327 protein-coding genes, 23 tRNA genes, 15 rRNA genes, 1 other RNA gene, 4 pseudogenes, 2 riboswitches and 4 other annotated features (1 of these 376 cut by a window edge) are annotated in these 344,816 nt (G+C 43.0%); of the genes and pseudogenes, 61 read left to right on the top strand and 309 right to left on the bottom strand.

Features of this window, described 5'->3' with window-relative positions; translation table 11 throughout:
* The 7 genes from MHH26_RS19145 to MHH26_RS19115 form a co-directional block, all read right to left on the bottom strand.
* Positions 1 to 1,175: condensation domain-containing protein (locus tag MHH26_RS19145; protein WP_340974402.1), on the bottom strand; the 1,175-nt coding region annotated here is incomplete at its 3' end.
* A gap of 144 nt (positions 1,176 to 1,319) precedes the next feature.
* Positions 1,320 to 1,412: riboswitch (cyclic di-GMP riboswitch) on the bottom strand.
* A gap of 369 nt (positions 1,413 to 1,781) precedes the next feature.
* On the bottom strand, positions 1,782 to 2,585 hold the full coding sequence (locus MHH26_RS19140) for an ABC transporter permease (protein WP_106031578.1): 804 nt from the start codon (positions 2,583 to 2,585) through the stop codon (positions 1,782 to 1,784).
* Positions 2,578 to 3,447 (bottom strand): ABC transporter permease, encoded by an 870-nt coding sequence (locus tag MHH26_RS19135; RefSeq protein ID WP_060595513.1) that lies wholly within the window; start codon positions 3,445 to 3,447, stop codon positions 2,578 to 2,580. Before MHH26_RS19135 ends, MHH26_RS19140 begins: the two co-directional genes overlap by 8 nt.
* Positions 3,447 to 4,538, bottom strand: coding sequence for an ABC transporter ATP-binding protein (locus tag MHH26_RS19130; protein WP_340974400.1), 1,092 nt, complete (start codon positions 4,536 to 4,538; stop codon positions 3,447 to 3,449). Before MHH26_RS19130 ends, MHH26_RS19135 begins: the two co-directional genes overlap by 1 nt.
* A gap of 8 nt (positions 4,539 to 4,546) precedes the next feature.
* Positions 4,547 to 5,632, bottom strand: a complete 1,086-nt coding sequence (locus MHH26_RS19125) for an ABC transporter substrate-binding protein (RefSeq protein ID WP_034664150.1) — start codon at positions 5,630 to 5,632, stop codon at positions 4,547 to 4,549.
* On the bottom strand, positions 5,629 to 7,614 hold the full coding sequence (locus tag MHH26_RS19120) for a hydantoinase B/oxoprolinase family protein (RefSeq protein WP_334750771.1): 1,986 nt from the start codon (positions 7,612 to 7,614) through the stop codon (positions 5,629 to 5,631). The genes MHH26_RS19125 and MHH26_RS19120 overlap by 4 nt, the downstream gene beginning before the upstream one ends.
* Positions 7,604 to 9,673 carry a hydantoinase/oxoprolinase family protein gene (locus MHH26_RS19115; RefSeq protein WP_334750770.1) on the bottom strand — a complete coding sequence of 690 codons (2,070 nt, stop codon included), beginning with the start codon at positions 9,671 to 9,673 and terminating at the stop codon, positions 7,604 to 7,606. The genes MHH26_RS19120 and MHH26_RS19115 overlap by 11 nt, the downstream gene beginning before the upstream one ends.
* Before the next feature lie 367 nt (positions 9,674 to 10,040).
* Here MHH26_RS19115 and MHH26_RS19110 point away from each other — a divergent pair, with 367 nt between their 5' ends.
* The 3 genes from MHH26_RS19110 to MHH26_RS19100 all read left to right on the top strand — a co-directional run bounded on the left by MHH26_RS19110 (position 10,041) and on the right by MHH26_RS19100 (position 12,800).
* Positions 10,041 to 10,469, top strand: coding sequence for a NucA/NucB deoxyribonuclease domain-containing protein (locus MHH26_RS19110; RefSeq protein ID WP_034664156.1), 429 nt, complete (start codon positions 10,041 to 10,043; stop codon positions 10,467 to 10,469).
* A gap of 126 nt (positions 10,470 to 10,595) precedes the next feature.
* Complete coding sequence (locus tag MHH26_RS19105; protein WP_334750768.1) at positions 10,596 to 12,293, top strand: methyl-accepting chemotaxis protein; 1,698 nt, start codon at positions 10,596 to 10,598, stop codon at positions 12,291 to 12,293.
* 120 nt (positions 12,294 to 12,413) lie between these two features.
* Entirely contained in the window at positions 12,414 to 12,800 is a 387-nt protein-coding gene (locus MHH26_RS19100; RefSeq protein WP_340974396.1) for a competence protein ComJ, read from the top strand.
* A gap of 1 nt (position 12,801) precedes the next feature.
* Here MHH26_RS19100 and MHH26_RS19095 read toward each other — a convergent pair whose 3' ends face one another.
* On the bottom strand, positions 12,802 to 13,608 hold the full coding sequence (locus tag MHH26_RS19095; RefSeq protein WP_307499020.1) for an aminoglycoside N(3)-acetyltransferase: 807 nt from the start codon (positions 13,606 to 13,608) through the stop codon (positions 12,802 to 12,804).
* Between the two features lie 28 nt (positions 13,609 to 13,636).
* The gene (locus MHH26_RS19090; protein ID WP_034664465.1) at positions 13,637 to 14,053 is read right to left on the bottom strand and encodes an Lrp/AsnC family transcriptional regulator; all 417 of its coding nucleotides are present in this window, start codon (positions 14,051 to 14,053) and stop codon (positions 13,637 to 13,639) included.
* Positions 14,054 to 14,168: 115 nt separating this feature from the next.
* On the opposite strand from MHH26_RS19090, the gene MHH26_RS19085 reads away from it, so the two are divergent.
* Positions 14,169 to 14,933, top strand: coding sequence for an MBL fold metallo-hydrolase (locus MHH26_RS19085; RefSeq protein WP_340974395.1), 765 nt, complete (start codon positions 14,169 to 14,171; stop codon positions 14,931 to 14,933).
* 51 nt (positions 14,934 to 14,984) lie between these two features.
* Here the strand turns inward: MHH26_RS19085 and MHH26_RS19080 are convergent, their stop codons facing one another.
* A complete protein-coding gene (locus MHH26_RS19080) occupies positions 14,985 to 15,314 on the bottom strand; it encodes a YckD family protein (protein ID WP_340974439.1) in 330 nt (109 codons plus the stop codon).
* 181 nt (positions 15,315 to 15,495) lie between these two features.
* Between MHH26_RS19080 and MHH26_RS19075 the strand changes: the two genes are divergently transcribed.
* Positions 15,496 to 16,368 carry a transporter substrate-binding domain-containing protein gene (locus MHH26_RS19075; RefSeq protein ID WP_060595505.1) on the top strand — a complete coding sequence of 291 codons (873 nt, stop codon included), beginning with the start codon at positions 15,496 to 15,498 and terminating at the stop codon, positions 16,366 to 16,368.
* Between the two features lie 12 nt (positions 16,369 to 16,380).
* Positions 16,381 to 17,058: an amino acid ABC transporter permease gene (locus MHH26_RS19070; RefSeq protein WP_340974393.1), complete on the top strand. Its 678-nt coding sequence runs from the start codon at positions 16,381 to 16,383 to the stop codon at positions 17,056 to 17,058.
* Positions 17,059 to 17,104: 46 nt separating this feature from the next.
* On the opposite strand, the gene MHH26_RS19065 is transcribed toward MHH26_RS19070, so the two are convergent.
* From MHH26_RS19065 to MHH26_RS19045, 5 genes are all read right to left on the bottom strand, one after another.
* Positions 17,105 to 18,403, bottom strand: coding sequence for an arsenic transporter (locus tag MHH26_RS19065; protein WP_307499016.1), 1,299 nt, complete (start codon positions 18,401 to 18,403; stop codon positions 17,105 to 17,107).
* A gap of 122 nt (positions 18,404 to 18,525) precedes the next feature.
* Positions 18,526 to 19,758, bottom strand: a complete 1,233-nt coding sequence (locus MHH26_RS19060) for a PucR family transcriptional regulator (protein WP_034664173.1) — start codon at positions 19,756 to 19,758, stop codon at positions 18,526 to 18,528.
* Positions 19,759 to 19,883: 125 nt separating this feature from the next.
* Positions 19,884 to 21,431: an L-glutamate gamma-semialdehyde dehydrogenase gene (gene pruA, locus MHH26_RS19055; protein ID WP_307499014.1), complete on the bottom strand. Its 1,548-nt coding sequence runs from the start codon at positions 21,429 to 21,431 to the stop codon at positions 19,884 to 19,886.
* Between the two features lie 23 nt (positions 21,432 to 21,454).
* Positions 21,455 to 22,372: a proline dehydrogenase family protein gene (locus tag MHH26_RS19050; protein ID WP_034664177.1), complete on the bottom strand. Its 918-nt coding sequence runs from the start codon at positions 22,370 to 22,372 to the stop codon at positions 21,455 to 21,457.
* Positions 22,373 to 22,532: 160 nt separating this feature from the next.
* Entirely contained in the window at positions 22,533 to 23,336 is an 804-nt protein-coding gene (locus MHH26_RS19045) for a nucleotidyltransferase domain-containing protein (protein ID WP_340974392.1), read from the bottom strand.
* Between the two features lie 58 nt (positions 23,337 to 23,394).
* Between MHH26_RS19045 and MHH26_RS19040 the strand changes: the two genes are divergently transcribed.
* A complete protein-coding gene (locus MHH26_RS19040; protein ID WP_012008865.1) occupies positions 23,395 to 23,709 on the top strand; it encodes a hypothetical protein in 315 nt (104 codons plus the stop codon).
* Between the two features lie 33 nt (positions 23,710 to 23,742).
* Here the strand turns inward: MHH26_RS19040 and MHH26_RS19035 are convergent, their stop codons facing one another.
* Entirely contained in the window at positions 23,743 to 24,699 is a 957-nt protein-coding gene (locus tag MHH26_RS19035) for an acetylxylan esterase (protein ID WP_340974390.1), read from the bottom strand.
* Between the two features lie 234 nt (positions 24,700 to 24,933).
* Here MHH26_RS19035 and MHH26_RS19030 point away from each other — a divergent pair, with 234 nt between their 5' ends.
* Positions 24,934 to 25,719: a carbon-nitrogen family hydrolase gene (locus MHH26_RS19030; RefSeq protein ID WP_340974389.1), complete on the top strand. Its 786-nt coding sequence runs from the start codon at positions 24,934 to 24,936 to the stop codon at positions 25,717 to 25,719.
* 45 nt (positions 25,720 to 25,764) lie between these two features.
* Here MHH26_RS19030 and MHH26_RS19025 read toward each other — a convergent pair whose 3' ends face one another.
* On the bottom strand, positions 25,765 to 26,664 hold the full coding sequence (locus MHH26_RS19025) for a LysR family transcriptional regulator (RefSeq protein ID WP_340974437.1): 900 nt from the start codon (positions 26,662 to 26,664) through the stop codon (positions 25,765 to 25,767).
* A gap of 116 nt (positions 26,665 to 26,780) precedes the next feature.
* Here MHH26_RS19025 and MHH26_RS19020 point away from each other — a divergent pair, with 116 nt between their 5' ends.
* Positions 26,781 to 27,554 carry a class I SAM-dependent methyltransferase gene (locus MHH26_RS19020; protein WP_307499010.1) on the top strand — a complete coding sequence of 258 codons (774 nt, stop codon included), beginning with the start codon at positions 26,781 to 26,783 and terminating at the stop codon, positions 27,552 to 27,554.
* A gap of 37 nt (positions 27,555 to 27,591) precedes the next feature.
* On the opposite strand, the gene MHH26_RS19015 is transcribed toward MHH26_RS19020, so the two are convergent.
* The 6 genes from MHH26_RS19015 to MHH26_RS18990 form a co-directional block, all read right to left on the bottom strand.
* On the bottom strand, positions 27,592 to 28,149 hold the full coding sequence (locus MHH26_RS19015) for a shikimate kinase (RefSeq protein WP_106031566.1): 558 nt from the start codon (positions 28,147 to 28,149) through the stop codon (positions 27,592 to 27,594).
* Between the two features lie 164 nt (positions 28,150 to 28,313).
* Positions 28,314 to 29,690, bottom strand: coding sequence for an MFS transporter (locus tag MHH26_RS19010; protein ID WP_307499008.1), 1,377 nt, complete (start codon positions 29,688 to 29,690; stop codon positions 28,314 to 28,316).
* 120 nt (positions 29,691 to 29,810) lie between these two features.
* A complete protein-coding gene (locus MHH26_RS19005; RefSeq protein WP_187704319.1) occupies positions 29,811 to 30,818 on the bottom strand; it encodes a LacI family DNA-binding transcriptional regulator in 1,008 nt (335 codons plus the stop codon).
* A gap of 77 nt (positions 30,819 to 30,895) precedes the next feature.
* On the bottom strand, positions 30,896 to 31,843 hold the full coding sequence (locus MHH26_RS19000; protein ID WP_307499006.1) for a dihydrodipicolinate synthase family protein: 948 nt from the start codon (positions 31,841 to 31,843) through the stop codon (positions 30,896 to 30,898).
* A gap of 329 nt (positions 31,844 to 32,172) precedes the next feature.
* The gene (gene nadE / locus MHH26_RS18995; RefSeq protein ID WP_034664190.1) at positions 32,173 to 32,994 is read right to left on the bottom strand and encodes an ammonia-dependent NAD(+) synthetase; all 822 of its coding nucleotides are present in this window, start codon (positions 32,992 to 32,994) and stop codon (positions 32,173 to 32,175) included.
* A gap of 198 nt (positions 32,995 to 33,192) precedes the next feature.
* Complete coding sequence (locus MHH26_RS18990) at positions 33,193 to 33,789, bottom strand: DUF1989 domain-containing protein (protein ID WP_034664192.1); 597 nt, start codon at positions 33,787 to 33,789, stop codon at positions 33,193 to 33,195.
* A 79-nt stretch (positions 33,790 to 33,868) separates the two neighbouring features.
* On the opposite strand from MHH26_RS18990, the gene MHH26_RS18985 reads away from it, so the two are divergent.
* Complete coding sequence (locus tag MHH26_RS18985) at positions 33,869 to 35,221, top strand: amino acid permease (RefSeq protein WP_106031564.1); 1,353 nt, start codon at positions 33,869 to 33,871, stop codon at positions 35,219 to 35,221.
* Here the strand turns inward: MHH26_RS18985 and MHH26_RS18980 are convergent.
* From MHH26_RS18980 to MHH26_RS18950, 6 genes are all read right to left on the bottom strand, one after another.
* The gene (locus MHH26_RS18980; protein ID WP_106038502.1) at positions 35,216 to 35,974 is read right to left on the bottom strand and encodes a YqcI/YcgG family protein; all 759 of its coding nucleotides are present in this window, start codon (positions 35,972 to 35,974) and stop codon (positions 35,216 to 35,218) included. The genes MHH26_RS18985 and MHH26_RS18980 overlap by 6 nt on opposite strands.
* A gap of 662 nt (positions 35,975 to 36,636) precedes the next feature.
* On the bottom strand, positions 36,637 to 37,266 hold the full coding sequence (locus MHH26_RS18970) for a LysE family translocator (RefSeq protein ID WP_034664197.1): 630 nt from the start codon (positions 37,264 to 37,266) through the stop codon (positions 36,637 to 36,639).
* A gap of 112 nt (positions 37,267 to 37,378) precedes the next feature.
* Positions 37,379 to 38,566, bottom strand: a complete 1,188-nt coding sequence (locus MHH26_RS18965; RefSeq protein ID WP_307499001.1) for an MFS transporter — start codon at positions 38,564 to 38,566, stop codon at positions 37,379 to 37,381.
* 54 nt (positions 38,567 to 38,620) lie between these two features.
* Positions 38,621 to 39,667, bottom strand: a complete 1,047-nt coding sequence (locus MHH26_RS18960; RefSeq protein WP_340974383.1) for a Gfo/Idh/MocA family protein — start codon at positions 39,665 to 39,667, stop codon at positions 38,621 to 38,623.
* Positions 39,664 to 40,530 carry an HAD-IIB family hydrolase gene (locus MHH26_RS18955; RefSeq protein WP_307498999.1) on the bottom strand — a complete coding sequence of 289 codons (867 nt, stop codon included), beginning with the start codon at positions 40,528 to 40,530 and terminating at the stop codon, positions 39,664 to 39,666. The genes MHH26_RS18960 and MHH26_RS18955 overlap by 4 nt, the downstream gene beginning before the upstream one ends.
* On the bottom strand, positions 40,505 to 41,830 hold the full coding sequence (locus MHH26_RS18950) for a DegT/DnrJ/EryC1/StrS family aminotransferase (protein WP_340974381.1): 1,326 nt from the start codon (positions 41,828 to 41,830) through the stop codon (positions 40,505 to 40,507). The genes MHH26_RS18955 and MHH26_RS18950 overlap by 26 nt, the downstream gene beginning before the upstream one ends.
* Positions 41,831 to 41,939: 109 nt before the next feature.
* Between MHH26_RS18950 and MHH26_RS18945 the strand changes: the two genes are divergently transcribed.
* Positions 41,940 to 42,929 (top strand): LacI family DNA-binding transcriptional regulator, encoded by a 990-nt coding sequence (locus MHH26_RS18945; RefSeq protein ID WP_060595486.1) that lies wholly within the window; start codon positions 41,940 to 41,942, stop codon positions 42,927 to 42,929.
* A gap of 237 nt (positions 42,930 to 43,166) precedes the next feature.
* Here MHH26_RS18945 and MHH26_RS18940 read toward each other — a convergent pair whose 3' ends face one another.
* From MHH26_RS18940 to MHH26_RS18930, 3 genes are all read right to left on the bottom strand, one after another.
* Positions 43,167 to 44,789, bottom strand: a complete 1,623-nt coding sequence (locus tag MHH26_RS18940) for an L-lactate permease (RefSeq protein WP_066031359.1) — start codon at positions 44,787 to 44,789, stop codon at positions 43,167 to 43,169.
* 39 nt (positions 44,790 to 44,828) lie between these two features.
* A complete protein-coding gene (locus tag MHH26_RS18935; protein WP_060595484.1) occupies positions 44,829 to 45,776 on the bottom strand; it encodes an L-lactate dehydrogenase in 948 nt (315 codons plus the stop codon).
* Between the two features lie 216 nt (positions 45,777 to 45,992).
* Positions 45,993 to 47,423 (bottom strand): YfcC family protein, encoded by a 1,431-nt coding sequence (locus MHH26_RS18930; RefSeq protein ID WP_340974379.1) that lies wholly within the window; start codon positions 47,421 to 47,423, stop codon positions 45,993 to 45,995.
* A 154-nt stretch (positions 47,424 to 47,577) separates the two neighbouring features.
* On the opposite strand from MHH26_RS18930, the gene MHH26_RS18925 reads away from it, so the two are divergent.
* The gene (locus tag MHH26_RS18925) at positions 47,578 to 48,705 is read left to right on the top strand and encodes a M20 peptidase aminoacylase family protein (protein ID WP_307498995.1); all 1,128 of its coding nucleotides are present in this window, start codon (positions 47,578 to 47,580) and stop codon (positions 48,703 to 48,705) included.
* A gap of 48 nt (positions 48,706 to 48,753) precedes the next feature.
* Here MHH26_RS18925 and MHH26_RS18920 read toward each other — a convergent pair whose 3' ends face one another.
* From MHH26_RS18920 to MHH26_RS18850, 15 genes are all read right to left on the bottom strand, one after another.
* Positions 48,754 to 49,476 (bottom strand): SDR family NAD(P)-dependent oxidoreductase, encoded by a 723-nt coding sequence (locus MHH26_RS18920; protein WP_275718304.1) that lies wholly within the window; start codon positions 49,474 to 49,476, stop codon positions 48,754 to 48,756.
* A 123-nt stretch (positions 49,477 to 49,599) separates the two neighbouring features.
* Positions 49,600 to 50,355, bottom strand: coding sequence for an alpha/beta fold hydrolase (locus MHH26_RS18915; protein ID WP_307498992.1), 756 nt, complete (start codon positions 50,353 to 50,355; stop codon positions 49,600 to 49,602).
* A gap of 106 nt (positions 50,356 to 50,461) precedes the next feature.
* Positions 50,462 to 51,343: a glycine betaine ABC transporter substrate-binding protein gene (locus MHH26_RS18910; protein WP_034664219.1), complete on the bottom strand. Its 882-nt coding sequence runs from the start codon at positions 51,341 to 51,343 to the stop codon at positions 50,462 to 50,464.
* Positions 51,343 to 52,188 carry a glycine/proline betaine ABC transporter permease subunit OpuAB gene (opuAB, locus tag MHH26_RS18905; RefSeq protein ID WP_034664471.1) on the bottom strand — a complete coding sequence of 282 codons (846 nt, stop codon included), beginning with the start codon at positions 52,186 to 52,188 and terminating at the stop codon, positions 51,343 to 51,345. Before opuAB ends, MHH26_RS18910 begins: the two co-directional genes overlap by 1 nt.
* 10 nt (positions 52,189 to 52,198) lie before the next feature.
* Complete coding sequence (gene opuAA, locus MHH26_RS18900) at positions 52,199 to 53,467, bottom strand: glycine/proline betaine ABC transporter ATP-binding protein OpuAA (RefSeq protein WP_034664221.1); 1,269 nt, start codon at positions 53,465 to 53,467, stop codon at positions 52,199 to 52,201.
* A gap of 399 nt (positions 53,468 to 53,866) precedes the next feature.
* On the bottom strand, positions 53,867 to 54,961 hold the full coding sequence (locus tag MHH26_RS18895) for a toxic anion resistance protein (RefSeq protein ID WP_003217200.1): 1,095 nt from the start codon (positions 54,959 to 54,961) through the stop codon (positions 53,867 to 53,869).
* A 14-nt stretch (positions 54,962 to 54,975) separates the two neighbouring features.
* The gene (locus tag MHH26_RS18890; protein ID WP_307498989.1) at positions 54,976 to 56,592 is read right to left on the bottom strand and encodes a YceG family protein; all 1,617 of its coding nucleotides are present in this window, start codon (positions 56,590 to 56,592) and stop codon (positions 54,976 to 54,978) included.
* 70 nt (positions 56,593 to 56,662) lie between these two features.
* Positions 56,663 to 57,478: an HAD family hydrolase gene (locus tag MHH26_RS18885; protein WP_034664226.1), complete on the bottom strand. Its 816-nt coding sequence runs from the start codon at positions 57,476 to 57,478 to the stop codon at positions 56,663 to 56,665.
* Positions 57,475 to 58,584: a cysteine protease StiP family protein gene (locus tag MHH26_RS18880; RefSeq protein WP_340974376.1), complete on the bottom strand. Its 1,110-nt coding sequence runs from the start codon at positions 58,582 to 58,584 to the stop codon at positions 57,475 to 57,477. The genes MHH26_RS18885 and MHH26_RS18880 overlap by 4 nt, the downstream gene beginning before the upstream one ends.
* Positions 58,577 to 59,908 (bottom strand): phosphoribosyltransferase family protein, encoded by a 1,332-nt coding sequence (locus MHH26_RS18875; protein WP_340974435.1) that lies wholly within the window; start codon positions 59,906 to 59,908, stop codon positions 58,577 to 58,579. The genes MHH26_RS18880 and MHH26_RS18875 overlap by 8 nt, the downstream gene beginning before the upstream one ends.
* The gene (locus MHH26_RS18870) at positions 59,898 to 61,088 is read right to left on the bottom strand and encodes an HpcH/HpaI aldolase/citrate lyase family protein (RefSeq protein ID WP_340974375.1); all 1,191 of its coding nucleotides are present in this window, start codon (positions 61,086 to 61,088) and stop codon (positions 59,898 to 59,900) included. Before MHH26_RS18870 ends, MHH26_RS18875 begins: the two co-directional genes overlap by 11 nt.
* A gap of 94 nt (positions 61,089 to 61,182) precedes the next feature.
* On the bottom strand, positions 61,183 to 61,962 hold the full coding sequence (locus MHH26_RS18865; protein WP_034664243.1) for a TerC family protein: 780 nt from the start codon (positions 61,960 to 61,962) through the stop codon (positions 61,183 to 61,185).
* 140 nt (positions 61,963 to 62,102) lie between these two features.
* Entirely contained in the window at positions 62,103 to 62,681 is a 579-nt protein-coding gene (locus MHH26_RS18860) for a TerD family protein (RefSeq protein WP_034664245.1), read from the bottom strand.
* Between the two features lie 41 nt (positions 62,682 to 62,722).
* Positions 62,723 to 63,304, bottom strand: coding sequence for a TerD family protein (locus tag MHH26_RS18855; RefSeq protein ID WP_034664247.1), 582 nt, complete (start codon positions 63,302 to 63,304; stop codon positions 62,723 to 62,725).
* A 20-nt stretch (positions 63,305 to 63,324) separates the two neighbouring features.
* Positions 63,325 to 63,927 carry a TerD family protein gene (locus tag MHH26_RS18850; RefSeq protein WP_034664249.1) on the bottom strand — a complete coding sequence of 201 codons (603 nt, stop codon included), beginning with the start codon at positions 63,925 to 63,927 and terminating at the stop codon, positions 63,325 to 63,327.
* Positions 63,928 to 64,362: 435 nt separating this feature from the next.
* Between MHH26_RS18850 and MHH26_RS18845 the strand changes: the two genes are divergently transcribed.
* Positions 64,363 to 65,355: an LLM class flavin-dependent oxidoreductase gene (locus tag MHH26_RS18845; RefSeq protein WP_340974373.1), complete on the top strand. Its 993-nt coding sequence runs from the start codon at positions 64,363 to 64,365 to the stop codon at positions 65,353 to 65,355.
* A 210-nt stretch (positions 65,356 to 65,565) separates the two neighbouring features.
* On the top strand, positions 65,566 to 66,606 hold the full coding sequence (locus MHH26_RS18840) for an acyltransferase family protein (RefSeq protein ID WP_334750750.1): 1,041 nt from the start codon (positions 65,566 to 65,568) through the stop codon (positions 66,604 to 66,606).
* Positions 66,607 to 66,626: 20 nt separating this feature from the next.
* On the opposite strand, the gene MHH26_RS18835 is transcribed toward MHH26_RS18840, so the two are convergent.
* Complete coding sequence (locus MHH26_RS18835) at positions 66,627 to 67,406, bottom strand: glucose 1-dehydrogenase (protein ID WP_034664255.1); 780 nt, start codon at positions 67,404 to 67,406, stop codon at positions 66,627 to 66,629.
* A 122-nt stretch (positions 67,407 to 67,528) separates the two neighbouring features.
* On the bottom strand, positions 67,529 to 67,957 hold the full coding sequence (locus MHH26_RS18830; protein WP_034664257.1) for a cell wall hydrolase: 429 nt from the start codon (positions 67,955 to 67,957) through the stop codon (positions 67,529 to 67,531).
* A 538-nt stretch (positions 67,958 to 68,495) separates the two neighbouring features.
* Here MHH26_RS18830 and MHH26_RS18825 point away from each other — a divergent pair.
* Complete coding sequence (locus MHH26_RS18825) at positions 68,496 to 69,554, top strand: DUF4352 domain-containing protein (RefSeq protein WP_034664259.1); 1,059 nt, start codon at positions 68,496 to 68,498, stop codon at positions 69,552 to 69,554.
* Between the two features lie 95 nt (positions 69,555 to 69,649).
* Here the strand turns inward: MHH26_RS18825 and MHH26_RS18820 are convergent, their stop codons facing one another.
* The 3 genes from MHH26_RS18820 to MHH26_RS18810 form a co-directional block, all read right to left on the bottom strand.
* The gene (locus tag MHH26_RS18820) at positions 69,650 to 69,985 is read right to left on the bottom strand and encodes a hypothetical protein (RefSeq protein ID WP_307498981.1); all 336 of its coding nucleotides are present in this window, start codon (positions 69,983 to 69,985) and stop codon (positions 69,650 to 69,652) included.
* Positions 69,986 to 70,130: 145 nt separating this feature from the next.
* Positions 70,131 to 71,306: an ABC transporter permease gene (locus tag MHH26_RS18815; RefSeq protein WP_307498978.1), complete on the bottom strand. Its 1,176-nt coding sequence runs from the start codon at positions 71,304 to 71,306 to the stop codon at positions 70,131 to 70,133.
* Positions 71,306 to 72,046: an ATP-binding cassette domain-containing protein gene (locus tag MHH26_RS18810; protein ID WP_307498977.1), complete on the bottom strand. Its 741-nt coding sequence runs from the start codon at positions 72,044 to 72,046 to the stop codon at positions 71,306 to 71,308. Before MHH26_RS18810 ends, MHH26_RS18815 begins: the two co-directional genes overlap by 1 nt.
* Positions 72,047 to 72,207: 161 nt before the next feature.
* Between MHH26_RS18810 and MHH26_RS18805 the strand changes: the two genes are divergently transcribed.
* Positions 72,208 to 72,909 (top strand): LytR/AlgR family response regulator transcription factor, encoded by a 702-nt coding sequence (locus MHH26_RS18805; RefSeq protein WP_307498976.1) that lies wholly within the window; start codon positions 72,208 to 72,210, stop codon positions 72,907 to 72,909.
* Positions 72,910 to 72,920: 11 nt separating this feature from the next.
* Positions 72,921 to 73,886, top strand: a complete 966-nt coding sequence (locus MHH26_RS18800) for a GHKL domain-containing protein (RefSeq protein ID WP_307498975.1) — start codon at positions 72,921 to 72,923, stop codon at positions 73,884 to 73,886.
* Between the two features lie 31 nt (positions 73,887 to 73,917).
* On the opposite strand, the gene MHH26_RS18795 is transcribed toward MHH26_RS18800, so the two are convergent.
* Positions 73,918 to 74,847, bottom strand: coding sequence for an aldo/keto reductase (locus MHH26_RS18795; protein ID WP_060595468.1), 930 nt, complete (start codon positions 74,845 to 74,847; stop codon positions 73,918 to 73,920).
* Positions 74,848 to 75,302: 455 nt separating this feature from the next.
* Between MHH26_RS18795 and MHH26_RS18790 the strand changes: the two genes are divergently transcribed.
* Positions 75,303 to 76,343 (top strand): DUF4352 domain-containing protein, encoded by a 1,041-nt coding sequence (locus MHH26_RS18790; RefSeq protein ID WP_307498974.1) that lies wholly within the window; start codon positions 75,303 to 75,305, stop codon positions 76,341 to 76,343.
* Positions 76,344 to 76,397: 54 nt separating this feature from the next.
* Here the strand turns inward: MHH26_RS18790 and MHH26_RS18785 are convergent, their stop codons facing one another.
* The 3 genes from MHH26_RS18785 to MHH26_RS18775 form a co-directional block, all read right to left on the bottom strand.
* On the bottom strand, positions 76,398 to 77,483 hold the full coding sequence (locus tag MHH26_RS18785) for an SEC-C metal-binding domain-containing protein (RefSeq protein ID WP_340974365.1): 1,086 nt from the start codon (positions 77,481 to 77,483) through the stop codon (positions 76,398 to 76,400).
* Positions 77,484 to 77,674: 191 nt separating this feature from the next.
* Positions 77,675 to 78,616 carry a response regulator gene (locus MHH26_RS18780; protein ID WP_307498972.1) on the bottom strand — a complete coding sequence of 314 codons (942 nt, stop codon included), beginning with the start codon at positions 78,614 to 78,616 and terminating at the stop codon, positions 77,675 to 77,677.
* Positions 78,617 to 78,620: 4 nt separating this feature from the next.
* Positions 78,621 to 79,907: an ATP-binding protein gene (locus tag MHH26_RS18775; protein ID WP_307498971.1), complete on the bottom strand. Its 1,287-nt coding sequence runs from the start codon at positions 79,905 to 79,907 to the stop codon at positions 78,621 to 78,623.
* 517 nt (positions 79,908 to 80,424) lie between these two features.
* Between MHH26_RS18775 and MHH26_RS18770 the strand changes: the two genes are divergently transcribed.
* Together MHH26_RS18770 and MHH26_RS18765 are read left to right on the top strand one after the other, a co-directional pair.
* Positions 80,425 to 81,405 (top strand): glutaminase, encoded by a 981-nt coding sequence (locus MHH26_RS18770; RefSeq protein WP_307498970.1) that lies wholly within the window; start codon positions 80,425 to 80,427, stop codon positions 81,403 to 81,405.
* Between the two features lie 33 nt (positions 81,406 to 81,438).
* Positions 81,439 to 82,866 carry an alanine/glycine:cation symporter family protein gene (locus tag MHH26_RS18765; RefSeq protein WP_034664280.1) on the top strand — a complete coding sequence of 476 codons (1,428 nt, stop codon included), beginning with the start codon at positions 81,439 to 81,441 and terminating at the stop codon, positions 82,864 to 82,866.
* A gap of 39 nt (positions 82,867 to 82,905) precedes the next feature.
* On the opposite strand, the gene MHH26_RS18760 is transcribed toward MHH26_RS18765, so the two are convergent.
* The 6 genes from MHH26_RS18760 to MHH26_RS18735 form a co-directional block, all read right to left on the bottom strand.
* Positions 82,906 to 83,766: an alpha/beta fold hydrolase gene (locus tag MHH26_RS18760; protein ID WP_034664282.1), complete on the bottom strand. Its 861-nt coding sequence runs from the start codon at positions 83,764 to 83,766 to the stop codon at positions 82,906 to 82,908.
* Positions 83,767 to 84,008: 242 nt separating this feature from the next.
* Positions 84,009 to 84,347, bottom strand: coding sequence for a DUF4288 domain-containing protein (locus tag MHH26_RS18755; RefSeq protein ID WP_034664284.1), 339 nt, complete (start codon positions 84,345 to 84,347; stop codon positions 84,009 to 84,011).
* An 18-nt stretch (positions 84,348 to 84,365) separates the two neighbouring features.
* Complete coding sequence (locus tag MHH26_RS18750) at positions 84,366 to 84,839, bottom strand: hypothetical protein (RefSeq protein WP_340974361.1); 474 nt, start codon at positions 84,837 to 84,839, stop codon at positions 84,366 to 84,368.
* Between the two features lie 186 nt (positions 84,840 to 85,025).
* Positions 85,026 to 85,391 (bottom strand): VOC family protein, encoded by a 366-nt coding sequence (locus tag MHH26_RS18745; protein ID WP_334750746.1) that lies wholly within the window; start codon positions 85,389 to 85,391, stop codon positions 85,026 to 85,028.
* 100 nt (positions 85,392 to 85,491) lie between these two features.
* On the bottom strand, positions 85,492 to 86,874 hold the full coding sequence (locus tag MHH26_RS18740; RefSeq protein WP_034664289.1) for an amino acid permease: 1,383 nt from the start codon (positions 86,872 to 86,874) through the stop codon (positions 85,492 to 85,494).
* 66 nt (positions 86,875 to 86,940) lie between these two features.
* A complete protein-coding gene (locus MHH26_RS18735; protein ID WP_106048573.1) occupies positions 86,941 to 88,449 on the bottom strand; it encodes a class I adenylate-forming enzyme family protein in 1,509 nt (502 codons plus the stop codon).
* Positions 88,450 to 88,711: 262 nt separating this feature from the next.
* Between MHH26_RS18735 and MHH26_RS18730 the strand changes: the two genes are divergently transcribed.
* Complete coding sequence (locus tag MHH26_RS18730) at positions 88,712 to 89,149, top strand: MarR family winged helix-turn-helix transcriptional regulator (protein WP_340974357.1); 438 nt, start codon at positions 88,712 to 88,714, stop codon at positions 89,147 to 89,149.
* 20 nt (positions 89,150 to 89,169) lie between these two features.
* Here MHH26_RS18730 and MHH26_RS18725 read toward each other — a convergent pair whose 3' ends face one another.
* The 4 genes from MHH26_RS18725 to MHH26_RS18710 form a co-directional block, all read right to left on the bottom strand.
* Entirely contained in the window at positions 89,170 to 90,303 is a 1,134-nt protein-coding gene (locus MHH26_RS18725) for a zinc-dependent alcohol dehydrogenase (RefSeq protein ID WP_106061707.1), read from the bottom strand.
* Between the two features lie 162 nt (positions 90,304 to 90,465).
* On the bottom strand, positions 90,466 to 91,488 hold the full coding sequence (locus MHH26_RS18720) for a quercetin 2,3-dioxygenase (protein ID WP_340974354.1): 1,023 nt from the start codon (positions 91,486 to 91,488) through the stop codon (positions 90,466 to 90,468).
* An 80-nt stretch (positions 91,489 to 91,568) separates the two neighbouring features.
* Positions 91,569 to 92,132 (bottom strand): TetR/AcrR family transcriptional regulator, encoded by a 564-nt coding sequence (locus MHH26_RS18715; protein ID WP_307498962.1) that lies wholly within the window; start codon positions 92,130 to 92,132, stop codon positions 91,569 to 91,571.
* Positions 92,133 to 92,168: 36 nt separating this feature from the next.
* Positions 92,169 to 93,650, bottom strand: coding sequence for an amidase (locus MHH26_RS18710; protein ID WP_307500645.1), 1,482 nt, complete (start codon positions 93,648 to 93,650; stop codon positions 92,169 to 92,171).
* Positions 93,651 to 93,818: 168 nt separating this feature from the next.
* On the opposite strand from MHH26_RS18710, the gene MHH26_RS18705 reads away from it, so the two are divergent.
* Entirely contained in the window at positions 93,819 to 95,450 is a 1,632-nt protein-coding gene (locus MHH26_RS18705) for a S8 family peptidase (protein ID WP_427847049.1), read from the top strand.
* Between the two features lie 40 nt (positions 95,451 to 95,490).
* Here MHH26_RS18705 and MHH26_RS18700 read toward each other — a convergent pair whose 3' ends face one another.
* Positions 95,491 to 96,030 carry a DUF402 domain-containing protein gene (locus MHH26_RS18700; RefSeq protein ID WP_340974350.1) on the bottom strand — a complete coding sequence of 180 codons (540 nt, stop codon included), beginning with the start codon at positions 96,028 to 96,030 and terminating at the stop codon, positions 95,491 to 95,493.
* A gap of 113 nt (positions 96,031 to 96,143) precedes the next feature.
* On the opposite strand from MHH26_RS18700, the gene MHH26_RS18695 reads away from it, so the two are divergent.
* The gene (locus MHH26_RS18695) at positions 96,144 to 96,347 is read left to right on the top strand and encodes a hypothetical protein (RefSeq protein WP_334750742.1); all 204 of its coding nucleotides are present in this window, start codon (positions 96,144 to 96,146) and stop codon (positions 96,345 to 96,347) included.
* 47 nt (positions 96,348 to 96,394) lie between these two features.
* Here MHH26_RS18695 and MHH26_RS18690 read toward each other — a convergent pair whose 3' ends face one another.
* Complete coding sequence (locus MHH26_RS18690) at positions 96,395 to 96,943, bottom strand: GNAT family N-acetyltransferase (RefSeq protein ID WP_066031383.1); 549 nt, start codon at positions 96,941 to 96,943, stop codon at positions 96,395 to 96,397.
* Between the two features lie 213 nt (positions 96,944 to 97,156).
* Here MHH26_RS18690 and MHH26_RS18685 point away from each other — a divergent pair, with 213 nt between their 5' ends.
* Entirely contained in the window at positions 97,157 to 98,374 is a 1,218-nt protein-coding gene (locus tag MHH26_RS18685) for a multidrug effflux MFS transporter (protein WP_282068857.1), read from the top strand.
* A 31-nt stretch (positions 98,375 to 98,405) separates the two neighbouring features.
* Here MHH26_RS18685 and MHH26_RS18680 read toward each other — a convergent pair whose 3' ends face one another.
* The 4 genes from MHH26_RS18680 to MHH26_RS18665 form a co-directional block, all read right to left on the bottom strand.
* The gene (locus MHH26_RS18680) at positions 98,406 to 98,567 is read right to left on the bottom strand and encodes a hypothetical protein (RefSeq protein ID WP_162839381.1); all 162 of its coding nucleotides are present in this window, start codon (positions 98,565 to 98,567) and stop codon (positions 98,406 to 98,408) included.
* Positions 98,564 to 99,151, bottom strand: a complete 588-nt coding sequence (locus MHH26_RS18675; protein WP_034664308.1) for a DUF1700 domain-containing protein — start codon at positions 99,149 to 99,151, stop codon at positions 98,564 to 98,566. Before MHH26_RS18675 ends, MHH26_RS18680 begins: the two co-directional genes overlap by 4 nt.
* A complete protein-coding gene (locus MHH26_RS18670) occupies positions 99,144 to 99,461 on the bottom strand; it encodes a PadR family transcriptional regulator (protein ID WP_034664309.1) in 318 nt (105 codons plus the stop codon). The genes MHH26_RS18675 and MHH26_RS18670 overlap by 8 nt, the downstream gene beginning before the upstream one ends.
* A 97-nt stretch (positions 99,462 to 99,558) precedes the next feature.
* The gene (locus tag MHH26_RS18665; RefSeq protein WP_034664484.1) at positions 99,559 to 100,389 is read right to left on the bottom strand and encodes a YitT family protein; all 831 of its coding nucleotides are present in this window, start codon (positions 100,387 to 100,389) and stop codon (positions 99,559 to 99,561) included.
* A gap of 335 nt (positions 100,390 to 100,724) precedes the next feature.
* On the opposite strand from MHH26_RS18665, the gene mmuM reads away from it, so the two are divergent.
* The 3 genes from mmuM (at position 100,725) to MHH26_RS18650 (ending at position 103,857) form a co-directional block, all read left to right on the top strand.
* Positions 100,725 to 101,663: a homocysteine S-methyltransferase gene (gene mmuM / locus MHH26_RS18660; RefSeq protein WP_034664310.1), complete on the top strand. Its 939-nt coding sequence runs from the start codon at positions 100,725 to 100,727 to the stop codon at positions 101,661 to 101,663.
* A gap of 46 nt (positions 101,664 to 101,709) precedes the next feature.
* Positions 101,710 to 103,113: an S-methylmethionine permease gene (gene mmuP, locus MHH26_RS18655; RefSeq protein WP_307498951.1), complete on the top strand. Its 1,404-nt coding sequence runs from the start codon at positions 101,710 to 101,712 to the stop codon at positions 103,111 to 103,113.
* A gap of 123 nt (positions 103,114 to 103,236) precedes the next feature.
* Entirely contained in the window at positions 103,237 to 103,857 is a 621-nt protein-coding gene (locus MHH26_RS18650) for a hypothetical protein (protein WP_334750740.1), read from the top strand.
* A 342-nt stretch (positions 103,858 to 104,199) separates the two neighbouring features.
* Here MHH26_RS18650 and MHH26_RS18645 read toward each other — a convergent pair whose 3' ends face one another.
* Both MHH26_RS18645 and MHH26_RS18640 read right to left on the bottom strand, forming a co-directional pair.
* Entirely contained in the window at positions 104,200 to 104,682 is a 483-nt protein-coding gene (locus MHH26_RS18645; RefSeq protein ID WP_340974342.1) for a hypothetical protein, read from the bottom strand.
* 310 nt (positions 104,683 to 104,992) lie between these two features.
* Positions 104,993 to 107,662, bottom strand: coding sequence for a S8 family peptidase (locus MHH26_RS18640; RefSeq protein WP_340974340.1), 2,670 nt, complete (start codon positions 107,660 to 107,662; stop codon positions 104,993 to 104,995).
* Positions 107,663 to 107,904: 242 nt separating this feature from the next.
* Here MHH26_RS18640 and MHH26_RS18635 point away from each other — a divergent pair, with 242 nt between their 5' ends.
* The 6 genes from MHH26_RS18635 to MHH26_RS18610 are packed head-to-tail and all read left to right on the top strand — an operon-like array spanning position 107,905 to position 115,394.
* Entirely contained in the window at positions 107,905 to 108,363 is a 459-nt protein-coding gene (locus MHH26_RS18635; protein ID WP_340974338.1) for a PTS sugar transporter subunit IIA, read from the top strand.
* On the top strand, positions 108,360 to 108,686 hold the full coding sequence (locus MHH26_RS18630) for a PTS fructose transporter subunit IIB (RefSeq protein ID WP_340974336.1): 327 nt from the start codon (positions 108,360 to 108,362) through the stop codon (positions 108,684 to 108,686). The genes MHH26_RS18635 and MHH26_RS18630 overlap by 4 nt, the downstream gene beginning before the upstream one ends.
* Positions 108,687 to 108,725: 39 nt before the next feature.
* Entirely contained in the window at positions 108,726 to 109,844 is a 1,119-nt protein-coding gene (locus MHH26_RS18625; RefSeq protein ID WP_034664325.1) for a PTS fructose transporter subunit IIC, read from the top strand.
* Between the two features lie 28 nt (positions 109,845 to 109,872).
* Positions 109,873 to 112,536 (top strand): mannosylglycerate hydrolase, encoded by a 2,664-nt coding sequence (gene mngB, locus MHH26_RS18620; RefSeq protein ID WP_340974334.1) that lies wholly within the window; start codon positions 109,873 to 109,875, stop codon positions 112,534 to 112,536.
* A 57-nt stretch (positions 112,537 to 112,593) separates the two neighbouring features.
* Entirely contained in the window at positions 112,594 to 113,478 is an 885-nt protein-coding gene (locus tag MHH26_RS18615; protein WP_340974332.1) for an ROK family protein, read from the top strand.
* Complete coding sequence (locus tag MHH26_RS18610; RefSeq protein ID WP_340974330.1) at positions 113,475 to 115,394, top strand: BglG family transcription antiterminator; 1,920 nt, start codon at positions 113,475 to 113,477, stop codon at positions 115,392 to 115,394. Before MHH26_RS18615 ends, MHH26_RS18610 begins: the two co-directional genes overlap by 4 nt.
* Before the next feature lie 63 nt (positions 115,395 to 115,457).
* Here the strand turns inward: MHH26_RS18610 and arr are convergent, their stop codons facing one another.
* From arr to licT, 4 genes are all read right to left on the bottom strand, one after another.
* The gene (gene arr / locus MHH26_RS18605; protein ID WP_034664337.1) at positions 115,458 to 115,874 is read right to left on the bottom strand and encodes an NAD(+)--rifampin ADP-ribosyltransferase; all 417 of its coding nucleotides are present in this window, start codon (positions 115,872 to 115,874) and stop codon (positions 115,458 to 115,460) included.
* A 471-nt stretch (positions 115,875 to 116,345) separates the two neighbouring features.
* Positions 116,346 to 117,767 carry a glycoside hydrolase family 1 protein gene (locus MHH26_RS18600; RefSeq protein ID WP_106031956.1) on the bottom strand — a complete coding sequence of 474 codons (1,422 nt, stop codon included), beginning with the start codon at positions 117,765 to 117,767 and terminating at the stop codon, positions 116,346 to 116,348.
* 19 nt (positions 117,768 to 117,786) lie between these two features.
* Positions 117,787 to 119,646 (bottom strand): beta-glucoside-specific PTS transporter subunit IIABC, encoded by a 1,860-nt coding sequence (locus tag MHH26_RS18595; protein WP_340974329.1) that lies wholly within the window; start codon positions 119,644 to 119,646, stop codon positions 117,787 to 117,789.
* Positions 119,647 to 119,881: 235 nt separating this feature from the next.
* The gene (licT, locus tag MHH26_RS18590; protein ID WP_066031389.1) at positions 119,882 to 120,718 is read right to left on the bottom strand and encodes a BglG family transcription antiterminator LicT; all 837 of its coding nucleotides are present in this window, start codon (positions 120,716 to 120,718) and stop codon (positions 119,882 to 119,884) included.
* A 185-nt stretch (positions 120,719 to 120,903) separates the two neighbouring features.
* Between licT and MHH26_RS18585 the strand changes: the two genes are divergently transcribed.
* Positions 120,904 to 121,104: a hypothetical protein gene (locus tag MHH26_RS18585; protein WP_060595439.1), complete on the top strand. Its 201-nt coding sequence runs from the start codon at positions 120,904 to 120,906 to the stop codon at positions 121,102 to 121,104.
* 34 nt (positions 121,105 to 121,138) lie between these two features.
* On the opposite strand, the gene MHH26_RS18580 is transcribed toward MHH26_RS18585, so the two are convergent.
* Positions 121,139 to 122,758 (bottom strand): APC family permease, encoded by a 1,620-nt coding sequence (locus MHH26_RS18580; protein WP_307498929.1) that lies wholly within the window; start codon positions 122,756 to 122,758, stop codon positions 121,139 to 121,141.
* 329 nt (positions 122,759 to 123,087) lie between these two features.
* A complete protein-coding gene (gene trhO, locus MHH26_RS18575; protein WP_307498928.1) occupies positions 123,088 to 124,056 on the bottom strand; it encodes an oxygen-dependent tRNA uridine(34) hydroxylase TrhO in 969 nt (322 codons plus the stop codon).
* A 199-nt stretch (positions 124,057 to 124,255) separates the two neighbouring features.
* Here trhO and MHH26_RS18570 point away from each other — a divergent pair, with 199 nt between their 5' ends.
* On the top strand, positions 124,256 to 125,338 hold the full coding sequence (locus MHH26_RS18570; RefSeq protein WP_340974432.1) for an iron-containing alcohol dehydrogenase family protein: 1,083 nt from the start codon (positions 124,256 to 124,258) through the stop codon (positions 125,336 to 125,338).
* Positions 125,339 to 125,379: 41 nt separating this feature from the next.
* Here MHH26_RS18570 and MHH26_RS18565 read toward each other — a convergent pair whose 3' ends face one another.
* The 6 genes from MHH26_RS18565 to MHH26_RS18540 form a co-directional block, all read right to left on the bottom strand.
* Entirely contained in the window at positions 125,380 to 126,207 is an 828-nt protein-coding gene (locus MHH26_RS18565) for an aldo/keto reductase (RefSeq protein ID WP_340974326.1), read from the bottom strand.
* 81 nt (positions 126,208 to 126,288) lie between these two features.
* Entirely contained in the window at positions 126,289 to 126,705 is a 417-nt protein-coding gene (locus tag MHH26_RS18560) for a hypothetical protein (protein WP_340974325.1), read from the bottom strand.
* A 29-nt stretch (positions 126,706 to 126,734) separates the two neighbouring features.
* Positions 126,735 to 127,196 carry a DUF523 domain-containing protein gene (locus MHH26_RS18555; RefSeq protein ID WP_034664351.1) on the bottom strand — a complete coding sequence of 154 codons (462 nt, stop codon included), beginning with the start codon at positions 127,194 to 127,196 and terminating at the stop codon, positions 126,735 to 126,737.
* The gene (locus MHH26_RS18550) at positions 127,193 to 127,423 is read right to left on the bottom strand and encodes a hypothetical protein (RefSeq protein WP_223250469.1); all 231 of its coding nucleotides are present in this window, start codon (positions 127,421 to 127,423) and stop codon (positions 127,193 to 127,195) included. The genes MHH26_RS18555 and MHH26_RS18550 overlap by 4 nt, the downstream gene beginning before the upstream one ends.
* A 126-nt stretch (positions 127,424 to 127,549) precedes the next feature.
* Entirely contained in the window at positions 127,550 to 128,008 is a 459-nt protein-coding gene (locus MHH26_RS18545; RefSeq protein WP_034664352.1) for a MarR family transcriptional regulator, read from the bottom strand.
* 249 nt (positions 128,009 to 128,257) lie between these two features.
* Positions 128,258 to 129,430 (bottom strand): MFS transporter, encoded by a 1,173-nt coding sequence (locus MHH26_RS18540; protein ID WP_340974323.1) that lies wholly within the window; start codon positions 129,428 to 129,430, stop codon positions 128,258 to 128,260.
* 77 nt (positions 129,431 to 129,507) lie between these two features.
* A riboswitch (purine riboswitch) is annotated at positions 129,508 to 129,607 on the bottom strand.
* Between the two features lie 159 nt (positions 129,608 to 129,766).
* Positions 129,767 to 129,961 (top strand) — a binding site (T-box leader).
* Positions 129,962 to 130,023: 62 nt separating this feature from the next.
* Between MHH26_RS18540 and proS the strand changes: the two genes are divergently transcribed.
* Both proS and MHH26_RS18530 read left to right on the top strand, forming a co-directional pair.
* Positions 130,024 to 131,457, top strand: a complete 1,434-nt coding sequence (gene proS, locus MHH26_RS18535) for a proline--tRNA ligase (protein WP_340974321.1) — start codon at positions 130,024 to 130,026, stop codon at positions 131,455 to 131,457.
* A gap of 275 nt (positions 131,458 to 131,732) precedes the next feature.
* Positions 131,733 to 131,909: a hypothetical protein gene (locus MHH26_RS18530; protein WP_003216908.1), complete on the top strand. Its 177-nt coding sequence runs from the start codon at positions 131,733 to 131,735 to the stop codon at positions 131,907 to 131,909.
* A 31-nt stretch (positions 131,910 to 131,940) separates the two neighbouring features.
* Here MHH26_RS18530 and MHH26_RS18525 read toward each other — a convergent pair whose 3' ends face one another.
* The 7 genes from MHH26_RS18525 to MHH26_RS18495 form a co-directional block, all read right to left on the bottom strand.
* Positions 131,941 to 132,717, bottom strand: coding sequence for a sulfite exporter TauE/SafE family protein (locus tag MHH26_RS18525; RefSeq protein ID WP_340974319.1), 777 nt, complete (start codon positions 132,715 to 132,717; stop codon positions 131,941 to 131,943).
* 59 nt (positions 132,718 to 132,776) lie between these two features.
* Positions 132,777 to 133,007 carry a sulfurtransferase TusA family protein gene (locus MHH26_RS18520; protein ID WP_034664361.1) on the bottom strand — a complete coding sequence of 77 codons (231 nt, stop codon included), beginning with the start codon at positions 133,005 to 133,007 and terminating at the stop codon, positions 132,777 to 132,779.
* 33 nt (positions 133,008 to 133,040) lie between these two features.
* On the bottom strand, positions 133,041 to 134,168 hold the full coding sequence (locus MHH26_RS18515) for an MBL fold metallo-hydrolase (protein WP_307498913.1): 1,128 nt from the start codon (positions 134,166 to 134,168) through the stop codon (positions 133,041 to 133,043).
* A 14-nt stretch (positions 134,169 to 134,182) separates the two neighbouring features.
* The gene (locus tag MHH26_RS18510) at positions 134,183 to 134,743 is read right to left on the bottom strand and encodes a sulfurtransferase TusA family protein (RefSeq protein ID WP_106029687.1); all 561 of its coding nucleotides are present in this window, start codon (positions 134,741 to 134,743) and stop codon (positions 134,183 to 134,185) included.
* A gap of 47 nt (positions 134,744 to 134,790) precedes the next feature.
* A complete protein-coding gene (locus MHH26_RS18505; protein ID WP_334750727.1) occupies positions 134,791 to 135,144 on the bottom strand; it encodes a rhodanese-like domain-containing protein in 354 nt (117 codons plus the stop codon).
* Between the two features lie 14 nt (positions 135,145 to 135,158).
* Positions 135,159 to 135,641: a DsrE/DsrF/DrsH-like family protein gene (locus MHH26_RS18500; RefSeq protein ID WP_003216959.1), complete on the bottom strand. Its 483-nt coding sequence runs from the start codon at positions 135,639 to 135,641 to the stop codon at positions 135,159 to 135,161.
* Between the two features lie 124 nt (positions 135,642 to 135,765).
* Positions 135,766 to 136,026: a metal-sensitive transcriptional regulator gene (locus tag MHH26_RS18495; protein WP_003217059.1), complete on the bottom strand. Its 261-nt coding sequence runs from the start codon at positions 136,024 to 136,026 to the stop codon at positions 135,766 to 135,768.
* A 183-nt stretch (positions 136,027 to 136,209) separates the two neighbouring features.
* Here MHH26_RS18495 and MHH26_RS18490 point away from each other — a divergent pair, with 183 nt between their 5' ends.
* Positions 136,210 to 136,716, top strand: a complete 507-nt coding sequence (locus MHH26_RS18490; protein WP_340974316.1) for a hypothetical protein — start codon at positions 136,210 to 136,212, stop codon at positions 136,714 to 136,716.
* A 433-nt stretch (positions 136,717 to 137,149) separates the two neighbouring features.
* Complete coding sequence (locus MHH26_RS18485; protein ID WP_340974314.1) at positions 137,150 to 137,377, top strand: HNH endonuclease; 228 nt, start codon at positions 137,150 to 137,152, stop codon at positions 137,375 to 137,377.
* 497 nt (positions 137,378 to 137,874) lie between these two features.
* On the opposite strand, the gene MHH26_RS18480 is transcribed toward MHH26_RS18485, so the two are convergent.
* The gene (locus MHH26_RS18480) at positions 137,875 to 138,711 is read right to left on the bottom strand and encodes a helix-turn-helix transcriptional regulator (protein WP_340974313.1); all 837 of its coding nucleotides are present in this window, start codon (positions 138,709 to 138,711) and stop codon (positions 137,875 to 137,877) included.
* 103 nt (positions 138,712 to 138,814) lie between these two features.
* Between MHH26_RS18480 and fabF the strand changes: the two genes are divergently transcribed.
* From fabF to MHH26_RS18450, 6 genes and pseudogenes are all read left to right on the top strand, one after another.
* Positions 138,815 to 140,047 carry a beta-ketoacyl-ACP synthase II gene (gene fabF, locus MHH26_RS18475; RefSeq protein WP_334750723.1) on the top strand — a complete coding sequence of 411 codons (1,233 nt, stop codon included), beginning with the start codon at positions 138,815 to 138,817 and terminating at the stop codon, positions 140,045 to 140,047.
* Positions 140,048 to 140,206: 159 nt separating this feature from the next.
* Positions 140,207 to 140,698, top strand: a pseudogene (locus tag MHH26_RS18470) (thioredoxin domain-containing protein); the annotation flags it as partial.
* 84 nt (positions 140,699 to 140,782) lie between these two features.
* Entirely contained in the window at positions 140,783 to 142,270 is a 1,488-nt protein-coding gene (locus MHH26_RS18465; RefSeq protein ID WP_334750851.1) for a thioredoxin domain-containing protein, read from the top strand.
* A gap of 152 nt (positions 142,271 to 142,422) precedes the next feature.
* A complete protein-coding gene (locus MHH26_RS18460; protein WP_307498907.1) occupies positions 142,423 to 143,193 on the top strand; it encodes a SurA N-terminal domain-containing protein in 771 nt (256 codons plus the stop codon).
* Between the two features lie 224 nt (positions 143,194 to 143,417).
* Positions 143,418 to 144,752, top strand: coding sequence for a glycerol-3-phosphate transporter (gene glpT, locus MHH26_RS18455; protein WP_034664381.1), 1,335 nt, complete (start codon positions 143,418 to 143,420; stop codon positions 144,750 to 144,752).
* 92 nt (positions 144,753 to 144,844) lie between these two features.
* Entirely contained in the window at positions 144,845 to 145,726 is an 882-nt protein-coding gene (locus tag MHH26_RS18450) for a glycerophosphodiester phosphodiesterase (RefSeq protein ID WP_340974309.1), read from the top strand.
* A 39-nt stretch (positions 145,727 to 145,765) separates the two neighbouring features.
* Here the strand turns inward: MHH26_RS18450 and MHH26_RS18445 are convergent, their stop codons facing one another.
* The 29 genes from MHH26_RS18445 to MHH26_RS18305 all read right to left on the bottom strand — a co-directional run bounded on the left by MHH26_RS18445 (position 145,766) and on the right by MHH26_RS18305 (position 168,811).
* A complete protein-coding gene (locus MHH26_RS18445) occupies positions 145,766 to 147,154 on the bottom strand; it encodes an amino acid permease (RefSeq protein ID WP_212041010.1) in 1,389 nt (462 codons plus the stop codon).
* 218 nt (positions 147,155 to 147,372) lie between these two features.
* The gene (locus MHH26_RS18440) at positions 147,373 to 148,131 is read right to left on the bottom strand and encodes a DUF4097 family beta strand repeat-containing protein (protein ID WP_307498903.1); all 759 of its coding nucleotides are present in this window, start codon (positions 148,129 to 148,131) and stop codon (positions 147,373 to 147,375) included.
* Between the two features lie 33 nt (positions 148,132 to 148,164).
* Positions 148,165 to 148,839 carry a bacitracin ABC transporter permease gene (locus MHH26_RS18435; RefSeq protein WP_340974303.1) on the bottom strand — a complete coding sequence of 225 codons (675 nt, stop codon included), beginning with the start codon at positions 148,837 to 148,839 and terminating at the stop codon, positions 148,165 to 148,167.
* Positions 148,840 to 148,889: 50 nt separating this feature from the next.
* The gene (locus MHH26_RS18430; RefSeq protein WP_307498899.1) at positions 148,890 to 149,552 is read right to left on the bottom strand and encodes a TetR/AcrR family transcriptional regulator; all 663 of its coding nucleotides are present in this window, start codon (positions 149,550 to 149,552) and stop codon (positions 148,890 to 148,892) included.
* A 376-nt stretch (positions 149,553 to 149,928) separates the two neighbouring features.
* Complete coding sequence (locus MHH26_RS18425) at positions 149,929 to 150,534, bottom strand: ABC-2 transporter permease (RefSeq protein ID WP_340974299.1); 606 nt, start codon at positions 150,532 to 150,534, stop codon at positions 149,929 to 149,931.
* On the bottom strand, positions 150,512 to 151,393 hold the full coding sequence (locus MHH26_RS18420; RefSeq protein ID WP_307498893.1) for an ABC transporter ATP-binding protein: 882 nt from the start codon (positions 151,391 to 151,393) through the stop codon (positions 150,512 to 150,514). The genes MHH26_RS18425 and MHH26_RS18420 overlap by 23 nt, the downstream gene beginning before the upstream one ends.
* Positions 151,394 to 151,398: 5 nt before the next feature.
* Positions 151,399 to 151,770: a GntR family transcriptional regulator gene (locus MHH26_RS18415; RefSeq protein ID WP_003217079.1), complete on the bottom strand. Its 372-nt coding sequence runs from the start codon at positions 151,768 to 151,770 to the stop codon at positions 151,399 to 151,401.
* Between the two features lie 162 nt (positions 151,771 to 151,932).
* Positions 151,933 to 153,060 (bottom strand): DUF418 domain-containing protein, encoded by a 1,128-nt coding sequence (locus tag MHH26_RS18410; RefSeq protein WP_334750716.1) that lies wholly within the window; start codon positions 153,058 to 153,060, stop codon positions 151,933 to 151,935.
* A gap of 457 nt (positions 153,061 to 153,517) precedes the next feature.
* Positions 153,518 to 154,033 carry a HEAT repeat domain-containing protein gene (locus tag MHH26_RS18405; RefSeq protein ID WP_334750715.1) on the bottom strand — a complete coding sequence of 172 codons (516 nt, stop codon included), beginning with the start codon at positions 154,031 to 154,033 and terminating at the stop codon, positions 153,518 to 153,520.
* Between the two features lie 19 nt (positions 154,034 to 154,052).
* A complete protein-coding gene (skfF, locus tag MHH26_RS18400; RefSeq protein ID WP_307498888.1) occupies positions 154,053 to 155,474 on the bottom strand; it encodes a sporulation killing factor system integral membrane protein in 1,422 nt (473 codons plus the stop codon).
* Positions 155,467 to 156,189, bottom strand: a complete 723-nt coding sequence (locus MHH26_RS18395; RefSeq protein ID WP_334750714.1) for an ABC transporter ATP-binding protein — start codon at positions 156,187 to 156,189, stop codon at positions 155,467 to 155,469. Before MHH26_RS18395 ends, skfF begins: the two co-directional genes overlap by 8 nt.
* 240 nt (positions 156,190 to 156,429) lie before the next feature.
* The gene (locus tag MHH26_RS18390) at positions 156,430 to 156,840 is read right to left on the bottom strand and encodes a RidA family protein (protein ID WP_334750713.1); all 411 of its coding nucleotides are present in this window, start codon (positions 156,838 to 156,840) and stop codon (positions 156,430 to 156,432) included.
* Between the two features lie 116 nt (positions 156,841 to 156,956).
* Positions 156,957 to 157,721: an ABC transporter permease gene (locus MHH26_RS18385; RefSeq protein WP_340974296.1), complete on the bottom strand. Its 765-nt coding sequence runs from the start codon at positions 157,719 to 157,721 to the stop codon at positions 156,957 to 156,959.
* Positions 157,718 to 158,635, bottom strand: a complete 918-nt coding sequence (locus MHH26_RS18380; protein ID WP_307498883.1) for an ABC transporter ATP-binding protein — start codon at positions 158,633 to 158,635, stop codon at positions 157,718 to 157,720. Before MHH26_RS18380 ends, MHH26_RS18385 begins: the two co-directional genes overlap by 4 nt.
* A 14-nt stretch (positions 158,636 to 158,649) precedes the next feature.
* Positions 158,650 to 158,841 (bottom strand): PLD nuclease N-terminal domain-containing protein, encoded by a 192-nt coding sequence (locus tag MHH26_RS18375; protein WP_034664414.1) that lies wholly within the window; start codon positions 158,839 to 158,841, stop codon positions 158,650 to 158,652.
* A gap of 161 nt (positions 158,842 to 159,002) precedes the next feature.
* On the bottom strand, positions 159,003 to 159,359 hold the full coding sequence (locus MHH26_RS18370) for a DUF2200 domain-containing protein (protein ID WP_307498882.1): 357 nt from the start codon (positions 159,357 to 159,359) through the stop codon (positions 159,003 to 159,005).
* Positions 159,346 to 159,633, bottom strand: a complete 288-nt coding sequence (locus tag MHH26_RS18365) for a hypothetical protein (protein ID WP_340974294.1) — start codon at positions 159,631 to 159,633, stop codon at positions 159,346 to 159,348. Before MHH26_RS18365 ends, MHH26_RS18370 begins: the two co-directional genes overlap by 14 nt.
* Before the next feature lie 133 nt (positions 159,634 to 159,766).
* Positions 159,767 to 161,569, bottom strand: a complete 1,803-nt coding sequence (glmS, locus tag MHH26_RS18360) for a glutamine--fructose-6-phosphate transaminase (isomerizing) (protein ID WP_340974289.1) — start codon at positions 161,567 to 161,569, stop codon at positions 159,767 to 159,769.
* 571 nt (positions 161,570 to 162,140) lie between these two features.
* On the bottom strand, positions 162,141 to 163,487 hold the full coding sequence (glmM, locus tag MHH26_RS18355; RefSeq protein ID WP_034664420.1) for a phosphoglucosamine mutase: 1,347 nt from the start codon (positions 163,485 to 163,487) through the stop codon (positions 162,141 to 162,143).
* Positions 163,488 to 163,512: 25 nt separating this feature from the next.
* Positions 163,513 to 164,922 carry a CdaR family protein gene (locus tag MHH26_RS18350; protein WP_060595398.1) on the bottom strand — a complete coding sequence of 470 codons (1,410 nt, stop codon included), beginning with the start codon at positions 164,920 to 164,922 and terminating at the stop codon, positions 163,513 to 163,515.
* Complete coding sequence (gene cdaA / locus MHH26_RS18345) at positions 164,915 to 165,736, bottom strand: diadenylate cyclase CdaA (protein WP_060595397.1); 822 nt, start codon at positions 165,734 to 165,736, stop codon at positions 164,915 to 164,917. The genes MHH26_RS18350 and cdaA overlap by 8 nt, the downstream gene beginning before the upstream one ends.
* Before the next feature lie 217 nt (positions 165,737 to 165,953).
* The gene (gene rsiW, locus MHH26_RS18340) at positions 165,954 to 166,580 is read right to left on the bottom strand and encodes an anti-sigma-W factor RsiW (RefSeq protein ID WP_307498880.1); all 627 of its coding nucleotides are present in this window, start codon (positions 166,578 to 166,580) and stop codon (positions 165,954 to 165,956) included.
* A 14-nt stretch (positions 166,581 to 166,594) separates the two neighbouring features.
* On the bottom strand, positions 166,595 to 167,158 hold the full coding sequence (gene sigW, locus MHH26_RS18335; RefSeq protein WP_034664426.1) for an RNA polymerase sigma factor SigW: 564 nt from the start codon (positions 167,156 to 167,158) through the stop codon (positions 166,595 to 166,597).
* 183 nt (positions 167,159 to 167,341) lie between these two features.
* Entirely contained in the window at positions 167,342 to 168,253 is a 912-nt protein-coding gene (gene rocF / locus MHH26_RS18330; RefSeq protein ID WP_106031853.1) for an arginase, read from the bottom strand.
* Positions 168,254 to 168,389: 136 nt separating this feature from the next.
* A tRNA-Gln gene (locus MHH26_RS18325) sits at positions 168,390 to 168,461 on the bottom strand.
* A 4-nt stretch (positions 168,462 to 168,465) separates the two neighbouring features.
* A tRNA-Tyr gene (locus MHH26_RS18320) sits at positions 168,466 to 168,550 on the bottom strand.
* Between the two features lie 28 nt (positions 168,551 to 168,578).
* Positions 168,579 to 168,651, bottom strand: a tRNA-Thr gene (locus tag MHH26_RS18315).
* 3 nt (positions 168,652 to 168,654) lie between these two features.
* Positions 168,655 to 168,730: transfer RNA gene (locus tag MHH26_RS18310), tRNA-Val, on the bottom strand.
* Between the two features lie 6 nt (positions 168,731 to 168,736).
* Positions 168,737 to 168,811 (bottom strand) — tRNA-Glu (locus MHH26_RS18305).
* A 221-nt stretch (positions 168,812 to 169,032) separates the two neighbouring features.
* Between MHH26_RS18305 and murQ the strand changes: the two genes are divergently transcribed.
* From murQ to MHH26_RS18275, 6 genes are read left to right on the top strand one after another with little or no spacing between them, the layout of a single operon-like run.
* Positions 169,033 to 169,944, top strand: coding sequence for an N-acetylmuramic acid 6-phosphate etherase (murQ, locus tag MHH26_RS18300; RefSeq protein ID WP_340974285.1), 912 nt, complete (start codon positions 169,033 to 169,035; stop codon positions 169,942 to 169,944).
* 14 nt (positions 169,945 to 169,958) lie between these two features.
* Positions 169,959 to 170,828: a MurR/RpiR family transcriptional regulator gene (locus MHH26_RS18295; protein ID WP_034664434.1), complete on the top strand. Its 870-nt coding sequence runs from the start codon at positions 169,959 to 169,961 to the stop codon at positions 170,826 to 170,828.
* Positions 170,825 to 172,198 carry a PTS transporter subunit EIIC gene (locus MHH26_RS18290; protein WP_106037015.1) on the top strand — a complete coding sequence of 458 codons (1,374 nt, stop codon included), beginning with the start codon at positions 170,825 to 170,827 and terminating at the stop codon, positions 172,196 to 172,198. The genes MHH26_RS18295 and MHH26_RS18290 overlap by 4 nt, the downstream gene beginning before the upstream one ends.
* A gap of 19 nt (positions 172,199 to 172,217) precedes the next feature.
* Positions 172,218 to 173,573 (top strand): penicillin binding protein PBP4B, encoded by a 1,356-nt coding sequence (pbp4b, locus tag MHH26_RS18285; protein ID WP_340974282.1) that lies wholly within the window; start codon positions 172,218 to 172,220, stop codon positions 173,571 to 173,573.
* A gap of 13 nt (positions 173,574 to 173,586) precedes the next feature.
* On the top strand, positions 173,587 to 175,506 hold the full coding sequence (locus MHH26_RS18280) for a glycoside hydrolase family 3 protein (protein WP_340974280.1): 1,920 nt from the start codon (positions 173,587 to 173,589) through the stop codon (positions 175,504 to 175,506).
* An 11-nt stretch (positions 175,507 to 175,517) separates the two neighbouring features.
* Positions 175,518 to 176,765 (top strand): exo-beta-N-acetylmuramidase NamZ family protein, encoded by a 1,248-nt coding sequence (locus tag MHH26_RS18275; RefSeq protein WP_340974278.1) that lies wholly within the window; start codon positions 175,518 to 175,520, stop codon positions 176,763 to 176,765.
* A gap of 39 nt (positions 176,766 to 176,804) precedes the next feature.
* Here the strand turns inward: MHH26_RS18275 and MHH26_RS18270 are convergent, their stop codons facing one another.
* The 9 genes from MHH26_RS18270 to MHH26_RS18230 all read right to left on the bottom strand — a co-directional run bounded on the left by MHH26_RS18270 (position 176,805) and on the right by MHH26_RS18230 (position 186,651).
* Complete coding sequence (locus tag MHH26_RS18270; RefSeq protein WP_340974276.1) at positions 176,805 to 177,770, bottom strand: bile acid:sodium symporter family protein; 966 nt, start codon at positions 177,768 to 177,770, stop codon at positions 176,805 to 176,807.
* A 61-nt stretch (positions 177,771 to 177,831) separates the two neighbouring features.
* Complete coding sequence (locus tag MHH26_RS18265) at positions 177,832 to 179,271, bottom strand: SulP family inorganic anion transporter (protein ID WP_340974274.1); 1,440 nt, start codon at positions 179,269 to 179,271, stop codon at positions 177,832 to 177,834.
* A gap of 331 nt (positions 179,272 to 179,602) precedes the next feature.
* The gene (gene hag, locus MHH26_RS18260; protein WP_017358869.1) at positions 179,603 to 180,568 is read right to left on the bottom strand and encodes a flagellin Hag; all 966 of its coding nucleotides are present in this window, start codon (positions 180,566 to 180,568) and stop codon (positions 179,603 to 179,605) included.
* A gap of 49 nt (positions 180,569 to 180,617) precedes the next feature.
* Positions 180,618 to 180,740 (bottom strand): hypothetical protein, encoded by a 123-nt coding sequence (locus MHH26_RS18255; RefSeq protein ID WP_334750703.1) that lies wholly within the window; start codon positions 180,738 to 180,740, stop codon positions 180,618 to 180,620.
* Positions 180,741 to 181,621: 881 nt separating this feature from the next.
* Positions 181,622 to 181,694 (bottom strand) — tRNA-Thr (locus MHH26_RS18250).
* 1 nt (position 181,695) lies between these two features.
* A tRNA-Asn gene (locus MHH26_RS18245) sits at positions 181,696 to 181,770 on the bottom strand.
* 42 nt (positions 181,771 to 181,812) lie between these two features.
* A 5S ribosomal RNA gene (gene rrf / locus MHH26_RS18240) occupies positions 181,813 to 181,928 on the bottom strand.
* 61 nt (positions 181,929 to 181,989) lie between these two features.
* Positions 181,990 to 184,920 (bottom strand): 23S ribosomal RNA (locus MHH26_RS18235).
* A 182-nt stretch (positions 184,921 to 185,102) separates the two neighbouring features.
* A 16S ribosomal RNA gene (locus MHH26_RS18230) occupies positions 185,103 to 186,651 on the bottom strand.
* Together the 16S, 23S and 5S rRNA genes with 2 tRNA genes alongside form the textbook arrangement of a ribosomal RNA operon.
* Before the next feature lie 376 nt (positions 186,652 to 187,027).
* On the opposite strand from MHH26_RS18230, the gene pdaB reads away from it, so the two are divergent.
* Positions 187,028 to 187,792 (top strand): polysaccharide deacetylase family sporulation protein PdaB, encoded by a 765-nt coding sequence (gene pdaB, locus MHH26_RS18225; protein ID WP_340974273.1) that lies wholly within the window; start codon positions 187,028 to 187,030, stop codon positions 187,790 to 187,792.
* On the opposite strand, the gene MHH26_RS18220 is transcribed toward pdaB, so the two are convergent.
* Positions 187,785 to 188,387: a KinB-signaling pathway activation protein gene (locus MHH26_RS18220; RefSeq protein ID WP_340974272.1), complete on the bottom strand. Its 603-nt coding sequence runs from the start codon at positions 188,385 to 188,387 to the stop codon at positions 187,785 to 187,787. The genes pdaB and MHH26_RS18220 overlap by 8 nt on opposite strands.
* A gap of 90 nt (positions 188,388 to 188,477) precedes the next feature.
* On the opposite strand from MHH26_RS18220, the gene gerD reads away from it, so the two are divergent.
* A complete protein-coding gene (gene gerD / locus MHH26_RS18215; protein WP_034665564.1) occupies positions 188,478 to 189,065 on the top strand; it encodes a spore germination lipoprotein GerD in 588 nt (195 codons plus the stop codon).
* A gap of 38 nt (positions 189,066 to 189,103) precedes the next feature.
* Here gerD and MHH26_RS18210 read toward each other — a convergent pair whose 3' ends face one another.
* The 3 genes from MHH26_RS18210 to MHH26_RS18200 all read right to left on the bottom strand — a co-directional run bounded on the left by MHH26_RS18210 (position 189,104) and on the right by MHH26_RS18200 (position 191,481).
* Positions 189,104 to 190,162, bottom strand: coding sequence for an Mrp/NBP35 family ATP-binding protein (locus MHH26_RS18210; RefSeq protein WP_187704284.1), 1,059 nt, complete (start codon positions 190,160 to 190,162; stop codon positions 189,104 to 189,106).
* Between the two features lie 103 nt (positions 190,163 to 190,265).
* On the bottom strand, positions 190,266 to 190,979 hold the full coding sequence (gene cwlD / locus MHH26_RS18205) for an N-acetylmuramoyl-L-alanine amidase CwlD (protein WP_034665571.1): 714 nt from the start codon (positions 190,977 to 190,979) through the stop codon (positions 190,266 to 190,268).
* 58 nt (positions 190,980 to 191,037) lie between these two features.
* The gene (locus MHH26_RS18200; RefSeq protein ID WP_307498867.1) at positions 191,038 to 191,481 is read right to left on the bottom strand and encodes a DUF2521 family protein; all 444 of its coding nucleotides are present in this window, start codon (positions 191,479 to 191,481) and stop codon (positions 191,038 to 191,040) included.
* A gap of 144 nt (positions 191,482 to 191,625) precedes the next feature.
* On the opposite strand from MHH26_RS18200, the gene MHH26_RS18195 reads away from it, so the two are divergent.
* Positions 191,626 to 192,195: a DUF4825 domain-containing protein gene (locus MHH26_RS18195; RefSeq protein WP_340974271.1), complete on the top strand. Its 570-nt coding sequence runs from the start codon at positions 191,626 to 191,628 to the stop codon at positions 192,193 to 192,195.
* Between the two features lie 37 nt (positions 192,196 to 192,232).
* Here MHH26_RS18195 and MHH26_RS18190 read toward each other — a convergent pair whose 3' ends face one another.
* The 135 genes and pseudogenes from MHH26_RS18190 to metG form a co-directional block, all read right to left on the bottom strand.
* Positions 192,233 to 193,312 (bottom strand): serine hydrolase, encoded by a 1,080-nt coding sequence (locus MHH26_RS18190; RefSeq protein ID WP_340974269.1) that lies wholly within the window; start codon positions 193,310 to 193,312, stop codon positions 192,233 to 192,235.
* A 108-nt stretch (positions 193,313 to 193,420) separates the two neighbouring features.
* Entirely contained in the window at positions 193,421 to 193,894 is a 474-nt protein-coding gene (locus MHH26_RS18185; protein WP_334750963.1) for a GNAT family N-acetyltransferase, read from the bottom strand.
* Between the two features lie 38 nt (positions 193,895 to 193,932).
* Entirely contained in the window at positions 193,933 to 194,679 is a 747-nt protein-coding gene (locus MHH26_RS18180; protein ID WP_340974268.1) for an amidohydrolase family protein, read from the bottom strand.
* A gap of 97 nt (positions 194,680 to 194,776) precedes the next feature.
* The gene (locus MHH26_RS18175; RefSeq protein ID WP_340974265.1) at positions 194,777 to 195,301 is read right to left on the bottom strand and encodes a GNAT family N-acetyltransferase; all 525 of its coding nucleotides are present in this window, start codon (positions 195,299 to 195,301) and stop codon (positions 194,777 to 194,779) included.
* A gap of 199 nt (positions 195,302 to 195,500) precedes the next feature.
* Positions 195,501 to 195,893, bottom strand: a complete 393-nt coding sequence (gene rpsI / locus MHH26_RS18170; protein ID WP_003217273.1) for a 30S ribosomal protein S9 — start codon at positions 195,891 to 195,893, stop codon at positions 195,501 to 195,503.
* A 20-nt stretch (positions 195,894 to 195,913) separates the two neighbouring features.
* Positions 195,914 to 196,351, bottom strand: a complete 438-nt coding sequence (rplM, locus tag MHH26_RS18165) for a 50S ribosomal protein L13 (protein WP_003217042.1) — start codon at positions 196,349 to 196,351, stop codon at positions 195,914 to 195,916.
* Positions 196,352 to 196,517: 166 nt separating this feature from the next.
* A complete protein-coding gene (truA, locus tag MHH26_RS18160; RefSeq protein WP_340974264.1) occupies positions 196,518 to 197,261 on the bottom strand; it encodes a tRNA pseudouridine(38-40) synthase TruA in 744 nt (247 codons plus the stop codon).
* 11 nt (positions 197,262 to 197,272) lie between these two features.
* Positions 197,273 to 198,070 carry an energy-coupling factor transporter transmembrane component T family protein gene (locus MHH26_RS18155; protein ID WP_044139647.1) on the bottom strand — a complete coding sequence of 266 codons (798 nt, stop codon included), beginning with the start codon at positions 198,068 to 198,070 and terminating at the stop codon, positions 197,273 to 197,275.
* Entirely contained in the window at positions 198,067 to 198,936 is an 870-nt protein-coding gene (locus MHH26_RS18150; RefSeq protein ID WP_340974263.1) for an energy-coupling factor ABC transporter ATP-binding protein, read from the bottom strand. Before MHH26_RS18150 ends, MHH26_RS18155 begins: the two co-directional genes overlap by 4 nt.
* Positions 198,912 to 199,754, bottom strand: a complete 843-nt coding sequence (locus tag MHH26_RS18145) for an energy-coupling factor ABC transporter ATP-binding protein (protein ID WP_095286189.1) — start codon at positions 199,752 to 199,754, stop codon at positions 198,912 to 198,914. The genes MHH26_RS18150 and MHH26_RS18145 overlap by 25 nt, the downstream gene beginning before the upstream one ends.
* A gap of 124 nt (positions 199,755 to 199,878) precedes the next feature.
* Positions 199,879 to 200,241 carry a 50S ribosomal protein L17 gene (gene rplQ, locus MHH26_RS18140; protein ID WP_003216944.1) on the bottom strand — a complete coding sequence of 121 codons (363 nt, stop codon included), beginning with the start codon at positions 200,239 to 200,241 and terminating at the stop codon, positions 199,879 to 199,881.
* A 75-nt stretch (positions 200,242 to 200,316) separates the two neighbouring features.
* Positions 200,317 to 201,261 (bottom strand): DNA-directed RNA polymerase subunit alpha, encoded by a 945-nt coding sequence (locus tag MHH26_RS18135; RefSeq protein ID WP_003217009.1) that lies wholly within the window; start codon positions 201,259 to 201,261, stop codon positions 200,317 to 200,319.
* A 175-nt stretch (positions 201,262 to 201,436) separates the two neighbouring features.
* Positions 201,437 to 201,832, bottom strand: a complete 396-nt coding sequence (gene rpsK / locus MHH26_RS18130; protein ID WP_003217231.1) for a 30S ribosomal protein S11 — start codon at positions 201,830 to 201,832, stop codon at positions 201,437 to 201,439.
* Positions 201,833 to 201,852: 20 nt separating this feature from the next.
* On the bottom strand, positions 201,853 to 202,218 hold the full coding sequence (gene rpsM, locus MHH26_RS18125) for a 30S ribosomal protein S13 (protein WP_003217023.1): 366 nt from the start codon (positions 202,216 to 202,218) through the stop codon (positions 201,853 to 201,855).
* Positions 202,219 to 202,239: 21 nt separating this feature from the next.
* Positions 202,240 to 202,353 carry a 50S ribosomal protein L36 gene (rpmJ, locus tag MHH26_RS18120; protein WP_003156543.1) on the bottom strand — a complete coding sequence of 38 codons (114 nt, stop codon included), beginning with the start codon at positions 202,351 to 202,353 and terminating at the stop codon, positions 202,240 to 202,242.
* Positions 202,354 to 202,384: 31 nt separating this feature from the next.
* On the bottom strand, positions 202,385 to 202,603 hold the full coding sequence (gene infA / locus MHH26_RS18115) for a translation initiation factor IF-1 (RefSeq protein ID WP_003217190.1): 219 nt from the start codon (positions 202,601 to 202,603) through the stop codon (positions 202,385 to 202,387).
* A pseudogene (locus MHH26_RS18110) lies at positions 202,581 to 202,888 on the bottom strand (KOW domain-containing RNA-binding protein). Before MHH26_RS18110 ends, infA begins: the two are co-directional and overlap by 23 nt.
* A gap of 27 nt (positions 202,889 to 202,915) precedes the next feature.
* Positions 202,916 to 203,662, bottom strand: coding sequence for a type I methionyl aminopeptidase (gene map / locus MHH26_RS18105; RefSeq protein WP_003217210.1), 747 nt, complete (start codon positions 203,660 to 203,662; stop codon positions 202,916 to 202,918).
* Positions 203,659 to 204,312: an adenylate kinase gene (locus tag MHH26_RS18100; RefSeq protein ID WP_034665602.1), complete on the bottom strand. Its 654-nt coding sequence runs from the start codon at positions 204,310 to 204,312 to the stop codon at positions 203,659 to 203,661. The genes map and MHH26_RS18100 overlap by 4 nt, the downstream gene beginning before the upstream one ends.
* Positions 204,313 to 204,367: 55 nt before the next feature.
* Positions 204,368 to 205,660, bottom strand: coding sequence for a preprotein translocase subunit SecY (gene secY, locus MHH26_RS18095; RefSeq protein ID WP_012008710.1), 1,293 nt, complete (start codon positions 205,658 to 205,660; stop codon positions 204,368 to 204,370).
* 1 nt (position 205,661) lies between these two features.
* Positions 205,662 to 206,102, bottom strand: coding sequence for a 50S ribosomal protein L15 (gene rplO / locus MHH26_RS18090; protein WP_003216888.1), 441 nt, complete (start codon positions 206,100 to 206,102; stop codon positions 205,662 to 205,664).
* A gap of 30 nt (positions 206,103 to 206,132) precedes the next feature.
* Positions 206,133 to 206,315: a 50S ribosomal protein L30 gene (rpmD, locus tag MHH26_RS18085; RefSeq protein WP_003217067.1), complete on the bottom strand. Its 183-nt coding sequence runs from the start codon at positions 206,313 to 206,315 to the stop codon at positions 206,133 to 206,135.
* Positions 206,316 to 206,328: 13 nt separating this feature from the next.
* Positions 206,329 to 206,829, bottom strand: a complete 501-nt coding sequence (gene rpsE, locus MHH26_RS18080) for a 30S ribosomal protein S5 (RefSeq protein ID WP_003217179.1) — start codon at positions 206,827 to 206,829, stop codon at positions 206,329 to 206,331.
* A gap of 24 nt (positions 206,830 to 206,853) precedes the next feature.
* On the bottom strand, positions 206,854 to 207,216 hold the full coding sequence (gene rplR / locus MHH26_RS18075) for a 50S ribosomal protein L18 (RefSeq protein ID WP_003216951.1): 363 nt from the start codon (positions 207,214 to 207,216) through the stop codon (positions 206,854 to 206,856).
* Positions 207,217 to 207,248: 32 nt separating this feature from the next.
* Complete coding sequence (rplF, locus tag MHH26_RS18070) at positions 207,249 to 207,785, bottom strand: 50S ribosomal protein L6 (protein ID WP_106031906.1); 537 nt, start codon at positions 207,783 to 207,785, stop codon at positions 207,249 to 207,251.
* Between the two features lie 31 nt (positions 207,786 to 207,816).
* The gene (gene rpsH, locus MHH26_RS18065) at positions 207,817 to 208,215 is read right to left on the bottom strand and encodes a 30S ribosomal protein S8 (protein ID WP_003217040.1); all 399 of its coding nucleotides are present in this window, start codon (positions 208,213 to 208,215) and stop codon (positions 207,817 to 207,819) included.
* Between the two features lie 31 nt (positions 208,216 to 208,246).
* A complete protein-coding gene (rpsN, locus tag MHH26_RS18060; RefSeq protein ID WP_008356542.1) occupies positions 208,247 to 208,432 on the bottom strand; it encodes a 30S ribosomal protein S14 in 186 nt (61 codons plus the stop codon).
* Positions 208,433 to 208,454: 22 nt separating this feature from the next.
* Positions 208,455 to 208,994, bottom strand: coding sequence for a 50S ribosomal protein L5 (gene rplE, locus MHH26_RS18055; protein ID WP_003217159.1), 540 nt, complete (start codon positions 208,992 to 208,994; stop codon positions 208,455 to 208,457).
* Between the two features lie 25 nt (positions 208,995 to 209,019).
* Positions 209,020 to 209,331, bottom strand: a complete 312-nt coding sequence (gene rplX, locus MHH26_RS18050; RefSeq protein ID WP_003217151.1) for a 50S ribosomal protein L24 — start codon at positions 209,329 to 209,331, stop codon at positions 209,020 to 209,022.
* A gap of 35 nt (positions 209,332 to 209,366) precedes the next feature.
* The gene (gene rplN / locus MHH26_RS18045) at positions 209,367 to 209,735 is read right to left on the bottom strand and encodes a 50S ribosomal protein L14 (RefSeq protein WP_003216882.1); all 369 of its coding nucleotides are present in this window, start codon (positions 209,733 to 209,735) and stop codon (positions 209,367 to 209,369) included.
* A 39-nt stretch (positions 209,736 to 209,774) separates the two neighbouring features.
* A complete protein-coding gene (gene rpsQ / locus MHH26_RS18040; protein WP_003216906.1) occupies positions 209,775 to 210,038 on the bottom strand; it encodes a 30S ribosomal protein S17 in 264 nt (87 codons plus the stop codon).
* Between the two features lie 25 nt (positions 210,039 to 210,063).
* Complete coding sequence (gene rpmC / locus MHH26_RS18035) at positions 210,064 to 210,264, bottom strand: 50S ribosomal protein L29 (protein WP_003217155.1); 201 nt, start codon at positions 210,262 to 210,264, stop codon at positions 210,064 to 210,066.
* A complete protein-coding gene (gene rplP, locus MHH26_RS18030; protein WP_003156478.1) occupies positions 210,254 to 210,688 on the bottom strand; it encodes a 50S ribosomal protein L16 in 435 nt (144 codons plus the stop codon). The genes rpmC and rplP overlap by 11 nt, the downstream gene beginning before the upstream one ends.
* A gap of 1 nt (position 210,689) precedes the next feature.
* On the bottom strand, positions 210,690 to 211,346 hold the full coding sequence (gene rpsC, locus MHH26_RS18025; RefSeq protein WP_003217241.1) for a 30S ribosomal protein S3: 657 nt from the start codon (positions 211,344 to 211,346) through the stop codon (positions 210,690 to 210,692).
* Positions 211,347 to 211,349: 3 nt separating this feature from the next.
* Positions 211,350 to 211,691 (bottom strand): 50S ribosomal protein L22, encoded by a 342-nt coding sequence (gene rplV / locus MHH26_RS18020; protein ID WP_007496316.1) that lies wholly within the window; start codon positions 211,689 to 211,691, stop codon positions 211,350 to 211,352.
* A 17-nt stretch (positions 211,692 to 211,708) separates the two neighbouring features.
* Entirely contained in the window at positions 211,709 to 211,987 is a 279-nt protein-coding gene (gene rpsS / locus MHH26_RS18015; protein WP_003216920.1) for a 30S ribosomal protein S19, read from the bottom strand.
* Positions 211,988 to 212,044: 57 nt separating this feature from the next.
* Positions 212,045 to 212,878 carry a 50S ribosomal protein L2 gene (rplB, locus tag MHH26_RS18010; RefSeq protein ID WP_007496314.1) on the bottom strand — a complete coding sequence of 278 codons (834 nt, stop codon included), beginning with the start codon at positions 212,876 to 212,878 and terminating at the stop codon, positions 212,045 to 212,047.
* 28 nt (positions 212,879 to 212,906) lie between these two features.
* Entirely contained in the window at positions 212,907 to 213,194 is a 288-nt protein-coding gene (rplW, locus tag MHH26_RS18005; protein ID WP_003217016.1) for a 50S ribosomal protein L23, read from the bottom strand.
* A complete protein-coding gene (gene rplD, locus MHH26_RS18000; protein ID WP_007496312.1) occupies positions 213,194 to 213,817 on the bottom strand; it encodes a 50S ribosomal protein L4 in 624 nt (207 codons plus the stop codon). The genes rplW and rplD overlap by 1 nt, the downstream gene beginning before the upstream one ends.
* Before the next feature lie 27 nt (positions 213,818 to 213,844).
* Positions 213,845 to 214,474: a 50S ribosomal protein L3 gene (gene rplC / locus MHH26_RS17995; RefSeq protein ID WP_012008703.1), complete on the bottom strand. Its 630-nt coding sequence runs from the start codon at positions 214,472 to 214,474 to the stop codon at positions 213,845 to 213,847.
* Between the two features lie 37 nt (positions 214,475 to 214,511).
* Positions 214,512 to 214,820, bottom strand: a complete 309-nt coding sequence (gene rpsJ / locus MHH26_RS17990; protein WP_003156464.1) for a 30S ribosomal protein S10 — start codon at positions 214,818 to 214,820, stop codon at positions 214,512 to 214,514.
* Positions 214,821 to 215,038: 218 nt separating this feature from the next.
* Complete coding sequence (locus MHH26_RS17985) at positions 215,039 to 215,998, bottom strand: alpha/beta fold hydrolase (protein ID WP_340974259.1); 960 nt, start codon at positions 215,996 to 215,998, stop codon at positions 215,039 to 215,041.
* Positions 215,999 to 216,108: 110 nt separating this feature from the next.
* Positions 216,109 to 217,299 carry an elongation factor Tu gene (gene tuf, locus MHH26_RS17980; RefSeq protein WP_034283892.1) on the bottom strand — a complete coding sequence of 397 codons (1,191 nt, stop codon included), beginning with the start codon at positions 217,297 to 217,299 and terminating at the stop codon, positions 216,109 to 216,111.
* Positions 217,300 to 217,417: 118 nt separating this feature from the next.
* On the bottom strand, positions 217,418 to 219,496 hold the full coding sequence (fusA, locus tag MHH26_RS17975) for an elongation factor G (RefSeq protein WP_106031908.1): 2,079 nt from the start codon (positions 219,494 to 219,496) through the stop codon (positions 217,418 to 217,420).
* A gap of 54 nt (positions 219,497 to 219,550) precedes the next feature.
* Positions 219,551 to 220,021: a 30S ribosomal protein S7 gene (rpsG, locus tag MHH26_RS17970; RefSeq protein WP_003216884.1), complete on the bottom strand. Its 471-nt coding sequence runs from the start codon at positions 220,019 to 220,021 to the stop codon at positions 219,551 to 219,553.
* Between the two features lie 120 nt (positions 220,022 to 220,141).
* Positions 220,142 to 220,561 (bottom strand): 30S ribosomal protein S12, encoded by a 420-nt coding sequence (rpsL, locus tag MHH26_RS17965; RefSeq protein ID WP_003216962.1) that lies wholly within the window; start codon positions 220,559 to 220,561, stop codon positions 220,142 to 220,144.
* A gap of 112 nt (positions 220,562 to 220,673) precedes the next feature.
* A complete protein-coding gene (locus tag MHH26_RS17960; protein WP_034665612.1) occupies positions 220,674 to 220,922 on the bottom strand; it encodes a 50S ribosomal protein L7ae-like protein in 249 nt (82 codons plus the stop codon).
* Between the two features lie 145 nt (positions 220,923 to 221,067).
* Positions 221,068 to 224,667 carry a DNA-directed RNA polymerase subunit beta' gene (gene rpoC / locus MHH26_RS17955; RefSeq protein ID WP_034665614.1) on the bottom strand — a complete coding sequence of 1,200 codons (3,600 nt, stop codon included), beginning with the start codon at positions 224,665 to 224,667 and terminating at the stop codon, positions 221,068 to 221,070.
* A gap of 61 nt (positions 224,668 to 224,728) precedes the next feature.
* A complete protein-coding gene (rpoB, locus tag MHH26_RS17950) occupies positions 224,729 to 228,310 on the bottom strand; it encodes a DNA-directed RNA polymerase subunit beta (protein ID WP_003217223.1) in 3,582 nt (1,193 codons plus the stop codon).
* Between the two features lie 255 nt (positions 228,311 to 228,565).
* Entirely contained in the window at positions 228,566 to 229,171 is a 606-nt protein-coding gene (locus MHH26_RS17945) for a class I SAM-dependent methyltransferase (RefSeq protein WP_106038589.1), read from the bottom strand.
* A gap of 96 nt (positions 229,172 to 229,267) precedes the next feature.
* A complete protein-coding gene (gene rplL / locus MHH26_RS17940) occupies positions 229,268 to 229,633 on the bottom strand; it encodes a 50S ribosomal protein L7/L12 (protein ID WP_003216952.1) in 366 nt (121 codons plus the stop codon).
* A 41-nt stretch (positions 229,634 to 229,674) separates the two neighbouring features.
* A complete protein-coding gene (rplJ, locus tag MHH26_RS17935; protein ID WP_034665618.1) occupies positions 229,675 to 230,175 on the bottom strand; it encodes a 50S ribosomal protein L10 in 501 nt (166 codons plus the stop codon).
* A 69-nt stretch (positions 230,176 to 230,244) separates the two neighbouring features.
* Positions 230,245 to 230,385, bottom strand: a sequence feature (ribosomal protein L10 leader region).
* Positions 230,386 to 230,433: 48 nt separating this feature from the next.
* On the bottom strand, positions 230,434 to 231,132 hold the full coding sequence (gene rplA, locus MHH26_RS17930; protein WP_034665623.1) for a 50S ribosomal protein L1: 699 nt from the start codon (positions 231,130 to 231,132) through the stop codon (positions 230,434 to 230,436).
* 99 nt (positions 231,133 to 231,231) lie between these two features.
* Complete coding sequence (gene rplK / locus MHH26_RS17925) at positions 231,232 to 231,657, bottom strand: 50S ribosomal protein L11 (RefSeq protein WP_003216956.1); 426 nt, start codon at positions 231,655 to 231,657, stop codon at positions 231,232 to 231,234.
* Positions 231,658 to 231,828: 171 nt separating this feature from the next.
* On the bottom strand, positions 231,829 to 232,362 hold the full coding sequence (nusG, locus tag MHH26_RS17920; protein WP_003217197.1) for a transcription termination/antitermination protein NusG: 534 nt from the start codon (positions 232,360 to 232,362) through the stop codon (positions 231,829 to 231,831).
* Between the two features lie 170 nt (positions 232,363 to 232,532).
* Positions 232,533 to 232,709 (bottom strand): preprotein translocase subunit SecE, encoded by a 177-nt coding sequence (gene secE / locus MHH26_RS17915; RefSeq protein ID WP_003216942.1) that lies wholly within the window; start codon positions 232,707 to 232,709, stop codon positions 232,533 to 232,535.
* A 35-nt stretch (positions 232,710 to 232,744) separates the two neighbouring features.
* Entirely contained in the window at positions 232,745 to 232,894 is a 150-nt protein-coding gene (rpmG, locus tag MHH26_RS17910) for a 50S ribosomal protein L33 (protein ID WP_012008694.1), read from the bottom strand.
* A gap of 76 nt (positions 232,895 to 232,970) precedes the next feature.
* Positions 232,971 to 233,627, bottom strand: a complete 657-nt coding sequence (gene sigH, locus MHH26_RS17905) for an RNA polymerase sporulation sigma factor SigH (protein WP_340974257.1) — start codon at positions 233,625 to 233,627, stop codon at positions 232,971 to 232,973.
* Positions 233,628 to 233,690: 63 nt separating this feature from the next.
* Entirely contained in the window at positions 233,691 to 234,203 is a 513-nt protein-coding gene (gene rae1 / locus MHH26_RS17900) for a ribosome-dependent mRNA decay endonuclease Rae1/YacP (protein WP_034665628.1), read from the bottom strand.
* A 2-nt stretch (positions 234,204 to 234,205) separates the two neighbouring features.
* Complete coding sequence (gene rlmB, locus MHH26_RS17895; RefSeq protein ID WP_034665632.1) at positions 234,206 to 234,955, bottom strand: 23S rRNA (guanosine(2251)-2'-O)-methyltransferase RlmB; 750 nt, start codon at positions 234,953 to 234,955, stop codon at positions 234,206 to 234,208.
* Positions 234,939 to 235,370, bottom strand: coding sequence for a Mini-ribonuclease 3 (locus tag MHH26_RS17890; protein WP_034665636.1), 432 nt, complete (start codon positions 235,368 to 235,370; stop codon positions 234,939 to 234,941). Before MHH26_RS17890 ends, rlmB begins: the two co-directional genes overlap by 17 nt.
* A 3-nt stretch (positions 235,371 to 235,373) precedes the next feature.
* The gene (gene cysS, locus MHH26_RS17885; protein ID WP_003217177.1) at positions 235,374 to 236,774 is read right to left on the bottom strand and encodes a cysteine--tRNA ligase; all 1,401 of its coding nucleotides are present in this window, start codon (positions 236,772 to 236,774) and stop codon (positions 235,374 to 235,376) included.
* Positions 236,771 to 237,424, bottom strand: coding sequence for a serine O-acetyltransferase (gene cysE / locus MHH26_RS17880; RefSeq protein ID WP_012008691.1), 654 nt, complete (start codon positions 237,422 to 237,424; stop codon positions 236,771 to 236,773). The genes cysS and cysE overlap by 4 nt, the downstream gene beginning before the upstream one ends.
* Positions 237,425 to 237,505: 81 nt before the next feature.
* Positions 237,506 to 237,737: a binding site (T-box leader), on the bottom strand.
* Complete coding sequence (gene gltX / locus MHH26_RS17875) at positions 237,737 to 239,188, bottom strand: glutamate--tRNA ligase (protein WP_307498849.1); 1,452 nt, start codon at positions 239,186 to 239,188, stop codon at positions 237,737 to 237,739. It overlaps the preceding feature by 1 nt.
* A gap of 94 nt (positions 239,189 to 239,282) precedes the next feature.
* Positions 239,283 to 239,759 (bottom strand): 2-C-methyl-D-erythritol 2,4-cyclodiphosphate synthase, encoded by a 477-nt coding sequence (ispF, locus tag MHH26_RS17870; protein ID WP_334750967.1) that lies wholly within the window; start codon positions 239,757 to 239,759, stop codon positions 239,283 to 239,285.
* A gap of 3 nt (positions 239,760 to 239,762) precedes the next feature.
* Entirely contained in the window at positions 239,763 to 240,452 is a 690-nt protein-coding gene (gene ispD, locus MHH26_RS17865; RefSeq protein ID WP_034665643.1) for a 2-C-methyl-D-erythritol 4-phosphate cytidylyltransferase, read from the bottom strand.
* 13 nt (positions 240,453 to 240,465) lie between these two features.
* Positions 240,466 to 241,566: a PIN/TRAM domain-containing protein gene (locus MHH26_RS17860; RefSeq protein WP_003217214.1), complete on the bottom strand. Its 1,101-nt coding sequence runs from the start codon at positions 241,564 to 241,566 to the stop codon at positions 240,466 to 240,468.
* A gap of 153 nt (positions 241,567 to 241,719) precedes the next feature.
* Positions 241,720 to 242,799: a DNA integrity scanning diadenylate cyclase DisA gene (disA, locus tag MHH26_RS17855; RefSeq protein ID WP_012008686.1), complete on the bottom strand. Its 1,080-nt coding sequence runs from the start codon at positions 242,797 to 242,799 to the stop codon at positions 241,720 to 241,722.
* 2 nt (positions 242,800 to 242,801) lie between these two features.
* Positions 242,802 to 244,181: a DNA repair protein RadA gene (gene radA / locus MHH26_RS17850; RefSeq protein ID WP_034620767.1), complete on the bottom strand. Its 1,380-nt coding sequence runs from the start codon at positions 244,179 to 244,181 to the stop codon at positions 242,802 to 242,804.
* Positions 244,182 to 244,274: 93 nt separating this feature from the next.
* Complete coding sequence (gene clpC / locus MHH26_RS17845) at positions 244,275 to 246,710, bottom strand: ATP-dependent protease ATP-binding subunit ClpC (protein WP_034665649.1); 2,436 nt, start codon at positions 246,708 to 246,710, stop codon at positions 244,275 to 244,277.
* Positions 246,707 to 247,798 (bottom strand): protein arginine kinase, encoded by a 1,092-nt coding sequence (locus tag MHH26_RS17840; protein ID WP_340974254.1) that lies wholly within the window; start codon positions 247,796 to 247,798, stop codon positions 246,707 to 246,709. Before MHH26_RS17840 ends, clpC begins: the two co-directional genes overlap by 4 nt.
* A gap of 4 nt (positions 247,799 to 247,802) precedes the next feature.
* A complete protein-coding gene (locus tag MHH26_RS17835) occupies positions 247,803 to 248,360 on the bottom strand; it encodes a UvrB/UvrC motif-containing protein (protein WP_307498846.1) in 558 nt (185 codons plus the stop codon).
* A 14-nt stretch (positions 248,361 to 248,374) separates the two neighbouring features.
* Positions 248,375 to 248,839, bottom strand: coding sequence for a CtsR family transcriptional regulator (locus MHH26_RS17830; RefSeq protein WP_003217184.1), 465 nt, complete (start codon positions 248,837 to 248,839; stop codon positions 248,375 to 248,377).
* Positions 248,840 to 249,016: 177 nt separating this feature from the next.
* Positions 249,017 to 249,132: ribosomal RNA gene (gene rrf, locus MHH26_RS17825) — 5S ribosomal RNA — on the bottom strand.
* Between the two features lie 61 nt (positions 249,133 to 249,193).
* A 23S ribosomal RNA gene (locus MHH26_RS17820) occupies positions 249,194 to 252,124 on the bottom strand.
* A 182-nt stretch (positions 252,125 to 252,306) separates the two neighbouring features.
* A 16S ribosomal RNA gene (locus tag MHH26_RS17815) occupies positions 252,307 to 253,855 on the bottom strand.
* Between the two features lie 125 nt (positions 253,856 to 253,980).
* Positions 253,981 to 254,056: transfer RNA gene (locus MHH26_RS17810), tRNA-Ala, on the bottom strand.
* An 8-nt stretch (positions 254,057 to 254,064) separates the two neighbouring features.
* Positions 254,065 to 254,141: transfer RNA gene (locus MHH26_RS17805), tRNA-Pro, on the bottom strand.
* A gap of 7 nt (positions 254,142 to 254,148) precedes the next feature.
* Positions 254,149 to 254,225, bottom strand: a tRNA-Arg gene (locus MHH26_RS17800).
* Between the two features lie 12 nt (positions 254,226 to 254,237).
* A tRNA-Leu gene (locus MHH26_RS17795) sits at positions 254,238 to 254,323 on the bottom strand.
* A gap of 12 nt (positions 254,324 to 254,335) precedes the next feature.
* Positions 254,336 to 254,407, bottom strand: a tRNA-Gly gene (locus MHH26_RS17790).
* A gap of 30 nt (positions 254,408 to 254,437) precedes the next feature.
* Positions 254,438 to 254,520, bottom strand: a tRNA-Leu gene (locus tag MHH26_RS17785).
* 8 nt (positions 254,521 to 254,528) lie between these two features.
* A tRNA-Lys gene (locus MHH26_RS17780) sits at positions 254,529 to 254,604 on the bottom strand.
* Between the two features lie 37 nt (positions 254,605 to 254,641).
* Positions 254,642 to 254,717 (bottom strand) — tRNA-Thr (locus MHH26_RS17775).
* Positions 254,718 to 254,750: 33 nt separating this feature from the next.
* Positions 254,751 to 254,826: transfer RNA gene (locus MHH26_RS17770), tRNA-Val, on the bottom strand.
* Between the two features lie 782 nt (positions 254,827 to 255,608).
* Positions 255,609 to 255,724 (bottom strand): 5S ribosomal RNA (rrf, locus tag MHH26_RS17765).
* A gap of 61 nt (positions 255,725 to 255,785) precedes the next feature.
* Positions 255,786 to 258,716 (bottom strand): 23S ribosomal RNA (locus MHH26_RS17760).
* A 182-nt stretch (positions 258,717 to 258,898) separates the two neighbouring features.
* Positions 258,899 to 260,447, bottom strand: a 16S ribosomal RNA gene (locus MHH26_RS17755).
* Positions 260,448 to 260,833: 386 nt separating this feature from the next.
* Positions 260,834 to 262,333, bottom strand: a complete 1,500-nt coding sequence (gene lysS, locus MHH26_RS17750) for a lysine--tRNA ligase (protein ID WP_060595373.1) — start codon at positions 262,331 to 262,333, stop codon at positions 260,834 to 260,836.
* A 90-nt stretch (positions 262,334 to 262,423) separates the two neighbouring features.
* Complete coding sequence (gene dusB, locus MHH26_RS17745; protein ID WP_095286206.1) at positions 262,424 to 263,425, bottom strand: tRNA dihydrouridine synthase DusB; 1,002 nt, start codon at positions 263,423 to 263,425, stop codon at positions 262,424 to 262,426.
* On the bottom strand, positions 263,418 to 263,651 hold the full coding sequence (locus MHH26_RS17740; protein ID WP_034665770.1) for a helix-turn-helix domain-containing protein: 234 nt from the start codon (positions 263,649 to 263,651) through the stop codon (positions 263,418 to 263,420). The genes dusB and MHH26_RS17740 overlap by 8 nt, the downstream gene beginning before the upstream one ends.
* A complete protein-coding gene (folK, locus tag MHH26_RS17735) occupies positions 263,603 to 264,106 on the bottom strand; it encodes a 2-amino-4-hydroxy-6-hydroxymethyldihydropteridine diphosphokinase (protein WP_060595371.1) in 504 nt (167 codons plus the stop codon). The genes MHH26_RS17740 and folK overlap by 49 nt, the downstream gene beginning before the upstream one ends.
* On the bottom strand, positions 264,103 to 264,465 hold the full coding sequence (gene folB, locus MHH26_RS17730; protein ID WP_034665765.1) for a dihydroneopterin aldolase: 363 nt from the start codon (positions 264,463 to 264,465) through the stop codon (positions 264,103 to 264,105). The genes folK and folB overlap by 4 nt, the downstream gene beginning before the upstream one ends.
* Positions 264,458 to 265,315, bottom strand: coding sequence for a dihydropteroate synthase (gene folP, locus MHH26_RS17725; protein WP_034665762.1), 858 nt, complete (start codon positions 265,313 to 265,315; stop codon positions 264,458 to 264,460). The genes folB and folP overlap by 8 nt, the downstream gene beginning before the upstream one ends.
* 9 nt (positions 265,316 to 265,324) lie before the next feature.
* Positions 265,325 to 266,173, bottom strand: a complete 849-nt coding sequence (gene pabC / locus MHH26_RS17720; protein ID WP_307498841.1) for an aminodeoxychorismate lyase — start codon at positions 266,171 to 266,173, stop codon at positions 265,325 to 265,327.
* A complete protein-coding gene (gene pabA / locus MHH26_RS17715; protein ID WP_003217897.1) occupies positions 266,170 to 266,763 on the bottom strand; it encodes an aminodeoxychorismate/anthranilate synthase component II in 594 nt (197 codons plus the stop codon). The genes pabC and pabA overlap by 4 nt, the downstream gene beginning before the upstream one ends.
* A 13-nt stretch (positions 266,764 to 266,776) precedes the next feature.
* Positions 266,777 to 268,195, bottom strand: coding sequence for an aminodeoxychorismate synthase, component I (pabB, locus tag MHH26_RS17710; protein WP_340974249.1), 1,419 nt, complete (start codon positions 268,193 to 268,195; stop codon positions 266,777 to 266,779).
* 124 nt (positions 268,196 to 268,319) lie between these two features.
* Complete coding sequence (gene cysK / locus MHH26_RS17705) at positions 268,320 to 269,243, bottom strand: cysteine synthase A (protein WP_340974248.1); 924 nt, start codon at positions 269,241 to 269,243, stop codon at positions 268,320 to 268,322.
* A gap of 77 nt (positions 269,244 to 269,320) precedes the next feature.
* Positions 269,321 to 270,229 (bottom strand): peptidyl-prolyl cis-trans isomerase, encoded by a 909-nt coding sequence (locus MHH26_RS17700; protein WP_034665753.1) that lies wholly within the window; start codon positions 270,227 to 270,229, stop codon positions 269,321 to 269,323.
* 46 nt (positions 270,230 to 270,275) lie between these two features.
* On the bottom strand, positions 270,276 to 271,151 hold the full coding sequence (gene hslO / locus MHH26_RS17695; protein ID WP_012008671.1) for an Hsp33 family molecular chaperone HslO: 876 nt from the start codon (positions 271,149 to 271,151) through the stop codon (positions 270,276 to 270,278).
* A gap of 15 nt (positions 271,152 to 271,166) precedes the next feature.
* Positions 271,167 to 271,943 carry a type III pantothenate kinase gene (locus MHH26_RS17690; RefSeq protein ID WP_060595364.1) on the bottom strand — a complete coding sequence of 259 codons (777 nt, stop codon included), beginning with the start codon at positions 271,941 to 271,943 and terminating at the stop codon, positions 271,167 to 271,169.
* A 159-nt stretch (positions 271,944 to 272,102) separates the two neighbouring features.
* Positions 272,103 to 274,007: an ATP-dependent zinc metalloprotease FtsH gene (gene ftsH / locus MHH26_RS17685; RefSeq protein WP_034665747.1), complete on the bottom strand. Its 1,905-nt coding sequence runs from the start codon at positions 274,005 to 274,007 to the stop codon at positions 272,103 to 272,105.
* Positions 274,008 to 274,102: 95 nt separating this feature from the next.
* Positions 274,103 to 274,642 carry a hypoxanthine phosphoribosyltransferase gene (gene hpt / locus MHH26_RS17680; protein WP_003217950.1) on the bottom strand — a complete coding sequence of 180 codons (540 nt, stop codon included), beginning with the start codon at positions 274,640 to 274,642 and terminating at the stop codon, positions 274,103 to 274,105.
* Positions 274,639 to 276,061 (bottom strand): annotated as a pseudogene (tilS, locus tag MHH26_RS17675) (tRNA lysidine(34) synthetase TilS). Before tilS ends, hpt begins: the two are co-directional and overlap by 4 nt.
* 96 nt (positions 276,062 to 276,157) lie before the next feature.
* Positions 276,158 to 277,165 carry a protein kinase domain-containing protein gene (locus MHH26_RS17670; RefSeq protein WP_340974244.1) on the bottom strand — a complete coding sequence of 336 codons (1,008 nt, stop codon included), beginning with the start codon at positions 277,163 to 277,165 and terminating at the stop codon, positions 276,158 to 276,160.
* Positions 277,149 to 277,886, bottom strand: a complete 738-nt coding sequence (locus MHH26_RS17665) for a vWA domain-containing protein (protein WP_034665741.1) — start codon at positions 277,884 to 277,886, stop codon at positions 277,149 to 277,151. The genes MHH26_RS17670 and MHH26_RS17665 overlap by 17 nt, the downstream gene beginning before the upstream one ends.
* 77 nt (positions 277,887 to 277,963) lie before the next feature.
* Entirely contained in the window at positions 277,964 to 280,447 is a 2,484-nt protein-coding gene (gene spoIIE, locus MHH26_RS17660) for a stage II sporulation protein E (protein WP_034665738.1), read from the bottom strand.
* A 203-nt stretch (positions 280,448 to 280,650) separates the two neighbouring features.
* Positions 280,651 to 280,722 (bottom strand) — tRNA-Glu (locus MHH26_RS17655).
* Between the two features lie 26 nt (positions 280,723 to 280,748).
* Positions 280,749 to 280,822 (bottom strand) — tRNA-Met (locus tag MHH26_RS17650).
* A gap of 177 nt (positions 280,823 to 280,999) precedes the next feature.
* A complete protein-coding gene (locus tag MHH26_RS17645) occupies positions 281,000 to 281,398 on the bottom strand; it encodes a S1 domain-containing RNA-binding protein (protein WP_003217901.1) in 399 nt (132 codons plus the stop codon).
* 82 nt (positions 281,399 to 281,480) lie between these two features.
* The gene (locus MHH26_RS17640; RefSeq protein WP_003217952.1) at positions 281,481 to 281,855 is read right to left on the bottom strand and encodes an FtsB family cell division protein; all 375 of its coding nucleotides are present in this window, start codon (positions 281,853 to 281,855) and stop codon (positions 281,481 to 281,483) included.
* A gap of 18 nt (positions 281,856 to 281,873) precedes the next feature.
* On the bottom strand, positions 281,874 to 282,512 hold the full coding sequence (gene yabQ, locus MHH26_RS17635) for a spore cortex biosynthesis protein YabQ (protein WP_060595359.1): 639 nt from the start codon (positions 282,510 to 282,512) through the stop codon (positions 281,874 to 281,876).
* Positions 282,509 to 282,817 carry a sporulation protein YabP gene (yabP, locus tag MHH26_RS17630; protein ID WP_003217974.1) on the bottom strand — a complete coding sequence of 103 codons (309 nt, stop codon included), beginning with the start codon at positions 282,815 to 282,817 and terminating at the stop codon, positions 282,509 to 282,511. The genes yabQ and yabP overlap by 4 nt, the downstream gene beginning before the upstream one ends.
* Positions 282,818 to 282,891: 74 nt before the next feature.
* Positions 282,892 to 283,152 carry an RNA-binding S4 domain-containing protein gene (locus MHH26_RS17625; RefSeq protein ID WP_008341839.1) on the bottom strand — a complete coding sequence of 87 codons (261 nt, stop codon included), beginning with the start codon at positions 283,150 to 283,152 and terminating at the stop codon, positions 282,892 to 282,894.
* Positions 283,149 to 284,633 carry a nucleoside triphosphate pyrophosphohydrolase gene (gene mazG / locus MHH26_RS17620; protein ID WP_334750974.1) on the bottom strand — a complete coding sequence of 495 codons (1,485 nt, stop codon included), beginning with the start codon at positions 284,631 to 284,633 and terminating at the stop codon, positions 283,149 to 283,151. Before mazG ends, MHH26_RS17625 begins: the two co-directional genes overlap by 4 nt.
* Entirely contained in the window at positions 284,623 to 286,227 is a 1,605-nt protein-coding gene (locus MHH26_RS17615; protein ID WP_340974242.1) for a putative polysaccharide biosynthesis protein, read from the bottom strand. Before MHH26_RS17615 ends, mazG begins: the two co-directional genes overlap by 11 nt.
* Before the next feature lie 193 nt (positions 286,228 to 286,420).
* A complete protein-coding gene (gene spoVT, locus MHH26_RS17610; RefSeq protein WP_003217990.1) occupies positions 286,421 to 286,957 on the bottom strand; it encodes a stage V sporulation protein T in 537 nt (178 codons plus the stop codon).
* Positions 286,958 to 287,096: 139 nt separating this feature from the next.
* The gene (gene mfd / locus MHH26_RS17605) at positions 287,097 to 290,630 is read right to left on the bottom strand and encodes a transcription-repair coupling factor (protein WP_340974240.1); all 3,534 of its coding nucleotides are present in this window, start codon (positions 290,628 to 290,630) and stop codon (positions 287,097 to 287,099) included.
* A 67-nt stretch (positions 290,631 to 290,697) separates the two neighbouring features.
* Positions 290,698 to 290,928 (bottom strand): anti-sigma-F factor Fin family protein, encoded by a 231-nt coding sequence (locus MHH26_RS17600; RefSeq protein WP_003217967.1) that lies wholly within the window; start codon positions 290,926 to 290,928, stop codon positions 290,698 to 290,700.
* A gap of 55 nt (positions 290,929 to 290,983) precedes the next feature.
* Positions 290,984 to 291,550: an aminoacyl-tRNA hydrolase gene (gene pth / locus MHH26_RS17595; protein WP_012008658.1), complete on the bottom strand. Its 567-nt coding sequence runs from the start codon at positions 291,548 to 291,550 to the stop codon at positions 290,984 to 290,986.
* Between the two features lie 140 nt (positions 291,551 to 291,690).
* Entirely contained in the window at positions 291,691 to 292,317 is a 627-nt protein-coding gene (locus MHH26_RS17590) for a 50S ribosomal protein L25/general stress protein Ctc (protein ID WP_307498826.1), read from the bottom strand.
* Positions 292,318 to 292,454: 137 nt separating this feature from the next.
* The gene (locus MHH26_RS17585) at positions 292,455 to 293,408 is read right to left on the bottom strand and encodes a ribose-phosphate diphosphokinase (RefSeq protein ID WP_060595354.1); all 954 of its coding nucleotides are present in this window, start codon (positions 293,406 to 293,408) and stop codon (positions 292,455 to 292,457) included.
* Positions 293,409 to 293,430: 22 nt separating this feature from the next.
* Positions 293,431 to 294,801, bottom strand: coding sequence for a bifunctional UDP-N-acetylglucosamine diphosphorylase/glucosamine-1-phosphate N-acetyltransferase GlmU (glmU, locus tag MHH26_RS17580; RefSeq protein ID WP_034665711.1), 1,371 nt, complete (start codon positions 294,799 to 294,801; stop codon positions 293,431 to 293,433).
* 199 nt (positions 294,802 to 295,000) lie between these two features.
* Positions 295,001 to 295,297, bottom strand: coding sequence for a septation regulator SpoVG (gene spoVG / locus MHH26_RS17575; RefSeq protein WP_034324487.1), 297 nt, complete (start codon positions 295,295 to 295,297; stop codon positions 295,001 to 295,003).
* Positions 295,298 to 295,522: 225 nt separating this feature from the next.
* On the bottom strand, positions 295,523 to 295,900 hold the full coding sequence (gene ridA / locus MHH26_RS17570) for a 2-iminobutanoate/2-iminopropanoate deaminase (RefSeq protein ID WP_334750979.1): 378 nt from the start codon (positions 295,898 to 295,900) through the stop codon (positions 295,523 to 295,525).
* Between the two features lie 38 nt (positions 295,901 to 295,938).
* Positions 295,939 to 296,772, bottom strand: a complete 834-nt coding sequence (purR, locus tag MHH26_RS17565) for a pur operon repressor (RefSeq protein WP_034665706.1) — start codon at positions 296,770 to 296,772, stop codon at positions 295,939 to 295,941.
* A gap of 55 nt (positions 296,773 to 296,827) precedes the next feature.
* A complete protein-coding gene (gene ispE, locus MHH26_RS17560) occupies positions 296,828 to 297,697 on the bottom strand; it encodes a 4-(cytidine 5'-diphospho)-2-C-methyl-D-erythritol kinase (protein ID WP_034665703.1) in 870 nt (289 codons plus the stop codon).
* A gap of 146 nt (positions 297,698 to 297,843) precedes the next feature.
* A complete protein-coding gene (locus MHH26_RS17555; RefSeq protein ID WP_012008653.1) occupies positions 297,844 to 298,029 on the bottom strand; it encodes a small, acid-soluble spore protein, alpha/beta type in 186 nt (61 codons plus the stop codon).
* Between the two features lie 163 nt (positions 298,030 to 298,192).
* Entirely contained in the window at positions 298,193 to 298,450 is a 258-nt protein-coding gene (gene veg / locus MHH26_RS17550) for a biofilm formation stimulator Veg (RefSeq protein ID WP_003217979.1), read from the bottom strand.
* Positions 298,451 to 298,654: 204 nt separating this feature from the next.
* Complete coding sequence (yabG, locus tag MHH26_RS17545) at positions 298,655 to 299,548, bottom strand: sporulation peptidase YabG (RefSeq protein WP_106039738.1); 894 nt, start codon at positions 299,546 to 299,548, stop codon at positions 298,655 to 298,657.
* Positions 299,549 to 299,683: 135 nt separating this feature from the next.
* The gene (gene rsmA / locus MHH26_RS17540; RefSeq protein WP_307498822.1) at positions 299,684 to 300,562 is read right to left on the bottom strand and encodes a 16S rRNA (adenine(1518)-N(6)/adenine(1519)-N(6))-dimethyltransferase RsmA; all 879 of its coding nucleotides are present in this window, start codon (positions 300,560 to 300,562) and stop codon (positions 299,684 to 299,686) included.
* On the bottom strand, positions 300,555 to 301,115 hold the full coding sequence (gene rnmV / locus MHH26_RS17535) for a ribonuclease M5 (RefSeq protein ID WP_307498821.1): 561 nt from the start codon (positions 301,113 to 301,115) through the stop codon (positions 300,555 to 300,557). Before rnmV ends, rsmA begins: the two co-directional genes overlap by 8 nt.
* A 160-nt stretch (positions 301,116 to 301,275) precedes the next feature.
* Complete coding sequence (locus MHH26_RS17530) at positions 301,276 to 302,478, bottom strand: ubiquitin-like domain-containing protein (protein ID WP_340974237.1); 1,203 nt, start codon at positions 302,476 to 302,478, stop codon at positions 301,276 to 301,278.
* A 244-nt stretch (positions 302,479 to 302,722) separates the two neighbouring features.
* On the bottom strand, positions 302,723 to 303,490 hold the full coding sequence (locus MHH26_RS17525; RefSeq protein WP_340974235.1) for a TatD family hydrolase: 768 nt from the start codon (positions 303,488 to 303,490) through the stop codon (positions 302,723 to 302,725).
* Between the two features lie 82 nt (positions 303,491 to 303,572).
* Positions 303,573 to 305,570 carry a methionine--tRNA ligase gene (gene metG / locus MHH26_RS17520; RefSeq protein ID WP_034665685.1) on the bottom strand — a complete coding sequence of 666 codons (1,998 nt, stop codon included), beginning with the start codon at positions 305,568 to 305,570 and terminating at the stop codon, positions 303,573 to 303,575.
* 520 nt (positions 305,571 to 306,090) lie between these two features.
* Here metG and MHH26_RS17515 point away from each other — a divergent pair.
* Positions 306,091 to 306,381: an AbrB/MazE/SpoVT family DNA-binding domain-containing protein gene (locus tag MHH26_RS17515; protein ID WP_087975202.1), complete on the top strand. Its 291-nt coding sequence runs from the start codon at positions 306,091 to 306,093 to the stop codon at positions 306,379 to 306,381.
* Positions 306,382 to 306,426: 45 nt separating this feature from the next.
* Here MHH26_RS17515 and rsmI read toward each other — a convergent pair whose 3' ends face one another.
* The 25 genes from rsmI to tadA form a co-directional block, all read right to left on the bottom strand.
* Complete coding sequence (gene rsmI, locus MHH26_RS17510) at positions 306,427 to 307,305, bottom strand: 16S rRNA (cytidine(1402)-2'-O)-methyltransferase (protein WP_334750982.1); 879 nt, start codon at positions 307,303 to 307,305, stop codon at positions 306,427 to 306,429.
* Positions 307,283 to 307,579 carry a GIY-YIG nuclease family protein gene (locus tag MHH26_RS17505; RefSeq protein ID WP_307498816.1) on the bottom strand — a complete coding sequence of 99 codons (297 nt, stop codon included), beginning with the start codon at positions 307,577 to 307,579 and terminating at the stop codon, positions 307,283 to 307,285. Before MHH26_RS17505 ends, rsmI begins: the two co-directional genes overlap by 23 nt.
* Positions 307,566 to 308,309: a tRNA1(Val) (adenine(37)-N6)-methyltransferase gene (locus MHH26_RS17500; RefSeq protein WP_340974231.1), complete on the bottom strand. Its 744-nt coding sequence runs from the start codon at positions 308,307 to 308,309 to the stop codon at positions 307,566 to 307,568. Before MHH26_RS17500 ends, MHH26_RS17505 begins: the two co-directional genes overlap by 14 nt.
* 55 nt (positions 308,310 to 308,364) lie before the next feature.
* On the bottom strand, positions 308,365 to 308,718 hold the full coding sequence (yabA, locus tag MHH26_RS17495; protein WP_003217957.1) for a DNA replication initiation control protein YabA: 354 nt from the start codon (positions 308,716 to 308,718) through the stop codon (positions 308,365 to 308,367).
* Positions 308,719 to 308,732: 14 nt separating this feature from the next.
* Positions 308,733 to 309,560 carry a PSP1 domain-containing protein gene (locus MHH26_RS17490; protein WP_012008643.1) on the bottom strand — a complete coding sequence of 276 codons (828 nt, stop codon included), beginning with the start codon at positions 309,558 to 309,560 and terminating at the stop codon, positions 308,733 to 308,735.
* Positions 309,561 to 309,562: 2 nt separating this feature from the next.
* Positions 309,563 to 310,552, bottom strand: a complete 990-nt coding sequence (holB, locus tag MHH26_RS17485) for a DNA polymerase III subunit delta' (protein ID WP_106037503.1) — start codon at positions 310,550 to 310,552, stop codon at positions 309,563 to 309,565.
* An 11-nt stretch (positions 310,553 to 310,563) separates the two neighbouring features.
* Positions 310,564 to 311,004, bottom strand: a complete 441-nt coding sequence (locus tag MHH26_RS17480; protein ID WP_034665673.1) for a YaaR family protein — start codon at positions 311,002 to 311,004, stop codon at positions 310,564 to 310,566.
* A gap of 12 nt (positions 311,005 to 311,016) precedes the next feature.
* A complete protein-coding gene (locus tag MHH26_RS17475; protein ID WP_340974229.1) occupies positions 311,017 to 311,346 on the bottom strand; it encodes a cyclic-di-AMP receptor in 330 nt (109 codons plus the stop codon).
* 79 nt (positions 311,347 to 311,425) lie between these two features.
* Entirely contained in the window at positions 311,426 to 312,064 is a 639-nt protein-coding gene (tmk, locus tag MHH26_RS17470) for a dTMP kinase (RefSeq protein WP_307498812.1), read from the bottom strand.
* The gene (locus MHH26_RS17465) at positions 312,061 to 313,470 is read right to left on the bottom strand and encodes an aminotransferase class I/II-fold pyridoxal phosphate-dependent enzyme (RefSeq protein WP_307498810.1); all 1,410 of its coding nucleotides are present in this window, start codon (positions 313,468 to 313,470) and stop codon (positions 312,061 to 312,063) included. The genes tmk and MHH26_RS17465 overlap by 4 nt, the downstream gene beginning before the upstream one ends.
* A 77-nt stretch (positions 313,471 to 313,547) precedes the next feature.
* Positions 313,548 to 314,606, bottom strand: a complete 1,059-nt coding sequence (locus MHH26_RS17460) for a toxic anion resistance protein (RefSeq protein WP_095286194.1) — start codon at positions 314,604 to 314,606, stop codon at positions 313,548 to 313,550.
* 19 nt (positions 314,607 to 314,625) lie between these two features.
* A complete protein-coding gene (locus MHH26_RS17455; protein WP_334750985.1) occupies positions 314,626 to 315,240 on the bottom strand; it encodes a 5-bromo-4-chloroindolyl phosphate hydrolysis family protein in 615 nt (204 codons plus the stop codon).
* Positions 315,241 to 315,369: 129 nt separating this feature from the next.
* The gene (locus MHH26_RS17450) at positions 315,370 to 315,561 is read right to left on the bottom strand and encodes a sigma factor G inhibitor Gin (RefSeq protein WP_017359334.1); all 192 of its coding nucleotides are present in this window, start codon (positions 315,559 to 315,561) and stop codon (positions 315,370 to 315,372) included.
* Between the two features lie 170 nt (positions 315,562 to 315,731).
* Positions 315,732 to 315,847, bottom strand: a 5S ribosomal RNA gene (gene rrf / locus MHH26_RS17445).
* 61 nt (positions 315,848 to 315,908) lie between these two features.
* Positions 315,909 to 318,839: ribosomal RNA gene (locus tag MHH26_RS17440) — 23S ribosomal RNA — on the bottom strand.
* A 98-nt stretch (positions 318,840 to 318,937) separates the two neighbouring features.
* Positions 318,938 to 319,013 (bottom strand) — tRNA-Ala (locus tag MHH26_RS17435).
* A gap of 14 nt (positions 319,014 to 319,027) precedes the next feature.
* Positions 319,028 to 319,104: transfer RNA gene (locus MHH26_RS17430), tRNA-Ile, on the bottom strand.
* A gap of 95 nt (positions 319,105 to 319,199) precedes the next feature.
* Positions 319,200 to 320,748: ribosomal RNA gene (locus MHH26_RS17425) — 16S ribosomal RNA — on the bottom strand.
* A 276-nt stretch (positions 320,749 to 321,024) separates the two neighbouring features.
* Entirely contained in the window at positions 321,025 to 321,288 is a 264-nt protein-coding gene (locus MHH26_RS17420) for a pro-sigmaK processing inhibitor BofA family protein (protein WP_340974223.1), read from the bottom strand.
* A 66-nt stretch (positions 321,289 to 321,354) separates the two neighbouring features.
* A complete protein-coding gene (locus MHH26_RS17415; protein WP_003218088.1) occupies positions 321,355 to 321,579 on the bottom strand; it encodes a YaaL family protein in 225 nt (74 codons plus the stop codon).
* An 18-nt stretch (positions 321,580 to 321,597) separates the two neighbouring features.
* A complete protein-coding gene (recR, locus tag MHH26_RS17410) occupies positions 321,598 to 322,194 on the bottom strand; it encodes a recombination protein RecR (protein WP_003218094.1) in 597 nt (198 codons plus the stop codon).
* A 15-nt stretch (positions 322,195 to 322,209) separates the two neighbouring features.
* The gene (locus tag MHH26_RS17405) at positions 322,210 to 322,533 is read right to left on the bottom strand and encodes a YbaB/EbfC family nucleoid-associated protein (RefSeq protein WP_008342011.1); all 324 of its coding nucleotides are present in this window, start codon (positions 322,531 to 322,533) and stop codon (positions 322,210 to 322,212) included.
* Between the two features lie 26 nt (positions 322,534 to 322,559).
* Positions 322,560 to 324,272, bottom strand: a complete 1,713-nt coding sequence (gene dnaX, locus MHH26_RS17400) for a DNA polymerase III subunit gamma/tau (RefSeq protein ID WP_334750989.1) — start codon at positions 324,270 to 324,272, stop codon at positions 322,560 to 322,562.
* A gap of 330 nt (positions 324,273 to 324,602) precedes the next feature.
* Positions 324,603 to 324,867, bottom strand: an RNA gene (gene ffs, locus MHH26_RS17395) — signal recognition particle sRNA large type.
* A 76-nt stretch (positions 324,868 to 324,943) separates the two neighbouring features.
* Complete coding sequence (gene tadA / locus MHH26_RS17390) at positions 324,944 to 325,420, bottom strand: tRNA adenosine(34) deaminase TadA (RefSeq protein WP_003218102.1); 477 nt, start codon at positions 325,418 to 325,420, stop codon at positions 324,944 to 324,946.
* A gap of 79 nt (positions 325,421 to 325,499) precedes the next feature.
* Here tadA and MHH26_RS17385 point away from each other — a divergent pair, with 79 nt between their 5' ends.
* The 4 genes from MHH26_RS17385 to MHH26_RS17370 all read left to right on the top strand — a co-directional run bounded on the left by MHH26_RS17385 (position 325,500) and on the right by MHH26_RS17370 (position 328,760).
* The gene (locus MHH26_RS17385) at positions 325,500 to 326,054 is read left to right on the top strand and encodes an isochorismatase family cysteine hydrolase (RefSeq protein WP_106043953.1); all 555 of its coding nucleotides are present in this window, start codon (positions 325,500 to 325,502) and stop codon (positions 326,052 to 326,054) included.
* Positions 326,055 to 326,153: 99 nt separating this feature from the next.
* Complete coding sequence (locus tag MHH26_RS17380; protein ID WP_417168612.1) at positions 326,154 to 327,401, top strand: glycosyl hydrolase family 18 protein; 1,248 nt, start codon at positions 326,154 to 326,156, stop codon at positions 327,399 to 327,401.
* 79 nt (positions 327,402 to 327,480) lie between these two features.
* Positions 327,481 to 328,104, top strand: a complete 624-nt coding sequence (locus MHH26_RS17375) for a deoxynucleoside kinase (RefSeq protein ID WP_034666096.1) — start codon at positions 327,481 to 327,483, stop codon at positions 328,102 to 328,104.
* On the top strand, positions 328,101 to 328,760 hold the full coding sequence (locus tag MHH26_RS17370) for a deoxynucleoside kinase (RefSeq protein WP_106031974.1): 660 nt from the start codon (positions 328,101 to 328,103) through the stop codon (positions 328,758 to 328,760). The genes MHH26_RS17375 and MHH26_RS17370 overlap by 4 nt, the downstream gene beginning before the upstream one ends.
* Before the next feature lie 89 nt (positions 328,761 to 328,849).
* Here MHH26_RS17370 and MHH26_RS17365 read toward each other — a convergent pair.
* From MHH26_RS17365 to pdxS, 5 genes and pseudogenes are all read right to left on the bottom strand, one after another.
* Positions 328,850 to 328,942: transfer RNA gene (locus MHH26_RS17365), tRNA-Ser, on the bottom strand.
* Between the two features lie 129 nt (positions 328,943 to 329,071).
* Positions 329,072 to 329,404: pseudogene (locus MHH26_RS19280) on the bottom strand (methyl-accepting chemotaxis protein); the annotation flags it as partial.
* Positions 329,405 to 330,003: 599 nt separating this feature from the next.
* Positions 330,004 to 331,278: a serine--tRNA ligase gene (gene serS, locus MHH26_RS17355; protein WP_060595637.1), complete on the bottom strand. Its 1,275-nt coding sequence runs from the start codon at positions 331,276 to 331,278 to the stop codon at positions 330,004 to 330,006.
* Between the two features lie 49 nt (positions 331,279 to 331,327).
* Positions 331,328 to 331,544: a binding site (T-box leader), on the bottom strand.
* A 53-nt stretch (positions 331,545 to 331,597) separates the two neighbouring features.
* Positions 331,598 to 332,188, bottom strand: a complete 591-nt coding sequence (pdxT, locus tag MHH26_RS17350; protein ID WP_340974429.1) for a pyridoxal 5'-phosphate synthase glutaminase subunit PdxT — start codon at positions 332,186 to 332,188, stop codon at positions 331,598 to 331,600.
* Positions 332,189 to 332,208: 20 nt separating this feature from the next.
* Entirely contained in the window at positions 332,209 to 333,093 is an 885-nt protein-coding gene (pdxS, locus tag MHH26_RS17345) for a pyridoxal 5'-phosphate synthase lyase subunit PdxS (RefSeq protein WP_034666107.1), read from the bottom strand.
* A gap of 245 nt (positions 333,094 to 333,338) precedes the next feature.
* On the opposite strand from pdxS, the gene pdxR reads away from it, so the two are divergent.
* Positions 333,339 to 334,817 carry a MocR-like pyridoxine biosynthesis transcription factor PdxR gene (gene pdxR, locus MHH26_RS17340; protein ID WP_334750986.1) on the top strand — a complete coding sequence of 493 codons (1,479 nt, stop codon included), beginning with the start codon at positions 333,339 to 333,341 and terminating at the stop codon, positions 334,815 to 334,817.
* A gap of 41 nt (positions 334,818 to 334,858) precedes the next feature.
* Here pdxR and MHH26_RS17335 read toward each other — a convergent pair whose 3' ends face one another.
* Positions 334,859 to 336,184, bottom strand: a complete 1,326-nt coding sequence (locus MHH26_RS17335) for a D-alanyl-D-alanine carboxypeptidase family protein (RefSeq protein WP_106031971.1) — start codon at positions 336,182 to 336,184, stop codon at positions 334,859 to 334,861.
* A gap of 160 nt (positions 336,185 to 336,344) precedes the next feature.
* The gene (gene guaB / locus MHH26_RS17330) at positions 336,345 to 337,811 is read right to left on the bottom strand and encodes an IMP dehydrogenase (RefSeq protein ID WP_066031457.1); all 1,467 of its coding nucleotides are present in this window, start codon (positions 337,809 to 337,811) and stop codon (positions 336,345 to 336,347) included.
* 121 nt (positions 337,812 to 337,932) lie between these two features.
* Between guaB and MHH26_RS17325 the strand changes: the two genes are divergently transcribed.
* Positions 337,933 to 338,901 (top strand): YaaC family protein, encoded by a 969-nt coding sequence (locus tag MHH26_RS17325; protein ID WP_060595635.1) that lies wholly within the window; start codon positions 337,933 to 337,935, stop codon positions 338,899 to 338,901.
* A gap of 11 nt (positions 338,902 to 338,912) precedes the next feature.
* Here MHH26_RS17325 and rrf (MHH26_RS17320) read toward each other — a convergent pair.
* From rrf (MHH26_RS17320) to gyrA, 6 genes are all read right to left on the bottom strand, one after another.
* Positions 338,913 to 339,028, bottom strand: a 5S ribosomal RNA gene (rrf, locus tag MHH26_RS17320).
* 61 nt (positions 339,029 to 339,089) lie between these two features.
* Positions 339,090 to 342,020: ribosomal RNA gene (locus MHH26_RS17315) — 23S ribosomal RNA — on the bottom strand.
* A 98-nt stretch (positions 342,021 to 342,118) separates the two neighbouring features.
* Positions 342,119 to 342,194: transfer RNA gene (locus MHH26_RS17310), tRNA-Ala, on the bottom strand.
* Positions 342,195 to 342,208: 14 nt separating this feature from the next.
* Positions 342,209 to 342,285 (bottom strand) — tRNA-Ile (locus MHH26_RS17305).
* A gap of 95 nt (positions 342,286 to 342,380) precedes the next feature.
* Positions 342,381 to 343,929, bottom strand: a 16S ribosomal RNA gene (locus MHH26_RS17300).
* A gap of 363 nt (positions 343,930 to 344,292) precedes the next feature.
* Positions 344,293 to 344,816, bottom strand: the 3' portion of a protein-coding gene (gene gyrA / locus MHH26_RS17295) for a DNA gyrase subunit A (RefSeq protein WP_066031458.1). 1,981 nt of this gene lie beyond the right edge of the window; 524 of the gene's 2,505 nt are visible here — the last part of the coding sequence; its start codon lies off the right edge, out of view; it ends in the stop codon at positions 344,293 to 344,295.

The raw sequence follows: 344,816 nt of genomic DNA, 5'->3' as shown, positions 1-344,816 counted from the left end.
GTCAATGTATCTGTATCCCAGCGGTCCTTTACATGGATTGAAATATCATTCATTCCACTCCCGCTAAAAATCGGTTCAGTAATAAAAGACAGATTCTCTTTTTTCTGCCACTGCATGACCTGGTATTCTAAAGAAATGTCAAAAAGGCGCCCTGTAAACCCTTCTCTTTCTCGCAAATCATTCATGAGGAGATTGTAAGGGTACTTTTGGTGACGCAAGATCTTCATTTGATCCGCCATAACCTGTTTTACGAAATCAAGAAATGTTTGCGACCCATGAACAGATGCACGCATTGGAATCGTGGAAACAAACATACCAATCATCTTTTTTTCTTTGGCATTCGTTCGGTTGCCCATAAAGGTTCCAAGAACAACATCCTCCATGCCGCTAAAACGATGTAAATATACATAAACAGTGGACATAAACATCGAGAGCATACTGACTTTCTGCTCTTCACAAAAAGCACGAAGTTTCTCCTTCAAAGAATCTGGAATATCCCCCGAAAATCGCTGCGCATGTAAACTCATCTCGTATCCCTTATGCGGTTTTAAAGAAGCGAAATCTGGAATATTGGCAAATTGCTCATTCCAAAAGGCTTGGTCTTTTTGAAATCGTTTAGAAGTTTCATAGCTTTGCTCACTCATGATGTGATCAACGAAGGAAATCTCCTCAACCGGTGAGATGTCTACCCCGTGCAGCATGTCCTGGTATAAGTCGATAATGCGATTTCCCATCAAGATAATCGAGATACCATCCGCCACAATATGATGTGCTTTACAGAACAGCCAGCACTCTTGATCACTGATTTGAAAGACCGTAAATTCAATCAAGGGGCTGTCAATTAACGGCATTGGCTCACGGATTTGCTCATTCGCCCAAGCCCTCACTTCTTCTTCACTCCAGCCCTTCTCCATGCGAATCGGCTGTTCTTCATAAGGCTTCATATATTGAACAGGCTCCTCCTGCTCATGTCGATACACCAGCCTCAAACGAAGGGAGTCAGTTTGGCGAATGTACGCTTGAAGCACGTCAACGACTAAAGATGGATCTAAACCTGATACCGATCTCAATCTGGCGAATCCACCCAAATTAGAAATACTTGTACCTTGATAAAATCTTTCCGTGTAGAATACTCGCTTTTGCGCATGTGTTAAGGGGTAATAAACTGTATTCATTCTTATCCTCCGCCTCTTTTATGTTTTCTCCACCAATGTGACACCCTGAACCCTCTATATCAAAAGAACCAAGTCTATTTGATTAAATAGACGCAATACGGAAAGAAGCCCACCCCGAATAAAACGGAGGGACTCCCATTTTGATTCGGTAACCTGCCGACCATAGTAAAAAAGCAACATTTACCTTAGGACATGGCTTTGCGTCTCTACGTTTCCATAGATTTGCCTTTTTCTTCTTTTCTTTTTAAATATTTTCTATTTACGTCCACTTTATATGAAATTATTGTTTTTTTCACCGAAAAATGGGTGTAAAGATTCATGCGTTATACCGAATGAATCACATGATAATTTACGATATTTACCGAAAATAACTAATAATAGTTGCGTTCAACCGAAAATAATCGACTAAATACCGCAAAAATTTCATGTTTCCCCTTAAAATTTGCAAATATGACCGAAAATGCAGGATAGAGGTCTCCTTTCACTCTCCAAAATTTCTTAAATCTTAAGAACTATATTCCCTGAAAAATTGAAAATATTTACCGTAAAAACAACACAAAAAGAGCTGCCATTTCAAATGACAGCTCCCTTGTTTCTTCATTATATTTACATCACCTTAGACAGGCCAATCGTTTTCTCAATGATGAGCAACGCAATGATAGAAATGATAATAAATATGACAGATATCGCATTGACACTCGGATCAAAGGTTTGCTCAATGTAATTAAACGTCCTGATGGGAATCGTAATGGTTTGGGGAGAGGAAACGAACAAACTGATCGATATTTCCCCAAATGACGTCACAGCTGAAAACACCCCGCCTGCAATAATTCCTGGCTTAATCAAAGGCAGCGTCACTCGAAAGAATGTGCGAATGGGTCCTGCGCCAAGATTCATTGAAGCTAGCTCAAGCCGCGGGTCCAAATTCGAGACACTGACGCCTACTGTTCGAACCACATAGGGAAAGCCAATAATGACGTGACCTATGACAAGCGCCCACAAAGATCCCGTAAACCCCATAGCCGTAAACAAATAAAGCATGGCAATCCCCAACACTACCTGAGGAATCATAAGTGGTGACAAAATGAAGGCTTGGATGGCCTCCTTTCCCTTAAAGGAAAGCCTCGCTAAAGCATACGAAGCCATCGTGCCTAAAAGAACCGTGAGCGGCGTTACGATGAATAGCAAAATCACACTGATACGCAGAGACTCCATCCATTCTGGATTCGACACAACCTCTTGAAACCAACGAACGGAGAACGAAGTCGGCGGAAATTCAGGAAAGGCATTTGGACTAAAAGCAGATAGGACGATGACAAGAACAGGTATGGTTAAAAAGAGATAAACCAATGACCCAGCAGTCCAAATCAGGATTGAAAGCAAGCGGTCACCTAATGATTTTTTACGCATGCATCCTCGCCTCCCAACGCTTCAATAGATAGCTTAATAAACTGACCACCACAAGCACACAAACCAATAACGTAAAGGACATCGCTGCAGCAAGAGGCAAGTTATACACCTGCATGACCTGCTGATAAATAGACAGCGGCAGCAGAGGCTGCATCCTTCCGCCGACTAACAGCGGGGTGATATAGCTCCCAGCCGCCAGTGAAAAGACAATAATAGCTCCAGTCACCATACCTGGAATGGTCAGTGGAAAGGTCACATGAAAGAAGGTTCGAATACGTCCAGCTCCTAGACTCATAGAAGCCGGTCGTAAATGACGATCCATATCGGTTAAGCTCGTCGCGATAGGCAGCACTGCAAAAGGCAGCATGACCTGAACATAAGCAATAATCACCGCATTCATATTCCACAGCATAGAGAGCGGCTTTTCAATCACATGTAAATCTAATAACATGCCATTGATCAGACCATTTTGCGAAAGAAGGACAATCCATGCAAACGTCCGAATCACAACACTTGTCAAAAGCGGCGAGACAAGTAAGATATAGAAAAATGCCCGCAAACGCGGATGAGGTGCCTTGACAAGCACGTATGCTGCGGGGTATGCCATCAATAAACAAATCACCGTTGTCTGCAAGGCTACCCACACTGTACTTCCAATCGCCTTCACATACGCATCTGTCGTGAACACATGAATATATTGAGAAAAGCTATATGTTTGTAATGTATTCATCATTGAATCCACATCGCGAAAACTGAGGACGAACATCATCACAAGCGGCGCTAGTAGAAATACAACAAGAAACAAACACGCAGGCAGCAGCATGAACCAATGAAATCGCTGATTCTTTTTCTTGATACGCATCACGTATGCACCTTCGAATCTAGGAAAACGATATCTTCAGGCTGCCAATTGATATGAATTGCTTCTCCAGCTTTCGGCAGTTCAGGAAATGCTGCATCAGAAGCATGGACAATCATTTCACCGCTATCGAGCCCCACCACTAAACGTAATGAGTGACCAATATAACTGACATCTGCCAGCACACCTGATACAAGGTTGGGCTGAACGTCTTCCCACTCAGAAGATATGCTGATTCTTTCTGGACGGAGCATGAGTAAATGATTCCCCTTCTTCTCTTGGTGTGCCGCAGCCTTTAACTCAACATGCTGCCCGTTTGACTGGGTTAAATGAGGAACGATAAATGCAGCTTTAGCTTCATCATATACTGCTTCAAATAGGTTCACCTGCCCGATAAATTCAGCAACAAATCGATTGTTTGGCTGGCGATACACCTCTAAAGGCGTCCCAATCTGCTGGATTCTTCCCTCACCTAAAATCCCAATCCGATCAGAAAGGCTTAATGCTTCCTCTTGGTCATGGGTCACGAGGATGGTTGTAATTCCGACATTCCTTTGAATATTTCGAAGCTCTGTCTGCATATTTTTTCTAAGTTTTGCATCTAGGTTACTGAGCGGTTCATCAAGAAGAAGAACAGACGGCTGAATCGCAAGCGCCCTTGCAATCGCTACCCGCTGCTGCTGTCCACCACTTAATTGATGCGGCATACGTTTCGCAAACGCCTCTAATTGCACAAGAGACAAACATTCCATTACTTTCTCTTTGATTTCTGCCTTCTTTTTCTTTTGAACCTTTAACCCGTACGCCACATTATCAAATACGGTCAGATGCGGAAAGAGTGCATAGCTTTGAAAAACCATACCCGTTTTTCTTTGATAGGGCGGTAAAGTCGTCACATCCTGATCACCAATATAGACGACACCTTTTGTTGGCTCTAAAAAACCGCCAATGATGTTTAATAACGTTGATTTTCCGCAGCCGCTAGGGCCAAGAAGGGAGAAAAACTCTCCCTCATTCACCGTAAGACTGACATCGTTAAGAGCAGTCTGCTCGCCGAAATGCTGGCTGATATGTTCTAAATGGATTCCACTCATGCGATCACCTATTTTCCTCCGCCTAATACTTCGTTCCATCGATTTGTCCAATTGCCAAGCTCTGAAGTTGCTGTTTCGTAATCTACCCAAGTCAGCTTGCTATAATAATTCTCTCCAACCTTGACCTTCCCCTTAATCTTGTCACCGTATTTCACATCAGAATTCGACATGCCATAATAAGATTTTTCCGAGAAAGCCTCCTGAGCTTCTTTTCCACTTAAATAGTTTAATAGTTTGTAAGCCGCTTCTTCATGCTGACTTCCCTTCGTTAAAGCCCAGCTCGCAACAGCTGCAACAGCGCCTTCTTTCGGATATGAGAAACCAATATCCATTCCTTCTTCTTCAAGTGCAAATACTCGTCCATCCCAATATGGAACTGCTGCCACGTCACCACGTTCTAACAAGGTTTGAATAGACCCTGGATTATCTGGAAAAGCAGCTACATGTCCTTTTAATTGTGAAAGGCTTTTAAAGGCTTTATCAATATCCTTAGGATTTGATTCTGTCCCCCCTTGAGCATGGACAAGCGCAGAGAAAAATTGCAAACCGGCTGAATAAGTCGGAGATGATATCGCCACCTTCCCTTTTAGCTGACTGCTCCATAGGTCTGTCCAGCTGTTTGGTTCCTGCTTCACAAGATCTTTTCGATAAGCAATTCCTAGCTGCCCCATGCTAAAGCCTGCTGCATATTGTTTCCCATCAATAGTGAGCTTCTTTTGGACAGAACGGTAAAGTTTTTTGACATTCGGTGCTTGCTCTTCGTCAATGGGCGCAAGAACGTTTGCTGCAATACCTCTTTGAATCGTATCAGGCTGTAAAATAAGCAGGTCATACGGTGGATTTTTTCCATTGGACGCTTTTAATTTCGTAAACCATTCAGAATCCGCTCCAGAGACGGTTTGGACTTTAATTCCCGTATCTTTTTCAAACTTTTCGAGGATTGGTTTGATATTCTTTTCCCAATCGCCTCCGTATACGCCAACGATCACAGTCTGCTGCTGTTTACCTTGATCCTGTCCATTTCCACCGCAAGCTGTCAGCAGTAGAATCATTGATAGTACACCTGCAAAAATAGTGATTAATCTTCTTTTCATGATTGATTTCCCCCTTTTTGTCCATCCATATGACGAAGTGCTTGAATAATATCTTTCTTTGTTAACGGCTCATTTCTATGACTGAAATGTTGATGAACTGCATGTTTATAATGCGTACGTTCATTAGCTGGGTAAGAACGCAGCTGCACGGCAAGCTCGCTGCTGGCTTCATCCGTCCATACTTTCTCATAAGCTTCTCTGTGTTCTCCGAAATCCCACATGATATCAGCAGGATGATCAACCTTTTCACGAAGCTTATTCGTTTGCTTTTCATCAATCTTCCATTCATTTTGGTCTAGATACACTTTAACGCCATATTGCTGCAGCGCTCTTTCTTCACTTAATAGACCTGCTTCCACTTCCTGAAGGACTTTTTCTTTCTTTCTAGCAAATGGATTTCCCCAGCCGCCTCCACTTGGTGATATTAATTGCACAATATCGCCTTTTTCAAGACGCAGAACATCTATTTTTGGCTGGTCTTGTTTTTCACCTTTTGCTGTGATCAGCTTGACCTCACCAACAGCTCCTGCTCGGCCGCCCATTAACCCCCAAGGCTGAAACTTCATTCGTTCCATTCCTCGTGCGGTCACCATAGATTCAGGCTTGATCATTTCAAATTCCAAACCAATCGCATGTCCACCTCTGTTTTCTCCTGCCCCGCCTGTGTTCGGCAAAAGCTCATATCGGTGAACATGAATATCAATATGCTGTTCTAAACTCTCAATGGGTGTATTTTTCAAAAAGCCAGATGAATGATCAATGCCATCTACTCCATCAGTTCCATTTTGAGCACCGCCGCCTCCGCCTAATGGTTCGACAACAGACATTTTCCTGCCACCTGTTTGAACATCAGGAACAGAGAGAACAACAATAGCAGATTGACCTGCACCTGCTGCCGGCACTGCTTCAGGTAACAGCTTACCAATGGCGCCTAGCACGACATTATACAGCCTCATCGTAATCGAATGCCGAATACCAACAGAGGCCGGGTATTCTGGATGCACCAGCGTCCCTTTAGGTGAAATCACTTCAATCGGATATGTTATTCCGCCATTAATCGGTATAAAGGGATCTTTACTAATAATGTAATTAATCAACCCTTGATATAGGAAGGAATGCTTCTGACCATTGGTGACAAGGTTAAAAGCTGTTTTCACTTGAGGGTCACACTCAGAAAAATCAAGAATCAGCCGCTTTCCTTTCACCGTTAACTTGATTTTCAAACGGATCGGCACATCCGAGATCATATCATCATCTAAATAATCAGCGAATTCACTCGTTCCATTCGGAATGGCTTCAATGACCTTTCCTGCACGAATCTCAGCTTGCTTCAGCAGGTCCATCATTCCTTGTTTCACTTCATTTTTTCCAAATTTGCCGATCATTTCTTTTAACCGAATTTCTGCTGTATTTACTGCAGCAATCATCGCATTGATATCCCCATCATTTAAATGACTGGCTCGGCTGTTGGCTCTTAATAAGGTCCGAACGACCTGATTCTCTTTCCCGCCTTCAGAAATTTTCACTGGCGGGATTCTTAATCCTTCTTGATGGACATCTGTTGCTGTCGGTGAAATACTCGAAGGCACAAGTCCGCCCACATCACTCACATGAACAAAAGACCAAGCATAGCTGACAATTTCACCATCTACGAAAATTGGCTTAATGATATGGACATCCGGCAGGTGAGTCGCTAAACCATCTGTCGTATAAGGGTCATTTGTGATGATAATATCTCCCGGCTGCATCGCCCCGCTCTCTTCAATCGCTTTTTTAAGACTCAGCCCTAAAAAGATCGTTACACCCACTGTCTTCGGATAAACAAAGAAATCTCCAGAAGGCGTGGCTAACGCTGTCGCAAAGTCAGCTGATTCTTTGACGAAAGTCGTAAAAGACGTCCGTTCAATGACATGTCCCATGCCAGACGCAATTGCATTAAAATAACTGCGCATCATCTCAAGCTTTGCTGGATCAGTTCTCATGTAAAGCCGCCTCCCTTGAAATCACCAAGTTCCCTGATTGATCAATGCTGCCTGTCCAATTTGGCAGAATCAATGTTGTCGTATCATCCTGCTCAATAATGGCAGGTCCATTGATGACAGAACCTACTGACAAAGTATCTCTGTAATAAATAGCTGCTTCATGGTCTTTTTCTTCTATAAAGATTCGCCTGTATTCATATGGCTTCAAAGATTGTCCGCTGCTTTCATGAACAGGTGTGAAAGGCAGCGGCGGCGTCTCGCCTATGACTCGAACTCGTAAATGAGTAAACTCGATGTTCGCCTGATCATCTCTATGACCATATTGACGCTGATGCAGTTTGTGAAAGGCTTCAATGAGTTGGTGGATATCTTGTTCTTGCTTCAGCCATTCAGCTGATAATGGTAATTCAATCTCAAAGGCTTGTCCTTGATAACGTGCATCTGCCAATAATAGAATGGATGTCTGTTTAATATGCTGAATGTTCTGCCGACTGAACCAATCAGTCGCTTTTCGCGAAAGCATCTCAAAATCTTGTTTTAGTTGATCTATCGAGTAGTCTTGTAAGCATATTTTCTTCGACAGCACCGCATCATGAATAAAATCAGCGGTCAGAGCACCTAATGCACATAATGTTCCTGGACTTGGAGGAACGACCACGTTTTTCGCATGGATTTCTCGAGCAAGGAAATTCGCCACAACCGGTCCTGCTCCGCCAAATGCTAGTAAACTAAAATCTCTTGGGTCAAACCCTTGCTGCTCCATGACATTGCTTAATTCTGTGTACATATTGGCGACAGCTACTTGGATCAGCTGGTCAGCCGCTTCTTCTACCGTTTTGTTGAGCTGGTCAGCAATTGGTTGAAAGGCCTTTTCCGCCGCGGACAGCTGTAGGTGTAAATGTCCTCCGGCAAAACGCTCTTGATTGAGATAACCGCATATGAGGAACGCATCAGTTAAGGCAGCTTTCTTTCCCTTACCATACGAAGCTGGTCCCGGCTGTGAGCCAACTGATTCTGGTCCTGCTTTGAGAAGCCCGCCCTGATCAATCCACGCGACAGAACCTCCGCCTGCCCCTATTGAATACATCGCAACAGATGGAAGAATGATAGGAAAACCTGAAAGCTGATTAGACTGAGCCATTGTAGGCTGCCCCTTTTGAATAATGGAGATATCTGCACTCGTCCCCCCTACATCAAAAGTGATCAGGTTGGATTCGTTTGCAGAGGCTGCGATTCTTGCCGCACCAATGACACCAGCTGCTGGACCAGAAAAAAGTGTTTTAACAGGTGAAGTTGCTGCACTTTCTGCATCCATTAAACCACCATTTGATTGTGTAATGTATGGAGAAATTGGTACACCTTCTTCTTTCAAACGGCTTTTCAATGTTTGTAAATACTGTTTTACCTTTGGTTGAATGTACAAATTGACAACAGACATCACAGTACGCTCGTATTCTCTCATTTGAGGCCATAATTCAGATGAAGTAAGGACTTCTAATTGCGGATAATGGTGTTTGATATAGGCTTTTGCCTGTAATTCATGAACTGGATTTTGATAACTATGTAAAAAAGAAATGACAATACCTGCTAGCCTTTTAGACATGACCTGCTGGACAGCATGATCTAATTGCTGCAGATGGAGAGGTTTTTTGATCGTACCATCGTGTATCAACCTTTCAGAGATTGGGTATACATGCTTTCGTGGTATCAATGGTTCCGGCAAACGAGAATTGAAGTCATAAGGAATGGGTAATCGTAAACGTTGTAGTGATAATATGTCTTGAAAGCCTTCCGTCACAAAAAGGGCTAAATCTGCTCCTTTCCGCTGCAATAATGTATTAAGACCGATTGTCATTCCATGTACGAGATATTGGATTTTAGATAAATCAACACCTCTGTCTTTTAGAAGTTTTAGCCCATTGATAATTCCCTGGGCTGGGTCGTCAGTCACTGTGGGTGTTTTGAGTTCAGTCAGCGCCCCTGTTGCTTCATTCATCAGCGATAAATCAGTAAATGTTCCTCCTATGTCTATACCAAGCCGATAAGAGACATCCGCCATTTGTACTCCCCTCCTGCAATGTAAATAGAATCATATTTTGATAAATTACGACATTTTTTGATATTTGACTCCATATTATTAAAGCATATCGGTCTAGTCAATTTTATTTTTTAAAAATTTCTGTGTGTTAAATTCTTGAAATTAGCCCAAAAAGCAGTGATAAAGCCATTTTGATAAAGCATAATCTTTTTTTGACCAGCAAAATTAAAATTTTTATGAAATTTTACAAATATGAAAAGCATGAAAACGGATAAAAACCGTTTTTCGAACTTTAAAAGGCGTTTTTTCAAAACCAGGAGAAATTGGTAAGTAATTCTGCTATACTTCTGTTTACAAAATACGCAAACAAGAAAGAGAGCTAGCATCTATGAAACTTCTTAAAATCATTCTCTTGCTTTTACTAATCGTCGTTGGTGTAGCAACAGGCTATATTCAACTGGAGCAAAGTAAACAAGAGACGACGAATTCATCTTATGACAAAACCATTCACTTCCCATCAGATCGTTACCCAGAAACCGCGAAGCACATAGAAGAGGCAATTGATGAAGGCCATTCATCCGTATGTACGATTGACCGTAAACATAGCGATGAACAGAGAGACCAATCACTTCATGGCATCCCAACAAAGCGCGGGTATGATCGGGACGAATGGCCGATGGCGATGTGTAAGGAAGGAGGAACAGGAGCTTCTGTCAAATATATCAGTCCTTCAGATAATAGGGGAGCAGGCTCATGGGTCGGTCATCAATTATCCGATGATCCTGACGGCACAAGAATACAATTTATCATCGATTAACGCCATTTCCCTTTTCTATCTAAAAAAATTTTCTCGTAACTGCATAAAGGTATTTCAAACATTTTTTTCATGCCGATAATCCTTAAGGAGGTTTAACCTACCTTATACCTAAAGGAGTCAAAAAGCATGAAAAAAAAGGGAAAACTGAGGCTTGGTGCCAAAATTTTGCTGATCTTTTTAAGTGTCCTCATCATCTTTTCAGCAGTTGTTGGTTATGTGGTGAATCGCGAAATGACAGAAAACATCAAGCACATGGCCACTGAAAAAGCAAAAGGTGATTTAAAGCTAGGCTATGCCTACCTAGATGAAAAAGTGGCAGGCTCATGGCAGATAAAAGATGGCAAGCTTTATAAAGGGGATACCCAAATCAATGATCATGATACATTGGTTGACCAATTAGCTGAATATACCGATGATACCATCACAATTTTCCAAGGGAATACCCGTGTCGCAACGAATGTCATGTTAAACGGAAAACGAGCTGTCGGTACAGAAGTCTCACCTGAAGTGAAGGCCACTGTATTAGATAAAGGAGAAAACTATTACGGCACAGCAAATGTTGCCGGGAAAGACTATCAAACGGCTTATATGCCGATCAAAAATGAAGCAGGCAAAACGATTGGTATTTTTTATACGGGCGCCAATCAAAGCGTGATTTCACAAATGCTTCAGTCATTCTATATTCAATTTGTCATTGTTCTGTTGTTAAGTTTAATTGTTGCAGTTATCATTATTTCTATTTTCACAAATCGGTTTCAGTCACGCCTCAAGTGCATAGCTTCTGCCATTAAAAGTGCCGGCGAAGGAAATTTAACCATCAATGTGTCGGATACGGCAGGCGATGAACTGTCTGACCTGGCTGGTCATTTCAATAAGATGCGGGAAAAATTAAATCAAACCATTCTTAATGTCATGAACACATCTGAATTAGTGGCCACCTCATCTGAGCAGCTTTCAGCTAGCGCAGAAGAAACAAGTGCAGCATCAGAAAAAATCACCCACAGTATTCAAGAAGTAGCTCAATCATCAGAAGAACAATCAGCTCAAATGACAACAAGTGAGCACACGATGATTCAAGTATCTAACGAGCTGGCAAACATCACGGAAAATGCGGAACAAATGGCTTCAAGAAGTCAATTTGCACAAGAAATGGCCCTAAAAGGTGTACAGAATATTGGGGAAGTAAACTCACAAATGACATCTATTGCAAAATCAATAGAGGAAAATGGGACAGCCATTCAAGCATTAGAAACACGTTCAGCTGAAATTGATCATATTTCCAATGTTATTACAGACATCGCTAATCAGACAAACCTGCTTGCTCTTAACGCAGCAATTGAAGCAGCACGAGCAGGCGAGCATGGAAAAGGTTTTGCGGTTGTCGCAGACGAAGTGAGAAAGCTCGCTGAAGAATCTCAAGCATCATCAAATATGATTTCCCATCTCATTTCTGAAATCCAAAAAGAGATGACTCATTCGACGAATGCCATCAAACGAGTAAAAGAGGAAGCGGCTCAAGGGACTGTACTTATTTCTCATACAGAAGAATCATTTATTGATATTCAACAGTCAATGAGAGAAATGGCAGATGGCATCAAGCATTTATCTAGTGCATCACAAAAAATCGCAGCTTATACAAACGATGCGAAACAATCCTTTGCCACTATCACAGAAGGCGTTAAACTAACGAGTGAACATTCACAGCAAGTAGCCGGTTTAACAGAAGAACAATTTGCCGCAATGGAAGAAGTAACAGCATCATCAGAAGCTCTTGCCCATTTAGCAGGAGATTTAAAAGCAATGGTTTCGCAATTTCACATCTAGATTCCTCAAATAGAAGCGCAAGACGGCGACAATCGTCTTGCTGCCTAACATTCTCTTCAAGAATCATTCTTTCAACCATTCACATTCCAACGAAAATCTATGTATAAAGGAGTTTTTTAAATGAATAAGTTAAACCAAGCCTATTCCCTATCTATCTCTTATCACCAAATCACCGTATACACCGGAAGCAAAACACCACCTGTGATTGATTGGTCAGATGATGACATTCTTCAAGGATTCGCCATGGGAGATCAGGGTGTGTCCTTTGAAGGGGTCAACAACGGAAAAGCATCTATTACTGTAACTTTAAATAGCGATATGCCCCCAGCCTCGGCTGACAGAACAGTTACAGTGCCTTTTACGCATGCAAGCGATCAAGTTTATATCACAAGCGTCATGGCTCAGGTGCTGTCTTTCCCTATTCCAAAGGGAGACTATCAGCTCACCTGCTATACCTCACAGCAGCCTGATCAAGACCTTTATCTTATAAATTTCCAAACTGTGTAGATCACGACTGATCGTACAAATCAAGCCACTTTTCCGCAAAGTCTACTGATTCTCTCACCGGCAATAAATATGAACTGGCAAGTCCGATTTGACCGTGATCATGAGTGCCTCCTGATTGCAGAAAATCACGACCGATCTGCTCAAATAGTTCTTCTCTTGTGATAATATCTTGGTACTCTTTCCATACCCTCCAACCATTTTCTAAGATGGGAGCTCCTCTTGTCATGAGGTCTTGCTGAGGGATGCGATATTCAGCGAGATGGAAAGCTGTCAGGCTCTCAAATGACGTACCAATCAGCAGCACCTGAGCCTGAAGATCATACATGCGGGCTAGAGGCGAATGTTCTCCTAATCCAAAAGAAAGTGCGTGGTGTTTCAGAAGCTCATGTTTCCTTTTGCCCCAGGCTGTGAATGAAAAATGAGGATGATTGCTTCTCGCCACGCCTGGATATTTCCAAAACGTTTCCGCTACCTTTCCCATTGCTGTTGGTGTCGTGTATGCTGGATCAAATGCAGGCATCGTCTCTTTGATCGATTTCCACCACGAAAAAGGAACAGGCGGATCGATCCAATCAGCGGGATCAGAAAGCTCTAACGTTTGTGCCGGCATGATCAGTGTCCCCTCTTCTGATAAGGTTTCCATCAATGCTTGTATGAGGGCAACAGCGCCTCCGTTTACCCAGCCGATAGATGATAAAGATGAGTGAACACATAAAATCATGCCTTTTTTCACACCAAGTTGAACCAAGTCTGCTTTGATTCTTTCCTTTGTCATCGGTTCAGCTTGATTTTTGATTAATTTTTTCATCGTTCCTTTTCCTCCTGCGTCTCTTCTATTACTGATGAATGAGACGTTTAACCGCAATAGACAGTTTATAATTTGCGTAATTTGTCAGCTCCGTTAAAAACAGATCCAGTTCATCATGACTGGAAAAATGGCCTTCAGCCATATAACAGCCCTCACCACTTATTTTAAATAAGTTCTTGATCTCTTCCTGTTGGTCGAGAAACGACAGAAGTGGTTCGTGATGATGACTGCGGGTATAGAGCTGCATAAATGTTTGGATGGTCTTTTGAGTCCGCCAGTCAATCGAAATGGTATATGCTTCAATCACACCCTCTTCTTCAAGCTTTAACACACGATTTGCAACAGCTTGACCGGTTAAATGAACTTTTTCACCTAGTGCTTTCATGGTCAATCGACTGTTTTTAGAGAGCTCTTTTAATATATCCATATCGGTTTGGTCTAACATTGGCTCACCTCTTTCAAAAATCAAGTCCTTCTGCTGAAAGACTTTCATTACCCTCTGTCATATGGAACTCTTTTAATATACTGTAAACTTAATCAGAAAAAAAGGAGGCCTTTTCATGAAAATCACGCTCATTCGGAATGCTACTTTATACCTTCAATATGGTCAGGCAACTTTCTTCATTGATCCCTTTTTAGCAGCAAAAGGAACATATCCACCGTTTCCTCATACAGCCAATCAACATTTGAACAATCCCATTGTTGATCTGCCTGTAAACATTGATTTAGACAACATGCTTCACCCAGATGCTGTCTTACTCACTCATTTGCACGTGGATCACTTTGATGACGAGGCAAAACAGAAATTAGCTCAAGACCAGCCCATTTATACGCAATCGGAGAATGACAAAAAAGAAGTTGAAGAAGCCGGTTTCCAGCATGTCACATGCATTGAAGACGAAATAGATATTTGCGGTGTTCATATTAAGCGGACAGGTGGACAGCATGGGACAGGAGAAACAGCGAAGCGGATGGGACAGGTCAGCGGTTTTGTTTTCTCTCACCCTGATGAACCTACCCTTTACATTGCAGGTGATACCATTTGGTGTGATGAGCCGAAGGAGGTTGTCAATACATGCAAGCCAGATGTCATTGTGGTTAATAGCGGAGCTGCTCAATTTTTAGAAGGCGATCCGATTACCATGACAAAGGAAGACATTTTAGACGTTCACCGTTCTCAGCCAAAAGCACAAATTGTCGCTTGTCACCTTGAGGCAGTGAACCATTGCTTGCTAACAAGAGCTTCTTTACAAGCTTACATTCAGGAGCATCAAGCAGAACAAGCCATTTTTGTCCCTAAAGATGGTGAAAGCCTCACCTTCTGAATAGATTCATAAACAATAAAAAAACCGGCACCTCGCTGCCGGTTTCAATCATTATGGTCGATGGTGCTGTGGTTTTTTCAGCAATGGAACGAATCCGTTATTTTCCAAATGATTGTAATGTTCATCCATTCGTTTGGTAATATGTGTACCTTGTTCCTTTGTTAACACACCATATTGAACGTATTTCTCAATCACTTCTTTTCGTTTAGAAAGAATTTGCTGCTCAAGCATTTCAATTTGTTTTTGTTGTTCTGTCGTTAATTTTACTTGATGCGTTACTGGACGCTTTTCCATTTGGGGTGTTTCACCATGAGCTGTTTCCATATAAAAACCAGTCAACAGCATCATCCATAATATGATAAAGCCACTTACTTTTTTCATCATTGTTATTCCCTCCTTTATTCGCAATTATTTTGTACGCACCTTCCTTTTTTATACATTATTTCACCAAGCAAATTGCACATAATATTCTTACTTTTTCGCTTTTCTTCTGAAAACGTTGTCCTAACAGAAAAAGCGTGCTATGTTTTGTTTTGTATAAAAAATAGAGGAGGATTCTTAAATGAGTCGTTTTTATCATAGAAAATCGATATGGTTGATGCTTGTTGTGTCTGCTTTCATACTTGTCATGTCTGCTTGCAGTCAATCAAGCTCTTCTCAGTCTGGAGATTCAAAGTGGGATGAGATTCAAAAGAAAGGGAAAATCGTGGTTGCTACTTCAGGCACCCTTTATCCAACGTCATATCATGATACATCTAATGGCAAGGATCAATTGACTGGTTATGAAGTGGAAGTGGTCAAAGAAGCGTTTAAACGCCTTGATGTGAAAGTAGAATTTAAAGAAATGGGCTATGATGGCATGCTGAGCGCCATTAATTCTGGTCAAGTGGATGCCGCTGCAAACGACATTGACATCACAGATGACAGAAAAGATAAGTTTGCCTTTTCAACTCCTTATAAATATTCCTATGGCACGGCGATCGTACGAAAAGATGATTTGTCTGGCATTAAGACGTTAAAAGATTTAAAAGGAAAGAAAGCAGCTGGAGCTGCCACAACGATTTACATGGATGTCGCTCGCAAGTACGGTGCGAAGGAAGTCATTTATGATAATGCGACAAACGAGCAATACTTAAAGGATGTCGCTAATGGTCGTACAGATGTCATTCTAAATGATTATTACTTGCAGACACTAGCTCTTGCTGCATTCCCGAAATTAAATATTACGATTCACCCTGACTTAAAATACATGCCAAACGAACAAGGTTTTGTGATGAAGAAAGACAACACAGAGCTTCAAAAAGAATTAAATCGTGTCTTAAAAGACATGAAAAAAGACGGAACCATGAAAAAGATTTCCGAAAAATTCTTTCATCATGCAGACGTCTCAAAGAAAATAGATGCTGATGTCGAAGATGTCGACATTTCTAAATAAGGAGCCGCAATCGTGGGAGATATTCATTTAGAATATATATTTAATCCTGCACTGGCAAAGTCGTCATTTCCATTTGTCATGAAAGGCATCTGGCTGACGCTGCTCATTTCCTTTGTGAGCATGTTTTTTGGTACAATTCTTGGCTTTTTTATTGCGCTTGCCAGAATGGCGAACACGTGGATGCTTCGCCTTTCTGCACGGTTGTATATCTCATTCATGCGAGGCGTGCCCATTCTGGTGATTTTGTTTATTCTTTATTTTGGATTCCCTTATATCGGGATTGAGTTTACAGCGGTCACCGCTGCCATTATTGGGTTCAGCTTCAATAGCGCTGCCTATATTGCAGAAATCAATCGGGCGGCCCTCTCCTCTGTTCCGAGTGGACAGGTGGAAGCTGCCAAGTCACTAGGTCTCAGCTATTGGCAAACGATGCGCGGTGTCATTTTACCTCAATCTGTCCGCATCGCACTTCCGCCATTGACCAATGTCATGCTCGATTTAATCAAAGCCTCCTCACTGGCTGCGATGATTACTGTACCCGAGCTCTTCCAGCAAGCAAAAATTGTAGGTGGACGCGAATTCGATTATATGACCATGTATATTTTGGTCGCACTCATTTACTGGGGCATTTGCAGCGTAGTCTCATTGCTTCAAGACTTTTTAGAAAAGCGCTATGCGAAATATCTGTAATAAAGGAGAGCAGATCTCATGGATCTGCTCTCCTTTGTATTTAGCTTTAATGTATCAGCCATAACCACACATATAACCCTAGTAAAGTAAGGATCAAGGTTGGGATGGTCAGGATGATTCCGGCTTTCATGTATGCACCCCAAGAAATATGGACGCCCTTTTTCTTGAGAACATGAAGCCACAGCAATGTCGCCAATGAGCCGATAGGGGTCATTTTCGGACCAAGGTTGGAGCCGATGACATTGGCATAAATCAGTCCGTCTCTCATGACGCCTGCTGTATCTGTATGACCGATCGCAATCGCATCGATTAACACAGTGGGCAGATTGTTCATGACAGAGGACAGCACTGCGGCAAGCACGCCCATAAACATCGTTCCCGCAAGCAAGCCATGCGATGCGCCTTGTTCGATCCATGCCGCCAATATTTCTGTGAGACCGACATTCTTCAGTCCATATACGACGACATACATGCCAATTGAGAAAAAGACTATGGACCACGGTGCTTCTTTTATGACGCGTTTTGTCGCCACTTGCGGACTTCTTCTCGCCAGCCACAAGAAGACAAGGGCAATACCGCCCACAATGATGGAGACCGGAACCCCAATGAGTTCCCCTGCAAAATAACCGACAAGCAGACAGCCGAGCACATACCAAGACAACCGGAACATGCGGATATCTCGAATAGCTGATGCCGGCTCTTTCGCTTGTGACAGATCGTATGTTTTTGGGATGAGCTTCCGGTAAAACACATAAAGCACTAGCATGCTCGCTCCAAGCGATACAAGGTTTGGCACGAACATGTTTGCTGTATATTCTAGAAATCCAATATGAAAATAGTCGGCTGATACGATATTGACCAAGTTACTAATCACAAATGGCAAGGAGGTTGTATCTGCAATAAAGCCGCTTGCCATCACAAAAGGCAGGATCATCCGCTCATCCAGCTTTAACGCTCTCACCACAGACAAGACGATCGGGGTCAGAATCAGTGCCGCTCCATCGTTCGCAAAAAAAGCAGCCACGACAGCGCCGAGCAATGTTAAATAAATAAACATGCGGACACCGTTCCCTTTTGCGGCTTTTGCCATATGCAGTGCAGCCCATTCGAAAAACCCAATTTCATCTAAAATTAACGAAATAATAATGATGCCAATAAACGCAAATGTCGCGTTCCATACTATATGCGTCACTTCCCACACATCGCCCAGATGAACGACACCAAAGGCAAGTGCAAGAATGGCGCCTCCACATGCTGACCATCCAATGGTTAAACGTCCTGGCTGCCAAATGACAAGGACGAGGGTCAGGATAAAAATCAAAATGGCCAAGGTGACTGCTCCCAAAGGTGGCCCCCCTTTCACTCTTCTCATAAAATCCTTATCTATCATACAACGTAACGCAGCAGTTGTATGCCATTTTCACATGAAAACCCGCAGGTGATCCCGGGCACCTGCGGATTCGATGACTATTGATCTTTTTTCATCAGCATCAATTCAATAAATAACTCACATCGCTGGCTGAAGTGACTTAAATCGATTGAGGTCATATCAAAGATTTGTTTCATTCGATAGTTTAATGTATTTTGATGAATAAACAACTGCTCTGCGGCTGGCTTTAGCTTGCAGTTATTCAATAAGTAGACTTCAAGCGTTTTTAAAAATGAGGTTTGGCTGTCACGGTCTTTTTCCTTCAAACGTAACAAATCTGGATTGAAATCATTTTTCTTTTTTTGATGGCTGTAAATCGAGTCTAAGAATCGGAAAACCCCCAGATTCTCGTAATCATATGGAATCAGCTCTTGTCCCCCCACAATTTTCACAGCCTTCACGACCTCTATCGCTTCAAATCGACTTGTGCTCATTTTCATGACATCTCGATACTCTCTTCCCATCCCGATATACAGCGGCGAAGGATGGGCATGCGTTTTCGATTGCAGATGAGCGATGACGTCGGCAGCAGTTGCTTTCGGTGAGTGCCGGTCTGACAAGCTGCCCAATATCACGACAATGTCGGCTTGAACGGAGTATACGTGATTCACCTTATCTTCTAGCTGCAAATACGTTCGAATGACATCCTTCACGTCTTCTGCCGTCTCACTTTTGTTATCGGCAGCATGTACGACCATGACAGTAAATACTGCCGGCAGCGGGATGCTTAAATTCTCAGCCTCCCACTTCAGTTCTTCTTCTGTATAAAAATGATCATCCATGACCTTTTTGAAAAATTCTTCAATCTTGCCTTCCTTTTTCTCCAGCTGTTTCTTATTCTTATAAATCACTTTTCCCACTTGAAAGGAAGCTTCGTGCAAAAATTGCAGCTCCTCCTGAGAGAGGGAATCCTCAATGTCCTGCACCCAAATAAAGCCCACAACTTCTTGTTTATGCTTGGCGCTCACAGCCACCCGCCGATTAAACCCGAGCTCGTCATGACCGCTCACATAAAAAGGCTTTGAATCCGTGTGAAGCCGCTCGATGACCCCTGTTTTCTTTAACCAATCGACTACAGACCCCGGACATTCCTTTGAGAAAATCGTTTGCTGGTTGACTGGGTCAAACTGCTGAATGCTGTAAGAATTATAAGCAAGGAGCTGGCACTCTGTGCTTTCTAAAATGACTGGTTTTTTTAAATACCCGCTAATAAATGCAATTAACTTATCGACATCAAAAAATGTATGAAGCTTTTCTAATATCTCTTCCATCCCGATTGCTCCCTGATTAAGTGATACATTTATCATACTTCTTTCCAGTCAGATTTGTATAGAAACAAGTCGTAGACAAGCAAAAAAAGCATGAACCCGTGTGCACAGGTTCATGCTTTTCCATCTTAAAACATTTCACTAATCGTTTTCGCCTGCATGTGTAGAGCTAGGTAATCTGGACCGCCTGCTTTTGAATCGGTTCCTGACATTTTGAATCCGCCAAATGGGTGGTATCCCACGATGGCTCCTGTGCAGTTACGGTTAAAGTAGAGATTCCCTACATGGAACTCCTGCTTCGCACGGTTGATGTGATCACGATTATTGGTAATGACAGCACCTGTCAAACCATATTCCGTGTTGTTGGCTACTTCAAGTGCCTCATCAAAGCTAGACACTTTCGAGAAGGCCAAGACTGGTCCGAAGATTTCTTCTTGCATCAAGCGAGATGTTGGCTCAAGATCTGCAAAAATGGTTGGGTGAATGAAGTATCCTTCCGAATCATCACTCGTTCCACCAGTCACTAAGCGGCCTTCCTCCTTGCCCACCTCGATATAATCCGTGATCTTGTCAAAGGACGCTTGATCAATGACAGGTCCCATGTAGACATCCGCAGAAAGAGGATTCGCTGTTGTTTTTGTTTCTGTGATTTCCTTCACTCGCTGGACCACTTGGTCATACAGCTTCTCGTGGACGACAGCCCGAGATCCAGCCGAACATTTCTGACCTGAAAAACCGAAGGCTGATGTGAAAATGGCATTAGCCGCTAATTCGACGTCTGCATCCTCATCTACAACCACTGTATCTTTACCGCCCATTTCAGCAATGACGCGCTTTAAATGCTGCTGACCTGGCTGTACTTTTGCCGCGCGTTCAAAGATACGTGTCCCTACTTCTCTTGAGCCAGTGAATGTAATCAGGCTTGTTTTCGGATGATCTACTAAGTAATCTCCGACCTCTGCTCCGCTTCCTGGTACAAAGTTCACCACACCCTTTGGAAGACCTGCTTGCTCAAGCTCTTCCACAAAACGTGCCGCAATCACAGGAGTTGCACTCGCTGGTTTTAAGACAACTGTATTCCCAGTGACGATTGGCGCTACTGTTGTTCCTGCCATAATGGCAAACAAGAAGTTCCACGGCGGAATGACGAGCGTCACGCCAGTTGGTGTGTAAACATATTGATTGCGTTCCCCTTCGCGGCTGTTCACTGGTTTGCCTTTCGCCAGCTCCAGCATTTGACGGGCATAGTATTCAAGGAAGTCGATTGCTTCTGCTGTATCTGCGTCCGCTTCATTCCAAGGCTTACCTGCTTCTTTGACAAGAAGGGCTGAATACTCATGCTTTTTACGGCGAATGCTTGCCGCAGCACGGAATATGACGCTGGCTCTTTCTTCTGGAGACGTATAGCGCCAAGTTTCAAATGCTTTCGCCGCAGCCTGAACCGCTTGTTCTGCCTCTTCTTTCCCGGCCTTTGATACGGTTCCAACGACTTCATCCTTTTTCGCTGGATTGATCGAGATAATCTGGTCTTTCGTTTCGATTCTTTCTCCATTAATCACGAGCGGATAGGTTTGACCAAGTGATTCTGTTACCTTTGCTAATGCTTGTTCAAACGCTTTGCGGTTTTCTTCCTGGCTAAAATCCGTGAATGGTTCATGTTTGTAAGGTGTTGTCATCTTTGTCACGCTCCCGTTTCAAATTATTTTCTCGTCATCCCTTTTAAAGCAAAGGCAATGTTTGCCGGCCGTTCTGCAAGACGTCTCATGTAGTAGCCATACCACTCTCGTCCATACGGGGTATAGACCCTCATTTGATAGCCCTCTTTCACAAGTGCCTGCTGCGTTTCTGACCTCATGCCATACAGCATTTGAAATTCGAACTGACTTGTCGGTATATTGTGCTTTTTCACAATATTCTTCGTAAACTCGATCATTTGATCGTCATGTGTCGCAATGGCTGTATAGTTCCCTGTGAGTAATTGCTTTTCGATCAGCTTTTGATAATTCTGATCGACGTCTTTTTTGTTTGGATACGCCACTTCAGCGGATTCCTTATAGGCACCCTTTACAAGTCTTAAAAATGGCTGAAGCTCATTTAGGTCATCAAGATCCTTTTCTGTTCTGTACAAATACGCCTGCAGGACCGTACTGACATACTCATATTGAGATTTCATCTCTTTAAAAATGTCCAGCGTTTTTTGACAGCGCTGTTCATCCTCCATATCGATTGTCACCATGATACGGTGTTTCTCTGCCGTATCTAAAATGCTTTTCATATTGCGATACACAAGGTCATCGTCAATATCCAGGCCAAGTGATGTCATTTTGAGTGACACGTGGGAATTGAGTCCCGCCTCAGCAATCCGCTGAATGGTTTGAATACACTCATTCGTCCGCTCATTTGCAATCTCTGCCTTTGTGACAAATTCACCAAGGTGATCAACTGTTACAGCCATTCCTTGATCATTTAATCGTTTGATGACAGAGATAGCGCTCTCAAAATCCTTCCCACCGATGATTTTCTTAGATGCAACAGCACTTCCCCAATTACGAGCAATATGGTTCAAGAGACTGCTCTTTGACAAAAACAAGAAGAAATTTCTTGTGACCGACTCCATAAAGGGCACCTCCCACTCTTTGTAAGCTATGTCTTTATTGTAAGGCTCATAAGCTGTCCGCTACAATATTTGAAGATGACAAAAATTCTGACTTTTTTTGTGGTTTTATCACAATAAGAGCTAAAAAAGAGCCTGCCGCTATCCGGCTGGCTCTTCCCTCCTACGCCCACACCTCATCAAGGGTAGACTGCAGCAGCTCATTTAATTCTTGCGTGAGATTGTCTTTCGGCTGATTGTAGCTTTTCACCAATTCATCAAAACGCACCAGCTCTTTGTCGATGAATGGATGGACATAGACGAGACGGTTCTCTACATCCATTTCCTCTCCGTCCATTTTACGTTTGAGCAGCTCGTGAATTTCTGTTAAAAGCGGGCCTTCCTCCACTAGCTCCTCGAGCAGTTCATGAAAGTCCATCGGCGGAACCGTCCGGTAGCGTTCAATCCACTGACAGGCAAATAGCGGACGAAGCACATAGAAATACTTCTTGATTCGCACCTGCTCCCCTCGTAAATGCCGGCTTTCATTCCGCTTCGCCATATTGAGGTAATGATACATCAATGCTGCAGGATAAAACGCTCGATCCTTTAATTCTCTTAGCTGCTTTGCCAAAGAGAAAGATTCAGCATAGATGATGTCAGAAGATAGCCATTCCATGATGGATGGATTTGATTTATTGAATAAGCGAAGTGCCTTTCTAAGCTCCCAGCCGCTGATATCAAGCACGTCATCAATCGGCCGTTCAATGACATCACGATGCTCTTCCATCGCCCAATACCATTCTTTCCGGGGAACATATAAAAAACGAACATCATAATCACTATCAGTCGAGGGAAATCCCCATGCCCTGCTGCCTGATTCGACGGCGAGGCAAATCTTTACGTCATACGTTTCTTCGATGATTTTCAGCTCTTCCTTGATTCTCTCTCTCAAGCGTCCATCAACTCTTTCTATAGAATTCTGCATGACTTCTTCACGTTTTGGGAAAATACGAATAAGACATATAAAAAAGGAGTTGGATCTGATGTCTATATCTCGCATTATGAAATGGATCACCGGGATTTTTGAAGCCTGCCTTGCCATCCCTGTGATCGGAGGTCTATTCGTTATCAGCAATGGCTATTCACCGCTCATGGTCATGCTTATTCTGCATATTATCACACTCGTCTTATCGAAGCGAGACCAGGGACCAATGATTGGAAGCATCATCGGAATTGTCACATCCTGCCTTGCTTGGATTCCGATTCTCGGATTCATTCTTCATATCATCACTGCCCTTGCCCTGATTATCACTGCGTTAGTGCCTGATGAAAAAACGAGACAGAATACGAGCTATTAAAAAAGAGGCCCTCCTAGAGCGGCCTCTGTTCTTTTAGATCCTTAAATGCTTTTGTAAGAAGGCAAGCTTCTCTGTTTGAAAAGCCGGGATGTACTCGTGTCCAAAGTAGCGATACACCTTTAAATCTTTATCTGTTTCTAAATGGTTGTATACCGCAAACACAGTAGATGGCGGGGTGATTTGGTCGATCAGACCGATGGCCATCAATGTGGGCTGTTTCACCCATTCGGCTAAATTGATCAAATCAAAGTAGCTCAATGTCTCAAATACCTTTTCTTCCGCTTCTGGATCACTGTTTCTTCGAAAGTATGAATTGATTTCTAAATAAGGCTGCTCCAATGCCACATCCACTGCACGCTCGAAATTTGATAAGTAAGGATAATCTGCCACGACGACCTTTGGAATGTCTGAAAGTGCCGCAGCTGCAACCGCCAGTGCACCTCCCTGGCTTCCGCCCACCACGCCGATCCGGTGTTCATCCACTTCTGGGAAAGACTGAATCACGTCGAGCGCTCGAACCGCATCTAAATAAACACCCCGATAATAGTAGGTCTCTTTCGATAAAATGCCTTTTGTCATCCATCCTAGAGACTGCCCTGCTGGTGTCACTGTTTTATCTTCACTGCCGCCTTGACCACGGACGAGCATACCAAATGTCGCATAGCCATGCAGTGCCCAGTTGACGATGTCATGAATGCCGCCGTCATAGCTGGCATTATAGCCATGAAAATGTACGAGTGCTGGATGTGGACCTGCTTGATCTGATACTGCATACCAGCCTTCAATTCGAGAATGACCAAAGCTTTGATACGTCAGGCGGTACACCTTCACTCCCTTTACTGGATAATCATAAGGTTCAAGTGCTGGCTCTGCCTCCACTTGGTTCAGTTCTTCAAGCGAAGCTTTCCAAAAGTCTGAAAAATCAGGTCGTGCTGTTTTCTTCGGTTTATACTTTTTGAGCTCTTCTAATGGTAAATCAAACAATTGCATATCCTACTATCCCCCTTTGTTTTAATAGTTATGAGTATCATATCACTGTTTTCTTGACTTAGAAAGTCATTTTCACTATAAAAGACAAAACCTTCTGACATTTTTATTGGCAAAGAGGATTGAAACCTTTATGATAAAGAAACTTGGTTGAAGACTAGATGTTCTCAGGCAAAACAAATCGATAGACATTCATGGATTTTCACATTTACACCATCGAATAAAGGAGGAACCTGTATGAAAATCGCCCTTGTCCAAATGGACGTACAAATTGGAAAACCTGATGTGAACTTTCAAAAAGCAGAAGCATTTTTAGAAGAAGCGATCCGCCAGCAGCCTGATCTGATCATTTTACCCGAAATGTGGAATACTGGTTACGCTCTTGAACAAGCCGACCAGCTTGCAGATGTAAACGGTGAACGCACAAAACAGCTTTTCTCTTCCTTTGCCCGTAAGAACCAAGTCGTTCTCATTGCTGGAAGTGTATTGAACAAGCGCACAGAAGATGAGAGGATCACCAACACGATGTATGTCTTTAACCGCCAAGGTGAGCTTTTAGTTGATTATGACAAAATTCATTTATTTCGCTTAATGGATGAGCACAACTATTTAACCGCTGGTGACCAGCTTGGTTTATTTGACTATGATGAGGATGTGAAGATCGGTGCGATGATCTGCTACGACCTTCGCTTCCCGCAGCTTTCCAGAACACTTGTAAACAAAGGGGCGAAGGTGCTCATCAATACCGCCCAATGGCCGTCAGCAAGAGTGGACCATTGGCGCAGCTTGCTCATCGCAAGAGCAATTGAAAATCAGTCATTTATGATTGCTGTTAACAGAACAGGCACAAGCAGAGACACTGAATTCCCTGGCCACTCCATGGTGATTGATCCACTTGGTCGTATTCTGCTTGAAACAAGCCATGAGGAAGACATTTATTATGCGGAAATTGATCTTCAGCTAGTGGATGAAGTGAGACAGCAAATTCCTGTGATGACGGATCAGCGTCTGGATATCTATTAAAAAGCAGGGTGCTCCCCTGCTTTTTGCATTTAATTAAACGTTTGCTTAAGCTTGATTCTGGTAAAGGTCCATTAGGGCTTGAGCGGCTTTCGTTAAATACCTTTCTTCCACATATGCAAACACAAGAGTGCGGGTTGGGCATGAATCAATTTTCAAATAAGTGACTTCGTTCCTTTCCTCTTGTGCCACCATTTTCGGCACAACTGTCACACCTAGTCCATTTTTGACCAATGCCTGCGCTGTTTGAATATGACTTGTTTCAAAGGTAATCTTCGGCTGAAAACCATGATGAAGACATAGTTCCATGACCACTTGCCGAAAGCCATATCCCTCTTTCAGCATAATAAATGCGGCGTCTTCCAGAAGGCGAAACGGAACAGACACTTTCTGATCTGCTTGATTGATGATTTCGTTCAATTCATCTGTTGACCAGGGCTGGGCAGTTTGCGGAACTGCGAGAAGAAGCGGCTCTGTCAGCATGTGTTTCGTTTTCAATGATTCATGCTCGACAGGCATAGATAAAATAGCCAAATCCAGCTTTCCAGCCAATAGAAGTTTTTCTAGCTCACGAGGTGATTCTTCTATTAGTTGAACGTGAACATGAGGATACGTTCGACAAAAGGTTTTTAATAAACCGGGCAAGACATAGCCCCCTGTGACTGCTGGCGCTCCAATGTTCAGCTCTTTCCCCACTTCATAAGCTGCTTCTCCCATTTCACGCAGCAAATCATCTCTTTCCTTCAAAATGTTCTCAGCCCTTTTAATGAATCGACTCCCTTGAGGTGTGGGCGTGACTTGTCCATACTTTCGAATAAAGAGGGGTGTGTCTAATTCCTCTTCCAGCTTCTTCATTTGTTGGCTTAAAGAAGGCTGTGCAATGTGAAGTTGATCCGCTGCTTTTGTAAAACTTTTCTGCCGGTACACTTCCATGACATATTCCATCATTCGTATATCCACTTTCATCACCTCATAGGTTTTAACTATTCATGTCATATCTTTTATGTCTTAGACAAATAACAAAATGAATTTTACGATAAAGAGACAACAAAGGGGGAGAAGAAATGAATCCATATGCTAAAGCCGAAAACCAATTCTCACAAAATGCCGAGAACTATCGAGATTCACCTATATTTGCAGCCGGAGAAGAGCTGGAATGGATGAAAGCAACAGCCAATACGAAGGGTCACGAGCATTTACTTGATATCGGCTGTGGGGCAGGACATACCGTTTTTTCCTTTTCAGATATCATTTCTAAAGGAATCGGCATTGATGTCACGCAAAAAATGATCGAGGTTGCAGCAGCACTTGCGGAAGAACGCCAACTGAAACATATTACTTTTGAGCGGGCAGCCGCAGAAGCACTGCCCTTCGCTGATGAATCATTTGACATCGTGACGTGCCGATTTGCCGCTCACCACTTTACAAACCTGCCGGCAGCCATGTCTGAAATCAGCCGTGTCTTAAAAAAAGGCGGCACATTCCTGCTCGTCGATCATTACGCACCCGAAAACACTGCACAGGATTCATTCATTAATCACTTAAATAGACTCAGAGATCCTTCTCATGTGCGAGAAAGCTCGTTATCAGAATGGAAAGAGCTCTTCGCTGCCAACCAACTGACTCAAAAAGAGAAGCGTTACTGGGATCTGCAAATTGATTATCAGGACTGGATGATGCGTGGACGCACACCAGAGAATGTTCAAAAAGAGATCGTTTCCCATCTTCAATTCGCAGACCCTGATACAAAGCAGCTGTTTCAACTTCAATTCGATGCACAGCAGCAGCCTATTTCCTTCTGTTTAAAAGCTGCACTCATTCAAGGAATGAAGAATTGAACTTATAGAAAAAGTCTACCCTCGTTGGTAGACTTTTTTATTTCGAGTATAAATCCCAGCCAAGCTTGAGTGTGTCCACAATATAATTGGCGACTTCCTCAGCTTCTAGATGATCTGTTTCGACTCTTGAGTTATGAAGGGCATATATTTCCCGGCGCTCTTCAAACAGCTCTTTCATCTCGTCAATCGTCCGGTTGTGAAGAACAGGGCGGTTTTCAATCAAAATATCAAGCCGCTGTTTCCAATTCTCCCAAGATAAATCAAGGAAAAGAACCGTACAATGCTTCAAGCAGGCGCGTTTGATTTCTTCCTGTTTGAATGCACCGCCTCCAAGAGAAACGATCTTTAGCTGTGTATGCTCACATAAATCGACGATATAATCTTTTTCAGCCTGCCTGAAGAATGCTTCTCCTTTTTGCTGAAAGATCTCAGGAATCGTCATGTTATACTTTTTCTCAATCTCCTGATCCACATCAATAAAATCTCTATATAGCTTTTTGGCAACCAGCTGCCCAATGGTTGTTTTCCCAACACCCATAAAGCCAATGAGGACAATATTTCGCTGTCTCACAGGGATTTCTCTATTGTTTTTCATATTCGTGACACGTCCTCCTTACGACAAGGAATGCTACATAATGTATCTATTATATGATAAATGGCGCGCGAAAAGATAGGCAATTTGAAAAATTATACGTAGATCATCTGCATAGAAAAAAGAACCTACCCTCTTTGGAATAAGTTCTTCACTGCGTGCGTAACTCACGGTGCAATATCCTCTAATACTTTCTCGCGCGTTTCGATCATTTTAAAAGCAAGAATTGCTCCCACTACAGTCACACTTGCGAAAAGAATAAAAATAGTTGAAACACCGCTTACCTCTAAAATAAAGCCTATCATAATAGGAGCGATCGCTGAGGCCAGCCTAAGCCAAGCTGTAGCAAATGCCGTTCCAATCACCCTCATACGTGTTGGATAAATTTCAGGTGTATATAGATAGAGAAGAACTGTAATTGTCCCCATCATTCCGTAAGCAGCGGACCCTAAATATATAACACTTTCTGGAGAATTAGCTCCGCTGATCCATAAAGCCGTTAATAAAGCACCTGTTACAATAAATGCAATGGTTGCCCAGCGCTTTCGTCCTACTTTATCAATTAAAAATGCACAAGCGAATACCCCTATGGTCTGTAAAATATTTGTTAGAGATGCTGCCCTTAATGAATCTCCAACTGGCAAATTGTAAACAGTATTATAAAGACTCGGTAACCAGTTATTTAAACCATTCGATACAAAGTAGGCAGAAAACCATAGTCCCCATACGATCAATGTTCTTTTACGATAGAAAGTTGAAAAAAGCTCTTTCCAGTCGCCTTTTTCAGTACTGCTAGATACTTGCTTTGCTACAGGCATTCGTTTGTCAGTACTAGCTTCAATTTCTTCAATAATTCTTTCGGCTTCATCTAACCTGCCTTTCGAAATAAGCCACCTTGGAGATTCGCGCAACATGAAAAAGAATACAAAGACGATTAAACCTCCAATGCCCCCAATCAAAAACATCCACTTCCACCCAAAGCTAGGTACAACAAATGCGCCAATTTGAGCTGAGATCATTAATCCTAATGGGAAAATCATCTCATAAAGCATAAAGAATCTACCTCTCCCTTGAGCCCTGGACAACTCATTGATATATGATGCCGCTACCGGCACTTCTCCCCCTACCCCAATCCCTTGTATAAAACGAAAAATAAAAAGGGCCATAAAATTACCTGAAAATACACACGCGATACTCATAATTGACATGAGGAATACTGTCCACTTTGCACTAAATACACGGCCGCGCCTTTCTGCTAACCATCCAAAGAAAATAGCACCAATCGCTTGTCCTATATAACCAGACCCAATAAGAAGACCAATTTGAGCAGGTGATAAACTCCACATTCCGATGAGAACTGGGAGAACAAACGCTAAAGATAGAGCATCAAAAGCATCAAAAAAAGTAGCAGATCCCATAATGATACGAGGTTTTAAATGCCATCTAGAAAAAGGTACACTTTCCATCCTAGTCAATAATTGTGAAGCTCTATCAACAACTTCTCCATCATGAGAATTTGAATTTCCGCTGAATTCTAACGTCATGTTATCTCCTCCTTATTAGAGGAAATGATGCAAAAGTACATGCCGAAGAGCGCTAAAGAAATCGCTTACATTTTAAACCAAGAGACATTCTAAAGCGTTCATACGAGTTTTCAGCATCTATCATTTCTTTTTTGGCGTTCCCGTGGTGCCCCGGTCTATATAGTACATAGGGAAGATATGTTCCATCGCATCTAACTGTTCTCCTTCCAATAACTGTGTTAGTAAAGAAACAGCTTTTCTTCCCATTCCAACTAAATCAACATGAACTGAAGATAAAGAAGGGGTTAGAAAACTTGCAATGGGCACATCATCGGCACCAACGACAGACAAATCATGAGGTATTGACACATTTGCGTTATTTGCCGCTTTCATGACCCCCATCGCCAAAAAATCTGAAGAGCAAACAACTCCAGTCATGTGCTGGTTTCCTTGGAGAAATTGAGAAACCACTTCTACTACTTTTCCCCCATCAAATTCATCTAACTCAAACACAAGTTCTTTGTTCATTGTTAACCCTAAACTTTTAAGTGTGCGCTCATATCCCTTGTAATACCTCACACTATGCATCGAACTCATTGGACCATTGACCAGCCCAATGGTTCGATGACCTTTATCAAATAAGGCCGTTATTGATTGACACACACCTTCTTCATCATCTGGCCTGACACATGGAAATGGAGAATCCTCTAGATAACTTCCGACAACTATAATGGGAATGGCTAAACTTTTTAACCAATCCATGCTTAGTTCTTCATTTCTTGGTGAAAATAGAATGGCTCCATCTACTGCCTGCGTTTCAAGTAATCGCTGCTGCTGTATAGATGTAAACGACATCAACATATTGAATTCCGTCTCATCTAATTCCTTCGCTATTCCATCTAGAATCGTTGAAAAAAATGGATTATTCAAAATATATGAACCACGCGGAACCACTACAGCTATATTCCCTGTCTTCCTTTTGACGAGCCCTCTAGCTCCTAAATTAGGACGATAGCCTAATTCATCAATTACTTGTTTGATTCTTTCAGCCGTTTGAGCACCTACTCCTGGTTTACCACTTAATACTCGGGAAACAGATGCTATAGACACTCCAGCTTTCAATGCTACATCTTTAATACTTACTGACACATTTCATACCTCCGGGAGTCTGTTGTTTTGTCCTCTATTATAACCTGACTCACCTTCATCATGAAATTAATGGTCTGTTATCTACTGACGTTTTCCTTAAGCAAACCAACACTTTGAAGGCCCTGGCGAATCTCTTCTTTCTCCTTATGAGTTAAAGGTAAGACCGGCTTCCTAGCAAGCGAACTACTGATTAGACCTCGCTGGTACATCGCTTCCTTCATTCGCAGATGAGAGGTAGATGAAGGTTCATCCATTTTATACACAGCATGCTTTAATTCGAAGATTCTATCGTAAACTTTATTGGCCGCTACAAGATCTTTTTCTTCCACACATTTCACAAGTTCAGCGATCAAATCTGGCACAAAACAGCCGAAACCTACAAGTGCTCCATCAATCCCTTGAATTAATGTTGGCAATAAATATTCATCGTGACATGTGAGTAACGATACATCTGGTGCATGTTTTTTCAATGCCCGCACATCGACCTCGTATTGTGCCATGTCTCTTTGACCAATTTTAAACGAGACAACATTCTCAATTTCCGACATTTCTAGTAATTGATTGGTTGTATATGAGGTTTTTGTCCAAGTTGGATATTGATGTACGATGATTGAAATGTCAATCGCTTCTGCAACATCTTTAAAGAATTGGACAGGTGACTCAGGCTGCATACCGAATCTTAGCCATGAATGTGGCGGCATGAGAAGTATACCTTCTCCGCCAGCTTCTTCAACGGCTTTTGCATGTTGGATCGCTTCAATTGTCCCTTCAGCAGAAACCCCAGAAATGACAGGTACTTCCCCTTTTAATTCGTCGGCTGCAATGCGCACAGCCTCAGCTCGTTCATGTGGCAGTAAAGTCATAATCTCGCCAGTATGTCCATTGACAACGATACCGTTAATCCCTTTGTGCTCCGCCACCCAACGGACAAGCTTACGAAAAGCAGGTTCATCAATTGAATAGTCATCTTTAAAAGGAATTAAGACAGCCGGGAATACACCGCTCCATTTTTCTTTATTTTTCATCAACAAATTCCTCCCCATTCGATTATAGTAAACGTTTACGGTAAGCGTTTACGTAAACAATCATAAAATGACATAACGGAGATTGTCAACTTACTTTTTAGAAAATTTTAATTATTCAAATAACAATACAATCAATTTCATTTTTCTAGTAAATAATATAGGTTTGTTTTATTTCTTAAATGATTAAGCAGTATCTGCTGGTTAAAGTTGCTGATTATCATCCTAAATACATATTCAATAAGAGACCATTATAAATAATTTTATATTTTCAAAACAGTATTTTTACTATAAAAAACCTCTCCATCAAAGGAGAGGTCTCTTGCTTTTTCTTATTTCCACCAGTCATCAAACATGGAAGCTGGTACTTGGCGTTTATGCTCTGATTGAACATAGCGCTTTTCAATCGCTTCTGCTGCTTGATCTGACACTGGCTTACCTTCTAAGTAATCATCAATTTCATTGTACGTAATGCCAAGTTCTGTTTCATCCGTTTGCTGAGGTTTGTCATCAAGCAGATCCGCTGTCGGTTTCTTTAAGTATAGACGCTCAGGTGCTTGCAGCGCTTCTAGCAGCATCCGGCCTTGGCGTTTCGTCAGACCTGTGAGCGGAAGAACATCTGCACCGCCATCACCATACTTCGTGAAGAAGCCGGTTACTGCTTCAGCTGCATGATCTGTACCGATGACAAGTAATCCTTCTTCTCCTCCGACAGCATACTGCGCGATCATTCTCATGCGTGCTTTGACATTTCCTTTATTAAAGTCAGACAACGGGCCGCCTGTGTCCTTTTGATATTGTTCACTAAATGCCGTCACGGCAGGCGCAATATCATATTTCCACGACTTGTCCGGCTGAATAAATGATAAAGCGAGCTGTGCATCATCTTCATCCTGCTGCACACCGTGCGGGAGGCGCACCGCAATAAAGACTGCCTCTTCTTTTCCTTCTTGACGCAGCTCAGATGCAGCCAGCTGTGCAAGACGGCCAGCGAGCGTTGAATCCTGTCCGCCGCTAATGCCGAGGACGAATCCTTTTGCGCCAGTTTTTTTCAAGTATTCCTTTAGAAATCCAACCCGCTTTTCGATCTCCTGCTTTGGGTCAATTGAGGGCTGCACATGCAACTCTTGGCTGATCTTTTTCTGCAAACTCATACACTTTTCCTCCTAAGCATCCTCTACATGAAGAGAACAGGTTTTACTCTGAATTCATTGGTTTGACAACGTTTTTTGAGTCTTCATTATACCATGTTTTCAGGAAGAACATTTTGTTAGACGTTCCCCTATTTCATTAATGATCAAACATTCACAAAAGAAAAAGACCATGTCTATATGGACTGGCCCTTTTCTTTTTCAATCAATTTCTACCCGTATAGATGTACAGCTTGCGCCATTACACTTCCCAATATCAGAAGGACATGCGGATACGGCCACAATGAGATCCATTTCGGCTCGCAGACGAATGTAATCACCGGGAAGAGATTTTGGGAGCTCCACAGACAGTTTTCCTTTTTCATCAATGACTGTATTCATAAAGGCATTAAAAGGATAGTACATATCCTCCTTAGGAATCCCAAATGGCTCAAAGGCAGTCCGCAAATTATCGTAGCATGTATGCATGACCTCTAAATGCGTCCGTCCGTATAAAAGCTGATACATTTCTTGCCGGCAGGCGGGCATGTATAAATCATGGCATTCGACTGTGTCTTCAATGACCGTAAACATCGGTTTATATAAATTAGAATAGAGCTTATCCCCTTTTTTCACTTTTGACGAAAATAGGCTGTCCATTGTCGCGCCTTGGTCAAATTTTTCATAAAAATCCTTTTCATGATAGGCCATGACATCTGCTACTTGCTGACCTTCAATATCAACGACCCGCATACATTGGCCTTTTCCTAAGCGAAAGCCGTGTCCATCCTTTGGTAAAATGACATATTCTCCGTTCATCACATGCACTCCTTTCCATGTCAGTATGCCCAAAACGTCCCCTTGATCATGTATAAAAAAAGACGGCGGTCACAAGCTAATGTCATTGAAATCGAAAGGTGTTGCACATGCATTGAAAGAAGAACAAACTTTATCTTGGTGGCAGCTTTCTCTCATCGGAGTCGGCTGTACAATTGGCACTGGTTTCTTCCTTGGTTCCAGCATTGCCATTACAAAGTCCGGTTTTTCCGTCTGCATTTCTTTTTTGCTTGCTGCGGTCGGAACCTATCTCGTCTTTAAACATTTGGCTGCGATGACAGCCGATAACCCTGATAAAGGGTCATTTTGTTCCTATGCTCGTAAAGCATATGGACGCTGGGCAGGGTTTAGCAATGGCTGGGTGTATTGGTTTGCAGAAATGCTGATTACGGGAAGTCAGTTAACAGCGATTTCCCTTTTTACCCGCCACTGGTTTCCATCTGTTCCGCTCTGGGTGTTTTCTGCGATTTATTCCGCTCTTGCCCTGCTCGTGATTATCATAGGGCTTTCTTCTTTTCAAAAGACAGAAAATGTCCTTGCGGTACTGAAGACAGCGGCGATTTTTCTGTTTATGATCCTTGCGGTGCTTGTGTTATTCGGCATTCTGACAGATCATAAACCGACCCTGCATCTGCCAAACAAAGATCACGAATGGATGCCGCTCGGTGCACTTGGTCTTTGGAATGGATTGATTTACGCGTTTTATGCATTTGGGGGAATTGAAGTCATGGGTCTGATGGCGGTTCATTTAAAAGATCCGAAAGATGCGGCAAAGGCTGGACGCGTCATGCTGATCATTCTAGCGGTCATCTATATCGTCTCGATCGGACTTGCTCTCTTGCTTGTCCCAGTAACAGCCTTTAACGAGAACAGCAGTCCATTTATTACATCATTAGATCCATTTCATTTATCAATCTTTCTTCATATCTTTAATGGCATTTTCATTATTGCCGGCTTTTCGACATTGGTTGCCTCACTCTATGCAGTCACGACGCTGCTTGGCACGATGTCGGAGCATCAAGATGCACCTGCTTGTTTTAAACAAAAAGACCCATCTCATGTCGGATGGCCTTCGATTATTTTAACTGCTGCTGGATTAATTGTCTCGATTTTGCTTGCACTCTTTTTGTCCAAACACATCTACGAGCATCTCACAACAGCAGCCGGCCTTACCCTTCTGTACACATGGGTATTCATTCTGTTCTCAAGTAAAAAGCTATCAAAGCCATCCACTCGCCAAACGTGCGAAATGATTCTTGCGCTTCTCTTGATTGGAGCCGCCATTTCAGGCACTTTAACAGAGGCAAGCGGACGACCTGGCTTTTTTATCAGCCTTGGGATCATTGCAGTGATTGCCATCATGGTGCTATTTATGAGAAAAAAGTGGAAGCAGCAGGATCAGACCGCATCATAATTTCATCATGTTTTTTAATGCAGTAAAAGGACATTTGGCGGAGGCTGGTTTCTCCGCCTCTTCATCTGGGAGAAAGTATTGCTTCCATTCATGATTGGTCGGATCACCGTACCATTTTAATGATGGGTGAACGCTGACCTCATCATACGCTTTGAGCCGCTTGCGAACGAGCTGGCTCATTTTTTGACCAAACTTGGTCGATCCATTCAATTTCTCAAACACCCATCTAGGCTGAAATGCCATCAAGACATAAGGGAAGTGGCGGCTTTTTCTGAGCTTATGAGCCGGTGTGGAGCACAAAATAAAATACGCTTCCCCGTGAAAGCAATACTCCCACTCATGATGATGAGTATCTAGTGGAATATCCTCAGGCCATGGCACTTCATCTTTCTGGTGCAGTCGTTGAAGCAGTGACCAAAACTGCTGCTCAAACTCTTCAAGCGAACTTTCTTTTAAATCCTGCGGTGTTTCAAAAAAACAAATAAATGAAGCATATTGACCCGTTTCTTTCGCACAGCTTTGATATTCTCTCAGCAGCTGGGCTAATTCATCAACCGCTTCCTCTTCCCTCGGATCACCCACAAACCCATAGCGTAAATGATCGAGAAAAAACCCCTGTCTTCCCGGTACACAAGGGAATGTATCTGCCTCATCTCCTACCATCTCTCCAAATTGAGTAAAAGCATCCTGCTTCCATTCTTCTAGTGATCGTAGATTTTGATCAAGGCAACTTTTTGCATACAACTGGGCCATTTTTTCCACCTCGTTTTAGCGTCTTCTCCATAGCCTATGAGAAAAAAAGGCTGTGGTGACTGTCCTTCAACGACTTTCCTTGCGCATTCAAGAGGTGGACGTTCTCGTTCAAATTGAGCATGTATGTGTGTCTTTCACTCCATGATGCATGAACAGACAAGTGTATGCAGCCGTCAAACTGCTTCTTTTAATAGAGCGCTTTTGTATCATTCCTATGATCTGTTCTTCATCAAAAAGACAGAATCAAGCACCCAATAAATGAGGGCCGAGCATAAGCTAAACAGATAGACAATGTTGCTGTGATGACTGATAAGATCAGCATGCACACATAGTTGAATACTGGAAGAAAAATACGCATGGCAAAGCTCCTTGAAACCATTTTATATCCCATCATTATTCAAGAATGTGTTATGTCTGTCAATCCTTACAAAAAACAGACTGAATGTATCAGTCTGCTTTAGATTGTTGACAAAGGGCTAAAATGATCTTTATTTTAGCCCTTTGTCTTCTTTTCAGCGTGATAGAAAACCTTTGAAGTCTAGGAAGGGCAGCTACCTTTGCGGAGCGAATTTAACATTCGTGAGCATCGGCGCACAGGACTGACACCGAATGCGAGGGTTTGTCTACACGCTGAAACAGACTGAATGTATCAGTTTGCTTTTCTACCCAATCAACGCCATGATGCCTTGATACCCAAAATAGGCGCCGAAACCAAGTAAAGATAAGCCTGCAAGAACGGATAAGCCATGTAAGACACGTTCACTTAAATAGCGCCTAAACGAACTAGCAAGCAGCGCCATACTGAAATCCCAGATCAGCATGCCGATAAAAATAGCCATGCTGTACATCAGCATTTGAGATGCCCCATACTTTTCAATCGTATTAGCCAAAATACTGCCGTAGATGCCAAGCCAAAATAAAATACTGAGCGGATTGGAAAGAGAAATGAAAAACCCCGTCATGAACGACTGACCAACCGAAGTGTTTCCACCATCCTTTTTCGGGCTCTCCTGCAAATTGATTTTACGCAGACTTTCAATGCCCGTATAGGTCAGAACGAAAAAGCCGAACAGCCACAAAAAGGTTTTCACTAGAGGTGCAGTCAAAAGCTGGGCGACACCAAAATAGATGAGGAGCATATAGACAATATCCGCGGCCATCGCCCCCACACCAAAAATCCACGCGTGCCAAAATCCACTTTTAATCCCTCTGTCGATTTGGGCTGCATTGACTGGCCCAACAGGCGCTGAAAGTGACAACCCTAAAAAGATATAACCAAAAAACACCGCCACATAGACGTCCTCCTTTTGATGCTGACTTGTACATATTATTCAAACGTTCTGTGTTTTAGTACAAGTCCTTTGTCATCTTTTCAGGTGGACTCAAGGAGACATTGGATATTGCTTACCGATCGGCTTTCAGCGCCGATTGCTGCGACAGGACCGTATCCTTTTTCTTAGCACGATTCATTTGAATCGCAGCTGCAAACAGAAGAACAGCTAAGAAAGCGAAAACAAAGACGGCACTTGCTGCTCCTGCCCATTCAAGACTAAAGCCAATCAAGAAGGACAAGCAGGCTCCGCCTAAACTTGCGGCTGCAATAAAGTAACTCGTTGCCTCGTCGATGGCATTTTCAATCATTAATGCAGATGCAGTCAGTGCGATTGGGAACATGCCAGCTGCGCACAGGCCGATGAAAAAGATGAGAAGCAGCTGCGCGGCTATGTGGGTTGTCAGGGCAAAGACCACGAGCAGCAGAATCATGAGTGCTGCGCTTAGCTTTAAAAAACGCAGCGGGTGCAGCTGATCCGCTTTTCTTGCAATCACGGTTCTGCCGATGACGATCGCTGTCCAAAAGGTTGAGACCGCAAAAAGACCCCAATGGTCTCCCCCCTTTTCCAGCATGATCGACGGCAAAAAGTTCGCAAAGTTCGTTTCAATCCCTGCGTAGAAAAAGGCAAAGCAAATCATGATCACCACAATCATTCGATTGCTGCGATCAACAAGTAAGGACGGTTTTCTCATCCCTTTGGAAGGAGCAGCCATCTGCCCACGAGGCAATTTGTTCATAAAGGCAAGCCAGAGCATAAGGAAAAAAGTCAGTGCACCGACCTGAAATAAAAACACATAGTGCCACGTCTGTTCAGTGACAGTGAGCAGAATCACAAGTGGAAATAACAGCGCGCCTAACCCAAAAAAGACCTCCATGATGCTGATTCGCTTCGCACTGTTTGCCATCGAAATCACATACGCTCCGGCTGTGGTCTCAAGACTGCCTGCACCGCTCCCAAGAAAAAAACCTGCCAGCACAAGTGTTGTCCAGCCCGGCACCAAAAGTCCAAGGAGAAGTGACCCGATCATCAGCAAAAGACCCATGGTCAGAACAGCGCCATAGCCTTTTTTCCTCACAAGAATGGGGGATAACAGAACACCTGTCAAAAAACCAATAAACTGAAAAAAGATTAAAGAAGATAATTCCCCGGGACCCTTATCGTAACTTGACAGTAAATAAGGAGTTAAGCTGCCAAAAAACACATGAATGGTCCCAATAAAAAAATAAAAGACACAGCCAAAATAAAATACTTTTTTCATCTTTTCACTTCCTCTAAAAAGGAGCGGAGTCATGACATCCTCCGCTCCACCTCTTTAATATGTCCGGGCAGACTTGACAGCCTCTTCCCTCTCGAAGCATGTATTGAGCGCAGCCTGTGCGCGATACCCATCTACAAAATCAGCCACTTTCATATGAGATGGATATGAATCTGTATTCACCCAGTGCATCAGCTGATCACGGAACGTATCAGACCATCCGTAAAATTCATTTGGCGGATCTGTCAGCAGGGTTTGCGGCATTTGATGACGCTCCACACACAATCCATCACTGATCTCATATTCGTTTTTCATGTTCGTATGGTATTTGAATACCTTGTCATGACCAACGACTTCTACACTAAATCCGCATTCCTCAGGCTGCGTGCTTTTGGATGTGACCAAGTGAAAGAACACTTGATTCTCCATCTGACCGAAAATTTCGGTATGATCATCCACCTGCACCTTTTTCTCTTCTTTTTTCTTTACATGTGTCAGCATCTTGGTATTAAGTGATTCTTTCTTCATGTCACTGCCAAATAAGTACCACAGCATATCAATTAAATGAATACCAAGATCCCCTAATGCACCGCTTGTGCGCAGACTCTCACCGCCGTCTCTCCATGAAAATGTCTTTCTTCTGAGGGCACTGTTTTTCTTAAAATGAGTCCTGACGGTCAAAATGCGGCCTAATTCACCATTGGCAATCAAGTTCTTCAAAATATTCACAAAGGATAAGTAACGATAGTTAAAGCCCATACTGGCTTGAACCTGGAACTGTTTGGCTGTCTCCACCATTTCCTTCGCTTCCTTCAGCGACACAGCCATCGGCTTTTCACATAAAATGGGCTGTCCTGCTCTTAGTGCCTGAAGGGCATGGTCCTTGTGACAAAAATTAGGGGAGGCAATGATCAACCCGTCAGATGCATCTGCTAAAGTTTCGATACTTGAATACACACGTCCTCCGTACTGTTTAATGAATCCTTGTGCAACTGACTCGTGTAAATCATAGACACCAGATAGCTCTGCACCTTTGATTGTTGATAATGCTCTTGCATGTGCTTTTGCAATATTCCCTGCTCCAACAATTCCAATTTTCTTCATGAATGTGCCTCCTCATGTTTATACATCACTGTTTTCAGTGTTTCATAGATTCCTTTTGCATACCCATGATGACAAATTTGATGATGGTGTCGCTTGGCTTCGGCCGTCGCATTTTGGACGAGGAAACCATGCGTGACGGATTGAAGCATCCGCAAATCGTTCCCACTATCTCCAAAGGCAAAGCCTTGATCTTTCGATAAATCATATTGCTTCAACATAAAGCGCACAATTTCATCCTTCCCTGTGCCGACTGGTAAAAAGTCGACATCATAGCAATCAGCTGGGTCTCCTGCGAGCGGATTGCATTTGTTGATGTTGACCGCCACCCCGCGCTCTTTGGCAAGTGTTTGGATGAATGATAGATGATGAAGATCTGTCCGTTCATCCTGCTCCTGATAATAGAAATTCTTCTTATACCCTGAGCTGCCCAGCTGCGTTTGCGGTCTGAGATGAATTCCCTTTTCACGTATGGTTTCGAGGATGTCTTCAATTTTTTCATCTGAAAAGCCCTGCGCATCCAGCCGCTTCATCCACTCCGCATCTGGCTGTCCAAAACGAGCTTCCGATGTATACACAATTTCAGTTCCTAAGTTCGACGCAATGAAATGCGGGAATTGATGAAAACCGCCTGTTTCCATTTTACTTGTGACAGAATCGAGGCTGCTTCCCGTGACCCAGCCAAGCATGAGCAGTCCTGCTTCGCTCTTTTCTGCCACAAAGGCTTCCAGCCGTTTTACATCCTCTCGCTGCTCCTCTGTCATTCCGTGAGAATAATAGGTTTCATCAAAGTCACAGAAGACGATCCACTTCGGATTTTCCGGTTGATTCAGCAGTTTTTTATTGAATGGAAGACTTGATAACATGATGAACCCCCTCGATGACCTTCTCCTGATCTTGCAGCGGCATGCCTGGATACAGCGGCAAGTGAAGTAATTGCTGTGCTGCTTTTTCCGTGTGTGGAAGTGTCGTACGTTTATACTTTTGAGAAACAAGATTTGTTTGATGCTGATGCGATAGAATCGGGTAATAAACATCTGTTTCTATGCCCATTTCCAGCAATTTCGCTGCAAGCTCATCTCGTTCGCCCTTTAGCACTCTGATCGGGAACAGATGCCAGACATGATCATCCGTCAGCTTCGGAAGCTTCAAGTATCCTTCTTCCTCAAGCGTTTGCAGCTGGTCAATGTATCGCTTTGCTAAGTAAAAACGTTTAAAGTTTTGTAATCCTAAATACTTCATGCGTTCGAGTCCGATCGCTGCCTGCAAATTATCAATTTTAGAATTAAATCCATAGTCACTGCGTTTGACATTTTTCTTTCCTACTTCAAAGCCGTGATAGCTGATCTCCATGCATTTTTCCGCTAAGGCTTCATCATTTGTGGCGATAGCCCCTGCCTTACCGCAGACGCCAAGGTTTTTGTATGGATTAAAGCTGAGAACAAGTCCATCTCCATATGCACCAAGGCCGCTGCTGCCGATCGCCTGACAGCCATCTTCAATGATTTTCAACCCATGCTGTTTCGCAATCGCCGAAATGGCCTTCATATCCGCTTGCTTTCCATATAAATGAACCGGAAGAATGCATGCCGTTTGATCTGTGATATGCTTCTCAATTTCACTCGGTGCCAAGCAGTAAGTATCTGGATCAATATCGGCATAGACCGGAACAGCCCCAACCGCAAGCACTGCATTTTCTGTTGCAGCAAAGCTATTCGCTGGCAAAATGACCTCGTCTCCCGGATGGACGCCTGCTGATATGAGGCTGATCATTAGGGCATCTGTTCCACTTGACGTGGCAATGACATATTTCTTCCCTAAGTACTCAGCGAGCTGCTTTTCAAACGCCGGAATATATGGCCCTGAAGTAAAACGGCCAGAACTCAATACTTCTTTCAACACCTGCATGATATCATCGATCTCATCCTCTGAAATCAGTTTATCAACTGGCAGAAACGGTATCTTTTTTTCCTTATTTTGTTTATAATGGAAGAGAATTTTTTCCAAGCCTGTGCGCCCTATATCTTGCTCAAGGAACGTCACCAGCTTTTCATTTGCTAGGTGCTTCTCAACTGAATCAGACTTTACTTGAACACCTTGATTGATCATATCCAGCAAAGGAAGATAATCCTTGCTTTTACCTGATATCTTCGTCAATATTTGCATTCCATTCCCTCCAATTAATCAATTCCATTTGTTAATATTTAACTTGTTTCACATTGTAAATGATGTTATCGATTTCAGAACAATAACTTTGTGTAAAGGATTTGTTAATATGTGTACAATTTATGAAATTGCCAAACGCTGCGGGGTTTCAACCACCACCGTTTCCAGAGTGCTGAATCATCATCCATATGTGTCAGAGGAAAAGCGTCAGCTCATTTTACAGGTGATGAAAGAAATGGAATATACACCGAGTTCAGCGGCTCGCACTCTTCGTTCACATCAGACAAAAACCATTGCTGTGTCTGTCCCGGCTGTGGACCATCCTTTTTTTGCACAATTGATTAAAGGCATATCAAAGGAAGTACTGGATCAAGGTTATAAAGCCATCGTGCTTCAGACGTTTTATCAGGAATCGTTAGAGCTTGAAGGGCTTCAATTATTAAAAAAAAGAGAAGTAGATGGGGTCATATTAGGGGCATTAGAAAATCCGTGGGAAAAGATCGAGCCATTTTTAACGAACGGCCCTATTGTCATGGCGAACGAATATCATCAAACAGCAGACATCCCGATTATTGGATACGATGAGCGGGAAGCCGCCTATAAAGCGGTTGACTACTTGATTCAGTCAGGGCGAAGATCGATTGGGTTTTGCTTTGATACTGAAAGCAGTGAAGCACAAAAACAAAGGAAACAGGGCTATCTTGATGCACTTTCTGCACACGGCTTGCCGCTGCATGACGATTGGCTTTTCGGGGAGGCCTTCACCATTGAAGACGGTTTTCGCTTAATGGATGTCATCCATGACATGAAGAATGCACCTGATGCCATTTTCACGGGTAATGATCAAGTCGCAGCAGGGCTCATTAAACAGGCCATTTCATACGGTTATCAAATCCCTAAGGATCTAGCGGTGATCGGCTATGACAATCAAGACATTTGCGAGGTGACAGCTCCAACAATCACCACAATTGACATCCCGATCGTAGAGCTTGGCCAGCGGTCTGTGCAGCAAATAATCGAGATCCTGCAAGACCAAAAACCATTACAGCGTGAACATATCCATCTGCCTACCCGGCTTGTGACAAGGGAATCGACATAAACAAAAAAGACTGAGAGCTGTCTCAGTCTTTTTTTTTTACAAAGGGCTAAAATGATCTTTGTTTTAGCCTTTGTCTTCCTTCTTTCAGCGTGATAGAAAACCTTTGCAGTCTAGGAAGGACGAGCACCGGAGCGGAGCGAATTTTACATTCGTGAGCACCGGAGCACAGACCTGACAAAGAATGCGAGGGTTTATCTACACGCTGTGACTGAGAGCTGTCTCAGTCTTTTTTTAAACCTATACAAATTGAGCAAGAATGAATGTCCATATACACACAATGCCGAGCAGGATGAAGCTGTACTTCACGGTCTTTTGGAAGAGCTCAGATTCTTTACCTGTTTCTCCAACAGCTGCTGTAGCTATGGCGATGGATTGTGGAGAAATTAATTTTGCCATGACCCCGCCAGTTGTATTTGCCCCGATTAACAAACCTGCCTGTGAGCCGATTTGAGAAGCAGTGACCGCTTGAAGGTTGCCGAATAAGGCGTTGTTACTCACGACAGATCCTGTAATAAACACCCCGATCCAGCCAAGCACCGGGCTGACAAGCGGGAACAAATCGCCTGTTTTGGCAAGTGCAAGCCCAATGGCTGAACTTAGTCCAGCGAAGTTCGCCAAGTTGGCAAAGCCCATGACAAAACAAATGGTGAGAACAGGTACCCAAAGCTCTTTCACTGATGCTTTTAAGCAGGCAGCTCCTTCTGTTAATGTAATATGTCTGCTAAACAAACCTGTCAGCATCACCGCAATCAGAATGGCAGTACCCGTTGCACTGATGACATCAATTTTAAAGATCGCATCAATGGGTGTTTCTGTTTGTGCAATTGGTGGTAATTTCACAATTTGCTGATGCAAAAACGGCATCTTCACTAAAATCGTCGTCCAGTTGAGCGGGCCTCCTGCAGCAAACAATGCTTTAAATGCTGGCAGACTCCATACCGTAATAACGGCGGTTAAAATATAGAACGGAGACCATGCTTTCAGCACTTCAATGCCGCGATACGTTTGTTTCTGTTCAATGGCTGGTGCTCCTTCTTCACGATAAATGTGTTTCGGCTGCCATTTTCGAAGAAATAAAGCCAAAATGCCCATGCTTGCTAAGGCTGAAATAATATTGGCAAGCTCAGGACCCATTGTCACCATTGTGACAGCTTGTAAAATGGCATAGCTTCCACTTACAACAAGCAAGGCAGGGAGCGTTTCTTTAATCCCTTTGAATCCGTCCACAATGAGAATGAGGAGGAACGGAATACAGAATGAAATAAACGGTATCGTATACACAAGGGTTTGAGATAACGCAAGCGGCGTCATATTGCCCATTTGCGCCCCTGTAATGACTGGGATACCCACAGCACCAAATGCGCCAGATGCAGCATTGGCAATTAAGCAGAGCATCGCAGCTTTCAGCGGTTTAAACCCAAGCTCTGTTAAGAGAGCAGCACTGATCGCAATCGGTACACCAAACCCAGCGGCTCCCTCTAAAAATGCGTTAAAACTAAAACCAATTAATAAGAGCTGAAGACGTTGATCTTGAGAGATTCCTGCAATACTAGAACGAATGACATCGAATTTACCAGATTTCACAGCAATTTTATAGAGCCACACCGCCATGATGACGATATATCCAATCGGCCACAGTCCATTAGATATACCGAGCAGCACAGCAGATAATGCCTTTTCAATTGGCATATGAAAGAAGAAAACAGCTGTTACAAAGCTGACGATTAAGGTAAAACAAGCGGCTAAAACACCTTTTAACTTAAATACGGTTAATGCAAGCAGGAAAAACAAAATTGGGAGCATTGCTACCAATGCACTCACGAACTCATTACCAAACGGATTATATATTTGCTGCCACATAGTGATTCATCCTTTTCTGCTCAGATAGGTTGCTTTTGATTAAAAATGAGGAGCCAAAATCTCTTTTAACACATTCACACTGTGTGCGAATTGTTCTTTTTCTGTATCATTAAGGGCAAGCTCCATCACTTCTGTTGCGCCATTTCGATTCACAAGGGCAGGTACACCAATGTAGACATCTTCTGCTCCATACTCTCCATCTAAGTAAGTGCTGACGGTCAAAATACTGTTTTCATTGTGCAGGATCGCTCTTGTAATGCGGGCCAAACTCATCGCTACGCCGTAGTAAGTGGCGCCTTTTTTCTCAATGATTTGGTAAGCGGCATGGCGGACATTTTCCATCATCTCATCTAAATCTTCTTGTTTGTATTGATCATTTCTCTTCATTAATTCTGTAATGGGTACACTTCCGATATTCGCATGACTCCATACAGCAAGCTCTGTATCCCCATGCTCTCCAATGATGTACGCATGCACATTGTGTGCCGCTGCTTCAAAGTACTCACTGAGCATGTATCTAAATCTTGCAGTATCAAGTGTGGTTCCACTGCCAATCACTCGCTCTTTTGGCAGGCCACTGAATTTCCAAGTGGCATATGTCAAAATATCAACAGGGTTCGTGGCGACTAAGAAAATACCATCGAATCCACTTTTCATCACATTGTCTACAATGCCTTTAAATATATTTAAATTTTTCTCAACAAGGTCAAGTCTCGTTTCACCTGGCTTTTGGTTCGCACCAGCACAGATACATACAATGTCTGCATCCTTACAATCTTCATAATCTCCATACCATGTATTCACAGGATGCGGAGCAAATGCTTTCCCGTGGTTTAAATCCATGACGTCACCCATTGCTTTATCTTGATTTAAATCGATGACAACCAATTCATCTGTGATCGCTTGATTTATTAATGTAAAGGCATAACTGCTGCCTACAAAACCTGCTCCAATAAGTGCTACTTTGTTTACTTTTTCGTTTGTCATTTATCTCATCCTCCTGAGTAAAACTAGGTTGTTTTTCATTTGTGAAGTATTTCACATTCCTATTGTGCAACACTTCACAAACTTTTGCAAGGGGGTTGCTCAAAAAAATATGTAGCGAATTTGTGAACACACTTATTGTGCTTTCAAAGCGCTGTCTCCATGCATATTTCCACAAGAAAAAAGCTGCCAAACAATTGTCAGCAGCTTTATACATGTTTAATAAGGTCCCCAGTTGATCATAACGCCGATACAAATAAAGACAAGACCAATGACAAACCAAATGAGCGCAAGCGGCACCATAAAACGCAGCCACTTCACATAAGGAATACCACTTGCAGCAAGCACAGCCATCAACACACCTGACGTCGGATTGATACAGTTGACCACCCCTTCGCCAAGCATAACCGCTTCAACAGCTACCTGTCTTGTGATGCCCATTAAATCAGCCAGCGGCGCTAGAATTGGAATAAAGACAACCGCTTCTCCTGATCCTGATGAAATCAAAAAGTGAAGAAGTGCACTCGCAATATACATCCCAATCGCACCAGCAATTGGACTAAATCCTGTCAGCATACTCGCCAAGCCATTTACCACTGTATCAAGCAGCTTACCGTTTTCTAAAATGACAGAAATGCAGCGTGCCATTCCGACAATGATTGCGCCGTACACAAGGCTTTGACAGCCGACAATAAATGTTTTCGCAATATCATTGGCTGCTAATCCGCCAAGCAATCCAGCAGCAATGGCCATAAAAATGAACACACCTGCCATTTCCTTATCGGTCCAGCCAAGCTGAAGCGCGCCATATAAGAAGCCCCCAAGAGACAATCCGCACACCGCTAAAATCAGCTTATGTCTGCCGGTAAATGCAGGCTTGTCCACAGATTCTGCATCAGATCCGCCAAGCCCCTTCGCAGGAAACCATTGGTCACCAAGAAGACTTCCCTTCTCTTTATTCTTTAGGCGTCTTGTATATAAATAGATGTACACAATACTAGATATAAGAAAACAAAGATAAATAATGACACGCAGGCCAATCCCAGAAAAGATCGGCAGCTCTGCAATCGTTTGAGATAAACCCAGTGGAGATGGAGACAAAATGGTTGCGTTAAATCCAGCATAACAGCCGATGTAAATGACCGCTGCTCCTGCCACAGCGTCCCATTTCAAGGACCTTGCCACAATAATCCCGATTGGAATAAATCCTATAACAGAGTTCACGACAATGCCGGTCGTTCCAAGCACCGAAAATAATCCTCCAACAATACAAATAAACAATAATTGCTTCGTTTGAAACCTGCTGATGACATGGTGAATCATTCCGTTAATGGCACCTGTTTTCTCCAAAATGGCAATGGTTCCGCCAGTAAATAGAATGAGAAAAATAATAGAAGAGGACCCTACCATCCCTTCCTGAATGGCTGTAAAAAAGCCAACGGGACTTACGGGTGATTGATCAATGCGGTGATAGCTGCCAGGAACAGCTGTTGTGATTTCCCCTGATGTCTTTCGGTCAAACTCACCCGCTGGTACAAAATACGTTGCAATGGTACAAATGAGCGCAATGATAAATAAGAGAACATACGCATCCGGCATTTGAAGTTTTCGTTTTTGTTTCTCTGGTGCTGATACTGCCGCTGTTTTCATGTGTCAAAACCCCTTTTGTCCCGATCGGAATTTCACTTAATTTTCTGAATAATCAAATGATGTGTTATATTATAAACACTGATGATATTTAAGATCAATATTATTTCACTAAAAGAATGTTTTGACAGATTTTCTGTCAGCAAGGAGGCTACTCATGACAACTTTGACAAACGAAATGCAACAGACCGTGACAGACATCTTTGAACACCTGCACGCCCACCCAGAAATAAGCTGGGAAGAAACGAATACGACGGCTTATCTTGAAGGCATATTAAAAAAAATGGGCTGCGAGACTCGAACATTTGACGACTGTACAGGAGTAATTGGTGAAATGGGAGAAGGCGCACCAGTGGTCGCTGTGAGAGCCGATATTGATGCACTTTGGCAGGAAGTAGATGGTGAGTTTCAACCCAATCATTCATGTGGTCACGATGCACACATGACAATGGCTCTCGGCACCTTCATGGCATTAAAGGAAAAGGAGCTCCCGAACGGCACCATCCGCTTCATTTTTCAGCCTGCTGAGGAAAAAGGCGGCGGCGCGCTGAAAATGATTGAAAAAGGTGTGTTAGCAGACGTTGATTACTTATACGGAGTGCATGTGCGCCCAATTCAAGAAACATTAAACGGACGCTGTGCACCTGCCATTTTGCATGGATCGAGTAATCATTACATCGGCACAATTATTGGAGAGGAAGCCCACGGTGCACGCCCGCATCTTGGGGTCAACGTCATTGAAGTGGCTTCTACCCTCGTGCAGAGACTCGCGCATATCCATGTCGACCCAAGAGTTGCACATTCTGTAAAAATGACCAACCTACATGCTGGCGGGGGCAGTTCAAACATCATCCCTGGCAAAGCTTCTTTTACATTAGATGTCAGGGCACAAACAAATGATGTGATGGATGAACTAGAAAAAGAAATTGAAAGAGCCGTACATGCTGTAGCGGATGCCTTTGGCGCTTCCATTACACTTTCAACCGATCACCGTCTGCCTGCCGCAACCTTAAATGAGGAAGCTGTCCAGATCATGTCTCATGCAATTGAACAGATTTTAGGCAAAGAGCACCTCGATCCCCCGATCGTCACGACAGGCGGAGAGGATTTTCACTTTTATGCAGCAAAGGTTCCGCATATCAAATCCACGATGCTTGGTTTAGGCTGTGATCTAGAGCCCGGTCTACATCATCCTTATATGACATTCGACCGCTCTGCTATCTTTACCGGCATTGAGATCTTGACGGAAGCTGTCTATCAAACCCTTCAGCAGCATTCATCATAAAATCAAAAACCCACCCGTTTTTTCTTTAAACGGGTGGTCTGCTTTATATTATGCATTCAAATCTGTCATGGCTGGGACGTTGATTTCTTTTACACAGGATACCCTTGATAAATGAATCACACATCTCGCAAGCTCTACAATATCCTGTACAGGGATTCTCGTTTCACCATATAGAGTGATGGCTTTTTCGGCTCCATCTTCATATGGAACCTCTGCCGCCAGCTCTCCTGGATTGATACAGGTGACGGATATTTTATCTTTTCTCACATGCTCTCTCAGTGCATTCACAATTCCGCGCAAGCCAAATTTAGATGCGACAAAAGAAACTTGCGGCAGGTTTGTATGATCGAGTCCCGCCGTTGAGCCAATCACGATGATTTTTCCATTCTCCGATTTCCTTACGTGCGGAAGCAGTGCTTGGATGTAAGTAATCGTAGAGGTGACATTCACATTGATTAAATGAGCGATATCCTCTGGCTGATCGTGATCGAATGAATAATCATCTTCAAAGCCTCGTTTTTCCCATAAACCAATGTTATAGATGAGAACATCAATGGTTTGATTCTCCAATGCTTCGAGCATAAAAGGGATGTGGGTTTGGCTTGATAAATCAATTTTCAGCCAAATTCTATGTACACCGTCATCTATGTTCAAACTGCTCGGTTCACTTCGAGACACAATCCAAACTGTATCTCCACTTGAAGGAAGACCTTTTACAAAAGCATCCCCTAAGCCTTGACTCGCACCGAATATGATATAGTTTTTACTCATAGCTCCTCCTTCTACGGCTCATGAGCTTTCAGTCAGACTGCAGCTCATCTGTAAGCGTTTTATGCCTATATCATATAGGTTCTAAGATCTAACTGCCTCTTTTATGCCTGTCTTCACTTCCGGCTACTTGATTTCCTTTAATTCCACTGGTAACGCACGCTCTTCTATAAAGGATTGAATCATATCAATAAACAGTTCTTTCTTTTCAAACGTAAATGTATGTCCAATATCAGGAACGACGACACCTGCTGCCTTCGGATGTGATGTCGTTATTTTCTTTGCTGACCGTTTCATGATACCTTTTTCCTTTTCTCCCACTGTGACAAGAATCCGTGCCTTCGCTTGTTGAAACGTGTCTGGGAGCTTGTAATGGAGATTTTCTTGAAACATCGTCAGAAGGGTTTTCTTCTGCAAACTCTTCGAATCCGCCGCATAGTCATTCAGTACATCGTTTGGAAGCCCCATCTTTTCAGCTTGGAGCTGGATAAACCAATCTTTCTTTAATAATGGATACGTAAGAGGTAAAAGAGGTCTCACCATCAAGTAAAGCCATGGCAGCGGCATCACAAGAGCGCTGTTGATGACGGCTATGTCTACGATATCAGGCTCATTCGATAACACTTCAACGGCAACCTGTGCACCTAGAGAGAATCCAATGAGTATCACTTTACGGCCGTGCGCATGCTGCTTGAACCACGAGATGACTTCAAGAGCGCTTTCTCGCATGGAAAATGACTGTTCATTTGCTCTTGTCCCGTGACCAATCAGATCAGGCGTATAGCATTCATACGATTCCTTGAATGTTTCCATCTGCTCCTGCCACATCCAGCTGCTGACTCCTCCGCCATGCAGGAAAATCATGATTGGCTTATCCATCATCGACAACTCGTCCACCATCCTTATATAATAAAAAAGCAGCCGCTTTTTGAGCAGACTGCTTTTTCATATGCTCCCTTCTATTATAAGGGAACCTCATCACTATAGGCTATTTTTTCAAATCCTCAATTGAGTTGACGTTCTTCATATATGTCGGAACAACTAGCCCCATGCGAAGACCTTTCATACTTGTGCCTAGATCATCATATTTCCCTTTAAACTTCGCTGCATACGTTTTATGCGTATTTGGCAGCCAAGCAGATAATGAGGCATCTGCACTTCCAGTTGCAATTGCTGTCCACATCGGACCCGCTTCCACCTGAGTCAAGGTCACTTCAAATCCGAGCTCACGCAGTACTTCTGCAGCGACATTGGTACTTGCAATCTCACTATCCCACGCAACGTAGGCAAGATTGACTTTGTCACCATTCGACTTTTTCACGCCTTTTGTCCATTTCGCTACTTGGTCTTTATGTTTTTTCACATATTTAACGGCGGCATCCTTTGGATTGATACCATCTTGGATATCCATCATGACTTCGCCCATGTCATCTTGAGACCATTTAAATTGACTAAGCATTTTGGCTGCTTCCGGCTGATCTTTTGCAAAACCTTTACGTGAAATCGTATGAATCTCTTCCGCTTCACCGTAAGATTTCTTTGGATCCTCTAAATATTTTAAATCATAGCGAGTAAACATCCAGTGTGGATTCCAGCCAGTGATAATAATTGGCTTTTTACGGTCGTAAGATTTCTTGAGCGTTGCGGTCATAGCTGCACTTGATGCAGACACAACCGTCCAATCCTCTAAGCCGTAATCCTTTTTCGCTTGATCCGTTAGCGCCATAATCCCTGAACCCGGATCAATGCCGATAATGGTTTTATTCACCTGCTGTGCTGCACTCGCATTTGAATCTGACTTCACGCCACAAGCGGCTAGTAAAAAGACAAGCAGGGCGGTCATCCCAATGTAGAGAGACTTTTTCCACATTAAGCATTCCCCCTGGTTTTTTTCGTTTTAATGTTTTGTGTAATACGGTCGAGTGTAATCGCCACAATCACAATAGCAATACCTGCTTCAAAACCAATTCCTGTTTTCAGCTGCGTTACCGCACTATATACTTCCGAACCAAGTCCTGGAGCACCTACCATTGCCGCAATGACGACCATTGATAGAGCAAGCATGATACTTTGGTTAATACCAGCTAGGATGGTTTTTGTTGCAAGTGGAAGCTGAACTTTGAATAAACGCTGGAATGTCGTTGAACCAAATGCTTCTGTTGCTTCAATTAAATCAGCTGGTACTTGTTTAATACCGAGAATCGTCATACGAATCGTTGGCGGCATGGAGAAAATAACTGATGCCACAACCCCAGGCACAACGCCAATGTTAAAGAAGAAGATTGCTGGTAATAGATAAACGAATGCAGGCATTGTCTGCATTAAATCTAAAATAGGTGTTACAATCTTACGCACAGTTTCCTTCTGTGATGCCCAAATACCGATCGGAACCCCGATCACGATAGAAATGACCACAGCTGTCAAAACGAGCGCAAGTGTTTGTAGCATTGGATGCCAGTAGCCTAAATAGTCGATCAGCAAAAATCCAATAAGTGTGAAAAGAGCAACTCCTCTTGTACTGATCCACCAGGCAATGCCGGCAAAAATAAGGGTTAAAATAATAGATGGAATCACACCAAGTGCTGCCACAATTCCATTTACTGTGCCTGCTAATCCATTTGTGATGCCATCAAAGAAACCACCAAACGTTAATGTTAACCAGTCAACAAATCGATCAATGTAATCCGCGAACTGAATTCTAGGTAAATCACTCATACTAAACATCTTATTCTACCTCCTGTGCAGAAGGCTCTTGTGTTTTAATTTCCTCAAGTTTGTTAGAAGACATGTTGATATACTCATCATTACCTGATAACGCACCAATTAATGCACCTCTGACCACAATACCCTTCATTCTGTTTTTCTCATCGACAACGGCAATCGGAATGTTTGCTGCATCAGACACTGCGTCAAAGATTTCTGTCAAATACGTAGATTCCAATACTGTCGTGAATTCTTTATCGAGAACTGTTTCAAGCGACGCTCCCATTTCTGCCGCCTTTTTCGCTGCTTGTGCAGAAATAACACCTAATAAATGCTTTTTCTTATCTACTGCATAGATAGACGAAATCCCAAGGTTTTTCATGAGCGTGAGCGCAACACGTGCCCCTTTGTCGATCTGAATTGTTTCTGCACGTTTCATAATATGACCAGCGGTTAATACTTTAGAAAGGTCGACATCTTCAACGAAACGTTCAACATATTCATTCGATGGGTTCATCAGGATTTCTTCTGGTGTTCCGATTTGAACGATATTTCCGTCCTTCATGAGCACAATGCGGTCGCCAATCCGAAGCGCCTCATCTAAATCATGGGTAATGAAAATGATCGTTTTTCCTACAGATGTATGAAGCTCAAGCAATTCATCCTGCATATCTTTACGAATTAATGGATCGAGTGCGCTGAATGCTTCATCCATTAATAAAATGTCAGGGTCATTTGCTAATGCACGTGCCAATCCAACACGCTGCTGCATCCCGCCACTTAATTGGTTTGGGTACTGTTCTTCAAAGCCTTCAAGTCCAACAAGCTTTAAGGATTCAAGCGCTTTTGAGCGGCGCTCTTCTTTGTCTACACCTTGTAATTCAAGACCGTACTCTGTGTTCTCAAGAATCGTACGGTGGGGGAACAATGCGAAGTTTTGGAAGACCATGCTGATCTTTTTCCGTCTGACTTCACGCAATTGATCCTTTGACATATTTGTTATCATATCCCCATCAATAAATATTTCTCCGGAGGTTGGTTCGATTAACCTATTTAGCAGCCGCACAAGTGTGGACTTTCCGCTCCCTGATAGCCCCATGATGACAAATATCTCGCCGTCATACACATCAAAATTTGCTCGATTGACACCAACTGTTGCGCCGGTCTCTTTTAGAATCTCTCTTTTTGTTTTCCCTTTTCCAAGCATTTGAGATGCTTTTTTAGCATTTTTACCGAAAATTTTAGATACATTATTTATCTTGATTTTGATAGTTCTCTCTTCAGAATTCATATTTTCCCTCCAAATTAGCATCTTTATAACCGTAACATAAGCGTTATGATGCGAACAATCTTTAGAATTCGCTTATTTCCGCACAATATGTATGAATTCCATATAGAGGTCTGGTGATTAGAGTTTATACGCCGTATTACTCGTAAATCCTATAGAATGCTTCATAAACTACATATTTTACGGGGTACTTCCTCTCATCAGACAATATTTTACTGGAAATTCCTAATTGTGCTAAAAAATAACTCGAATCCTCACTATAGCGGACTTTTTCAAACATGGGTGAACCATTCCCCTGAACAGGATTTACCCGAAAATGGTCACATAAAAACCTTTTTTCTTCAAATTTTAATAAAATTCATGAGTAACTGCCTGCAACTTTAGTTACAGACAGCTTATTTTTTAGGACTCTAGGGCAGCCCGCTTAATATTATCTTGCAATTCAAGCATACGTTTTGTTCCATCTTCGCGTAATCGTTTGTTTTCTTCTTCGATCTGTTTCGTCTCTTTCATCCCTTGTACAATCGTATTAAAGGAAGATTCGATCGTTTCAATGTCGATACTTGGACGTCCAGACAATTTGGCAATCTCCACACTTTGACTTGAGATGTTTTCAGCATTTCGTTTCAGCATTTCATTTGTTCTTCTGTCCAGCTCACTCATTGAATCAGCCACAAGCTTTTGTCTCTTCGCTGTAACAGCTTGAATGATCCCATTTTTAAAAATTGGAATGGTGATGATGAACGCAGAGTTGATTTTACCGATTAATTTCGTATTCCCACGCTGCAGCAAACGAATTTGCGGTGCCGTTTGAAGAGCCACCATCCGTGCCATATCAAGGTCATATACACGCTCTTCCAATGCTTGAATGCCGTTACGAAGTGTATCAAGCTCCATTTGTGCCAGCTGGTTTCCACTAGCCGCTTTTTCTTCATAAGAAGGAACCAATTGCTTTAATTCTTCGATTTTCATTTGACCTGCAACAACATACTTTTCAAGCTCCATATAGTATTGAATGTTATGCTCATACATTTCTTCAAGCGTCACAGTCGATTTGGTCATTTCGTCTTTATATTTACTGATTTCTACATTAATTTTTTCAATCTCTGCACCGAGCGTTTGATATTTACTGAAAATCTTTTCAATCATGCTGCCGCCGCGTTTAAAGATTTTTGATAACAAACCACCCTTTGGCTCGTCAAAATCATTTTTATCAAAACGATCCATAATTTTTCCAAGCTGCGTCAGCATCGTTCCTGAGTCAGTGACACTTGTTGAACGCATCATCGAAAGAATACGATCAGAGAACTTAGAGATTTCAACGGCCGGCTGCTTTCCGTATTCAAGCAGCTCCAGCTGATTTTTCGCATCGATCTGTCTCGCAATATTTTGCACTTCTGGTTCATTTCGAAGCTGAACGCGGATATCGTCTGCCTTCTCAATGGAGATTTCCTCTTTATCAATTGAAATGATGTCATTTCCGTTTGTATTTGTCATAAGCTTTGATCTCCTTATCGATTTTTAATGGATTGAAATAACTTTCTGACGATGGATGGCTCTTTAAACTCCTGATTCATGACCATCTCATCAAGCCAATGGGTATCAAATAATTGGTCATCTATATACCGCTCGATACACTGGTATCCCGCCGGATGATACACGAAGAGATCCACCCCCATTTCGTTTAGGAAAATGAGGGCAGCCGCATCAGAACGAGTCAGCTCACCATTATATTCCGTATGGTATAAAATCACTTTCGGTACGGTTTGTGCATAATCAAAGGTTTGAATGAGTTCAATGAGCTCCTGGCCGATATGCAGTATCTGTTTGAATAAATAAATACGGACATCTAATTCGGTCTCATTGCCTTCTTTTAATAGCTTTGGATGCTGACAGATTCGAGATACCGCCTCTGCTATCGCACGCTGCGCGCCCTCATATAGATGAGAAAACTGCCATACATTGCTTTTCATTAATAATTCAGGATCAATCTCTCCAGCAGACGAAAGGGCATGCTGATAATGAAATTGATAATTCGAAGACACTTCTTTCGTAAAAGGAAAATGGCGAATGGTCTTCGTCTCTTTCCCTTCCATTAATGTGTGGATACGATCCCAGTATTCACGCTTGTCTCGTGTGACCCCCATCATTTTCGCAAAGAGATTCGGAATCTGTATCGTGTCCCGGTCTGCTTGAAAATTAGGGCGGATAAAGGAACGTTCCTTTGCAATTAAAAACAGCTCATCATACGTTGTCTTCAGCGTAATGGAATGAGGGGTATGATCTCTGAATTGCCACGGCTTATACAGCATTGAATCTTCCGTGTGGAGCACCTCTTCAAGCTCTCTTGTCGAGCGGTACGCCACCGTTGATTTCCTCTCAGGCTTTTCAGTAGGGAACGGTTCAAGCTTTGAATTTCCCGGATACTGATCAATAAAAGTCAGCTTTTCTTCTGGATCTAATTCGCGGAACGAATCCTCGCCCTCTGGATGAAATAGCACAACATCACAGCCAATCAGCATGACATAGTAAAGAAAATAAAGCTGACTTTTATTCGCCTCTCCATACCAAATGACAGCCGGCATTTTTTCTTCTATATTGGCTTCCTTCAGCCATGGACCTAGATGATTATTTGAAAACTTCACTACATCCAGCAGAACCCGGCGGAAATCGGGATGCTGAAATCCACCCTCATGCATCTGTTTGAAATGCTCAAACACCTTGATCAATGAAAGGCGGATATGCCGGTTCATCACAGGGTTTGGATGGCGTACAATCAGCTGTTCACCATCTAAAAAAGCCACAAAGCGATTCACGGACAATCCCTTTTCTTCTTGGTTAATCAAATGAATGCGTTGAAGCGCTTGAAAATGCTCCGGCTCAATATGACGATTGAGCGTTTCACTTAAAATATGAACACCATCTGTTTCATATAATTCATGTAAATAAATAAAATAATCGGTTGCATCATGCGGAGTTCCAAGGACCCGGACGGCGAGACGCGGCAAGGACAATGTATGCTCGTCCTTTACATAACCGTCTCTTTCAGGGAGCGGCTTTTTCAGCACGTTTTTCCAGGCTTCCTGCTCCGCCCGTGTATGGTTGACATCGATTTCTTTATAACTCACGCCGCTCCTTCCTTTCTCCTATATTTTCTCGAAAGCTACTACTATCATATCATTCACCCTTCTACTTCTGCTATCGAATCGAAGGCTTTTTTACGGTCGTCATCTGCTTCATGACACAAGCGGTGATTTCATCTGCTGCTGCCATGCCCGATGCTGCTGTCGGCTCAAGTAGTGGGTCAAAGTCGAGCACTTCTCCATGCCTTGGGGCAAAGCCCATATCCGCCTGACGAATAAGACCTGCATCTAAAAGGGAATCGCCTGCACCATATACATATTCAAGCTCCAGCCGTTCCTTTAAAAAAGCAACAGCATCCCACTTATTCAGCGGCTCCGGAATAAAATAAAGCTTCCGTCCTTGAAGAGACACCTGCCAGCCTCTCTCCTCGCCCCACAGCTTCAATTCAGCAAGTGGAATGTGAGACAAATACTCATCTTTCATAATCAAATAAAGAAATTTCCCCTCTGCTGTCCGGGTACGCTTCACCCATGCCGCAACTGGAAGGTCGGAGATGGCTTTCAGCATCTCTCTGACTGACATACACGCTTTGAGCCTCTCATCAACGATAACCTGCCAATCCTCAAGCGGCTTGCCGTGATGAAGGATACAGCCCCCATTTGTCGTAACGGCATACTCCGGTTTGAGCTTTTGCTGAAAGAAGGTGATCCGTTCATACTGAGCAGTCGTTCTTGTCGTCACTGGAATGAACCAGCCCAGTTGATGGATTGTCTGCAAGGATTTTTTCGTTTCAACCGACATATAGGAAAGCGGCCGTTCATCCAGCACCTCAACTAAATCATAATCTCCTTCATACTCATACTGATCCAGCACTCGATGTGAGTAAATCAGTGTCCGGTCTAAATCACTAGCAAACGCACTTGTCTTCATGACGTCTGCTCCAGCGGACGAATGAGCCCACAGCACGTATAGGACATATTGGCATATTCAATGACAGGAACGTCTCTGTCCTCTGCCAAAAGCAAAATATGCTTCAGCTTCTCCTGAGACCCAGGCTGAATCAGGATTTTCCAAGGGATTCTTCTAAGCAGCACACGGGTCGTCTCACCAACACCCGGCTTAATCAAATGGGTATTTTTAATTTGAAACTCCTGACCCATCGCTTCAATGGACGCCATCCCCCGCCAGTCCGCAGGCATTCCCTGTGTGAGGATGGTCTCTGCTTTCTCTCGTACATTTGGTTCGAGGCTAGAAAATGCTTCTTCAATTGTATCCACATACAGATTGGACACATCCTCATCAAGCAGCTCTTCATAATACTTCGCCCCATGGAAATCATCGGCACTGATCCAGCGGTTGTTTAGTACCGTTCGACTGACAAGTCCAGATACCGTCGAATTCAAGCAGGCACTTGGAATGAGAAAGTCCTCTCTCGTTCCGTAGACATTTGTACAATAGCCTGGATCAGCTAGTACAGCCAGTTCACTAGAAAGACGAATACCATACTTTCTTTCAAAATCAATCACAGCTTTTTGGAGCTCTCTCGAAATCGCACCTTTTCCGGTCCATCCATCAATAAAGGCAACCTCAAAGCCCGGATGTTCTTTGAGCATATAATGCAGCGCATTCTCATCTATTCCTCGGTCACGAATAATAGAGATGCTGTAATGAGGCAGTTCAAGACCATATGTCTTTCGAATATATCGTTTGATGAGCACCCCGATCGGCGTTCCCGCCCTTGCCAAACTGCAAAGAACCGTTTGGAAGCCTCGCTTTTTCACAATCTGTTCTGCTACCACAGCTACTGCTTCTGCTACCTTTTCCTTACTTTCTTTCAGAGATTGATAGAATAAATCCATATAAGATTCCGTTGGTTTATACTCAATCGGCAGCATTTCTGAATAATGCGCACCGCGCTGAATCGAACGCTCCCGCTCTTCTGTACTTTTCTCCATCTCAATGGATGATAAATCTTTGAGTAAGAAGGTTACATCCTGCTCTGGATAGCTCCCCATCTTTGTATACACATTAGCCATTCACCTTCACCTCGTCTGATAAAGTCACAATATGCACATGCTTCACATGCCGCTCGGCAAATAAGTGAACAAGCGGACGCAATGCCTCCTGAGAGACCTTTTTCTCAAAAAAGAGAAATACATCATCGTATTGATCTTTTGGTATGTTGTACACGTAGTGCTGAATTCGGGCATCCTCTGGACTCACAAAGGTAAACCCATTTTGAACAGCGTATCCATCCTTTTCAACAGGGTGAATTGGGCTTCTCGTCGTTGAATGAAAGAGAACGCCTTCTCCCATATGTGCAGCCAGTCTCATCGGCACATACATCAGCTCACCTGTTCCTAAACAAAGTGTCTGCTTTCCTTTGCGTTCCTTCTTCAGTTTCAGCCCAGCCTCTGCAGCTGCTTGGTCGATGGCTGCCGTATCTGCTGCGTTTAAACCAAAACGGCCCGTTTCATGTATATATGGCGAATGACCTGCCGAATTTGCTGCATGAGAAAGTGCATACGGCTCGTGCTTAAAGAAAGATTGAAGAGAGTGAACAGAGGGACTTGGCAGATCCTTTTGCTCAGCAATCTCATACGAATAAGCTGGCTCATCCAGCGTTTTGCCCCGAAAGACCATTTGCCCTTTTAATAAAGACAATGATGTGATGTGAATACCAAGCTCCTCTTCAAGCTCACACATGGCTTTCTCGTGCTCCTCAGTCCGCCAGTCCAAAATAGAAAGAATCGTGTAAGAATGCCGCGGGTGCTTTGCATGAAGGTCCCGAATGATATTGATATTCGTACGTCCTGTCGTGACTTCATCATCTACTAGCACGATGGGACGGTCTGTGCGAAGTAATGCTTCGTCTGCATAACAAAGCTGATCCGTTGCATGCGAATGCTCTTCTTCAAATACCAATGAAGGATCAAGATCCAGCAGCTGTTCACGTGTCGTATGGATGTAAGATGCTCCTTCTATTACGTCATACACACCATGCCCCAGTGCTGTTGCTGTTTCTGCAAAGCCGATCACGATCGGCTGTTTTCCTGCTGAAAGCTTCTCCTTTTTGAGTGCTTCGTAGGCTTTAGTTAATGCCATGTGGTCATCCGTCTTGAGTGCTTCTACTAAAAGATCTTGATGCGGAGATGTCTTACCTGTTTGCTCTTGGGCATATGCCATGGCTAAAAGACCCGAGACAAGAAGCGGTTTTACTGGATGAACAGGAATATGCTTACCGAGCACCTTACTAACGAATAAAAAGGCTCTTTTTTTGTTCACTCTTGCTGCCATGTCAAAAAGATGCTCTTTTTCCAGCTGAAGCGCACCTTCTTTGAGATCAAGCTCAACTTCCATATGTTCCAAGATGCTCAGCGTATGCGGCTTCTGCTTCTGTGAGTATGTCGATATAGCTTCTATTTTCATGAAACACCCCGTAAATATCTGACTTAATTAAAATGTGCTCTGCCCACCGGTAATGCGGCTTCGTTTCATTCATTTTATTAGAGAAGGTACTCTTCATTACGCCAACTGTGCCGTCTGCATGTTCAAGAATGCTTAATGCATCCATATACTCTTCCTTCGTCACAACATACATGCTTTGCACCGGCTTAAGATGTGTTGGATGAATGACCGTCTTTCCATGAATGCCGTTAGCCACATCCAGTTTTGTCTCCTTGAGTAAACCTTGTACGTCATCAAATTCAGATAAAGACGGTTCACCGCTCCTATGAGAAAGCGCACGGATGAATGGCTTTTGTTCCTTTCGAGCAGGGCCAAAATGCTCCCACACAGCCCCAGATATTACAAAGGAACGCCCAAAATAATTGATGATATCTGTGATTAAATCTGCAATCAATTTGATCTCATAGATGGTCGTGTCACGATCACGGCGAATACCGTACAAACCACAAAGATCCGTTGCCCCAATGCGAATATTCAAAATATATTCCTCGTCATTCAGCAAGATCTGCTTTAACTCAGACAACACCGTATATCTTGTTTCTTTTTCTAATAAATCGGGTGTTTCCAAAATGGGCATCCCATAAAGTGTTGTCCGCATTTGGGACGATGCCTGTTTCAGACTGTCCAAATAATCCTTCGCATTATGAATTGAACACTTCGGGAACACAAAACCGGTAAGTAATTGAAGAGAGGAACCGAGCAAGTCTGCCATTTTAAGCAGCTGTTTCGGCGAACGAACTCGAATAAATAAAAGAGGCAAATGTTCAGCCGTTTCAGGAGCATGCGTTACTTTCTCTTTGAGACTGGCCAATTGTGTCACTAGATTCTGTTCGGCCATGTCCACTTCTTGATCACCGATGGCATCCTCCAAGCAAAATACAACAGAACAAAGCGCTTCATATTTCTGTGACAGCAGCATATCTGCTATATCTTGTCTTGTCGCAGGCATATACAAAGTAGCACCTAATGCATGCGCAAGTACATGCCTCGGTGTCAGTGAATGCATCGCCCCTGGCCGCTTGAAAAAAAGATCGTGCTGCCTCGCCTCTGATAAAAATCGAAAATACCGCATGCTGTGCCACCTCCTGTTGTTTAGAGAAAATAAATGACCTGATGATTCAAAAAAGGATGGAGCCGCTAGTCAACTCCATTCCTTTTTGATCGTCCTATTCTTCTTTTGAAGCCGCAGCTTCGTTTGTCACATCTTGATGTTTCTTCTTATTGATTTTATGAACAATAAACGTCCCGATAAATGCTAGGATAATAATTGCAAAGAATGCGACATGCGGAATTTCAATATGAGCAGCACTTAAGCCCATTTTGATAGCAATAATTCCAATGAGAATAAACGCTGTATTCTCAAGCTCTGGAATACGGTCAATGAGGACAAGGAATAACTGTGCCACTGTACGCATCATGAGAATTCCAAGCATTCCGCCTAATAGCAGAATCCATACTTCCTCAGATACAGCGAATGCCGCAAGAATACTGTCCACCGAGAAGGCAAGGTCCATAATTTCCACAGAAATAACAGTAGCCCAAAACACGCCAAATACACGAACCATCCAGCCTTCTTTTTTCAATTCCTTCGCTTCGTCATCGCCATCACCTAACCAGAAGTGCTTAATGACAAGCCATGCTAAATATGCAGCTCCGAGGACCTTAATCCACCAGAACTTAATAAGCAGCATCCCTACGCCAATGAATAGAAAACGGAAGAAATAAGCGCCAATTAATCCGTAGGTTAATGCCTTTTTACGCTGCTTTTCTGGTAAATGTTTCACCATGACAGCTAATACAAGCGCGTTATCTGCTGATAACAATCCTTCAAGCACAACAAGGGTCCCAATGAGCCCCCAAGAGACAGGGTTTGTTAATACCTCTGCCCACATATGCCAATCAAAAAACGAGGCATAGGTGTCCAACATATGTTTCAAAATATCCAACTGGTTTTCCTCCTATAAGTGTAGAAGCATCAGCAGGCTTTCGCCTGCTGTTATTCTTGACCGCTGTTTCTTTCTCACTTTGGAAAAGACCCTCATATGAGTCATTGGCAGCGCCACTTGAATCGATTTGTTTCTATCGTTTACACTTCTAACCCATAATTTTGACAAAGAGCTGCAAGTCCGCCAGAGAATCCGCTTCCGATGGCGTTAAACTTCCAATCGCTTCCGTGGCGGTACAACTCACATACCACAACAGCTGTTTCAATTGAGAAGTCTTCCCCTAAATCAAAGCGAATCAATTCTTCCCCGCCCTCTTCATTTACAACACGAACAAACGCATTAGAGACTTGTCCAAAATTCTGGCTGCGTGTCTCTGCATCATGAATCGTAACTGTAATTCCGATACGATCAATGTTAGCAGGAATTTTTGAGAAATCAACGAGAATTTGCTCATCATCTCCATCTCCTTCGCCCGTCCGGTTATCACCTGTATGAGTGACACTGCCGCTTGGGTGCTGAAGGTTATTATAGAAGACAAAATCTGTGTCTTGCTGACAACGATTGTTTGCATCGACTAAGAAAGCCGAAGCGTCCAAATCAAATTCGGCTCCACCAGAATATTTATTCGTATCCCAGCCAAGACCGATCATCACTTTCGTCAGCCCTGGGTTGGTTTTTGTTAAATCGACACGTTGTCCTTTTGAAAGCTGAATCGCCATATTTCGTACCTCTCCTGTCTTTGAAAATATGAAACTAGCCGTTACCCGATATCTAAACCGAAGTCCGTTGCAATGCGGGCAAGTCCGCCTTGATAGCCCGATCCGACAGCTGAGAATTTCCATTCCCCGCCATGACGGTATAATTCACCTACAATAATCGCTGTCTCGATGGAGAAGTCCTCTGCCAAATCGTAGCGAATGAGTTCTTCATTTGATGCCGCATTTAAAATACGCACATATGCGTTCGTTACTTGTCCGAAATTTTGACTGCGCGCTTCCGCATCATGAATCGTAATGACAAATGAAATCTTCTCAATACTCGCTGGTACAGCTGATAAGTCGATATTGACTTGCTCGTCATCTCCGTCTCCTTCACCAGTGCGGTTATCGCCTGTATGTACGACACTGCCGCCACCGCCAGTTGTTTGATTGTAAAAGACAAAATCCGATGGAGAGCTTGCCTTACCTGCTGCATCTAAAAGAAATACACTTGCGTCTAGATCAAAGTCATGTCCGCCGTCATACTTATTGACGTCCCAGCCAAGACCGACGACCACTTTTGTTAAACCTGGATTCGTTTTTGTTAAATCAATTTTTTGACCTTTCGCTAAAGAAATTCCCACTAGGAATCTCTCCCTTCTGATTAAATATAGTTTCTCGTAATATCGGCAAGCTTCGCATCATTTGTACCGTTTCCAACAGCCGCAAACTTCCAATCATTCTCATGACGATAAAGCTCTCCAACGATTAACGATGTTTTCCCTGCATACTCATCTTTTAAATTATATTTCACTAATTCTTGATTGTTTGAACGATCCACGATGCGAATGTACGCATTTTGAATCATACCAAAATGTTGATTTCTTCTTAGTGCATCATAGATGTTCACAACAAACACCAATTTATTCACATTGCCTGGCACCTTGCTCAAGTTGACGAGGACTTGTTCATCATCTCCGTCTCCTTCACCAGTCAGGTTGTCACCTGTATGCTCGACGCTGCCGCATTTGCTTTTCAAGTTGCCAAAATAAATCAAATCTTTATTTTCCGTAAACTTATCATTTTTCAGCATGAGCACTGAAGCATCACAATCAACATCAGCGCCGCCTCCGCCGCCAAACAGCTTTCCTAAAAATCCGCCGCCTTGTGATACAGGGTCCCAGCCAAGTCCAACAAGAATATTCGTTAGCCCTGCTTTGCCTTTTGTTAAATCAATACGTTGACCTTTTTCTAATGTAATCGCCAAATCAATCACTCCTCCAGCATAATAAAAATCTATTTATTAAGCGATGGACCCTATTAAAATTATCATACATGAAAATTCGACAAAATTCATGATATGACATTGGAGCCTCTTACTCTTTTTTCTATTTACTAGTATATACGATCTATGTTCAAGATAGGTTTCAAACAGATGATATTTTTTTAACGAAAGATCCATGTTGAAAATGGTTCATGTCGTAAATGAAGTGTTTCATGTGAAACATTGTCGAATGTTCCCGGTAAGCAGCTCTAACTGAATGAACGAAGTGCAGGCATCATTTCACTTGGTTTTATATGTTGATATAGAAAATATAAAAGCTTGCGATCGAGAGATAAACCCTTTCGTTTCCTTCTATTCATGGATTTCTTTATACTTGAGATGAAGAACATTGACCGTGTCGATGAAAGGATGTTGATGATGCCATCACTTCACATATTAGATCAAGTCGCTATTCCTAAAGGTCAGACAGCCCAAGAGACATTGATTCACACAACGCAGCTGGCTCAGCTTGCGGAAACTCTTGGATATGAGCGTTATTGGTTTGCTGAACACCACAGCACAAGAGGGCTCGCTAGTACAGCACCTGAAATATTAATGACACATATTGCTGCTCATACATCAACCTTACGTACCGGGTCTGGCGGCATTTTACTTCCGCAGTACAGCCCCTTTAAAGTAGCAGAGGTCACGCGGCAGCTTGAGGCTCTTTATCCTGGACGGATTGAGATCGGTGTCGGAAAATCTCCAGGCGGGATTGAAAGGACGAGACTGGCTTTGACGGACGGCGTGCATAAAGACCTGTCTCAGTTTGACCGCCAGTTGAAGGATCTTCTATATTACTTATCAGACAGCCTACCTTCTGGGCACCCGCATGCAGGAGTCAAAGCTTCTCCGCTTGTCGATGCTCATCCGCCGGTTTGGCTGCTTGGTCTAGGAGAAAATAGTGCCATGCAGGCGGCGGAGCTTGGGATCAACTATATTTTTGGTCACTTTATCCACCCTGCACGCGGCAAGCAAGCATTTGAGACGTATCGGTCTCACTTTTCTCCATCTGTCTTTTCCACGCAGCCTCACGCTATGTTTGGCGTTTTTGTCATCTGTGGTGAAACAGATGAAGAGGCCGACCGGATCGCCAGCAGTACAGATTTATGGCTGCTGCGTGTTGAAAAAGGACTGGACAGCCGCGTACCTTCTATAGAAGAAGCTAGTGCCTATCACTACACCACGCAGGAAAAGAAAAAAGTGTTACAAAACCGCCAGCGGATGATTGTCGGCTCAAAAGCAACGGTGAAAGAGCAATTACTTAGCTTGATGGATCGCTATCAAACGGATGACATCATGATTCTAAACAATTCTTTTGATCCGGTAGAAAAACAGCGCTCCTTCAAACGAATCGCAGAATTATTTTGAAGCCAATCCCCTTGGCTTCTTTTTTTACATTGTCATAAAAAATGGGAAATGTAACATCAAGATGTCAAAATCCTTCCGTCTGTCATCTGATCGCAAATGTGTCTTCTAATCGTTAGCGAACTGTAAACGCATAAGGGGTGTACCTTTTATATAGTAGAGGTACACATTAAAGAATCGTTTACGACGCTAGAAGGAAGGAGATGACAGGCCATGAAAAAGAGACTCGATTGGGTCGATGCGGCTAAAGGAATCGGCATTCTGCTCGTGGTCATGGCGCATGTGCCCATTCCAGATTCGTTAAAGCAATTCATTTACTCTTTTCATATGCCGCTTTTCTTTTTACTATCAGGCATGATGTTTCGATCATCCTCACACCCTGCTCTGTCATTTATTCAGAAGAAAGCCAAGAGCTTACTCTTACCCTATCTCTATTTCTCCATCATTACGTATGTTTTCTGGTTCTCCGTTACTCGTTTTTTTGCCTTTAAGGGACAAACGGATATTGACCCTTTCGTTCCGTTTACAGGTATTTTTATATCCAATGCAGATGAAGCTAGACTCACGCATAACCCAGCCATCTGGTTTTTAACGACGCTCTTTTTAGTGGAAATTATATTTTTCTTTATGCACCGTCTGACAAAAGGGAAACCTGCTGTCCTGATCTTACTGACCGTTTTTTGCGGAGGTGCTGGATATGCCTCTACATTGCTTTTAGACCAAAGTCTTCCTTGGAATGCCAATGTCGCCTTGACGGCTGTTGTGTTTTATTCAATTGGATTTTTGGCAAAGCAATGGTTTGTGGAATTAAAAACAGATCCAACCCTTCTTCTATGTACAGGTCTGCTTGTACTGACGGCTTACATGCAAAGCTTGAATTCACGGGTCGATATGCGCGTTAACGACTATGGCGATCTCTTTCTTTTCTATGCATGTGCACTGCTCGGTTCAGCTGCCGTGATTTATTTAAGCTTTAAATTCAAAACGTCCCCTATTTTGACGTATCTCGGACGAAATTCTATTGTTATTCTTGTCTTGCAGTTTGCCGGCATCGATATTATGAAAGCATTTGTTTATTATGGACTTGGCATCAATATTGCGGATACAGCGCAGCTCTCTTGGACACTCTTTTATACGATCGGGACTTTGCTGCTTATGGTGCCGTGTATCTCCTTCCTGAGCAAGTATCCGCTGCTGCTCGGCAAACCAGCCAAAGCAGCACACCGCTACGAACAAAAAACATCCGCCGGCTGATCGGGCGGATGCTTTTTGTATTAATCATTGATTTGAGAAGGATAAAGCGTCATTCCTCCATCCACAAATAAGGTGGTGCCTGTGATATACGAAGCTTCCTTAGATACGAGGAATGCAGCGGCGGACCCAATCTCCTTTGGTTCGCCAAAGGCTCTCATCGGAATCTTTTCAAGCTGCTTTTGTTTTTTCTGTTCATCCTGCAAATCATCATTCGATTCGGTCGCCATTGTACCTGGTGCAATCGCATTGATCCGAATACCTGCTTCCGCATAATCAAGAGCCAGCGTCTTCGTCATCATATTCATTCCACCTTTGGAAGTGGAATAGTGAACATTGAACGGGCGCGGTATTTCCTGATGGACACTGGATATATTTAAAATGGACCCTTTGATGTCATGCTCCATCATATAGGCGATCGCAGCCTTTGCTCCTAAAAAGGCGCCTGTGATATTGACATCAATGACTTTTTGCCATTGTTCAAGCGTCATCTCATGCGGCATCGCTTCTTCGCCATTAAAGCCTGAATTATTAACGAACACATCTACTGTACCGAAATGCTCCAGTGCTGTATCCATGATGGCTTGAATTCCTTCCTCTTTGGAGACATCTGCGTGTACTTTCACCGCTTGACCTCCGCGCTGCTGAATGGCTTGTACCGTTTCTTCAGCACCATCTTCATCGCCTTTATAGTTTACAACCACATTCATTTGCTCTTGTCCAAATCGTAATGCGATGGCTTGTCCGATTCCTTTTGAAGAACCTGTGACAATGGCTGTTTTTCCTTTTAAATCTTGATACATCTTCATTTCCTCCTCCAATCACGTGCTTCATCTTGTTGATACACAATGGTTACCCATTTTGAAAAAAGGAAAAACACAACCCTCTGCAATCGTTAACTAAGAGGATTGTGCTGTTCATCAAGCTAAAAGGTGTTATAGACATTTTCACATGTTTCACCGGTTGGCTGATAAAAGCAATGCGACTTATACCTTGCCACAAACGGCTGATTGTACCAAGTCGGTGGACAATTTCCAGGCGGTTTAAAATACCAAAGGCTGAATTTTGCCGGCCAAAATCGTTCTCCGTTAATATTCCTCCGCGCTAGTGCTTTTTCCGTTTCTCGTGCTCGCTGATAAAAATAACCATGCGTGACCGCTTCAAATGCATGCTCCTGATAAATCATTTGTGGAATCGTACGCAGCCCTTTAAAGTCAGAGCAGTTGGCACGCAACCGGTTGATGCCCACATTTCCTACGAGCAGCATCCCTTGCTTCCCTTCACCTTCTGCCTCCGCTCTCAGCAGTCTGGCCATTAGATCAATATCAGAGCTTGTCGCTCTTACCACTGCCATACATCCACCTCCATTTCGTTTCTCTTTTATTTTATGTGGTCTTTCTGTGTAGATGACTGCCATTTTGACGGGAAAAGACACATTCAGTGTCGAGAGCCTGTCTAAACACCTCAACATTTTGCTGGACATGTGTCTCTCTGCCAACAACACACAAACCAAGTGATCATACACATAACAGGAAAAAATATTCATTACTATAGACTCATTTACAAGTCATAAAAATCCTTCTAATTGCTACACCTTCGTCAAAAACAGTCATTTGAACCTATTCAATAATCCGACTCAAAACCTTAAAATATAAAATGTTGAGTTTTTACAGGAGATATCACATCATAAATTACAAGTTTCTCCTCTCAACTTAGTGTCATTTTTACTACTTGAAGCTGTGCAGCCGTTGAAACGCACTGAAGTATTGACAGTACTTTCGCTTCATTCTACAGTAAAAAACATACAGTATTTTTCTTTTTGTGCAAAAAGAACGATATGAACTAAAGCTTTCCAATGAAATTCATCATAAACCCGAGGAGGAAAACATGTCATGTTTAAAAAGAAATTATCCCTGTTTCTTCTGATCTTGTGTGTAACTGTTGTCGCTGCTGCTTGTAGTGGTGGAAAAGAAAAATCAGCTGCGAAAGAAAAAGATACAAAATCCCTTGATGCAGCAGAGGTAAAGGTAGAAAGCGCTGAGTACACGTTACCACCTCAATACGATACATCTGTACAGGATGATCAGTATGTACTAAAAGTGAACGTATCTGTAAAAAATATCAGCAAAGAGCCTCTAAATGTTGATAAAAGCAACTTCACGCTTTACCAAGATGATGCACAGGTGTCTACGATCTCTCCAGATGACTACAACGAAGTATTATCTTCAAGCTCTCTAAATGCAGACAAAGTATTAAAAGGCGGTCTTTTCTATGTTGTTGACAAAGACAAAGACTATCAGCTTGTGTACACAGAGCCAGGCAGTGGTTCTAAAAAAGATGACAAAACACTAGAGTTCGATATTAAAGGGAAAGACTTAATGAAAAAAGCAGATACACTTCAAGCATCTGCAAAAGCCCTTTCTTCTTATATTGATGTGATGATTTTTGGTAAGAATAACGACGAGTTCGAAAAACTAACAGGTGATAACAAATCAACCGTTATCAACGAATTTGATAAATCATTCAAACAAGGCTACATTACGTCATCAGGTATTTCTTCTAGCTCAGCGAAGGACGAAAACCTTGATAAGCTTCTAAAAGCTGTGAAAGAAACATTAGCTGAAAAATCAAAAGTATCAACAAAAACAAAAGCCATCAGTGGTGATAAAGCCGTTGTGACTGTGACCCTTACACCAATTGATGCAAGCCCGCTTGTCGATCGTTTAAAAGAAAAGGCGACTGAGTTCTACAGTAAAAACCGTACAGCGTCTTATGATGAAGCACAAAAATATTTACTCTCGATCTACCCAGAAGAGTTCAAAAAATTAGGACCTTCATCTTCTGAAGAAACAGTAGAAGTCAACATGAAGAAAAATGACATCGACCAATGGAAACTTGATTTGAACGATTACAAAACAAGCTCATTAGTTGAAAAATTCATCAAGAACTAATGAAAAACCCCCGATTCGGGGGTTTTTCTTATCGTTTTTCGTTTGATCCCTATATTTAATTCCTAATTACAGCCAAGAAAGTAAGATACGGTCTATTACGAAGGATTTTCTTTTGCCGCTTCATACTCTTTTATCACCTCAACCGGATCAACAGCATCCTCCTCTTGTGCGTATTCCTCTACATAAGGATCCATTAATTTCTCAAACTTTTGTTCGTCGTCTACTAAAGCAATATACGTTTCATATCCTTCATAATCGGATGGATATAAATGTGCAACGGAACTGCCCGTTTCTAACGCTTCATCTATTGCTTTTCTTAATTCCAATAACCCTTTCCTGTTCCCCAAAATAAACGCTTCAAAATGGTGTGTTTGTTGAGCATATATATTACATAACTCTAGCACATCATCGTTATCTGTTTGATAAGACATACACCAATCACCTCTTTAATCAAATTAGGATAATAATGTAAGTTCTCTTCTATTATGCCCTTTCTTTAACCCGATCGTGAACCTCTTTTATATGAATCTCTGGATATAAAAAAACTTGTAGAATAATCTACAAGTTTTACTTTCTTTATTTCGCAAGCATCCATTTCTCTTTCATAAACAAGCTTCTCACGATGACAAACAAGATGACGACTGCGAGGGCTGAGGAGCCGAGTGTCAGAGTGATGGACATCGGATCGATGATGCCAAACATCAATTGCTTACACAATGCATGAATATTAAGGAATGGGACAGCAAAGTAGTACGTATCTAGCTGCGTAGCACCTGCTCTCATGGTAAAGAACATTGGGATCACACCTAATGTAATGATCATGGACATGTACGATTGCGCTTCTTTCACTGAGCTTGAAACGACACTGAGTAGCAGTTCAATCATCGATACCATGAATGAGAAGATGATAAGCGCCGCAAACATGACGGCGATAATGCTCCACATTTGATCACCAAAGTTCAGTGCTTGTTTTAGCTTTTCTGTAAAGAGCAGCGTGGATAAAAGCAGCATGCCGATCGCCACAATTCCACTTAAAATCCCGAACATGGAGACAGCAAGCCATTTTCCTATGAGAATATGAAGTCTGCTGGCAGGTGTCAGGAACAACGCTTCAATGGATTTCCGGTCTTTTTCACCCGCTACAATATCAAGCGCAGCTGGCAAAGCTCCTGAGATAACGGAGGTCACCAAAATCATCGGAAGGAGAATCGACAAAAGCATAGCGGTCATTCCATTTTCCCCTTCATCGCCTTCTTCTACATCAACGGCCTGCACCTGAAATGGATGAATAACAGATGTATTGATTTGATCAGCGGCTAAACGCTTTTCTACGATTTGGTTTTGATACTGCTCCAGTAAGGATTGCAGCATTTGAACCGCGATGACCGAATCATCATCTGTTGTGTACCCATGAATTTTAATCGCAAATGATTTTTGATGCTGAAGCATGTCGTCAGCCTCTTTCGGCATTTCCAGGTAAGCATTCGCCTTCCCTTCTTTGACAGCTTGCTGCGGGTCATCAAATGTTTCAAGCGTGAGGTTTTTGACCTCTTTGATCATTTGATTCATTTCGGTTGGAAGCTTTTCATTCACTGCGACCGTATAGGTTTCATCCCCTGGATCTGCAATCATGCTTTCATAAAAGAACACCAGTCCAAGCATCGTCAAAAGAGGAATCAGCACTGTTAAGAGTAAAGTTTTTCGGTCCCTGAGTGCATCTGTCATTTCTTTTAAAAATACGGTTTTCCACATTATGAAATCCCCCTAGCGAGCTTCGACATAAAGATATAGTTCAAGTCATCACTTTGTTCCTGTGTATATAATTCTGGAAGTGTCCCTTTGTACACAAGCTCTCCTTGATGAATCATCATGACACTGTCACAAAGCTGGCTGACTTCTTCCATGATGTGGCTTGAAAAAAGGATGGTTTTATTTTGCTGCTTGAGCTGATGAATAAAGTCTCTGAAAATATTACTTGATGTGATATCCAAGCCTGTTGTCGGCTCATCAAATAAGATAATGTCAGGATCATGAATCAAGGTTCTGGAAATTGCCACCTTTTGTTTCATTCCTCTTGAGAATCCTTTCACCTTGCGATCCATATATTGTCTCATCCCAAAACGCTTTGCCAGATCCTCTATTCTTGCTTTGATTTCATGCTGGTCTAAGCCATATAATTTGCCAAAGTATTCAAGATTTTCTCGTGCCGTCAAACGATCGTAAAGCCCTGTCTCACCGCCAAACAAAACACCAATTCGCTTTTTCACTTCCGTTGATTCTTTCACCGTATCAAAGCCTGCGACAGTGACTGTTCCGTGCGTAGGCTCTAATAATGTGGCTACGGCGCGCAATAATGTGGTTTTTCCTGCACCATTTTCTCCTAGGATGCCAACGACTTCCCCTTCCTTCACGGAGAACGTCATGTGTTTCATTGCTTTCACGACTTTTTTCTTATCTTTAAACCAGCAGCTGCAATCGCTGAGAGTAATCATTTGGTTCGCCCCTTTCAACTTTCTAAGTCTATGATAGAAAAAATAACGCTTCCCTGACATAAAAATGTCGCGAAACGTCCTTTTTCTGTCTTGAAATGATCTATTTTAAAAAAACAAATGGTAAAATAGACAAATAATAAGAAGAGTCACAGGTGATTTTTATGATAAAAGTAGGTCTCGTTGATGATTACCGAATAGATTTAGAAAAGCTGCATGCCATTGTGGGCAGAATGGAGGCTGTAGACATTGTCTTTGTCACGCAGTCAGCAGAGGATGCATATAAGAAGGTCAAACAGGGAGACATTGATCTGTTGTTCGCAGACATTGAAATGCCCGGAATGTCCGGTTATGAATTAGCGGATCTCATTCACTCTCATGCACTGAATGTCGATGTTGTATTTGTGACAGGAAACAGCGGATATGCGGTCCATGCGTTTGATTTAAATGTTCATGATTATATTATGAAGCCCTACCAAGCCGATCGAATTGCCAAATCCTTAGAGCGCTACATGTCCACCAAGCAGGAGAAAAGCATTCATGGACGGCTTCTCATTAAGCAGCAGTCAGATATTCACGTGCTGCAAAAGAAGGATGTCATTTTTGTTGAGCGAACAGGCCGGTCAACCACCATTGTCACAACAACAGGAGATATCCAGACATATCAGACATTAAACGAGTTAAAGGGCGATCTGGCTGAAAAAGATTTTATCCGCTCCCACCGATCGTTTATCATCAATATTCATTACATCAAGAACTTCTCGGCGTATGCCAAAAATTCGTTTATCGTGTCTTTTGAAGGTACGGATAAAAAAGCCATGATGACCAAGCAGCAATTAGAATACTTTAAGAAATACTATTTTTAAGGAGAACGAACGTGAACGATTTCTATCTTGGATTCCGCATGTATGCTCTCATATGGCTAGGTCTTGCATTTCACGCAGCTGTTGAAGCTTTTCTGCCGCTATCATCTGGGGTGCTGTGGCTCCTCACCTTTTGTGTGATTTGTCTTTATACATTCTTCATATACAAAAGGTTTTTGCCTCATGTGAGTGATTATGTGATGCTGGGCGCTTTTGTGCTCTTCACCTGTGCAGGTCTTTCCCTTTTTCTGACGCAAGGAAATGGGCTGAGCTCTCTTTTGGCTTTTATGATCATCATGACAGCAGATATCCTTTCATTGAAGATGATGCAGACGGAGAGACGGTTAAATGGACGGCTTCAAGAGCTGATCAACGCAGAATCAAGAACCAATGAATTGCTGCTTGAGCTGCGCAGTAAACATCATGAAACAGCTAGACATTTAAATGCCTTTTCCGCGTCGAACGACGAACATGAGATCAAGGATTTGATTCAGCAATACGTGAAACATTTCCCATGGATTAAAGGAGAAAATGCTTATTTGGCCTCAACCTTGCACCCCTTTTTTGAGCGGGCTGAAAAAGAGGACATTGCCCTTTCACTAGACCTTCAAGCACCTTTTTCATCGCTTCCGTTTTCTAAGGCGGATCAGGTTAGTTTTACTGGCAACCTGCTTGATAATGCCCTAGATGCGGCGATTGAAGCGAAGCAAGCCGGGAACGAGGGAAGCATCTCAATCACGACCTCTATTCGGAGCGGACTCTTTTTAATCCATTGTGAGAACAGCACAAAAGGAATGGAAAAACACGTGTTAGACCATTTGTTCAAAACCTATGGGCGCTCGACAAAAGGCGGCGATCATCAAGGAATGGGGACGTATATCATTCATCAGCTTGTTGAAAAGGCAGACGGTACACTTGATTTCACTTACCGTTCTCCAAATTTGCGGCTCGTCATCAAAATCCCCCTCACGATGTCATAAAAAAAAGGTGCAGCTAGGCACCTTTTTTTTATTAAGAGAAAATGTGGTCAATTTGATTGATTTCCTCTTTTGTTAATTGAACATCGTTTGTTTTTAAGTTTTGCAGAACTTGCTCAGCTCGTTTTGCACCTGGAATGATGGCATCGATGCCGTCCTGCGCTAAAAGCCAAGCCAGTGCGACGTGTGCCGTTTCAGCGTTCTTTGATTGTGCAATTGCCTTCAGCTTGTCCACTTTTTCGAGGTTTTGAAGGAACGCCTCACCTTGGAAAAGCGGGTCTTTTGCTCGAATATCATCAAATGTCGCATCCTTCGTAAATTTCCCAGTCAACAGGCCTGACGCCAATGGGAAATAAGGAATAAAGGAAATACGATGCTCGACACAGTATGGGAGAAGATCCTGCTCTGCCTCACGTTTCAGCAGAGAATACTCCGACTGAAGCACGTCTAAGTAGCCATCTCGATTAAAGGCTTGAAGCTGTTCAAAATCAAGGTTTGATGCACCAATTGCCCTGATTTTTCCTTCATCCTTCAATTCCTTTAATGTGCCTGCTACTTCTTCCAGCGGCGTCCGGCCGTCTGGGAAATGCATATAGTATAAATCAATATAATCTGTTTGCAGTCGTTTCAGGCTATTTTCGACCTGCTCTCTTAAAAAGTCCCGGCTGTTATCCAGTTCAATTTGTCCGTTTACTTCTTTATGAGCCCCCTTTGTCGCAAGGACAAGGTTTTCTCTGCCGCCTCTTTTGGCAATGATCTCACCGATCAATTCCTCTGAACGGCCCAGCCCATAAATAAAAGCAGAATCTAAGAAATTGACACCTTGATCAAGAGCCGTCTCCACAAGCTCCCGTCCGGCATCTTCACTCAGGTTCGGGAACAAATTATGTCCACCTACCGCATTCGTACCAAGCCCTATCGGATTCACCTGTAAATCAGTTCGTCCAAGCGTTACCTTTTTCAAAAGCTCATCTCCCTTATCCGCTTAATCATCCTTATTTTCCCATGAATCCTTTTCAACATTCAAGTATCCTGCTCTCTGAAAATTAACATAGCAGGTAGACGCTGAAAAAATGAAGGGACGTATAGTCATCTCTCTGAAAGCATTAACACATTCACTTCAAGATTTTTACCTAAAAAACATTTAAAACCCATGATAAATCTATAAATTAATTCTTATTAACTAGTATATTAGACTTACAAAATTCCTTTTATTAAAGATGTTTGTGTAAATTTCTTTCAAAGATAGGGAATAAAACCTATTCCTCATCATGATCGAATTTCGATAGAATGAAAAGTGCAAATCGTCATAAGGAGATTTTCCCCTGTAACACCCGAATATACCATCCTATCTGTTTCTTTTTTCATAGTCAGATAGCGGGAATGAAATGACGAAAGAAAAGCAAAGGAGCATCAACTGTGAATCTAAAAAAAATAAGTGCACTCCTCATGATTTCATTCGTGATGATCATCTCTGCAGCCTGCCAGAGCTCAGCCAAATCAAGCAACGCTGATCAAAAATCAACAAAAACAGCAGAGGTAAAAGTCAATAGCTACGAATATACGTTACCAGAAGACTCAACAACTACGCTAAGAGACAATGAATTGGTGCTAAAAGTCAACTTGACGATTACAAACAAAGGTGACAAAGCTCTTTCATTATATAGCTCTGACTTCTCCCTTTATCAGGACGATGCCAAAGTATCTGATTTAAAATTTTACGGCAGTAAAGACCGCCTTGACCTCGGTTCATTGAACAAAGGCAAATCACAATCAGGTGCTCTTTATTTCCTAGTAGACAAAGGGAAAAAATATCAGTTCGTGTACCAAGACAGCATCAAGAAAAACAGTGATTCGATCGAAATCAACCTAGATGGAAACAAAATACTTGATACAGCGAAAAAGCTGGATAACCCTGCAAAGGCGCTATCCGCTTATACCGATATGATTGTCTTTGACAAAAAGAACGATCAATTTGCCGATTTAACAGGTGACAACCAATCGGATGTCGTCAATAAATACCACGACATGTTTGTGAAAGACTTCAAAAGAAGTGCCGGCATGTACGGAAATGAAGTAAGTGACCGTGATATTCTGTCTATGTATAAACGCATTCAAAACACCATGAAGGATAAAGCCAAAGTAGAAACAAGTGTGAAAACCATCTCTGATGACGAGGCGAAGGTTGTCGCTCAAGTAACAGGCATTGATGCTTCTAACTTAAAAGACAAGCTAGACAAGCAAAGAGACGAGTTTTACAACGGCAAGATCCGCTCTAAAGAAGAATTGTATAAGAAAAGCTTAGACATGTACGCGTCTGAATTCGAGAAGCTTCCCCCAGTCTCCAGCCCAGCTGAATACGAAGTGAAAATGAAACGTAATGGGGATGGTCAGTGGAAAATTGACCTCAACGATTATAATACATCGCAGTACATGAGCGGGTTTATTAAAACGAGATAATTATGAACTAAAAAAAGACGCTGGCCCATGAAGGTGCCGCGTCTTTTTTTAATGTTATACAGTCGCCTCTTGCTCTTCTTTCACCGCTTTTTCAATATCTTTAAAACGGCTCGATACAGTAGACGCACTAATGCCATACTTTTTCGCTATTTGCGCTTGAGAAAGCGGGGCATCGCTTGCAAGTGAATGAATGTAATATTCGATTCCCGCAGCAAATGATGCTGCTTTACGGATCACAGGTGATTTCTGATCACAATAGGCTTTCCACACAGTTAAAGCGCCATCAGTCAGGCTTTGGTCCCCGTGTTCCTTCATTCCGTCTTCAATCAGCTTAGCTGTTTCCAGCTGAACATCACTTGCCCAGTCCATGCGATCTGCTGTTAGACCTGTATCGCCTTCTGTTTGAGCAGATGTTTCTGATTCTTCTACTTCTTGCTTCGCAAACATGCACTTCAGCACGTCAGGGAATGATTCTCTCATAAATGTGCTGCGCGTTCCTCCATTTGCCTCATATGCTTCAACAAGCTGACGAACTTGAAGAAGAAGCGTATCTGTAAACTCTTTTGCAAACATCGTATATTGAATGAAAAACTCTGCTTTTTCTTCAAATTGAACAGGGAATCCAAGCACGATACTTCCTTTTTCAGGCAAGACTGTTTGATCCGGTTTTACATCTACTTCAACCTTCTCAGCTGTCACCATATTCTCAAAGTAAAGAGACTCGTCCGTTTTTTCATTTAATAAAAGCAAAGATGGTTCCATGTCTGTCCATGATTGAACCACTTGTTTTGTTTTCGGACGGGTAATATCCTCTGCTTTCTTTGTCAGGAATTCTTGGAAGATGGTTTCTTTCTGATCCGTTAATGGACGGAAGAAAATGCCCCATACACTTAAATGGAAAACTGAAATTTGTTGCGTTTCTTTATCCATATCTGCAAGGAAAGAAAACTCATTAATGAATTGATTAATGGCTCTCTGATGCTTAGAGAAAGCATAATTCATTAAATCCTTTTGAACTTGTACAGCTTCCTTAAACACAAGCTCAGACGTTTGTTCTCCGCCTGACTTTTGACCACAGCAATGTTTATATTTTTTTCCGCTTCCGCATGGGCAGAGCGCATTTCGTTTAATTTTTCCCAAAATAAAACCTCCGACATTCTAGTCTAACCTCACTATTTTAACAAACGATTGCACAGGAGAGTTTTATTTTCAAGAAAAAAGAAAAATCAGAATGATCAGTTAAATAACAAAGATACATGAAGATCACGACAGATCATAGGAATAGCAGTCTTTTTCTGTTTATTTTCTCCAATCATTCCAACAGATTTTCTTCAGCTCATTCCTTCAAATAACTGCTTTGCTTCAAAATAAAAGATTTGAACAAACTTCTTCGTATTGACTCTGCCTGTCGATCCTGCGGATGAAGAGGTCTTCTGCATTTCTTTCATTCTTTGGCTGACATCGGTAAAGTCAAAAAACTTCGACGCATAGTGCTCAAACTTAGGATTCGAGAAATCTGTTAATCCTAGTGAAGCAAAATGATTCAAGGAATGATGAATAGCGCGTCTAATCCGCTGCTCTGCTGCTTTCACTTCTCTCATCACTTCGACATCGGTTGCCCCATCATCCAGCTTCCTCTCCGCTGTTTTGATAAAGAGTTGCTTTAGCGGCGGGAAATTGACCTCATGAGAATTGGCTGACTGTGTTTCATGTAAGTAGATCAGGATCTCTAGTAAATCCTTAGAACCGCTCTCTCCGACAATTCCTAGTTCGGATAAGAGGAATTCCCCTGCCTCTTTCATCGTCCTTTTCTTCGACCCAGCGCCCGTCGTATCATGAGAAATTACAGGCTCTAACGGCAGCACATGGCGAAGGGAAGCTTGAATATCATATATCGATTTCTCCAGCTTGATCCGCTCCATGACTTTTCGAATCACACTGACGATCTCAATTCGATTGACAGGTTTATGAATATAATATTCGATCCCTAATTCATAGGCTTCTGCCATCATCTCTTTCGCCTCTACTTGGGAAATCATCATGATTTTACCTTTGAATTCAGGGTGAATATGACGAATCGTTTGAATGCCGTCTCTAGCAGGCATTAAAAGGTCAATCAGAAGGATGTCTATTTTTTTTAGGTTCAATGAATGGGCTTCTAATCCAACTCCGTCATCGGCTTCATCCACGACCTCTCCCAAATCTTCATCCTCAATGATTTGTCCTAAAATCGAGCGTATTGCACGATCATCATCTGCAATGAAAAACCGCATACACTCACCCTCTCTGTATTAAATTTTGTATAGGAAGGATTAGCTGAAAAGCTGTTCCCTTTGTTTCTCTTTGTTCGATTTTAATTTGACCGCCAAGCTCTTTAACCAGCTCTTTCACATAGGATAATCCAATCCCAGTTGATGGTGTTCCATATGCATCAAATTTAGAAGTATAGCCTGGATCAAATACAATTTCTCTCATTTTTTCAGGAATCCCCGGGCCATCATCTTCAATCCGAATCTCTATTTTATCATGACTTCCTTTTAATACGAGTGAGATCATTCCAGTATCCTTTATGGCTTCAACCGCATTTGCCATTAAATTATTAATCAGCGATAAGAAAATGAACACATGGTAATCATGCAAATGAATGCCCCTTATATCAGATGTAAAAGAGATGTTTTTTCCTAGAGATAACGCATATTTCTCTTGAATGCGGATGACAATCTGAACTAGCTCTTCAGCCTTCATATAGTCTTGCATATTTTCCTTAGAAATTAGCTTCGAAAGACCAGCATAAATACGCTGATTGTCCTTTTTCACTTCATGGATTTCTCCTGCGAGCTTCAACAGCTCCTGACTCACTTTCTTGCCTGCTTCGTGTTCATGCAGCAGACGATAAAGTCTGTATGATTCTTGCGTAATATGCTCTGTATGTTTTAACGTTTTCTTTAAATGAACCGTTTCTTCATATAAATTTGAAATGACCATCATCATATGCTCATTTTGTTTCATGATCTGCTTCTCTCTTGATTGTGCCTCGTACAGCTTCATCATATTAAAAAAGCTGATCACCACAAAGCTGTGAGCAAACGCAATGAGAAACATATCACTCAGCTTTGATAATGTCATCGTCGTATCAAACACTAAAAATTGTACAAACAGCTCAACAAAATCAGCTACTAATTCGATCATGAGACCAATGATCCCAATAAAAATAGAGCGCTGTTTAAAACGTCCCGTACGGACGGCAAAAAACAGGAAAGCATATGTAAAATAGAAGAAGAAACTTGGGAATTGCTGATAAAATGATGCAGCGAGATCAGCATTATGCTGAATCAGATCTAAGCCTACTCGAAAAAGCACAATGGCTGCGCCTGTTAAAAACCCAGGCAAGAATGGTCTAGATTTCCTTAAGAGTAATAAACAAAAGAAAAACGCAGGTGCCCCAAAGCTGATCCGGAACGTCTCATTCACAGGATAAAACTTCAGTTCTCCTGCAAGCGGCACAATAACTACCATAAAAATTAAAATGAATGCGTCTTTTTTAACAAGCTGGTTTAAACTCAAATGACTGACATCCCTTCCCCTGTTTGCATAGCCACAGTATACAAGGAGACTCTTTTCTTCACAATGTACAATAAAATAATTTTTACGAATCCTTCTATCCCCAAAATCCTTTTTTATAACTATTCTCCGAGGCGGCATGGTGACCTTTCAGCTATTCAGCGTTTTCGTGATTGTCTACAATAATGGGAATTGTTTAGACAATGATCGACAAACAGATTTTTATTTGTAAGTTTTTCTGTAGATTTTCGTCAGATTGTGTAGTTTCCAAGATAAATTGAATGAACAATTTTAGTGAAACTATATGTAAGCGTTTTCTGAATTTTCACTAAAAACCCTTTTTGTTTTTTCGCCGCCAAAGCCTTCATTTCAACATATATTTAGGTGTAAAGGAGTGGTACAAGCAGCGCATGACAAGTTCTTTGAAGATGTGTAACATGTTTTCGTGCCTATTTGATCGCATTTTTTGTCATCCGCCAATTCAATAGGGTACTTTTTGATTTTTGATTGGAGGAATCGTATGAAAACAGCAATTTCTAATAATACACAACACGCATGCCAGTCTTCTGTTGATCAATGGGCAGAAGAAATACGTCCGTATTACAAAAACGGGCAGAATGCTGGCTACATTCCAGCACTCGGAAAAGTGAATTCCTCTCAACTTGGTATCAGCGTGATAGGCTCAGATGGATCATCTGTACGTTACGGTGATTGGGACGTTCCCTTTACCCTACAAAGTATCTCAAAAGTCATCAGCTTTATAGCTGCCTGTTTAGGAAGAGGCGTACCATACGTCTTGGACCGGGTAGATGTAGAGCCAACTGGTGATGCATTTAATTCCATCTACCGCCTTGAGATGCATAAACCGGGGAAGCCCTTTAATCCAATGATTAATGCTGGAGCTATTACCGTATCCTCCATCCTTCCCGGAAAGACTTCTACAGAAAAGCTAGCATATATTTTCGATTTAATCGAAAACTTAATAGGAAAGCGTCCATCTGTTAATGAAGAGGTTTATCAATCAGAATGGGCAACTGCGCACCGCAACCGTGCTCTTGCTTATTACTTAAAAGAAACCAATTACTTAGAATCAGATGTCGAAGAGACATTAGAAGTGTATTTAAAGCAATGTTCCATCGAGGTCACAACAGAGGACATCGCCTTGATTGGACTGATTATTTCAAGTGATGGCTACCATCCCTTTAAACAGGTCCAAGTCATACCAAAGGATATCGCAAGACTAACAAAGGCATTGATGCTGACATGCGGCATGTATAATGCATCTGGTAATTTTGCTGCTTTCGTAGGCGTTCCAGCCAAAAGTGGTGTGTCTGGAGGAATTATGGCTTGCGTTCCGCCAAGCGCAAGAAGAGAATTCCCATTTCAGACAGGCTGCGGAATCGGTATTTATGGTCCCGCCATTGACGATTGCGGAAATAGTATTACCGGTGTCATGATGCTGAAAAAGCTCGCCAAAGAGTGGGATCTCAGTATTTTTTAAAATGAACAGTCATGAATTCGAAGAGGTGATGTTATGAACGAAAAAGCTTTGCTATCTTATTTAACAAATACAAATGATTTTATTTGGACTTATATTGTGATTGCTCTGTTACTTGGAGTAGGGGTCTACTTCACATATAGAACTCGCTTCCTGCAAGTGAGAATGATTAAAGAAATGGTGCGTGTCCTGAAAGAAGGAAGAAAAGAAAAAGAGGGGATATCACCGTTCCAAGCATTTGCCATCAGTATGGCGGCACGTGTAGGAACAGGGAATATCACAGGGATTGCTATCGCCATTGCAATTGGTGGACCTGGGGCAATTTTTTGGATGTGGATCGTAGCCATTATCGGTTCTGCCTCAAGCTTTGTTGAAAGTACATTAGCCCAAGTGTATAAAGTGAAAGATAAAACAGGATTCCGCGGTGGACCTGCTTATTACATGGAAAAAGGGTTAAACAAGCGCTGGATGGGAATTTTATTTGCGATCCTAATTACAATTTCTTTTGGAATCGTCTTTAATGCGGTTCAATCAAATACGATCACCGTCGCTTTTGAAAACTCCTTTGGATTAGACCGTTTAACAGTCGGTATTGTAATGGCTGTTATTTTTGCAGCAATCATTTTCAAGGGAATCCAAGCCATTGCAAAAGCTTCTGAATACATTGTCGTTGTACTGGCTCTAGCTTATATCGGAATTGCATTCTTTGTTATTGTGACAAATATCACTGAACTTCCTGGTGTCATCAGTACGATTGTGAAACATGCCTTCGGGTTTGAACAGTTCGCTGGCGGAACACTAGGCGGGGCATTATTACAAGGGATTAAACGCGGTCTCTTCTCGAATGAGGCTGGTATGGGTAGTGCACCTAACGCAGCAGCAACAGCCGTGACAAGTCACCCTGTAAAACAAGGGTTAATCCAGGCATTTGGCGTATTAACAGATACGTTAATTATTTGTACGAGCACAGCCTTCCTTGTCCTATTCTCTGATGCGTACAAAACAACGAACCTGCAAGGAATTGAATTAACACAGGCTTCACTCAGTCAGCACATTGGGCCATGGGCCTCTGGATTCCTTGCTATCATGATTTTCCTATTCGCCTTTAGTACATTGATCGGTAACTATTACTATGGTGAAACGAACATTGAATTCCTTGGTGCCAACAAAATTTGGCTTAACATCTATCGAATTGCCGTTATTGGAATGGTTCTTTTCGGTGCAGTTGCAACTGTTCCTCTCGTTTGGGGTCTAGCCGATCTCTTCATGGGACTCATGGTCATCGTCAACCTCATCGCCATTACCATGCTGTCTAAGGTCGCCTTTGCAGCATTGAAGGATTATACGAGACAGAAAAAAGAAGGCAAGGACCCTGTCTTCTATAAAAATGCCGTTCCAAACAATGAGAAAATTGAATGCTGGGACGACGAACCTGCTTCGTTGAAAAAGAATCAAATCGGATAAATAAAAAAAGCTCTGGTCCTCTGATCAGAGCTTTTTTCTTTAGTTCAAAAATTCGAGTATGAGTTTGTTCACCACTTCTGGCTTTTCATGATTGATCCAATGAGAAGCATCATCGACAAAAATCAGCTGACCATTTGGGCAAATCTTCATCGTTTCCTTCGCCAGCTTTCTGCTTAAAAACTTGTCCTCCATCCCCCAGATCATGCGAACAGGTACTAAAATGCGTTTTGATATCGGCTTTTCAAAGCCGCCCTTTTTGATGGCGCGGTACCAATTCAGCATTGAGGTCATGGCACCTGGCTGCGTCCAAGCCAGCTTGTAGCTTAATACATCTTCCTTCGTGAACAAATGTGGTCTTGCAGTCAATCCAATGGCTTCATCCAGCTTTTGAAAGTGATTTTCCTGAAGTGCTGCCTCTGGCACATTCGGAAGCTGAAAGAAAGCGATATAGGAGCTCTTCTTCCACTGCGGGGGATAAAACGGAAGAACCTTCATCATGACCCGCGGATGCGGCATGTTGACAATGATTAATTTCTCTACATATTGAGAACGTGTGGATGCCAAATGCCAAGCAACAGCTCCTCCCCAATCATGACCTCCCACAATCGCCTTTTGATTCGGACTAAGCGTCTTAATCAGCCCTACGATATCATCTCTCAGTTGATCTAATACGTAGGATTCGATTCCTTCTGGCTTATCACTTAGATGGTAGCCCCTTTGATCAGGAACGACGACACGATAGCCTGCCTCAGCGAGGGGCATGATTTGGTTCTTCCAGCCGTACCAGAACTCAGGAAACCCGTGCAGCAGTACAAGCAGCGGGCCATCCTCAGGTCCAGCCATTGCTGTGTGAAGTGTTACACCATTTGTTTGGATCGATTGAAATTCAATTTGCTCCATCCCTTTGCCACCCTTCTCCTTGTTCTTTTATTCTTCCAACATAGCATATTTTACATTTTTCAGAAAATAAAAACACTCCCAAAAAAACCTTCACAATAGTGAAGGTCTTAGAATTTTGACCAAGGATCCTTGAACAGCGAATTGGTGCTTTTTGCGAAAGAAACAGAGAAGATATGTATTTGTGCTAAATGACTAAATAACTAAAAAAGCAGACTCTAATCAGTCTGCTTTTTTTACGATTTTTATTTATCTAGAGAATATTTTTCTATTGCTTCTTTTGGAGATATTTCTTCATCAAATGAAAGATAACGACAATACACTTCACTTAAGTGAAGTGGTTCTTCTTCTAAATTGTCTACAAGTTCAAATATATCTAGGATTGCTACTAATTTTTTTGTTGTTTGTCCGTAATCCCCATTTCCAAATGTTTCTTCTGGAAAACTTTTTTCTATAATTTTTTTAACTTCATCTTGATCTTTTGCTTTGATTAATACGATTCTTTCTTCAAATATCTTATCAGGTCTAACTTTGGGAGACGGTATGGATTCAAACAATAATTTTGCTGAAAAGAGATCATACATAGATTTATCACCTTTTAATTATTTTTTCTTTTTAAATCTGTGATCAGTTAAAAGTTTTTTAGCTGTTCTTGCTTTTTTGATACCCTTTTTTGCATCTTTATTAATTTGATCAATGGTTTTATTTAGATATTCTGTTGGAAATTCACCTCTTATTTTTCCTTTTCTGTTTTTTGAGATGAATTCATTTGCTGTCATTTTGTGATGTTTAACAACTTGAGCTTCCCAAGAGTTTGAAGAAAATATCATACAACCTACAATGACAGCCCCAGTTGCTAATACTGCGACTTGTCCTAATCCTGGAATAAAGAAGAAAGGAATCGGAATTGCAAATTTTGTTTCTGCAATTTGATCATGATTTATTTCTCCTTCAGAGGATACTAAATCATTTGGGTTAATCACAATATTTTCGTTTTCTGTTGCCTTTGCTGGTGCTTGTAAAACAAAAGTAAATACAGATAGTGCTAGTAGTGTGGAAATTATTTTTTTGATCAAGTCCAATACTCCTTATAGTTTATTAGAAATTCAATTGAATAACAAATTATATATTATATTACATTAATTGGATATCCAATAGATTTAAGGTAAATATAAGGGAATTGTTTTTTGAGGTTGCTGTGTCCACAATCATTTTTTATTTTTATATCATTGCATGATCTTTATTTAGCTCTTTGTCTTCATCTATTTCATATAATTCAGCACCCATATCAACCCATTTTTGCGGTCCTGTACTTGTCCGTGAAGTGCACCAAAGAACGTATCCTGTAATTCGACCAGTACATCTCCGTCAGCTTCTAGCGCTTCATATACTGCCTTTAGTTCTTCTTCATTGTCAAACTGCATAATCAATCTGAGATTCTCGGGCTTTGGTGTGCGGCCAAACGTATCTGAAAAGTGGAGCAGCGATTCTCCAAGGTGCAGTTCCGCATGCAGCACACGGTCTTGATGTTCATTTAAAATATGAATATCTCCGCCAAAAATTCCTTGATAATATTGAAGAGATTCCTTCACATCGTCTACCACAATATAAGGACTAACGCTAATCATACCCTTCATCCTCCTCTTGTTCCGTCCATCTTCTCTTTTATAGCTTATCCCAAATCGTATGAAAAAAGGCACAAATCGTCAACGGATTTGCACCTTTTTCTCATGAAGCTTTCGCTAATTCACTATGTTTATTTGAATACGCTGCGTACATGACGACACCGATTAACAGCCAAACACCAAAGTAAAGCCACGTCCGGCCTGGTAAGTTGAGCATAAGGAACAAGCAGCAGCCCATTGAGATAATCGGCAAGACCGGCACAAATGGAACCCGGAATCCCCTCTCAAGCTGTTGATGTGTCTTTCTCAAAATGAGCACAGATAAACTCACCATCGCAAACGTCAATAAAGCACCGATATTCGCTAAGTTGGACAGGTCCTTTAAATCAATAAACCCTGAAATAACAGCTGTCATTCCGCCAATCATCCATATGCTTGCAACAGGCGTATCACTTTTGTTTGTTTTCGAAAATACTTTAGGCAAAAGTCCGTCTCGTCCCATCGCATAAGCAATTCTAGTTGCTGCATAATTATTGGCGAAAATCACAGCCATCAATCCAATGACCGCACCGACAGAAATAATACCGGCTACGCTATTTTGATGTACACTTTGCAGCACATAGGACATAGCCTCTGTGACATTCAGTTTTGTATAGTGCACCATACCTGTCATGATCAAACAAACGACAATGTAAATGATCGTGCAAATGAGTAATGAGCCGATAATGCCAATCGGCAGGTTCCGCTGCGGATTTTTTACCTCTTCCGCAGAAGCAGAAATCGCATCAAATCCTAAAAAGGCAAAAAACACAGCAGCAGCACCGGCAATGACGCCTTCTGCACCAAACGGCATGAACGGCTGCCAATTAGCTGGCTGTACATAAAACCCGCCTACTACAATGAAAAGAACAATAATACCAAGTTTCACAAACACCATGATATTATTGAATTTTTTACTTTCCTTCGTTCCTCTAGATAAGATCCACGCAATCAGTAAAGCAATGATAATGGCTGGCAGATTCATGTATCCGCCTTGTTCTGGTCCCGCTAAAAATTGATGGGGGATCGAAATTCCAAACCCCTCAAGCAAGCTGTTGAAATAACTCGACCAGCCACTGGCGACAGCTGAAGCAGTCAGCATATAAACGGACAATAAAGTCCATCCCATCAGATGACCGACAAGCTCTCCCATCGTTGTATATGAATAAATGTACGCACTGCCGAATACAGGCAGCGCTGAAGCCATTTCTGCATAGCAAAGTGCTGCCAAACTGCACACAATCGCTGCAATGGCAAAGGAGAAAATGACAGCCGGTCCTGCATCCTTAGCCGCTGTAATTCCGGTTAACACCATGACCCCCGTGCCGATCACAGCCCCTATACCAAGGAGCGTGAGATCGAGCCCGCCCAGCGTTCTCTTTACCTTTTGCTGCCTGCTCTGTTCTAACAAATCGTGAATGTGTTTCTTACGAAGAATATGTCGCAAACCCTTTCCCTCCAAAACGTTAGAAAAACAAAAAATCATTCAAATTTCATTATAGCAGAATAGGTACTACGCATTCACAACCAATTCACGTAAATCTTTCTTCATGATTTTACCAAGCTTGTTTTTTGGCAGCTCCTGTGTGAAATGAATGGAGGGCACTTTGTAATCTGCCAAACGTTCCTGGCAATAGTTCACCACATCTTCTTCGCAAAAATCGACGGAATCGTCTTTTACGATATACGCACTTGGCACTTCACCATATAATTCGTCTGGTACCCCGATGACAGCTGATTCAATCACACCTGGAATTTGATCAATGACCTCTTCTACTTGGTCAGGATAGATATTATCCCCGCCGTACAGAATCACATCTTTGTATCTGCCAGTAATGAAAAGAAAACCGTCTTCATCTAGATAGCCTGCATCCCCCATATGGAACCAGCCATCTTTCAGCACCTTCTCAGTAGCGTCAGGCTGATGATAGTAGCCTAGGAAATAAAATGGACTTCTCATGACGACTTCGCCAATTTCTCCTGCTGGCAATGTCTCCTCTGTCTCAGGATGCACGATTTTCACATCTACATCCGCATCCACTTTACCGGCAGAGCCCATTTTATCCTCACCCATCGCTGGATGCCACGCACTGACAATCCATGCTTCCGTACTTCCATAGCCATGCATCATCTGAATGCCTGCTTCTTTGTAATCTTTAATTAAGCGTACCGGCACCTTCGTACCGCCAGAAATCGCAATTTCAAAAGATGAGAGATCGTACGAACCGCGTTTCATTTCTTCTAGCATGTACGTGTAAGCTGATGGGAAAGCCATCATGAACGTAATTCTTTCTTTCTCAATCGTTTCTAAAATGCGTTTCGGTGTTGCATCATGTAAGAAGACAAGCGTATACCCTTCAATCGCAGCTGCGATCAGATGATTAATTGAACTCATATGATACAGCGGATGACTCGCCAAGTACCGTTTTCCTTTCAGATCAAATCCTCGATTCCCATGTCTTGTTAAAAATTGATAAATTCGTCCATGCCCGACCATACAGCCCTTTGGATTGCCCGTTGTTCCAGAAGTGAATAAAATCATCGCTAAATCCTCTTCTGATACCTCATCAGCAAGATGACTTCCATCATTTGAAGCCAAAATGTCTTCAAACAGCTGGGTTGTTTTCGCATTGGCACCGGATTCCACCATCAGACAATCTTCTAAAGACACATTCACTGCCGCAATGATGTCACGGAATTCACGGTCAAAAAATAAAGCCTTTGGCTCTGCTTTTTTCAAAATACCTTCCAGCTCAAAAGAAGTAAGCTGCCAGCTAAGCGGAACTGCGACTGCACCTGCTTTGATGGCTGCCAGCATAATCGTTGAAAAGTGATGATGGTTTTGACAAATAAAGCAAACGCGGTCTCCTTTTCGAATCCCCTTTTGATATAAGTAATGAGCGAGCTGGTCAATGCGTTTTGCATATTCTTCAAATGTATAAGACACACCCCCGCCAGTTACCGCTTCAATTTGTGAAGAGCGTTCCATTCTGTCGTTAAGTAATGCCTGTAAAGTATTCAATATCTTCATCTCCAAACGTTTGATTTACAATAGCCAATTTCCAGTGAATGGGGTTGGCAGATTTTATCTCATTCACATTCTAAAATAAAACCAGCTGAAAGTAAAATCATTTCATTTTGGAATTGTTCTTTATATTAATTGATAATATAGGTAATTTTATAGCCGTCTTCCATTTTGGTTTAAATGATGATAACTATTATGATAAGATAGACCTAGTAATTGATCGGAAAATGCGAACGCAATAGGAAAAGAGGTATGGAGAATGCAACATTTCGAGCTAGAGGCAAGTTTATTAGACCATGCGCTGACAAAGTATTTAAAGGCGACGAAGCAAATAGATGAAGAGAACATCCCGAAAAACGTCACGAATGTGAAAGGGTTTATTTTACGCATCATTTATCGCCATCAAACATGTACTGTGAAAAATATTCTGCAGGAAGTTTCATTATCTCCCTCTGCAACAACAACCGCTCTCAATCACTTAGAAGATGAAGGGCTGATTATCCGCTCTCGAAATAATAATGACCGCCGTACTGTATGGATTACACTCTCTGAATCAGGTGAACAAATCGCAAAACAAATGATCGACAACCGCCAGCTGCTTGTCAATCAGCTGTTCAACCATCTTTCAGAAGAAGATAAAAGAACATTTTTTGAATTAATCGAAAAAATGATGGACGAGCACACATTAAAGGCTTAGGAATACTACTAAGCCTTTTTTTATGGCTTTAAGATGACCTTTATACAATCATCCTTTTTTTCATTAAATATGTGATACGCATGAGCGGCATCATCTAATGGCAATTGATGTGTGATGATCGCTCTAGGATCAATTTCACCGGTTGTCACTTTTTGATAGAGCTTTGACATGTAGCCTCTCGCCGGAGCCTGTCCCATTTTCAGGGTGACGTTTCTTGCGAAAAAGGCACCTAATGGGAACATATTGTATAGGCCGCCGTACACACCAGTCATCTGCACTGTCCCACATTTGCGGACGGCTTTTGTGGCAATTTGAATGGGTCCAATCGTTCCGCCTTGCAGCTTGAGTTTCTGCTCAATTTTTTCAAGCGGTGACTTCTTCCCGTCCATTCCCACACAATCAATCACAACATCGGCTCCACCCTTGGTGAGCTCCTTTAACGTTTCTCCCATGTCGGGATCTTCTGTAAAATCAAATACTTCTACGCCGCTCATCCGTTTTGCATGTCGCAGACGGTAATCAATGTAATCGACCGCAATCACACGTTCTGCCCCTTTTTGCCATGCAAATTGCTGCGCCATTAACCCAACAGGTCCACAGCCTAACACAATGACCGTATCACCTTTTTTCACACCTGCGTGCTCCACGCTCCAATAGGCAGTTGGAAGAACATCCGATAAGAACAGTAATTGTTCATCCTCCAGCTCACAATCATCTGGGATCTTAAACGGGGTGTAATTTCCAAAAGGCACGCGTAAATACTCTGCCTGTCCTCCAGGATAATTCCCATATTTCTCACTATATCCAAAAAGCCCACCCGAATCGTAGTGCGGGTTTGAGTTGTCGCATTGGCTTTCTAAGTGATGATGACAATATTGGCATTGACCACATGCAACGGTAAATGGAATAACGACACGATCTCCCTTTTTTACTGCCGTGACATCCGGTCCAACTTCCTCCACAATCCCCATTGGCTCATGCCCAATCACATAGCCGATTGGAAGCGGGAAGTTCCCCTGATACAAATGTAAATCAGATCCACAAATTGCTGTTGATGTAATTCGTATGATCACATCTTCCCGATCTTGAATAGATGGCGCATCTACTTTCTTCACAGCAATGCTATTTTTTCCTTGATAAGTAACAGCTCTCACATGCATTTCCTCCTTTAGCGAAAATCATCTGTACATAGCTTCACCTTGAATGAATGGTTCATTCATCAAATGAGAGATTTATAAGGAGGAGCCAAAAAATAAGAAAGGCCCGTCGATAGGTTCGACAGGCGCTTATTCAATCATGTGTAACGCGTTACATATTTATCCTTTTTCGACAAAAACCAAATCATATTGAGATGAAGTCTCTCGATCGATCATCAAGTTCCCTTCTTGAATAAAATAAGGACATATACTCGGGCTTTGTGATTCTTCAAACTGCTCATACAACTGCTCAATCTTTCCAGGGAGCAGTAAAAGCAAAAATTTATTAGAATGGGAAACGAATTCATAAGAATGAATCGTATCCGGCGGTATATAGGCAAAATCACCCGGCATCAGGCAAATATCCTCTCCGTTCAATTGAAGGTTCATTTTTCCTTCAACGCAATAGAGTGCTTCTGTATGTACTTGATGATAATGCGGAGGAAAATACTTTCCCTTCGCGCCTTCAATCACAAAATGACTGAACCCGCCTCCAGTTGTTTCTGTTGTTGCGATCAGCTCATGAAGCTGACCATCCACGATATATTGCTTCCCTTCACCAGCCTCTAATACATAGGGCTGCACCGCCTGAGGGAGCTGACTATGAAATAAAACGGAGGGCTTGGTTGTATTTGATAGCTGCCGGATACCATGCATCAATATGAGATCGCTTTCTTTTTCAGCTTGTTCAAAGCTGGCTGCAACGAAAGCATGATCAGTCATCAGCCATTCGTTCTGCTGAAGCCTCTTCCCAATTTGCTGATACACATCTGTCATTTGTCCGCCCAACGTATATGAAATAAACCTTGTTTTGTGACTATGCATTCTGTAGCCATGAATCGTTTTAGGCGGGATATGAATATAATCGAAGGCTGTGACCATATATTTTTTACCGTCCAGTATCACTTCAAGCTTTCCTTCCAGCACGAAAATGGTTTCAAATAAGTGCTCATGACAATGAAGTGGAAAATAAGCCCCTTTCCCACCTGTGATTAAGACAAGCTCAAACAGCTGATTCGTTTGATTTGCTTCTGCCAGCACATGAACAAGCTGATTTTCAAGCCCATACAGCTTCCCTGAACCAGACACGGTATAAAAATAGGTATCTTCGGATTGCTTGATTGATTGCGGTTGCTCCGACATCCCATCACTCCTCATGACTAATTGACTATCTTTATTATATAGACCAATTGATATAATAGATAGACAATATGCGAGAGATTTTACTCTTCTCGCATAAATAAGTGTCTAAGGTAACACTTTACGTGTTCTAACGGGGTCGTTTGTTTGAGTGCTGTGGTCATCGATAGACCCCCAATCACCATTGAATGAAGGAGAGAAGCCAGCTCATCCGCTTTGTTTTCTTCATATCCGCTGTTCATTAGCTTTTCTTTCACAAGCTCTTGCCAGCGGATCATTTCTTGTTTGCATGCAGCATGAAGCTGCGTATGTTCTGGCTTGGATTCTGCCGCCAGCAAGACAATCGGAATCCCTCTTTCACTTTCTTGCTCCATAAATCCCCGAATGATGTTTGTCATAAAACTTTCAATGGCGATATAAGGGTCATCCGAATAGGCAAAGCTTTCTTCAATTCGATCGATGACCTTTTGACTAATATATTCAACGGCTGCTATGGCCAGCTCTTCTTTTCCGTTTGGAAAGTAATAATAAAGAGATCCTTTAGGCGTGCCGCTCTCTCTAATGATTTGATTCAATCCTGTCGCATGATACCCCTGTTTGCGTAAAAGAAGTGCAGCCGTTTGAATAATTCTATCCTTCGTACTCACGTGTGACACTCCTTTCCCTCCATAGACAAATGTGTTTCAACGTATGATTTGATTTGTTCCTTTCCAAATCGAGGATGTCTCCATTTCTGCTGCAAGCCGAAGCAGCCAGTCCTCTTTTCCCTTTGGTGCTGTCACCTGTACCCCTAAAGGCATGCCCGCTTCAGTGAGATGAACAGGAACACTCATAGAAGGCTGACCCGTTAAGTTGGCAAGCTGTGTAAATGGTGTGTAGGTCAGACTCTTTAAGAACATGTCATAAATAAGATCCTGCTGCGCTTGCATTGAGAGGGATGACACACGTAAAAGTTCAGTGATTTCCTCTTTCGAATGCATCAGCTCACCAACCTTTGGAGCTGAATAGGCAGTAGCGGGTGTCACAAAGAGATCGTACGTTTGATGAAATGATGCCATTTGTGCAGCCGCCATATCCCACGCATCAAGACTTTCTGTATAAGCAGCAGCGGTCACATTCTTGCCAGCCTCCGCCAGCACCCATGCGACGATGTCCGTTTCCTCCGGATTGACTGGACGTCCTAATGAACGAGCCAAGGACGTGAATAATGCAGACATTTCTCCGCTGTTCATGACGTAGTATTGCTGCATCAGATGGATCCCGTCAATTGCCGGCTTCGCTTCTTCTACTTGGTGCCCTTGATCACTCAGCCATTTCACTGTTTGCTGAACCGCCTGCTTCGCTTCCTCACTAACCTTCGTACCTACTGGAGATTCTATACTGTAAGCAATTCGCATAGAAGATGTACGTTTCACTAGATCTTCTTGATAGCTGCCGTCGTATAACGGCGTTTGGAAAGCCGCTTCAGGCTGAATGACTTGAAGCAGATCAAGAAGAGCTGCACTGTCCCGAACTGTTTTTGTGAGTGTAAAATCAATGGAAGCCCCTTGCCACTGCCTTCCTGCGCCTGGTCCTACCGGCGTTCTTCCTCTCGTTGGCTTGAGACCGAACAAACCTGTAAAGGATGCTGGAATCCGAATGGAACCACCGCCATCACTTGCTCCACCAGCCGGTACGATGCCGCTTGCAACAGCTGCTGCCGTCCCGCCGCTTGAACCGCCAGGGGAATAGTCAGGATTCCAAGGGTTCCTCGTTGGACCATGTAAAGAAGGTTCTGTTACATTCCTTAAACCGAATTCTGGTGTGTTTGTATGCCCCATCATGAGAAATCCAGCCTGCTTCAATCGATGGACAAAGTGGGAGTCCGTTTTTGCCTTTACATCCTTTAACAATGCAGCACCTGCTGTCAGCGGTTCATTTTCCATCCCCTGCGATATATTTTTCAGTACAAATGGAACGCCCGCAAACGGCTGATTCGTATGTAATGTCTTGATTTCTTTTAATACTTGATCTTGTCTTGTCTGAATCACCGCATTTAGTTCAGGATTGACCTCATTCAATCTAGCAAATGCAGCCTGTACAAGCTCGTCTGGCGTTACCTGCTTATTCCGTACAAGTGCTGCCAAGCCAGCCGCATCATACGTCATATACTCTTTTACGTTCATCAGCATGTCCTACTTTCTCTTATTATGATCTCTCTATTGTCTACTAGATTTGTATGAATTTCAATTTCAGGTTACTTGTAAAAAAACTTTCTGACAAACAATATGATTCTTCTAACCATCCTTCTCATTTCTCCGATATAATAGAGAAAAAAAGACGGAGGTCATCGTATGCAAGGGGCTATCGCCTTGAAAAAGAAAATCGTCGTAGTCATCGCGTTTCTTCTTGCGTTGACAACTGCCTTGCCTTACCATTCGCAGGCAGCTGCACCGCCAAAAGAAACAGATGTCATCATCGTCTATAAAAACCAAAAAGGAAAGCAAACGGCTATTGAAGAAAGTGAAAAAGTGAACGCACAGTACATACATCTTCCCGCTGTCGCTGTGACAGCAGATGAACAAGCCGTCACTTCACTCAAAAAAGACCCAAACATTGCATATGTGTCAAAAAACGTAAAGGTCAAACTCGCTTCTTCTACCATGAAAAAAACTGCTGCCGCTACGAATCAGGATGCATTGGTTCAAAAATCTTACAACCTGCAAAAGCTGAATATAAAGAAAGCGATCAAAGAAGGCGTCACAGGTAAAAATGTGAAAGTAGCCGTTTTAGATACTGGTATTTTTCCACATGAGGATTTAAAGGTATCGGGCGGTAAATCATTTGTGAACTACACATCTTCCTATAAAGATGATGAAGGACACGGCACACATGTCGCGGGCACGATTGGTGCGATCAATAACGATTACGGCACAGTCGGCGTCGCTTCTGGCGCGAAGCTGTATGCTGTGAAAGTGTTAGATAAAAAGGGAGAAGGCGACCTGTACAGTCTGCTTCGAGGCATCGATTGGGCCATTAGCAATAAGATGGATATTATGAATTTAAGTCTAGGTTTTGAAGACAATATCCCCATCTTGCGTTCAGCAGTGGATGAAGCATACAAAAAAGGACTGCTTGTGGTCGCTGCAAGCGGAAATGATGGGAAGAAGAATCATATCAGCTACCCTGCCGCTTACAATAGCGTCATTGCTGTTTCCGCAACCACTGACAAAGACAAACTCGCGTCTATCTCAAATACAGGGAAAGGCATCGAATTTTCTGCCCCTGGCGAGAACGTCATCAGCACTTATTTAAAAAATGAATATTGGTATGCAACGGGTACATCACAAGCTGCACCGCATGTCACAGGGATGCTGGCGCTGTTGAAGCAGCTTCATCCGAAGAAAACAAATGCACAGCTTCGCACCTTATTGCGCAGCTATACAGTGGATCTTGGCGCAAAAGGAAAGGATCCACAATTCGGCTATGGCCGCGTGCAATATATACCGCAGTCCACCTTTGTAAAGGCTGCGACCAGCGCTGTCAAAACAGCCGAAACATCTAAAAAGCAGGCAGATGTCAATCAAGCCAAAACGAGAATTGGCCGACTCACTGCAAGTAAACAAAAAACAGCACTCACCGAACGGGTGAAAAAGGTACAAGGAACCATTGATATCCGTTCCGCACGTTCAAAGGTTCAAACAGCCGAAAAAAACAAAACACAAGGCGCCATTAAAAGCGCCCAAACGGCTATCAAAAAGCTAAACAAAGGCAAAGAAAAAACAAGCCTGCAAAACCGGCTCGACAAAGTCAAAAAACAGGTCGCCTATCAAAAGAAAGTGACAGACGCCAAACAAAAGGTCAAAAAAGCGGAAGCCAAACGGACAAAGAAAACAAAAGCAGCGGCTCAAACCGCTGTCAAACAGCTAAAAGCTTCCAAAACGAAAACCAACTTACAGAAACGATTAAACCGTATCAAGGTTTGACAGAAAAAAACGATTCCTCGCCTGAAAGGAATCGTTTTTTCTATTTCAACATCGGCTCAAACAAGCTGTGATGATATTTTCCTTCGGCATCTGCCCTCACTTGAACGAGTATGCTTTCTAACGAAGCCATCACACCCTCTAATGCCCGGCGCACTGAACCTTGTTCAAAAGCCGCTAAACTCTCCGGCAATTCATCTTCATCCAACACAAAGAAATGACCATTGGGCAGAACGAGAAGATCAATAATGAGGTCTTCAAATATGACCAGCTGGCCGTTGAACCATGTATTCCCCACAATATTAAAATAAGACCCAAGTTCCTTCCCTTGATCATCCCTCCAGTAGTAAATATTGTAGGGTCGATCCTTCCAATAATAGGCGGTCGTATAGCTCCCTTTTGGAATGGTCAGAGCACCATCACCTGCCCTCATCGTAAACGTGTCTTCGATCTTGTGAAACAGCACAGCCTGCTGCTCCTGTGCGTCTAACAGCTGACAAGTATGTTCCACGACCTTCTGATAGTATTTGATTTTCCTCTCGATTACTTCATCCCAACGATCCGCATGTAGCGAAAACAACATGTCACAACTCCCTCTGCATCTAGTTTCTCTCTTTCCAGTATACACCGATTTTTTTTGAAGAAATAAAGGGTTGCTGCATTTACTTATGGAAGACCTATGATGAGGTGAAATAAATGAACGGAATCACGATTCTTGAAAACCTTACAGAGCTTGGACAAATCATCCTCTTTTTATGCAGCTATGCCTTTTATTGGCGGCTGGTGAAAACGAAGAGAGAACGAAAGCTGTCCCTTTACGAACGCGTATTAAAATTCTTTTTCATGTTCGGTTTAATTTCGTGGGGGGTATCATATTGGGCGCTTGTACTGTGGGCGTAAATTGAAAAAAGGAAGAGCTGTCCCTGAAGGACTTGCTCTTCCTTTTATTACGAGTGATGTGATGAACCAGCCGGCTGTTCTTTTTGGATAACATATTGATAGCTCTTGACATGCGTCCCATTTTGATTCACAAATTCTTTATCTAGTGCACGCTCAAAGCCCATTCTTTCATATAGACGAATGGCAGCCTGCATTTTATCAGATGTATGAAGATACAGGACATTTTCGCCCCATGATTGCGTAAGTTCAATACTTTTACGTAACAATGACTCTGCAATTCCTTTTCCTCTAACATCGGGATCTACTCCTAAAAACCGGACGATGGCTGATGTAATGCCCATTTCGGGTTTGTCATACGCTTGCTCTGATGACCGGAACATTTGAAGCGTCCCCACGACCTTGCCTTCAAGCTCCGCCACAAGCATCAGCTCCATGTTCGGATTATCTACAGCTGCTGCAAGCGCAGCAGAATAATTTTGCCAGCCTTCCTCTGTAAATTGAGGCTCATACTGTGAATAGGATTTGATTAGTACATGCCTGATCGCTTCATGATCTTCTTTGACTGCTTGACGAATGATCAGCTCTTGCTGCTTCATGTCAGCACCTCCTGTTGTTTATTGCTAGATATACGTATCATGCAAATACTGCATGTCGATGACCTTGTTCTTTTCTCTACTCATTCAATGTAAAGAGTCTCATTCGAAAGATCAATCATTTTGCACGGAATCATCTTTGAAAATTTCCATTGAAAAGGAACGCTTGATTCATTATGCTGTTTTGAGGAAGTATACGAGGAGTGTAGTGATCATATGAGTTCTTTATCTTATCCCCAAGAATCGAAAAAAAATCGATTTCTCCTTGCTGCATTGCTTGGGTCTTTAACAGCCCTTGCACCGCTTGCAATGGATATGTATTTACCTGCTTTGCCTAATATTGCGCGTGATTTTGAAGCAAGCACGGCTTTGTCCCAATTAAGTCTTATGGCTTGTCTTATTGGACTGGCGCTTGGACAGCTGATTGCAGGTCCTATTAGTGATACGATCGGCAGAAGAAAACCGCTGATGATCGGCTTAATCATTTTTATAGCCTCATCACTTTTATGTACGGTGGTCACATCGATTTGGATGTTCATCCTCTTAAGATTGATTCAAGGGCTCGCTGGTTCAGCTGGCATTGTCATTGCACGAGCCATTGTGCGAGATCATTATGAAGGATCAGAAATGACGAAATTCTTTGCACTGCTGATGTTGGTCAACGGGGTTGCTCCGGCAGCGGCACCTATTGTGGGCGGACAGATTTTACGCTTTACAACATGGCAGGGTGTATTTGTTCTACTAGGAATTCTCGGGGCCTTGATGCTGCTGAGATCCATTTTTTCACTACAAGAAAGTTTACCTGTGGAGCGCAGACAGACTGGGGGCTTTCAACAGATTGTTGGTGCCATGAAAATTTTAGCGAGTGATCGTCTCTTTGTTGGGTATGCCCTCTCGCAGGGTCTTGTATTCGCAGCGATGTTTGCCTATATTTCTGGCTCACCGTTTGTGCTCCAGGATCTTTTCCACCTTTCTCCACAAGGATTTAGTGCTGCCTTTGCGGTGAACAGTCTTGGCATCATCACGGCTGGACAAGTATTTGCCCGTGTCGCTGTAAAAATCGGCGAAGAGAAAGTTCTTCGCATTGGATTGCTGACAGCTGCCTTAGGCGGCGTCACCTTATTTTTGATGATCTCCATTGATGCAGGATTGTATGGCATTCTCATTCCATTGTTTTTTGTTGTCTCAAGCGTCGGAATTGTCGGTACGTCCGCGCCGTCTCTTGCGATGCAGCATCACGGAGCGCATGCAGGAAGTGCAGCTGCCCTTATAGGGGTGGCACAAATGCTGCTAGGCGCATGCATGACACCTCTTGTCGGACTAGCGGGAAGCCAAACAGCCTTTCCAATGGGCCTGATCATTATGCTTTGTGACCTAGGTGCACTTTGCTGTTATTTCTTCTTTGTGGCCCGAGCAACAAAAAGACCCGCATAAGCGGGTTTTTTTAGTTCATTATAGCGCGTTGCTACCAATTGATGGTGCGGAACACGTTGTTCTCGTTTTTTGTGTGATATGCGTCTGGATCAAAACCTGATAGCCCAAACCCAATCGCCGTTACAATGCCTCCTACAACTGTGAAGATCATGCCCCATTTAAAGCATTGCTTTTTGAATTCATTCACGTTCATATTCTCACGACCTTCTTTCTAAACATTCCCATGAATGCCTTAGTGGTTTGAACAGTCATTTGCACAAATAACTTTGTCAAATACACCGTGGCAATGCCGCATAATAATCCGACACCTAATAGAAGAATACCCACTCCAACCTGCGTCACCACCACATGCAAACCGTCCTGAAAAATAAATGGAGAACCAATGATGCTCCAAAAACCTCCGAGCAGACCAGTGAGCGTCAATGCACCTGTGACGAGCGGAACGCACCAAACCACCATATAGACAGAAAGAATCAGCAGAATGACCGTTGCTAAAATACTTCCCCATAACGGAAAGCCCAAAATGAGAATGGAAAGCCTTGTAGCTTTTTCTCCGAACGTCGGCACCTGAGCAGTTTTGATTCCTTGTTCCTTCATAATCCCCTCAGCGATGATTGAAGGCTGACCCACTTGATGAACAGCTTCCTGTTCGCTGTAGCCATCTTCCTGATAATCCTCGATCATTTCATCGTAATATTCGATGAACCGATCACTTTCTTTTTCGCCTAGACGATGCAGGTGCTTCTCTAAGCTGGCTAAAAATTCTTTTTTATTCATTGCCCTGTCCTCCAGAAATAAAGTCGTAAATCGCCATCACTTGATCCCATTCCGCTAAAAACTGCGCCATATGCTCACGGCCGCTATTTGTCATTCGGTAGTACTTTCTTAATCGACTGTTATGTTCCTGGGAATAGGTCTCCACATAGTTGTTTTGCTCTAATCGCTTTAATATCGGATATAATGTCGATTCTGAAATCTCAATACAATGGGACATATCTTTAATAATTTGATAACCATAGGAATCGCCTTTCTTTAATACCGCCAGTACACAGAATTCCAGCAAACCTTTTTTTAATTGTGCATTCATGATTACAACTCCTAACCATTTATACTATACAATACATAGTATAATGTGACAAGAGGTATAGAGCATAAAAAAAGACCCGGTTAAGGTCTTTTCAGGTTTATATATTCACAAATCCTTCTCCGAACACATCACGCACGTCATGGACAACAACGAATGCGTCTCGATCAATTTTCTTGATAATTTTCTTTAGGCGCATGAGCTCTTGCTTTTGAATGACTGCGTAGAGAATCTCCTTCGATTCCTTTGAATAATGACCGCGTCCGTTTAAAATCGTCACGCCTCGATCCAAAGTGTGATTGATTTCTTCAGCAATATCATCTTTGCATGAAGAAATAATCGTTACTGCCTTTTTCGTGTTAAGCCCTTCTATCACAAAGTCCATCACCTTTGTTGCCACGTACAGCATCACAATGGTGAACATTAATTTTTCCGCACCAATAATAAAGTAGGAAGCAAATACGACGATCAGATCAAAGAACAAGATGGCATAGCTCACGTTCCAGTCTAAATACTTGTTGGCAATTCTTCCGAGTATGGCAGAACCCGCCGTTGTACCGCCTGCTCTTAGCACAAGACCAATTCCAATACCGATGATAATTCCTGCGAAAATCGCTCCAATGATCAATTCATGTACATTCACGACCCATGTTGTGGTCAGGTGTAAAAATAGGGAGTTACTTGCGACGGCAACCACAGTATAAATCGTCGTCTTCTTGTCCAAATATTTATACCCCACAAGCAGCAGGATGGCATTAAACACCAGGTTCGTCAGCCATGGTGCAATTTCAAACAAATAATAGAAAATGATGGACAGCCCCGTTACACCGCCTTCACCAAATTCAAGTGGAATGACAAACATGTTCACTGCTGCAGCAAATAAAAAAGAACCAATCAGAATCATAGCCAAATCTTTTACACATTTTTTCAATTTCTTCTTTCCTCCTTTTCTAAGCATATAAAAAACCCTCTTTCTGCACGAAAGAAGACAGTCGTTGGACAAAATAAAAATCAAAAGACAGCGCCTTTTGATGAAGCTTTCTGAAATGAACCTTTCCATAATATATATCTCTTTTTAGAGGCTGTCAATGACTTGGTTTTCTATTATTTTGACTGCATGTTTATGCACCGAAACCCGCATGTTTTCAAGGTTTTTCCGCGATATCATGCTTTTTCCTCTCCTTGACAAAAACACTTTAGTCATTTAAACTACTGCCTCATATCATATCCATCATTTCCAACTAAAAAGGAGGGTGTTCGATTCCGATGAATCCTATTCAAAGCCGTTTACAGCCTCACGCACCTTTGGTTTTAGACGGTGCACTTGCAACGGAGCTTGAACGAAAGGGCTGCGATTTAAACGATCGTTTATGGTCAGCCAAAATACTCATTGAACAGCCAGAATTGATTCAGCAAGTACACTTGGATTACTTCCAAGCCGGAGCTGACTGTGCCACAACAGCGAGCTACCAAACAACGATTGATGGCTTCGCTGAAAAAGGCTATACAAAAGAAGAAGCCATTGAACTAATGAAACGATCTGTCACTTTAGCAAAAGAGGCACGCGATCTTTTTTGGCAGGATGAAGCGCATCGTAAAGGGCGGACAAAACCATTTGTCGCAGGATCTGTGGGGCCATTCGGTGCTTATTTGTCTGATGGTTCAGAATATAAGGGAAATTACGGACTCACGGAGCAGGCACTCATTGATTTTCACAGACCAAGAATTCAGGCATTAGTAGAAGCTGGTGCAGACATTCTTGCATGTGAAACGATCCCTTGTCTGATTGAAGCAACGGCTATCGCAAAGCTGCTGCAAAATGAATTCAGGGGTGTATCTGCTTGGATCACATTCAGCGCAAAGGACGATCTTCACATTAGTGAAGGTGATTTGCTCAGAGAATGTGTACAAGCATTGGAACCTTATGAACAGATCGCTGCTGTTGGTGTAAACTGTACGCCGCCGCAATTTATCTCTTCTCTCATTCAAGAGATGAAAAAGGGGACGAGCAAGCCGATTGTCGTGTATCCAAACTCAGGAGAATTATATGATCCTGAAGAAAAGGTATGGAGCGGGGATACATCTCAGCATACATTTGGTGAATGTGCGCATCAATGGTACAAAGACGGCGCGCATATCATCGGCGGCTGCTGCCGGACGACCCCAGAAGATATCACGGACATCTTAAAACAAACCACATCATAGCACCACGAATCATCACACATACTTCTAAGCAAAAGGGCGGGAAGACATGGAACAAGCAAAAGATCAGTCACAACAATATCAACGAAAAATGACGAGCCGCCACCTGTTCATGCTTTCTCTAGGCGGCGTTATTGGAACAGGGCTCTTTTTAAGCTCTGGGTATACCATCAATCAGGCAGGACCCGCAGGAACGATTCTTGCCTATCTTGTCGGGGCATTAATTGTGTACCTCGTGATGCTCTGTTTAGGCGAGCTGTCTGTCGCAATGCCGGTTACAGGGGCCTTTCATACGTATGCAACAAAATACATTGGACCCGGCACAGGCTATACAGTCGCTTGGCTCTACTGGCTGACATGGACAGTGGCACTCGGTTCGGAATTTACAGCGGCAGGCCTTTTAATGCAGCGCTGGTTCCCAGACACATCGGTTTGGATGTGGAGCGGCGTTTTTGCTCTTCTCATCTTTTTACTCAATGCTTTTACAGTTAAGTTCTTTGCAGAATCGGAATTTTGGTTTTCCAGCATTAAAGTAATGGCTATTATTCTCTTTATTATCCTTGGCGGAGCTGCGATGTTTGGCTTGATTCCATTAAAGGGCGGTGAGGCCGCTCCATTCTTTTCTAACTTCACTGGAGAAGGCGGACTTTTCCCAAACGGCTTTTTACCAATTTTAATGACGATGCTGGCCGTCAATTTTGCTTTTTCAGGTACGGAGTTAATTGGGATTGCTGCGGGTGAAAGCGTCAATCCTGACGAGACCATTCCAAGAGCGATTCGCACAACCGTACTGCGTCTTGTCCTGTTTTTCGTTGGAACGATCGTGGTCTTAGCCGGCTTGATCCCAGTGGAAGAAGCCGGGGTGATCAAAAGTCCATTTGTTGTGGTGTTTGATCGAATCGGGATTCCGTATGCCGCAGATTTCATGAATTTTGTCATTTTGACGGCGATCTTATCTGCCGCAAACTCAGGACTATACGCGTCATCCCGTATGCTCTGGTCTCTTTCTGAGGAACGGACACTGCCTAAGAAACTAGCGAAGCTGACATCAAAAGGAATTCCTTTGAATGCACTGGTTTTAAGTATGATCGGCGGTATTCTTTCTTTGTTATCAAGTGTCATCGCACCCGAAACGGTATACCTTGTCCTTGTTTCGATCTCTGGACTGGCCGTTGTAATCGTGTGGATGGGGATTGCTGCCTCACAGTTTATGTTTCGGAAACGTTTTTTGCAGGAAGGCGGACAGCTCCATGATCTTTCCTTTCGAACCCCGCTCTATCCAGTGGTTCCAATTGCTGCCTTCCTCCTGTGTTTTGCATCTGTCATCGGTATTGCCTTTGATCCAAATCAGCGGATTGCCCTCATCTGCGGCATTCCTTTCATCGCGCTCTGCTATGCTGCCTATTATGTGACAGCTTGGATTCAGAAAAAACGAGAAGAACCTGGTGTATAGCACCAGGTTTTTTTAAAGTATAAACAACTTGACAAAAAAGGATATCGCTAGCAAAAGAAACACACATTGGTATATGATAGGAATCTATGATTTTCAGGATGAACCAAGGGAGTTGTCACTAATATGGAAATGACCATTACAAGAGCATTAAGTGAACTGAAAATGTTAGATAAGAGAATCAACCGAACCGTTGATGAAGCCGTACTTGGTGGATTGATGATCGGGAAACATATACAGCACGGGTTTCAAAATCAAGAAGAAATCGAAAAAAAGGCGAAGGCTGATGACCAATCGATTCAAGCATTAATCAAACGCCGGAATGCCATCAAATCAGCCATTGTTGTGTCGAATGCGACCACAACAATTGATGTAGCGGGTGTCAGCATGACAGTGGCAGAAGCGATTGAACGGAAGACGTCGATCGAATACGATATTCGTTATTTACGGAAATTGAAAAAGGTGTACACAGAACTAGTAGACAAAGTAGAACAAACCAATGAAGATGTGAAAAAGAGGCTCGACCAGCATTTAGAAACCTTGTTTGGGAAAGACGGAAAAACACAAGCGGCTGCCAACCAAGAGATCGTCAAGTCGTTCCTCGCTGAAAATGAGGCAACGATCATCGACCCGCTTCGTCTTCGAGTGAAGATTGAAAAGCTTTCGAACGAAATTGAGGATTTTCAAATGGAAGTTGATTTTTCCTTGTCTGAAAGCAATACACTGACGAAAATACAGATCGATTAATTGATTTTGTTAGTGAGCCGAAAATCGATAGAACTAAACACCTCCGAGGGAAAGGTCATTCCCTCCTCATCTGATCATCTTTGGATGATCCTTGATAAAAGCTCAAAGCTGAACGTTCAAGGATCAACGTTCAAGTGTGAAAGTTCTTATCCATCAAAGCTCAGGATTAAAAGTTAAACGCTCGATCGAATCTGGGAGTAACGGCTGATGAGTGTTTGTTTATCGACTCTTTCGGTTGCCGCCCAGCAGGTTTGCTAACAAAAAGAAAAGGATGTCAAATGAGACATCCTTTTTTCTATGAAAAAAACGACAAGCTCCAGCCAAGTCGTCTCCATCAGCAAATTAGTTACGTAATGTATATGCCAAATGGTACACACTTGTGACATTTGAAGATAGCTTGATGTCGTTTGAAGTGAACGTCACCGGAACAATATCGTAGTAATGTGTCGACCAGCCTGCATTATTGTATGTACGGTAGCCTGCACCTGAAGGAACTTGAATCGTTAGTGAAAATTGTCCATTCTCGTCTGTTGTGCCTGTCGCTGTTTGAGCCAATGATTTGATCGCTGCTTCAAAATAAAGCTGGATTGGCTGATTAGCCATCAGATTTCCGCTCGCATCCTTTAATGTTCCTTTAAACGTAGCTGGATAATAAGAGCCCACTCGATATTTACTGCCAGAGCCGTAATTCACCATTCCACTATCTGCTGCTGCGACACTAGTTACTTGTACAGATGCTGGTACTGCTCCTGTTTCCTCTGCATGTGCAAAGGTTGGGAATACGAGAAGCAATGATAGAAAGAAAGCAAACATCATTTTTTTCATCGATAAATCCTCCTTTTTTTCCTACTATATTACTATCAACATTAATTGGTATTTTTCCAGTAACAAACAAAAGAACTTCCCTTTTTTAGAAAGGGAAGTTCCAGATTGTTGACAAAGGGCTAAAATGATCTTTATTTTAGCCCTTTGTCTTCTTTTCAGCGTGATAGAAAACCTTTGCAGTCTAGGAAGGACGAGCACCGGAGCGGAGCGAATTTGACATTCGTGAGCACCGGAGCACAGCCCTGACAACGAATGCGAGGGTTTGTCTACACGTTGAAACTTCCCTTTTTTAGAAAGGGAAGTTCTTCTCTTACTTTTTCACAACAACAACCTTCACCGCTTTGCTTTCTCTTTTTCTCACATCAGAAGCGGTCACATACAAGACTGTTTTGGCTTTTTGCGATTTTATTTGGGCAGTAAATGCGCCCTTGTTATTCGTTTTCACCATTTTGATGACTTTCTTTGATTTGTTTTTCACTTTAATGGTCAATCCTGCACCCGCAGTCCCTTTGACCGTTTTACTTTTGACCGTTACTTTGCCCACTTTCGGCTTAGCTGGTGCTTTGCCTTTTTTGACGACTGTTTTGAGCGTTGTAGCGGCCTTTCCTTTTGAAATCTTAATGTGAAGGACTTTGTTTTTGTTCTGATGCTTGATCTTCACACTAAAAGTTCCATTTTTGCCTGCTGTGCCTTTTCCAAGCAGGGTTTTGCCTCTATACACAGAAATAGCAGCGCCTGCCTTTGCTTTACCTGTCACCTTTTGATGCTGATCCTCCACTTTGCTCACAGATGCATTCAGTTCGACAGCACTTAAAGCAGCAAATGCATTCAGTCTGCCATGTCCTGTCATCCAATCAATACCTGGAATTTTCGGATCGACAATTGGCTCATCGTTTTCATCATAGAAAACGTCATCTTTTCCATCAACAGATGTAAAGGAGATCTTATCTGCTGTGCTTTGCAAGATATTCCTTACTTGATTTGGCTTCAAGGATGGATTTTTAGAAAGCAGTAATCCTGCTGCCGCTGCCACATATGGTGTCGCCATTGATGTCCCGCTCAGGTATGAGACATTCCCATCCGGCATTAAGCTGGGAATATCAGATCCTGGTGCAGACATGCTCAGTCCTTTACCGTAGCTTGAGAATTCAGCGGCAATATCCATACGGTTGCTTGCACCAATGGCCATTGCGTACTTTGATGTCGCAGGATAGCCCATTTCTGGAACGCCATCATTTCCACTCGCGACGACCACTAGTACATTTCTTTGAGCCGCGTAGTTCATTGCATATTCAATCACCCTGCTGTAGTAGCCGCCAAGGCTCATGTTGATGACCTTTGCGCCTTTATCCACTGCATGCTTGATTCCAAGTGCAGTATGCTCTGTATCTCCAAAGCCATAGGCATCCAGCACCTTCACCGGAATGATGCCCGTATGTTGATTGAGACCTGCCATGGAGTAATGATTATCGGCTTTTGCGGCAATAATGCCGGCAACATGCGTACCGTGTCCATTGTCATCAATCGCATCTTTGTTTCGTCCAATGAGATTCGCACCTAAGTCCGTACGAACAGTCCCGCTTAAATCAGTCAAACGACTGTCTACACCTGTATCCACAACTGCAATCAATGTTTGCTTCATTTTGCTTGTGCCAATCAGTGTATTCATTTGTTCAAACTTCACATCAGCGCCTTTTTTCCCGCTGTTTTGCGCACTGTTTTTCAGTGGCCACTGGTATCCATACTGCACATCATTGCTCAGTGCACGATACGTTTGAACAGGCTCTGCAAATTCAACATTCGGCATGCTGGACAGCTTTCTCGCAGTGCTTTTGATCACAGCTTTGCCTGCTTTTAAAGTCTTTCCAGCTGATTCTTGCCCTGCTGGCACATCATAGACATACATTCCTTTAAACAAAGGACTTACTGACTGCGATGTCACGCGGTTTTCTTGGATTCCATAGCTTTTCATCTTCTTTTTCGCAGATTGAAGCGTTTGGCCATCCTTTAATTTAAAAATGATCTTATTCGTCTTCACTTTCTCTTCTTTTACAAGCTTTTGCTTTTCTAATACATAACCGATCGATTTTCCTTCAAGCTGATCGATTCCAATATTTTGACTCACTGCTTCTAATTCCTTCTTCAAATAGGCAGGACTTGCTCCTTTGAGCATATCAAAAAGAGAACGGATCGCCTGTTGTTCTTTCTCTGTCACGATATGACCACTAAATGCACCATTTTTCTCTACGTCATTTAGCAGTGTCTTTAATGTAAGCAGATGATTGTATACCTTTTGCTGCTCATTTTTTTGTTTGATGAGCTTCGATTTGAGAAATGGCTTTGTCTTTTGGAGCAGGCGACTCAGCTTCTGACCATTTGGTGTTTCATTAAAACGTTTATCTTCAATTGTACGCATCGATTGGAGAATTTCGCGCCCGTACTTTTTCTCAATAATAATGATGTCAGGCTCATCGTCTTCAGGGAAAACGGGTTCAGAAGGCGGAAGGTTAGCTCCTTTATACCCAATTGTATAGGCCGCATCCTCTTCCTCATCACGGCTGTCTTCCTCCGACCCTAAATAGAGCACTTTGACAAAATAAGGACCTGACCATGCATGCGGGAAGTCGATCTCTGTCTCTCCACTTGCAGTGTCCACACGGTATCTCGAATAAGTGTCATCCTTCATCGCTCTGTCTTTACTTGGATAGACCGATACGGATAACACTTGTTTACTTTTGACAGAAATTTTCATATGTGTATCTTTTGCCACCTCTTGTGCAGATGGCGTGATTTGGTACCATGACTCTTCCATTTCATTCTGTAATGTCCCTGAGATGACTTCACCATTTTTTAACCCAATGGCTTCATTGACATTTGTTCCTTTACTGACAGCTGCTGCCTCGTATCCAGGAAATACCGCCATACAGAGAATGATGGCCATGAGTACGATCACACAGGATTTGACCTGCTTTTTGAACATGAAAAGACCCCCTTATCTTTTATAATACCTTGGAAGAATATCACAGAAATACATTTAGTAGAATCTGTTTTTTACATAATTAAACTCGTTTTAATCTAGGATTTGAGATATCCAGAAAGTATGACAGATAGCTTCATAAACTTTTTGCCATTTCAAACGGAAAATGATTCTATTTAACCATGCCGAAAAGTACATTACAATCAAATTGTAAGCGCTTAACAAACAAGAGAGAAGGGATCAGCTTGTTCCAAAATGATCATGTTTTCACACAAGTAAACGGACGATCAAAGAATGAGATTTTACAATACATTGCCGAGAAAGCTGAAGACCTTCAGATTACAAACGATCAGGCGGGGTTATTATCCGATTTGTTGACTCGCGAAGACGAAGTCTCAACAGGACTTCAGCAAGGCTTCGCCATTCCTCATACAAAAAGCTCCGCTGTACAAACGGCTTCACTTCTATTTTTAGAGTTAGAACAACCTATTGAATGGGGAAGCTTCGACGATTTGCCCACAAGCTATTTATTTACACTGCTCGTTCCATTAGAAGAAGCAAATGTCACACACTTGAAATTACTGTCAGGAATTGCGACAAGCCTCATGGAACCGGCTTTCATCGAAAAGATACAACCAGGTCAAACCGCTGACTATTATTACGAAGTCATTGAACAACAATTGAAAGAGGGGATTACACAATGAAAATTGTCGGTGTCACTTCATGTCCAGCAGGGTTAGCTCATACACCAATGGCAGCAATGGCATTAGAGAATGCGGGTAAACAGCTCGGTCACGAGATCAAAATTGAGCAGCAAGGGATTATGGGACAGGTAAATGGCATTACAGCAGAGGAAGCAAAGCAGGCAGACCTTTGTATCATTGCATCAAATCAGCATATCAACGATGCGGAACGTTTCTCAGGCATTCCCACAGTACGTGTCGAGATTGGACGCGCCTTAAAAAATGCCGAGCAAATCATCACAAAAGCCGTAGCACTTGTTGAAAAGAAAAAATCTGAATCTTAATAAACGTGAGCAATGCCATATAGAAAGGAGCAAAGCAAAATGAAAGCAAAATTAAAAGTCATTGAAGGCCATCTCATGACCGGTATTTCTTATATTCTTCCTGTGATCATCGGTGCCTCCCTTATCGTTGGTTTAGCAAAACTAGTCGGATTAGGATTTGGTGTTTCAGATTTAAACGCCTATAAGGATGCTGGCGGCATTTTACACGGCGCCTATTTAATGGAGCAGGTTGGCTGGACAGGCATTGGCTTAATGAACGTCCTGCTCGCTGGATTTATCGCCTATTCGATTGCGGATAAATCAGGTCTTGCGGCCGGCTTCATCGGTGGTGCCCTTGCCAGCTCAACGAATGCTGGATTTATCGGTGCCGTCATTGCAGGCTTCTTCGCAGGATATGTCGCTCTTTTTGTAAAACGAAAAATTCAAATTCAAGGCTCCGCGGCCGGACTCGTTCCTCTGCTCATCTTACCGCTTATAACCGTTGGCTTAACCGGGCTTCTCATGTCCGTTCTGCTGGGCGGTCCATTAGGCGCTTTGAACACGGCATTAATTGAATGGATTAAAGGTATGGTCGCTGACGGCACAAGCACACTCGCACTCGCTCTCATTCTAGGTGCGATGATTGGGTTTGATCTTGGCGGACCAGTGAATAAATCTGCTTGGATGGCTGGTAACGCACTCTTCCTGTCAGGCGTCTACCTCCCTGCCATTCTCGTCAATATTGCGATTGTCATTCCGCCGCTTGGATACGGGCTTGCGACATTGATTCGAAAACGCAACTTCTCTCCAACCTTTAGAGAAGCCGGACGAGGCGGGCTTGTGATGGGCATTATCGGTATTACGGAAGGGGCGATTCCTTTTACCCTTGTCAATCCTTTGAAATTGATTCCGCTCAATGTTGTCGCGTGTGCTGCTGGAAGCGGGGTCGCTGCATTATTAGGTGTTCATGACATCATGCCGCCAATTGGCGGGCTATACGGCTTCTTCTCAGTCGGAAACTGGTGGGCTTATTTAATCGGAGCCCTCACTGGCGCACTCGTCATCGGTATTGGCGCCAACCTGCTTGTGAATTTCTCTGAGAAAAAAGAGCCAAAAACGCCAGAACATGACCAGAAGCAGAAAGAAGAAGACGATTTTGACCTTGTGCTAGAAGGATAATTTGAACATAGAAAGGTGTCGTTGATCAATGACTGTCAATGTACATGTGATTCCACATACTCACTGGGACCGGGAATGGTATTTCACCACCTCCCGATCCCGTATCTACTTAATGAAAAGCGTAATGGACATTTTAGACACCCTTGAAACAGATGAAAGGTTCCATTACTTCATGCTCGATGCACAGGCATCCTTATTGGATGATTACCTGAAATGGCGCCCTGAGGATGAGAATAGAATCAAAAAGCTCGTCACAGCCAAACGTCTCATCATCGGCCCATGGTATACCCAAACCGACCAGCTCGTCATTTCAGGTGAATCGATTGTACGGAACCTGCAATATGGGATTGAACGCTGTCAGCAGTTCGGTCATGTGATGAAAGTCGGCTATGTCCCTGATTCCTTCGGTCAATCCGCGCAAATGCCTCAAATTTACCGTGGATTCGGCATTGTGGATACAGCTTTTTGGCGCGGTGTTTCAGACCATATGACGAATCACACTGAATTCAATTGGCAAGGTGCCGACGGCAGTGAAGTCTTTGCTGTGAACCTGCCATTTGGCTACTACTACGGTGGAAATATTCCTGAAAAGGATGCGGACTTACAAGCCTTTTTATCTGAAAAAATTGGTGCGCTGCAAGCAAAGGCAACCACAAAGAATGTTTATTTCCCAAATGGCTTTGACCAGGCACCGATCCGCAAAAACCTGCCTGACTTATTAGAAAAAGCCAATGAACTTGACGAGCACCACTATCAAATCAGCAGTTTAGAAGATTACATTGCAGCAGTGAAAAAAGAGCGGACTTCTTTTGAGACATTAGAAGGAGAGCTCATTCATGCGAAGCATATGCGGATTCATAAATCTATTTTTTCAACACGAGCTGATTTAAAAATCTTAAACAATCAAATTGAAAACTATCTCGTCAATGTGATGGAGCCTATCCTAACGATTAGCTATTCACTCGGACACGACTATCCGCATGATACGGTTCGTGATATTTGGTACCTCATGTTTGAAAATGCAGCGCATGACAGCATTGGCGGCTGCAATAGCGACACGACGAATCAAGATGTCTTCTTCCGCTACAAGCAGGCAAAGGAAATCGCCGAGAATCTTGTGGACTTACACATGCGTCTCATTGCTATTCGACTGCAAACTGAGCAAGAAATCACATTCACGTTATTTAATACACTGCCTTCAAAGCGTTCTGAAGTCATTGAGGTCGAAACCTTTATCACGGAACGTCCATTTACACTAAAGGATGCAAACGGAAGAATGCTTCACTACACAGTGAAAAGCAAAACCGATGTCACAGATTATGTGCTGGCACAGCAAATTTCTCTTAACCCAAGTAAAGATGTGTACATGCCAAAACAAGTATGGAAAGCCATTCTGCTGATTGAAGCCGCCAGCTTACCATCCGTTGGTTATACACAAGTCAGCATGGTTTTCGATGAATCAAGCGAATCTGCATGGGAACAAACAGAAGGACGCGCGATTGAAAATACGTATTACCGCATAGCGGCAAATGACAACGGATCGCTGGACATCACAGATAAACAAACAGGCCGGACATTCTCTGAGCAAATGATCTTTGAAGACAATGGAGACGATGGAGATTCCTACAACTATTCCCCGCCGCGCGAAGATCTGTATGTGTCATCCAAGGATCTTTCTTCAGCAGACATCACAGTGTCTAAAAGCGGCCTGCAGGAAGAGCTCACCATCCAGCTTACTCTCACTGTCCCATATGACTTAGAAGAGCGCTCTCAGCAATCGGTCACGACTTCACTCCCGATCACAGCGAAGGTGGCATTAAACAAAGATGAGCCTGTCATCCGTTTTCATGTCGATGTCGACAATCATGCGTTAGACCATCGTCTGCGTGTCCTCTTTGATACAGGCATCGCATCAAAGGTATCACTGAGCGATCAGCAGTTTGGAACCATCGAACGCCCAACAGAGCTCACGCAAGAGCTTGAATGGTGGAGCAATGAGCATTGGGAAGAAAAACCGATCACCATTGAACCGATGCAATCCTTTACTGCACTTCGTGATGAAGCATATGGTGTCGCTCTATTGACCGACTGTGTGAGAGAATACCAGATCACAGGAGAAGGCTACACAACGATTGCGTATACGCTCTTCCGCTGTTTCGGAAAAATGGGGAAAGAAAATCTTCTTTACCGTCCAGGCCGTGCATCTGGGGAAAAAATTGTTGAGACACCTGACGCTCAGCTGCAAGGTGCACTGTCGTTCTCATTTGGCATGCACTATAGCAAGGACGCTGTCAGCGAGGGGCACTTAGCGCAGCTTGCTAAGCGGTATACCACCCCAGTTCAATGCTACGAACGGGCAGACTTTTTAAACGGTCGTTTAATTTTCTCTTTCCGAGATGAAAAAGAAGACTTACAATCTACTTATAGCCTGCTTGACATTGAGACAGACGGAGCCATTCTAAGCGCTCTAAAAAAAGAAGAGCATGGAACAGGCATTGTCATCCGTCTCTTCAATCCATATTTAACGCGTCAAACAGCCGCTTCAATCAATAGTTCATCTCTACAACACGGAGAAACAGCGAATTTAGGCGAAACACCTGAAGGACATATACTCAAAGCACAACATGGATCATTACACATTGAACCGCTCACACCTTGTCAGGTACAAACCTACATTGTAAAGAAAAAATGAACATGTAGGGGCGGGGTCCATTTGGATTCCGCCCCTCTTTAATGGAGGGCATTGATCATGCGAATTGGAGGTATTGAAGCAGGCGGAACAAAATTTGTCTGCGGCTACGGAACAACAGACGGAACGATTGAACACATGACTTCCTTTGCAACAGGTAATCCAGATGAAACATGCCGGCAAGTGATCGATTACTTTACAAAGCATCCTGTCGATGCCATTGGCATTGGGGCATTCGGGCCTGTCGATGTAAAAGAACAAAGCCCAAGCTATGGGACGATTTTAGATACACCAAAAACAGCCTGGCGCCAATTCCCTTTCCTCTCAACCTTAAAACAAGCCCTTGGGCTCCCGATGAAGCTTGATACCGATGTGAACTGTGCAGCACTCGGAGAAGCCCGCTTTTCGGTCGAAGCACAAAAGCCTGCTTCTTTGGTTTACATCACAGTTGGAACAGGAATAGGCGGCGGTGCCTATATTGAACACCGCCTCATTCACGGATTATTGCATCCAGAAATGGGTCATATCACCGTTCAGCGGCATCCTCATGATTCCTACGGAGGCTGCTGCCCAATACATCATGACTGTTTAGAGGGACTGGCATCTGGACCTGCCATAGAAGGACGCTATCATACACTGGCACCAATGCTGCCAGAGGAGCATCCTGCCTGGTCACTTCATGCCTACTATCTCGGGCAGATGACCGCCAATTTATTACTCACTCTTTCACCAGAGCGCATCATTCTCGGCGGAGGTGTGATGAAACAGCCCGCTATGCTGCCCCTCATTCTTGATGAAACAGAAAAGCGGCTTCACGGGTATTTGCAGCTGCCAAAGCCTTTAAATGAAATTATCACAAAGCCATCCTTTGATGGATTATCTGGTTTAATGGGCGCAATCGCTCTTGGTACTGATGCCTTACAGGCGCAAGGAGCCGCGCAATGATGATGACGGCAGATCCTCGAACCTATCAGCTGATTCAGCGGCTATTTGAAACGAAGGGGTTCGTGAAGCTGGAGGAGCTCACTGCCTCTTTTCGCTTATCTGACCGCTCCATCCGCAATTTAATCAAAGAAGCAAATGAACAACTAAAGGAAGCTGGAGCCAAGATTAAAACGATCCGCGGAAAGGGATACACCCTATTAACGAGTGATCAAGACGCCTTTCTGCTTTGGCTTCATCAACAAAAGCTTCCTGCCCGCTCTCTCGTCCCCGTCATGCCAGAAGAGCGTGTACGATTTATGATGAGAAAGCTATTGCTTCAACCGGATTACTTAAAAATTGACCAGCTGGCTGAAGAACTGTTTATCAGCCGCATGACGGTCAGCAGTGATTTAAAAAAAGGAAGAGAGCTGTTAGCCCGTTACGGCATGACCCTTGTGTCAAAGCCTGGTTTTGGCTTAAAGATTGAGGGAGACGAGTTGCAAAAAAGAACATGCTATGCAGACTTACTCCTTGAGGAAGAGCCTGCACTTTCTCATATCACCGAGCGGGAGCAGCTCCATTTTCCTGATATTTCTCTTGAAACCATTCGATCTATTGTCCTGACGAACCTGCATCAAGAGTCATTGCTCATTAAAGACATTGCCTTAAAAAACTTAGTCATTCACTTAGCGATTGCGATTCAGCAGACACGAAAAAACCAGCGGATATCCGCCAGCACCACTCGTACACAAAGATCGCAAGTCTTAATGAGAATTGCCCAAAAGATCATACAGCAGGTAAGTGACACCTTTCACGTCATCTTATCAGAGGATGAAACAGATTACTTAGTGATGCACCTATTGGCGAATCAAACGTGGAAAGAAGCCGCCCAGCATCAGACAACAGTGGAAGTTCAGCAGGCGGTTGCGGTCTTTCTACAGCACATTGAGAAAACAAGCGGCCACCGCTTTGCAGATGACAACATCCTGCAGCAAGACTTGATGCTTCATATGAAGCCATTATTAAATCGAATCCAATATGGCGTATCCTTACAAAATCCGCTTTTGCATGAGATCAAAGCGTCCTATCCTTACCCGTTTGATTTGGCTGTCAGCGGACTGAATGCCTTACAGCTGGTACGGACGCCAAATGAAGACGAGGCGGCATATGTTGCCCTGCATATCGCTGCTTCATTTGAAAGAAGTCAGCTCGACACCTCGCAAAAAAAGAAAGCCATTATCGTGTGCGGGTCTGGACTAGGGACGGCAAGACTGCTTGAAATTAAATTGAAGGCAGCCTTTCAGCACGAACTGGAAATCGTCGAGCTGTATTCCTATCAGGATTATCTAATGAGCACCACCCTGCCCTGTGATGTCATCATTACAACCGTCCCACTCGCATCAAAGGGAAAACCCGTGATTCAGGTCAGCGCTTTTTTTGAACATCATGATGTACAGCGGGTAAATGAGATCATTCATTTATTAAATGGACATGGGACTCCCTCTAAAGAGCTGATGGCATTTTTTCAAGAACGATTGACCTTATTGAATGCTGACCTATCCAGCAAGGACGAGGTATTAGACACACTATGCAGCCGTCTAGAGGAGCATCAGCTAGTATCGCCTTCTTTTCGGTCCTCGGTGCTTGAGCGGGAGCAAATGTCCTCTACCTATCTTGGCAGAGGAATGGCTATGCCACACCCGCTCATCACAAATGAAGGCACCTCCTGCGTAGCCATCGCACACTTAAAACAGCCAATTGACTGGCAGGGAGATGAAGTATCACTTGTCTTTTTATTAGCGATTCATAAGGATGACGCAGCCTGCATGAATCAATTCTTTGAACAGGCCGTCGATTTACTGGACAATCCAGACCGCATTCACTTCCTGAAGCAAGCAAAAACATTTGATGAGTTGATGGATGCATTGTTTCAATAAAATAGAACAAAGGCCGCCCAGTTGTTGATGAGGCGGCCTTCGTGTTATTTAGAATATGGATCATCAATCGTATATGACATTTTTCCCTTCTTCACTTAATTTCTTCAAAGAGCTCAGCATATGTTCAATTTCTTCATCAGAATGTCTTTCCCATGAACCTAATTCTGCGACTATTTTCAAAGGGGATTTCGATCGATAAGAACGTGTTGGATTGCCGGGAAATTTTTTGTCAGTCAAATTCGGATCATTTTCAAACTCGCCTAACGGTTCTACAAGATATATTCTCTCTTTCGCATCAGACCTTGCTAACTCAGCACCCCATTTGGCCGCATTTAATGTTCCAGTGAAATAGATATGGTTTGATTTTTTATCCTGAAAATTGGATAAATACAGCGGTTCAAGCAGATCTCCAATCTTCAATTCTGCTTTCGTCCCATGAAAAAATGGGCCAGGATCTAAAACCTGCTCATTGTCATTCATACAGCCGCACCCCTTATCGTTTTTGACTTGCGTATAACAGTATACGGCCTGATCTGGGCGGAAAACAGTCTATAATTGAGATTGAATTCGGGGTATAATGATAGTAGAGAGCAAGATGTGATTGGATCTAAAAAAATGGAAACTTCTCATTAACACCAACAAGTACAAAAACAAGAATACCTTCCACAGCTGATAGAGTCACAATCACACCATGGTTCATTGGGTATTCCTTCGCAATTAATTTCTGACCTATATAATTCAAAGCATAAAAAATGAAAAACAATAAGAAAAACAGAAAAAGAATCGTCATCATATAAACAGACCCTCTCTTATAATGGATATTAAACCAAATTTTACAATATATAATTAGACTATCATTTTAGAACAACTCGAACAATATGATCTTGCTAATTAGAGTGAATGAAGAAAAAAAGCCAGCCACCCGCATAAGGTGATTGGCTTTTTTATTTGTTACCCCCCGATGTTCTCTCCATTTTGCTGAATCAAGGTTTCGTACCAATAAGAGCTCTTTTTACGAATTCGTTTGAGGTCTTTTAGGTCAAATTCGTCGCGGTTGACGTAGATGAACCCGTAGCGCTTGGAGCACCCTTGGTGTGTGCTGATTAAGTCGATGGCGGACCACGGGCAGTATCCGAAGACCTCGACGCCGTCTGTGATCGCCCATTTGATTTGTTCGATATGCTTTTCTAAATAGTCAATTCGATAATCATCCTGAATCGAACCATCTTCTTCTAACTTGTCGAAAGCACCCAATCCGTTTTCTGTAATAATAAGCGGCAGCTGATAGCGGTCATAAATCTCGCGCATCGTTGAACGGAAGCCGACAGGGTCAATCTCCCAGCCAAACGCATTTTTACTTAAGAACGGGTTGTTGCCGCCTTTGTATACGCCATCTTCACCAGATTTTAAATGCTGATCTCCGCCGCGTGCAAATTCATCGTTGCCATCTCCTTTACTCGCTTCAACTGTTTGCGAAGTGTAGTAGTTAAAGGCAATGAAGTCTGGCTTCGCACTTTTCAAAATATCCATATCTCCCTCTTCAATAACAGGAAGAATGTCTTTTTCTTTCATATAAGCCCAAGCAAGGTTGTTATAACGGCCGAAGACTGCCATATCAAGATAAAGCCAGTTGCGGATCGCATTGTAATTCGCCGCAGCAAGCACATCCTCAGGCTTTGGAGATGCCGGATAAATGAGCGCTATGTTTGGTGCTGGTCCAATTTTCGCTTCAGGCAGCAAACGATGACAAAGCGTCATGGCTTTCGCCTGAGCTACGAGCATATGGTGGTTCTGCTGATACAGTTCTTTTTTTGGATTTTCTAAATTTGGATCAAGTGTACCGAGCGCCGATCCATGTAAGATCATCATGTTTTGTTCATTAATGGTCAGCCAATAGTTTACCTTCTGGCCATATTCCTTAAAGAGAACCTCTGCATAACGTTCAAACGCATCTACTGTCGCACGATTTGACCAACCGCCTTTTACTTGAAGCGCATGAGGCAGATCAAAATGATACATTGTCACGATTGGTTCAATGTCATAGCGGCGCAATTCATCGATGAGAGAATGATAGAATTCAATCCCCTTTTGGTTGATCTCCCCATCTCCATCTGGAATGATCCGTGTCCATGCAATAGAGAAGCGATAAGCCTTTAAACCCATTTCTGCAAACATCTTCACATCCTCTTTATAGCGGTGATAGTGATCGCTTGCGACTTTAAAATCCGTTGTCCCTTCAGGGTAACTTGCTCTCATATCAATGACAGAAGGCCCCTTGCCATCCTCGTTCCACGCACCTTCTACTTGATAGGCGGAAGTAGATCCGCCCCAGAAAAAGTCCTTTGGAAATGGTGCTAGTGTTGAATATCTCATAATTTCTTCCTCCTCTTCATTAAACGAGATGTAAAAATGACTGTCCTGGTGTGATTTGTTTTTCTTCTGTTTCAATAATATCGCTAAACTCACCGGAATTGGTAATAATCACTGGTGTTGTGACGGACAGGCCGGAAGCTTGGATGGCTTCAATATCAAACTCTGCAAGCAGTTCACCTTCTGTGATGGTTTGCCCCTGTACGACCTTCGGGGTAAAATGCTGACCGCCTAATTGTACGGTATCCAGTCCAATGTGAATGAGCACTTCTGCTCCGCTTTCAGAAGTAAGACCGTACGCATGGCCTGTTGGGAACACCGTTGTCACGACTCCTGATACTGGTGCAAACAGCTTGCCTTCTGATGGAATGATGGCTGCACCCTTTCCTAGTGCACCAGATGAGAATGCCTTATCCTGCACTTCCTCCAGCTTGATCACCTCGCCTTTTAAAGGACTCTTCACATGAGCTGCTTTGACCCCATGTTCGTTTTCCATTGTTGGTGCGGAAATCGGTGCTGGCGTGTCATCTTCATCTACTGGATCCTTAAATCCAATCAAATAAGTCAAGACGATGGATAGAACAAACGAGACCGAGATTCCGATGATGAACCCTGTAAAGCCTTGTCCGTAGAAAATCGGAAGTGTCAGTAAACTTGGAAGTCCTGACGCAATCGCAATACTTTGTGAATAACCGATGATCGCACCGCCGACTCCGGCAGAGAGAACGGCTGCAATAAATGGCTTTTTCAAACGAAGCGTGACACCATATACAGCTGGCTCTGTAATCCCAAACACGGCAGAAACCGCTGTCGATCCAGCCAATGATTTCAGTTTTTTATTCTTTGTTTTCAGCATAACACCGATTGAGGCACCGGCTTGTGAAAATACAGCTGGCGCAGTAGCCGGCTTGATATGATCTTTTCCATGGACGGCAATATTATTTAAAATCACTGGCACTAGACCCCAGTGGATACCGAAGATCACGAGAACCTGCCATGCCATCGCAATTAAAGCACCTGCAAGTGTAGGACTAAAGGAGAATATTTTCAGCAAGACAGCTGCAATGCCGTTCCCTGCATACACACCAAATGGGCCGAATACAATGAGTGTCAGCGGAACAACCGTGACAAGTAAAATCAGTGGTGTAATAAAGTTTTTGACGCTTTCATGAATGACTTTGTTAAAGAAACGTTCGATATATCCCATGACAAACACTGCCAAAATGATTGGAATAACCGTTGATGTATACGACATTAAGACGACCGGAATACCGAAGAAGGTCACATCTCCGCCGCCTTTTGATAATTCTTGAATGGTTGGGTAAATGAGTGCACCAGCAATCGTCACAGCGACAAATGGATTCGCTTTAAACTTCCTAGCAGAAGTGAATGCGAGCAGTAATGGCAGGAAGTAGAACAAGCTGTCAGACGCAGCAAATAAAATTTGATACGACGTATCTTCAGGTGATAACCATTTCGCATTGATACAGATACCTAATAGACCTTTTAAAATACCAGCACCCGCCATGACACCGAGAAGAGGTGTGAAAATACCAGAGACAATGTCGACGAATTTTCCGAAAAGGCTCGTGCTCTCTCCACCTGATTTTGCAGATGAAGAAGTGGACTCCTCTAATAGATTCGTAAACTCCCCAATCTCTCGATAAACCTCTGGTACGGTATTGCCAATGACTACTTGAAATTGGCCGCCGCTTTCCATGACGGTTACAACACCATTTAATTTTTCAATGGCTGCTTTGTCTGCTTTTGATCGGTCATTTAATGTGAAGCGAAGTCTTGTAGCGCAATGGACCAGTGAATGAACGTTTTTCTCTGTGCCAATGTGTTTGATAATGTCTTCTGCTAATTGACGATAACTCATACAAAAACCCCCTTTTTTTCAAAAAAATACGTTTTTAGGCAAAATAAAAACCTAAACGGGCACCAAAAATAGTCGCAACTTGCCATTGCGCTTTTTCAGTGAACGTTTAGGTTTTGCCTGCCGAACAGTCACAATCCTCTAAGACGATCATTGTGAAACCGTATTCTTTTATGTTTATGAGCAAATAGTACCACTCAGCTTTTCTTATGTCAACGCTTTCTTTTAAAATCTACCTTTATTTTTCTCGTTTGATCAATCGATTCAAATGAATGGATAGATACAGCATCTCCTCTGATGTGAGATCTCGGTGATAGGTTTGATAGACATATTCTGCGATTTTCTTTGCACATTCGTAAGCCTTCGGATATTTCACCTTGATCAGCTGATACAAGTCCTGATCTTCGCTGACAAGCAGTGTTTCGTTGATCAGACGCTGGACGAAAAAGCGCAAATGCGTGAGAAAACGGTAATAGTTGAGTGAGTCTTCATCAAAATCCATGTTGAGATGATATTTCACAATGGTGAGAATGGCGTTTACTTCTTTTGTGATATTGACCGTTGTATTCATGTCCTCATTGAGCTCTGCATTAATGATATGCATCGCAATAAAGCCTGCTTCATCCTCAGGCAGTTCAATATGAAGACGCTCTTCAATCATCTCAAGACAGTCCTTTGCCACAAGAAATTCATCTTTGTATAAGCGTTTAATCTCCCAAATAAGCGAATTCTCAATGAGGTGATTTTTCTTCAATCGTTCGATGGCGTAATGAATATGGTCTGCGAGTGATACATGCAGACTTTCATTTAATCTTCGGTTCAGCTTTGTATGTGCATATTGAATCATTTCTTCGGTTACCTTGACCACATCATACGGAACTTCCAGAAGCAGCATTTTCATCCGCTCATGAACGGAGTGATCCTCCAGGCGGAAGACTTTATCGATTAACGATTCGTCTACCGGGTCTCCAGGCCGTCGTTGAAACGCGATGCCTCTGCCCATGACGACGATTTCTTTTCCTTGTTCATCTATCACACTAATGACATTATTGTTTAGAACTTTTTGTATCTGCAACCCCAAACACCTCCGTCTATGACCCACAATCTTCACTCAAAATATGCTCTCATCTTAACACAACTGTCAAATCACTTGGTGTTTTTATCTGACTTTTGCAATAGATTTCATCATGATTCTACCCCTTCATGGCTGATCTGATCATTCAATTGCCTGCATACAATACTCCGAGGAGGTGACCTTCAGTGAAGGCTTTTTTCTGGTCTGCATCATTTTTATTCATGCTTCTATTCACACTCGTTTTTCTAGGAATCGTGTTTTGGCTTAGTGGACAAGGCATGGATCAGCTTTGGAGATATGTGCTCATCTCATTTGTCACAGCAGCCGTTTTGCGTGGCGTCACCACTTGGCTGAGGCAGCACGTGATGCATCATTTATCAAAATAAAACGGCTGCCCGCGATATTCAGGCAGCCGTTCCTTTATTCTTTGGATGATGCGGCTTCTTGCTGAGAAGTACGCAGCTCATCATTAATTTTTTTCGCATCCTCTAGAAATTCTGTTTCAAATCCACTTTTGAGTGCCCACATATAAAACAGCAAGGCAACCACTGCAATGAGCGCCATATCCCAGCCATAATGAATGACATTATAGCCGCCGAATTTGTCACTGCCAAGGCAGGAAATCGTCATCATCACAAGCAAGTACACGACCATCCAAGCACCCGCCTTAAAGTTGCGGCCGAAGCCTTTCCACTTCGCTTTTGCTTGATAGTAAAAATAGATCGGAAGACCGATGAGAATAATGAACAGCACCTGACCTGTTAACGGCCACCTCGCCCAATACAGCGTCAATGAGGCAAAGACAAAGCCGAGAGGAGCAATGATGCTGAGTCCTTTTATTCGAAGCGGACGATATAAATCTGTCCCTGTCTTTCTCAGTGTCATGACGGTCACCGGACCTGTCAGATAAGAAATGAGTGTCGCAACAGAAATGATTTCAGCAAGTACACCCCAGCCTCTAAATAAAAACAGAAAGATAAACGATACGGCTAAGTTAAAAAACATCGCTGGACGAGGCACACCGTAAATAGGATGCAGACGGCCAAGCACACTTGGCATGTATTTGTTTTTTTCCATTCCATAAATCATACGAGATGTCGTCGCCGTATACGTAATCCCTGTACCAGAAGGTGATACAAACGCATCTGCATATAAAATCAGAACCAGCCAGTTAATCCCAAGCGCAATGGCAAGGTCAGCAAATGGCGAGTTAAAATTCAAATGGCCCCATCCATTCACAATCATGGACGGATTGACAGCACCGACAAAGGCGATTTGTAAAAGCACATAAATTACAGTCGCAATCAAAATGGATCCAACAATGGCGATCGGAATCGATCGGCCTGGATTTTTCGCCTCACCAGCCATATTAATCGGGCTTTGGAAGCCATTGAAGGCAAACACAATCCCTGATGTCGCAACAGCTGTCAGCACACTCGCCCAGCCGTTAGGGGCAATACTAGTTCCAGAAGTAAAATTCTCACTATGAAAACCTACGAATAAGAGCGCACCAATTGTTAATCCTGGAATGACAATTTTAAACACAGTAATGAATGTATTCGCTTTTGAAAATAACCCAACTGTCCAATAATTGAGCAGAAAGTAAATCACAAGAAGTACACTGGCGACCATGAGCCCTTCTGTCGTCAAAACCCCTTTTGTGACCAAATGGCTTGTCCACTTTGCCCACTCCCAAGGCCATGAGCTCATATACTGGACAGAAGCCACCGCCTCAACAGGAATGACGGAGACAATAGCGATCCAGTTTGCCCAAGCAGCAATAAACCCGATAAAAGAGCCGTGTGAATATTGCGTATATTTCACCATTCCGCCTGCCTCTGGAAACATCGATCCGAGTTCACTATAAGACAAAGCGATAAATAAAATCACGACCATCCCAATCAACCAGGACAAAATAGCAGCAGGTCCGGCAATTTGAGCGGCACGCCAAGCACCGAAAAGCCATCCTGAACCAATGATTGAGCCAAGACCTACCATCATTAAAGCGAAAGTTCCCATTCTACGATGCAAATGATTCATGTTCATAACACCTTTCGATTAAATTACAAAGCATGTGCCCAAGTAAGCATCTTTCTTACTTGCAGCTCTCTTTTCATTCAATTGACAAATATTTCTTCAATTAAATCTTTACCCTTGTTCATTTTTTCGCCTGTTTTATTATCTCTCAATTCTCTATTTTCTGAAATAGTCGAACATGCTTATTTCTAAAGAAAGCGCTTTTTCAACGATTCAATCTATTAGACTGAATAACTACCTTTACCCTTATTTTGAAAAAAACAAAACAAAAAAAGAAAGAGGAAATGAATCCCTCTTTCTTCTGTATAGAAAAAAGGATAAAGGGGGTCCCTCTATCCTTGTGAAATTGCTTGTTCTTTTTCAATCACAGCTAGTCTTTCTTGCACTTCTTCTTCAGACAGATTGTGCTGTTTCACATAAAGATTACGTTCACTTGTACGGCATTCATGGCTGCAGCTGCGCATATACTTATGCTCGCTCTCTTCTGTTGCAATCATTTTGCGGTTACATGCAGGGTTTGCACAGTTCACATAACGCTCGCAAGGCTCACCGGTGAAGAAATCTTTTCCGACAACTACATGCTCTGTTTGATTCACTGGCACTGTTAAGCGGGTATCAAACACATAGCATTGACCATCCCATAGCTTCCCTTGAACTTCTGGGTCTTTTCCGTACGTGACAATTCCGCCGTCAAGCTGTGAGACATCTTCAAAGCCTTCACGCTTTAACCAGCCTGAGAATTTCTCACAGCGTACGCCGCCTGTGCAATACGTCAGGATTTTTTTCCCTTCAAGAATGTCTTTATTGTCACGAATCCACTCAGGTAATTCGCGGAATGTCTCGATATCAGGACGTACTGCCCCTCTAAAGTGGCCGACATCAAACTCGTAATCATTACGTGCATCAATCACAACGGTATCAGGTGATTGCATTTGCTCGTAAAATTCAACCGGGCTGAGATGTTTACCTGTTAATTCTAACGGATTCACGTCATCTTCAAGACTAAGATTCACTAGTTCATTCCGATGGCGGACGTGCATTTTTTTAAACGCATGACCATCTGCTTCGTCAATTTTGATCGGCATAGACGCAAAGCGCGGATCTTCTTTTAACGCTTGCATGTACTTGTCCGTTTGCTCAATGGTACCAGAAACAGTTCCGTTCAAGCCTTCTGCTGACACAAGGATACGGCCTAACAAACCAAGCTCCTTACAGAATGCTAAATGCTCTGCTGTAAACGTCTCTGGGTCCTCAATGGGGACATATTGATAGTAAAGTAAGACACGATATTGTTTTTCCATATATATAAACACCTCTTAAATTTAATCAAAACATACCGTTCTTTATCATACAGGAAATACATACCTAAAGGCAATGTCAGCGGCTCAATTCCATAAAACGGAAGGGTCTTTCTCCTCATATTATCGATTATTTGACAGAACTTTCTGTAAAATGAGATGATTTATGAAATATGATGTTGTAAAGGAGCAGAACGCAATGATCCAGCCAGAAGATATCGTCAGAAGCGGCCCAAACCAATTTATTTCTCAAAAAGGGATTTATCATGAACTCGATTCACTTGTTTCTTCTTCCTTCCAGTCGCCCGCTGTCGTGACGGGACATGATTCATTTCATGCTTTTTCAGCGTACACAAAGCTTCCACCTCATTGGCCTGTTGTTCAGCACAAAGGATACAGTTCACCAAATGCGATCACACGAATTGCTGAAGAACTGAAAGGGGCAGATGTGATGATTGGGATTGGAGGCGGCACGATTTTAGACACCGCCAAGTCAGTAGCAGAAGCTCTTCAAATTGAAGTGATCATGGTTCCAACCATTCCAGGGACATGTGCTGCATCTACACCGCTTAGCGTCATTTATGATGACAAGGGGAATTTCATGAGAGTCGATTACCATAAACGGTCCAGTTATCTCACCTTAATTGATCATACATTTTTGCTCTCTTCTCCTCTTTCCTACCTTCAAAGTGGTATTGGAGATACGCTGGCGAAATGGTATGAAGCAGAAGCCATTATTCGAAATGCAAAAGACTCCTTACCGCTCATGGTGCATGCTGCACTAAAGCAGGCGGTATACGTCAGAGACATTCTTCTTTCCCATAGCGAAGAAGCCGTCCACAGCTTGACAACAGGGCAGCACTCGCAAGCATTTGCAGATGTAACGGATACCATTATTACATTAGCCGGCACGGTCGGCGGGTACGGGGGACGCTACGGCAGAATGGCAGGAGCGCACGCCATCCATAACGGATTGACATTTATTGAAGAAACGCATCACGTATTACATGGTCAAAAAGTGGCCTATGGCATTCTTGTTCAGCTTGCCGCAGAAAATCGAATGAGCGAAGTAGAAGAATTACTTGAGCTTTATGAAACACTCGGATTACCTAAAAATATGCGTGAGCTTGGCATCACAGCTCAGCTGGAAGAAGCCGCAAAAACAGTGGCAAGCCATGCTGCACGTGCAGACGAAACTTTTTGCTTGATTGGAGACTATTCCAAAGAGCAAATTGCCGACGCCATTCAAGTCATTGAAAACGTATCAGCCTCGAAAAACCGTTAAATAAAAAAAAGCACAGGCATCCACCTGTGCTTTTCTTTCGATTAAAAATCAAAGTTATCTGGATCTGGACCTGTGCGCTCATCTTCATTAAGCTGATCGATGACGCCCATCTCATGTGCGGACAGCTCGAAATCGAAGACTTGTGTGTTTTCGATGATTCGGCTCTTCGTCACAGATTTTGGAATAGTGATAATACCATGCTGCAAGTCCCAGCGAAGAATGACTTGTGCCACGGATTTGTCATGTTTTTTCGCAATATCCTGAAGAACAGGATGGTTCAGAAGCTTCCCGCTGCCTAATGGTGACCACGCTTCTACATGAATCCCTTTCTCCTTGCAGTAGTCTCGTAAAGGCTCCTGCGTCAGCTTTGGATGCAGCTCGATTTGATTGACCATTGGCACAACTTCTGCCTCTTCTAATAAATCATCTAGGTGGTGCGGATGGAAGTTACACACACCGATGGCTCGAACGCGTCCATCCTTATACAGCTTCTCTAGTGCTTTCCATGTTTCTTTATATTTGCCTTCAACTGGCCAATGAATTAAATAAAGGTCTAAAACATCTAGCCCAAGCTTGTTCATACTTGTTTCAAAGGCTTCAAGTGTTGCTTCATAGCCTTGATCACGATTCCAGACCTTTGTCGTAATAAACAGATCATCGCGAGAGATGCCTGATTGCTGAATGGCTTTGCCTACCCCTTCTTCATTTTGATAGGCCGCTGCTGTATCAATGCTGCGGTAGCCCGCTTCAAGAGCGTCTTTGACTGCATTTACAGCCTCATCCCCATCTTTTACCTGCCATACACCAAAGCCTAGCTTCGGCATTTTTACTCCGTTTGCTAATGTGACTCTATCTGTTAATCCACTCATCAAACAAACCTCCGCTTCATTTTTACTTACCAAGCACTATACCCGAATTTTCTATTGATCATGCAAGAAATTTCGCTGGTGTTATTTGATATATTGTCCTATATCGACTTGATTGGCGTCAACGATTTGGTATTCGCTGATCTTATTTTTCGTTTTAGAACCATCATATGTCTCTAAATAAGCTTGATCATAAAAGACGATTCCGTATGTAACATTGCCTTCCTCTAACACCCTAATCCAATAAGACTCTTTTGTTTCTTTTTTAGCGCCATTCGCCTCCTTTAATTTCATACCTGAAAATTCATTCAGCAGCTTTTGAATATCTTCTTTCTTATCTACCACAACTTGCTCATTATCATGCTCAATTTGAATCGAAGTCACCTTATTCTTATCCAGTGAGGTCACATCATCAAAAGAGTATGTTTTGGTATTGATCATAAAATAAATACCTATTCCTATTAAAACCACTACACCTACACCAATGATCCACTTTTTCAACCTAGCTCCTCCTTCTATCCACGCCACACCTATTGAAACAACGAAGTCCAATCATCCTCCTCAGAGAACACTTGAATCCCGTGCTGTTTCAGCAAGGCGGACGTCACACCATCACCAGCTTTTGTCTTACCGTTAAACTCTCCCTGGTAAATCAGCCGGCTCCCGCAAGAAGGGCTGTACTCTTTTAACACAACCGCTGTTGCTTTCAGAGACTGAACCTGTTCCAGCGTGGCTTTTGCACCTTTTACATACATCTCTGTGACGTCAGTTCCATGAACATCGACAACAGCAGCCTGCCCCCGTAAAACATCATATCCATCTCCGCCAATGATTTCTGCCGGTGGTCTAGGCGTAGAGAAGCCGCCAAGCAGTTCAGGACAAACTGTCACAGCCTTTCCTTCCTGCACAAGCTCTTCAATTCGCTGATCTAATCGATGGCTGCCATTATACCGGACCTTCAACCCAGCAAGGCAAGCGCTGACCACAATCACGTCTGTTCCTCATTTTTATGGATTGAGCGTTTTTTACTGACTTTAAAATAAATACATACAGGCAGATAGAAGATCGTGTACCCTAAAAAGGGCAGGGCACAATACAAAGCGGCCGCCCAAACAGGTTCTTCAACTCCTGTAATGCCAAAATAGTAAACAAATAATAGCAAGCTGACAAACAGTCCTACGAACGGCATGATGGCTGCTGACTTTTTAAAATTTTCCATCATTTCTTTCCCCAGAGAAGCTCCCTCCCTTTTAACATGATCAGGAATAACGTCAATATATGTTAATTTTACCATATAAAAAACCGAAATCATCTCATTTTCTACGATGGTTTCGGTTTTTTTAATCTATATTTTTTCTTTCCAAGCCTTCAAAAAGCGCTCAATCACCTGTAATTCATCTTCATGAAACTGCTGGAGAAATTCTAAATAGGACGCGACAGCTTTTTCATGTAGTTCATCATGCAGCGCTGCCAATTGCGTGCCTTTCTCTGTCAATGAATAGTAGACAGATTTCTTATCCCCTTGCCGGTGGCAATAGTCCACCATGCCTTTATCAATTAGTTTTTTCACAGCCTTTGTAATGGCAGGCTTTGATAGTTTTAGTTGTTGAGAAAGAAATGTATTATTTGATTCGTTTGGATTAGCTTGAATCATCGATAAAATGTGAAGCTGTGTGAGTGTCCAATCTTGCTTGAGTGTATCAGTCGTGGTAATCAGTGGATCTGTTGGATCATTCCGTCTCTTTTCCCTATGCATAATCAGATCTTGAATCGCTTTTAATACAATCTGCTCTTTAGTCTCCATCTGAACCTCCACTCTTAACTGGTTAATAAAATGGTACTAATAATTAAAAGAGGAGTCAAAAGAAATGTCAGTGTGAGAAAAAGAACAGGCCATCAGACCTGAAAATGGTGTATGCACTTTTCTACTAGTTGACCCATCATGTCACAGCTCCTCTTTCTTTTATTTGCTATAATTCATGGAAAGAAAGGCTCTTTTCGTGAGATGTTGAAATAATATAGAACAGAAAAAAAGCTGCCTATCATGAGGCAGCTATTCAGCACGATGCTGACGATCCATATAAAATGGTGGTCTTTTCAACGAAATCACCGCACAGCTAAAGGCAATCAGCACAAACACTGCACCGAATTTCGCCAGATCAACAGATGAACCGGTCATCGTAAACAGGACACCACCAACCGCTGATCCAATCGAGATACCAATTTGCAAGGCCGATGTATTTAAGCTTTGCTGAATATCAGACGTGACAGGATCTGTTTGAATCAAATAGCTCTGCAAAGCAGGCGTTAATGCCCAGCTAAGCGCTCCCCATAGGACAACCATGACCATAAAGAGGACAAACACGCCCGCTGTATAAGGAATGATAAACATCACAACCGCAAATGCGATTGTCACCAGCAAAATGGCTTTCCCTGAACCCAGCTTGTCACTAAGCCAGCCGCCAAACCCATTCCCGCCAATAGAAGCAAGCCCGAAGACCAAATAACAAATACTAATCCAGAACGGGGTCATATGCAGAACTTCCATTAAAAACGGAGTGAAATAAGAATAAAGCATATAATGACCTGCCAGCATAAACAAACTGATCAAATGTGCACTAAAAATTTTCGGATGCCCTAAAGAACGTATTTGCTCTCTCAGAGGTGTGACTTTTTCAACAGGCATTTTCTCCAATAGGAAATAGATCAGCACCATCGATATCGCTGATAAAATACTGATTCCTAAAAACATCACTCTCCAACCAAAGCTCTCTGTAATAAAAATACCGATCGGTACACCGAGAACAAGTGAAGAACTAATCCCAATAAAAATCAGCCCTAATGCCTTCGCACGATGCGCTGGTTCCACCAATTTAGCAGTGATCGTCAGTGACAACACCACCACAAGCGCTGTACTCATCGCGATCAATACCCTAGAGATCATGACAAGGGCAAAGGTCGAACTAAAATATGTGAATACATTTCCTATTGTAAACACCAATAACGCGATTAAATAAAGACGCTTTCGTTCAATTTTAGCTGTGGCAGTCAGCAGCACAGGCGCTGAAATGGCATACACAATGGCAAATACGGTGATAAGCTGCCCAGCTGTTGCAAGAGATACATTCAAATCCTCTGCAAGGCTTGGCAAAATGCCCCCGACCACAAGCTCAACTAATCCAACCGCAAAAGTAGAAACGGCTAATAAATATACTCTCCAGTTCATGTCTAACATCCCTTCTATATATCATCGCTTTCACTTTTGATACAGGGCGCAGACAAACAAAAAAACCCTGATTACAAAAAAGGAAAGCGCGCTTTTGTAATCAGGATTTATCGGATCCTGGTAGAAACCCTCAAACCATATTATTGAGGTTATACAAGTCTATTTTTTTCTTCAAATATATTAGCATAGCCTTACATAACTGGCAAGCTGTAAAAATAGGAAATGACTGCAAATTCACGATCACATAAAAGCACTCAGAACAGCATGACAAGAAACCCCAGAACAACTTGCTTTCTCCTGCATTTACAGGTAAACTGATGAAAAATCAACGAACATTGATCAACGTAGATCTGGAAAAGTAGCTTGAATCGACCTTTAACAGAGAGGGAACGGTGCTGGAAGTTCCTACTGACATCTTCAAGTGAACCTGCCGATTTAGTTCTGTTTCACACAGCGGTTCATACCGTTATCATGATCGAGTGTAAAGCTGTGCTTTAAATTAGGGTGGTACCACCAGGAATGGTCCCTAACTTAAAGCACAGCTTTTTTGTTTTTACAACAGCTTTTTTGTTTTTACAAAGGAGGAACATGCAATGTCAAAGAAACAATTTGTTGAAAAAATTACAAGCATGGAAGACGACTTTGCCCAGTGGTATACAGATGTTGTCACAAAGGCGCGCCTCGTCGATTATTCAAGCGTCAGAGGCAGTATGATCATTCAGCCATACGGCTTTAAAATTTGGGAGAATATTCGCGACGAACTTGACCGCCAAATCAAAGAAACAGGTCATGAGAATGTGTATATGCCGCTCTTTATCCCAGAGAGCCTGCTGCAGCAGGAAAAAGACCATATCGAAGGCTTCGCTCCTGAAGTGGCATGGGTCACACATGGCGGTGATTCCGAATTACAGGAAAGGCTCTGCGTCAGACCGACCTCTGAAGTACTGTTCGCTGAGCATTACAAAAACATCATTCATTCCTACCGTGATTTACCGAAGCTATATAACCAATGGGCGAATGTCGTCCGCTGGGAAAAGACCACACGTCCCTTCCTTAGAACCCTTGAATTCCTATGGCAGGAAGGGCACACATGCCATGAGACTGAGCAAGAAGCGATTGAGGAGACAGAAAGAATGCTTCACATCTACGCTTCTCTTTGCGAAGAGCTCCTTGCCATTCCTGTCATTAAAGGGAGAAAAACAGAGAAGGAAAAATTCGCTGGTGCCCGCTTCACCTATACGGTCGAAAGCTTGATGCATGATGGAAAAGCGCTGCAAACGGCCACTTCTCACTTCTTCGGGAACGGATTTGCCAAAGCATTTGGCATTGAATTCTTAAACCGTGAAGGAAAACTAGAGCATGTCCAGCAAACCTCTTGGGGCTTCACCACAAGAATTATCGGCGCCATGATTATGGTGCACGGCGATGACAGAGGGCTTGTCCTTCCGCCAAACATTGCGCCAGCCCAAGTGCGGATCGTGCCAATCGCCTCTCATAAAGAAGGTGTGCTCGATCATGCCTACGAATTGAAAGATCGACTCACCCGCATCGCACGTGCTGACATCGATGCAAGCGATAAACAGCCAGGCTGGAAATTCAACGAATGTGAAATGCAAGGCATTCCTTTACGTGTAGAAGTGGGACCAAAGGATATTGAAAAAAGACAAGTGATGCTCGCAAGACGAGACACTGGTGAAAAGCAAGCTGTCACATTAGATGCACTTGAACAAACCATCACATCCACGCTTGAAGACATTCAACGGACGATGTACGAAAAGGCGAAAGAACGATTACATGAAAAAACATCAGAAGCTCACACAATTGAAGACATTGAGCACATTCTTTCAGAAGAAAACCGATTGATTAAAGCCATGTGGTGCGGTGACGAAGCCTGTGAAAACGACATTAAAGAAAGAACAGGGGCGACCTCACGCTGTATCCCATTTGAACAGGAATCCGTTTCAGACACATGTGTCTGCTGCGGAAAGCCTGCATCTGATATGGTCTTCTGGGCGAAAGCTTATTAAGAATAGGAACGAAAGAGAAGCATCCTCACGATGCTTCTTTTCAGCGTGACCTGAAAACCTTTGAAGTCTAGGAAGGACGAGCACCGAAGCGGAGCGAATTTGACATTCGTGAGCATCGGCGCGCAGAACTGACAACGAATGCGAGGGTTTGTCTACACGCTGAGGCTTCTTTTTTTGTTAAAAAGACCCAAACACCCATTGACCTCACCTGCACGATCCCCTATAATTCATATTAATATAATCGGTTTTTAAGACTTTAACTGGAGTGGTAATATATGAAGCGCTGGCCCTCACTGTTTGCCGAACGCTGCCCTAAATGTAAAACAGCATTAGAAGTCTCTAAGTCCAATGCCCTGCAAGGCAAAGTCGTGAAAACATGTCCCAACCTTCATTATCAAAAAGAGTTTCACCCAGCCCTTGAAACATATATCGAGCACGATGACGTCAAATAAAAAAGACCAACACGCTTTGTTGGTCTTTTCTTTATAATAAATCAAGCCAAATTTTGACCGCTGTCGCCGTAATCATTACAGCAAGTGCCCATTGCAAGTAGACGGCATTGATTTTCTGACCGACCTTAGCACCAATCGGAGCAGCTGCCAAACTTGCCAGCATCAGCACAACCGCAGGAAGAAGCATAACTTGACCCGTCAATACCTTTCCAGTCGATGCACCGATCGCAGATAGAAACGTAATCGCAAGTGAGGACGCAATCGTCATCCTGACAGGAATTTTTAAAATAGACAGCATCACCGGTACCAATATAAATGCTCCACCCGCGCCTAGCACCCCGGAAACACTGCCAATCACAAAGGCAATACCTGCCGCAAGCCCTTTATGAAAAGTGACTTCTCCCTCTGAGTCTGCACGCTGTCCCTTTTTTGGAATCAGCATAAGGATCACAGCCACTACCGCGAGCAATCCATAGACGAGATTCATCCCATTCTCTGGCATAAAGTGAGATACATAACTGCCTAATAAGCTGCCCGCCAATATACTGCTCCCCATATATAAAATCAACGACCGATGTAAATACCCGCTTTTTCGGTAGGCCAATACCCCACCGAGCGTCGAAAAAAGCACTTGAATAGCGCCAATTCCTGATACCTCGTGAGCCGATAGTGCCATCACACCGACCAGTGGCGGGATATAAAGCAGCATAGGATAGTTGATCACAGATCCCCCGATCCCCACCATTCCTGATAAGAAGGAACCAATACATCCGATGATAAAAAGTGTAATCAAAAACGCAAAATCCACGCTGGTCTCCTCCTTTGCAAAAGGAAAAGGGGATCTTCAGCAGATACCCCTAACATCCTTTAGGACCCTTTTCTCACCCAGAACTTCAGCACATGTCCTTCATCCGTCTGCGTGATCAATTCATGTCCGCTTGACTTTGCCCATGCTGCCAAGTCAGCTTTAGCCCCTTTATCTGTTGCATGTATTTCTAAAACTTGACCTTCCGTCAAGTCATTCATTTTTTTCTTCGTCCGAATAATCGGCATTGGGCATGCAAGCCCTGTTACGTCTAAAATTTGATCTGATGTCATTTGATTGTTCCTCTCTCCTTATTTTATTGGACATTACCGAATCGCACAACGGTTTGGACCAATTTCCATTTCACGCTGCGCTTCATCGTCTGGGCTCAGCTTCCCCATATTGGCTTGACGAATGTCTTGATAAGCGTTTGGCTGTGCAGGCAGATTCTTCGTGACCATTTGTCTAAATACGTCTTCATCTTCAATATTCAGTCCATGATTTTCTTCAAATAGAACGCCTAGCTCCTTCCAAACGCTTCCGTCTTCATTGACTTCATCCATGATCATGAAATGCGCTGGCAATACAATGAATTCTTTCGAAAGTGCTCTATATCGGTCATAAAGCGTTTCTCTCAAATCACCTACCCAGTCCTCCGCCATTCCAGCGAGATCAGGTCTTCCAATCGAATCAACGAACAAAATATCACCTGAAAGAAGATATTGATGATCCACGATAAAAGATGTTGAACCAATCGTATGCCCCGGCGAGTAAAGGGGGTGAATATCAATGGAAGCCGCTCCAATCGTCATCCGCTGCCCTTCTTCAAGACGGTGATATTCAAAGATCACCTCTTCTGCATCTTTTGGCGGCAGCCAGTAGCTGGCACCAGTCTGTTCAGCCAGTCTTTTCCCACCAGAAATATGATCCGCATGAAGATGAGTATCCAACACTTTCGTTATAGAGACATGATGTTTTTTAGCAAAACGGGTATAGATATCCGTCATTCTAGCTGCATCTACAATTGCGGCTTCTCCATTCGACATGATCATATAAGACAGGCATCCCTTGCCCATACGCACAAATTGATACAGCTCTCCACCGCCGGTTAAATCCCCGATCTTCACTGGCTCTAGATGCTCGCTCCACGCCTTCATACCGCCTTCTAAATAATGGACCGTTCTGCCCGCCTCTGACAGCATCTCCGCCACCATGATAGAGGAGCCTTCCTTGGCACAAACCACCAACACTTCACGGTCATAAGGAATGTGAGATAAAATGCCCTCTACTCCTTCAAGGAGATCAAAATAAGGCACATTCATATGAACGATTGCTTCCCCTTCGATCTTCCAATCCTGAACATCCGCTTGATTTCGCACATCTAGCAAAAAGAGCGGTTCTTTGTTCACGATCTTTTTTGTTAACTGCTCTGCGTTCATCGCTTTTACCGTCATGTTCCATTCAGCTCCTATTTTTCAATCGCTCCTGTCCAGCTATTCATGCCTGGCACGATATTCATCAATTGATGAAATCCTTTTTCTTTTAACTTTTGCGCAGCTAATTCACTTCTTCTGCCTGAATGACAGATCAGATAAATGTCCGTCTCCCGGCTCAATTCCTCCGCACGTTGTTCAACCTCACCAAGAGGAATGTGAAGAGCTCCTGGAATATGCCCCGCCTCGTATTCATCAAGCTCTCGCACATCTAAAATAAACAAAGATGGATCTTCTTTTACTTTCTGTTGAAAAGTCTCCAAAGACATTTCCGAAATCATGGACTTCCCTTCTTTCTCTTGTTCTCCGCCCTTACGAATCAAATGATGAAGCACCTGGCCTTCTACTTTTGTTCCTAAAAATTCGTGGCCTGCACTTTTTGACCATGCCGCTAGATCCGCTGCTGATCCTTTATCGGTTGCTTGCACTTCAAGCACATCACCCGGCAATAGCTCGTTCATTTGTTTTTTCGTTTTTACAATCGGCATCGGGCATGCCAGTCCTTTTGCATCTAAAATGACAGTTGGTTGCTGCATGTCTTATCCTCCTCTATATAGGGGTGGGGGTATATTTTATTGCGCATTTAATGCCAAGCATTTATGCCACCCTTAATGTTTGTAATTTGAGTAAATCCCTGCTTCTTCAATATTTTCGCCGCCTGCATACTTCTCATTCCGCTTTGACATATCACATAGACCTCTTCATTTTTCTCAAGCTGAGAAGCTCGTTTCTTCAAATGAGACAACGGGATGTTTTGAAAGCCTTTGATATGATTTGTTTGAAATTCACTAGGAGATCGCACATCAATGAGCTGTTGACCTTTGCTTTTCAGCTTCTTTTTCATATGAGCTGCATCCATTTGCTTTACACCTCGTACCGGCAAAAAGCGGCTCACGAGTAATCCAATTACGATGATGAGTAAAATCGTCTGCACCATCCTGCTTCACCTCACTAGATGAATAAATTCACACGTCCGATTTCAGCCTCTGCTAAATATGCCGCTACACCAGCATATTGAATGTCATCTAATAATTCTTTCTCCTGTAATCCTAAAAGATCCATCGTCATTGTACATGCCACAAGATTGATATCCTGCTCCTTCGCCATCTCAATGAGCTGCGGCAAGGTCATAGCATTGTGCTTTTTGATCACATGCTTGATCATTTTCGGCCCCATTCCCGCAAAATTCATCTTGGAAAGCCCCATGCGATCAGCCCCGCGCGGCATCATCTTGCCAAACATTTTTTCTAAAAATCCTTTTTTCATCGGTACCATCTCATCCTTACGCAAGGCATTCAGCCCCCAAAACGTATGAAAAATGGTTACCTCATGATCATAGGCTGCTGCACCATTGGCAATAATGTAAGCTGCCATCGCTTTATCATAATCTCCACTGAATAACACAATCGTCGTACGTTTTTTCTGTTCTTCCATTCTGCTCCTCCTTCAAATATTACCTATGGGGGTATATAAAAATAAAAAAATATATACATATACCGGTAAGGGTATATTACATCAAGTAAAAAAATCCGTCAACCTCCAAAGGCTGAGGAATTTCTTACCGGCTTTTCACCAATAGCTCAACTGCCTCTTTCACAAGACCTTCCGTATCCTTGCCTTGTTCAAGACTTTCACGGACACATTGCTCAAGATTAGTACTCACAATCACACCCATTGCCCGATCAATGGCATTACGTGATGCAGACAGCTGCGTGACCACCTCGCGGCAATCTTTGCCTTGCTCCATCATCGCAAGAACCCCTTTAATCTGCCCTTCAATCCGGCGAAGACGGTTCTTCATCTGCTGATTATATTCCATGTACCAGCACTCCTTTCTATTCTTTCTATGAACAGATAGTATACCCTAAGAGGTATTTAGTCAAACGACTTGCCCTGCTCTTTTGTAGAGAACGTATGTGAAAATAATTGCACATTCCACCATTTATTGATAAAAAGAAAATAATCAACGGACGAGAAATCATTGAAGAAAAGAGGACAGCCCATGACTTTACATCACTATATTGGAGCAAACAAAGAACTGCCACTTGGTACTTTTGGTCAAAATCCTACATATAAACCATTCTCTGAACTCAATATCAGAACGTTTGATAAAAAACAAAAAAAGTCCAAAACCTATCAAAAAGAAGATCCTTTGATAGAAGTATTTGAAACAGAAGAGGATTTCGCTGGCATTCACATTGATTATGTAGATCCCGTCTATGAAGCGGTAAGAGACAAATTCACACATCATTTTGTTTATGATTTAGACATCATTCATTCTCTTCGTCCACTTTTTCAATTCATTGAAAAAGAGCTGTCAAAAGGAGAAACCATCAAAATCTATTCTTGTGTAGATGGACTCGAAACGAAAGAAAAAGATGATCAATTGGATGTAGAAATTGACCTAAGCAAAAAACGCTTTGGAAAACATATCGATTTTAAAGAGATCGATGAACTGATTTACATGTTTGAACTGGAACACTTACGATATGTGTTGGTGAAGAAATAGAGGAGAGTCGACATGGAACTTCAAAATGCCTAGTTATTAGAAATTGTTGAAGCGTTGAAAAGTTTAGGGGGACGAGCCTCATTAAGTGATATCTATGATGATGTTGAACATCGTCAAAACATAGATCTTACTCAATATACCGATTGGAAATCTCAAGTAAGAAAACGTATTTACATTCATTCGAGCGATACAGACATTTTCAAAGGAACACCTTAATGATCTATCTGATAAGTTTTATTCCATTGATGGAAAAGGAAAGGGACATTGGGGCTTAAGACAATTTATACCTAGTAGAAATCACCTTGAATTAACTGAAGATAATATAGGATTTGTTGAAGGTAAAAAGAAATTAAGGCAGCATATTATAAAAGAACGCAATCCATTAGTCATCAAGCAGGCAAAGGAAACATTTAAAAAACAACATGATAATCGTTTGTTTTGTGAAATTTGCGAATTTGATTTTTATGAAACATACGGTGAAATCGGGGAAGATTTTATAGAAGGGCACCACACCATTCCTTTGTCAGAAATGGATGAAGGACATTCGACTAAGGTAGAGGATATTGCAATCGTTTGTTCAAACTGCCATCGAATATTACATAGGAAAAGACCTTGGTTAAACAAGGATCAATTGAAGTTATTAATAGAAAAGCGCATATAAATTTTACATGGAGGTAGTTGAAGGAATCAAAAAACCCCCTCAATTACCTCTCTGCAGATCATCGTAAACTTTTTCAAAAATCTCTAATGGTATTGAATACTTCGTTGTCTTATCATTACGGTAATTAACCACTATATCGATATGATGTTGCTTTTTTTCAAATTCAATAATTGAATTCTCCCATCTATCTCTAACGGATATGACACAATTACCGTTTATCTTTTAACTTTTTCTGATAAACATAATCCATTTTATCTCTCCATTCTTATTATTTTTTATTAAATAAGCGACTAGACGTCACGTCTCAATCTGTGATACCCAAAGAAGTTAAATGTCGTGAGCAAGTTTAAAAACGTATAAAGATAATTTCTACCATAAATACTTTATATGATGCCAACTGGACCTAATAGATGATAACTGTCTCAATGTTTTTTTATTTAAAGTCTAAACAAAGCAAGGAAGTATTCCTCAAATCAATTCTACTCTCCAAACGATAGCTAGCCTTCAATTAAACGTTTTAACTTAAGCTCAGTTTCAGTATCCTCAACTGGAGTATAGACGCTGCATCTTAAATCAGTATCCCCATACACTTGTAATGAAGTTAGATTAAACAACATTTTACCTGCCTTAGCATGACGAAATTCAATTAATACTTCAGGCGCATAGCTGATCTCATTTTCATTCCAAATTTTACGAAACTCAGGATATGCCTGCTCCATTTCTTCTATAAATTGCTCATACCAGTCATCAGCCACATACTGTCCATAATACGTTCTAAATATTGCGATATATCCCCTAACAAAATGCTCCCAATTCACGGCTAAACTTTTAAATTCCTTTCTTGCGAATAGTAAGCGTATGATATTCCTTTCTGCCGGTATGATTTGTTCAAAGTCCAAAAATACATTAGCTGCTGCTTGATTCCACCCCACAATCTGACTTCTTCTATCAGATATAATCGTTGGGCAATAACGAAGTTCCTGCAAAATTTTCACTAAAGCCGGACTGATTTCCTTCTCATTCTCAATGATAAAGGATTGTTTCACTCCTTCCTCTAACGCTAAAGCGTACAAATATCTCCTTTCATCGTTATTTAATTGTAATGCACGAGAAATAGCATCTAATACCGAAGTAGATACTTTTATATCTCTGCCTTGCTCTAACCATGTATACCAAGTAAGACTCACACCGGCTAGTTGAGCCACTTCTTCTCTTCTTAGTCCTGGTGTTCTTCTGCGGGTGCCTACAGGTAAACCAACCATTTGAGGAGTCATTTTCGAACGTTGGTTCTTTAGAAATTCTGATAAAGCTTGAAGTCTAGTTTCAGGTTTCATTAAGATCTCCCTTTAAAATATTATTAATTATACTAGGATAAACAACAACTTGTAATAGGATAACACAATGGCTAAAGTTAATAAAAACAAGGAGGGAATGATCATGAAAAGAGTTGTCATTACTGGAATGGGAGTTATTTCTCCACTAGGGAATGATGTAAATAGCTTTTGGAATCAACTAATTAAAGGACAATCGGGAATATCTCTAATTGATTCCTTTGATACTACTGATTATAAAACAAAAATAGCTGGAATTGTTCGTGATTTCGATGCAGATGAAATATTGGGGAGAAAAGAAGCAAAACGATTAGATCGTTTTAGTCAGTTTGCCTTAGCAGCAGCCGAACAAGCATTAGAAAATTCACAATTACAGTTAGATCATGTTGATCTTGAGCGTTTAGGGGTATATGTTGGTTCAGGAATCGGGGGCATCCAATCGCTTGTTGATAATGTGAATGTATTAGATAAACGAGGTCCCTCGAGAGTAAGCCCCAGCCTTGTACCCATGATGATTTCAAATGCAGCTGCGGCCCAAATCAGCATAAAATTAGGGGCACAAGGACCATCATTGTCACCAGTCACAGCTTGTTCTATTGGGAACACCTCTATTGGTGAAGCTTTCAATGCTATCCGAAATGATGATGCAGATATTATATTTGCCGGTGGAGCAGAAGCTGCCGTCTCACAGATATCTTTGGCTAGTTTTGGAAACGCACATGCATTATCTACTAGAAACCAAGACCCAAGTCGAGCCAGTCGTCCATTCGATACAGATAGAGATGGTTTTGTTATGAGTGAGGGCGCAGGTATCTTAGTATTAGAATCATTAGAAAACGCGATTCTTAGAGATGCGCCGATATTATGCGAAGTAGTGGGATACGGAGCTAGTTCAGATGCTCATCATATGGTAGCATCACACCCAGAAGGTAAGGGTGCCTACTTAGCCATGAAAAAAGCATTGAAAAGTGCAAATATATCAACAGATGAAATCGATGTTATTAGTGCTCATGCAACAAGTACACAAGTAGGTGATCGTTCAGAAGTTCTAGCCATTAAGAAATTATTTGGTGATCGTTCAGGTGAAATTCCAACAACGGCGAACAAGTCAATGACTGGGCACATGTTTGGTGCTGCCGGAGGAGTAGAAGCGATTGCTTTAGTGGAAAGTTTGAGACGAGGAATGATTCCGCCAACTATTAATGTAGAGAAGCAAGATCCAGATTGCAACTTAGATGTTGTATTAGAAGCGAGACAGCTTCCATTGAAATATGGGCTATCCAATTCTTTTGGTTTTGGAGGACATAATTCAGCCATCTTGTTAAAACATTACGATTGAAGTAGTAAAAAGGTGAAATAATGACAAAACAAGGGTTTATAGCCCTTGTTTTTTTCATGATGGGAATACCTCACAGACAAATTATGACGGGCCTCAGCAATCTGATATATTAAATGGAGAAAAGAGAATACTAAAAAACATTTAGAAAGAAGGTGACCCATGCCAAACAACCAAACACCCAACCCACTCATCAACGAAAAATCACCGTACCTCCTTCAGCACGCCCACAACCCAGTTCACTGGTACCCGTGGGGGCAAGAAGCCTTCGACAAAGCCAAGCGTGAAAATAAACCGGTGTTTGTCAGCATTGGATACGCTACTTGTCACTGGTGCCACGTCATGGCACACGAAAGCTTCGAAGATCAGCAAGTCGCTGACATCTTAAATGAGCATTTCATTTCGATTAAAGTCGATCGTGAGGAGCGTCCAGACATCGATTCTATGTATATGTCTGTTTGTCAGATGATGACGGGGCAAGGCGGCTGGCCGTTGAACGTATTTGTCACGCCTGATCAAAAGCCTTTTTATGCGGGGACTTATTTTCCAAAGAGAAGTGCTTATGGACGTCCTGGTTTCATTGAAGCACTGACACAATTGCTGGATGCGTACCACAACGACCGAGATCATATCGAATCATTAGCAGAGAAGGCGACAAATAATCTGCGGATCAAAGCAGCAGGGCAGACAGAAAATACCTTGTCTCAAGAGGCGATCCACAAAGCCTATTACCAGCTCATGAGCAGCTTTGATACGCTGTATGGCGGATTTGGTTCTGCACCGAAATTTCCTGCACCTCATATGCTTTCATTCTTGATGCGCTATTACGAATGGACTGGGCAGGAGAATGCATTATATGCAGTCACGAAAACGTTAGATGGGATGGCAAATGGCGGTATATACGATCATGTGGGTTCAGGTTTTTCTCGTTATTCAACAGACGAAAAATGGCTTGTGCCTCATTTTGAAAAAATGCTGTATGATAACGCCTTGCTGATGGAAGCTTACACAGAAGCATATCAGCTTACTCAACAGCCTGAGTATGAAAAGCTTGTCCAACACCTGATCCACTTTATCAAACAAGATATGATGAATCCGGACGGCTCCTTTTATTCAGCGATAGATGCAGATTCTGAAGGAAAAGAAGGACAATATTACGTCTGGTCAAAAGATGAGATCATGACTCATTTAGGCGAGGACCTCGGCGCATTATTCTGCGCTGTCTATCACATCACAGAAGAGGGGAACTTTGAAGGGGCGAACATCCCTCATACCATTTCAACCTCTTTTGATGACATCAAAGCCTCTTTCTCGATCGACGACCATACGCTTCAGTCCAAGCTTCAATCTGCCCGGCACATTTTACAATCTGTCAGACAGCAGCGGCCCGCACCGCTTGTCGATGACAAGGTGCTCACATCTTGGAATGCGCTGATGATCTCTGCTCTCGCCAAAGCAGGAAGGGTATTCGGTGAAGAGGAAGCCATCCGTATGGCGAAACAGGCGATGTCTTTTCTAGAAACACACCTCGTCCAACACGAGCGGCTCATGGTCCGCTATAGAGAAGGGGATGTGAAGCATCTAGGCTTTATCGAGGATTATGCGCATATGCTTTCTGCCTATATGTCCTTATACGAAGCAACCTTTGAACAAGAATGGCTGGAAAAAGCCACAACAGTAGCTGAGAACATGTTTGAGCTGTTTTGGGACAAGGAAAAAGGGGGCTTTTTCTTCTCAGGATCAGATGCGGAAGCGCTCCTCGTTCGAGAAAAAGAAGTGTACGACGGCGCCATGCCTTCTGGTAACAGCACCGCACTCAAGCAGCTTCTCACGCTAAGCAGACTGACCGGACGTCAGGACTGGCTGGACACATTAGAGCAGATGTTCAAAGCTTTTTATGTCGATGTCTCTTCCTATCCAAGCGGGCACACAGCGTTTCTGCAAGGACTCTTGAGTCAATATGCAACAAAAAGAGAGATCATCATTCTAGGGAAAAACGGTGATCCTCAAAAAGAACGGCTCTTACAGGCGTTTCAGAAACGCTTCATGCCATTTGATATCATATTGACTGCCGAAACAGGGCAGGAATTAGCGCAGCTCGCGCCCTTTACAAAAGATTACAAAACAATCGATGGCAGAACCACCGTTTATATTTGTGAAAACTACAGCTGCCGCCAGCCAATCACCGATATCGACGAAGCGATGGAACAATTATTCCACGATTGAGTTTGTCATGAGATGACTATGAGAAGACAAAATGAGGACAAACAGATAAAAAACATGTCAATCCGCTAACAAATTGTCTGTACGGTTTTATTTTTCCTAAAAAACGGTTAGAATGCGCACTAGATGTTCTCATACCGAAGGGAGAGAAAATGATGAAAAAGGTATCATACACACTCATCGCTTGTCTGTTATCTGTTGGGCTTGCAGCCTGCTCGTCAAACGATGCCAAACAAGATAAGCAAAACGATTCAGCCAAAAGCAAGGAAACAACACAGGCTGACCAAAAAGAACAGCAAAAGCAAATGGAAGAGATGCAAAAGAAATTAGACGCACAAAAAATCGATGATCAAAAGGTCGTTGCGACCGTCAACCAAGACAAAATCACAGGTAATGAATATAATAGTGCTTTATCGACCATTCAAGGCCAGCTTCAGCAATCAGGGCAAGACCCAACATCTAAAGAAGGCGCAAAAGCAGTCAAGAAACAAACCATTGATGCGCTCGTAGGTCAAGAGCTCATCCTGCAAGATGCTGAGAAGAAGGGCATCAAAGCCTCTGACAAGCAGGTAGATAAACAGCTAAAAGAAGAAAAGAAACAATTCAAAGACAACGCTCAATTTGAAGAAGCCCTTAAGAAAAGCGGACTCACAATGGATCAGCTGAAAAGTGACATTGCCGACAGCATCAAATACAGCCAGTATGTCGACAAAGAAATCAAATCAGCGTCCGTCTCTGAAAAGGATGTCAAAGCGTACTATGATCAATACGCAGATGAAATGAAAAAACAAAAGCAAAAAGCACCTGAATACAAAGAGGTTAAATCACAAATTAAAAAACAGCTAGAATCTCAAGAAAAGCAGAAAGAAGTACAAAAAGAAATTGAAAAACTAAAGAAATCTGCGAAAATTAATGTGTCTATGTAACAGCTAAGAAAAAATCCGCCATTGTGCGGATTTTTTCGTTACTTGATGAACTGTTTTTCCAAAATAATGACAAAAGCCTCATCATAAACATCTCCTCCTTCCGATATGATGGGAGTACAAAAGAAAGCGTTATCAATTCTTTTGTCTCTTAAAAAGTACAAGATCAAACGCCGATCTCGTACTTTTGCTTCAGTCAATCGGACAACTACAGGAGGAGGATCTTTATGTTTAAATGGTTTAAACCCGCTCCGCATATCGACAGACTTGATGATGCCAAGACAGACGAGACCTATAAGCGGCTGCGGCTGCAAGTCTTTTTAGGCATCTTTATCGGGTATGCGGGCTACTATTTGCTGCGCAAAAATTTCGCTTTTGCTATTCCTTATCTACAGGAAGAAGGGTTCACGAAAAGTGAATTAGGCTTTGTACTCGCAGCTGTCTCCATCGCCTATGGCTTTAGTAAATTCATCATGGGGATGATTTCAGACCGCTGTAACCCAAGATACTTTTTAGCCACCGGACTCTTTCTATCAGCCCTTATCAATATCCTATTTGTCTCATTTCCATGGGTGACATCAAGTGTATGGATCATGTTCTTATTCATGTTTTTAAACGGCTGGTTCCAAGGCATGGGGTGGCCGCCATGCGGACGCACGATGGCGCATTGGTTTTCGGTTAGTGAACGTGGAACGAAAATGTCTATTTGGAACGTCGCTCACAATATCGGCGGGGGAATTCTTGCACCGCTCATCACCTTAGGGATCGTGCTGTTTGCGACATGGAAAAGTATCTTCTTCTTCCCTGCCATCATTGCCATTATCGTCTCCATCGTGATCATTCTACTCGTCCGGGATACCCCGCAATCCGCTGGTCTTCCGCCAATCGAGGAATATCGCAATGACTATCCGGCACAGCAGTATGAAGATCAAGAAAAAGAATTAACAGTGAAAGAGATTTTATTTAAGTATGTACTCAACAATAAATTCCTTTGGTATATCGCCATTGCCAATGTCTTTGTGTACTTCGTCCGTTACGGTGTCGTGGACTGGGCGCCGACCTACTTAACAGAAGCAAAGGGCTTTTCACCAGAGCATTCACGCTGGTCTTATTTTCTTTATGAATATGCAGGCATTCCCGGCACATTATTGTGCGGCTGGATCAGTGACCGCTTCTTTAGAAGCCGCCGCGCACCAGCGGGCGTCCTCTTTATGGCTGGGGTATTAATTGCGGTGCTCGTTTACTGGTTAAACCCTGCTGGCAATCCAATGGTCGATAACATCGCCCTTATCAGCATCGGCTTTTTAATTTACGGACCTGTCATGCTCATTGGACTTCAAGCCATTGACCTTGCTCCTAAAAAAGCGGCTGGCACTGCGGCCGGACTCACTGGCTTCTTTGGCTATATTGGCGGCTCTGCCTTTGCCAATGCGATGATGGGCGTCGTCGTAGATCACTATGACTGGACAGGAGGCTTCATTTTACTGGTTGGTTCTTGTGTGCTTGCGATTGTCTTCCTGGCGATGACATGGAATACAGGGAAGCGCGTAGAGCAAGCTTAATGAAAATCACATAAAAGATTCATATCCACCCAACATGCCCTTTACATCTATTTCTTATGATGAAGGCAGTTACCGTAAAAGGAGGATAAAATATGAAGAAAAGTAGATTACTTGCTTTCGTGTTGCTCTCTTTTGCTTTACTGTCTTTTGCGTGGGTGCCGACCACCATATCGGCACATGAACATCTTTTATCTCCAGATCGTATTTTAACCGTTGCACACCGCGGAGCATCAGGGTATGCACCAGAGCATACCCTGGCTTCCTACAAACTCGCCACAAAGATGAATGTGGATTACCTCGAACTCGACCTTCAAATGACAAAGGATGGACACCTCATCGTCATGCACGATGAAACCGTTGACCGGACCACAAACGGAACAGGCTGGGTCAAAGACCTCACACTTGCCGAAATCAAACAGCTTGATGCCGGTACATGGTTTAACGAAGTCAATCCCGACAGACAAAATGCCAACTATATCGGACAGCGAGTACTCACATTAGATGAGGTGCTGCGCTATTTCGGCAAACGAGAGAATTATTATATTGAAACAAAAAAACCAGACATCTATTCGCAAATGGAAGAAAAACTAATGGCGACCCTAAAAAAACATCATCTTCTCGGGAAACACACAAGAAAAGGGCAAGTCATGATCCAATCCTTTAGTCAAGACAGCCTGCTAAAACTACAGAAACTAGCTCCACGCCTTCCAAAAGTACAGCTATTAGACAGAACCCAAATGACGTCCATCACAGACGATCAGCTCGACTTCATCAAAACTTATGCAGTGGGTGTCGGGCCAAACTTTAGAGCATTGACACCTGAAAACGTACAGCAGGTCAGAAGCCACGGACTCCTCCTCCACCCATATACGGTAAACAACGAAGCAGACATGACCCGTTTACTGCAATACGGCGTCACCGGTCTTTTCACCAACTTTCCAGATGTCTTTAACCGTGTGAAAGCTTCACTCTAAACAAAAAAAGCCTTGCGGTCCATCCCGCAAGGCCTTTGATTATTTTACCGTTTGATCAGAAGAAGCTGTTTCGATCGGTTTCCGTTTCCCGATCCCAAAGACATAGAAGCTAAGCGCTACTACAATCAAGAACCCAATGGCCACGATTAGAGAAATACGCGTATCCTGATTAATGAGCATAAATACAAGCACCATCAGTAAGAAACCGATTGTAAGATAATTAGAAAACGGAGCTAGCGGCATCTTGAATGGATGTTGATCAAGCGCAGATCCCTTCGCCTTTCTAAAGCCGATATGACTAATCAAAATCACAAACCAAGGCACCATACCAGGAAGTACACTCGCACTATACACATAGACGAAAATGTTTGGTGGCGCAACATAATTGAGGACAACTCCTATCGCTAGACCAATCAGCACAGCAAATGTCCCAAAATACGGCACGCCATTCTTCGAAATTTTGGTGAAGAAAGCAGGCGCCTGTCCATTCACACCTAATGTATAAAGCATACGTCCCGCACTGAAAATCCCACTATTACAGCCTGACATCGCTGCTGTAATGACGACAAAGTTAATAATACCAGCAGCTGCTGTAATCCCAATTTTCGCAAACGTCGCCACAAATGGACTGCCAAGGGTATTCAGCTGATCCCAAGGATACACTGTCACAATGACAAAGATCGCACCGATATAGAAGATCAAAATACGCCAGATGATACTTTTGATGGCATTGGTCAGCGTCTTTTCTGGATTTTGTGCTTCACCTGCTGTAATCCCAATCAGCTCTACCCCCTGATAGGCAGCAATGACGAGCGACAACGCAAACAAGAATCCGGTAAATCCACCTGTAAAGAACCCGCCGTGCGCCCACAGATTAGACAAGCCAATAGGCGTCCCGCCATTTCCAAATCCAAAGAAAATAATGCCTAGACCTGCAATGATCATCAAAATAATCGTCACAATCTTGATCATTGCAAACCAAAATTCGAACTCACCGAACGATTTAACCGAAATCAAATTGGCAGCTCCCAAAATAATCATCGCGATTAAACCTGGAATCCACGCTGGCAGGTCTGGGAACCAATATTTCATATAAGCGCCTACTGCAATAATTTCCGACATCCCGACAATGACCCATTGGAACCAGTTACTCCAAGCTGTCATATACCCCGCAAGCGGATGAATATATTGATGACCAAATGTAGCAAATGAACCTGTACTCGGTTCAACGTATAACATTTCTCCCATCGCACGCATAATAAAAAAAATAAAGATACCACATACTGCGTACGCTAGAAGAACCGATGGACCTGTCCATTGAATGGCCTTGGCTGACCCCATAAATAAGCCAACACCAATCGTGCCGCCGAGTGCGATCATTTGAATATGGCGGGCACTTAACCCTCTCTTTAATTCCTTTTGAGCCACTTTTCTTCCCCCTCATCAACAAACAACATAAAAAATAAAAATCAGAATGTTCATTCTGATTGAGAAACATCAATCTTTCGTTGTATATTATCATAATAAATCTACCCTTAAAAAACAATTGTTTTTTTGAGGGAAACACTATTATCAAAATATTCCGACATAAAGAGATGTTCAAATTGTTTTATATTGATATATTGAATCAAAGGGTGAAAGTCATTTCAAATCTGATGACTTAATAGGAACTGACCGCCTCTTATATCAACCTCAAAGGATCGCAATCCATTTTTATGCACCATTTTCTCCTTCTCTCGATGACAAGAAAAGTCATTCCGGAAAGCGCCGGATCTTTTCTTTACATAACAAGTAAACCCATCATTTTCCGGTATCGCCACTTTGACATTTGCTCCTGTTGAAGTAGATTTAAGTGAATCTAGCATGTTTGTAGAATGAATCTGTATCCTTCTACCTGTTACATGCAGATCAACGTCCAAAAAGGCACCCGCCAACTCAATTTTTGACGATGTGGCGTGCAGTAATAATCTTTGTACGGTAAGCTGCCGACTAGAAATAAGCCCACCTACAGTCTCTAAATGGAGATGCTTGATGTTACCTGATAGCATCGTTTTTCCAGACGTTAAATGACAAGAGACATTCTCCACCTTCAATCTCTCTGCCTGAAGATTTGCTCCTTTACAACGAATGGAAATGGACTGTAATTGTCGTTTAGGGAGAAAAATAGCGACATCGGTTTTATAAAGTTGAAGCCCTAAGCTGAGTATTTTTTTCCGTCTATCTTTAATGAACAATCGTCCATCTCTTACCTGATGATGCATCAAATAACCTTTTGGAAACACTTGATTGACCGTTTGACGAATGATGAGATAAGGATGATCATGGTGTTGAATAAACACCTCTCCGAGCAGCCAATCCAGCGATAATTCTACGACCAACTCTTCAATTAGAATCGTATGCTCCATATGTCTCCCTCCTTGTGTACTCGCTTATCTCGCTTAAAGCCGGGTCATGCGGCCCCATAATTCCAAGATCACTATGAGGACAGCTATCATCATGACTCCTGACAAAATGAAATTCATTTGATCATTTCCATAAACAGCGATTAATACGTTTCCTAAAACAGCACATAGAACAATCGCAGTCAGAATGGTCATGAAAATAGACCTCTTCATTACCCCCACTCTCATCGCAATCATGCCAATACCATTGATACAACAAGTAAACACTAGGTACGTTTTGCTCACAGTGAGCATCACATCAGCTGTCAGCGCATCCTGAACAATGGGGAAGAAAGTTTCAGTGACACTAAACACAACAAATGAAGGAATGATACTACACAGCATGACAATTGTAGAGAAGCAGAGCATCCAAACCATTCTCGAAAGGAGGGATAACCTCATACTGGATGAATGAGGTTCTTGTTCTTTCAATGCAGCCACTATTTCTCGACAATACATCATGGCTGTGACGATCGAAAAAAAGATCATCCATACTATACTGGTCAACAAATAGATATTCGGATATTGCTGAAAATCGATTTCCTGTTCAACCTGTGCAGCAAACGCGACAAAATAAATAAACACCAGCAGTACAATACTGACAATCATACTAGCTTGAATATAATGTTTCATATGGCCTTTTCTTAGCTCGAGTTTTACGAATTGAAGCATAAGGCATCCTCCTATGAAATGAATTTTCCTTTTGTCTCTTATCTGACCATTTAGGTTCCAGGCTGATCATATCCACCAATCCCAGCATGATGCGCTGTGACCTTTTGAATAAATAGATCACTCACCACATCCACTCCGAGACCTTTCATCATCTGTTGTAAAAACAGTAAACGCTGACTAGTTTCCTGCTCATCACGAGCAAATAGCGTAGGGTTCAGCCATATATTGACGAGTAGCATAAACACTTCTGCCACTTCCCCAGGAAATGTAGTATTTATCGAACCATCATCAATTCCTTCAAGAATAAGATGTTTGATTTTAAGCGCATCCTGATTGACGCCTGCCTTCATTCCCTCAACCACAAATTGCGGATTTTTGATCTGGTCAACCAAGATCCCATCAATGGAATGAGATTTTGGATCTGCCACTAGCTGCTCTAAAATACGCTGCAGCTTCTCTTTCGCATGCGCTGCCTCTGTATGCTTAATCAGATCTTCAAGCTTCTCAGTCGCATGACGAAATTGCCTCTCCATCACGGCACGTAATATTTCTTCCTTCGATTTGAAATGATGATAAATAGCCCCTTTAGACATGTTCAATTCTTGGATGATATCCTGCAAACTCGTCTTTTCAAATCCTTTTTCCTGAAACAGCTTCGTCGACACATCTAAAATTTGCTGGATTGTCTTTTCTGGATATTTATTTCTGGCCAAATGAAATGCCTCCTTTTACATACCGACCGTTGGTATGTATGTGTATATTTTTCATTATAAACTGTTTATATAGATTTGTATAGAACAAAAAAAGACCACTCACACGGTCTCCTCAAGCTCAAACTGTAAATTCAAAAGAAGCTGTGCAGCCGTAGCGAACCGCCGCTTTCGCACATATTCCCCCATCGACAGCCCTGTTTCTTTTTTAAACACACGCAATACCCCACTACCTGCCTCAGCGACAGCTCATCCATCAAATTCGACTCCAAATAGGAAATCACCTCTTGCGTAAATCGACTAAAATAAGAATCATCCATTTTGAAAAGTCCTTCCTCAAAATGAATGATTCTCTATCAATGTTCATATGATATTTGCATTAAAATACTTTTCTTTGGTAAATAGCGGCCGAAAGCCCCCAGGACATGAGGTAGATCAACATGATGAGCACAGCTGATCCAGTATATAAAATCGGAATCGATACATTCATCACAAAATCAGTGATCACGCTGAAATGCTCTGCTAAATAAGCCATAATCGGCGGCCCTATACCAGATAAAATGATAAAGACAATGATCACTGCCGTTGAGATAAAGCCGGGTTTCAGAATATAAAACAAAGGAAATGTAAACGCCGCAAACAGTAAAAACAGCCCGCTGCCAAGTGCGATATCCATCATCGTAAACAGCTTCCCAAAACTAAATAAAGCAGCACTTGTCAGCCCGATCGCAATCACCATAAAAAAAATGGCACCAAGATAACGTGATGCGATAATTTCTTTACGTGTATAAGGCAAAGAGTTTAATAGGATATTCGTTTCTGCCTTCTCATCGTACGCATATGTGTTAAAAGGTATGAAGAAACTGGCGACGAGAAACGTCAATGCCGGAGGCACATCCATGAGAATAAAAAATAAGATAAACGGAAGAAAAATAATCAGCTGTTTCTTTTGCAAAATCACATCACGCTTCATTAAATGAAACATGCTCTACACCGCCTTTCAAATAAAACATGATATCCTCAAGCGATGCCCGTTCAATCACAACATCATCTCCAAAAATATGCTTCACTTCACCAATACGATCTGTTAATGCTTCAAACCCTGCTGCTGTACGTTGAATATGGACAAAGGCTTTTTCAGTGTCTCGATCCAACAAATCCAAGCTTCCCTTCACAAGCGCATAATTCTCCGCTACCTCATGAATCGACTGTTGAAAGACCAATCTGCCATTTTGTATAAACGCAATATAATCTGCAATCCGGTCTAAATCTGTTGTCATATGTGTTGAGAAAAAGATCGTTCGATTTCCATCAATCATCAATTCTTGTAACGTACCGAGCAGCTCTCTTCTAAAGACCGGATCTAAACCAGCAGTTGGTTCATCCATAATAATCAGCTCTGCATGATGCGATAGAGCAATCGCAAGTGATGCCTTCATTTGCATCCCTTTTGAAAATGTTTTGATTGCTTTATGCAGCGGCAGACCAAACTGCTCAATATATTGATAAAAAAGCTGGTCATCCCAGCGTTTATAGGCCGGTGCCACAATTCGTTTAATGTCCTTTAAATTTAATCCTGGGAAAAAAACGTTGGCATCGTAAACAAATCCGATTCGTTCCTTAATCTCTTTTTCATGGGTATGATAATCTAATCCGAAAATCTTTACGTCACCTGAATCTGGTTTTAACAAATTCATGATCATTTTAATGGTGGTCGACTTACCCGCTCCATTTTCCCCAATAAACCCTGTGACAAAGCCTTTTTTGACCTGTAAATCGAGATTCTGAACTGAAAAGTCCTTGAATCGTTTTGACACCCCTTTAAATTCAATCACAAGCTCCACTCTTCTCACTCCTCATACAAGAACTTTAATAACTGCTGCAATTCATCAAAAGATAAACCTAATTCCTTTCCGTTTGTGACAACCGCTCCAAGCTGTTCCTCGATCACCTTCAATTTCTTCTCTCTCATCACTTCTAGGTTTTGTTCCGCAACAAATGATCCCTTGCCTACAATTGAATAAATAAATCCTGCCTTCTCTAACTCTTCATACGCTCGCTTTGTTGTAATCACGCTGATTTGTAAATCCTTCGCCAGCTTTCGAATAGACGGCAGTGCTGCACCTTCTGCAAGCTCACCCGTTAAAATCATCGATTTGATTTGATTCGTAATTTGCTCATAGATGGGCTCCTTAGAATGGTTTGAAATCGTAATTTGCATATAAAAACCTCTTTTTTCAGTACTGGTGTTTGGAACGCAATAATGTATATATACTATATATACATTATATACAAACTAAAAGAATATTCAACTATTTTTTGATTGCAACTCAACTAAAAAAACCGCACAGCTCTTCAGCTATGCGGTCTTCTCCAACACCATTTATCTCCAATACACCCATTTTCCCATAAGCCACTCGACAGGACCTCTTCTCCATTTTTTCAAATAGAGATGGCTGATGAACAGCTGTGCTGTGTACAGTCCGACAGCAAGCAGCAACCCAAACATTGACCCCATCTGTCCAAATAGACCAAGTCCATAAGAATAAAAAATCGTTGTACAAATGATCGACTGCGCCAAATAGTTTGATAGGGACAAACGGCCAAGTCCTGCAAGCAGACGTTTGAGGCCTTGAGCTGCTTTCGAATAGTAAAAAACAATAAACGCTTGAATATACCCGATCGCCAGCACATAGCCACCGAGAATCATAACGAATTCACTCCAAGGCGCATCAATGAACGTCGCACATTTTAGCGCAAGCCCGACGACAATGACCCAGACCCAGCCTTTGCGATAGGCCATTCCTCGATCTTCTTCTGTCAGATGTCCTCGTTTACCAATCACCATGCCAAGCAATGCGAACGGACCCACCATCATCGTACCGAAAAGAAACCCTAGTATCGGCATAAGCGTAATGGTCACGATCGCCAGAATAATGGTCACAATCAACATATCGTCTTCAACCGTAACCCGGCTGAGCAAAATATCCCCATATGCACCCTTCGCATACACATCGGTTAAAAAATCATCATTCCCATAAACAAAGTTCATCATATATGGCACAACGACTAAAGACAACGCCCCTAACACACCCGACCAAATAAGCATTGTTTTGATTCGGCTGCTCAAAAACATCATCAAGAAAAACGTACAAGCTCCATAATAAAGAAGAATGTCACCATTCCAAATAAAGATGTAATGCAGCATCCCAAGCACAATAAGACCAAAGCCCCGGCGAACGACAATGGCATTCGTACTTAGTCCCTTGGCTTTCGTTGATTCAATCAGCTTGATAAAAGAATACCCAAACAAAAAGGAGAAAATCGGATAAAACGACCCTTGGAACAAAATTTCCGTCAGATAAACTCCGAATTCCTGCCCCCAAAAACTCGAATCAAACATTTTCTCAAAATCATAATCATATTGAAAATTAAGCATATTCACGATCAAAATACCTAATAAACTAAAACCACGCAAACTATCAATGAACTCAACCCTAGATCCCTTCAACACGACAGCTCCTTCGGAAAATATAAAAGCATATTTATCCTACCACACTTTCAAAAAATTGGTCTCTACACCCATGTAAAAACATGCGTTTTAAGGTAAATTTAATAAAAAAACCTAGAATATACATTCTAGGTATCTTACTGATGAATTATGAATGATGATTTTCTTCTTTCCGCATCACACGTTTCAAATAAAACAAAATCCCCAATCCAAAAAAAATCAACATCAGCTCCCAGTCTGCAGGAATCGGAAACCATTTCAATATCATTAAAATCAACAAAACCGCTCCAATCCCTGCGAAAAAAACCGCGTTTCTTTTTAATTCTTTGTTTGATAGAAACAACACTCTCTCCTCCCTTACACTTACTAACCAATTGAATGTTTTTCTAACTTTTCCTTTGATCTGAAGGATAAATCCAAGGAAGATGCCCAGGCCAATCGAGTTTTTTCGTTTCCACTATTCATCCCCCTTTTCCTTTAGCTGAAAAGCAATAATCTTCCCTAATGCTTCCTCTGCAGCAAAAGGCGTGACGCTGCCTGATGGATTTTCTTGTTCTTGTTTTAAGCACTCGTACATGTTTTTTTCAATTTTTGATGGATCAATCCAAGAGATACACCATGATGCCCAGAAACAAGTAGGTCCCTCATAACGTTTAGCCAGTGCCAGAAGGAATGGCAAGCTAGGCTGTCCAATCCTCATGAGTGACATGGCAGCGGCCATCCTTGTATCCTCTTCGTCACTTTCTAATAGCTTTGCTAGCGGCTCAGCTGCTTCTCCCGCATCTGCTCCAAATTCACCAAGTACAGCTGCTGCAATGTTCCGCAGAGATCCTCTTTCTTTTAAAGCCTCAACAAGGACGGGCACTGCATCTTTTCCAAACTTTCTCAATTCCCCTATTGCTTGAATGATCGTTACTTCATTTGTATTTGCCAATTGTTGAACTGATTGAGACAGCTTATTTTCTGGTTTCATTGACAATCAACTCCTCTTTTTAATGAACCGCACGGTATCGATAACAAAGCACATAAAATACAGCTCCAGCCACTAGGGATACAATTGCTGTCAACAAGTCATCAGTGAACAGATGAATGCTAATAATGACCACAGCACTGAACACAGACGCAAATAGCAATGATCGATAATAGGCGGCCAAAGCAAAACTTCTTTCTCGTCTCAGAGGCTGCATAAAGGCAAAGAGCCGTATGGCCAAAAACCATATATAAACTCCTCCACCAAATAAGGTCCAATACAATACATCCTGAATCTCAACCAAATAAAGTGAAATCAAGTAGAACGCATACAGCCAAAAGGTTTGAAACACTTCTAACAGAATGATTTTTTGATATAAAGCGCCTGGAAAAAGATAGAGCACTCCTGTTTGTGCGTGTCTTACAATCCCCGCATAATATGAACTAAAAAGAACGGATGCAGCGATGACGATTAAGAATAGATTCAGCCAATCTGAAAAATAAGTAAGGACGACATAGTAAGTACCAATTAACAGCATGGTAGATAACAAATGGAAGGTCGCATACTTTTTTAGCAGCAATAATTCAATCCAAAGAAAAGCCCAGCTGCCCGTTAATGACGGAAGCCCCCACCACGTCTTGCCCTTTTTTTGAACAATTGGACTTGATTGAATATGTTTCCCCTCAAATTCCTCCCAAAATACTGCCTCCTTGACTAAAGACTCCTTCATCTCTAAACGATGACTAGCCTTGTACATCATCAGGAAAGATAGGAACATTACTCCAATAAAGATGAAGAAAGAAAGAATGGAGAACTCTTCGATCATACGTCCAGCTTGAAACATCAAAGAATCAGCAATGTTCATCAAGAAGGGCTGTTTCATCATGAATTGATTCAAAACAAGCAGTGCAAAGAAGCAAAACATCAATACAAAACCGAGTATGAGCAGGCGCTTGTATACTCGAATGGTTCTAGCACAAGACACCGCAATCATCCAAGTTTCGACCAAACATAACAGCCCTGTCAGGATGAGTGATTTTCCAAGCAGAAACGGGTACTGCTGCGCCATAAAAAACAGAAGAAGATCCGCAGCCACAGCAGAGACAATGAGAAGAGCCCCTCGCCAAAAAATGTGATACAACCATACACTGATGACAACTGTCCATAGAGAAGCGCCATTTCCATATAACCAAATGATATCGTTCATTTGACTAGGCAGCCGATTTGTAAACAAGCCAAACCCCGTATAGAGAACAAACAAGCAGACAATGATCCATCCAGCTGCAACCGTATTCCAATCACCCATACTTGAAACTGCGCTTAGCTGAAAACCAATTGCCGCAATGAAAAGAAGTAAGATCACAAAAGGCATTTTCTTTTCTTGATTTTTACTGATCAAGCGCCTTTGAGATTTCATCCATAAAAGGGAGAGTGTGTTATTCACTTGACCACTCCCCCAGAAGTTGAATGACTTCTGCCCTCCACTCAATCTGTTCTTCCTTTAATTGAGGAACATCCATATTCTTCATGATGGCACCGTCTCGAATCAATACCACCCTGCTGGCCGTATCAAGAACGAACTCTAGACTATGAGTCGAGACAAAGACCGACCCACCTTGACTGCTTTTTTGTCTCAGCCAATCCGACAGCCACTGTTTTGACGGAATATCTAACCCAACAGTCGGTTCATCTAATATAAAAAGGGAGGCATCTTGAACAATGGCCCCTGCTAAGACGACACGCTGCTTTTGGCCTCTTGACAGCCTTCCGCACAGTTCGTTCATCTTCTTTTCCATATGTACTTCTTTCAACGCTTCATGTACCTTTTCCTTGATCTGTTTTAAGCCTTTATGATATCCACGAGCACGGAATTGAACATGTTCAGCAGCCGTTAAGTCTGGATACAAATACGGCTGATCAGGAATAAGAGCTACTTGTTTTTGGACATGGGAATGACCAGGCGGGAAACCCTCAATGAGAATTTCCCCTCCATCTGGTTTATATAGACCCGTTAAACACCGAATCGTTGTCGTCTTCCCGGCGCCATTAGGCCCAAGCAGTGCCACAACTTCTCCTGCTTCTATGGAAAATGACAGGCCCTCTATCCCATCACCATTACTGTATCGTTTGCTTATATTCTGAACCTCCATGAATGGCATCGAATCTCTCCCTTGTATTAGAGTGATGTATGCTTATCTATGGTGTGTTATAAGATGAAAAGCGAATGTCATTAGACCCACTAACCACTTACCCTAATATTACCATATAGAGAATAACAAGGTAATAGGAATTAGGTAATCTATTCTATGTACAACGGATTAAGAAAATATATCATGTACAAAATAAAAAAAGATTAGGCGACAGTATCCTAATCCTTTATCTATTAAACAGTTATTCCCTCAAACCGCCCCATCACCCAAACCCATCTCCTGACACGCCCAAGCATCCACCTCTACCTTCAAAGCAGGAGAAGCCAAGGCAACTACATAAATCATCGTCATACAAGGCAGATGATCACCTAAGAACTGCCCCATGATTCGTTTTCTACACTCAGCATCGAACTCTCCCACGAGATAAAATACTAGTTTCGTTATATCTTCCACGGCCATATCTGCCGCTTCTACGTTTCGTTTCACATTCTCTAACGCTAGTTCGAGCTGCTCCAACGGGCTCTCTGGGATTGTTCCATCCGCCTCCATTCCCACTTGACCTGATAGGGTTAACCACCGCTGTGGTCCAGTTGTCTCTATTTGATGGGTATATGGTGCGACTGGCGGGTGAATGGTATCAGGATTACGTGATGTTCTCATGAATAAAAACTCCTTTTCTGAAAATACAGTCAATTTTTATCCATCATATCAAACTTTCTACCGTATTCAGATTTTTATGCTCATAGTAAACCTGAAGAAGCAATCGCAACAGCATTCTATAATTCTTGTTTTCTAAAAAGAAACCATCCGATGAGAAAAAAGAAACCAATCAATACCGATACACCTAGAAAGCTTGTAAGCGCCTGATCCGAATAAGTCCCTCTATGAATCATCTCCTCGGCCGCACTTGTCACGCCTTTAGGCGCAAACTTCCCTAATGTATCCTCATAAAATGAAGGAACGGTAAATAGAATAAGGTTGATCACAAGCGATACACCGCCGGCTGTGACGGAACGCGTAAAGAACGCCGAAGCACAAATGGTCGATACCACAATCAGCAATAAATTTGGATAATAAAGAAGTGTTCCTTTTACCACATTGACCCAATTCACATGCCCAAATTGGATGTCCACATAATAAACGGAGGCAAGCACTGCCACCACCAAACTAAACAAGGTCAAACCAGCATAGGCGCATATTTTTGAGACATAATAACTCATTCGACTGATCGGCTTCACCATAATCATCGCCGTCACCCCAGAGGCACGCTCTCCCGCAATCGTCCCCATCACGATCATAATGAGAATAAAAACGCCAAGCGAATCGAACTTACTCAATGCACTCGCTAAAGCCTCACCAGCGCTAGGCTCTGGTATATAAAATGTGGACCCTTCAGGTAAATTAGCTGAGTTCGATAAAAGATCCGGCAGCATTTTGAGCGTAATAGGCTGTGTGATCATTAAAATCGTAAAAATGATCGGCACAAATAAAATTTTATAACTAGTGAATAACTCCCTAAATTCCTTTTTCAGCATCATCATGCATTCACAACCTTCATGAAAATATCTTCAAGCGTCAGCTTAGATAGTCGATAATGGAGGAGAACACCGCCAGTTTCAGTGATGAGACCAGGCAGCTCCTTCAACGCCATTTGTTGATCGTTCACTCGCACCTGATAACCGTCCCCTGCCTCAATGCATTCCTCCATCCAATCCTGCTCTTTTAACAACGCCACTAATTTCGTATTCTTTTGTTCTAATTGAAATTCAATCACTGGCTGAATATAGTCTTCTTTGATCTGTTTCATGGAAGAGGACATTTCAATTTTTCCGCTGTTGATCATGATAATATGATCCGCCACCCTTTCAATGTCATCTAAAATATGGGTCGACATAAAGATCAACATCTCATGCTTTAAACGCTCAATCAAAGTCAGGACGTCTTTTCTCCCCATCGGATCAAGTGCGGACACAGGTTCATCTAGAATAAGAACCTTTGGGCTGTTGATGAGCGCCTGTGCAATGGCGAGCCTCTGCTTCATTCCTCCACTATAGCTGCCAATGGCACGATCCTTCGCCTCATACACACGGCAAAGCTTCAACAGCTCCTCAGTTTTGGAGCGAATGATGTTTTTCTCTAATTGAAATAACCCGCCAACCCAATGCATCCACTCCTGACCTGTCATATCCTGATAAAATGCAGGCTGCTGCGGACAATAGCCAATCACATGACTAATGTCATCCATGTCCTTTGTCACATCCATACCCGCCACCTTCACGACGCCAGACGTAGGACGAGCAAGCCCCGTCAAAATCCGAATCGTCGTTGTCTTACCTGCTCCATTGGCTCCTAAAAACCCTACACATCCGACCTCCCCAACAGAAAACGAAACGTTTTTTAAAACTTCATGCCGACCATACGATTTCGTCAGCCCTTGACACTCCAGCATATTCAAGCAAATCCCCCCTACTAAGATTGTTTACGACCAAAAATGAAATACGCAATAGGACCGGCACTCGCCACAAACACAATCACCAAAGCCCAAACCCACTTCACCTCTCCTCTGACCCTAGATGGATCTCTTTTCAGCAAATCAAACAAACCAATCACCATTAAAATGGCTTGCAGCAAAACGAGAGGTAAAATCATCTTCATATCCATCCACGCCACTCCTTTTTCATACACCAATTTGTTTTGATATCACTTCTTTTGACGACATGAAGAGGGGATTCGTTCAAATGGATTTTATTTTTATTGATCGAATGGTCTATAAGATATAAAAAAGCCCAGTGAAAGTTGTTCACTGGGCTTGCTTGTGATGGTCATAACGAATCTCGCAAAATCTTTTCCATCGTCTTTCCTTTCGCTAACTCATCAATCAGCTTATCTAGATACCGAATGTTTTTCATGGTTTCTTCCTCAATGTCTTCTACTCGAACACCACAGATGACTCCTTTGATTAAGCTGCGGGAAGGATGAAGCTCAGGAGCCTCAGCAAAGAAGGTTTCAACGTCTATCTGTTTATCCACCTGTTCCTGCAGCTCTTCTGGACTGTACCCCGTTAACCAACAAATAATCGTATCAACTTCAGCCTTCGTTCGTCCCTTTCTCTCTGCCTTTGCGATATAAAGAGGATAGACTTTTGCGAAGCTCATTGTATAGATTTTAGGTTTGGTCATGTGATTTTCTCTCTTTCTTTTTTAAATATTCAAGCTGTATGGCCTTCTCTAGATGCCGCTCTCTTAGTATGCCTATTTCCTTTTTATTACCTGCATCTTTTTTGAAAGATCTATATTTAAAAAATTGAACGAAACAGAATCCTAGAAATACACAAATCGGTCCTTCGACGGTAGCAGGACCACCAATCAACAAATAAGAGCTAATAAATAATGCGATATAAATGATTAAGAAAAAAGTAATTCCCCATTTTTCCTTTTTTAAATATTCACTCATAATGATTCCGCTCCCTTGAACATGTACGATCTTATCGAATCTATCTTTCATTTTATTTAGCTCTTTAGACACAAAATACCCCTTTAGATAATTATATCTAAAGGGGTATCAAAAGTCTGAATTAATTTAAACCCTACTCCACCGTCACACTCTTCGCAAGGTTACGTGGTTTATCCACATCACACCCGCGGTGAAGGGCTGCGTAGTAAGCGATGAGCTGTAATGGGACAACAGATGCAAGTGGTGCAAGTGCTGGGTGTACAGCTGGAAGGACGAAACGGTCGCCTTCGTCTTCTAGGCCTTTTAGTGAGATGACACATGGGTTTGCTCCGCGTGCAACGACTTCTTTGACGTTACCGCGAATGCTGAGGTTCACGTGCTCTTGCGTTGCAAGGGCAATGACCGGTGTGCCTTCTTCAATTAAAGCAATCGTGCCGTGTTTGAGTTCTCCGCCAGCAAATCCTTCTGCTTGGATGTAAGAGATCTCTTTTAGTTTCAGTGAACCTTCAAGGCACACATAGTAGTCAAGTCCTCTTCCGATAAAGAATGCGTTACGTGTCACTGTGAAGAAGTCACGAGCGATTTGTTCCATTTCATCCTTTTGATCCACAAGGGCTTCCATTGCATTTGCTACAATCCCAAGTTCTTTCACAAGATCAAAGTCAAGAGATTGACCATTTAATTCGGCTGCAACTGATGCAAGTATCGCAAGAACAGCAATTTGTGCTGTGTAAGCTTTTGTTGAAGCCACTGCGATTTCTGGTCCTGCATGAAGAAGCAATGTGAAGTCCGCTTCACGAGAAAGCGTTGAACCTGGTACGTTTGTGATCGTTAATGCTTTATGACCAAGCTCTTTGACTTGAACGAGTACAGCACGGCTGTCCGCAGTCTCCCCAGATTGAGAAAGGAAGATGAACAACGGTTTTTTCGATAGAAGCGGCATGTTGTAAGAGAATTCACTTGCTACATGGACTTCTACAGGTACTTTCGTCCAGTCTTCAATATATTGTTTACCGACAAGTCCAGCATGGTAGCTCGTTCCACAAGCCACGATGTAAATGCGGTCTGCTTCTGCTACTGCGCTTGCGATATCGCCAGCGACTGACAGCTTGCCGTTTTCGTCTTGATATTCTTGGATGATTTTGCGCATGACAAGCGGCTGCTCATCCGTTTCTTTTAACATGTAGTGAGGATATGTGCCTTTCTCGATGTCGCTTGCATCTAGCTCAGCGATATAAGAAGGACGTGTCATGATATCACCGTCAAGGTTTTTGATGATCACCTCGTCTTTTGTGACAATGACCATTTCTTTATCCATTAATTCCGCATATTCGTTTGTTACTTGAAGCATCGCCATTGCGTCAGAAGCTACAACGTTGAAATCTTCTCCGAAACCAACCAATAATGGGCTTTTGTTTTTCGCCACATAGATTGTTTCTTTGTTTTCGTTATCGAAAAGGGCAATTGCGTAAGAGCCTTTTAGTTGAAGAAGCGTTTGACGGAAAGCTTCCTCTGTATCAAGACCTCTGTCCACAAATTGTTCGATAACTTGAACAACAACCTCTGTATCTGTGTCGCTTTTTAGTGTGACGTCTTGTAAATATTCGCGTGTCAATTGTACATAGTTCTCGATGACACCGTTATGAACAAGCGTAAAACGGCCAGAAGCACTTTGATGCGGATGCGCATTTAGATGGCTTGGTACACCGTGTGTTGCCCAGCGTGTATGTCCGATTCCAGCTGAAGATGCTACATTTGCATCAACAACTTCACGAAGCTCAGCGATACGTCCTTTTTCTTTGAACACATGCACGCCTTCTTCGTTTGCCACAGCGATTCCTGCTGAGTCATACCCGCGGTACTCAAGCTTCTCTAAACCCTTTAATAAGATTTCCTTCGCATCATTCTGACCAATATAACCTACGATTCCACACATAAATATTCTTCCTCCCGATCATGTGAAAGGGACAAAGAAAGCCTACTAAAATAGAAGGGACATTTCTTCGTCCCTCTCTACATGTTTAATTTGGGAGATCATGTGTATTCCCTTTGTACAAAGAGTCACCTCTTTGCTTTAAAGAAACACTTACGGCTGTGATCTCTTTTTTGATCAGCCGGGAGGCATCCGCCGAAAATTCGATAACCTCCATCCTCGTCAACTAAGCATCTTTCGTCCGATCGCTTAGTTCGGGCGCTATAATTATAAGAGAGTTGCTGAACATCTACCCTGCCTTTCCTGATAGAATAAAAATCCAGTAACACAAGGATGATTGTACTATAAGGTCTGACCTCCGTCAATCACAATTTAACGGGTGATCCCGCTCAAGAAAGTGAGACCTCCATACACTATATGCGATGAGGCTTGTCACGTTCTACCTTTGATGTGCTCTCCTATGTATGAAGGCAGCAATAAATTGCCTTCGCTTATAAGATTCGTACAAATCCATCCATTTATGACGTTTATTCGAAAAAAAAGCAAACCGCCGCTGGCGATTTGCTTTCATCTATTACTCGATACCCATTTCCTCTTTCACAACAGCGGTAATTCGAGTCACATATTCATCACACAGCTCTTTTGTTTTCGCCTCTGCCATCACGCGTACAAGCGGCTCTGTTCCAGATGGACGAACAAGAATACGGCCATCACCGTTCATCTCTTTTTCGACCTCTTGAATCACTGCTTTTACTTTTTCATTTTCTTCTACTTTATATTTATCAGACACTTTCACATTCACTAGAAGCTGCGGGAATTTTTCCATTTCAGCTGCAAGCTCTGACAATGTTTTTCCTGTTGCTTTGAGTGTATTGACAAGCATGATCGCAGAAAGCATGCCATCACCTGTCGTATTGTAATCAAGGAAAATCAAATGGCCTGATTGCTCACCGCCGACATTATAGCCATCCTTTTTCATCGCTTCAACCACATAGCGGTCACCAACAGCGGTTTGGATGCTCTTAATGCCTTGTTTCTCCAGCGCTTTATAGAAGCCTAGGTTACTCATGACCGTGGACACGACGGTGTCATCCTTTAATCGGCCTTCACCCTTCAAATAACGTGCACATATGTACATAATTTGATCGCCGTCTACAATATCACCTTTTTCATCGACAGCAATTAAACGGTCTCCGTCACCATCAAACGCAAGACCAATATCTGCACCCTTCTCCTTCACAAAAGCAGAAAGTGCCTCTGGATGAGTTGAGCCGACACCATCATTGATATTCAATCCGTTTGGTGATGTTCCCATTGTGGACACATCTGCATCTAAATCCGCAAATAAATGTGTCGCTAGAGAAGAGGTTGCACCGTGAGCACAGTCAAGCGCCACGTGAATACCTGTGAAATCCTCGTCCGCTGTCTGCTTCAAGAATTGCAAGTATTTCTGACCTCCTTCAAAGTAGTCATTCATCGTTCCAAGATCCGCTCCAACTGGGCGTGGCAATTGATCGACCGGCTGATCCATCAGCTGCTCAATTTCATTCTCCTGTTCATCAGACAGCTTAAAGCCGTCACCGCCGAAGAATTTAATTCCGTTGTCTTGAACTGGGTTGTGAGAAGCAGAAATCATGACACCCGCTTCTGCATCCATTGCCTTCGTTAAATAAGACACTCCAGGTGTTGAGATCACACCTAAACGCATCACTTCAGCGCCAATTGAAAGTAAGCCTGCAACGAGCGCTCCTTCTAGCATATGACCGGATACACGTGTGTCTCGTCCAACGAGTACCTTTGGACGTTCTTTATCCTTCGTGAGCACATAGCCGCCAAATCTCCCAATTTTAAATGCGAGCTCTGGCGTTAATTCGCTATTCGCCACACCCCTTACACCATCAGTTCCAAAGTACTTGCCCATGTTTCAATCGCTCCTTTTTTACCATTCAAGAGGACGCTTCGTCCTCTTTTTTATCTTCTTTGATCCGCTGTCTTTGACTTGATTCTTTCTTTGCTTTATCTTGCGTGGATTCTTCTTTACTCTTCTCATCCTGATCATCGTCATCAGAAGATGGATCCTTGCGATCATTCGTAGACGCTGGCTGATCTTCTGTCTCAGTAGAAGTCAGTTTCACTTTGACCTTTGATCTCGATAATGTCCACGTCACATTTTGAGGACCGTTCACTTGAATTGTGACCTCATGTGTTCCTTCGTTCAAGTCCCCAACATTGATATAGGCTTCAACATCTGAAGCCTTTAGTTTATCAATCGCACTCTTTGATCCCTTTGCTGTTAACGTGAGTCGTCCAGAAGATGGGCTCACAAAATCAGAGGTGAGATCCTTGCTCAGACCCACGACAGAAATCGGTACATTATCGATCTTTTTTTCTTGAGCTGTTGCAACCTTCACTTTGATCTTGACGGTTTCGGGCGATACCTTTTTCACACCATCTGGCAGAGGAATGTCGGCATCAATCTCCGTATCATCTTTGATCTTGCTTAGGTCCAGCTTGACGCCATCAATAAAATCAAGCGAATCCAGCACTTTTTGAGAGCCGTACACCGTGACCTCACTCGGGCTTGTCTCAATGCTTGAGATACTGATCCCGTCAGGTAAGCTGCCCGTCCGCTCAATTTTAAACGGAACCTTTTTGCTTGGACTCGAGATGGGAACTGTAATATTCACCACAGACGGACTCAATTCGACTGGCAGCTCGTTCCCGCTGCTATCATACACAGTGAGCTTCGCTTCCTTTTCAATTTGCTGATCGACATCCTCTAGGTTCACAAATGCTTTAATGACAGAAATTTTGTCGATCACGTCCTTTGAACCAGTGACTGTGACTTTTTTCGGATTCACAATAGGCTGTTCAGGTGAATAGCCGTCTTTGATTTTATTTTGATTATAAAATTCGGTTTCAACAGGAAATTCAGCTGTTGTTTTTTCTTGTATCGTCACCGTCGTCACAGACGGATTGATCGATAGTGTGAGTCCCTTTGATACATCTCTTGCCTTCAGCTCCACTTTATGTGTACCTGTCGATAAATTCTGCATATCTGCGTATATTTCAAAATTCTTTGTTTGTCTTGCTGTTTTCACAGCACTTGTTGACCCTTTAATCGTCACATTGACTGTTTGCGGTACACCAGTGACGACGTACTTCTCGTCGTCATAATACGCTTTAACAGGAATGTCGGTTAAGGTTGCTTCATCTGTCGTCGATGTTGGGAAAAAGGATTCACCGATTTTTTTCGGCGTGGGCGCTTGCGCTGAATTGACTGCACCATACAGCAATAAAGCGAAGACCAATGCAAGAAGCTTTACGGCCCAGCGATTATTCAAAATCTTATCCATTTTTCTTGCCCCTCCAATACCATTTGGTCGAGGAAGCATCTTTGCTGTTCTTACTAAATTCAGCAATCAGCATTTCTTCAAGCGCTTCTTCTGTCAATTCTCGGTGGAGATCACCATTTCTTGCGACAGAAATGCCGCCTGTCTCTTCAGAAACGATGACGGTTAAGCTGTCTGTCACTTCACTAATTCCGACTGCCGCCCGGTGACGCGTCCCCAGTTCCTTAGAGATAAAAGGACTTTCTGACAGCGGTAAATAACAAGCCGCAGCTGCAATCTCATCACGCTTCATAATGACAGCACCGTCATGAAGCGGTGTATTTGGAATGAAAATATTAATGAGCAGCTCTGAACTCACCTTTGCATTCAAAGGAATTCCAGTCTCTATGTAATCATTCATCCCAGTATCACGCTCAATTGTCAGCAGCGCGCCGATTCTGCGTTTTGCCATATATTTAATTGCTTTTGTAATTGCCTCGATCGTTTTCTGCTGCTGTTCCTCTATAGGTGTCCCGCTTCTTGAGAAGAAACGGCCGCGCCCAAGCTGCTCAAGCGCTCTCCTTAGCTCTGGCTGAAAAATAATAATGATCGCAAGGAATCCCCACGTAATCGCTTGATCCATCAGCCATTGAAGTGTGTTAAGACCGAGATACGCACTTCCCATCCTGACAAGAACAATGACCACAATTCCCTTTAAAAGCTGAACCGCTTTTGTTCCGCGGATGACCATCATTAATTTATATATCACATACCAAACAACGAGAACATCAACAGCATTACCGAGGTACTGCAAAAAAGGAATATCCCCTAAAGCCATTTCCTCGTCCTCCAGAATTTTCAGTTATTCTTCGTTTGATGCATTTTTAATAAAAAAAGAGACTATGTGTAAATACATAGCGTGGCTATTATACCACATTTTGTTTCAGCAAGGAAAACAGTTGCCATATATGGCTGGCGTGCTAGTTCGCATACATTCTGACCTATAATATAGAAAAAGAGCAGCCCCATAAAGAGACTGCTCTCGACCCGTATGATTACTTTTGCTCCTCTGGTCCAATGACCCGCATCACATTTTGTGCTGTGGATTTCATTTTGTACCAAATCCAATCAAACACTTCATTAATTTCATTAATTTGACCAGTGACTTGTCCGGCAGAAGCAGTCAGCTGTTCCCCATTGACGACGGTGACATTTCCATCAACCTTGCCTTCTACAATCAGCTTGCCATTTTTGACAGTGACATCACCTTTTACGGTTTCCCCTTTAGGTACGGTCACTGTATCATTTACAACGACGAGATTCGGCTGTTTTGACACACTGAAATTATGATCGGTATTCCAGCTTGTAAACAGACTGCCTCCCATCAAAATGAGAAAGAGGGCAGCGGCCACCATCAGCGGATGAGCTTTGATCCATCTTTGAATCGACACACGCTTTTTTTCCTTTGGAAGACCTGCCATCACCTTTGCAGTGAAATCAGATGGTGCTTCTATATGAGATGTACTCTGCACAAGCGCGATGGATTTCTCAATTTGTTGAAAATGAGTACGGCACTCCTCACACGATTGCAGATGGCTTTTTAATTCTTTTTCGTCTTGGGGCTCAATGTCCCCGTCTAAATACTGATGCATAAGCAGGACGATTTTTTCCTGACAGCTCATCAAAATCACCTCACTCAAAGGTCTCTCAACTGTTTCCGGAGAGCCTCTCTACCCCTGTGTATTCTCGTTTTCACCGTACCAACGGGTATATTCAGAATCTCGCTAATTTCTTTTAACGAGAGTTCATCAATATACTTTAATACGATGACCGAACGATATTTATCGGGTAATCTTAGAATTTTTTGCTGAATGGTACTCGATAATTCAAGAGACACCACCTCTTCCTCTGGCAAAATGCCATCAGCAGCAATTTGAGAATACATATTCAATCCTTCTGTTCCTGCCACCTCTGCATCTAAATAATAATCCGGCTTTTTTTTGCGAATACGATCGATGGTCAGGTTGGTTGCAATGCGGTACAGCCACGTAGAAAACTTACGATTCACATCAAAGCTTTCAATATTCACATAGGCACGAATAAACGCCTCCTGTGCAATATCCTCTGCTTCGTGTGCATTCCCAAGCATACGATAGCACAGCTGATAAATTTTGTCTTTATACAGGTCTACGATGTCTGCAAATGCGTTCTGGTCGCCTTTTTTCACTTGCTTAATTCTCTTTTTAATCATTGTGTCCATAGTATATTCAACCTCTGCCTTCACCGGTCTTTATGTATACGAATCTCTTTCCAAAAGGTTTCATTCTCCTCTAAAAAATAGTGTAACAAATTTTTGACAGCGTGTTACGCATATCCACCGGTAAAAACCTTAATATATCCTTAAATTTCTCCAAAACAAAAAAGAACGGGAACAAGTCCCGCTCTACAATAGCTTTTCGCCCATTAACGAGCCAATCAACGCAACAGCTGCCTCGGCTGTTTTATTTTTTTCATCCAAAACCGGATTCACCTCAACAAATTCAGCTGAAGTCAAAATACCCGCTTCCTCTAAAAGTTCCATGGCAAGATGACTCTCCCGGTAGCTAATGCCGCCCGCCACAGGAGTTCCTACACCAGGGCACTCCGCTGGATCTAGTCCATCTAAATCAAGCGACAGGTGGACACCATCTGTTCTTTCCTTTAAATATGAAATGGCTTCCTCCATCACCCTTGTCATCCCTAAACGATCTATTTCATGCATCGTATACACTTTAATGCCTTTCTCTCTAATCAATGCCCGCTCTCCTTCATCTAAGGATCGAGCACCAATTATAACAACATTCTCAGGCTTCAATTTAGGGGAATAACCACCAATGTTCGTTAAATCAGCATGCCCAAGGCCGAGACTGACTGCAAGCGGCATACCATGTATATTTCCAGAAGGAGAGGTTTCCTCTGTATTTAAATCACCGTGTGCATCATACCAAATGGCACCTAAGTTTTCATAATGCTTGGCTACCCCCGCAAGTGTTCCTATCGCAATGCTGTGATCACCGCCTAAAATGAGCGGGAATGAGCCTGATTGCACAATACTGTCAACCTTCTCAGCTAGCAGCTGATTCGCACCAGCATTCTCCGTTAAATTTTTTAGCTTTTCACTTGTATATAAACCTTTCTCATCATCTCTTTGTTCAACCAAAATATCGCCGAGATCCTCCACATCAAATGAAAGCGATTCCAATTTTTCTTTTACGCCTGCACACCGAATGGCACTCGGTCCCATATCGACGCCCCTTCTCATTTGACCCAAATCCATCGGAACTCCGACAATCGTGACCTTCTTTTGATCTCCCATATGTACATCCCCTTTCCGTTCATGCTTATATTTTACTTTCTCGATGCCTTCTGACTCAACTCAACAATATTTTGAATAGTTATACATTCCGTCTGCCAACATAAAAAAAGACACCTTTTTGAAAAAGGTGTCTTAACTGGGCTAGCTGGATTCGAACCAACGCATGACGGAGTCAAAGTCCGTTGCCTTACCGCTTGGCTATAGCCCAAAAATGGTGGAGGGGGGCGGATTCGAACCGCCGAACCCGGAGGGAGCGGATTTACAGTCCGCCGCGTTTAGCCACTTCGCTACCCCTCCACATATGGAATTGATAAAGAAAAAACAGTGCCGGCAAGAGGACTTGAACCCCCAACCTACTGATTACAAGTCAGTTGCTCTACCAGTTGAGCTACACCGGCATATGGTGGAGGATGACGGGCTCGAACCGCCGACCCTCTGCTTGTAAGGCAGATGCTCTCCCAGCTGAGCTAATCCTCCACATCATGGTGACCCGTACGGGATTCGAACCCGTGTTACCGCCGTGAAAGGGCGGTGTCTTAACCGCTTGACCAACGGGCCAGTTTGTCAAGTTTGCTGTTTCCGTGAAGCTGACAAAAGTTATTATATACAGGTTGTCCCCCTTTTGTAAAGGGGATTTTTATTTTTTTTATTTTCTGTCTATTCATCTCCAATTAGAACCACTTTTTTGTTTGAAATATAATTTCAGTATTTAAATATAATGTTGAAATTTCATATCATACTGAATATACTGAAAATGAAGAAATAAGGAGGAATGTCGCATGCAGCCATCTCAATTGCGTTCTTTGACAACAGAATCAAGAAATCCTAACACAATGGGAATATCACAAGCAGATCCACTCGAAATGCTCCAAATGATTAATGAAGAAGATATGAAGGTCGCTCAAGCAGTCAACCGTGTGCTACCACATGTCAAAACAGCAAGTGACTTCGCCTATCAATCCATCTCAAATGGAGGCAGACTCGTTTATTTAGGGGCCGGGACAAGCGGCAGACTTGGCGTGATGGATGCTGTTGAATGTCCCCCTACCTATAGCGTCTCACCTGATGTGATTATAGGCATCATGGCAGGCGGAGACTCTGCTTTTTCACATGCTGCCGAAGATGTGGAAGACAGTGAAGAAGCCGGCAAACAGGATTTAGTACACATTCACCTGACATCAAAAGATACGGTCGTCGGTATCGCCGCCAGCGGCAGGACACCCTACATCATCGGCGCTTTAAACTACGCTAAATTCATCGGCGCAAAAACAGTAGCCCTCAGCTGCAATGAACAAGCAGAAATTAGCGAGCTGGCAGACTGCGCCATTGAAGTCATTGTAGGACCAGAAGCCATCACTGGGTCAACACGAATGAAAGCCGCATCCGCTCATAAAATGATTTTAAATATGCTTTCCACCTCTGTCATGATCAGACAAGGTAAAGTATATGAAAACCTGATGGTTGATGTAAAAGTCAGCAATCATAAATTAAAAGAACGCGCCATCACCATCATTCAACATGTGACAAACGCTTCCTACGAACAAGCTGTGAAAACCCTTGAAGCGGCAGACTTAGAAGTCAAAACCGCCATCGTCATGCTTCAAACAAACACAGACAAAAAAACAGCCAAGGATTTACTCAACAAAACGAATGGTCATATCGACAAAGCCATCTCTCATCATCAATCCTAAAGGAGGCAGAGCTCATGTCAGCAGGTGGACTCACCCTACTACACACAATGAAAGCAAAGCTCCCCCAATCTGAAAAAATCATTGCAGACTATATCCTTGCCCATCCTGACAAAGTCATTAAAAGCACAGTACACGAGATCAGCCAGGCAGCCGGAGCAAGCAGCTCTGCAGTCATCCGCCTTTGTAAATCTCTCGGGCTAGATGGCTATCACGATTTAAAAATGCGAATCGCTGGAGACTTGATGCATAACGATAAACAAGGCTACCGTGATATCGAACAAGATGAACCGATTCAATCCATTATTCAAAAAACAGCAGGAAACTCGATTCAATCGATTAAGGACACCGCTTCTATTTTAAATGCAGATGCATTAGAAAAAGCTGTTCAATTACTGCTGCATGCAAACCAAATCCATTTTATCGGCGTCGGTGCATCTGGCATCGTCGCAGCGGATGCCCAGCAGAAATTTCTCAGAATCAATTATGCAGCGACTGCCTTCACTGACATGCACATCGCATCAACGGTCATCGCAAATGCAGGAAAGAATGACATCGTGTTCGGTATATCCTTTTCAGGAGAAACGTTAGACATCATTCAAGCCCTTCAGCTCGCAAAAGACAATCAAGTGAAAACCATTGCCTTAACGCATCCTGGTCAAACAAGCGTTTCTGCTTTAAGTGATGTTCACCTATCGACGTCCGGTTCCAATGAAGCACCTTTTCGCAGTGCAGCCACTTCCTCTAGAATGGCACAGCTCTACTTAATTGATGTCTTGTTCCTCAGCTTAGCTTCCCGTCAATATGAAGAGACAGCGCAATATATTGATAAGACAAGACATGCCATCCGCTCCATGAAACGAAAATCAAAGGGGGATTCAACATGAGTCATCAAAAGAAATATCAGCAGTTGGCGAAAGACATTCTTTCTCTCTGTGGTGGTTCTGAAAACATCTCTTCCCATACACATTGTATGACGCGTCTCCGAATTACACCGATTGACAATGAACAAGTTCACATCACAGCAATTAAAGAACTCGATGGCGTCATTGGTGTCGTTGAGGCAGAAACGCTTCAAATCATTTTAGGTACAGGTGTTGTCAACCAAGTATCAAGTGCGTTTGAACAGCTGCTAAATGCCTCTGGCTCTTATGATTTAAACAATGAAGCACAAAAAAACAAGCAAGCCATTTCACAAAAGAACCGCACACCGTTCAAGCTGTTCTTACGACGGATTGCCAGCATCTTTATTCCTATCATTCCGGCACTCGTTGCATCAGGTCTTATTACAGGGATTACGAAAGCAATCGTGCAAGCAGGCTGGCTCGATGAAAAGTCTCAAGCAGCGATCATTTTAACCGTTATTGGTTCAGGCTTGTTCGCATATCTCGGTATTTTAGTCGGATCAAATGCCGCAAAGGAGTTTGGAGGCTCTCCTGCATTAGGCGCATTAGCTGGTATCCTCATTATTAACCCAGCCTCCGCAGACATTATGTTATTTGGCACAAATATTCTACCAGGCAGAGGCGGGCTCATCGGTGTTCTTCTAGCCGCCATCTTTATGGCACTTGTGGAAACCCAAATTAGACGCTTCGTCCCGCAATCACTTGATATCATCGTCACACCAACCATCACACTACTCATTACAGGCATTTTTACGTACGTTGTCTTCATGCCAGTCGGCGGATTTATATCGGATGCCATCACCTCAGGATTAACTTATCTATTAAATATGGGCGGAATCTTCGCTGGATTTGTTCTTGGTGCGACCTTCCTTCCACTTGTTGTGACAGGACTTCACCAAGGACTGACACCAATTCATATGGAACTCATTAATTCCATTGGAGATGACCCGCTTTTGCCAATTCTCGCTATGGGCGGTGCAGGACAGGTAGGTGCGGCATTCGCCATTTATATGAAAACAAAAAAGAAAAAACTCAAAAGAGCCATCGCAGGTGGACTTCCTTCAGGGATGCTCGGCATTGGTGAACCACTCATTTTCGGTGTTACACTCCCTCTGGGACGGCCATTTCTCACTGCTTGTCTTGGCGCTGGAATCGGCGGCGCATTTCAAGCCTACTTCCAAATTGCAACGAAGGCGATTGGTGTATCAGGTCTCCCATTAACCTTTATTGTTCACACACATCAAATGCTTCTTTACTTAATCGGACTCTTTATTGCATATGTCGCTGGATTTATTTTCACATACTTATTTGGTTTTCATGATGATATGGCTGTTGAATTTGAGGAAAAATAAGCAATAGGAGGTCTAACTCTTGAAGAAATACTTTCTCTTAATAACAAGTCTGCTCATGCTCCTTGGATTACCCGTACAAACATTTGCAACTAGCTCCCATCCTGTATCGTCTTTGTCTAAAACAGCACCTGAAGAATATCCCGTCTTAAAAAAGGCAAAACGACCGGAACAAGCAGGTTTTTCTTCCAGGCAGCTTAGGAAGGTTGATCACATGATTCAAAACGACATCAAAGCAGGATTTCCAGGAGGCGCACTCATCATTATCAAAGACGGAAAAATCGTCCATCAAAAAGCCTATGGCTACAGGCAAAAATACGAAGGCACAACTGAACTCAAATCATATAAGAAAATGAAAAAGAATACACTGTTCGACTTAGCATCCAACACCAAAATGTATGCGACCAACTATGCCCTGCAAAAGCTCGTCTACGAGAAAAAACTGGATGTGAACGAAAAAATACAATCCATCCTGCCAGATTTTAAAGATGAACCAGATGCAAAGGTAACCGGTAAAGATCAGCTTCGTGTAAAAGATCTTCTGACCCATTCTGCCGGTCTCCCTTCCAGTGTCTTATTTTATAGCAAAGAAGCCGCCGGCTCTTTTTTCTCTCAAGATAGAAAGACAACGATGAAATGGCTGCCGAAGGTGCCGCTGCAATACAAACCAGGCACCCAGCACATTTATAGTGACATTGATTACATGCTGTTAGGCATGATCATTGAGAAAAAAACAGGTATGCCTCTTGATCAATATGTAGAGTCGACGATCTATCGGCCGCTAGGTCTCAAACATACAATGTTCAATCCACTGCAAAAAGGATTTAAACCGAAGCATTTTGCAGCAACCGAACGTTTAGGTAATTCGCGAGATGGTGTCATTGATTTTGAAAACATTCGCAGGTACACCCTGCTAGGCGAAGTCCACGATGAGAAAGCATATTACTCAATGGCAGGTATCTCTGGTCATGCCGGACTTTTCTCTAACATGTCAGATATGGGCGTGCTGCTCCAGCTCATGCTGAACAAAGGAGGCTATGGAAAAAAAACCATCTTTGATCAAGCTTCTATCGATCTCTTTACAGCCTCTTCTGATACAAACTCAACTTACGGGCTAGGCTGGCGTAAAAACGGTCATACTGACATGGAATGGATGTTTGGGAAATATGCAAGTAACGAAGCCTATGGACATACTGGCTGGACCGGAACTATGACATTGATTGATCCAAAACATAATCTAGGTATCGTCTTGCTGACAAATAAGAAACATTCGCCTGTCGTTTCACCTGAAACCAACCCAAATCAATTTGAAGGTGACCTTTTCCCAACTGGTACTTATGGAAGCATCATGACCGCAATCTACGAATCTTTTAAGTAAAAGGAGGAATTCGATGTTAAAAGCTCTTTTCCCCGCTACTCTGGTTTTGGCCCTGCTAACCTCTTCCATTCCAACGGAAAAGGTTAGCTCTGCCCCTCTTCCAACCGCAAAACAAATGGTGCAAGACATGTCCCTGGATGAAAAGATAGGTCAAATGCTCATGCCAGACTTTCGCAATTGGCAAACAAAAGATGAATCTGCACCTACAGGCTTAACAAAGATGAATAAAGAAGTGTCCCATCTTGTTGAAAAATATCATCTAGGCGGTGTCATCTTATTTGCGGAGAATGTCGTTGATACGAAACAAACCGTCAAACTCACCCATGAATTTCAAAAAGCATCACCAAAGATTCCATTACTCATTTCAATTGATCAAGAAGGTGGAATCGTCACAAGATTACAAAAGGGAACACATTTCCCAGGAAATATGTCGATTGGTGCCTCTAGAAGTAAGAAAAATGCATACGACACAGGCAAAATCATCGGCAAAGAACTAAACGCACTAGGGATCAATACAAACTTCTCTCCTGTGCTTGATGTGAATAATAATCCAAACAACCCCGTCATTGGTGTCCGTTCCTTTAGCTCTGATCCTGCTCTTGTCACTAGACTTAGCCTTCAAACCATGAAAGGACTTCAAAAGGAAAAAACTATTTCGACACTCAAGCATTTCCCGGGACATGGTGATACAGCTGTCGATAGTCACTACGGCTTGCCGCTCGTAGAACATGATCTAGATCGTTTAAAAAAGGTTGAGCTCTATCCGTTTCAACAAGCCATCAACGCTGGTGCGGATATGGTCATGACCGCTCATGTTCAATTCCCTGCCATTGATGATACAACGTATAAAAGCAAAAAAGATGGCGAGGACATTATGGTTCCAGCAACCTTATCGAAAAAAGTCATCACACACTTATTAAAAGAAGAGATGGGCTTTCAAGGAGTTGTCGTAACAGACGCCCTAAATATGAAAGCGATTGCAGATAACTTTGGGCAGGAAGAAGCCGTGGTGATGGCTATTAAGGCAGGTGTCGACATCGCCCTTATGCCAGCACCAGTCACCTCTCTAAAAACAGAAAAAAACCTAGAGAATGTGTTCAATGCTGTAAAACAGGCGATTGTAAAGAAAGAAATTCCGATGTCTCAAATCAACCAATCTGTCGAAAAAATTCTTCAATTGAAAATCAAACGCGGCATCATTTCTTCCAAGAAACCCATCACCCTTGAGAAAAAAATCAAAAAAGCCACTCAAGTCGTTGGGAAAAAGTCGCACCGGAAAGCAGAACAAAAAATGGCACGTGAAGGGATCACCCTGCTTAAAAACAACGAAAAGACCTTACCATTCAAGCCTAAAAAGAATAACAAGATCTTGGTCATGGCACCTTACGAAGATCAGACAAAAGCCATGTCTGTCACAATTGACTCTCTGATCAAACAAAAAAAGATCAAACCTGTACGTATCCAGTCATATGCGTTTGCGGATAAGACCTTCACCAAAGAAACAGCCAAACTGATTCAAGATGCTGACTATGTGATTACCGGTTCTTACGTAGTCCAAAATGACCCAGCTGTGAATGATGGAGTGATTGATGACAATGTCCAGGACCCGAAAAAGTGGGCTACTGCATTCCCGCGTGCTGTCATGAAAGAAACAGCAGCACAAAACAAAAAAATGGTCATCATGAGTCTAAGAAATCCTTACGATGCGGCAAATTTTGAGGAGGCTGATGCCTTACTAGCCGTTTACGGTTTTAAAGGCTACTCAAACGGACAATTCAATCAGCCAAATATTCCTGCTGGATTAGAAGTGATATTTGGCGCTGCATCACCTAAGGGCAAATTGCCTGTGGATATCCCATCTGTCACTCATCCAAATCAAACCCTGTATCCATTCGGCTATGGACTCAACTTGAAAGGGAAACAGATCAAATAGGAGGGATTCTCTTGAAAAAAACAGCAAGCTTGATACTCGCAAGCATTCTCATCATGAGCACATTGACCGCAGCCTCCCCTGCAGAGCAAGGACGAACAGACACAAAAGGAAAAAAAGCAACAGTCAAAACAGGGATTGAAACACTACTCTCAGGCAACCTTTCATGGTTAAAAGGGAAAAGGGTCGGCCTCATTACGAACCCAACTGGTATTGATGCAAATATGAAAAGCAGTGTCGATCTCCTATTTGAGCATCCAAATATCAAGCTTACTGCTCTATATGGACCTGAACATGGTGTGCGCGGCGATGCACAAGCAGGAGAAGGCGTCGAATCCTATACCGATGAAAAAACGGGTCTCCCTGTTTACTCTCTCTATGGAAAAACAAGAAAACCAACGCCTGATATGCTTAAAGATGTAGATGTTTTGCTGTTTGATATCCAAGATGTTGGCGCTCGTTATTACACCTATATTTACACGATGGCTTATGCGATGGAAGCCGCTAAAGAAAACAACATTCCCTTTGTTGTCCTAGACCGTCCAAACCCCATTGGCGGACTAAAAGTAGAAGGCCCTGTCTTAGAACCTGAGCACGCTTCATTTGTAGGGCTCTATCCAATACCATTAAGACATGGGATGACCACTGGTGAACTAGCAAAACTCTTTAACAAAGAGTTTCATATCAATGCTGATGTCACAGTCATCAAAATGAAAAATTGGAAGCGTTCTATGACGTTTGATGACACGAAGCTGCCGTTCGTCCTTCCTTCACCTAACATGCCGACAGTGGATAGTACCTTTGTATATCCCGCCACAGGATTAATTGAAGGAACAAATGTCTCTGAAGGCAGAGGAACAACAAAACCGTTCGAGCTCATTGGCGCTCCATATATCAATAGCAGCGAGCTAGCAGATCATTTAAATCAGTTAAAACTAAAGGGTGTACAATTTAGACCAGTATCATTCACCCCCACTTTTTCTAAACATTCAGGTAAGCTATCACACGGTGTGCAGCTATACGTCACAGACCGCTCTTCATTCGAAGCGGTAAAAACAGGGTTATCCATCATCAAAGCAATACATGATTTATATCCAAAAGACTTTCAGTTCCTTCAAACAGGCAGCTTTGATAAACTCATCGGAAATGGTTGGATGAAAGAAGAAATCAATCAAGGTACTTCCGTCAAACAAATCATGAAGCGCTATCATCACGACCTCAAAACGTTCGAAAAGAAACGCAAGAAATATCTCATCTATTAATTCGCAAAAAGACCTCCATCTCATAAGATGGAGGTCTTTTCATGATAAAGATTTAGTCACAGCAGGCGCCTTCAGCTCAAAACGATTGAGTAAGAAACCAAACAAGGCAGCAAGCACTTGCTGAAATAGCATGCCAATCACAACAGGGACAGCAACAGCAGGCGGGAAAAAGCTAATAGCAAGCACAGCTCCGGCACTAATATTTCTCATTCCGCCCGTATACACAATGGCCACAATCTCCCCTTGAGTACATTTCATCACCTTTCCAATCAACCATGCAAAAGCATACCCACTCATCGCAATGAAAAAGACAGTCGCTGCTTTGCTAAAAAATGCAGCATCCAGTTCACGCAAATATGGGGCGACAACAGAACTGTTAATCGATACGACAACAAACAAGCCTAATTTTGAAAAAGGAGACAGGGTCTGACCAATTATTTTCGTCACCGATGGCTTTGCATACTGACGAACGAGCATCCCTAAAATAGAGGGCAGCACCACCATACCAAACAGCCCTTTCATGATTGCGACCATGTCCATATGGACCTGTGTACCGACGAAGAGTGACAAGCTGGCTGGCACAATCAATGGCGAAAGCAATGTATCAATTAAAATGATGGATAACGTTAACCCGACATTCCCTTTATACATCGCCGCCCATATTAAACTAGAAACACCTGTTGGAATCACCATCGCAAGCGTCAAACCGGTGATCGTCATGGAATCACCCGCAAATATCAAATGCCCTGCTGACCAGGCATAAAGGGGCATCAGCACATGTAAAATCATAAACGATAAAATCAAAGGCAATGGGTGCATCACCGTATGCTTTAAAGCTGAAAAAGTAGATGACAAGCTCCCTGAAAATGTCATCATGGCAAATACCCAGGGCACCATAAACGTAAAATCCTTTAAATAGGCCGACAATAATACACCGAGTAACACACTAATGGGCGTAATAAGCGGCATCATCCGGCCGAGCACTTGGTTCAAACGCACAAGCATGCCGGCCACCTCCATCCTTCACTTTCTTACCTTTTCTATTGTAACAAACAGAAAGATCTTTTTAAGAACCATTCACCTGTTTCACAAGCTTTCGACTCGAGGTATCCATTCCAACTACGTCTACCTGTACACCAGCTGCTTGATACTTTTCCTTTACACGTTCTATCGCTGCCACGCCTGATTCATCCCATATACGCGCTTCAGACAAATCAATCACAACGGCTTGGAGATCTTTCTCCTGATGGAACGCTTGGATGAAATCAGTGACAGAAGCAAAGAAAATTTGCCCTTTAATTCGATACACCCAAATACCCGCTTGGCTTTCTGTAGAGGTAATATGAAGCTTTGATATTTTTGCTACAAAGAATATCGCACTAAGCAGCACACCTGCAAACACACCTTTTGATAAATCATGAGTCAACACCACAGTCACGACCGTGACAATCATGACAATAGAATCTGTTTTCGGATTCTTTTTTAGCTGCTGAAAGGAACTCCAATCAAATGTCCCAACGGAGACCATAATCATCACAGCCACAAGAGCAGCCATCGGAATTTGAACCACCACATCTCCGAGTACAAAAATCAGCACCATTAGAAATGCACCCGCTACAAAGGTAGAAAGACGGCCACGCCCGCCTGCCTTCGTATTAATCACTGATTGACCAATCATCGCACAGCCAGCCATACCACCAAAGAATCCTGCAACCACATTAGCAATCCCTTGACCTCTCGCTTCCTTGTTCTTACGACTAGACGTCTCCGTCATATCATCGACAATCTGTGCAGTTAAAAGAGACTCAAGTAAACCAACCATCGCAAGTGCTAAAGAATAAGGAAAAATGATAGTAAGTGTCTCCCAGCTAAACGGTACTTGAGGAATCAGAAAAGCAGGCAAAGAACTAGGAAGCTCTCCCATATCTCCAACCGTTCTAACATCAATATGTCCAAATACAGCAATGATCGTCATGACAATAATCGCAATGAGTGGGGAAGGTATCACTTTTACCACCATCGGCAATAAATAAATAATCAACAAGGCGCTACCTGTCATGATATACATGGCCATTGATTCTCCGACGAAATGTGGAAGCTGAGCCATGAAGATCATAATAGCCAACGCATTCACAAAACCAACCATCACGGACCTCGGAATAAATTTCATCAGACGAGACACTCGGCAGAGTCCAAACACTATTTGAATCAGACCTGTTAAAATCGTAGCTGCAAACAAATATTGCAATCCATGATCGGCAACCAAATTAACCATGACCAGAGCCATAGCCCCTGTAGCGGCCGAAATCATACCTGGCCGTCCACCAACAAACGAAATCACAATTGCAATACAAAACGAAGCATACAACCCGATCTTCGGATCAACGCCCGCAATAATTGAAAACGCAATCGCCTCAGGAATTAAAGCCAGAGCCACTAAAATACCCGCAAGCACATCCTGACGCACATGCCCAAACCATTCTTGCTTTACAAATAAATCTTTCAAACCATCTACTCCTTTTTATATACATACCGAACATGGAAAAAGAAGATCAACCAAACCTGGAGATGAAGAAAGGAAAAATAAATAATGCTTCACTTTCGGGGGGAAGAGGGACGTACAGAGTCTTTTGTTAGAGAGGATATCATCACTTTAGTAAGAATATAAGAAAGGCACTAAAGAATCAAGCACAAAAAGAAGGAATGTGTAGAAAATTGATACAAAGCTTCCTTATCAATCGATTTATTCCATTTTCATGAGTCTATTTGTCACTGAGCAAGTCCAACATTTTAAAACAAACAAAAAAAGCCCCTATATAAAAGAGGCTTTTGGTTTATTAACGTAATAATTGAAGTACGTTTTGTGGCTGTTGATTCGCTTGTGCAAGCATAGCTTGAGAAGCTTGAGAAAGAATGTTGTTCTTAGTGAACTCACTCATTTCTTTTGCCATGTCAACGTCACGAATACGAGACTCAGCAGCAGTTAAGTTTTCAGCAGATGCACCCAAGTTGTTAATAGTGTGCTCTAGACGGTTTTGGACTGCACCAAGTTTTCCACGTTGAGCAGATACTTGGTTAATAGCTGCATCAACAATACTTAGTTGAGTATCAAAACCAACATCAGTAGCATCTGCTGCATTATCAGCAAATTTTCTAACATCGATGTCTTTAATAGCTTGATTCGCTACAATCCCATTAGCACCTTTCACTCCCAATGCATCTGTACTCATTTTATCAATATGAACTGAAATTTGTTGAGTTGCGTTAGCACCGATTTGGAACACTAAAGCATTACCACTTGCTGGGACTGCAGGTGTACCTGTATCTGGATCATCTGGATCTGTCGGCGGAATTGCTGGTGTTCCTGGGGTTCCTTTAAACGAACCATCTAATAATTTTTTACCGTTAAACTCTGTACGATTTGAAATTCCATCTACTTCTTCTTGTAAAGCTTTAATTTCATCTTGGATAGATTGAAGGTCAGACTCTTTATCCTGTGTACCAGTATTTCCAGCTTGAACGACTAGTTCACGAACACGTTGAAGGATTGAATGAGTTTCAGTCAATGCACCTTCAGCTGTTTGGATAAGTGAGATACCGTCTTGTGCGTTTTTAGACGCCATTTCTAATCCGCGGATTTGTCCACGCATTTTTTCAGAGATCGCTAGACCTGCTGCGTCATCTCCTGCGCGGTTGATTTTAAGACCAGAAGAAAGTTTCTCCATGTTCTTTTGGCTCGCACCGTTGTTTGCAGATAAACGGTTCAGTGTGTTAAGGGCTGCGATATTGTGGTTAATTCTCATTTCCTATTACCTCCATGTAATTTTTTTTGAGCTTGTCTGTAAAGTCCATTTAGATGAGAAGCTCTTCCTTAGAATTTCCGATTTCTAAGGCATGTGTATAGTAATAATGCAGAGCACCTTTTGGCTCTCTAACTTTACTACCATATGTAACATCAGTTATGGCAATAATCATGAAATCTCCTTCTATTAATGCTCACCATAACAAAGAGTATTATGTTACCTACTATAGACAGACCTACCACATATTTTAGTTTGTGGAAATTGTCAATTTCACAAATTAGACACATTTAACAAGCACATAGGGAAGATGAAATTTAATGAACTGCTTTTTATGGAATATTAAGTAAAATAAAAAGGGCATATTACGAAAACAGGAGGAGAAACATGATTAGTGTAAAACCGTGTGGAAACAACACTTTTTCGTATACCCTAGAATCACTCGATAAAGTAACAGAGAAAAGAAAAAGGTTTTTGAGAGAAGGATTCACTTCAAAAGAAGAACAATGAAAGTTGCGACAGCAAAAGAATTGCAGCTTCACAGATTTTCAAACGTTGAAAAATAAACATCAAAAAAGCCCCTGTTCTCTATGGCCAGGGACTTTACTTCTTTCATTTTTTCAATGCTTTTTGAAGAGCTGCTTTTGTCTTCGTTCCGTTCCATTTCTTATGTGGCACAACGTTGGCCAATAGAATTCCTTGCTAATTCGTCAGCTGACAAATTAGCATTGTACGTTCTCAACTGCCTTTTCAAATTTAAATACATGGTGGATCGATTCGCAAAAAGGCACGATATAAAGAAAATTCATTTGCATGTCATGCGTCTTACTCATGCTACTAAATCAAATCGGAATATACCTGTGGGTTTAATATCAAATCTGTCTCTCAGCGTTTAGGTCATGCGGATGTTAAAACAACTCTTAATACGTATACATATACGGTCAGAGAAGCAGACACTTTAGTGGCGGAGCTTAATTGGTCCCAAGCAAATAAAAAGGACATAAAAAAAAGCCTTCTCACCATCGAGAAACCCTGTCAGATCAACATTTAGAGGAAAGCTTCCAAGCGGGCTCGAACCGCTGACCTCTTCCTTACCATGGAAGTGCTCTACCTACTGAGCTATGGAAGCATGGCTCCGCAGGTAGGACTCGAACCTACGACCGATCGGTTAACAGCCGATAGCTCTACCACTGAGCTACTGCGGAATGATAAAGTAACTTCTTCCATTGGAAGGATATAAATAAAAAGCTTGGCGGCGTCCTACTCTCACAGGGGGAGACCCCCAACTACCATCGGCGCTGAAGAGCTTAACTTCCGTGTTCGGTATGGGAACGGGTGTGACCTCTTCGCTATCGCCACCAAACCTGATGGAGAGAATGTTCTCTCAAAACTAGATAACAATGTTCAAGCTTCACATTAGAATATAGGTTAAGTCCTCGATCTATTAGTATCTGTCAGCTCCACGTGTCACCACGCTTCCACCTCAGACCTATCAACCTGATCATCTTTCAGGGATCTTACTTCCTTGCGGAATGGGAAATCTCATCTTGAGGGGGGCTTCATGCTTAGATGCTTTCAGCACTTATCCCGTCCGCACATAGCTACCCAGCGATGCCCTTGGCAGAACAACTGGTACACCAGCGGTGCGTCCATCCCGGTCCTCTCGTACTAAGGACAGCTCCTCTCAAATTTCCTGCGCCCGCGACGGATAGGGACCGAACTGTCTCACGACGTTCTGAACCCAGCTCGCGTACCGCTTTAATGGGCGAACAGCCCAACCCTTGGGACCGACTACAGCCCCAGGATGCGATGAGCCGACATCGAGGTGCCAAACCTCCCCGTCGATGTGGACTCTTGGGGGAGATAAGCCTGTTATCCCCGGGGTAGCTTTTATCCGTTGAGCGATGGCCCTTCCATGCGGAACCACCGGATCACTAAGCCCGACTTTCGTCCCTGCTCGACTTGTAGGTCTCGCAGTCAAGCTCCCTTGTGCCTTTACACTCTGCGAATGATTTCCAACCATTCTGAGGGAACCTTTGGGCGCCTCCGTTACATTTTAGGAGGCGACCGCCCCAGTCAAACTGCCCACCTGACACTGTCTCCCTGCCCGATAAGGGCAGCGGGTTAGAAGGTCAATACAGCCAGGGTAGTATCCCACCGATGCCTCCACCGAAGCTAGCGCTCCGGTTTCCAAGGCTCCTACCTATCCTGTACAAGCTGTACCAACATTCAATATCAGGCTGCAGTAAAGCTCCACGGGGTCTTTCCGTCCTGTCGCGGGTAACCTGCATCTTCACAGGTACTATAATTTCACCGAGTCTCTCGTTGAGACAGTGCCCAGATCGTTGCGCCTTTCGTGCGGGTCGGAACTTACCCGACAAGGAATTTCGCTACCTTAGGACCGTTATAGTTACGGCCGCCGTTTACTGGGGCTTCAATTCGCACCTTCGCTTACGCTAAGCGCTCCTCTTAACCTTCCAGCACCGGGCAGGCGTCAGCCCCTATACTTCGCCTTACGGCTTCGCAGAGACCTGTGTTTTTGCTAAACAGTCGCCTGGGCCTATTCACTGCGGCTTCTCGGGGCTTTAACACCCTAAGAAGCACCCCTTCTCCCGAAGTTACGGGGTCATTTTGCCGAGTTCCTTAACGAGAGTTCTCTCGATCACCTTAGGATTCTCTCCTCGCCTACCTGTGTCGGTTTGCGGTACGGGCACCTCTCACCTCGCTAGAGGCTTTTCTTGGCAGTGTGGAATCAGGAACTTCGCTACTAAATTTCGCTCGCCATCACAGCTCAGCCTTTACGGGAAACGGATTTGCCTATTTCCCAGCCTAACTGCTTGGACGCGGATATCCAATACCGCGCTTACCCTATCCTCCTGCGTCCCCCCATTGCTCAAATGGTGAGGAGGTGGTACAGGAATATCAACCTGTTGTCCATCGCCTACGCCTTTCGGCCTCGGCTTAGGTCCCGACTAACCCTGAGCGGACGAGCCTTCCTCAGGAAACCTTAGGCATTCGGTGGACGGGATTCTCACCCGTCTTTCGCTACTCATACCGGCATTCTCACTTCTAAGCGCTCCACCAGTCCTTCCGGTCTGACTTCACAGCACTTAGAACGCTCTCCTACCACTGTTCGTAAGAACAGTCCGCAGCTTCGGTGATACGTTTAGCCCCGGTACATTTTCGGCGCAGAGTCACTCGACCAGTGAGCTATTACGCACTCTTTAAATGGTGGCTGCTTCTAAGCCAACATCCTGGTTGTCTAAGCAACTCCACATCCTTTTCCACTTAACGTATACTTTGGGACCTTAGCTGGCGGTCTGGGCTGTTTCCCTTTCGACTACGGATCTTATCACTCGCAGTCTGACTCCCAAGGATAAGTCATCGGCATTCGGAGTTTGACTGAATTCGGTAACCCGGTAGGGGCCCCTAGTCCAATCAGTGCTCTACCTCCGAGACTCTTACCTTGAGGCTAGCCCTAAAGCTATTTCGGAGAGAACCAGCTATCTCCAGGTTCGATTGGCATTTCACCCCTACCCACACCTCATCCCCGCACTTTTCAACGTGCGTGGGTTCGGGCCTCCATTCAGTGTTACCTGAACTTCACCCTGGACATGGGTAGATCACCTGGTTTCGGGTCTACGACCACGTACTCATGCGCCCTATTCAGACTCGCTTTCGCTGCGGCTCCGCATCTTCTGCTTAACCTTGCACGGGATCGTAACTCGCCGGTTCATTCTACAAAAGGCACGCCATCACCCATTAACGGGCTCTGACTACTTGTAGGCACACGGTTTCAGGATCTATTTCACTCCCCTTCCGGGGTGCTTTTCACCTTTCCCTCACGGTACTGGTTCACTATCGGTCACTAGGGAGTATTTAGCCTTGGGAGATGGTCCTCCCGGATTCCGACGGAATTTCACGTGTTCCGCCGTACTCAGGATCCACTCTGGAGAGAACAACATTTCAGTTACAGGGCTGTTACCTTCTTTGGCGGGCCTTTCCAGACCTCTTCGCTTATATCGTTCCTTTGTAACTCCGTATAGAGTGTCCTACAACCCCAAGAGGCAAGCCTCTTGGTTTGGGCTGTTCCCGTTTCGCTCGCCGCTACTCAGGGAATCGCATTTGCTTTCTCTTCCTCCGGGTACTTAGATGTTTCAGTTCCCCGGGTATGCCTTCTCATACTCTATGTATTCAAGTATGGATACTACTCCATTACGAGCAGTGGGTTTCCCCATTCGGAAATCTCCGGATCAACGCTTGCTTACAGCTCCCCGAAGCATATCGGTGTTCGTCCCGTCCTTCATCGGCTCCTAGTGCCAAGGCATCCACCGTGCGCCCTTTCTAACTTAACCATTTCTTACTTTAGAAAGAATCACTATGTGTGATGAACTTTGCATTGCATTCAATGTGAATGTATTACTTATTGTTATCTAGTTTTCAAAGAACAATCCTGTCTCGCTAGAGACATATCTTGAAGGAATGATCCTTCAAAACTAAACAAGACGAAAACGTACGCTGCTCCATATATCCTTAGAAAGGAGGTGATCCAGCCGCACCTTCCGATACGGCTACCTTGTTACGACTTCACCCCAATCATCTGCCCCACCTTCGGCGGCTGGCTCCATAAAGGTTACCTCACCGACTTCGGGTGTTGCAAACTCTCGTGGTGTGACGGGCGGTGTGTACAAGGCCCGGGAACGTATTCACCGCGGCATGCTGATCCGCGATTACTAGCGATTCCAGCTTCACGCAGTCGAGTTGCAGACTGCGATCCGAACTGAGAACAGATTTATGGGATTGGCTAAACCTTGCGGTCTCGCAGCCCTTTGTTCTGTCCATTGTAGCACGTGTGTAGCCCAGGTCATAAGGGGCATGATGATTTGACGTCATCCCCACCTTCCTCCGGTTTGTCACCGGCAGTCACCTTAGAGTGCCCAACTAAATGCTGGCAACTAAGATCAAGGGTTGCGCTCGTTGCGGGACTTAACCCAACATCTCACGACACGAGCTGACGACAACCATGCACCACCTGTCACTCTGTCCCCGAAGGGAAAGCCCTATCTCTAGGGTTGTCAGAGGATGTCAAGACCTGGTAAGGTTCTTCGCGTTGCTTCGAATTAAACCACATGCTCCACCGCTTGTGCGGGCCCCCGTCAATTCCTTTGAGTTTCAGTCTTGCGACCGTACTCCCCAGGCGGAGTGCTTAATGCGTTAGCTGCAGCACTAAGGGGCGGAAACCCCCTAACACTTAGCACTCATCGTTTACGGCGTGGACTACCAGGGTATCTAATCCTGTTCGCTCCCCACGCTTTCGCTCCTCAGCGTCAGTTACAGACCAGAGAGTCGCCTTCGCCACTGGTGTTCCTCCACATCTCTACGCATTTCACCGCTACACGTGGAATTCCACTCTCCTCTTCTGCACTCAAGTTTCCCAGTTTCCAATGACCCTCCCCGGTTGAGCCGGGGGCTTTCACATCAGACTTAAGAAACCGCCTGCGAGCCCTTTACGCCCAATAATTCCGGACAACGCTTGCCACCTACGTATTACCGCGGCTGCTGGCACGTAGTTAGCCGTGGCTTTCTGGTTAGGTACCGTCAAGGTGCGAGCAGTTACTCTCGCACTTGTTCTTCCCTAACAACAGAGCTTTACGATCCGAAAACCTTCATCACTCACGCGGCGTTGCTCCGTCAGACTTTCGTCCATTGCGGAAGATTCCCTACTGCTGCCTCCCGTAGGAGTCTGGGCCGTGTCTCAGTCCCAGTGTGGCCGATCACCCTCTCAGGTCGGCTACGCATCGTCGCCTTGGTGAGCCATTACCCCACCAACTAGCTAATGCGCCGCGGGTCCATCTGTAAGTGACAGCCGAAACCGTCTTTCATCCTTGAACCATGCGGTTCAAGGAACTATCCGGTATTAGCTCCGGTTTCCCGGAGTTATCCCAGTCTTACAGGCAGGTTACCCACGTGTTACTCACCCGTCCGCCGCTAACATCCGGGAGCAAGCTCCCTTCTGTCCGCTCGACTTGCATGTATTAGGCACGCCGCCAGCGTTCGTCCTGAGCCAGGATCAAACTCTCCGAAAAAGTACAAAACCGAAGTTTTGTTTTTCGCCAGTTTGACTGACTACCTATGATGTTTCATAGGATTTTTTTATAAAAACTCGAATTAACAGGTACGTTTTGTCTTGTTTAGTTTTCAAAGATCATCTTCGCCGTTCTTAGCGGCTTTAATAATATAACATTTCGCTTCATCTTATGTCAACAACTTTTTTCAAGTTTATTTCCCGAAGCGTTTTGTGTTTGTCACTGTGTGTCAGCGACGATTAATAATATATCACGAAAATATTCTATCGGTCAACGCCTTTTCAAAACTTTTTTTAAAATAGTTTTATTGTGCATCTCAAACCCTTGTCCTGCATACAATCAAGTAACAATCTTGGACAAGGCAGGAGTGTTTGAATTGAGTCAACTATATGTGTTGCCTATTAAACGGCTGAAGCAAATTGTCATTATTCTTGTAGCAGCCCTTGCAGCTGCAACCTTTTTTTATGTACAAAAGGCACCGCCGCTGTCGGTATTTAAAACAGAACACGGACCCCGAGCCATTTATAAAGGCGAGACTTCCTCAAAACATGTCTCCCTCACTTTTAATATTGGCTGGGGAGATGAGAAGGCAGTCCCTATTTTAAATGTCCTTCGAGAGTACGATATAAAGAACGCTACTTTCTTTCTGTCTGCTTCTTGGGCCGAGCGTCATCCTGATATCGTCAAACAAATTAGAGAGGACGGTCACCAAATCGGCAGCCTTGGCTATGCTTATAAAAATTATAGCCAGCTTGAAGACAGTGAAATCAAGCGAGATCTTGTCCGGGCACAAAATTCATTTCAAAAGCTTGGACTAGATGACATTCAACTATTAAGACCGCCAACTGGGCAATTTAACGAAAAAGCATTGAAAATTGCCACACAGTACGGTTATACAGTTGTCCATTACAGCGTCAATTCACAGGATTGGCTGAATCCGGGCGTCGACCAGATTGTTCAGAATGTAAATGATCGAATGAAAAGCGGAGACATTGTTCTTCTGCACGCTTCAGATTCAGCAACCCAAACCGCTCAAGCCTTACCAGCTATTTTGAAACAAATCAAAGAAAAGAATTTAAAAAATGTGACGGTTGGCGAACTGATCTCCAATACCAAAACAAAGTCATCGGAAGTTAAGTAGCTTTCGCCTTTGAAAAACGCGGCATAGCTAATAACTGAAACGCATTACAGCCTAATAGCGGAAATAGCATCAAATACAGCCAGTCCTCTTCATTGACTCTGAGCGCCGGGAACCATTCTAACGACGTGATGACGACCATGAGAAACATTGCGGAAACAAATGTTTTCTTAGAGGACTGCTGCTGTTTAAAGTAAGCCACGATCAATGCGAACACACCGATAAAGACAGGCAGCCATAGGTATGGAAGAAATGATTCATTCTCCCCGAAAAACAAAAACCGCAAGTAAGCTAAATCAAACAGCACAAAGATCACTAGAAACAATTGAATGGTATTCCATAAAGAATGTGACCGGAATATCTCTAGCGCAAACCGGTGCACCGTCAAAAAGACAACAAACCCCATCTGGCTAATGACACTAAAAATCATCCCCACACCAATGAACCAAAACAACACAGATGCGATCTCTAGAATGTCAAACGATATAAAAAGCTTCTGATATTTCCCCCACTCCAGCGCAAAGCCTACCACGCTTGTAATGACCGCTCCAACAGCTAGCACAAAGAAGAAAAAACGAACTAAATCCCGACTTTTCATTGAATTGATCCAACCCCTATTTTTGTTATGTATAAATTTACGTGAAACATTCATATTAAAAGTAAGACATGTAACGAAAGGAGCCACAGTATGTCAAAAGGCATCTTGCGTATATTGAGCTGTTTTCTTCTTTTATCTTTAACAGCTTGTGCTCCCAAAACCCAATCCTCATCTAATATGGACTATGACGAAACAAAGAAAATGGTCGTCGATATATTGAAGACAGATGACGGTAAAAAGGCCATTCAACAGTTATTAAATGACGAGGCAATGAATGAAGCTTTGGTAATGGATGAACAAACTGTGAAACAAACGATAGAGAAAACACTAACTTCTGATAAAGGCAAAGAGTTCTGGAAGAAGGTCTTTGAGGATTCTAAATTTGCCGAGACTTTCGCTAAATCCATGCAGCAACAGCATGAAAAGATGTTAAAACAGTTAATGAAGGACCCTGACTATCAGCAATTGATGATGGATATTCTCAAGGATCCCGAAATGGAAAAGAAATACGGTGAACTGGTGAAAAGCAAAGAGTTCAGAAAGCACTTAGAAAAAGTCATTACAGAAACATTAAGCAGTCCTCTTTATAAGAAGAAATTCGAAGATGAGCTCAAAAAAGCAGCATCTGAAAGCAGCAGTGATACTGGTTCAAAAGGCAGCGAAGAAAGCGGCAGTTAAACATCACCCGAGTGGAACTACATCCACTCGGGCTTTCATTATGCTTTTACTGCTAATTGTTCAATGACTTTATTCGCAATGTGTTGATACACTTCTCCTGTTGGATGGCTCGCATCATAGACGGATGGAGCAAAATCATCTTCATTCCAATCAGGCTGCCTTAGAGGAATTTGACCAAGGACCGATACTCGCAGCTCTTCCGCCAGCTTATCCCCGCCTCCTTTTCCAAAGACATATTCTTTCTCACCTGTTTTTTTGCTTTCATAATAGCTCATATTCTCAACGACACCCAGCACCTCGTGATCTGTTTGCAGTGCCATTGCGCCCGCTCTAGCAGCAACGAAAGCAGCTGTTGGATGCGGTGTTGTGACAATGATTTCTTTACAGCTTGGAAGCATTGTATGAATATCAAGCGCCACATCTCCCGTTCCAGGCGGAAGGTCTAATAGTAAGTAATCTAATTCTCCCCACTCGACTTCGTGGAAGAAGTTATTCAGCATTTTACCAAGCATCGGTCCTCTCCAAATGACCGGTGCATTTTCTTCAACAAAAAAGCCCATTGAAATCACTTTGACACCAAAGCGTTCCACAGGAATAATTTTTTCCCCTTTAACAGTTGGTCTGACGGTGATTCCCATCATATCCGGTACACTAAAGCCATAAATATCTGCATCAATCAGTCCGACTTTTTTCCCTAGACGAGCCAGTGCTACAGCAAGGTTAACAGACACGGTGGATTTACCAACGCCGCCCTTTCCACTCGCAATCGCTAAGAACTCAGGCGGATTTTTAGAGTTGAGCAAATTTTCTTCCTCATCTTGTGAAGGCATAAACCTTTCAAGTGTTTCCTGAGGCAATTCTTCAAAACGTAGCCCTACTGTGTTAGCGCCAGCTGATTTCAAGGCTTGTACGATGTCTTGCTGCAGCTTCATCTGCTCAGCAGTACCCGTTTTGGCAATGGCCACCTTTAAGCTCACATGCTCTTTTTCAGGCTTTAGGCTGATTTCCTTGATGGCATCCAGCTCACCAAGCGGTATATGAAGGAAAGGTTCGTCCATCTTCCCAATTAATTTTCTCACATCGTCTTGTCCGATCATAGCAGAACCTCACCCCTTATTGAATTCGTTTACAATCCAAGTATATCATACATATCCTTACAATGTCTGTCCTGTTTGCCTGCGATCAAAAGGAAAAAGCCCCTTATTCAGGCGGCTCTTTTTGCTCTGTTAAATATCTGAGAATGCCTTTATAAATGGAGGCAGCAATTTGATCCTGATATTTAGGTGTTGCCAGCTGACCTGCCTCTTTCGGGTTGGAGAGAAAGCCAATTTCCACAAGGGCTCCTGGCTTTGTGACATTTTGCATTAAATAAATGCCATTGATCCGCTTCGCCTTTCGATCTGTGTTTTCAAGATTCCTGCGTAATTCATCTTGGATGAACTTCGCTGCCTTTTCATTCTCTTCATATTTTCCGTAAAAAAACGTCTGCGCTCCGCTCCATTTGTTCGATGGGATCGCATTTAAATGAATACTTAAGTAGAAATCCGCTTCAGACTCATTAATGACTTTTACGCGGTTCCTCAAATCCTCCGCTTTCTTCCGGGCATATCCCTTTGTATTCTTTGATGATAAATCAGAATCATCCTCTCGGGTCATAAGAACAAGCGCTCCCTGCTCCTGTAAATAGTCACGTATCTTCATGGATACATCCAGTGCAATCTCTTTTTCAAGCAGCTCTCCTCCTACGGCCCCGCCATCTGGACCACCATGACCCGGATCTAGATAGATGATCTTCCCGCTTAGAGGCAAATTCCACGATTTCCACGAATCATCATTTAGAAATTGAAACCTGAATAAGAATAAGAGGACAATAAACCCGATTAAAAACCCTGTCCATTTCAGCTTTCTTTTCATCCCTGTCCCTCCCATACACCATTATTTTATAGATATGGGACAAGGGCTGGAAATATGCTTAGTGCAGCCGAAGCTTATGCCTTTTTTCTGATTCTCGAAAGCCTTCCTGCCACCACATGCTTAAAAAATCCCTCGCAAATGGATAAAAACATGACATCTCCCGCTCCATTCGGAACATATTTCCCCACGATTGCAAACACCCTGCCAGCTCTTCAACCAGCTCCTCTTCCTCATGAATTGACCGCTTCTTCATATCATCGAACGATTCACTGTACTTGCTCGACTCACCGTATTTCCCACCTGCTAAAAAAGCTTCAATGGCGAAATCGATGCAGCCATCACTCATAATACCGGCTGGATCATCTGCAAATGGGAACAGCTTCTTCGTGAATTTCTCGGAAGCGACCGTCACTTGTTGAAGAGACAATGTACGCAACAGCTTCTTTTCAAGCGTGACATCTCGTTTTGTTTTCAATTGATAAAATGAAAGAATTTCTGCCATGGACTGAACTCCTTTTTTCTTTGTATTGTTCGTTGGTTTGAACAAAACATGCAGTTCAGTAAATGGAAATCAATGATCTATCGTAATGGAAAATTGTGATAAAATAAACACTTATATAGAAAGAATGGAAAAGGGGCAAAATCAATGAAGAAATGGATGTATATCCTGCTGCTATTAACAATCGTCCTATCTGCATGCAGCAGTCAAGCTACCGAGCAGAAGAGCGACATGAAAGGAATAGAAGACATATCCTTAAAACAGCTTTCCAAGCATAAAAGCACGTATCTAGGTAACAACTCAGCCATTCGTGACATCTTATCAGAGCTTCCTGGAGGCATGATTCGAGAATTTGAAATCGTTGATGGGAAATCATTAGACGTCACGTACGGCGTAAAAGAAAATGCCGGCTACACAGAAGAACAATTTGACGCCTTCTGGTTTGATCAAAAGGACACGATTGAGAAAACGTATTTATACAACGCAATTGCACTTTTTATCCTTGTCGATAACGTAGAGCAAGTGACACTTAACATGAGCTCTAAAGACGAGCCATCCGTCACGTTTAAAAGACAACTGCTAGAAAAGAAGCTGCCTCACTCTTTTAAAGAGCACAAAGATGATGCAGTTCTTTGGCAAAAGGAGATTGTAGATGGAGTTGTGAAGTCAAAAGAAAAACGCCAAGATGTATACAAAGCGTTTCCCATGCAGAATTAATAAAACAGAGGGGTGTCTCCCTCTGTTTTTTTGATGATTATTTAGTAAAAGCTTGAATCAATCTTTGTCGGAAGTTTTGATCCACTGCTGCAGTAAGCATAAATTCATTGAATGCTCCCCCAATCCAATGAGAATTGTTCGCTTTCGGATCATTGATAAAAAGAGAGATGGACATAGATGATGTATCTGTTTTTCGATATAAAGCAGCTGTGAAAACAAACAATGTTGAACCGCCTTTATACCAAATATATTGATCTTTTTCCGTCTTCAATGTTTCTCCCAGTACGATTTGGCTAAAAAGACTTTTTTCTTCTATTGTTAATAGCTCATCATGTAGACGTTTCATAAATTGTGCATACTGATTGGTTGTAGACTTTGTCATCTTTTGCGTCAGTAATGATTGAATACGAAAGCTTAATAAGTTCTTTTTCGTCATTTTTTCTTCTAACGCCTTTTTATGCTCTGGGTCATTTTTCATGATATTGAAAATCTCATTCATCAAAGATTTGTATTGCTCATCAGTTACACCGCTCATTTGCTTTAATGCATCCCGCCGATGATCAGAAACATAGGATGACCACAAAAGCTTTGGGGTGACCGGCATGAGTTCATCATGTTCTGTAAGACCTGCTTGTTTCATCCGATCATTGATCTTTTCTAAGCCGAGCCGGTCAATTAAATAATCGGTACAAGCATTCGAACTGACTTGCATCATCCCTTTGGCGATATCTAATAAAGTCGCATGCTCAGAAAAATCGTTGACCTCGAGCCAGTACGTGTGTGCACCACCGTCTGTTCTATCAATATAAAACCGCTCTATATCAGACAATGCCACTTTTTCATCTAGCTTGATGCCGCCACTGGAGACAGATTTGACAAAATGAAATAAAACCATTAATTTCACCGTACTTGCAAGTGGTGTTTTTTGATCACCATTCCAATCTAACACCACGTCATCATTTTCAATGATTGTCACTGATACGTCCTTTTTGTTTTTTGCGACAAATGTCAAAAGATCTTCCTTCGTTTTCTTCATATCTCTTTTATACAGCAAGATTTGAACCATTACGTAAAGTATGACCACACCAATAACAACGAGACCGATTTTGAGTAACATGTTTCTCCTTTCCAAATAACAGAGGATTTACATATTCAATATAACAAATATTTCAAATAAAGGCGCAAAAAAGCAGAGGTTCGCGAATCCCTCCACTTCTTGATGTTCTTATTGATGGGGCAGATGCAGTTTCATCCCATCATGCGTAGCTTCAAACCCTAATTTTTCATAAAAACGGTGTGCATCTGGTCTCTGTTTGTCTGTTGTTAGCTGAATCATATGACAGCCGCGGTCGCTTGCGTGTTGAATAGCCCTTTTTATCAACATCGTGCCAATTCCTTTTCCTCTATGAGTCGAGGCTGTACGAACTCCTTCTATTGAAGCTCTCCATCCTCCTTGATGTGTAAGAAATGGCGTCATGGTCAATTGGAGAACACCTACAGCTTCTTCCTGATCACACGCAACCATGAGTTCAATATTTGGATCAGCATCTATTGAGTGAAAGGCTTTGATATAGCTTTCTAATAATGGTTGAGTGTAGCGCTCTCTTTTTTGACCTAACATATCATCAGCGAGCATGAAGACGATCTTGTCGAGATCTTCCAGCGTGGCTTCTCTGCACGTCAGTTGACTTAAATCCAAAGAAAACACCTCCTATGAAATGAAGTGAAACAATTTCATCATTGACCAAAATACCATTGAAGTGCGTTCTTATATAAGATGTGATCAGCAGCTTTTTCATCAAAAAGCTGTTGAATCAACTCAACATCACCGTATTCAAATGGACGCTTTGCCCTTGTGGATGGAAGGTCTGTACCAAACATCAGTGCATTAGGATTCGTTTGATAAATAGACGTCAGCGCATGTTCAACGTTTAAATCGACACGTCCAAAACCTGTTGCTTTCACACGAACTCCTTTTTCAACCAGCTTTAGCAAATGCGGCAAGCCTTCTTCCGATAAGCCTAAATGATCAATTGAAACGGCCGGCAGCTTTTCAAGCATAGATGAGATGTCAGGGAGATGCCTAGCGTCTATGTAAATCTCACTATGCCATCCCGCCAGCTCATACACCCTTCTCGCAAAATAATCGAGCTTCGAAATAGCCTCCGAACCACCCCGCTTCACATTAAAACGTAAAGCTTTTACCCCATGTTGATCCAAATGAACAATCTCATCATCAGTTGCTGTAAAAGGTAATTGAGTCACACCGCAAAAAGCTGGGCCCAGTTCATCTAGCGCTTTCAACAAATAGCCTTGGTCAAAGCCTTGAAATGACCCTGACACGATTGTCCCACCTAAAATCCCAAAATCAGCCGTCTCTTTCCTATAATCATTCACCACATAACTATGCGGTGTATATCCTTGGTTTTCTTGAATGGGAAAATCAAAATCAATGATATGAAAATGTGCATCAAAGATCCTCATGCCCGCGCCCCTCTTCTGCTTATTTGACCTGATTATATCAATAGTGAAAGCGAAGGGATATTTGGAATGACGAATTACTTCATATCATGAAAACTTATCAAGTCTTCTTCATGAACCATTCATCTTGTAAAATGGCATAGTAAAACTCATCCCACCACTCGTTTCCTTGTGGTATACACTTTTTAAAATACCCTTCTCTTCTCATCCCCATTTTCTCCATCACTCTCCACGATGGCACATTTTCAGGCTGACAAGTGGCAATGATTCGATGTAAATTCATTGTGTGAAAGCCATAATTTAGTACAGCATAAGCCGCTTCTGATGCATAGCCTTTGTTTTGATATGCAGGATTGAAGACCCACCCAATTTCATATGTGTGCTCACCAAAGTACGGATGAAACGCGATATGCCCAATGCATGTATGATCTTCTTTTAATAGGACAGCGACATACTTAGCATTTTCATGACGATTATTTTTGATAAATTCCTTCGCATCTTCTTTAGAAAATACATCTTCCGGAATATACTTCATCACTGCCGGATCAGATGTATATGCATAAACATCCTGCCAATCATCATCAGTAAATGGTCGAATGAGACACCTTTCTGTCGTTAGATTCATAGGACAACCTCCATAAATAATCTTCTTTTAAACAGAAAACTTTCTATACTCATATTTTATACGTATCCAAAAGGAAGTGACCAGTCATTATTTATTAAATAAAAAGCACAAAAAAAAGCACCAGCAGGATGCTGATGCTTTTAATATATGGTTTGTCTGTAACAAACCTTTGTAAAACGTCCATACAATATAAAATTGATTAACGTTTTGAGAACTGAGGAGCTCTACGTGCGCCTTTAAGACCGTATTTCTTACGCTCTTTCATACGAGGGTCACGAGTAAGAAGTCCAGCACGTTTAAGTGATGTACGGTACTCAGGATCTACTTCTAGAAGAGCACGAGAGATACCGTGACGAATTGCTCCAGCTTGACCAGAGAATCCACCACCGTGAACAGTTACAAGAACATCGTAGCTGTTAGCTGTTTCTGTGATGTTCAAAGGCTGTTTCACGTCTTCGATTAAAGCAGCGAATGGAATGTATTCAGTAATTTCACGATTATTAACGACGATACGGCCTTCACCTGGAACTAAGCGAACGCGCGCTACAGAACTTTTACGACGACCTGTACCGTAATATTGAACCTGTGCCAAATTGTTAACCTCCCTTATAATTAACCGCGAAGTTCGTAAACTTCAGGTTGTTGTGCTTGATGTGGATGCTCAGAACCACGGTACACATTTAATTTTTTGAACATTTGACGGCCTAATGGACCCTTTGGAAGCATACCTTTGATAGCAAGCTCCAACATTTTTTCAGGGTAGTTTGTACGCATCTCAAGAGCAGTTCTTTGTTTCAAACCACCTGGGTGCATTGTGTGACGGTAGTAAATTTTGTCCGTCAATTTCTTACCTGTTAATTCAATTTTCTCAGCATTGATGATGATGACGTGATCACCTGTATCAACGTGTGGTGTATAAGTTGGTTTGTGCTTACCGCGCAAAAGTGATGCTACTTCAGTAGAAAGACGACCTAGAGTCTTGCCTGCCGCATCAACAACTAGCCATTTGCGCTCAATTGTGCTTGCGTTCGCCATTGGTGTTGTACGCATGAGTTTCCCTCCTAAATAAATCAATGATTTTTCCTTGAATCAAATGCTACGTTCTATTTCAAAACACAAGATAAGTCTTCCGGGGCTTATTTGTGGGGTTGAAATACATACCATATGATATCTTATAACTTTCTGCTTCCTGTGTCAAGAACATGTTACACCTGGTTTAGTTGTCATAGAAAACTTCCCATAAATACAGTCCGTGACTAGGCGCAGTCTTGCCTGCCGCTTCGCGATTTCGGGCGGCAAGCATGGCTTTTATCTCCTCAGGGTGAAATTTACCAGATCCGATTTCAAGTAACGTTCCAGCGATAATTCGCACCATGTTGTATAAAAAGCCATTTCCTCTCACACGCATTTCAAGCCCGTCTGAGACGTTTTCCCACTCAAGGGTGTAAATATCCCTCACCTTGTCCTGAACCTCTGTATTAGCCGCACAAAAGCTTGTGAAATCATGTGTGCCAATGAGGTGCCCAGCGGCTTCTCTCATTTTGCCTGCATCCAGCCGGTAAGGATAGTGGCAGGCATACTGTCTCGTGAACACATTTTGGTGCGTTTCCGTTGAGACCTTATAACGGTACTCCTTCGAAACGACACTAAAACGTGCATGAAACGAGTCATCCACTTCCTCAGCCTTTAGAACCCGGATATCATCCGGCAGGAGACTGTTGAGGGCAAAAGGCCATCTCTCCATCGGGATCGAGAGCGGGGTATCAAAATGGATGACCTGCCCTTTCGCATGCACACCGCTGTCCGTGCGGCCAGAAGCCACAATCGGAATCGGTTCATCCTGTTTGTGCATTCTTGCAAGAGCAGACTCGATCTCCGTCTGAACAGTCCGCTGCCCAGGCTGCACCTGATAGCCTTTAAAATGTGTCCCATCGTAGGATACGGTACATTTGACCTTCATCTAGGAATCACCTAATTTCTCAGAAGCACAAGGAGTGCTGTTAACAGGATGAATAGAAGCAGCGTGAACGTGTCTTTCATGCCCCAGACAAGCTGACGGTATTTCGTCCGCCCTTCTCCCCCGCGGTAGCCTCTCGCTTCCATTGCTGTCGCCAGTTCCTCTGCACGCTTAAACGCACTGACGAAAAGCGGAACAAGCAAAGGAACAATTGCTTTCATGCGGTCCTTTAGAGGTCCGCTTGTAAAATCAACACCTCTTGCCATTTGTGCCTTCATGATTTTGTCCGTCTCTTCTAGTAAAGTTGGAATAAACCGAAGAGAGATGGACATCATGAGAGCAAGCTCGTGAACAGGCAGTTTGATTTTACGGAATGGATGAAGCAATTTTTCCATACCGTCTGTCACTTCTATAGGCGTTGTGGTTAACGTCAGAAGTGTCGTCATCATGATGAGATAGACAAAACGGAGTGAAATGAAAATCCCCTGCTTTAGACCTTCTTCATAAATATTTAAAAAACCAAAGTGAAATAGCAAGGCGCCATCCTTTGTCATGAAGATATGCAGAATGAAGGTAAACAGGACAATCCATAGGATCGGCTTCATTCCCTTGAGAATAAAGTATAGCGGCACCTGAGAAACCATCACCACAAGGAGGGTAAAGACACCTAAAAGCCCGTAAGTGATGTAATTATTAGCAAAAAAGACAATAAAGACAAAAAAGAAAATTGATAACAGCTTTGTCCTTGGATCAAGACGATGGACAAAGGATGAACCTGGCACATATTTGCCGATAATCATACTATCCATCATGATGTCGTGTCCTCCTGATAAAGAGCTGTTAAGGCTTCTGCCATTTCATCCATGGTCATAAGCGGCCTTGGAAACGTAATGCCCAGCTTTTCTTCTACAGTCTGCTGGAATTTAATCGTTTCTGGGAGGTCGAGACCAAATGAAGACATGTCTGTACGATTAGCAAACAATTCTCTCGGCGTACCTGTCGCCTTCACTGTTCCTTTATGCATCACAATCATTTGATCCGCATAATGAGCGGCGTCCTCCATACTGTGTGTAACCAGAATCGTGGTGAGGTTTGCCTTTTGATGAAGTTCATAGAACATGTCCATGATTTCCTTCCGTCCGCGTGGATCTAACCCTGCAGTCGGTTCATCCAGCACAAGCACTTCTGGCTCCATCGCTAGAACACCTGCAATCGCCACACGTCTCATTTGACCGCCGCTTAGTTCAAAGGGAGATCGAGATAATAGAGATTCAGGAAGACCAACCAGCTTCAGCATTTCCTTTGCCTTCGCTTCTGCCTTCTCCTGAGGAACGCCAAAATTCATCGGACCAAAGCAGATATCCTTTAGGATCGTTTCTTCAAAGAGCTGATGCTCAGGAAACTGAAACACGATGCCTACTTTTTTCCGAAGGGATTTTAAACCCTTCTGCTTTTTATTGGCTTGTAAGACGATATCTCCAAGCGCAATGCTCCCCTTCGTTGGTTTGAGCAATCCATTTAAGTGCTGCAGCAATGTGGACTTGCCAGAGCCTGTATGACCAATGACAGCGACATAACTGCCCTCTTGGATGGAAGCATTGACATCATACAAAGCGAGACGCTCAAACGGCGTTTTCATTTGATAACGATGCTCTAGTTCTTTGATCGTAATGTCCATAGCTCTTTCACCAATCCTTCTTGTGTCAAATGGGCATTTGCAAGCGGCACACCTTGCTGCTTCAATTGTTTGCTCAACCGATAGGAGAATGGCAGATCAAGTCCAATCTGAACCAGCTGTTCATCTAGTTCAAATACTTCCTCTGGGGTTCCCTCGGCAAATTTTTTCCCGCCATTCATTACAATGACCCGGTCTGCCTTAGCGGCCTCGTCTAAATCATGTGTGATGGAAATGACTGTGACCGTTCCTTGTTCCTTCAATAGTCTAACAGTCTCTAACACTTCTTCACGGCCAATCGGATCAAGCATCGATGTTGCTTCATCCAAAATCATGATGTCAGGGCTTGCGGCAAGTACACCTGCAATGGCGACTCTCTGCTTTTGCCCGCCTGATAGATGGTGCGGCTCTTGATCAAGAAACTCCTGCATATTGACCTGTTTAACAGCCCAATCTACACGTTCTATCATCAATTCCCGCTCAACCCCGTTATTTTCTAAACCAAAAGCCACATCATCACGAACCGTTGAGCCAACGAATTGGTTATCTGGGTTTTGAAAGACCATTCCGACCTTTTTGCGAACATCCCAAACACTCTCTTCTTTGAGCTCAATCTCTCCAACCTTGACCGTTCCAGCATCCGGTAAAATGAGCCCATTCAGTACACGGGCAAGTGTGGATTTACCTGAACCGTTATGGCCAACAATGGCGAGCCATTCATTTTGGTTCACATGCAATGACACTTGATCTAAAGCGGGCTTGTCCGCATCCTTGTGATAACGAAATACAATGTCCTTTACGTCAATTAATGTCTTCCCCATCTCTACCGGACCTCCTCTCAGCTCAATCTCTTCTTTGCTTATTGCTAAAAAGCCGTAGTATCTAAAAAAGGGCATAGATCCAGTTATGAACTGTCCCGCCCTTTCTTAGATACACGCTATGTGATTAAACTAATTCAATGACAGCCATTGGTGCGCCATCGCCGCGACGAGGTCCAAGCTTCATGATACGAGTGTATCCACCTTGGCGATCTTCGTAGCGAGTTGCAACGTCAGCGAATAATTTTTGAAGTGCATCTTGGTTTGTTTCAGCATTAGCTACTTCATTACGAATGTAAGCTGCAGCTTGACGGCGAGCATGAAGATCTCCGCGTTTGCCAAGAGTGATCATTTTTTCAACTACAGAGCGAAGTTCTTTCGCACGTGTTTCAGTTGTTTCGATGCGTTCGTTGATGATCAAATCAGTCGTTAGGTCACGAAGCATTGCTTTACGTTGTGCACTAGTGCGTCCTAGCTTTCTGTATGCCATGTGATGTCCCCTCCTTAGTTAGAGATGCTGTATGAATAAAAAACACACGAAAATCCTAGTTCACAATGAAACTAGTCAATCGTCTTTACGAAGACCCAGTCCAAGTTCTTCTAGTTTCGCTTTCACTTCTTCAAGAGATTTACGTCCAAGGTTACGAACTTTCATCATATCCTCTTCTGTCTTGTTAGCAAGCTCTTGAACAGTGTTAATACCCGCACGCTTCAAACAGTTGTAAGAACGAACAGAAAGATCAAGCTCTTCAATTGTCATTTCAAGCACTTTTTCTTTTTGGTCTTCTTCTTTCTCAACCATGATTTCAGCATGCTGAGCTTCGTCAGTTAACCCAACGAAAATATTCAGGTGTTCAGTTAAAATCTTAGAACCTAGAGCGATCGCTTCTTTCGGTCCTGTGCTTCCATCAGTCCATACATCTAGTGTTAATTTATCATAGTTTGTGATTTGCCCAACACGGGTGTTCTCCACTTGATAAGTCACACGAGATACAGGTGTATAGATTGAGTCGATCGGAATCACACCGATTGGCTGATCGTCTCTTTTGTTTGCATCAGCAGGATTATACCCGCGACCTCTTTGTGCAGTTAAGCGAACACGGAAGCTCGCATTCTTGCCAAGAGTTGCGATGTGGAGATCTGGATTTAAGATTTCAATATCGCTGTCGTGTGTAATATCAGCAGCTGTTACAGTACCTTCATCTTGTACATCAATTTCAAGCGTCTTCTCTTCTTCAGAGTAGATTTTGAGTGCAAGCTTTTTAATGTTTAAGATAATCGTTGTAACATCTTCAACCACGCCTTCGATCGTTGAGAATTCGTGTAAGACACCATCTATCTGGATCGATGTTACAGCTGCACCAGGAAGTGAGGATAAAAGGATACGACGAAGGGAGTTCCCTAAAGTGGTACCATATCCACGCTCAAGTGGCTCTACGACAAACTTGCCATACTTGGCATCGTCGCTGATTTCAACCGTTTCGATTTTTGGTTTTTCAATTTCGATCATCTAATAAAACCCTCCTTCAAAACGTCGAAACCTCGAATAGAATCATATGAGATTCCATCCGAAATTCCTCATTGTTTAGTCCCGTATGTGCTCAGGCAACGAGTCGTGTATTCGTCTCATAAATAACTGTATCATAACCCATTATTGACAGGGACACAAAATCTATACAAACAAATTACACGCGGCGACGTTTTGGTGGACGGCATCCGTTATGAGGAACTGGAGTTACGTCTCTGATTGCAGTAACTTCAAGACCTGCAGCTTGAAGCGCACGAATTGCAGCTTCACGACCAGAACCAGGACCTTTAACAGTTACTTCAAGTGTTTTAAGACCATGTTCGATAGAACCTTTAGCAGCAGTTTCAGCAGCCATTTGTGCAGCGAAAGGAGTAGATTTACGAGAACCTCTGAATCCTAATGCACCAGCACTTGACCAAGAAATTGCGTTTCCATGAACATCAGTAATCGTTACAATCGTGTTGTTGAAAGTGGAACGGATATGAGCGATTCCAGCTTCAATATTCTTTTTCACGCGACGTTTACGCGTATTTTGTTTACGAGCAGCAGCCATTCTTTAACTACCTCCTTTACTTATTTTTTCTTGTTAGCTACAGTACGACGCGGACCTTTACGAGTACGCGCGTTGTTTTTTGTGTTTTGTCCACGAACAGGAAGTCCTCTACGATGACGGATTCCGCGGTAGCTTCCGATTTCAATTAGACGCTTAATGTTAAGTGAAACTTCACGACGAAGGTCACCTTCTACTTTAAGTTTGTCAATGATATCACGGATTTTACCAAGTTCGTCTTCAGTTAGATCGCGAACGCGAGTGTCTTCAGAAACACCTGCTTCTTTAAGGACTTGTTGCGCAGTCGTACGACCAATTCCAAAAACATATGTTAAAGAAATGACAACACGTTTATCACGTGGAATATCTACACCAGCAATACGAGCCATGATTTGGGCACCTCCTTGTTATTAGCCTTGTTTTTGTTTATGTTTTGGGTTTTCACAGATCACCATTACTTTTCCTTTTCTGCGAATAACTTTACATTTTTCACAGATAGGTTTAACAGATGGTCTCACTTTCATGTGTTTCCAACCTCCTTCTTCCGGAGTTGCTTTATTTGTAACGGTACGTAATTCTACCACGAGTTAAGTCATATGGAGATAATTCTACCGTAACTTTGTCTCCAGGTAAAATGCGAATGAAGTGCATACGGATTTTTCCTGATACATGAGCCAAAACTGTATGACCATTCTCTAGTTCAACTTTGAACATTGCATTTGGCAAAGTTTCTGCTACAGTACCTTCCACTTCAATTACATCGTCTTTCGCCATTCAAGTGTTCTCCCTTCTTCAAATCAGTAACTTGCTCTCTGACAAATGTCCAAATGAGTTCATCTCAATTGTCCATCTATCACCCGACCTGTTTTGAATATACTGTTCTGAACTTCCGGAGATACGCAACCATAAAAGGTTATATGATTGATATTTTTTCTTAGGAGAATGAAATTTACGCTTTTCTCCGTCTGCGATTAGTACATGGCAGCCACCGAACATGCCGATGACACCTGTATACTGATCTTGTTCTTTCCTTTGGACTATACAGACAACCTGCCCGATTTGGGCCTGAAAGGCTTCAGTGAAGACCTAAATCTTAGTCAGTATATCAAAACCTGTATCTGTAATCGCAATCGTATGCTCAAAGTGAGCACACTTTTTCCCATCAACCGTTACAACCGTCCAGTTATCAGCCAATGTTTTCACATATCGGCTGCCTGCGTTCACCATCGGTTCGATGGCCAACACCATTCCAGGTTTTAGCCGCGGGCCTTTGTTGGGCGGACCATAATGAGGAATTTGAGGGTCCTCATGAAGATCCTGTCCGACCCCATGTCCAACATATTCTCTAACAACTGAGAAATTCTCGTTTTCTACATACGTTTGTATGGCATGGGAAATGTTCGACAGACGTTCGCCTGGCTTTGCTTCCTGTAAGCCTTTATATAGAGATTCCTCTGTGACTTCCAGTAGTTTGCGGTCTTCATCACTGATTACCCCAACTGGATAAGTCCAAGCAGAGTCACCATGATAGCCATTTAACTTTGCACCAATATCGATACTAATGATGTCGCCATCACGTAAAACCCGTTTACCAGGAATACCGTGAACGAGTTCTTCATTCACCGAAACGCAAATGCTCCCGCGAAAACCATTATACCCTTTAAAAGATGGGATTGCACCCTGCTTTGTAATAAAACGTTCGGCAATTTGATCCAATTCTTTTGTCGAAATACCTGGTTTTATGTGTTTCTTCAGCTCTTCATGAGTCAGTGCGACAATGCGTCCAGCTTCTCTCATAATCTCAAGCTCGCGAGGAGTTTTACAGATAATCATTTATTTAATCCCCCAAGCAGGTTCTTGATATCTGCATATACATCGTTAATGTGCTTCGCACCATCAATGTTTGCAAGATACCCTTTTTCTGAATAGAAGTTCAGTAAAGGTTCAGTCTGCTTTAAGTTTACTTCAAGTCTAGTCGAAACGGTTTCTGCATTATCATCTGCACGTTGATAAAGCTCGCCTCCACACTTATCGCAAACATTTTCTTTCGCAGGTGGATTGAATACTAAATGATATGTCGCTCCGCAATTTTTGCAAATTCTTCGGCCAGTCAGACGCTCCATCAAAGCATCTTTATCAACTTTAATATTAATGACATAATCAATCGTTCTGCCAAGGTCCTTTAGAATTTCTTCTAAAGCTTCAGCCTGAGCGACTGTTCGCGGAAATCCGTCCAGAAGAAAACCTTGTTCACAATCATTTTTGCCAAGTCTTTCTCTAACAATACCGATTGTGACCTCATCAGGAACAAGCTCTCCTTTATCGATAAAGGATTTTGCTTCGAGCCCAAGTTGTGTCTCCTCTTTCATAGCAGCGCGGAACATATCTCCTGTTGAGATATGAGGGATCCCATAATCATCAACAATTCGTTCTGCCTGAGTGCCTTTACCAGCACCCGGAAGCCCCATTAAGACTAAGTTCATTTCGGATTTCCCCTTCCTTACTTAGAGAGGTTGGGCAGAAGCCCAGCCCTCTGTTTTATTTCATAAATCCACGGTAGTTTCGTTTCACTAATTGGCTTTCAAGCTGTTTCATTGTTTCAAGTGCAACACCTACAACAATGAGAAGACTTGTGCCGCCAATTTGTGCAGCGGAAGGTAATCCAGCGAATTGAATGAAAAAGATAGGAAGTATTGAAATCACGGCTAAGAAAATGGCGCCCACAAACGTGAGTCGGTACAAAATGCTCGTAATTCTATCTTGAGTCATTTTCCCTGGACGAACTCCCGGGATATAGCCACCCTGCTTTTGCAGATTTTCAGCCATTTGTTCAGGATTCACTTGGACAAAGGCATAAAAATATGTGAAAGCAACAATCAGTGCTACATAAATCGTCATACCGATTGGCTTAGTATAGTCAAAGTTGTTGGTTATCCAAGTTGTCACATTATTGGTTCCGAAGAACGATGCAACCGTCTGCGGAGTAATAATGAAAGAAACGGCAAAGATGACTGGAATCACCCCTGCTGGATTCACTTTCAATGGAAGGTGCGTTGCTTGACTAGCAGACATTTGTGCACGGCCAGTTCCTTTTGAATATTGAATCGCAATCTTTCTCACTGCCATTTGAATGTAAATAACACCGATAACAATGACAAGGATAGCAATAACAATAAGGGCAATTTTCAGGATTTGCATGAACAGCTGTCCATCTCCACCCACAAATTGCTGAGCGTACACTTGTTTTAATGTTTGAGGGATACCTGCGATGATACCGGCAAAGATAATAATCGAAATACCGTTACCAACACCGTGAGCAGTAATCTGCTCTCCTAGCCACATTAAAAATGCTGTTCCCGCAGTGAGTACGACCGCAATTAAGAGGTACGTTGAAACACCTGGGTTTTCAATCAGCATGCCTCCTGCCATATTGTTGAATCCATATGACATTCCTAACGCCTGGATAAAACCTAGAACAATTGTAAAATACCTTGTGAATTGTGCTAATTTTCGGCGGCCAACCTCTCCTTGCTTTGACCACTCAGTGAACTTCGGAACAACATCCATCTGCAAGAGCTGAATGATGATCGAAGCAGTGATATACGGCATAATCCCCATTGCAAGAATGGAGAATTGGAAAAGTGCCCCGCCCCCAAACGTGTTGAGGATCCCGAAAACACTCATTTGATCCTGTGCCTGGAGAACTTCGGCGTTCACATTAGGCACAGGGATGAAAGCACCTATACGAAAGACGATTAACATTAAAAGAGTGAATATAATCTTATTCCGTATATCTTTCACGCGCATAAAATTGGAGATTGTCTTAAACAAGTTAGATCACCTCGGCTGTACCGCCAGCAGCTTCAATAGCTTCTTTCGCAGAAGCAGAGAATTTATTGGCTTTTACAGTTAATTTTTTTTCTAATTTACCGTTGCCAAGAATTTTTACTCCTGCTTTTAACTTGCTTATTGCACCAGTCTCTAGAAGAAGTTCAGGAGTTACTTCCGTTCCTTCGTCAAAACTGTTTAATCTGTCTAAGTTGATAACCGCGTAATCTTTACGGTTGATGTTTGTAAAACCACGTTTTGGAAGACGTTGGAATAAAGGCATCTGACCACCTTCGAAACCAGGGCGTACACCGCCGCCAGAACGAGCGTTTTGACCTTTATGACCTTTACCAGAAGTTTTACCGTTACCTGATCCAATACCACGACCAACACGGTTGCGTACTTTACGTGAACCTTCTGAAGGCTTCAATTCATGAAGTTTCATTTGGGCACCTCCTTATCGATTAAAAATGTTTTATTGTTCTTTAACAGAAACTAAATGAGACACCTTGTTAATCATGCCGCGGATCGCTGCATTGTCTTCATGTACGACTGTTTGGTTTGTTTTCTTAAGACCAAGAGTACGAACAGTGACACGCTGATCTTCTGGGCGACCGATTACACTGCGTTTGAGGGTAATTTCTAATTTATTTGCCATTAATGTTCCCTCCTTATCCTAACAGGTCTTCTACAGATTTTCCACGAAGCTTCGCAACGTCTTCAGCACGTTTAAGTTCACTTAAACCCTGAAGTGTTGCGCGGATCATGTTGATCGGTGTATTAGAACCTAGAGATTTAGAAAGGATATCAGCTAGACCAGCAAGCTCAAGAACCGCACGCACTGGGCCTCCAGCGATAACTCCTGTACCTTCTGAAGCAGGCTTCAATAGAACGTTTCCTGCACCGAATCGACCGATGATTTCATGTGGAATTGTAGTTCCAACCATTGGTACTTCAATTAAATTCTTTTTCGCATCTTCAACAGCTTTGCGGATCGCTTCTGGTACTTCTTGTGCTTTACCAGTACCGAATCCTACATGACCGTTTTTGTCACCGACAACAACTAAAGCTGCAAAACGGAAACGACGTCCACCTTTAACAACTTTCGCTACGCGGTTAACCGTAACTAAGCGTTCTTCTAACTCTAATTTGCTTTGGTCAATACGACTCATTCGGATGTGTCCCTCCTTCTTTTATTAAAATTTAAGTCCAGCCTCACGAGCAGCTTCAGCTAGAGCTTTTACACGTCCATGATATAAGTATCCTCCGCGGTCAAATACCACGTTAGAGATTCCTTTTTCAACAGCACGTTTTGCAACAAGTTCGCCAACTTTAGTAGCAGCTGCAGCGTCAGAACTATTCTCGATCTTTAACTCTTTATCAAGAGTAGAAGCACTTACAAGTGTTACACCGTTAACATCATCAATTACTTGAGCGTAGATGTTCTTGTTAGAACGGAAAACGTTAAGGCGAGGTCTTTCAGCAGTACCTGAAAGTTTCGCACGAACACGAGCGTGTCTTTTAAGACGAGTAGCGTTTTTGCTAGTTTTCGTAATCATCCGAGTCACTCCTTTCTTCACATTAAGCGATCTTACTTACCAGTTTTTCCTTCTTTACGGCGAACGAATTCACCTTCGTAACGAATTCCTTTACCTTTGTAAGGCTCTGGAGAACGGACAGCGCGGATGTTAGAAGCTAGAGCTCCCACACGCTCTTTATCGATACCTTTAATGACTACTTTCGTTTGAGATGGAACTTCGATTTCAACTCCAGCCTCAGGAACGATTTCAACTGGATGAGAGTATCCAACGTTAAGAACAAGTTTGTTTCCAGATTTAGCTGCACGGTAACCGACACCGATAAGTTCTAAACCTCTTTCGAAACCTTTAGATACACCTTCAACCATGTTTGCAATCAAGCTACGTGTTGTACCATGTAATGCACGGTGTTCTTTATGTTCAGACGGGCGGCTTACAGTTAAGACGCTGTCCTCAATTTTAATTTCCATATCAGGGTGAAATGTACGAGTTAGTTCACCTTTTGGTCCCTTTACTGTCACTGTGTTATCGTTGTTTGTCACAGTAACTCCTGAAGGGATCTCGATTAGTTTTTTACCTATACGAGACATACCAAGCACCTCCATTCATCTTAAACTTTTTTTACCATACGTAAGCAAGTACTTCTCCACCAGCTTGTTTAGCACGGGCTTCTTTGTCCGATAAAACACCTTGTGATGTAGAAATAATTGCGATTCCAAGTCCGTTAAGTACACGTGGTACTTCATTTGATTTCGCATATACACGTAAACCAGGTTTACTGATTCTTTTTAGACCAGTGATAACACGCTCGTTGTTTTGGCCATATTTAAGGAACATACGGATAATTCCTTGTTTGCTGTCTTCAACATATTCAACGTCACGGATAAAACCTTCACGCTTTAAGATTTCAGCAATTTCTCTTTTGATTTTTGAAGCCGGTACTTCTAGCTTCTCATGACGTACCATGTTCGCATTGCGAATACGAGTCAGCAAATCTGCAATCGGATCTGTCATAACCATTATTTAATAACCTCCTTCCCATTTATGGGGATTACCAGCTGGCTTTTTTAACGCCAGGAATTTGTCCTTTATATGCAAGTTCGCGGAAACAAATACGGCAAAGTTTAAACTTGCGAATTACTGAATGTGGACGTCCACAACGTTCGCAGCGCGTATACTCTTGAACTTTAAACTTTTGTTTGCGTTGTTGTTTCGCAATCATAGACTTTTTAGCCACGATTTCGCCTCCCTTTCATTGATTATTTCTGGAACGGCATACCTACTTGAGTTAATAACTCACGTGCTTCTTCGTCCGTATTGGCAGTCGTAACGATAACGATATCCATACCGCGGACTTTTGTTACTTTATCGTAATCAATTTCTGGGAAGATTAACTGTTCTTTAATACCAAGCGTGTAGTTTCCACGACCGTCGAAAGATTTCTTAGAAATCCCGCGGAAGTCACGTACACGTGGTAAAGATACAGAAATAAGTTTATCAAGGAAATCGTACATGCGCTCTCCGCGAAGTGTTACTTTCGCACCGATTGGCATTCCTTCACGTAGACGGAATCCAGCAATAGACTTCTTCGCACGAGTAACGACAGGTTTTTGACCAGCGATAAACGTTAATTCTTCAACAGCAGTATCGATTGCTTTAGCGTTTTGAACAGCGTCACCAACACCCATGTTGATCACGATTTTTTCGATTTTTGGCACTTGCATTACTGATTTGTATTCAAACTTAGAAACTAATGCAGGTGTAATTTCTTTTACATACTTTTCTTTAAGGCGGTTCATGAGAAAGACCTCCCTTCCTTATTTACTATTTATCTAGAACTTGCCCAGATTTTTTCGCTACACGGACTTTCTTTCCGTCCTCAACTTTATACCCAACACGTGTCACTTCACCCGTTTTAGGATCAAGCGGCATTACGTTTGATACGTGGATCGGCGCTTCTTGTTCAGAAATTCCGCCCTGAGGGTTAGCTTGGGTTGGTTTAGAGTGTTTTTTCACAAGGTTAATACCTTCTACTAAAACACGGTCATTCTTAGGGAAAGCAGCAAGGATGACTCCTTGTTTACCTTTATCTTTACCAGAGATAACCACTACTTTATCGCCCTTTTTAACATGCATTTAATCGCACCTCCTTGAGTCGCGGATTGTATTCATTAAAGTACTTCTGGTGCTAGAGAAACAATTTTCATATAGTTGTTTTCACGAAGTTCACGTGCTACTGGTCCGAAGATACGAGTTCCACGTGGGCTCTTGTCGTCACGGATAATGACACATGCATTTTCATCGAAACTGATGTAAGATCCATCGTTTCTGCGAGCTCCGCTCTTTGTACGAACGATAACTGCTTTCACAACTTCACCTTTTTTGACAACGCCTCCTGGTGTTGCTTGTTTAACCGTACAAACAATGACATCACCGATGTTAGCCGTCTTACGTCCAGAGCCACCAAGAACTTTAATCGTTAGTACTTCGCGTGCGCCAGAGTTGTCAGCTACTTTTAAACGAGTCTCCTGTTGAATCATTAATGTTACCTCCTTTCGGAAAAAGAAATCCGAACTTTATTAGATAATAACGGCTTCTTCGACAACTTCAACTAGACGAAAGCGTTTAGTCGCAGATAAAGGACGAGTTTCCATGACCTTTACGATGTCTCCGATTTTTGCTTGGTTGTTTTCATCATGTGCTTTGAACTTCTTAGAGTATCTTACACGTTTGCCATAAAGTGAATGCTTTTTGTATGTTTCAACTACAACAGTGATGGTTTTATCCATTTTGTCAGAAACAACACGACCTTGATACACTTTACGTTGGTTACGTTCGCTCATGTTTGCGGGGCCTCCCCTCTAATTATTATTTATTAGCAGCGATTTCTCTTTGACGAATCACAGTTTTCATGCGTGCGATTGATTTACGCACTTCACGAATGCGAGCAGTGTTTTCAAGCTGCCCAGTCGCTAATTGGAAACGAAGATTGAAAAGTTCTTCTTTAAGAGACTTTACTTTTTGTTCAATTTCAGCAGTGGTAAGGTCACGAATTTCATTAGCTTTCATTTGATTCACCACCAATTTCTTCACGTTTTACGAACTTCGTTTTAATTGGCAATTTGTGAGATGCAAGACGAAGAGCTTCACGAGCAACTTCTTCAGACACACCAGAAATTTCAAATAAAACTTTGCCCGGTTTTACTACAGCTACCCATCCTTCTGGAGCACCTTTACCGGAACCCATGCGGACTTCTAGAGGTTTAGCTGTGTATGGCTTAGAAGGGAAAATTTTAATCCAAACTTTACCGCCACGTTTCATGTAACGAGTCATAGCAATACGAGCAGCTTCGATTTGACGGTTCGTGATCCAAGAAGCTTCAAGAGCTTGGATACCGTACTCACCGAAATGTACTTCAGTGCCACCTTTTGCACGACCACGCATTTTCCCACGATGTTCTCTGCGATACTTCACGCGTTTTGGCAATAACATATTATTTTCCTCCTTCCGCAGTATTCTTCTTAGTTGGAAGGACTTCTCCACGATAGATCCATACTTTTACGCCAAGCTTACCATAAGTAGTGTCAGCTTCAGCAGTAGCATAGTCGATGTCAGCACGAAGTGTGTGCAACGGAACAGTACCTTCACTGTAATATTCAGAACGAGCAATATCTGCACCGCCAAGACGACCAGAAACCATTGTTTTGATTCCTTGTGCTCCAGCACGCATTGTGCGTTGGATTGTTTGTTTTTGTGCACGACGGAATGAAATACGATTTTCAAGTTGACGAGCGATGTTTTCAGCAACTAGCTGAGCATCAAGATCTGCTCTCTTGATTTCAAGAATGTTGATGTGTACACGTTTGCCAGTTAGGCTGTTAAGAGCTTTACGAAGTGCTTCAACTTCAGATCCGCCTTTACCAATTACCATACCTGGTTTAGCCGTGTGGATTGTGATATTTACGCGGTTTGCAGCACGTTCGATTTCTACTTTAGAAACAGACGCGTCAGACAAACGCTTGCTGATGAATTCACGGATTTTCAAGTCTTCATGTAAGAAGTCAGCGTAATCTTTTCCTGCGAACCATTTAGATTCCCAATCACGAATGACGCCAATACGAAGACCTACTGGATTTACCTTTTGACCCACGGATTATCCCTCCTTCTTTTCTGATACAACGATTGTAATGTGGCTAGTACGTTTGTTAATTGCGCTCGCACGACCCATAGCACGTGGACGGAATCTCTTAAGTGTTGGACCTTCGTCAACGAATGCTTGAGTAATCACTAGGCTGTTAGCGTCCAACTCGTAGTTGTGCTCAGCGTTTGCGATAGCAGATTTTAATACTTTTTCAATAATTGGTGAAGCAGCCTTAGGTGTAAGGTTTAAGATAGAAACTGCTTCTCCTACTTGCTTACCTCGGATCAGGTCCATTACTAGACGTGCTTTACGAGGAGCAATACGGACTGTTCTTGCGACAGCTTTAGCTTGCATTTAAAAGCCTCCTCTCATTAGCGTCTTGTTTTTTTATCGTCACTAGCATGACCTTTGTAAGTACGGCTTGGTGCGAATTCGCCCAATTTGTGACCTACCATATCTTCAGAAATGAAAACAGGTACATGTTTGCGTCCGTCATAGACAGCGATTGTGTGACCGATGAATTGTGGGAAAATTGTAGAACGACGAGACCAAGTTTTTACGACTTGCTTTTTGTCAGTTTCATTCAATTTCTCGACTTTAGCCATCAAATGATCATCAACAAATGGTCCTTTTTTTAAGCTGCGAGCCATTGTGGAACCTCCCTTCGTGATTGAACTACGGCCCTAAATGAACCGTAGACAACCCCGTTACTTGTTTTTACGACGACGTACAATGAATTTATCAGACTTGTTGGTTTTCTTACGAGTCTTGAATCCAAGAGTCGGTTTACCCCATGGAGACATTGGTGATTTACGTCCGATTGGAGCGCGTCCTTCACCACCACCGTGTGGGTGATCGTTAGGGTTCATTACAGAACCACGAACTGTTGGGCGTACGCCTTTCCAGCGAGAACGTCCAGCTTTACCGATGTTAATTAATTCGTGTTGCTCGTTTCCAACTTGACCGATAGTCGCACGGCAAGCAGAAAGAATCATGCGAACTTCTCCTGAGTTCAAACGTACAAGAACGTATTTACCTTCTTTACCAAGAACTTGAGCAGAAGTACCAGCAGAACGAACTAATTGTCCACCTTTACCTGGTTTTAATTCAATGTTATGCACAACTGTACCAACTGGGATGTTGATAAGTGGAAGAGCATTACCTGGTTTGATGTCAGCTTCTGGTCCAGAAGTAACTTCAGTACCAACTTGGATTCCTTTCGGAGCAAGAATGTAACGTTTCTCACCATCTGCATAGTTTACAAGAGCGATGTTCGCTGAACGGTTTGGATCATACTCGATTGTAGCAACGCGTCCAGGTATACCGTCTTTATCACGCTTAAAGTCGATGATACGGTATTGACGTTTATGACCGCCACCTTGATGACGAACAGTCAATCTACCTTGGTTGTTACGTCCGCCTTTTCTGTGAAGCGGTGCAAGCAACGATTTTTCTGGTTTGTCAGTCGTGATTTCAGCAAAATCTGAAGTAGTCATGCCACGACGACCATTACTGGTTGGTTTATACTTTTTAATCGCCATTTTGAATTTCCCTCCTTCTTTTTAAGATTTACGCTTCAAAAATTTCGATTTCTTTGCTGTCAGCAGTTAATTTCACGATCGCTTTTCTGCGACGGCTAGTCATACCAGTGTAGCGTCCAACGCGTTTAGATTTTCCTTTGTAGTTTTGAACGTTGACTTTCTCAACTTTCACTCCAAAGATTTCTTCAACAGCGTCTTTCACTTCTGTTTTGTTAGCTCTGACATCAACTTCGAACGTGTACTTCTTCTCTGTCATTAGATCAGCAGAACGTTCAGTAATGATAGGGCGCTTTAGAACATCACGAGGATCTTTCATTATGCAAGTCCCTCCTCTACTTTTTCAACCGCTGCTTTAGTGATCAGAAGTTTGTCGTGGTTGACAACGTCAAGAACGTTGATACCGTTAGCTTCAACAACTGTTACTCCAGGGATGTTACGAGCAGATAAAGCAACTGTTTCGTTTGCATCCGCAGTGACGATCAACGCTTTCTTCTCAACAGATAATCCTTTAAGGATGCCTGCGAATTCTTTCGTTTTCACTGCATCAAGAGTCAAATCTTCAAGAACGATGATGTTGTTGTCGATTACTTTAGAAGACAATACTGACTTGATAGCCAAGCGGCGAACTTTTTTAGGTAATTTATATGAATAACTGCGTGGTGTTGGACCGAATACGATACCGCCTCCGCGCCATTGTGGTGAACGAATAGAACCTTGACGAGCACGACCTGTACCCTTCTGTCTCCAAGGCTTACGACCTCCGCCACGTACTTCAGAACGAGTTTTTACTTTATGAGTTCCTTGACGTAAGGAAGCTCTTTGCATAAGAATAGCATCGAATACTACGCTTTCGTTTGGCTCGATTCCAAACACAGAAGCGTTTAATTCGATTTCACCGTTAGTAGAACCGTTTTGGTTAAATAATGCTACTTTTGGCATGACTTGTTTCCTCCTTTCCTAAGAGAGTTATTTAGATTTAACTGCACTCTTTACAGTTACTAGAGATTTTTTAGCTCCTGGTACATTTCCTTTGATCAATAGTAGATTGCGTTCTGCATCAACTTTAACGATCTCAAGGTTTTGGACAGTGATTTGCTCTCCGCCCATACGACCTGGAAGAAGTTTACCTTTGAATACTCGGTTTGGATCAACAGGTCCCATTGAACCAGGACGACGGTGGTAACGTGAACCGTGAGTCATTGGTCCGCGTGATTGTCCGTGGCGCTTGATAGCCCCTTGGAATCCTTTACCTTTTGATGTTCCTGTTACATCTACGATATCTCCATTTGCGAAAATATCAACTTTGACTTCCTGACCAACTTCATACGCATCTAACTCCGCACCGCGTAATTCTTTTACGAAGCGCTTAGGAGCAGTTTCCGCTTTAGCAACGTGGCCCTTCTCTGGTTTGTTAGAAAGCTTTTCACGTTTGTCGTCAAAACCGATTTGGATTGCTTCATAGCCATCCGTGTCAGTAGTCTTCTTTTGAAGAACAACGTTAGCAGCAGCCTCAACAACAGTTACAGGGATAAGATCACCGTTTTCTGCGAATACTTGCGTCATACCAATTTTTCTACCTAAGATTCCTTTGGTCATTAGTCACACCTCCTATAATATGTGTTTTCTATTTGAATTAAAGTTTGATTTCGATATCTACACCAGATGGTAAATCTAAACGCATAAGTGCATCAACTGTTTGTGGAGTTGGATTCACGATGTCGATTAGACGTTTGTGAGTACGCATCTCAAATTGCTCACGAGAATCTTTGTACTTATGCACCGCACGAAGGATTGTGTAAACTGATTTTTCAGTTGGAAGCGGGATTGGACCAGATACACTAGCACCAGAACGCTTAGCCGTTTCAACAATCTTCTCAGCAGATTGATCAAGAATTCTATGATCATATGCTTTTAAACGAATACGAATTTTTTGTTTTGCCATTATTTTCCCTCCTTTTCGCCTACTTACGTTAGACAGTTCTCCGTGAGAAAAACCTGATCACCTTGCCATGGCAAAGCGGCCGGGTGTGTCAGCAACCTCTCACTTCATCGCAGTCAAAGACCAACATGCACTATTGTACCAAATTGGCCTGCGTGTTGCAATAATAAATCGGATAAATTTATGATTTGCACACTTCTCATATTATACAGGGGTTCAGCCTATAAATCAAGCTTTCCCTGAAGATGATGTACAGCAGTCTTTTTTATGGTACGGATAAATTCTTCTGGTTCTTCTAGATGCGGGGAATGTGCAGATTCTTTAAAGGTGAACCATTCTTTGATTGGTGCTGTTAATTGATCAACATATGGTTTTGATACAGCAGCTGGTGTAATCATGTCATATGCGCCAATGATAAAGTAGCAAGGTATTAATATAGTAGAAACTCGGTATTCAATGCTCTCATTCATCAATTCATCCCATAGCATGTCCTGACTAAACTTCTGTCCTTTAAGGAACTTCCACTTATCTTTCAGCTGATATTCCTTACTAAAAAGAAATCCGCGCAGCATTTGAATAAGCGGCCTCCACCTATGTGTGAGACCTACGCTTCCGACCTCTTTATAGAGAGAGAACAGAGCATGAGCTGATAATCGTTTCCACGGAGGAGGCGTCAGTAATCGCAGGCACCAAGTAAACAACCGATTCCGATGGTGTTTCTCCAAAAGGAGCTCGTACGACACAATATCTTCTTTTAATACATCTACTACCTGACTAATTCCATAAAAAGCATGATATAGATCTGGACGCTTATGTACTGCTTGTATGGCGATTAATGATCCCCATGAATATCCTGCGATGTACAATTTTGATTGACCTAGATATGAAAGGACTTTCTCTGTCAGTTCAATCGTATCTTCAATAAATTGCTGAATGGTCATGGAAGTATCGGGAAGATTCTTTTGATAGGAAAGTCCCGCGCCTCGCTGATCCCAATGAACTACTGTAAAATCTTGATTAAGTTCCTCATGAAACGAGTCGATATAGCTGATTTGAGCGGAGCCGGGCCCACCGTGTAAAAATAAAAGAACAGGCTTTGCTTCATTTGTGTGATCTTCTTTGATCATAATCCATTGGTCAACCCCGCCGATTAACCATTTCTTCAAATATATCTTCGCCATTCCAGTGATCCTCTCGGTTCCAATTAGATTCTATAGCTTATAGTAGCCGTTCTGATCTGGAAAAGCAAAAAAAGAGACCCTTTTGCAAGGAGTCTCTTTTATATGTTTTATTACTTAATGATAGTTGAAACGACGCCAGAACCTACAGTACGTCCACCCTCACGGATAGAGAAACGAGTTCCTTCTTCGATAGCGATAGTAGAGATAAGTTCAACTTCCATCTCAGTGTTATCGCCAGGCATTACCATTTCAGTACCTTCTGGAAGATGTACGATACCAGTTACGTCAGTTGTACGGAAGTAGAACTGCGGACGGTAGTTAGCGAAGAATGGAGTATGACGTCCACCCTCTTCTTTAGAAAGTACATAAACTTCAGCTTTGAAACGGCTATGTGGAGTGATTGTACCTGGTTTAGCAAGTACTTGACCACGTTGGATATCTTCACGAGATACACCACGAAGTAGTGCACCGATGTTGTCACCAGCTTCAGCATAGTCAAGAAGCTTACGGAACATTTCAACACCTGTAACAGTTGTTTTACCGTTTTCTTCTTGAAGACCGATGATTTCAACTTCGTCACCGACTTTAACTTGTCCACGCTCAACACGACCAGTAGCAACTGTTCCACGACCAGTGATTGAGAATACGTCCTCAACTGGCATCATGAATGGCTTCTCAGTGTCACGCTCTGGAGTTGGGATGTACTCATCAACCGCATCCATAAGTTCAAAGATTTTTGCTTCGTAATCAGCATCACCTTCAAGAGCTTTAAGAGCAGAACCTTTGATAACAGGTACATCGTCACCAGGGAAATCATAGTCAGAAAGAAGGTCACGAACTTCCATTTCAACAAGTTCAAGTAACTCTTCATCGTCAACCATGTCACATTTGTTAAGGAATACTACGATGTATGGTACACCTACGTTACGAGAAAGTAGGATGTGCTCACGTGTTTGTGGCATTGGACCATCAGCAGCAGATACTACTAAGATCGCGCCGTCCATTTGAGCAGCACCAGTGATCATGTTTTTAACATAGTCAGCGTGTCCTGGGCAGTCTACGTGTGCATAGTGACGAGTTTCAGTTTCATACTCAACGTGTGCTGTTGAGATTGTGATTCCACGCTCGCGCTCTTCTGGAGCACCATCGATTTGGTCATAAGCCATAGCCGTACCTTTACCAGATTTCTTATGAAGAACTGTTGAGATAGCAGCAGTTAGAGTTGTTTTACCATGGTCAACGTGTCCAATTGTACCAATGTTAGCATGCGATTTGGAACGGTCGAATTTTTCTTTAGCCATTCTAAAAATCCTCCTTAAAGGTTCATTGTATTTGGTATAGAGTGATAGAAAGTGAAGAGTTACCTCTCACTTTCTGATCTTCAATAGTAGTTATACTTTAGTTTAAAGGCAAAATCAATTATTCACCTTTATTTTTTTTGATGATTTCTTCACTGATGCTCTTAGGCACTTCTTCGTAGTGATCCATGTGCATAGTGAAAGTACCGCGTCCTTGTGTATTAGAACGGAGTGCAGTTGCATATCCGAACATTTCAGAAAGTGGAACCATCGCGCGAACAACTTGAGCGTTACCGCGAGCTTCCATACCTTCTACACGTCCACGACGAGATGTGATATCACCCATGATGTCTCCCATGTATTCTTCTGGGATAACGACTTCCACTTTCATCATTGGCTCAAGTAGAACTGGGTTACATTTGCTGACAGCATTTTTCAATGCCATAGATGCAGCAATTTTAAACGCCATTTCGTTAGAGTCAACATCGTGGTAAGATCCATCAAATAATTTTGCTTTGATGTCGATTAATGGGAATCCAGCTAATACACCATTTTCAAGTGAATCTTCAAGACCTGCTTGAATAGCTGGAATGTATTCACGAGGAACAACCCCACCGACGATTGCATTTTGGAATTCGAAGCCTGCGCCTTCTTCGTTTGGTTCGAATTCGATCCAAACGTGTCCGAACTGACCGCGTCCACCAGACTGACGTACGAATTTACCTTCAACTTTTGCACCAGAACGGAATGTTTCACGGTACGCAACTTGAGGAGCTCCTACGTTAGCTTCAACCTTGAACTCACGCTTCATACGGTCAACAATGATATCAAGGTGAAGCTCACCCATACCAGAGATGATCGTTTGACCAGTTTCAGTGTTTGTTTGTGTACGGAATGTTGGATCCTCTTCAGCTAGTTTAGCTAAAGCGATACCCATTTTATCTTGGTCAGCCTTAGACTTAGGCTCGATTGCTACATCGATAACTGGCTCTGGGAATTCCATAGACTCAAGGATAACAAGACTTTTCTCGTCACAAAGAGTGTCACCAGTTGATGTATCTTTAAGACCTACAGCTGCTGCGATATCCCCTGCATATACAGTAGAGATTTCTTCACGGCTGTTTGCGTGCATTTGAAGGATACGTCCAACACGTTCACGCTTGTTCTTAGAAGAGTTCTTCACGTAAGAACCAGAATCAAGTGTTCCAGAGTATACACGGAAGAAAGTTAGTTTCCCAACATAAGGGTCAGTCATTACTTTAAAAGCAAGGGCTGCGAATGGTGCGTCATCAGTAGACTCACGTACAACCTCTTCATTTGAATCTGGCAAGGTACCTTTGATTGCAGCAACATCAGTTGGTGCAGGAAGGTAATCAAGCACAGCGTCAAGTACAAGCTGAACACCTTTGTTTTTGAAAGCAGATCCAACAAGAACTGGATAGAATTCAACATTCAACGTTCCTTTACGGATTGCAGCTTTCAATTCAGGAATTGTAATTTCTTCACCCTCAAGGTATTTTTCCATAAGCTCTTCGTCAAGCTCAGCGACAGCTTCAATTAGGCTGTTGCGAAGCTCTTCAGCTTTGTCTTTATACTCAGCAGGGATTTCTTGTGCATCAGAGCGAGTTCCAAGGTCATCTTCGTAGAAGTATGCTACGTTATCTACAAGGTCGATGATTCCTTCGAATTGATCTTCAGCGCCGATCGGCAATTGAATTGCATGAGCGTTCGCTTGAAGACGATCTCTTAATGTGCTTACAGAGTAAAGGAAGTCCGCACCGGTTTTATCCATTTTGTTAACGAATACGATACGAGGTACTCCGTAAGTTGTTGCTTGGCGCCAAACTGTTTCAGTTTGTGGCTCTACACCTGATTGTGCATCAAGAACAGCAACCGCACCATCAAGTACACGTAAAGAACGTTCAACTTCAACAGTGAAGTCTACGTGTCCTGGTGTATCGATGATGTTTACACGGTAACCTTTCCATTGTGCTGTAGTAGCAGCAGAAGTGATTGTAATACCACGTTCTTGCTCCTGCTCCATCCAGTCCATTTGGGAAGCTCCTTCGTGAGTTTCGCCAATTTTATGGATACGACCAGTGTAGTATAAGATACGCTCAGTCGTTGTCGTTTTACCGGCATCGATGTGAGCCATGATACCAATATTACGAGTTTTGTCTAAGGAGAACTCTCTTGCCATTGGGTAATTTCTCCTTCCTTATTAGGGAATAGTTTTTTTAGTTTGGTATAAATCCTACCAGCGGTAGTGAGCGAATGCTTTGTTCGCTTCTGCCATTTTGTGTGTATCTTCACGTTTCTTAACAGCAGCACCAGTGTTGTTAGCTGCGTCAAGGATTTCGTTAGCAAGACGCTCTTCCATCGTTTTTTCTCCACGAAGACGAGCGTAGTTTACTAACCAGCGAAGACCTAAAGTAGTACGACGGTCTGGGCGAACTTCTACAGGAACTTGGTAGTTGGCTCCACCTACACGACGTGCTTTAACTTCAAGAACTGGCATGATGTTTTTCAAGGCTTGTTCGAAAACCTCCATCGCTTCATTACCAGTACGTTCTTTGATGATATCAAATGACTTGTAGAGAATTGTTTGTGACTTTCCTCTTTTACCGTCGATCATCATTTTGTTGATCAAACGAGATACAAGTTTAGAATTGTAAATTGGATCTGGCAATACGTCTCTTTTTGCTACAGGACCTTTACGTGGCATCTGATAGCCTCCCTTCTCATTTAAAAGGATTTCTATCTGTCTCTCATCTCAATATCATTGTCAGTTGCCTGACTCCACTGATCTGATATCAACTTCTAAAAACCCTTATGTTTGTTTGTATTATTTGCTTTGTTTAGGGCGTTTTGTTCCGTATTTAGAACGTCCTTGCATACGACCGTCAACTCCGGCAGTATCAAGCGCACCACGAACGATGTGGTAACGTACACCCGGTAAGTCTTTTACACGTCCGCCACGGATAAGTACTACACTGTGCTCTTGTAGATTATGTCCGATACCAGGAATGTAAGCTGTTACCTCAATCAGGTTAGACAAACGTACACGAGCATATTTACGTAGTGCTGAGTTTGGTTTTTTCGGTGTCATTGTACCGACACGAGTACAAACCCCGCGCTTCTGTGGAGATGTTACGTTAGTGTGCTCTTTTTTGAAACTGTTGTATCCTTTGTTAAGTGCAGGAGACTTTGAGTTTTCAACTTTACTCACGCGTCCTTTGCGTATTAGCTGATTAATTGTAGGCATGTTGTTATTCCTCCCTTCGTTGCTTTTTTTATAACCCACATACCCAGGTGGTTCATCAAAAGGCAAAAAACAATGCTTTTGCATTTACACATGCAAAAACAAAACAAGTACGCTATAACATAATGGCAACAGCTGCTGCCCCAACTTCAATTCCGCAGGCTTTGCCGAGCTTTTTCATGGAATCTACCACTAAAATGTCTACACCCTTCTCTTGCGCTAGTTTTATTACACTAGCTGTTAAAGCAGGATCAGCATCTTTCGCTACGACGATTTCCTTTACTGAATCTCGTTTCAGAGCTTTTACTGTTTGCTTCGTACCAATAATAATGGATTGAGCCTGTGATACTTTATCATAAGACATCGAATATCCTCCAAAGTAACAGGTTTTATTTTGAGCACCTTGGTTATATTATCATCATGGCAGAAGGATGTCAATATCATATGACAGATTATCTTGACATCCTTCACCATTTTTTGATGATTTTATAGGAATCTCACGAGAAAGATTACTCTACAGGAACCATATCGTCAGACGGCTGCACTTGTGAAACCGGCTTAACTTTACGGTAGTTTGGCATTCCTGTTCCAGCTGGAACAAGTTTACCGATGATAACATTCTCTTTCAAGCCAAGCAGTTCATCACGTTTTCCTTTGATCGCCGCATCTGTTAGGACACGAGTCGTTTCTTGGAAGGATGCCGCAGACAAGAATGAGTCTGTTTCAAGCGATGCTTTTGTAATACCAAGAAGAACTGGACGGCCTGTTGCAGGACGTTTGCCTTCGAATAGTACTTTTTTGTTCGCTTCAGTGAATTGATGTACATCAAGAAGTGTGCCTGGTAATACATCTGTATCCCCTGCATCAGCGACACGCACTTTACGAAGCATTTGGCGAACCATTACCTCAACGTGCTTATCTCCGATTTCTACCCCTTGCATACGGTATACTTTTTGTACTTCATGAAGCAGATATTCTTGAACAGCTGTCATGTCAGTCACTTTAAGAAGTTCTTTCGGATCGATCGAACCTTCTGTCAGTACTTGACCACGAGTGACTTTGTCACCTTCAACAACTTTCAGACGCGCATTGTAAGGAGCTGTGTAAGAACGAGTTTCAACGTCGCCTTGAACCACAATTTCCTGCTGCTTGTCACGAACATCGTTAATTTCAGCAACGACACCATCAATTTCAGAAATGGTCGCTTGCCCTTTCGGATTACGAGCTTCAAATAGCTCTTGGATACGAGGTAAACCTTGTGTGATATCGTCTCCTGCTACCCCACCGGTGTGGAACGTACGCATTGTAAGCTGTGTTCCTGGCTCACCGATTGATTGAGCAGCGATGATTCCAACTGCTTCACCGACTTCAACGTCAGTACCAGTTGCAAGGTTACGGCCGTAGCATCGTTTACATACACCATGAGGCGTGTTACATGTAAATGCAGAACGGATCCATACTTCCTCAATTCCTGCTTCAACTACTTCAAGTGCTTTATCTTCATCAATTAGTTCGTTTTCGTCCACAATGACTTCGCCCGTTTCAGGATGAACAATTGGTTTTCTTGCAAAACGTCCGATCAGACGTTCTTCAAGCTTCTCAATAATTTCATTTCCTTCTCTAATGGACTTCGCCAAGATACCACGGTCTGTACCGCAATCTGTTTCACGGATGATAACATCCTGTGCAACATCGACGAGACGACGCGTGAGGTAACCTGAGTCAGCTGTTTTAAGGGCTGTATCGGCAAGACCTTTACGCGCTCCGTGAGTGGAAATAAAGTATTCCAATACGGTTAAACCTTCACGGAAACTAGATTTAATCGGAAGTTCAATGATACGTCCAGCCGGGTTGGCCATCAGACCACGCATACCAGCCAACTGAGTGAAGTTAGATGCGTTACCACGCGCTCCAGAGTCACTCATCATGTAGATTGGGTTGACTTCATCAAGGGACTTCATCAGTTTACCTTGGATGACATCTTTAGAAGAACTCCAGATCGAAATGACTCTCTCGTAACGCTCTTCTTCAGTAATCAAACCACGTCTGAATTGCTTCAAGACGTTATCTACTTTTGCTTGTGCTTCTTCGAGGATCTTCTGCTTATCATCTAATACGACGATGTCAGACACACCAACCGTAATACCCGCTTTAGTAGAGTATTTGAAACCAAGATTTTTCATGCGATCAAGCATTTTAGATGTCTCAGTGATATGGAATCTCTTAAAGATTTCCGCAATGATTTTACCTAAAATACCTTTTTTGAACGGCGCATTGATTTCTTGTTTCTCGATCGCAGCTTTGACATCCTCACCTTTTTCAAGGAAGAAGCGGTCAGGCGTTTTTTCTTCAATATTGCTCTTTGTCGGCTCATTCATGTAAGGGAATGATTCCGGTAAGATTTCGTTAAAGATCAGTTTTCCAACTGTTGTGATCAACAATTTAGAACGCTGTTCATCAGTAAATGTCACATTCTTCAACGAGCTAGCTGCAACAGCTACACGTGTATGAAGATGCACATACCCATTTTGATAAGCTAGAAGGGCTTCGTCAGTATCTTTGAAGACCATACCTTCTCCGATAGCACCTTTACGCTCAAGTGTAAGGTAGTAGTTACCAAGCACCATATCCTGAGATGGCGTAACAACAGGTTTTCCATCTTTCGGGTTCAAAATGTTTTGAGCAGCAAGCATTAAGATACGAGCTTCAGCTTGAGCCTCAGCAGATAATGGTACGTGAACCGCCATTTGGTCACCGTCAAAGTCAGCGTTGTAGGCTGTACATACAAGTGGATGCAGACGAATTGCGCGTCCTTCCACAAGTGTAGGTTCAAACGCTTGAATACCAAGTCTGTGAAGAGTCGGTGCACGGTTTAGTAAGACTGGGTGCTCACGAATAACTGATTCTAAAACATCCCATACTTCCGGCTGCACGCGCTCAATTTTACGCTTCGCACTCTTGATGTTGTGAGCTAAACCTTTTTCAACAAGCTCCTTCATCACGAATGGTTTGAATAATTCAAGAGCCATTTCTTTCGGAAGTCCACACTGATACATTTTCAAATGTGGTCCTACGACGATAACGGAACGTCCAGAATAGTCAACACGTTTACCGAGCAAGTTTTGACGGAAACGTCCTTGTTTCCCTTTCAGCATATGAGAAAGAGATTTCAATGGTCTATTTCCTGGTCCTGTTACTGGTCGGCCTCTACGTCCATTATCAATCAAGGCATCGACAGCTTCTTGAAGCATACGCTTCTCGTTCTGAACGATGATGCTTGGCGCACCAAGATCTAATAAACGTTTCAGACGATTGTTACGGTTGATAACACGACGATAAAGGTCGTTTAAGTCAGAAGTAGCAAAACGTCCACCATCAAGCTGGACCATTGGACGTAATTCTGGCGGAATAACCGGAAGTACATCAAGAATCATCCATGATGGTTTGTTTCCTGAGTTACGGAAGGCTTCTAGCACTTCAAGGCGTTTAATCGCACGTGTACGACGCTGTCCTTGAGCAGTTTTCAGCTCTTCTTTCAGTGTATCTACTTCTTTTACAAGATCGATATCTTGAAGAAGTTTATTGATTGCTTCTGCACCCATAGCTGCTTGGAACGTATTACCGTATTTATCTAAATAAGCACGGAATTCCTTCTCAGAAAGAAGTTGTTTCTTCTCAAGCGGTGTGTTGCCCGGATCTGTTACAACGTAAGAAGCGAAGTAAATCACTTCTTCTAACGCACGTGGTGACATATCAAGAACAAGACCCATACGGCTTGGGATACCTTTGAAATACCAAATGTGGGAAACTGGGGCAGCCAGTTCGATATGCCCCATTCTCTCACGACGGACTTTTGCCCGTGTTACTTCTACACCACAACGGTCACATACAACACCCTTATAACGAACGCGTTTATACTTTCCACAATGACATTCCCAGTCTTTTTGCGGTCCGAAGATACGTTCACAAAAGAGACCATCTTTTTCAGGTTTCAGTGTACGATAGTTAATCGTTTCAGGCTTTTTCACTTCACCAAAAGACCAAGAACGGATTTTATCAGGTGATGCGAGACCGATGTTCATATACTCAAAATTGTTCACATCTAGCAAGGGGCCTACCTCCCTTTTAATCTTCGGGTTATACCCTAGTCACTTGCTCTAATCGTTTCTGCTATTCTTTTGTGACTGCGTCACGTTCAAGATCGACAGGTGCGAGGTCTGCAGCATCTTCGTCATTAGATAACGCTAATCCGTCTGCTTTCTTCGTTTCCTCATCGTCTTCTAAATCTCTCATTTCTATCTCTTCTTCATCGCCAGATAGGATTTTGACATCCATACCTAAACTTTGAAGTTCTTTAATTAACACTTTGAATGATTCAGGGACACCTGGTTCAGGGACGTTATCCCCTTTGACGATGGCCTCGTATGTTTTCACACGACCTACAACGTCATCCGATTTAACTGTTAAGATCTCTTGAAGTGTGTATGCTGCACCGTAAGCTTCAAGCGCCCATACTTCCATCTCTCCGAAACGCTGACCACCAAACTGGGCTTTACCGCCAAGTGGCTGCTGCGTAACAAGTGAGTATGGTCCAGTTGAACGAGCGTGAAGTTTATCGTCAACCATGTGAGCCAGTTTGATCATGTACATGATTCCGACTGATACACGGTTATCGAATGGTTCACCAGTTCGACCGTCATAAAGGACTGTTTTTGCATCACGGGACATACCTGCTTCTTCAAGCGTTTCCCAAACATCTTCCTCGCGCGCACCATCAAATACTGGTGACGCAATGTGGATGCCAAGGTAACGTGCAGCCATACCCATATGAAGCTCAAGTACCTGACCGATGTTCATACGAGATGGTACCCCTAGAGGGTTTAACATGATATCAATCGGTGTTCCATCTGGAAGATACGGCATATCTTCTTCTGGAAGGATTTTAGAGATAACCCCTTTGTTACCATGTCGTCCGGCCATTTTGTCACCTTCAGAAATTTTACGCTTCTGAACGATGTATACGCGGACTAACTGGTTTACACCTGGAGGTAATTCATCTCCATCTTCACGGTTAAAGACTTTGACGTCGTGGATAATTCCGCCGCCGCCGTGTGGAACACGTAGAGACGTATCACGCACTTCACGAGCCTTTTCACCGAAGATTGCATGTAATAGACGTTCTTCAGCTGTTAGTTCTGTTACACCTTTAGGCGTTACTTTCCCTACAAGAAGGTCTCCGTCTTTTACTTCTGCACCAATACGGATGATTCCGCGCTCGTCAAGGTTGCGTAAAGCATCTTCCCCAACGTTTGGAATATCACGAGTGATTTCTTCCGGTCCAAGCTTTGTATCACGAGCTTCTGATTCATATTCTTCAATATGAATAGACGTGTAGACGTCATCTTTTACAAGGCGCTCACTCATGATGATCGCATCCTCGTAGTTATAACCGTCCCAAGTCATGAAGCCGACCATGACGTTACGTCCTAGAGCCAATTCACCTTTTTCCATTGAAGGACCGTCTGCAAGGATTTCTCCTTTTACGACTTCATCTCCAACACTTACGATTGGACGCTGGTTGTAGCAAGTCCCTTGGTTAGAGCGGACAAATTTCAGCAAGCTGTATTTGTCTAGATTTCCTTTGACTTGTTGTCCGTCAACGTCTTCATAGCGACGAACCCAAATATTTTTCGCTTCAACACGTTCTACAACACCAGGGTAGCGGCAGATAACAGCAGCACCAGAGTCTTTCCCTGATACATACTCCATACCTGTACCAACAATCGGTGATTCCGGCTGCATCAAAGGCACAGCCTGACGTTGCATGTTCGCTCCCATTAGAGCACGGTTAGAGTCATCGTTTTCTAAGAATGGGATACATGCTGTCGCTGCAGAAACAACCTGCTTTGGCGAAACGTCCATGTAGTCAACGCGGTTTCGAGGAACAACTGTGTTTTCCCCTCTGAAACGAGCAATGATATTATCATCGATAAACGAACCATCTTCACCTAATATAGCATTCGCTTGTGCTACAACGTAGTTATCCTCTTCATCAGCAGTTAAGTAATCGATTCTCGGTGTCACTTTACCTGTTTCAGGGTCAACCCGGCGGTAAGGTGTTTCAATAAAGCCGAAGCGATTCACTTTTGCAAATGAAGATAGAGAGTTGATCAAACCGATGTTTGGACCCTCTGGTGTTTCAATCGGACACATACGGCCATAGTGAGAGTAGTGAACGTCACGAACTTCCATTCCTGCACGCTCACGTGTCAAACCACCCGGTCCAAGCGCCGACAGACGACGTTTGTGCGTCAATTCAGCAAGCGGGTTTGTTTGATCCATGAACTGAGAAAGCTGAGAGCTACCAAAGAACTCTTTGATAGAAGCGATCACAGGACGGATGTTGATCAGTTGCTGAGGTGTGATCGTGTTTGTGTCTTGGATCGACATTCTTTCACGAACAACACGCTCCATTCTGCTTAAACCAATACGGAATTGGTTTTGCAGAAGCTCACCTACAGAACGCAGGCGACGGTTACCAAGGTGATCGATATCATCTGTGTCACCTACACCATGAAGAAGGTTGAAGAAGTAACTGATCGATGCAATGATGTCAGAAGGCGTGATGTTTTTCACAGCTTCCTCTACGTATGCATTCCCGATCACGTTGATCACTTGCTCGCCTTCTTGATCAGACGGTGCATAAATCTTAATAGATTGAAGTTCTACTTCATCTTCTACTACGCCACCATTTGGATAAAGCTTTCTAAATCCAATGCCGTTTTCTAAGTATGGAAGAACTTTATCAAGAACTCTTCTGTCTAAAATTTGACCTTTTTCTGCTAGAATTTCACCTGTTTCAGGGTCAACTAACGTTTCAGCCAATTTTTGATTGAACAGTCTATTTTTAATATGAAGCTTTTTATTAATCTTGTAGCGTCCAACATTAGCTAGGTCATATCTCTTCGGATCGAAGAAGCGAGAGTCTAGCAGGCTTTTCGCATTTTCAACAGTTGGCGGCTCTCCAGGACGGAGGCGCTCGTAGATTTCGAGAAGTGCTTTATCCGCATTCTCTGTATTGTCTTTTTCCAGCGTGTTGCGTAAGTATTCATTCTCGCCAATGAGGTCAAGAATCTCTTGATCAGAGCTGAAGCCGAGAGCACGCAAAAGAACCGTAACCGGCAACTTACGTGTGCGATCGATGCGTACATAGACTACATCCTTCGCATCAGTTTCGTATTCTAACCATGCGCCACGGTTTGGAATGACAGTCGCAGTAAAACCTTTTTTACCGTTTTTGTCTACTTTACCACTGAAATATACACTTGGAGAACGCACTAACTGAGAAACGATTACACGTTCCGCACCGTTAATGATAAAAGTACCTGTGTCTGTCATGATTGGGAAATCACCCATGAACACATCTTGGTCTTTTACTTCTCCAGTTTCTTTGTTAATTAAACGAACTTTTACTCTTAGTGGAGCAGAGTAAGTTACATCACGTTCTTTTGATTCTGCTACAGGATACTTAGGATCCCCTAGGCTGTAATCAATGAATTCAAGAGAAAGGTTACCAGTAAAATCCTCAATTGGGGATATATCTTGAAACATCTCTCTAAGACCCTCATCAAGAAACCACTGATAAGAAGAGGTTTGAATTTCAATGAGATTTGGTAATTCTAACACTTCGCTTATGCGTGCGTAGCTTCTGCGCTGGCGGTGTCGTCCATACTGAACTAGTTGACCTGTCAACTGATTCACCCCTCAAATCATGCGTATTATATGTGTAAAAAGTATTTCAGCCTTTCAAATGTCAGTAAAGAAATACTTTTACAAGACAAAAGAAAAAAGGGTTTCTAAAATAAGAAAACCACATCCAAAAACAAATACCGATTTTATTAGTTTTCCCAAGTATGCATAATTTATACAAAATAGTTGTTTTTTAAGCCTATCAAGCAAAATATACACATTGGCATTTTATAATGTTAACACAGCTAGGAAACTGCGTCAAACTTTTTTAGCTTTGATAATATAGTAGCCCTTTTTTTTCAATACAACCTCGACTTCTCCAAAGAGCTGTTCTAATTTTTCAATCGCAGATGGTCCGCCCTGCTTTTTCTGAATAACCACCCACAACTCACCTTCCGGCAATAAATGATCAGCACTTTTTTCAAAGATCGCATGTACAACTTTCTTCCCTGCCCGTATTGGGGGATTGGTCAGTATAGAGGCAAAAGCAGCTGATGAATGAACATTCGAGAACAAATCACTTTGATAGATGCGGACATTATCAATGCGATTATGTTTAGCGTTTTCCTTTGAAAGTTCGACTGCTCTTTCGTTCACATCAATCATATGAATGGTGCGGCTCGTCATTTCGTTTGCTAACGATAAGCCAATCGGTCCATAACCGCAACCGACATCTAAGACATCGCCATCCACGTCAGGTTCTTCAAAAGCTTCAATTAAAAGCCTTGAACCAAAGTCGACTTCTTTCTTAGAAAACACTCCACTGTCACTTGTAAAAGTAAAGGTACGGTTTCTCAAGGTGAAGCCCCATGTCTGTTTATTGCTTTTCACTGATGGCTTTTCCGTATAATAGTGGTCACTCATGATGAATGGACCTCCTCTGGATTCAATCGTTTCAGGAGAATAGAAAAGAAAAAGCCCGCCAGTAAAAGCGAGCTTTCCCAAAAGATTAGGCGAAGATTACTTAACTTCTACAGAAGCGCCAACTTCTTCAAGCTTAGCTTTAAGTTCTTCAGCTTCTTCTTTAGCAATACCTTCTTTAAGTGGTTTTGGAGTGTTGTCAACAAGTTCTTTAGCTTCTTTCAAGCCAAGACCAGTGATTTCACGAACCACTTTGATAACTTTGATTTTTTGATCTCCAGCACCAGCAAGTACTAGATCAAAATCAGTTTTCTCTTCAGCAGCGGCACCACCAGCTGCAGCTACAGCTACAGGAGCAGCAGCAGTTACGCCAAATTCTTCTTCGATTGCTTTTACTAAGTCGTTTAACTCAAGTACAGTTGCTTCTTTAACTGAAGCAATGATTTCTTCGATATTTAAAGCCATTTGTAATTCCTCCATTTTAAGTTTTTTACGTTAAGTACGCATTAAGCGCCTTGTTCTTCTTTTTGTTCTGCAACTGCTTTAGTAGCAAGAGCAAGGTTACGAACTGGAGCTTGAAGAACGCTAAGCAACATAGAAAGTAAGCCTTCGCGAGACGGAAGTTCCGCAAGAGCCTTCACTTCTTCTACAGTCGCTACGTTTCCTTCGATGACACCAGCTTTGATTTCTAAAGCTTCGTGGCTTTTCGCAAATTCGTTGATGATTTTCGCAGGTGCGATAACATCTTCGTTACTGAATGCGATAGCGTTTGGACCTGTTAAGAAATCGTTTAAACCCGTTAGTTCAACTTGTTCAACTGCACGGCGAGTCAAAGTATTTTTGTAAACTTTGAATTCTACGCCAGCATCACGAAGCTGTTTACGAAGTTCAGTCACTTCAGAAACTGAAAGACCACGGTAATCTACAATTACAGTAGACATACTGTCTTTAAATTTAGAAGTAATTTCATCAACGACAACTTTTTTAGTATCGATTGCATTGCTCATGGTTACACCTCCTGTACATTCTTTGTGTAACACTTATACCGATCAGGCCATCACGTTCCTAACGAACGGTTCTCCATATAAAAAGCCTCCATTAAGACATGGAGGCTGTATATACAAGCATACGTTAACGTAAGACTGTGACATATACACCTCGGCGGGTTAATTAAGCCATAAGGCCCCTGCTGTCTACGGTATAAATGGACATATTCTATTTTACAACATTTTGATATTATCAAAACGATTGTGATAAGTCAAGATTTATTTTGCAGAGAAAGAAGATGGATCCACTTTCACGCCAGGGCCCATAGTAGTTGTAACAGAAACGTTTTTCACGTATACACCTTTAGCCGCTGCAGGTTTTGCTTTAAGGATTGTATCATAGATTGTTGCAAAGTTCTCAACAAGCTTTTCGTCCTCGAAAGAAACCTTTCCGATTGGCGCGTGGATGTTACCAGCTTTATCAACGCGGTATTCTACTTTACCAGCTTTGATTTCATTGATTGCTTTTTCTACTTCGAATGTAACAGTTCCTGTTTTAGGGTTTGGCATAAGACCTTTTGGTCCAAGTACACGACCGATCTTACCAACTTCACCCATCATGTCAGGTGTTGCAACGATTACATCGAATTCGAACCAGCCTTGTTGGATTTTAGTGATGTAATCAGAATCTCCAACGTAGTCTGCTCCAGCAGCTTCTGCTTCTTTTGCTTTTTCGCCTTTAGCGAACACAAGAACGCGTTGAGTTTTACCAGTTCCGTTAGGAAGTACAACTGCACCGCGGATTTGTTGATCGTTTTTACGAGGGTCTACGCCCAAACGAAAAGCAACTTCTACAGTCGCATCAAATTTCGCTGTATTTGCTTTTTTTGTAAGAGAAACAGCTTCAGCTACATCATACGCTTTAGTACGTTCGATCAGCTTAGCAGCTTCTACATACTTTTTACCTTTTTTAGCCATTATAAAAATCCTCCTTATGTGGTTTTAGCGGAATAACCTCCCACGAATAAGGGTTGCGAACTTGTCAAAACCAAACTCGCAACCCAACAAGACAATAAATTAATCTTCGATGACAATACCCATACTGCGTGCAGTACCTTCAACCATGCGCATAGCTGATTCAACGCTAGCAGCGTTTAAGTCAGGCATTTTTGTTTCCGCGATTTCGCGTACTTTATCACGCTTAACAGTTGCCACTTTATTACGGTTAGGTTCACCAGAACCAGACTCAATACCAGCTGCTTTTTTAAGTAAAACTGCAGCAGGTGGAGTTTTAGTAATAAATGTAAATGAACGGTCTTCAAAAACCGAAATTTCAACAGGAATGATAAGACCAGCTTGGTCAGCTGTACGAGCATTAAACTCCTTACAGAATCCCATGATATTAACACCGGCTTGACCTAGTGCAGGTCCAACTGGTGGAGCTGGGTTAGCTTTTCCAGCAGGAATTTGCAATTTAACAACTTTAACTACTTTTTTAGCCACGAGACACACCTCCTTAAAGTCCGTGATGTGGTAATAGGGGAATCCCCCTCCCACTCAACAACTTCATTCTTTATATGAATGACGAAATAACTAGCTAGCGATCTTGAGCGAACTCAAGACGTACCTTTGCTATATTACCACTTCTATACACTCATTTCAAGCTCTTTTGAATTACAATTTATCGATCTGCGTGAACTCAAGTTCCACGGGTGTTTCTCTACCAAACATATTAACGAATACTTTGACTTTGCTTTTATCGTAATCAATCTCTTCGATAGAGCCTGTGAAGTTAGCAAATGGTCCGTCGATTACCTTGACTGTTTCTTTCAATTCAAAGTCGATTTCTGTTTTGCGTTCTTCAAGACCCATTCTCTTCAGAATGGTTTCAGCTTCGCCTGGCAGCAGCGCTGTCGGCTTTGATCCTGATCCAGCTGATCCAACGAATCCTGTGACACCTGGTGTATTACGAACAACATACCAAGAGTCGTCAGTCATCACGATTTCCACTAGGACATAGCCAGGGAATACTTTCTTTTTGACAACTTTTTTCTTACCATTTTTAATATCTGTTTCTTCTTCTTCTGGTACGACAACGCGGAAGATCTTATCTTGCATGCCCATTGATTCAACACGCTTTTCCAAGTTCGCTTTTACTTTGTTTTCATAGCCAGAGTACGTATGCACAACATACCAATTCTTTTCCATTTCGTTCAGGACTATTCAGTCCTTCCCTCCCCACATTTCGTAATGTCTATTTGACGAATCTCGAGTACCGGTAAATATTTTCAAGCAATTGAAAAAACCCGTAAAACGGGTTTTTTGGCAAGTCATATTATGATCTATTATAGCACGTTCAGCAGACCATTATTCAAGTATTAATGAATTAATTCGATTAATTGTGAGATTCCTATATCAAGAAAAGAGAAAAAGATTGCAAAGAATACGACTGTTAAAATAACAGTGATTGTGTAACGAATCATTTCGTTTTTCTTTGGCCAGCTGACCTTCTTCATTTCTTTCCCGACACTTTTTAAGAAACTGATAATACGCATTGTAAAAGACCTCCACAGATTAAAGAACGCAAATCTTACTTCGTTTCTAAATGTGTTTTATGTGAATTACAAGTCTTGCAATATTTCTTAACTTCTAATCTTTCAGCTGCTGAAGCATCACTTTTCATTGTCGTATAATTGCGGCTTCCGCAGTCTTTACAGGCTAGAGTAATCTTTTTCCTCATATTTACACCTATTTTCTCGACATCATTTCCTTAGTACCTTATCACAGTGTCGAAAAAGCTGTCAATATAGGTTTGATTAGAGACTAATCTCGCGAAGCTCTAAATATTTCTCTAATTTTCTCTTTACTCTTTGGAGTGCGTTATCAATTGATTTCACATGACGGTTTAAATCTTCAGAAATCTCTTGATAGGATCTGCCATCAAGGTAAAGCACAAGAACCTTTCTTTCCAGCTCGCTTAGTAGTTCACCCATCTTCATTTCAATATCATCAAATTCTTCTTTGCTAATGATTAAATCTTCTGGGTTAAGCGCTTTAGCACCGGAAATGACATCCAACAATGTTCTGTCTGATTCTTCATCATATATTGGCTTATCTAATGATACATAGGAATTTAATGGGATATGTTTTTGGCGAGTAGCTGTTTTAATTGCGGTGATAATTTGGCGGGTAATACATAATTCTGCAAAAGCCTTAAATGAAGTAAGCTTGTCCTCTCTGAAATCGCGGATAGACTTATAAAGTCCGATCATCCCCTCTTGGACAATGTCCTCTCGATCCGCTCCAATCAAGAAATAAGATCTTGCTTTTGCACGTACAAAATTTCGGTATTTCGTTATCAAGTAATCTAGCGCATCACTATCTCCGACATGAACCTTTTCAATGACTTGTTCATCTTCCAACTGGCAAAATTGCTCTCTGATGGATTTACCCTTGCTGTTGTTTAGATTCACTTCGATCCCCCCGACCGCACCTAGATAGAAATATTATACATTAATGGTTGAAATATCGTCAAGCTATTCCAGATTCCCACGCCGCCATTTTTCAAACGTTTTCAATACATCTTCTGACAATTCAATCTTGGATACTGGTTTATCAGAAGTAATCTTTTTGACTCTCGTCTCTATCTTTCGTTCGATCACTTCAATCTCTCTCAAAAGCTCTCGAGCCGACTTCCGAAGAGCTCCTTGCCCAAAAATTGCCCATTGTTCTGTGAAGTCTGAGGTCGCCACATGAATTTGCGTCCGAACATTATTCAAATCCTGGGCCAGCTTTTCAATCCGCTCATCAGCTGTTTCATTCTCTCTCGTAAAGATGACCTCTACTCGGTGGTTGATCCGCTTTTTTTCGATTCCTTTGACCATATGGGCATCGAATACGACAATGACTCGATACCCTGTGTATGCTTGATATTCTGCTAAATTTTGAATCAGCACGTCTCTGGCTTCTTCAAAGCTGTTTTCCTTTAAGTGCTGCAGCCGAGGCCATGCACCTATCATGTTGTATCCATCGACTAAGAGGATGTCCATCTCTATTCTCCTAACGGATAACGTTTTCGATACACTTCATACATCAATAGACTAGCAGCAACTGATGCGTTTAACGAAGTGACCTTCCCGGCCATAGGCAGCTTAATCAGAAAATCACACTTTTCTTTGATCAATCGGCCAATCCCTTTTCCTTCACTGCCAATCACAAGAGCAAGCGGCATCGTACCATCAAATTGTCTGTAATCCTGTTTGGCAGACGCATCTGTTCCCGCGACCCAGATTCCTCTTTCTTTCATCTCATCAAGAGCTCTTGAAAGATTGGTGACCTTGGCAACAGGAATATGTTCAATCGCCCCAGTAGATGCTTTGGCAACGGTTGTCGTTAAGCCGACCGCTCTCCTTTTCGGAATGACAATCCCGTGTGCACCTACAGCATCTGCTGTACGCATAATGGATCCTAAATTATGCGGGTCTTCAATTTCATCTAAGATAAGAAAAAACGGCTGTTCATTCCGCTTTTCGGCGATTTGATACAGATCGTCCAATTCCGCATATTCATATGCTGCTACTTGTGCAACGATTCCCTGGTGCTGACCTGTTACCATTTGATCAAGCTTTTTCCTCGGAACATACTGAATGGTGATATTTTGTTTTTTAGCGAGTTCAATGACCTGCTGGGCTTGTCCTTTTACAGTGTTTTCTGCCATCCAGAGCTTGTATAACTCCCGATCTGACTTCAGTGTTTCAATCACTGCATTTTTCCCAATCACATAATCATGTTGCTGACTCATTTGTCTTCCTCCCTGAAGTTCCGATTTCAATCGCCTGACTAATCAGCTCTTCTAAGCGTTCGTCCTGCTTTTCAATAAATAAATAACCCATGAGCGCTTCAAGCGCCGTACTATAACGATACGTTTGAACGTCTGTGTTTTTAGGCACTGTGCCTGATTTTGCATTTCTCCCTCTTTTCAGCACTGCTTCTTCTGCTTCAGTGAAAAAGCCTTGCTGCTGAAGCGTAAATAAAATAGCTGCCTGAGATTTAGCTGAAACAATCTTGCTTGCTCGTTTGTGCAGCTCATTTGGTTTTGTCGCCCCCGTTTGGAGGAGGTGATGCCTCACATAGACTTCAAAAATGGCATCACCCATATAAGCAAGCGCAAGTCCGTTCAACTGTTTACCGTCTTTCAGCTTTTCAAAATTCAACATGACCTATTCTCCTCTTTTCCAGCGAGTACCTTGAGGAGTGTCCTCCAATACAATATTCATGCTCTTTAACTGGTCACGAATTTGATCAGATAGCGCAAAGTCACGATTTCTTCTAGCCTCATTGCGTTTTTCAATTAACGCTTCTACTTCTTCGTCAAGCGTGTGCTTTTCTTCTAATGAGAAGCCAAGAACAGACGTGATTTCTTGGAATAAGCCGATAAATGCCTTGATCACTTCCTCCGAAGTATGATCATTTTCCATATAATAATTCGCCTGTTTCGCAAGTTCGAATAAAACAGAAATTGCATTTGCCGTATTAAAGTCATCATTCATTTCAGAAATAAATGTCGCACGCTGCTCCTCAACCTTCGCCAGCCATTCAGCATTGTCTTCTGTGATATTCGTGCTGCTCTCGAGGCGATGATGTAAATTAGCATACGACGTTTTGAGTCGGTTAAACGCACTCTTTGTACTCTCTAGTAAATCCATTGAGTAGTTAATTGGATGACGGTAGTGAACCGACAACATAAAGAAGCGTAGCACATCAGGATCTTGTTCTTTCACAATGTCATGCACGAGCACAAAGTTTCCAAGTGATTTTGACATTTTTTCATTCTCAATATTAATATATCCGTTATGCATCCAATACTTCGCAAAAGGTTTCCCTGTCAAAGCCTCGGATTGAGCGATTTCATTTTCATGGTGAGGGAAGGTTAAATCCTGTCCGCCAGCATGAATGTCGATCGTATCACCTAAATATTTTTTAACCATGGCCGAGCATTCGATGTGCCAGCCTGGGCGTCCTTCGCCCCACGGGCTATCCCATGAGATTTCTTGATCCTTTGCAGCCTTCCATAAAGCAAAGTCCAGTGCATCTCGTTTCTTCTCACCTACACGAATACGAGCACCTGTCTTCAGTTCATCAATCGACTGGTGAGAAAGCTTTCCGTAGCCTTCAAATGAGCGTGTGCTGTAATACACGTCGCCATCCGCTTCATAGGCGTAGCCTTTTTCAATCAATGTCGCAATAAATGCAATGATATCATCCATATTTTCTGTCACTCGCGGGTGAAGGTCAGCTTTTTTGCAGCCTAGTGCACTGACGTCTTCAAAGTAGGCTTGGATAAAGCGGTCAGCAATCGTCGGAACATCTTCTCCGAGTTCATTGGCTGCTTTGATGAGTTTATCATCCACATCTGTAAAGTTTGAGACAAAGTTCACATCATAGCCGCTGTATTCTAAATACTTACGTACAGTGTCATAAACAATAGCAGGTCTGGCATTCCCGATATGAATGTAGTTATAAACGGTTGGTCCGCACACATACATCTTGACCTTTCCTGGTTCAAGCGGGACAAATTCTTCTTTCTTACGTGTCAATGTATTATAAATATTGATTGTCATGATTGTTCTTCCTTTCTGCTCAATGAAGCCAGCTCACCTTTTAGCTTTTCCATTTCTCGTTCCAATTCTTTGAAACGATCGGAAATCGGATCTGGCAAATCTTGATGATTGAGATCACGATTGATTTTCTTCCCATTTTGAACGACGACTCGCCCAGGTATACCGACAACGGTGGAATGGTCTGGTACGTCCTTTAACACAACTGACCCCGCACCAATCTTGGCCCCTTTTCCGACTGTAATGGAACCAAGCACCTTTGCACCTGTCGCAATGAGGGCATCGTCTAAAATGGTCGGGTGCCGCTTTCCCTTTTCTTTCCCTGTTCCCCCTAGTGTCACGCCTTGGAAAACAGTGACGTTGTCTCCAATTTCACATGTTTCCCCAATCACCACTCCCATGCCGTGGTCAATGAAGAAGCGCCTGCCAATGGTTGCCGCAGGGTGAATTTCCACCCCTGTGAAAAACCGGCTGACCTGAGAAATGATCCGCGCAAGAAAGTACAGCTTACGCTTATAAAATGCGTGCGCGATACGATGAGCCCAAATCGCATGAAGCCCTGAATAGGTTAGCACTACTTCAATATAGCTTCTAGCAGCAGGATCTTGATCAAACACAGTATCAATATCTTCTTTCAGCATTTTGAAAAACACATGCTCCCCCCGTTCTTCCCCATCAATCTCTCTTAGGACTTGCTCTTTTTTTTGGACAAATAAAAAACGCCTCTGCCAAATGACAGAGACGTTTTGAAAACGCGGTTCCACTCTGTTTAGAAAGCCATCATTTTGCAGCCTTCTCAACTTAATCCCATAACGGAGGGTACCGCCCTTGCATACTAACGTACTCGTGTTCCTCAAGGGTCTTGAGGGTGCATTTCCAACGTCTGCCCATAAGTCTCTTTCAGCCGGTGAAGACTCTTTCTGTGATGGACGAAAACATTGTACTTCTCCCTCGCAACGATTTCCTTATATTTGCTTAATGCGGTTTAATACCGTTTCTTTACCTAGTAGTTCAATACTTTGCGGAAGTTCTGGGCCATGCGTTTGTCCTGTGACAGCCACACGAATTGGCATGAATAGTTTCTTGCCTTTATGCCCTGTTTCTTTTTGTACCGCTTTAATAGCAGCCTTGATTTCATCAGGTGTGAAAGATTCAAGTCGTTCAAGCTGACCAGCAAAAGATGCCATAACTTCTGGTACTTGCTCCTCTGCTAAAACTTCCTTCGCCTCTTGATTATACTCAATTTGCTCCTTAAAGAACAACTCTGTTAACTCAACAATTTCTGCTCCATAGCTTAATTGTTCGTGATACAGAGAAATAAGCTTGCGCACCCACGTGTTTTCTTCTTCTGTCAGCTGCTCGCTTACCTTGCCTGCCTTTTGAAGATGCGGAAGTGTTAACGCAACAACCTGATCAAGATCAAGTGCCTTCACGTATTGGTTATTTACCCATTTTAGTTTATGCATATCGAATAGAGCTGGTGACTTAGAAAGTCGGTTTACATCGAAAATGTCGATGAATTGCTCTTTTGTAAACAGTTCTTCTTCGCCCACCGGAGACCATCCAAGTAGTGCAATGAAGTTGAACAGGGCTTCTGGTAAATAGCCCAAGTTTTTATATTGCTCGATGAATTGAATAATGGATTCATCACGCTTACTTAATTTTTTGCGGTTCTCGTTCACAATCAGCGTCATATGTCCGAATAGCGGAACATCCCAGCCAAATGCGTTGAAGATCATGATTTGTTTAGGCGTATTCGAAATGTGATCCTCTCCGCGGAGAATGTGAGTCATTTTCATCAAATGATCATCCACTGCTACAGCGAAGTTATAAGTTGGCGTGCCGTCTTTCTTCACAATGACAAAATCACCGATGCCGTCTGTTTCAAATGAAATATCGCCTTTGACCATGTCGTCAAATTTGATGATTTCTCCTTTTGGCACTCGGAAGCGGATACTTGGCTCTCTTCCTTCAGCGATCAGCTTGTCCTCTTCTTCTTTTGATAAATGGCTGCATTTACCAGAATATCGAGGCATTTCACTGCGGGCGATTTGTGCTTCACGCTCTTCCTCTAGCTCTTCAGCCGTACAATAGCACTTATACGCCAAGTCTTTCTCTAGCAGCTCATCATAATATTTTTTGTAAATCTCATTACGCTCTGATTGTCTGTAAGGACCATAGCCGCCATTTTTATCAATGCTCTCATCCCAATCAATACCGAGCCATTGCAGGTGGCGAAGCTGGCTTTCTTCTCCGCCTTCTACATTACGCTTTTGATCCGTATCTTCGATTCGAATAATAAATTTGCCGCCTTGACTGCGTGCGAACAAATAGTTGAAAAGAGCCGTTCTAGCATTCCCAATATGTAAATGACCAGTTGGACTCGGTGCATAACGAACACGCACTTCATTTCCCATGAGTTTAACTTCCTTTCATCTGCATCATGTTGTCTGACACCAATTTTTTATAAACGTATTTTATCATCAAATCCCATTCTCATCAAAATGGATTTCACTTTTTCTGAAGAAGCACTGTTGCCTGAGAGGCAACTCCTTCGCCTCTTCCTGTAAATCCAAGTTTCTCTGTCGTTGTTGCTTTCACATTCACCTGTGTGACATCTGCCTCAAGCGCTTCTGCAATCTTCTCACACATTGGTTGAATGTAAGGTGCCATTTTGGGCTTTTGCGCCATGATTGTGCAATCAATATTCACAAGTGTGTAGCCTTTTTCCTTTACTAGTGCCCACACATGCTGCAGTAATTTAAAAGAATCCGCATCCTTAAACTCAGGATCTGTGTCTGGGAAATGTCTGCCGATATCTCCTTCAGCAATCGCACCTAGGCAGGCATCTGCCACTGTGTGAAGCAGTACATCAGCGTCTGAATGCCCAAGCAGCCCCTTTTCATAAGGGATGGTGACCCCGCCGATAATCAAAGGTCTTCCCTCTGTTAATTGATGTACATCAAAGCCTTGTCCTATTCTCAACATGATCTAGTACCCTCTTTCCGCATCCATAATTGCCTTGGCAACCAATAAATCATCCGGTGTCGTCAGCTTAATATTGGTGTAATCTCCTTGGACAATATACACGTTTTCACCATGTAATTGTTCCACAAGACTGGCGTCGTCTGTTCCAAGAAAGCCGGTCCGCTCCGCATATTCATGCGCCTCTTTTAAAATAGAATGACGAAAAGCTTGTGGGGTCTGGACTGCCCACAAGCTCTGACGTTCAATGGTTTGTTCCACTTTGCCTTCTTGAACGCGTTTGATTGTGTCTTTCACTGGTACCGCTACAACTGCGGAGCCTTTTTCAATCGCTGCTTTAACGAGCAAGTCAATCTGTGTATGCTTAATAAAAGGCCTTGCCCCATCATGAACAAGCACGATGTCTGCATCTTTCACAGCCTTTAATCCTTCGTATACACTTTGCTGACGTTCTTCACCGCCAGTGACAAGTGAAACAGGCGTTTGAAAAGCGTGTACCTTGAGTAGCCTTTCAAAGTCTTGACGCTCCTCTTCATTGATCGCTAGGATCATGCGTTTGCATTGCGAATGAGCGTCAAACACCTTTAGTGTATGAATAATGACCGGCATTCTTTTCAGCTCAATAAAAAGCTTATTGCGGCCGGCCTTCATTCGTTTCCCCTGCCCCGCAGCCGGAATAACTACTTCATAATACATGTTCGTTCTCCCTTTAGAGCGCCTTCTCCAGAAGTTTTGGCTTCGCAAAAATCATTCTTCCAGCAGCAGTCTGCAGCACACTTGTGACGAGCACATCGATGTCTTTTCCAATGTAATTGCGTCCTTCTTCGACCACAATCATCGTACCGTCATCTAAGTAAGCAACACCTTGGTTATGCTCTTTCCCATCTTTAATGACCTGTACCTTCATTTCTTCCCCAGGTAGCACAACCGGTTTCACCGCATTGGCTAGATCATTGATGTTTAACACTGCTACTTTTTGAAGTTCGCATACTTTATTTAAATTAAAATCATTTGTCACAACAACACCTGAAGTTAATTTAGCGAGCTTCACAAGCTTGCTATCAACCTCTTGAATGTCTTCAAAGTCACCTTCGTAAATTTCAACTTTGATATCTAATTCTTTTTGAATACGATTTAAAATATCAAGACCTCTTCGGCCTCTATTTCTCTTTAATACATCAGAAGAGTCTGCAATATGCTGTAATTCCTCGAGCACAAATTGAGGAATGACCATGACACCTTCTAAGAATCCAGTTTGACAAATATCTGCGATTCTTCCATCAATGATAACACTTGTGTCTAAAATTTTCAGCTTTTTATCTTCTATTTCAGGTTCATCATCAGCTGCTCCTTTTTTCTTGGTGACCTTTGCAGATCGGGAGAACAGCCCCATCATTTCATCCTTCTTCTTAAACCCTACCTGAAATCCAAGGTATCCTAAAAAGAAAGCCAGGAAAATCGGAATAATGGTACCAAAAATATGATATGGGATATTGTTTAGCGGGATCACGTTTACAATAAGATATGCTAGAATAAGTCCAAATACTAATCCGAAACTTCCAGATATAAGATCAGGAAGAGGCGCCTTTAATAGAGAATCCTCGATCCATTTCACCCAATTAACCACATAGCCTGTGCACCATTTGCCGATGATAAAGAACACAGCGGCTCCTATTAGTGCTGAAGAGTAAGCATTTGTTATGAAAGGTATGTCCTTTACATTTAACAGCAGAAATAACTCTGGAATGATAAAAATCCCTACAACTGCACCAAAAATGATAAAAAACGCCTGAACGATTCTTTTTAACATACCTTCACCTCCTTTATTTTTCATCTGTCAATCCACCCTCACCTGACATTGATATATGTTTAAGTTTCCTATCATAATCAACAGAAAACAAAAGCATCATTAATATACCCATATTCATCCATTTTTAACCGTGTTTAAGAAAAATTTCTCTCCTTATAGCTGGCGGTCGATATAATGTTTTTCTTGCAGTCTTTTTAATCCTTTTTTTATCTTTTTCGCTCTTACTTCTCCAATTCCTTCTACTTCATCCAAATCTTGTACATCCGCTTCCATAATTCGATCTAACACACCGAACGCTTCAACCACGTTTTCGACGATTGGCATAGGCAGTCTAGGGATTTTGTGAAGCAATCTGTAGCCTCTTGTGTACACATATTCGTCAATATTTGTAGAAGCTGGATAGCCAAGTAACTTGTACAGAATGGAGTCATCTAAAAGCTCAAAGCTAGACATATCTTGGAGCTGTTTAAGCAGAACATATGGATCTTTAATCTTTTCTTTCACATAATCTTTAATAAATAAAGCCGCTTCCTGCTCCATATCCGTAATCAGTTCATTGACTTGCAGACGGATCAAATGTCCTTCTGTTCCGAGCTCTTTGATATACATATTGATTTCATTTTTGATTCTAAGCACCATCTCGTAACGATGCAGCACGGATAAAACATCACCAAAGGTCACAAGCTCTTCAAATTCTAGGGCGCTTAGCGCAGAAATGGCGTGATCTAAAATGGTTTTATATTTCTCAAGTGTTTGTATGGCTTGGTTGGCCTTCGTTAAAATAAAGCCAATATCTTTCAGCGTATAACGACGATTCCCTTGGTATAAGGTAATGACGTTCCTCCGTTCAGAAATCGCAATGATTAAGCAGCCTGTCTGCTTCGCTACACGTTCAGCAGTACGGTGCCTCATGCCCGTTTCCGATGAATGGATGGTTGCATCTGGCATGAGCTGTGTGTTCGCATACAAGATCTTTTGACCAGAATCGCTTAAAATAATAGCACCATCCATCTTAGCCAATTCATATAAGTGTGCTGGGGAGAAGGCAGAGTTAATATGAAACCCTCCATCTACAACACTCTTGACTTTGTCGTTATAACCAACAACAATGAGCCCGCCAGTATTGGCCCTCAGGACATTTTCGATCCCAGCCCGAAGAGGTGTCCCTGGTGCCACAAACTGTACGATATCTAAGAGATCGAGTTCTCTCGCTCCTTTTTTCTCTTTTTCCATTTCTATGATCCCCCTAGTGAAATTCGAAGTGCCTCCGCTACATTTTCTACACCGACTAACTCAATCCCTCTCGGCTTTTTCCATCCATCTATATTCGCCTGAGGAATAAACATTCGCTTAAATCCTAGTTTCGCAGCTTCCTGCACACGCTGTTCAATTCTTGATACTCTTCTGACTTCTCCCGTCAGACCGACCTCTCCTATAAAGCAATCCGCTTGATGCGGCGCTGCGTCTTTAAAGCTTGAAGCAATACTGACCGCAATGGCCAAATCAATCGCCGGTTCGTCAAGCTTCACACCGCCTGCGACCTTTAAATACGCATCTTGGTTTTGCAGCAGCAGTCCGACACGTTTTTCTAAAACGGCCATTAGCAATGACACACGATTATGATCAAGGCCAGTGGCCATTCTCCGTGGATTCCCAAAGCTTGTCGGTGAAATTAATGCTTGTATCTCGACAAGAACGGGTCTTGTTCCTTCCATTGAGGCAACAACACACGAACCAGATACACCTGCCGAACGTTCTTCTAAGAAAATTTCGGATGGGTTTAATACTTCCGTGAGCCCTTCCTCTCTCATTTCAAAAATCCCTAATTCATTCGTTGAACCAAATCGGTTTTTCACCGCACGCAAGATACGAAACGTATGATGACGCTCGCCTTCAAAATAAAGAACCGTGTCCACCATATGCTCTAAAAGGCGTGGACCTGCGATCGAGCCTTCTTTGGTCACGTGACCAACGATAAATATTGGAATACCATTTGTCTTGGCAATTTTCATCAGCTGTGCTGTACATTCTCTCACTTGAGATACAGACCCAGGAGCTGACGTAATATCGCTTTGATAAACGGTTTGAATCGAATCCACCACGACAAAAGCGGGTTTCATCTCTTGTATAGCAGACGTTATATACTCCATATCGGTTTCAGCCAAAACATGTAAAGAGGTGCTTTTTATGCCGAGGCGGTCAGCTCTTAGCTTCGTTTGTTTAATGGACTCCTCACCAGATATGTATAATACATTCTGATTTTTGTCTGAGAGCTGTGCTGATACTTGTAATAATAATGTGGACTTCCCAATCCCAGGATCTCCGCCAATGAGAACAAGAGAGCCTTTGACAATTCCACTTCCTAATACTCGGTTAAATTCTTCTAAATTCGTTTTGATTCGGGGTTCATCTGATGTTTCAATTGCAGATATAGGTGAAGGTTTTTGAATGGTTTGAACAGAATGATTAAAAGCGCTTCGACGGTTTGCCGGCTCTTTGCGAACGACCTCTTCTGTCATACTGTTCCACGTGCCGCAGCCTGGACATTTCCCCATCCATTTGGCTGACTCATAACCGCACGATTGGCATATAAATTTTGATTTTGTCTTAGCCATAGATTGAAGAATACAACTCCTTATACTGGTCAGAAAATAAGTAAAGGGAGGCATACACTTTACTGGTATGCCTCACACTTTTTTCTTACTATATTAGTTCGTAGCAGCCGTCGTTTTTACGACAATTTCTCCATCTTCCACATCTAATACGATATGTTGACCTTTTTCAATATTACCCTTCAGAAGCTCCTCAGAAAGTCGATCCTCCACATGCTTTTGAATCGCTCTTCTTAACGGGCGCGCACCGTACTCAAGATCTACACCTTCGTCGGCAATCTTCGCTTTTGCTGCTTCCGTCAATTCGATTGAAAGGTCTTGTTCTTTTAATCGTTTCGTCAATTGATCAGACATGAGAGACACGATCTCTTTTAGATGTTTCTTTTCAAGTGAATGGAAGACAATGATTTCATCAATACGGTTGATGAATTCTGGTCTAAATGCACGCTTCAACTCGCCCATCACTTTGCCTTTCATATCCTTGTAATTTTGTCCTTCATCCTGCACATTAAAGCCAACATATTTATTTCGCTTCAGTTCACTAGCTCCAACGTTGGATGTCATGATCAAAATCGTATTTCTAAAGTCAACGGTACGCCCTTTAGAATCAGTCAGACGGCCATCTTCTAACACTTGCAGCAAAATGTTGAATACATCTGGATGTGCCTTTTCAATCTCGTCTAAAAGCACAACAGAATAAGGTTTTCTTCTCACTTTTTCAGTCAGTTGACCGCCTTCTTCATAGCCAACATAGCCTGGAGGTGACCCAACAAGTCTAGATGTAGAGTGTTTTTCCATGTATTCAGACATATCAATACGGATCATCGCTTCTTCATCACCGAAAATAGACTCTGCGAGTGCTCTTGCAAGCTCCGTTTTACCAACCCCTGTTGGGCCTAAGAAGATAAAGGAGCCGATTGGACGTTTTGGATCTTTTAGGCCAGCACGCGCACGTCTCACAGCTTTTGCTACAGCGACAACCGCTTCATCCTGCCCGATCACACGAGAATGGAGCAATTGTTCCATATTGAGAAGCTTATCTGTTTCTGTTTGTGCAATTTTTGAAACAGGCACTCCCGTCCAGCTAGAGACAACCATTGCGATATCATCCACTGATACCTCTGAATTCTCCTGTCCTTGTTTTTCTTTCCAAGATTTCTTTGTGACTTCTACTTTTTCACGCAAACGCTGTTCCGTATCTCGAAGAGAAGCTGCTTTTTCAAATTCCTGACTTTGAACAGCAGCATCCTTTTCCTTGCGTACTTCATCGAGCTTTTGCTCTAGTTCTTTTAGGTTAGGCGGTGTTGTGAAAGAACGTAAGCGGACTTTCGAACCTGCCTCATCAATTAAATCAATCGCCTTATCTGGAAGGAAACGATCAGAAATATAACGGTCAGACAGCTTCACCGCCGCCTCAATCGCTTCATCTGTAATGGACACACGGTGATGCGCCTCATAACGATCTCTAAGTCCTCTTAAGATTTGAATACTTTCATCAACAGATGGCTGATCCACTTGAATTGGCTGGAAACGTCGTTCAAGCGCAGCATCCTTTTCAATATATTTACGGTACTCATCTAACGTTGTCGCCCCGATACATTGAAGCTCTCCACGTGCTAAGGATGGCTTGAGAATATTAGATGCGTCAATCGCACCCTCTGCTCCACCAGCACCAATGAGTGTATGAAGCTCATCAATGAAGAGAATGATATTTCCTGCCTGACGAATTTCGTCCATGACTTTTTTCAAACGATCCTCAAATTCACCACGATATTTCGTTCCCGCTACAACGGTTCCCATATCAAGTGTCATCACTCGTTTATCGCGCAGGATTTCAGGCACTTCATTATGAATAATTTGCTGCGCAAGACCTTCAGCGATGGCTGTTTTACCAACGCCAGGCTCACCAATCAGCACAGGGTTATTTTTTGTTCTTCTGCTTAGGACCTCAATGACACGCTGAATTTCTTTGCTTCGTCCAATGACAGGGTCCAAGCTGTCTTCTTTCGCAATAGCTGTTAAATCTCTTGCCAAGCTATCTAATGTTGGTGTATTTGCATTGCTGTTAGAGCCAGCGGCAGATGCACCTGTTTCATTGCTGCCAAGCAGCTGCAGAACTTGCTGACGTGCTTTATTTAAGCTCACTCCGAGGTTATTTAAAACGCGGGCAGCTACACCCTCTCCCTCGCGAATAAGACCTAATAGAATATGTTCTGTCCCTACATAGGAATGACCTAGCTTTCTTGCTTCATCCATTGAAAGCTCAGTGACCTTCTTCGCTCTAGGCGTATAATGAGGAATAGCTTGAGACACCTCTTGCCCTCTTCCAATTAAGCTTTCGACTTCTTTTTGGATTTTATCTGAAACAAGGCCCAGTGCTTCTAACGCTTTTGCGGCGATGCCCTCACCCTCACGTACTAGACCAAGTAAAATGTGCTCAGTACCAATGTTCTTATGGCCTAGGCGAATGGCTTCTTCTTGTGCAAGTGCTAATACCTTTTGAGCTCTTTCAGTGAATCTTCCAAACATCATATCGTTTCATCCTCCTGTCCATTCCTATGCATTTCTAAACGCAGCCTTTCTCTAATAATCGCTGCTCGTTTTATATCTCGTTCATTTGGCTCCAAAGCTCCTCCTGAGTACTGTTGAAGAAAGCCAGGCTGAGTCAAAATCATGAGTTCATTCAGTATATTACTTGAAAGCCCCTTAATGATACCTAAATCAATTCCAAGGCGCACATCTGACAAACACTTTGCTGTTTCCTTTGATTCAATCATGCGACAATTGGCCAAAATCCCTAAGGAACGGTACACTCTGTCCTCAAGTTCAATTTGAGATGTTTGATATAACGCCTTTCGTGCAGATCGCTCTTGTTCAATGAGCTGAGCGGTCACACTATTTAAGTCGTCTACAATATCTTCTTCTGATTGACCAAGTGTCATTTGATTTGAAATTTGAAAGATGTTCCCTATTGCTTCGCTGCCTTCACCATAAATTCCTCTGACTACAAGACCTAATTGATTAATGGCCGGAATAATCCGATTCATTTGTCTTGTGAGGGCTAAAGCTGGTAAATGCATCATGACCGATGCCCTAATACCTGTACCTACATTAGTTGGACAGCTTGTTAAGTATCCCCGCTTTTCCGAAAACGCATAATCCACTTGCTCTTCAATCCAGTCATCTATCTGATTAGCCGCTTTTAATGCATTGGCTAGTTGGAATCCTGGGAATAAGCATTGGATCCGAATATGGTCTTCTTCATTCAGCATCACACTGATTTCCTCATTTTCAGAAAGCAAACAACCGCCAAATCTTGATTCAGCTAAGTTTGGGCTGATCAAATGTTTTTCAACAAGTACTCTCTTTGCTAAAGGCTGCGTTTCATTCATACGAATCAGAACAAAGTTTCCGATGTCCTTCACTTCCTGGCTAGCAAACTTTTGCTCGAATTGCTGGAGGACAGCTTCAGCCTCTTCTTGAGAAAACTGAGTTGGGAAACGAACATGCTCTAGGTTGCGTGCTAGCCGGATTCGACTGCTTAGAACAATGTCACTTTCTGGTCCTTTTTGTTTCATCCATTGACTTAAAGCGTCTTGAATAAAATGCTGGAGCGACATGTTGTTAATCTCCCTCCCTCTGCTGAGATTGCTCGTGCTCTAATGCACGAATTTGATCTCGAACTTCCGCTGCTTTTTCAAACTCTTCTTGTTCAATCAACTGCTTCAGCTCTTGCTGCATTAACTCAAGTTTCCGGCGGACATGAAGACTGCCGGCAATCCGTTTAGGCACTTTTCCATTATGGACTGTATTTCCACTATGGACTTTCCGTAAAACAGGGTTCAGATACTGATCAAATGAACGATAGCATTCTGCACAGCCAAAACGGCCTGTTTTTCTGAATTGTTGAAAGGTTAAGCCACACTTAGGACATTGATCCACTTCTCTCGCTTCTTGAAAAATGGATGATTCCTTATTAGCACTTGTGGTGAAGCTAGGATCAATATTCAATAAGCCTGATAATAAGTTGTGAATCGAGAAACCTTGGTTTCCACTCATAGCATATGAATCACTGTTTTCTTTTGCACATTGTTCACATATGTGCATTTCTTGTTTTTCTCCATTTATAACTTTCGTAAAGTGAAAAGTGGCTGGTCTCTCATTGCATTCTTGACAAATCAATCTTTTCACCCGCTTTACTTTAATTTCAAAGCATTTAACATCGCTTTCATCATCCGAGCCCGCAATTCATCTCGTTCAGGTAAATCAATGTGCAAAACAGAACGGTCCATGACACTGATCATCATCTTAGCTTCTCTTTCAGATAAAATGTTATTTTCTACAAGACGCATGATGATATGATCAGAGGCAGCCTGTGATAAACGATGATATATTTGGGAAATAATGTTGTTCAATAAGTCGACTTCATCATTCATTTTGACTTTAATGATGCGGATATAGCCACCGCCGCCACGCTTACTTTCAACGATATAGCCTCTCTCGCTCGTAAAGCGTGTATTGATAACATAGTTAATTTGTGAAGGTACGCATTGAAACTTATCTGCAATTTCATTGCGCTTAATTTCTAATATTTCTCGACCATTCTGATCCAAGACTTCCTTCAAATACTGCTCGATGATATCAGAAATATTTTGTGCCACTCCGCCTCCTCCTCCATTGACTTTGACTATATTTGACTTTAACCTTACTATAAATTTTTTCGATCGATTTTTCAAGATAATCGCTCAACTAAGAATATTATTTCCACATTTATATGGTGTCAAACCTCTCAAAAACACAAAAAAGACCAGTTCCGTATGGAACTGATCCTTAGAAAAGCTTGGCGGCGTCCTACTCTCACAGGGGGAGACCCCCAACTACCATCGGCGCTGAAGAGCTTAACTTCCGTGTTCGGTATGGGAACGGGTGTGACCTCTTCGCTATCGCCACCAAACCTGATGGAGAGAATGTTCTCTCAAAACTAGATAACAATGTTCAAGCTTCACATTAGAATATAGGTTAAGTCCTCGATCTATTAGTATCTGTCAGCTCCACGTGTCACCACGCTTCCACCTCAGACCTATCAACCTGATCATCTTTCAGGGATCTTACTTCCTTGCGGAATGGGAAATCTCATCTTGAGGGGGGCTTCATGCTTAGATGCTTTCAGCACTTATCCCGTCCGCACATAGCTACCCAGCGATGCCCTTGGCAGAACAACTGGTACACCAGCGGTGCGTCCATCCCGGTCCTCTCGTACTAAGGACAGCTCCTCTCAAATTTCCTGCGCCCGCGACGGATAGGGACCGAACTGTCTCACGACGTTCTGAACCCAGCTCGCGTACCGCTTTAATGGGCGAACAGCCCAACCCTTGGGACCGACTACAGCCCCAGGATGCGATGAGCCGACATCGAGGTGCCAAACCTCCCCGTCGATGTGGACTCTTGGGGGAGATAAGCCTGTTATCCCCGGGGTAGCTTTTATCCGTTGAGCGATGGCCCTTCCATGCGGAACCACCGGATCACTAAGCCCGACTTTCGTCCCTGCTCGACTTGTAGGTCTCGCAGTCAAGCTCCCTTGTGCCTTTACACTCTGCGAATGATTTCCAACCATTCTGAGGGAACCTTTGGGCGCCTCCGTTACATTTTAGGAGGCGACCGCCCCAGTCAAACTGCCCACCTGACACTGTCTCCCTGCCCGATAAGGGCAGCGGGTTAGAAGGTCAATACAGCCAGGGTAGTATCCCACCGATGCCTCCACCGAAGCTAGCGCTCCGGTTTCCAAGGCTCCTACCTATCCTGTACAAGCTGTACCAACATTCAATATCAGGCTGCAGTAAAGCTCCACGGGGTCTTTCCGTCCTGTCGCGGGTAACCTGCATCTTCACAGGTACTATAATTTCACCGAGTCTCTCGTTGAGACAGTGCCCAGATCGTTGCGCCTTTCGTGCGGGTCGGAACTTACCCGACAAGGAATTTCGCTACCTTAGGACCGTTATAGTTACGGCCGCCGTTTACTGGGGCTTCAATTCGCACCTTCGCTTACGCTAAGCGCTCCTCTTAACCTTCCAGCACCGGGCAGGCGTCAGCCCCTATACTTCGCCTTACGGCTTCGCAGAGACCTGTGTTTTTGCTAAACAGTCGCCTGGGCCTATTCACTGCGGCTTCTCGGGGCTTTAACACCCTAAGAAGCACCCCTTCTCCCGAAGTTACGGGGTCATTTTGCCGAGTTCCTTAACGAGAGTTCTCTCGATCACCTTAGGATTCTCTCCTCGCCTACCTGTGTCGGTTTGCGGTACGGGCACCTCTCACCTCGCTAGAGGCTTTTCTTGGCAGTGTGGAATCAGGAACTTCGCTACTAAATTTCGCTCGCCATCACAGCTCAGCCTTTACGGGAAACGGATTTGCCTATTTCCCAGCCTAACTGCTTGGACGCGGATATCCAATACCGCGCTTACCCTATCCTCCTGCGTCCCCCCATTGCTCAAATGGTGAGGAGGTGGTACAGGAATATCAACCTGTTGTCCATCGCCTACGCCTTTCGGCCTCGGCTTAGGTCCCGACTAACCCTGAGCGGACGAGCCTTCCTCAGGAAACCTTAGGCATTCGGTGGACGGGATTCTCACCCGTCTTTCGCTACTCATACCGGCATTCTCACTTCTAAGCGCTCCACCAGTCCTTCCGGTCTGACTTCACAGCACTTAGAACGCTCTCCTACCACTGTTCGTAAGAACAGTCCGCAGCTTCGGTGATACGTTTAGCCCCGGTACATTTTCGGCGCAGAGTCACTCGACCAGTGAGCTATTACGCACTCTTTAAATGGTGGCTGCTTCTAAGCCAACATCCTGGTTGTCTAAGCAACTCCACATCCTTTTCCACTTAACGTATACTTTGGGACCTTAGCTGGCGGTCTGGGCTGTTTCCCTTTCGACTACGGATCTTATCACTCGCAGTCTGACTCCCAAGGATAAGTCATCGGCATTCGGAGTTTGACTGAATTCGGTAACCCGGTAGGGGCCCCTAGTCCAATCAGTGCTCTACCTCCGAGACTCTTACCTTGAGGCTAGCCCTAAAGCTATTTCGGAGAGAACCAGCTATCTCCAGGTTCGATTGGCATTTCACCCCTACCCACACCTCATCCCCGCACTTTTCAACGTGCGTGGGTTCGGGCCTCCATTCAGTGTTACCTGAACTTCACCCTGGACATGGGTAGATCACCTGGTTTCGGGTCTACGACCACGTACTCATGCGCCCTATTCAGACTCGCTTTCGCTGCGGCTCCGCATCTTCTGCTTAACCTTGCACGGGATCGTAACTCGCCGGTTCATTCTACAAAAGGCACGCCATCACCCATTAACGGGCTCTGACTACTTGTAGGCACACGGTTTCAGGATCTATTTCACTCCCCTTCCGGGGTGCTTTTCACCTTTCCCTCACGGTACTGGTTCACTATCGGTCACTAGGGAGTATTTAGCCTTGGGAGATGGTCCTCCCGGATTCCGACGGAATTTCACGTGTTCCGCCGTACTCAGGATCCACTCTGGAGAGAACAACATTTCAGTTACAGGGCTGTTACCTTCTTTGGCGGGCCTTTCCAGACCTCTTCGCTTATATCGTTCCTTTGTAACTCCGTATAGAGTGTCCTACAACCCCAAGAGGCAAGCCTCTTGGTTTGGGCTGTTCCCGTTTCGCTCGCCGCTACTCAGGGAATCGCATTTGCTTTCTCTTCCTCCGGGTACTTAGATGTTTCAGTTCCCCGGGTATGCCTTCTCATACTCTATGTATTCAAGTATGGATACTACTCCATTACGAGCAGTGGGTTTCCCCATTCGGAAATCTCCGGATCAACGCTTGCTTACAGCTCCCCGAAGCATATCGGTGTTCGTCCCGTCCTTCATCGGCTCCTAGTGCCAAGGCATCCACCGTGCGCCCTTTCTAACTTAACCATTTCTTACTTTAGAAAGAATCACTATGTGTGATGAACTTTGCATTGCATTCAATGTGAATGTATTACTTATTGTTATCTAGTTTTCAAAGAACAATCCTGTCTCGCTAGAGACATATCTTGAAGGAATGATCCTTCAAAACTAAACAAGACGAAAACGTACGCTGCTCCATATATCCTTAGAAAGGAGGTGATCCAGCCGCACCTTCCGATACGGCTACCTTGTTACGACTTCACCCCAATCATCTGCCCCACCTTCGGCGGCTGGCTCCATAAAGGTTACCTCACCGACTTCGGGTGTTGCAAACTCTCGTGGTGTGACGGGCGGTGTGTACAAGGCCCGGGAACGTATTCACCGCGGCATGCTGATCCGCGATTACTAGCGATTCCAGCTTCACGCAGTCGAGTTGCAGACTGCGATCCGAACTGAGAACAGATTTATGGGATTGGCTAAACCTTGCGGTCTCGCAGCCCTTTGTTCTGTCCATTGTAGCACGTGTGTAGCCCAGGTCATAAGGGGCATGATGATTTGACGTCATCCCCACCTTCCTCCGGTTTGTCACCGGCAGTCACCTTAGAGTGCCCAACTAAATGCTGGCAACTAAGATCAAGGGTTGCGCTCGTTGCGGGACTTAACCCAACATCTCACGACACGAGCTGACGACAACCATGCACCACCTGTCACTCTGTCCCCGAAGGGAAAGCCCTATCTCTAGGGTTGTCAGAGGATGTCAAGACCTGGTAAGGTTCTTCGCGTTGCTTCGAATTAAACCACATGCTCCACCGCTTGTGCGGGCCCCCGTCAATTCCTTTGAGTTTCAGTCTTGCGACCGTACTCCCCAGGCGGAGTGCTTAATGCGTTAGCTGCAGCACTAAGGGGCGGAAACCCCCTAACACTTAGCACTCATCGTTTACGGCGTGGACTACCAGGGTATCTAATCCTGTTCGCTCCCCACGCTTTCGCTCCTCAGCGTCAGTTACAGACCAGAGAGTCGCCTTCGCCACTGGTGTTCCTCCACATCTCTACGCATTTCACCGCTACACGTGGAATTCCACTCTCCTCTTCTGCACTCAAGTTTCCCAGTTTCCAATGACCCTCCCCGGTTGAGCCGGGGGCTTTCACATCAGACTTAAGAAACCGCCTGCGAGCCCTTTACGCCCAATAATTCCGGACAACGCTTGCCACCTACGTATTACCGCGGCTGCTGGCACGTAGTTAGCCGTGGCTTTCTGGTTAGGTACCGTCAAGGTGCGAGCAGTTACTCTCGCACTTGTTCTTCCCTAACAACAGAGCTTTACGATCCGAAAACCTTCATCACTCACGCGGCGTTGCTCCGTCAGACTTTCGTCCATTGCGGAAGATTCCCTACTGCTGCCTCCCGTAGGAGTCTGGGCCGTGTCTCAGTCCCAGTGTGGCCGATCACCCTCTCAGGTCGGCTACGCATCGTCGCCTTGGTGAGCCATTACCCCACCAACTAGCTAATGCGCCGCGGGTCCATCTGTAAGTGACAGCCGAAACCGTCTTTCATCCTTGAACCATGCGGTTCAAGGAACTATCCGGTATTAGCTCCGGTTTCCCGGAGTTATCCCAGTCTTACAGGCAGGTTACCCACGTGTTACTCACCCGTCCGCCGCTAACATCCGGGAGCAAGCTCCCTTCTGTCCGCTCGACTTGCATGTATTAGGCACGCCGCCAGCGTTCGTCCTGAGCCAGGATCAAACTCTCCGAAAAAGTACAAAACCGAAGTTTTGTTTTTCGCCAGTTTGACTGACTACCTATGATGTATCATAGGATTTTTTTATAAAAACTCGAATTAACAGGTACGTTTTGTCTTGTTTAGTTTTCAAAGATCATATTGGTGGAGCCTAGCGGGATCGAACCGCTGACCTCCTGCGTGCAAGGCAGGCGCTCTCCCAGCTGAGCTAAGGCCCCATAAAAGATGGTCGGGAAGACAGGATTCGAACCTGCGACCCCTTGGTCCCAAACCAAGTGCTCTACCAAGCTGAGCTACTTCCCGATCTTAATGGCGCGCCCGAGAGGAGTCGAACCCCTAACCTTTTGATCCGTAGTCAAACGCTCTATCCAATTGAGCTACGGGCGCTTATTTTTATAATGCCGAGGGCCGGACTTGAACCGGCACGGTAGTCACCTACCGCAGGATTTTAAGTCCTGTGTGTCTGCCAATTCCACCACCCCGGCGTGGATGGTATAAGCGGAAGACGGGATTCGAACCCGCGACCCCCACCTTGGCAAGGTGGTGTTCTACCACTGAACTACTTCCGCATTACAGGATTTCTTTATTTTATTTGGCAATGCGGGTGAAGGGACTTGAACCCCCACGTCATAAAGACACTAGATCCTAAGTCTAGCGCGTCTGCCAATTCCGCCACACCCGCATGAAACATGGTGAGCCATGAAGGACTCGAACCTTCGACCCTCTGATTAAAAGTCAGATGCTCTACCAACTGAGCTAATGGCTCTCTTTAAAAGCGACTTGTCTATCTTACCATATGAAAGTGGTGCCGGCAAGAGGACTTGAACCCCCAACCTACTGATTACAAGTCAGTTGCTCTACCAGTTGAGCTACACCGGCTTTATCTATCCTAACATTATGTAAGAATAAATATGGTGGAGGATGACGGGCTCGAACCGCCGACCCTCTGCTTGTAAGGCAGATGCTCTCCCAGCTGAGCTAATCCTCCATATTGTGTTGTCATTTCGAATGTCTCTCGATCCGACAAATAGTATTATATAACGATAAGATATTGTTTGTAAAGACTTTTTTAAAATAATTTTTGAATTTATTTTAAAGTTGTTTTTTCGTCTTTTCGTTAAGGCACCTAAAGAATTCTACCACTTGTCTCATCATTTTAAAAGTCTTTTTTTCATCTTTTTATATTTTTTTCTTAAAAAGGGCTCTAATAAAGCTTTGTTGATGTGAAATTACCCTTTTCAAGCTTTTTATATGCTTGTTTTATTCAATATATCTTCTCATACAAATCATCTAGAGAAGGAATTCTTTTATTATTTTATTTTTCTGAGAAATCATTTTCATGTAAAAATGTCCTTAAATGATGCTGTTCTTTACTATCTTCAATATTAAAGTGTTACTAGGGTATCAAGTTAGTGTTGATTCTTTCTTATTCTTACTTAGAGCGAGCGAAAAATTCAACTGTAAGTGTTGCGATACTCAGTCATCTAGTGTGTCTCTAAACAGTCCTCTGTATCTGGCTGCCAAAGAAAATTCTTATTAGCTGCTTTCTATGCTTTTGATCTTCATCCTAAACGAATTGAACGGCCGACCCACAACAACAGCTGCGTTGTTCAATGAAAATACATGAAAGTGAGACGGACGGAAAGATCAACTTATCGATGAGGCATTTACTAAATCATCACTTCTCACTTTACAAAGTGATTTAATAGAAGTAATTTTTTCAAAAAACACAAAAAAGACCAGTTCCGTATGGAACTGATCCTTAGAAAAGCTTGGCGGCGTCCTACTCTCACAGGGGGAGACCCCCAACTACCATCGGCGCTGAAGAGCTTAACTTCCGTGTTCGGTATGGGAACGGGTGTGACCTCTTCGCTATCGCCACCAAACCTGATGGAGAGAATGTTCTCTCAAAACTAGATAACAATGTTCAAGCTTCACATTAGAATATAGGTTAAGTCCTCGATCTATTAGTATCTGTCAGCTCCACGTGTCACCACGCTTCCACCTCAGACCTATCAACCTGATCATCTTTCAGGGATCTTACTTCCTTGCGGAATGGGAAATCTCATCTTGAGGGGGGCTTCATGCTTAGATGCTTTCAGCACTTATCCCGTCCGCACATAGCTACCCAGCGATGCCCTTGGCAGAACAACTGGTACACCAGCGGTGCGTCCATCCCGGTCCTCTCGTACTAAGGACAGCTCCTCTCAAATTTCCTGCGCCCGCGACGGATAGGGACCGAACTGTCTCACGACGTTCTGAACCCAGCTCGCGTACCGCTTTAATGGGCGAACAGCCCAACCCTTGGGACCGACTACAGCCCCAGGATGCGATGAGCCGACATCGAGGTGCCAAACCTCCCCGTCGATGTGGACTCTTGGGGGAGATAAGCCTGTTATCCCCGGGGTAGCTTTTATCCGTTGAGCGATGGCCCTTCCATGCGGAACCACCGGATCACTAAGCCCGACTTTCGTCCCTGCTCGACTTGTAGGTCTCGCAGTCAAGCTCCCTTGTGCCTTTACACTCTGCGAATGATTTCCAACCATTCTGAGGGAACCTTTGGGCGCCTCCGTTACATTTTAGGAGGCGACCGCCCCAGTCAAACTGCCCACCTGACACTGTCTCCCTGCCCGATAAGGGCAGCGGGTTAGAAGGTCAATACAGCCAGGGTAGTATCCCACCGATGCCTCCACCGAAGCTAGCGCTCCGGTTTCCAAGGCTCCTACCTATCCTGTACAAGCTGTACCAACATTCAATATCAGGCTGCAGTAAAGCTCCACGGGGTCTTTCCGTCCTGTCGCGGGTAACCTGCATCTTCACAGGTACTATAATTTCACCGAGTCTCTCGTTGAGACAGTGCCCAGATCGTTGCGCCTTTCGTGCGGGTCGGAACTTACCCGACAAGGAATTTCGCTACCTTAGGACCGTTATAGTTACGGCCGCCGTTTACTGGGGCTTCAATTCGCACCTTCGCTTACGCTAAGCGCTCCTCTTAACCTTCCAGCACCGGGCAGGCGTCAGCCCCTATACTTCGCCTTACGGCTTCGCAGAGACCTGTGTTTTTGCTAAACAGTCGCCTGGGCCTATTCACTGCGGCTTCTCGGGGCTTTAACACCCTAAGAAGCACCCCTTCTCCCGAAGTTACGGGGTCATTTTGCCGAGTTCCTTAACGAGAGTTCTCTCGATCACCTTAGGATTCTCTCCTCGCCTACCTGTGTCGGTTTGCGGTACGGGCACCTCTCACCTCGCTAGAGGCTTTTCTTGGCAGTGTGGAATCAGGAACTTCGCTACTAAATTTCGCTCGCCATCACAGCTCAGCCTTTACGGGAAACGGATTTGCCTATTTCCCAGCCTAACTGCTTGGACGCGGATATCCAATACCGCGCTTACCCTATCCTCCTGCGTCCCCCCATTGCTCAAATGGTGAGGAGGTGGTACAGGAATATCAACCTGTTGTCCATCGCCTACGCCTTTCGGCCTCGGCTTAGGTCCCGACTAACCCTGAGCGGACGAGCCTTCCTCAGGAAACCTTAGGCATTCGGTGGACGGGATTCTCACCCGTCTTTCGCTACTCATACCGGCATTCTCACTTCTAAGCGCTCCACCAGTCCTTCCGGTCTGACTTCACAGCACTTAGAACGCTCTCCTACCACTGTTCGTAAGAACAGTCCGCAGCTTCGGTGATACGTTTAGCCCCGGTACATTTTCGGCGCAGAGTCACTCGACCAGTGAGCTATTACGCACTCTTTAAATGGTGGCTGCTTCTAAGCCAACATCCTGGTTGTCTAAGCAACTCCACATCCTTTTCCACTTAACGTATACTTTGGGACCTTAGCTGGCGGTCTGGGCTGTTTCCCTTTCGACTACGGATCTTATCACTCGCAGTCTGACTCCCAAGGATAAGTCATCGGCATTCGGAGTTTGACTGAATTCGGTAACCCGGTAGGGGCCCCTAGTCCAATCAGTGCTCTACCTCCGAGACTCTTACCTTGAGGCTAGCCCTAAAGCTATTTCGGAGAGAACCAGCTATCTCCAGGTTCGATTGGCATTTCACCCCTACCCACACCTCATCCCCGCACTTTTCAACGTGCGTGGGTTCGGGCCTCCATTCAGTGTTACCTGAACTTCACCCTGGACATGGGTAGATCACCTGGTTTCGGGTCTACGACCACGTACTCATGCGCCCTATTCAGACTCGCTTTCGCTGCGGCTCCGCATCTTCTGCTTAACCTTGCACGGGATCGTAACTCGCCGGTTCATTCTACAAAAGGCACGCCATCACCCATTAACGGGCTCTGACTACTTGTAGGCACACGGTTTCAGGATCTATTTCACTCCCCTTCCGGGGTGCTTTTCACCTTTCCCTCACGGTACTGGTTCACTATCGGTCACTAGGGAGTATTTAGCCTTGGGAGATGGTCCTCCCGGATTCCGACGGAATTTCACGTGTTCCGCCGTACTCAGGATCCACTCTGGAGAGAACAACATTTCAGTTACAGGGCTGTTACCTTCTTTGGCGGGCCTTTCCAGACCTCTTCGCTTATATCGTTCCTTTGTAACTCCGTATAGAGTGTCCTACAACCCCAAGAGGCAAGCCTCTTGGTTTGGGCTGTTCCCGTTTCGCTCGCCGCTACTCAGGGAATCGCATTTGCTTTCTCTTCCTCCGGGTACTTAGATGTTTCAGTTCCCCGGGTATGCCTTCTCATACTCTATGTATTCAAGTATGGATACTACTCCATTACGAGCAGTGGGTTTCCCCATTCGGAAATCTCCGGATCAACGCTTGCTTACAGCTCCCCGAAGCATATCGGTGTTCGTCCCGTCCTTCATCGGCTCCTAGTGCCAAGGCATCCACCGTGCGCCCTTTCTAACTTAACCATTTCTTACTTTAGAAAGAATCACTATGTGTGATGAACTTTGCATTGCATTCAATGTGAATGTATTACTTATTGTTATCTAGTTTTCAAAGAACAATCCTGTCTCGCTAGAGACATATCTTGAAGGAATGATCCTTCAAAACTAAACAAGACGAAAACGTACGCTGCTCCATATATCCTTAGAAAGGAGGTGATCCAGCCGCACCTTCCGATACGGCTACCTTGTTACGACTTCACCCCAATCATCTGCCCCACCTTCGGCGGCTGGCTCCATAAAGGTTACCTCACCGACTTCGGGTGTTGCAAACTCTCGTGGTGTGACGGGCGGTGTGTACAAGGCCCGGGAACGTATTCACCGCGGCATGCTGATCCGCGATTACTAGCGATTCCAGCTTCACGCAGTCGAGTTGCAGACTGCGATCCGAACTGAGAACAGATTTATGGGATTGGCTAAACCTTGCGGTCTCGCAGCCCTTTGTTCTGTCCATTGTAGCACGTGTGTAGCCCAGGTCATAAGGGGCATGATGATTTGACGTCATCCCCACCTTCCTCCGGTTTGTCACCGGCAGTCACCTTAGAGTGCCCAACTAAATGCTGGCAACTAAGATCAAGGGTTGCGCTCGTTGCGGGACTTAACCCAACATCTCACGACACGAGCTGACGACAACCATGCACCACCTGTCACTCTGTCCCCGAAGGGAAAGCCCTATCTCTAGGGTTGTCAGAGGATGTCAAGACCTGGTAAGGTTCTTCGCGTTGCTTCGAATTAAACCACATGCTCCACCGCTTGTGCGGGCCCCCGTCAATTCCTTTGAGTTTCAGTCTTGCGACCGTACTCCCCAGGCGGAGTGCTTAATGCGTTAGCTGCAGCACTAAGGGGCGGAAACCCCCTAACACTTAGCACTCATCGTTTACGGCGTGGACTACCAGGGTATCTAATCCTGTTCGCTCCCCACGCTTTCGCTCCTCAGCGTCAGTTACAGACCAGAGAGTCGCCTTCGCCACTGGTGTTCCTCCACATCTCTACGCATTTCACCGCTACACGTGGAATTCCACTCTCCTCTTCTGCACTCAAGTTTCCCAGTTTCCAATGACCCTCCCCGGTTGAGCCGGGGGCTTTCACATCAGACTTAAGAAACCGCCTGCGAGCCCTTTACGCCCAATAATTCCGGACAACGCTTGCCACCTACGTATTACCGCGGCTGCTGGCACGTAGTTAGCCGTGGCTTTCTGGTTAGGTACCGTCAAGGTGCGAGCAGTTACTCTCGCACTTGTTCTTCCCTAACAACAGAGCTTTACGATCCGAAAACCTTCATCACTCACGCGGCGTTGCTCCGTCAGACTTTCGTCCATTGCGGAAGATTCCCTACTGCTGCCTCCCGTAGGAGTCTGGGCCGTGTCTCAGTCCCAGTGTGGCCGATCACCCTCTCAGGTCGGCTACGCATCGTCGCCTTGGTGAGCCATTACCCCACCAACTAGCTAATGCGCCGCGGGTCCATCTGTAAGTGACAGCCGAAACCGTCTTTCATCCTTGAACCATGCGGTTCAAGGAACTATCCGGTATTAGCTCCGGTTTCCCGGAGTTATCCCAGTCTTACAGGCAGGTTACCCACGTGTTACTCACCCGTCCGCCGCTAACATCCGGGAGCAAGCTCCCTTCTGTCCGCTCGACTTGCATGTATTAGGCACGCCGCCAGCGTTCGTCCTGAGCCAGGATCAAACTCTCCGAGGTATGCAGGATGCATATCACACATGCGTTGCTACACGATGTAGCGAACTTAGCATGTGATCATTTCCTGCCTCGCCAGTTTGACTGACTACCTATGATGTATCATAGGATTTTTTTATAAAAACTCGAATTAACAGGTACGTTTTGTCTTGTTTAGTTTTCAAAGATCATTTTCGTTATCGCTCGTAAGCGACTTTAATATCTTAACATTTCGTATCGGTTAAAGTCAAGAACTTTTTTCAATTTCTTTTTTAACCTCGTTGCTGTTTTGCGGCAACGAATAATAATATACCATCTTGATTCTTTCCTTGCAATAGTTTTTTTAAAAAAAGTTTCATTTTATGAAAAATAAAAAGCGCCATAGTTAAAATGGCGCTTTGATTGATGTATTAACGGTTTCTCATTTGTGGGAAAAGCAGTACATCTCTGATTGATGGAGAATTTGTTAATAGCATGATTAACCGGTCGATACCGATTCCTAGTCCGCCTGTTGGAGGCATACCATATTCTAATGCTTCAACAAAATCGTCATCCATTAGATGCGCTTCGTCATTCCCTTCTTCACGTTCTTTTAATTGAGCTTCGAATCGTTCTCTTTGATCGATTGGATCGTTTAGCTCTGTGAATGCATTAGCATGCTCGCGGCGTACGATAAATAGTTCAAAGCGATCAGTGAAGCGAGGATCTTCAGGATTTTTCTTAGCTAATGGAGAAATCTCCACTGGGTGTCCGTAAATAAATGTAGGCTGAACCAATGTTTCTTCTACTTTTTGCTCGAAGAACTCATTGATGATATGACCTACTGTCATGTTTTTCGTGATTTCAATTCCGTGATCAGCGGCATGCTGCTTCGCTTCTTCAACAGACATCTCCTGCCAGAAGTCTACACCAGTTGCTTCTTTGACCGCTTCAACCATATGGAGTCTCTTCCATTCAGGCTTGAGATCAATTTCGTCTTCTCCATATTGAATAGTGGTTGTTCCTAGTACCTCTTCAGCAATATGAGCAATCAGATTTTCAGTTAGGTTCATGATGTCTTTGTAATCTGCGTAAGCTTCGTACAGCTCGATCATAGTGAATTCTGGGTTATGACGAGTCGATACACCTTCGTTACGGAATACACGGCCAATCTCGTATACTTTCTCTAGGCCACCGACAATCAGGCGTTTTAAGTGCAGTTCAATCGCAATACGCATATAAAGCGGCATATCCAGTGCATTGTGATGAGTAATGAAAGGACGTGCTGATGCACCACCAGGGATGCTGTGCATTGTTGGTGTTTCAACTTCTAGGTATCCTTTAGAATCTAAGTATCTTCTCATGGATTGAATAATCTTGCTTCGCATGATGAACGTCTGCTTACTTTCTGGATTTACAATCAGGTCAAGGTAGCGCTGACGATAACGTTGTTCAACATCTTTGAGTCCATGATATTTATCAGGAAGCGGACGAAGTGCTTTTGTGAGAACCTCAAAGCTAGTCGCTTTAATTGAAAGTTCTCCTACGTTCGTTTTAAATACCATTCCTGTTACACCGATGATATCGCCTAGGTCTGAGCTTTTGAATAATTCGTAAGCTTCTTCTCCTACACTATCTTTACGAACGTATATTTGAATTTGTCCTTCTAAGTCTTGTATATGCGCAAAGCCAGCTTTTCCTTTTCCTCGCTTTGTCATCATACGTCCAGCGATTGTCACTTGGGCAGACTTTTCTTCTAAGTCTTCTTTAGAAAACTCATCATATTCAGCGATAATTTGTGCGGATTGATGAGAGCGGTCATATCGTTCGCCGAATGGATCGATACCCTCTTCTCTCATTTTATTCATTTTGTCACGTCTGACCTGGAATTGGTCATTTAATTCTTCGTTATTAAGCCCTTCATTACTCATTTATATCACTCCAATAATGTATTTTGCAGAGAAAAGCAGAAAAACTGCCAGTACATGCACTAGCAGTGAGCTACAAAAAGTTAGATAGTCTTATCCTACTTTTATACTTTGAAGCTCTTTTGCCTCGGCTTCGATCGTAAAGTCATCAAGAACTTGTACAAGCTCCGCTCTCGTTTCACTTTGATTGATTTGATTTCTTACGTCCGCATTGCCTCGGACACCTTTTAAGTACCATGCTGCGTGCTTTCTCATTTCTCTGACAGCCACGTGTTCGCCTTTTAGGTCAATGAGTCTGTCTAAGTGAAGTTTGCACACTGACATCTTCTCACGTACATTTGGCTCTTCTTTTAGTTCACCCGTTTCTAAATAATGAACCGTTCGATAGATCATCCACGGGTTTCCTAGTGCGGCTCTTCCGATCATGACAGCATCTACACCTGTTTCATCAAGCATACGTTTTGCATCTTGAGGGGTTTTGACATCTCCATTGCCGATGACAGGAATGGAAACAGATTGTTTGACCTCTTTTATAATATCCCAATTCGCTGTTCCTTCGTACATCTGCACACGTGTCCGTCCGTGAAGCGCAACCGCTTGTCCGCCTGCTCGTTCAACAGCACGGGCATTGTCGATAGCGAAGATATGATCTTCGTCCCAGCCCATTCTCATTTTCACCGTAACAGGTTTTTCTACAGCTTCTACGACAGCAGAGACCATTTCATAAATCTTGTTTGGATCAAGCAGCCATTTCGCTCCTGCATCACATTTCGTAATCTTCGGTACAGGACAGCCCATGTTGATATCAATAATGTCTGCTGTTGTGTTCTGGTCTACAAACTTTGCCGCTTCGACGAGTGTGTCTTTTTCACCTCCAAATATCTGAAGGCTCAAAGGCTTTTCCCGTTCATCAATGTATAGCATACCCATTGTTCTTGCATTGTTGATCAGGATCGCCTTGTCACTGACCATTTCAGCGCAGACTAAACCCGCTCCAAACTCTTTAACTGTCAGTCTGAAGGCAGAGTTGCACACACCAGCCATAGGCGCGAGCACCACTTTGTTTTTAATGTCGATATCTCCGATTTTAAACATCATTTCCCCTCCTTCCTTCTTCAAGAATTGGCGAAAGTTCTTCCACCGTTATATTTAAAGCATCTGCTATTTGACCAACCAATTGGTTTGTTGGTAATCGATTGCCTCGCTCAATTTCTCCTAAGACAGAGACAGAGATGCCTAGTCTTTTCGCGAACCCTTCCTGAGTATACCCTTTTAGCTTTCGGTATGCACGAATTCTTCTACCCCACATGTCTTTTTCCATATGCTTACACCTTCTTGGTCTGTTACGGCATTTATTTGTACTTCGCCGATTTCTGGGCAAATCTCACTCATCGGAACAAGAACGAATAAACGTTCGTACATTCTAGGATGTGGTACTACAAGCTGTTCTGTTTCAATATTTTCACGATTATAAAGTAAAATGTCAAGGTCAGCCGTTCGCGGTCCCCATCTCACTTCTCTTGTTCTGCCTAACTCTTGCTCGATTTTCTGAGTAAGTACCAGTAGTTCATTTGGACGAAGCGAAGTGGAAATTTTCACAGCCATATTTAAAAAGTCATCTTGGTTTTCGTAACCTACAGGTGTTGTTTCATATATAGAGGAGATCAATTCTACTTGAACCTCTGGATGTTCGTGCAGTTTTTTGACAGCTTCTTTTAAATAGGTTTCCTTTTTACCTATGTTCGAACCTAAAGCGATGTATGCGGTATTGTTCATGTGCGTGATCTCGTCATTTCAATTGCAACGGACTGATAGTGTCCTGGAATTGGCGGATCTGGTTTAATTACCTTTACTGTACATTCCTGAACTGTCGGAAAGTCCTTTAACACTTGGTTCGCAATTCTTTCTGTCAGTGTTTCAACGAGGTTGACTGATTCACCTTCTACAATGCTTTTGCAGATTTGGTAGAGCTCTGCATAATTAATGGTCTCATTGAGGTCATCAGTTTGCCCGGCTTTACTTAAATCAAGTGAAGCTGTTAAATCCACACGGAATCGCTGTCCTAATTTATTTTCTTCTGCAAATACGCCGTGGTAGCCGTAAAATTCCATTCCATTTACATATACTTTATCGATGATAAGCGCCTCCCTTATTCAGCATGGCATCCATCATTTTTGCCATTCTTGCGATTTCTTTTACATCATGTACGCGAACCATCGCACTGCCTTTTTGAATCCCAAGGCAGACCGTAGCCCCCGTTCCTTCCGTACGTTCTTCAGGCGGCAGGTCTAAGACAGCTCCAATGAATCGTTTTCGAGATGTAGCTAAGAGCAGTGGATAACCAAGGTGACAAAAATGTTCGAGCTCATTCATGACCATCAGGTTGTCCTCTTTATTTTTCGCAAAACCTACACCTGGATCTAATATGATCATGTCATCACGGACACCCGCTTGTTTCGCAATTTGAACACTTTCTTTCAAATCTGCGATCATATCTGAAATCAGATGTGTGTAGTTTCGCTCTGGTCGATTGTGCATTAAAATAATCGGCACATTGTGTTTCGCTGCCACATGCGCCATTTGAGGATCTGCCTTCGCTCCCCATACATCATTAATGATGGAAGCTCCAGCTTTCACCGCTTCATCTGCAACATGGGCTTTATACGTATCAATGGAAATCGGTACATCCAATTCTTTAGTGATCTTTTCAATGACGGGAATGACTCTTGAAAGCTCCTCTTGTTCTGAGACAAGTGCCGCTCCTGGGCGAGTCGATTCTCCGCCAATATCAATCATATGCGCCCCGTCTTCTATCAGCTGTGCTGCATGAGCCAGCGCTTTATCCACTTGATTAAACTTTCCTCCATCTGAAAAAGAGTCAGGTGTGACATTTAAAATGCCCATGACCAATGTCTTTTCTTCATAACTAAGGGTGTGGTGCTTGGCTTGTATGATTTTAGGCTGTTTTATCACTTGTTGTGTCATTGTGTCCACCTACTCTTTATGATCTAGACGTTCTTTTGTATATTGCGTTCTCAACTTTGTTGAGATGATCCGGCTGTTTTGAGGCAAGGAAATTTCTCCTATACTTCTGAAGGGCACAATCCCCTGAACAGAATTGGTCATCCATGCCTCATCAGCTGATAGCAATTGCGAGACTGGGTATCGCCCTACTTTTAGTGAAGCCCCCATAGCTTGAAGCGTTTCAATACAATATCGACGAGTGACTCCATTTAAAATTCCTGTATCAAGTGACGATGTATAGATCACATCATCTTTTCGCCAAAATATATTGGAGGTAATTCCTTCTGCCACATCATTTTCTTTTGTTAAAAAGATGCCTTCTAACGACGCATCATTTCCCACTTCTCTTTTAGCCAGCAGGTTGTTCATATAATGATGAGACTTGAGGCGCCTTGGACCTTCCGGCGTATTTCTCCTCGTTTGAAGAATGACTCCCTGCTTCTCATCTAAAACAGATTCGGGCCGGAATGGAGAGATCATGACAAAAACGACAGGCTCTTCATAAGGATCTGCAGAAAATCCATTGCCTCTGCCCGCAGAAACATTGAAGCGAATTCTCGCATGACCACCGGCTATTTCGTTTTTATTCAGTAAGGTATGAATGATGTCGAGTACAAATGGTTTCTCTATTGTGGATTCGATGCAAAGGTCACGCAATGATTCATTGAGCCTTTCAAGGTGCCAATCTAACAGAAAGACTTGTCCTGCCAGGCTGGTAAATGTTTCGAATACACCGATGCCATATAGAAAACCATGATCAAAAGGAGAAAGAGTCGCGTCTTTCTCCTCTATATACTGACCGTTCAGATAAATGATCATGCGTTTACTTCATGCCCCTTTTTCCGATAGGTTTCAATGAAATTTTTAAGCATTTCTTTTCCGAAGGACGTCATAATCGATTCAGGATGAAACTGTACACTTTCAATTGGCAGCTCTTTATGGCGAATGGCCATGAGCTCGCCTTCCTTTGTGCTGGCTGTTGCGTCAAAGCATTCCGGCAGCGTCTCGTTTTTGACAATTAATGAATGATATCTCGTTGCGACAAGCGGATTTTGGAGTCCAGTGAAGACGCCTTTTCCGTCATGTGCAATCTCTGACGTTTTACCGTGCATTAAGCGCTCTGCACGAACGACATCCCCGCCAAAGACTTGCGCAATGGATTGATGACCTAGACACACACCGAAGATCGGAATACTTCCCGCAAAGTGCTTGATCGCCTCCATACTAATTCCCGCTTCATCAGGACTGCATGGCCCTGGAGAAATCATGAGAAAATCTGGTTTAAGCTCTTCGATTTCTTGAATGGTTACTTGATCATTCCGTTTCACGATCAATTCTTCTCCAAGCTCACCTAAATACTGAACCAGGTTGTACGTAAATGAATCATAATTATCAATCATTAATATCATGCTCTGCTCACCTCTAACTCAAAATAGTCTCTTCTTTGCTCAACTGTAATGCTTTTTTCACTGCATAGGCTTTTTTAATCGATTCTTTGTATTCGTGCTTTGGTACAGAATCGATGACGATTCCAGCACCCGACTGCATAAAGGCTTTGCCTTCAGTACAATACGCCGTACGAATGACGATGTTAAAGTGCATATCTTGATTGAATCCAAACCAGCCTATAGATCCAGTATAAAGCCCACGCCTTGTCGGCTCAAGCTCTTCTATGATTTCCATTGTTCTCACCTTTGGAGCACCTGTAATTGTTCCGCCTGGGAATACAGCTCTCATGACATCTACTGCATCACAATCATCACGCAGTTCCCCTTGTACGTTGGATACAATGTGCATCACGTGTGAATATTTCTCAATCGCCATAAATTCGTTCACTTTTACTGAGCCATAAGTAGACACACGTCCAAGGTCATTCCGCTCAAGATCCACGAGCATCACATGCTCTGCGCGTTCTTTTTCATTTTCAATGAGCTCTTTTGCCAGCGCTTGATCCTCAGCGTCGTCTTTGCCTCTTGATCTTGTACCCGCAATCGGTCTTGTTTCTAATTGATTCCCCTTTTTCTTAATAAGCAGCTCTGGAGATCCACAAACAATCTGGAAATCAGGCGTGTGCAGATAAGACATATACGGAGATGGATTGACTTGACGTAACGTTTTGTATAAATCATACGGATGTGTGTGGAGCTGTTCATCTTGTCTGATGGATAAATTCACTTGGAACACATCACCGCTTGCGATATATTGCTTAATTTTCTCTACTGCTTCTCCAAAGGTTTCTTCGGTAAACGGTGCTGCTGATACAAATTCTGCAGAAGATTCATGAACAGGAGATTGCGCTGATTCATCTGAAGAGCTTGTCCACTTTCGCTTCAAATCTTCGAGTCTTTGATGAGTGTCACTCACAGGTTCCGCTCCCTCTGTGTGAGTGATCAGCCACAGCACGTTTTCTTCATGATCAAAGACCGCAACATCATTAAACACGAGAAAATAAAGATCAGGTGTTTTCAGGTCATCAATGGACAGCATCTTAAAATGCTCAATATATCTAGCATAATCATAGCTTAAAAATCCAATCGCCCCGCCTTGAAAATCAGGGTATTCCTCATTCGTTTCGGTTTGAAGGGTTTGGAACCAATCCGTAAACGCTCTGAATGGATCGCCTTCTTTGAACAGCACCTCATCTTGATAATGGATGGTTGTCATCCCGTCTTTCCCCTTCGCTTTAGCAACCGGGTGAATGCCAGCAATGCTGTATGAACCGCCGCGAGCACTTTCAAGAAGAACATGGTGTGTTTCGCCAGCAGTTAATTGTTCGTATCTTTTCAGGAAAGCATCTTTCGTAAAAGGAATTTTGATGCCCATCGGCCTGCGTTGTGTCATGTTATCATCCTTTTTCATTTTCATTAATCTTATTGTAATGCAATCCAATTTATTTAGAAAATAGTATTTGCTTTCCATCTACAGATTTCATAAAAAAACCCCAGCAAATGCTGGGGTAATTGGTTTAATCGAATTGATAAAGAGGTGTACTGAGGTAACGCTCCCCATTACTTGGGATGATTGCCAGAACCTTTTTCCCTTTACCAAGCTTCTTCGCTGTTTGAAGTGCTGCGTAAATAGCTGCTCCTGAAGAAATACCGCCAAGGATCCCTTCCTCTTTCGCTGCTTTTCTTGCAAGCTCAAATGCATCTTCGTTTTTCACTTGGATAATACCGTCATATACTTCCGTGTTCAAGATTGAAGGGATAAAACCTGCTCCTATCCCTTGGATTTTATGCGGGCCTGGCTTTCCGCCTGATAATACAGGAGAATCTGTCGGCTCTACCGCATAAAGCTGAATCGATGGGATGGCTTCTTTTAGGACTTCACCAGCACCCGTAATCGTGCCGCCCGTACCAACACCTGCAATAAATGCATCAAGCTCGCCGTCAAACTGTTCAAGAATTTCTTTTCCTGTAGTACGACGGTGAATCTCCGCATTGGCTTCGTTGCTAAATTGCTGAGGCATGAAGTAACCATGCTCTTCTGCCAATTCTTCTGCCTTTTTGATGGCACCTTTCATTCCTTCTGCACCTGGTGTTAATACAAGCTCTGCTCCATAAGCGCGTAAAAGGTTGCGGCGCTCCTGACTCATTGTGTCTGGCATCACTAGAATTGAGTTAATTCCTTTCGCTGCCGCTACCATCGCAAGACCGATCCCTGTGTTTCCGCTTGTTGGTTCGATGAGCGTGTCGCCGGCTTTTAAAGTACCTTTCGCTTCAGCATCTTCGATCATCGCTAACGCAATACGATCTTTTACACTGCTGCCCGGGTTCATATATTCAAGTTTCAAGTAGACATCCGCACTGTCTTCATCTACTAAACGGTTTAATTTAACGACTGGTGTATTTCCTATTAGTTCAAAAACTGAATTTGCAATACGAGCCATCACTAACACCTCTATCTCCGAGTAATTTTATTGTATTAATATTAAATTATCAATTTCAAAAAATTTTGTCAATGCTTTTAGTCCTGCTCGCCATCGTAAAACCATGTGACTTTTGCTTCTTTCCACAGGGTTTTGACATTCGCCTTTTCACCTAGGTCTTCCATGGCAATCTGCCTTTTGATCTGATCTTTGACTTCTTCATAAGAGAAGGAGCGGCCATCTAATTTTTCTTTTAGTTGAATAATGGCATACCCGTTTTTGGTCTCGATCGGTTCTTTTGTCCATTCGTCTGGCTGAAGCTTTTGAGCTTCCTGTATGTAGAGGGCTGGGATACTTTCTTGTTCTTCTGTCACAAACCCAAGATCTCCGCCATATGGAGAGGTGTAGCGGTCAATGGAGCGTTCAGCTGCCACCGCTTCGAAGCTAGATCCGCCTTTAAGATCCTTCAATACATTTTCAGCTTCGCCTTTTGTCTTCACGACGATATGACGAATACGGTATGAATCATCATATTGATATAAGTCCTTGTTTTTTTCATAAAAGGATTTCGCTTCTTTTTCAGAAACGACAGCATCTCTCGTTAAAAGCTGCTCTAATAAAATTTGATAACGAATCTGTTCTTTCCATTCCTTTTCACTCGTATGTCCATCTTCGTAGAAATTATTAGATACCGCTTTAAGCATGAGCAATTCACGATTGATCTCTTTTGAAGACACCTCAAGCTTGTTTTCTTTCGCAAGCTGATTGACCACCTTCTGATTAATCATTTGCTCAAGTGTTGCCTTGCCATAGCGGTCTTCCATCTTCTTTAACCATTCTTGACGCGTCACCTTCTCTTTTCCAATCGACGCAATTTCTTCACCGCTCTTCCCATTTGAAGAAGCCTGTGACATTTGCGACTTTGTTAATACATATGCAATGACAACGGCATTGATCATAAGCAACACGAGGATAAATGTCCATACCACTCTTGCTTTTAGTCTCATTTTTCGTCTCCTTTCCATTCTAAAAAGAAAACCCGCTGCTTAGAGCTTAGCGGGTTATTTCTTCACGTAGCTCTTCTAGCTCTTCTTTTGTAAATACATACGTTTCGTTACAAAAATGGCATTGAGCTTCTGCTTGTCCGTCTTGTTCAATCATGTCGTCAATTTCGGCTTTCCCTAGGCTGATAATGCCATTAGCAAAACGTTCTTTTGAGCAGTTACAAGAGAATTCGACAGGTACAGTTTCTAAAATTTGAGGTTTTTCTCCGAGTACTTCTTCTAAAATTTCTTCTGGTGTCATCCCTTTTTCAATGAGTTTAGAAATAGGTTCAATGGTTGAGAGCCGCTTTTCTAATCTTTCAATGACAGCATCTTCTGTTCCAGGCAGCAATTGAATGATGAAACCGCCTGCTGCAAGGATCGAGTTATCTGGATTGACCAGAACCCCTACGCCTACAGAGGAAGGCACTTGCTCAGAAGAGACAAGATAATAAGTGAAGTCATCTCCAATTTCACCTGAGACGATCTCCGTTTGTCCTGTAAAGTGATCTTTCAGTCCGATATCTTTGACAACACTCAACGTTCCAGATGTCCCGACTGCACGTCTGACATCCAGCTTGCCATGTTCATTTAAGTCAAAGTGGACTTGTGGGTTTGAGACATATCCGCGCACCTGACCTTTTGCGTTTCCATCAGCAATGATGGCACCGATTGGTCCACCGCCTTCAATTTTGACCGTTAGCTTATTTTCGCCTTTCAGCATAGCACCCATCATGACTGTAGCTGTCATTGTTCTGCCAATCGCTGCTGATGCTGTTGGCCATGTATGGTGTCTTCTTTGTGCTTCATTGATTGTATCTGTTGTGTTTGCAGCATATGCTCGGACTTTTCCGTCATATGCTAACGCTTTAACTAAGTAATCCATTCGATTTTAAACCTCCTATAGTACACCGACACGATTACGCTCATAAATGAGTTGAAGTCCTTTTAATGTTAAGAACGGATCGACAATATCAATGCAGTCTGATTCATTTCCAATCAATGTCGACAAGCCGCCTGTTGCAATGACTTTCGGTGTTTGTTTCGCTTGCTGCTTCATCCGTTTCACTATTCCCTCGACTTGCCCAACATATCCATAAAGGATGCCGGATTGCATCGCACTAATGGTGTTTTTTCCAACAATGTGATCTGGACGGACAATTTCAATTCTCGGCAGCTTCGCCGCTCTTGTATATAAAGCCTCTGTTGAGATGGTAATACCAGGTGCAATTGCCCCACCCATGTATTGTTTTTGTTCATTGATATAGCAGTAGGTTGTCGCTGTGCCAAAGTCTACCACAATGAGAGGTGCCCCATATAGGTGAATCGCCGCTACTGCATTCACAATTCGATCAGCCCCGACTTCCTTTGGATTGTCACACATAATGTTTAATCCAGTCTTCATTCCAGGCCCTACAATTTGGGGTGTTAAGTGAAAGTACTTCTCGCACATTCTTTCTAGTGCAAACATCATTGGCGGGACAACAGACGAGATGATAATTCCTTCTATTTGATCAAACATCAGCCCCACATAATCAAATAAAGACCTGATGGCCATACCAAATTCGTCTTCTGTTTTATGACGGCTTGTTTCAATTCGCCAATGGTAGTTTAGATCGCCGTTATGATAAACACCTAAAACGGTATTTGTGTTTCCTACATCTATCACGAGTAACAACTTCATCACCACTTTGAATAGTTTCTCAAAAAGAGCATTTTTCGACTTTCTATCATACCATACACGAATTGAGTTCCATTTGTAAACAATTCGAAACCGATCCATTCATGAATCGAAAAAAAAGCTGCCGGTGATCCCGGCAGCTTTCATAGAAGGAGATTAGATCTCCTCATCTTCTTCTTTTTTCTTGATGTTCACTTTCACATCATCGTTTTTCTCTTCGTCATCTGCGTATATACGCTCTGGAAGCTTTCCAGTTTCGTAAAGAGATTTAATTTGCTCAGCATCTAATGTTTCAACTTCTAGAAGGGCTTGTGCGATAATTTCTAGCTTATCTTTGTTCTCAGTGAGAATTTGTTTCGCACGTTCGTAGCTGTCCTTGATGAAACGCTGAATTTCTTGGTCAATCTCGTAAGCAATGGCTTCACTATAATTCGGCTCGTTGTTAAAGTCACGGCCTAGGAACACTTGACCACCTTGTGCTTGACCGAACTGAAGCGGACCAAGCTTATCAGACATACCGAACTCAGTAACCATTTTTCTTGCAATGCCTGTTGCACGCTGGAAGTCGTTGTGAGCGCCTGTGCTTACTTCACCAAACGTAATTTCCTCTGCAACACGACCGCCGAGCAAGCCGACAATTTTATCAAGAAGCTCTGGCTTCGTTTGGAAATAACGGTCTTCTCTTGGAAGCATGACCGCATATCCGCCTGCCTGACCACGAGGAACGATCGTTACTTTATGCACCATGTCCGCTTCGTCTAGGATAAGTCCAATCACAGTATGACCTGCTTCATGGTAAGCCACGATATTACGTTCTTTCTTCGAAATGACGCGGCTTTTCTTCGCCGGTCCAGCGATGACACGGTCAGTCGCTTCGTCGATATCACGCATATCGATTTTCTTTTTGTTATGACGGGCAGCAACTAGCGCTGCTTCGTTTAGTAAGTTCTCAAGATCTGCTCCAGAGAACCCAGGTGTTCTGCTTGCAATGGCTTTCAAGTTCACTGTATCATCAAGCGGTTTGTTTTTCGCATGAACCTTCAGTACTTCTTCACGGCCAATGACATCTGGTCGGTCAACCGTAATTTGACGGTCAAAACGTCCCGGACGCAGCAATGCAGGATCTAGGATATCTGCACGGTTCGTCGCAGCAATGATAATAATACCTTCGTTCGCACTAAAACCATCCATTTCAACAAGAAGCTGGTTAAGCGTTTGTTCACGCTCGTCATGACCACCGCCAAGACCGGCTCCACGCTGACGACCCACTGCATCAATCTCATCAATAAAGATTAAGCAAGGTGCATTCTTTTTCGCATTTTCGAATAAATCACGTACACGTGATGCACCGACACCGACGAACATCTCGACGAAGTCAGAACCACTGATGCTGAAGAAAGGAACGCCTGCTTCTCCTGCAGATGCTCTCGCAAGCAAAGTTTTACCTGTACCTGGAGGCCCTACTAGTAAAACCCCTTTAGGTATTCTTGCGCCAAGCTCCGCAAATTTCCGTGGGTCCTTTAGGAATTCAACCACTTCTACAAGCTCTTGCTTTTCTTCATCTGCACCGGCAACATCTTTAAATTTCACACGTTTCTTCTCTTCTGTGTAAAGCTTCGCCTTACTCTTACCAAAGTTCATCACACGGCTTCCACCGCCCTGAGCTTGGTTCAATAAGAAGAAGAACAGGATAAAGATGATGATAAACGGAATGATGGTTGTCAGAACTTGCAGCCATCCATTTGTTTCAGGTGCTGGTTCTACTTTTACATCTGTATTCTTCAGTGCACTGTAAATCTGGTCAACACCTTGACCATCTGGAACATGGGTAATGAAGTATTGATCTTTCTTCGCGCCATCTAATTGACCACGAATTTCATAAACCCCTCTTACAGGCTGAATGGAGATACTCTCCACTTTTCCCGCACTTAGATTTTGCGAAAATTTGCTGTAAGACATGTTCTCAGGCTTTTGATTAGGGGATCCTAACCAACTGACTACCCCTATCACAAGTAATAAAATAAGTATATAAAAAATCGTATTACGAAAAACCCGATTCATTCCTTACCTCCTCCCACAGTAAGCACAACTATGTTCAATAGTATCATAGAAAATCATTCCAATACAACCAATAACCTCATGTATACGTATGCTGATTAGCCTTCGTAAACAGATGGTTTTAACACTCCAATATACGGGAGGTTTCGGTAACGTTCAGCGAAATCCAATCCATAGCCGACAACAAATGCATCTGGCACTTCAAACCCAACATAATCTGCTTTGATGTCTGCTTTACGACCGCTTGGTTTATCAAGCAATGTCACAATTTTTATGGAGTTTGCTTTACGGTATCGGAAAAGCTCTACCAGATAGCTCAAAGTTAACCCACTGTCGATGATATCTTCCATAATTAAAATATCTCTTCCTTCAACAGAAGTATCAAGATCCTTAATGATCTTTACTTCTCCTGAAGATACGGTAGATTTTCCGTAGCTAGATACATCCATAAAATCAAGTTCTAAATATGTATCAATGTGTTTGATCAGGTCTGCCATGAATGGAAGAGCCCCTTTCAAAACACCAATAGCCAGGGGAAATTTACCATCATAATCGCTGGTTAATGTTGCACCCAGTTCCTTCACTTTTTGCTGGATCTCTTCTTCTGAGATCAAAACCTTTTCAATATCTTGTTTCATGCTTTTGCTTGCCCCCTACAAATTTTCATGCTGTCTATATTGTAATACAATGAGATCGCTGTTTGTCATATCAATTTCTTCAAAAACGGATTTTTTCAGACCTGGGATCCAGATGATTTGATGATCCGAGTCAGTGACGATCGGCCAGCTGTCTCTTTCTGCAAGAGGCACTTTTTTATCAATAAATATATCCTTCACCTTTTTTGATCCATTCATCCCTTTAAGTTTGATTCGATCACCATTTTTTCGTGAGCGAATGATCAAAGGGAGACGAACATGATCTTTTTGAAGCAAGAAAAAATGGTTTCCGTTCCGTGCATCCTTCGGAACATGATTTGATACCACGATAGACTGCCCATTCGGAAGGATAAGCTCCTCTCCAAGCTCACCCTTTAAGTGAAGAGCATAAGACTGGTCTAGTACAAGCGATCGTTCAAAGGTAAACATACAGTAATCATAAGACTTGACAGCTTGTAAACCTTTTGGCAAATCTAATGATCCAGACGGTTGTTCGGTATGAGATAACCAGTCCAAAGTCCCTAGAATATGCTGGTTTGAAAACGCTGATTGAGTGTTTTCATAAAGATAGTTTAATATTAGTTGAATGCCTCTTCTTTGTAAAGGCAAAGGCAGGTCAAGCAAAGGCTTCGTTTTGATCTTAATTTGCTTAGGCGATTGATTCGTTATCACTTGGTTCATTTGTTCCTTTGTTAATGCCTGCAAGTATTGCTCATCCTCAGTCAGCATGTCACTTACAAACTGAAAGCTTTCATGTACATGAGGTGCCTCTTCTTTTAACACGGGAAGAATGTGTCTTCTTATCCGGTTTCTCAAGTAGTCATCAGTGTGATTGCTTTGATCAATGACATAGGGAATATGTTCTTTTTCACAAGCTGTCAGCACGTCGTCCTTGGAATATCCAATGAGCGGCCGAATCAGCCATCCATCTTGAAAAGGACGTTTTGCTTGGATACCGGCGAGTCCTATTCCAACAGTCCCTCTCGCAAGCCTCATCATCATTGTTTCTACTTGGTCGTCTCCATGATGTGCAAGCGCTATAAATTGAGCGTTGTATTGCTCCATCAATTGACGAAAGAAAGCATATCTGCACTCCCTTGCAGCTGCCTGTTTGTTTAAGCGGTTTTCTTTTGCATATTGGGTGACCTGTATGCGGGCCGATTCAAAAGGAATCTCTTGCTCCTTGCAGTAAGCCTCAACAAATGCCAAATCAGCTAAGGATTCTTCTCCTCTGAACATGTGATCTACATGGGCTGCAATCAGCTGATAGGAACCTTTTCGACGTTTGTTTAGTTCGTGCAGTAAAAGCATGGAATCTGGTCCGCCAGAAACCCCGACAATGACTGTCGTATTTTCAAGGTAAACATCATGTTTTTTCAAAAATGATTCAATTCTATTCACAACTTCCTCCTCACAAAGAGCAGGTAATTTAAAGATATACATATCCTATCACTTTCAGTAGCTCCAAGCAAAGATGAAGCCTGCTTTTTTACAGGTCTATAGCAGGAACAAAACCACATATGCACAGTAAAGAGCAAGTACACTGCAAACGATCAGAACAGTTTCAAAAAGCCCGCCTGATTTTTTGCGTACTGGTGTTCTTTTTGCTGCTGCAACTCTCGATCGTGAAGTCACCTGTTGATTTTGTTGAACAGCGGGCTTTTGCCCGTTTTTTTGCTGCTGCTTCTTTTGACTCGCTTTTCTTGAAGCGATCAGCTGTCCTTCTTTCAGCATCGCACTCTTCATAGCCGCCGCTGATTGATATTTACCTTGTAGAGCAGCCTTTAACACCCTTTCATAACGCTTTAATAAAGGATGTCCTTCAATCGCTCTGTAAAGCTGCTTTTCCGGTTCTGCTCCTTTTTTGAATTCTTTCTTATACGCACAATTCACCATCACCATACTTAAGGCAAACAGATCATAGGATGGCTCTGCCTTTCTTGTGCCGAATCCCCAATAGCCTCGATCAAAAAACTCTGTATACTCCTTGATCGCCCTGCCTGCTTTTGTCGTTCCTCCTACATCAATGCACCGGATCGCGGCTGGGGGACCTGACACGATGAGATTATCTGGCTTCAAGTCACCAAAAATCCAGCCTTCCTGATGTAAATGAGCCAGGTTAGATAAAAGCTGAACCATTAAAACGACGATCCACTCATCACCTTTTTGTTTTACAAATTCAAGCAGTAACGGGCCTCTGACATACTCCATCACATAAAAGGAACGCTTTTGAAGCATACCGGGATAAATCGCATCATCCATATCATAAAAAGAAGGCCCCATGGTTTTCACAGGAGCCTTAGAAAAGGATTTTAATACATTGACTTCAGATGCAATGAGCATACTGTCATCACTCACTTTAAGGGCTACTTGACCATTTGGCGATTCGGCTAGATAGACAATACCGTTCGCCCCTTTTCCCAGCTCTTTTACAATGCGGTAATGATGGTGATGCCATTTTCCTTGAATCAACGTGCCTAACGGAATGTTAGAAGCCGAATTCATTATCATGCTCTTCCTTTGCTTCAAGCAGCCCTTTACGCGAACGAACTGATTTGAAATGCTGGAGTGCTTCTCGAAGCGCTGGTCCAGTTGGAGTAATTCCTCCCGTGGTCAGTTTCGGGAAAATAGATGATAACGAATCGAATCGAGGCGTCCAATTCAACACAATTTCAGCATCTGAGTTTTTCCCGGGAAATATACACATCCCAAACTGATTTTCACCAATTCTTGAATTTAAACTAATAGAGAGATCGATGAGTGCTTCTTTAACGGTCGGCAGCTTCGGTTTCATACTTGCACTTGTATCAACAAGCACAAGTACTTGAAGATGAACCGTCTCTCCTAACTCATCGACTACTTCCATCACTTCCCCACGCTTATCAGGCGGAAGCTCTTCAATTTCAGTGTCTTTGCCAAGTATTTGCTGCAATTCTTTATTCACAACACCTTGTAAGGTTTGTGTCATCGCTTTTTTTGTGACCATTTGTACCGTTTGAGATAACTGCTGGACGTAGACAACCTGATGGATGCCTCCGCCTGCGAGGGCAATCCCCTCGACTTCTTTCATCGCTTCATGATCGTGTCTGTTTTCCTCCATAATGCCAATGACATTGACTGTAATCCCTTGTTCTTTTGCCAATGAGGCAATCGCAAGTGGATCTTCCCCGTGATTTGAGCAGCCATCTGTAATCAATAAGATTTGGTTTACGTGACCTTTTCGCATCTTCATTCCTCCTGGGATCGTAACTGAATGCTTTATATCCCCATCATCGCCAGAAGAAATTCATATTATACGATATTTTAAGAAATCTCTTGTTTCTCAAGATAGAATGTACCAGTCGGAATGGATGCCCATTTTGGTGTGTTGTGATCAAGCCTGATGACAACAACCGTCATATCGTCGTCAATTTGACCCGCTCTTGTTCGAATGACCTCTTCCATTAATAAATCAGCAATCTCTTGCGGATCTTCTGTTTTAAAGCTTTTCATTTTGCGCTTCACCCACAGATCATGATTTTCAATATGCTTTGGTCCTTCGAAAATGCCATCACTCATCATAATCAGCAGATCTCCTGCCTTCATCTGTTCACTCACTACCTCCACTTCAAATTCATCAATAATCCCAATCGGTAAGTTGCTCGCTTGTACCTTCATCACCTGATCACCCCGTTTAATAAAGCTGGGTGTTGAACCAATCTTGAGGAACTTACAGCTCGCATCCTGTAAATCAATAATTGATAAATCTAATGTAGAATAGATTTCATCCGTCGTTCGTAAAGATAAAATACTATTAATGGTTTTGATTGCCACTTTTTCATTGATACCTGACGCCAATATTTTTTCTAACAGCTTAATCGTTTCATTGCTTTCAAAATGAGCCCTTGCTCCATTGCCCATTCCATCACTAATAGCTGCGGCATATTTGCCCGCACCCAGCTCCATCATGCTGTAGCTATCCCCAGACACTAACCCTCCGCCTTTCGCTGCATGCGCTACGCCTGTAGCCACTCGATATGATTTTGCAGAGCCAAATACAACGTGGCAATAGCCTGTTGGGTGCTCTGCACACTGCTCTGCTTTGACTAAAATCTGTTCTTCTAAAATATCTGAGAGCATGGGAGCGATGATTTTTTCACATTCACCATGTCCTTGGCAATATGGGATTCTCATTTCAATATCGACATTCCCCTGCTCCAAGCTATAAATTTCTACTTGCTGAATTTCAATCCCAAAGTGCTGAAGTGCTTCTATCATCTGCTCTTCTTGAATAAAATGCTGTTCTCTTTCTCGTTTTATTTCCCGGGAAAAATCCTCCATCACTTGTGAGACCCCCATCAGCTGTTCGGCTACAAGTCGTCTGCTGTCTTGGACCTTTTTCTTCAGGGTCTGGTTGGCTTTATAGTAAGCGATCTCCTCTTCAATCAATTCCTCGACATGTTTTGATTTTGAGCAGTGCTGGCTAAATTTCTTCTTCAATTTCCGGTTATGCTCGTAGGTTTTTTCATCAGATTCATGCATAACTTGTTTCATCAGTTCATAGGTTGTATCAAAGTTCTGCACCCAGCATTTATTTTTCTTATAGCACGTTTGACAGGATCGTTCTGTGATCGTACTTAAAAAAAGATCTACATCCTCTTCCTGCTTCTTTTCTTCAGGAATGGATTCGTAAAATGTCGCAAAACTCTCAGACAGCGCATGAAATACATTAGAAAATTGGTCTACCTTTTTTGCTGTCACATCTCGTACTTTCCGGGCGTATTGCTGCTGTTCCTGTACATGCTCTACCGTACCAGGAATATATTTCGCTACCTTAGAGGTCACTGATTGTGGCGTGAGTAAGAAGAGCGCAACTGCAATAAGTGATTCATACAGCGTGGTCACGAGACCTGCTGATCCTTCTCCGTATAGGGAAATAAGTAAGGAACCCACAATTAAGCCAATGGCTGCGCCTGCTTTCTTCCCCTCTTTCAGCAGTCCCCCTAATAAGCCTGAAAAGGCAAGAAGACTCATCTGATAAAGGTTTCCGATGTTAGCGAGACCGAGAATTAATCCTGTCACGACACCCACCGTACAACCAATACTGGCTCCTCCAATAAAAGCAAAGCTCAGCACTACATAACGTGACAAAATATGCTCTGCCTGCATCCCTTGAAATGTGATGCCAGCCAGACCTGTTAAAACTGAGGCAATTAAAATCATAAAGCAAATAATTTCTTCAACCTTTAAGGAGTGTTTGATTTTCCTGACTGTAAAAATCGGCAGGCTTTGAAGGAAAATCAGTGTCAAAATGAAGGCAAGTCCTGCTTCAACACCCGCCATGACGTAATCGTAGCTTTGCACAGCACCTTGCTCTAGGTAAACAAATGCTCCTCGGGTGATCAGCATCGACAGCACAATGACAACCGGCAATGTTTTCACTGGGTCTTTGATGATGAAAGAAACCACCTTGGACATAAGGAGAAACACGATTAACGACGCAAACACAAACAATGCGTTTTGAGGTGATATCGTCATGGCTCCAGCGAGTAAAGCGAGACAAGCAAGCATGGCCTTATCTCTTTTGATAAGCAGCATGGAGCCAAAGAAAGGCAGAGCAAACGGCATAATTTCAGATAAAATAAAGGCTCGTCCTAATAAAAAACCAAGAACAACATAAATAAACCCTTTATAGAAAAAAAGAGAATGCGTGTGATGAAGAAACAGGTTTTTCATCTTTTTTAACCCTGCACTGATTCTTTCAAACCCCGCTCCTGTTAAATCAGTTCTTCTTTCTAGTTTTTCCATCTTTTCATCCCCCACCTGATATTCGTTGCTTGTCATTATAGCGAAGGTGAAAAAGAAATTTTGTCAAAAGAAGTTGTCGTTTCCATAAAACGTTCGACGCTTTATTCGTCAAAGAGGCATACTTTCATGAAAGTCGATGTCTTTCATCAGAATTTTACGAAGACACAAAAAAACAGCCTTCCTAAAGAAAGCTGTTTTGAAGATGACCCGTACGGGATTCGAACCCGTGTTACCGCCGTGAAAGGGCGGTGTCTTAACCGCTTGACCAACGGGCCTTGCTTTTATGTTCTACTAAAAAGGATAGCGGCGGAGGGGATCGAACCCCCGACCTCACGGGTATGAACCGTACGCTCTAGCCAGCTGAGCTACACCGCCATAATAAAAATGCGCTAAGAAGCACAAGATCTATAATACAAAGGAATCGCTTGTCCGTCAATAGAAAGTTTTAAATTAAATGACGAAATCTCAAAAAATGTCGTATGGATCAAGAAAAAAAGCACCTGCGGACAGCAGGTGCTTTGTTGTGAAAGATATATAGAAAGCAGCAACAAGTTAACCTCTTCTTGCTCCGCGTCCCCCACGTTTTGATTCCGTGTTACGTTTTAAAGATGTTAAGCGGTCTTCACTATCTTTTAAGAATTTGTTCATTTTTTGCTCAAACGATTCCTTCGGACGGAAATCATTTCTGCTCGGTCTTGATTGTTGTTGTTGAGGACGATCTTTTGCTTTTTTAATGGACAAGCCGATTTTACCGTCTTTTTCAACGTTAATCACTTTCACTTCAACTTGTTCACCGACTTTTAAATGCTCATTAATATCTTTTACATAGTTATCGGCTACCTCACTGATATGAACGAGACCAGTTGAACCGCCTGGCAACTCCACAAAAGCTCCAAAATTTGTAATGCCCGTAACTTTCCCTTGTAACTTGCTGCCAACTTCAATCGACATAAAAAAAGTGCTCCTCCTTAGACTTATAAAAAAATCTCATTTGTTCAATTATACATAAACTGAATTTTAAGTGTCAACAAGGCTAATCGCTCTTATTGCCCACATCAAAGATTTTTTCGCCTTTTTTGGACATATAATAGTCTCGTCGTGCCAGTTCGAGTACGTATTCTTTGCTTTTCAGCTTTTTAATTTCATCAGAAATATCTTCCTGCTTTGTTTGTAATTGCTTCAATTCTTTTTCAAGCGCAACCTTCTTCTCTTCTTTTTCCTTTAATGAGGACGATTGCGACCAGAGGGCACTTGTCACCAAGACAGCAAACATGAGCACAATCACACCAAACACGGTAAGCCTTCTAAGGAGTCCACGGCGTTTGCGTTTTAAGCGCTGTGCTTGCTGTTCCATTTGTTTTTGGTAATCATTTTGAATTTGTGCGATATTTCTTTTTCTCTTATTCAAGGTTGAAGGCCTCCTCTCTTACTTTGTCCAGAATTGTTTCCATTTCGTTTTGATGGTACCAGATAATTTCTTGGTGCCTTGTAAAATTCCTGCTCCTTTTGAGAAAAACAATCTCATTGATGTTCGCCATTTTTCGGGAATCCGATGAATAATGGTCACATTGAGTAACCAGATGAGCGGATAACAAACAATCGACAGCACCTTCCACACGAGCCGAAACGTAAAATGAACAAGACGTAAGAGCAAGTGGAGCAAGAACATAATAGCACTTATGATTAAGGTCAGCAGCCAGCGGATTGGCTGGAAGACGATGGACATAACCAGCCGTTTAAGGACGAGAGCGGTCTGATACACACACATCATCATAAACTTGAGAATGTTCATATACAGCTGTTTCATCAATGCCTGATACATCGAAAAACCTAGTGCAACGGCTAGAAAGATATAAAGCCTGAATTCTCCTTCATTTGTCAGCAGCAGGACATAAAAGAATAAGAGGCCCTGTACCAGCCAAAAAAGGAGATCGTGTATGACCAAAAGCCATTTTGCTGTCTTTTCCCGATTCACAAACAGCTTGTACGTATCAAGCGATGCGCCCAGCCAGATGCCCATCGCTACCATCGAAAGCATCGTATAAAACTGGACTGTCAGCGTCATTTAAACAGCTTGCTAAAAAACCCTTTAGCTTTCTCCCCGTGCTGCTCATCTACATAAATTAAGTCAAAGACACGTCCTTTAATCGACACAACACCTTTTTCGACGTCTAGGTTTTTCATTTGCAGATTTTCTCCACGGATAGCGAGAATCCCCATGACTGTCTCAAGCAGAAATTCTTCATTATCAAAGCTTTCCACCTGTTTGACGCCGGTAATATCTAAATGCTTTCTGTTTCGCATTGTGATATTGTGCTCCGCTTCTGATGACAGCTTCGTGCCTTGAGGTTGATTATAATATTGATTCATTTATACATCCCCCATATCTCATACTTGCATTGTTACTGCATTGTATGTGACAGGAGGATCATTTAGAACAAGCCCTATTCTGCTGTTTTTTCTTCTTTTAGCACAGTATACATGCCAGCGGCTTCTTCTTTTTTCGTCGTGTCCTTTAACTCGTTGACTTGAACCGTCACAAGTTTTTGACCAAAACGGATTTGAAGCTCGTCTCCTTCTTTCACGTCAGAGCTAGCTTTCGCCTGTGTGCCGTTAATAGAAATTCTGCCTTGATCAGCTACTTCTTTTGCCAATGTTCTTCTTTTAATTAAACGGGACACTTTTAAAAATTTATCTAGTCTCATGTATGCTCACCTCTTTCTATACGTTTGGCATCGTTCCATAGATCGTCCATTTCCTCTAGCGTTAAGTCCTCTAATGAACGTCCCATGTCCTTTGCTTTTTGTTCGATATGCAGAAAGCGACGCATGAATTTTGTGTTGGCGGAAGCGAGTGCCGTTTCAGGCTCTAGCTGATAGAACCTTCCAATGTTGACGAGAACAAACAAAAGATCTCCAAATTCATCTTTCATCTGCTTCGTTGCACTTTCGTCCGGCTTCTCTGCCACTTCAACGAGAAATTCCTGCTTCTCTTCTTCGTATTTGTTCCAAATATCTTTCACATCTGTCCAATCAAAGCCTACTTTGGCGGCTTTCTTTTGGAGCTTATATGCCTTTGTTAGTGCTGGAAGCGTCGCCGGGATGGATTGCAAAATGGAGGCTGCCCGCTCCGGCTTCTCCTGCTGCTTGATTTTTTCCCAGTTGGCGACCACATCTGCTGCTTCAGAAACATTTGTGTCACCAAACACATGGGGATGTCTACGAATCATTTTTTCTGTGACATGCTGGATGACGTCATCAATTGAGAAAAAGCCGTCATCTTCACCAATTTGGGCGTGAAGTAACACCTGCAGCAGCACATCTCCGAGCTCTTCCACCATATGGTCTGGATCATCTTCATCGATCGCTTCAAGCAGTTCATAGCATTCTTCAATTAAATATGGTTTAAGTGACTCATTGGTTTGTTTTTGATCCCATGGACAGCCGCCCGGACCTCTTAATGTACGTATGACGTCACGGAAAGTGTCAAATTGTTGATAAAGCAGCTTTTCATCTTGAATCGGAGGTACATAAACACTCGTTAAGTTATTTATCGACACATCTCGATCAAGTTCAAATAAAGGAACGGCAGTAATCTGTTCCTGACTGCTTCCAGCCGCAGTCACAATATAGACTTCATAATCGTCAGGAAGCTTTTCCATCAGCGTGAGTTTCACATTCGAAGCGGTCAGCTGATCATATACCTGACAAATGAGGACATGCTGGGTCAATTTCAGATCGTCCGCTCTCATATCTCCTGCATCAACGAATTGTAATCCCTCGATTGGGTCAATCTGCAAGGAGTTAAACGTCGCATCCAAAAAGCTTTGTCCACCAGCAACAGACACCTCAATCCCGCGCTCTTGCTGCTGAGAAACTAATAGCTGGACGGTCTTTTCTGCGACAAATGGGTGTCCTGGTACTGCGTACACAATATCCTTTTCCGCAGCCTCTGTAAATAAAATTTCAGTGATTTCCTGATATACCGAATCAAACTGATCGTGCTTTTCATAAATCTCATCAAAAAAGGTCAGCGATGAGACCTCCTGCATCAACTCTGCGGTAAGCGGATGATCCTGCGTTCTCATAAATACTTCTTTCGCCTGCTTCAGCTGCTTGTATACACCGAGCGTCAGCTGATCCATGTCGCCTGCCCCGAGACCGACAACGGTAATCTTACCTGCCATTTCGATTCCCTCTCATCTGTTTAAAATATAAAATCTTTTCTCCTAATGGAATGAGTCTCCATTCCTTGTCCGTAAATACTTCTAGCTTAAGAATACTATATAAAAAGGCGAAACCACCAATAAAAACTGACGTCAGGCTCTCTAAAACGAAAAAAGGACGTTTTTCAAAGGGAATGACCCAAGAAAACAGTGCCTGATACCCTATTAAGACAATGGCCATGAAAGCAGCCGATAAAAGAATTTTCACTGGGAACAGCTCTCTCAACGAAATCCATCCTTTATGCCTCAAATAAACGGCATTGAGCAGAGCCGCAGCGAGAAAACCACATACGGTTGACCATGCGGCACCGTAGATGCCAAATAGCGGGACAAGTGCAAGCGTTAGTATCCATTTCACCAGCACACTGAGAATCACCACAACAGCCGGATACACAGTATGCCCGAGCCCTTGAAGTAAAGATGCTTGCGTAATCGCAATCGATGTAAATGCGATGGAAATACAGAATATTTGCAGCGCATCGGTGCCTAAGTCATTACGAAAAAGCATGGTATTGACTGACGCTAGAATACAAATCAGCCCAACTGCTGAACCAATCCCTAAAACCGACGTGGTCTTAAACGATGTATGCACTTTTTGCCTTATCGCTTCATGCTCTCCATTCCTCATGGCCGCCGATAAAAATGGCACAAGAGAGGTTCCGATGCTAATGGCAAACACCGTCCCTAGCTGTAAGAACGGCTGTCCTCGGTCATACACACCTTTTGCCGCTTTTGCCGCGGCTTCACTCAGACCCTCACTGCACAGCAACGCATACAGATGAAAGGCATCAACCATTTGCATCCATAAAATGAGCAGTCCGCTGACACAAATCGTGAATGTATACAGCACCAAACTCTTCAAAACATCCTTTTTCCGAAGTGTCGCCTGTTTGCTTGTCATACTTGCAGCAGGCTGTTTTCGGTATGTCAGCCAAAGAAAAAGAAGTAGTATAAGCGAGGCCGCACTCCCCGCTATGGAGGAGAAGACCGCACCCGCCCCTGTTTCATAAAGCGAATAGCCGCGCCTCACGAAATAGAAGGATAAAACAAGCAGGACGCCTACCCTGATGAGTTGCTCCACCAATTGAGAAATAGCCGTTGGAAGCATCATACCGTCACTCTGAAAAACTCCCCTCAGCATCACGGTAAGCGGAAGAAATAAAAACACGAAAGCACTCATTTGGATGAGCAGGATTAATTGACTGTCCGCCATAAGGCTCGCAATTCTGCCTGCTCCTATGTAAAGACAAAGAAATAAGACCAAGCTCAGTAAAGTGATATAGACCAAGGATACCCTTGTAATGATCCTTCGATTCTCTTCCCCATGCTCACTCAGAAGCTTGGACACCATGACAGGAAACCCTGTGGTGCCAAGCATGATGGCAATGCCAAGGAAGGGATACACTTGCTGATAAATATAAAACCCTGTGTCCCCTACGATGTTCTGGAACGGAACACGATAAACGGCACTTAGTACCTTTGATAACAAGCCTGCGATGGTCAAAATCACCGCACCCTGGAAAAGCCAATGCGGCTGATTCACAGCATTTTTCATGGATGACTCCTTTAAAAATAGATCTACAGTTAAACGCACTCATTATATCATACGTGAATGAAAAGCCGTTTCTTTCTAAAAAGTAGACGGCACATTCCTCGTTTTGTTTCATCCCATATAAAAAACGCCGACAAAATCAAATGATTTCATCGGCATTCTTTCGTTTTATCTATATGATATAGAATTATTAGACCTAATGTTCCATTTGACGGGCTAAGAAGCCAGCTGCCGTTTCTGCCGCTTTATGCTCCACTTCTCCCATTGAACGCTCTTTAGAAAATAAGACGACGGCGCCAATCGGATCTCCGTTTGCAACAATAGGTGCAATGGTATAAGCAGATACGTCATCATCAATACCATCGACAAGTTGAATTTCTTTTTTGCTTTCTTCTAATACAGAATTACGCTGGTCCATTGTTCGTTCAAGTAAATCACTGATGGATTTGTTTAAGTACTCTTTTTTCGAACTGCCGGATACAGCAATATACGTATCTCGATCACAGATCAGGATGGAATGACCCAAACTGTCGAATAATGCATCAGCATATTCCTTCGCAAAGTCTCCTAGCTCACTAATCGGCGAATATTTCTTCAAAATCACTTCTCCATCGCGGTCGACGAAAATCTCAAGCGGATCTCCTTCCCGGATGCGCAATGTTCTGCGAATCTCCTTCGGAATAACCACTCTACCTAGATCATCGATGCGGCGTACAATTCCAGTTGCTTTCATTCACTGCTGCCTCTCTTTCGTTTGATGATGTGTTGGGTGAATGGAACAAAAGCGTCCACTTTATGCAACATTCACCACTTGACCCTGAGTTTAGTATCCGTCACATCAAACGTAATATACACGAGAGACAAACAAAATTTTATGAAGATGGAATGGTTTCTTTTTTCACTTCTTGAAGGCCTCGAAGCATATTCAGAACGATCTCAAGCCATTCCTCGGTCTTCTTGCCTTTCGTTTGGACAGAAATAATCAGCTTGCTGCCTTCCATTCCCAAGCCTATATCACGGCCATATTTACTGCTGAGCGCAAATAATTTTTGACCGTCGATTTCACTGCTTGCTTGCTCTTCAAGAGTAAGCCTGACAATGCCTTTCTCCATCTTGATCAGTTCGACACGTTCCTGCACTGCGTATACTTTCATCGTCGCAATCGTGAACAAGTCCGCCACTTCTTGCGGATATTCACCAAATCGGTCGATCATTTCATCTTGAAGCTCTTTTCGCTCTTCAATTGATCCAATCGCTCTGAACTGTTTATACATCTCGATCTTTTGCTTCCCATCCGAAATGTAAGTGTCCGGGATGTAGGCATCGATTTGCAGATCGATTTCCGGTTCGAATTTATCTTGAGCCGTTGTATCGCCTCTTCTTTCCTCAATGGCTTCTTTCAGCATTTGAGAATAGAGGTCGAATCCAACAGAATCAATGAATCCATGCTGCTGTGCACCAAGTAAATTTCCTGCTCCTCGAATCGTTAAATCACGCATCGCAATTTTAAATCCTGATCCGAGCTCTGTGAATTCTTTAATAGCTTGAAGTCTCTTCTCTGCTACTTCAGACAGAACTTTATCTTTTCGATACGTGAAATAAGCATATGCGACACGATTCGAACGTCCTACTCGTCCTCTTAGCTGGTACAGCTGAGAAAGCCCCATTTTATCCGCATCGTGGACGATGAGCGTGTTCACATTTGGAATGTCGACTCCCGTTTCAATGATGGTGGTACTGACCAATACATCTGATTCACCTTCAAGGAAATTGATCATCACTGATTCCAGCTCGTTCTCACTCATTTTCCCATGTGCATAGCTGACTTTCGCGTCTGGGACTAGCATGGAGATTTCATCTGCTTTGCGTTCAATATCTTCAACACGGTTGTAAAGAAAGTACACTTGACCGCCGCGTGCTAGTTCTCGCTCAATCGCTTCTCTGACTAAAGCGCCATTGTACTCGACCACATAGGTTTGAACAGGGAAACGGTTTTCAGGCGGTGTCTCAATAACCGATAAATCCCGTACGCCAAGCATAGACATATGCAGCGTACGCGGAATTGGCGTAGCCGTTAATGTCAGTACATCGATATTGGCTTTCATCTGTTTAATTTTCTCTTTATGCGTCACACCAAAACGCTGCTCTTCGTCAATGATCAACAAACCTAAGTCTTTATAGACAATATCTTTAGAAAGCAAACGGTGTGTGCCGATGACCATATCAATCGTTCCGTTTTTCAGCCCTTTTAACGTTTCGGTTGTTTCTTTTCTTGTACGGAAACGGCTCAGCTGAGCGATTTTGACAGGGTAGTCTTGGAATCGGTCCATAATCGTGTCAAAATGCTGCTGCGCTAAGATTGTTGTCGGTACAAGCAGAGCAACCTGTTTTCCGTCAGCAATGGCTTTGAAGGCCGCTCGAATCGCCACTTCTGTTTTTCCATATCCCACATCTCCACAAAGCAGGCGGTCCATTGGACGCTCCCGCTCCATGTCTTGTTTGATTTCGTGAATCGAACGGATTTGATCATCTGTTTCCTGGTAAGGGAACGCTGATTCAAACTGGCGCTGCATCTCATGATCAGGCGAGAAGGCATACCCTTTGCTTGCCTCACGTTCCGCATACAGCTTAATGAGATCATCTGCGATGTCCTGTACAGATGTTTCCACTTTTTTCTTCACACGTTTCCAATCGCTGCCGCCTAGTTTGTACAGCTTTGGTTCTTTACCTTCTGATCCGACATACTTCTGCACCTGATCAATTTGTTCAACCGGTACATAAAGCTTGTCGCTTCCTTGATAATGAATATTTAAATAATCTTTATGAATGCCGCCGATTTCAAGCGTTTCAATTCCTAAATACTTACCGATTCCGTGGTTAATGTGCACCACATAATCGCCGACTTGAAGCTCTGAATAGCTCTTAATTCGCTCTGCATTGGTCAGCTTTTGCTTACGTGCCTGCTTCTTCACACGTTTCTTGAAGAGCTCGCCTTCTGTGATCACGGCAATTTTCGATAACGGCAGTTCAAAGCCTGTTTGCAGCTCACCTTGTAAAATATACACCTGTCCTCTTACAAGCTCGGCGTCCGGCTTGGCAAGAGCGGCTTCAATGTCATAATCATGTAAGACAGAAGATAGTTTATCTGTCCGCTCTTCATCCGCACCTAAGAAGACAACTGTGTATTGTTGTTTTTTGTAGCGTTCAATTTCACTCGCAAGCACATTCATCTGCCCGTGGAAATTCTGCATTTGCTTACTAGATACATTGACGATATTTTGCGGATTTGTCTGCTGGACATGTCTCAGAAACAAGGAGTAGTACAGAATAGACCGCGATTGCTGATTGATCAGTTGTTGGAACGGGAAAGAAAGGGATAAATCATGAAGGATATTACCTTCTTCAAGCAGGCTAATTGTCCAATCAGCTTCTTCCTGTTCAAGCTGTTCTTCCATCTCCTGAATTCTGCTAATTTCATCTAAAATAATAATCGTATCCTGTGATGTGTAATCTAGCAAACTAGCAGGCTTTTCATAGAAATAGGACAGGTACTTCGTCATTTCCTGTGTCACGATACCTTCTAGCAGCTTCTCTCGATCAGCAGAAATATGTTGATGAAGCAGTTCTTTTTGCTGGTCTGAGTTAAATTTCTTTAAGCTCTTCGCAAGTCCTTGATCAAGCTGTTCAATGGCTCTCACTCGTTCAGAACCTCTCACAATCAGCTCTTTTGCGGGACCGATTTTAATCTCTTGAAGTGTTTCTAATGAACGCTGTGTATCTGAGTGGAACGTTCGAATCGAGTCTACTTCTGTATCAAACAGCTCAATACGGATCGGATGATCTTCCGTTAACGAATAAATATCAATGATTCCTCCGCGCACACTAAAATCTCCGGGCGCAGCAACCATCGACGTCCGGTCATAACCGATTTGTACAAGTTGTTTTGAAAACGCCTCCAAATCAATTTCTTCACCGAGCTTTAAATGGATCTGACTCTCCTTCCAGAGCTCAACTGGCGGAAGCATTCTGCGCACCGCTGCAGCCGGTGTGACGATAATGGGGTTTTCTCCATTCGCCAGCCGGTTCAGAACATCTAGACGCTGTGCTCTGAGCTCAGGGCTGGCAACGGCAATTTCTGAAGCAATGAGTTCATTAACAGGATAAAGAAGGACCGAGCGATCTGAAATCACACTGGCAAGATCATCTGTTACCTTCTGCGCTTGATACAAGTTGTGAGTCACAATAAACATCGGCCGCTTAAGTTCGTCTGATATAGCGGCTGTAAATAAAGATCTGACGGAGCCTGATAGTCCGGCGAGCAGCTGTTCTTTTAACCCTTCCTTTAGCCCATTAAAAATGGACTGAAAATCATCACTTTGTTTGATAAATGATTGTATATTTTTCATTTGGCTCCTCCTCCCTGCTTGTTTAAAACAGAAAAACGCTTTGGTCTATTATCTACACCAAAGCTTTTTATTGAATAAAGGTATGATACTGATGGTAATCAGGATTTCTTTCGAGCGCCTCTTGGCAATCCTCACAAATGGTTTGTACATGTAAATCACCATTTTCTCTATAAGAAATCATATCGTTTCTTTCCTCATTTGTTAAGTGATGAAATCCAAGTGCTTCACTTTGAACAGCGGATTCATCTAGACTGCCAACCTTTACACCACAGTGCCGGCAGTAATAATGCAAAGCCATACGTGATCCTCCCATGCTGAGATTTTATAATCAGTATGTGCTTTGCTTATCATTCTTATACCTTCTTGTTAAAATCATTCATCACTTCTAAAAATGGCTTTGTTAAAGCCGCCTCGCAAGCTTCGACAGACGCCTGAATGGCTGATGCAATGTCAGGCTGCTCCTCTTCAGAAAAGCGTCCTAGCACGTAATCGACGACCTTCATGCCATTTTGAGGACGTCCAATGCCGATACGGAATCGGTCAAACTCAGGTGACCCTAAATGCTGAATCAACGATTTGATTCCATTATGTCCGCCTGCACTTCCTTTTGTACGCAAACGAATCCGCCCAGTTGGCAAATCAAGATCATCATAGATGACTTTCAAATGTTCAAGGGGAATATCATAGTAATCCATTAGCGGACGCACGCATTCTCCTGATAAGTTCATATATGTAAGCGGCTTTACAAGTAGAACCTTTTGCCCTGAAACAAACCCTGTTCCAAATTGTCCATGGAATTTTGATTGATTTAAGGGGATGTCCCATTTTTTCGATAATTCATCTATTGTCATAAACCCGACATTATGTCTTGTTTTTTCATATTCTTTTCCTGGATTACCCAATCCAACGAATGCAATCATGAAACCAATAACCTCCTTTGTCACAAAGCACACGCCTAAAAAATGAGCCAATAGGATTGCCTCATGTAAAAACGTATGAATTCTTTTCATTCTAGCACAAAAGACGCAACCGCGGGAGGGTTACGTCTCTAATTGACCAGTTATTCTCCATCGTTATCCTTTTCTTTAATGGCCTCAGGTTCTTTTGGTTCCTCTTCGCTATCTGGCTCAGGAACCTCTGATTGCTGAGGCGGCAAAATGGATGCCACGACTTCTTCTGGATCGTTATTCACTTGAAATGATGATTGAACAGGCAAATCAGCGACTGTTAGGACATCATTCACTTCTAAGTTTGTAATATCGGCTTCAATATGCTGCGGGATATCTTTTGGTTTCGCTGTAATGGATAGTTCAAATAGTGGCTGCTGAAGCACACCGCCATCTTTTACCCCTTTGGATTCGCCAATCAGCTGGACAGGTACATCTGCTTCAATTTCACGCTGTAAGTCGACCACTTGGAAATCTGCATGGACAAGCTCATTTTTCAGCGGATCTGTTTGTAATTCTGTGACCATCACGGATTTTGTTTCACCGTTCACGTCTAATGTGATGATTGTATTCTTTCCTTCATCACGTAAGGTCTTTAATAAATCGATGCTGTCTAGTGAAACAGCCAGGTTGTCTGTATTTTTTCCGTATATGACACCAGGAACGTGTCCTGAATGACGGATTTTTTGCAGTGTGGAACGTTTGAAATCAGTTCTTTTATTTGCTTTTAAAGTTGCCATATTCAGCACCATCCTATTTCATTTTTGTCACTACTCTCATAATTACCCATAAGCGAATCATTTTAAACCTATTTGCTATGAATGATGACAGCAAAAAGACCCCAAGCTGATGCCTAGGGCCTTTTTTAATCAGAAAATTAGCTAAAAAGGTAGCTCACAGATTCTTCTTCATGTACACGGATGATGGCTTCTGCAAGCAAAGGCCCAACTGAAAGCGGAATGAATTTTTCAACTTTCTTGTCATCTGTTAAGTGAATACTGTTTGTCACAACCAATTCTTTTATTTTAGAATTTGTGATACGTTCTACTGCTGGTCCAGACAATACTGGGTGAGTACAGCAAGCATATACTTCAGCCGCTCCATTTTCCACAAGTGCATTTGCAGCAAGTGTAATGGTACCAGCCGTATCAATGATATCATCGATGAGAATCGCCGTTTTGCCTTCAATGTTACCAATGATGTTCATCACTTCAGCAACATTTGGCTTCGGACGACGTTTGTCGATAATAGCGATTGGCGCTTTCAGGCGGTCTGCCATTTTACGCGCACGTGTCACACCACCGTGGTCTGGAGACACAACGACGATATCCTTCAAATTTTTCTGTTCGAAATAGTTTGTTAAGATTGGCACAGCCATTAAGTTATCGATTGGAATATCAAAGAAACCTTGGATCTGCGGCGCATGAAGATCAAGTGCAATGACACGAGTAGCACCTGCTGTTTCAAGCAAGTTCGCAAAAAGCTTCGCAGTGATTGGCTCACGAGGTTTTGCCTTACGATCTTGACGTGCATATCCGTAATAAGGGATCACAATATTGACCGTTTTCGCAGAAGCGCGTTTTAGTGCATCCACCATAATGAGCAGTTCCATAATGTGCTCATTGACTGGCGCACTCGTTGATTGAATGACATAACAATCACAGCCGCGAATACTTTCTTCAATATTGATTTGGACTTCACCGTCACTAAAGCGTTTAACAGAGCTCTTTCCTACATCAACTCCGATACGATCGGCAATTTCTTTAGCAAGTTCAGGGTTTGAATTCAAAGAGAATATCTTTAAATTCGCATCAGCATAACGATTAGACATGGTAAACCTCCGGGTATTTGGATTATTTTTTATGAATATTTTTCACATAATCTTCTTTATTGACTTGTCTTGCTCTAGCAATAGACAATGCATCCTGCGGTACATCTTCTGTAACCGTTGAACCAGCTGCAACATATGCCCCTTTTCCGACAGTGACTGGTGCTACTAGATTTGAATTACAGCCAATAAAAGCGCCATCTTCAATCTTCGTTAAGAATTTGTTCTTCCCATCATAGTTGACTGTAATAGATCCACAGCCAAGGTTTACATCAGTTCCGACCTCTGCATCTCCAATATAGCTTAGATGAGATGCTTTGCTGCGGTCACCGAAAACCGTTTTCTTGATTTCGACAAAATTCCCGATCTTCACTTCATCGCCAATTTTCGACAACGGGCGAATATGAGCAAACGGCCCAATTGTCACATCGACTCCAACCTCACTATCGCAGACGACAGATTGCTTAATCACTGTGCGATCTCCGACGATGCTGTCAACAATTTCAGTGTTTGGCCCAATAGTAGCGTCTGCACCGATTTTTACATTCCCTTTGATGACCGTCCCAGGATAAATGATTGTATCTTCACCGATGACAGCATCTGGTGAAATATACGTGTTCTCAGGATCAATCAAGGTCACACCATTCTTCATATGCTGATGATTAATACGTCGCTTCATGAATTGCTCTGCTTGTGATAGAGCGATACGATCATTGACTCCAAGTGTTTCTTCAAAATGCGGTGTTTGATATGCTGCAACCGTTTGCCCTTCATTCTTTAAAATTTCAATGACGTCTGGCAAATAGTATTCACCCTGTGCATTTTCATTCGATACTTGCTCAATCACACGGAAGAGATCTTCATTTGAAAAACAATAGGTCCCTGTATTAATTTCATTCACTTGACGTTCCGCATCATTCGCATCTTTATGCTCCACAATTTTCACGACAGCACCGGTTTCGTCACGAATAATACGACCATAACCTGTCGGGTCATCCGCATGTGCTGTTAAAATAGTGACTTTCGCTTGATGTTTTTGATGCTCGCTCAACATAGCTTCCATTGTTTCCGCTGTCAATAATGGCGTATCACCACAAATGACAATGGTTGTTCCCTTTTCCTGCGCAAGGAACGACTTTGCTTGTTTGACGGCATGTGCTGTTCCCAGCTGTTCTTCTTGAAGTGCATACTCACTTCTGTCTCCAAGCTGCTCTTTGACGTTCTCTGCTCCATGACCGACGATCGTCACTAGCTTGGCTAAAGAAAGCTTTAACGCTTCATCTGCCACATGCTCGACCATTGGCTTTCCGCAAACTGGATGAAGTACCTTGTATAGCTTTGACTTCATTCTCGTTCCTTTTCCCGCTGCTAAAATCACTGCGAACCGCTTATCCATTGATTGGCCTCCAATATCCCTATTATCCATAGAAAAATATATCCTAAATAAGGACTGATTTCAAGGATACAAGAGGAAGTGCAATAATTTTCTAATGGATGGAAGACAAAAGAAACAAGAGTAAAAACGCAAAAAAGACAGCATTTAAAAGAAAACATTCCATTTTCTCTTAAATCTGTCTTTTTGGATTCACATATGATTAAGAAGCTCCAGCTTCTTCATATTCAATTGTTTCTTCCTCTTCGCCTAAGCGATGATATTCATTTAATACAGCATCTTGGATTTTACCCCGAGTACCTGAATTAATTGGGTGTGCAATATCGCGAAACTCTCCATCAGGCGTGCGTTTGCTAGGCATTGCCACAAACAACCCATTGTTTCCATCAATCACACGAATATCATGAACAACAAATTCGTGGTCCAGCGTGATGGATGCAATCGCCCTCATGCGACCATCGGTATTCACGCGGCGTAATCTTACGTCAGTAACTTCCACAGTAGTTCACCACCTTTTCCCAATATAAAAGCATTACTTAGGTATTCAACGATTGTGGTGATTCTCCTGCTCTTTTTTTAAACTTTTTTTGAAATATCGGGATATTTATACATTATTTGTCATTTTGGTGACGACGCTTACATTCTCTGCGTGAAAAAAAGACATCATGATGATGTCTTTTCCTGCATATGATGAAACCAAACGGCTTTCGTTGAGACTGCCTGTTTACTTTACTAATGCAATCACTTCAATTTCTATGAGTGCATCCTTAGGAAGTCTTGCTACTTCCACACATGAACGAGCTGGCTTATGTGTATGGAAATACTCACCGTACACTTCATTTACTTCTGCGAATTGTTCCATATCTTTGATAAAAACTGTTGCTTTCACGACTGTCTCAAAGGAAGCACCTGCTGCTTCAAGTACGGCCTCAAGATTACGGAAGACTTGATGTGTTTGTTCTTTAATATCTCCATTTACAAAGTCTCCAGCTGGCGTTAATGGAATCTGCCCTGAGCTGTAAAACATGTTATTGACAATAATCCCTTGAGAGTAAGGTCCAATGGCTGCTGGTGCATGTTTGGTTTGAACAACTTTTGTCATATCAATCTCTCCCATTCAACTACATGTTTGATCAAAGCTTAAGCTTTCGAATGAAAAAACTCGTGGAAATTGCCTTCATTGATCTCAATGATCTTCTGCTTCATATCAATGGTTGAAAGCTTTAAAAGCGATACATATTCATCAACGAGACGTTCATTTACGCCTTCATCTTCTAAAAGAACACCGATCCCTGCAACATTTGCATTAAATTCCTCAAGCAAATTCATCATGCCGTTAATGGTTCCGCCCGCTTTCATAAAGTCATCAATGATTAGGACATTGGATCCTTTATCTAAACTCCGCTTTGCAAGTGACATGGTTTGAATTCGGTTAGACGAACCTGACGCGTAGTTAATACTTACAGTTGATCCTTCGGTTACCTTATTATCTTTTCTAACGATCACAACAGGCACATTTAAATAACCCGCAACAGAATAGGCAATTGGAATACCCTTTGTCGCAACGGTCATGACGACATCAATCGCACGGTCTGCAAAGATGGTCGCAAACAGCTTACCGATTTTCGCAAGAATTGATGGATTACCTAAAACATCGGTTAAATATAAATAACCGCCAGGAAGTACACGTTCAGGAGTCGATAGAGCCTCTCCGATATCGTTTACTACGTCGTCTGCTTCTTTTAGGTGAATCTTTGGAATATATTTCACTCCGCCAGCAGCACCAGGTACAGTAAGCAATGTGCCTATTCCCTGCTGTTCGAAGGTCTGTTTGATAATCGTTAAGTCTTCACTAATGGAGGACTTCGCAGATTGATATCTTTCTGCAAAAAAAGTTAACGGTACTAGTACGTGCGGGTGGGCTAACAAATAATTTGTTAAGTCCACCAATCTGCCGCTTCGACGAAACTTCATGAACTTACCCCCAGAACCCGAATAATTTATGATAAATATAACTTAATATACGGATTTAATCAAGGGCATTTTGTTCGCCGATCATGCGGACAGCGTATACTTGATCACAAAATCCTCTCAGTCCGTTATATATTCTTTGTACCTTCGATTCATATTGAATCAAGCCAAATACTGTAGGGCCGCTTCCACTCATTAAAACAGCGTCAGCACCGAAACGCTTCATCTGTCTTTTGATCATATCTACTTCTGGGTACATCTTTAATGTCACAGACTCTAGAACGTTGCCGAGTGAGCCGCACATCTCTTTATAATCTTTCGCTTCAATCGCTTCAATCATACGCTTTACATTTGGGTGTTCTACTTTGCTTGCGTCATATTGTCTATAGACTTCAGCTGTAGATACCCCAATCACCGGCTTCGCTAAAATCACCCAGCAATGCGGCGGTGTCGCAATATGCTTCAGCTTTTCTCCACGTCCTGTCGCTAGTGCTGTGCCTCCGTGTACACAAAAAGACACATCTGAGCCGATCTCCGCTCCAAGATCAGCTAGTTCATCTAACGTGAGGTTTAATTTCCACAAACGATTTAAGCCGCGAAGAGCTGCTGCCGCATCACTGCTGCCCCCAGCTAAACCTGCTGCGACTGGAATTGCTTTTGTGATGACAATTGATACACCTTTTTGAATACCGAACCTTGTTTTGAGTAATTTAGCCGCCTGATAAGCCAAATTACGCTGATCATCTGGCACGAATCGATTATGAGATGATACACGGATTTCATCCTTGTCCAGCTCCGTCAGCTCTAGTCGATCTGCAAGGTCTATTGTTGTCATCACCATCTCCACTTCATGATATCCATCCGGTCTTTTTCCATGAACATCAAGTGAGAGATTAATTTTTGCCGGTGCTTTTTCTAAAATACGCAAACATTTCACCTACTTCTCCATCTAAACATAAGTATCAATATTGTATCACATTTGATGGATCTGATGAATATAGGCTTTTACGCCGAGCACACTGACTTTTTCATCAAAAAAAGCCAGAGACACCCGAGGTATCCCTGACCGTTTTTCTATCGTTGATTCTCATCCTGAGCCATGTGCTGTTGAGCTAATTCAATGGCACGTTTGACCATATTACCTGCGTCACGCGCACGAATCTCTCCCCAGCCTCCATTTTTGACGGTATCATAAAATCCAAGATCCTTCGCCAGCTCGTATTTGAACTCATCTGACATAATGCCTCGGCGTCTACCCAAACGAAACAGCCCCTTTAGTCGAGAATTCGAATCAGTGCCACTGCTTTTGTGGCTTTCTTATTTTGTATCGATTCCTTCCTTTTACCCCTTTCAAAAAATGGACAGACTCCCATTCAGAAAAAAAGGCAAAACAAAAAGCAGTAAACAAGAAGTTCACTGCCCATTAATAGGCGACTGAGCTAGCGGTATCATCGAACGTTAATTCGACCGTCTCAGTCAGTATATCTGCATAACTATAAGAAACTCTTTCAAACGAATTCTCATCTTGATCTAATTGAATCACAAATACAGAAGGGTACGTTTCAGCTAAAATGCCCGAACGCTCAATTGTTTTACGGCGGCCCCCGTTAGCCTTTAACGTCAAACGTTTACCTAAGTTACCATCAAGCGATCTTTTGATGTCGGACAAAGTCTTCGCCATTGCATCCACCTCACTGAGATAATTATACAACAACGGCCCGTTTTTGTCAAATAAAAATTAAATTATATCAACGAACACGAGCCATTGTCAACAAAATAATTTTGACAAACTTCTACCTTTTCTTCTCCCTATTTTTCTCAAATTCCGGTGAATTATGTATCCTTTTGCAATTTCTTTTTGAACATAAAAAAAACCAGACTGAAATCAGTCGGGTTGTGTCGATTCATGGTCTCTTTTATATGGCATACCTACCCTTAGAACGCCCTTCGTCTCGATGCCTCCGAGGCCTTTTTCTCTTGTTAATGTATTTCGGAGCACATCCCACACGTTGATTCGATCTACAAATGGAGTGAAGCTGATCTTCGCAACGATATAGACGGGGTCGAGCGCATGGATATTCACACGGGAAGGCGAGCTCGCAAAATTGGCACCTGCTTGGATCAATGATTCGAAATGAGATTGACAGGCACCTGCAAAGATCACAAGCTGATCTAAATGAGGAATTTTCCGTCTTGCTTTTTGAACCGTTTCAACGAAATGACGAGAATGGCGATAGGCACTGATATCATGTACGCCGCCCTTTTGCTTGGAATACGCATCATGTCCTGTGATAACCAAGATATCTGGTCGATATTGATCAATTAACGAGTCAATCATGCTTGGCATTTTCTTCTCATGGCAATGCACACCGTACACAGGTACACCAATTCGTTCATATACATCCAAGCATTTCTTTAAGTATGAAGCATCTCCATCTAAATGAAGGACCTTTCCAGGCATGTGAAAATACTGCTCCTGATGCTGATATTGTCCAGAAGTATAATACTCTTGTTTTTCCCGCAGCAGCTGATAATCCTGTCTAAGTAAGTCAAGCGATTCATTGATTTTTCGTTCGTCATTTTTCTCTCTAGTCAGCTGTTCCTCTTTTTGAACCTTGACGAGATCTGACAACTTGGCATCAGCAATCAGCCTCACTTCATTCCCATGCAATATGGCGGTAGCTTCGTGCTGATCGGTCTCATCAATTCGAATGATTCGAAACAAAATATCCATTTGATAGGATGCCCTTGTCACCATATCTCCTATTTGAAATTGCATGCTTTTCACTCCACAATCAGGCTCATATCCTGTTGGTATCGTCTTACGCTAAAATATGTTCTTCTTTCATGTGTGCTGTTCTTTCTAGCCTATGCCCGAACGAACAAAGTGGTGAAAAACAAAAGAAAAAAGCCCTTAAGACAGGGCTTTTTGTAAAACGTTCGACAAACGGGCAAATTCCTCAATGGATAATGACTCGCCGCGGCGCTTTCCATCAATGTCTGCTGTTTGAAGTGCTTCTTCGATGATGGCTTTATGTTTTTTTCCATCAGGTAAATTGTTCATAAGATTATTCATCAATGTTTTTCGGCGCTGACCAAAGCTCGCACGGATCAATTGAAAGAAAAACGCATCATTTTCTACTGAGACAGCAGGCGTTTCACGAACGGTTAGTTTAATCACAGCCGAATCCACATTAGGCTGTGGAACAAAAACGGTTTTAGGCACAACCATTACTGTTTTCGCTTCCGTATAGAATTGAACTGCGATAGACAGCGAATTGTATTCCTTTGATGAAGGGACTGCTGCCATACGATCTGCTACTTCTTTTTGCAGCATGACCACAATCCCTTTCAATGGAAGGTTTTCTTCAAGCAGCTTCATAATAATCGGTGTCGTCACGTAATATGGAAGGTTGGCGACAACCATCACTTCTTTACAGTCAGCAAAATTTTCCTCGATGACCTTCCTCACATCCGCCTTTAATACGTCTTGATGAATGATCGTGACATTATCATATGGAGAGAGTGTATCGTTTAAAATGGGCAATAAACGCTGATCGATTTCAAAAGCGGTGACTTTCTTTGCACGCTTAGCGAGCTGCTCGGTCAATGCACCGATACCAGGCCCAATCTCAATCACGCCGGTCTCATCCGTCACCTCTGCGTGATCGACAATACGATCGAGTATATTTGTATCAATTAAAAAGTTCTGCCCTAAGCTCTTTTTAAAAGAGAAACCGTATTTCTTCAGTATTTCCTTCGTTCTGATGGGTGTCGCAATATCTTTATTCATCGACTTCCTCCTGCATGACGGTCTTTAAGGCCGCAATAAAATCATGTTTGGTTATTTGGAACATGTGAAGGCGCTTTTGCAGCTGCTTCGCATTGGTATATCCTATATTTAAAAGCACACCTAGTCGTTCGCGGCGGCGTTTCGATGCTTCGCCTCCGATAAGGCCTGCGTCAAATAAGTCATCTAATGTAATGTCACTTTCCGATTCTTCCATTTCCTCATGGACATGGGCAAGGCATTCCCGAATACTGTCCACGGAAGCATGCTCGACACCAATTCCTTTGTCCCTCTTCGCCTTCGCAAGATGTTTTGGCAAAAATGCGTGCTTACAGCCAGGAACCGCTTCTGCGATGGTTTTTCGGATCTTCTCACCAGGGAAATCAGGATCAGTTAAAATAATGACCCCTCTCGTCTCCTGAGCAAGACGCACTTGTTGAATAACTGTATCACCAATGGCTGATCCGTTTGTTTCGATCGTATCTGCATCAACTGCCATCTTCACTCTGGCAGTGTCATCACGACCTTCCACCACAATGATTTCTTTGATTTTCATGTATTCCTCCGCTTGCAAAAACAATAAACAATTTTTGGTTAAAAAATGAAACCTTTCATGCTGTTTTTGCGTCTAATTAATTAGAAAACAGTGCTTCTATTATAACCAAAAAAACAGAGGGTGCGCAAAGCCCTCTGTTCATATAAATGATTTGATGTGTTTATTTGAGTACTCTAATTTTCACTCGTTTATTTCCCCATTGATAAGCTGCCGACTTATTTGGGACGAACACATCGATTTTATTCCCTTTTATAGCAGATCCAGTGTCTGATGCAACGGCATATCCATAGCCTTCCACATACACTTTAGAGCCTAGCGGAATGACACTCGGATCTACTGCTATGACCTTTGCACCCGGATTTGCTTTTAAATCAAAGCCTGTTGACGTTCTGCCCGTACATCCAGCACAGCTCGCTGTATAGGCTGTCGACGCCACATAAAATTCTTTTCCAGACGATTCATTGCTTCTTGAAACGGCAGGTGTCGCTTTAGGCTCTTTTTTGGATACTTGTGTACCAATAGCCACTAAACGATCCTTGCTATCTTTTTCAGTCACTTCTTTAATCAGTTCTTTAGACACCACTTTGCCGTTTTCTTTCACAATGGCATAGTGCTTCTTCAATTTACCTTCTTCACCTTTTTTAAGCACCTTCTCTTTTCCTTTTTCAAGAGAACGATCCTTTTTATGTTTGGTATCAAAAGCAATTTTCTCTTCCACTACATCGGTGACTTTTTCCACCCGAGTGATCTGGATATCTGCGCTTTTTTTAGAAATATGACTATGTAACGCAGGCTTGATCTTATCGTGCTTCTTGAGCCTCAGCTCTTGTTGCTTTAAAAAGTCAGCGACCGTAGTCGAAGTGGTCCACACCTTTTTATCTTTGCCTCCATCATTTACGCTGACCTGGAAGGCCTGCTGAACCACAAGATTCATATCCTTTCTAATCTTGTCATTCTTTCCTGGAGTTACTTGATCGTGCTTCCCAATATCTATCTTCTCATTCTTCAATAATGCTCCAACCGTCTGATCTGTTGTCCATATCGTTTTCTCTTTCCCATCTAGGGTCAGATGAACCGGTATAGCCGCATCATACACAATGTTCATGTTGTCTTCAATTTTTGTATTTAGACTTGGAGAGATATGATCCTCCGCCCTGGTCTTTATTCCAAGGTCTGAAAGCAGCTGTGCTACTGTCTCTTCATGTGTACGAATTGTCTTCTCTTTACCATTGATTGAAATGGTAATAGACTGCTTAGTGAGCTCATGCGCACCGTAAGCCGTCCCAGTTCCAGCTAAAAGCAAGCAAACAACTAGTAATAAAACCTTGCCTTTTCCTAGCTTAACAGAAAACAGATTTTTCATTTTTTGTACGATGAAAAACGCCTCCTTCTCCTCGGAGAGATTATATAGAGTATCTCAAAACCTGTCAACCCTTCCTCCCACTGTACAAAAATGCTCGATTGTAACCCTATTATGGGAGATTGATGGAAGGAAGGGAAGAAAGACTTATCGACAACTTATCCTATGAGGAGGCGCAAACGTGTAGAACATTTTCGTTATGTTTCACAATTGGACAAGCTTAAACAAGGATTGACATCATATACTGTCAGTTTATACCGAAAACTTTTTTCGCATTTTTTGTGGTCAATTCAGCAAGCTCTTCAAAGCTTGTTTCTCGTAACTCCGCGATCTGTTCTGCGATATATTTCACATAACTTGGCTCGTTACGTTTCCCTCTAAATGGCGCTGGCGTTAAGTATGGGCAGTCTGTTTCAATTAAAAGCCGGTCACTTGGTATGTCCTTGACAACTTCCTTCGGTTTTTTGGCATTTTTAAATGTCACGGGTCCACCGAATGAAATATAAAAGTTCATATCCATACACGCTTTTGCGATTTCTAGGCTGCCCGTAAAGCAATGCATAATCCCTCCAACATCAGCCGCTCCCTCTTCCTTTAAGATCGTCACGACATCTTCCGTTGCGTCACGATTATGAATAATGATTGGAAGATTCACTTCCTTCGCAAGAGCAATTTGACGTCTAAAGACTTCCTTTTGTACATCTTTTGGCGACTTCTCCCAATAGTAATCCAGACCCATTTCTCCAATCGCAACGACTTTTTCATGTTGAGATAATTCTTTGATCCACAGCAAATCCTCATCTGTCATATCAATGGCATCGACTGGGTGCCAGCCAATGGCTGCATAGATGAAATCATACTCTTCAATTAATTCCATTGCTCTCGTAATTGTCGGGCGGTCAAACCCCACCACCACAATTTTTTCGACTTTTTCACTTTTCGCTCTTTCGATCACCTGCTCTAAGTCTTCATTATATTGTTCAGCATTTAAATGGGCATGTGTATCAAATAACATCGTTGATTGCTCCTTTCGACAATTCTTCTAAAAAACAAAAGGTGTTCGACGAAATGTTACACGTGGAACACCTTTTGTTGATTTATAAAATTTTTGTTCCATTTGCTAGAGATCGGTCTACTTCAAGAACCTGCAATTTCCCATCAGTTTCTCCAGTTAAAATCATTCCCTGGGAAATTTCCCCTCTGAGTTTGACTGGTGTCAGATTCGCTACGCAAACGAGCTTTTTCCCTACTAATTCCTCAGGTTGATAATGCTTGGCAATCCCTGAAACAATTTGTCTTTTTTCAAATCCAAAATCAAGCTGAAGCTTTAAGAGACGATCCGCTTTTTTCACTGGGGCTGCTTCCAGTACCTGTGCTACTCGAAGATCAACTTTTGAGAAATCATCAAATGCAATTTCTGCTCCAAGCTCAGGTAATTCCGTTTCTTCTATTTCTACTTTCTCTTCTTCCTTTGGTGCACTTCCCTGCATTTTCTCTTTAATATACGCTACTTCTTCTTCAACCTCTAAACGAGGGAACAAAGGCTCTCCTTTTTGTACCGTCGCTTGTTGAATGGCACCAAAAGATAGAATGCTATCCCAGCTTTTAAGCTTCTCTTCTTCAATGCCAAGCTGGAAGAAGATTTTCTCAGGTGTTTTCGTTAGGAATGGCGTTAAGAGAACCGCTGTGATGCGCAGTGATTCTGCTAAATGATACATGACAGAATGCAGCTCTTTTCGTTTTGTTTCATCCTTTGCCAGCACCCATGGAGCTGTCTGGTCAATATATTTATTGGTTCTGCTGATTAATGTCCAAACATTTGAAAGAGCCACCGAGAATTCAAGGTTTTCCATCGCTTCTTCATAGGCTTTGACTGTTTGCTCAGCTACCGCTTTCAGCTCCTCATCAAACTCATTAACTGGACCCTTATAGCTGCTTAATGTACCGTCAAAATATTTTTGTACCATCGCAACTGTACGGTTAAGCAAGTTACCTAAATCATTGGCAAGGTCATAGTTTACACGTTCCACGAATCCTTCTGGTGTAAACACACCATCCGCACCAAATGGTACTTCACGAAGGAGGTAATAACGAAGGGCATCAAGGCCATAGCGATCAATTAATGTGACGGGATCTACTACGTTCCCTTTTGATTTAGACATCTTACCATCTTTCATCAGCAGCCAGCCGTGTGCGAAAATTTGTTTCGGCAGCGGCAGATCTAGTGCCATCAGCATAATTGGCCAATAAATCGTATGGAAGCGTACAATTTCTTTCCCTACGAGATGCACGTTAGCAGGCCAATATTTTTTATATTTTTCATCCTGATCAGTTCCGTAGCCAATCGCAGTTAAATAGTTGAATAACGCATCAATCCATACATAGATGACGTGTTTTGGATTGTTAGGAACTTTAATTCCCCAATCAAAGGTTGTTCTTGATACAGCCAAATCCTCTAAACCTGGTTTAATGAAGTTATTGATCATTTCATTTTTTCTTGATTCAGGCTGAATGAACGTTGGATTCTTTTCGTAATAGTCTAGTAAACGATCCGCGTACTTACTCATACGGAAGAAATATGATTCCTCCTTAATTAATTCGACAGGATGTCCGCTGTCAGGGCTCTTCCCGCCAATGACTTCTCCTTTTTCATTCCGCTCAACATCCACAAGCTGTGTTTCCGTATAGAATGTCTCATCAGGAATACTGTACCAGCCTTCATATTGATCTAAATAAATATCACCTTGATCAAGCAGCTTTTGAAACACTTGCTCAATGATTTTCGTATGTCTTTTTTCTGTTGTACGGATGAAATCATCATTCGAAATGTCGAGTTTCTTCCATAATGATTGAATGTCTGCTACGACCGGATCTAAATACTCGATCGGTGTAATATTTTGTTCTTCAGCTTTTTGCTGAATTTTTTGTCCGTGCTCATCTGTACCCGTTAAATACATCACATCATAGCCTTGAAGACGTTTATAACGAGCCATAGCATCCCCTGCTACTGTCGTATAAGCATGTCCAATATGTAATTTTCCGCTCGGATAGTAAATAGGTGTTGTCAGATAAAACGTTTTTTTCTTTTCCGGCATGTCGGAACCTCCTGCGTGTGTGTAAATGTCAAAAACTCCCGCCCAATGGACGAGAGCGGTTATCATCATTACATGAAAATGTGTTAGATCAATTCATTAAATTTTGCACTTGTGCTTTCTCTATGATACCATCTTAGCCTTTAAGATCAAGCATATATACATAGAACAAGATGAAATGATCGAAAAAGATGAGTTTTTCGAAAAAAACGACAAACCTGTCGACATTTTGTCGAATATTGTCGTATGAAATCTATTTCCAGATTTACAATTGTCTAATTTAGGGCAAAAGTCTTGTTAATCTGAACTCGTCATTTCTCATATTTTCATAGAAAAAACCCGAGAAATCCTTATAAATCAATAGTTTCAAGGTCTTTTGACTTTAAGAGTCATATTTTACAAACAATAGTAAACAAAATGATTGACGATTTATGGAAACCTTGTTATGCTATGAATGTAAGGAATTTGTCGAATAATGACGAAGATAATATTATATTAAGAATAAGAACTCTTTGGGAGGAGAATGAAGATGAAATCTACAGGTATTGTACGTAAAGTTGACGAATTAGGACGCGTGGTGATTCCAATCGAACTTCGCCGTACTCTAGGAATCGCTGAAAAAGACGCTTTGGAAATTTATGTTGATGATGAAAAAATTATCCTAAAAAAATATAAACCAAACATGACTTGCCAAGTTACAGGTGAAGTATCAGACGATAACCTTAAACTTGCTAATGGTAAATTAGTTCTTAGCCGTGAAGGTGCAGAGCAAATCATTAACGAAATCCAAAACCAACTTCAATCACAAAAATAAGTTTGATATAAAAAAGGTTCTTGCACCGTTTGCAAGAACCTTTCTTTATTGTTCAATATGATAGGCATCGTATATCATGCGCTTTGGTACACCACGTTCGACGGCTGTACGTTTAATGGCTTCCTTCGACGTTAACCCTTCTTCTATGTAATGGATCACGTGTTCCTTTTCAGATAAGGGCTTCCACCAGACATCTTCATTTAGCTCTTCTTCATCTTGATCATTACCTTGTACGACAAGACAGAATTCACCCCGGATTTGATGCTCTGCGGCCCATGTCAGCACAGACTCTAAATCTCCACGAATAAACTCTTCAAATTTTTTCGTCAGTTCTCTCGTAATGGCGATATTCCGGTTGCCCCACACTTCCTTCATCAAAGTCAGCGTTTCTTTTAATCGATGGGGCGCTTCATAGAAAATGATTGTTTCTTGACGCTTCTTCAAAGCTTCGAGCTGTTTTTTCTTTTCCTTTTTTTGTCGGTCAAGAAAACCATAAAAGAAAAATGGCTGAGGTGTAATCCCTGATGCAATGAGTGCTGTAAGTGCAGCATTTGCTCCAGGTAACGGAACGACATAGCCGCCGATATTAGTAAAGTCTCGAACCACTTCAGCACCTGGATCTGAGATCGTCGGTAAACCAGCATCGCTCACGAGCGCGATGTTTTTTCCTTCTTTTAACCATTCGATTAACTTGTGGCCGCTGCTGTCTTTGTTATGCTCATGATAACTCGTTAATGGCGTATCAATTTCATAGACATGACAAAGTTTTTTCGTTTGTCTTGTATCTTCTGCGGCAATATAGTCTACATCTTTTAATGTTTGTATGGCTCGAAACGTCATATCTTCTAAATTGCCAATTGGGGTTGGGACGAGATACAGAATGCCCATATCTGATTGACCATCAAAGCTTTTCTGTGTTTTCATGTGCCGCCTCCTTTTCTATTCGCATTTCTTCTATATAAAGGTCTTTCTTTTTCCGCGTCCACGTTTTAAAACGGTATTCTTGCTGCATGGCTTCTCTTTTGGTTGCAAAACATTCATGATAATACAGCTCAACCGGCCGTCTTGCTCTTGTATACTTTGCTCCCTTTCCACTATTGTGGATCGTCAGTCTTTTTTGCAAATCATTTGTATAACCTGCATACAGGCTGCCATCTGCACATTTCAATACATAGAAGTAATGATTATGCTTCTCCATACAGTATCGTCCTGATTTCTTCTGTATACTCTTGATCATCTCCATAAACAAAAAGAGGCGGGAGGATTTTCAGATCTGGTTTTCCATCTTTTATACCCTCTACTAAGATGGTATTGGCTTCTTTCCCCTGTTTGGGATAAACAAATTGAATTCGTTTTGGCTCAATTCGGTACTTCTTCATCAATTCCACAATCTCAAGCAGCCGACCCGGCCGATGAACCATCGCCAGTTTACCCCCCTGCTTCAGCAGCGTGGAAGAAACGCGAATGACATCTTCTAATGTACAATGGATTTCATGCCGAGCAATTGCCAAGTATTCATTTTCATTGATTTCTTCCTTAGAAGGTGTCTTAAAATATGGCGGATTACATGTGATGACATCTACTTTGTGGTTGCCGTAGCGTGCTGGCATATCATTCAAATCACCATGAATCAATTTAATCTGCTTTTCAAGTTGATTATACGCCATACTTCTTTTTGCCATATCAAACAGCCGTTCTTGAATTTCGACCCCAGTAATGGAGGCTTTAGATCGAGTCGAAAGCAGCAATGGCACAATGCCATTTCCCGTACAAAGATCAATGATCTCTCCTTTTTGGATTGGCACATACGCAAATTTCGCTAATAATACTGCGTCCAATGAAAAGGCGAAAACCGTTTTACTTTGAATAATCTTCATATCTTCGGCGAGCAAGTAATCTAATCGTTCATCTTCTCTTAACGAAACCATGATGTATCCTTTCTTTTCCTGTGAAAAAGGCTTCCGATTCAGCGGAAGCCTTTTCTCATTTTTTATTTAAAAATGACAGACAGAACAAACAGTCTCCCTCTTTACGAATGCTCCCATAATGTACATTACAAATATGGAAGCCCTCCTGATATAACCGAGCCAGGTTATCATGACCTTCTCCTATATCAGAATGACCTGGCTTCTGAGCAGAATCATTCTCTGTCTCAGACGATTTGTCCCGATCAGACTGATCCAGACGTTCACGCAAGTGCTGATTCTCCATCTGCAGCTGATGATTTTCTTCAATCACTTCACCGATATGATTTTTCAAATCACCTAACTGGCGATAAAGAGAACCGATTTGTTCTTCTAAATTGATCACCGTATCAAATAGTTCCTTTTTATCCAAGGTGGCACACCTCGTTACTCAGTTGTTTGTGCAGATACAACGCCTTCTTGTAATAATTCTTCCCAAGTATATTCTATCACTTTTTCTTGCCCGGTTAATTCAACTTGCAAAATTCGTTCTAAAATATTGAGCCCTACTACCTTTGCAGAGCCACTAGATGTCTGAATCGTTTCACCGATATCGGGCAATTGTTCTTTCGCTGTTTCATACTCATCATTCTCATATTTCAAGCAGCACATCAAACGGCCGCAAAGCCCTGAAATTTTTGTAGGATTTAGCGACAGGTTTTGATCTTTTGCCATCTTAATGGATACTGGTTCAAAGTCTCCTAAGAATGTCGAACAGCAAAGCATTCGCCCGCAAGGACCTATGCCGCCCAGCATTTTTGCCTCGTCTCTTACACCAATCTGGCGAAGTTCAATTCTCGTCTTGAAAATTGAAGCAAGATCTTTCACTAGCTCGCGGAAATCTACTCTTCCATCCGCTGTGAAGTAGAAGATGACCTTGTTTCGGTCAAATGTAAATTCAACATCGACCAGCTTCATTTCTAGCCCGTGTTCACTTACCTTCTGAAGACATGTATCAAAGGCTGTCATCGCTGCTTCTTTGTTTTCCTCAACGATGAGCCGGTCTCGTTCGTCTGCTACACGAATCACCTTACGCAGAGGAAGAACGACATCGTGTTCATCTACTTTTTTATTAGCGATGACCACTTGTCCGTACTCAACTCCTCTGACCGTCTCTACAATGACACAACTATCATTTTCTATATGAAATCCATTAGGATCGAAATAATAGATTTTGCCCGCTTTTTTAAAACGAACACCAATTACGTTGTACAAACTTATCCCTCCTGCAACATCAACACCAATTGCTCCATCAGCCCTTGGGCATTCACGTTGGATTGAAGTCTCTTTTTCGCTTCTAATACAGCAAGGATCTGGTTCGTCACCATCTGCTGTGTGGAATGCAGCGCGTGCTGCTTCATTGTCTGGAATAAGTCTTGATAAATGACTTTATCTTCATTTCCTATTTGAATCGACAATACATCACGATATATAAATAAAAGCATATCCAGACCTGTTTCTTGAAGGTCTTTCTCTTTGAAAAAAGGCATCCATTGATCCTGTATATAAAAAAATGCATGTTCTTTTCGCTGGTGTAAGACTTCATACAATTTTATCACTTTCGCTCTAGACTCTGCAAACTGATCATTTCGACTTAATTCGAGTGCTTCTGCTAAATTGTTGGTTAAATTCGACAAAAGCCTTGCAAGATGCTGAGATACGCCTTCTTGTAATAGCTGCTGCTCCAAGGATTGCGGCTGCAGCGGCTGAAAGCTAAGCATCTGACATCTTGAAATAATCGTATCCAGCATTTTATGCGATTGCTCAGTGATTAAAATTGCCATCGTTTCCCGGTTAGGCTCCTCTAGGAACTTCAATAAACTGTTCGCGGCATTGACTGTCATTTTGTCCGCATGAAGAATGATATACATTTTTCGGTGAGATTCCACACCTGCTTTTGTAAATTCCTCTTGCAATGCCTGCACTTGCGCTTTCTTAATCGATTGACCATCAGGCTGCACGAGATGTAAATCGGGATGGTTCCCTGACTCAATCCTTTTGCAGTTTTGGCAGGATTCACATGGTTTCACTCCTGCTTTCAAGCAAAAAAAGCTCTTAGCCAAAAGCATCGCAGCATCCAGCTTTCCCGTCCCTTTTTTTCCTTCAAATAAGTAGGCATGCGCAAGTCGGTCTTTATCAATACTATTAAAAATCAGCCGCATGACGCGCGGCTGCAAATCATTCATGTCATCCCAGCTAATTGCCATGTTATCACTCTCTATGTGTAAAGGTTAATCAATAAACCTTTTATTTCTCCAATACGTTCAAGCAAATCAATAGAAGGTTTCTCTTGGTCCATCATATCCTCTGTTAATTCAATCAGCTTTTCATCTAATGCTTTGACTAAAGCGAGTGTACGCGTGTTGCCATAAATGTCAAAGCTCCTTGATGTTTCTATATTGAATCCATTATCGACTGTCTCTTTTACAAAGCGCTTCACAAGCCCTTTAAACCTAGCCAAGTCCTTTAGGTTTCGTGACTTTGTCAGCTTTTTACCGAACACTTCGATATCACTCAGCATGACCGTCAGCTGCTCTAAGCGCATTTTGCCGCTTTGCGTCTCCATCGATGCTTTAAAGGAGGCAGATGTTTGGCTTCCTTTAATGCCTTGGAGTTCACGCTTTTCTAAAAGCAGCCGCATATCTTGATTAATTTTCACAGCAACCCATCCTTAGAATTGATGAAATTGTTCAACTGGCAGAATAAAGACAGTAGCTCCACCAACTTCAACCTCAACAGGGTATGGTACATATGAATCTGCGTTACCACCCATTGGAGATACAGGTGCAATCATTTGATCACGTTTGCGGCAATTTTCTTTTATAAGCTGTAATGCTTTATCCACTCGGACATCTTCACAACCAATGATAAAAGTCGTATTCCCAGACTTTAAAAACCCACCAGTTGAAGCTAATTTTGTCACTCCGAAATGATGTTCAGTCAATATTTTCAACAACTTGCTGCTATCTTGGTCCTGTACAACGGCAACAATTAATTTCATTTGATTGGCCTCCTTTGTTTTAGGCACAGGTGACATGCCGATGTCTTCCTCTATATTATAACAACGATTGGGAATGAGGTCATATTTGATTTTTCTTTAATGTGTCCTGAATCACCCGAAGTACTTCTTCATAGACATCCTGCATCGGCTGAGACGCATCTACTACACGGAATCGTTCTGGCGATTGCGCAATAAGCAGTTCATAGCCTTCTCTGACCAACTGGTGGAAATTCAGCGTCTCCATGTCTAATCTGTTTTTTTCTCTTCCTTGATTGGCGTGAATTCGTTTTAACCCTTCTTCAGGTGTAATGGAAAAATAAATGGTCATTTGCGGCATCGTGCCATCAATAGCAAAGTCGTTAATTGATCTGACTTGGTCAATTCCAAGCCCTCTCGCATAGCCTTGATAAGCGAGAGAGCTATCAACAAAACGATCACATAAGACTGTGTCTCCGCGCTGTAATGCCGGTTCTACCTTTTCAGCCAAATGCTGCCTTCTCGCTGCTGCATACAGCAATGCCTCTGTTTTCGCATCCATTTTCGTGTTTTTTTCATTTAAAATGACTTCACGAATCTGCTCAGCAATCTCAATGCCTCCCGGCTCACGTGTCGCCATGACTGCATATCCTTGACGTTCCATTTCTTCGTACACTTTTCGAATCACTGTCGTTTTTCCGGCGCCCTCTGGCCCTTCAAACGTAATAAACATACCGCTCATAGTGTCTCCTCTTCTATATAAACATATAATTTTCTCTGATGAATGACCTGACTTGCTTGAACATGAACCTGATGTCCAAGCAAACGGCTTAACGCCTCAATTTGATCTATCTCAATACGCTCTCCCTTAATCATCAAAGGAATACCAGGCGGATAGGGAATAATTGATTCTGCACTCATCCGGCCTGCTGCATGTTCAAATGGGACAGCCTCTATGTCTTGATTTTGCTCATCAGTCTCAATAGATAACGTCTCATTTTGGATATGTTTTTTTCCTTTGAGCAATGAATCACTTTGCTTAAGAGCCTGCTCGATCCGCTTGAAAGGAACGTCCTTCCTCTGTTCTAAGCTAAGAATAAGTAAAATCTGATGTTCGTCCGCAAGCTCTGGATGAACATCCACTGATTCAAGCACCCGTTTTAGTTCGTAACCAGTCAGTCCTTTTGTTGATCGAATGACGCATTTTAATGGATCGGAAAGCAGCGAGTCAGGCTCAACCACTTCAAGATGAGTCATACGGTTGAACTGATCTTTCAGCTCTGTCAGTTCTTTCATGATTACATCCAATGTCCCTTTTCCTTTGATCTCCTCGACATAAGCTCTCGCCACATCTAATGAGGCCATAATTGGATAAGACGGCGAACTGCTTTGAAGCATCGTGAGCAATGTTTTCAATCGCTTCGCATCGATTCGGCCCCCTTGAAGATGAAGATAGGAACCCATCGTCATTGCCGGAAGGGTTTTATGTGCTGATTGTACCACCACGTCCGCTCCATAGGAAAGAGCAGATGGAGGAAATGCGCCGCCTAATACAAAATGCGCGCCATGAGCCTCATCAACCAAAACAACCACATCTGCTTCATGACACATGTGAATCAGCTTTGATAAATCAGCTGCATGTCCATAGTAGTTCGGATAAGTCAAAACGATTGCTCGGCAATTAGGATGTCTTGCTATGGCTTTTCTGACTGTATCATCCGTCACATGTGTTGGAACATGCAAGTGTGGGTCTATCTCAGCATCTACCAGAATAGGCGTTGCCCCTGCAAGCTCGATCGCATGGAAGACAGACTTATGGCAATTACGCTGGACAAAAATCTCGTCTCCCGTGCGGCATGCCGCCATCACCATCGCCAAATTTCCGACTGTTGTGCCATTTACAAGGAAAAAGCTTTGATCTGAACCATATAGCTTAGTCAATAAATTTTCTGCCTCTTGAATCACACCAGTCGGGTGATGGAGGTCATCTAGACCTTCAAGCTCCGTCACATCCAGCTGAAGGATTGAAGCATAGTGGGACCGTGCCTCATCAAAAAAGACATCTCCATTGTGATGTCCTGGAACGTGAAAAGAATAAGGCTTCTTTTCCGCATGCTGTGCTAATGCTGTATATAAAGGTGTTCTCAAACAAATCGACCCTTTTCACTTTAACGATATCTTAAGTCTATTATAACGTTCAAACAAGTGAACCGAAAGATGGTTTCTCATTCCTTTATTGGATTCGCCAACTGCTGCTCTGCCTCATACATACTGCTTTTCAATTGAGCTCGCTCTTGGCTTCCATGCTCTTTCACCTGTAACGTTTCCTGTAATGTTTCAGCTAATTGACGTTGGACCTTTTTCAACGTATCTATAGGAGCAAAAGATGCCTCTTCAAGAAGCTGTTCCTGTTGCTTCGATACCTTTTCATATGTTTTTTGGATTCGGTTCTCAAGAGCTGAATTGGCCCGTTGCTGAATATGCGTTAACGCAATCGACATTTGGTTGATCCATAGAGGAATAGACGCAGAAACAGTTGATTGAATATGATTGGCCAATGTATGATTCGTATGCTGGATCATCCGAATTTGTGCATTACATTGCAATGCAATTTGCCGGCTTAACAGCAAATCATACTTTCGTTCCTTTAGTCTCTCCACATACTCTTCTTCATTGACTTCTTGACTCATCAATTGCTCCTCTATTGTCCGGTCAACAGAAAGTTGCGTTTCTGAAATAGGCCGTTGCTCTAACGTTGTCATTTTCGCTTCAACTGCTGCGACCTGCAGCGTCATCTCTTGAAAATAAGTTTGATTTTCTTCAAATAAACGCTCTAATAACATATGATCCGAGATTAATACGCCTCTTGCATAACGAAGCCTTGCTGACAATCTCTCGATCTGTGATTTTGCATGTTGAAAACGCGATATGATCTCCTGAGTAGATCGTTTATCCCGTTGAAACCATTTTAAAAAAAAGCCTTGTTTCTTTGGCAGTAAATCCTCAGGCTCCACTACATGCAGCTGCTGCAAAAAGGTCTCAAGCACGTCTCCTATTTGATCAATATCTTTTTTCTCAACATATTTCATCATCTGTTGTGATTGTTCCAATAGTCGTTCCTGCACACGTGTACCATAGAAAAGCAGTTTTTGCGGATTGTCAGGGATCTGCTTAGCACGCTGCACGGCTTCTTTTTTCTCCTCATCAGATAAGGTATCAAACACCCGAAACTGAAGATCTGTAGTGGAGGCAGGTGATGGTGTGGCGTGATCTTCCGGTTTCATCGAGTTTGACTCCTTTCATCTATTTCTTCATCATTTTATCTGCTACTTCAAGCTCAATATGAAGAGCTTCTATGTCTCTTCCTAAAACTTGCTGCAAATCATTGGTCAATTGCTTTTGCAGCTCTGTCAATGTCACTCGGGTTTGGCTCAATGTCATTTCCAGCTCATGACTACGATTAGGCTGATTATACAATAGTGCATATTTCTCAGTTAGTTCAACGACAGAATCCAAGCTTTCGAAATAAAAACGCTGTGCATCATAAAATCGATTTGGCTCTTTTTTTGTTATTGTATAGATTCGTCGTGCAAGCCGAAGAACTTCATAATTATGTTTGATCGTTTGTACGTTTTTCACAGCAAATAAAGCTTTTTTTAAACGCACAAGTTTTTGCCCTGCTTCTTTTAAATGCTGTTTGATATATACATAATCACTACGAGACAGTCCGTGTTTCTTTAAAAACAATTGGAAAGCAGCCCATCTGCCCCCTGCAAACATCACACCCCACCCAATCATCGCATACAGTATCGATAATCCAGCATGATGATGGAAAACCCCAATACTGACGGTTAAAATCACAAGCGAAAAAAAAGTAGAGAGGATGGCCCATATAAATGTATAAAAGATTAATTTCATGTTTATCGACTCCTATGAATAATCAGGCTCTCTGTTTATCTTATTATGAATTACGGGTGATGTCCAAACTAAGTTCCCAAAAAACAAGCCCAATCCTTCATAGCTCATAAAAAAAGACCATCTAATGGTCTATGAATACAAAGGCGGCGTATGAAGATTTTTAAGCTTTCTCACATAATCGGCATAGCTAGGATCCGAGGTCGATGTAGAAATTAACTTTCGCTCACAGTCTCGGCACAAAAACTGATGATATAAATAAATTCCCTTTGTCTTTTTCTCTTCACAAATCAAACAAATCGCTTCTCGCTCTTTTTTGCTCATTGTGACACCTCCACTTATAGCTTCAGTATGCCCTAGCGCTTTCAATTGTATACAAAATTAAGAATGTTTTAGATGGTAGTTTAGTATATGTATCCATGTCAGATCGGGTGTTTGTTCCTTTTCTTAAAAAACAAAAAAGACCAGTTCGTATGGAACTGATCCTTAGAAAAGCTTGGCGGCGTCCTACTCTCACAGGGGGAGACCCCCAACTACCATCGGCGCTGAAGAGCTTAACTTCCGTGTTCGGTATGGGAACGGGTGTGACCTCTTCGCTATCGCCACCAAACCTGATGGAGAGAATGTTCTCTCAAAACTAGATAACAATGTTCAAGCTTCACATTAGAATATAGGTTAAGTCCTCGATCTATTAGTATCTGTCAGCTCCACGTGTCACCACGCTTCCACCTCAGACCTATCAACCTGATCATCTTTCAGGGATCTTACTTCCTTGCGGAATGGGAAATCTCATCTTGAGGGGGGCTTCATGCTTAGATGCTTTCAGCACTTATCCCGTCCGCACATAGCTACCCAGCGATGCCCTTGGCAGAACAACTGGTACACCAGCGGTGCGTCCATCCCGGTCCTCTCGTACTAAGGACAGCTCCTCTCAAATTTCCTGCGCCCGCGACGGATAGGGACCGAACTGTCTCACGACGTTCTGAACCCAGCTCGCGTACCGCTTTAATGGGCGAACAGCCCAACCCTTGGGACCGACTACAGCCCCAGGATGCGATGAGCCGACATCGAGGTGCCAAACCTCCCCGTCGATGTGGACTCTTGGGGGAGATAAGCCTGTTATCCCCGGGGTAGCTTTTATCCGTTGAGCGATGGCCCTTCCATGCGGAACCACCGGATCACTAAGCCCGACTTTCGTCCCTGCTCGACTTGTAGGTCTCGCAGTCAAGCTCCCTTGTGCCTTTACACTCTGCGAATGATTTCCAACCATTCTGAGGGAACCTTTGGGCGCCTCCGTTACATTTTAGGAGGCGACCGCCCCAGTCAAACTGCCCACCTGACACTGTCTCCCTGCCCGATAAGGGCAGCGGGTTAGAAGGTCAATACAGCCAGGGTAGTATCCCACCGATGCCTCCACCGAAGCTAGCGCTCCGGTTTCCAAGGCTCCTACCTATCCTGTACAAGCTGTACCAACATTCAATATCAGGCTGCAGTAAAGCTCCACGGGGTCTTTCCGTCCTGTCGCGGGTAACCTGCATCTTCACAGGTACTATAATTTCACCGAGTCTCTCGTTGAGACAGTGCCCAGATCGTTGCGCCTTTCGTGCGGGTCGGAACTTACCCGACAAGGAATTTCGCTACCTTAGGACCGTTATAGTTACGGCCGCCGTTTACTGGGGCTTCAATTCGCACCTTCGCTTACGCTAAGCGCTCCTCTTAACCTTCCAGCACCGGGCAGGCGTCAGCCCCTATACTTCGCCTTACGGCTTCGCAGAGACCTGTGTTTTTGCTAAACAGTCGCCTGGGCCTATTCACTGCGGCTTCTCGGGGCTTTAACACCCTAAGAAGCACCCCTTCTCCCGAAGTTACGGGGTCATTTTGCCGAGTTCCTTAACGAGAGTTCTCTCGATCACCTTAGGATTCTCTCCTCGCCTACCTGTGTCGGTTTGCGGTACGGGCACCTCTCACCTCGCTAGAGGCTTTTCTTGGCAGTGTGGAATCAGGAACTTCGCTACTAAATTTCGCTCGCCATCACAGCTCAGCCTTTACGGGAAACGGATTTGCCTATTTCCCAGCCTAACTGCTTGGACGCGGATATCCAATACCGCGCTTACCCTATCCTCCTGCGTCCCCCCATTGCTCAAATGGTGAGGAGGTGGTACAGGAATATCAACCTGTTGTCCATCGCCTACGCCTTTCGGCCTCGGCTTAGGTCCCGACTAACCCTGAGCGGACGAGCCTTCCTCAGGAAACCTTAGGCATTCGGTGGACGGGATTCTCACCCGTCTTTCGCTACTCATACCGGCATTCTCACTTCTAAGCGCTCCACCAGTCCTTCCGGTCTGACTTCACAGCACTTAGAACGCTCTCCTACCACTGTTCGTAAGAACAGTCCGCAGCTTCGGTGATACGTTTAGCCCCGGTACATTTTCGGCGCAGAGTCACTCGACCAGTGAGCTATTACGCACTCTTTAAATGGTGGCTGCTTCTAAGCCAACATCCTGGTTGTCTAAGCAACTCCACATCCTTTTCCACTTAACGTATACTTTGGGACCTTAGCTGGCGGTCTGGGCTGTTTCCCTTTCGACTACGGATCTTATCACTCGCAGTCTGACTCCCAAGGATAAGTCATCGGCATTCGGAGTTTGACTGAATTCGGTAACCCGGTAGGGGCCCCTAGTCCAATCAGTGCTCTACCTCCGAGACTCTTACCTTGAGGCTAGCCCTAAAGCTATTTCGGAGAGAACCAGCTATCTCCAGGTTCGATTGGCATTTCACCCCTACCCACACCTCATCCCCGCACTTTTCAACGTGCGTGGGTTCGGGCCTCCATTCAGTGTTACCTGAACTTCACCCTGGACATGGGTAGATCACCTGGTTTCGGGTCTACGACCACGTACTCATGCGCCCTATTCAGACTCGCTTTCGCTGCGGCTCCGCATCTTCTGCTTAACCTTGCACGGGATCGTAACTCGCCGGTTCATTCTACAAAAGGCACGCCATCACCCATTAACGGGCTCTGACTACTTGTAGGCACACGGTTTCAGGATCTATTTCACTCCCCTTCCGGGGTGCTTTTCACCTTTCCCTCACGGTACTGGTTCACTATCGGTCACTAGGGAGTATTTAGCCTTGGGAGATGGTCCTCCCGGATTCCGACGGAATTTCACGTGTTCCGCCGTACTCAGGATCCACTCTGGAGAGAACAACATTTCAGTTACAGGGCTGTTACCTTCTTTGGCGGGCCTTTCCAGACCTCTTCGCTTATATCGTTCCTTTGTAACTCCGTATAGAGTGTCCTACAACCCCAAGAGGCAAGCCTCTTGGTTTGGGCTGTTCCCGTTTCGCTCGCCGCTACTCAGGGAATCGCATTTGCTTTCTCTTCCTCCGGGTACTTAGATGTTTCAGTTCCCCGGGTATGCCTTCTCATACTCTATGTATTCAAGTATGGATACTACTCCATTACGAGCAGTGGGTTTCCCCATTCGGAAATCTCCGGATCAAAGCTTGCTTACAGCTCCCCGAAGCATATCGGTGTTCGTCCCGTCCTTCATCGGCTCCTAGTGCCAAGGCATCCACCGTGCGCCCTTTCTAACTTAACCATTTCTTACTTTAGAAAGAATCACTATGTGTGATGAACTTTGCATTGCATTCAATGTGAATGTATTACTTATTGTTATCTAGTTTTCAAAGAACACGTTGGTGGAGCCTAGCGGGATCGAACCGCTGACCTCCTGCGTGCAAGGCAGGCGCTCTCCCAGCTGAGCTAAGGCCCCGATTTAATAGAAGATGGTGGGCCTGAGTGGACTCGAACCACCGACCTCACGCTTATCAGGCGTGCGCTCTAACCAGCTGAGCTACAGGCCCATCTTTCATATCGAAGATATGATGTTGTAGGATCTTTTGCAAGTTCCTTCAAAACTAAACAAGACGAAAACGCACGCTGCTCCATATATCCTTAGAAAGGAGGTGATCCAGCCGCACCTTCCGATACGGCTACCTTGTTACGACTTCACCCCAATCATCTGCCCCACCTTCGGCGGCTGGCTCCATAAAGGTTACCTCACCGACTTCGGGTGTTGCAAACTCTCGTGGTGTGACGGGCGGTGTGTACAAGGCCCGGGAACGTATTCACCGCGGCATGCTGATCCGCGATTACTAGCGATTCCAGCTTCACGCAGTCGAGTTGCAGACTGCGATCCGAACTGAGAACAGATTTATGGGATTGGCTAAACCTTGCGGTCTCGCAGCCCTTTGTTCTGTCCATTGTAGCACGTGTGTAGCCCAGGTCATAAGGGGCATGATGATTTGACGTCATCCCCACCTTCCTCCGGTTTGTCACCGGCAGTCACCTTAGAGTGCCCAACTAAATGCTGGCAACTAAGATCAAGGGTTGCGCTCGTTGCGGGACTTAACCCAACATCTCACGACACGAGCTGACGACAACCATGCACCACCTGTCACTCTGTCCCCGAAGGGAAAGCCCTATCTCTAGGGTTGTCAGAGGATGTCAAGACCTGGTAAGGTTCTTCGCGTTGCTTCGAATTAAACCACATGCTCCACCGCTTGTGCGGGCCCCCGTCAATTCCTTTGAGTTTCAGTCTTGCGACCGTACTCCCCAGGCGGAGTGCTTAATGCGTTAGCTGCAGCACTAAGGGGCGGAAACCCCCTAACACTTAGCACTCATCGTTTACGGCGTGGACTACCAGGGTATCTAATCCTGTTCGCTCCCCACGCTTTCGCTCCTCAGCGTCAGTTACAGACCAGAGAGTCGCCTTCGCCACTGGTGTTCCTCCACATCTCTACGCATTTCACCGCTACACGTGGAATTCCACTCTCCTCTTCTGCACTCAAGTTTCCCAGTTTCCAATGACCCTCCCCGGTTGAGCCGGGGGCTTTCACATCAGACTTAAGAAACCGCCTGCGAGCCCTTTACGCCCAATAATTCCGGACAACGCTTGCCACCTACGTATTACCGCGGCTGCTGGCACGTAGTTAGCCGTGGCTTTCTGGTTAGGTACCGTCAAGGTGCGAGCAGTTACTCTCGCACTTGTTCTTCCCTAACAACAGAGCTTTACGATCCGAAAACCTTCATCACTCACGCGGCGTTGCTCCGTCAGACTTTCGTCCATTGCGGAAGATTCCCTACTGCTGCCTCCCGTAGGAGTCTGGGCCGTGTCTCAGTCCCAGTGTGGCCGATCACCCTCTCAGGTCGGCTACGCATCGTCGCCTTGGTGAGCCATTACCCCACCAACTAGCTAATGCGCCGCGGGTCCATCTGTAAGTGACAGCCGAAACCGTCTTTCATCCTTGAACCATGCGGTTCAAGGAACTATCCGGTATTAGCTCCGGTTTCCCGGAGTTATCCCAGTCTTACAGGCAGGTTACCCACGTGTTACTCACCCGTCCGCCGCTAACATCCGGGAGCAAGCTCCCTTCTGTCCGCTCGACTTGCATGTATTAGGCACGCCGCCAGCGTTCGTCCTGAGCCAGGATCAAACTCTCCGAAAAAGTACAAAACCGAAGTTTTGTTTTTCGTCAGTGTTTGACTGACTACCTATGATGTATCATAGGATTTTTTTATAAAAACTCGAATTAACAGGTACGTTTTGTCTTGTTTAGTTTTCAAAGAACTTGTTTACCGCTTCAGAAGCGACTAGAACATCATACCATATTTAAATTGTTAATGTCAACAACTTTTTTGTTATAATGTTTTTTCGTTTCTTCGTCATCAGCGACGTATATTAATTTACCACCATACAGGATCAAAGTCAACAATATTTCTCATTAAATAATAATTTTTTCAATTACGACTAAAGCTGCTACGCCTGGGATGCCCAATAAACCACTGATTCCACTCGTTACAGGGTTAATAGAGACATGTAATCCTAGACTCTCTCCAAATAGATTGAGGCAAAATAAAAAAAGAGCACCTGCCACAAACTTTACTCCGATCAGCCCTAACCATTTGAAGGGGTTCGCTTGAACACCTGACATAAACAACAATAGTACAGCTAGCAAAATTGACCCGATCACAATAACAGGTTCCATAATCCTCTCATCTCCTCTTCATATGAATAGTACAAGCATATGAGAGGACTATGTAAAATAGACCTGCTATCTCCAGTTGTTTAAACGTAAATTCCTCTTTTTCGCTTCTCTTAGATAGAAAAAGTACTTCGCTTGAGCAAGCTTTAATTCGAATAGAATGTCCGGTGAAGGCTCAACGCTATTTGCGACAAGCTTTTTTTGTCTGTTCCATTCTTCCTTTTGCTTAAAAAGCTGTTGAATTAATTTCTCATCGAATTCTTTTCGAATTGATTTTCTGCGAAGAAAACCCATGTACCGTACTTCTCCTTCCTACATCTCACGTCTGCCTTCTAGAGCTTTAGACAGTGTGACTTCATCCGCATACTCTAAGTCTCCACCTACTGGAAGTCCGTGAGCAATGCGAGAGAGTTTAATTCCTGATGGTTTCAACAGTCTAGAGATATACATGGCTGTAGCCTCTCCTTCAATGTTTGGATTGGTTGCAAGGATCACCTCTGTCACTTGATCGTCTTGCAATCTTTTTAACAGGTCAGGAATTTTAATATCCTCTGGGCCAATTCCGTCCATCGGTGAAATGGCACCATGAAGCACATGGTATAAGCCGTTGTATTCTTTCATCTTTTCCATTGCGATCACATCTTTTGGGTCTTGCACTACACAGATAACAGATTGATCTCTTCTTGTATCTTCACAAATATAGCAAGGATCTTGGTCTGTGATATGGCCGCATACCGAACAATAAGTTAAATTACGCTTTGCATTAACAAGCGCCTTCGCGAAATCTAGTACGACATCTTCCTGCATACTAAGAACAAAAAAAGCCAGACGAACCGCAGTTTTCGGTCCGATTCCTGGCAATTTCATAAAGCTGTCAATCAGCTTTGATATTGGTTCAGGATATTGCATCTTCAGTTATTCCTCCTAGAATAAACCTGGCATGTTCATTCCTTTTGTGAATTGACCCATTGTTTCATTCGTTAACTCATCGACTTTTTTCAATGCGTCGTTTGTTGCTGCAAGTACAAGATCTTGAAGCATATCGATATCTTCTGGATCAACAACTTCTTCATTAATTGCTACATCAACAACTTCTTTTTGTCCATTTACTTTTACAGTGACCATACCGCCACCAGCTGTACCTTCAAGGACTTTTTCTGCAAGCTCTTCTTGAGCCTTAGCCATATCCTTTTGCATTTTTTGCATTTGTTTCATCATTTTTTGCATATTTCCCATTCCACCGCGCATATGAACACCACTCTCTTTCATTTTTATTAATCTTTAATTTCAATTAAATCGTTTCCTACTAACTTCTTTGCTTCTGCAATCAATGGATCCTCTTCAGCAGAAGTCCCCTGACCATCTGCCTGTTCATCCGGCTGATGATCTCTTAAAAATTCTTCTCTTATTTTACCCCATTGAGCGTCAGGAACGCCAACTAATTCCACTCTTTTTCCTAACATAGACTCTAATAGCTGCTCAAGGTTGGTTCGAACACCGCTTTTATCTTCGGCAACCATTTTACAGTGTATTTCAAACTTGAATTTTAAAACAAAGGCATGAGAAGCAGCAGCAACTGGTTCACTATCCGTTAATAGTGCAGCGTGAGACACCTTATTCTGCTGTTTCAAGTGGGCAAGGAGTTCTCCCCATTTACCTTTAATTTTTTCTAGCTCTGGACGTTTTGCTTCTTTTAGAATCTCGTGAATTCGGCCGACAGGTGCACGGTATCCATTTTTGTTACTCGTTTGTGGTCGGGGTGTTTCCTTTTTTTCTTGAGGATGATGAGAATGAGACATTGGCACACCCTCAGCTCTTATCCTCGATAGCTCCTGTTCCAACCTGTCTATTTTATCCGTTAGCGCCGTTAAATCAGCGTTAGCATGAGCTTGTGTTATTCCAGCCGTTGATTGACATAGCTTGACAACAGCTACCTCAAAGAAAATCCTTGGATGATTCGTCCATTTCATTTCTTGGTGGCTTTTATTCAGCACTTCAATTGTTTCATATAGAAATTGAGGTGTCACACGATCCGAAAGCGTCACGAAATTTTCATCGACCTTTACCTTTTCAAGGACCCCCTCCAGATCTGGTGCCGTTTTATAAAGCAGCATATCTCTAAAGTAAAAGATCATGTCCTCTATTAATTTAGCAGCATCTTTTCCCTGCTGAAGTAATTCATTTAAGGTATCTAACGCTACAGCAATATTTTGATCAAAAATTGCTTCGGCTAGCTGACTAATGAAATGCTGAGAAACAGCTCCTGTAATGAGCAGCGCATCATCAATTGTCAGCTGCTCACCACTAAATGAGATCGCTTGATCTAAGAGGCTTAGTGCATCACGCATACCGCCATCTGCTGCACTAGCGATAATCTCGAGCGAGCCCTCTTGTACATTTAGGCTTTCTGCATCTACAATTTTCTTCATTCTTCCAACAATATCTTTTGTCGTGATTCGTTTAAAATCAAATCTCTGACAACGGGATATGATGGTAAGAGGAATCTTATGAGGCTCTGTGGTAGCCAAAATAAAGATACAATGAGCAGGCGGCTCCTCTAACGTTTTAAGGAGGGCATTAAATGCCCCGATAGAGAGCATATGTACTTCATCTATAATATAAACCTTATATGTAACCGCCGAAGGAGCAAATTTCACTTTATCACGTATATCACGGATTTCATCTACCCCGTTGTTTGAGGCAGCATCTATTTCAATCACGTCTGAAATCGAGCCGTTTGTAATCCCTTTACAGGCATCACATTCATTACAAGGTTCACTCACAGGTGACTTTTCACAGTTCACTGCCTTCGCAAAGATTTTGGCAGCACTTGTTTTACCTGTTCCTCTAGGACCTGAAAATAAGTAAGCATGAGAAAACTTCTTCTGCAAAAGGGCATTTTGCAACGTTTTTGTGATGTGTTCTTGTCCAACAACATCCTCAAAAACTTGAGGTCTGAACACTCGATATAAAGCTTGATAACTCACAAATACGCCCTCCTCCATTTATCATCATTTTCATTATACATGATGCACCGATCAATTCAAAAGCACACCTTTATTTTCTAATAAGCGAAAATGATGATTTCAACTATAGATTTTCTACTTTCTATGAATTAAAAACGTGTTTTCTAGATTTTCGAATTGTTTTGCAACACCATGGAGAACTTTTGTTCCTATTGTGATTAATGAAAAAACAAAAAGACTCTAAAAAGGTTTTTTGCCTATTTGTATAAACAAAGCAGCTGAGCTATTCTTTAAACAGCAACAAAAAACTCACCTAGATTAACTAGATGAGTTACATTTAATATTGATTTACCGTGCACCTTCTGTCGATTCGCTACCCCAAGCGTTACTTAAACAGTTAGCTCGGCCCAGGCAACCCTGCGGCACATGAGAGGTTTCACTTAATGCTGCTTCCTTCCGGACCTGACATGGTTCATGAATTCCCATTGCGCAGGACCCAGACGTCAACACCACTTATTTAAGGCAGACCTTGAAGTAAACGAACCTTGAGAAGGGATTCGGCCTCGCTAGAGCGGATTGCGAGTACAGGGCACCGCTACCTCCCCGCTTAGCACGGCAAAATGAATATTAAATTGTTAGTGACGCAGACATAAGTATACCTTCTTATAGCTGAAATTGCAAACGACATCCATTCATTTACTTTTGGCTTGTTTCTTTCGCTGACGGAGATTTCGGAAGAACTGACTTAACAGCTCACCGCACTCATTTTCAAGTACACCACCAATGACTTCAGACTGATGATTGAACCGTTCATCATCCAGTAAATTCATTAAAGTACCTGCACATCCACCTTTTGGATCGTATGCACCGAAAACGACCTTTTTCACTCTAGAAAGGACAATCGCTCCCGCACACATAGGACACGGTTCAAGCGTCACATAAAGTACAGCATCTTCTAAACGCCAGCTTCCAGTCGTTTTACACGCTTCATCAATAGCAAGTAATTCTGCATGTGCAATTGAACGCTGCTCTGTTTCCCTTAAATTATGAGCGCGGCTCACAATTTGGTCATCAACAACGATGATGGCACCGATTGGTACTTCTCCTATTTGTTCTGCTTTTAAGGCTTCAGAAATAGCTTCTTGCATAAACTGTTCATCTCTCGTCATAGCACGGCTCTCTTTTCATGTTTTTTAAAAGGATATTGAGGTTAACATATTAGCACAATCTTTTAAAGGGGGTCTTACTTTGTCAAAGCATCAAAAGGCACTGCTTATTATCGACATGATTAATAATTTTGATTTTGAAATGGGACATGTGCTCGCTAATAAAACAGAGCAAATGACCAATAAGATTTTAGCTCTTAAAGATCATGCTTTCAAGGAAAATTGGCCGATCATCTATATCAATGACCACTATGGTCTCTGGAAGGCTGATATTCAAGCTGTGATGGAAACATGCAAAAACGAAAGAAGCGCCCCTATTTTAGAGAAAATGGCACCATCTAAAGATGATTACTTCTTAATTAAACCGAAGCATTCAGCCTTCTACGGAACTGCACTAGAAACACTCTTAAATGAATTAGGTGTACAAGACATCATTTTGACTGGAATTGCAGGAAACATTTGCGTTCTGTTCACTGCAAATGACGCATACATGCGAGAATACAACTTAATTGTACCTAAAGATTGTATCGCATCAAATGACGACAGAGATAACGAATATGCTTTAACGATGATGGAGAACGTTCTACTAGCAAAAATCACCACTGCTAAAGAGATCACGAATGAAAATCAAACATGATTTATCCATAACCCTCATAAATTGTTAGCAATAACAAAGGGGGCGTTGACTATTCAAATTTATGTTGTCAAAAGAGGAGATACTTTAAACGAAATTGCCATGCGCTTTAAAACAACAGTCAATGAAATCATCCGTACCAACGATATTGAAACACCAAATCAACTCGTCATTGGACAAACAATTGTCATTCCAATTAGAGGACAATTTTATGAGGTCAAACAAAATGACACACTTTATCAAATTGGAAGACGATTTCGAATTTCAGTGGAGGAGTTGGCACGTGTGAATAGAATTCGGCCTGAAGCGATACTACCTATTCGCTTCTTGCTCTATATTCCTCAAAGACCGAAAAGGAACATTAATTCGAATGCTTACATTGAACCAAGGGGAAATCAAGTCAGTGAAAACTTAAAACAAGCAGCTAGAGAGGCCTCTCCATATTTAACCCATTTAGGCGCCTTTAGTTTCCAAGCGCAAAGAGACGGAACACTGAAAGAACCACCGTTAGATCAGCTACCTCAAATAGCCGCTCAGAGCAGAACCGTTTTATCCATGGTAGTGACAAACCTAGAGAATGAAAAATTCAGTGATGAACTTGGGCGAATTCTTTTGAATAACCAATCTGTCAAAGCCACATTTTTAAATGAAATCGTTCGTGTTGCTAAAAAGTATCAATTAAAAGAAATCCATTTTGATTTTGAATATTTACGTCCCGCTGATAAAGATGCTTACATTCAATTTTTAAGAGAGGCAACAACCCGCTTCCATCAAGAAGGATGGACAATATCTGTTGCACTTGCCCCTAAAACAAGCAGTCAGCAAAAGGGAAAATGGTATGAAGCTCATGACTATGAAGCCATCGGGAAGATCGTCGATCATGTTGTGTTAATGACCTATGAATGGGGATACAGCGGCGGCCCTGCACAAGCTGTCTCTCCCATTGGACCTGTCCGCCAAGTCATTGAATATGCACTGACCGTCATGCCGGCCAATAAAATTGTTATGGGGCAGAATTTATATGGCTATGATTGGACGCTTCCTTACGTCCAGGGCGGCCCCATTGCTAAAGCCGTCAGTCCTCAACAAGCGATTGCAATTGCCAGAGAGAATAATGCCTCCATTCTATACGACGAAACAGCACAAGCACCTTATTTTCGTTACACAGATGCCACTAATAAAGAGCATGAGGTATGGTTCGAAGACGCTAGATCGATTCAAGCAAAGTTCAATCTCATCAAAGAGTTAAACTTGAACGGAATTGCTTATTGGAAATTAGGTCTATCCTTCCCACAAAATTGGCTCTTATTATCAGATCAATTTAATATTGAAAAAAGAACGACATCGTAACCCATTCGCTCTATCTCTCGGAAGGGGTATGGTACAATATACATTGGTTTGACAACTTTATAGATAGAGGAGAACGCCTATGTATCCTGCCCCTTTTATTGCAGTGGAAGGCCCAATTGGAGCCGGAAAAACAACTTTGGCTACAATGCTTGCGAAGGAATTTCAATTTCCTTTAGTAAAAGAGATTGTAGAAGAAAATCCATTCTTAGATAAATTTTATGAAGATATGGAACAATGGAGCTTTCAGCTTGAGATGTTCTTTTTATGCAATCGGGTCAAACAGTTAGAATCTATTGAAGAAAACTATGTGAGTCAACAGCAGCCGATTGTCACTGATTATCATGTCTATAAAAATATGATATTTGCAGAAAGAACATTATCAAAAAAGCACATGGACAAATACAGAAAGATCTATCACCTGCTAACAGATGATCTGCCTAAACCAAATGCCATAATCTATATAAAAGCCAGCCTTCCTACCTTACTTGAAAGAATACAGATGAGAGGACGCTCTTTTGAAGAAGACATCGACCCAGCTTATTTAAAAACACTCATTGAAGATTATGAGCTGGCCATTGAACATTTAAAACAGACTGACCCAGGGCTTCCTATCATTACAATTGAAGGAGATCATACAGACTTCGTTTCCTCACAGCAAGATTACCAGCAAATTGTACAGAACATAAAGGAGCAAGTACTATGAACAATATCGAAATACCAAAGGATGCAGTGATCACAATCGCCGGGACTGTTGGTGTCGGAAAATCCACTATGACTAAAACGATAGCGGACAAGCTAGGCTTTCAAACCTCTCTTGAAAAAGTAGATGACAACCCATACTTAGAGCCCTTTTATTCAGATTTCCAAAGATGGAGCTTCCATTTACAGGTCTATTTCCTAGCCGAGCGTTTTAAGGAACAAAAGCGGATTTTTGAATCTGGTGGAGGATATGTGCAAGATCGTTCAATTTATGAGGACACAGGCATTTTCGCGAAAATGCATGCGGACAAAGGTACGATGTCTGAAGTAGATTATGAAACGTATACGAGTCTATTCGAGGCGATGGTGATGACACCTTACTTCCCTCACCCTGATGTACTCATCTATTTACACGGGGATTTAGATCATATTTTGAATCGTATTGAAGAACGCGGCAGAGAGATGGAAACTCAAACTGATCGAGCCTATTGGGAAGAAATGTACACTCGATATACGGAATGGATCGAACAATTCGATTTATGCCCAGTGATTAAAATTAACATTGAAGATTACGACTTACTTCATGATGAAAGCTCACTTGATCCCATTCTTCATGAAATTGCTTCTGTTATACAAAAAAATCGCTCTAAAACAAAATAAAAAAAACCGCTGCATTTCGCGAATGCAGCGGTTTGACAATTCCAATTTTTATGCTTGCGTTTTAATTCAACTAAGGTAAAAAATCAATATGGCGGAGGAAGAGGGATTCGAACCCCCGCGGGCTTTGACACCCCTGTCGGTTTTCAAGACCGATCCCTTCAGCCGGACTTGGGTATTCCTCCGTATCGACAAGAATTAATATACCATATCATTTTAATTCAAGTCAACATCTTTTCGAAAAAATTTTCAATAAGTTGTTTTGGTATGAGAATCTGCCCATAAAAAAGCAGCCATTAACGGCTGCTCTTGATCTATTTTGTATCCTGTCTAATCTCTTCAATAAACTGATTCATCTCTTCTTTAAACTCATTTAATGATTCAATAATTTTCGTAAAGTCTGTCACTTGTTTGGCTTGTTCATTTGTTGAGCTGCTGATTTGTGAGATGTTTTCAGACAAAGTGCTAATACTGTCTTGGATTTCCTTTAAGAAGGTATTAATGGTTTCAGCCGCTTCCTTTGAGCCATCTGATAATTTACGAACTTCATCAGCTACGACAGCAAACCCTTTTCCATTCTCGCCTGCTCTTGCTGCTTCAATTGCAGCATTTAGACCTAGCAAGTTTGTTTGTCTAGCGATCCCGCCAATGGTTTTGACGACTTCTTCAATATTTGCAGATTTCTCTTCCGCTCTTCCTGCCTGTTCGCTTATTTCTAAACTTGTGGCAGCCAGCTCTTGTGAATGCGCAGCAATTTGCTCGATTCCACCTTGGAGTTCTTTCGCTACATCATTGATATGCTCCATATAACCGCTTAATTTCTTTTCACGATGATGTGAAAATGCCACTAAAAAAGAGCCAATTACTTTTCTATCTTCATCAAAAATCGGGTAACCTTTTACAGCAATTTCATAACCATATAAAGACTCTGGTAAATGACCGTCATATTCTTGTCCTCTTAATGTCGTCGCCACGTTTTGGTCTTCTGGGTTCAATGGGTCCCCAACTTTCACGCCAAAATCTATTGTGTTAGACGGGTAGTAACAAAGCACCTTCTCTGTATCAGTGATGCCGAAAAGAATACTTTCATCTAGAACTTTTCTAATTAATTGAGCCATTTCAACATAATAGTCAAGCCTATTCAAGGTTATTCCTTCTTTCCTAGAAGCTTTTATTTTTTTATCGGCTAAATTTAGGAAAACTGTAGGACTTTTGGTAAAAAGAAATAAGATGCCATAGCGGCATCTTATTTCATCACTTCTTTATTTCCCATATAAGGACGCAGTACTTCAGGAATAATTACTGTGCCGTCCTCTTGTTGATAGTTTTCTAAAATGGCCGCCACGGTTCTTCCTACTGCTAAACCAGATCCATTTAACGTGTGGACATGCTCTGGCTTCGCTTTAGGCTCTGGACGGAATCGAATGTTTGCGCGTCTTGCTTGGAATGCTTCGAAGTTACTGCAAGAAGAAATTTCACGATACGTATCTTGGCTCGGAATCCATACTTCGATGTCGTATTTCTTCGCAGCCGTGAAGCCTAAATCTCCCGTACACATGCTCATGACACGGTATGGCAGGTTTAATAGCTGTAGGACTTTTTCTGCTTGATTTGTTAGTTTCTCTAATTCTTCATAAGAATCTTCAGGTCTAACAAATTTCACAAGCTCTACCTTATTAAATTGGTGCTGACGGATGAGTCCGCGTGTATCTCTTCCGGCAGATCCAGCCTCTGATCTAAAGCAAGCACTGAATGCTGCATAATTGATTGGCAGCTGTTCCCCTTCAAGAATTTCATCACGGTGCATGTTAGTAATAGGTACTTCAGCTGTTGGAATGAGGAAATAATCTTCTTCTCGGATTTTAAAGGCATCCTCTTCGAATTTTGGAAGCTGCCCAGTCCCTGTCATGCTAGCTCTATTGACCATGTAAGGTGGGAGCACTTCAGTAAAACCAAACTCATCGACATGTAGATCGAGCATAAAGTTATATAGTGCGCGCTCTAAGCGTGCGCCAAGCCCTTTATAAAAAACGAATCGGCTTCCTGTGACTTTTCCTGCGCGTTCAAAATCAAGAATGTTTAGCTCATCCGCTACATCCCAATGTGGTTTTGGCTCAAATGAGAAGGCCGGCTGTTCGCCCCATTTTCTCACTTCCACGTTGTCATCTTCTGTTTCCCCAACTGGTACAGTGTCATGAGGGATATTCGGAATAGAGAAGAGGATGTGCTGCAAGCTTTCTTCTACTGTTCTTAGCTCATCATCCAGCTTTTTAATCTCATCTCCTACCTCACGCATTTCTTGAATAATGTGATCGGCGTCTTTCTTTTCTCTTTTTAGAACGGCCACTTGCTGTGATACTTCATTTCTTCGGCTCTTTAATTCTTCTGTTTTCCCGATTAGTTCTCTTCTTTTTTGATCTAGCTCACCAAACTTATCAAAATCTGCTAAATCTTCGCCTCGGTGTGCTAATTTTTCTTTGATTTGATCAAAGTCCGTGCGCAGTTGTTTAATATCCAGCATGTGTAACACTCCTTTTTTTATCGAAAAATAAAAAGAGCCCTCATCCCATGAAAGGGACGAGAGCTCTCGCGTTGCCACCCTGATTGAAAACATGCAGAAGTATGCTTTCCTCTTTCCTCTGTAACGGTATCACCGTAAATGCTTACTTCTCGTGTTTCAGCATTTCGCTCAAGGATGGATTCAGACTGCATCTTTCACCGATTCGCACCAACCATCGGCTCTCTGAGAAAGAGGGGCTTCTTACTATTTCCCGTCAACGCTTTTTCGATCTTTGATTGTGATTTTAATGTACTATAAGTTTTATCTCTTTTCAACCGTTTTATACAGCGAGCTTCGTTTTGTAGGACTTCACCATTTCCACAAACAGCTGTGTTAACCGGTGATCGTCTGTCAGCTCTGGATGAAAAGAACAACCTAAGATATTGTTTTCTTTCGCCATCACAATCCTGCCATCATATTCAGCCATGATTTCTACGCTCACATCTGCGCTGATGATATGAGGCGCACGGATGAACACCCCTGTAAACGGCGCATCCAGCCCTTTTACTTCTAGATCTGCTTCAAAGCTGTCTACCTGTCTGCCAAATGAATTCCGTGCAACAGATACATTTAACAATCCAAGATGGGCATCTTCTCGATCTTCAATATGTTTTGCGAGCATAATCAAACCGGCACATGTCCCGAAAATCGGTTTCCCTTCTGCAGCGAACGCTTTAATCGGTTCAATGAATTGGTACGTATCCATGAGTCTCCTCATCGTCGTGCTTTCTCCACCAGGGATAATAAGACCGTCAACGGATGCTAGCTCTTCTGCTCGTTTAATGATCTTACCTTCTGCATCGCAAACTTCAATCGATTGAATATGCTCTCTCACGGCTCCTTGAAGCCCTAGTACACCAATTGTTAGCATGTTCATTTGCGCTCCCTTAATTACCAGCCACGCTCTTGCATACGCTCTTCTGGCAGTAGATTTGAGATTTCAATTCCTTTCATGGCTGTTCCAAGCTCTTTTGAAAGTTCTGCAATGAGACGGTAATCTGTGAAGTGAGTCGTTGCTTCAACAATCGCTTTTGCAAATTTCGCCGGATTGTCTGATTTAAAAATACCAGATCCAACAAATACACCGTCTGCTCCAAGCTGCATCATTAACGCAGCATCTGCTGGTGTCGCAACGCCTCCAGCTGCAAAGTTAACAACTGGGAGCTTGCCGTCTTTTTTGATTTGAAGCAATAATTCATAAGGTGCTCCTAGGTTCTTGGCTTCTGTCATCAGTTCATCTTCACTCATTGCTGCTACTTTACGAATCTGAGCATTGACCTTTCTCATATGACGGACAGCTTCTACAATGTTGCCTGTCCCAGGTTCCCCTTTCGTACGAAGCATCGAAGCGCCTTCTGCGATACGGCGGGTTGCTTCACCTAAGTCACGGCAACCACAGACAAAAGGTACTGTGTATTCATTTTTATTTAAATGGAATTCCTCATCTGCGGGCGTCAGCACTTCACTCTCATCGATATAATCAACACCAAGTGCTTCAAGAACACGAGCCTCGACAATGTGGCCGATACGTGCTTTTGCCATGACTGGAATCGTTACTGCATTTTGTACTTCCTCTACGATTCTCGGGTCTGCCATACGGGCTACACCGCCGGCTGCACGGATATCAGCTGGTACTCGTTCTAGTGCCATAACTGCCACCGCACCTGCTTCTTCTGCGATCTTTGCCTGCTCAGCATTGACGACATCCATAATGACGCCACCCTTTTGCATTTCTGCCATTCCACGTTTCACTCGTTCAGTTCCCTTATTGCTCACAATAGTTTCCTCCCATTTGTCAATTCGATTGATTTACCTCTTTATCATACAAGCGAGACAGTATAACAATAAAGAGAATAGTATAACAATTCAATCAGCCGACAAAAAAGCCTAAACCCTTGTATATAAACGATTTCTGGCTAAAAATAAGTCGTTTTTTCTTTGAAGTGTGATTTACATGCTATAATGCAACTATAACAATTCAAATTCATGTATAACAATTTTGCACTCAATGGAGGTTTCTCATGCATATTGATATCCATCGACATTCTGATACATCTCTTTCGAATCAGATTTACTTTTCGATCATTGATCATATCCAATCGGGTTTGCTTCAGCAGGGAGATAAGCTGCCAACTGTACGTGATTTAGCAAAGCAGCTGAATGTGAGTCTTGTCACGGCAGCAAAGGCATACACACGGCTGAAGGACGACGGATATTTAACGACTGTGCAAGGTAAAGGGACGTTTGTGGATGAGCTGCAAAAGCAGTCAGATATTCCGGTTCCATCATCTACCTCTTTTGATTGGCAGTTATCCATTCCGGATTATTTACCACGGTCTCAATTTGCTCAGTATCACTATGTCGAAGAAGCGATCAACCTTTCTTCCTCTATGATTGATCCAGGGCTTTTGCCAAACCGGTATTTAGAAAAAGAAATGCAGCATGTACTAGCCAGACATCCTCAAATCATGTCGAAGTATGGGGAAATTCAAGGGGATCTTCAGCTTAGGCAAGTCATTCAGTCTTTTTTAGAAAAGCTGGGTGTGCCTTCTACTCCTGAAAATATTCTTGTAACTAGTGGTTCTCAGCAAGGGCTTGATTTGGTCGCACGTGCGTTTATCGGTCCTGATGATGTAGTTGTCATGGAAGCACCGACTTATCCAGGCGCCATTGATGTCTTTATGGGCAGAGGGGCAAGAATTATTACAGTCCCTGTTGATCATGAAGGCATGAACATGAAGCAGCTTCAAAGCATTTGTGATAAATATAAACCAAAGCTCATCTACACGATTCCTACTTTTCACAGTCCGACAGGGGCCAGTATGTCAATGAAACGCAGAAAACAACTTCTCTTACTGGCTCAAAGTATTGATTGTCTCATTGTAGAGGATGATCCTTATCGTGAGCTTTATTTCGAAAAGAAGCCGCCAGCACCTATCAAAAGTCTTGATCAAGATGGACACGTCATTTATTTGCGAGGATTAAGTAAAACACTGGCTCCAGGATGCAGAATTGGGATTATCACCGCCTCAGGCTCGATATTTAATCGTTTATTAGCTGCAAAGGCCAATAATGATTTAGGCAGCCCTCTTCTCACACAAAAAGCCATTCTGCCATTTCTGACTTCGAAGAAGATGATTGATCATACGAAAAAGCTGAGAACCGCCTTGAAGGTGAGACGTGATTTAATGATAGATGTATTAACGAAGCATGCACCAAAAGATGTGACGTGGCAAATTCCTCAGGGCGGGCTCAATTTATGGCTTAGCTTTCCTTCCTGGGTCGATACACGTGCACTACTGCATGAGGCACGTAAGCAGCAAATTACCTTTCTGCCTGGCTCTGTGTGCTATCCTGGAGAGCCGAAGCAAAACTATATCCGCCTCAGCTTTTCTTATGTGAATGAAAAGGCACTGACCGAGGGCGTGGAAAAGTTATGTGGTATTTTTCAGCAAGCCTTGTCCACTCCTCAAAATCAAAAACAATCGCTTTTCTTTTAACGATAAAAAAACTGCTCTCATGCATAGAGAGCAGTTTTTTATTAGAACCAACCTTTTACTGTGTCAACAATTCCGCCCCAAATGCCAGCGAAGAATCCACCTACACTACGCATTGCAAGGATGAACCAGTTGGCTTTTTCATCGCCTGTTTTCGTTATAAGCTCAACACCTGATTGATCTTTATTCAAATAGCCGTAGTCCTTCTCATCACCAGAATAAGAAGTCGTCAGCATGCCAACCTTCGTTCCTTTTTTAATAGGAGCTTCTAGTTTCTTTTTCTCGATATTTACTTTTGCTTTAAAGCTCTTTTCGTCGCCATTTTTTACTGGCACAGAGAAAGCTTCTTTCGTGACGACGGGTACTTCTTTGTCTTTGCCTTTATCGACTTCGATGTTTTCATGTCCTTTGATCTGTTGACCTTTTTTGTACATTTCTTTCATCGTGAAGTTTTTAAATGCATAGTCGAACAGTTTTTTCGCCACGTCGAAACGTGCTGTATGAAGATTACCTTTTGCATTCAAGATCACAGCGATGACACGCATGTCACCTTGTTTTGCGGTACCTGTGAAGCTAGAACCAGCTGAATCCGTAGAGCCTGTTTTCAGACCGTCTACACCTTCATATTCCTTCACAAGTCCTTTAAGCATGAAGTTCCAGTTAGGCATGTCCATTTCATCGTCTGTGCCTTCTCTGAACTTTGTTTTCGCGATACTTGATGTTTCAAGAATTTCTGGATGGTCTTTGATGAGATGCTGTGCAAGCAATGCCATATCTTTCGCAGATACTTCACTTTCTTCATCAGAACCTGTACCTTTTGGCTGTTTGCCATGTAAATCTTTATTTTCTAGTCCAGTTGCATTCACGAATTTGTAGTTAGTTAAACCAAGTTCTTTCGCTTTTGCGTTCATTTTTTCAACGAACTTCGATTCTGATCCAGCGATCACTTCTGCTAAGCCAATCGCTGCTGCATTTGCCGAATAAATAGCCGTTGCTTGATAAAGTTCTTTCACTGTATACGAGCCATCTTTTCTCAAAGGAACGTTTGATAAACTGCGGTCCTGAGAAATTTCGTATACATAATCATCTGGCGTATACGTTTGATCCCATTTCACTTTGCCTTCAGCAATCGCCTCTAGTAATAGATACTCTGTCATCATCTTTGCCATACTTGCAATAGGCAGTCTTTGTTCTGCGTTTTTACTATAAAGAATTTTACCTGTAGAAGCTTCAATTAGGATTGCTGCTTTCGCATTCACATTGAATGGATCTTCAGCTGCTTTTGCTTTGGACATTGGTGTAAATGCTGTCACAATCAATGCCAGTGCAAGGATAGAGACCATAAGCTGTTTCAACATCTTGCTGTTCAATCGTCATACCTCCGTATTCATCTTTTTTCGACGTATTTCATATATATTTAATCCACAAGGGCTTATTTCAACACAACAGTATAAATTTTATCACAATAAAGACAAAAAAAATAGACAGAGTCATAGACCCTGTCAAATGTAATTTGATTGTCACAATTTATCAAGAAATTGTGTAGTTTGGTGATTCTTTTGTAATTTGTACATCATGTGGATGACTCTCACGAAGTCCTGCACCAGTCATGCGAATGAACTGTGCATCTTCTCTAAGTGCGCGTAAGTCCTGAGTTCCACAATAGCCCATACCAGAACGGATACCGCCAACTAGTTGATACACTGTATCAACGACTGGTCCTTTGTACGGTGTACGGCCTTCAATACCTTCTGGAACGAACTTTTTATTATCTTCTTGGAAGTAACGATCTTTACTTCCTTTTTCCATTGCAGCGACTGACCCCATACCGCGATAAACTTTGAAGCGTCTACCTTGGAAAATTTCTGTGTCTCCTGGGCTTTCAGATGTACCAGCTAGAAGGCTTCCAAGCATAACAGCATGTCCACCAGATGCTAGAGCTTTTACAATATCACCTGAATATTTAATTCCACCATCTGCAATAATAGCTTTACCATGTTTTCTTGCTTCTGTTGCACAGTCATAGATCGCTGTGATTTGTGGTACACCAACACCTGCAACAACACGTGTTGTACAAATAGATCCTGGTCCGATACCGACTTTCACAATATCTGCTCCTGCTTCAAACAATGCTTTTGTTGCTTCGGCTGTTGCAACATTACCAGCAATGATATTAAGAGAAGGATACGTTTCACGGATTTTCGATACAGTGTTAAGAACACCTTGTGAATGACCATGTGCAGTATCAATGACAACGACATCCACATTGGCTTCGACTAATTTTCTCACACGAGTCATTGTATCGCCAGTGACACCAACAGCGGCACCAACAATTAAACGGCCATGTGCATCTTTAGAGGAGTTAGGGAATTCGATCACTTTTTCAATATCTTTGATGGTGATGAGACCTTTTAACGTTCCTTCGTCATCTAAAAGAGGTAATTTTTCAATTTTATATTGCTGTAGGATTTTTTCAGCTTCTTCTAACGTCGTACCTACAGAAGCTGTCACAAGTTCCTCTTTTGTCATCACGTCGCTAATCTTCATTGAATAATCCGAAATAAAACGAAGGTCACGGTTCGTAATAATACCAACAAGCTTTTGATCTTCTTCGTTATTTACAATCGGTACACCTGAAATACGGTATTTACCCATTAGGTGCTCTGCATCAAATACTTGATGCTCAGGTGTTAAGAAGAATGGATTTGTAATAACGCCGCGCTCTGAACGTTTTACTTTATCCACTTGTTCTGCTTGTTGCTCAATAGACATGTTCTTATGAATGATACCAAGACCACCTTGACGTGCCATTGCAATCGCCATTTGTGATTCCGTCACCGTGTCCATTCCTGCACTGATAATTGGAATGTTTAGTTTTAATGTGCTTGTTAACTCAACTGATAAATCGACATCACGCGGAAGTACTTCAGACTTAGCTGGAACAAGCAAAACATCGTCAAACGTCAAACCTTCTTTTGAAAATTTACTTTCCCACATTAGTAAATCCCCCTCTTTTCGGCAAAATATTATATGTAGATTATCAACTAGGAAACAGCATGTCAAGGAAGCAACAAACAGTTGCAATTTTTAGAAAATATAAAGAGAGTTGAGGAAGAAGATGAAAAGTTCAGGATGGAAGGATTTAAAACGTTTTTACTCACTCGAAACTTCCCAAAAGTTTCTATATCAACAATATGAGAAACGAAGCATTCAAGATGCAAACCAGCAAGCCTATAAAAACTGTGAACGGTTTATTTACTTTTTAAAGCATGGCCATACGTTCTATGAACAGGCAGCTATCGCTCCACTCGAACTGAAGCCGATTTTATTGTTTTATGGAATGGCTCAGTTGCTAAAGGCATGTTTACTGACAGTTGATCCTCACTATCCTTCTCAAACCTCTGTTTTGGCCCACGGCGTAACATCGAGAAAGAGAAAGAAGCAGCACTACCGTTTTAGTGAAGATGAAGTGAAAATTCAGCGAAATGGACTATGCATGCATGTGTTAAAGCATCTATTTCATTTAAATGGTCTTGAAGATGAGCGATTTACGATGATTCATCTCCTTTCAAAGATACCTGAAATGAGTCATATTCTGGAGTTTCAAAAGCAGCCCTCGACATTAGTTAAAGTGGAAAAGGTTAATGGGATGATGATTCAAGATCATATTCCATTGCTTTATAACATGTCTGCTGAACGCTTTATTGAATACTTTGAGTTCCATACAAGTTGGAAACTCAAGCAAAGAGAAGCCAAAAAGCTGACGTTTGATGTAGCTCTAGAAGAAAATCCAGCGCTCGCTACTCATCTACATTATGATTTAGAAATGGATCAATGGTTTATTCCGTCAACTCGTGATTCATTTTTAGGGATTCCTGAGATCATCAGCCATTACTTATTAATGTATAACCTCAGTATGATTGCCCGCTACGAAACTGAATGGTGGTACGAGCTGCTGTCTCAATACATTAGTGATGATTACGTCATGATTGAACGCTACATGGAGATTGCCGAAGAGAAGTTCCCAGCTTATATCATGATGCTGTTAGAAGAAAATACAAAAAAGACCAGTTCCGTATGGAACTGATCCTTAGAAAAGCTTGGCGGCGTCCTACTCTCACAGGGGGAGACCCCCAACTACCATCGGCGCTGAAGAGCTTAACTTCCGTGTTCGGTATGGGAACGGGTGTGACCTCTTCGCTATCGCCACCAAACCTGATGGAGAGAATGTTCTCTCAAAACTAGATAACAATGTTCAAGCTTCACATTAGAATATAGGTTAAGTCCTCGATCTATTAGTATCTGTCAGCTCCACGTGTCACCACGCTTCCACCTCAGACCTATCAACCTGATCATCTTTCAGGGATCTTACTTCCTTGCGGAATGGGAAATCTCATCTTGAGGGGGGCTTCATGCTTAGATGCTTTCAGCACTTATCCCGTCCGCACATAGCTACCCAGCGATGCCCTTGGCAGAACAACTGGTACACCAGCGGTGCGTCCATCCCGGTCCTCTCGTACTAAGGACAGCTCCTCTCAAATTTCCTGCGCCCGCGACGGATAGGGACCGAACTGTCTCACGACGTTCTGAACCCAGCTCGCGTACCGCTTTAATGGGCGAACAGCCCAACCCTTGGGACCGACTACAGCCCCAGGATGCGATGAGCCGACATCGAGGTGCCAAACCTCCCCGTCGATGTGGACTCTTGGGGGAGATAAGCCTGTTATCCCCGGGGTAGCTTTTATCCGTTGAGCGATGGCCCTTCCATGCGGAACCACCGGATCACTAAGCCCGACTTTCGTCCCTGCTCGACTTGTAGGTCTCGCAGTCAAGCTCCCTTGTGCCTTTACACTCTGCGAATGATTTCCAACCATTCTGAGGGAACCTTTGGGCGCCTCCGTTACATTTTAGGAGGCGACCGCCCCAGTCAAACTGCCCACCTGACACTGTCTCCCTGCCCGATAAGGGCAGCGGGTTAGAAGGTCAATACAGCCAGGGTAGTATCCCACCGATGCCTCCACCGAAGCTAGCGCTCCGGTTTCCAAGGCTCCTACCTATCCTGTACAAGCTGTACCAACATTCAATATCAGGCTGCAGTAAAGCTCCACGGGGTCTTTCCGTCCTGTCGCGGGTAACCTGCATCTTCACAGGTACTATAATTTCACCGAGTCTCTCGTTGAGACAGTGCCCAGATCGTTGCGCCTTTCGTGCGGGTCGGAACTTACCCGACAAGGAATTTCGCTACCTTAGGACCGTTATAGTTACGGCCGCCGTTTACTGGGGCTTCAATTCGCACCTTCGCTTACGCTAAGCGCTCCTCTTAACCTTCCAGCACCGGGCAGGCGTCAGCCCCTATACTTCGCCTTACGGCTTCGCAGAGACCTGTGTTTTTGCTAAACAGTCGCCTGGGCCTATTCACTGCGGCTTCTCGGGGCTTTAACACCCTAAGAAGCACCCCTTCTCCCGAAGTTACGGGGTCATTTTGCCGAGTTCCTTAACGAGAGTTCTCTCGATCACCTTAGGATTCTCTCCTCGCCTACCTGTGTCGGTTTGCGGTACGGGCACCTCTCACCTCGCTAGAGGCTTTTCTTGGCAGTGTGGAATCAGGAACTTCGCTACTAAATTTCGCTCGCCATCACAGCTCAGCCTTTACGGGAAACGGATTTGCCTATTTCCCAGCCTAACTGCTTGGACGCGGATATCCAATACCGCGCTTACCCTATCCTCCTGCGTCCCCCCATTGCTCAAATGGTGAGGAGGTGGTACAGGAATATCAACCTGTTGTCCATCGCCTACGCCTTTCGGCCTCGGCTTAGGTCCCGACTAACCCTGAGCGGACGAGCCTTCCTCAGGAAACCTTAGGCATTCGGTGGACGGGATTCTCACCCGTCTTTCGCTACTCATACCGGCATTCTCACTTCTAAGCGCTCCACCAGTCCTTCCGGTCTGACTTCACAGCACTTAGAACGCTCTCCTACCACTGTTCGTAAGAACAGTCCGCAGCTTCGGTGATACGTTTAGCCCCGGTACATTTTCGGCGCAGAGTCACTCGACCAGTGAGCTATTACGCACTCTTTAAATGGTGGCTGCTTCTAAGCCAACATCCTGGTTGTCTAAGCAACTCCACATCCTTTTCCACTTAACGTATACTTTGGGACCTTAGCTGGCGGTCTGGGCTGTTTCCCTTTCGACTACGGATCTTATCACTCGCAGTCTGACTCCCAAGGATAAGTCATCGGCATTCGGAGTTTGACTGAATTCGGTAACCCGGTAGGGGCCCCTAGTCCAATCAGTGCTCTACCTCCGAGACTCTTACCTTGAGGCTAGCCCTAAAGCTATTTCGGAGAGAACCAGCTATCTCCAGGTTCGATTGGCATTTCACCCCTACCCACACCTCATCCCCGCACTTTTCAACGTGCGTGGGTTCGGGCCTCCATTCAGTGTTACCTGAACTTCACCCTGGACATGGGTAGATCACCTGGTTTCGGGTCTACGACCACGTACTCATGCGCCCTATTCAGACTCGCTTTCGCTGCGGCTCCGCATCTTCTGCTTAACCTTGCACGGGATCGTAACTCGCCGGTTCATTCTACAAAAGGCACGCCATCACCCATTAACGGGCTCTGACTACTTGTAGGCACACGGTTTCAGGATCTATTTCACTCCCCTTCCGGGGTGCTTTTCACCTTTCCCTCACGGTACTGGTTCACTATCGGTCACTAGGGAGTATTTAGCCTTGGGAGATGGTCCTCCCGGATTCCGACGGAATTTCACGTGTTCCGCCGTACTCAGGATCCACTCTGGAGAGAACAACATTTCAGTTACAGGGCTGTTACCTTCTTTGGCGGGCCTTTCCAGACCTCTTCGCTTATATCGTTCCTTTGTAACTCCGTATAGAGTGTCCTACAACCCCAAGAGGCAAGCCTCTTGGTTTGGGCTGTTCCCGTTTCGCTCGCCGCTACTCAGGGAATCGCATTTGCTTTCTCTTCCTCCGGGTACTTAGATGTTTCAGTTCCCCGGGTATGCCTTCTCATACTCTATGTATTCAAGTATGGATACTACTCCATTACGAGCAGTGGGTTTCCCCATTCGGAAATCTCCGGATCAAAGCTTGCTTACAGCTCCCCGAAGCATATCGGTGTTCGTCCCGTCCTTCATCGGCTCCTAGTGCCAAGGCATCCACCGTGCGCCCTTTCTAACTTAACCATTTCTTACTTTAGAAAGAATCACTATGTGTGATGAACTTTGCATTGCATTCAATGTGAATGTATTACTTATTGTTATCTAGTTTTCAAAGAACACGTTGGTGGAGCCTAGCGGGATCGAACCGCTGACCTCCTGCGTGCAAGGCAGGCGCTCTCCCAGCTGAGCTAAGGCCCCGATTTAATAGAAGATGGTGGGCCTGAGTGGACTCGAACCACCGACCTCACGCTTATCAGGCGTGCGCTCTAACCAGCTGAGCTACAGGCCCATCTTTCATATCGAAGATATGATGTTGTAGGATCTTTTGCAAGTTCCTTCAAAACTAAACAAGACGAAAACGCACGCTGCTCCATATATCCTTAGAAAGGAGGTGATCCAGCCGCACCTTCCGATACGGCTACCTTGTTACGACTTCACCCCAATCATCTGCCCCACCTTCGGCGGCTGGCTCCATAAAGGTTACCTCACCGACTTCGGGTGTTGCAAACTCTCGTGGTGTGACGGGCGGTGTGTACAAGGCCCGGGAACGTATTCACCGCGGCATGCTGATCCGCGATTACTAGCGATTCCAGCTTCACGCAGTCGAGTTGCAGACTGCGATCCGAACTGAGAACAGATTTATGGGATTGGCTAAACCTTGCGGTCTCGCAGCCCTTTGTTCTGTCCATTGTAGCACGTGTGTAGCCCAGGTCATAAGGGGCATGATGATTTGACGTCATCCCCACCTTCCTCCGGTTTGTCACCGGCAGTCACCTTAGAGTGCCCAACTAAATGCTGGCAACTAAGATCAAGGGTTGCGCTCGTTGCGGGACTTAACCCAACATCTCACGACACGAGCTGACGACAACCATGCACCACCTGTCACTCTGTCCCCGAAGGGAAAGCCCTATCTCTAGGGTTGTCAGAGGATGTCAAGACCTGGTAAGGTTCTTCGCGTTGCTTCGAATTAAACCACATGCTCCACCGCTTGTGCGGGCCCCCGTCAATTCCTTTGAGTTTCAGTCTTGCGACCGTACTCCCCAGGCGGAGTGCTTAATGCGTTAGCTGCAGCACTAAGGGGCGGAAACCCCCTAACACTTAGCACTCATCGTTTACGGCGTGGACTACCAGGGTATCTAATCCTGTTCGCTCCCCACGCTTTCGCTCCTCAGCGTCAGTTACAGACCAGAGAGTCGCCTTCGCCACTGGTGTTCCTCCACATCTCTACGCATTTCACCGCTACACGTGGAATTCCACTCTCCTCTTCTGCACTCAAGTTTCCCAGTTTCCAATGACCCTCCCCGGTTGAGCCGGGGGCTTTCACATCAGACTTAAGAAACCGCCTGCGAGCCCTTTACGCCCAATAATTCCGGACAACGCTTGCCACCTACGTATTACCGCGGCTGCTGGCACGTAGTTAGCCGTGGCTTTCTGGTTAGGTACCGTCAAGGTGCGAGCAGTTACTCTCGCACTTGTTCTTCCCTAACAACAGAGCTTTACGATCCGAAAACCTTCATCACTCACGCGGCGTTGCTCCGTCAGACTTTCGTCCATTGCGGAAGATTCCCTACTGCTGCCTCCCGTAGGAGTCTGGGCCGTGTCTCAGTCCCAGTGTGGCCGATCACCCTCTCAGGTCGGCTACGCATCGTCGCCTTGGTGAGCCATTACCCCACCAACTAGCTAATGCGCCGCGGGTCCATCTGTAAGTGACAGCCGAAACCGTCTTTCATCCTTGAACCATGCGGTTCAAGGAACTATCCGGTATTAGCTCCGGTTTCCCGGAGTTATCCCAGTCTTACAGGCAGGTTACCCACGTGTTACTCACCCGTCCGCCGCTAACATCCGGGAGCAAGCTCCCTTCTGTCCGCTCGACTTGCATGTATTAGGCACGCCGCCAGCGTTCGTCCTGAGCCAGGATCAAACTCTCCGAAAAAGTACAAAACCGAAGTTTTGTTTTTCGCCAGTTTGACTGACTACCTATGATGTTTCATAGGATTTTTTTATAAAAACTCGAATTAACAGGTACGTTTTGTCTTGTTTAGTTTTCAAAGAACTTGTGTGTCACTCTCTTAAAGCGACCACTTAAATATATCATGTATCTCTATCAACAGTCAACACTTTTCTTAAAAAACATTTTGTTTTTTTAAGAAGTTTTTACTGAGAATGAGATAAAAAATAGAGCCTCTTTTTGCTCCTTTGAAAGATTAACACATATCTATGAAAAAAGCATTATAAATTTCAAAAAAAATGATGTTTTTCAAAAAAAAATAAAGCCGGTGAAGAACCGGCTTCATTTTTACTCAGATTGCTCTTGATCTGACTCTATATTTTCTACGTTCTCTTCACTAATCTCTTCATCGTCTTCTTGTGATTGTTCAACTAATGCCACTGTAGCGACATGTTCCTCATCACCGAGGCGGATTAGGCGGACACCTTGAGTGACTCGACCTGTTGTCGAAATGTCAGAAACGGCCATACGAATGATTACACCGCTTCCTGTAATAATCATCAAGTCTTCTTCGGCTTCAGCATTAGTTGCCTTCACTGTGACAAGCGGACCATTGTTATCAGTGATTTTGCACGTTTTAAGACCTTTACCTCCACGACTTTGAACACGGTATTCTTTTTCAGGGGTTAGTTTGCCATATCCTTTTTCAGTTACAATCAATACGTTTGCATCTGGCTCAAGGATTTCCATACCCACGACAATGTCATCTTCGGAAAGTGTGATACCTTTCACTCCAGCTGCCGTACGTCCCATTTCACGAACATCTGTCTCGTCAAAACGGATCAGCATCCCCTTTTTCGTTCCAATGATGA

The sequence above is a fragment of the Bacillus sp. FSL K6-2839 genome (genome assembly GCF_038003365.1).
Lineage (GTDB): Bacteria > Bacillota > Bacilli > Bacillales > Bacillaceae > Bacillus.
The sequence above is the reverse complement of the archived record's forward strand: the minus strand, read 5'-3'. Positions and strand labels throughout refer to the sequence as shown.

Excerpts from the sequence above, each read along its gene's own strand:
- MHH26_RS18145 (WP_095286189.1), bottom strand. The coding sequence starts at position 199,754 with ATGGGGAAGACATTAATTGACGTAAAGGACATTGTATTTCGTTATCAC.
- nusG (WP_003217197.1), bottom strand. The coding sequence starts at position 232,362 with ATGGAAAAGAATTGGTATGTTGTGCATACGTACTCTGGCTATGAAAAC.
- pabC (WP_307498841.1), bottom strand. The coding sequence starts at position 266,173 with ATGATCATTTATCTGAACGGTCAGTATATAGAGGAGAAAGACGCGACT.
- MHH26_RS17860 (WP_003217214.1), bottom strand. The coding sequence starts at position 241,566 with ATGTTAAAAAGAATCGTTCAGGCGTTTTTTATCATTTTTGGTGCAGTT.
- MHH26_RS18370 (WP_307498882.1), bottom strand. The coding sequence starts at position 159,359 with ATGACCAAACCTAAAATCTATACAATGAGCTTCGCAAAAGTCTATCCT.
- sigW (WP_034664426.1), bottom strand. The coding sequence starts at position 167,158 with ATGGACACAATGATTAAAAAGAGAATTAAGCAAGTGAAAAAAGGCGAC.
- MHH26_RS17625 (WP_008341839.1), bottom strand. The coding sequence starts at position 283,152 with ATGAGACTAGATAAATTTTTAAAAGTGTCCCGTTTAATTAAAAGAAGA.
- rsmI (WP_334750982.1), bottom strand. The coding sequence starts at position 307,305 with ATGAAAACACAGAAAAGCTTTGATGGTCAATCAGATATGGGCATTCTG.
- MHH26_RS17670 (WP_340974244.1), bottom strand. The coding sequence starts at position 277,165 with ATGAATTCGGCTTCTAACATTCCGTTAGGCACGTTGATTCAAGGAAAA.
- pdxR (WP_334750986.1), top strand. The coding sequence starts at position 333,339 with ATGCATATTGATATCCATCGACATTCTGATACATCTCTTTCGAATCAG.
- rpmG (WP_012008694.1), bottom strand. The coding sequence starts at position 232,894 with ATGAGGAAAAAGATTACTCTAGCCTGTAAAGACTGCGGAAGCCGCAAT.
- MHH26_RS18710 (WP_307500645.1), bottom strand. The coding sequence starts at position 93,650 with ATGAACGTAAAAGAGTATATGACGTATGATGCGGCTGGCTTGGCAGCA.
- gltX (WP_307498849.1), bottom strand. The coding sequence starts at position 239,188 with ATGGGAAATGAAGTGCGTGTTCGTTATGCACCGAGTCCAACTGGTCAT.
- tadA (WP_003218102.1), bottom strand. The coding sequence starts at position 325,420 with ATGACGAGAGATGAACAGTTTATGCAAGAAGCTATTTCTGAAGCCTTA.
- MHH26_RS18695 (WP_334750742.1), top strand. The coding sequence starts at position 96,144 with ATGAACGGAATCACGATTCTTGAAAACCTTACAGAGCTTGGACAAATC.
- disA (WP_012008686.1), bottom strand. The coding sequence starts at position 242,799 with ATGGAAAAAGAGAAAAAAGGAGCGAGAGAACTCGATCTCTTAGATATC.
- rplL (WP_003216952.1), bottom strand. The coding sequence starts at position 229,633 with ATGGCTTTAAATATCGAAGAAATCATTGCTTCAGTTAAAGAAGCAACT.
- MHH26_RS18770 (WP_307498970.1), top strand. The coding sequence starts at position 80,425 with ATGAAAACAGCAATTTCTAATAATACACAACACGCATGCCAGTCTTCT.
- MHH26_RS18720 (WP_340974354.1), bottom strand. The coding sequence starts at position 91,488 with ATGTCGGAGCAACCGCAATCAATCAAGCAATCCGAAGATACCTATTTT.
- MHH26_RS18150 (WP_340974263.1), bottom strand. The coding sequence starts at position 198,936 with ATGGACATTACGATCAAAGAACTAGAGCATCGTTATCAAATGAAAACG.
- secE (WP_003216942.1), bottom strand. The coding sequence starts at position 232,709 with ATGCGTATTATCAGTTTCTTAAAAAGTGTCGGGAAAGAAATGAAGAAG.
- MHH26_RS17960 (WP_034665612.1), bottom strand. The coding sequence starts at position 220,922 with ATGTCTTATGATAAAGTATCACAGGCTCAATCCATTATTATTGGTACG.
- MHH26_RS18640 (WP_340974340.1), bottom strand. The coding sequence starts at position 107,662 with ATGTTCAAAAAGCAGGTCAAATCCTGTGTGATCGTACTCATGGCCATC.
- MHH26_RS17585 (WP_060595354.1), bottom strand. The coding sequence starts at position 293,408 with ATGTCTAATCGTTATGCTGATGCGAATTTAAAGATATTCTCTTTGAAT.
- MHH26_RS18390 (WP_334750713.1), bottom strand. The coding sequence starts at position 156,840 with ATGAGAACATCACGTAATCCTGATACCATTCACCCGCCAGTCGCACCA.
- MHH26_RS18840 (WP_334750750.1), top strand. The coding sequence starts at position 65,566 with ATGAAAAAGAGACTCGATTGGGTCGATGCGGCTAAAGGAATCGGCATT.
- yabG (WP_106039738.1), bottom strand. The coding sequence starts at position 299,548 with ATGCAATTTCAAATAGGAGATATGGTGACAAGGGCATCCTATCAAATG.
- proS (WP_340974321.1), top strand. The coding sequence starts at position 130,024 with ATGTCAAAGAAACAATTTGTTGAAAAAATTACAAGCATGGAAGACGAC.
- MHH26_RS18385 (WP_340974296.1), bottom strand. The coding sequence starts at position 157,721 with ATGATGATGCTGAAAAAGGAATTTAGGGAGTTATTCACTAGTTATAAA.
- MHH26_RS19125 (WP_034664150.1), bottom strand. The coding sequence starts at position 5,632 with ATGAAAAGAAGATTAATCACTATTTTTGCAGGTGTACTATCAATGATT.
- rpsM (WP_003217023.1), bottom strand. The coding sequence starts at position 202,218 with ATGGCTCGTATTGCTGGTGTAGATATTCCACGTGATAAACGTGTTGTC.
- MHH26_RS18645 (WP_340974342.1), bottom strand. The coding sequence starts at position 104,682 with ATGAAAAAAATGATGTTTGCTTTCTTTCTATCATTGCTTCTCGTATTC.
- MHH26_RS17500 (WP_340974231.1), bottom strand. The coding sequence starts at position 308,309 with ATGGTTTCGTTAAGAGAAGATGAACGATTAGATTACTTGCTCGCCGAA.
- glmU (WP_034665711.1), bottom strand. The coding sequence starts at position 294,801 with ATGGATAAGCGGTTCGCAGTGATTTTAGCAGCGGGAAAAGGAACGAGA.
- MHH26_RS17325 (WP_060595635.1), top strand. The coding sequence starts at position 337,933 with ATGAAAAGTTCAGGATGGAAGGATTTAAAACGTTTTTACTCACTCGAA.
- MHH26_RS19090 (WP_034664465.1), bottom strand. The coding sequence starts at position 14,053 with ATGTTAGACCAAACCGATATGGATATATTAAAAGAGCTCTCTAAAAAC.
- MHH26_RS17740 (WP_034665770.1), bottom strand. The coding sequence starts at position 263,651 with ATGGAAAAAGACATGTGGGGTAGAAGAATTCGTGCATACCGAAAGCTA.
- rlmB (WP_034665632.1), bottom strand. The coding sequence starts at position 234,955 with ATGAGTCAGCAACATGATTATGTGATTGGGAAAAATGCAGTGATTGAA.
- MHH26_RS18440 (WP_307498903.1), bottom strand. The coding sequence starts at position 148,131 with ATGGAGCATACGATTCTAATTGAAGAGTTGGTCGTAGAATTATCGCTG.
- MHH26_RS19140 (WP_106031578.1), bottom strand. The coding sequence starts at position 2,585 with ATGCGTAAAAAATCATTAGGTGACCGCTTGCTTTCAATCCTGATTTGG.
- MHH26_RS19010 (WP_307499008.1), bottom strand. The coding sequence starts at position 29,690 with ATGACGTTAGAATTCAGCGGAAATTCAAATTCTCATGATGGAGAAGTT.
- MHH26_RS18595 (WP_340974329.1), bottom strand. The coding sequence starts at position 119,646 with ATGAGTTATCGTCAATTAGCAGAAGACATTATCAAACACATTGGCACA.
- guaB (WP_066031457.1), bottom strand. The coding sequence starts at position 337,811 with ATGTGGGAAAGTAAATTTTCAAAAGAAGGTTTGACGTTTGACGATGTT.
- mazG (WP_334750974.1), bottom strand. The coding sequence starts at position 284,633 with ATGGCAGGTAAGATTACCGTTGTCGGTCTCGGGGCAGGCGACATGGAT.
- MHH26_RS18935 (WP_060595484.1), bottom strand. The coding sequence starts at position 45,776 with ATGACAAACGAAAAAGTAAACAAAGTAGCACTTATTGGAGCAGGTTTT.
- MHH26_RS17615 (WP_340974242.1), bottom strand. The coding sequence starts at position 286,227 with ATGAAAAATGCTGTGAATCAGCCGCATTGGCTTTTCCAGGGTGCGGTG.
- MHH26_RS18915 (WP_307498992.1), bottom strand. The coding sequence starts at position 50,355 with ATGATGGATAAGCCAATCATGATTTTCCTGCATGGCGGAGGAGTCAGC.
- MHH26_RS18530 (WP_003216908.1), top strand. The coding sequence starts at position 131,733 with ATGAAGCGCTGGCCCTCACTGTTTGCCGAACGCTGCCCTAAATGTAAA.
- metG (WP_034665685.1), bottom strand. The coding sequence starts at position 305,570 with ATGCCGGAAAAGAAAAAAACGTTTTATCTGACAACACCTATTTACTAT.
- MHH26_RS18960 (WP_340974383.1), bottom strand. The coding sequence starts at position 39,667 with ATGAAGAAAATTGGAATTGTTGGAGCAGGGAATATTGCAAAAGCACAT.
- spoIIE (WP_034665738.1), bottom strand. The coding sequence starts at position 280,447 with ATGGAAAAACTAGAAAGAAGAACTGATTTAACAGGAGCGGGGTTTGAA.
- MHH26_RS18940 (WP_066031359.1), bottom strand. The coding sequence starts at position 44,789 with ATGTGGCAGCAAATATATAATCCGTTTGGTAATGAGTTCGTGAGTGCA.
- MHH26_RS19060 (WP_034664173.1), bottom strand. The coding sequence starts at position 19,758 with ATGGAAGAGATATTAGAAAAGCTTCATACATTTTTTGATGTCGATAAG.
- rpmJ (WP_003156543.1), bottom strand. The coding sequence starts at position 202,353 with ATGAAAGTGAGACCATCTGTTAAACCTATCTGTGAAAAATGTAAAGTT.
- MHH26_RS18930 (WP_340974379.1), bottom strand. The coding sequence starts at position 47,423 with ATGAAAACAGCGGCAGTATCAGCACCAGAGAAACAAAAACGAAAACTT.
- murQ (WP_340974285.1), top strand. The coding sequence starts at position 169,033 with ATGCAGCCATCTCAATTGCGTTCTTTGACAACAGAATCAAGAAATCCT.
- MHH26_RS18415 (WP_003217079.1), bottom strand. The coding sequence starts at position 151,770 with ATGCAAATTACGATTTCAAACCATTCTAAGGAGCCCATCTATGAGCAA.
- purR (WP_034665706.1), bottom strand. The coding sequence starts at position 296,772 with ATGAAGTTTCGTCGAAGCGGCAGATTGGTGGACTTAACAAATTATTTG.
- MHH26_RS18505 (WP_334750727.1), bottom strand. The coding sequence starts at position 135,144 with ATGGTGCAGACGATTTTACTCATCATCGTAATTGGATTACTCGTGAGC.
- hslO (WP_012008671.1), bottom strand. The coding sequence starts at position 271,151 with ATGGATTACTTAGTTAAAGCGTTAGCATATGACGGAAAAGTCCGAGCA.
- arr (WP_034664337.1), bottom strand. The coding sequence starts at position 115,874 with ATGAATGACAATGAGCAGGTTTTAGATCCTGGCCCATTTTTTCATGGG.
- rpsH (WP_003217040.1), bottom strand. The coding sequence starts at position 208,215 with ATGGTTATGACAGATCCGATTGCAGATTTGCTGACTCGTATTCGCAAT.
- rplX (WP_003217151.1), bottom strand. The coding sequence starts at position 209,331 with ATGCATGTTAAAAAGGGCGATAAAGTAGTGGTTATCTCTGGTAAAGAT.
- MHH26_RS18810 (WP_307498977.1), bottom strand. The coding sequence starts at position 72,046 with ATGATTACTCTCAGCGATTGCAGCTGCTGGTTTAAAGATAAGAAAAAA.
- MHH26_RS18435 (WP_340974303.1), bottom strand. The coding sequence starts at position 148,839 with ATGCTTCAATTCGTAAAACTCGAGCTAAGAAAAGGCCATATGAAACAT.
- MHH26_RS19000 (WP_307499006.1), bottom strand. The coding sequence starts at position 31,843 with ATGAAAAATAAAGAAAAATGGAGCGGTGTATTCCCGGCTGTCTTAATT.
- MHH26_RS18985 (WP_106031564.1), top strand. The coding sequence starts at position 33,869 with ATGTCATTGAAATCGAAAGGTGTTGCACATGCATTGAAAGAAGAACAA.
- MHH26_RS18460 (WP_307498907.1), top strand. The coding sequence starts at position 142,423 with ATGAAAAAGGTATCATACACACTCATCGCTTGTCTGTTATCTGTTGGG.
- MHH26_RS17405 (WP_008342011.1), bottom strand. The coding sequence starts at position 322,533 with ATGCGCGGTGGAATGGGAAATATGCAAAAAATGATGAAACAAATGCAA.
- MHH26_RS18780 (WP_307498972.1), bottom strand. The coding sequence starts at position 78,616 with ATGCGGTTTTTCATTGCAGATGATGATCGTGCAATACGCTCGATTTTA.
- MHH26_RS18180 (WP_340974268.1), bottom strand. The coding sequence starts at position 194,679 with ATGAGGATCTTTGATGCACATTTTCATATCATTGATTTTGATTTTCCC.
- pruA (WP_307499014.1), bottom strand. The coding sequence starts at position 21,431 with ATGACAACACCTTACAAACATGAACCATTCACGGATTTTAGCCAGGAA.
- MHH26_RS18830 (WP_034664257.1), bottom strand. The coding sequence starts at position 67,957 with ATGGCAGTGGTAAGAGCGACAAGCTCTGATATTGATCTAATGGCCAGA.
- rplQ (WP_003216944.1), bottom strand. The coding sequence starts at position 200,241 with ATGGCATACAGAAAGCTAGGACGCACTAGTGCACAACGTAAAGCAATG.
- MHH26_RS18270 (WP_340974276.1), bottom strand. The coding sequence starts at position 177,770 with ATGCTTGTGCGTTTGAACCAAGTGCTCGGCCGGATGATGCCGCTTATT.
- MHH26_RS18755 (WP_034664284.1), bottom strand. The coding sequence starts at position 84,347 with ATGTATGATCTCTTTTCAGCAAAATTATTGTTTGAATCCATACCGTCT.
- MHH26_RS18920 (WP_275718304.1), bottom strand. The coding sequence starts at position 49,476 with ATGAGTAAAAACTATATCATATTCGGTGCGAGTCAAGGCTTAGGGGAT.
- MHH26_RS18705 (WP_427847049.1), top strand. The coding sequence starts at position 93,819 with ATGCAAGGGGCTATCGCCTTGAAAAAGAAAATCGTCGTAGTCATCGCG.
- MHH26_RS18835 (WP_034664255.1), bottom strand. The coding sequence starts at position 67,406 with ATGTATCAAGATTTAAAAGGAAAAACAGCCATTGTCACAGGTTCTTCA.
- rplW (WP_003217016.1), bottom strand. The coding sequence starts at position 213,194 with ATGAAAGATCCTCGTGATGTTCTAAAGCGCCCTATCATTACTGAACGT.
- rplA (WP_034665623.1), bottom strand. The coding sequence starts at position 231,132 with ATGGCTAAAAAAGGTAAAAAGTATGTAGAAGCTGCTAAGCTGATCGAA.
- folK (WP_060595371.1), bottom strand. The coding sequence starts at position 264,106 with ATGAACAATACCGCATACATCGCTTTAGGTTCGAACATAGGTAAAAAG.
- MHH26_RS18365 (WP_340974294.1), bottom strand. The coding sequence starts at position 159,633 with ATGAGTGAATATTTAAAAAAGGAAAAATGGGGAATTACTTTTTTCTTA.
- MHH26_RS18280 (WP_340974280.1), top strand. The coding sequence starts at position 173,587 with ATGTTAAAAGCTCTTTTCCCCGCTACTCTGGTTTTGGCCCTGCTAACC.
- MHH26_RS18135 (WP_003217009.1), bottom strand. The coding sequence starts at position 201,261 with ATGATCGAAATTGAAAAACCAAAAATCGAAACGGTTGAAATCAGCGAC.
- truA (WP_340974264.1), bottom strand. The coding sequence starts at position 197,261 with ATGAAGGTCAAATGTACCGTATCCTACGATGGGACACATTTTAAAGGC.
- MHH26_RS17455 (WP_334750985.1), bottom strand. The coding sequence starts at position 315,240 with ATGAAATTAATCTTTTATACATTTATATGGGCCATCCTCTCTACTTTT.
- rplF (WP_106031906.1), bottom strand. The coding sequence starts at position 207,785 with ATGTCTCGTATAGGTAAAAAACTAATCGAGATCCCTTCAGGAGTTACT.
- MHH26_RS18545 (WP_034664352.1), bottom strand. The coding sequence starts at position 128,008 with ATGGAGACTAAAGAGCAGATTGTATTAAAAGCGATTCAAGATCTGATT.
- MHH26_RS17505 (WP_307498816.1), bottom strand. The coding sequence starts at position 307,579 with ATGGAGAAGCATAATCATTACTTCTATGTATTGAAATGTGCAGATGGC.
- nadE (WP_034664190.1), bottom strand. The coding sequence starts at position 32,994 with ATGAGTTTGCAGAAAAAGATCAGCCAAGAGTTGCATGTGCAGCCCTCA.
- MHH26_RS17380 (WP_417168612.1), top strand. The coding sequence starts at position 326,154 with ATGCGCTTTAAAACAACAGTCAATGAAATCATCCGTACCAACGATATT.
- MHH26_RS19110 (WP_034664156.1), top strand. The coding sequence starts at position 10,041 with ATGAAACTTCTTAAAATCATTCTCTTGCTTTTACTAATCGTCGTTGGT.
- MHH26_RS19015 (WP_106031566.1), bottom strand. The coding sequence starts at position 28,149 with ATGAAAAACAATAGAGAAATCCCTGTGAGACAGCGAAATATTGTCCTC.
- MHH26_RS17700 (WP_034665753.1), bottom strand. The coding sequence starts at position 270,229 with ATGAGACTAAAAGCAAGAGTGGTATGGACATTTATCCTCGTGTTGCTT.
- MHH26_RS18450 (WP_340974309.1), top strand. The coding sequence starts at position 144,845 with ATGAAGAAAAGTAGATTACTTGCTTTCGTGTTGCTCTCTTTTGCTTTA.
- fabF (WP_334750723.1), top strand. The coding sequence starts at position 138,815 with ATGAAAAGAGTTGTCATTACTGGAATGGGAGTTATTTCTCCACTAGGG.
- MHH26_RS18875 (WP_340974435.1), bottom strand. The coding sequence starts at position 59,908 with ATGGAAGTTGAGCTTGATCTCAAAGAAGGTGCGCTTCAGCTGGAAAAA.
- rplB (WP_007496314.1), bottom strand. The coding sequence starts at position 212,878 with ATGGCGATTAAAAAGTATAAACCAACCAGTAATGGTCGTCGTGGCATG.
- MHH26_RS17525 (WP_340974235.1), bottom strand. The coding sequence starts at position 303,490 with ATGTTATTTGATACACATGCCCATTTAAATGCTGAACAATATAATGAA.
- glmM (WP_034664420.1), bottom strand. The coding sequence starts at position 163,487 with ATGGGCAAGTACTTTGGAACTGATGGTGTAAGGGGTGTGGCGAATAGC.
- MHH26_RS17415 (WP_003218088.1), bottom strand. The coding sequence starts at position 321,579 with ATGGGTTTTCTTCGCAGAAAATCAATTCGAAAAGAATTCGATGAGAAA.
- MHH26_RS18675 (WP_034664308.1), bottom strand. The coding sequence starts at position 99,151 with ATGAATAAAAAAGAATTTTTAGCCAGCTTAGAGAAGCACCTGCATCGT.
- MHH26_RS17665 (WP_034665741.1), bottom strand. The coding sequence starts at position 277,886 with ATGCGAAAAGGTCACGTAAACCAAATCTTATTGATTACAGATGGCTGC.
- tmk (WP_307498812.1), bottom strand. The coding sequence starts at position 312,064 with ATGAGCGGTATGTTTATTACGTTTGAAGGGCCAGAGGGCGCCGGAAAA.
- rsmA (WP_307498822.1), bottom strand. The coding sequence starts at position 300,562 with ATGAATAAAGATATTGCGACACCCATCAGAACGAAGGAAATACTGAAG.
- MHH26_RS18395 (WP_334750714.1), bottom strand. The coding sequence starts at position 156,189 with ATGCCATTCATGGAGGTTCAGAATATAAGCAAACGATACAGTAATGGT.
- rsiW (WP_307498880.1), bottom strand. The coding sequence starts at position 166,580 with ATGAGCTGTCAGGAAAAAATCGTCCTGCTTATGCATCAGTATTTAGAC.
- fusA (WP_106031908.1), bottom strand. The coding sequence starts at position 219,496 with ATGGCAAGAGAGTTCTCCTTAGACAAAACTCGTAATATTGGTATCATG.
- ispF (WP_334750967.1), bottom strand. The coding sequence starts at position 239,759 with ATGTTGAGAATAGGACAAGGCTTTGATGTACATCAATTAACAGAGGGA.
- hpt (WP_003217950.1), bottom strand. The coding sequence starts at position 274,642 with ATGAAACAAGATATTGAAAAGGTTTTGATCTCAGAAGAAGAGATCCAG.
- rpsL (WP_003216962.1), bottom strand. The coding sequence starts at position 220,561 with ATGCCTACAATTAATCAGCTAATACGCAAAGGACGCGTGAGTAAAGTT.
- rpsQ (WP_003216906.1), bottom strand. The coding sequence starts at position 210,038 with ATGAGCGAACGTAACCAACGTAAAGTGTATCAAGGTCGTGTTGTTTCT.
- MHH26_RS18895 (WP_003217200.1), bottom strand. The coding sequence starts at position 54,961 with ATGACAAATACAAACGGAAATGACATCATTTCAATTGATAAAGAGGAA.
- MHH26_RS19025 (WP_340974437.1), bottom strand. The coding sequence starts at position 26,664 with ATGATGGAATATGTCATGGAAGTGTACCGGCAGAAAAGTTTTACAAAA.
- MHH26_RS18550 (WP_223250469.1), bottom strand. The coding sequence starts at position 127,423 with ATGGAAAATTTTAAAAAGTCAGCAGCCATCATGCCGTTCGTAGGACTG.
- dusB (WP_095286206.1), bottom strand. The coding sequence starts at position 263,425 with ATGTTTAAAATCGGAGATATCGACATTAAAAACAAAGTGGTGCTCGCG.
- MHH26_RS17645 (WP_003217901.1), bottom strand. The coding sequence starts at position 281,398 with ATGTCGATTGAAGTTGGCAGCAAGTTACAAGGGAAAGTTACGGGCATT.
- MHH26_RS17460 (WP_095286194.1), bottom strand. The coding sequence starts at position 314,606 with ATGAAACCGGAAGATCACGCCACACCATCACCTGCCTCCACTACAGAT.
- MHH26_RS18600 (WP_106031956.1), bottom strand. The coding sequence starts at position 117,767 with ATGAGATATTCAACACTAGCACCATTTCCAAAGGACTTTTTCTGGGGC.
- MHH26_RS19035 (WP_340974390.1), bottom strand. The coding sequence starts at position 24,699 with ATGCAATTGTTTGATTTACCATTAGAAGAGCTCAAAAAGTATAAACCG.
- MHH26_RS19105 (WP_334750768.1), top strand. The coding sequence starts at position 10,596 with ATGAAAAAAAAGGGAAAACTGAGGCTTGGTGCCAAAATTTTGCTGATC.
- cysK (WP_340974248.1), bottom strand. The coding sequence starts at position 269,243 with ATGGCTCGTATTGCAAATTCAGTTTTTGAACTAATAGGAAATACACCA.
- MHH26_RS18680 (WP_162839381.1), bottom strand. The coding sequence starts at position 98,567 with ATGAACGTGAATGAATTCAAAAAGCAATGCTTTAAATGGGGCATGATC.
- rplR (WP_003216951.1), bottom strand. The coding sequence starts at position 207,216 with ATGATTACGAAAACTAGCAAAAACGCTACTCGTCTTAAAAGACACGCT.
- rpsG (WP_003216884.1), bottom strand. The coding sequence starts at position 220,021 with ATGCCACGTAAAGGTCCTGTAGCAAAAAGAGACGTATTGCCAGATCCA.
- MHH26_RS18290 (WP_106037015.1), top strand. The coding sequence starts at position 170,825 with ATGAGTCATCAAAAGAAATATCAGCAGTTGGCGAAAGACATTCTTTCT.
- MHH26_RS18350 (WP_060595398.1), bottom strand. The coding sequence starts at position 164,922 with ATGGATAAGATTTTGAATAATCGCTGGGCCGTAAAGCTTCTTGCATTG.
- map (WP_003217210.1), bottom strand. The coding sequence starts at position 203,662 with ATGATTATCTGTAAAACTCCTCGCGAGCTTGAGATTATGAGAGAAGCT.
- MHH26_RS19115 (WP_334750770.1), bottom strand. The coding sequence starts at position 9,673 with ATGGCGGATGTCTCTTATCGGCTTGGTATAGACATAGGAGGAACATTT.
- MHH26_RS18565 (WP_340974326.1), bottom strand. The coding sequence starts at position 126,207 with ATGAGTGGATTAACAGATAGAGTCACATTAGCAAACGGAGTAAAAATG.
- radA (WP_034620767.1), bottom strand. The coding sequence starts at position 244,181 with ATGGCTAAGACAAAATCAAAATTTATATGCCAATCGTGCGGTTATGAG.
- ridA (WP_334750979.1), bottom strand. The coding sequence starts at position 295,900 with ATGACAAAAGTTGTTCAAACCAAACATGCACCAGCAGCCATTGGACCT.
- ispD (WP_034665643.1), bottom strand. The coding sequence starts at position 240,452 with ATGTATTATGAAGTAGTTATTCCGGCTGCGGGGCAGGGGAAACGAATG.
- rplV (WP_007496316.1), bottom strand. The coding sequence starts at position 211,691 with ATGCAAGCTAAAGCTGTCGCAAGAACAGTCCGTATTGCTCCTCGTAAA.
- folP (WP_034665762.1), bottom strand. The coding sequence starts at position 265,315 with ATGACACAACAAGTGATAAAACAGCCTAAAATCATACAAGCCAAGCAC.
- glmS (WP_340974289.1), bottom strand. The coding sequence starts at position 161,569 with ATGTGTGGAATCGTAGGTTATATTGGTCAGAATGATGCGAAGGAAATC.
- rae1 (WP_034665628.1), bottom strand. The coding sequence starts at position 234,203 with ATGGACATCCTCTTAGTCGATGGATACAACATGATAGGTGCATGGCCT.
- MHH26_RS17475 (WP_340974229.1), bottom strand. The coding sequence starts at position 311,346 with ATGAAATTAATTGTTGCCGTTGTACAGGACCAAGATAGCAGCAAGTTG.
- MHH26_RS18100 (WP_034665602.1), bottom strand. The coding sequence starts at position 204,312 with ATGAACTTAGTCTTAATGGGGCTTCCGGGTGCTGGTAAAGGCACTCAG.
- MHH26_RS18210 (WP_187704284.1), bottom strand. The coding sequence starts at position 190,162 with ATGATCGGACAAGACGATGTGAGAAAATTAATTGGGAAGATGGACGAA.
- MHH26_RS17420 (WP_340974223.1), bottom strand. The coding sequence starts at position 321,288 with ATGGAACCTGTTATTGTGATCGGGTCAATTTTGCTAGCTGTACTATTG.
- pdxT (WP_340974429.1), bottom strand. The coding sequence starts at position 332,188 with ATGCTAACAATTGGTGTACTAGGGCTTCAAGGAGCCGTGAGAGAGCAT.
- MHH26_RS18155 (WP_044139647.1), bottom strand. The coding sequence starts at position 198,070 with ATGATGGATAGTATGATTATCGGCAAATATGTGCCAGGTTCATCCTTT.
- MHH26_RS19135 (WP_060595513.1), bottom strand. The coding sequence starts at position 3,447 with ATGCGTATCAAGAAAAAGAATCAGCGATTTCATTGGTTCATGCTGCTG.
- MHH26_RS17890 (WP_034665636.1), bottom strand. The coding sequence starts at position 235,370 with ATGTTGAATTTTGAAAAGCTGAAAGACGGTAAACAGTTGAACGGACTT.
- hag (WP_017358869.1), bottom strand. The coding sequence starts at position 180,568 with ATGAGAATTAACCACAATATCGCAGCCCTTAACACACTGAACCGTTTA.
- MHH26_RS18885 (WP_034664226.1), bottom strand. The coding sequence starts at position 57,478 with ATGAAGACAAGTGCGTTTGCTAGTGATTTAGACCGGACACTGATTTAC.
- holB (WP_106037503.1), bottom strand. The coding sequence starts at position 310,552 with ATGGCAATTAGCTGGGATGACATGAATGATTTGCAGCCGCGCGTCATG.
- rpsS (WP_003216920.1), bottom strand. The coding sequence starts at position 211,987 with ATGGCTCGCAGCTTAAAAAAAGGACCATTTGTTGATGATCATTTGATG.
- pabB (WP_340974249.1), bottom strand. The coding sequence starts at position 268,195 with ATGACACAACGCAGGCCGATGGGCATCAAAATTCCTTTTACGAAAGAT.
- MHH26_RS18845 (WP_340974373.1), top strand. The coding sequence starts at position 64,363 with ATGCCATCACTTCACATATTAGATCAAGTCGCTATTCCTAAAGGTCAG.
- MHH26_RS18195 (WP_340974271.1), top strand. The coding sequence starts at position 191,626 with ATGAAGAAATGGATGTATATCCTGCTGCTATTAACAATCGTCCTATCT.
- MHH26_RS18815 (WP_307498978.1), bottom strand. The coding sequence starts at position 71,306 with ATGTGGAAAACCGTATTTTTAAAAGAAATGACAGATGCACTCAGGGAC.
- mngB (WP_340974334.1), top strand. The coding sequence starts at position 109,873 with ATGACTGTCAATGTACATGTGATTCCACATACTCACTGGGACCGGGAA.
- rplE (WP_003217159.1), bottom strand. The coding sequence starts at position 208,994 with ATGAACCGCCTTAAAGAAAAGTATGTAAAAGAAATTACACCTGCATTA.
- MHH26_RS18190 (WP_340974269.1), bottom strand. The coding sequence starts at position 193,312 with ATGTTACTCAAAATCGGTCTCGTTGTTATTGGTGTGGTCATACTTTAC.
- MHH26_RS18880 (WP_340974376.1), bottom strand. The coding sequence starts at position 58,584 with ATGGCTAATGTGTATACAAAGATGGGGAGCTATCCAGAGCAGGATGTA.
- MHH26_RS18825 (WP_034664259.1), top strand. The coding sequence starts at position 68,496 with ATGTTTAAAAAGAAATTATCCCTGTTTCTTCTGATCTTGTGTGTAACT.
- lysS (WP_060595373.1), bottom strand. The coding sequence starts at position 262,333 with ATGAGTAATGAAGGGCTTAATAACGAAGAATTAAATGACCAATTCCAG.
- MHH26_RS18980 (WP_106038502.1), bottom strand. The coding sequence starts at position 35,974 with ATGGCCCAGTTGTATGCAAAAAGTTGCCTTGATCAAAATCTACGATCA.
- MHH26_RS18950 (WP_340974381.1), bottom strand. The coding sequence starts at position 41,830 with ATGCAAATATTGACGAAGATATCAGGTAAAAGCAAGGATTATCTTCCT.
- rpsK (WP_003217231.1), bottom strand. The coding sequence starts at position 201,832 with ATGGCTGCTGCTCGTAAACAAAATACGCGTAAACGTCGCGTGAAAAAG.
- MHH26_RS19050 (WP_034664177.1), bottom strand. The coding sequence starts at position 22,372 with ATGGAGTCGGTCACAAGAAATTTCTTCTTGTTTTTGTCAAAGAGCAGT.
- MHH26_RS18685 (WP_282068857.1), top strand. The coding sequence starts at position 97,157 with ATGAGTTCTTTATCTTATCCCCAAGAATCGAAAAAAAATCGATTTCTC.
- rocF (WP_106031853.1), bottom strand. The coding sequence starts at position 168,253 with ATGGGAGATCAAAAGAAGGTCACGATTGTCGGAGTTCCGATGGATTTG.
- MHH26_RS18405 (WP_334750715.1), bottom strand. The coding sequence starts at position 154,033 with ATGAAACCAGAAAATAAGCTGTCTCAATCAGTTCAACAATTGGCAAAT.
- MHH26_RS18820 (WP_307498981.1), bottom strand. The coding sequence starts at position 69,985 with ATGTCTTATCAAACAGATAACGATGATGTGCTAGAGTTATGTAATATA.
- MHH26_RS18760 (WP_034664282.1), bottom strand. The coding sequence starts at position 83,766 with ATGGAGCAAATTGAATTTCAATCGATCCAAACAAATGGTGTAACACTT.
- rpmC (WP_003217155.1), bottom strand. The coding sequence starts at position 210,264 with ATGAAAGCTAATGAAATTCGTGACCTTACCACTGCTGAAATTGAACAA.
- MHH26_RS18610 (WP_340974330.1), top strand. The coding sequence starts at position 113,475 with ATGATGATGACGGCAGATCCTCGAACCTATCAGCTGATTCAGCGGCTA.
- MHH26_RS17945 (WP_106038589.1), bottom strand. The coding sequence starts at position 229,171 with ATGAGTGACCACTATTATACGGAAAAGCCATCAGTGAAAAGCAATAAA.
- MHH26_RS18870 (WP_340974375.1), bottom strand. The coding sequence starts at position 61,088 with ATGCGGTATTTTCGATTTTTATCAGAGGCGAGGCAGCACGATCTTTTT.
- gerD (WP_034665564.1), top strand. The coding sequence starts at position 188,478 with ATGTCAAAAGGCATCTTGCGTATATTGAGCTGTTTTCTTCTTTTATCT.
- rplP (WP_003156478.1), bottom strand. The coding sequence starts at position 210,688 with ATGTTATTGCCAAAACGCGTGAAGTATCGCAGAGAACATCGTGGGAAA.
- MHH26_RS19040 (WP_012008865.1), top strand. The coding sequence starts at position 23,395 with ATGTCTATATCTCGCATTATGAAATGGATCACCGGGATTTTTGAAGCC.
- MHH26_RS18495 (WP_003217059.1), bottom strand. The coding sequence starts at position 136,026 with ATGGAATATAATCAGCAGATGAAGAACCGTCTTCGCCGGATTGAAGGG.
- MHH26_RS18200 (WP_307498867.1), bottom strand. The coding sequence starts at position 191,481 with ATGGCAGAAATTCTTTCATTTTATCAATTGAAAACAAAACGAGATGTC.
- MHH26_RS17515 (WP_087975202.1), top strand. The coding sequence starts at position 306,091 with ATGAAGATGAAATCTACAGGTATTGTACGTAAAGTTGACGAATTAGGA.
- MHH26_RS19120 (WP_334750771.1), bottom strand. The coding sequence starts at position 7,614 with ATGAGAACTGATCCAGCAAAGCTTGAGATGATGCGCAGTTATTTTAAT.
- clpC (WP_034665649.1), bottom strand. The coding sequence starts at position 246,710 with ATGATGTTTGGAAGATTCACTGAAAGAGCTCAAAAGGTATTAGCACTT.
- MHH26_RS18425 (WP_340974299.1), bottom strand. The coding sequence starts at position 150,534 with ATGTTTCATTTAATGAAGCGTGATGTGATTTTGCAAAAGAAACAGCTG.
- rpsJ (WP_003156464.1), bottom strand. The coding sequence starts at position 214,820 with ATGGCAAAACAAAAAATTCGTATTCGTTTAAAAGCATATGATCATAGA.
- MHH26_RS18805 (WP_307498976.1), top strand. The coding sequence starts at position 72,208 with ATGATAAAAGTAGGTCTCGTTGATGATTACCGAATAGATTTAGAAAAG.
- MHH26_RS17840 (WP_340974254.1), bottom strand. The coding sequence starts at position 247,798 with ATGTCGCTCCAGCATTTTATTCAAGACGCTTTAAGTCAATGGATGAAA.
- ftsH (WP_034665747.1), bottom strand. The coding sequence starts at position 274,007 with ATGAATCGGGTTTTTCGTAATACGATTTTTTATATACTTATTTTATTA.
- mfd (WP_340974240.1), bottom strand. The coding sequence starts at position 290,630 with ATGAAAAATATACAATCATTTATCAAACAAAGTGATGATTTTCAGTCC.
- yabP (WP_003217974.1), bottom strand. The coding sequence starts at position 282,817 with ATGAATCAATATTATAATCAACCTCAAGGCACGAAGCTGTCATCAGAA.
- rplD (WP_007496312.1), bottom strand. The coding sequence starts at position 213,817 with ATGCCAAAAGTAGCATTATTTAACCAAAACGGTTCTACTAACGGTGAA.
- MHH26_RS18520 (WP_034664361.1), bottom strand. The coding sequence starts at position 133,007 with ATGACATCAGATCAAATTTTAGACGTAACAGGGCTTGCATGCCCAATG.
- MHH26_RS18625 (WP_034664325.1), top strand. The coding sequence starts at position 108,726 with ATGAAAGCAAAATTAAAAGTCATTGAAGGCCATCTCATGACCGGTATT.
- veg (WP_003217979.1), bottom strand. The coding sequence starts at position 298,450 with ATGGCGAAGACTTTGTCCGACATCAAAAGATCGCTTGATGGTAACTTA.
- MHH26_RS17450 (WP_017359334.1), bottom strand. The coding sequence starts at position 315,561 with ATGAGCAAAAAAGAGCGAGAAGCGATTTGTTTGATTTGTGAAGAGAAA.
- rpsE (WP_003217179.1), bottom strand. The coding sequence starts at position 206,829 with ATGAGTCGTATTGACCAAAGCAAATTAGAGTTAGAAGAACGCTTAGTT.
- MHH26_RS19030 (WP_340974389.1), top strand. The coding sequence starts at position 24,934 with ATGAAAATCGCCCTTGTCCAAATGGACGTACAAATTGGAAAACCTGAT.
- MHH26_RS18220 (WP_340974272.1), bottom strand. The coding sequence starts at position 188,387 with ATGAAAAGTCGGGATTTAGTTCGTTTTTTCTTCTTTGTGCTAGCTGTT.
- MHH26_RS18540 (WP_340974323.1), bottom strand. The coding sequence starts at position 129,430 with ATGAACTGGAGAGTATATTTATTAGCCGTTTCTACTTTTGCGGTTGGA.
- MHH26_RS18965 (WP_307499001.1), bottom strand. The coding sequence starts at position 38,566 with ATGAAAAAAGTATTTTATTTTGGCTGTGTCTTTTATTTTTTTATTGGG.
- MHH26_RS19080 (WP_340974439.1), bottom strand. The coding sequence starts at position 15,314 with ATGAAAAAAGTAAGTGGCTTTATCATATTATGGATGATGCTGTTGACT.
- MHH26_RS18670 (WP_034664309.1), bottom strand. The coding sequence starts at position 99,461 with ATGAATGCACAATTAAAAAAAGGTTTGCTGGAATTCTGTGTACTGGCG.
- opuAB (WP_034664471.1), bottom strand. The coding sequence starts at position 52,188 with ATGAGTGATTTACCTAGAATTCAGTTCGCGGATTACATTGATCGATTT.
- rplC (WP_012008703.1), bottom strand. The coding sequence starts at position 214,474 with ATGACCAAAGGAATCTTAGGTAGAAAAATTGGTATGACGCAAGTATTC.
- MHH26_RS19130 (WP_340974400.1), bottom strand. The coding sequence starts at position 4,538 with ATGAGTGGAATCCATTTAGAACATATCAGCCAGCATTTCGGCGAGCAG.
- cwlD (WP_034665571.1), bottom strand. The coding sequence starts at position 190,979 with ATGAAAAGAAAGCTGAAATGGACAGGGTTTTTAATCGGGTTTATTGTC.
- MHH26_RS18490 (WP_340974316.1), top strand. The coding sequence starts at position 136,210 with ATGACTTTACATCACTATATTGGAGCAAACAAAGAACTGCCACTTGGT.
- rplJ (WP_034665618.1), bottom strand. The coding sequence starts at position 230,175 with ATGAGCAATGCAATCGATACTAAAAAAGTTGTCGTTGATGAAATTACT.
- pabA (WP_003217897.1), bottom strand. The coding sequence starts at position 266,763 with ATGATATTAATGATTGATAATTATGATTCATTTACGTACAACCTGGTT.
- cysS (WP_003217177.1), bottom strand. The coding sequence starts at position 236,774 with ATGACAATCAATATTTATAATACATTGACACGTAAGAAAGAAGAATTT.
- rplO (WP_003216888.1), bottom strand. The coding sequence starts at position 206,102 with ATGAAACTTCATGAATTGAAGCCTTCAGAAGGTTCACGTAAAGTACGC.
- MHH26_RS18295 (WP_034664434.1), top strand. The coding sequence starts at position 169,959 with ATGTCAGCAGGTGGACTCACCCTACTACACACAATGAAAGCAAAGCTC.
- cdaA (WP_060595397.1), bottom strand. The coding sequence starts at position 165,736 with ATGGCTTTAGGGGATATTCCTTTTTTGCAGTACCTCGGTAATGCTGTT.
- spoVT (WP_003217990.1), bottom strand. The coding sequence starts at position 286,957 with ATGAAAGCAACTGGAATTGTACGCCGCATCGATGATCTAGGTAGAGTG.
- rplN (WP_003216882.1), bottom strand. The coding sequence starts at position 209,735 with ATGATTCAACAGGAGACTCGTTTAAAAGTAGCTGACAACTCTGGCGCA.
- opuAA (WP_034664221.1), bottom strand. The coding sequence starts at position 53,467 with ATGAATTCTGAAGAGAGAACTATCAAAATCAAGATAAATAATGTATCT.
- rplM (WP_003217042.1), bottom strand. The coding sequence starts at position 196,351 with ATGCGTACAACACCAATGGCGAACGCAAGCACAATTGAGCGCAAATGG.
- serS (WP_060595637.1), bottom strand. The coding sequence starts at position 331,278 with ATGCTGGATATTAAACAACTGCGCACGGACTTTGATCAAATCAAAGAA.
- MHH26_RS18500 (WP_003216959.1), bottom strand. The coding sequence starts at position 135,641 with ATGGAAGAACAGAAAAAACGTACGACGATTGTGTTATTCAGTGGAGAT.
- MHH26_RS18690 (WP_066031383.1), bottom strand. The coding sequence starts at position 96,943 with ATGAAGCAGCAAGAGCTGATCATTCGTCAAGCAGTCAAAGAAGATCAT.
- MHH26_RS19095 (WP_307499020.1), bottom strand. The coding sequence starts at position 13,608 with ATGAAAAAATTAATCAAAAATCAAGCTGAACCGATGACAAAGGAAAGA.
- infA (WP_003217190.1), bottom strand. The coding sequence starts at position 202,603 with ATGGCGAAAGACGATGTAATTGAAGTGGAAGGTACTGTAGCAGAAACT.
- rpmD (WP_003217067.1), bottom strand. The coding sequence starts at position 206,315 with ATGGCAAATAAATTAGAAATTACCCTCAAACGCAGTGTAATCGGTCGC.
- MHH26_RS18515 (WP_307498913.1), bottom strand. The coding sequence starts at position 134,168 with ATGACGGTAAAAGCGATGAACGCAGAGCAGTTAACAAAAAAGATCGTG.
- MHH26_RS18700 (WP_340974350.1), bottom strand. The coding sequence starts at position 96,030 with ATGTTGTTTTCGCTACATGCGGATCGTTGGGATGAAGTAATCGAGAGG.
- MHH26_RS19085 (WP_340974395.1), top strand. The coding sequence starts at position 14,169 with ATGAAAATCACGCTCATTCGGAATGCTACTTTATACCTTCAATATGGT.
- recR (WP_003218094.1), bottom strand. The coding sequence starts at position 322,194 with ATGCAATATCCTGAACCAATATCAAAGCTGATTGACAGCTTTATGAAA.
- MHH26_RS17985 (WP_340974259.1), bottom strand. The coding sequence starts at position 215,998 with ATGGCGAAGATATATTTGAAGAAATGGTTAATCGGCGGGGTTGACCAA.
- MHH26_RS18510 (WP_106029687.1), bottom strand. The coding sequence starts at position 134,743 with ATGCAGCAACCAACTGTCATTTTAGATGCAAAAGGACTGGCATGCCCG.
- MHH26_RS18465 (WP_334750851.1), top strand. The coding sequence starts at position 140,783 with ATGAGCAGCTTTGATACGCTGTATGGCGGATTTGGTTCTGCACCGAAA.
- MHH26_RS18955 (WP_307498999.1), bottom strand. The coding sequence starts at position 40,530 with ATGTTATCAAGTCTTCCATTCAATAAAAAACTGCTGAATCAACCGGAA.
- MHH26_RS18745 (WP_334750746.1), bottom strand. The coding sequence starts at position 85,391 with ATGATTAGCGTTAGTCCTTATATTGTGGTAGACGATGTGAAGGAATCT.
- MHH26_RS18650 (WP_334750740.1), top strand. The coding sequence starts at position 103,237 with ATGGAAATGACCATTACAAGAGCATTAAGTGAACTGAAAATGTTAGAT.
- MHH26_RS18925 (WP_307498995.1), top strand. The coding sequence starts at position 47,578 with ATGACAACTTTGACAAACGAAATGCAACAGACCGTGACAGACATCTTT.
- MHH26_RS17600 (WP_003217967.1), bottom strand. The coding sequence starts at position 290,928 with ATGGCTTTGCATTATTACTGCCGGCACTGTGGTGTAAAGGTTGGCAGT.
- MHH26_RS17375 (WP_034666096.1), top strand. The coding sequence starts at position 327,481 with ATGTATCCTGCCCCTTTTATTGCAGTGGAAGGCCCAATTGGAGCCGGA.
- MHH26_RS18990 (WP_034664192.1), bottom strand. The coding sequence starts at position 33,789 with ATGAACGGAGAATATGTCATTTTACCAAAGGATGGACACGGCTTTCGC.
- MHH26_RS19020 (WP_307499010.1), top strand. The coding sequence starts at position 26,781 with ATGAATCCATATGCTAAAGCCGAAAACCAATTCTCACAAAATGCCGAG.
- MHH26_RS18765 (WP_034664280.1), top strand. The coding sequence starts at position 81,439 with ATGAACGAAAAAGCTTTGCTATCTTATTTAACAAATACAAATGATTTT.
- MHH26_RS18580 (WP_307498929.1), bottom strand. The coding sequence starts at position 122,758 with ATGAATCATTTGCATCGTAGAATGGGAACTTTCGCTTTAATGATGGTA.
- MHH26_RS18910 (WP_034664219.1), bottom strand. The coding sequence starts at position 51,343 with ATGTGGAAAAAGTCTCTCTACATTGGGATGACCGCCCTGCTTGTCTTT.
- MHH26_RS18375 (WP_034664414.1), bottom strand. The coding sequence starts at position 158,841 with ATGGATATGAAGATGATTTTACCTCTCGTTTTGCTGCAAGCCATTTTA.
- MHH26_RS18860 (WP_034664245.1), bottom strand. The coding sequence starts at position 62,681 with ATGGCGATTCAGCTTTCAAAAGGACAACGTGTCGATTTAACAAAAACC.
- glpT (WP_034664381.1), top strand. The coding sequence starts at position 143,418 with ATGTTTAAATGGTTTAAACCCGCTCCGCATATCGACAGACTTGATGAT.
- mmuM (WP_034664310.1), top strand. The coding sequence starts at position 100,725 with ATGAATCCTATTCAAAGCCGTTTACAGCCTCACGCACCTTTGGTTTTA.
- MHH26_RS18730 (WP_340974357.1), top strand. The coding sequence starts at position 88,712 with ATGCAACATTTCGAGCTAGAGGCAAGTTTATTAGACCATGCGCTGACA.
- MHH26_RS19100 (WP_340974396.1), top strand. The coding sequence starts at position 12,414 with ATGAATAAGTTAAACCAAGCCTATTCCCTATCTATCTCTTATCACCAA.
- yabQ (WP_060595359.1), bottom strand. The coding sequence starts at position 282,512 with ATGACGCTGACAGTCCAGTTTTATACGATGCTTTCGATGGTAGCGATG.
- MHH26_RS18945 (WP_060595486.1), top strand. The coding sequence starts at position 41,940 with ATGTGTACAATTTATGAAATTGCCAAACGCTGCGGGGTTTCAACCACC.
- MHH26_RS18175 (WP_340974265.1), bottom strand. The coding sequence starts at position 195,301 with ATGAATCTAACGACAGAAAGGTGTCTCATTCGACCATTTACTGATGAT.
- mmuP (WP_307498951.1), top strand. The coding sequence starts at position 101,710 with ATGGAACAAGCAAAAGATCAGTCACAACAATATCAACGAAAAATGACG.
- pth (WP_012008658.1), bottom strand. The coding sequence starts at position 291,550 with ATGATTGCATTCGTTGGATTGGGTAATCCAGGAAAAGAATATGAAAAA.
- rnmV (WP_307498821.1), bottom strand. The coding sequence starts at position 301,115 with ATGAAAATCAAAGAAATCATTGTGGTGGAAGGTCGTGATGACACTGCC.
- tuf (WP_034283892.1), bottom strand. The coding sequence starts at position 217,299 with ATGGCTAAAGAAAAATTCGACCGTTCCAAATCGCATGCTAACATTGGT.
- MHH26_RS18480 (WP_340974313.1), bottom strand. The coding sequence starts at position 138,711 with ATGAAACCTGAAACTAGACTTCAAGCTTTATCAGAATTTCTAAAGAAC.
- MHH26_RS17590 (WP_307498826.1), bottom strand. The coding sequence starts at position 292,317 with ATGGCAACTTTAAAAGCAAATAAAAGAACTGATTTCAAACGTTCCACA.
- MHH26_RS19075 (WP_060595505.1), top strand. The coding sequence starts at position 15,496 with ATGAGTCGTTTTTATCATAGAAAATCGATATGGTTGATGCTTGTTGTG.
- trhO (WP_307498928.1), bottom strand. The coding sequence starts at position 124,056 with ATGGAAAAACAATATCGTGTCTTACTTTACTATCAATATGTCCCCATT.
- MHH26_RS17530 (WP_340974237.1), bottom strand. The coding sequence starts at position 302,478 with ATGAAAAATCTGTTTTCTGTTAAGCTAGGAAAAGGCAAGGTTTTATTA.
- MHH26_RS17370 (WP_106031974.1), top strand. The coding sequence starts at position 328,101 with ATGAACAATATCGAAATACCAAAGGATGCAGTGATCACAATCGCCGGG.
- MHH26_RS19045 (WP_340974392.1), bottom strand. The coding sequence starts at position 23,336 with ATGCAGAATTCTATAGAAAGAGTTGATGGACGCTTGAGAGAGAGAATC.
- MHH26_RS18255 (WP_334750703.1), bottom strand. The coding sequence starts at position 180,740 with ATGATTATTGCCATAACTGATGTTACATATGGTAGTAAAGTTAGAGAG.
- MHH26_RS18630 (WP_340974336.1), top strand. The coding sequence starts at position 108,360 with ATGAAAATTGTCGGTGTCACTTCATGTCCAGCAGGGTTAGCTCATACA.
- MHH26_RS18615 (WP_340974332.1), top strand. The coding sequence starts at position 112,594 with ATGCGAATTGGAGGTATTGAAGCAGGCGGAACAAAATTTGTCTGCGGC.